Source organism: Olsenella sp. kh2p3 (genome assembly GCA_900119625.1).
In the GTDB taxonomy this organism is placed as follows: domain Bacteria; phylum Actinomycetota; class Coriobacteriia; order Coriobacteriales; family Atopobiaceae; genus Tractidigestivibacter.
In genome coordinates this window covers 56949-518321 of the sequence record FPKD01000001.1, presented here as the reverse complement: position 1 = coordinate 518321, position 461373 = coordinate 56949, and the positions used below count along the sequence as shown (strand labels likewise).

Annotated in this window: 411 protein-coding genes, 3 tRNA genes, 9 pseudogenes and 1 riboswitch (2 of these 424 running past the window's edge); of the genes and pseudogenes, 296 read left to right on the top strand and 127 right to left on the bottom strand. The window is 62.6% G+C overall.

Annotation, left to right across the window (positions count from 1 at the left end; all coding sequences use genetic code 11):
* The 46 genes from rpoB to BT122_RS02120 all read left to right on the top strand — a co-directional run.
* Positions 1 to 3317 carry the 3' portion of a DNA-directed RNA polymerase subunit beta gene (gene rpoB, locus BT122_RS02345; RefSeq protein WP_072354423.1) on the top strand. The gene continues 202 nt to the left of window position 1, outside the view, so only the last 3317 of its 3519 coding nucleotides appear in the window; its start codon lies beyond the left edge, outside the window; it ends in the stop codon at positions 3315 to 3317.
* A 5-nt stretch (positions 3318 to 3322) separates the two neighbouring features.
* Positions 3323 to 7768: a DNA-directed RNA polymerase subunit beta' gene (locus tag BT122_RS02340; protein ID WP_059052904.1), complete on the top strand. Its 4446-nt coding sequence runs from the start codon at positions 3323 to 3325 to the stop codon at positions 7766 to 7768.
* Between the two features lie 173 nt (positions 7769 to 7941).
* Entirely contained in the window at positions 7942 to 8286 is a 345-nt protein-coding gene (locus BT122_RS02335) for an ArsR/SmtB family transcription factor (RefSeq protein WP_082667171.1), read from the top strand.
* 439 nt (positions 8287 to 8725) lie between these two features.
* Positions 8726 to 10732 carry a heavy metal translocating P-type ATPase gene (locus tag BT122_RS02330; RefSeq protein WP_083432262.1) on the top strand — a complete coding sequence of 669 codons (2007 nt, stop codon included), beginning with the start codon at positions 8726 to 8728 and terminating at the stop codon, positions 10730 to 10732.
* A gap of 106 nt (positions 10733 to 10838) precedes the next feature.
* Positions 10839 to 11948: a glycerol dehydrogenase gene (locus tag BT122_RS02325; protein ID WP_072354422.1), complete on the top strand. Its 1110-nt coding sequence runs from the start codon at positions 10839 to 10841 to the stop codon at positions 11946 to 11948.
* A gap of 253 nt (positions 11949 to 12201) precedes the next feature.
* The gene (gene rpsL / locus BT122_RS02320; RefSeq protein WP_032110544.1) at positions 12202 to 12573 is read left to right on the top strand and encodes a 30S ribosomal protein S12; all 372 of its coding nucleotides are present in this window, start codon (positions 12202 to 12204) and stop codon (positions 12571 to 12573) included.
* Positions 12574 to 12618: 45 nt separating this feature from the next.
* Positions 12619 to 13089, top strand: a complete 471-nt coding sequence (rpsG, locus tag BT122_RS02315; protein WP_072354421.1) for a 30S ribosomal protein S7 — start codon at positions 12619 to 12621, stop codon at positions 13087 to 13089.
* A 17-nt stretch (positions 13090 to 13106) separates the two neighbouring features.
* Complete coding sequence (gene fusA, locus BT122_RS02310; RefSeq protein ID WP_072354420.1) at positions 13107 to 15203, top strand: elongation factor G; 2097 nt, start codon at positions 13107 to 13109, stop codon at positions 15201 to 15203.
* A gap of 40 nt (positions 15204 to 15243) precedes the next feature.
* Positions 15244 to 15552, top strand: a complete 309-nt coding sequence (rpsJ, locus tag BT122_RS02305) for a 30S ribosomal protein S10 (protein WP_032110541.1) — start codon at positions 15244 to 15246, stop codon at positions 15550 to 15552.
* A gap of 208 nt (positions 15553 to 15760) precedes the next feature.
* Complete coding sequence (locus tag BT122_RS10680) at positions 15761 to 16384, top strand: zinc-ribbon domain-containing protein (protein ID WP_083432261.1); 624 nt, start codon at positions 15761 to 15763, stop codon at positions 16382 to 16384.
* Positions 16385 to 16630: 246 nt separating this feature from the next.
* Entirely contained in the window at positions 16631 to 17251 is a 621-nt protein-coding gene (gene rplC, locus BT122_RS02295) for a 50S ribosomal protein L3 (RefSeq protein ID WP_032110655.1), read from the top strand.
* Between the two features lie 45 nt (positions 17252 to 17296).
* Entirely contained in the window at positions 17297 to 17923 is a 627-nt protein-coding gene (gene rplD, locus BT122_RS02290; RefSeq protein ID WP_072354419.1) for a 50S ribosomal protein L4, read from the top strand.
* The gene (gene rplW / locus BT122_RS02285; protein ID WP_059052922.1) at positions 17923 to 18228 is read left to right on the top strand and encodes a 50S ribosomal protein L23; all 306 of its coding nucleotides are present in this window, start codon (positions 17923 to 17925) and stop codon (positions 18226 to 18228) included. The genes rplD and rplW overlap by 1 nt, the downstream gene beginning before the upstream one ends.
* A 135-nt stretch (positions 18229 to 18363) precedes the next feature.
* Complete coding sequence (gene rplB / locus BT122_RS02280) at positions 18364 to 19200, top strand: 50S ribosomal protein L2 (RefSeq protein WP_072354418.1); 837 nt, start codon at positions 18364 to 18366, stop codon at positions 19198 to 19200.
* A 29-nt stretch (positions 19201 to 19229) separates the two neighbouring features.
* Entirely contained in the window at positions 19230 to 19490 is a 261-nt protein-coding gene (gene rpsS / locus BT122_RS02275; protein ID WP_032110536.1) for a 30S ribosomal protein S19, read from the top strand.
* 13 nt (positions 19491 to 19503) lie between these two features.
* Entirely contained in the window at positions 19504 to 19863 is a 360-nt protein-coding gene (gene rplV, locus BT122_RS02270) for a 50S ribosomal protein L22 (protein WP_032110535.1), read from the top strand.
* Positions 19864 to 19870: 7 nt separating this feature from the next.
* Positions 19871 to 20581 (top strand): 30S ribosomal protein S3, encoded by a 711-nt coding sequence (gene rpsC / locus BT122_RS02265; RefSeq protein ID WP_072354417.1) that lies wholly within the window; start codon positions 19871 to 19873, stop codon positions 20579 to 20581.
* Complete coding sequence (gene rplP / locus BT122_RS02260) at positions 20581 to 21006, top strand: 50S ribosomal protein L16 (RefSeq protein WP_032110533.1); 426 nt, start codon at positions 20581 to 20583, stop codon at positions 21004 to 21006. The genes rpsC and rplP overlap by 1 nt, the downstream gene beginning before the upstream one ends.
* 5 nt (positions 21007 to 21011) lie before the next feature.
* A complete protein-coding gene (rpmC, locus tag BT122_RS02255; protein ID WP_032110532.1) occupies positions 21012 to 21227 on the top strand; it encodes a 50S ribosomal protein L29 in 216 nt (71 codons plus the stop codon).
* A gap of 17 nt (positions 21228 to 21244) precedes the next feature.
* Complete coding sequence (gene rpsQ, locus BT122_RS02250) at positions 21245 to 21511, top strand: 30S ribosomal protein S17 (RefSeq protein ID WP_032110531.1); 267 nt, start codon at positions 21245 to 21247, stop codon at positions 21509 to 21511.
* Positions 21512 to 21592: 81 nt separating this feature from the next.
* Positions 21593 to 21961: a 50S ribosomal protein L14 gene (rplN, locus tag BT122_RS02245; RefSeq protein ID WP_032110530.1), complete on the top strand. Its 369-nt coding sequence runs from the start codon at positions 21593 to 21595 to the stop codon at positions 21959 to 21961.
* Positions 21962 to 21975: 14 nt separating this feature from the next.
* Positions 21976 to 22293, top strand: a complete 318-nt coding sequence (gene rplX / locus BT122_RS02240; protein WP_032110529.1) for a 50S ribosomal protein L24 — start codon at positions 21976 to 21978, stop codon at positions 22291 to 22293.
* A 102-nt stretch (positions 22294 to 22395) separates the two neighbouring features.
* Positions 22396 to 23394 carry a D-2-hydroxyacid dehydrogenase gene (locus BT122_RS02235; RefSeq protein ID WP_072354416.1) on the top strand — a complete coding sequence of 333 codons (999 nt, stop codon included), beginning with the start codon at positions 22396 to 22398 and terminating at the stop codon, positions 23392 to 23394.
* Between the two features lie 113 nt (positions 23395 to 23507).
* Positions 23508 to 24215 carry a zinc ribbon domain-containing protein gene (locus BT122_RS02230; RefSeq protein ID WP_072354415.1) on the top strand — a complete coding sequence of 236 codons (708 nt, stop codon included), beginning with the start codon at positions 23508 to 23510 and terminating at the stop codon, positions 24213 to 24215.
* 271 nt (positions 24216 to 24486) lie between these two features.
* Complete coding sequence (gene rplE, locus BT122_RS02225) at positions 24487 to 25047, top strand: 50S ribosomal protein L5 (protein ID WP_072354414.1); 561 nt, start codon at positions 24487 to 24489, stop codon at positions 25045 to 25047.
* Positions 25048 to 25115: 68 nt separating this feature from the next.
* The gene (locus BT122_RS02220) at positions 25116 to 25301 is read left to right on the top strand and encodes a type Z 30S ribosomal protein S14 (protein WP_032110525.1); all 186 of its coding nucleotides are present in this window, start codon (positions 25116 to 25118) and stop codon (positions 25299 to 25301) included.
* 87 nt (positions 25302 to 25388) lie between these two features.
* Positions 25389 to 25787, top strand: a complete 399-nt coding sequence (gene rpsH / locus BT122_RS02215) for a 30S ribosomal protein S8 (RefSeq protein WP_032110524.1) — start codon at positions 25389 to 25391, stop codon at positions 25785 to 25787.
* 31 nt (positions 25788 to 25818) lie between these two features.
* Entirely contained in the window at positions 25819 to 26355 is a 537-nt protein-coding gene (gene rplF / locus BT122_RS02210) for a 50S ribosomal protein L6 (RefSeq protein WP_059052934.1), read from the top strand.
* A 60-nt stretch (positions 26356 to 26415) separates the two neighbouring features.
* Positions 26416 to 26784, top strand: a complete 369-nt coding sequence (rplR, locus tag BT122_RS02205) for a 50S ribosomal protein L18 (protein WP_059052937.1) — start codon at positions 26416 to 26418, stop codon at positions 26782 to 26784.
* Positions 26785 to 26793: 9 nt separating this feature from the next.
* The gene (rpsE, locus tag BT122_RS02200) at positions 26794 to 27315 is read left to right on the top strand and encodes a 30S ribosomal protein S5 (protein WP_059052939.1); all 522 of its coding nucleotides are present in this window, start codon (positions 26794 to 26796) and stop codon (positions 27313 to 27315) included.
* 2 nt (positions 27316 to 27317) lie between these two features.
* Entirely contained in the window at positions 27318 to 27506 is a 189-nt protein-coding gene (gene rpmD, locus BT122_RS02195) for a 50S ribosomal protein L30 (protein ID WP_032110520.1), read from the top strand.
* An 11-nt stretch (positions 27507 to 27517) separates the two neighbouring features.
* Positions 27518 to 27967, top strand: coding sequence for a 50S ribosomal protein L15 (gene rplO, locus BT122_RS02190; protein ID WP_059052941.1), 450 nt, complete (start codon positions 27518 to 27520; stop codon positions 27965 to 27967).
* Positions 27961 to 29238: a preprotein translocase subunit SecY gene (gene secY, locus BT122_RS02185; protein ID WP_072354413.1), complete on the top strand. Its 1278-nt coding sequence runs from the start codon at positions 27961 to 27963 to the stop codon at positions 29236 to 29238. The genes rplO and secY overlap by 7 nt, the downstream gene beginning before the upstream one ends.
* A gap of 60 nt (positions 29239 to 29298) precedes the next feature.
* Entirely contained in the window at positions 29299 to 29925 is a 627-nt protein-coding gene (locus BT122_RS02180; RefSeq protein WP_072354412.1) for an adenylate kinase, read from the top strand.
* A complete protein-coding gene (gene map / locus BT122_RS02175) occupies positions 29922 to 30716 on the top strand; it encodes a type I methionyl aminopeptidase (RefSeq protein WP_072354411.1) in 795 nt (264 codons plus the stop codon). The genes BT122_RS02180 and map overlap by 4 nt, the downstream gene beginning before the upstream one ends.
* Positions 30717 to 30831: 115 nt before the next feature.
* Positions 30832 to 31050, top strand: a complete 219-nt coding sequence (infA, locus tag BT122_RS02170; protein ID WP_059052948.1) for a translation initiation factor IF-1 — start codon at positions 30832 to 30834, stop codon at positions 31048 to 31050.
* 125 nt (positions 31051 to 31175) lie between these two features.
* Positions 31176 to 31289 (top strand): 50S ribosomal protein L36, encoded by a 114-nt coding sequence (gene rpmJ / locus BT122_RS02165; protein WP_013252436.1) that lies wholly within the window; start codon positions 31176 to 31178, stop codon positions 31287 to 31289.
* A gap of 21 nt (positions 31290 to 31310) precedes the next feature.
* Positions 31311 to 31682: a 30S ribosomal protein S13 gene (rpsM, locus tag BT122_RS02160; RefSeq protein ID WP_059052950.1), complete on the top strand. Its 372-nt coding sequence runs from the start codon at positions 31311 to 31313 to the stop codon at positions 31680 to 31682.
* A 12-nt stretch (positions 31683 to 31694) separates the two neighbouring features.
* Complete coding sequence (gene rpsK / locus BT122_RS02155) at positions 31695 to 32096, top strand: 30S ribosomal protein S11 (RefSeq protein WP_059052952.1); 402 nt, start codon at positions 31695 to 31697, stop codon at positions 32094 to 32096.
* 18 nt (positions 32097 to 32114) lie between these two features.
* Entirely contained in the window at positions 32115 to 32708 is a 594-nt protein-coding gene (gene rpsD / locus BT122_RS02150; RefSeq protein ID WP_059052954.1) for a 30S ribosomal protein S4, read from the top strand.
* Between the two features lie 24 nt (positions 32709 to 32732).
* Positions 32733 to 33674, top strand: coding sequence for a DNA-directed RNA polymerase subunit alpha (locus tag BT122_RS02145; RefSeq protein WP_059052956.1), 942 nt, complete (start codon positions 32733 to 32735; stop codon positions 33672 to 33674).
* 33 nt (positions 33675 to 33707) lie between these two features.
* The gene (rplQ, locus tag BT122_RS02140; protein ID WP_059052958.1) at positions 33708 to 34208 is read left to right on the top strand and encodes a 50S ribosomal protein L17; all 501 of its coding nucleotides are present in this window, start codon (positions 33708 to 33710) and stop codon (positions 34206 to 34208) included.
* Positions 34209 to 34346: 138 nt separating this feature from the next.
* Positions 34347 to 35219 carry a tRNA pseudouridine(38-40) synthase TruA gene (gene truA / locus BT122_RS02135; RefSeq protein ID WP_286130284.1) on the top strand — a complete coding sequence of 291 codons (873 nt, stop codon included), beginning with the start codon at positions 34347 to 34349 and terminating at the stop codon, positions 35217 to 35219.
* A 36-nt stretch (positions 35220 to 35255) separates the two neighbouring features.
* Positions 35256 to 36194: a putative manganese transporter gene (locus tag BT122_RS02130; protein ID WP_072354603.1), complete on the top strand. Its 939-nt coding sequence runs from the start codon at positions 35256 to 35258 to the stop codon at positions 36192 to 36194.
* A gap of 45 nt (positions 36195 to 36239) precedes the next feature.
* Positions 36240 to 37031: an LCP family glycopolymer transferase gene (locus tag BT122_RS02125; protein WP_072354409.1), complete on the top strand. Its 792-nt coding sequence runs from the start codon at positions 36240 to 36242 to the stop codon at positions 37029 to 37031.
* 214 nt (positions 37032 to 37245) lie between these two features.
* Positions 37246 to 38328: a glycosyltransferase family 2 protein gene (locus BT122_RS02120; protein ID WP_083432260.1), complete on the top strand. Its 1083-nt coding sequence runs from the start codon at positions 37246 to 37248 to the stop codon at positions 38326 to 38328.
* Between the two features lie 170 nt (positions 38329 to 38498).
* Here BT122_RS02120 and BT122_RS02115 read toward each other — a convergent pair whose 3' ends face one another.
* The gene (locus BT122_RS02115; RefSeq protein ID WP_072354408.1) at positions 38499 to 39653 is read right to left on the bottom strand and encodes a glycosyltransferase family 2 protein; all 1155 of its coding nucleotides are present in this window, start codon (positions 39651 to 39653) and stop codon (positions 38499 to 38501) included.
* Positions 39654 to 39794: 141 nt separating this feature from the next.
* On the opposite strand from BT122_RS02115, the gene BT122_RS02110 reads away from it, so the two are divergent.
* Together BT122_RS02110 and BT122_RS02105 are read left to right on the top strand one after the other, a co-directional pair.
* On the top strand, positions 39795 to 40790 hold the full coding sequence (locus tag BT122_RS02110; protein WP_072354407.1) for a glycosyltransferase: 996 nt from the start codon (positions 39795 to 39797) through the stop codon (positions 40788 to 40790).
* Positions 40791 to 41050: 260 nt separating this feature from the next.
* Positions 41051 to 41290, top strand: a complete 240-nt coding sequence (locus BT122_RS02105; protein WP_072354406.1) for a hypothetical protein — start codon at positions 41051 to 41053, stop codon at positions 41288 to 41290.
* Here BT122_RS02105 and BT122_RS02100 read toward each other — a convergent pair.
* The 7 genes from BT122_RS02100 to BT122_RS02070 all read right to left on the bottom strand — a co-directional run bounded on the left by BT122_RS02100 (position 41271) and on the right by BT122_RS02070 (position 48094).
* Entirely contained in the window at positions 41271 to 41549 is a 279-nt protein-coding gene (locus BT122_RS02100; protein WP_072354405.1) for a barstar family protein, read from the bottom strand. The two genes, BT122_RS02105 and BT122_RS02100, sit on opposite strands and share 20 nt — an antisense overlap.
* Before the next feature lie 8 nt (positions 41550 to 41557).
* Positions 41558 to 42034: a ribonuclease domain-containing protein gene (locus tag BT122_RS02095; protein ID WP_072354404.1), complete on the bottom strand. Its 477-nt coding sequence runs from the start codon at positions 42032 to 42034 to the stop codon at positions 41558 to 41560.
* 796 nt (positions 42035 to 42830) lie between these two features.
* Positions 42831 to 44237: an NADPH-dependent glutamate synthase gene (gene gltA, locus BT122_RS02090; protein WP_072354403.1), complete on the bottom strand. Its 1407-nt coding sequence runs from the start codon at positions 44235 to 44237 to the stop codon at positions 42831 to 42833.
* Complete coding sequence (locus BT122_RS02085) at positions 44225 to 45067, bottom strand: sulfide/dihydroorotate dehydrogenase-like FAD/NAD-binding protein (protein WP_032110505.1); 843 nt, start codon at positions 45065 to 45067, stop codon at positions 44225 to 44227. Before BT122_RS02085 ends, gltA begins: the two co-directional genes overlap by 13 nt.
* 169 nt (positions 45068 to 45236) lie before the next feature.
* Positions 45237 to 45809 (bottom strand): aminoacyl-tRNA hydrolase, encoded by a 573-nt coding sequence (gene pth, locus BT122_RS02080; protein WP_072354402.1) that lies wholly within the window; start codon positions 45807 to 45809, stop codon positions 45237 to 45239.
* 84 nt (positions 45810 to 45893) lie between these two features.
* On the bottom strand, positions 45894 to 47150 hold the full coding sequence (locus BT122_RS02075; RefSeq protein WP_072354401.1) for a protein kinase domain-containing protein: 1257 nt from the start codon (positions 47148 to 47150) through the stop codon (positions 45894 to 45896).
* Complete coding sequence (locus tag BT122_RS02070) at positions 47147 to 48094, bottom strand: FHA domain-containing protein (RefSeq protein WP_177242182.1); 948 nt, start codon at positions 48092 to 48094, stop codon at positions 47147 to 47149. The genes BT122_RS02075 and BT122_RS02070 overlap by 4 nt, the downstream gene beginning before the upstream one ends.
* 122 nt (positions 48095 to 48216) lie before the next feature.
* On the opposite strand from BT122_RS02070, the pseudogene BT122_RS11240 reads away from it, so the two are divergent.
* From BT122_RS11240 to BT122_RS02020, 13 genes and pseudogenes are all read left to right on the top strand, one after another.
* A pseudogene (locus BT122_RS11240) lies at positions 48217 to 48414 on the top strand (zinc-ribbon domain-containing protein); the annotation flags it as partial.
* Between the two features lie 141 nt (positions 48415 to 48555).
* Positions 48556 to 49272, top strand: coding sequence for a hypothetical protein (locus BT122_RS02065; protein ID WP_286130283.1), 717 nt, complete (start codon positions 48556 to 48558; stop codon positions 49270 to 49272).
* A gap of 217 nt (positions 49273 to 49489) precedes the next feature.
* Positions 49490 to 50638, top strand: coding sequence for a zinc ribbon domain-containing protein (locus tag BT122_RS02060; RefSeq protein WP_059052979.1), 1149 nt, complete (start codon positions 49490 to 49492; stop codon positions 50636 to 50638).
* A gap of 53 nt (positions 50639 to 50691) precedes the next feature.
* Positions 50692 to 50763, top strand: a pseudogene (locus BT122_RS11235) (zinc-ribbon domain-containing protein); the annotation flags it as partial.
* A gap of 78 nt (positions 50764 to 50841) precedes the next feature.
* Complete coding sequence (locus BT122_RS02055; RefSeq protein WP_286130282.1) at positions 50842 to 51339, top strand: hypothetical protein; 498 nt, start codon at positions 50842 to 50844, stop codon at positions 51337 to 51339.
* Between the two features lie 54 nt (positions 51340 to 51393).
* Complete coding sequence (locus tag BT122_RS02050; protein ID WP_072354396.1) at positions 51394 to 52233, top strand: zinc ribbon domain-containing protein; 840 nt, start codon at positions 51394 to 51396, stop codon at positions 52231 to 52233.
* Positions 52234 to 52528: 295 nt separating this feature from the next.
* Positions 52529 to 52597 (top strand): annotated as a pseudogene (locus BT122_RS11225) (zinc-ribbon domain-containing protein); the annotation flags it as partial.
* Positions 52598 to 52675: 78 nt separating this feature from the next.
* Positions 52676 to 53686 carry a hypothetical protein gene (locus BT122_RS02040; RefSeq protein ID WP_286130281.1) on the top strand — a complete coding sequence of 337 codons (1011 nt, stop codon included), beginning with the start codon at positions 52676 to 52678 and terminating at the stop codon, positions 53684 to 53686.
* Positions 53687 to 53769: 83 nt separating this feature from the next.
* Positions 53770 to 53916, top strand: a pseudogene (locus tag BT122_RS11220) (zinc-ribbon domain-containing protein); the annotation flags it as partial.
* A gap of 174 nt (positions 53917 to 54090) precedes the next feature.
* Positions 54091 to 55752 carry a DUF5050 domain-containing protein gene (locus tag BT122_RS02035; RefSeq protein WP_286130280.1) on the top strand — a complete coding sequence of 554 codons (1662 nt, stop codon included), beginning with the start codon at positions 54091 to 54093 and terminating at the stop codon, positions 55750 to 55752.
* A gap of 29 nt (positions 55753 to 55781) precedes the next feature.
* Positions 55782 to 57125 (top strand): glycoside hydrolase family 3 protein, encoded by a 1344-nt coding sequence (locus BT122_RS02030; protein WP_083432256.1) that lies wholly within the window; start codon positions 55782 to 55784, stop codon positions 57123 to 57125.
* Between the two features lie 28 nt (positions 57126 to 57153).
* Positions 57154 to 58269, top strand: a complete 1116-nt coding sequence (locus BT122_RS02025) for a PASTA domain-containing protein (protein WP_072354391.1) — start codon at positions 57154 to 57156, stop codon at positions 58267 to 58269.
* 169 nt (positions 58270 to 58438) lie between these two features.
* Complete coding sequence (locus BT122_RS02020; protein ID WP_072354390.1) at positions 58439 to 59644, top strand: MFS transporter; 1206 nt, start codon at positions 58439 to 58441, stop codon at positions 59642 to 59644.
* Positions 59645 to 59837: 193 nt separating this feature from the next.
* On the opposite strand, the gene BT122_RS02015 is transcribed toward BT122_RS02020, so the two are convergent.
* The 6 genes from BT122_RS02015 to BT122_RS01990 form a co-directional block, all read right to left on the bottom strand.
* Positions 59838 to 60875, bottom strand: coding sequence for an asparaginase (locus BT122_RS02015; protein ID WP_072354389.1), 1038 nt, complete (start codon positions 60873 to 60875; stop codon positions 59838 to 59840).
* Positions 60876 to 60955: 80 nt separating this feature from the next.
* Complete coding sequence (locus BT122_RS02010) at positions 60956 to 62455, bottom strand: alpha-amylase (protein WP_072354388.1); 1500 nt, start codon at positions 62453 to 62455, stop codon at positions 60956 to 60958.
* A 7-nt stretch (positions 62456 to 62462) separates the two neighbouring features.
* A complete protein-coding gene (gene glmU, locus BT122_RS02005; RefSeq protein WP_072354387.1) occupies positions 62463 to 63857 on the bottom strand; it encodes a bifunctional UDP-N-acetylglucosamine diphosphorylase/glucosamine-1-phosphate N-acetyltransferase GlmU in 1395 nt (464 codons plus the stop codon).
* A gap of 130 nt (positions 63858 to 63987) precedes the next feature.
* Positions 63988 to 65238 (bottom strand): chloride channel protein, encoded by a 1251-nt coding sequence (locus BT122_RS02000; RefSeq protein ID WP_072354386.1) that lies wholly within the window; start codon positions 65236 to 65238, stop codon positions 63988 to 63990.
* 2 nt (positions 65239 to 65240) lie between these two features.
* Positions 65241 to 66236: a ribose-phosphate diphosphokinase gene (locus BT122_RS01995; protein WP_072354385.1), complete on the bottom strand. Its 996-nt coding sequence runs from the start codon at positions 66234 to 66236 to the stop codon at positions 65241 to 65243.
* Positions 66237 to 66441: 205 nt separating this feature from the next.
* Positions 66442 to 66516: transfer RNA gene (locus BT122_RS01990), tRNA-Gln, on the bottom strand.
* Positions 66517 to 66614: 98 nt separating this feature from the next.
* Here BT122_RS01990 and BT122_RS01985 point away from each other — a divergent pair.
* The 3 genes from BT122_RS01985 to BT122_RS01975 all read left to right on the top strand — a co-directional run bounded on the left by BT122_RS01985 (position 66615) and on the right by BT122_RS01975 (position 69883).
* Entirely contained in the window at positions 66615 to 68231 is a 1617-nt protein-coding gene (locus BT122_RS01985) for an alpha-glucoside-specific PTS transporter subunit IIBC (RefSeq protein ID WP_072354384.1), read from the top strand.
* Positions 68232 to 68415: 184 nt separating this feature from the next.
* Positions 68416 to 69225: an HAD hydrolase family protein gene (locus BT122_RS01980; RefSeq protein WP_072354383.1), complete on the top strand. Its 810-nt coding sequence runs from the start codon at positions 68416 to 68418 to the stop codon at positions 69223 to 69225.
* Positions 69226 to 69247: 22 nt separating this feature from the next.
* Positions 69248 to 69883 (top strand): metal-dependent hydrolase, encoded by a 636-nt coding sequence (locus tag BT122_RS01975; protein WP_072354382.1) that lies wholly within the window; start codon positions 69248 to 69250, stop codon positions 69881 to 69883.
* Positions 69884 to 70176: 293 nt separating this feature from the next.
* Here BT122_RS01975 and BT122_RS01970 read toward each other — a convergent pair whose 3' ends face one another.
* Positions 70177 to 70896, bottom strand: a complete 720-nt coding sequence (locus BT122_RS01970; protein ID WP_072354381.1) for a GntR family transcriptional regulator — start codon at positions 70894 to 70896, stop codon at positions 70177 to 70179.
* Positions 70897 to 71248: 352 nt separating this feature from the next.
* On the opposite strand from BT122_RS01970, the gene BT122_RS01965 reads away from it, so the two are divergent.
* The 6 genes from BT122_RS01965 to glgP all read left to right on the top strand — a co-directional run bounded on the left by BT122_RS01965 (position 71249) and on the right by glgP (position 79779).
* A complete protein-coding gene (locus BT122_RS01965; protein WP_072354380.1) occupies positions 71249 to 72589 on the top strand; it encodes an ABC transporter substrate-binding protein in 1341 nt (446 codons plus the stop codon).
* Positions 72590 to 72677: 88 nt separating this feature from the next.
* Positions 72678 to 73580 (top strand): carbohydrate ABC transporter permease, encoded by a 903-nt coding sequence (locus tag BT122_RS01960; protein ID WP_072354379.1) that lies wholly within the window; start codon positions 72678 to 72680, stop codon positions 73578 to 73580.
* Positions 73580 to 74443 (top strand): carbohydrate ABC transporter permease, encoded by an 864-nt coding sequence (locus BT122_RS01955; RefSeq protein ID WP_072354378.1) that lies wholly within the window; start codon positions 73580 to 73582, stop codon positions 74441 to 74443. The genes BT122_RS01960 and BT122_RS01955 overlap by 1 nt, the downstream gene beginning before the upstream one ends.
* Before the next feature lie 153 nt (positions 74444 to 74596).
* Complete coding sequence (locus tag BT122_RS01950) at positions 74597 to 75805, top strand: ABC transporter ATP-binding protein (protein ID WP_072354377.1); 1209 nt, start codon at positions 74597 to 74599, stop codon at positions 75803 to 75805.
* Between the two features lie 131 nt (positions 75806 to 75936).
* A complete protein-coding gene (malQ, locus tag BT122_RS01945; protein WP_072354376.1) occupies positions 75937 to 77445 on the top strand; it encodes a 4-alpha-glucanotransferase in 1509 nt (502 codons plus the stop codon).
* Positions 77446 to 77517: 72 nt separating this feature from the next.
* Positions 77518 to 79779, top strand: a complete 2262-nt coding sequence (gene glgP / locus BT122_RS01940; protein ID WP_072354375.1) for a glycogen/starch/alpha-glucan family phosphorylase — start codon at positions 77518 to 77520, stop codon at positions 79777 to 79779.
* Positions 79780 to 79890: 111 nt separating this feature from the next.
* On the opposite strand, the gene BT122_RS01935 is transcribed toward glgP, so the two are convergent.
* Genes BT122_RS01935 through galE form a run of 3 tightly spaced genes read right to left on the bottom strand, consistent with a single transcriptional unit; the run spans position 79891 to position 82978 of the window.
* Complete coding sequence (locus tag BT122_RS01935; protein ID WP_072354374.1) at positions 79891 to 80808, bottom strand: peptidoglycan-binding domain-containing protein; 918 nt, start codon at positions 80806 to 80808, stop codon at positions 79891 to 79893.
* Positions 80809 to 80852: 44 nt separating this feature from the next.
* The gene (locus BT122_RS01930; protein WP_072354373.1) at positions 80853 to 81920 is read right to left on the bottom strand and encodes a polyprenyl synthetase family protein; all 1068 of its coding nucleotides are present in this window, start codon (positions 81918 to 81920) and stop codon (positions 80853 to 80855) included.
* Positions 81921 to 81922: 2 nt separating this feature from the next.
* Positions 81923 to 82978: a UDP-glucose 4-epimerase GalE gene (gene galE / locus BT122_RS01925; protein ID WP_059053024.1), complete on the bottom strand. Its 1056-nt coding sequence runs from the start codon at positions 82976 to 82978 to the stop codon at positions 81923 to 81925.
* A 412-nt stretch (positions 82979 to 83390) separates the two neighbouring features.
* Here galE and BT122_RS01920 point away from each other — a divergent pair, with 412 nt between their 5' ends.
* Entirely contained in the window at positions 83391 to 83657 is a 267-nt protein-coding gene (locus tag BT122_RS01920; protein WP_072354372.1) for a hypothetical protein, read from the top strand.
* Positions 83654 to 83938, top strand: a complete 285-nt coding sequence (locus BT122_RS01915) for a hypothetical protein (protein ID WP_072354371.1) — start codon at positions 83654 to 83656, stop codon at positions 83936 to 83938. The genes BT122_RS01920 and BT122_RS01915 overlap by 4 nt, the downstream gene beginning before the upstream one ends.
* 127 nt (positions 83939 to 84065) lie before the next feature.
* On the opposite strand, the gene BT122_RS01910 is transcribed toward BT122_RS01915, so the two are convergent.
* Positions 84066 to 84365, bottom strand: a complete 300-nt coding sequence (locus tag BT122_RS01910; protein ID WP_072354370.1) for a hypothetical protein — start codon at positions 84363 to 84365, stop codon at positions 84066 to 84068.
* Positions 84358 to 85638: a Y-family DNA polymerase gene (locus BT122_RS01905; RefSeq protein WP_072354369.1), complete on the bottom strand. Its 1281-nt coding sequence runs from the start codon at positions 85636 to 85638 to the stop codon at positions 84358 to 84360. The genes BT122_RS01910 and BT122_RS01905 overlap by 8 nt, the downstream gene beginning before the upstream one ends.
* A gap of 126 nt (positions 85639 to 85764) precedes the next feature.
* On the opposite strand from BT122_RS01905, the gene BT122_RS01900 reads away from it, so the two are divergent.
* The 8 genes from BT122_RS01900 (at position 85765) to BT122_RS01865 (ending at position 92626) form a co-directional block, all read left to right on the top strand.
* Positions 85765 to 86121 (top strand): hypothetical protein, encoded by a 357-nt coding sequence (locus BT122_RS01900; RefSeq protein WP_072354368.1) that lies wholly within the window; start codon positions 85765 to 85767, stop codon positions 86119 to 86121.
* Positions 86122 to 86379: 258 nt separating this feature from the next.
* Positions 86380 to 87258: a molybdate ABC transporter substrate-binding protein gene (gene modA, locus BT122_RS01895; RefSeq protein ID WP_072354367.1), complete on the top strand. Its 879-nt coding sequence runs from the start codon at positions 86380 to 86382 to the stop codon at positions 87256 to 87258.
* A 6-nt stretch (positions 87259 to 87264) separates the two neighbouring features.
* On the top strand, positions 87265 to 87948 hold the full coding sequence (modB, locus tag BT122_RS01890) for a molybdate ABC transporter permease subunit (RefSeq protein ID WP_072354366.1): 684 nt from the start codon (positions 87265 to 87267) through the stop codon (positions 87946 to 87948).
* Positions 87945 to 89087 carry a sulfate/molybdate ABC transporter ATP-binding protein gene (locus BT122_RS01885; RefSeq protein WP_072354365.1) on the top strand — a complete coding sequence of 381 codons (1143 nt, stop codon included), beginning with the start codon at positions 87945 to 87947 and terminating at the stop codon, positions 89085 to 89087. The genes modB and BT122_RS01885 overlap by 4 nt, the downstream gene beginning before the upstream one ends.
* A complete protein-coding gene (moaA, locus tag BT122_RS01880) occupies positions 89080 to 90027 on the top strand; it encodes a GTP 3',8-cyclase MoaA (protein WP_072354364.1) in 948 nt (315 codons plus the stop codon). Before BT122_RS01885 ends, moaA begins: the two co-directional genes overlap by 8 nt.
* Before the next feature lie 3 nt (positions 90028 to 90030).
* The gene (moaC, locus tag BT122_RS11215; RefSeq protein ID WP_072354363.1) at positions 90031 to 91011 is read left to right on the top strand and encodes a cyclic pyranopterin monophosphate synthase MoaC; all 981 of its coding nucleotides are present in this window, start codon (positions 90031 to 90033) and stop codon (positions 91009 to 91011) included.
* Positions 91008 to 92081, top strand: a complete 1074-nt coding sequence (locus tag BT122_RS01870) for a molybdopterin-binding protein (protein WP_072354362.1) — start codon at positions 91008 to 91010, stop codon at positions 92079 to 92081. The genes moaC and BT122_RS01870 overlap by 4 nt, the downstream gene beginning before the upstream one ends.
* Positions 92082 to 92086: 5 nt before the next feature.
* On the top strand, positions 92087 to 92626 hold the full coding sequence (locus BT122_RS01865) for a MogA/MoaB family molybdenum cofactor biosynthesis protein (RefSeq protein WP_072354361.1): 540 nt from the start codon (positions 92087 to 92089) through the stop codon (positions 92624 to 92626).
* Positions 92627 to 92786: 160 nt separating this feature from the next.
* Here the strand turns inward: BT122_RS01865 and BT122_RS01860 are convergent, their stop codons facing one another.
* The 3 genes from BT122_RS01860 to BT122_RS01850 all read right to left on the bottom strand — a co-directional run bounded on the left by BT122_RS01860 (position 92787) and on the right by BT122_RS01850 (position 95871).
* Complete coding sequence (locus BT122_RS01860) at positions 92787 to 93647, bottom strand: pirin family protein (RefSeq protein WP_072354360.1); 861 nt, start codon at positions 93645 to 93647, stop codon at positions 92787 to 92789.
* 339 nt (positions 93648 to 93986) lie between these two features.
* Positions 93987 to 95213: a M20 family metallopeptidase gene (locus BT122_RS01855; protein ID WP_072354359.1), complete on the bottom strand. Its 1227-nt coding sequence runs from the start codon at positions 95211 to 95213 to the stop codon at positions 93987 to 93989.
* Between the two features lie 4 nt (positions 95214 to 95217).
* Entirely contained in the window at positions 95218 to 95871 is a 654-nt protein-coding gene (locus BT122_RS01850; protein WP_177242180.1) for a helix-turn-helix transcriptional regulator, read from the bottom strand.
* Between the two features lie 650 nt (positions 95872 to 96521).
* Here BT122_RS01850 and ssnA point away from each other — a divergent pair.
* From ssnA to xdhC, 15 genes are all read left to right on the top strand, one after another.
* Positions 96522 to 97874, top strand: coding sequence for a putative aminohydrolase SsnA (gene ssnA / locus BT122_RS01845; RefSeq protein ID WP_072354357.1), 1353 nt, complete (start codon positions 96522 to 96524; stop codon positions 97872 to 97874).
* Between the two features lie 114 nt (positions 97875 to 97988).
* The gene (gene ygfK / locus BT122_RS01840) at positions 97989 to 100985 is read left to right on the top strand and encodes a putative selenate reductase subunit YgfK (RefSeq protein WP_072354356.1); all 2997 of its coding nucleotides are present in this window, start codon (positions 97989 to 97991) and stop codon (positions 100983 to 100985) included.
* Positions 100986 to 101070: 85 nt separating this feature from the next.
* Entirely contained in the window at positions 101071 to 101541 is a 471-nt protein-coding gene (locus BT122_RS01835) for a 4Fe-4S binding protein (protein ID WP_072354355.1), read from the top strand.
* Positions 101542 to 101553: 12 nt separating this feature from the next.
* Positions 101554 to 104352: a selenium-dependent xanthine dehydrogenase gene (gene xdh / locus BT122_RS01830; protein WP_072354354.1), complete on the top strand. Its 2799-nt coding sequence runs from the start codon at positions 101554 to 101556 to the stop codon at positions 104350 to 104352.
* A 69-nt stretch (positions 104353 to 104421) separates the two neighbouring features.
* On the top strand, positions 104422 to 105933 hold the full coding sequence (locus BT122_RS01825; protein WP_059053063.1) for an ABC transporter ATP-binding protein: 1512 nt from the start codon (positions 104422 to 104424) through the stop codon (positions 105931 to 105933).
* Positions 105934 to 105945: 12 nt separating this feature from the next.
* Positions 105946 to 107037: an ABC transporter permease gene (locus tag BT122_RS01820; RefSeq protein WP_082667180.1), complete on the top strand. Its 1092-nt coding sequence runs from the start codon at positions 105946 to 105948 to the stop codon at positions 107035 to 107037.
* Positions 107037 to 107969 carry an ABC transporter permease gene (locus tag BT122_RS01815; protein ID WP_059053065.1) on the top strand — a complete coding sequence of 311 codons (933 nt, stop codon included), beginning with the start codon at positions 107037 to 107039 and terminating at the stop codon, positions 107967 to 107969. The genes BT122_RS01820 and BT122_RS01815 overlap by 1 nt, the downstream gene beginning before the upstream one ends.
* Positions 107970 to 108127: 158 nt before the next feature.
* A complete protein-coding gene (locus tag BT122_RS01810; protein WP_072354353.1) occupies positions 108128 to 109252 on the top strand; it encodes a BMP family lipoprotein in 1125 nt (374 codons plus the stop codon).
* A 111-nt stretch (positions 109253 to 109363) separates the two neighbouring features.
* Positions 109364 to 109861 (top strand): nucleoside deaminase, encoded by a 498-nt coding sequence (locus tag BT122_RS01805; RefSeq protein ID WP_059053069.1) that lies wholly within the window; start codon positions 109364 to 109366, stop codon positions 109859 to 109861.
* 40 nt (positions 109862 to 109901) lie between these two features.
* Positions 109902 to 110990 carry a BMP family lipoprotein gene (locus BT122_RS01800; RefSeq protein WP_059053072.1) on the top strand — a complete coding sequence of 363 codons (1089 nt, stop codon included), beginning with the start codon at positions 109902 to 109904 and terminating at the stop codon, positions 110988 to 110990.
* A 438-nt stretch (positions 110991 to 111428) separates the two neighbouring features.
* Complete coding sequence (locus BT122_RS01795) at positions 111429 to 112949, top strand: NCS2 family permease (protein WP_235810724.1); 1521 nt, start codon at positions 111429 to 111431, stop codon at positions 112947 to 112949.
* A gap of 44 nt (positions 112950 to 112993) precedes the next feature.
* Complete coding sequence (locus BT122_RS01790) at positions 112994 to 114277, top strand: amidohydrolase family protein (RefSeq protein ID WP_072354352.1); 1284 nt, start codon at positions 112994 to 112996, stop codon at positions 114275 to 114277.
* 234 nt (positions 114278 to 114511) lie between these two features.
* Positions 114512 to 116854 carry a xanthine dehydrogenase subunit XdhA gene (gene xdhA / locus BT122_RS01785; RefSeq protein ID WP_072354351.1) on the top strand — a complete coding sequence of 781 codons (2343 nt, stop codon included), beginning with the start codon at positions 114512 to 114514 and terminating at the stop codon, positions 116852 to 116854.
* Positions 116854 to 117735 (top strand): xanthine dehydrogenase subunit XdhB, encoded by an 882-nt coding sequence (gene xdhB, locus BT122_RS01780; RefSeq protein ID WP_059053079.1) that lies wholly within the window; start codon positions 116854 to 116856, stop codon positions 117733 to 117735. Before xdhA ends, xdhB begins: the two co-directional genes overlap by 1 nt.
* Positions 117735 to 118241, top strand: coding sequence for a xanthine dehydrogenase subunit XdhC (gene xdhC, locus BT122_RS01775; protein WP_059053082.1), 507 nt, complete (start codon positions 117735 to 117737; stop codon positions 118239 to 118241). The genes xdhB and xdhC overlap by 1 nt, the downstream gene beginning before the upstream one ends.
* A gap of 215 nt (positions 118242 to 118456) precedes the next feature.
* Here xdhC and BT122_RS01770 read toward each other — a convergent pair whose 3' ends face one another.
* Complete coding sequence (locus BT122_RS01770) at positions 118457 to 118963, bottom strand: hypothetical protein (RefSeq protein WP_072354350.1); 507 nt, start codon at positions 118961 to 118963, stop codon at positions 118457 to 118459.
* A gap of 368 nt (positions 118964 to 119331) precedes the next feature.
* Between BT122_RS01770 and BT122_RS01765 the strand changes: the two genes are divergently transcribed.
* The 8 genes from BT122_RS01765 to BT122_RS10935 all read left to right on the top strand — a co-directional run bounded on the left by BT122_RS01765 (position 119332) and on the right by BT122_RS10935 (position 129250).
* Positions 119332 to 120615, top strand: a complete 1284-nt coding sequence (locus tag BT122_RS01765; RefSeq protein WP_072354349.1) for a double-cubane-cluster-containing anaerobic reductase — start codon at positions 119332 to 119334, stop codon at positions 120613 to 120615.
* 442 nt (positions 120616 to 121057) lie between these two features.
* The gene (locus tag BT122_RS01760) at positions 121058 to 122452 is read left to right on the top strand and encodes a uracil-xanthine permease family protein (RefSeq protein ID WP_072354348.1); all 1395 of its coding nucleotides are present in this window, start codon (positions 121058 to 121060) and stop codon (positions 122450 to 122452) included.
* A gap of 275 nt (positions 122453 to 122727) precedes the next feature.
* Entirely contained in the window at positions 122728 to 123951 is a 1224-nt protein-coding gene (dpaL, locus tag BT122_RS01755) for a diaminopropionate ammonia-lyase (RefSeq protein WP_072354347.1), read from the top strand.
* Between the two features lie 150 nt (positions 123952 to 124101).
* On the top strand, positions 124102 to 124779 hold the full coding sequence (locus BT122_RS01750; RefSeq protein WP_072354346.1) for a response regulator transcription factor: 678 nt from the start codon (positions 124102 to 124104) through the stop codon (positions 124777 to 124779).
* On the top strand, positions 124776 to 125828 hold the full coding sequence (locus tag BT122_RS01745) for a sensor histidine kinase (protein WP_072354345.1): 1053 nt from the start codon (positions 124776 to 124778) through the stop codon (positions 125826 to 125828). The genes BT122_RS01750 and BT122_RS01745 overlap by 4 nt, the downstream gene beginning before the upstream one ends.
* Positions 125829 to 125985: 157 nt before the next feature.
* On the top strand, positions 125986 to 126798 hold the full coding sequence (locus BT122_RS01740) for an ABC transporter ATP-binding protein (RefSeq protein WP_143189943.1): 813 nt from the start codon (positions 125986 to 125988) through the stop codon (positions 126796 to 126798).
* Positions 126788 to 128845: an FtsX-like permease family protein gene (locus BT122_RS01735; protein WP_072354344.1), complete on the top strand. Its 2058-nt coding sequence runs from the start codon at positions 126788 to 126790 to the stop codon at positions 128843 to 128845. The genes BT122_RS01740 and BT122_RS01735 overlap by 11 nt, the downstream gene beginning before the upstream one ends.
* A gap of 240 nt (positions 128846 to 129085) precedes the next feature.
* On the top strand, positions 129086 to 129250 hold the full coding sequence (locus BT122_RS10935) for a hypothetical protein (RefSeq protein ID WP_177242179.1): 165 nt from the start codon (positions 129086 to 129088) through the stop codon (positions 129248 to 129250).
* A gap of 168 nt (positions 129251 to 129418) precedes the next feature.
* On the opposite strand, the gene BT122_RS01725 is transcribed toward BT122_RS10935, so the two are convergent.
* A complete protein-coding gene (locus BT122_RS01725) occupies positions 129419 to 130387 on the bottom strand; it encodes a Fic family protein (RefSeq protein ID WP_072354342.1) in 969 nt (322 codons plus the stop codon).
* A gap of 310 nt (positions 130388 to 130697) precedes the next feature.
* Between BT122_RS01725 and BT122_RS01720 the strand changes: the two genes are divergently transcribed.
* From BT122_RS01720 to BT122_RS01680, 9 genes are all read left to right on the top strand, one after another.
* The gene (locus tag BT122_RS01720; protein ID WP_059053099.1) at positions 130698 to 131072 is read left to right on the top strand and encodes a hypothetical protein; all 375 of its coding nucleotides are present in this window, start codon (positions 130698 to 130700) and stop codon (positions 131070 to 131072) included.
* 3 nt (positions 131073 to 131075) lie between these two features.
* A complete protein-coding gene (locus BT122_RS01715) occupies positions 131076 to 131390 on the top strand; it encodes a hypothetical protein (protein WP_072354341.1) in 315 nt (104 codons plus the stop codon).
* Between the two features lie 529 nt (positions 131391 to 131919).
* Positions 131920 to 133302, top strand: coding sequence for a YgeY family selenium metabolism-linked hydrolase (locus BT122_RS01710; RefSeq protein WP_059053112.1), 1383 nt, complete (start codon positions 131920 to 131922; stop codon positions 133300 to 133302).
* Between the two features lie 106 nt (positions 133303 to 133408).
* Positions 133409 to 134611 (top strand): knotted carbamoyltransferase YgeW, encoded by a 1203-nt coding sequence (ygeW, locus tag BT122_RS01705; protein WP_072354340.1) that lies wholly within the window; start codon positions 133409 to 133411, stop codon positions 134609 to 134611.
* Between the two features lie 134 nt (positions 134612 to 134745).
* Positions 134746 to 135687 (top strand): carbamate kinase, encoded by a 942-nt coding sequence (arcC, locus tag BT122_RS01700; protein WP_072354339.1) that lies wholly within the window; start codon positions 134746 to 134748, stop codon positions 135685 to 135687.
* Between the two features lie 41 nt (positions 135688 to 135728).
* Positions 135729 to 136745 (top strand): NTP transferase domain-containing protein, encoded by a 1017-nt coding sequence (locus BT122_RS01695; protein ID WP_072354338.1) that lies wholly within the window; start codon positions 135729 to 135731, stop codon positions 136743 to 136745.
* Positions 136746 to 136757: 12 nt separating this feature from the next.
* Positions 136758 to 138143, top strand: a complete 1386-nt coding sequence (gene hydA / locus BT122_RS01690; RefSeq protein ID WP_072354337.1) for a dihydropyrimidinase — start codon at positions 136758 to 136760, stop codon at positions 138141 to 138143.
* A gap of 103 nt (positions 138144 to 138246) precedes the next feature.
* Positions 138247 to 138627 carry a RidA family protein gene (locus tag BT122_RS01685; protein ID WP_072354336.1) on the top strand — a complete coding sequence of 127 codons (381 nt, stop codon included), beginning with the start codon at positions 138247 to 138249 and terminating at the stop codon, positions 138625 to 138627.
* A 231-nt stretch (positions 138628 to 138858) separates the two neighbouring features.
* Positions 138859 to 139431 (top strand): hypothetical protein, encoded by a 573-nt coding sequence (locus tag BT122_RS01680; protein WP_083432254.1) that lies wholly within the window; start codon positions 138859 to 138861, stop codon positions 139429 to 139431.
* Positions 139432 to 139705: 274 nt separating this feature from the next.
* Here the strand turns inward: BT122_RS01680 and yqeC are convergent, their stop codons facing one another.
* Positions 139706 to 140413: a selenium cofactor biosynthesis protein YqeC gene (yqeC, locus tag BT122_RS01675; protein WP_072354335.1), complete on the bottom strand. Its 708-nt coding sequence runs from the start codon at positions 140411 to 140413 to the stop codon at positions 139706 to 139708.
* 193 nt (positions 140414 to 140606) lie between these two features.
* Here yqeC and yedF point away from each other — a divergent pair, with 193 nt between their 5' ends.
* From yedF to BT122_RS01635, 8 genes are all read left to right on the top strand, one after another.
* A complete protein-coding gene (gene yedF, locus BT122_RS01670) occupies positions 140607 to 141218 on the top strand; it encodes a sulfurtransferase-like selenium metabolism protein YedF (protein WP_072354334.1) in 612 nt (203 codons plus the stop codon).
* 16 nt (positions 141219 to 141234) lie between these two features.
* Positions 141235 to 142434, top strand: a complete 1200-nt coding sequence (locus tag BT122_RS01665; protein ID WP_072354333.1) for an aminotransferase class V-fold PLP-dependent enzyme — start codon at positions 141235 to 141237, stop codon at positions 142432 to 142434.
* Positions 142421 to 142660 carry a putative Se/S carrier protein gene (locus tag BT122_RS01660; RefSeq protein WP_072354332.1) on the top strand — a complete coding sequence of 80 codons (240 nt, stop codon included), beginning with the start codon at positions 142421 to 142423 and terminating at the stop codon, positions 142658 to 142660. Before BT122_RS01665 ends, BT122_RS01660 begins: the two co-directional genes overlap by 14 nt.
* Positions 142661 to 142694: 34 nt before the next feature.
* Positions 142695 to 143501 (top strand): selenium-dependent molybdenum cofactor biosynthesis protein YqeB, encoded by an 807-nt coding sequence (gene yqeB, locus BT122_RS01655; RefSeq protein ID WP_072354331.1) that lies wholly within the window; start codon positions 142695 to 142697, stop codon positions 143499 to 143501.
* Positions 143502 to 143503: 2 nt separating this feature from the next.
* Positions 143504 to 144583, top strand: a complete 1080-nt coding sequence (gene selD / locus BT122_RS01650; protein WP_072354330.1) for a selenide, water dikinase SelD — start codon at positions 143504 to 143506, stop codon at positions 144581 to 144583.
* A 51-nt stretch (positions 144584 to 144634) separates the two neighbouring features.
* Complete coding sequence (locus tag BT122_RS01645) at positions 144635 to 145663, top strand: XdhC family protein (RefSeq protein WP_072354329.1); 1029 nt, start codon at positions 144635 to 144637, stop codon at positions 145661 to 145663.
* Between the two features lie 103 nt (positions 145664 to 145766).
* Complete coding sequence (locus BT122_RS01640) at positions 145767 to 146255, top strand: GNAT family N-acetyltransferase (RefSeq protein WP_072354328.1); 489 nt, start codon at positions 145767 to 145769, stop codon at positions 146253 to 146255.
* 387 nt (positions 146256 to 146642) lie between these two features.
* Complete coding sequence (locus BT122_RS01635) at positions 146643 to 147230, top strand: GNAT family N-acetyltransferase (RefSeq protein ID WP_072354327.1); 588 nt, start codon at positions 146643 to 146645, stop codon at positions 147228 to 147230.
* Here the strand turns inward: BT122_RS01635 and BT122_RS01630 are convergent.
* Together BT122_RS01630 and BT122_RS01625 are read right to left on the bottom strand one after the other, a co-directional pair.
* Entirely contained in the window at positions 147202 to 148380 is a 1179-nt protein-coding gene (locus BT122_RS01630; protein ID WP_072354326.1) for a phosphoribosylaminoimidazolecarboxamide formyltransferase, read from the bottom strand. The two genes, BT122_RS01635 and BT122_RS01630, sit on opposite strands and share 29 nt — an antisense overlap.
* Positions 148381 to 148677: 297 nt before the next feature.
* Positions 148678 to 149313 carry an IMP cyclohydrolase gene (locus BT122_RS01625; protein ID WP_072354325.1) on the bottom strand — a complete coding sequence of 212 codons (636 nt, stop codon included), beginning with the start codon at positions 149311 to 149313 and terminating at the stop codon, positions 148678 to 148680.
* Positions 149314 to 149388: 75 nt separating this feature from the next.
* Positions 149389 to 149473: riboswitch (ZMP/ZTP riboswitch) on the bottom strand.
* 228 nt (positions 149474 to 149701) lie between these two features.
* Between BT122_RS01625 and BT122_RS01620 the strand changes: the two genes are divergently transcribed.
* Positions 149702 to 151501 carry an ABC transporter ATP-binding protein gene (locus BT122_RS01620; protein ID WP_072354324.1) on the top strand — a complete coding sequence of 600 codons (1800 nt, stop codon included), beginning with the start codon at positions 149702 to 149704 and terminating at the stop codon, positions 151499 to 151501.
* Between the two features lie 204 nt (positions 151502 to 151705).
* The gene (locus BT122_RS01615) at positions 151706 to 153016 is read left to right on the top strand and encodes an ATP-binding protein (RefSeq protein WP_072354323.1); all 1311 of its coding nucleotides are present in this window, start codon (positions 151706 to 151708) and stop codon (positions 153014 to 153016) included.
* A 21-nt stretch (positions 153017 to 153037) separates the two neighbouring features.
* Here BT122_RS01615 and nrdG read toward each other — a convergent pair whose 3' ends face one another.
* The 4 genes from nrdG to nrdD form a co-directional block, all read right to left on the bottom strand.
* Entirely contained in the window at positions 153038 to 153586 is a 549-nt protein-coding gene (nrdG, locus tag BT122_RS01610) for an anaerobic ribonucleoside-triphosphate reductase activating protein (RefSeq protein WP_072354322.1), read from the bottom strand.
* Positions 153587 to 153612: 26 nt separating this feature from the next.
* Positions 153613 to 153882: a type II toxin-antitoxin system RelE/ParE family toxin gene (locus BT122_RS10825; protein ID WP_177242178.1), complete on the bottom strand. Its 270-nt coding sequence runs from the start codon at positions 153880 to 153882 to the stop codon at positions 153613 to 153615.
* Complete coding sequence (locus BT122_RS01600; RefSeq protein WP_072354321.1) at positions 153875 to 154165, bottom strand: hypothetical protein; 291 nt, start codon at positions 154163 to 154165, stop codon at positions 153875 to 153877. The genes BT122_RS10825 and BT122_RS01600 overlap by 8 nt, the downstream gene beginning before the upstream one ends.
* Before the next feature lie 263 nt (positions 154166 to 154428).
* Positions 154429 to 156651 carry an anaerobic ribonucleoside-triphosphate reductase gene (gene nrdD, locus BT122_RS01595; protein ID WP_072354320.1) on the bottom strand — a complete coding sequence of 741 codons (2223 nt, stop codon included), beginning with the start codon at positions 156649 to 156651 and terminating at the stop codon, positions 154429 to 154431.
* Between the two features lie 502 nt (positions 156652 to 157153).
* On the opposite strand from nrdD, the gene BT122_RS01590 reads away from it, so the two are divergent.
* Both BT122_RS01590 and BT122_RS01585 read left to right on the top strand, forming a co-directional pair.
* Positions 157154 to 158314 carry an aminotransferase class I/II-fold pyridoxal phosphate-dependent enzyme gene (locus tag BT122_RS01590; protein WP_072354319.1) on the top strand — a complete coding sequence of 387 codons (1161 nt, stop codon included), beginning with the start codon at positions 157154 to 157156 and terminating at the stop codon, positions 158312 to 158314.
* Between the two features lie 106 nt (positions 158315 to 158420).
* Complete coding sequence (locus BT122_RS01585; RefSeq protein WP_072354318.1) at positions 158421 to 159005, top strand: nitroreductase family protein; 585 nt, start codon at positions 158421 to 158423, stop codon at positions 159003 to 159005.
* Positions 159006 to 159233: 228 nt separating this feature from the next.
* Here the strand turns inward: BT122_RS01585 and BT122_RS01580 are convergent, their stop codons facing one another.
* Genes BT122_RS01580 through BT122_RS01570 form a run of 3 tightly spaced genes read right to left on the bottom strand, consistent with a single transcriptional unit; the run spans position 159234 to position 165289 of the window.
* Entirely contained in the window at positions 159234 to 161009 is a 1776-nt protein-coding gene (locus BT122_RS01580) for an acyl-CoA dehydratase activase (protein ID WP_072354317.1), read from the bottom strand.
* Entirely contained in the window at positions 160999 to 162318 is a 1320-nt protein-coding gene (locus BT122_RS01575; RefSeq protein ID WP_072354316.1) for a 2-hydroxyacyl-CoA dehydratase subunit D, read from the bottom strand. The genes BT122_RS01580 and BT122_RS01575 overlap by 11 nt, the downstream gene beginning before the upstream one ends.
* 1 nt (position 162319) lies before the next feature.
* Positions 162320 to 165289: an insulinase family protein gene (locus BT122_RS01570; RefSeq protein ID WP_072354315.1), complete on the bottom strand. Its 2970-nt coding sequence runs from the start codon at positions 165287 to 165289 to the stop codon at positions 162320 to 162322.
* A gap of 193 nt (positions 165290 to 165482) precedes the next feature.
* Between BT122_RS01570 and BT122_RS01565 the strand changes: the two genes are divergently transcribed.
* Entirely contained in the window at positions 165483 to 166448 is a 966-nt protein-coding gene (locus BT122_RS01565; RefSeq protein WP_072354314.1) for a DMT family transporter, read from the top strand.
* A 370-nt stretch (positions 166449 to 166818) separates the two neighbouring features.
* On the opposite strand, the gene BT122_RS10820 is transcribed toward BT122_RS01565, so the two are convergent.
* From BT122_RS10820 to BT122_RS01525, 8 genes are all read right to left on the bottom strand, one after another.
* A complete protein-coding gene (locus BT122_RS10820) occupies positions 166819 to 167625 on the bottom strand; it encodes a hypothetical protein (RefSeq protein ID WP_177242177.1) in 807 nt (268 codons plus the stop codon).
* Positions 167626 to 168244: 619 nt separating this feature from the next.
* On the bottom strand, positions 168245 to 169354 hold the full coding sequence (locus tag BT122_RS01555) for a coiled-coil domain-containing protein (RefSeq protein ID WP_286130279.1): 1110 nt from the start codon (positions 169352 to 169354) through the stop codon (positions 168245 to 168247).
* Positions 169355 to 169655: 301 nt separating this feature from the next.
* Complete coding sequence (locus BT122_RS01550) at positions 169656 to 170117, bottom strand: universal stress protein (protein WP_072354312.1); 462 nt, start codon at positions 170115 to 170117, stop codon at positions 169656 to 169658.
* 151 nt (positions 170118 to 170268) lie between these two features.
* Positions 170269 to 172878, bottom strand: coding sequence for a DEAD/DEAH box helicase (locus tag BT122_RS01545; protein WP_083432250.1), 2610 nt, complete (start codon positions 172876 to 172878; stop codon positions 170269 to 170271).
* Positions 172875 to 173183 carry a hypothetical protein gene (locus BT122_RS01540; RefSeq protein ID WP_072354311.1) on the bottom strand — a complete coding sequence of 103 codons (309 nt, stop codon included), beginning with the start codon at positions 173181 to 173183 and terminating at the stop codon, positions 172875 to 172877. The genes BT122_RS01545 and BT122_RS01540 overlap by 4 nt, the downstream gene beginning before the upstream one ends.
* A gap of 35 nt (positions 173184 to 173218) precedes the next feature.
* Entirely contained in the window at positions 173219 to 174253 is a 1035-nt protein-coding gene (locus BT122_RS01535) for an NADH:flavin oxidoreductase (protein WP_218161949.1), read from the bottom strand.
* Positions 174250 to 174663: a holo-ACP synthase gene (locus BT122_RS01530; RefSeq protein WP_072354310.1), complete on the bottom strand. Its 414-nt coding sequence runs from the start codon at positions 174661 to 174663 to the stop codon at positions 174250 to 174252. Before BT122_RS01530 ends, BT122_RS01535 begins: the two co-directional genes overlap by 4 nt.
* 101 nt (positions 174664 to 174764) lie before the next feature.
* Entirely contained in the window at positions 174765 to 175010 is a 246-nt protein-coding gene (locus BT122_RS01525; protein WP_059053216.1) for a helix-turn-helix domain-containing protein, read from the bottom strand.
* A gap of 90 nt (positions 175011 to 175100) precedes the next feature.
* On the opposite strand from BT122_RS01525, the gene BT122_RS10815 reads away from it, so the two are divergent.
* A complete protein-coding gene (locus tag BT122_RS10815; RefSeq protein ID WP_059053218.1) occupies positions 175101 to 175322 on the top strand; it encodes a hypothetical protein in 222 nt (73 codons plus the stop codon).
* A 28-nt stretch (positions 175323 to 175350) separates the two neighbouring features.
* Here BT122_RS10815 and BT122_RS01515 read toward each other — a convergent pair whose 3' ends face one another.
* On the bottom strand, positions 175351 to 175833 hold the full coding sequence (locus BT122_RS01515) for a hypothetical protein (protein ID WP_072354308.1): 483 nt from the start codon (positions 175831 to 175833) through the stop codon (positions 175351 to 175353).
* A gap of 591 nt (positions 175834 to 176424) precedes the next feature.
* On the opposite strand from BT122_RS01515, the gene BT122_RS01510 reads away from it, so the two are divergent.
* The 3 genes from BT122_RS01510 (at position 176425) to BT122_RS01500 (ending at position 178763) form a co-directional block, all read left to right on the top strand.
* Complete coding sequence (locus BT122_RS01510; RefSeq protein ID WP_072354307.1) at positions 176425 to 176940, top strand: ferritin; 516 nt, start codon at positions 176425 to 176427, stop codon at positions 176938 to 176940.
* Between the two features lie 188 nt (positions 176941 to 177128).
* A complete protein-coding gene (locus BT122_RS01505) occupies positions 177129 to 177713 on the top strand; it encodes a TetR/AcrR family transcriptional regulator (protein WP_072354306.1) in 585 nt (194 codons plus the stop codon).
* 57 nt (positions 177714 to 177770) lie between these two features.
* Positions 177771 to 178763, top strand: a complete 993-nt coding sequence (locus BT122_RS01500) for a DUF5692 family protein (RefSeq protein ID WP_072354305.1) — start codon at positions 177771 to 177773, stop codon at positions 178761 to 178763.
* A gap of 89 nt (positions 178764 to 178852) precedes the next feature.
* On the opposite strand, the gene pyrE is transcribed toward BT122_RS01500, so the two are convergent.
* Positions 178853 to 179515 (bottom strand): orotate phosphoribosyltransferase, encoded by a 663-nt coding sequence (gene pyrE / locus BT122_RS01495; protein ID WP_059053235.1) that lies wholly within the window; start codon positions 179513 to 179515, stop codon positions 178853 to 178855.
* Between the two features lie 50 nt (positions 179516 to 179565).
* The gene (msrC, locus tag BT122_RS01490) at positions 179566 to 180093 is read right to left on the bottom strand and encodes a free L-methionine (R)-S-oxide reductase MsrC (protein ID WP_072354304.1); all 528 of its coding nucleotides are present in this window, start codon (positions 180091 to 180093) and stop codon (positions 179566 to 179568) included.
* A 107-nt stretch (positions 180094 to 180200) separates the two neighbouring features.
* Here msrC and asnS point away from each other — a divergent pair, with 107 nt between their 5' ends.
* The 3 genes from asnS to BT122_RS01475 all read left to right on the top strand — a co-directional run bounded on the left by asnS (position 180201) and on the right by BT122_RS01475 (position 185584).
* Positions 180201 to 181610 carry an asparagine--tRNA ligase gene (asnS, locus tag BT122_RS01485; RefSeq protein WP_072354303.1) on the top strand — a complete coding sequence of 470 codons (1410 nt, stop codon included), beginning with the start codon at positions 180201 to 180203 and terminating at the stop codon, positions 181608 to 181610.
* A gap of 26 nt (positions 181611 to 181636) precedes the next feature.
* Positions 181637 to 182617, top strand: coding sequence for a magnesium transporter CorA family protein (locus BT122_RS01480; protein ID WP_072354302.1), 981 nt, complete (start codon positions 181637 to 181639; stop codon positions 182615 to 182617).
* A 180-nt stretch (positions 182618 to 182797) separates the two neighbouring features.
* The gene (locus BT122_RS01475; RefSeq protein WP_072354301.1) at positions 182798 to 185584 is read left to right on the top strand and encodes a glycoside hydrolase family 3 N-terminal domain-containing protein; all 2787 of its coding nucleotides are present in this window, start codon (positions 182798 to 182800) and stop codon (positions 185582 to 185584) included.
* 177 nt (positions 185585 to 185761) lie between these two features.
* Here BT122_RS01475 and BT122_RS01470 read toward each other — a convergent pair whose 3' ends face one another.
* From BT122_RS01470 to BT122_RS01460, 3 genes are all read right to left on the bottom strand, one after another.
* Positions 185762 to 187159 (bottom strand): glycoside hydrolase family 32 protein, encoded by a 1398-nt coding sequence (locus BT122_RS01470; RefSeq protein ID WP_070807532.1) that lies wholly within the window; start codon positions 187157 to 187159, stop codon positions 185762 to 185764.
* A gap of 82 nt (positions 187160 to 187241) precedes the next feature.
* On the bottom strand, positions 187242 to 189197 hold the full coding sequence (locus BT122_RS01465) for a PTS sucrose transporter subunit IIABC (protein WP_072354300.1): 1956 nt from the start codon (positions 189195 to 189197) through the stop codon (positions 187242 to 187244).
* Positions 189198 to 189423: 226 nt separating this feature from the next.
* Positions 189424 to 190407, bottom strand: coding sequence for a LacI family DNA-binding transcriptional regulator (locus BT122_RS01460; protein WP_072354299.1), 984 nt, complete (start codon positions 190405 to 190407; stop codon positions 189424 to 189426).
* A 157-nt stretch (positions 190408 to 190564) separates the two neighbouring features.
* Here BT122_RS01460 and BT122_RS01455 point away from each other — a divergent pair, with 157 nt between their 5' ends.
* From BT122_RS01455 to BT122_RS01445, 3 genes are read left to right on the top strand one after another with little or no spacing between them, the layout of a single operon-like run.
* On the top strand, positions 190565 to 191233 hold the full coding sequence (locus BT122_RS01455; protein ID WP_072354298.1) for a class II aldolase/adducin family protein: 669 nt from the start codon (positions 190565 to 190567) through the stop codon (positions 191231 to 191233).
* Between the two features lie 58 nt (positions 191234 to 191291).
* The gene (locus tag BT122_RS01450) at positions 191292 to 192470 is read left to right on the top strand and encodes a metallophosphoesterase (protein ID WP_072354297.1); all 1179 of its coding nucleotides are present in this window, start codon (positions 191292 to 191294) and stop codon (positions 192468 to 192470) included.
* Positions 192471 to 193865 (top strand): MFS transporter, encoded by a 1395-nt coding sequence (locus BT122_RS01445; RefSeq protein WP_083432248.1) that lies wholly within the window; start codon positions 192471 to 192473, stop codon positions 193863 to 193865.
* A 215-nt stretch (positions 193866 to 194080) separates the two neighbouring features.
* Here BT122_RS01445 and epsC read toward each other — a convergent pair whose 3' ends face one another.
* The 4 genes from epsC to BT122_RS01425 all read right to left on the bottom strand — a co-directional run bounded on the left by epsC (position 194081) and on the right by BT122_RS01425 (position 198052).
* A complete protein-coding gene (epsC, locus tag BT122_RS01440) occupies positions 194081 to 194755 on the bottom strand; it encodes a serine O-acetyltransferase EpsC (RefSeq protein WP_072354296.1) in 675 nt (224 codons plus the stop codon).
* The gene (gene cysK / locus BT122_RS01435; RefSeq protein WP_072354295.1) at positions 194755 to 195666 is read right to left on the bottom strand and encodes a cysteine synthase A; all 912 of its coding nucleotides are present in this window, start codon (positions 195664 to 195666) and stop codon (positions 194755 to 194757) included. Before cysK ends, epsC begins: the two co-directional genes overlap by 1 nt.
* A 758-nt stretch (positions 195667 to 196424) precedes the next feature.
* Positions 196425 to 196871 (bottom strand): aminoacyl-tRNA hydrolase, encoded by a 447-nt coding sequence (pth2, locus tag BT122_RS01430; protein ID WP_072354294.1) that lies wholly within the window; start codon positions 196869 to 196871, stop codon positions 196425 to 196427.
* Positions 196872 to 196879: 8 nt separating this feature from the next.
* Positions 196880 to 198052, bottom strand: a complete 1173-nt coding sequence (locus tag BT122_RS01425) for a cation diffusion facilitator family transporter (RefSeq protein ID WP_072354293.1) — start codon at positions 198050 to 198052, stop codon at positions 196880 to 196882.
* Between the two features lie 70 nt (positions 198053 to 198122).
* Between BT122_RS01425 and BT122_RS11210 the strand changes: the two genes are divergently transcribed.
* The 5 genes from BT122_RS11210 to BT122_RS01400 all read left to right on the top strand — a co-directional run bounded on the left by BT122_RS11210 (position 198123) and on the right by BT122_RS01400 (position 204468).
* Entirely contained in the window at positions 198123 to 199061 is a 939-nt protein-coding gene (locus BT122_RS11210; RefSeq protein ID WP_083432247.1) for a prepilin peptidase, read from the top strand.
* A 309-nt stretch (positions 199062 to 199370) separates the two neighbouring features.
* Entirely contained in the window at positions 199371 to 200216 is an 846-nt protein-coding gene (locus BT122_RS01415) for an HAD-IIB family hydrolase (protein ID WP_072354291.1), read from the top strand.
* Between the two features lie 126 nt (positions 200217 to 200342).
* The gene (locus tag BT122_RS01410) at positions 200343 to 201209 is read left to right on the top strand and encodes a methylenetetrahydrofolate reductase (RefSeq protein WP_072354290.1); all 867 of its coding nucleotides are present in this window, start codon (positions 200343 to 200345) and stop codon (positions 201207 to 201209) included.
* A gap of 4 nt (positions 201210 to 201213) precedes the next feature.
* Positions 201214 to 201921 carry a vitamin B12 dependent-methionine synthase activation domain-containing protein gene (locus BT122_RS01405; RefSeq protein WP_072354289.1) on the top strand — a complete coding sequence of 236 codons (708 nt, stop codon included), beginning with the start codon at positions 201214 to 201216 and terminating at the stop codon, positions 201919 to 201921.
* Positions 201922 to 201939: 18 nt separating this feature from the next.
* On the top strand, positions 201940 to 204468 hold the full coding sequence (locus BT122_RS01400; protein WP_072354288.1) for a homocysteine S-methyltransferase family protein: 2529 nt from the start codon (positions 201940 to 201942) through the stop codon (positions 204466 to 204468).
* Positions 204469 to 204631: 163 nt separating this feature from the next.
* Here BT122_RS01400 and glpK read toward each other — a convergent pair whose 3' ends face one another.
* The 5 genes from glpK to BT122_RS01375 form a co-directional block, all read right to left on the bottom strand.
* Complete coding sequence (gene glpK, locus BT122_RS01395; protein ID WP_072354287.1) at positions 204632 to 206125, bottom strand: glycerol kinase GlpK; 1494 nt, start codon at positions 206123 to 206125, stop codon at positions 204632 to 204634.
* 2 nt (positions 206126 to 206127) lie between these two features.
* The gene (locus BT122_RS01390) at positions 206128 to 207138 is read right to left on the bottom strand and encodes an alpha/beta fold hydrolase (RefSeq protein WP_072354286.1); all 1011 of its coding nucleotides are present in this window, start codon (positions 207136 to 207138) and stop codon (positions 206128 to 206130) included.
* Positions 207139 to 207314: 176 nt separating this feature from the next.
* Complete coding sequence (gene eutH, locus BT122_RS01385; RefSeq protein ID WP_072354285.1) at positions 207315 to 208535, bottom strand: ethanolamine utilization protein EutH; 1221 nt, start codon at positions 208533 to 208535, stop codon at positions 207315 to 207317.
* Between the two features lie 91 nt (positions 208536 to 208626).
* A complete protein-coding gene (locus tag BT122_RS01380; RefSeq protein ID WP_072354284.1) occupies positions 208627 to 209544 on the bottom strand; it encodes a choline/ethanolamine kinase family protein in 918 nt (305 codons plus the stop codon).
* A 134-nt stretch (positions 209545 to 209678) separates the two neighbouring features.
* A complete protein-coding gene (locus BT122_RS01375) occupies positions 209679 to 210320 on the bottom strand; it encodes a glycerol-3-phosphate acyltransferase (RefSeq protein WP_072354283.1) in 642 nt (213 codons plus the stop codon).
* Positions 210321 to 210446: 126 nt separating this feature from the next.
* Between BT122_RS01375 and BT122_RS01370 the strand changes: the two genes are divergently transcribed.
* The 4 genes from BT122_RS01370 (at position 210447) to manA (ending at position 214743) form a co-directional block, all read left to right on the top strand.
* Positions 210447 to 211103: an HAD family hydrolase gene (locus BT122_RS01370; protein ID WP_072354282.1), complete on the top strand. Its 657-nt coding sequence runs from the start codon at positions 210447 to 210449 to the stop codon at positions 211101 to 211103.
* 487 nt (positions 211104 to 211590) lie between these two features.
* Positions 211591 to 212199: a TetR/AcrR family transcriptional regulator gene (locus BT122_RS01360; protein WP_059053290.1), complete on the top strand. Its 609-nt coding sequence runs from the start codon at positions 211591 to 211593 to the stop codon at positions 212197 to 212199.
* Between the two features lie 36 nt (positions 212200 to 212235).
* On the top strand, positions 212236 to 213636 hold the full coding sequence (locus tag BT122_RS01355; RefSeq protein ID WP_072354281.1) for a cation:proton antiporter: 1401 nt from the start codon (positions 212236 to 212238) through the stop codon (positions 213634 to 213636).
* 123 nt (positions 213637 to 213759) lie between these two features.
* Positions 213760 to 214743 (top strand): mannose-6-phosphate isomerase, class I, encoded by a 984-nt coding sequence (manA, locus tag BT122_RS01350; RefSeq protein ID WP_072354280.1) that lies wholly within the window; start codon positions 213760 to 213762, stop codon positions 214741 to 214743.
* Positions 214744 to 214977: 234 nt separating this feature from the next.
* Here the strand turns inward: manA and mscL are convergent, their stop codons facing one another.
* From mscL to BT122_RS01335, 3 genes are all read right to left on the bottom strand, one after another.
* Positions 214978 to 215421 carry a large conductance mechanosensitive channel protein MscL gene (gene mscL / locus BT122_RS01345; RefSeq protein ID WP_072354279.1) on the bottom strand — a complete coding sequence of 148 codons (444 nt, stop codon included), beginning with the start codon at positions 215419 to 215421 and terminating at the stop codon, positions 214978 to 214980.
* 141 nt (positions 215422 to 215562) lie between these two features.
* Positions 215563 to 216021 carry a D-aminoacyl-tRNA deacylase gene (dtd, locus tag BT122_RS01340; RefSeq protein ID WP_072354278.1) on the bottom strand — a complete coding sequence of 153 codons (459 nt, stop codon included), beginning with the start codon at positions 216019 to 216021 and terminating at the stop codon, positions 215563 to 215565.
* A gap of 1 nt (position 216022) precedes the next feature.
* Positions 216023 to 217573, bottom strand: coding sequence for a carboxypeptidase M32 (locus BT122_RS01335; protein WP_072354277.1), 1551 nt, complete (start codon positions 217571 to 217573; stop codon positions 216023 to 216025).
* A 252-nt stretch (positions 217574 to 217825) separates the two neighbouring features.
* Between BT122_RS01335 and BT122_RS01330 the strand changes: the two genes are divergently transcribed.
* The 6 genes from BT122_RS01330 to BT122_RS01310 all read left to right on the top strand — a co-directional run bounded on the left by BT122_RS01330 (position 217826) and on the right by BT122_RS01310 (position 225947).
* Positions 217826 to 218785 (top strand): ROK family protein, encoded by a 960-nt coding sequence (locus tag BT122_RS01330; protein WP_072354276.1) that lies wholly within the window; start codon positions 217826 to 217828, stop codon positions 218783 to 218785.
* A 293-nt stretch (positions 218786 to 219078) separates the two neighbouring features.
* Positions 219079 to 220587: a PTS fructose transporter subunit IIC gene (locus BT122_RS01325; protein ID WP_083432244.1), complete on the top strand. Its 1509-nt coding sequence runs from the start codon at positions 219079 to 219081 to the stop codon at positions 220585 to 220587.
* Between the two features lie 9 nt (positions 220588 to 220596).
* Positions 220597 to 221052 carry a PTS sugar transporter subunit IIA gene (locus BT122_RS10675; RefSeq protein WP_083432243.1) on the top strand — a complete coding sequence of 152 codons (456 nt, stop codon included), beginning with the start codon at positions 220597 to 220599 and terminating at the stop codon, positions 221050 to 221052.
* 120 nt (positions 221053 to 221172) lie between these two features.
* The gene (locus BT122_RS01320; protein ID WP_072354275.1) at positions 221173 to 222090 is read left to right on the top strand and encodes a 1-phosphofructokinase family hexose kinase; all 918 of its coding nucleotides are present in this window, start codon (positions 221173 to 221175) and stop codon (positions 222088 to 222090) included.
* A 5-nt stretch (positions 222091 to 222095) separates the two neighbouring features.
* A complete protein-coding gene (locus BT122_RS01315; protein ID WP_072354274.1) occupies positions 222096 to 222890 on the top strand; it encodes a DeoR/GlpR family DNA-binding transcription regulator in 795 nt (264 codons plus the stop codon).
* A gap of 123 nt (positions 222891 to 223013) precedes the next feature.
* Entirely contained in the window at positions 223014 to 225947 is a 2934-nt protein-coding gene (locus BT122_RS01310) for a glycoside hydrolase family 3 protein (protein ID WP_177242176.1), read from the top strand.
* A gap of 411 nt (positions 225948 to 226358) precedes the next feature.
* Here the strand turns inward: BT122_RS01310 and BT122_RS01305 are convergent, their stop codons facing one another.
* Positions 226359 to 227210, bottom strand: coding sequence for a class II fructose-bisphosphate aldolase (locus BT122_RS01305; protein WP_072354272.1), 852 nt, complete (start codon positions 227208 to 227210; stop codon positions 226359 to 226361).
* 364 nt (positions 227211 to 227574) lie between these two features.
* On the opposite strand from BT122_RS01305, the gene BT122_RS01300 reads away from it, so the two are divergent.
* Entirely contained in the window at positions 227575 to 228351 is a 777-nt protein-coding gene (locus BT122_RS01300) for a DeoR/GlpR family DNA-binding transcription regulator (protein WP_072354271.1), read from the top strand.
* A 10-nt stretch (positions 228352 to 228361) separates the two neighbouring features.
* Here BT122_RS01300 and pfkB read toward each other — a convergent pair whose 3' ends face one another.
* Positions 228362 to 229294, bottom strand: coding sequence for a 1-phosphofructokinase (gene pfkB / locus BT122_RS01295; protein WP_072354270.1), 933 nt, complete (start codon positions 229292 to 229294; stop codon positions 228362 to 228364).
* Positions 229295 to 229703: 409 nt separating this feature from the next.
* Between pfkB and BT122_RS01290 the strand changes: the two genes are divergently transcribed.
* The 8 genes from BT122_RS01290 (at position 229704) to nagA (ending at position 236331) form a co-directional block, all read left to right on the top strand.
* Positions 229704 to 230135 carry a PTS sugar transporter subunit IIA gene (locus tag BT122_RS01290; protein ID WP_072354269.1) on the top strand — a complete coding sequence of 144 codons (432 nt, stop codon included), beginning with the start codon at positions 229704 to 229706 and terminating at the stop codon, positions 230133 to 230135.
* On the top strand, positions 230135 to 230419 hold the full coding sequence (locus BT122_RS01285) for a preprotein translocase subunit YajC (RefSeq protein WP_072354268.1): 285 nt from the start codon (positions 230135 to 230137) through the stop codon (positions 230417 to 230419). The genes BT122_RS01290 and BT122_RS01285 overlap by 1 nt, the downstream gene beginning before the upstream one ends.
* A 90-nt stretch (positions 230420 to 230509) precedes the next feature.
* Positions 230510 to 230992: a PTS galactosamine transporter subunit IIB gene (gene agaB, locus BT122_RS01280; RefSeq protein ID WP_072354267.1), complete on the top strand. Its 483-nt coding sequence runs from the start codon at positions 230510 to 230512 to the stop codon at positions 230990 to 230992.
* A 125-nt stretch (positions 230993 to 231117) separates the two neighbouring features.
* The gene (locus BT122_RS01275; protein ID WP_059053339.1) at positions 231118 to 231927 is read left to right on the top strand and encodes a PTS mannose/fructose/sorbose/N-acetylgalactosamine transporter subunit IIC; all 810 of its coding nucleotides are present in this window, start codon (positions 231118 to 231120) and stop codon (positions 231925 to 231927) included.
* Positions 231917 to 233017 (top strand): PTS system mannose/fructose/sorbose family transporter subunit IID, encoded by a 1101-nt coding sequence (locus BT122_RS01270; protein ID WP_072354266.1) that lies wholly within the window; start codon positions 231917 to 231919, stop codon positions 233015 to 233017. The genes BT122_RS01275 and BT122_RS01270 overlap by 11 nt, the downstream gene beginning before the upstream one ends.
* Positions 233018 to 233163: 146 nt before the next feature.
* Complete coding sequence (locus BT122_RS01265; RefSeq protein WP_072354594.1) at positions 233164 to 233892, top strand: GntR family transcriptional regulator; 729 nt, start codon at positions 233164 to 233166, stop codon at positions 233890 to 233892.
* 25 nt (positions 233893 to 233917) lie between these two features.
* On the top strand, positions 233918 to 235087 hold the full coding sequence (locus BT122_RS01260; protein WP_072354265.1) for an AgaS family sugar isomerase: 1170 nt from the start codon (positions 233918 to 233920) through the stop codon (positions 235085 to 235087).
* 83 nt (positions 235088 to 235170) lie between these two features.
* Positions 235171 to 236331 carry an N-acetylglucosamine-6-phosphate deacetylase gene (gene nagA / locus BT122_RS01255; RefSeq protein ID WP_072354264.1) on the top strand — a complete coding sequence of 387 codons (1161 nt, stop codon included), beginning with the start codon at positions 235171 to 235173 and terminating at the stop codon, positions 236329 to 236331.
* Between the two features lie 608 nt (positions 236332 to 236939).
* Here the strand turns inward: nagA and BT122_RS01250 are convergent.
* On the bottom strand, positions 236940 to 238040 hold the full coding sequence (locus tag BT122_RS01250; RefSeq protein ID WP_072354263.1) for a DUF6591 domain-containing protein: 1101 nt from the start codon (positions 238038 to 238040) through the stop codon (positions 236940 to 236942).
* A gap of 217 nt (positions 238041 to 238257) precedes the next feature.
* Here BT122_RS01250 and BT122_RS01245 point away from each other — a divergent pair, with 217 nt between their 5' ends.
* Both BT122_RS01245 and BT122_RS01240 read left to right on the top strand, forming a co-directional pair.
* Entirely contained in the window at positions 238258 to 238854 is a 597-nt protein-coding gene (locus BT122_RS01245) for a hypothetical protein (protein ID WP_143189939.1), read from the top strand.
* Between the two features lie 18 nt (positions 238855 to 238872).
* Positions 238873 to 240045 (top strand): SPFH domain-containing protein, encoded by a 1173-nt coding sequence (locus BT122_RS01240; RefSeq protein WP_072354261.1) that lies wholly within the window; start codon positions 238873 to 238875, stop codon positions 240043 to 240045.
* 29 nt (positions 240046 to 240074) lie between these two features.
* Here BT122_RS01240 and BT122_RS01235 read toward each other — a convergent pair whose 3' ends face one another.
* From BT122_RS01235 to BT122_RS01225, 3 genes are all read right to left on the bottom strand, one after another.
* Positions 240075 to 241718: a serine/threonine protein kinase gene (locus BT122_RS01235; RefSeq protein WP_083432241.1), complete on the bottom strand. Its 1644-nt coding sequence runs from the start codon at positions 241716 to 241718 to the stop codon at positions 240075 to 240077.
* Between the two features lie 67 nt (positions 241719 to 241785).
* Positions 241786 to 242283: a helix-turn-helix domain-containing protein gene (locus tag BT122_RS01230; RefSeq protein ID WP_072354260.1), complete on the bottom strand. Its 498-nt coding sequence runs from the start codon at positions 242281 to 242283 to the stop codon at positions 241786 to 241788.
* Positions 242284 to 242529: 246 nt separating this feature from the next.
* A complete protein-coding gene (locus tag BT122_RS01225; RefSeq protein ID WP_072354259.1) occupies positions 242530 to 243324 on the bottom strand; it encodes a DeoR/GlpR family DNA-binding transcription regulator in 795 nt (264 codons plus the stop codon).
* A 306-nt stretch (positions 243325 to 243630) separates the two neighbouring features.
* Between BT122_RS01225 and BT122_RS01220 the strand changes: the two genes are divergently transcribed.
* The 18 genes from BT122_RS01220 (at position 243631) to BT122_RS01135 (ending at position 263996) form a co-directional block, all read left to right on the top strand.
* On the top strand, positions 243631 to 244047 hold the full coding sequence (locus BT122_RS01220; protein ID WP_072354258.1) for a PTS sugar transporter subunit IIA: 417 nt from the start codon (positions 243631 to 243633) through the stop codon (positions 244045 to 244047).
* Between the two features lie 111 nt (positions 244048 to 244158).
* A complete protein-coding gene (locus tag BT122_RS01215) occupies positions 244159 to 244914 on the top strand; it encodes a PTS mannose/fructose/sorbose/N-acetylgalactosamine transporter subunit IIC (protein ID WP_072354257.1) in 756 nt (251 codons plus the stop codon).
* Positions 244914 to 245744 (top strand): PTS system mannose/fructose/sorbose family transporter subunit IID, encoded by an 831-nt coding sequence (locus BT122_RS01210; protein WP_032111121.1) that lies wholly within the window; start codon positions 244914 to 244916, stop codon positions 245742 to 245744. Before BT122_RS01215 ends, BT122_RS01210 begins: the two co-directional genes overlap by 1 nt.
* Positions 245745 to 245956: 212 nt before the next feature.
* Positions 245957 to 246640, top strand: a complete 684-nt coding sequence (locus tag BT122_RS01205; protein ID WP_072354256.1) for a ribulose-phosphate 3-epimerase — start codon at positions 245957 to 245959, stop codon at positions 246638 to 246640.
* 57 nt (positions 246641 to 246697) lie between these two features.
* Positions 246698 to 247183 carry a PTS sugar transporter subunit IIB gene (locus tag BT122_RS01200; RefSeq protein WP_052009891.1) on the top strand — a complete coding sequence of 162 codons (486 nt, stop codon included), beginning with the start codon at positions 246698 to 246700 and terminating at the stop codon, positions 247181 to 247183.
* A gap of 73 nt (positions 247184 to 247256) precedes the next feature.
* Entirely contained in the window at positions 247257 to 248360 is a 1104-nt protein-coding gene (locus BT122_RS01195) for a galactitol-1-phosphate 5-dehydrogenase (protein ID WP_218161948.1), read from the top strand.
* The gene (locus BT122_RS01190; protein WP_072354254.1) at positions 248360 to 248920 is read left to right on the top strand and encodes a phosphoheptose isomerase family protein; all 561 of its coding nucleotides are present in this window, start codon (positions 248360 to 248362) and stop codon (positions 248918 to 248920) included. The genes BT122_RS01195 and BT122_RS01190 overlap by 1 nt, the downstream gene beginning before the upstream one ends.
* 11 nt (positions 248921 to 248931) lie before the next feature.
* Positions 248932 to 249561, top strand: coding sequence for a hypothetical protein (locus BT122_RS01185; RefSeq protein ID WP_177242175.1), 630 nt, complete (start codon positions 248932 to 248934; stop codon positions 249559 to 249561).
* A gap of 531 nt (positions 249562 to 250092) precedes the next feature.
* Complete coding sequence (locus BT122_RS01180; protein ID WP_218161947.1) at positions 250093 to 250434, top strand: PadR family transcriptional regulator; 342 nt, start codon at positions 250093 to 250095, stop codon at positions 250432 to 250434.
* Entirely contained in the window at positions 250434 to 251273 is an 840-nt protein-coding gene (locus BT122_RS01175; protein ID WP_072354252.1) for a permease prefix domain 1-containing protein, read from the top strand. Before BT122_RS01180 ends, BT122_RS01175 begins: the two co-directional genes overlap by 1 nt.
* Before the next feature lie 30 nt (positions 251274 to 251303).
* Positions 251304 to 252122 carry an HAD family hydrolase gene (locus tag BT122_RS01170; RefSeq protein ID WP_072354251.1) on the top strand — a complete coding sequence of 273 codons (819 nt, stop codon included), beginning with the start codon at positions 251304 to 251306 and terminating at the stop codon, positions 252120 to 252122.
* Between the two features lie 582 nt (positions 252123 to 252704).
* Positions 252705 to 254195: a M20/M25/M40 family metallo-hydrolase gene (locus BT122_RS01165; protein ID WP_072354250.1), complete on the top strand. Its 1491-nt coding sequence runs from the start codon at positions 252705 to 252707 to the stop codon at positions 254193 to 254195.
* 59 nt (positions 254196 to 254254) lie between these two features.
* On the top strand, positions 254255 to 255589 hold the full coding sequence (locus BT122_RS01160; RefSeq protein ID WP_072354249.1) for an MFS transporter: 1335 nt from the start codon (positions 254255 to 254257) through the stop codon (positions 255587 to 255589).
* 302 nt (positions 255590 to 255891) lie between these two features.
* Complete coding sequence (locus BT122_RS01155; RefSeq protein ID WP_072354248.1) at positions 255892 to 256803, top strand: AEC family transporter; 912 nt, start codon at positions 255892 to 255894, stop codon at positions 256801 to 256803.
* 666 nt (positions 256804 to 257469) lie between these two features.
* Positions 257470 to 258537 (top strand): phenylalanine--tRNA ligase subunit alpha, encoded by a 1068-nt coding sequence (pheS, locus tag BT122_RS01150; RefSeq protein ID WP_072354247.1) that lies wholly within the window; start codon positions 257470 to 257472, stop codon positions 258535 to 258537.
* Between the two features lie 103 nt (positions 258538 to 258640).
* Positions 258641 to 261103 carry a phenylalanine--tRNA ligase subunit beta gene (pheT, locus tag BT122_RS01145; protein WP_072354246.1) on the top strand — a complete coding sequence of 821 codons (2463 nt, stop codon included), beginning with the start codon at positions 258641 to 258643 and terminating at the stop codon, positions 261101 to 261103.
* A 33-nt stretch (positions 261104 to 261136) separates the two neighbouring features.
* A complete protein-coding gene (locus tag BT122_RS01140) occupies positions 261137 to 261811 on the top strand; it encodes a hypothetical protein (RefSeq protein WP_072354245.1) in 675 nt (224 codons plus the stop codon).
* A gap of 850 nt (positions 261812 to 262661) precedes the next feature.
* Complete coding sequence (locus tag BT122_RS01135) at positions 262662 to 263996, top strand: alpha-amylase family glycosyl hydrolase (protein ID WP_286130278.1); 1335 nt, start codon at positions 262662 to 262664, stop codon at positions 263994 to 263996.
* 100 nt (positions 263997 to 264096) lie between these two features.
* On the opposite strand, the gene pyk is transcribed toward BT122_RS01135, so the two are convergent.
* Positions 264097 to 265551, bottom strand: coding sequence for a pyruvate kinase (pyk, locus tag BT122_RS01130; RefSeq protein WP_072354244.1), 1455 nt, complete (start codon positions 265549 to 265551; stop codon positions 264097 to 264099).
* Positions 265552 to 265594: 43 nt separating this feature from the next.
* Complete coding sequence (locus BT122_RS01125) at positions 265595 to 266623, bottom strand: 2-hydroxyacid dehydrogenase (RefSeq protein ID WP_072354243.1); 1029 nt, start codon at positions 266621 to 266623, stop codon at positions 265595 to 265597.
* Between the two features lie 309 nt (positions 266624 to 266932).
* On the opposite strand from BT122_RS01125, the gene BT122_RS01120 reads away from it, so the two are divergent.
* The 17 genes from BT122_RS01120 (at position 266933) to BT122_RS01040 (ending at position 284595) form a co-directional block, all read left to right on the top strand.
* Positions 266933 to 269611: a cation-translocating P-type ATPase gene (locus BT122_RS01120; RefSeq protein WP_072354242.1), complete on the top strand. Its 2679-nt coding sequence runs from the start codon at positions 266933 to 266935 to the stop codon at positions 269609 to 269611.
* Positions 269612 to 269617: 6 nt separating this feature from the next.
* Entirely contained in the window at positions 269618 to 270817 is a 1200-nt protein-coding gene (gene rsgA / locus BT122_RS01115) for a ribosome small subunit-dependent GTPase A (protein ID WP_072354241.1), read from the top strand.
* A 358-nt stretch (positions 270818 to 271175) separates the two neighbouring features.
* The gene (locus BT122_RS01110; protein ID WP_072354240.1) at positions 271176 to 271871 is read left to right on the top strand and encodes an SAF domain-containing protein; all 696 of its coding nucleotides are present in this window, start codon (positions 271176 to 271178) and stop codon (positions 271869 to 271871) included.
* Positions 271871 to 273133 carry a P-loop NTPase gene (locus BT122_RS01105; RefSeq protein ID WP_072354239.1) on the top strand — a complete coding sequence of 421 codons (1263 nt, stop codon included), beginning with the start codon at positions 271871 to 271873 and terminating at the stop codon, positions 273131 to 273133. Before BT122_RS01110 ends, BT122_RS01105 begins: the two co-directional genes overlap by 1 nt.
* Positions 273134 to 274459: a TadA family conjugal transfer-associated ATPase gene (locus BT122_RS01100; RefSeq protein ID WP_059053401.1), complete on the top strand. Its 1326-nt coding sequence runs from the start codon at positions 273134 to 273136 to the stop codon at positions 274457 to 274459.
* The gene (locus tag BT122_RS01095) at positions 274438 to 275379 is read left to right on the top strand and encodes a type II secretion system F family protein (RefSeq protein WP_072354238.1); all 942 of its coding nucleotides are present in this window, start codon (positions 274438 to 274440) and stop codon (positions 275377 to 275379) included. The genes BT122_RS01100 and BT122_RS01095 overlap by 22 nt, the downstream gene beginning before the upstream one ends.
* The gene (locus BT122_RS01090; protein ID WP_072354237.1) at positions 275379 to 276032 is read left to right on the top strand and encodes a type II secretion system F family protein; all 654 of its coding nucleotides are present in this window, start codon (positions 275379 to 275381) and stop codon (positions 276030 to 276032) included. Before BT122_RS01095 ends, BT122_RS01090 begins: the two co-directional genes overlap by 1 nt.
* 43 nt (positions 276033 to 276075) lie before the next feature.
* Positions 276076 to 276258 (top strand): Flp family type IVb pilin, encoded by a 183-nt coding sequence (locus BT122_RS01085; protein ID WP_032111403.1) that lies wholly within the window; start codon positions 276076 to 276078, stop codon positions 276256 to 276258.
* Complete coding sequence (locus BT122_RS01080) at positions 276255 to 276737, top strand: hypothetical protein (protein ID WP_143189937.1); 483 nt, start codon at positions 276255 to 276257, stop codon at positions 276735 to 276737. The genes BT122_RS01085 and BT122_RS01080 overlap by 4 nt, the downstream gene beginning before the upstream one ends.
* 38 nt (positions 276738 to 276775) lie before the next feature.
* Entirely contained in the window at positions 276776 to 276928 is a 153-nt protein-coding gene (locus tag BT122_RS01075; RefSeq protein WP_286130277.1) for a hypothetical protein, read from the top strand.
* Positions 276929 to 276959: 31 nt separating this feature from the next.
* Complete coding sequence (locus BT122_RS01070; protein ID WP_177242174.1) at positions 276960 to 277421, top strand: TadE family protein; 462 nt, start codon at positions 276960 to 276962, stop codon at positions 277419 to 277421.
* Between the two features lie 37 nt (positions 277422 to 277458).
* On the top strand, positions 277459 to 279489 hold the full coding sequence (locus tag BT122_RS01065; RefSeq protein ID WP_072354233.1) for a hypothetical protein: 2031 nt from the start codon (positions 277459 to 277461) through the stop codon (positions 279487 to 279489).
* Complete coding sequence (locus tag BT122_RS01060; RefSeq protein WP_286130276.1) at positions 279486 to 279992, top strand: hypothetical protein; 507 nt, start codon at positions 279486 to 279488, stop codon at positions 279990 to 279992. The genes BT122_RS01065 and BT122_RS01060 overlap by 4 nt, the downstream gene beginning before the upstream one ends.
* Positions 279992 to 280414 carry a DUF192 domain-containing protein gene (locus BT122_RS01055; protein WP_072354231.1) on the top strand — a complete coding sequence of 141 codons (423 nt, stop codon included), beginning with the start codon at positions 279992 to 279994 and terminating at the stop codon, positions 280412 to 280414. The genes BT122_RS01060 and BT122_RS01055 overlap by 1 nt, the downstream gene beginning before the upstream one ends.
* A complete protein-coding gene (locus BT122_RS01050; protein ID WP_072354230.1) occupies positions 280411 to 281037 on the top strand; it encodes an FHA domain-containing protein in 627 nt (208 codons plus the stop codon). The genes BT122_RS01055 and BT122_RS01050 overlap by 4 nt, the downstream gene beginning before the upstream one ends.
* 73 nt (positions 281038 to 281110) lie before the next feature.
* Positions 281111 to 283120, top strand: a complete 2010-nt coding sequence (locus BT122_RS10930) for a DUF2207 domain-containing protein (RefSeq protein WP_072354229.1) — start codon at positions 281111 to 281113, stop codon at positions 283118 to 283120.
* 269 nt (positions 283121 to 283389) lie between these two features.
* Entirely contained in the window at positions 283390 to 284595 is a 1206-nt protein-coding gene (locus BT122_RS01040; RefSeq protein ID WP_072354228.1) for an FprA family A-type flavoprotein, read from the top strand.
* Positions 284596 to 284706: 111 nt separating this feature from the next.
* Here BT122_RS01040 and BT122_RS01035 read toward each other — a convergent pair whose 3' ends face one another.
* A complete protein-coding gene (locus BT122_RS01035; protein ID WP_072354227.1) occupies positions 284707 to 284928 on the bottom strand; it encodes a hypothetical protein in 222 nt (73 codons plus the stop codon).
* 164 nt (positions 284929 to 285092) lie between these two features.
* Here BT122_RS01035 and BT122_RS01030 point away from each other — a divergent pair, with 164 nt between their 5' ends.
* The gene (locus BT122_RS01030) at positions 285093 to 285983 is read left to right on the top strand and encodes an AAA family ATPase (protein WP_072354226.1); all 891 of its coding nucleotides are present in this window, start codon (positions 285093 to 285095) and stop codon (positions 285981 to 285983) included.
* 367 nt (positions 285984 to 286350) lie between these two features.
* Here the strand turns inward: BT122_RS01030 and BT122_RS01025 are convergent.
* The 4 genes from BT122_RS01025 to BT122_RS01010 form a co-directional block, all read right to left on the bottom strand.
* Positions 286351 to 286426 (bottom strand) — tRNA-Phe (locus tag BT122_RS01025).
* A gap of 593 nt (positions 286427 to 287019) precedes the next feature.
* A complete protein-coding gene (locus BT122_RS01020) occupies positions 287020 to 287274 on the bottom strand; it encodes an RDAC family protein (RefSeq protein ID WP_072354225.1) in 255 nt (84 codons plus the stop codon).
* The gene (locus BT122_RS01015; protein WP_072354224.1) at positions 287271 to 288059 is read right to left on the bottom strand and encodes a DNA glycosylase; all 789 of its coding nucleotides are present in this window, start codon (positions 288057 to 288059) and stop codon (positions 287271 to 287273) included. Before BT122_RS01015 ends, BT122_RS01020 begins: the two co-directional genes overlap by 4 nt.
* Positions 288060 to 288067: 8 nt before the next feature.
* The gene (locus BT122_RS01010; protein WP_072354223.1) at positions 288068 to 288418 is read right to left on the bottom strand and encodes an acylphosphatase; all 351 of its coding nucleotides are present in this window, start codon (positions 288416 to 288418) and stop codon (positions 288068 to 288070) included.
* A 144-nt stretch (positions 288419 to 288562) separates the two neighbouring features.
* Between BT122_RS01010 and BT122_RS01005 the strand changes: the two genes are divergently transcribed.
* Together BT122_RS01005 and BT122_RS01000 are read left to right on the top strand one after the other, a co-directional pair.
* Complete coding sequence (locus BT122_RS01005) at positions 288563 to 289510, top strand: DegV family protein (protein WP_072354222.1); 948 nt, start codon at positions 288563 to 288565, stop codon at positions 289508 to 289510.
* 67 nt (positions 289511 to 289577) lie between these two features.
* Positions 289578 to 291545, top strand: a complete 1968-nt coding sequence (locus tag BT122_RS01000) for a subtype A tannase (protein WP_072354221.1) — start codon at positions 289578 to 289580, stop codon at positions 291543 to 291545.
* Positions 291546 to 291644: 99 nt separating this feature from the next.
* On the opposite strand, the gene BT122_RS00995 is transcribed toward BT122_RS01000, so the two are convergent.
* The gene (locus tag BT122_RS00995) at positions 291645 to 293426 is read right to left on the bottom strand and encodes a beta strand repeat-containing protein (protein ID WP_072354220.1); all 1782 of its coding nucleotides are present in this window, start codon (positions 293424 to 293426) and stop codon (positions 291645 to 291647) included.
* Between the two features lie 159 nt (positions 293427 to 293585).
* Here BT122_RS00995 and BT122_RS00990 point away from each other — a divergent pair, with 159 nt between their 5' ends.
* Positions 293586 to 294422: a peptidylprolyl isomerase gene (locus BT122_RS00990; RefSeq protein ID WP_286130275.1), complete on the top strand. Its 837-nt coding sequence runs from the start codon at positions 293586 to 293588 to the stop codon at positions 294420 to 294422.
* A gap of 56 nt (positions 294423 to 294478) precedes the next feature.
* Here the strand turns inward: BT122_RS00990 and BT122_RS00985 are convergent, their stop codons facing one another.
* Positions 294479 to 294760: a ribbon-helix-helix protein, CopG family gene (locus BT122_RS00985; RefSeq protein WP_072354219.1), complete on the bottom strand. Its 282-nt coding sequence runs from the start codon at positions 294758 to 294760 to the stop codon at positions 294479 to 294481.
* 535 nt (positions 294761 to 295295) lie between these two features.
* Here BT122_RS00985 and BT122_RS00980 point away from each other — a divergent pair.
* From BT122_RS00980 to BT122_RS00965, 4 genes are all read left to right on the top strand, one after another.
* Entirely contained in the window at positions 295296 to 295796 is a 501-nt protein-coding gene (locus BT122_RS00980; RefSeq protein WP_072354218.1) for a CarD family transcriptional regulator, read from the top strand.
* 201 nt (positions 295797 to 295997) lie between these two features.
* Positions 295998 to 296294 (top strand): ACT domain-containing protein, encoded by a 297-nt coding sequence (locus tag BT122_RS00975; RefSeq protein ID WP_032111072.1) that lies wholly within the window; start codon positions 295998 to 296000, stop codon positions 296292 to 296294.
* A gap of 74 nt (positions 296295 to 296368) precedes the next feature.
* Complete coding sequence (locus BT122_RS00970) at positions 296369 to 297895, top strand: citrate synthase (protein WP_083432237.1); 1527 nt, start codon at positions 296369 to 296371, stop codon at positions 297893 to 297895.
* Entirely contained in the window at positions 297885 to 298763 is an 879-nt protein-coding gene (locus BT122_RS00965; protein WP_072354217.1) for an HAD family hydrolase, read from the top strand. The genes BT122_RS00970 and BT122_RS00965 overlap by 11 nt, the downstream gene beginning before the upstream one ends.
* A 205-nt stretch (positions 298764 to 298968) precedes the next feature.
* On the opposite strand, the gene BT122_RS00960 is transcribed toward BT122_RS00965, so the two are convergent.
* Positions 298969 to 301299, bottom strand: a complete 2331-nt coding sequence (locus tag BT122_RS00960; RefSeq protein ID WP_072354216.1) for a KUP/HAK/KT family potassium transporter — start codon at positions 301297 to 301299, stop codon at positions 298969 to 298971.
* 680 nt (positions 301300 to 301979) lie between these two features.
* Here BT122_RS00960 and BT122_RS00955 point away from each other — a divergent pair.
* The gene (locus BT122_RS00955) at positions 301980 to 303497 is read left to right on the top strand and encodes a S10 family peptidase (RefSeq protein WP_072354215.1); all 1518 of its coding nucleotides are present in this window, start codon (positions 301980 to 301982) and stop codon (positions 303495 to 303497) included.
* Between the two features lie 71 nt (positions 303498 to 303568).
* On the opposite strand, the gene rlmKL is transcribed toward BT122_RS00955, so the two are convergent.
* A complete protein-coding gene (rlmKL, locus tag BT122_RS00950) occupies positions 303569 to 305869 on the bottom strand; it encodes a bifunctional 23S rRNA (guanine(2069)-N(7))-methyltransferase RlmK/23S rRNA (guanine(2445)-N(2))-methyltransferase RlmL (protein WP_072354214.1) in 2301 nt (766 codons plus the stop codon).
* Positions 305870 to 306140: 271 nt separating this feature from the next.
* Here rlmKL and BT122_RS00945 point away from each other — a divergent pair, with 271 nt between their 5' ends.
* Positions 306141 to 307865: a phospho-sugar mutase gene (locus BT122_RS00945; RefSeq protein WP_072354213.1), complete on the top strand. Its 1725-nt coding sequence runs from the start codon at positions 306141 to 306143 to the stop codon at positions 307863 to 307865.
* A gap of 95 nt (positions 307866 to 307960) precedes the next feature.
* On the opposite strand, the gene BT122_RS00940 is transcribed toward BT122_RS00945, so the two are convergent.
* From BT122_RS00940 to BT122_RS11205, 5 genes and pseudogenes are all read right to left on the bottom strand, one after another.
* Complete coding sequence (locus tag BT122_RS00940; protein ID WP_072354212.1) at positions 307961 to 308749, bottom strand: tyrosine-protein phosphatase; 789 nt, start codon at positions 308747 to 308749, stop codon at positions 307961 to 307963.
* Between the two features lie 13 nt (positions 308750 to 308762).
* A complete protein-coding gene (locus tag BT122_RS00935; protein WP_072354211.1) occupies positions 308763 to 309053 on the bottom strand; it encodes a hypothetical protein in 291 nt (96 codons plus the stop codon).
* Positions 309054 to 309183: 130 nt separating this feature from the next.
* Entirely contained in the window at positions 309184 to 311961 is a 2778-nt protein-coding gene (locus BT122_RS00930; RefSeq protein WP_072354210.1) for an ABC transporter ATP-binding protein/permease, read from the bottom strand.
* A 33-nt stretch (positions 311962 to 311994) separates the two neighbouring features.
* The gene (locus BT122_RS00925; protein WP_286130274.1) at positions 311995 to 312729 is read right to left on the bottom strand and encodes a hypothetical protein; all 735 of its coding nucleotides are present in this window, start codon (positions 312727 to 312729) and stop codon (positions 311995 to 311997) included.
* A 147-nt stretch (positions 312730 to 312876) separates the two neighbouring features.
* Positions 312877 to 312942 (bottom strand): annotated as a pseudogene (locus BT122_RS11205) (zinc-ribbon domain-containing protein); the annotation flags it as partial.
* A gap of 233 nt (positions 312943 to 313175) precedes the next feature.
* Here BT122_RS11205 and BT122_RS11200 point away from each other — a divergent pair.
* The 8 genes and pseudogenes from BT122_RS11200 to BT122_RS00885 all read left to right on the top strand — a co-directional run.
* A pseudogene (locus BT122_RS11200) lies at positions 313176 to 313241 on the top strand (zinc-ribbon domain-containing protein); the annotation flags it as partial.
* Between the two features lie 3 nt (positions 313242 to 313244).
* Positions 313245 to 314606, top strand: coding sequence for a hypothetical protein (locus BT122_RS00920; protein ID WP_286130273.1), 1362 nt, complete (start codon positions 313245 to 313247; stop codon positions 314604 to 314606).
* Positions 314607 to 314726: 120 nt separating this feature from the next.
* A complete protein-coding gene (locus BT122_RS00915; protein WP_502685895.1) occupies positions 314727 to 315263 on the top strand; it encodes a low molecular weight protein-tyrosine-phosphatase in 537 nt (178 codons plus the stop codon).
* 2 nt (positions 315264 to 315265) lie between these two features.
* Positions 315266 to 316447, top strand: coding sequence for a U32 family peptidase (locus BT122_RS00910; RefSeq protein WP_072354207.1), 1182 nt, complete (start codon positions 315266 to 315268; stop codon positions 316445 to 316447).
* Positions 316448 to 316545: 98 nt separating this feature from the next.
* A complete protein-coding gene (locus tag BT122_RS00900; protein ID WP_235810735.1) occupies positions 316546 to 316833 on the top strand; it encodes a HigA family addiction module antitoxin in 288 nt (95 codons plus the stop codon).
* A 200-nt stretch (positions 316834 to 317033) separates the two neighbouring features.
* Complete coding sequence (nox, locus tag BT122_RS00895; RefSeq protein ID WP_072354206.1) at positions 317034 to 318386, top strand: H2O-forming NADH oxidase; 1353 nt, start codon at positions 317034 to 317036, stop codon at positions 318384 to 318386.
* Between the two features lie 164 nt (positions 318387 to 318550).
* Complete coding sequence (locus tag BT122_RS00890) at positions 318551 to 321124, top strand: ATP-dependent helicase (RefSeq protein ID WP_072354205.1); 2574 nt, start codon at positions 318551 to 318553, stop codon at positions 321122 to 321124.
* Positions 321125 to 321299: 175 nt separating this feature from the next.
* A complete protein-coding gene (locus tag BT122_RS00885) occupies positions 321300 to 322061 on the top strand; it encodes an IclR family transcriptional regulator (RefSeq protein ID WP_072354204.1) in 762 nt (253 codons plus the stop codon).
* A 132-nt stretch (positions 322062 to 322193) separates the two neighbouring features.
* On the opposite strand, the gene BT122_RS00880 is transcribed toward BT122_RS00885, so the two are convergent.
* Together BT122_RS00880 and BT122_RS00875 are read right to left on the bottom strand one after the other, a co-directional pair.
* The gene (locus tag BT122_RS00880; RefSeq protein WP_072354203.1) at positions 322194 to 323627 is read right to left on the bottom strand and encodes an aldehyde dehydrogenase family protein; all 1434 of its coding nucleotides are present in this window, start codon (positions 323625 to 323627) and stop codon (positions 322194 to 322196) included.
* Positions 323628 to 323735: 108 nt separating this feature from the next.
* Positions 323736 to 324914, bottom strand: coding sequence for an FIST signal transduction protein (locus BT122_RS00875; protein ID WP_072354202.1), 1179 nt, complete (start codon positions 324912 to 324914; stop codon positions 323736 to 323738).
* A 342-nt stretch (positions 324915 to 325256) separates the two neighbouring features.
* Here BT122_RS00875 and BT122_RS00870 point away from each other — a divergent pair, with 342 nt between their 5' ends.
* The 3 genes from BT122_RS00870 to BT122_RS00860 are packed head-to-tail and all read left to right on the top strand — an operon-like array spanning position 325257 to position 327311.
* On the top strand, positions 325257 to 326066 hold the full coding sequence (locus tag BT122_RS00870; RefSeq protein ID WP_072354201.1) for a mechanosensitive ion channel family protein: 810 nt from the start codon (positions 325257 to 325259) through the stop codon (positions 326064 to 326066).
* A gap of 14 nt (positions 326067 to 326080) precedes the next feature.
* Positions 326081 to 326605 (top strand): S-ribosylhomocysteine lyase, encoded by a 525-nt coding sequence (locus BT122_RS00865; RefSeq protein ID WP_072354200.1) that lies wholly within the window; start codon positions 326081 to 326083, stop codon positions 326603 to 326605.
* Positions 326598 to 327311 (top strand): 5'-methylthioadenosine/adenosylhomocysteine nucleosidase, encoded by a 714-nt coding sequence (locus BT122_RS00860; RefSeq protein WP_286130272.1) that lies wholly within the window; start codon positions 326598 to 326600, stop codon positions 327309 to 327311. The genes BT122_RS00865 and BT122_RS00860 overlap by 8 nt, the downstream gene beginning before the upstream one ends.
* Before the next feature lie 227 nt (positions 327312 to 327538).
* On the opposite strand, the gene BT122_RS00855 is transcribed toward BT122_RS00860, so the two are convergent.
* Positions 327539 to 328396: a DegV family protein gene (locus BT122_RS00855; protein ID WP_072354199.1), complete on the bottom strand. Its 858-nt coding sequence runs from the start codon at positions 328394 to 328396 to the stop codon at positions 327539 to 327541.
* Between the two features lie 137 nt (positions 328397 to 328533).
* On the opposite strand from BT122_RS00855, the gene BT122_RS00850 reads away from it, so the two are divergent.
* Complete coding sequence (locus BT122_RS00850) at positions 328534 to 329214, top strand: DUF1836 domain-containing protein (RefSeq protein WP_072354198.1); 681 nt, start codon at positions 328534 to 328536, stop codon at positions 329212 to 329214.
* A gap of 82 nt (positions 329215 to 329296) precedes the next feature.
* Positions 329297 to 330679 (top strand): Na+/H+ antiporter NhaA, encoded by a 1383-nt coding sequence (gene nhaA, locus BT122_RS00845; RefSeq protein ID WP_072354197.1) that lies wholly within the window; start codon positions 329297 to 329299, stop codon positions 330677 to 330679.
* Positions 330680 to 331109: 430 nt separating this feature from the next.
* Here the strand turns inward: nhaA and BT122_RS00840 are convergent, their stop codons facing one another.
* A complete protein-coding gene (locus tag BT122_RS00840; RefSeq protein WP_286130271.1) occupies positions 331110 to 332549 on the bottom strand; it encodes a lipopolysaccharide biosynthesis protein in 1440 nt (479 codons plus the stop codon).
* A 255-nt stretch (positions 332550 to 332804) separates the two neighbouring features.
* Here BT122_RS00840 and BT122_RS00835 point away from each other — a divergent pair, with 255 nt between their 5' ends.
* The 4 genes from BT122_RS00835 (at position 332805) to BT122_RS00820 (ending at position 337384) form a co-directional block, all read left to right on the top strand.
* Positions 332805 to 335567, top strand: a complete 2763-nt coding sequence (locus BT122_RS00835) for a phosphoenolpyruvate carboxylase (RefSeq protein ID WP_072354196.1) — start codon at positions 332805 to 332807, stop codon at positions 335565 to 335567.
* Positions 335568 to 336280: 713 nt separating this feature from the next.
* Positions 336281 to 336355: transfer RNA gene (locus BT122_RS00830), tRNA-Val, on the top strand.
* A 456-nt stretch (positions 336356 to 336811) separates the two neighbouring features.
* The gene (locus BT122_RS00825) at positions 336812 to 337075 is read left to right on the top strand and encodes a DUF4160 domain-containing protein (protein WP_072354195.1); all 264 of its coding nucleotides are present in this window, start codon (positions 336812 to 336814) and stop codon (positions 337073 to 337075) included.
* Between the two features lie 12 nt (positions 337076 to 337087).
* Positions 337088 to 337384, top strand: a complete 297-nt coding sequence (locus tag BT122_RS00820) for a DUF2442 domain-containing protein (protein ID WP_072354194.1) — start codon at positions 337088 to 337090, stop codon at positions 337382 to 337384.
* 402 nt (positions 337385 to 337786) lie between these two features.
* Here BT122_RS00820 and BT122_RS00815 read toward each other — a convergent pair whose 3' ends face one another.
* On the bottom strand, positions 337787 to 338287 hold the full coding sequence (locus tag BT122_RS00815; protein WP_072354193.1) for a TetR/AcrR family transcriptional regulator: 501 nt from the start codon (positions 338285 to 338287) through the stop codon (positions 337787 to 337789).
* A gap of 126 nt (positions 338288 to 338413) precedes the next feature.
* Between BT122_RS00815 and BT122_RS11120 the strand changes: the two genes are divergently transcribed.
* Genes BT122_RS11120 through BT122_RS00805 form a run of 3 tightly spaced genes read left to right on the top strand, consistent with a single transcriptional unit; the run spans position 338414 to position 340230 of the window.
* Entirely contained in the window at positions 338414 to 338542 is a 129-nt protein-coding gene (locus tag BT122_RS11120) for a hypothetical protein (protein ID WP_286130270.1), read from the top strand.
* Entirely contained in the window at positions 338539 to 339501 is a 963-nt protein-coding gene (locus tag BT122_RS00810) for an alpha/beta hydrolase (RefSeq protein WP_072354192.1), read from the top strand. The genes BT122_RS11120 and BT122_RS00810 overlap by 4 nt, the downstream gene beginning before the upstream one ends.
* A gap of 21 nt (positions 339502 to 339522) precedes the next feature.
* A complete protein-coding gene (locus BT122_RS00805) occupies positions 339523 to 340230 on the top strand; it encodes an alpha/beta hydrolase family protein (RefSeq protein ID WP_177242173.1) in 708 nt (235 codons plus the stop codon).
* Between the two features lie 4 nt (positions 340231 to 340234).
* On the opposite strand, the gene BT122_RS00800 is transcribed toward BT122_RS00805, so the two are convergent.
* The 6 genes from BT122_RS00800 to BT122_RS00775 form a co-directional block, all read right to left on the bottom strand.
* A complete protein-coding gene (locus BT122_RS00800) occupies positions 340235 to 341410 on the bottom strand; it encodes an MFS transporter (protein ID WP_072354190.1) in 1176 nt (391 codons plus the stop codon).
* 69 nt (positions 341411 to 341479) lie between these two features.
* Positions 341480 to 342889: an aminomethyltransferase family protein gene (locus BT122_RS00795; RefSeq protein WP_072354189.1), complete on the bottom strand. Its 1410-nt coding sequence runs from the start codon at positions 342887 to 342889 to the stop codon at positions 341480 to 341482.
* A gap of 77 nt (positions 342890 to 342966) precedes the next feature.
* The gene (locus BT122_RS00790) at positions 342967 to 344298 is read right to left on the bottom strand and encodes an aminomethyltransferase family protein (RefSeq protein WP_072354188.1); all 1332 of its coding nucleotides are present in this window, start codon (positions 344296 to 344298) and stop codon (positions 342967 to 342969) included.
* Positions 344299 to 344423: 125 nt separating this feature from the next.
* Positions 344424 to 345002 carry a PucR family transcriptional regulator gene (locus tag BT122_RS00785; RefSeq protein WP_286130293.1) on the bottom strand — a complete coding sequence of 193 codons (579 nt, stop codon included), beginning with the start codon at positions 345000 to 345002 and terminating at the stop codon, positions 344424 to 344426.
* Positions 344935 to 345630: a hypothetical protein gene (locus BT122_RS00780; RefSeq protein WP_072354186.1), complete on the bottom strand. Its 696-nt coding sequence runs from the start codon at positions 345628 to 345630 to the stop codon at positions 344935 to 344937. The genes BT122_RS00785 and BT122_RS00780 overlap by 68 nt, the downstream gene beginning before the upstream one ends.
* Before the next feature lie 511 nt (positions 345631 to 346141).
* Positions 346142 to 347089 (bottom strand): Abi family protein, encoded by a 948-nt coding sequence (locus BT122_RS00775; protein WP_072354185.1) that lies wholly within the window; start codon positions 347087 to 347089, stop codon positions 346142 to 346144.
* A gap of 294 nt (positions 347090 to 347383) precedes the next feature.
* Here BT122_RS00775 and BT122_RS00770 point away from each other — a divergent pair, with 294 nt between their 5' ends.
* Both BT122_RS00770 and BT122_RS00765 read left to right on the top strand, forming a co-directional pair.
* Complete coding sequence (locus BT122_RS00770; protein WP_072354184.1) at positions 347384 to 347581, top strand: hypothetical protein; 198 nt, start codon at positions 347384 to 347386, stop codon at positions 347579 to 347581.
* 206 nt (positions 347582 to 347787) lie between these two features.
* Entirely contained in the window at positions 347788 to 348819 is a 1032-nt protein-coding gene (locus tag BT122_RS00765) for an RNA ligase (ATP) (RefSeq protein WP_072354183.1), read from the top strand.
* 127 nt (positions 348820 to 348946) lie between these two features.
* On the opposite strand, the gene BT122_RS00760 is transcribed toward BT122_RS00765, so the two are convergent.
* Entirely contained in the window at positions 348947 to 350389 is a 1443-nt protein-coding gene (locus BT122_RS00760) for an ATP-binding protein (protein WP_143189934.1), read from the bottom strand.
* Positions 350390 to 351288: 899 nt separating this feature from the next.
* Between BT122_RS00760 and BT122_RS00755 the strand changes: the two genes are divergently transcribed.
* Positions 351289 to 351576 carry a type II toxin-antitoxin system RelB/DinJ family antitoxin gene (locus BT122_RS00755; RefSeq protein ID WP_072354182.1) on the top strand — a complete coding sequence of 96 codons (288 nt, stop codon included), beginning with the start codon at positions 351289 to 351291 and terminating at the stop codon, positions 351574 to 351576.
* Between the two features lie 3 nt (positions 351577 to 351579).
* Positions 351580 to 351903 carry a type II toxin-antitoxin system RelE/ParE family toxin gene (locus tag BT122_RS00750; RefSeq protein ID WP_072354181.1) on the top strand — a complete coding sequence of 108 codons (324 nt, stop codon included), beginning with the start codon at positions 351580 to 351582 and terminating at the stop codon, positions 351901 to 351903.
* A 638-nt stretch (positions 351904 to 352541) separates the two neighbouring features.
* On the opposite strand, the pseudogene BT122_RS00745 reads toward BT122_RS00750, so the two are convergent.
* Positions 352542 to 352772, bottom strand: a pseudogene (locus tag BT122_RS00745) (helix-turn-helix transcriptional regulator); the annotation flags it as partial.
* 219 nt (positions 352773 to 352991) lie between these two features.
* Positions 352992 to 353531, bottom strand: coding sequence for a TetR/AcrR family transcriptional regulator (locus BT122_RS00740; protein WP_072354179.1), 540 nt, complete (start codon positions 353529 to 353531; stop codon positions 352992 to 352994).
* 158 nt (positions 353532 to 353689) lie between these two features.
* Here BT122_RS00740 and BT122_RS10805 point away from each other — a divergent pair.
* From BT122_RS10805 to BT122_RS00725, 4 genes and pseudogenes are all read left to right on the top strand, one after another.
* Positions 353690 to 354194: pseudogene (locus BT122_RS10805) on the top strand (3-hydroxyacyl-CoA dehydrogenase family protein); the annotation flags it as partial.
* 42 nt (positions 354195 to 354236) lie between these two features.
* Positions 354237 to 354662 carry a 3-hydroxyacyl-CoA dehydrogenase family protein gene (locus tag BT122_RS10800; protein WP_353612541.1) on the top strand — a complete coding sequence of 142 codons (426 nt, stop codon included), beginning with the start codon at positions 354237 to 354239 and terminating at the stop codon, positions 354660 to 354662.
* 89 nt (positions 354663 to 354751) lie between these two features.
* Positions 354752 to 355048 (top strand): hypothetical protein, encoded by a 297-nt coding sequence (locus BT122_RS00730; protein WP_072354178.1) that lies wholly within the window; start codon positions 354752 to 354754, stop codon positions 355046 to 355048.
* The gene (locus tag BT122_RS00725) at positions 355035 to 355313 is read left to right on the top strand and encodes a hypothetical protein (protein ID WP_072354177.1); all 279 of its coding nucleotides are present in this window, start codon (positions 355035 to 355037) and stop codon (positions 355311 to 355313) included. The genes BT122_RS00730 and BT122_RS00725 overlap by 14 nt, the downstream gene beginning before the upstream one ends.
* Before the next feature lie 457 nt (positions 355314 to 355770).
* On the opposite strand, the gene BT122_RS00720 is transcribed toward BT122_RS00725, so the two are convergent.
* On the bottom strand, positions 355771 to 358362 hold the full coding sequence (locus BT122_RS00720; RefSeq protein ID WP_072354176.1) for a PEP/pyruvate-binding domain-containing protein: 2592 nt from the start codon (positions 358360 to 358362) through the stop codon (positions 355771 to 355773).
* A 524-nt stretch (positions 358363 to 358886) separates the two neighbouring features.
* Between BT122_RS00720 and BT122_RS00715 the strand changes: the two genes are divergently transcribed.
* The 4 genes and pseudogenes from BT122_RS00715 to hslO all read left to right on the top strand — a co-directional run bounded on the left by BT122_RS00715 (position 358887) and on the right by hslO (position 362638).
* Positions 358887 to 360026, top strand: coding sequence for a 5-methyltetrahydropteroyltriglutamate--homocysteine S-methyltransferase (locus tag BT122_RS00715; RefSeq protein WP_072354175.1), 1140 nt, complete (start codon positions 358887 to 358889; stop codon positions 360024 to 360026).
* Positions 360027 to 360276: 250 nt separating this feature from the next.
* Positions 360277 to 360522: a hypothetical protein gene (locus BT122_RS00710; RefSeq protein ID WP_072354174.1), complete on the top strand. Its 246-nt coding sequence runs from the start codon at positions 360277 to 360279 to the stop codon at positions 360520 to 360522.
* 102 nt (positions 360523 to 360624) lie between these two features.
* Positions 360625 to 361214: pseudogene (locus tag BT122_RS00705) on the top strand (histidine phosphatase family protein).
* 452 nt (positions 361215 to 361666) lie between these two features.
* Positions 361667 to 362638: an Hsp33 family molecular chaperone HslO gene (gene hslO, locus BT122_RS00700; protein ID WP_083432231.1), complete on the top strand. Its 972-nt coding sequence runs from the start codon at positions 361667 to 361669 to the stop codon at positions 362636 to 362638.
* 183 nt (positions 362639 to 362821) lie between these two features.
* Here hslO and BT122_RS00695 read toward each other — a convergent pair whose 3' ends face one another.
* Entirely contained in the window at positions 362822 to 363334 is a 513-nt protein-coding gene (locus tag BT122_RS00695; RefSeq protein ID WP_072354173.1) for a nitroreductase family protein, read from the bottom strand.
* A gap of 106 nt (positions 363335 to 363440) precedes the next feature.
* On the bottom strand, positions 363441 to 363950 hold the full coding sequence (locus BT122_RS00690) for a pyridoxamine 5'-phosphate oxidase family protein (RefSeq protein WP_072354172.1): 510 nt from the start codon (positions 363948 to 363950) through the stop codon (positions 363441 to 363443).
* Positions 363951 to 364503: 553 nt separating this feature from the next.
* Here BT122_RS00690 and BT122_RS00685 point away from each other — a divergent pair.
* The 9 genes from BT122_RS00685 to BT122_RS00645 all read left to right on the top strand — a co-directional run bounded on the left by BT122_RS00685 (position 364504) and on the right by BT122_RS00645 (position 372287).
* Entirely contained in the window at positions 364504 to 365952 is a 1449-nt protein-coding gene (locus BT122_RS00685; protein ID WP_072354171.1) for a glycoside hydrolase family 1 protein, read from the top strand.
* Positions 365953 to 366047: 95 nt separating this feature from the next.
* Positions 366048 to 367541, top strand: a complete 1494-nt coding sequence (locus BT122_RS00680; RefSeq protein ID WP_143189931.1) for a DUF4116 domain-containing protein — start codon at positions 366048 to 366050, stop codon at positions 367539 to 367541.
* Positions 367542 to 367705: 164 nt separating this feature from the next.
* Complete coding sequence (locus BT122_RS00675) at positions 367706 to 368956, top strand: EcsC family protein (RefSeq protein WP_218161945.1); 1251 nt, start codon at positions 367706 to 367708, stop codon at positions 368954 to 368956.
* Positions 368957 to 369081: 125 nt separating this feature from the next.
* Entirely contained in the window at positions 369082 to 369387 is a 306-nt protein-coding gene (locus BT122_RS00670; RefSeq protein ID WP_072354168.1) for a DUF6788 family protein, read from the top strand.
* Entirely contained in the window at positions 369384 to 370025 is a 642-nt protein-coding gene (locus BT122_RS00665; protein WP_072354167.1) for a GSU2403 family nucleotidyltransferase fold protein, read from the top strand. Before BT122_RS00670 ends, BT122_RS00665 begins: the two co-directional genes overlap by 4 nt.
* Before the next feature lie 178 nt (positions 370026 to 370203).
* A complete protein-coding gene (locus BT122_RS00660) occupies positions 370204 to 370452 on the top strand; it encodes a hypothetical protein (RefSeq protein ID WP_143189930.1) in 249 nt (82 codons plus the stop codon).
* A 99-nt stretch (positions 370453 to 370551) separates the two neighbouring features.
* Positions 370552 to 371019 (top strand): J domain-containing protein, encoded by a 468-nt coding sequence (locus BT122_RS00655; protein WP_143189929.1) that lies wholly within the window; start codon positions 370552 to 370554, stop codon positions 371017 to 371019.
* Positions 371009 to 371452 (top strand): HIRAN domain-containing protein, encoded by a 444-nt coding sequence (locus tag BT122_RS00650; RefSeq protein ID WP_083432229.1) that lies wholly within the window; start codon positions 371009 to 371011, stop codon positions 371450 to 371452. Before BT122_RS00655 ends, BT122_RS00650 begins: the two co-directional genes overlap by 11 nt.
* Entirely contained in the window at positions 371445 to 372287 is an 843-nt protein-coding gene (locus tag BT122_RS00645; protein WP_072354164.1) for a tetratricopeptide repeat protein, read from the top strand. The genes BT122_RS00650 and BT122_RS00645 overlap by 8 nt, the downstream gene beginning before the upstream one ends.
* Before the next feature lie 596 nt (positions 372288 to 372883).
* On the opposite strand, the gene BT122_RS00640 is transcribed toward BT122_RS00645, so the two are convergent.
* Positions 372884 to 373291 carry an iron chaperone gene (locus BT122_RS00640; protein WP_072354163.1) on the bottom strand — a complete coding sequence of 136 codons (408 nt, stop codon included), beginning with the start codon at positions 373289 to 373291 and terminating at the stop codon, positions 372884 to 372886.
* A gap of 317 nt (positions 373292 to 373608) precedes the next feature.
* Between BT122_RS00640 and BT122_RS00635 the strand changes: the two genes are divergently transcribed.
* Both BT122_RS00635 and BT122_RS00630 read left to right on the top strand, forming a co-directional pair.
* Positions 373609 to 374799, top strand: a complete 1191-nt coding sequence (locus BT122_RS00635; RefSeq protein WP_072354162.1) for an AAA family ATPase — start codon at positions 373609 to 373611, stop codon at positions 374797 to 374799.
* Positions 374800 to 374808: 9 nt separating this feature from the next.
* Positions 374809 to 375405 carry an RloB domain-containing protein gene (locus BT122_RS00630; RefSeq protein ID WP_072354161.1) on the top strand — a complete coding sequence of 199 codons (597 nt, stop codon included), beginning with the start codon at positions 374809 to 374811 and terminating at the stop codon, positions 375403 to 375405.
* A 98-nt stretch (positions 375406 to 375503) separates the two neighbouring features.
* Here BT122_RS00630 and BT122_RS00625 read toward each other — a convergent pair whose 3' ends face one another.
* A complete protein-coding gene (locus tag BT122_RS00625; RefSeq protein ID WP_286130269.1) occupies positions 375504 to 376535 on the bottom strand; it encodes an ADP-ribosylglycohydrolase family protein in 1032 nt (343 codons plus the stop codon).
* Between the two features lie 573 nt (positions 376536 to 377108).
* Here BT122_RS00625 and BT122_RS00620 point away from each other — a divergent pair.
* The 6 genes from BT122_RS00620 (at position 377109) to BT122_RS00595 (ending at position 383502) form a co-directional block, all read left to right on the top strand.
* Positions 377109 to 379055 (top strand): BglG family transcription antiterminator, encoded by a 1947-nt coding sequence (locus BT122_RS00620; protein ID WP_286130268.1) that lies wholly within the window; start codon positions 377109 to 377111, stop codon positions 379053 to 379055.
* Positions 379056 to 379089: 34 nt separating this feature from the next.
* Positions 379090 to 379419 carry a PTS lactose/cellobiose transporter subunit IIA gene (locus BT122_RS00615; protein WP_072354159.1) on the top strand — a complete coding sequence of 110 codons (330 nt, stop codon included), beginning with the start codon at positions 379090 to 379092 and terminating at the stop codon, positions 379417 to 379419.
* Between the two features lie 60 nt (positions 379420 to 379479).
* On the top strand, positions 379480 to 379785 hold the full coding sequence (locus BT122_RS00610) for a PTS sugar transporter subunit IIB (RefSeq protein WP_072354158.1): 306 nt from the start codon (positions 379480 to 379482) through the stop codon (positions 379783 to 379785).
* A 75-nt stretch (positions 379786 to 379860) separates the two neighbouring features.
* Positions 379861 to 381147, top strand: coding sequence for a PTS sugar transporter subunit IIC (locus BT122_RS00605; RefSeq protein WP_083432228.1), 1287 nt, complete (start codon positions 379861 to 379863; stop codon positions 381145 to 381147).
* Between the two features lie 121 nt (positions 381148 to 381268).
* Complete coding sequence (locus BT122_RS00600; RefSeq protein ID WP_353612539.1) at positions 381269 to 382756, top strand: 6-phospho-beta-glucosidase; 1488 nt, start codon at positions 381269 to 381271, stop codon at positions 382754 to 382756.
* Between the two features lie 344 nt (positions 382757 to 383100).
* Positions 383101 to 383502: a hypothetical protein gene (locus tag BT122_RS00595; protein ID WP_072354157.1), complete on the top strand. Its 402-nt coding sequence runs from the start codon at positions 383101 to 383103 to the stop codon at positions 383500 to 383502.
* 365 nt (positions 383503 to 383867) lie between these two features.
* Here the strand turns inward: BT122_RS00595 and BT122_RS00590 are convergent, their stop codons facing one another.
* Genes BT122_RS00590 through BT122_RS00580 form a run of 3 tightly spaced genes read right to left on the bottom strand, consistent with a single transcriptional unit; the run spans position 383868 to position 386923 of the window.
* Positions 383868 to 384170, bottom strand: coding sequence for a hypothetical protein (locus BT122_RS00590; RefSeq protein ID WP_072354156.1), 303 nt, complete (start codon positions 384168 to 384170; stop codon positions 383868 to 383870).
* A complete protein-coding gene (locus BT122_RS00585) occupies positions 384163 to 385149 on the bottom strand; it encodes an ADP-ribosylglycohydrolase family protein (protein WP_072354155.1) in 987 nt (328 codons plus the stop codon). The genes BT122_RS00590 and BT122_RS00585 overlap by 8 nt, the downstream gene beginning before the upstream one ends.
* A gap of 37 nt (positions 385150 to 385186) precedes the next feature.
* Positions 385187 to 386923 carry a DUF262 domain-containing protein gene (locus tag BT122_RS00580; protein ID WP_072354154.1) on the bottom strand — a complete coding sequence of 579 codons (1737 nt, stop codon included), beginning with the start codon at positions 386921 to 386923 and terminating at the stop codon, positions 385187 to 385189.
* Between the two features lie 296 nt (positions 386924 to 387219).
* On the opposite strand from BT122_RS00580, the gene BT122_RS00575 reads away from it, so the two are divergent.
* The 8 genes from BT122_RS00575 (at position 387220) to BT122_RS00540 (ending at position 401173) form a co-directional block, all read left to right on the top strand.
* Positions 387220 to 387423 carry a hypothetical protein gene (locus tag BT122_RS00575; protein ID WP_072354153.1) on the top strand — a complete coding sequence of 68 codons (204 nt, stop codon included), beginning with the start codon at positions 387220 to 387222 and terminating at the stop codon, positions 387421 to 387423.
* A 7-nt stretch (positions 387424 to 387430) separates the two neighbouring features.
* Positions 387431 to 388021 carry a DUF1819 family protein gene (locus BT122_RS00570; RefSeq protein WP_072354152.1) on the top strand — a complete coding sequence of 197 codons (591 nt, stop codon included), beginning with the start codon at positions 387431 to 387433 and terminating at the stop codon, positions 388019 to 388021.
* Positions 388021 to 388623: a DUF1788 domain-containing protein gene (locus tag BT122_RS00565; protein ID WP_072354151.1), complete on the top strand. Its 603-nt coding sequence runs from the start codon at positions 388021 to 388023 to the stop codon at positions 388621 to 388623. The genes BT122_RS00570 and BT122_RS00565 overlap by 1 nt, the downstream gene beginning before the upstream one ends.
* 11 nt (positions 388624 to 388634) lie before the next feature.
* Positions 388635 to 392234, top strand: coding sequence for a BREX system P-loop protein BrxC (gene brxC, locus BT122_RS00560; RefSeq protein WP_072354150.1), 3600 nt, complete (start codon positions 388635 to 388637; stop codon positions 392232 to 392234).
* Positions 392235 to 392241: 7 nt separating this feature from the next.
* Positions 392242 to 394815 carry a BREX-1 system phosphatase PglZ type A gene (gene pglZ / locus BT122_RS00555; protein WP_072354149.1) on the top strand — a complete coding sequence of 858 codons (2574 nt, stop codon included), beginning with the start codon at positions 392242 to 392244 and terminating at the stop codon, positions 394813 to 394815.
* A gap of 18 nt (positions 394816 to 394833) precedes the next feature.
* Positions 394834 to 398256 (top strand): BREX-1 system adenine-specific DNA-methyltransferase PglX, encoded by a 3423-nt coding sequence (gene pglX / locus BT122_RS00550; RefSeq protein WP_072354148.1) that lies wholly within the window; start codon positions 394834 to 394836, stop codon positions 398254 to 398256.
* A gap of 32 nt (positions 398257 to 398288) precedes the next feature.
* On the top strand, positions 398289 to 400418 hold the full coding sequence (brxL, locus tag BT122_RS00545) for a BREX system Lon protease-like protein BrxL (protein WP_072354147.1): 2130 nt from the start codon (positions 398289 to 398291) through the stop codon (positions 400416 to 400418).
* Positions 400419 to 400543: 125 nt separating this feature from the next.
* Complete coding sequence (locus BT122_RS00540) at positions 400544 to 401173, top strand: DUF8617 domain-containing protein (protein WP_072354146.1); 630 nt, start codon at positions 400544 to 400546, stop codon at positions 401171 to 401173.
* Between the two features lie 303 nt (positions 401174 to 401476).
* On the opposite strand, the gene BT122_RS10925 is transcribed toward BT122_RS00540, so the two are convergent.
* On the bottom strand, positions 401477 to 401650 hold the full coding sequence (locus tag BT122_RS10925; RefSeq protein ID WP_177242171.1) for a hypothetical protein: 174 nt from the start codon (positions 401648 to 401650) through the stop codon (positions 401477 to 401479).
* A 103-nt stretch (positions 401651 to 401753) separates the two neighbouring features.
* On the opposite strand from BT122_RS10925, the gene BT122_RS00530 reads away from it, so the two are divergent.
* Positions 401754 to 402695: a restriction endonuclease gene (locus BT122_RS00530; protein ID WP_072354144.1), complete on the top strand. Its 942-nt coding sequence runs from the start codon at positions 401754 to 401756 to the stop codon at positions 402693 to 402695.
* Positions 402696 to 402779: 84 nt separating this feature from the next.
* On the top strand, positions 402780 to 403094 hold the full coding sequence (locus BT122_RS11055) for a hypothetical protein (RefSeq protein ID WP_143189928.1): 315 nt from the start codon (positions 402780 to 402782) through the stop codon (positions 403092 to 403094).
* Positions 403095 to 403109: 15 nt separating this feature from the next.
* Here BT122_RS11055 and BT122_RS00520 read toward each other — a convergent pair whose 3' ends face one another.
* Positions 403110 to 403331, bottom strand: a complete 222-nt coding sequence (locus BT122_RS00520; RefSeq protein ID WP_072354142.1) for a hypothetical protein — start codon at positions 403329 to 403331, stop codon at positions 403110 to 403112.
* Here BT122_RS00520 and BT122_RS10920 point away from each other — a divergent pair.
* Positions 403330 to 403476 carry a hypothetical protein gene (locus tag BT122_RS10920; RefSeq protein ID WP_177242170.1) on the top strand — a complete coding sequence of 49 codons (147 nt, stop codon included), beginning with the start codon at positions 403330 to 403332 and terminating at the stop codon, positions 403474 to 403476. The genes BT122_RS00520 and BT122_RS10920 overlap by 2 nt on opposite strands.
* 243 nt (positions 403477 to 403719) lie before the next feature.
* Here BT122_RS10920 and BT122_RS00515 read toward each other — a convergent pair whose 3' ends face one another.
* Complete coding sequence (locus BT122_RS00515; RefSeq protein WP_072354141.1) at positions 403720 to 404283, bottom strand: hypothetical protein; 564 nt, start codon at positions 404281 to 404283, stop codon at positions 403720 to 403722.
* Between the two features lie 346 nt (positions 404284 to 404629).
* Between BT122_RS00515 and BT122_RS00510 the strand changes: the two genes are divergently transcribed.
* From BT122_RS00510 to BT122_RS00480, 6 genes are all read left to right on the top strand, one after another.
* Positions 404630 to 405028 (top strand): Fic family protein, encoded by a 399-nt coding sequence (locus BT122_RS00510; RefSeq protein ID WP_218161944.1) that lies wholly within the window; start codon positions 404630 to 404632, stop codon positions 405026 to 405028.
* Between the two features lie 61 nt (positions 405029 to 405089).
* Complete coding sequence (locus BT122_RS00505; RefSeq protein ID WP_072354140.1) at positions 405090 to 405728, top strand: type IV toxin-antitoxin system AbiEi family antitoxin domain-containing protein; 639 nt, start codon at positions 405090 to 405092, stop codon at positions 405726 to 405728.
* Positions 405725 to 406627, top strand: coding sequence for a nucleotidyl transferase AbiEii/AbiGii toxin family protein (locus tag BT122_RS00500; protein WP_072354139.1), 903 nt, complete (start codon positions 405725 to 405727; stop codon positions 406625 to 406627). Before BT122_RS00505 ends, BT122_RS00500 begins: the two co-directional genes overlap by 4 nt.
* 869 nt (positions 406628 to 407496) lie before the next feature.
* A complete protein-coding gene (locus BT122_RS00490; protein ID WP_072354137.1) occupies positions 407497 to 408051 on the top strand; it encodes a hypothetical protein in 555 nt (184 codons plus the stop codon).
* Complete coding sequence (locus tag BT122_RS00485) at positions 408048 to 409076, top strand: hypothetical protein (RefSeq protein WP_072354136.1); 1029 nt, start codon at positions 408048 to 408050, stop codon at positions 409074 to 409076. Before BT122_RS00490 ends, BT122_RS00485 begins: the two co-directional genes overlap by 4 nt.
* 657 nt (positions 409077 to 409733) lie before the next feature.
* A complete protein-coding gene (locus tag BT122_RS00480; protein ID WP_072354135.1) occupies positions 409734 to 411113 on the top strand; it encodes an 8-oxoguanine deaminase in 1380 nt (459 codons plus the stop codon).
* 70 nt (positions 411114 to 411183) lie between these two features.
* Here the strand turns inward: BT122_RS00480 and BT122_RS00475 are convergent, their stop codons facing one another.
* The 5 genes from BT122_RS00475 to BT122_RS00455 form a co-directional block, all read right to left on the bottom strand.
* Positions 411184 to 412389 (bottom strand): iron-containing alcohol dehydrogenase, encoded by a 1206-nt coding sequence (locus BT122_RS00475; protein ID WP_072354134.1) that lies wholly within the window; start codon positions 412387 to 412389, stop codon positions 411184 to 411186.
* A gap of 109 nt (positions 412390 to 412498) precedes the next feature.
* Positions 412499 to 413185, bottom strand: a complete 687-nt coding sequence (locus tag BT122_RS00470) for an energy-coupling factor ABC transporter ATP-binding protein (protein WP_072354133.1) — start codon at positions 413183 to 413185, stop codon at positions 412499 to 412501.
* A gap of 67 nt (positions 413186 to 413252) precedes the next feature.
* On the bottom strand, positions 413253 to 414104 hold the full coding sequence (locus BT122_RS00465; protein ID WP_218161943.1) for an energy-coupling factor transporter transmembrane component T: 852 nt from the start codon (positions 414102 to 414104) through the stop codon (positions 413253 to 413255).
* Positions 414091 to 415173: a cobalt transporter CbiM gene (gene cbiM, locus BT122_RS00460; RefSeq protein ID WP_072354132.1), complete on the bottom strand. Its 1083-nt coding sequence runs from the start codon at positions 415171 to 415173 to the stop codon at positions 414091 to 414093. The genes BT122_RS00465 and cbiM overlap by 14 nt, the downstream gene beginning before the upstream one ends.
* A 205-nt stretch (positions 415174 to 415378) precedes the next feature.
* Positions 415379 to 415948, bottom strand: coding sequence for a DUF5714 domain-containing protein (locus BT122_RS00455; RefSeq protein ID WP_072354131.1), 570 nt, complete (start codon positions 415946 to 415948; stop codon positions 415379 to 415381).
* A 156-nt stretch (positions 415949 to 416104) separates the two neighbouring features.
* Here BT122_RS00455 and BT122_RS00450 point away from each other — a divergent pair, with 156 nt between their 5' ends.
* Positions 416105 to 417352, top strand: coding sequence for an MFS transporter (locus BT122_RS00450; protein WP_083432224.1), 1248 nt, complete (start codon positions 416105 to 416107; stop codon positions 417350 to 417352).
* A 25-nt stretch (positions 417353 to 417377) separates the two neighbouring features.
* Here the strand turns inward: BT122_RS00450 and BT122_RS00445 are convergent, their stop codons facing one another.
* On the bottom strand, positions 417378 to 418133 hold the full coding sequence (locus BT122_RS00445) for an alpha/beta fold hydrolase (RefSeq protein ID WP_072354130.1): 756 nt from the start codon (positions 418131 to 418133) through the stop codon (positions 417378 to 417380).
* Positions 418134 to 418288: 155 nt separating this feature from the next.
* On the opposite strand from BT122_RS00445, the gene BT122_RS00440 reads away from it, so the two are divergent.
* On the top strand, positions 418289 to 418564 hold the full coding sequence (locus tag BT122_RS00440; RefSeq protein ID WP_072354129.1) for a hypothetical protein: 276 nt from the start codon (positions 418289 to 418291) through the stop codon (positions 418562 to 418564).
* A gap of 307 nt (positions 418565 to 418871) precedes the next feature.
* Entirely contained in the window at positions 418872 to 420200 is a 1329-nt protein-coding gene (locus BT122_RS00435) for an ATP-binding protein (protein WP_286130267.1), read from the top strand.
* A gap of 216 nt (positions 420201 to 420416) precedes the next feature.
* Here the strand turns inward: BT122_RS00435 and BT122_RS00430 are convergent, their stop codons facing one another.
* From BT122_RS00430 to BT122_RS00395, 8 genes are all read right to left on the bottom strand, one after another.
* On the bottom strand, positions 420417 to 421475 hold the full coding sequence (locus BT122_RS00430) for a ribonucleotide-diphosphate reductase subunit beta (RefSeq protein WP_072354127.1): 1059 nt from the start codon (positions 421473 to 421475) through the stop codon (positions 420417 to 420419).
* A gap of 52 nt (positions 421476 to 421527) precedes the next feature.
* A complete protein-coding gene (locus BT122_RS00425) occupies positions 421528 to 424095 on the bottom strand; it encodes a ribonucleoside-diphosphate reductase subunit alpha (protein WP_072354126.1) in 2568 nt (855 codons plus the stop codon).
* A gap of 464 nt (positions 424096 to 424559) precedes the next feature.
* Complete coding sequence (locus BT122_RS00420) at positions 424560 to 426746, bottom strand: bifunctional metallophosphatase/5'-nucleotidase (protein ID WP_072354125.1); 2187 nt, start codon at positions 426744 to 426746, stop codon at positions 424560 to 424562.
* A gap of 207 nt (positions 426747 to 426953) precedes the next feature.
* Entirely contained in the window at positions 426954 to 427340 is a 387-nt protein-coding gene (locus BT122_RS00415; protein ID WP_072354124.1) for an SMI1/KNR4 family protein, read from the bottom strand.
* A gap of 12 nt (positions 427341 to 427352) precedes the next feature.
* Positions 427353 to 428657, bottom strand: coding sequence for an HNH/ENDO VII family nuclease (locus BT122_RS00410; protein ID WP_083432223.1), 1305 nt, complete (start codon positions 428655 to 428657; stop codon positions 427353 to 427355).
* A complete protein-coding gene (locus tag BT122_RS00405) occupies positions 428566 to 429849 on the bottom strand; it encodes a hypothetical protein (RefSeq protein WP_143189927.1) in 1284 nt (427 codons plus the stop codon). Before BT122_RS00405 ends, BT122_RS00410 begins: the two co-directional genes overlap by 92 nt.
* Before the next feature lie 299 nt (positions 429850 to 430148).
* Positions 430149 to 431015, bottom strand: a complete 867-nt coding sequence (locus BT122_RS00400; RefSeq protein WP_072354121.1) for a hypothetical protein — start codon at positions 431013 to 431015, stop codon at positions 430149 to 430151.
* Between the two features lie 11 nt (positions 431016 to 431026).
* On the bottom strand, positions 431027 to 432028 hold the full coding sequence (locus BT122_RS00395; RefSeq protein ID WP_083432222.1) for a hypothetical protein: 1002 nt from the start codon (positions 432026 to 432028) through the stop codon (positions 431027 to 431029).
* Positions 432029 to 432196: 168 nt separating this feature from the next.
* Between BT122_RS00395 and BT122_RS00390 the strand changes: the two genes are divergently transcribed.
* Positions 432197 to 432466, top strand: coding sequence for a type II toxin-antitoxin system prevent-host-death family antitoxin (locus BT122_RS00390; protein WP_072354120.1), 270 nt, complete (start codon positions 432197 to 432199; stop codon positions 432464 to 432466).
* Positions 432466 to 432792 (top strand): type II toxin-antitoxin system RelE family toxin, encoded by a 327-nt coding sequence (locus BT122_RS00385; RefSeq protein WP_072354119.1) that lies wholly within the window; start codon positions 432466 to 432468, stop codon positions 432790 to 432792. Before BT122_RS00390 ends, BT122_RS00385 begins: the two co-directional genes overlap by 1 nt.
* Before the next feature lie 47 nt (positions 432793 to 432839).
* Here the strand turns inward: BT122_RS00385 and BT122_RS00380 are convergent, their stop codons facing one another.
* From BT122_RS00380 to BT122_RS00370, 3 genes are all read right to left on the bottom strand, one after another.
* A complete protein-coding gene (locus BT122_RS00380) occupies positions 432840 to 433268 on the bottom strand; it encodes a hypothetical protein (protein WP_072354118.1) in 429 nt (142 codons plus the stop codon).
* 71 nt (positions 433269 to 433339) lie between these two features.
* Positions 433340 to 434875 (bottom strand): DUF438 domain-containing protein, encoded by a 1536-nt coding sequence (locus BT122_RS00375; protein ID WP_072354117.1) that lies wholly within the window; start codon positions 434873 to 434875, stop codon positions 433340 to 433342.
* 424 nt (positions 434876 to 435299) lie between these two features.
* Positions 435300 to 436850 (bottom strand): DEAD/DEAH box helicase, encoded by a 1551-nt coding sequence (locus BT122_RS00370; protein WP_072354116.1) that lies wholly within the window; start codon positions 436848 to 436850, stop codon positions 435300 to 435302.
* Between the two features lie 255 nt (positions 436851 to 437105).
* On the opposite strand from BT122_RS00370, the gene BT122_RS10915 reads away from it, so the two are divergent.
* From BT122_RS10915 to BT122_RS00310, 12 genes are all read left to right on the top strand, one after another.
* A complete protein-coding gene (locus BT122_RS10915; protein ID WP_072354115.1) occupies positions 437106 to 437627 on the top strand; it encodes a helix-turn-helix domain-containing protein in 522 nt (173 codons plus the stop codon).
* Positions 437628 to 437817: 190 nt separating this feature from the next.
* Complete coding sequence (locus BT122_RS00360; protein ID WP_072354114.1) at positions 437818 to 438558, top strand: VUT family protein; 741 nt, start codon at positions 437818 to 437820, stop codon at positions 438556 to 438558.
* On the top strand, positions 438555 to 439295 hold the full coding sequence (locus tag BT122_RS00355) for an SDR family NAD(P)-dependent oxidoreductase (protein ID WP_083432221.1): 741 nt from the start codon (positions 438555 to 438557) through the stop codon (positions 439293 to 439295). The genes BT122_RS00360 and BT122_RS00355 overlap by 4 nt, the downstream gene beginning before the upstream one ends.
* A gap of 21 nt (positions 439296 to 439316) precedes the next feature.
* Entirely contained in the window at positions 439317 to 439919 is a 603-nt protein-coding gene (locus BT122_RS00350; RefSeq protein ID WP_072354113.1) for a pentapeptide repeat-containing protein, read from the top strand.
* A 393-nt stretch (positions 439920 to 440312) separates the two neighbouring features.
* Positions 440313 to 441287, top strand: a complete 975-nt coding sequence (locus BT122_RS00345; protein ID WP_072354112.1) for a 3-hydroxyacyl-CoA dehydrogenase — start codon at positions 440313 to 440315, stop codon at positions 441285 to 441287.
* A gap of 402 nt (positions 441288 to 441689) precedes the next feature.
* Complete coding sequence (locus BT122_RS00340; RefSeq protein WP_072354111.1) at positions 441690 to 443657, top strand: DUF4012 domain-containing protein; 1968 nt, start codon at positions 441690 to 441692, stop codon at positions 443655 to 443657.
* Positions 443658 to 443798: 141 nt separating this feature from the next.
* Positions 443799 to 444545, top strand: coding sequence for an alkaline shock response membrane anchor protein AmaP (amaP, locus tag BT122_RS00335; protein WP_072354110.1), 747 nt, complete (start codon positions 443799 to 443801; stop codon positions 444543 to 444545).
* 2 nt (positions 444546 to 444547) lie between these two features.
* Positions 444548 to 444949, top strand: a complete 402-nt coding sequence (locus BT122_RS10665) for a DUF2273 domain-containing protein (RefSeq protein WP_083432219.1) — start codon at positions 444548 to 444550, stop codon at positions 444947 to 444949.
* Between the two features lie 130 nt (positions 444950 to 445079).
* Positions 445080 to 445646: an Asp23/Gls24 family envelope stress response protein gene (locus BT122_RS00325; protein WP_083432218.1), complete on the top strand. Its 567-nt coding sequence runs from the start codon at positions 445080 to 445082 to the stop codon at positions 445644 to 445646.
* 3 nt (positions 445647 to 445649) lie between these two features.
* Positions 445650 to 446999 carry a Mur ligase family protein gene (locus BT122_RS00320; protein WP_072354109.1) on the top strand — a complete coding sequence of 450 codons (1350 nt, stop codon included), beginning with the start codon at positions 445650 to 445652 and terminating at the stop codon, positions 446997 to 446999.
* On the top strand, positions 446992 to 447771 hold the full coding sequence (locus BT122_RS00315; RefSeq protein WP_072354575.1) for a type 1 glutamine amidotransferase: 780 nt from the start codon (positions 446992 to 446994) through the stop codon (positions 447769 to 447771). The genes BT122_RS00320 and BT122_RS00315 overlap by 8 nt, the downstream gene beginning before the upstream one ends.
* Before the next feature lie 53 nt (positions 447772 to 447824).
* Positions 447825 to 448736 (top strand): ribokinase, encoded by a 912-nt coding sequence (locus BT122_RS00310; RefSeq protein WP_072354108.1) that lies wholly within the window; start codon positions 447825 to 447827, stop codon positions 448734 to 448736.
* A gap of 57 nt (positions 448737 to 448793) precedes the next feature.
* Here BT122_RS00310 and BT122_RS00305 read toward each other — a convergent pair whose 3' ends face one another.
* Entirely contained in the window at positions 448794 to 450836 is a 2043-nt protein-coding gene (locus BT122_RS00305; RefSeq protein ID WP_072354107.1) for a DUF6541 family protein, read from the bottom strand.
* Positions 450837 to 451028: 192 nt separating this feature from the next.
* Here BT122_RS00305 and BT122_RS10910 point away from each other — a divergent pair, with 192 nt between their 5' ends.
* The 5 genes from BT122_RS10910 to BT122_RS00280 are packed head-to-tail and all read left to right on the top strand — an operon-like array spanning position 451029 to position 457536.
* Entirely contained in the window at positions 451029 to 453077 is a 2049-nt protein-coding gene (locus tag BT122_RS10910; protein ID WP_072354106.1) for a DUF6541 family protein, read from the top strand.
* 1 nt (position 453078) lies between these two features.
* Complete coding sequence (locus BT122_RS00295) at positions 453079 to 454182, top strand: acyltransferase family protein (protein ID WP_072354105.1); 1104 nt, start codon at positions 453079 to 453081, stop codon at positions 454180 to 454182.
* A 23-nt stretch (positions 454183 to 454205) separates the two neighbouring features.
* Positions 454206 to 455357: a glycosyltransferase gene (locus BT122_RS00290; protein ID WP_072354104.1), complete on the top strand. Its 1152-nt coding sequence runs from the start codon at positions 454206 to 454208 to the stop codon at positions 455355 to 455357.
* A complete protein-coding gene (locus tag BT122_RS00285) occupies positions 455354 to 456490 on the top strand; it encodes a glycosyltransferase family 2 protein (protein WP_072354103.1) in 1137 nt (378 codons plus the stop codon). The genes BT122_RS00290 and BT122_RS00285 overlap by 4 nt, the downstream gene beginning before the upstream one ends.
* Positions 456487 to 457536 carry a glycosyltransferase family 2 protein gene (locus BT122_RS00280; RefSeq protein WP_072354102.1) on the top strand — a complete coding sequence of 350 codons (1050 nt, stop codon included), beginning with the start codon at positions 456487 to 456489 and terminating at the stop codon, positions 457534 to 457536. The genes BT122_RS00285 and BT122_RS00280 overlap by 4 nt, the downstream gene beginning before the upstream one ends.
* Positions 457537 to 457578: 42 nt before the next feature.
* Here BT122_RS00280 and BT122_RS00275 read toward each other — a convergent pair whose 3' ends face one another.
* Positions 457579 to 458229 carry an HAD family hydrolase gene (locus tag BT122_RS00275; protein ID WP_072354101.1) on the bottom strand — a complete coding sequence of 217 codons (651 nt, stop codon included), beginning with the start codon at positions 458227 to 458229 and terminating at the stop codon, positions 457579 to 457581.
* A gap of 215 nt (positions 458230 to 458444) precedes the next feature.
* Here BT122_RS00275 and BT122_RS00270 point away from each other — a divergent pair, with 215 nt between their 5' ends.
* Both BT122_RS00270 and aspS read left to right on the top strand, forming a co-directional pair.
* The gene (locus tag BT122_RS00270; protein ID WP_177242169.1) at positions 458445 to 459821 is read left to right on the top strand and encodes a CapA family protein; all 1377 of its coding nucleotides are present in this window, start codon (positions 458445 to 458447) and stop codon (positions 459819 to 459821) included.
* A 248-nt stretch (positions 459822 to 460069) separates the two neighbouring features.
* On the top strand, positions 460070 to 461373 hold the 5' portion of the coding sequence (gene aspS, locus BT122_RS00265) for an aspartate--tRNA ligase (protein ID WP_072354099.1). The gene runs 463 nt beyond the window's last position; only the first 1304 of its 1767 coding nucleotides appear in the window; the start codon lies at positions 460070 to 460072; the stop codon falls past the right edge of the window.

The window sequence follows — 461373 nt, the reverse complement described above, 5'->3', positions numbered from 1 at the left end:
CCTTCGGCGAGCACCAGTTCGGTGACCCGTCCCACAGCCTGGCCGAGTGCCGCGCCAAGGACCTGTCCTACCAGGCGCCTCTCTTCGTGGATGTGCGCTTCATCAACAAGGAGACCGGCGAGATCAAGGAGCAGCTCGTCTTCATGGGCGATTTCCCGCTCATGACCGATCGCGGCACCTTCATCATCAACGGCTCCGAGCGCGTCGTCGTCTCCCAGCTGGTCCGCTCGCCCGGCGTCTACTTCGCCGCCGAGATGGACTCTGGTGTTCTCGTCCACCGCGTGCAGTTCATCCCCGCACGCGGCGCATGGCTCGAGTTTGAGGTCGACAAGCGCGGCCACCTTGTGGTCTCCATCGACCGCAAGCGTCGTCAGAGTGCAACGTCGTTCCTGCGCGCCCTGGGCATCGCCGAGACCGACGACGAGATTCTCTCGCTTCTCGGTGACTCCGAGGTTGTCCGCTCGACCATCGAGCGCGACGTTGCGACAACACGCGAAGACGCACTTCTCGAGATTTACCGTCGTCAGCGCCCCGGCGAGCCCCCCACTGTGGACTCCGCCCGTTCGCTGCTCGACGGCCTCTACTTCAACCCGCAGCGCTACGACCTGGCTCGTGTTGGCCGCTATAAGGTCAACAAGAAGCTTGGCCTCGACGTTGACGACAACGAGCGCGTGATCACCAGCGAGGACATTGTGGCTGCCCTCCGCTACCTCCTGGCTCTCCACGCCGGCGACGAGACCAAGCACACCGACGACATCGACCACTTTGGCAACCGTCGTGTACGCACCGTGGGTGAGCTTGTCCAGAACCAGTTCCGCATTGGCATGAGCCGCATGGAGCGCGTTGTGCGCGAGCGCATGGCCTCCCAGGACGCAGATGACATCACGCCTCAGTCGCTGATTAACATCCGCCCGATCGTGGCGGCTATCAAGGAGTTCTACGGCTCCTCTCAGCTGTCGCAGTTCATGGACCAGGCCAACCCGCTGGCCGGCCTCACGCACAAGCGTCGTCTCTCGGCCCTTGGCCCTGGCGGCCTTGCCGGCCACAAGTCTGGCTCCAGCCGCCGTACCAACGTGCCGACGGCCGTCCGCGACGTTCACAACTCGCACTACTCCCGCATGTGCCCCATCGAGACCCCCGAGGGCCCCAACATCGGCCTCATTGGCTCGCTGGCGCTCTATGCGCACGTGAACGACTACGGCTTTATTGAGGCGCCGTACCGCAAGGTCGTCGACGGCAAGGTCACCGACGAGATCGTGTGGATGACCGCCGACGAGGAGGAGAACCACAACATCGCGCCGGCCAACACCCCCGTTGACCCCAAGACGCGACGCTTTGTGGTCGTGGACTCCAAGGGCAACATCACCAACCCCGACCGCGTCATCGCCCGTACGCGCGACTTCGACGGCTCCTTTGGCGCTCCTGCCCAGGTTGAGGTTTCTGACGTCGACTTCATGGATGTCTCGCCGCGTCAGATGCTCTCCGTCGCAGCCAACCTCATCCCGTTCCTCGAGCACGACGATGCCAAGCGTACCCTCATGGGCGCTAACATGCAGCGTCAGGCCGTGCCTCTGATTCGTCCGCACGCCCCGTACGTGGGCACGGGCATGGAGGCTCGCGCCGCCCTCGACTCCGGCGAGGTCATCCGCGCGGCTCACGCTGGCGTTGTCGACAAGGTCGACGCCGCCCACGTGGTTGTCTACTCCGACGAGCACGGTGCCGAGGACTACGAGCTGCCCAAGTACCAGCGCTCCAACCAGAGCACCTGCATCAACCACCGTCCCATCGTGCATGTGGGCGATCACGTCGAGGCTGGCCAGCCCTTGGCTGACGGCACTTCGATTGATCACTCCGAGCTCGCGCTCGGCGTGAACCTCACCGTGGCCTACATGCCGTGGGAGGGCTACAACTACGAGGATGGCATCATCGTCTCCGACCGTGTGGTTCAGGAGGACCTGCTCACCTCGATCAACATCTCCCGTCACGAGATCGACGCCCGCGACACCAAGCTCGGTCCCGAGGAGATTACCCGCGAGATTCCCAACCAGTCCGAGGAGATGCTCGCAAACCTCGACGATGACGGCATCATTCGCATTGGTGCCGAGGTTGGCCCTGGCGACATCCTGGTGGGCAAGGTCACGCCTAAGGGCGAGACGGCCCTCACCGCCGAGGAGCGCCTGCTCCGCGCCATCTTTGGTGCCAAGGCCCACGACGTGCGCGACACCTCGCTCAAGATGCCTCACGGCGCCTACGGCCGCGTTGTCGACGTCGTGCGCTTTAGCCGCGAGGCCGGAGACGACCTCCAGCCCGGTGTGAACGAGCTTGTCCGCGTCTTCGTTGCCCAGCGCCGCAAGATTCAGCAGGGCGACAAGATCTCCGGCCGCCACGGCAACAAGGGCGTTGTGTGCAAGGTCCTGCCCGTCGAGGACATGCCCTACATGGCCGACGGCACCCCTGTGGACGTCCTTCTCGACCCGCTGGGCGTTCCTTCTCGTATGAACGTTGGCCAGCTGCTCGAGTGCCACCTTGGCTGGGGCGCAACCCACGGCTGGGATGACACCACGCCGGATTCCAAGACCTACGTCCCCGGCCCCATCCCCGTGGCCACGCCCGTCTTTGACGGCGCGACCGACAAGGAGGTCGCCGAGATCATCCGCCGCACCAACGTGAACCTTATGAACAAGGCCATGCTTGAGTACGGCAAGCACATGAACGCTGACTTCGTGCCGCAGCTCAACGACCGTGGCAAGACCACGCTCTACGACGGTCGCACGGGCGAGGCGTTCAAGAGCCCCATCACGGTTGGCACCTCCTACATCCTGAAGCTCGGCCACATGGTCGACGACAAGATCCACGCGCGTTCGACCGGCCCCTACAGCCTCGTCACGCAGCAGCCCCTGGGCGGTAAGGCCCAGTTCGGTGGCCAGCGCTTCGGCGAGATGGAGGTCTGGGCCCTCTACGCCTACGGCGCGGCCAACGTCCTGCAGGAGATTCTCACGGTCAAGTCCGACGACACCAACGGTCGCGTGAAGACCTACGAGGCCATCGTCAAGGGCGAGAACGTTCCCCCCGCAGGCATCCCAGAGTCCTTCAAGGTCCTCGTCAAGGAGATGCGCTCCCTCGCGCTCGACATCGAGCCCATCTCCTACAAGAAGAAGGCCGAGCCCAAGGCAGAGGAGGAGAAGCCCACGGCCAAGGAGAACCCCGTGGACGTCTTCGCCAACATCAACACTACCGATGACCTCGTCAAGGGCCTTGCCCGCGACCTCGGCGAGTCCGACAACCTCGTCGGCGACGCCAACAGCGATAAGGAGTAGCGACTGTGGCAGAATTCGATACCACCGACTTCGACGCTATCAAGATCTCTCTCGCCTCTGCCGACCAGATTCGCAGCTGGTCGCACGGCGAGGTCAAGAAGCCCGAGACCATCAACTACCGCACGCTCAAGCCCGAGAAGGACGGCCTATTCTGCGAGAAGATCTTTGGTCCCGTGAAGGACTGGGAGTGCGCCTGCGGCAAGTACAAGGGCATCCGCTTTAAGGGCATCGTCTGCGAGCGCTGCGGCGTTGAGGTGACCACCGCAAAGGTGCGCCGCGAGCGCATGGGCCACATCGAGCTTGCCGCACCCGTGAGCCACATCTGGTACTTCAAGAGCCCCGCGAGCTTCCCAATGTCGCGTCTGCTCGACATGAAGAGCAAGGATCTTGAGAAGGTCCTCTACTTCGCGAGCTACGTGATTACCGACGTCGACACCGAGGCCCGCGAGGCCGATGCCGACGACCTCAAGGAAGAGCTTGCCGCAGACCTCGAGGAGCTGGACGCCGAGCGCGACGACCAGATCGAGCGCCTGAAGGAGCAGGGTCAGGCCTCTGGAGACGAGTTCGACGACGTCGAGCCGCTCTCCGAGGAGGAGGTCCGTGCCGGCATTGCCGACCTCGAGGAGGAGTACGAGGAGGAGAAGGCGCTGCGCCGCGAGGCCTACGAGCAGTTCATGCAGCTCGAGAAGCGCCAGCTCATCTCCGACGAGGCGCTCTTCTCCGAGCTCAAGCGCTACTACGGCATCTACTTCAAGGGCGGCATGGGCGCCGAGGCCGTGCGCGAGCTGCTCCGTGGCATCGACCTCGAGAAGGAGGCCACCGAGCTCCGCGCCATCATCGCGTCCGAGGACTCCCAGAAGCAGAAGCGCGAGAAGGCCATCAAGCGCCTGGAGATTGTTGACGCCTTCCTCAAGGGCGGTAACGACCCTGCCAACATGATTCTGGACGTCATTCCCGTGATTCCGCCCGACCTGCGCCCCATGGTGCAGCTCGACGGTGGCCGCTTTGCCGCGTCCGACCTGAACGACCTCTACCGTCGCGTGATCAACCGCAACAACCGACTCAAGCGCCTGCTCGACCTTGACGCCCCCGCGATCATCGTCAACAACGAGAAGCGCATGCTCCAGGAGTCCGTGGATGCCCTCTTTGACAACGGCCGCCGTGGTCGTCCCGTCACCGGCCGTGGCGGACGCCCGCTCAAGTCGCTCGCCGAGGCCCTCAAGGGCAAGCAGGGCCGCTTCCGCCAGAACCTGCTGGGCAAGCGTGTCGACTACTCCGGCCGTTCGGTCATCGTGGTCGACCCGCACCTCAAGCTGCACCAGTGCGGTCTTCCCTCGGCCATGGCGCTCGAGCTCTTCAAGCCCTTCGTGATGCGTCGCCTGGTCGAGCTGGGCAAGGTCGAGAACATCAAGGGTGCCAAGCGCGCCATCGACCGCGGCATGCCCGCCGTCTGGGACGTGCTCGATGAGGTCATCCAGGATCGCCTGGTGCTTCTCAACCGCGCACCTACGCTGCACCGCCTCTCCATCCAGGCCTTCGAGCCGGTCCTTGTTGAGGGCAAGGCAATCCACCTGCACCCGCTGGTGTGCGCCCCCTTCAACGCCGACTTCGACGGCGACCAGATGTCGGTCCACGTGCCTCTCTCCACGCAGGCGCAGACCGAGGCGCGCGTCCTCATGCTCTCGACCAACAACCTGCGCAAGCCTGCCTCCGGCGAGGTCGTTACCGTGCCTTCCCAGGACATGGTCTTTGGCACGTACTTCCTCACCACCGCCAAGGACGGCGCCGAGGGCGAGGGCCGCGTCTTCGCGGACTTCGATGACGCCATCCTTGCCTTCGACAACCGCGACAACCTGGACATCCAGGCCAACATCAAGGTTCGCGTGAGGGCCCAGGACGCCAACGTTGTCGAGAACGGCCGCAGGATCTTCCGCACCTTCGACAAGTGGAACAGCCCCGTGGACTACGACGTCACCGATCACTCGGTGCGTGTCGACACCACCGTTGGCCGCGTTATCTTCAACACGCGCTGCCTGCCTGCGGACTACCCCTTCATCAACTACAAGATGAACAAGGGCGACATCAAGAACCTTGTCAACGACGCGTGCGATCGCTACAGCACCGCGGACGTCGAGCCTATCCTCGACGCCATCAAGGAGACGGGCTTCCACTACGCCACCGTGGCTGGCCTTACGGTCTCGGTCTGGGATGCCGTCATCCCGCCCGAGAAGCAGGAGATGCTCGACGAGGCGCAGGACAAGGTCGACGAAATCAACGAGTACTACGAGGACGGCTTCCTCTCCGAGAGGGAGCGCCACGTGGAGGTCGTCAACGCCTGGACCGAGTGCACCAACGAGCTTGGCTCCAAGATGCTCGAGGGCTTCGCCGAGGACAACCCCATCTACATGATGGCTGACTCCGGCGCCCGTGGTTCAAAGACGCAGCTCCGCCAGCTCGCCGGTATGCGTGGCCTCATGGCCGATATGTCCGGCGATACCATCGACCTGCCCATTAAGGCAAACTTCCGCGAGGGCCTACTCCCGCTTGAGTACTTCATCTCCACCTACGGCGCCCGCAAGGGCCTCGTGGACACGGCCTCTCACACGTCCGACTCGGGCTACCTTACCCGCCGTCTGGTCGACGTGGCACAGGACGTCATTGTTCGCGAGGAGGACTGCGGCACCGACGAGGCCGTGACCTACCCGCTCATCAAGCCGGGCGAGAGCGACGTGGACACCGACCTCATTGGCCGCTGCGCACTCAACGACATCGTTGATCCTGCCACTGGCGAGGTTCTCATCGCTCGCGACGGCTACATCGAGTCCAAAGACGACCTTAAGATGCTCGTTGCCCACGGGCTCAAGAAGGTCCAGCTCAGGGCCCTTCTCACCTGCAAGTCCAAGTACGGCGTCTGCCAGAAGTGCTATGGCTGGGACCTCTCGACCCGTCGTCCCGTCAACATCGGCACGGCCGTTGGCATCATCGCGGCCCAGTCCATCGGCGAGCCGGGCACCCAGCTCACGATGCGTACGATTCACTCCGGCGGCGTCGCTGGCGCTGACGACATCACGCAGGGCCTCCCCACGGTCGCTCGCATGTTCGACGTCGTCGGCAACGTCAACGAGAAGATCCTTGGCCGCGAGGCAGACCTCGCGCCCGTCTCGGGTACTCTGCTCATCACGCCCGAGCAGACCGAGTACCTCATCCGTATCGTCGACAGCGACGACCGCTCCCGCATCCTTGAGGAGTGGCGCATCCCCGCGTCCGCGCGCTTCATGCCGGGCATGGAGGACGGCGTCGAGGTCCGCGCCGGCGACCAGATCACCCGCGGCTTCGTCAACTTCCGCAAGCTGCGCAAGCTCACCGACATCGAGTCGACGATGCACACCTTTGTCGCCTCTGTCAAGGACGTCTACACCTCCCAGGGCGTCGACCTCAACGACAAGCACATCGAGGTCATCGCCCGCCAGATGCTGCGCCGCGTCCAGGTGACCAACCCCGGCGACTCCCAGTACCTCCTCGGCCAGTACGTGGACCGCTACGTCTTTGCCGACACGGTGCGCAACGTTGCCCTGGCTGGCGGCACTCCGCCCGAGGCGGAGCCCGTCATCCTTGGTACGCTCAAGGTTGCCAGCTCCATCGACTCCTGGCTCTCCAGCGCGTCGTTCATCCGCACCGCTGGCGTCCTCACCGACTCCTCCATTGCCGGTGACGTGGACCACCTGCTCGACCTCAAGTCCAACGTCATTGTGGGCAAGCAGATTCCCGCCGGCACCGGCCTCTCCGCGTACCGCGGCGTCGAGCTTACCTACCATGGCACCAAGATTGACGGCCCCACCTCCCCGCAGGCGCAGAGCCTGCCCGAGTGGGCTCCCGACGAGCTCAAGGGTATCGAGGAGAAGCTCCCCAAGCAGCTCGACTGGGTGGGCGACGACTACGGCTACGGTGGGGTCTACTCGAAGAACGGCCGCACCCTCTCCAGCGAGGATGCCAAGCTCTACCTCTTCGACGACCTTGGCGTCTCGCAGCGCTGGACCAACAAGTTCAGCGAGGTGGGCATTGAGACCGTGGGTGACCTTATCGGCAAGACCGAGGATGACCTGCTGCGCATCGATGGCATTGGAGCCAAGGCTATCGAGGAGCTTCGCGACGGCCTTGAGGCCCGTGGCCTGCTCTACATCCTCGAGCCGGATGACGACGAGGCAGATTCCGAGGACCTCTCGCAGCTCCTCAACATGGTCTTCTCGCCCGATGCCGACTCTGACATCATGCTGGGCACCGCAGCTCCCGCCAAGCACCACTACGACGACGAGCTTATCGGCGGGTCCTCTGACGCGCAGTCCAACGACTCCGACGTCATCAACGAGGACCTGGGCTCCCTGGACGACCTGCTTTCGCAGGTAGTCAAGCAGGAGAACGCGTCTGACGACGGTGACGAGAACAACGAGTAGCCCACGCACGGGCCAGGCGGCAAACCTGTCGCACAGATAGACAAGCGGGCCCCGGCATCGTGCCGGGGCCCTTTTGTGTGCGTGGCCCCGGGCTCGTGTGGCAGCCAAGTGGTAACCGGGTACCATGAACCAGAATGAGAGTTGATGTTGCCGCCAACGGTGGGGGAGGACCCATGAATGAGGCGTGCTCGAGGGACCTTCTCGACGAGTATCTAGCTAACGACGACGTGGTCTATGACGCCACGCAGATTTTTGACGCGCTCTCTGACCTGACGCGCTTCCGAATTTTGGGGGCGCTCTCGCTGGGCGAGAAGAGCGTCTCCGACCTTGAGGAGATTTGCGCCGTCTCGCAGTCGGCAATATCGCACCAGCTACGGCTGCTTCGCGACCGTGGGTTGGTGACGGCCCGTCGCGACGGGCGTCGGGTGATTTACTCGCTGGCAGACGAGCACGTGACCACCCTCATCTCCGTTGGCCTGCTGCACGCCGCCGAACCCGTGCGTGCCAGCGAGGAGTAGGTTGTCTCGCCGCTTGATTGGCGTTGTCCCCCTCAACGTAGCATCGTTCTATAGCGGAATCTGAGAAGGGCGATACTTTTGACCTGCGCAAACGTCCGTCTGAGTTCTCAAAAACCGATAAAGAACAGGAATGCGGGCGGGGTCGCTTTGCCACTCGCCGCAGGGTAGCTATAGGTCGATGTCTTCTCTCGGCTCAATTTATTGCGCGAAATTTCTTGATGAGTGGTGAGTCAACTGGGTGGTTGCTGTATCGGCGAGAAATATCGCGCAATAACAGCGAGCTGAAGGCAAGGCTAAAGCCAGTATGACGATCAGGTGCAGAGGTCTCCGTTGACCAGGGGATACCATCGTGGTAATGTTCGTATGAACACGTGCTCATGTGTTCACGAGATTGGACATCTGAGCGCCTAGGTGTACGGCTGAACTAACGGAGGACACGATGTCTTGCTCATGCTGCCACCACGAGGATGACGATAAGGACGAGAAGACCGCCTGCGCTACCTGCGCCGATGCCAATGAGGAGACGCTCGAAGGCGAGGGCGACGAGGAGGACGAGGATGATGACGATGAGGACCCGTCGGTCCTCAAGCGTCGCATTATCATTGCTGCCGTGCTTCTCGTTGCGGCGGTCATCATCCAGCGCGTAACGAACCTTCCGCTCTGGGCGCAACTCCTCATCTACCTGCCGTCCTACGTGGTCGCGGGAGGTAGCGTTATTGCCGAGGCCACCGAATCCGTGGCGCACGGGCACCCCTTCGACGAGGACTTCCTCATGTCCATTGCCACCATTGGTGCCCTGCTCATTGGCTTTGTGCCCGGTGGAGAGCCCCAGTTTGCCGAGGCCGTCTTCGTAATGCTCTTCTTCCAGGTGGGCGAGCTCTTCGAGGGCATCGCCGAGGGCAACTCCAAGCGCTCGATCAAGGAGCTTCTGGACATCCGCCCCGATGCCGCAAACGTTGAACGCAACGGTGAGGTGGTCGTTGTCGACCCCAATACGGTGCAGGTGGGGGAGGTCATCCTGGTAAAGCCTGGCGAGAAGATCCCCCTCGACGGAACTGTGATCGAGGGTACTTCGAGCCTCGACACCCGTGCCATCACGGGCGAGTCCGTGCCGCGCTCGGTCAAGCCTGGCGAGGATGCGTTCTCTGGCTGCGTGAACCTTTCCGGCGTGCTTCGCCTGCGCGTGACCAAGGCGTTTGGCGAGTCCACGGCAAGCAAGATCATCGACATGGTCAAGAATGCCGGCTCCAGCAAGTCCCACTCGGAGAAGTTCATCAAGCGCTTCGCCAAGGTCTATACGCCCATCGTGGTCTACCTGGCCATTGCTGTGGCGATACTCCCGCCGCTCGTCTCGGGGGACTTTGGCGCCAACTTCGCCAAGTGGCTCCTGCGTGCTCTCACCTTCCTCGTGGTCTCGTGCCCCTGCGCGCTGGTCCTCTCGGTGCCCCTCGCGTTCTTCGGTGGCATTGGAAGCGCCTCCAAGCACGGCATCCTCGTAAAGGGTTCGAACTACCTCGAGGCCCTGGCAAATGCGCAGGTTGTCGTATTCGACAAGACGGGCACGCTCACCAAGGGCGTTTTCAAGGTCACTACGGTCCATCCGTCGCGTCTAACCGAGGAGCAGCTCCTCCACCTTGCGGCTCACGTGGAGCACAACTCCACGCACCCCATCGCGGCCGCGCTTCGCGATGCCTATCCCAGTGACCACGACGGCTGCACCGTGTCTGACGTCACCGAGGAGGCAGGCCACGGCGTGCTTGCCACGGTCAACGGTCACAGGGTGGCCGTTGGCAACGACCGGCTGATGGATGAGGTGGGCGTCACCTGGCAGGGCTGCCACACCTCCGGGGGCACCGTGGTGCACGTGGCCGTGGACGGCGAGTATGCCGGCCACATCCACATCTCCGACGAGGTCAAGGATGACTCCCGCGAAGCGATTGCCAACATCAAGGCCGAGGGCGTCCGCCGCTGCGTAATGCTCACGGGTGACCGCGAAGCAACCGCGGCAAGCGTTGCTCGCGACCTCGGGCTAGACGAGTACCACGCGGAGCTTCTCCCGGCGGACAAGGTCGATCGGGTCGAGCGCCTCCTCGGCGAGCGCGAGAGAAACGCGACGCTCGCCTTTGTGGGAGACGGCATCAACGATGCGCCTGTTCTCGCACGAGCGGACGTGGGAATTGCCATGGGTGCCATGGGCTCGGACGCCGCCATCGAAGCCGCCGACGTGGTTCTCATGGACGACAAGCCCTCCAAGATCGCTGTGGCCATCCGCATTGCCCGCCGCACCATCCGCATTGCCCGGCAGAACATCGTCTTCGCCATTGTGGTGAAGGTCGCAATTCTCTGCCTGGCCGTGGTTGGTCTCGCCCCCATGTGGCTGGCAGTTTTTGGCGACGTGGGCGTTATGGTTCTCTGCGTCCTCAATGCCATGCGGGTGCTGCGCTAGTTTGGGCAACTGGAATTGTGGCGGCATTTCGCATGGCCCCGTGGGATACTTACAGCGATGCCACGCGGGAGGATCGTGGCCGGACAAGTGCGAAAGGGAGACTGTCATGAAGCTGTTGCGTGCGATGCGTGAGCCCCTGAAGTACGTCCAGGGCAAGGGTGCCCTGCTCAAGTTCAAGGACGAGATGGGCTACATGGGCAAGCGCTGGCTCTTCGTCTGCTCGAGGAGCGGCTACAAGGCCTGCCACGACCAGCTCGAGGAGAGCTTCGGCGACGCCGATGACTATCGTCGCTACGAGGTCTTTGGCGGCATCTCGAGCAAGGGCGAGATTGCCAAGATGCAGGCGATAGTCGAGGAGGACAAGATCGATGCCGTTGTCGCCGTCGGCGGCGGCTCCGCGGTAGATACCGCAAAGGCAACTGCCTACTACACCGGCAAGCACGTGGTGATCATCCCCACTGTTGCTGCGACGGACGCCCCCTGCACCGGCCTCTCCGTCATCTACAACGATGACGGAAGCTTTGACAAGTACCTGTTCTATCCCACCAACCCCGATGCGGTCATGGTGGACTCGCAGGTCATCGCCAACGCCCCTGTGCGCTTCCTGGTTGCCGGCATGGGCGACGCCCTGGGCACCTACTTCGAGGGCCGCGCGTCCCTGCGCACCGAGTCTCCCAGCCTTGAGGGCACGGGCATCACGCGTGCAGGCATGGCCCTCGCGAAGCTCTGCTACCAGACGCTGCGCGACTACGGCACCCAGGCGCTCGCCGCGTGCGAGAAGCACGTGGTGACTCCCGCCCTCGATGCCATCATCGAGGCAAACGTCTACCTGTCAGGCGTCGGTGCCGACAACGTTAACTGCGCCGCTGCGCACTCCTTCTATAACGGCCTCACCTCGCTCGGTGGCCACAGCGTGCCTCACGGCAACTGCGTTGCCTTCGGAACGCTGGTGCAGCTCACGCTCGAGGGCGCTACGGAGGAGGAGTTCCTCGACGTGCAGGAGTTCTGCCTTGAGGTGGGTCTGCCGGTCACGCTGAGCGAGCTGGGTGTCAAGACCGACGACGAGATCCGTACCATTGCCAAGAACGCCTGCGTCCCCGGCGAGACGATCCACAACCTCGCTGGAGACGTCACTCCTGATGAGCTCTATGCCGCCATCGTGGCCACCGATGCCATTGGCAGGGCGGTCCTGGGCCTGGATGACGAGGAGGACTAGCGCCTCTCGCCAGTCCAGAGAAGGCACTATCTGAGGGCGGGGCGTCACTTTGGTGGCGTCCCGCTCATCTCTCAAGAAGGCGAGCGGATTGCGTGTACGAAGCGTGGAGAAGGGATACGCCCGGTCCCGTGGCTTTTTGACAACTGCAGGGAGCGCGCGTAACGTATCACCTCGCGCCAATCCAGGGCGACGGTGCTGCGCTGCCCTTAAGATTCGTGTACAAGCACGTAGATAGGTATAGAAGGAGAGAACTTTGCCTACCATTAACCAGCTCGTCCGCCACAGCCGCGTGAGCGTCAAGGCCAAGTCCAAGAACGCCGCGCTCCAGCACAACCCCCAGAAGCGTGGCGTCTGCACCCGCGTCTTCACCACCACGCCCAAGAAGCCTAACTCCGCCCTCCGCAAGGTCGCCCGTGTGCGCCTCGTGAACGGCATCGAGGTCACCGCCTACATCCCCGGCGAGGGCCACAACCTGCAGGAGCACTCCATCGTGCTCATCCGTGGCGGCCGTGTTCGTGACCTCCCTGGTGTCCGTTACAAGATCATCCGTGGCGCCTATGACTGCGCTGCCGTCCAGAACCGCAAGAAGGCCCGTTCCCGCTACGGCGCCAAGCGCGGCAAGTAAACCATCGCAAGCAACGCAAGCAAACCGTTCTAGGGAGATATAAACATGCCGCGTCGTGCAGCAGCAGTGCGTCGTGAGGTCCAGCCTGACGCCGTCTACAACAACCGCCTCGTGACCCAGCTCATCAACAAGGTCCTTCTCGATGGCAAGAAGGCCACCGCGGAGCGCATCGTCTACGGTGCCTTCAACATGGTCGCCGAGAAGACCGGCGAGGATCCCCTCTCCGTCTTCAAGAAGGCCATGGACAACATCCGTCCTACGCTCGAGGTCAAGCCCAAGCGCGTCGGTGGCGCCACCTACCAGGTGCCCATGGAGGTCAACTCCCGTCGTGCAACCACGCTCGCCATCCGCTGGCTCGTGAACTTCTCGCGTGCCCGCAAGGAGAAGACCATGGCCGAGCGTCTCGCCAACGAGATCATGGACGCCGCCAACGGCGTCGGCGCCTCCGTCAAGCGTCGCGAGGACCTCTACAAGATGGCAGAGGCCAACCGCGCGTTCTCTCACTACCGCTTCTAGTCCGGGGGTAGCTGCATATGGCAAAGATGAAGTACAAGCTCGAAGACCTGCGAAACATCGGCATCATGGCCCACATCGATGCCGGCAAGACCACTACCACCGAGCGCATCCTCTACTACACCGGCAAGACCCACAAGATCGGCGAGGTCCACGACGGTGCAGCCACCATGGACTGGATGGTCCAGGAGCAGGAGCGCGGCGTGACCATCACCTCCGCGGCCACCACGTGCTTCTGGAAGGACCACGTCATCCAGATCATCGACACCCCGGGTCACGTGGACTTCACGGCCGAGGTCGAGCGCTGCCTGCGCGTCCTCGACGGCGCTGTCGCGGTGTTCGACGCCGTCGCCGGCGTTCAGCCGCAGTCCGAGACCGTCTGGCGCCAGGCCGCGAAGTACAACGTGCCTCGCATCGCCTTCATCAACAAGTTCGACCGCGTGGGCGCCGACTTCTTCCACGCTATCGACACCATGAAGGAGCGCCTCTCTGCTCCCGCCGTGGCTGCGCAGATCCCCATGGGCTCCGAGTCCAACTTCTGGGGTCTCGTCGACCTGGTCACCATGACCGCGTGGGACTTCAAGGAGGACGCCAAGGGCATGATCTACCCCGAGCCCATGGAGTCCATCCCCGAGGAGTTCGCTGACCTCGCCCAGGAGAAGCGCGAGGAGCTTCTCGACGCCGCCTCCAACTTCTCCGACGAGCTCATGGAGGCCGTCCTCGAGGAGAAGGACGTTCCCGTCGACCTCCTCAAGGCCGCCATCCGCAAGGGCGTCATCGCAAACGAGCTCAACCCCGTCTTCGTGGGCTCCGCCTACAAGAACAAGGGCATCCAGGAGCTTCTCGACGCCGTTGTCGACTACCTCCCCAGCCCGCTCGACGTTCCCGAGATCGACGGCAAGAACCTCAAGGGTGAGCCCGAGGTCCGTCACGCGGACCCCAAGGAGCCCTTCTCGGCCCTCGCCTTCAAGATCATGACCGACCCCTACGTGGGCAAGCTCACCTACATCCGCGTGTACTCCGGTCAGGCTGAGGCTGGCTCCTACGTCTACAACTCCGTCAAGGACTCCAAGGAGCGCCTGGGCCGCATCCTCGAGATGAACGCCAACGACCGCGTGGACCGCGAGGAGTGCTCCGCCGGCGACATCGTCGCCTGCGTCGGCCTCAAGAACACCCAGACCGGTGACACGCTCTGCGACGAGCACAAGCCCATCGTCCTCGAGTCCATCAAGTTCGCCGACCCCGTCATCGACGTCGCCGTCGAGCCCAAGACCAAGGCCGAGCAGGAGAAGATGTCCGTTGGTCTCGCCAAGCTGGCCGAGGAGGACCCGACCTTCCGCGTCCACACCGACCAGGAGACCGGCCAGACCATCATCGCCGGCATGGGCGAGCTTCACCTCGAGATCATCGTCGACCGCCTGCGCCGCGAGTTCAAGGTCGACTGCAACGTGGGCAAGCCCCAGGTCGCCTACCGCGAGACCGCCGGTCACGCCGTCCAGCACGCAGAGGGCAAGTTCGTCCGCCAGTCCGGTGGCCGCGGCCAGTATGGTCACGCGATCATCGACATGGAGCCCAACGAGGAGGGCAAGGGCTACGAGTTCGTCAACGCTATCGTCGGCGGCGTCGTGCCCAAGGAGTACATTCCCTCGATCGACAAGGGCATCCAGGAGGCGCTCGAGAGCGGCGTCATCGCCGGCTACCCCGTCGTCGACATCAAGGTGACCCTCGTCGATGGCTCCTACCACGAGGTCGACTCCTCCGAGGCCGCTTTCAAGATTGCTGGCTCCATGGCAATCAAGGACGCTCTCAAGAAGTCCGACCCGGTCCTGCTCGAGCCCATCGAAGAGGTCGAGGTCGAGACCCCCGAGCAGTACATGGGCGACGTCATGGGCAACCTGTCCTCTCGCCGCGGCAAGATCGAGGGCATGGAGGACCGCAAGGACACCAAGGTCATTCGCGCCAAGGTGCCCCTGGGCGAGATGTTTGGCTACGCTACCGACCTCCGTTCTCAGACGCAGGGTCGCGCGAGCTACACCATGCAGTTCAGCGCTTACGAGCCCGTTCCGAAGGCCGTCCGCGACGAGATTGTCGCCAAGGCCGGCGGCACCGCTTCCTAGTTAACGACCACGAGCGATAGCTCATTTACGGAGGTTTACAGTGTCAAGCCAGAAGATTAGGATTCGCCTCAAGGGCTACGATCACGAGGTCGTCGACCAGTCCGCTAAGCTCATCGTGGACACCGCTCAGAAGACCGGCGCCCGTGTTTCCGGCCCCATCCCCCTGCCCACCGAGCGCAACCTCTACACGGTCATCCGCTCGCCGCACAAGGACAAGGACTCCCGCGAGCAGTTCGAGATGCTCACCCACAAGCGTCTCATCGACATTCTCGACCCCAGCAGCTCCACCGTCGACTCGCTCATGCGTCTCGACCTTCCTGCGGGCGTGGACATCGAGATCAAGCTCTAGTCCGAGCGCTCAGAGGTATTGCCAAGGGCTCCGTCTCCTCTCGAGACGGGGCCCTTTTTTTCCGCGGGATTGAGTTCCCCGGCAGTGGGATTCCGTTGCCCGGCAGTGGGATTCCATTGCCCGGCAATGGGATTCCGTTCCCCGGCAACTCAATCCCGTGGCGATATGGGTACTATTGAGACTATTGGCTGTGAGGCTAGGGGGTTGTATGTTCTGTCCTCAGTGTGGAAAGAAGCTTGCCGGTACCGAGAAGTTCTGCCCCAACTGTGGCTTTGACCTCTCGGTACCTGTTAGGGATGCAGCTACCCCCAAGTCGGCTCCCATTGAGCCGGCGCCACAGGCGGCCACTATGCCTCCGGCGCCCTCGCAGGCCACCAAAGCCGTTACGCCAGCCGAGCTTGTCACGCTTACGGCGGCACTCCTCATGGGCATTGCCGCGTTCCTGCCGTTCCTCGTTGTCTCTGGAATGAGCTACGACTACTCCGTAGCCCTGACGGATGCCCCCGATGGCGCGGTTCTCGTCCTGCTCGCCATTGTCACCGCCGTCCTGCCTATGCTGCGGCGCCGTACGGCATCGCTCGTTCTTTCCTCAATTACCACGGCATTCTCGCTCTTCGAGATCTGCACGGTGGGCCTTATGCTGCTTGGCTCTACGTCCACGGCGTACTACGTCACCTTGGGCGCGGGCTTCTGCTTGCTGATTCTCGGCATTGTTATGGGTGTGTTTTCGATCGTTCTTCTCGCCCGCGACATTGTTCACGAGAAGCGCGAACACCAGGGTGTCATGGGCTCGTTCATCCCTGCCAACGGAGGCGTTCCCCGTCAGTTGTAAGACGAGAAATCCAAGCGCCTACCCATGGATACGCCCGACGGCGCGGAATGTGAATCCCCAGCTCCTGGGGCCAAAAAAATCTGCGAAGACATTGTGAATGCCCAGTCCTGCGTGTAAACTAGACAGGCTGCACAAAGGGGAGAGGTGTGTCTCGCCCCCGTGTGCTGCTTCTACAGGACGTGGTCCGCTGGGGAGGGCAGAGGAGCTGCCCAATCGTCCCATGACCACCGAAGGTAAGGAATGAGCATGGTCAGCACGATCCTTGGCCGCAAGCTCGGAATGACGCAGGTGTGGGATGAGGACGACAACGTCGTCCCCGTCACCGTCATCCAGGCTGGCCCCTGCACCGTCTCGCAGGTGAAGACGAAGGCGACCGACGGCTACGACGCCGTCCAGATCGGCTTCGGAGACATCAAGTCCAAGCACGTCAACAAGCCCATGGCCGGTCACTTTGCCGCCCACGGCGTCGAGCCCATGCGCTATCTGCGCGAGGTTCGCGTCGAGAACGGCGAGGAGCACCACACCGGCGACGTCGTGACCGTCGCCGACTTCGCGGACGTCAAGTCCGTCGACGTCATTGGCACCTCCAAGGGCAAGGGTTTCCAGGGCACCGTCAAGCGCTGGAACTTCTCCCGCGGCCCCATGACCCACGGCTGCCGTAACCAGCGTAAGCCTGGCTCCATTGGCCAGTGCGCCTACCCCGCCCGCGTCCGCAAGGGCCTGCACATGTACGGCCACATGGGCGACGAGCGCGTCACCGTCAAGAACCTCAAGCTCGTCCGCGTCGATGCTGAGCAGAACCTCATGCTCATCAAGGGCGCCGTGCCCGGTGGCAAGAACGCCCTGGTCCAGGTCCGCATGGCCTAGGGGCCCACGCGAGTAGGCACACACTTAGGCTAACAAGGAGGACTCATGTCCAAGTACGACATCAAGAACGTCGAGGGACAGGCGGCCGGCCAGGCCGACCTCTCCGACGACGCCTTCGGCATCGAGCCGAACATCCCGGTCATCCATCAGGTTGTGGTCTGCCAGGACGCCTGCCTGCGTCAGGGCACCCACTCCACCAAGAACCGTCACGAGGTCTCCGGCGGCGGCCGCAAGCCTTGGCGCCAGAAGGGCACCGGTCGTGCCCGCCAGGGTTCCATCCGTGCTGCCCAGTGGACCGGCGGCGGCGTTGTCTTTGGCCCCACCCCGCGTGACCACTCCAAGCGCATCAACAAGAAGATGGTCAAGCTCGCCATGAGGTCCGTGCTCTCCGGCAAGGTCGCCGATTCCGAGCTCGTCCTCGTTGATGCCCTCTCCTTCGAGAAGCCCTCGACCAAGCAGGCCAAGGCCGTTCTCGATGCCCTGGGCGTCTCGGGCAAGCGTGTCACCGTGGTCATCCCCGATGACGACGTCAACAGCTACCTCTCCTTCCGCAACCTGGAGAAGGTCAACTGCATCGCCGTCTCCGAGGCCAACACCCGCAACCTCATCGACAACGGTGCCCTCGTCATGACCACCGACATCGCGAAGCAGCTCGAGGAGGTGCTTGCATAATGCAGTCCGCATACGACGTCATCATCCGCCCCGTGGTCTCCGAGCGTTCTTACGACCTCATGGAGCAGGGCAAGTACACCTTCGAGGTTGCCAAGAAGGCCCCCAAGGAGGAGATCGCCGAGGCCGTTGAGAAGCTCTTCAACGTCCACGTGGTCAAGGTCAACACCATCAACGTGCGCGGCAAGGCCAAGCGCGTCCGCTACCAGGTTGGCATGACCCGCAGCTGGAAGAAGGCCATCGTGACGCTCGCCCCCGGTGAGCAGATTGAGATCTTCGCTACCCAGCAGCAGGCCGACGCCGAGTAGCAATCCTGCCCGGCCCCTTCGGGGGTCCGGGCTCTTATGCCGCGCATGATGGATACGCGCGGTACCGTGGTAATCCGGTGTCACCCCGCCAATCCCTGAGCAGGGTGGCCAACGGAAACAGAAGGGAAAGAAGTAATGGCAGTCAAGCACCTCAAGCCTACGAGCGCTGGCAGGCGCTTCCAGACGGTCTCGGACTTCTCCGAGATTACCGCCTCCAAGCCCGAGAAGTCGCTCACTGAGCCGCTACGCAAGAAGGGTGGCCGCAACAACAACGGCCGCGTCACCGTCCGTCACCAGGGCGGCGGCAACAAGCGCATGTATCGTCGCATCGACTTCAAGCGTCTGAAGGACGACGTGCCGGCCAAGGTCGCGACCATCGAGTACGACCCGAACCGCTCCGCTCGCATCGCGCTTCTCCACTATGTCGATGGAGCCAAGGCCTACATCCTCGCTCCCGAGGGCCTCAAGGTCGGCGACACCGTCATCTCCGGCAAGTCTGGCGTGGACATCAAGCCCGGCAACTGCATGCCGCTCTCCGAGATCCCCGTTGGTACGCTTGTCCACAACGTGGAGTTCCAGCCCGGTAAGGGCGCGGCCATGGCCCGCTCCGCCGGCACCTCGGTCCAGCTCATGGGCAAGGACAACGGCTACGCGATCCTGCGCCTCCCGTCCTCCGAGCTTCGCCGCGTGCTCCTCACCTGCCGTGCCACCATCGGTGAGGTTGGTAACGCTGAGCACTCCAACATCGTCATCGGCAAGGCCGGTCGTCACCGTTGGGCCGGCGTCCGTCCCACCGTCCGTGGTACGGTCATGAACCCTGTCGACCACCCGCACGGCGGCGGCGAGGGCAAGAACCACACCTCTGGCCGTCCTTCCGTGACGCCCTGGGGCAAGCCCACCAAGGGTTACAAGACGCGCGACCCGAAGAAGGCCTCCAACAGGCTCATCATCCGTCGTCGCAAGTCCAAGTAACGGTACACGAGTAGTAGGAGAAAGAAAGCATGAGCAGAAGTCTCAAGAAGGGTCCGTTCGTGGAGACTCGCCTCCTCGCGCGTGTCACCGCTATGAACGAGGCTGGCAAGAAGGACGTCATCAAGACCTGGTCCCGCTCCTCCACCATCTACCCGGAGATGGTCGGCCACACGATCGCGGTTCACGATGGTCGCAAGCACGTTCCCGTGTACATCACCGAGTCCATGGTCGGTCACAAGCTGGGCGAGTTCGCTCCCACCCGCACCTTCCGTGGCCACAAGGCTAACTAGGGGGTAAGCTCGAATGGCTAACACCGATTCCAACGAGGTCAGGGCCGTCGCACGTTACGTGCGCATCGCCCCGCGCAAGGCTCGCGCCGTCGTGGACCTCATCCGCAACAAGCCCGTCGACAAGGCCCTCGAGATCCTGCAGTTCACCAAGCGTGCGGCTGCATATGACGTCTCGAAGGTTCTGCGTTCCGCCATCGCCAACGCCGAGAACAACAACGGCCTGCGCGGCGACGACCTGTACGTGAAGGCCTGCTACGTCGACGAGGGCCCTACGCTCAAGCGCATCCGTCCTCGCGCCAAGGGTTCCGCTTCGCGCATCAACAAGCGCACGAGCCACATCACCGTCATCGTCGCTCCTCGAAAGGAGGCGTAGGGAAAGCATGGGTCAGAAGGTTCAGCCTACAGGCTTCCGTCTCGGCATCACCGAGGACTGGCGTTCCCGTTGGTACGCCGATAAGAACTACGCCGAGAAGCTCGGCAATGATCTCGAGATTCGTAAGTTCCTCGAGAAGCGCCTCGAGAAGGCAGCCCTTTCCCGCGTCGACATCGAGCGCGCTGGCGACAAGGTGAAGGTCACCCTGTACACCGCCCGTCCGGGCATCGTGATTGGCAAGAAGGGCGCCGAGATCGACGTCCTGCGTTCCGAGCTTGAGAAGGTCGCCAAGGTCGGCAAGGGCCAGGTCGCCGTCGACGTTATCGAGGTAAAGCGCCCCGAGCTCGACGCCAACCTCGTCGCTCAGTCGATCGCCGAGCAGCTCGAGCAGCGCGTTGCCTTCCGTCGTGCCATGCGCAAGGCGGTCCAGTCCGCCCGCAAGGCTGGTGCCAAGGGCATCCGTATCCAGTGCTCCGGCCGCCTGAACGGCGCCGAGATGGGCCGTCGCGAGTGGTACCGCGAGGGCCGCGTGCCTCTGCACACCCTGCGTGCCGTCATCGACTACGGCACCTCAACCGCCCGCACCACCATGGGTGCTTGCGGCATCAAGGTTTGGATCTATCAGGGCGAGAAGCTGCCTGGCCAGCCCAAGCCCACGCCGGCTCTCGAGGGCTCTTCTCGTCCCCGTCGCGCCCGCAATGAGAGGAGGAGCCGTTAATGCTCGCACCTAAGCGCGTTCTTCACCGCAAGGTCCAGCGCGGTTCCATGAAGGGCCACGCCAAGGGCAACACTAAGCTCTACTTTGGCGACTACGGCCTGAGGGCCGAGGAGGCTCACTGGATCACCAACCGCCAGATCGAGGCCGCTCGTGTCGCCATCACCCGTGAGATGAAGCGTGGCGGCAAGATCTGGATCACCATCTTCCCGGACAAGCCCATCACCAAGAAGCCGGCAGAGACCCGCATGGGTTCCGGCAAGGGCAACCCCGAGGAGTGGGTGGCCGTCGTGAAGCCGGGCCGCATCATGTTCGAGATCGCTGGTGTCGACGAGGCTACCGCCAAGGAGGCCCTGCGTCTCGCCCAGCACAAGCTGCCCATCAAGACCAAGATCGTCACCCGCGCCGACCAGGACGGGGAGGAATAGTCACCATGAAGTACAAGGACATCCAGGCCCTCTCGGACGAGGAGCTTGCCAAGAAGCTGGACGACAGCAGGGCCGAGCTCTTCAACCTCCGTTTTCAGATGGCCACCAGCCAGCTGGACAACACCGCTCGCGTCAAGCTCGTGAAGCGCGACATCGCTCGCGTCCAGACCGAGATTCGCGCCCGTCAGATCGCCGCGGAGAAGTCCGCTGCACAGAAGTAGCAGGAGAGAGATAAGACATGGCAGAGACCGAAAGCAGGAACGCGCGTAAGGTTCGCACCGGAACCGTCGTCTCGCTCTCCGGCGACAAGACTGTGACGGTGAAGATCAGCTACCGCAAGCACCACCCCAAGTACGGCAAGATGATGACCATCTCCAAGAAGCTCCACTGCCACGACGAGAATAACGAGTGTGGCCTGGGCGACACGGTGAAGGTCATGGAGACCCGCCCGCTGTCCAAGACCAAGCGTTGGCGCGTCGTCGAGATTGTCGAGAAGGCCAAGTAAGTAGCGAACACCCAGGATTCCCCATGTGCGCCGCTCGCGTGGGCGCACCTCTGGTGGGATATAGGTTCGGAGGAACATCACATGATTCAGATGGAGACCATGCTCAACGTCGCTGACAACAGCGGCGCCAGGCGCGTCAAGTGCGTCAAGGTCCTCGGTGGCTCCAAGCGCCGCTACGCTGGCCTCGGTGACGTCATCATCGGCGCGGTCCAGGAGGCAACTCCCGGTTCCGGCGTCAAGAAGGGCGACATCGTGCGCTGCGTCATCGTGCGCACCAAGAAGGAGGCCCGCCGCAAGGACGGCAGCTACATCCGCTTCGACCAGAACGCCTGCGTCCTGGTCGACAAGGAGGGCGAGCCCAAGGGCACGCGTATCTTCGGGCCCGTCGCCCGCGAGCTGCGCGATCGCAAGTACATGAAGATCGTCTCGCTCGCACCCGAGACGCTGTAAGGAGGCCTGGACACATGCCTAAGATGAACGTGAGGAAGGGCGACAAGGTCGAGGTCATCACCGGCAAGGACAAGGGCAAGCAGGGAGAGGTTCTGCGTGCCATGCCGAAGGATTCCAAGGTCATTGTCGATGGCGCTGCGATTGTGAAGCGCCACACCAAGCCTAACGCCATGAACCAGCAGGGCGGTATCATCGAGAAGCCCGCTCCCATCCACGTCTCTAACGTCATGCTCGTTTGCCCCGTCTGCGGCAAGCGCACGCGCGTTGGTCATGACGTCGATGACAATGGTCGCAGGGTTCGCGTCTGCAAGAAGTGCGGCGCGAAGTTCTAAGCCATTGCGCTAGGACATGCACTAGTCTCGAACCCGGCTGTCGCGCTTGCGACGGCCGGGTTCGTTTGTATTCGCCCGCAAGCGAGGAATTGGGGAGACCCCATGTCATCTGTAGAGAACGTGCTGGTAAAGATTCCTGTAACAGAGGAACAGGCTGCTGCGATGATGGCGACAATGCCATCGGCGACATTTGACTTTGCGGCACCGGTAGGTGACACGAGCCGTCTCCCCAGGACCCCAAAGCTCGACATCTACCGAGAGCGGGTGTCCCAGGCGGACGTTATTCTCGGCAACGTGGCGCCGGCGCTCATCGAGGCATCGCCACGCCTCCAGTGGATTCAGCTTGGCTCGGCTGGGTATGAGGCATACCTCGCGCCTGGCGTGCTCGCCCCTTCGACCATCGTGACAAACGGCACTGGAGCCTATGGTCCGGCCGTCGCCGAGCACTCTTTTGCCATGCTCCTCTCGCTCATGAAGCGTCTGCCTGCTTACCGGGACGACCAACGTGCCCACGCATGGTCGGACGAGGGGATGGTTTCGACCCTGGCTGGCGCACGAGTCCTGGTTCTTGGCGCGGGGGATATCGGCCTCTGCTTCGCCCGCCTCTGCTCGGCAGTTGGAGCCGCATGCGTAGGCATGAGACGGCACGTGTCGAGCAACCTAACACCTGAGTATGCGAAAGCCTTCGAGCGAGTGGCGAGCATGGGAGATCTTTCGCAGGAGCTGCCAAAGGCAGACGTCGTCGCCAGCTTCCTCCCCAGCTCAGCTGAGACGCGTGGCCTTGTGAGCGCTGGATTTCTCGCCAGCATGAAACCGGGCGCGTACCTGGTGAATGCCGGACGCGGCGACCTCATTGATCAGACGGCTCTGCGTGCTGCACTGGAGGAGGGGAGGCTTGCGGGAGCGGCGTTAGACGTCACGATGCCCGAGCCGCTTCCTGCCAATGATCAACTGTGGGATACGCCCAACCTCATAATTACTCCCCACGTCGCGGGCTTCTGGCATCTTCACTCAACCCTCGAGCGCGTTGTTTCCCTTGCGACGGATAACCTTGGTCGCTTTGCTAGGGGAGAGGGTCTCAGGAACCTCGTTCGCGGCTAGACGCTCATTTCCTGTACTAGTATGGGTACACCCCAAGGGGGACCCGTGCCCCACCTCTTCACGGGGTGCGCAGATATCGGGCGTCATGCGCCCGATCAACTGAAGGGAGCACCATGTACGGATACGGATATGGCTACAACACACCTGCCTTTGGCATTGGCGCCTCGGCAGGCATCTTCGTCACCCTGCTCGTCATTGCGTTCATCGCAGCAATAGTCCTGGCTGTCGCGGGATATCGCAAGTACGTGGACGATGGTGACCAGCAGCATTTCAGCCTCAAGGACAGCAGCACCTGGGGGCCGTTCTTTCGCTTTGACAAGCTTGTCATCGACAAGATTCTGAAGGCGCTCTATCTCTTCTGCGCCATCTTCACCGCCTTCTTCTTCCTGGCGATTGTCCTTGCAAGTCTGGCTAACGGAATCGCTGCGTTTCTTGTCTCGCTCATTATGTGCGCGATTCTCTGCCTCATTACCGAACTCATCGAGCGTGTTACGTTTGAGTCGGTGATGCTGAGCGTCATCATCACGCGCAACACTACAGACATCAAGGGCATTCTGAGCAACCGTCCCGCTACCCAGCTGCCTCCTTCTGGTCCTGCGCCGGTGCCTCCAGCACAGCCCGTCGCGCCCGCAGAGCCGGCTGTGGAGGTACCCGCTTCTGAAACGCCAGCGCCCGAGGCGCCCAATCCGGAGTCCCCTGCGCCAGAGCCGCCCGCAGAGAGTGGGCCTGCGCCCAGCGCTCCGTCCTTCTGCCCGGAGTGCGGAACGGCAATACAGCCGGGTTCCCACTTCTGCCCCGAGTGCGGCAAGAGGCTCGGCTAGGCGCAATTGCGCGGATCATCTGCTAGGCAGGCCCCTTCTCGCCCAGTCGAGAGGGGGCTTCTCGTGTTGATACTGAGGAGAATTTCTCGCCTGCAAAAGCGACCAACAAGAGGGCTGGCACAAAAAAGCAGGAAACACTATTATTTGACCTTGCGTCGCTAGGCAGGGATTATGCTGTCTCGCGGTGTAGGAAATGGCTCCTGGGAATGCCAGCCCAGGGGGTGCGAGAAAGAAACCCCGCACGTAAACCACCAAGATCTAAGGAGTGAACATGGCAGAAGAGAAGTACGTGCCCCGCCTCAAGCAGAAGTACTACGACGAGGTCCGCGACGAGCTGCAGAAGCAGTTCAACTACGGCAACGTCATGCAGATCCCTCGCTTTGAGAAGATCGTCGTGAACATGGGCGTTGGCGAGGCCGCAACCGACTCCAAGGCAATCGACGGCGCTGTTGCCGACCTGCGTGCCATCACCGGCCAGCAGCCGCTCGTCACGCACGCCCGCAAGTCCATCGCAACCTTCCACCTGCGCGCCGGCCAGGCCATTGGCGCCAAGGTCACCCTTCGCGGCGACCGCATGTGGGAGTTCCTCGACCGCCTCATCGCCGTCGCTATCCCGCGTATCCGCGACTTCCGTGGCCTCTCTCCCAAGAGCTTCGACGGCCGCGGCAACTACTCCATGGGCGTCACCGAGCAGCTGATCTTCCCCGAGATTGACTTCGACAAGATCGACCGCACGCGCGGCATGGACATTACCATCGTGACCACCGCTCCCACCGACGAGGAGGGCAAGGCGCTTCTCGACGCCTTCCACTTCCCGTTCAAGGCGGAGTAGGCCAAATATCGCAATGACCTCGCCCGGGAAAGTCCCGGGCGGTCAAGATGCACTATGAAGGAGGATTTGTGGCTAAGACATCGATGATCGTCAAGGCGAACCGCGAGCCGAAGTTCTCGACGCGCAAGCAGAACCGCTGCCAGCGTTGTGGGCGTCCCCACTCCGTCTATCGCAAGTTCGGGCTCTGCCGCGTGTGCTTCCGCGAGCTGGCGAGCAAGGGCGAGCTTCCTGGCGTCCGCAAGGCAAGCTGGTAGGGCGCAGGGCTCTGGCGTCCAGGCGCCCACGCCATGGGTTTGGGCGAACCGGACACGCAGTTTCATCATGACGAAGGAGAAGGATCAATGAAGATTACCGATCCCATTTCAGACATGCTGACGCGCATCCGCAACGCGAACTCAGCGGGCAAGGCCGAGGTTTCCATGCCTTCGACCAAGGTGCTCGTTGAGATTGCCCGCGTCATCAAGGAGGAGGGCTACATCGAGGGCTACGAGGTGGAGGACACCAAGCCCCAGAAGACCCTTCACATCACTCTTAAGTACGGCAACAGGCGTGCCCGCGTCATCCGCGGCATCCGTCGCATCTCCAAGCCGGGCCTTCGCATCTACTCCCAGGCGGATAAGCTTCCCCGCGTCCTGGGTGGCCTCGGCACTGCCGTTATCTCTACTTCCAAGGGCATGATGTGCGACCGCGACGCCCGCAAGCTCGGCGTCGGCGGCGAGGTCATCGCCTACATCTGGTAAAACTCCCGCTGAATCAAGATAGGAGGAGACAATGTCTCGTATTGGTAAGAAGCCTGTCCAGATTCCGGCTGGAGTCACGGTGACCATCGACGGCACTACCGTCTCGGCCAAGGGCAGCAAGGGTGAGCTCACCCGCACCTTCTCTGAGCTTGTGAGCATCGCCCTGGACGGTGACGTCCTCACGGTCTCCCGCGTTGACGAGTCCAAGGAGTCCAACGCTCAGCAGGGCCTCGTCCGCACCCTCATCCACAACATGGTCGTGGGCGTCTCCGAGGGCTTCGAGAAGAAGCTCGAGCTCACGGGCGTTGGCTACCGCGCCGCACTCAAGGGCAAGGACCTCGACCTCTCCCTTGGCTATTCTCACCCCGTCATCTTCGCCTGCCCCGATAACATCTCATTCGAGGTGCCCGACAACACCCACATCACGGTGAAGGGAATCTCCAAGGAGCAGGTTGGCCAGGTTGCCGCTGAGATCCGCGAGAAGCGTCCGCCCGAGCCATACAAGGGCAAGGGTATCCACTACGAGGGCGAGCACATCCGTCGCAAGCTCGGCAAGGCCGCCAAGTAGTAATAGGACCAGGCACAAGACCATCACCCCGTCAGGTGATGGCGTGACTAAGGAGAAGGAATGAACAAGTATCAGAAGAAGGCAGCTGGCCTCGCGCGTCGCAAGCGTCGCGTCCGCGCCAAGATCTTCGGTACCCCAGAGCGTCCCCGTCTCTGCGTGCACCGCACCAACGCCAACATCTACGCGCAGGTCATCGATGACACCGAGGGCAAGACCCTGTGCTCTGCCTCTACCCTCGACCCCGAGTTCCGCGCAACCGGAAAGGTGGGCTCCAACAAGGAGGCCGCCGCATTCGTGGGCGAGCTCGTTGGCAAGCGCGCCATCGAGAAGGGCATCACCACGGTGAGGTTCGACCGTGGCGGCCGTATCTATCACGGCCGTGTCCAGGCTCTGGCAGACGGTGCCCGCAGCGCGGGCCTGAAGTTCTAGGAGGATTCAATGGCACGTGATCGTAAGCGCCAGCAGGACACGGATCTTCAGGAGCGCGTCGTCTACATCCACCGCGTCTCCAAGACCGTCAAGGGCGGCCGTCGCATGTCCCTCGTGGCTCTCGTCGTCGTGGGTGACGGCAAGGGCAACGTAGGCCTCGGCATGGGCCGTTCCACTGAGGTGCCCCTGGCAATCCAGAAGGGCGTCGAGGACGCCAAGAAAAACATGTTCAAGGTTCCCGTCACCGCCGAGGGCAGCGTCCCCCACACGGTCGAGGGTCACTACGGCGCCGGCCGCGTTCTCATCAAGCCGGCTATCGAGGGTACCGGTGTCATCGCCGGCGGCCCTGTCCGCCCGCTCTTCGAGCTCGCTGGCATCACCAACGTTCTCTCCAAGTCCCTGGGCACCGACAACGCCATGAACATCATCAAGGCTGCTGCCGAGGGCCTGAAGGAGCTCTCCAGCCCCCAGGAGACCGCCGAGCGCCGTGGCATCACCGTCTCCGAGATGTTCGTCGGGAAGGAGAACTAGCGATGGCAGAGAAGAAACTCACCGTCACCCTCGTCCGCAGCGCCGTGACGCAGGTGAAGAAGGACCAGACGGCCACCTGCCGTGCCATGGGCCTTCGCAAGATTGGCGACGTCGCCGTCCTGCCCGACAACCCCAGCGTCCGAGGCATGATCTTCAAGGTCAAGCACCTCGTGACCGTTGAAGAGAACTAGGAGTCACCCAAATGCAGCTCAATGATCTGCGCCCCGCAGAGGGTTCCAGGAAGAACCGCAAGCGCATTGGCCGCGGCAACTCTTCCGGCCACGGCACCACCGCTGGTCGCGGCACCAAGGGCCAGCTCTCCCGCTCTGGCGGCGGCAAGGGCGCCGGCTTCGAGGGCGGCCAGCAGCCGCTCGCCATGCGTCTTCCTAAGCTCCCCGGCTTCAGGAACCCCAACCGCGTCGAGTATGCGCCCGTGAACGTTGCCCGTCTCCAGGAGGTCTTCGAGGACGGCGACACCGTCGACGCCGACTCCCTGGTTGCCAAGGGCGTCATCAAGCGCGCCTATGTTCCCGTGAAGGTCCTCGGTGACGGCGAGCTCACCAAGAAGCTCACTGTCAAGGTGGACAAGGTTTCCGCCTCGGCCAAGACCAAGATTGAGGCGGCCGGAGGAAAGGTCGAGCCGGCGTGCTAAACGGAATCGCCAACGCTTTCCGAGTGCCGGAACTGAGGAAGAAGATTCTCCTCACAGTGGGGATCCTCGTCCTCTACCGCTTCGGTGCGTACCTTCCCGTGCCTGGAGCTCCGTTCCAGGAGATGCTGAGCGCTTATGCCGCCGGCGTCTCCTCGAGCGGTGCCATGGCGGTGCTCAACCTGTTCTCGGGCGGCGCCCTTTCGCGCATGTCCGTCTTCAGCTTGGGCATCATGCCCTACATCACTGCCCAGATCATCCTTCAGATGTTCCAGGCAGTGGTGCCCTCGCTGGGAGAGCTTGCCAAGGAGGGAGAGTCGGGTCAGCGTAAGATTACGCAGTACACCCGTTACCTCACCATTGGCCTTGCACTTCTCAACGCCATCGCCTATCTCTTTTACTTCAAGAGCTTTGGCGTGTCGTTCTCCCAGATGGGGATTCCCGAGGCACTCGAGAACGTCATCGTGGTCTTCACGATGCTTGTGGGCGCAGTGATCATCATGTGGCTGGGCGAGGTCATCACCCAGCGCGGCGTTGGCAACGGCATGTCTCTCATAATCTTCGCGAACATCATGTCTGGCCTGCCCTCGGCGCTCATCTCCTCGGTGACCACCAACGGCAACGCCCTGCTCACGATCATCACGCTCATCGTGATCATCGCGATCGTACCTCTCATCGTGTATGTGGAGCGCGGCCAGCGCCGCATTCCCGTGCAGTACGCAAAGCGCGTGGTGGGCCGCAGGGTCATGGGTGGGCAGAACACCTACCTGCCCATCAAGGTCAACACGGCTGGCGTCGTCCCCATCATCTTCGCCTCTGCCGTGCTGTACTTCCCGGCCCAGATCGCCGTGTTCTTCCCTGGTGTGGGCTGGATCCAGGCAGTTGCAAATGCCCTTTCCTCGGGCTGGCTCAACTGGGTTCTTTCGGTTGTTCTCATTGTGTTCTTCGCTTACTTCTACACCTCGATGGTCTTCAACCCCGAGGAGACAGCTGACCAGCTTCGCAAGCAGGGCGGCTATATTCCCGGCGTAAGGCCAGGGGCTGCGACGGCAGCGTACATCAAGAGTACGATCGACCACGTTACGCTTCCCGGTGCGCTCTTCATGGCAGTCCTTGCTGTGGTGCCCACCATCATCTTCTGGTTCACTAACGACACACTCATCCAGTCGTTTGGCGGGACCTCGGTGCTCATCATGGTTGGCGTGGCCATGGACACCATCGCGTCGCTCGAGAGCCAACTCAAGATGCACAACTACGAGGGCTTCTTTAAGTAGGCAATCTGTTGCGCTGGGTGCCGGCCGTGGGGCCGGCACCTTTTTCGAAGGGGGATGCACATGAACATCGTTCTGCTCGGTGCCCCGGGAGCTGGTAAGGGCACACAGGCACAGAAGCTCGTCGAGGAGTTTGGCCTTGCCCATATCTCCACGGGTGACCTCCTGCGCGCGGCCGTCAAGGCTCAGTCGGAGCTTGGTCTTCAGGCCAAGGCCTACATGGACGCTGGCAAGCTCGTTCCCGATCAGCTTGTAATTAACCTTGTCAAGGAGCGTCTTCAGGCCGACGACGCCAAGGCGGGTTTCATCCTTGATGGGTTCCCCCGCAATACCGCTCAGGCTGTAACGCTCGACTCCGAGCTTGCTGCCATGGAGCGCAACCTTGACGCGGCGCTTCTTGTCGATGTCAAGCCCGACGTCATTGTTAAGCGCCTGAGCTCGCGTCGTACCTGCCGCTCCTGTGGCTACACTGCTCCTGCTGGCGTTGACGTTTGCCCGCGCTGCGGCGGCGAGATGTATCAGCGCGACGACGACAAGCCTGAGACCATCCAGAAGCGCCTGGATGTGTACCAGACCCAGACTGCCCCGCTCATCGAGTACTATCGCGGTCACTCGATTCTCAAGGAGGTTGATGGAGACAGGCCGGTCGACGAGGTCTATGCCGACGTGCGCGCGCTCCTCACCGCATGATTCACATCAAGAACTCAGAGCAGATTGAACAGATGAAGGCCGCCGGGGCTGTGTCCAAGGCGGCCCTTCGTCGTGCCGGGGAGATGGTTCGTCCCGGCATTACCACCCGAGAGATCGATCAGGTGGTTGAGAGCTACATTCGTCTCCATGGCGCTACCCCAACGTTTAAGGGATACAGTGGCTTTCCCGCCAGCATCTGCTCTTCTGTGAACGAGCAGATCGTCCATGGCATCCCTTCTCCTGCTGTTGCTCTCAAAGATGGCGACATCATCTCGATCGATACGGGCGCCACGCTTGGCGGCTGGGTGGGGGACAACGCCTGGACGTTCTACGTTGGCAATGTGTCGGACGAGGTAAAGGGTCTTTGCGAGGTTACTCGCGACTGCCTCAAGGCGGGTATCGAACAGGCTGTTCCCGGCAATCGCCTGGGTGATGTCGGCGCAGCCATTCAGGAGCTTGCCGAGTCGCATGGGTACGGCGTGGTGCGCGACTACGTTGGTCATGGCGTGGGCCACGTTATGCACGAGGACCCCAACGTCCCCAACTACGGTAAGCGCGGCCGAGGCGTTCGTCTCCAGGTTGGCATGGTCATCGCCATTGAGCCCATGATCACCCTGGGCTCCTATGACTCGCATACCCTTTCGAACGGTTGGACCGTTGTTACCAATGACAACCTTCCTGCCGCTCACTATGAGAACACCATTGCCATCACGAAGGATGGTCCAGTCATCCTCACTGCCGACGAGATTGGACCTTGGTGCAGCATGCAGGGTGGCGAGAGGGACGCCTAGCGCCCTTCTCGCAGATAAAATGCGTCCACGTTGTGCGATTTAAGTGCAACGTGGACGTTTGTGAGGATTTTAGGTAAGATATTTGGTCGCTGTCACAGCGTTGAGAGGGTTGAATTTGAGCAAACAGGATGCAATCGAGCTTGAGGGCAAGGTTATCGAGCCGCTGCCTAACGCCATGTTCAACGTCGAGCTTGAGAACGGTAAGACCATCCTCTGCACCATCTCGGGGAAGATTCGGATGAACTACATCAGGATTCTTCCTGGAGATAAGGTCGTGGTGGAGATTTCGCCGTATGACCTCACGAGGGGTCGCATCACCTACCGTTACAAGTAGGCGCTGCGCACAACGGTTGGTTATTCACGCCTGCGGCTGGGCGATGAGATAGAGTGCCGGGCAGCACCACCTGCCAGGCCAGATGTACTACCAGTACAGGTACTGTCTACTGGAAGGAAAGACACATGAAGGTACGTCCTTCGGTCAAGAAGATGTGCGACAAGTGCAAGATCATTCGTCGCCACGGCAAGGTATACGTAATCTGCGAGAACCCGCGCCACAAGCAGCGTCAGGGCTAGATAACTGAGAGGAGACTCACGTTGGCCCGTATTAATGGCGTCGACCTTCCGCGTGATAAGCGTGTCGAGGTCGGACTTACCTACCTTTACGGCATCGGCCAGACCACCGCAACCAAGATTTGCGCGGCTACCGGTGTTGACCCCTCCACTCGCGTCAAGGACCTGACGGAGGACGAGGTCACCAAGATTCGTGACTACATCGATGCTAACTACACCACCGAGGGCGACCTTCGCCGCGAGGTGAGGCAGAACATTGCCCGTCTGATGGAGATTGGCTGCTACCGTGGCCTTCGCCACCGCAAGGGCCTCCCCGTTCGCGGTCAGCGCACCCACACCAACGCTCGTACCCGCAAGGGCAAGAAGCGTCAGATCGGTGCAAAGAAGAAGGCGTAAGGGGATAACACAATGCCGCAGAAGAAGAATGCCCGTACCACCCGCGTGCGCCGTTCTGAGCGCAAGAACATCGCGGTTGGCCAGGCTCACATCAAGAGCACCTTCAACAACACCATCGTCTCCATCACCGACCCCCAGGGCAACGTGATTTCCTGGCAGTCGGGCGGCACCGTTGGTTTCAAGGGCTCCCGTAAGTCCACGCCGTTCGCGGCGCAGCTTGCTGCCGAGGCCGCGGCTAAGGCAGCCATGGAGCACGGTCTGCACAAGGTCTCCGTGTTCGTCAAGGGCCCCGGTTCCGGCCGCGAGACGGCCATCCGCTCCCTCCAGGCTGCTGGCCTCGAGGTTTCGGGCATCCAGGACAAGACCCCCATTCCGCACAACGGTTGCCGTCCGTGCAAGCGTCGTCGCGTGTAGCTAGGAAGGACACCACTAATGGCAGTTGACAGGACGCCTGTCCTTAAGCGGTGCCGTCAGCTCGGCATCGATCCCGTTGTTATGGGAATCAACAAGGAATCTCACCGTCAGCCCAAGCAGCGCCGCCGCCAGGAGAGCGAGTACGGTACGCAGCTCCGCGAGAAGCAGAAGGCCAAGTTCATCTATGGCGTTCTCGAGAAGCAGTTCCGTAGCTATTACAAGCTGGCTCTCAAGCGCGAGGGCATCACGGGCGACAACCTCATGACCATCCTCGAGTCAAGGCTCGACAACGTCGTGTTTCGTCTTGGCTTTGCCCGCACCCGCAAGGAGGCCCGTCAGACCGTTCTCCACGGCCACATCACCGTGAACGGCCACCGCGTGGACATTCCCTCCTACCAGGTGAAGGCTGGCGACGTCGTCGCCGTGGCCCCCAAGGCCAAGGACCTTCTCCCCATCAAGGAGGCCCTCATCTCCTCCGAGCACATGGCTGTGCCGGCCTGGCTTGAGGTCGACATCGAGAAGCTCCAGGGCACCGTCCTTCAGCTTCCCAGCCGTGACCAGATCGATCTCGACATCGACGCCCAGCTCATCGTCGAGCTCTACTCCAAGTAAGCCCGACACAGTTTGGAGGTAGCAATGTCCGAGTTCATCCGGCCTACTGTGTCGGTAGAAGAGATCAGCGACAACCTCGCACGCGTGAGCGCAGAGCCACTCGAGCGTGGTTATGGTGACACGCTGGGTAACTCCCTGCGTCGCGTGCTGCTGTCCTCCCTCGAGGGCGCAGCCGTCGAGGCCATCCAGATCGATGGCGTGCAGCACGAGTTCACCACCGTGCCGGGTGTTTACGAGGACGTCACCGATATCGTCCTCAACGTGAAGGGCCTTGTGTTCCGTTCCATGGGCACCGGCGAGGAGGCAACCGCCTCCATCAACGTCGACGGTCCCATGACGGTCACCGGCGGGGACTTCGATATCCCCGCGGAGTTCACGCTTGTGAACCCCGACCACGTGATCTGCACCCTTGGCGCCGACGCGCACCTCTCCATGAAGATGCGCATTGGCATTGGCCGCGGTTACGTCTCTGGTGATGACAACGAGCGCGAGAGCGACCCCATCGGCATCATTCACGTGGATTCGCTCTACTCGCCCGTGCGCCGCTGCGCAAAGTCCGTCGAGCCCTGCCGCGTTGGTCGCCACACCGACTACGACCGCCTGCTGCTCGAGGTGGAGACCAACGGCTCCATTAGCCCGCGTGACGCCATCGTCGAGGCCGCCAATATCATCAACCAGCACATGACGGCCTTCATGGGCCTCGCGGACGTCGATGAGCCCCAGGAGGACGAGTCGATCTTCGCAACGGGCGCCGAGGAGGACAACGCCGAGCTCGACAAGCAGATTGAGGACCTGGACCTCTCCGTCCGCTCCTACAACTGCCTGAAGCGCGCCGGCATCCACTCCGTGCGTCAGCTCGTGGAGTTCTCCGAGAACGACCTTCTCAACATCCGCAACTTTGGCGTCAAGTCCATCGAGGAAGTCAAGGACAAGCTCGAGTCCATGGGACTTTCCCTCAAGGCTTAGGCCGCCGCTCGCATCGCATAGGAGAAGCTAGACATGAGGCACAACAAGAAGAGGGGCATGAAGCTTGGCACCGATGCCAGCCACACCAAGGCCATGAAGAAGAGCCTGGTCTCTGCCCTGCTTGCCAATGATCGTATCAAGACCCTTGAGCCGCGCGCCAAGGCCATTCGTCCGGACGTGGACAAGGTCATCACCTGGGCTAAGAAGGGCGACCTGCACTCTCGCCGTCTTGCCATCGCAAAGGTTGGCGACAAGGAGATTGTCCGCGAGGTCTTCGAGAAGGCCGCTCAGGGCATGTGGGCTGACCGCAACGGCGGCTACACCCGCATCATGAAGCTTGGTCCCCGCAAGGGTGACGGCGCAGAGGTCGTCATCATGGAGCTCGTGACCGAGGCCGTCACGCCCAAGACCAAGGCTGAGCCCAAGGCTACTGTGACCAAGGTTGCTGCGGCGCCTTCCGAGGAGCCCAAGGCCGAGGAGGCCCCTGCTGAGGAGCCGACCGCCGAGGCTGAGACCGAGGAGAAGGCCGAGTAGGTCATCCCCTCCAGAAGGTCCAAGCACTCACTGGGGCCCCAGCCAAACGGCTGGGGCCCTTTCTTGTGCGTAGGGTCCTCGGCCCTCGTGGTAAGCTCCATGCGTCGTAAACTTTTGTCAAAAGAAAGCTCACACCACATGCCAGAAGCTCCAAACGGTCCCATGCCCATCCACCGTCCAAGCCGCACCGAGCGAGATGTGCCCTTGGTTGAGGGAGTTCCTGCTTCGGGTACGCTTGTGCTCTGTGTGGGATACCGCGGGGCGGACTTTGCTGGCTTTGCCGAGCAGCCCGCCATGCGAACGGTTGCCGGCGAGCTGCGGCGCGCGCTCTCGACAGTCCTACGTCGCGATGTGGAGCTTGTTTGTGCTGGACGGACAGACTCCGGCGTTCATGCACTCTCGCAGTACGTGAGCATTCCCGTGAGCGAGGGGGAGCTGAACCTTGCTGGCCGAACGCTCTCGCGCTCGCTTGTGGCGCTTACCCCGGACGACATCTCCATCCGGGGGCTCTATCGCGGTGATGCGCTCTTCTCGGCGCGCTTTGACGCTACCTCGCGCTCATATCGCTACCGCATTGCTACCGGCGATGCGCGGCCTGTGCTCGCCTGGGATCACGCATGGTGGTACCGCGGAGACCTGGACGTGGATGATATGCAGGCCGGAGCCACCTGCCTGGTTGGGGAGCACGACTTCAAGAGCTTCTGCAAGGCGACCTCGGCAGAGGGCAAGCCCACGAGCCGCTATCTCGAGCGCGTGAAGGTATCGCGCGTGGTGGAGGCCGGGGAGCCCCTCGTGGCGATAGACGTTACGGGCAACGCATTCCTCCACAACATGGTTCGCACCATCGCTGGCACCCTTGTTGAGGTGGGCAGAGGACACAGGGCCCCCTCTTGGGTGGAGAAGGTCCTTGCAGCACAAGATAGAGCTGCTGCGGGGCCATGCGCTCCGGCGCAGGGCCTCACGTTTGTCGGGGTAGAATACTCCGACGGACTTCTCGCGCCCTGGGCCTAACCCAGTGCCTGTTGTGTTGGAGGATATGCTTTGGACATGCTTGTCGACGTAATTGCCGACTCGGTGCTTGATACGTTTGAGCTCGTGCCCTTCCTGTTTGTGACCTACCTTGCCATGGAGGCGCTCGAGCATTCAACCGAGGGTCGCATGCAGGGGTTTGTTGCGCGCGCAGGGCATGCGGGCCCTGTTGTGGGCGCGCTTCTCGGCGCCATTCCTCAGTGCGGCTTTTCCGCAATGGCAGCTACGCTCTTCTCGGGCGGAGTGGTCACGGTTGGCACGTTGGTGGCCGTGATCCTCTCGACCTCAGACGAGATGGTGCCGGTGTTTCTCGCCCACCAGGAGCCCGTTGGGCGCCTGCTCTCGATTATGCTGCTCAAGGTTGTCGTGGGTATTATCGTGGGCCTGCTCCTGGATGCCATGCTGCATGCCGTGCGCCACGTGGGCAACCCCAAGCCCCACATCCACGACCTCTGCGAGCGTGCGCACTGCCACTGCGAGGACGAGGAGGGAGAGGAGGACGCGCCCTCCGAGCAGGCCTCCGGTGATGCAACTCACGCCCACCACCACGGGTACGGCCACTGGGCCATCGTGCGCTCTGCCGCCGTGCATACCGTGCAGGTGACGGGGTTCATCCTTCTTGTCACGTTCCTCTTTGGTCTGCTCATCGAGGTCATGGGCGGAGACGAGCTGGCGCTGCTCCTTGGAAGCCACCCCGTGCGGGCAACCTTCCTGGCAGCGCTCGTGGGGCTCATCCCCAACTGCGGCGCCTCCGTTGCCATCACCGAGCTCTACCTCGATGGGGTACTTGGTGCAGGGTCCATGGTGGCGGGCCTTCTCGCCTCTGGCGGCGTTGGGCTTCTCGTGCTCTTCCGTACCAACAACAACGTGCGCCAGAACATTGCCATCACGGCTTTCGTCTACGTGGTTGGGGTCGTCGTGGGACTTATCGTCTCCGCTTCAGGTATCCTCTTCTAGATGCCGGGATACCCGGCTCCAGGCAGTGGATGACGGGAGGGTTCCATGGCTAAACAGCGAGAGCGATTTGAACGGACCGACGTCCCTCGCGACAACCCTCACCGCAACCTTATAGCCGGCATCGTGCTTGTTGTGGTATTTGTCGCCTGTGGGATTGTTGTCTCCACCGCATGGAAGCGCGCGCAGGTACAGTCTCACCTGGGCGACAGCAGCCTCAGCTCCTCGGTGAGCAAGACGCCATCCGTGTCGGACCTTGGCTATACCGTATCGAGCGACACCTTCATGGGCATCCTGCTGCTCACTACGGACAACCTCGATGCGTCCGAGACGGGCGGGGCCAACCTCTCCTCGGCGGAGCTCCTGGTTTACGACGAGACCGCAGCCACGGGCAAGCTCGTCTCCATTCCCACCGACACCAAGGTCTCTTACGACGGACAGGACACTACCTTGGCCGAGCTCTTCAACAGCACTGGCGCCGCGGCCTGCGTCTCTCCGCTTTCCACGGCGGCCAACCTGCCCGTCACGCATGTCATTGTCTCGACGAGTGCCGTGTGGGACGAGGTGCGCTCGCTCGCCGGTGTGGGCGTGAACTCGCTCATAAGCCGTGCGACCGAGTTCCTCTCGTCCATACGCACCGACATGTCGTCGCAGGAGATTCTCGACCTGGCTGAGAAGGTGCAATCGGCCGGGACGGATGGCCTCTCGAAGGTTGATGCGCCCATGGTGGACGAGACCACAACCGACGAGAGCGGAAATGCCGTCTCGACGGGCTACCGCGTGATTGACCAGGCGTCGCTCGGCCTTGCTGTGGGCACGCTTGTCAGCAACGAGGGATAGCGTCCGCGCTGGCGGCGAACGTCCCTGTGCGAGCGGCGAACGGCACTACATCTTTAGCGCTGTGTCTCTCTCCTGGGCTTTATCTGTAGTAATGGTAGTTGCCCGCGATTGACACGCAGGCTCCACGAACGGCTGATACCCTTTCCTCAACATTTGGTGGGGCTGCAACGCAGTCCTCTGGGACGGTCTTCGGGGAGGAGAGTCGCGCCAGGATATGCCGAGCACCATGCATAAGGAGCCCGTTGTCTCGATTGTCATTGCCACGCGCGGTGATGCTGCCACGATACGACGAGCTCTAGAGAGCATCCAGAATCAGACGCTGAGAAGCCACGAGACCATCGTGGTAGACGACGGCTCGACGGACGGAACGCCGGGCATCGTCGACAACATGGCGCAGCGAGACCTCACCATCTCGCTGGTGCAGGCCGATGGCTGTGGGTTGGCGGCTGCGCTCGATCTGGGGATGTCCCGTGCGCGTGGTCACTACCTGGTGTTCTTTGATGCGAGCGGCTGGGCGAACCCAGACATGCTGGCAGACCTGGTGGGTGCGGCGGAGGAGTCTTCGCTTGAGCTTGCCATAGCGGGCTTCTCGGCAACCGTCGTGGGGGATGGACGCCGGCAGGAGTCCATTGAAGCAAACCAGCCCGCCTACGTCTTTCCCACCCAGCACGACTTCCGTGCTGGCGCATGGCAGCTCTTCGAGGGCAATCTTCTCTCGTCACCCTGTGCAAAGCTCTTCCTGCGCTCTCGCGTGGAGGGACTGGGTCTCTCGTTTGCCGACGGGGACGGCGATTGCACGGACGCCCTTTCGTTTATGGCTGGCTACGTGCGTGACGTCGAGCGGGTTGGACTTACCGGACACGCGCACTACCACGTTGAGAGCCGCTCTCCGCAGCGCCTGCCCGGCTTCTCCGTGCGCGACTACCGGGCGCTCGAGCGGCAGTATGGCACCCTTGTGGGCGTCTACCACCACTGGGGCCTCGACGGGGATCCTACGAGCATGGGGCTCATCCAGAATCGCTACTTCGAGTGCCTCGTCGACTGCGTGGCAGGGGTCTTCTCGGACCGCTCCGGCCTCTCGGCGGCGGAGCGTCGTCGCCTTGTTGGGGAGATGGTCTCCTCAGACCGCGCGCGCCTTGCTGCCGACGTGGCGCGTCCCCGCGGCATGGGCGCAAAGGCCATGCAGGGGCCCATTCGCTCCGGCAACGCCGGCCTTGCGTATACCGAAGGCTTTCTCGCCTCTTTTATGAAGCGTGGTGGCGAGAGGGGCTTGGGTCCGTTCTGCACGTCGCTGTAGGGGTAGCCGCGGCAGCGGATGCAATCATGAAAGGTGCGGCTTAATAGCAGTTAGCCCTGTGCGCTGTTGAGAAGAACCGCTGGTAGATAGCTTGTGGCTGTTCTGCAGGGTTCTATTAAGCCGCAGGTTTCACGTTTTGCGGCCATAGCCGCCCGCATGCGCCCCCCTCGCTACGCGCCCGCTCCGGCGCGACCCCTGCGGTGCCGCAGGAAGCTTGTGATTGAGAACCACGTGTAGCTGGGGCTTGTGTGCCGCAGGCGGTACCACACCTCGCCAGCGGCAGCAGGCAGCATTGAGAGGTGGCCAATCTTTGGGTCTGGCCTGCCCGTGAGCTCGCAGTAGAGCCGCTTGGCGGCTGGCGTCACCAGCGGCTGCTCCATCACCAAGTCGTAGTCGAGCCGCTGGTAAACGGCTGTGACAGCCTCGCGAACGCCAGGGTGGTCAAGGCCAACCGCGTCAATGGTGAGGCCGCAATAGTTGATGGCGCGCTTGGTCTGCGCCGAGAGCACGCGCCTGTCGGTGACGCCCAAGCGCTCAACGATGTCCTGCATGTCGTTCCAGCGCTTTATTGGCAGCAGGGGATCGCGGCGCGTGGAGGCGACGAGCTTCTCCTCCGTGTCCTCGCGGTAGTTGTAGTAAGGGCGGTTCACGTAGGCAATGCGGTCCGTCTGACAGAGGGTCTCAACCAGGAAGGGGTTGTCGGCCCAGGCGGCGCCCGGGTACTCGCGGAAGCGGATGTGCTTCTCGTCCAAGAATGCCTTGCGATAGAGGGCCGTCCAGATTGCCGGATGGTGCTCTAGAAGGGCGATGCCGTCGCCGATGGCGAAGGGCTGGCTCGGCGGGTTCACGCGATCCTGGTACAGGCAAACCGTGCGCAGCTCGTTGGGTGTGCTGGCGTTGAAGATGCGCCAGTAGGAGGACCTCACGATGTCCACCGGGCCGCCGTCGAGCGAGTCCGCAAAGGCGAGAAGGTCGCCAAACATGTTGCCTGTGAGGTAGTCGTCCGGCTCGACGATGGCCACGTAGTCCCCGGTGGCGGCATCGATGCCGGTATTGCATGCGGCCCCGTATCCGGCGTTAGGCTTGTCGATAACGCGTACGCGGGGATCACGCGCGGCATGCTCGCGCATGATGTCCAGCGAGCCGTCTGTCGAGCCGTCGTTCACGCAGATGACCTCGATGTTTGCGAACGGCTGCATCTGGATGCTGGTAAGGCACTGGTCGAGGTAGCGCTCCACGTTGTAGGTGGGGACCACCACTGAAACCTTGTGCGAGAATCGCCTGCTGCTTCCGGGTGCCTTGCCTGTTGCATTCGTGGCTTCCACGTGACCTCCCTGCCGCCGACCGCCACGGTGGGTCCGCGGCCGTACCCTATAATACAGTGACTCGGCGCTGGGCTGACGCATTGCTCGCTCGCCCGGACGCACCGCACGCCTTGTACCGGCCACCGCAACCTTGGATGGGACATGGATCGTCTCGCTATTGTGATAGTCACCTTCAAGCGTCAGGAGCTGCTGGGCTCGCTCTTCGACTCAATCGCGGCCCTTACGGTGGCACCGTGGCGCATTGTGGTGGTGGACAACGAGAACTCCCCCCAGACGGCGCAGATGGTGACGGATTTCTCCGCGCGCCTTGCGGCGCAGTGGGGCCAGACGGTCTCAGAGCCGGATTCCGCAGGCGGCGTGGAGCGTGTGGTCTATGACCCGCAGGAGACCAACACTGGCGGTTCTGGTGGCTTCTCAGAGGGCGTGAAGCGTGCCTTTCAGCTTGGTGCGGAGTGGTTTTGGGTCATGGATGATGATGTGGCCGTTCTCCCCGAGGCCCTGGAGCGCCTGGAGCCATGGTCGGCCCGCTATGACGTGGTGCAGGGCCAGCGCTACGACTACGACGGCACTCCCTTCTTCTGGCAGCACCACTTCATGACGTCGCTGTGCATCTACAACCCGCTCTCGCGCGCGGGCTTTAATGGTGCCGACCACCTGGACGTGAACGTCATGTGCTTTGAGGGCGGGCTCTTCCGGCGCGGCGTTGTGGAGAAGATCGGCCTGCCTGACTACCGCTTCTTCATCTACTACGACGACGCCATCTACGGCTACCTGGCAAGCAAGGTGTGCCAGCCCGTGCTGGTGCCCGATTACGTGCTGCGGCGTACGCGAGAGGTACGCCATCAGGAGGTTGGCGCGTCTGGCGTGAGGCAGATTTCATCGACCTCAGACATGACCCGCTACTACATTATGCGAAACCGCGGGTACATGGCGCGCTACTTCATGCTGCACGGAGACTACAACCCCGTGGGGTACGGCTTTGGCACGTTCCTCTCGTTTGCAAAGGAGTTCCTGCGCTTGGTCCTGGTGGACCGAGGCCATTTTGGTCCCAGCTGGGCCAGGCTCTGGGCGGGGTATCGCGACTCAAAGAAGGCCCTGCACGACCCTGCGTGGAAGCCTATGCCGCCTTTGGCGTAGGCGCGGGCGCTACCTGCGGCTGCTTTGCTCCTGGTCAGCCACTCTCTTGCGCTGCTGAGAAGAGATAGGACGTTTTGCAGCCGTTTAGGCGTGGATTTCGTCCGAAATCTTCTCAACAGCGGTGGCACGAACGTTGGGCGTTGCCGCATTCATCGGTTGCCTGCATCCTGCGGCTTATTTGAACTGTGACGCTTGCCTTACCGTTGCCTGACAAGCAGGGGGAACCATCATGGCAAAGATGGACTTTGGTGAAGGTTGTCATGAAGAGCCGCCGTGTGGTCAGTGCCGTTCTTGCCGTCCTGTTTGCCGTCATGTTGGCTGCGTGGGTTGTTGCGATGCCGGGGGAGGGGACGGGCCTGTACGCGCTGGGCATCGTTGTCTTTGGAGCGGCGTGCGCAGCGTGTGGAACGGTTGCCGTGCGTCCCTTCGCTCTTTACAAGAAGCAGAACGCAGCGGGCCAGCCGCTTGCGCTTCGCGCGATTACTTCTCGTACATCGTAAGGTGGACATTGGGGTTCTCAAGCGCCACCCGAGCCACCACGGCGCAGAGGGTCCCAAAGAACGCGCGCCGCTTTGGGTCGGGGTCATCGCGATAGCGAACGACGTCGACGCGGGTGCTCTCGGTCATGTCGCCAAGGCAGTCCTCTAGCGCGGCAAAGTTGTTGCCAAAGTAGTCGGGAAACTTGAGCTTCTTTGCAATCTGCTGGAATATCTCCTGCTCAGAGGCGTCGCTCGCCTCACGGATTTTCACGGTTGCCACGACTCCTCCTAGTAGAGCTGCTCAAAGGTCTTGTAGTGGTCTGGCGTGTAGTACACAAGGCCGTCGTTGGAGTACACAATGCGTTCTGGGCCGCGATGCCCGCCCTGGTAGTTAATGTCGCATTCGTGCCAGGTGCGCCCCGGTGCGTCCGGCAGCGCGCCGTCATCATTGTAGAAGACGCTGCCGCCAATGCTCTTTCCGGGGCAGACCTCGTCGAGGTTGCCCTCCTGTGGGTCCCACCCTGCCTCGCGGGCCTTCGTCTTCGAGATGAAGTTTGATGGAAGCTCTCCATAGGTGTGCAGGTAGAGCGCCACGTCCTCTTTGCTGGTATAGCTGCCATCGCGAGAGATTGTGGTGGCTTGCGGCTGGTCTTGGGAACCTGCCTGTTGAGAGGTGCTGCTGCCGCAAGCAGCAAGGGAGAGACCCAAGACGGCGGTGAGCAGCGCGATGATAAACGCATGTGCAAAGCAGTGAAGCTTTCTCAAGGTTCCTCCCCGCGATGTGGCGTTCGGTTCTTCTCGATTGTATGCGGACTACCCTTGGGTCATTGCAGCGGATGCTCCAAGCCCAGGTGATTCCCTGCTGGCTGCATGAAAACGCTCTAATGAACGGGATTTTGGAGACTGATGCACAAAATCGCTCTATCGAACGGTGCCCTCTGCGCAATGATATCAAACTTCAAATCAACATTGCATAAAAATGCATATATCTTTAAAAATATGTATAACAATGCAAATGAAATTCAACTCTTGATGAGGATGCGTGGAGGGCACCGTTCGATAGGACGCTTTTGTGCAGCCGGAAGAAAAATACCGTCCGATAGACCATTTTTGTGCACTAGTGTAGCGAGCTTTCAATCGCGCGCCGCTTTCTGCATTCCGAGGGCTCTGCAGCTCGTTGGCCGAGGACGCCAATTATTGAACGTAATTCCTGATGGGTACCGTATTTGCCCAGCTATAGCTGACTTGACCCGAGAATTTCGTACGAAAACGTCTGTTCAAGGTGCTTGAGCGCAGCGATGTCCCATCCCGCCGTGCGTTTCTCGCTCGCTGAGAAAACCTGCGGTTTAATAGCGGCGCCCGAGAAGGCCGCAAGCGCTCGACCTGCAGTTCTTCTCAGCGACGCATGAGGCTAACTGCAAGTAAGCCGCAGGTTTCCGCTACACGTGGGTGCCTTGGAGACGAGGCTTCGCCGCGGACGCTACCGCAGACAAGCAACGGGCCCCGAGGCAATCTGGCCTCGGGGCCCGCAAAAGCGGTAAAGCTTGCGAGAAGCGCTGTGCTACTCGGCGGTAAGCGTTTCGGTGATGCTTGCTGCCGCGGTCTTGCCGGCACCCATGGCGAGGATGACCGTTGCGGCACCGGTGACGATGTCGCCGCCAGCCCAGATGCGGGGGTTGGAGGTGCGGCCGTTCTCGTCAGCAACGATGTAGCCCCACTTGTTGAGGTCCATGCCACCGATCTTCTTGGCGAAGGGGTTGGCGTTGGTGCCAATGGCGGAGATGGCCACGTCGCAGGGGATCTCCTCGATGGCGCCCTCGATGGGGATGGGGCGACGACGGCCAGAGGCGTCGGGCTCGCCCAGCTCCATCTTCTGGACCTTCACGGCGCACACGTTGCCGTCCTCGCCGGCGATGAACTCGAGCGGCGAGACAAGCGGCATGACCTCGACGCCCTCGGCCTTGGCGTGGTGAAGCTCGGCGCGACGGGCGGGCATCTCGGCCTCGGTGCGGCGGTACGCGATGATGGCGCGCTCGGCACCCAGGCGCTTTGCCGTACGGACAGCGTCCATGGCAACGTTGCCGCCACCAAAGACCACGACCTGCTTGGCGTGCTTGGTGGGGGTGTCGTACTCAGGGAACTTGTTCGCCTTCATGAGGTTCACACGGGTGAGGTACTCGTTGGCGAAGTACACGTTGGGCAGGTTCTCGCCGGGGATGTTGAGGAACTTGGGCAGGCCGGCGCCGGTTGCCACGTAGATGGCATCGAAGCCCTTCTCGTTGAGAAGCTCGTCGGCGTTTGCCAGGTTGCCCATCACGGAGTTGAACTCGAACTTGACGCCCAGCTCCTTGAGACCGTCGATCTCGCGCTTGACAACGGCCTTGGGCAGACGGAACTCGGGGATGCCGTAGACGAGCACGCCGCCGCCGGTGAAAAACGCCTCGAAGACGGTGACGTCAAAGCCGTTGCGCGCAAGCTCGCCGGCGCAGGTGATGCCGGAGGGGCCAGAGCCGATGACGGCAACCTTCTTGCCGTTTGCGGGCTTCATCTGCGGCTTGCTGGCAAGCTCGGGCTGGTCGCCCAGGAAGCGCTCGAGCTGGCCAATGGCCACGGGCTCGGACTTCTTGCCGCGGATGCAGCGGCCCTCGCACTGGTTCTCCTGCGGGCACACGCGGCCGCAGATTGCGGGGAGCATCGAGTCCTCGTGGATGATGTCGAGAGCGGCGCCAAAGTCCTGCTCGCGAATCTTCTCGATGAACTTAGGGATCTTGATGTTGACTGGGCAGCCCTCGACGCAGAGGGGCTTCTTGCAGTCCATGCAGCGCTCAGCCTCGGCCAGCGCCATCTCCTTGGTGAAGCCCTTGTCGACGGGGCGGAAGTCGTGGGCACGCTCCTCCGCCGGCTCCTCGTTGTCCGGGGTGCGCGGGGACTTCATGTCGGGAACAAAGCGACCGTTTACCTGTGGCATGCGCAGTTCGCCTCCTCATAGGCCTTGAGGGCCTGGCCCTCCTCGGTACGGTATGCAGCCTGACGCGCGCGCAGGTCGTTCCAGTCGACCTTGGTTGCGTCGAAGTCGGGACCGTCGACGCAGGCAAACTTGGTCTTGCCGTCGATCTCGACGCGGCAGCAGCCGCACATGCCCGTGCCGTCAACCATGATGGGGTTGAGCGACGCGGTGATGGGGGTGCCGTACTTCTCGGCCGTGAGCGTGGAGAACTTCATCATGGGGACGGGGCCAACGCAAAAGACCTCGTCGACGGCCTTGGCCTGAAGCAGGCGCTCGAGCGGGGCGGTGACCACGCCCTTCTCGCCGTAGGAGCCGTCGTCGGTGGTGATGTGGATGTGGTCGTCGGGCAGAAGCTCGCGGAACTGATCCTCGAGAAGAAGCAGGTCCTTGGTGCGGGCGCCCATGATGGCGTGAACCTCGTGGCCGGTCTTCACCAGCGTGCGCGCAACGGGGTACGCGATGGCAAGCCCAACGCCGCCACCAATGACGCAGGTGGTCCCGGGGGCCATGACCGTGGGCTGCCCCAGCGGGCCGGTGACGTCGAGAATGGCGTCGCCGGGCTCGTACGTAGAGAGCATCTTCGTGGTCTTGCCGACCACCATGAAGATGAACTCGACCCAGCCCTCCTCGGGGTTCCAGTCCGCGAAGGTGAACGGCACGCGCTCACCGGTCTCGTTGGCGCGAACCATGAGGAACTGACCAGCGTGTGCGTGCTTGGCCATCTCCGGCGCCTCGATGCGGAACTTGAACACCTTCTCTGAGAACTGCGTCTTTTCGAGGATCTTATACATGAAGCCTGACTCCTCTCCTAAAGCCGCTTCAGACTTGACCCCGGGCGGAGATGCCCAAGGCCTACCAACGTCTTAGTTTAATTGTTGGTTGAACTGTAGATTACCCTCAACAGCGCCTACATGATTTATCGCAGCAGGTTTTGAGGCGAGCGGTTGCTCGTTGCCGGAGCTAGCGTAGGGCGTCAGCGGGCATGCCGTCTTTCACGACCCGCTCGCAGAGAGACGCCGCGTCTTGGGCCAGAATCTGGAACTCGTCCAGGAAGCCACCCTTAAGCTCGCGCAGGACGTAGTCTGCCACTTGCATCTTTCCGGGCGGACGACCAATGCCACAGCGAATGCGCGAGAAGTCCCTCGTGCCGAGCTTGTTGGCAATGGAGCGCAGGCCATTGTGGGCGTTGAGGCCGCCGCCCCACTTGGCGCGCACCTCTCCCGCGGGAAGGTCGACCTCGTCGTGCACCACCAGGATCTCGGCGGGGGTCACGTGCTCCTGTCGCATGAGCTTGGAGAGCGGGCCGCCGCTCGTGTTCATGAAGTCCTGCGGTTTGGCGAGAATGACCTCGCGTCCGCCGATGAGGGCACGGGCAACCATGCAGCCGGCCTCGCTCTTCCAGTAGCGCGTGCCGGCGCGCTCGGCCAGCACGTCGACGGTGGCAAAGCCAATGTTGTGACGCGTGCGCTCGTACTCTGGGCCGGGGTTGCCCAGGCCGCATACGAGCCGGATCTCCTTGGGACGCGCGGACATGCCGCTCCTCTCGTTGTGGCTGCTTGTGGTCACGGTAAGGGTAGCGCATGCGGGGTAGCGGCGTTGCGACGCGGCCCGCAGTCCTTATCGCATGCGGCGTTCGATCGTCTCGGGAAGCCTAGAGTCGGTGCCGCGTAGCCCTCCCGCGTCATGCGGCGTGGGGACGAGGCGCAGGTCGTGCGCTGGGGGTGCATACATCACCCGGGGTGGCCTCTCCGCTAGCGATTGCGCCATGGCAGGAGCGCGGTCAGACAGCCAGTGCCACAGCGTTTCCTTAAGATCCGAAATGCTTGGGCGCGCACCTTGGGCTGCAGCTAGGCCGGCGAGAAGACAATCCAGAAGCCCCTTGTCGCCACTCTCGCGCGGCGGCACGTTGATGGGCGCGTAATCGCACTTCACGCGATATGGGCTTAGGTCTGCGTGCTCCATGAGCTGGTAGGGCGTGTGGCCGGAGTACAGCTCGTAGAGAACCGAGCACAGCGCATACACGTCGATCTTGGAGGAGTGCCGCAGCACTTGCACGCCCGGTGCGTCGCGCGTGAGCATCTCGGGCGGAGCGTACTCGATGGTGCCATTACGCCAGATGTTCGTCTGCTGCGTGAAGTCTGGGGCGGCGTTGGGGTCCATCTGCCGGGCGTCAATGGACGCTGCGCTACCGAGGTCAATAAGTACCAGGTCAAGTATCCCGTTTGCCAGTTGGTCTCGTAGGGGGTAGCGGTCAAGTCTAACCATGATGTTGCGAGGGGAGATGTCACGGTGAGAAAAGCCGCTGGTCCTATCCTGCGCCGCCACGAGGATTTGCAGCACGCGCACTCCAACGGATGCCACCCATTCTGCCGCCACGCCCATGCCGTAGCGCGTGGTCCTCGGCAGATAGGGGGCAACTGAGCGCAGCGTTCTACCCTCGACCCAATCCATGAGAATAACGGGGCCTCCCGCATACGTTCCAAAACCCTGCGTTGCGGGCCATCCTTCGATACCGCTCACAGTGCGCTGGGCGAGGTACTCCTCGCGAAACGCCTGTGCCCTTCCCTTGAATATGGCCTCGGAGCGCTGCCTGTCTGCGTTGCCCCCGCTCGCGCCTAGGAGAGATTTCAGGCAGAACGCCTCGCCGTATGCGTTGAACACCTTGGTTGCACGTCCGGAGCCTCCGCGGTGCGTGCTCTCGCCGCCCGCGGCGAGAAGCGTCATGTACTGCCTGCTTGCGGTATCCGCGGCCCCAACAGCCGTGGGGGAGCAGCAATCAAGCGAGTCCAGCTCAATGAGCCGCGCGGAACCGGAAGGCGTGCCTGACCCTTCATCGCCCGAGGAACGCGGTGCTCCAGTGCCCAAGAAGCTCATTTGGCACCTTGCAGTGCCATGACGAGAAAGCGCGTGGTTCGCCCGAGGCAAAGGATATCCCCTCGCTCGAGGGCGACGGGGGGATATGTGCCCTTGCTTCTTCCCGAGCGCGGCGGCTCCACTACCTGCGCGCTTTTGTCTGCGCCGCTAATGAGCATGGTGCCGTTGGTGGAGCCTAGGCCCTGGCAGACCCATCGCGAGCCGTCGCGCCAGATGCGAAGGTGCTGGCGCGAGACGTCTACGTCTACGTCAGTGATTGCGTTGGGTCCCGAGGCGAGAGACCCAATCGTGCTTCCCGCAGGGCTGAGCGGGTATATGGGCGGTCGAGCGGCGCCGTTTACAATGCGCAGCAGCCCCAGTGCCAATGGGCCGCTCTCATCGGGCATCACCTGCGTGCCCATAGAGGTCTCCACAGTGCCTATGTCCATCGCAAGGAACCTCTGCGCGAACTTCTCAACGGTGGCTACGGCGGCAGCTGGATCCGCGAGGCAGCCCGCCGCAACAAAGAGCATGAGGGCGAGAGTAGAGCGGTCGGACTCATTGCGAAGTCGCACGCGTCCCAGTCTCTGGGCTTCGTTTCCGTAGAGCAGCGAATCAAGCCCAAACTGCGCGAGCGCGCCCTGCATCTGTGCGGCAGCCGGCCCCAGGTAGTGCGCGAGAATACCGTCTCTGCCAGGGCCCGCGCCGTTGGCGAGCATGCGGCCAAGAAGCGTTTGGGAGGCGCCCGCGAGGTCGGCAAAAATGCCGGGGTTCACCTGGCCCGGCTGCGCATGAACCACCTCGCGCGAGAGAAACGTACGCTCGTCCACGCGATCGCGCGGCGCCCTGCCACCCACGCTGATCCTGCCCGAGAGCAGTATGCGTGCCGCTTCCTTGTTCGATATTCCCCCAAATGACTTGAGGTCTTGGTACAAAAGTGAACTTGGTGTGTCCTGGCCAAACAAGAGGGGCTCCTTTGCGCTGCGGTTTGAGCACATTCTCGCACGAAGCCAGTTCCTTGGTCTGCATCAGGGGCCAATCTAGCCAGACGGGTTTTGTGCAGGATTGCACCTGCGGTCGGATTACCATGGTCATAACCCGGTTTGAGGAGGTTGCAATGATTTGCCCGCATTGTGGGGCTCAACTTTCTGATGGCAGCACGTTCTGCACGAACTGCGGCACTCGGTTGGATACGGTAGCAAACACACTGCCCAAAAAGCGTTTCTGCACGTCATGCGGCGCGGAGATTCCGGCAGGCTCTAGCTTCTGCGTGCAATGTGGCGCACCGGTTGCCGGACAGCCTGGTACTCAGGGCCAGGGAAATCCAGCCTACCGTCCCACGCAGGCATCGGCTGCGCCCGCTGGCCAGACCGCCGTTCGTCCTCCTCTGAGCGTTCCTTACGGTGCGTCTCAAAGCACGCCCCAGATGGCTCAAGCTACCGGCGGAGCATCTCAAGGCGCAAATAGCCACTCTTCCAAGCACACCGTCGCAATAGTGGTGGCGTGCATCGCCGTGGTTGCCGTTGTCGGCGTTGGTGCCTACTTCTTCTTGTCGCAGCGATCTGCAGCAAGCCAGGCGCAACAGAGCGAGCAGACCACCGCGTCTTCTACCGAGGCAGACTCGAGTGAGAAGACAAGCGAGTCCACGACAGGCCAGACAGCCTCCAACACCACGACAACTGACAAGAGCGAAGAGACGACGAGCTCGGAGACTAGCGCAAAGCCGAAAACCGACATCACGTACGACGAGAGCACGGGATCGGTAACCTCGGCAACCTATGGGCTCTCGGTCACCTTGCCTAGTGGCATGACATCGCAGACGTACTCCGATGGGACGGGCATCACGCTCAAGGATTCCGGCTCGGGCATGGTCATCAATGTCTGGGCAAAGGCAAACGATAGCGGCCAGTCCCTCGATTACGTCAAACAGGTAGCGGAGAATGGCCACGATGTTGACTATGACGCCACGGGGGATGGCTGGTTTGTTGTCTCGTATTGGAATGGCGACACTGGCTACTACGTGCGCGAATACGTAAACGACTCCCGTATTTTGGCCCTTGAGTTCACCTGGCCGAGGGATTCTTCTGCCCGCGGCTCTCAGATTGTTGAAGACATGACTCCCACGCTTAACGTGGCCGAATAGGCGTGGCTCTCATCCGATTCTGCTATCAGTGGCTGGTGCGCATTGCGTGCCAGCCACGTTTTTGCTGGTTGAGGTCTAGCGGCCATAACAAGCTCCGTACAAAGGGCATCGGCGCTTTCTTTGGAGGTTGCGCAACAATATAGAAAAAGCCTTGACGTACCATGTGCACAGCACGTCGGACGTTGGTTGTAGCTATGGCATGAGGGTTGGTGGAGCAATGAAGTGCTGGAACTGTGGGCAGGAGATTGAACGAGGCGGTTCGTCGTTCTGCCCCAACTGTGGGGCAAACCTCGCAGACGCGCCTAAAGCAAAGGTAGAAGGGCAGGAGAAGACCGTTGCGCAGGCTGCAGTGACGGGAGATGGGTCTTCGGCGGCTCCTGCAACCGGTGCGTCCAACACAGACGCGCGTCCCGTCATGCCCGAGGTTCCCATTGACCAGACCCAGCGCTATGTGACGCCATTGCCCTCCAATGCCTGGAGCCAGCCCGCCTCGCCGTCCAGTGAGTATGACTCGCTTGGCGCGGATTATCAGACGCCCCAAACCGTGGTCTCTGGTGGGGTCGACTCTCCCGAGCAGGCGAAAGAGGACTACAAGCGCGCGAAGAGGGAGCTCAAGGAGGCTCGCAAGCGTGCCGGAAAGTCCAACGCTCCCAAGATCATCGCGGCAATTGTCGCCTTTGTTCTCGTTGCGGGTGGTGCGGCGGCAGCCATGTACTACTTCGATCACGGCAACTCGTTCGACCCCAATGGCGGCCAGGTGCAGGAGCAGCCTGCGGACGAGTCAAGCTCTCAGGACACCCAGAGCTCAAGCGACTCGACGGACTCAACCGACAAGACCGATGCAAGCGCGTCGTCTGCCTCCAAGGACTCTTCCTCCTCAGATAGTGGTTCTGCTACGAGCAGATCGAGCAATTCTACAAGGGAAAGTGCCCTTGTCGGCACTTGGACTGGAGAGCTGAAAAAGACCTCGAGCGGTTCGCTGGATTGCTATGGTTCCCAGAAAATGCCCCCAGTGCTTACGGTCAAGTCCGTTGACTCGGCGGGGAAGATTACCGCAGATCTTAAAGTGTGCTACCACGCGCACGATTCGGAAGATAACCCAGTCGATTCCTCTCCCGCCGATGTCTACTACGAGGTAAAAGACATCACAATGACGGACAACAATGGCTCCTTCTCGTACAAGCTTGACGTTCAGTCAATCGACAAGAGCTATAGCGATAACGATTCTTATGAGATTGATTTTACATTTGATGAAACTGCGACAACTCCCAAACTTACGGCTAAAACGAGAAGCGCCTATTACCCAGATGGAAGTTACTTTGGTAGCTTGGAAAACGAGGACTTCGAGTTCAGCAAGACGAGCTAGCGCGAGAAGCCCCTGCCTTTGCCCATCGACCTACTCCGTTACTCTCGAAAGGAATGACAATGTTCTGCCCAAAGTGTGGTGCCCAAATTGCCAATGGAGCTGCGTTCTGTCCTAAGTGCGGAGCCAAGCTTGGTGCAGCAAACGTTGCGATGCCGGCTTCCTCTCCCGTCACCATGGGCACCCCCGCTCCCGTAAAGCCTGGTATGTCGGTGTCTCTCCAGAGCATCATCTCGGTTGCCTGCGCGGCGCTGGCTATCTTCTCGGCGTTTATGCCTTGGGCCACGATGGATGCGACCACTTCCGCAGTGAGCAATGCGGCTTCGCTCTTTGGCGTGGGGGCAAGCTTCCAGAAGAGCTATACGCTCGCGCAGTTCAGTCAGCTCTCCTCTGACTGGGGGAGTTACCGTTCGATGGGGGTGTCCGGCGGCGAATGGTTCATGGCGTTCTTCGTAATTTGGCTTGTTGCTCTATTCCTTATTGCTGGTGGTGCTGCGTACTACCTGGCTAAGAGAAGCGCAGGCGGGAAGCGCTACATGCTCGTGGGCCTCGTTGTGTATGCCGTGCTCGCCATAGTCTGCATGATGCTCTTGGGGTCGTCGCGTGACTTTACGTCCGACTTTACGGGTGAACTGGTCTGCCTGTTTGCATGCGCCGCGGGCATTGTCTTTGCGATTATCGCCGGCAACCCGCAGAGGGCATAACCAGCGCTAAGTTGATGTACCGGTCTGAGCAACAACAACGATGGGGGACAAGCAATGGGATTCTTGGATAACGTCTCGAACTCTCTTAACCGTGGGGTCAACACTGTGAGCAGGTCGGGCAAGACCGCTCAGCTCAACATGCAGATAAACGAGCTCATGAAGCAGCGCCAGAACATGGCTGCACAGCTTGGCGCGAGCCTTTACGACATGACGAAGGGCAACCCCGCTTTCACGGCTGGTCGTGAGCCCCTCTACAACGGCATTGCGAGCATTGACGCGCAGCGAGCGTCACTCGAGGCGCAGATTGAGCAGATTAAGGCAGAGCAGGCAGCAGAGACTGCTGCGGCTCAGACGTATCGCTGCCCCAACTGCGGGTCTGTTGTCTCCGCGACGGACCTGTTCTGCAGGGGCTGCGGCCTTCCCATTGCCCAGGTGATGGCCGCACAGGCGCCCGTTACCCCCGCCATGGTCCCCGTGCCTGGTGGTCGCACGTGCCCAACGTGCGGTGCGCCCATGGGACCGGATGACGTGTTCTGCATGAACTGCGGCACCCGCGTCGATGCCCCCGCACCGGCCCCTGCGCCAGCGCCAGCCCCCGCACCCGCGCCGGCTGTGGCACCCGAGCCCGTTGCCATGCCGGTGGCTGAGCCTGCCCCGGCTCCAGAGCCGACGCCGGTCGCCGCAGCCCCTCAGGTGCAGGCCGAGCAGAATGCACCCGTCCAGGCGCCCGAGCCCGCACCCGCCATCGAAGCCGATGACTCCGGCCTTACCGTCATGCCTGCGGAAGCCGAGGCTGCCCCCGCAACGCCTGCGCCAAACGTGTGCCCCAACTGCGGTGCCGAGGTTGCCCCTGGCGAGAAGTTCTGCTTCTCCTGCGGCCACAAGCTCGGCTAGGCATCGTCTTACAGGCATATCAACACGAGGGAATTTGTCATGGAGGATATGGTTGAGGTTGACCAGTCCCTCAGTACCGCTGTGGTTCATCAGGCCAACCGCCCAAAGACGTTCCAGGTTCAGCCGCCCAGCCCTCGTTTTGCTCCAATTGCGGCTCACGCCTTTGGCCAGGTGCCAAGTTCTGCCCCACGTATGGTGCCAAGGTTAAGGACTACGGAAGCGCTGCAGGTGGCCAAGCCCTAAAGCCCGAGGTTTATTGTTCTGAGTTCTGCTCGAATTGACGCGGGAGGCGAGAATGTATTGCAGCAATTGCGGGGCGAGAATTGATCGCGAGGATGCGGCGTTTTGCCCCAACTGTGGGGCGCCGCTTAATGTTGCTGACATGGGCAGCGCTCGGGCTACCGAGCCGACGCCACTTCCGGTACAGCCAAATGGGGTTCCCGTGCCAGATTCCGTTGGCCAGGGCGCAAAGGATGCGGAGTCTCCCAAGAAGGGCCGCCGGCGCTACAAAGGGCTTGCCGTGGCGCTCGTGGTGGTGCTTGCCATCGCGGCTGTTGGAGGCGGCTTGTGGTGGAAGGCCGACCAGGATAGGAAGGCTGCTGAGCAGGCGGCTTGGGATGCAGCCCATGCCGAGCGTACCATCCAACTTACGATAGTGGCTCCGGGATACACCTCTGCGGCGACTCGCATTCCGCTCGAGATTACGGGCACGGATTTGGACGGTAATTCCGTGGACCGCACGGAGTATGTGGGGCTTGATGATCCAAGTCTCTCTCTGCTCCAGGGCGACTACGAGATTCGTGTCGTTGCATCGCCCATACTTGAAGATGGTTCGCTGTATTCGGTTCCGGCGGATTCAGCAAGTGTCACGGTGGGGGATGCCGACGAGACTTCCGTAGACGAGACGATCGAGTTCGCGACTGTGGATGATCCGGCGAGCGTGACAGACGACCAGATTGCTGCTGCGAAGGCTGCTGCCGAGGCGGACCCCAATGATGACGGGAGGGCCGAAACACTCGCCCAGGCTGCTGTTACCTGGCGCGACAACGCCGTGGCTGCAAACAAGGCTGCCAGGGAGGCCAAGCGCCAGCAGGTGGCTATGGACTTTACGATTGCGTACGAGACCAACGCAGTGAGCCCCAGTGGAAACTACACGTCTAGCGACTCCGTAACCTTGATATCGGATGCCGATTGGCACGCATCGATCGATCCTTATATCGGATCGACAACGGGCTCCTTTGCTCACGGTCTCGATCCGTCTGACGGTGCGTATCCGCTGCGCGCTCATGACCCAGAGATCCTTGGGTCCGATGGCAGTACCTACTACGTGCAATACATCATCACAGACTGGGGTGAACAATCGGGATGGGAGACCGAGTATGAGTACAGCAGCGTGCTCCTGGTAACCCTCGATGACAATGACCTCGTAATCTCTGCGGCGTATGGTCAGTAAGCAGCCCGCAAGGTCCTGGGACTGGGATGCGATAGAGCGGACTGGGTTGGCACCAGTCAGGCAATCGAGAAGAGAGAAGCATCATGTTTTGTCCGAAGTGCAGGGCGCAGATACCCGATGATTCGGCGTTTTGCCCGGAGTGCGGATCGCCAATCAAACATGCCGTGCGCCATTGCCCGTGGTGCGGGGCGCCGCTCAGGGAGGGCGCGACGTTCTGCTCCTCCTGCGGCAAGAGGGTGGACGTAGGGCAGGCCGCGCCGCCTCCCGCCGCCTCGCCAGCTGCTACTACGCCGATGCCTGCTGCATCGCCGTCTACAGCCATGCGCCAGCCCGTCGTGCCACCCGCGGGTAGTGCTTCTCAGCCTGTTCCCCAGCCGCCTAAGCCCAAGAAAAAGCACCGTGGGGTGCTGGTTGCGGGCATCTGCGCTGCCGTGGTGGTTGCGGGAGGCGTTGGCCTCTGGTGGTACGGCAATCACGCAGAGCGCCAGGTCTCGATAAAGGTTGAGGCACCCAACTACAGCAACGACGCCACACGCATCCCGCTGCACGTTACGGGTGCCGACTCTGACGGCAAGTCAGTCGACAAGACCGGGTATGTCGACGCAGACGGCGGCGGGCTCTCCCTCTCACCCGGCTCCTACGAGGCCACGGTCGAGGCCTCGCCCATACTGGCGGATGGGTCTATCTATGAGGTGCCCGAGGATCCCGTCACGATTTCGGTGCCCTCATACAATCCCATTGAAGCGGTCGCCGCGGTTCCCGAGGTCATACAGAACAGCGTGAACGCAGGCGGATCCGGCCAAAGTGACGGGAGTGCGGACGGCTCCGACGCCATCATCACGCTGACTCCCGCCGACCCGGCGAGGGTGACGGATGAGCAGATCGCCGCCGCCGTTGCCGCGGCATCGCAGGACCCCAACGACAACGGGAAGGCACAAAGCCTCTCCCAGGTCGCGACTGCCAAGCGCGACGAGGCGCTTGCCTCCCTCGTCGGCAACATGCCGTCCAACTACGCTAACAATGCCCTGGCAGCAAGCGATGGAACCTATGACTATTTCTACTCAAAGTCCCTGGGGGGAATCTATCGCGCAAAGAACGACGGTTCCTCTCCCGAACAGGTTTTTGCAGATGAGACAGGCTCTGAGACTACCTCATACTGCTACGGCCTCAACCTCAGCGGAGACACCCTCTACTTTGTGATGCAGACGAGCGGTGGCAGGATGGGGGCGTCAATTTGGTCGGTAGGGACCGATGGCTCGAACCCCCAGCAGCTCTATCACCTGCCTGACGGCGATGGGCTGGACTGGATTTATGACCTGGATGGCACCTATGCCATCAGGCAGCTCTACCTGTACGGGCAGAAGCTCTACTTTGTCCTTGGCTACTACGTGGGTTGGGGAGGAGACGACCCCGAGCAGACCTTTGAACTGTGGTCCATGGACGAAGACGGCTCCAACCAGCAGAAACTTTCGGAATTTACCGTCGATGGCACGCAGGACATCCCCATTTTTATGGATGATGGTCGGCTGTACTATGCCGCTAACTCCCTCGATGACTTCGGCTCCGATATCGACAGTGCGTATTCGTCAGACATCGTTTCAATCAAGCTCGACGGTTCCGACGAAACGGAGATAGCCTTGTACCTGAATGTCGAGGTCATGAGCCTTTTTGTTCAAGACGGAAAAATCTACATGTGCACGAGGGATCATCTAGATGGAGGATCCCCGGGGGAAATAATGTCAATGGACTTGGATGGCTCGAACGTCTCGACCCTCGCCCAGGCGAACGATGGCGAGGTATTCTCGAGATTCTTTAACGTCGTGGATGACACTGTCTACACCATCATCTACTCCACTGGCGAGAGTTCCGTACCGCTGCTTGGGATATACGGATCTGACGGAAACAAGACAACGGCCAGTCTCGACTTGGGCCAAACTTTGCCCTATGCAATCTGCTCGAGCGGAGATCACCTTGTCGTCCTTGGTGGTGGCAACGGAGGGGGTGCCGTTTACTCTGCGGATACCTATAGCCTCGACGGAGAGCCACAGAATACATATGCGAATTAGTACGTCACTCGAGCAGGGATGGACCTATCGTGGCCAAGCATTATGCAACCAATAGCAGCAAGAAGCGCAACGTAACACGGCGACGTGCACTCACTGCCGCCGTCGTAGCGGCTGGTGCGGTGGCCGGTGGGCTCATCGCTGCGCATCAGCTGAGCAACACGTCAGATGCCGCTTCTCAGCAAGCGGAGAGTGCAGACAACGGCGGGGAGGCTGTGACGAGCGATGCCCCGGTGCTCTCGCCCCAGGAGCAGCTGGAGGGACGGGTCCAGGAGAAGCTCGGCCAGATGACGCTCGAGCAGAAGGTTGCGCAGCTCTTTGTGGTGCGGCCCGAGTCGCTTACGGGCGTTGGACAGGTGGTCCAGGCAGGCGATGCCACCAAGTCTGCCTTGGAGCAAATGCCCGTGGGAGGCGTCGTGTACTTTGCGGCGAACCTGCAGGATTCCGAGCAAACCCGTGCGATGCTCCAGAACACCCAGTCGTACGCGCAGGAAGTCGAGGGTCTGCCGCTATTCCTTTGCGTGGACGAGGAAGGCGGTACGGTTTCTCGCGTTGGCGGCAACAGCGGCTTTGACATCGCAAACGTGGGCGACATGCGTGACGTGGGCGCCACGGGTGACACCTCGAACGCGTACAACGTAGCCAATCATATAGCCGGCTACCTCACCGACCTTGGCTTCAACGTGGACTTTGCGCCCGACGCAGACATTGCGAACACCAGCAGCACCACTATGGAAAGGCGCTCGTTTGGCTCAACGTCTGATGTGGTGGCGCCGATGGTGGAGTCCCAGGTGAAGGGATTCCTGGACGGGCAGATTCTATGCTGCGCAAAGCACTTTCCGGGGATAGGGGGCGCCGAGGGAGATTCGCACAGCTCGAGCATCTACTCTCAAAAGACGCTGGACGAGATGTCTGCTGAAGAGCTGGTCCCCTTCCAGAGCGCCATCTCGGCGGGAGTGCCGTTCATTATGGTGGGGCACCTCTCGTGCCCGCAGGTGACGGGCAACGATGACCCCGCGAGCATCAGTCCCACCATTATCACGGGCGTGCTGCGCGAGCAGCTTGGCTACGAGGGCATTGTGATTACCGACTCCATGGGCATGGGTGCCGTGACCGATGTGGTCTCGAGCGACCAGGTTGCCGTGCGCGCGATTGAGGCCGGTGCCGACATGGTGCTGATGCCGGCGGATTTGCAGGCCGCTTATCAGGGCGTTTTCGACGCGGTCAACAGCGGCGAGATTACAGAGGACCGCATCAATGAGTCCGTTGCCCGCATACTGCGAGTGAAGCTTGGGCGGATGAGCGAGGACGGAAGTGTGCTTTCTCCCTCGGATGCCGTTGTTGCAACGTCGAGCGCTTCTGGAACGAGCGAATAGCCGCCTTGGAGGCAGAGAGGATTGTGCCATGTTTTGTACGAACTGCGGGGCCCAGATAGATGACAATGCTGCCTTCTGCACCAACTGCGGCGCTCCGGTCAGGCGTTCGGGATCCAAGCCCGTGGCAGGGGCCGCGGAGAGCGTGAGCCCCAATGCTGCCGCGGATTCCACAGCTGCGGAGACCCAACGCTTGCAGATGCCGCCTCAGCAGGGGTTCGGTGGCGCGGCTCCCTCGTCTGCTCCCCAGTACGGTGCGCCGCAGGACAGCGCGTCCCCGTACGGCACATCCCAGCAATACAGTGCCCCCTACGCGCAGCCGCCCGAGGGAGAAGCCAAGGCGGGGGGTGGCAAGAAGTCTCACGGCTGGGTTGTTGCGGTTGTGATCGTTGCCATCGTTGCTGTCTGTGCGGGTGGCGCGTTCGCTATGTACCAGCTTAAGCTGGGGCCATTCTCAACCACCGGCAGTGATGCACAGCCTTCCACCGCGAGCACCGCCGATGCGGCGTCCGAGAAGAGCGATGACGCTGCGCAGGAGGCTGGCTCTGTGACCGTGCCCGACCTGAGTGGGCTTTCCTACGACGAGGCAACACACAAGCTGCAGGACCTGGGGCTGAAGCTTGGGGAGGTCACAAAGGAGTACAGCTCTAGTGTCGAGGAGGGGTCTGTGATCTCTCAGGGCGTCTCCGCTGGCTCTGATGCCGATCCGGGAACCTCTGTCGATCTGGTCGTCTCCCAGGGTGCTGAGCCACGAATCGAGCATCACTTCGAGCTTGTCCAGCAGGCCGTGACATGGGAGGAAGCCAAGCAATACTGCGAGAGCAATGGTGGCTACCTTGCAGTCATTCACAATGACGACGAATACCAGCAGGTGTTGGATACCATTGGCAGCAGCGACGTCCGCGTGTGCTGGCTTGGGGGCTACCGTGACGGAGACTCGTGGCAGTGGGTCGACGGCGATGACTTCTCGTGGAGCTCGTGGGCAAGCGGTGAGCCCAACAACGACGGTGGCACCGAGAATTGCCTGGCGCTTCTCAAGAACAAGGATGACCAGTGGGGCTGGTACGATGTGCCAAATGACGTGAGTTCCTTCTATAAGGCAAGCTACCTCGGGTTCATTATGGAGACGGACGTTACCGTCAAGTAGCGTTGGTACGTTAGATGCATATGCGATAAGCAGGCGAGCGAGGCGCGGGGCCACCGAGGCTCCGTGCCTCGCATTTTGCGAGACGTGCGTGCAGTTCGGGGAAAGTTGGCCGACCGGTGCAACGTGCGTGCTAGGCTTCTCGGCTGCTGCCGTCTTCTGAGGGGGTTTCGTGGAAGAGACTGTGACTGGCGTTACGCCGGGCCGCGCGCGTCTGTGCGTGGCCCTTCTCGTGCTCCTGGGCTTTGTGCTGGGCTGCTCGGAGTTCATTGTGATTGGCATCGAGTCGAACCTTGCGGAGGAGATGGGCGTCTCGCTTGCCACGGCCGGCCAGCTCATCAGCCTCTTTGCCCTGCCATACGCGGTGATGACGCCGGTGCTTGCGCTTGCGACGGGGCGTTTTCGACGCTACACCATGATGCTTGCCTACTTGGTCATTTTTTGCATTGGCAACGTGCTCTCGGCGTTCGCGCCAAACTTTGCCATGCTGCTTGCGGCGCGGGTGCTGCTGGGGTCGATCTCCGGCGCGCTGCTGGCGGTTGGCGTGACCTTCATCCCAGAGCTGGTGGGTGCCAAGAGGTCGTCCGGTGCCCTCACGCTGGTGTACGCCAGCTATTCAGTTGCGCTTATCGTGGCGACGAGCGTTAGTAAGATCCTTGCGAGTACGGTCGGATGGCATGTTGCCATGTACGGGACCCTCGTTCTCTCGCTTGTGGCTAGCGCCCTTCTCGCCGCTTGCATGCCGAGAAGTGGCCAGACCGACGAGCCCGCAACCGCGCGTGAGCAGGCGCGCCTCTTTGGCGAGCCAAGCATCATCGCGGGCATGCTTGTGTTTGTGTTTGGCATTGGCTCGGTGTACACGTTCTACGGCTACGTGACGCCGTACATGGAGCAGGTGCTGGGGATGGATGCCGTGGCCGTGAGCGGGGCGCTTGTGCTGTACGGAGTCATCACGTTTGGCTCGAACCTGCTGAGCGGCTGGGTCGACATGCGCTTTGGCATCAAGGCGCTGGTTGCGGACTTTCTCGCCCAGGCGGCAATTCTCGCAGGGCTGTACGTGGCGGGCTCGTCGATGCCGGGCTCTCTGGTTCTGGTGATGCTTCTGGGACTGGTCATGTACGTGGCGTCGATTCCCAGCGTGTCCCACTTCATGGACGTGGCGCGCAGGCGCTACCCCAAGGCGCTCACGCTGGCCAGCTCGCTCGAACCGCTCTCGTTTAACGTGGGCATTGCCTTTGGCACCTTTGTGGGAGGTGTCGTGGTCTCTGGCCCGGGGATCCGCGCGGTTGGCCTGGTGGGGGCCGTGCTCGCCGTGGTGGCAGCGGCGCTGGTGGGCGTCACGCTGGCGCTCACGAAGCGCGAGGAGTCGCGCGGGTAGGTGCGGCATCGCCGGAAGGCTGCTATTGTTGCCGATTGCGCCAAAACAAGCCCTCCGGCGACTTTTTGTCTCCGGAGGGGCCCAGGTGATGCAAAACGTAACAATAATGCCTCTCCGGCGACTGTTGCCGTTGGCGTCGGGGTGAGACCTGCGTATGCCATTGAGGGCGGGACGTGCCTCCCAGCGCCGTCTCTTACCGCACGGCGCGGTCGTGGTTCACGGGCCGATAGAAGAGCTTTGCCACCTCGGCCGGTTCGCGCGTCTGTCCGAGCGCCCACATGGTCTTTGCCACCAGGGCCTCCGTGGTCATGTCGTCACCGCGAAGGATTGCGGGCTCGTTGACATAGGCGCTCCCCACCTCATAGACGCCCAGGTCAAGGCCCTCCTCTGAGACCTGCGTGGTGAGCACGATAGTCTTGCCGCAGTCAATCCAGTCAAAGATCGCCTGCTCAAAGTGGGCACCCTTGCACTCTGGGATGCCGCCGATGCCAAAGGTCTCGAGAATCACGGCGTCATAGTCGGGCCCCAGCGCGTCGAGGATCCCCGGCCCCAGGCCCGGGGTGAGACGTACCACAACCACGTGCTCATCCAGGCGCTCGTAGACGCGCGGCCGCCGATTCGGCCGCACCACCGACGCGCCCGCCCCGGTGATGGTCATTCCCTCTCGACCCTCGCGGATGATGCGGTCGCTGCGGATGATGGCCGGCAGCGGGTAGTTTACGCTGGTAAACGCATTGAAGCTCATGGTGCGCTGCTTGTGGGCGCGCGTTCCCACAATGACCGAGCCGCCAAACACGATGGACACGTCATGCGAGTCGTCGTCGGTGGCGTAGAGCAGCGACTGGTACAGGTTGAGCTTGGCGTCGGTGAAGGGGTTCGCCATGGGCTGCTGCGAGCCCGTGAGCACGATGGGCTTGGGACTGCCCTGGATGAGATAGGAGAGGGCAGCCGCCGTGTATGCCATGGTGTCCGTGCCGTGGAGCACCACAAAGCCGTCGTAGTCGTCGTAGGCGTCCATGATTGTGGCGGCAATGCGCTTCCAGTCGCTGGGGCGCATGTTGGTCGAGTCGATGTTCATGGGCTGAACAATGTCCAAGTCACACATGCCACGCGCCTGCGGAACATAGCCAGCCAGCTCCTCGCCCGTAAGTGCGGGAGCAAGGCCCGTGCCGTCTGCCTCGGGCATGGATGCAATGGTGCCGCCCGTGGCCACCATGAGGATCCTCTTCATGCGTTGCTCCGTTCGAGAAGTGCGCCACCGCCGAGAAGCGCCGGCAAGCGACTGCCAGGCGGTAGCCAACTGTCAGGCGCCTATGCCTCCGGCCTTACCAGGATAGGGATGCTGTCCAGCTTGTCTGCCGTCGCCGCGGGCAGGTAGACCGTAAGCCGCGCGCCGCCGGTGGAAAACTCCGCCCAGCCCTCGTTGTCAATCGTGACGGTGCCATCGACACCCAGCACGCAGCGCCAGGTCTCGCCCGCGTGCCCCGCCCCCACGCACATGCGCTTCGTGGCGTTGCCGCTGCGCGTGGAGAGAAGCACCGCCGCGCCAGAAACCCCGTGCCGCGCGGTGCCCTCGCGCGTCCAGCCGACAAGGTCCTTCTCGTCAAACCAGTCGCGCTGCTCGCCATAGGCAAAGCGGCGACGCACCTCCATGAGCAGCTCAAGCTCGGGGACGGCGGGAATCTGGTCGTTGGGGAGGCCAAAGAGGTCGCCCATGAAGACGCAGGGATAGCCTGCCTCGCGCAGCAGGATGAGCGCGTAGGCAAGCGGCTTGAACCAGGGCTCAACTGTGGACTCGAGGGCCTGGTCGGGCTGGGTGTCGTGGTTGTCCACAAAGGCCACGGCGTGGATGGGGTCCACGCTCACCAGGCTCCCGTCCAGGATGTGGGTGAGATCTATGTCGTCACCGGCGGTGGATGCGTGGTAGAAGTTGAAGTGGAGCGGCACGTCAAAGAGGCTCATGGCGCCCTCGCGTCCCAGGTAGCCCCGCAACTCGTCCACGTTCTGGGACCAGTACTCGCCTACGGCAAAGAGCTCCTTGCCGGTCTTTTCGCGCATGCGGGCAAGCCAATCGAGGTAGAACGAGCGACTCATGTGCTTCACGGCGTCAAGCCGCACGCCGTCCACGCCCGTGAGCCCCAGGTACCAGGCGCCCCACGTGGCCAGCTGAGCGCGCACGCGGGGGTCATCCAGGTCGACGTCGGCTCCCATGAGGTAGTCATAGTTACCCAGCTCGTCGCTCACCTCGCGAGACCACTCCTTGCCCACAAAGCGGTAGACGCCGGTTGTGCCCTCGAGCTCGTCGTAGTCGACGCCGGTGAAGTCCGTGATGCCCCACTGGTAGCGGTCAAGCCTACCTGCGCGCCCCGGAAACTCAAAGCGCGTGTAGGCGCGAATCTCGCGCGGCTCGCCAATGGACTTTGTTCGGTTCTGGGCGTCGCACTCCTGTGCCAGCACCAGCTGCGTGCCGTCGGCACCCATGCGGTGGTTGAGAACAACGTCTGCCAGCACGTTGACGCCCTGCTCCTGGATGGCGTGGATGGCCGCAAGATACTCGTGGCGCGTGCCGTACTTGGTGCGCACGGAGCCCTTCTGGTCGAACTCGCCCAGGTCCCAGAGATCGTAGACGCCATAGCCCACATCCTCGGCGCCCGCCTGCCCCTTGTAGGCAGGCGGCATCCACACCGAGGTAAAGCCCTCCTCCGCGAAGCGCGGGGCCATCTTGGCGAGACGCCGCCAGTGCTGGCCGTCTGCTGGCAGGTACCAGGAGAAGGCCTGGAGCATGAGCCCGTTCTTCGTGTTGATGGCCATGGGCTCCCTACTTCCGGGGCTTGATGCCCAGGCGCTCGCGACGGGCGATGGCGTAGCCCTCGACGTTCTTCTGCTGGCTGCGCTCGATGGCAAGGGCGTCGTCTGGCACGTCGTGCGTGATGCAGGAGCTCGCGCCCGTAATGGCGCCGGCACCGATGTTGACGGGTGCCACCATCATGGTGTCCGAGCCAATGAAAGCGCCGTCGCCAATGGTGGTGTGGCTCTTGTGCACGCCGTCGTAGTTGCAGGTGATGGATCCGCCGCCAATGTTCACGCCGGCGCCCATCTGCGTGTCGCCAATGTAGGAGAGGTGCGGCACCTTGGAGCCCTCGCCAACCACGGAGTTCTTGAGCTCCACGTGCGTGCCGGCCTTTGCGCCGCGCAGCAGGTGGGTGTGGCCGCGCAGGTAGGCGCGGGGCCCGCAGTTGACGTCGTCGTCGATGGCGGAGTCGACGATCACGGTCTCGTCCACGGTGCAGTCGTTGCCCACCGTGGCGTTCTCCAGACGGCTGTTGGGGCCAACAGTGCACGCCTCGCCCACAGACGTCTTGCCCCAGAGGAAGGTCTGGGGGAGAAGGACGGTGTCCTTTCCAACGGTGGCCTCGGGACCAACCCACACCTGATCGGGGTCGAGCATCGAGACGCCGGAGCGCATGAGGCCCTCGTTGATGCGGTGCTGCATGATCTTGGTGACCTGCGCCAGCTGGACGCGGTCGTTGACGCCCAGGAGCTCCTCGTAGTCGTCGCAGTGGACGGCCGAGACTGGCTCGCCCATGCCCACGTAGATGCCTACCATGTCGGTGAGGTAGTACTCGCCCTGGGCGTTGTCGTTGGTGACCTTGTCGATGTTGGTCGAGAGGCGCTCGCCGCAGAAGCAGTAGGCGCCGGCGTTGCACTCGAGGAGCGTGGCGCGCTGCTCGGGCGTGCAGTCCTTGTCCTCGATGATGGCGTGCACGCTGCCGTCCTCGATGAGCACACGGCCGTAGCCAGAGACGTCCGGCGGCGTCATGGTAAGCAGCGTGCAGGCGTTGTGGCCTGCGCGGGTAGCGTCTACCAGGGAAGAAATGGTCTCGGGGCGAACGAGCGGCAGGTCGCCGTTGAGAACCACCACGGGTCCGGCAAACCCGCCCAGGGCGTCGCGCACCACGCGCACGGCGTGGCCGGTGCCCAGGCGCTTGGTCTGCTCGACAAACTCCACGTCCTTCTCGTCCGCAAAGTACGAGCGGACCTCATCGGCACCGTTGCCAACCACCAGCACGATGCGATCGACGCCGGCCTTGCGGGCGGCGTCGACAACCCACCATGCGAGCGGCTTGTCGAGGACCTTGTGCATGACCTTGGGGTGGTGGGACTTCATGCGCGTTCCCTCGCCGGCGGCTAGGACAATCGCGGTGACGGGCATGGCTGCCTCCTGTGTTCGCGGTGATATGAGACTCGCGGGCCGTCCTGGCGCGTGCCAGGGGGCCTCATGTGTGGTCAATGATAGCTCAGGGATGTGCAGGGCCCGAGGGCCGCAGGGATATGCTCGGCCGCTAGCCGTTGTGCTTGGCGTTTGCCCTTGCGCCGAGAAATGCCGCAAGTGCCACCACGGGTAGGCTCACTGGCGGAAAGCACAGGGCAAGCACGCAGGTGGTGAGCAACCACTTTCTGGTGGCAGCCCCCACGAGGGCACCCGTAGAGAGCGCCACCGCGAGCATGGGATCGCCCCTGGTGATGATTGCGACGGCGTAGCCAGCGGCGACCCCGCAGAAGATGAGGGGGAAGAACTCTCCGCCAATCCAGCCGGTCTCCTCGCAAAGCTGCGTCAAGGCAAGCTTTGCCACGCAGGTGGCAAGCAGCATCCCGGCGCCCATGGCTTGCCAGCCGCTGAGAAGGTCCCACGTGCCGGACTGCCCTGAGAAGAGCACCTCGGGCAGCGCCATGGCAACAAGCCCCAGGACAACGCCGCAGAGAATGGCCTTGGAAACGGTGCCCATGCGGTCGCACGCAAGCTTTGTTGCCCTGCCGGCGAGCGCGGAGAGACGCGCCAGCACCCAGCCGAGGGGAAGCGCAAGGAGAACCCACAGCGCGCTTGCGTTAAGCCCCAGGTAGTCAATGCCGTCGAAGCGCGGAAAGCCCGCCCCCGGCCCAAAGAGGCGAGAGACGCCGAGCGCGCCGAGCACAAAGCCCGCCGCAGCCGCTGACCAGAGAAGGATGCGGGGCCCGCGGGTATAGCGCCTGCCCTCGTCGCTCTGGGCGGGGGAGAGCGCCATCCAAGCGGCCGCAAGCGGGTGCGAGGTGTTGCGCACCACTGCCACGCCCGAGCGACGCATACCGTGCATAGCCATGGTACCCAGCGCGGCGGTGAACCCAGAGACGCCCGCCTCGGGGCCAACGGCGCCGCCAAAGGCGATGGGAAGCGCAAACAGCACCAGGGCCCAGGGCCAGCTCTTCACCCGGTAGCCACCCTTGCTGCGGCAGCTGCCAACCACAACGCCCAGGGTGTCAAGCGAGAAGCCCGCGCGGCTTGTGACCAGGCCCACAAGGACGCCGCCCAGGGTGCAGAGAAGCACTGGCGCCACCGCAGAGAGCGGCTGCGGGAGCGCCCTGGCAAGGCCCTCCCAGACAACCTCCTGGAGCAGGTCGACCACCCTAAGCGTGGCAAGGCAGCCCGCGCCCACCACGATGCCCGCCAGGAGTGCCCAGAGCAGCAGCACGAGAGATGCGTGCACAAGCGCGACGCCGCGGGGGGTCTCCTCCGCGGCGTCGATGATTCTCTCGTGCGTTTTATTCTTGTCAGACACGCCTAGACCTCGGAGTGGCCTGCGGCACCCTGGGAGACCGAGTTGTTGGTGTAGACGTTGTAGATGCAGGTTGCCAGCGGCTCGGCAACGCTGATCTGCTTGATCTTGGAGCCGGGCTTGTTGGCGACCTCGCAGGGGATGGCGTCGGTAACGACGCACTCGACGATGGGCGCGTTCTGCAGGCGCTCGATGGCCTGGCCGGAGAAGATGCCGTGGGTGGCCGAGACGTAGATGTCACCCGCGCCCATCTCCTTGAGCTTATTGATGGAGCCCACGAGAGTGCCGCCCGTGTCGATCATGTCGTCGTTGATGATGCAGGTCTTGCCCACGATGTTGCCGATGACGCCCATGACCTCGGCCGCGTTGTGCTTGGGGCGGCTCTTGTGGGCGATTGCGACCTCGCAGCCCAGGTAGTCTGAGAGCTTCTTTGCCACCTTGGCGCGGCCCATGTCAGGCGAGACAACCACGGTGTTATCCCAGTCGAAGTCCTTGGTCTTGAAGTAGTCGCCAAAGTTGTAGAGGGCAGTGAGGTGCGTCACGGGGATGTCAAAGAAGCCCTGGATCTGGCCGGAGTGCAGGTCGAGCGTAATCACGCGGTCAACGCCGGCGGCCTCGAGGAGGTTGGCCACCAGGCGGGCGGTGATGGGCTCGCGGCTGGACGCCTTGCGGTCCTGGCGAGCGTAGCCGTAGTGGGGAATGACTGCGGTGAAGCTCTCCGCGCTTGCGCGGGTGGCGGCGTCGGCCACGATGAGGGTCTCCATGATGAGGTCGTTCACGTTCTTGCCGGCGATGGTCTGGATGAAGAAGACCTCGTCACCACGGACGGACTCCTCGAAACGGGCGTAAATCTCGCCGTTGGCGAACTTCTCGATCTTCAGACCCTGAAGCTTGAGGTGGAGGATGTCTGCGATGTCCTGGGCGAGCTTGGGGTTGCTGGTACCGGAGTAAAGCTTGATTTCCTTCTGGTAGGTGGTGGGCTTGCTCAGGTCTTCGTACATCGACTGCCGTCCTTCCGTCTGGGACCTATCCCGGCTATTCAGGCTGTTCGTGCCGCAACGATGATAGCGCAGCCAAAGCGCCTGCCGCCACATTACACGCGCGTTTCATGGGTATCCCAAGGCGAGGGGCGTCACTCTACCGTTCGCGGAGAATTCAATGCATCCCAGCTTTTGTACCAGGTGAAGGCAAATGCGAGAAGAAAAATGGCTGGGGTAGTAGGATTCGAACCCACATTCCAGGCACCAAAAACCCGTGTCCTAACCGTTGGACGATACCCCAGTGAGTGTGCCCCCAAAAAGCGGGCTTCTCGGCTAGTGTATCAGAGTGCGGGAGTGCGAGGTGCCGCGCGTTCCCCGCGCCGAGAGGGGGATCACAACATGATGAAGGCAATCCAGCGGTTTGGTGGCGCGCTCTTCACGCCCGCCATGCTCTTCGCCTTCGCGGGGGTTGTGGTGGGGCTGGGGACGCTCTTCACCACAGAGTCCATCATGGGGCCCATCGCAGCTGCGGATACCACTTGGACCAAGTTCTGGACCGTGATTCTCGACGGAGGTTGGACGGTCTTCAACCAGCTGCCGCTGCTCTTTGCCGTGGCACTTCCCATCGGCCTGGCCAAGAAACAGGCCGGCCGTTGCTGCCTGGAGGCGTTTGTCTCGTATCTCACGTTCAACTACTTTGTGAGCTCGATGCTCTCTGCCTGGGCGCCCGAGCTTGGCGTGGACTTCTTGGCCAGCGCCGGGACTGCGGAGGGCATCGCAACCATTGCCGGAATCCGCACGCTGGACATGGGCATCGCCGGCGCACTTCTCGTCTCCGGCGTGGTCATCGCGCTCCACAACCGCTTCTTCGATACGCGCCTGCCGGAGTGGTTGGGGGTCTTCTCCGGCTCGACCTTTGTGTACATGGTCTCTTTTCTCGTGATGCTTCCGCTTGCGGGCGTGGTGGTGCTGGTATGGCCCAAGGTCCAGGTGGGCATGCACGTCTTTCAGCAGCTCATTCTTGATGCCGGTTCCGCGGGCGTAGGGATCTTTGTGTTTCTCGAGCGCGTGCTCATTCCATTTGGCCTTCACCACCTGCTCTATGCGCCCTTCTACTACGACAACGTAATTGTGCAGGGCGGCATCTACGCTGCCTGGGCAAATGCGCTGCCAGATCTTGCCGCGTCCACGCGTCCGCTTGCGGAGCTTGCGCCATGGGCCTCCCTTACGGCTACGGGCTGGTCAAAGCTCTTTGGCATCCCCGGCATTGCCGCTGCATTCTACGCCACCGCCAAACCCGAGCGTCGCAAGCGACTGCTGGCACTTCTCGTGCCCGTGACGCTTACCTCGGTCCTCTGCGGTGTGACCGAGCCCATCGAGTACACCTTCCTCTTTGTGGCTCCGCAGCTCTTTGTGGTGCATGCAGCACTTGCCGCCTGCCTTTCTATGATCATGAACGCATTTGGCGTGGTGGGTGTCTTCTCGGGTGGTCTCATCGAGATGTCCTCGCTCGACTTTGTGCCCCTCTCGGCAACGCATGGTCAGACCTACCTTGTGGCGCTGGCAATAGGTCTGTGTTTCACGGTCATCTACTTTCTGGTGTTTCGTTTCCTCATCCTGCGCTTTGACTTCAAGACGCCGGGACGGGCGGACGAGGAGGATGTGCGGCTGCGCACCCAGGACGAGTACCGCGACGCCCATGGCATGCCGCGCGCGCAAGATGGCAAGCGCCTTGGGGTAGAGGGCGAGAAGGCCGACGCCAGCCAGGAGGACGCTTATGCCATACGACTGGTGGAGCTCCTTGGCGGTGTCGAGAACATCGAGGGCATCACCAGCTGTGCCACGCGTCTGCGTGTGGATGTGCGCGATCCGGGTAAGGTGGCGGCAAGCGGTGCATTTGTGGCTGCCGGAGCGCGTGGCGCCGTGTGCACTGGCCGTGCGGTGCAGGTGATCGTGGGCCTCAACGTGACGCAGGTGGCAGAGCGTGTCGAGAAGGTCTTGGGGCGTGATGAGTGAGACTGCATTGCTGACATTAGGTCGCGTCAATTTATATAGTTGACATGACTCATTAGCAACTTCCTCTTGTTGGAAGTTTGAACAAGTGGTTGAATGGCATGGAAAAAAGTTGTTTCGGCGAAGATGCGGTGTCGCTGTTGAGGCCGTCCGTACCGCGCCGCGTGTGGTGAGAGGCAAGGCTTTCTTGGGCGAGCGTGTGACGGCGTTTTTCGACATCGATGGGACCTTGGGCTGGACCGACCCAGTTGCCCGGGAACAGATGGCAGACGAGGAGCGAAAGCTCTCGCCGGTCCCCAGTCCTGCCGTGGCAGATGCCATCAGGCGCTTTGTGAAAGCCGGCAACCGCGCGTTCATCTGCACGGGGCGCTCGCCGCTCGACATTCACCCCAAGATGGCTTCGCTGCCCTTCTCGGGCATGGCCTGCCTCGCCGGCGCTTACGTTAAGGTGGGCGATACGGTTCTTCGTGACGTTGCTCTGCCTCCCGAGGTGCTGTCGTGTGTGGATGAGGTGCTTGCCGAGACGGGCGCGGGCGCGATGCTCGAGTCTGCATGCGGCTCCATTGACGTGTGCGGAGGTACGGCTGGCACGCACCGACCCTCACCCGAGAGCGTATCCGAGGCCCTCGAGTGCATCCCGGGCGGTCGGGCCCACAAGGTTGTGCTGCCTACACCCGCGGCAAGGCTTGTGGTGGAGCGGCTTGCCGGCGTGGTGGACGTCTCGATTATGGAGCTGGAGCTGGGTAACAGCGAGGTTGGTCTGCGCGAGAACTGCAAGAGCGGTGCAGTGAGGGTCATTCTCGACTACCTGGGGGATACGGGAACCACGTATGGCTTTGGCGACTCCGAGAACGACCTCAGCCTGTTTGAACAGGTTGATGTTCCGGTTGCCATGGGTAACGCATCGCCGGACGTGAAGGCTGCGGCTGCATTCGTGACTGGCACCGTTGGGAACGACGGTGTGGCAACTGCCCTCTCTAAGCTGGGGCTCATCTAGGCCTGTTGGGGCGGGTGACGCAATGACGGGAAAGACGCACATTGCCGTTGGAGCGGCTGCCGCGCTTGCGGCGGCGAAATACATTCCGCTTGCGCTGACGGGTGGGGTGCCGGTGATTACTGGCGATGCGTCGACGTTTGCCTGCCTTGCCGCAGGGGCGGCGGGCGGCCTGCTCCCCGATACCGACGTCTCAACCAGTGAGGCCTCTCGCCAGCTGAGAAGGGCGTGGTGGCTTCTTGTTGCCGTGGTTGCCTCATCGTTTGGCGCCGATGCGCTTGTTGGGTCCGATCTTTGGGCGCGCGCCGTTGCGTTTGTGCGAGCAGCGGGGGTGTATCAGGTTGCGGGCGTCGCGGTGATTGTGGCGATTCTCGCCTGCGGGCGCGCGTCGGGTCACAGGGGCTTCTCGCATTCGCTCGTGGCTACGGCACTCTTCTTTGGCGGCGCGTACCTGGCAGTTCCGGAGCTCGCGCTGGCTCTGACGGTTGGGTACTTCTCGCATCTTGTGATTGACCTGCTCAACAAGATGCCTGAGCGTCTCTTTTGGCCCGTTTCAAAGGGCCAGTCGCTGGGGTTGTGCAAGGTTGGGGGTGTGGTGGACGGCGCGCTTCTCGTCTTGGGCGTTGCTGCCGTTGCCGCGCTGCTTACGGGATGGCTGTAGGGGCCGTGTTGGCGCTGGGGTCGCCCGAACGCGGCCATGGCACAGTGCGCTAGCAGCGGAGAATAGCTCCTTTTCTTAAAACGTCTCCGCGTTTGCGCAGGTCGCGATCAACAGTTTTAAGAAATGGAGCTATTCTCCGAAAAAGGGTCGCGACGTTTGCGCACCGGCACCCCTCCTGCTACACAATTGGGTCCGAAGCTGTGACCCGCGCTGGTCGATACGCGTTCGGGCGACGAATGTGTATCGACCTGCAACGTAATCGTCGCGCCTCGCAGCGACTACTCTTGTGGCAGCTACCTTCTCGACACAGTGGTGAAGCAGAAGAGCTCCGGGTGGTGCCGCACCTGCGTGTACTCGAACATCACCCCGTCGGAGTTGTAGGACTGGCTCTCGACCACCGCCACGCAGTTGTAGGGGCCAAGGTCCATGTAGCTGCAGTCCTCGTCGGTCGCAAGCTGCACCGTGATGCGGCGACGGCTCGTGAGGATGCGCATCCCTAGGTCATTCTCGAGATAGCTGTAGACGGACTTCTCCGCCTGCTCGGCAGTGAGGCCAGGAACCGCGGAGGCCAGGAAATAGTCGTGATCGACTTGGCGTGCGACGTCGTCCAGCGTGCGCACGCGCACCACGCGCACCAGCTCGACGCCCTCGGCGAAGCCCGTACGACGCGCGAGCCCGGCGCCGCAGGTAACGCGTTCAAACGACTTGACGTGTGTGCCGGGAACCAGGCCGTTTCTCCGTGCATACTCGCCAAAGGACTCGACGCCCTCGAGCGAGCCCTGGGCGCTGTGTGCCTCTCGCTGCCAGATGACCCGCACCCCCCGGCCGTGCATCGGCTGCACGTAGGCATCGTCAGCCAGCATGGAGACCGCGCGCCTGAGGGTGTTGCGCGAGCATCCGTACTCCGCCGTGAGTTCTCCCTCGGAGGGAAGAAGCTCCTGGTAGGAGTAGGTTCCTTCCTGGATCTTTCCCTTGAGGTCGCGGTAGATGCCCTCAAAGATCGCCTTAGGCATGTGGTCTCTCCTAGCTTGCGGACCGTCGGACCTTGAAGGGACGACAGGTGCGGAACATGTGTGGTACCAGATATCCTAGAACTCCTGAAAGCCGTTTGGACGAGTAACCGGTGACCGTTAAGAAAGCACAGCCTATGTACCTGCGTAAACAGTAAAACGAGCATTACTCGTGCCTACCGTTCACCACGAATAAGGTACCGCTCAGTCGATACTTGTTTGAACAAGAGACGCGCAAGGTTATTGTCGTAACCAAGAGACGGGGCATTACCCGGGAAAGCCCGCGTAGCGGCTCCGTGATAGGGCAAGGACGACGGAAGGCGTCGTTCAGACAGGAAGCAACGGGAGGATCACGATGGGGAACATTTCGAGGAAGCAGTTTATCACGCTCGGTGCGGCGTCGGCGGCGGTCCTTGGCCTCGCTGGCTGCGGTGGCAGCTCCAGCTCCGACAGCTCCAGCTCTTCTAGCACCAGCAGCTCCAACAGCGACGACCGCTCCGGGAACGTCTACTGGCTCAACTTCAAGCCCGAGCTTGACGAGACTGCCCAGAAGCTCGCCAAGAGCTACATGGAGAAGTACCCCAACGTCAAGGTCAAGGTCCAGACCGCCGCGTCCGGCACCTATGAGCAGACCCTGACCTCCGAGATGGACAAGACCGACGCCCCCACGCTCTTCAACATCGGCACCACCGCCGGCGTCAAGGAGTGGGGCTCCAACGCCATGGACCTCTCCGGCACCGACATCGAGAAGGCCCTCTCCACCACCGACTACACCTACAAGGACTCCGACGGCCGTCTGGTCTGCGCCGGCCTCTGCTACGAGACCTACGGCATCGTCGTGAACGCCGACCTGGTCGAGAAGGCCGGCCACAGCGTCGACGACATCAAGGACTTCGACTCCCTGAAGACCGTCGTCGAGGACATCCACAAGAATGCCGCCACGCTGGGCTTCGACGCCTTCGCCGCAACCGACCTCGACGATTCCTCGTCTTGGCGCGTGACCGGCCACCTTGCCAACCTCGAGTACTACTACGAGGAGAAGGACGACGGCGGCTGGGACGCCACTCCCGCCACCATCAAGGGCACCTACCTCCCCAACTACAAGAAGATCTTCGACCTGGCCATCAACAACTCCGCCGAGGACCCCACGACCCTCTCTACCGGCGGTCACGATCCTGCGACCGAGTTCACCTCCGGCAAGGCCGCATTCTTCTTCACTGGCTCCTGGGACTACGCCACCATCGCGGCTGCCCAGAAGAACACCACGATGATTCCGTACTACTGCGGCGTGTCCGGCGAGGAGAAGGCCGGTCTCAACAGCGGTACCGAGAACCGCCTCGCCATCAACGACGCTGCCTCCGATGAGGACAAGAAGGCCACCATGGACTTCTGGCTCTGGCTCGTCACCGACCCCGAGGCCTCCAAGGAAATGGTCGCTCAGCTTGGCGTCCTTCCCTACACCGACGCTGCCAAGGGCGACAACGGCTACCTCAACAAGGCCGAGGAGCTCTCCAAGGCTGGCAACTACACCATGGACTGGGCTACCAACTACCAGCCCAACGTTGACCAGTACCGCAAGGGCCTGGTGTCCGCGCTCAACGCCTACACGGCGGATCAGTCCGACGCCAACTGGGATACCTTCAAGACCGCATTCGTCGACGGCTGGGCTCAGAACTACAAGGTCGAGAACGCCTAGTTCCATCTGACCTCTGACTGGCATTTGGGGGCCGGGCGTTCATACGGCGCCTGGCCCCCGTTCTTTTCTCACGCGGGAGTGGAAAAGCATGAAAAGCAAAGCCATCAAGCAGAGCTCCCAGATAAAGTCAACGAGACACTTCTGGTGGCTCTTCCTCCTGCCCGTGACGGCCGCCTTCACCATCGGCTTCGTTTGGCCGTTCATCCAGGGCATCTACCTTTCCTTCTGCAAATTCAAGACCATTTCGAGCGCTAAGTTCATTGGCCTTTCCAACTATGCCTCCGCCTTCGCGGACGAGTCCTTCCAGCACTCCTTCTGGTACACGGCACTGACCGCCATCGTGTGCCTCGTCCTCATCAACGTGATCGCGTTTGCCGTGGCCTACGCGCTCACGCAGGGCATCAAGGGCTCGAACATCTTCCGCACGATCTTCTTCGCGCCAAACCTGATCGGCGGCATCGTCCTCGGCTACATCTGGTCGATGATCTTCGACGGCATCCTCCAGCAGTACGGCACCTCGGTGGTCCTCGAGACCAAGTACGGCTTCTGGGGCCTGATCATCCTCATGTGCTGGCAGCAGATCGGCTACATGATGATCATCTACATCGCCGGCATCCAGGCTGTCCCCGAGGACATGATCGAGGCCGCCAAGATCGACGGCGCGACCAAGGCGCAGACCCTCTTCAAGGTGATCATCCCCAACGTGATGCCCTCGATCACGATCTGCACGTTCCTCTCGCTCACCAACGGCTTCAAGCTCTTCGACCAGAACCTCGCGCTTACTGGCGGCCTGCCGTACGAGCAGCTCGCCGACGGCAAGACCATCAACACGACCGAGATGATGGCCCTGAACATCTACAACACGTTCTACTCGGGTACCGGCGCGTCGCGAGGCGTCGCCCAGGCGAAGGCAGTCATATTCTTCGTCCTTGTCGCTGCCATGGGACTCGCGCAGCTCTCGTACACCCGTAAGAGGGAGGTGCAGCAGTAATGGCAAACCAGCCACAGGCGCTCGCATCCGAGGCGCGTCACAAGAAGATCCTGACCATCGTCTTCACCATCATCTGCATCGTCTGGGTCCTGCCGGTCGTGTGCGTGGCGGTCAACTCCTTCAAGCTGAACACCTTCGTCAAGACCGAGACCTTCGCCCTCCCCACCGAGGAGAGCTTCGCCGGGTGGTCCAACTTCATCACCGGCATGACCTTCGGCAACTACCCGTTCTGGAGCGCGTTTGGCTACAGCGCCCTCATCACCGTGCTCTCCACGGCGCTGATCCTCATCTGCTGCTCGATGGCGGCGTGGTACATCGCCCGCGTGAACTCCAAGTTCTGCAAGGTCATCTACACGCTCTGCATCTTCTCGATGGTCGTGCCCTTCCAGATGGTCATGTTCACGCTCTCCAAGACGGCTGACACCCTGAAGCTCAACACCCCGTTCACCATTCCCATCGTCTACCTTGGCTTTGGTGCCGGCCTCGCCATCTTCATGTTCGTCGGCTTCGTGAAGTCAATCCCGCTGGAGATCGAGGAGGCCGCCGCAATCGACGGCTGCGGCCCGGTGCGCACCTTCTTCCTGGTGGTGCTCCCCATGCTCAAGCCCACGCTCATCTCCGTCGGCATCCTCGAGATCATGTGGGTCTGGAACGACTACCTCCTGCCGTACCTGGTCCTGGACATCAACCAGTACCGCACGATCCCCATTCAGATCCAGTACCTCAAGGGCAGCTATGGAACGGTCGACCTCGGTGCGACCATGGCAATCATCCTCATGGCCATCATCCCCGTCATCGTCTTCTACCTCTCCTGCCAGAAGTACATCATCAAGGGCGTTGCGGCCGGCGCCGTCAAGGGCTAGGCCAAAGACCCAGGCTCGTCTGAGTTCGTCCCCTCTTTCCCACTCTCTCCGCGGGGCCTCCCCGGTCCCGCGGAGGGGGACCTCCTCGAAGACACGCAGCTCACCACGGGGGCGCGGGCCCCGGCTGCAACCAATGGAAGGAATCCGAGAACCATGGCAGAAGTCAGCCTGAAGCACATCACGAAGATCTATCCGAACATCGAGAAGACCAAGAAGCACCGCCTTGGCAAGAAGGCCGCGGAGCCCGAGAAGAAAAAGAGCAACCTCAAGGTCACCGACGAAGGCGTCGTGGCGGTCGAGGACTTCAACCTCGACATCGCAGACCGCGAGTTTGTCGTCCTCGTTGGCCCCTCCGGCTGCGGCAAGTCCACGACGCTGCGCATGATCGCCGGCCTCGAGAGCATCTCCGGCGGCGAGCTCGCCATCGACGGCAAGGTCATGAACGAGGTGGCCCCCAAGGACCGCGACATTGCCATGGTCTTCCAGAGCTACGCCCTGTATCCTCACATGACTGTGTACGACAATATGGCCTTCCCGCTGAAGCTCCGCAAGGTCCCCGAGGACCAGATCGACCAGAAGGTCCGCCAGGCGGCAGAGACCCTGGGCATCACCCAGTACCTTGACCGTAAGCCCAAAGCCCTCTCCGGTGGCCAGCGCCAGCGTGTCGCCATCGGCCGCGCCATCGTGCGTGACCCCAAGGTGCTCCTCATGGACGAGCCCCTCTCCAACCTGGACGCCAAGCTCCGCAACCAGATGCGCGCCGAGATCATCAAGCTCCGCAAGCGCATCAACGCCACCTTCGTCTACGTCACGCACGACCAGACCGAGGCCATGACCCTTGGTGACCGCATCGTGATCATGAAGGACGGCGTGGTGCAGCAGGTGGGCACCCCGCAGGAGGTCTTCAACGAGCCCGCCAACCTCTTCGTGGCCGGCTTCATCGGCGTGCCGCAGATGAACTTCTTCGATGGCCACCTCGAGAAGACCGCCTCGGGCTACGTGCTCAACGCGCTCGACTCCAAGATTGCCATCTCTCCCGAGACGGGCAAGGACCTCGAAGCTGCCGGTGTCACCTCGCTTGACGTCACCGCAGGCGTGCGCCCCGAGCAGATCCAGCTTGCCAACGCGGACGAGCCGGGCGCAATCTCCGGCACCATCGACGTCTCCGAGCTCATGGGCTCGACGGTCCACGTGCACGCGAGCGTCGAGGGCTATGACTTCGTCCTTGTCATCCCCACCATCGACTTCGACGGCGCCCTGGGCAGGTCCTTCGCCGACGGCGCACCCATCTCCTTCAAGTTCGAGCCGAACGCTGTCCACTTCTTTGACAAGGCGTCCGGTAAGAACATCATCAAGCCGTAGCCTTCCCTCCCTCCCGCGACATCGGCTTGGTGCGGCCCCGGCCCGCTTTCTCGGACGGGTCGGGGCCCTTTTGCGGGAGCGATATCGATGACGGCCTGCGCGTGAGCGCAGAACGAGAGAAGGAGAGAAACATGGAGAGAGCAAGCGGCGTTCTCATGCCCGTCTCGTCGCTTCCGGGTATTGTGGGCATTGGCACCTTTGGTCGCGAGGCGTATGACTTCGTGGACTTCCTTGCTCGCACCCACCAGCGCTACTGGCAGGTGCTACCCCTCACCACCACGAGCTTTGGCGACTCGCCCTACCAGTCCTTCTCCGCCTTTGCGGGGAATCCGTACTTCATAGACATCCAGGATCTCGTTCGCCTTGGCTACCTCACCGAGCAGGACCTCGTTGTCTTGCCCTTTGGAGACGACCCAGAGAACGTCGACTACGGCACGCTCTTCCGCGGTCACAGGGCGCTGCTCGAGCGTGCGCTCCCGAGCTTCTCGGCGGCGCCGCCCGAGGACTTCGAGGAGTTCTGCGAGGCGAACGGCTCCTGGCTCGAGCCTTACTGCGAGTTCATGACCGTCAAGGAGGAGTTTGGCCTCAAGGCGTACTACGAGTGGCCGCAGCAGTACCGCAGCCGCGGCAAGGCGAGCGCAGCGCTCTGCGCCAAGCACCCCGAGCGCATGCGCTACCACCAGATGACGCAGTACTTCTTCTATCGTCACTGGAAGAGCCTGAAGGACTACGCCAACGAGCGCGGCGTCCTTATCATTGGAGACATCCCCATCTACGTCTCGCGCGACTCCGTGGAGATGTGGGCCACTCCGGAGCTCTTCCGCGTGGACGCCACGGGCAACCCCACGTGCGTGGCCGGTACCCCGCCCGACCAGTTCTCCTCGACCGGTCAGTACTGGGGCAACCCCATCTACGACTGGGCGGGCATGGCCGAGAACGGCTTTGCCTGGTGGGTCGAGCGCCTGCGCGCTAGCCTCGAGCTCTACGACATCCTGCGCATCGACCACTTCCGCGGCTTCGAGTCCTACTGGTCCGTGCCCTTTGGCGCGCCTGACTCGAGCTTTGGGCGCTGGGCCAAGGGTCCCGGCAGCGACGTCTTTGATGCCGTCGCCGAGCATCTGGGCGAGCTGCCCATCATTGCTGAGGACCTGGGCTTCATGACGCCAGAGGTCATAGCCATGCGCGAGCACACGGGCTTCCCCGGCATGAAGATCCTGCAGTTTGGCTTTGACTCCGAGGGCGATTCCCTCGACCTTCCGCACCACTACGTTGCCAACACCGTGGCCTACGTGGGCACACACGACAACGAGACTGCCATGGGCTGGTTCAAGGACACCGCCACGCCCGACGTGCGCGAGAAGACCATGCGCTACCTGGCCCTTGGGCCCGGTGAGACCGTGGCGCAGGGCTGCAACCGCGCCATTGCCGCCTCGGTGAGCGACACCTGCATCTTCCGCATGCAGGATCTTCTCGGGCTGGATAACTCCGCTCGTACCAACACCCCCTCGACCGTGGGGAAGAACTGGCGCTGGCGCATGCTGCCCGACGCTGTGACGCCCGAGGTCGAGGCAGAGCTCTCTGACCTGACCACCACCTACTACCGGGTCCCCGGCACGAAGGAACCCGAGCTTCCCGAATAGGGGAGTGCGGGATGCCGCATGGCCACCGCCCGCTCTGCCATGTCACCGCGACACTTGGAGGTATCGCAACGCATGAAGATCGAACTTGAGGCACGTTCCCAGGAGAAGTTTGGCCGTCCGCTTGCCGAGCTCGACGACACCACTATCTGCACCATGCTCGAGGACATCGTCCGCGAGCATGCGGCGGCCATGCCCCTCAACGAGGGCAAGCGCCGCCTGTACTACCTCTCGGCCGAGTTCCTCATTGGCCGTCTGCTCACCAACAACCTCATCGAGCTCGGCGTGTACGACGACGTTAAGGCGCAGCTCGCTGCCGCCGGCCACGACCTGGGTGTCGTCGAGGAGCGCGAGGTCGAGCCGTCCCTGGGCAACGGTGGCCTGGGCCGCCTTGCCGCGTGCTTCCTGGACTCCATCGCAACGCTTGGGCTTCCCGGCGACGGCGTGGGCCTGAACTACCACTACGGCCTCTTCCACCAGCGCTTTGTTGACCTGCAGCAGGCTGCGGAGCCCGATGGCTGGCTGGACCGCCAGGACTGGCTCGTGAGGGACGAGAAGGCCTACACCGTCGAGTTCGGCGGCTTTACGGTGAAGTCGCGCCTGTACGACATTGACGTCTTGGGCTATGGCCGCACCACCAAGAACCGCCTGCGCCTCTTTGACCTCGAGAGCGTCGACGACTCGCTGGTGCCGGTCAACTCCATCGACTTCGACAAGGGCGAGCTCGCCAAGAACCTCACGCTCTTCCTCTACCCTGACGACTCCGATGACGCCGGCCGCCTGCTCCGCGTGTACCAGGAGTACTTCATGGTCTCCAATGCGGCCCAGCTCATCCTCGACGAGGCCGTCGAGCGCGGCTCCAACCTGCACGACCTGCCCGACTACGCCGTGGTGCAGATCAACGACACGCACCCCTCAATGGTCATCCCCGAGCTTGTGCGCCTGCTCGTGGACGTTCACGGCTTCGAGTTCGACGAGGCCGTCTCGGTGGTGCGCCGCATGGTGGCCTACACCAACCACACGATCCTTGCCGAGGCGCTCGAGAAGTGGCCGCTTGAGAGCTTGAAGACCGTTGCCCCGCGCATCGCGGAGATCGTGGTCAAGCTGGATGAGCTCGAGCGTGCCGAGAATGGCAGCAACGACGCCGTGGCCATCGTGCGCGACGGCGTGGTGCACATGGCACACATGGCCATCCACTACGGCTTCTCGATCAACGGCGTGGCCACGCTGCACACCAAGATCCTCGAGGAGACCGAGCTTCACCCGTTCTATGAGCTCTATCCCGAGAAGTTCTCCAACAAGACCAACGGCATCACCTTCCGCCGCTGGATCATGGACGCCAACCCGGCGCTCTCGGGAGTGCTCGACGACGTCCTGGGCACCGACTGGCGCACCTCCTGCGACCTCTCCGGGCTTCTCGCCTTCAAGGACGACGAGAAGGTCCTTGCCCGCCTGGATGACGCAAAGTCTGAGGCCAAGGCCGGCATGCGCGAGTTTCTGTGGGAGACGCAGAGCGTGCGTATTCCCGAGGACGCCATTATCGACGTGCAGGTGAAGCGCATCCATGAGTACAAGCGCCAGCAGATGCTTGCGCTCTATATCATCTGGAAGTACCTCGACATCAAGAACGGCAACATTCCCGCGCGTCCGCTCACCATCATCTTTGGCGGCAAGGCGGCGCCTGCCTACACCATCGCGCAGGACATCATCCACCTCATCCTGCTACTTTCCCGCTGGATTGCGGCAGATCCGGTTGTCTCGCCCCACCTGCAGGTGGTCATGATCGAGAACTACAACGTGAGCGCTGCCGAGCGCGTGATTCCCGCCGCCGACATCTCCGAGCAGATTTCGCTTGCCTCCAAGGAGGCATCGGGTACCTCAAACATGAAGTTCATGCTCAACGGTGCCGTGACCCTCTGCACGCTTGATGGCGCCAACGTCGAGATCGCCGACCTTGTGGGCAACGAGAACATCTACACCTTTGGCGCCTCCTCCAAGGAGGTCGAGCGCCTGTACGCCGAACACGCCTACGACGCGCACGCGCACTACCTGCGCCCCGGCGTGAAGCTTCTGGTGGACTTCATCACCAACCCTGCCTTCCTCGCGCTTGGCAACGCAGAGCGCCTGCATCGCCTGCACGACGACATGGCCTGGAAGGACTGGTTCATGGCGCTTCTCGACATCGAGGAGTACATCCAGAAGAAGGAGCAGGTGCTTGCCGACTACGAGAACCGCGATGCCTGGCGCAAGAAGTCGCTGGTGAACATTGCGAAGGCGGGTGCCTTCTCGTCCGACCGCACCATCCGCCAGTACAACGAGGACATCTGGCACCTGTAATGAGACAAAGGGAGTTTCCCTTTGTCTCATAAAAGCGGCCCCGAAGCGAAGTTGCTTCGGGGCCGTCGTTATTTGGGCTGTGCCATGAGACAAAGGGAAACTCCCTTTGTCTCACATTCCCTCGAACGCGGCGCAGATGGCGTCGAGCAGCAGCACGGCGTAGGTCTGTGCGTCGCTGATGGTGAAGGTGCCCTCGAAGTTGGGGCCGACGGGCAGCTCGATGCGCACCACGGGCACGGTCTCGCGCGAGCTCTCGACGGCTGTGCGCAGGCGCAGCGGCAGCGTGTCGACGTCATCCATCACCACGTTAGAGGTGTTGTTGCCTTCCGGCAGCGGAGCGGCCGAGAGCACGAGCACGGCCTGCGCGCCCTTGCAGGCGTCGGACTCCGCGGAGTCCACAAGCTCGAGGCCCGAGGCGTTTGTCGTGGCGCTTGCCAGGTTCCAGATGCGGCCCGCTACGTTTCTCGAGATGGGGTCGTCGCCGGTGATGCAGAGCTTCACGACCTCGAGCACGCCTGCGGCGCGGGCAAAGCCCATGCCGCCCTGCGGGTGTGGGCCAGCAGCGGGGTTGCCGCCCCACACGTGCTTCAGGCGGTCGATGGCATCAAAGGTGTCGGGGAAGGCCATGCCGTCTGCCAAAAGGCCAACGCTCTCCTGAAACTGCTTGACCGCGGCCTCGGTGTGGGCGCCGTACTGGCCATCGACCGCGCCGCAGGAGAAGCCCAGGACGTTGAGGCGCTCCTGAAGCTGGCGCACGTCGTTGCCATGGAAGTTTGGGAGGCGCAGGTAGAGCGTGCGGTCACCAAGCTGGTAGCACTCGTCCACCAATGCGGCCCAGGTAGCAGTATCAATGACGTCGCCCAGCGACAGACCGTGGTCGAGTCTAAAGCGCGCGACGGCGGTGGCTGTCGAATGGCCAAAGGTCTTCTCGGCAGTTTCCTTCTCGTCGATCTTGTATCCCAGCGAGCCCAGGCGCTCCTGGATGTCCTCCACGGCGGCGCCCGACGCGCCTTCGCGAATTGGTTCCATACCCTAGTTCCCCTCGATATCGTGGGCGTGAGGCAGCATCCGGACTAGCCCCTGCGTTCCACAAAGAAGTCTGCCATAGATTCGAGAACAGCGTGTGCGTCTCCTGCGAGCTCGACGCCCTTGAGGCTGGCCTTTGCGCTGCGCGCGAGCCCATGGGCGTAGCTGCGCACTGCGTCGATGGCCCCCGCGCCCTCCATGAGCTCTACCGCGCGGGCTAGCGCCAACGTGTCCGTTGCGTGCGACGAGAGGATGCCGAGAAGCTCGTCCCTCTTGGCGCCTGTAAGATGCTCGAGCGCCCAGCACACGATCATGGTGCGCTTGCCCTCGGTGATGTCGCTCCGGAAGTCCTTGCCCTGGGCCTCGGCGTCGCCAACGAGGTTGAGGAGGTCGTCCTGCAGCTGGAAGGCGAGACCTGCGTCTATGCCAAAGGAGCCAAGCGCCTCCACCTGTGCGTCCGTTCCGCCACCGCAGATGGCGCCAATGGAGAGCGGCGAGGCGGCGGAGTAGAACGCGGTCTTGTGCGTGGCCATCGTGAGGTAGTCACCCGTGGTGACGTCCCAACGCTCGTCGCGCGCCCAGCCGAGGTCGAGCGCCTGACCCTCGACGGTGCGCTGCTCCATCTGCGCAATCTCCTCGAGCACGCGCAGCTTGGTTGTGCCGTCGAGCGATTCGTCCTCGAGCACGCCCCCGAAGGTGCGAACGATGCCGAGGTCACCAACGTTGATGGCCACGCCAACGCCTTCGGTGCGGTGCACGCAGGGCTGCCCACGGCGCATCTCGCCCTCGTCGGCGATGTCGTCGTGGATGAGGGCTGCGGACTGGAAGTCCTCTATTGCGGCCGCGGCCGAGAGGGCGCACGAGGCGTCTCCGCCAACGGCCTCGCAGCCAAGCAGCACCAGCGCGGGACGCGTGCGCTTGCCGCCCGAGCGCGTGAAGCGCGCAAATGGGTCGTAAAGGTAACGCGAAAGGTCATCGCCCGCGTGCGTCTCGTCGGACAGGGGTGCGGGCGCGTGTCCGACGAGGTACGCCTCGATGGCGGGGCGCTTCTCGGCGAGGTATTCCGCGAAGAGCCTGCCCCCGTTGCCCGTGTCTGTGGCACTGCCTGCTGCCATGGCTAGCCCTCGTAGCCGTTGGGGTTCTTGCACTGCCAGTTCCAGGAGTCGCGGCACATGTCGTCGATCGTGTACTTGGCCTCCCAGCCCATCTCGCGCTTGGCCTTGGAGCAGTCGGCGTAGTTGGCGTCGACGTCGCCGGGACGGCGCGGGTCGATCTGGTAGGGGAGGTCCTTGCCGCAGGCGCGCGAGAAGGCCTTGATGATCTCGAGGACCGAGGTGCCCTTGCCGGTGCCGAGGTTGAAGATCTCCACTCCGGTGCGGCCGTTCATCCAGTTGAGAGCCGCGGCATGGCCGGTGGCAAGGTCGCAGACGTGGATGTAGTCGCGGACGCCGGTGCCGTCTGGGGTGTTGTAGTCATCGCCAAAGACGTGCACGCACTCGCGCTTGCCGATGGCAACCTGCGCGACGTAGGGCAGGAGGTTGTTGGGAATGCCCTTGGGGTCCTCGCCCATGAGTCCCGATGGGTGCGCGCCGATGGGGTTGAAGTAGCGGAGAAGCACGACGTTCCACTCTGGGTCTGCGGTGTGGAGGTCGGTCAGGATTTGCTCGATCATCCACTTGGTCCAGCCGTATGGGTTGGTCGCGGGCTTCTTGGGGCTCTCCTCGGTGAGGGGGAGTTTGTCCGGGTCGCCGTAGACCGTGGCAGAGCTGGAGAAGATGATGTCCTTGCAGCCGTGGTTGCGCATCACGTCCACGAGCGTGAGGGTGTTGCCCAGGTTGTTGGTGTAGTACTCGATGGGCTTGCTCACGGACTCGCCCACCGCCTTGAAGCCGGCGAAGTGGATCACGCGGTCGATGTGGTTCTCGTCAAAGACGGCGTTCATGGCCTCGCGGTCGTTGACGTCGGCGCGGTAGAAGGTGAGGTTGGCGGCAGCGGCGTCGCCCACGATGGTCTTGATGCGACCGATGACCTTCTCCGACGCGTTGGAGAGGTCGTCGACAATGACTACCTTGTAGCCGTCCTGAAGGAGCTCCACCACCGTGTGGCTGCCAATGAAGCCGGCGCCGCCGGTGACGAGCACGCAGGTGTTCTTTGGGTCTTTTGCTTCGCTCATGGGTTTCCTTTCGGGTCTTGTGACAAGGTACCTCGCGGCGAATAAGCCAAGAAGACAGTATACGTTGCCGATGTGTACGCTGCGTTGGGGTTGGTGGGCGCCTCCGCTGGCGATGCGGCCGGAGGTGCGAAAACCCGCCTTCGGGCGAGAAAAATGGCGCCGGAGCGTGGGTTACCGACGGGATCACGTACGAGATGGGCCTTTCGGCGTCATTTCTGCCCCGGAGGCGCGTTTCTCTCTGTGGCTGTGCTGAGATGCCCCCTCCGGCGTCGGCGGCGCGGTCCGGCCTCAATAACGCGCTGGACCCATTGGCGGTGTTGAGGTAGCGGTGTTGAGTCTTTGGTACCACGGGCTGAGAGGCAATTTCTGTAACTCTAATTGGATACACTATCGGTATGACGAAAGGTGCCCCATGCTGCCCGAGATTCATCCGAATGCCCTGAAGCACTTGAACCGCGAAGAGGTCATCGAGGCATGGGGCTCGGTGACAAAGTGCATCATGCGTGAGAGTCCCGAGGAGCCCCCAAGATGGCTCATGGTTGGCTGGTTGCCTGACGGCAGAGACGTTGAGCTAGTTGCGGTTGAGACTGTTTCTGGCTGGCTCGTGATACATGCCAACACTCCAGTGCAAAAGAAGTTTGCAAAAGAGATTGAAACGGTTGAAAGGAGGTTGCGATGAGTAGGAAGTGGATTGCGGCAAACGGGCAGGAGATCACCGAGGAAATGATCGATCGGTGGTGCTCTTCCTACGAGCGTGGTGAGTTTCCCGAGGGGGAGCACAGCGCGGGTGCCGTCGTGCACGGGCGGCCGCCACTTTCGACCGAGGGGACTGCCACCATTTCGGTCAAGGTTCCCATAGGAATGAAGCGTGCCGTGGAACAGAAAGCCAAAAGCGCCGGAATGAGCACGAGCGCGTATGCTCGTGCAGCCCTTGCCGACAAGCTGCTAGATGCTGGCTAATGATCCAGCGCCTCTCCCGGAGGCCTTTTCTTCCTTGCGCTTTCTGCGGAAACTCACCCTTCGGCGAGAAAATGGCGCCGGAGCGTGGGCTGCCGACGCAATTCCGTACGAGATGGGCCTTCGGGCGTCATTTCTGCGCCGGAGGCGCGTTTCTCTCCGCCGCGGCTGCTGAGGCGCTCCCTCCGGCGCCGGCGGCGCGGAGCTCCACCTCCTCGAGCATCTCGTCGTAGCCACGGAGGGCGGCAAACGGGATGAACTGGCGCCCCCGCTCGGGGGAGGCCATGGCACGGCGCGGCCCGTCCTCAACAATGCGCTGGACAATGCCCCTAAGCACCGCTTCCCTGCGCTCCTGCTCGCGCTCGCCTATGTCTGGCCACGAGGATGCCAAAGGTAGCCGGCCGATCTCTTGGCGCACGTCCTCACGCACGGTGGCCCCCGATCTGCAGGTTGCGTTCACGGGCATTGGCGGCGGGAAGCAGACTCGTGCCAGAGAGCACAGTGTTGGGCCCAAAGCGCCGCCGCGCACGGGTCACGGCGCCGGCCAGCCTTGCCTCCCGCGCGTCCGCCGCGGGGTTATCGAAGAGCGTGGGAACCGCTACGGCCGCCGGGACAACGCCGCCCAGCCATAGACACACGCGGCGAATGGGCACATCGCGCGCAACCGTCTGGTCGTAGAGCGCGAGAAGTGCGTCTGTCACCTCTCGCTCGCCGGCGGTCTGGTGTCCAAGGGCCCTCTGCCCACCGCCGTGCCCAAAGAGCTCTGCCTGACCCGAGTAGCCCACGTAGAGCCCCACCGTGTCGCACGCGAGTGCCTGCTGCCGCAAGTCAAGACAGCTCTGCCAGGCCATCTCGCGCAGCACCACGCGTGCCTCGCCAAAGCCGTAGTCGCGCATGAGCACCTGGCCGTTGGAAAGCGAGCGCGCCTTGGGCACGTACCCGCGAGCGTCCGCGATGGTGCAGGGCTCGAGTCCCCAGGCGTGGTCGATGAGCCACTCGGCGTTGCGGCCAAACTCCCCATGCAGCCACGTTGGGTCCGTGGCGCAGATGCCCGCAAGGTCGTAGACGCCCGCCCGCGCAAGTCTGCGCGCAATGCCGGGCCCTATGCCCCAGATGTCCGTGATGGGACGGTGGAACCACACGTCGCGGCGGAAGGTCTTCTCGTCCAGCTGTCCTATGCCATCTGCGGCGTGTTTGGCCATGAGGTCGAGCGCCACCTTGCAGAGAAACATGTTGGGGCCTATGCCCGCCGTTGCCGAGACGCCCGTCTCCTCTCGTACCGTGGCGATAATGCGCTTTGCGAGCGCCCGTGCGTTGGAGCCATAGAGCGCCTGGTAGGGCGTCACATCGAGAAAGGCCTCGTCCACGCTGTACGGCCAGGCGTCCTGACTGGACACGTAGCGCAAGTAGATGGCGTACACCTGCGCGGAGACCTCCATGTAGCGGTGCATCCTGGGCATGGCGGTGATGTAGGGGATGCCTTGGGGTATCTCACGTACGCGGCAGCGATTCTTGACCCCCTTGGCCTTGAGCGCAGGGGTTATGGCCAGGCAGATAGTGTTGGGACTGCGCGTTGGGTCTGCCACCACAAGGTCCGTGGCGAAGGGGTCCAGGCCCCTGTCGGCGCATTCCACGCTTGCGTAAAACGACTTGAGGTCGATTGCCAGATAGGTCTTCTCTGGTGTGCGTGCGTCTGATGCCATGGCTCCTCCATTCCATCTAAGAACACATGTTCTATCCCACACACGGTTATACGGCGGCAGCGCGACACAAATAAGCGTGTTCCGCTCGGAGAATTCACTACTCGTTCGCTTGTCGAGAGGGAACACATGTTCTACTCTCGGGTCATGGAATATCGAACGCTCACAGACGGGACGCGGCGTCGTGTGCACCGCGAGTACGTGGATGTCATCGCGCGCTTTGGGCGTGACGGCTCCCTGGAGCCCGTTGCGGTCGTCTGGAAGGATGGGAGGAGCTTTGCAATAGACGAGGTAACGGAGGAAGGTACGTTTGGCGCCGAGGCACGCGGGCGACGGCAGGCCTGCTACCACGTGCGCTTTGGCGGGCACGAGACGGAGCTCTACCTCGAGCGGCGCAGCGCCGTTCCGGCGGTGGGCCAGCCCGAGGAGCTGCGCTGGTGGGTCTTTGCCTACGATCAGACGCGCTCGCGCGAGGCGGGGAAGTAGTGGCTCGCTTGACCTGCTGCCTGTGTTGCCCGCGTCGTGCGGTCCGCGCTGCCGTCCGCGCCGCCTGTGACCCGCCCACCACCTTTTCCATACTTTTTGTTTGGATGGCGTTATAGTTTGTAAGCAAGAACGCCGTCATCGGACAGGCACCACATCTGTGGCGGCGAAGCCCACAGGCGCCACATGGGCAGCACGCAAAAAGCATCGCACCAGAGATGCGCCCCAGGCAGGCATTACACCGAGGGAAAGGAAGGCACCATGGCAGGCACCAGCATCACCAGGCGTTCGTTTGCGTTGGCGGCAGTAGCCGCGGCAGGCCTTGGATTGGTGGCGTGCGGAGGCACGCAGTCCCAGTCCGCAGACTCGACGGCGGCAGACACCGCGTCCGCGGCAGAGACAAAGACGCTCGTCGTCTTTGCGGCCGCATCGCTCACCGAGTCGCTCACCGAGGCGGGCGACCTCTTCAAAGCAGCCAATGACGGCGTGGACATCAGCTTCAACTTCGACTCTTCGGGCACTCTCAAGACACAGATCCAGGAGGGGGCAGACTGCGACGTCTTCATCTCCGCCGGCCAGAAGCAGATGAACCAGCTTGATGCCAACGCCACCTCCGGCAACGACGAAGGTCTTGACTTCATCAACCACGATACGCGCTTTGACATCCTCGAGAACAAGGTCACGCTTTGCGTGCCCGACGGCAACCCCAAGGCCGTCCAGGGCTTCGATGACATGGCCAATAAGCTCCAGGCCCACGACATCCTGCTGGGGATGGGCAACTCCGACGTGCCCGTGGGCCAGTACACCCAGAAGATCCTCGCCTACTACAACCTCGACGAGACCGAGCTTGCCAACGCTGGCTGCATCACCTACGGCACCAATGTGAAGGAGGTCACCTCGCAGGTAACCGAGGCGGCCGTCGACTGCGGAGTCATCTACAAGACCGACGCCACGTCGGCAAACCTCACCATGGTGGACGAGGCAACGGAGGAGATGTGCGGTCGCGTGGTCTACCCGGCTGCGACCACCAAGAATGCCCTCCAGCCCGAGCTCGCCGCATCCTTCCTTGGCTTCCTCAAGACCAAGGATGCCGGTGACTGCTTCGAGAAGGTCGGCTTCACGCCGCTCGCCGAGGCGTAGCGCGGCATGGACTGGTATCCGCTTCTCAACTCGCTGAGAATAGCCGCCATCTCCACGGCGGTTGTCTACCTTCTCGGCATCTGGCTCGCGGACGTGGTGGCGCGGGCGCCCCGGGTGGTGAAGGGCATCCTCGACGTGGTGCTCACGCTGCCACTGGTGCTGCCGCCCACCGTCGTGGGCTACCTCCTGCTGGTGCTCCTCGGGCCCAGGCGCCCCATCGGCTCATGGGTGCTGGCTACCTTTGGCGTGAAGCTCACCATGACCTGGTACTCGGCCATCTTTGCCACCGTGGTGGTGAGCTTCCCGCTCATGTACCGTACGGCGCGCGGTGCGTTCGAGGGCTTTGACCAGAGCTTGGCAGACGCTGGACGCACGCTGGGAAAGTCCAACGCCTGGGTGTTCTGGCGCGTCAAGATGCCGGCCTGCCGCCAGGGCATCATCGCGGGCTCGGTCCTGGCCTTCGCGCGGGCGCTGGGCGAGTATGGCGCCACCTCGATGGTTGCGGGTTATACCCCGGGCTCTACCGCTACCGTCTCCACGACGGTCTACCAGCTCTGGCGTACCGGCGAGAATGGCCTGGCGTTCCAGTGGGTCCTCGTGAACCTGGCGATAAGCGCCGTGGTGCTTCTCGCCATGAACATGCTCGAGGCGCGCTCGCGCTCCGCCCGCGCGAAGGGGGCGGTCGCATGACGACGCTCGAGGTCGACATTACCAAGCGGCTCGGCTCCTTCTCGCTTGACGTCTCGTTTGCCATCGAGCGTCCAGATGAGATCATGGCGCTGCTCGGCCCATCGGGCTGCGGCAAGTCCATGACGCTCAAGTGCATCGCCGGCATCGAGCGCCCTGACTCGGGGCGCATCGTGCTGGGCGGACGCACGCTCTTCGATTCCGGCGCGCACGTAGACCTACCGCCACAGCAGCGCCGCGTGGGCTACCTCTTCCAGAGCTATGCGCTCTTTCCCACCATGACCGTCGAGCAGAATGTGCGCGCCGGGGCGGCTGGCGCCACGCGTGAGGAGCGCTCGGCGCGTGCGGCAAAGGAGATTGCCGCCATGCGCCTGGAGGGCCTCGAGCACCGTAAGCCCGCCCAGCTCTCCGGCGGCCAGCAGCAGCGCTGCGCCATGGCGCGCATCCTCGCGAGCGACCCAGAGCTCATCCTGCTTGACGAGCCCTTCTCGGCGCTCGATGGGTACCTGCGCTGGCAGCTGGAGCTCGAGCTAACGGATGTCCTGCGCGGGTTTCCCGGTGGGGCGGTCTACGTTTCGCACAACCGCGACGAGGTCTACCGCATGTGCGATACGGTCTGCGTGCTCGACCGCGGCCGCTCGGACGCCAAGGTGGGCGTGCGTGAGCTCTTTGCCGCGCCGGCCACGCTGGCGGCGGCCCTCATCAGCGGCTGCAAGAACGTGAGCCGAGCGCGGGTGGCGGGCCCCGGCCTGCTTTTGTGCGACGATTGGGGCGTCACGCTGGAGACGTCGCTTCCCGTGCCCGAGGGCGTTACGCACGTGGGCATACGCGCGCACTACTTCCAGGCGCATTCGGCAGACGACGGCGCTGCGAGCGCCGCTGGCGGGAATGCGATTCCCTGCACCGTTGAGCGGGTGATAGACTCGACGTTCTCGACGATCGTGATGGCCCGCACGCCCGGTGGCGCCTCACTTCGCTACGAGTGCGAGAAGGATGCCTGGGCTGCGCTTGGCAATCCCGCGCAGCTGGTGCTTGTGGCGCCGCCCCAGACGGTCATGCCGCTTGTCTCGGCGGGTAACGGCGAAACGCCTGACGCAATTACTTTGGACAACACAGGGAAGGGAGGCGCGCCTCGTGCGTGACGATTACGGCCGCGACATACGCTACCTGCGCCTCTCGGTGACCGACCGCTGCAACTGCCGCTGCGTCTACTGCATGCCCGAGAATGGCGTGCCCATGCTCTCGCACGCAGACATCCTCTCCTTTGAGGAGATGCGCGACATTGTGGCTGCAGCTGCGTCACTGGGAGTGCGCAAGGTGCGTCTTACGGGTGGGGAGCCCCTGGTGAGGCGCGGCATTGTTGACCTTGTGGGCATGGTTGCCTCTGTGCCGGGCATCGACGAGGTGGACATGACTACCAACGCCACGCTGCTCGCGCCCATTGCTGGAGATCTGCGTGCCGCGGGGCTCACGCGCCTTAACGTGAGCCTGGACACGCTCGATGCCGCGCGCTACGAGGCCATCACGCGGCGCGGCACGCTTGCGGACGCGCTTGCCGGCCTCGAGGCGGCCCACGCCGCAGGCTTCACTAACACCAAGGTCAACTGCGTGCTTGTCGGCGGTGTGAATGACGATGAGCTGCGACCGCTGGCCGAGCTTGCGCGCGACCGCGATCTCACCGTGCGCTTCATCGAGCTCATGCGCATGGGGGAGTGCGCCGGCTGGCCCAAGGGACGCTTTGTCTCGGCAGACGAGGTCCTCTCGGCCGTGCCGGAGCTTGCGCCGGTGGGCGGCCAGGGCGTCTCGGAGCTCTACCACGCGTCGGGCTGGAAGGGCAACGTGGGTCTCATCCGGCCCATGACCCACCGGTTCTGCGGCAGCTGCGATCGCATACGCGTGACGGCGGACGGGCGTCTCAAGCCCTGCCTGCACTCCGCAACTGAGGTCAACCTGCGCGGCCTTGTCGGCCAAGAGCTGGTCGATGCCATGCGCGCGGGCATTGCGGCAAAGCCGCGCGGGCACAGGATGGATGACGGGCGCGCAAGCGATTCGCTGCGCGCCATGAACGAGATAGGGGGATGAGCCATGGGGCTCACGCATTTCAACGAGGAAGGTCGCGCCCGCATGGTGGACGTGTCCGAGAAGCCCAAGACCCAGCGAGTTGCGCGTGCCGCCGGCAAGGTCCTCATGCGTCCGGACACGCTGGAGCTTGTGCGCACGGGTGGCATGCGCAAGGGAGACGTGCTAGCCGTGGCACAGGTTGCGGGCATCATGGCCGCCAAGCGCTGCTGGGAGCTGGTGCCCATGTGCCATCCCGTGCAGCTCACGGGCGTTGACGTCTCGTTTGCGTACGAGGAGGACGGCATAGCGTTTACGGCAACCACGCGCTGCTGCGGCGAGACGGGCGTCGAGATGGAGGCGCTCACGGCGGCGTCCGTTGCCGCCCTCACCATCTACGACATGTGCAAGGCCCACCAGCGTGACATGGCGATCACCGAGGTGCGCCTGCTCGAGAAGGACGGCGGCAAGTCCGGGCACTTCGTGCGCGTCGAGGGGGACGACCCCACGGCGCCGCTGGATGCGTCTGCGGCTGCGGCGCCCGCCGCGTCGGAGCTGCCGCACGGCACCGTTGTCGCCACCTGCATCTCGGAGAAGAAGGGCACGCGCAAGCACCCCGTCGACTCCATCGAGCTCGTGGTGGGCAAGGGCATTGCGGGCGACGCCCACGCCGGCACCTGGCACCGCCAGGTGAGCCTGCTGGCAAACGAGTCCGTGGATCTCATGCGCGCAAAGGGCATCGACCTTGCGCCCGGCGACTTTGCCGAGAACGTGCTCACGCGCGGGATTGACGTGAAGAGTCTGCCCGTGGGCACCACCGTGGCCGTGGGCCCCGCGCGGATGGTCGTGACGCAGATTGGCAAGACCTGCCACAACGACTGCGAGATTCGCCGTCTTACCGGCATGTGCGTCATGCCCACCGATGGCATCTTTTGTGTGGTGACGCACGGTGGCATCGTGCACGCCGGTGACGAGGTTCGTGTGATGGGGGAGGACGAACTGGCATGAAGCTTGTGAGAACCGAGGACGCCATCGGGCACGTTCTGTGCCACGACATGACGCAGATTCTGCCTGGCGACGGCAAGGGGTCGCCGCGCTTTAAGGGACCGCGCTTCAAGAAGGGGCACGTGGTCACTGCCGAGGACGTGCCCGTGCTGCTCTCGATGGGCAAGGAGCACCTCTACGTGTGGGAGGCCGGCCCTGGCATGCTGCACGAGGATGACGCAGCGCGGCGCCTGGCGGCACTCTGCCTTGGGCCGGGCTGCGTTGCCGCCGGCGAGCCCCGCGAGGGCAAGATCGGCATCAAGGCGGAGCATGACGGCGTGTTTCTCGTCGATTCCGAGCGCCTTGTTGCCGTGAACGACTGCGAGGAGGTCATGGTGGCCACCCGCAAGGGAGGCTTTGCCGTTTCTGCGGGCGACGACCTGGCTGGCACGCGCGTGATTCCGCTCGTGGTGAAGGAGTCCGTGGTCGAGGCGGCGGAGCACGCGGCAGACGTCGAGAAGAACGGGCCGCTCATGCGCGTGGAGCCGTGGCGCCTCAAGACGGCGGCCATTATCGCCACAGGCTCCGAGGTGGCCAAGGGCCTCATCGAGGACCGCTTTACGCCCGTGGTCGAGGCCAAGCTCGCGCGCTACGGCATTGCCACCACTTGGCATGCCACGCCTGGTGACGACATGGATGCCCTGGTGGCGGCCATAAGCGATGCTCGCGCTGCTGGCGTTGACATGGTTGTGTGCACGGGTGGCATGAGCGTTGACCCCGATGACAACACACCCGGAGCCATCAAGCGCGCCGGTGCGCGCATCGTGACCTATGGTGCGCCTGTCCTGCCGGGCGCGATGCTCCTGGTGGGTTACTTTGACGAGAAGGACGCGGAGGGCGAGGCCCGCACGGTGCCCGTGGTGGGGCTTCCGGGTTGCGTCATGTACAACGCGGCCACGGTCTTCGACCTGGTGCTGCCTCGCCTTGTTGCCGGTGTGGAGGTACGCCGCCGCGACCTGGTGCAGTTGGGCGAGGGCGGTCTGTGCCTGCACTGCTCGCCATGCACCTTCCCCGTGTGCCCGTTTGGAAAGTAGGAGACATGAGCCACAGTGAGACAAACAAGCCGCAGGTCACAGAAGGTGAGTCCTACACCGCGGCGGTGATTACCGTGAGTGACCGCTGCTCGCGCGGCGAGCGCGAGGATGCCTCTGGCCCCGCGCTCGCGGAGCTTCTCGGCGAGAAGGGCTACCGCGTTGTCTCTACGAGCGTGGTGCCTGACGAGCGTCCGCAGATCGAGGCCGCCATCCGCGAGGCCGCTGCTGCGGATGTGGCGCTCGTTGTCACCACGGGTGGTACGGGCTTCTCGCCGCGAGACGTGACGCCTGAGGCTACCGCTGCCGTGTGCGAGCGCATGGCGCCCGGCATCCCGGAGGCCATGCGAACCGCTTCGATGGCCATCACGCCGCACGCTTGCCTCTCGCGCGAGGCGGCGGGCATCCTTGGGGGCACACTCGTGGTGAACTTGCCCGGTAGCCCCAAGGCTGCGTGCGAGAACATCTCTGCGGTGATTGGGCCCATCGCGCATGGGCTGCGCATCCTGCGTGGCGGGCCCGCCGACTGCGCCGCGGAGCGCCGATAGCCCGCCTCCTTGGCGGCCCTTCCTTCCCTCCTCTCCTCCCTCCCCTTCTTTATCGGTATTTGTGAATTGCGATGCTCGCCAACTGGGCAAACGCAGGTCTCATTTCTCAATAACCGCCAAAGAACGGAGGGGGAGGGAGGCAGAGACGAGAGGGGCCTACTTACAGGCTCCGGACGTCTTCCCTAATGAACGTCCCCTCGTCGAGGTCGCGGAAGGCTTGCCGCAGCTCGGCAGTGCTGTTCATCACGATGGGCCCGCCCCATGCTATGGGCTCGCGCAGGGCAACAGAGCTCATGAGCAGCACCACCGAGGGCTTCTCGTCTGTGGCGGTGATGCCCACGCAGTCCCCTTCCACAAGCTTGACCGCGGTCTTCTCGCCCAGCGGCAGGCCGCCGATGAGCGCGGGCCCCTCGAGCGTGAACGCCAGGACCGAGCGGTCCTCGTCTACGGGAATCTCGACACTGTGGCCCGCCTCCACGGTGAGCTCGTAGTAGTCAAGTGGAAGGTGGCTGCCAACAAATCCCTGGTGGGACTTGCCATTCTCGTCAACATAACGCCCGGCGAGCAGTCGCAGCACAGCGCCGTCAAGCGGCACGGACTCGATGGCGTCGCGCTTCACGGCGTGGTAGGTGGGCTGCGTCATCTTCTCGGCGGCGGGGAGGTTGAGCCACAACTGCACGCCAAGCAGACGTCGTGCGGCTGGGATGGTCTCCTCGTGCTCTACGCCCGAGCCGGCGCACATCCACTGCACCTCGCCCGAGGTCACGGTGTCCTCGAATCCCATGGTGTCTCGGTGGTGCATCGCGCCTTCGCGCAGGTAGCTTACGGTCTCGATGCCGCGGTGGGGGTGGAGCGGGAATCCTGCGGTGTAGTCGTCCGGGTTGGTGCTGTCGAACGAGTCCAACATGAGGAAGGGGTCAAAGTCACGTGCGGTCTGGTCGCCCAGTACCCGCACGAGGCTCACCCCGGCGCCGTCCTGCGTGCGGTACCCCTTAACGACGTTGGCTGCATGTCTGAGCATGGGTTTCTCCTTTGAATGGCCGCCTTGCGGCTCTGGTCATTGGAGGCCTTATACCCTACTTGTTAAGTAGCATTTACGAGAGCCGATTTCTCGTCCGCAGAGTGTCTCCCACAGTCCGGAGAACGCCTTTGTGGGCGAGTCGGCCGCCTGGCCGCGGCAGCACCGCCCCTTTTGCAGAGAATAGCTCCTTTTCTTAAACCGCCGCTGCATTTGCCCAGTTGTCGCGAAATCGTTTTAAGAAAAGGAGCTAATCTCCGACAGCGAGCGGAGAGGGGCGCCGCGGGAGAGGGGCGTTGCGGGTGCGGCCAGCCCACGGGGTCCGTTGCCGAGAAGGGCCCGCTAGCCCCACAGCGTATTGGCGGCAAGCCGCGAGAGCACCGCGCGGACGCGCGCGAGGTCTGCCACAGGAACGTGTTCGTTGGGCTTGTGGGCAACTTCGAGACTGCCCGGCCCGTACGAGAGGCACGTGGGGTTCCCGCAGGTACCCGCCACGACGGCAGAGTCGGTGTAGCCGGTGAAGACGTCCGTTGCCGGCGTCTCGCCCCAGGCCTCCTCGCTTGCCCGCGCAAGGGCCGCAAGCAGCGGCGACGCCGGGTCAAGCTCGATGGGCGGCCTGTTCCCGGTGCAGCGCACATCCGCATGGGTGCCAGGCACGGCTGCCTCTGCCGCGGCGCAGGCATCGCGCACGATCTTCTCGGCATCCGAAGAGCCCGTGGGCGGCACCAGCCGCATGTCGATGGTCACGTGGCACTCGTCGGGCACCACGTAGGGGCTGTAGCCGCCTTTTATCTGCCCAAACGTGACGGTTGAGCGACCAAGCTTGGGGTGGGAGGGCAGTGCCGCAACAGATCCGCGGATCCGGCAGACGACCTCTGCCAGGGCGGCGATGGCGTCTGCGCCGCGCCAGGGCGTGCTGGCGTGCGCGGTAACGCCGTGCATGTCGATGACGTACCAGGTGCGTCCCTTGTGCGAGCCGCGCGCACGGCCGTCGGTGGGCTCGGTGTCGAGGACCCATCCGGTGGCACCCAGCCAACCGGCGCGGATGGCGGCCTCCGAGCCGCGCATCTCATCCTCCTCGTCTACGGTGCACACAATCGCCAGCGAGCGCCCGGGCAGGCTCCCGCGCCGACCAACCTCGTCAAGCGCATCCGAAAAGGCGAGAAGCGCGCAGGCCAGGCCGCCCTTCATGTCGCACGAGCCGCGGCCATAGAGCTCGCCATCGCGCAGAACGGGCGAGAAGGCCGGCGTGTCCTCGCTCCAGCCGGCGCCCACGCGCACGGTGTCCATGTGGCAGAGAAGGGTGAGGTCAGCAGGACCGGCAGAGGCGTCGCTCGTCCCTTCTGCGGGAATGAGCGCTCGCAGGCAACGGCGTCCCGGCAGCGCCTCAAGCTCCTCGATCCGCACGGATTCGGCAAGGCTGCCGGCGCGCATGCGACGACCCTGCAACCATGTGTGTACAAATACTTCGATGGGCTCCTCAAAGGCACCGGGATCCGTGCTCTCGATGCCCACGAGCCGTGACGTGAGCCGCGTTGCCTCGTCGTCGGTGTGGCGCTTCTCGCACATGCGCCTACTCCTCCTTCTTCTGCTCCTTGGCCTCGTCCATGTAGCTGTAGAGCGTGTACTTCGAGATGCCAAAGTAGTTGCAGACCTTCTGTCCCGCCTTGGTGATGAGGAAGGCGCCGGAGCTGTTGAGGAACCCTATCGCCTTGACCTTGTCCTCCCTGGTCATGAGGGCAACAGGCTTGCCCACCAGGCGTACGCTCTGGTCGATGAGCTCGTCGAGAAGGTCGTTTACGTTGTGGGGAATGACCTCCGGCTCGTCGGTCGAGGGGCTGGCGAGCGAGGTGAAGTCCTTGAGCATGTTCTGGAGCGCCATGATGGGCGTGGAGTCGTAGTTGATGGCGAAAATGGCTACCGGCTTGCCCGTCTCGTCGCGGAAGAAGACCGTGCTCGAGCGCAGCTCGCGCCCGTCCTCGGTGCGCGTGTGGTAGGCAAAGTGATCCTGGAGCTTGTCCGGATCAGAGCTCAGGGCCTTGAGCACCACGTTGGATGGGCCGTCCCCGAGCTTTCTGCCGGAGACCTGGCCATTCTCTATTGCGACGATGGTGCTGTCAGGGTCATCAGACTCCAGGTCATGGACGACGACCTCGCAGTTGCTTCCAAACTGAGCGGCGATGCCCTTCGCAAGGCGAGAGAGAAACTCGACCTCAGACTGCTTCATGATTACTCGACCCCTTTCTGGCGTGTCCGCCTATCGGCCTCGCGCCTGGTGGTGCGACGGGTGGCGCTGCGGGGTACGGTCACGATGGACGGGAAAACCAACGACAAGCAAATACTAGCACCTGAAATCTAACAAATTGTTAGGTTGGTTGATTATTCTGCTTGGGCGTAGGAGAGCGGTGTGGCCAATGGGGCGGACGGTATGGCTCCGCCGCCCAACGGCATTTCTCGAATGGCCCCGGGAGACGAGAATAAACTCCAGTTGGAAGCCGTGTTCAGCCAGACGATTCCAAGGACGCCAATCGCGGGGTAACACGTTATATTCCAAAAAATATAACGTTACCGCCCACACCGGCAATCGACCGTACGCCGATGTTCTCCAGACCGCGACAAGCCAGACGCCATTTTGAAGCAAAATATTTGTTAGGTTGTATTACAAGTAGTGCGAAGATTCGCCAAGGGGGTCATTCGCAGGGAGAGGCCAACGGGGAAGAACCTCGTACCTGCACTTCGTTTGCAGTTGGGTAGTCGGGTGCCCATGCGGCGCAGTCGCGTTCGCGCAACGCCCGGCCGTCACGGCATGAGAGGGCCGCGACGAACACAGGTTGGGCCGTAGCTGATCTGCGGCATGTAGCAAGGAGGAGAGGTCCTATGCTACTTGTTGGAAACGGTCGGGTCGTAACCAGGGACCCCAAGATGCCCTTCATCGAGGATGGTGCCGTCGTTATCGACCACGACAAGATCGTGGCCGTTGGGACTCGCGCCGAGATGAGCGCAGCCTACCCCAAGGCCGAGCTCATTGACGCCCATGGCGGCCTCATCATGCCCGGTCTCATCAACTGCCACACCCACATCTACTCCGGCCTGGCGCGCGGCCTTGCCATCAAGGGCTGCAACCCCACCAACTTCCTCGAGAACCTCGAGCAGCAGTGGTGGAACATCGACCGTCACCTCACGCTCGATGGCACGCGTGCCTGCGCGTACGTGACCATGATGGAGTCGTTCCGCAATGGCGTGACCACCATCTTCGATCACCACGCAAGCTTCCGCGAGATTCCCGGCTCCCTCTTTGCCATCAAGGACGTGGCGCAGGAGATGGGCATGCGTGCCTGCCTGTGCTATGAGGTCTCTGACCGTGACGGCAAGGAGAAGCTCGATCAATCCATCCAGGAGAACGCCGACTTCGCCCGCTGGGCGGCCACGCAGGACGATATGATTGCTGCCATGTTTGGCGGGCATGCCCTCTTCACGTTGCCGGACGAGGCGCTCGACCGCATGGTCGAGGCGAACAATGGCCTCACCGGCTTCCACATCCACGTGTGCGAGGGCATGAACGACGTCTACGACTCGGCCCAGAAGCACGGCTGCACGTCGATTCACCGCCTCCTCGACCACGGAATCCTGGGCGAGAAGACCATGCTCGGCCACTGCATCCACATCACCCCCGCCGACATGGACGTTGTTGCCGAGACCCACACCAAGATCGTCAACAACCCGCAGTCCAATGCCAACAACGCCGTGGGCACTGCCCCGGTGCTCGAGTTCTTCAAGCGTGGCATCACCGTGACCATGGGCACCGACGCCTACACCCACGACATGCTGCAGTCCCTCAAGGCCTTCGTGCCCCTGCAGCGCCTCAACTCCGCGCTGCCCAACGTGGCCTGGGGCGAGGCCATGACCATGCTCTTCAAGAACAACGCCGAGGTAGCCAACATGTACTTCGCCTCCAAGCCGCAGGGCAAGCCCCTGGGCGTGCTTGCGCCCGGTGCCGCCGCGGACGTCGCCGTGTTTGACTATCCGGCGCCCACGCCCATTGGCGCGGAGAACATCGACGGCCACATCCTCTTTGGCGTCGAGGGCCACGACTGCCGTACCACCATCGTGAACGGTCGCGTGGTCTACCGTGACCGTGAGTTCACGGACATTGACAAGGATAGGATTGATGCCTTTGTGCTCGACCAGTCCAAGAAGCTCTGGGGAGAGCTCAACGACCGCGAGTACTAGGCACCTTCCCGGCAGCGGCGCTCCAATGCCGCCACTGCCACGACGTGCGCGGATCCCGTGGCGCCGCGCACGCCTCACGTCCCCACGGAAATGCGTTTCTGGAGAGGAATCGCAATGAGCGACATCATGCGTCCCATCCCGTTCGACCAGCTCATGGACTGGATCCTTACCGAGAAGAAGACCCAGGGAACCATCTTTGGCGAGTCTCGTCTCGCCAAGCTCGGCGGCCACGCCCGTCCCATCTTTGGCGAGAAGGTCGAGTCGCCCGTTGGCCCGGCTGCCGGCCCCAACACCCAGCTCGCGCAGAACATCATTGCCGCCTACGTCACCGGCGCTCGCTTCTTCGAGCTCAAGACCGTCCAGAAGATGGACGGCGCCGAGCTCTCTGCCTGCGTGAACAAGCCCTGCATACTTGCTGCCGACGAGGGCTACAACTGCGAGTGGTCCACCGAGCTCACCGTGCCCGGCGCCTTTGACGAGTACGTCAAGGCGTGGGTTGCCTGCAAGCTCCTTGCCCAGGAGTTTGACTTTGGTGACCCCGATGGCTTCGTCTTCAACATGTCGGTTGGCTACGACCTCGAGGGCATCAAGGGCGAGAAGGTCGACACCTACATCAACAACATGAAGGACGCCTCCAACACCCCTGTCTTCCAGGAGGCCATTGCGTGGGCCAAGGCCAACCTCGACCGCTTCCAGCACGTTGACGCCGCGTTTGTCGACTCCATCTCGCCGTGCGTCTCCCGCTCCGTCACCGAGTCCACGCTCCACGGCTGCCCGCCGGCCGAGATCGAGCGCATCGCGACGCACCTCATCACCGAGAAGGGCCTGAACACCTACATCAAGTGCAACCCCACGCTTTTGGGTTATGAGTACGCACGTAAGACGCTCGACTCGCTGGGCTTCGACTACATCGTCTTCGACGAGCATCACTTCAACGAGGACCTGCAGTGGGCCGATGCCGTGCCCATGCTCAACCGCCTCATCGCGCTGGCAAAGGAGCGTGGCGTCGAGTTTGGCGTCAAGCTCACCAACACCTTCCCGGTGGACGTCACCCGCTCTGAGCTGCCCAGCAACGAGATGTACATGTCCGGCCGTTCGCTCTACCCGCTCACCGTCTCGCTTGCCAAGCGCATCGCCGACGAGTTCGACGGCAGCCTGCGCATCTCCTTCTCCGGCGGTGCGGACGCCCTCAACGTTCGCTCGCTCGTCGATGCGGGCATCTGGCCCGTCACCGTGGCAACCACGCTCCTCAAGCCCGGTGGCTACCAGCACCTTGGCCAGATTGACGAGGCCCTCTCCGGCATCGACGAGAAGCCATTCTCGGGCGTTGACCCCACCAAGGTTGCTGCCATCGTGGACGACGCTCTCACCAACCCGCGCTACCGCAAGCCCGTCAAGCCTACGCCCGAGCGTCACGTGGGCCACGAGCTGCCGCTCATTGACTGCTTCACGGCCCCCTGCCGCGAGGATTGCCCCATCGAGCAGGACATCCCCGGCTACCTTCGCGCCTGCGAGGAGGGTCGCTATGCCGACGCCCTCAACATCATCCTCGAGCGCAACGCCCTGCCCTTCACCACGGGCACCATCTGCCCGCACACCTGCGGCAACTCCTGCATGCGCAACTACTACGAGGAGCACGTGCACATCCGCGACTTCAAGCTCCTGGCTGCCGAGAAGGGCCTGGCAGAGGTCCTGCCCACGCTCTCTGTGCGCGGCAGCGTGACCGGTCGCAAGGTGGCCGTTGTGGGCGCCGGCCCTGCCGGCCTTGCTGCGGCATCGTTCCTCTCGCGCGCCGGCGTGGACGTTACCGTGTTCGAGCGTACCGGCCAGCTTGGCGGCATCGTCCGTCACGTGATCCCCGGCTTCCGCATCTCCGATGAGGCCATCGATCACGATGTTGAGCTCTGCTCGGCATACGGCGCTACGTTCAAGACGGGCGTCGAGGTCACCAACGCGCGCGACCTTCTCGACCAGGGCTTCACCGACGTCATGGTGGCCATTGGCGCCTGGGCTCCGGGTCGTCCGGCCCTGCGCAGCGGCGAGGCGCTGGACGCCATCGACTTCCTACGCGATTTCAAGGAGGATCCTGCCCAGTGCAAGCTTGGGTCTGACGTTGTGGTTATCGGTGGCGGCAACACCGCCATGGACGTGGCCCGCGCCGCCAAGCGCGTGCCCGGCGTGGAGCACGTGCGCCTGGTCTACCGCCGCACCCGCCGCTACATGCCCGCCGACGAGGAAGAGCTCGTCATGGCGCTCGAGGACGGCGTGGAGTTCATGGAGCTCCTCTCGCCGGGCGACCTTGCCAACGGCACGCTGACCTGCGAGGTCATGCGCCTTGGCGCGCCTGATGCCTCTGGCCGTCGCGCTCCCGAGCCTACGGGCGAGACCGTAAGCGTGCCCGCCACCGCCGTCATCACAGCCGTGGGCGAGCGCATCGAACAGGGCCTCTATCAGGCAACCGGCTGCGAGCTGGACGAGAAGGGCCGCCCCGTTGTCTCGGACTCCCTCGAGACCAGCGTGCCGCACGTCTTTGCCGCTGGCGACGCTCGTCGCGGGCCCGCTACCGTGGTCAAGGCCATCGCCGACGCCATGACCGTTACTACCGCCATTGCCGGGGCCTCCTTTGACGCCAAGGGCGAGGCAAACGTCGACCCCTGCTACGAGACGCCCCTCGCGTCCCGTGGCACCCTCGAGGCTGACGTCGCGTCGCTCGTCCACACGCGCTGCCTTGGCTGCGCCACCGTGTGCGAGACCTGCTGCGAGGTCTGCCCCAACCGCGCCAACGTTGCCATCCGCGTGCCCGGCATGCGCGAGCGCCAGATCGTTCACGTGGACGGTATGTGCAACGAGTGCGGTAACTGCGCCGTGTTCTGCCCGTACTCCGAGGGTAGGCCCTACCGCGACAAGCTCACGCTGTTCTGGAGCAAGGAGGACTTCGACGACTCCCAGAACGAGGGCTTCCTTCCCGTCGAGGGTGGCATGCTCGTGAGGCTCGACGGTACCACAGCGGTCTACGATGTGGATGACGCCACCTGCGGCCTTCCCGAGGCAGTACGCGCGACCATTGTGGCCGTGCGCGATAGCTACGGCTACCTGCTCGCAAGGCAGTAGGGACCAGGCGCCTCGCGCCTCGAAAGACACACTGGCGGGGCGGCCGTGCGGCCGTCCCGCTGAAGCTCATACGGGGGACTGAGTTATGGCACGTAAAAGAGACATGGTTGCGGTTGTGAGGTGCGCAGGGGGACCCGCGCCCGACCGCTGCTCAGAGGGTTGTATCGGCTGCGGCTCATGCGTCGCCGCCTGCCGTATGCACGCGATCGAACTCAACGAGAACGGCGTGGCGCATGTGAACCGCGAGGCCTGCATTGGTTGCGGCCTGTGCGCCCGCATGTGCGAGCAGCACATCATCGATATTGTCCCGCGCCACCAGCGCATCCAGGTGCTCTGCTCAAACCATGAGGTTGGCTCTGCGGCACGCGCGGTGTGCCAGGTGAGCTGCATCGCCTGTGGTGCCTGCGAGCGCGCCTGCACGTCGGATGCGGTCCACGTGACCGATAACCTTGCCGTCATTAGCCAGGACGACTGCATCTCCTGCGGTATGTGCGCGTCCAAGTGCCCGCGCGGGGTCATTCACGACGCGTTTGGCATTATCGCCAAGAGTCTCTAGGGAGGAGGAGAGATGGCAACCTACAGCTTCTTTGTGAACGGTCAGGAGATCACGACCGAGGAGAACAAGTCGCTCCTACGCTTCCTGCGCGATGACCTGCATCTCACCTCCGTGAAGGATGGCTGCTCAGAGGGCGCCTGTGGCACCTGCACCGTGGTCATCGACGGCATTGCCACCAAGGGCTGCGTCATGACCACCAAGCTCGCCCAGGGCAAGCACATCCTCACCGTTGAGGGTCTCACCCACGAGGAGCAGGAGGCGTTCGTCTACGCCTTTGGCGCCGTGGGCGCCGTGCAGTGCGGCTTCTGCATTCCCGGTATGGTGATGAGCGGCGCCGCACTGGTGCGTCAGAACCCCAACCCCACCGAGGAAGAGGTCAGGTGGGCAATTCGCGGCAACGTGTGCCGCTGCACCGGCTACAAGAAGATCATCGAGGGCATCCAGCTTGCCGCTGCCGTCCTTCGTGGCGAGAAGCAGATTGACGAGGACCTCGAGCGCGGCGATGACTACGGCGTGGGCAAGCGCGCCTTCCGCGTGGACGTGCGTCGCAAGGTCCTGGGCTACGGCAAGTATCCCGATGACCTCGACGAGCGCGACTTCCCGGACATGGCGTACGCGTCTGCCGTGCGCTCCAAGTACCCCCGCGCCCGCGTCCTCAAGATCGACGCATCCAAGGCAGAGGCCCTGCCTGGCGTCCTAGGCGTCCTTACGGCCAAGGATGTGCCGGTGAACCAGGTTGGCCACCTCATCCAGGACTGGGACGTCTTTATCGCCGAGGGCGACATCACCCGGTTTGTGGGCGATGCCATCTGCCTGGTTGTTGCCGAGGACACCAAGACCCTTGAGCGTGCCAAGCGCCTCGTTCGCGTTGACTACGAGCCCCTCGAGCCCGTGCGCAACATCGCCGAGGCAAAGGCTCCCGATGCCCCCATCATCCACAAGAGCTTCAACGCCTTTGGCAACCTCGTTGAGCTGCACGACAACGTCTGCCAGAGCCGCCACGTCACCCGCGGCAACGCCAAGGAGGCCCTCGCGCACTCGGCGCACGTGGTCACGCACACCTTCGAGACCCCCTTCACCGAGCACGCCTTCCTCGAGCCGGAGTGCGCCGTTGCCATTCCATACAAGGACGGCGTGAAGATCTTCTCGACCGACCAGGGCGCCTACGACACGCGCAAGGAGGTCGCCCACATGTTTGGCTGGGACAAGACCCCCGAGCGCGTTGTTGTCCAGACCATGCTCGTGGGCGGTGGCTTTGGCGGCAAGGAGGATGTCTCTGCCCAGCACCTTGCCGCACTTGCCGCCTATCGCTTCAAGCGTGCGGTGAAGTGCCACTTCACGCGCCAGGAGTCCATCGACTTCCACCCCAAGCGCCACGCCATGCTTGGCACCTTCACCCTGGGCTGCGACGAGAACGGCAAGTTCACCGGCCTGGACTGCGAGATCAACTTCGACACCGGCGCCTACGCGAGCCTCTGCGGCCCGGTGCTCGAGCGCGCCTGCACCCACGCCGTTGGCCCCTACACCTACCAGAACACCGACATCCGCGGCTACGGCTACTACACCAACAACCCGCCCGCCGGTGCCTTCCGCGGCTTTGGCGTCTGCCAGAGCGAGTTTGCCCTCGAGTGCCTTATCGACCTCCTCGCCGACGAGGTTGGTATCTCACCGTGGGAGATTCGCTACCGGAATGCCATCGAGCCCGGCGAGGCGCTGCCAAACGGACAGATTGCCGACTGCTCTACCGCCCTCAAGGAGACCCTGCTTGCGGTCAAGGACGTGTACGAGAAGAACGCAGACCACGCCGGTCTCGCCTGTGCCATGAAGAACTCCGGCGTGGGCGTGGGCCTGCCCGATGCCGGCCGCGCCAACATTCGCGTCGAGGGCGGCCGCGCCGTAATCTACTCGGCTACCTCCGACATTGGCCAGGGCTGCAACACCATCTTCCAGCAGGACGTTGCCGAGGCCACAGGCCTTCCCAAGTCTGCCATCGAGAACGGCGAGTGCTCCACCGAGGCCGCGCCGGACTCCGGCACCACCTCGGGTTCGCGTCAGACTGTCATCACCGGCGAGGCCGTGCGCGGCGCAGCCTTCCTGCTGCGTGACGCCATGCTTGCCGTCGAGCGCGGCCAGGAGGTTCCTGCGACCCCCGTGTGCGCCCATGGAGACGGCGCCACCATCGAGTACGACGATGACACCCCCTACGTGGACAACCACCCGGGTGATCTCACGGCCGGCCACGCCGTGGTGCCCCAAGACCCGGTTGCGGCGCTCGCTGCGCTCGAGGGCCACGAGTTCCGCTACGTCTACTTCGAGCCCACGGACAAGCTGGGTGCCGACAAGCCCAACCCCAAGAGCCACGTGTGCTACGGCTACGCCACCACCTGTGTGATTCTCGACAAGGATCGCCGTGTGAGCGAGGTCTATGCTGCCCACGACTCGGGCAAGGTCGTGAACCCCATCGCCATCCAGGGCCAGATCGAGGGTGGCGTCCTCATGAGCATGGGCTATGCGCTCACCGAGGACTTCCCGCTCAAGGACTGCGTCCCCCAGGCGCATTTTGGCACCCTGGGGCTTCTCCGCGCCAACCAGATTCCCCACATCGATGCCATCTACGTCGAGAAGGAACACCTGCTCCCGGTTGCATACGGCGGCAAGGGCATTGGCGAGATTGCCACCATTCCCACGGCACCCGCCATCCAGAACGCCTATCACCGGGTCGATGGTGTGCTTCGTACCAAGCTTCCCCTTGAGGGGACGCCATATTCCCGCAAGAAGACGGCTGGCAAGGAGGCGGAAAAGTCCCGGTAACACGCGGATGCAACAATTCGTTTGCTCAACTGACGGTTTGATAGCGTTTGTCGGCGAAAGGCGGTAGGCATGGCCGAGTTGCTGAGAATGGAGAACATCAGCAAGCGCTTCGGTTCGTTCTACGCGAACAAGAATGTGACGTTCGACGTTCAGGAGGGGGAGGTGCACACCCTCCTGGGCGAAAACGGCGCAGGCAAGTCCACGCTCATGAACGTCCTCATAGGGCTTTACCAGCCCACCGAGGGCAAGATCTTCATGCACGGCAAGGAGGTGAGCATCTCCTCGCCGCGAGTGGCCGTGGAGCAGGGCATTGGCATGGTCCACCAGCACTTCATGCTCATCGATGATATGACGGGCCTCGAGAACATCATCCTGGGCGACAAGCGCCACAACTCGCCGCTTCTGCAGGAAGGCGAGGATCGCAAGACCGTTGAGGACATCATGGACCGCTACGGCCTTGAGATTGACCTCGACGAGAAGGTCGGCGACATGTCCATTGGCATGCAGCAGCGCGTTGAGATTATGAAGGTGCTGTTCCGCGGGGCAGACCTGCTTATCCTCGACGAGCCCACGGCCGTCCTCACCGACCTTGAGGTCGAGGGCCTCTTCGACATCATGCGTTCGCTCACCGCCGAGGGCAAGGGCATCGTCTTCATCTCCCACAAGATGCGCGAGGTCATGCGCATCTCCGACCGCGTCACAGTGCTTCGCCGCGGCGAGACGGTCGAGACGTTGCGCGTTGCCGACACCACCGAGCAGGAGCTCGCGGACCTCATGATTGGCCAGAAGTTCGTCGAGAACACCTACGAGAAGGTCACCGGCGCCACCAAGGACGAGTTCGTCCTCCAGAACGTCTCGTACCATCCCGAGATTAAGCACGGCGGCCTGAAGGACGTCTCGCTCACCATCCACAAGGGAGAGATCCTGGGCGTCGCAGGCATCGACGGCAACGGCCAGACACCTCTGGCCGAGGTCGTGACTGGCCTGGTGAAGCCAGACTCCGGTAAGGTCATTGGCCCCGACGGAACCGAGATTGCGGTCTTCTCGCCCGAGACCTTCATCGATGCCGGCCTGGGCAACATCCCCGAGGACCGCAACAAGATGGGCCTTGTGGGAGACATGACCATCGCCGAGAACCTCGTGCTCAAGCAGACCGAGTCCGACCAGTTCTCCCTCGGCCATGGCAAGTGGCTCAAGATGGGCGAGATTCACTCCTATGCCGAGCGCCTGCGCGAGGAGAACGACATCCGTTGCACCTCCGTTGACCAGACGGCCCGCAGCCTCTCCGGCGGCAACCAGCAGAAGGTCATTCTTGCCCGTGAGCTTGAGGGGCACCCCAAGCTCCTCGTGGCGGTCTATCCCACTCGCGGACTGGACATTGGCGCCACCGAGTTCATCCACAACCAGATCGTGGCCCAGCGCGACGCCGGGTGCGCGGTGCTTCTCATCTCGGCAGACTTCGACGAGGTGCTCAAGCTTTCCGACCGCATCGTGGTGCTCTTCGAGGGCCAGATCATGGGGACGTATCCGGGTGCGAATCCTCCCATCAAGGAGATTTCGCTCGCCATGGCAGGAAAGTAGGAGGGGGTTAACGTGGCAAAGAAGGCTCTGAGCCCGGAGGAGCGCAGCGAGAGGCGCATGATGATCCTCACGCCGGTCGTCGCCGTGCTCCTGGCTCTGATCATCGGCGCAATCATCATCGCATGCCTGGGGAAGAACCCGCTCGAGGGCTATGCGGCCATGATCCAGGGTTCCCTGGGTGACGGCGCAAAGCTGAGCAAGACGCTCGAGCGCGCCTGCCCGCTCATTTTCACCGGCCTGTGCGCGGCGTTCGCCTACAAGTGCGGCGTCTTTAACCTGGGCGGCGAGGGACAGTTCATCATGGGCGGCTGCGCCACCGCAACGTGCGTGCTTGGCTTGGGGCTCGAGGGCCCTGCCGGCCTTGCGCTGGGGCTTCTCGCCGGCATCGTGGCTGGCGCCATCTGGGGGCTCCTGCCGGGCATCATGAAGATCACCCGCGGCCTCAACGAGATGATTACCACGATCATGCTCAACTACGTGGCCATGTACTTCATGGAGTACATCTACAAGAACGTCTACTCCGATAACGGCCTGCCCAAGACCATCGCCATTCCGCAGTCCGCGCGCCTGCCCGAGGTCTTTGGCACGCACGTGGGCGTCATTCTCGCCATCGTTCTGGGCATCTTCATCTGGTACGTCATCTTCCGCACGTCCTTCGGCTTCAAGATTCGCGCGGTTGGCATGAACCCCATCGCCTCGAGGGTCAACGGCTTCCCTGTGCGTCGCCTGGTTCTGCTCGCCTTCATCCTCTCGGGCGCCATTGCGGGCCTGGGCGGTGCCGTCGAGCTCCTCGGCAAGACCCCGTACCGCCTGGCCGATGGCTTTGGCTCGGGCTTTGGCTTTGACGGCGTGGCAATTGCCCTCATCGCTCAGCTCAACCCCATCGCTGCCATCTTCGTGGCGTTCTTCTTTGGCGTCCTCTCCACCGGCGGAACCATGATGCAGAGCGTCATTGGGGTTCCCACCGCCATCGTCGAGATCATCCGCGGCCTCATCATCATCTTCGCCGTCGCCGGCATGGCCGCCGTCAAGCTCCCCAAGATCAAGGCCTACGTCGCCGCAAGGCAGGACGCTAAGGCCAAGAAGGCCGAGGTGAACGCGTAATGGACTTCATGACTGCACTTCCCACCATCCTCAAGGCCATGACCATGGGCGCCGTGCCTATTCTGCTGGCGGCGCTAGGTGAGGTCTTCTCCGAGCGAGCTGGCCTCGTGAACATTGGCCTCGAGGGCGTTATGGCCATTGGCGCATTTGTGGGCTTCGCCGTTGGCAAGATGACCGGCAACCTCTGGCTGGGCCTTGTCGTTGCCATGCTCGCGGGTGTCCTCATCAACATGCTCTATGCGTTCTGCACGGTCACGCTCTGTGCCGACCAGGTGGTCACCGGTATGGCAATCAACATCCTGGCGCCGGCCATCGCGCTCTTTGGCTACAACCTCTTCGTTGGCTCCAACTCGGCCAACGCCACCGGCGACCAGATGGCGAGCATTGCCATTCCGGGGCTCTCGAGCATCCCCTTCATAGGCAACGCGTTCTTTAACCAGACGCTTCTTGCCTACCTGGCGTTTATCCTGGTCCCCCTGGTGCGCTACTTCTTCAAGCACTTCCGCGCCGGCCTCTCCTTCCGCTCCGTGGGCGAGAACCCCCACGCGGCCGAGACCCTTGGCATCGACGTCGTGCGCGTTAAGTACCTGGCCTGCATCGTCTGCGGCGCACTCGCCGCTGCCGGCGGCGCGTTCCTCACCCTGTGCTACACGCCCATCTACACCGACGGCATCGTGATGGGGCGCGGCTTCATCGCCCTGGCAACGGTAATCTTTGGCCGTTGGAGCGCGCTTGGCGTCCTGGGTGCCAGCCTGCTCTTTGGCTTCTTCGACGGTCTCAATGTGGCGCTTCAGGCTCAGTTCCAGTCTGCCCCGGTCATGTTCTTCAAGATGATCCCGTACATCTTCACCATCGTGGCACTCATCTTCTTTGGCTCCAAGCACGCCGGCCCCAAGGCAAACGGGCAGCCGTACTTCCGCGAGCAGCGCTAGTCCCCCAGAGGTACCCGGCCCGTCACCGAGGGGTGGGTGCCGCTTAGGTTACTCTGTGGTTTCATTCCCCCTGCGTCCTAGTAACGTTCAGAGGGGAAGAGTTTGGGATGAGGGGCGCACCCTGCGCCTCTCATAACGGAGGAAGGAAAGGGCACATCATGAGTGAAATCAAGAAGTCTCTGTCCGCCGCTATGCTCGACAGGCGCCAGGCAATCGTCCTGGGACTCGGCAGCGTGGGCGCGCTCGCCCTTGCCGGCTGCGGCGGCTCTGGCTCCAGCTCCAGCTCGTCCGATAGCTCCGCCTCTGGGTCCGATTCCGAGCAGAGCAGCTACAAGGTCGCCATGATCATGAGCGGCATCATCACCGACGGCGGCTGGGATCAGGGCCACTATGAGTCCCTCAAGAGGGCCCTGGAGTCTCACCCCAAGTGGACCATGCTCGAGCCCAAGGAGAACACCGCTGACGCCGACGCTGCAACCGCGGCGCAGACCTACGTCGATCAGGACGTCGACCTCATCATCGGCAACGGCAACCAGTTTGCCTCCGACTGGGCCGAAGTTGTCGCCGACGCGGCCGACAGCCACCCCAAGGTTCACTTCCTGATCACCAACACCGACCCCACAACCGAGATGACCGACTACGAGACCCTCGATCCCGTCGAGACGGTTCTTCCCGACTTCAAGCAAACGGGTGCCCTCGCCGGCGTGGTGGCTGGCCTCATGACGCAGACCAAGAGCATCGGCTTCATCGGCGGCATGAAGCTCCCCTCCACGATTACCAAGTACTCCGCATACCTGGCGGCGGCGAAGAAGATTGACCCGTCGATTCAGGGCCAGTACAACTTCGAGGCCGGCTTTACCGATGCGTCTCTCGGCACCAACCTCACGCAGCAGTGGATTGCCTCCAACAACGTCGACGTCATGTGGGGTGACGCCTCGGCTGTCGACAACGGCGCACGCCAGGCGCTCGAGGCCGCCGGTGCCGACACGCACTTCGACATCGCGCAGCCCATCGACATCGTGGGTGCCGACCAGCCCACCGTTGTGACCTCCACCGTCACCGACTGGATGATTGGTCAGGCCATGGACGAGATCGAGTCCGGGTCCTTCGGCGGCGGCAAGGCCATTACCGGTAACATGGACAACGGTGGCATCACGCTTGGCAAGTTCTCTGACAAGGTCTCCCAGGACGTCCAGGACAAGATCAAGGAGTACTCCGAGCAGATCAAGGCTGGCACCTTCGTCACCGACGACGAGGTCTCTGCCATTCAGAACACGCTGTAACGCTGCATTGCGTTGAAGGCCGTCCCCTCGTTTGGGGGCGGCCTTTTTGTAACCGCGAATGTGGCGGCAGGTGGTCTTGCCCGTCGCTGCGAGCCGGAGAGGAGAGAGCGCATGGCGCGCAAGGAGTTCTCGCACGATGAGGATCTGGTACTGCTGAGAAGGGCCATAGAGGTCTCTAAGAGCTCGCGCGAGCACGGCAACACGCCCTTTGGGGCAATTCTGGTTTCGCCCGAAGGCACGGTCCTCCTCGAGCAGGAAAACGTCGAGATCGAGACGCACAAGTGCACCGGACACGCAGAGACGCAGCTCATGGAGCGTGCGAGTCAGCAGTACGAGAAGAGCTACCTCTGGGATTGCTCGCTGTACACGTCGGCCGAGCCCTGCTCGATGTGCTCTGGCGCCATCTACTGGGGAAACGTGGGCCGTGTGGTCTATGCCATGACCGAGCGCAGGCTCCTCGAGCTCACGGGCTCAAATGAGCAAAACCCCACGTTTGACCTGCCGTGCAGGAAGATCTTTGCCGCTGGCCAGAAACCCATCGAGGTCGTGGGACCGTTCCCCGAGCTCGAGGCTGAGGCGGCAGCCGTTCACGCGGGGTATTGGGACTAGAGCAGGCATAGGGAGGCCTGCCTGGGAGAGGGAGGTTGCTATGGCAACAAACGTTACGCGTAGGGATGCCATCTCGCTTGGTCTGGGAGGGACCGTTGCCGCATGCGGGCTTTCACTTGCGGGATGCGGGTCCTCGTCTGACGGATCCGGCACGGACTCTGCTGAGAAGAGCAGCTACAAGGTGGCCATGGTCATCAGCGGGCCCAAGAACGACGGCGGCTGGGGTCAGGGGCACTACGAGTCTCTTACCAAGGCCATCGAATCACATCCCAACTGGGAGATGCTTGAGCCTAAGGAGAACACTGCCTCTGCCGATGCGGCCTCTGCGGCGCAGTCCTATGTGGACCAGGACGTCGACCTTATCATCGCTGCCGGCAATGAGTTTGTCTCAGCTTGGGGCGACGTTGTTGCCGAGGCGGCGGATTCAAACCCCAACGTGCACTTCCTCATGACCAACACCGATCCCGCCACCGACCTTGCAGACTACGAGACCCTCGAGAAGGTCGAGACGGTGCAGGTGAACCTCAAGCAGACCGGTGCCCTTGCCGGTGTGGTGGCTGGCCTCATGACCAACGCGGGCCAGATTGGTTTCATTGGCGGGATGCGCCTTCCCACCACACTCACCAAGTACGCTGCCTACCTTGCTGCCGCGCAGAAGGTGAACCCGCAGGTCGAGGGTCATTACAACTTTGATGCGGGCTTCACCGATGCGTCCTTTGGCACCAACATCACCAACCAGTGGATTGCATCGAACAACGTCGACGTCATGTGGGGTGACGCCTCCGCCGTCGACAACGGCGCGCGCCAGGCGCTCGAGGAGGCGGGCGTCGACACGCACTTCGATATCGCTCAGCCCATCGACTCGGTGGGGCCCGACAACCCCAGCGTGATTACCTCAACCGTTACCGACTGGATGTTTGGCCAGGCCATGGACGAGGTCGAGGCCGGCTCCTTTGGCAACGGTGCCGTGATAGAGGCCAACATGGACAACGGCGGTGTCTACCTGGGCAGCTACTCCGACAAGGTCTCGCAGGAGGTCCAGGACAAGATTGCGAAGTACACCGAGCAGATCAAGGCGGACACGTTCCTCTCCGACGACGACGTCGATGCGATAAAGAGCACGCTGTAGCAGCGCTGACGTCTGGGACGACGTTCCTGCTGGTCGCATGATGAAAACGGGCCTTCCGGCGAGAATCTGACGCCCGAAGGCCCGTTTTGGCAGCGACCACGTACGAAAGCGCCTCTCGGGCGCCGTTTTCTCGCCCTTCCGTTAATCATTTCTATGTATAACGGTAAATCAATCTTCAAATAATATGCAGCCGCTTGCGGAGTAGTGCCTACCGCCTGCGGGCGCGATGACACCAATCAGAAACGTTTCCTTAATATCGACATTACAAAAAACAAATAGTGCGATAACAAAACTTGTTGGTAGACCCCGAGCAAAACGGCACGACGATGGTGCAGAGCAATGCCCGCCATCACCCGTTGAGACGAGAAGCCCTTCCAGCAAGCAACCTACCTCGAATGTCAGTTCAACCGCGCACCTGCCGGCAGTCACGATGGCTGCATGAGCGAGACCCGATGGCTCGCCAAGAGCGCGGCACCTTCAGACACACATCAAGCGTGGAACCAACCCGCGGACGCTGCCAAGGCCGTCTGCGGGCAGTACGTGTTGGCATCCAACAACGAGAAAGTGGTGTGTGACATGGAGAGTGCACTTGATAAGTTCTTCCACCTCAAGGAGCGTGGAACCACCGTAAGGACCGAGCTTCTCGCCGGCCTTACAACGTTCATCACGGCGGCGTATATCCTTGCCGTGAACCCCTCGGTCCTCTCGGCCACGGGCATGCCGCAGGACGCCCTGTTCACCGCGACGGTCCTCATCTCCACCATCGGCACCTTGATGATGGCGTTTCTCACCAACTACCCCTTCATCCTGGCGCCGGGCATGGGCATCAACGCCTACTTCGCCTACACGGTGTGCTTGGGCATGGGCTACTCCTGGCAGACGGCGCTCACCGCGATCTTTGTCGAGGGCATCATCTTTGTGATCCTCTCGCTTACCAACGTGCGTGAGGCCATCTTCAACGCCATCCCCATGAACCTCAAGTACGCAATCACCGCCGGCGTGGGCCTGTTCATCACGATCATCGGCCTCAAGAACTCCGGCCTGGTCATCTCCAATGAGGCCACGCTTGTCTCGATGTTCTCGTTCCATGGCTCTATCGAGGCGGGCACCTTCTCGACCTCCGGCATTTCGGCGCTGCTTGCCCTTATCGGCATCATCATCACCGCAATCCTGGTGTGCAACAACGTGCGTGGCAACATCCTGCTTGGCATCCTCATCACCTGGGGCATCGGCATCATCTGCCAGCTCACCGGCGTCTACGTGCCCAACCCCGACGCCGGCTTCGCAAGCCTCCTGCCCGACTTCTCGCGCGGCCTCTCGGTTCCCTCGATTGAACCCATTGCCTTCAAGCTGGATTTCTCCAACTTCTTCTCGGTTGGCTTTGCGTCCGTGGTCTTTGCGTTCCTCTTCACCAACCTCTTTGACACCATTGGCACGCTGATCGGCTCCGCGTCCAAGGCAGACCTTCTCGACGAGAACGGCAAGCTTCCCAACGTGAAGGGCGCCCTGCTCGCCGAGTCCCTGGCCACCACGTTTGCCGGCCTCATTGGCACCTCGTCTACCGCGACCGCCGTCGAGTGCACCGCAGGCATCGCCCAGGGCGGACGCACCGGCCTCACGGGCATCACAACGGCCATCCTCTTCCTGCTGTCGCTGTTCCTCTCGCCGATTTTCCTTGCCATCCCGTCGTTCGCCACGGCGCCTGCCCTTGTCATCGTGGGCTTCATGATGTTTGGCGCCGTCACGCAGATTGACTGGGCCACCGCGACCGAGGCCGTGCCTGCGTTTGTCGCCATTGTTGCTATGCCCTTCATGTACTCTATCGCCGAGGGCATCTCTCTGGGCATCATCTCCTACGTGGCAATCAACGCTTGCTCGGGTGCTGAGAACCGCAAGAAGATCTCTGGCGTGATGTGGGTTCTGTTCGTGCTGTTCTGCATCAAGTATTTCTTCATCTAGTCGGTGGCACACGCGCTGTGCGCCTTATGTGAGGGGAGTACGTCATGAACGAGAACGCATTTGCAATCAAGGGCGACATCGTCTGGTCGCGCCACAATCACACGCTCTCTTGGGCAAAGGACGGCTACCTGGTAGTTGTTGATGGTGTTGTCCAGGGCGTTTACCAGGAGCTTCCTGCCGAGTACGAGGGCATTCGCATTGTTGACCACACGGGCAAGCTCGTTATCCCTGGCATGAACGACATCCACGTCCACGCCCCGCAGTACAGCTTCCGTGGCATGGGCATGGACCTCGAGCTTCTCGAGTGGCTCAACACCCACACGTTCCCCGAGGAGAGCAAGTACGCGGACCTCTCGTACGCCGAGCGTGCCTACGACATCTTTAGCGACGACCTGCTTCACTCGCCTACCACGCGTGCGGTTGTCTTTGGCACCATGCACGTGGAGCCCACCGAGCTCCTCATGGACAAGCTCGAGGCAACGGGCCTCAAGACCTATGTGGGCAAGGTCAACATGGACCGCAACAGCCCGGATTATCTATGCGAGAAGGACGCCGCCACCTCGCTTGCCGACACGGTGCGCTGGCTCAACGACGTCGAGGCCAAGGGCTACGCCAACACCAAGCCCATCCTTACGCCGCGCTTCACCCCCACCTGCTCCGACGAGCTCATGGAGGGCCTGGGCAAGCTCAAGCAGGAGAGGGGCCTGCCCCTGCAGTCGCACCTCTCCGAGAACCTGTCCGAGATTGACTGGGTGCATGGGCTAGCTCCGTGGTCTACCTGCTACGGCGAGACCTACGAGCACTTTGGCCAGCTCGACGGTGAGGGCAAGACAGTCATGGCCCACTGCAACTACTCCACGGACGAGGAGATCGCCATCCTCAAGAAGCACAACGTCTTTGTCGCAACGTGCCCGCAGTCCAACATGCAGCTGTCCTCGGGCATTGCCCCCATCCGCCGCTACCTGGTCGAGGGCATGAACGTTGGCCTTGGCACCGACGTCGCCGGCGGCGCGTCCCTCTCGATGTTCCGTGCGGTGGCAGACCTGGTGGGCTGCTCAAAGCTCCGTTGGCGCCTTGTGGACCAGAACCTCAAGCCCCTCTCTACCGCCGAGGCGTTCTACATTGCCACGGTTGGCGGCGGCGCGTTCTTTGGCAAGGTTGGCACCTTCGAGCAGGGCTACGAGGCGGACGTCCTGGTTCTGGACGACTCCGGCCTGCGCACGACGCTCGAGTGCAACCCGGCGGAGCGCGTGGAGCGCTATATGTACCTCGCCGAGGAGGGCGGTCGTCTCGTCGAGAAGTACGTGGCTGGTGCACGCGTGCTGTAGGTTGCGCTGGTGTTGCAGCGCCGGACGCCCCTGCGTCCGGCGCTTCTTTGCTCTAGGGGGCGTTGCTTTTTTACGTGAATAACGCCCAGCTCAGAGGGTATGTGAGACGATTGCAGATAGATGAACGGTCGGCAGCGGTTTGTGACCATTCGCCGCTGCCACACCGCGGCCCCTCGCGGGGTCACTAACATTTTGTTATGCAGCAATACAGGTTTCTAGGAGAGGGAGCTTGTCATGGAACAGCTGAGGGAGGTTGGACGTCCCATCACGCGTGTCGATGCGTACGACAAGGTCACGGGGCGTGCCAAGTTCACCGACGACCTCTGCCCCAAGCCCTGCCTTGAGGCAAGGATCCTCCACTCGACGATCGGCAACGGGCGGGTGGTTTCGATTGACACCACCGAGGCCAAGAAGGTTCCCGGTGTGGTGGCGGTCTTCACCTGCTTCGACGTGCCCGATAGGCCCTACCCTGTGGCGGGCCACCCCTGGTACGCCGACAGCCACGCCGAGAAGCGCGACCTTGCGGACAGGAAGCTCCTCGACGACCGCATTCGCATCTATGGCGACAACATCGCCGTGGTCGTGGCCGAAGACACCGTGGCCTGCGACCGCGCCTTGCGCAAGATCAAGGTCGAGTACGAGGAGTGGCCGGTCGTCTACGACCCCAAGGAGTCGCTCAAGGGTACCGAGCACCCGGTTCAGGACATCAAGCCAGACAACCTGGTGGCCCACACCTGCGCGCTCACCAGCCCCGAGAACCTCGCCAAGTACGGTTACAAGACGGTGGACGACGCCATCAACGACCCCGCGTACCACCACATCGCCATCCACACCGAGACGGGCGAGCAGTCCCAGGTTCACATCGAGACCTGCACCTCGTTCTGCTACATGGAGGGCGGCAAGATCGTCTGCGTGGCCTCCACCCAGATCCCGCACATCATGCGCCGCGTGATTGGCCAGGCCCTGGGCATCCCTTGGGGCGACGTGCGCGTGATCAAGCCCTACATCGGTGGCGGCTTTGGCACCAAGCAGGACATCCACTACGAGCCGCTCAACGCTTGGATCTGCCAGCAGCTCGGCGGGCGCTGCGTGCGCCTCGAGCTCTCGCGCGAGGAGCTCTTCTGGGACACCTCGGGCCGTCAGCCCAAGTCCTTTGACGTCGAGGCCTCCTACGGAGACGACATGCTCCTGCATGCCCGTTCCATCCGTGGCTGGTCCAACACCGGCGGCTACATCCACCACGGACATGCACTGGTGCTCAACTCGGTGAACTCGTTCCGCTGGCTCTACCACACCAACGAGGTGGCCTCCAGAAGCGAGGCCTGGACCGTCTACACCAACGGACCGCACACGGGCGCCATGCGCGCCTACGGCGTGCCCGAGGGCGTCTGGACGGCCGAGTGCCTCATGGGCGACATCGCCCATGACAACGGGTGGGACGGTGTCGAGTTCCGCCTCAAGAACTGCATCCGCGAGGGCTTCGTGGACGAGTTCACGCCCGGTGGCGCCGTTGCCGCCCACACCTGCACGCTTCCGCAGTGCGTGGAGAAGGGCAAGGAGTGGATTCACTGGGACGAGAAGAAGCGCGAGTACGCCAACCAGACAGGCCCCATCCGCCACGGCGTTGGCGTTGCGTTCTTCGTGTACAAGACGGCGGTCGCGCCGTTCGCGCTCGAGACGGCAACGTCGCGTGTGACGCTCAACCAGGACGGCTCGGTGCAGCTCCAGATGGGTGCCACCGAGATTGGCCAGGGCGCCGACACGGTCTTCTCGCAGATGGCTGCCGAGGCTATTGGCATTGATACCGAGGACGTCCACATCGTCTCGTTCCAGGATACCGACGTGGCTCCATATGACGCTGGCGCCTACGCGTCGCGCCAGACCTACGTCTCTGGCACGGCCGTCAAGAAGGCGGGCCTTGAGCTGCGCGAGAAGATCCTCGCCTTTGCGCACCGCCTGTATCCGGCCGCCGGCGAGAACCTCGACCTTCGTGACCACGCCATCTGGGACGCCACCGGCCGCCAGGTATGCACGCTTGCCTCGCTCGCCCTTGAGGCCTACTACAACGTGGACGCGAACGACCAGCTAAGCGCCTACGCCACGGCCAACGTCCACACCAACGCCATTGCCACGGGCTGCACCTTTGCCGACGTCACGGTGGATATGCCGCTTGGCAAGGTGACGGTCAACAGGATCATCTCCGTACAGGACAACGGCCGCCTGATCAACCCCAAGCTCGTGGAGCAGCAGGTGCACGGCGGCATGGGCCAGTCCATTGGCTTTGCGCTCTCCGAGGAGGTCCAGGTGGACCCCAAGACCGGGCGCGTGCTCAACGATACCCTGCTCGACTACAAGATCCCCACGATGATGGACCTGCCCGACCTCAAGGCCGACTTCGTCGAGTCCGACGACCCCACGGGCCCCTACGGCAACAAGGCCGTTGGCGAGACCCCCATCATCTCCCCGGCGCCCGCCATCCGCGACGCCATTCTCGATGCCACCGGCGTGAAGTTCTATCACATGCCCATGACCCCGCAGCGTCTTGTTGAGGGCTTCAAGAGGGAGGGGCTGATCTGATGTACGACATTGAATCCCTGTACGAGGCGACGAGCGTCGAGGACGCCTGCCGCGCCCTGGCCGAGGACCCCCAGGCCATCGTGATTGCCGGCGGCACCGACGTGCTCGTAAAGGTGCGCGGCGGCAAGCTTGCGGGCGCACACCTGGTCTCGATTCACAACCTGCACGACGAGCTGGATGGCGTGACCCTGGCCGACGACGGCACGGTCGAGATTGGCCCCATCACGTGGTTCCACCACGTCACTACGAGCCCCGTCATCCAGGCTACGGTTCCCACGCTGGGCGAGGCCTGCGACACGCCGGGTGGCCCGCAGCTGCGCGTCTCGGGAACCATTGGCGGAAACGTGTGCAACGCTGCCACCTCGGCAGACAGCGCCTCGACGCTCTTTGCGTACGGCGCCCTGCTCGACGTGGTGAGCACGCGCGGCAAGCGCACCATCCCCATTGAGGAGTGGTATGCCGGCCCTGGTCGTTCCTACAGGGAGCGCGACGAGGTGCTGGTCAAGATTCGTATCCCGCGTGACCACTATGAGGGCTTCACCGGCCATTACTTCAAGTACGGCAAGCGTCGTGCGCTCGAGATCGCAACCATGGGCTGCTGCTGCCTGGTCAAGCTCGGTGCCGACAAGTCCACGATTGACGACATCCGCCTCGCCTTTGGCGTCGCCGCCCCTACGCCCATGCGTGCCACGGGTGCCGAGGACGCGGTGCGCGGCCTTTCCGTGGCCGAGGCAGTCGAGAAGATCGGCGAGCTTGCCCAGGCCGAGACGCACCCGCGCGACTCCTGGCGCGCGTCGAAGGACTTCCGCCTGCAGCTTATTGGCGAGATGTCGCGTCGCTCGCTCATCGAGGCCGCGCGCAAGGGAGGGGCTGATATCTAATGGCAATGCGCATTCTCAAGTGCACCATCAACGGCAAGCCGGTGGAGGTTGGCTACGACCCTCGCGAGTCGCTGCTCGACACGCTGCGCGACAGGCTTCACCTCACGGGCACCAAGCGTGGCTGCGAGGTTGGCGAGTGTGGTGCGTGCACCGTCCTCATCGACGGCGTGGCAACCGACTCCTGCCTCTACCTCACGGACTGGGCACAGGGCAAGGACATCCTCACCATCGAGGGCGTCCAGAAGGCGGACGGCTCGCTTGACCCGGTTCAGCAGGCCTTCATTGACGAATTTGCCGTTCAGTGCGGCTTCTGCATCCCCGGCATCATCATGAGCGCCATCGAGATGGAGCGCACGGGCAAGACCTACACCCGTGACGAGATCCGCAAGCAGCTCTCGGGCCACCTGTGCCGTTGCACGGGCTACGAGAACATCGTGAACGCGGTGGAAAAGGCCGTCGACGTGATGGACGGTGTCGTGGGCGAGGGAACCGAGAAGAGCGCGTAGCTCTGACCGGCATATCGTGAGACAAAGGGAAACTCCCTTTGTCTCATCTGAGGGCGCGTCACACAATCGGAGACGAATGTGTGACGCGCCCTGCTTGTTACAGAATCGTGCGACGAATGTGTCGCAAAGTGAGGCCATACGGACGGGCATTGATGCTCTGGCAGACGATGCCCAACCGCAAATTCGTGCCAGGGTGGAGGAGACCCCCCTCGTTTCTAGCCCCAGCTCACCACGACGGTGCTGTTGTCATGCACGCCCTCGGCAGCAAGCTCATCACCGGCCTTTACGTCGTAGCCGGCTCGGCGCAGGCGTCGCAGGAACGCCACGAGCTTGGCGTTGTACTCGTTGAGCAGGCGCATCTCCTGCAGGGGAGAGATGAGTCCCTGCGGCCGGCCGTGGATGATGCTCGAGATGGCGTCGGCAACCAGCACGTTGCTGTTGGCAAGAAGGTCGTTATAGAACGCGTTTCCGGCTCCGGCGCAGTCCGTCTCGCCCGGCGCAAACTTGAGCATCACCGAGGTCCTGCCGTACATGGCGTACGTGCGGATGCGCGTACTGGTCTGGCCCTCCGCGTTGTGCATGGCCCAGCGCAGGGCGTTTGCGGCAAGGGTATCGGCCTCAGCCTGCGAGCGGCCGGGCTTGGCCGATGCGGTAAGGGCACGGGCGTCCTCGGCGGGAATGAGCTCCGTGGGCTGCGGAATCTTGGTGTTAATCTCGTCCATGTTTTCTCCGTTCCGGGGCGCTACGTCAAAAGCGGCGCACCTGGCAGGACGCGGTGGTTTCACTGAGCTGATAATACCGCGATGTGCTTCTGTGCAGGGGACAGGTCGCTTGGGGGGCGCAGCGTTGCCGCTCATCGGCTACGTGCCAATAAATTGTAATGACATCCTAACAAACAGTTATGATTTGACTGCTGCACCGTTATGCAAGGAAAGGGATAACGGTGCATATATGAGAGTTGTCTGTTTGGGACAGGGTTGGCGTGAGGATGCCCACAGACGGACGCAAGCTGCAGTCAAGAAGGTCTTTCGCAAGGTTCTGCCTGGACGTGAGGACGTCGGCCGTGCGTGGACGCAGGAGAGGAGTCACCATGGCAGACGAGTACGACTACCACAAGATGTGGGGCTATCTGGGCATGGACGTCGAGGCACACGATGGCCTTTTGGGCGTTGTTGGCCAGATGTACCAGAGCATGTACCTCACGCAGGAGAACAGGCCTGCCTCAACGTCCTACCTGGACGGCGTTGCCGCAAACCTGCACTCGGGGCGCATCCGCGAGATGGTGGACGGCCGTAGCGACGGTAACCCCAAGAAGATCATCGGCAGCTTCTGCCTGTACGTGCCCGAGGAGGTCGTGACCGCGGCCGGTGCCGTGGAGGTTGGTCTGTGCGCCGGCGCCGAGTGGGCGCCCGAGGACGCCGAGAGGTACGTGCCGCGCAACACCTGCCCGCTCATCAAGGGCTTCATGGGCTTCAAGCTAGGCCGCGTGTGCCCCTACATCGAGAGCGCCGACCTCGTGGTTGGTGAGAACACCTGCGATGGCAAGAAGAAGGCCTACGAGCAGTTCTCCAAGCTCAAGCCCATGTATATCATGGACGTGCCGCATGTCCGAAACGAGGACACCAAGCTTCAGTGGCGTCACCAGGTCCACGCGCTTGCCGCGCGCATCGAGGAGGAGACGGGCCAGAAGATCACCGAGGAGAGCCTGCGCGCAGCCATCAAGCTTGCCAACGACAAGCGTCGCGCACTGCAGCGCCTTTCGGCCACGCGCGCGGCCGATCCCGTGCCTATCTCTGGCCTTGACTCGCTTCTTACCGTGCAGGCCGCCTTCATGGATGATTCCGCGCGTCTGACCGACGCCATCAACAAGATGGCCGACGAGTGCGAGCAGCGCGTGTCCGAGGGGGTTGGCGCAGCTCCCAAGGGCGCCAAGCGCATCCTCTACACGGGCACGCCGATGGCAGTGCCCAACTGGAAGCTCTTCAACATCATCGAGAAGGCCGGCGGCGTGGTGGTTGGCGAGGAGTGCTGCACCGGTAGCCGCTACTACAAGGATCTGGTGCCCGAGGACGGTGCGACCGTCGACGAGATGCTCGACAACATAGCCGATCGCTACCTCAACATCCAGTGCGCCATCTTCACGCCCAACCAGGGCCGTCGCGACGACGTCATCCGCATGGCGCGCGATTTCCATGCTGACGGCATCATCGACGCGTCCCTTTCGTTCTGCACCATCTACGAGATGGAGGCGTTCGACATGGAGAAGGCCGCGCAGGATGCGGGCATCCCCTACATGCACCTCTCGACCGACTATTCCGCCGAGGGAGACGGCCAGCTCACAACGCGCATCCAGGCGTTCCTCGAGATGATCTAGGCGTTTGCAGCATTTGTCCTGTTGGGGGCCGGGCAGCCGTTGGTTGCCCGGTCCCCTCTGCCCAAAATTTGCGGTTGACGGCCTTTTTCGGGGGTTCCGCTTAGTATCACCTCGGAGGTGCCATTTCTCTACCTGCGGGTCCGTAAAAAGTAAAGGTCCTCGTACTCGAAGATTCGCCCAAAATGGGCCGTCAACCGCAAATTTTGGGCGCGGACCGGCGCGGTTCGGGGAGGCAAGGGCGGAGCGAGACGAGAAGAAAAATGGGAGAGGGGCGAACCGCCCCGTTCGCGGGCGGAATTCTACCGCCTGCGGCGCCTGCTCGATTGCCAAACAAATTGTATGGCAATCAGACTAATAATTTGTCGTGGCAAAGCGTCCTAAGGCACGCTTGAGCACGTCAAGGACATCCGGCGGAGCGCGGTGGCGCTCGGGGGAGGCTCACATGGCAGCGCAGGCACAGGCGGAGCAGGAGCTCGACGAATCGCTCTTCAGGCGAGACGGGCTGCCGCCGATTGGGTCGCTCGTTCCAATGTTCCTGCAGCACGTGCTGGCGTCGTTTGCGGGCGTCATTACACCTGCCATGATGATAGCCACTACCTGCGGATTTACGCAGGAGCAGGAGACCGCCATCATCCAGGTGGCGCTTATTCTCTCCGCCATCGACACGCTGCTCCAACAGTTCCCGCTGTTTGGCCGCATCGGTGCGGGCCTCCCCATCCTCACCGGCGTGTCCTTTGCCTTCCTGCCGGCGTTCCAGGCGGTTGGCGCGCAGTTTGGTTTCTCGGTGCTTCTCGGCGCCGAGCTTGTGGGCGGCATAGTGGCCATTCTCTTTGGTGTCTTCTACAGCAAGGTGCGCAGTCTCTTTCCGCCGCTGGTAACCGGTACCGTAATCTTCACCATTGGCGTCTCGCTGTACCCCACGGCCATCAAGTACATGGCGGGCGGCGCTGGCTCGGCAAACTTTGGGGGCATCTACAACTGGGTTGTTGGCCTCATCACCTTCGCCGTGGTCTTTGCGCTGGCCAACTTTGGCAAGGGCGTGCTCAAGCTCGGTTCCATCTTCTTTGGCATCATCATTGGCTGCGTCGTTGCCATCCCGTTTGGCATGGTTGATGGCTCCGAGGTGCTCAGCGCTGGGTGGTTCTCGCTCCCACAGTTCATGCCGTACGCCATCGAGTTCAACCCCGCCGCGTGCATCACGCTCGGCGTGGTCTACGTGATGGTCAACGTGCAGCTGATCGGCGACCTCTCCGCGGCATCCGCCGGATCGATGGACCGCATGCCCACCGAGCGCGAGATCGGCGGCGCCATCAAGGCGCAGGGTCTGGTGAGCATCATCTCGTCCTTCTTTGGTGGCCTTCCCACCTCGGCCTTCGGCCAGAACGTGGGCATCATCGTGAGCACCAAAGTCATCAACAAGTGGGTCTTTGGCGGTGCGGCGTTCGTGTTTCTCGCCGCTGGCCTCTGCCCCAAGCTCTCGGCGCTGCTGCTCATGATCCCGCAGCCGGTCATCGGTGGCGCAACCATCAGCGTCTTTGGCACCATTACCCTGAACGGCATCCGAATTCTGGTGAAGGACGGCCTCACGCCGCGCGCCTGCACCGTCTTTGGCATCTCGGTGGCATTTGGCATTGGCATCGCGCAGGTCTCCGGCTCGCTTGCTGGTCCCGGCATGCCCGAGTGGATCTCCACGATCTTTGGTACCTCGGCCATCACGCCCTGCGCCGTCATGGCGATTATCTTGAACAGCGTTCTGCCGCCCGAGGACAACACACCCGAGCAGCGCAACCTCAGGCCGCTCCGGAATGGCGGCAACGGCTCGAGTGACGAGAAGTAATTCCCCGTTGCACAACCTGCACCAAAAAGCTCACCGCCCCGCAGGATTGCCTGCGGGGCGGCGTCGATGAGACAAAGGGACTGTCCCTTTGTCTCATTTTTGTCTCATCCGTCCAAAGCCTGCGACCAACCTTTTGCCGGAGGGGCGACAATAGCCCTTGCAATGTGCTTTAGAAGTGGTGTAATTGGTGTGCTAACAAAAAGTTTGGCCGTAAGACACTTTTTCTTATCTGGTCCAGCAAGCGTCGGGAGCCGGCGCCAAGAGAGGGGAGCACCATGGAGCCTAAGTTCAAGTGGGTCACCAATCACATGCCCAAGAGTGAGGACAAGAACCTGCAGGTCATGAGCCTTGAGAACGTTGCCAAGGCCCGCGCGTTCCACAAGAGCTTCCCGCAGTACTCCGTGACACCACTGGCCAACCTCTCCGGTATGGCTAACCGCCTTGGTCTGGGCGGCCTCTATGTGAAGGACGAGAGCTACCGCTTTGGCCTCAACGCGTTCAAGGTCCTGGGCGGCTCCTTCGCCATGGCTCGCTACATCGCCGAGGAGACCGGCCGCGATGTGGCGGACTGCGACTTTGACTACCTCACGTCCGACCAGCTCGAGCATGACTTTGGCCACGCGACCTTCTTCACCGCCACCGACGGCAACCACGGCCGCGGCGTTGCCTGGGCCGCCCACCGTCTGCACCAGAATGCCGTGGTGCACATGCCCAAGGGCTCCACGAAGACCCGCTTCGACAACATCGCCAAGGAGGGCGCCAAGGTCACGATCGAGGAGCTCAACTACGACGACTGCGTGCGCCTTGCCGCCAAGGAGGCCGAAGAGACCGAGCACGGCGTGATCGTGCAGGACACCGCCTGGGAGGGCTACACCAAGATTCCGTCCTGGATTATGCAGGGCTACGGCACCATGGCCGCCGAGGCCGCGGACCAGCTGCGCCAGCTTGAGGTCAACCGTCCCACCCACGTCTTTGTCCAGGCCGGCGTGGGCTCGCTCGCAAGCTCCATGGTGGGCTTCTTCACTAACCTCTTCCCGAGCAACCCGCCCAAGTTCGTGATCATGGAGGCCGGCGCCGCCGACTGCCTCTACCAGGGCGCCGTTGCGGCTGATGGCAACCCGCGCATTGTGGGTGGCGACCTCCAGACCATCATGGCCGGCCTTGCCTGCGGTGAGCCCAACACCATTGGCTGGGACATCCTGCGCAACCACGCGGACGCCTTCGTAAGCTGCCCCGACTGGGTCTCCTCCAAGGGTATGCGCATGCTGGCCGCACCTGTGAAGGGCGATCCGGCGGTTACCTCCGGCGAGTCCGGCGCCGTGGGCATGGGCGTCATCTCCACCCTTATGACCGACCCTGCCTACGCCGAGCTGCGCGAGGCCCTCGAGCTTGGCCCCGATTCCCAGGTGCTGCTCTTCTCGACCGAGGGCGACACCGACCCCGTCCGCTACCGCCAGATTGTCTGGGACGGCGCGTGGCAGAGCGAGAAGGCCGAGTAGAACCACCCCAACGCCTGCGGGCGTCATTGCAAAGGACGAGCCCTGCCTCCCAGGGCCATGGCGGCCGGTGCGCGCATGCGTGCCGGCCGCGTCCTTCTCGATGCTAGGATTGTCCGTACGAGATAACCAAGTCTGGATGCGGAGGGCGCGATGGCCAATCTCTACCTCGTTGAGGATGACCCCAGCGTGCGCGAGCAGCTGTCGGTACTTCTCTCAAACGCTGGTCACCACGTCCAGTGCGCCACCCACTTTGACCACCTGGTCGAGGACATCACTGCCGCCTCGCCCGATGCCGTAGTGCTTGACCTGGGCCTTCCTGGAACCGACGGCCAGTACGTGGCTCGTGCCCTCAGGCAGAGGAGCGACGTTCCCATCATGGTGCTCACCAGCCGCACCTCCGAGCTTGACGAGCTCATGAGCCTCTCGATGGGCGCCGATGACTTTGTGGCCAAGTCCGCAAACCCGCAGCTCATCCTTGTGCACCTTGAGGCGCTGCTGCGCCGCAGACAGCCGAGCAAGGCTTCCCGTGTCAGCGTGGGTGGCCTGAGCCTCGACGTGGTGCGCGCAGAGGCAAGCTACGGCGGCAAGACCGTCGAGCTCTCCCGCAATGAGCTGCGCATTCTCGAGTGCCTCATGCGCCAGCCGGGCGCCATTGTCTCTCGCGAGGACCTCATGGAGGCCCTATGGGCAACTGACGCCTTTGTGGATGACAACACCCTTACGGTCAACGTCACCCGCCTGCGCCAGGCGCTTGGAAAGGTGGGACTGCCGCACGCCATCACAACGCATCGCGGCATGGGCTACTCGCTGCGGGTCGATAACGTATGAGCCCTCTTACGTACCTTCGCAGCCACGCGCTGCGGCTAGTCTGCTCCGTGTCGGCGGTCGTCCTGCTCGCCGTGATGCTGCCCGTGGTTGGCGTGGAGGCGGGGGCAACTCAACTGGTCGTGCTTCTCGTTGCCGTGCTTGAGCTGGTGGGCCTTGTGTGGGAGTGGCTGCGCGAGCGCTCGTTTATGCGGGGACTTGCGCGGCTGGCCGAGGGTGAGGGCGACGTGCTCGATGCCGTCGACACCCTGCCGGAGCCCAGCTACCCCGAGGGCGAGCTTGCCTGGGATGCGCTGCAGAGCGTGGCCCAGGCCTCGCACCGAAAGGGTGCCGAGCTTGCGGAGGAGATGCAGGATTATCGCCGCTACGTCGAGCTTTGGGTCCACGAGATTAAGACCCCGCTTGCCGCGATGAACCTCACGCTGGCAAACAGCCGCGGCGAGGACGCTCGGTCCCTCTCGCGCGAGGTTGCCCGCGTGGAGGCGGACGTGGAGAACGCCCTCTACTATGCGCGCAGCACCTCGGTGGCCGAGGACTACCTCCTGCGCCGCTGCAATCTGGCCGACCTGGTGCGTGAGGCCGTGAAGTCCCGCGCGCGTTCTCTCATCGAGGCGCATATGGCCGTTGACCTGGGCGTCCTTGAAGGCGAGAATGACCTCTGGGTCTTCTGCGACCCTAAGTGGATGGTCTTCATCTTGGGACAGCTCATCGACAACGCCGTGCGCTACCGCGCCGTGCCCGAGCACGACGGGCGAGAGGCGCGACTGAGCTTCTCGGCACGCGTCGAGGGTGCCGGCAGCGCCAGCGAGCGCGTGGTGCTCAACGTGGCCGACAATGGGTGCGGAATCTCCGAGGCGGACCTTGGTCGCATCTTCGAACGCGGCTTTACCGGCACCAATGGCCGGTCGCACGAGCGCTCTACCGGCATGGGGCTCTACCTTGTGCGGACGCTCTGCGAGAAGATGGGCCTTGCCGTGGGGGCCACAAGCGCCGTAGGCGTTGGCACGACCATGAGCATCGCCTTTCCCAGGGAGCGGTCGCGCGTCGTGTAGCAGGCGCTTCTCGTGCCGTGCGAGACGTGACACAAACGTAAGGTTGTGTCACGGCAATCGATGGCAGCCCAGACGGCTGCGGTCCACCATGTATCTCGCAATCACAAAGCGGGTGGCCGCAACGGCCTGCCCGCACCAACACGAGAAGGAGCCACACATGGCACGCCATATGGACAGCGGCAGCGCGAGCATGGCCCACGGCGCCCCGGCGCCCGTGCTCGAGGTGCGCGACGTGACGAAGACCTACGGCGGTCACAGCGCCACCACGCACGCACTTAACGGCATCAACCTTACCATTGCGGCGGGGGAGTTCGTCGCCCTCATGGGCCCCTCGGGCTCGGGCAAGTCCACGCTGCTCAACTGCATTGCCACGATCGACGCGCCCACCTCGGGCACCATCATGCTTGCGGGGACGAACGTCTCGCGCATCTCCCGCTCGCGCCTGGCGGACTTTCGCCGAGAGAAGCTCGGGTTCATCTTCCAGGACTCCAACCTGCTGGACAGCCTTACCGCGCGCGAGAACATCTCGCTGCCGCTGACCATTGGGCGCGTGCCCGCCGCACAGATTGAGGCCGACGTGGTTGCGGCAGCCACCTCGCTGGGCATCGAGGAGGTGCTCGACAAGTATCCCTATCAGATGTCCGGCGGACAGCACCAGCGCGTTGCCGCCGCGCGTGCCCTAGTCACCAACCCGGAGCTGGTGCTGGCCGACGAGCCCACCGGCGCCCTTGACTCCAAGAACGCCAAGCTCCTGCTCGAGAGCCTCGAGTCCATGAACCAGTCGAGAGGTGCCACGGTCCTCATGGTCACCCACGACGAGACTGCCGCGAGCTACTGCCGTCGCGTGCTGTTCATCCGCGACGGGCGCGTCTTCACCGAGCTTGACCGCGGCAGCGACTCTCGTCACGCCTTCTTCGAGCGGATCATGCAGGTTGTGGCCGTGCAGGGAGGGGTCGACGATGCTCGCTAAGCTTGCCTTTGGCAACATGCGCAAGCTCCTGCATGACTATGCCGTGTACTTCCTCACGCTCGTGCTGGGCGTGGCCGTGTTCTATGCGTTCAACACCATGAGCGTCCAGGGCGACTTTCTCCGCGGCGACGTGGGCGAGACGCTCAGCCAGGTGGGACAGATCCTCGATGGGCTTACCGTCTTTCTCGCCGTGATCCTTGGCTTTCTCATGGTGTACGCGAACAACTTCCTCATGCGCAGGCGCAAGAAGGAGCTTGGCCTCTACCAGGTGTTGGGTATGCGTACGGGGCAGGTGAACGTGGTTCTTGCGCTGGAAACGCTGCTGGTGGCCGCAGTCTCGTTTGGCGTGGGCATTGCCTTGGGGGTGCTTGTCTCGCAGGTCCTGCTCTTTGTCACGGCTCGCATGTTTGCGACGACCGTCCAGCACTTCTCGTTCTTCTTCTCAACGGACGCGTTTATGCTCACCCTGGCGTGCTTTGGCGTGATCTTTGTTGTGATGATGCTCTTCAACTGGATAACGCTGCGCCGCGTGAGGCTCATCGACCTCATGAGCTCTGCGCGACAGAACGAGAAGCAGTTTGTGCGCAGGCTGCCGCTCTCCATTGTGTTGACGGCGGCGGGCCTTGTGCTCATGGGCGTTGCGTACTGGCGCCTTATCAGGGACGGATTCCCCATGGATAACTCCATGCAGGGGGGCTTCATTATCACCACCGTCATGGTCGCAGTAGGCACGTTCGTCTTCTTCTATGGCCTTGCAGGCACGCTTACCGCGCTGCTCACGCACATGAGGGGCTTCTATTGGCGCGATCTCCACATGTTCACGACGCGACAGATTGCCTCTCGCGTGAACACCACCGCGCTCTCCATGGGGGTCATTGCGCTCATACTCTTCCTTGCCATGACGGCCATGACCACGGGCATGAGCATCTGCAACACCCTCAACGCCATGGCCGAGAAGGGAACCCCCTACAGCGCGTCGATCTCGGTGCTCCCGACGGACCCCGTTGCGGACCCCATAGACCTTGAGGCAGAGGTTGCAAAGGTGGGCGTCGACCTCTCTGCGGTGGGAAGCCACGCCACGGTGAGAATTGCCGTTGTCCCGTCCGAGCTCGAGGGCGACACCTCGACCCTCCAGCGCATCTCGGAACTTACTGGGGAGACCATCCCCAAGGGGTTCGAGCACGCCATGGTTGGTGAGGTCGTGAGCCTGTCCGACTTCAACGCCGTCCGTGCGCTGCTGGGAATGGAGCCCGTATCGCTGGATGAGGGCCAGTACCTCCTGCTCTGCAACATGGACCAGGTCGAGCCATTTGTGAACGGGGGGCTTGAGAAGGGCTTCTCTGTCACGGTGGGTGCGGCCACGCTCACGCCCGCTCGCACCACGGTGATCGATGACGCCTCAGCAGTGCTCCAGGACAACGGCCTGGGGGCCAATCCCGGCACGTTTGTAGTGGCAGATGACCTGGCGGCGAGCTTGCCCACGTACCAGCAGGTGGTTGACGTTATGTACGCTGGCCCCACCGAGGAGGGCGACGCCGCGCTCAAGGGGTTGGAGGAGAGACTGGGCGATAGCCTGGGCGAGCGATCGGCGCTTACGACCGTCGACACCGTCACGAGTGTGCTTGCCGATGGCACAACCACAACGGGGCTCATCTCGTACATGGCCATCTACATTGGATTTGTGCTGGTCATTGCCTGCGCCGCCATTCTCGCCATCCAGCAGCTCTCCAACGCGAGCGATTCTGCGGGCAGCTATCGCACCCTCTCTGAGCTGGGGTGCTCCGAGCGTCTAATCTTTGGGTCGCTGCGGGCGCAGGTGGCCATTGCCTTCGTGCTGCCGCTTGCCGTGGGGCTCTCACACTCGCTCTGCGCAATCAGCGTGGTGAACGAGCTGGTGAGTGCCTTTGGGTACAGCGACGCGCTTGACGGGATGACCCTGGGGCTGGTGCTGTTTGCGCTGGTGTACGGCGGGTACCTGGCACTTACGTACCGGATGGCCCACGGAATCGTGCGCTCCGCCGTGCGCACCACGCGCCGCGCGCTGTAGGGGAGGGTGTCTTCTCGCCTGGCGCCGGGCGCCGTGCGGGGCCAACGCGCGGGGCGCGGGGCGCCCAAGGGCCCCTTTTCGACGAGAAAGCCGCTGGAACCTTCCTTCGGGCGTCATTTTGACGCCCGAAGGGCCGTTTTCGCAGCAAGTGCGTACAAAACCCTCGCTCCGGCGCCGTATTCTCGCCGGAAGGCGCATTTTTGCAGGTCGATGTATCTCCTTACGCGAACGGAATACGTCATGGAACTCTTGCTTGCCATCACCGTATTTGCCGTCATCGTACCCGTGGGCCTGATGGCTCTCGTCTTCAGGCTTTCCGAGGGGATCGTCGGATGGGTCTTTGGCGCGGGCTGTTCGGTTGCGCCGGTGCTTCTCGTCCTGGTGCAGTACTTTGCCCTTGGTTGACGGTGAGGCTCCGGGCCCTGTTTGCCCTTCTCTGCGGAGAATAGCTCCTTTTTTTAAACGGTCGCCGCGTTTCCGCAGGTCGGCGATTCTCGATTTAAGAAATGGAGCTAAACTCCGACGAGCGGGCTCTTACCGGCCTCCGCCGGGGGGACGGCAGCGACCGCACGGCTACTCTGCTGGTCCCTCTCGCACGAGCCACGTACCTGCTCTTGCGCTGCCTTCTCTCTTTAGAAATCCCTTGTCTTTCAGTTGTGCCACGAGGCGCTCTGCGCTTCTCTGCGAGCATCCCATCTCTTGTGCGAGCGATGGGATAGTTCCGCGAGGGTTCCTCTTGAAGAAGTCAAGAGCGACGCTCGTCTCGGTCTGAGGCTTGCTCGCCGTTCTCGCAAACGGAAGCATGGCGTCGCGAATACACTCGAGCATGAGCTCCACAAAGATCTCGCTTGACCCCTCCACGTCGGATTGTGCGAGGGCAGCGTAGTAGTCTGCCTGCCGTCTTCTGATGGTGCTCTCAACGGGGAGCCAGGCTAGCACCGGCCTCCATCTGGAAAGGAGGAGGGTGTGCCAGAGCCTGCCCGTCCTGCCGTTTCCATCGGAGAAGGGATGGCAGAACTCGAACTCAAAGTGAAAGACGCAGGAGGCAAGAAGGGGATGCATGGACGTTGACCCCAGCCAGTCGAAGATGTCTTTCATTACCTGCGGCACATACTTTGCGGGCGTGCCCGTATGGATGAGATTTTCGCCGTCAAATACCCCCACATTGCCTGAGCGGAATCGACCGGCCTCGGGAACAAGCCCTTCCATCATGGTGCGGTGGGCAAGAAGAAGGTCATCGAGGGAGAGCGGATTGAGTTCTGGAATGAGGTCGTATGCGCGCTTGGCATTTTCCACCTCGAGGATGTCATGCTTATCGCCAAGAACGCGCCTGCCGTCGAGAATTGCGGTCACCGCTCCCTCGTCGAGCCCGTTTCCTTCGATGAGAAGCGAGGAATGGATGGTCTTAATCCTAAGCTCACGATGCAAGGTAGGGCTTTTCGCGAGCGGTGCCTGCGGGGAGAGGGAACCGACAAGCTCCGCAATCTCCATGCAGAGTGAATCGATGTTGTCGTTGCGCTCGAATGGCGGCTCGTACGGCATCCTTGCCTCCTCTTTACCGCCAAGATTATACCGCCAATGGCGGTAATCGTTGTGGCACGGTGTCGCCGGGTGCTACGCCGCTGCGCCCGGCGGTACTCGGTGCTTACCCTTGCGCGGAGAATAGCTCCTTTTCTTAATCGCCTGCCGCGTTTCCGCAGGTCGGCGATTTTCGTTTTAAGAAATGGAGCTAAACTCGGGCGAGAGTCCAACAAACTTGGTTACAAAGCTGGGTGCGGCTTCCGCTAACGCGGCACAACAACGTACAATGAAACGCACAAGTGTCGACCACACCCCAACGAAGGGATTTGCCATGGCTTGCTTTGTCGTACCCGCCGCCGAGGGCGCCGCTGTGAAGGTCATCGAGCAGAAGGCCAAGAAGAGCGGCGAGAACACCGAGGCATGCGCCCGCCGTGTCGAGCGTCTCGGCTGGCTCTCCAAGATGCTTTGGGGCGGCAGCGCCCTTCTCGCCTTTGAGCACGTCTGGCATGGCGAGGTCGTGCCGTTCTTCCCGTTCCTCTCCGCCATGGCCACGCCTGCGGACGCTGCGGCGATGCTTGGCGAGATGGCGACGACCGGCGTCGCGATGGCCGTCGTGGTGACCGCCGCCTGGGGTGGCCTGTGCGCCGTCGCGAACGCGATTGAGCAGCGCGCTGCCTCCGAGCAGGCCCCGGCGCTTGAGGTGTAGCCGATGACGCTTGCCATCACCGTCCTGGTAGCCGTCGCCTTCACGCTTGTGTGGTACTTGCGCCGCGACGACGACCTCTACCTGGGTCTGCCGTGCCTCATGTTCTGGGGCGCGTCGCTCATGTGGCTGGTCGACGCGGTGGCCGAGTATCTTCAGGAGGGCGTGGCCATCTTCCAGCCGTCTGGCGAGCAACTATCCAACGACGCGTTCCTCGGTGTTTGCGTGGTTGCTCTTGGGCTGGTCATCTGGGTTGTGACGCTTCTGGTGAAAGACCCGCGCGGCCGCGTGCGAGCGGCGGTGACACACCGGCAGCAGTAGCGCTGCCGAGAAGAACGTGGGACCCTGGCCCCGGCGGCATCTTGTCGCCGGGGCCTTTGCGTGGTGCGAGGTCCGTCTCGGCCAGCTGAACTCGCCGACCGCCTGCGCGGCCGCCGTCCCCGCCGCACTCGCCGTCCCCCGCCGACTGCCCCGAGGGGAACCTGCGGCTTAGTAGAAGTCGCGAGCGGGGCCTGTCGAGAAGGACCGCAGGTAGATGGCCCGGCCCTTCTCGGCGCACTGCTATTAACCCGCAAGTTTGGCCGGGGACGCCCCCAACGCCCCTTCGCGGGCTGCAACCTGTCTCGTGCCGCGGCCCGCTCCGATTCCCGAGCGGGGAAGCACCCTTCGCACCCACCGTCTACCGCGTCAAAAAGACCGTCTGCGAGAAAAGTGAACAGTTTGCCAAAGGCCCTTGAATTCCCTCTCGCACGTGCTTTAATAAGGTCAACCAAACAAAAAGTTTGGTAAGCAGACTTATTGTTTATGGTGCTAAGTCAGCAAGAACGTTGCTCGATGCGAGGAGGACCCAATGAAGGAACTCGACTACGACAAGATCAAGGAAGCGGCGAAGGCCTACAACGCGGACATGACCGCGTTCCTGCGCGCCATGATCTCCCACCCCAGCGAGTCCTGCGAGGAGGGCGACGTTGTGGCCTGCATCAAGGCCGAGATGGAGAAGCTCGGCTTTGACGAGGTCAAGGTCGACGGCCTCGGCAACGTGATGGGCTTCATGGGCACGGGCGACAAGATCATCGCCATCGACGGCCACATCGACACCGTGGGCATTGGCAACCGCGACAACTGGGACTTCGACCCCTACGAGGGCTTTGAGGACGACCAGCTCATCGGAGGCCGTGGCGGCTCCGACCAGGAGGGCGGCGTTGCCTCCGCTACCTACGCGGCCAAGATGATGAAGGACATGGACCTCATCCCCGAGGGCTACAAGATCATGGTCGTGGGCACCGTCCAGGAAGAGGACTGCGACGGCATGTGCTGGCAGTACATCTACAACGTCGATGGCATCAAGCCCGAGTTCGTCATCTCCACCGAGCCCACCGATGGCGGCATCTACCGTGGTCACCGCGGCCGCATGGAGATCCGCGTCGACGTGAAGGGCGTCTCTTGCCACGGCTCCGCGCCCGAGCGCGGCGACAACGCCATCTACAAGATGGCCGACATCATCAACGACGTCCGCGCCCTCAACAACAACGGCTGCGACGAGTCCACCTCCATCAAGGGCCTCGTCAAGATGCTCGACCCCAAGTACAACCCCGAGCACTACGAGGACGCCCGCTTCCTGGGCCGCGGCACCTGCACCGTCTCCCAGATCTTCTACACCAGCCCCTCGCGCTGCGCCGTGGCTGACTCCTGCGCCATCTCCATCGACCGCCGCATGACCGCCGGCGAGACCTACGAGTCCTGCCTCGAGGAGGTCCGCAACCTTCCCGCCGTCAAGAAGTACGGCGACGACGTGAAGGTCTCCATGTACATGTACGACCGTCCCAGCTGGACCGGCGAGGTCTACGAGACCGAGGCCTACTTCCCCACGTGGATCAACAAGGAGAGCGCGCCGCACGTCAAGGCACTGGTCGACGCCCACAAGGCCCTCTTTGGCGACAAGCGCATCGGCTGCGAGAAGTCCATGGACAAGCGTGAGGGCAGGCCTCTGTGCGACAAGTGGACCTTCTCCACGAACTGCGTCTCCATCCAGGGCCGCTATGGCATCCCCTGCGTTGGCTTTGGCCCCGGCGCCGAGTCCCAGGCGCACGCGCCCAACGAGGTCACCTACAAGCAGGACCTCTCCACCTGCGCCGCGCTCTACGTTGCGGCCGTGAACCTCTACGACCCCAGCCAGGCCACCGGCGACGCCACCGAGTTCCGCGCCAGCCTCACCGGCAACGACATCAAGTAGTTATCTGCGTCCCGGTCGCGGCGCACCGCTGCGACCGGGTCCTCTGCACGTAGACCCAGCGGTCACCGGGAAGACCCAGTCACGCGTATCAAAGAAAGGGAAACGAATGGACGCCACGTTCCAGAACTACCTCGACCAGCTCGAGAAGCTCGACTACTCCAAGATGTACAACAACGACTTCCTGCACACGTGGGATAAGACCACCGACGAGCTCCGCGCTCTTTACCTGGTCGCCGACGCCCTTCGCAACCTGCGCGAGCGCAACATCTCCACGCGCATCTTCGACTCCGGCCTTGCGGTCTCCAACTTCCGCGACAACTCCACCCGTACGCGCTTCTCGTTTGCCTCTGGCACCAACATGCTGGGCCTGCAGCTCCAGGACCTCGACGAGTCCAAGTCGCAGATCGCCCACGGCGAGACCGTGCGCGAGACCGCCACGATGATCAGCTTCATGGCTGATGTCATCGGCATCCGTGACGACAAGTTCATCGGCGAGGGCGACGCGTACATGAAGGAGGTCTCGGAGTCCGTGGCGCAGTCCTACGCCGACGGCATCCTCGACCACCGTCCCACGCTCGTCTCGCTGCAGTCCGACTCCGATCACCCCACGCAGTCTTCGGCCGACCTGCTCTACCTCATCAACGAGTTTGGTGGCCTTGATAACCTCAAGGGCAAGAAGGTTGCCGTCACCTGGGCCTACAGCCCCTCCTACGGCAAGCCGCTCTCCTGCCCGCAGTCGCTCATCATGCTGCTCACCCGCTTTGGCATGAACGTCACCCTGGCTCACCCCGAGGGCTACGATCTCATGCCCGAGCTGGTCAAGCAGGCCGGCGTCTACGCCCAGGAGTCTGGCGCCACGTTCACCCAGGCCCACTCCATGGAGGAGGCCTTCGAGGGCGCTGACATCGTGGTCCCCAAGAGCTGGGCTCCTTACGCGGCCATGGAGAAGCGCACCAAGCTCTACGCCGCCGGCGACTCCGAGGGCATCGACACCCTGGAGAAGGAGCTTCTCGCCCAGAACGCCACCCACATGGACTGGCACTGCACGCCCGAGCTCATGGCCAAGACCGCAAACGGCATGGACACCATCTACATGCACCCGCTGCCGGCCGACATCGAGGGCGTCTCCTGTGAGCACGGTGAGGTTGCGAACGAGGTCTTTGACCTCCACCGCGACGGTCTCTACAAGGAGGCCAGCTACAAGCCGTACGCCGTGGCGGCCATGATCTTCCTGCAGAAGGCCAAGGATCCCGTTGCCATGCTCAAGGAGCTCGAGCAGCGCGGCCGCAGCCGCTGGCTCGAGGCCTAAGTCGGGCATCGGGGCGACTGGCGCAGTACCCACAAGGGAACGCGCGGGCTGGTCGGGCCGAGCCTGTGAGCTCGGTTGGCCGGTCCGCGCTTTTTTTCACGCAAACGTAACTAGGGGAGAACGGAGAGGAACGCATGGGCAAGAGAATCGTCGTCGCACTGGGCGGCAATGCGTTGGGGAAGAACCTGCCAGAGCAGATGGCGGCCGTGAAGCACACGTCCAAGGCCATCGTTGACCTCATCGCCGAGGGTAACGAGGTCATCGTGGCGCACGGCAACGGACCGCAGGTGGGCATGATCCAGGAGGCCATGACCCAGCTCACGCGCTCTAATCCCGAGAAGTACATCCCCTGCCCGCTCTCGGTTTGCGTTGCCATGAGCCAGGGCTACATTGGCTACGACCTCCAGAACGCCATCCGCGAGGAGCTGGCCAACCGCGACATCCACCACGGCGTGACCACGGTGCTCACGCAGGTCGAGGTAGACCCCAACGATCCTGCCTTCGAGAACCCCACCAAGCCCATTGGTGCCTTCATGACCAAGGAGGAGGCCGACCGCATGGTGGCCGAGCGCGGCTACACGGTGGTCGAGGACTCCGGCCGCGGCTGGCGTCGCGTGGTCGCAAGCCCCAAGCCCCAGGCCATCGTCGAGCTTGACACCATCCGCTCGCTGGTCGAAGCCGACCACGTGGTCATTGCCTGCGGTGGCGGCGGCATCCCCGTCTACCACACCGAGGGCCACCACCTGAAGGGCGCTGCTGCCGTCATCGACAAGGACTTTGCCGCAGCCCGCCTTGCCGAGCAGCTTGATGCCGATGCGCTTGTCATCCTCACGGCCGTCGAGAAGGTCGCCATCCACTTTGGCAAGCCCGACCAGACCGAGCTTGACGAGCTCACGCCCGAGACCGCCCAGCGCTATATTGACGCGGGCGAGTTTGCGCCCGGCTCGATGCTGCCCAAGGTCCAGGCGGCGCTGCAGTTTGCACAGTCCGGCTCCGGACGTATGTCGCTCATCACCGAGCTCGACCGTGCGGCGGACGGTATTGCCGGCAAGACTGGTACCATCGTCCGTGGGTAGCATGTAGACATCGCAACGGCAATGCGCACGAGGTGAGGGCCATGGAACCACGGGTATTCTCGTTCCTCATTGATGAGGATGGCGGGCGCTTCTTTGGCCCGGGTCCCATGGCCCTGCTCGCTGGCGTTCGCGAGACAGGCAGCCTCTCTGCCTCCGCCAAGGCCATGGGCATGAGCTACACCAAGGCCATGCGCATCCTGCACGATGCCGAGCATGCCCTGGGATTCCCGCTTACCGTGCGCTCAATTGGCGGCGAGAAGGGTGGGAGCTCGAGCCTCACGCCCGAGGGAGAGGACTTTCTCCATCGCTACGAGGCGTGGCGCCAAGGGGTCACCACTGCCGCAAACGCGGGATTCTCGGCAGCGTTTGCAGGCGTTGGCGGCGTGTCCCGCCTGGGCTGTGTGGTTATGGCAAACGGCGAAGCCACGCGCTTTGGCAGGCAGAAGCTCGTGGAGCCGCTGCGTGGCCGCGCGGTGGTCTCGCACACGCTTGACGCCCTGGTGTCGCAGCGTCTGGACGTGGTGGTCTCCACAAGGTGGGAGCGTGTGCGGGCGGTGTGCGAGGCCAGACATGTGGCCTGTGCGGAGCCTGCGGGGGCGCTCCAGAGCCAGACCGTCCATGCAGGTGTCAAGGCGCTGGGCAAGCGCGCGGGCTACCTCTTTGTGCAGGGCGACCAGCCGCTGCTTTCCAGTGCGAGCGCGGAGGCCCTGCTCGACGAGTTTGCCGCACATCCTGACTGTGTGGCGCGCCTTTCATGGCAGGGCAAGCCGGGTAGCCCCGTGATCTTTCCGGGCTACCTGGCAGACGCGCTTCTCGGCCTTGAGGGAGATGTGGGCGGAGGCGAGCTGCTGCGCAGGAACCCAGACCTGGCCTCTGCTACCAGGCTCGTTGAGGCACGCTACCCGGCAGAGCTGGATGACATTGACACCCCGTCTGACCTCGAGCGGGTTGCCAGCGAGCTGGTGGCTGTGCGCGAGGCCATGGAATCCGGGCAGGACATATGGCCCGCTGCGGGCGAGAAGGACGGCGCCCCAGGCGAGCTGAGCTCTTCTCTGTAAGGGGATGGTTGTATGGTCGCACAGGCACGCAAGGTCCTGAGGCACGGCCAGCTGGTCACGCCAAAGGGAGTCTTTCTCGGCGACGTGGTCATCGAGGGCGACAAGATCGCGGACGTTGTTCCTGGTGGCGTCGACGAGGCGCAGCTTGCGGACGCTGAGGTCTTCGATGCCACGGGCTGCTGGGTCTACCCGGGCTTCATTGACGCCCATACCCACATGCAGTGCTGGACGGGCATGGACTGGACGGCAGACAGCTTCGAGACGGGCACGCGCGCGGCCGCCTGCGGTGGCACGACCACCATCGTGGACTACGCCACCCAGGACAGGGGCATGACACTTCACCAGGCGCTCGACGAGTGGCACAAGCGCGCCGACGGCACCTGCACGGCGAACTACGCCTTCCACATGGCCATCGCCGACTGGAACGACCACACGCGCGAGGAGATCGCGGACATGCGCGATGCCGGCGTCACCTCGTTCAAGACCTACTTCGCCTACGATCACCTGCGTCTGGACGACGCCCAGACCATGGAGGTGCTCGAGGCGATAAAGCCGTTCGACGGCATCCTCTGCGTGCATTGCGAGAATGGCACCCTGGTAAACGAGCTGCAGCGCAGGATGCTCGCCAAGGGCATCACGGGTCCCGAGGGCCATGCGCTGAGCCGCCCGGCCGAGTGCGAGGCCGAGGCCATCAGCCGCCTCATGTACCTCTCGGAGCTTACGGGCGCCCGCGTGAACGTGGTGCACTGCTCGACCTGGCTTGGCCTCGAGCAGGTTCGTGCCGCCCGCGAGCGGGGCGTGCGCGTCTCGCTGGAGACCTGCCCGCAGTACCTGCTGCTGGACGACACGCGCTACCTCGAGCAGGGCGAGGACGGCTTTGCCGGCGCCAAGTACGTGATGAGCCCGCCCCTGCGCAAGCCTGAGGACATCGCGTCGCTGCGCGAGGCCGTGGAGGACGGCGAGGTCGACCAGATCTCGACCGACCACTGCTCGTTCAACCTGCACGGCCAGAAGGACTGCGGCCGCGGCGACTTCACCAAGATCCCCAACGGCGGTCCGGGTGTGGAGCACAGGCCGGCCCTCATCATGACCACCTTCGAGGGTCGGCTCGGGCCCATGGACTACCTGCACCTGCTCTCCGAGGGCCAGGCGCGCGTGTTTGGCATGTACCCGCGCAAGGGTGCGCTTGCCGCCGGCTCCGACGCGGACATCTGCGTGTGGGATCCCGCGGCTCGCTGGACCATTAGCGCGGCCAACCAGCACCAGGCCGTCGACTACACCACCTACGAGGGCTTCGAGGCACATGGACGCGCCAAGCTCGTCTTTGTGAACGGCACGCTGACCGTGCGCGACGGGGAGCCCACGGGCGAGAAGCCCGGGCGCTACGTGGCCCGCTAGAGACGCGCGCCGATGCGGGCGCGATTGCCGCGGGCGTCTCGTCCCCCTGTTCTCTCATCCATTGGCCGTCCGCGTGAGCGGGCAAGAAGTGAAGGAGTTTCTCATGAGCAAGACCGCAATCGTCACCGACAAGGCTCCCAAGGCGCTTGGCCCCTACTCTGCCGGCGTTGTGTCCAACGGGTCCATCAACGTGTCCGGCCAGCTGGGCATCGATCCTGCCACCGGCAAGCTCGCCGGCGATGACATCCAGAGCCAGACCCGCCAGAGCCTGACCAACCTGAAGAACATCCTCGAGGCCGCCGGCGCCTCCATGGCCGACGTGGTCGAGACCACCGTCCTTCTCGCAGACATCAACGAGTTTGGCGCCATGAACGAGATCTACGCCGAGTTCTTTGAGGCCCCGTATCCCGCGCGTGCGGCGTTCCAGGTGGCTGCGCTCCCCGGTGGCGGCAAGGTCGAGATCAAGGCCGTCGCAAGGGTGTAGGTCTGGTCCGTTCAGTAGTATTGCCCCCCAAGGCGGGCGGTGCTGGCTGGTGCTGGCGCCGCCCGTTTTTCTCGGCGTGTGGGACGGCTTTGAATCGCGGAAAGTGACAACAAGAATCGCGAAATCCGACAACATAGCAGCTAGAGAGCACTTCTGCTGAGCAGAGCTATTATCGAGATGTTTCGAGGTTCTCTAGGCGATACTCCGCGGCATTTGTTAGGGGAGGCCATTGTGGATGCCATTGCGTTTGAGCAGATGAGGCAGGGGCACGCGCTCATGGCTGCGTGCTGTGCCCTGTATCTTGCCTGGTGGGCCATCTTCTTCTGGCCCAAGGTGAGCGGCGGCTCTGCGCACGGGGCGTTGAGGACCATCGGCATCGTGGCCATTCTCGGCGCGGTGGCATGCGGCTTGCTTGGGGCCACGCGCATCTGCGGAGGAGCGGCCGAGCTTGCGCCCACGAGGGTTGTGGTTGGGTGCCTGGTTGGTGCCGTTATTCTCTACCTGGTGCTTCTCGGCGTCACACAGCGCGTGTTCCAGCGGCAACCCACTACCGAGCTGGTGCTCTTTGTGGCGTGGCTTGGCATGGAAGCCTGCTGCGCGCTGGCGCTTGGGGGCGCGGGTCAGACCGGCGTGTCGGCGCTGGTAGCGGCGCTTGCCGTGGTGGGTTTTGTCGTGAGCCTGGTGTGCTACGTGCTCTACTACCGGCTCGAGCCGCTGCCGTCGTTTGTCGACGGGTGCGTGCCGCTGGCGCTCATCGGCGTCGTGAGCGTTGTGATTGTGTGCTGTCTGCCCGCTGGGGCGTAGGCCCTATTGGGCCCCGCTGGCTTTACGGCAGGGCTTCCCGCTGCGTCCGAAACGCCCCCTCGCTCCGCCCCTCTCTTGGCAAACCTGCGACTTAATAGCACCCTCCGTAAAGGCCGCAAGCCGTCTACCTGCGGACTCTCTCAGCGACGCACGAGGCTAACTGCTATTAAGCCGCGGGTTTCTGGGAGACCAGGGCCGAGAAGCCCCCGCACCGAGAAGAGCTTGCGGGCCGAGAAGCCCCGCGTCGAGAAGCGCCCGCGGAACCGGCCTCGCGCTACACTCGCTCCAGGCAGTGCTCGCGCACGGAGCCGGCAGCGACGGGCGTCTCGTCCCCGTACGCGCGCAGCTCGGCGGCAAACCGCACGGCAAGCTCAATGCCGGCCTGGTCATCGGCCTGGTTCACCACGATGTCGTCCGCGCGCACCACGCCAGCCGCGTGCTCTGCAGCAACAAAGCGCGCGTACAGCTCGGGCGTGCACTCGTCGCTCGCGGAGCAGCCCACGGCCGCGCACATGAGCTCCGGCCGATGCACAACTTCGCCCACGCGTCCACCAAAGCCAGACGCCCCCACCACCTGGATGGTCTGGCTGCTCTCGGCGGGGATCACGGGCTCGTGTGCAGCGTGTGCCTTGTGGGGCAGCCTGCGTGCGCCATCTGCCTCGACAAGCACGCGGTCGGCAAGCACGGCGAGCGTGCCAAAGCCAAGCGACGGCGCGCACAGCTTTCCGGCAGCTCCCTCTGCGCCCGGAGCACGGGTCCCCACGCAGACCACGCGGGTGTACCAGAGCGCCTGCTCCACGTCGAGCTCCGTGGGATCAAGCAGGAGCGGGCAGCCCTCAGGCGCCAGCATATGCGTGGACGTGGCGATGACCACGGTGCATCCCAGCTCGCGCGCCAGCTCATTCACGAGGGTCGACTTGCCCCCGCTGCCGACCACTGATAGAACGCCGCTATCCGTTCGCAGCAAATCCGCAAGATTCATGAGGAACCCTTACAAAAAGTCATATGCTCTAGTGAGACAGAGGGAGTTTCCCTTGTCCCATAGCATACCGGATGAGACAAAGGGACTGTCCTTTTGTCTCATTTCGGCCCAACGTTATACACTTGTGTGGTTAACGCCCGACGTCGTCTGACATCAGTCGCAGCGCTCCGCCGGCAAACAGATTGGAGTCACCATGAAGATCGATGCACGCAACCTCACCTGCCCCAAGCCCGTCGTGCTCACGCTGGAGGCTTTGCCCAAGCTCGCAGCCGGCGAGTCTCTCGAGGTCGTTGTCAACGACTCTGTTGCCCTGGGTAACCTCACGCGTCTGGCGGCTGAGAAGAACTGCGACCTCACTACCACCGCATCTGGTGACGAGACCACCCTTACCCTCACCCCGCGCGGTGAGGTGAGCGCTTCCGAGAATGCCGCCTCCGAGGCTCAGGCCTTCTGCGACCTGCCCGCCACCGGCGCCTCCGTCATTGCCGTGGACACCGACACCATGGGTCGCGGTGACGAGAAGCTCGGCCACATCCTCATGAAGGGCCTCATCTACGCACTGGCGCACGGCGAGTCCGTCCCCAAGAAGATGATCTTTTTCAACGGCGGCGCGCACCTTACCTGCGAGGGCTCGGAGTCGCTCGAGGACATCAAGGAGCTTGAGAGCCGCGGCACTACAATCCTCACCTGCGGCACCTGCCTCGACTTCTATGGCATCCGTGAGAAGCTCGCCGTGGGTGGCGTGACCAACCTGTACGAGATTGCCAAGGTCATGGCCGGCGAGCCGGGCGTCACCACGCTGTAGCGACAAGGCCTGCACCATGATCTACCTCAACTGCGCCGCCACGTCGTACCAGCGTCCCGAGTGCGTGATTGACGCCGTCGCGGACGCCCTGCGCACCTTTGGCTCGTGCGGCCGCGGCGTCCACGAATCCGAGCTTGCCGCAGCCCGCTCCATTGCCGTTGCGCGGGAGCGGGTCTCGGCGCTTCTCGGCTTTGGCCACCCCGAGCGGCTGGTCTTTGCCGCCAACGCCACCGAGGCGCTCAACATGGCCATCCTGGGCACGGTGCCCGACGGCGGGCGCGTGGTGGCAACGGACTGGGACCACAACTCCATCCTGCGGCCGCTCTATCGTCTGCGGGACGAGAGGGGCGTGACGCTCAGCTTCGCGCCAGCGGACCGCCGCGGCGTGCTGGACGTAGATGCCCTGGTAAACGCCATCGTTCCTGGCACGAGCCTCGTGTGCCTCACGCATGCCTCGAACCTCACGGGCAACGTCCTCTCACGCGAGGAGCTGGTGCGCGTGGTCAAGGCGGCGCATGGCGTGGGGGCGCCGGTGCTTCTCGACTGCGCGCAGACGGCGGGTGCTCGCCCCATCTGCATGGACGAGCTGGGCATTGACCTCGTGGCCTTCACGGGGCACAAGGCCCTCATGGGGCCGCAGGGCACGGGCGGCCTAGCCGTGGCGTCAGGCGTGGACGTTCACCCGGTGCTGCGCGGCGGCACGGGCGTGCTCTCCTTCGAGGAGGGCCAGCCCGCGGGCTACCCCGAGCACCTGGAGGCTGGCACGCTCAACGGCCATGGCATTGCTGGCCTCTCGGCTGCGGCGGCATGGATTGCCGAGAAGGGCCTCAACACCATCCACGCCCACGACCTCGCGCTCGTGAGGCGCTTCGTGACGGGTGCGCGCCGCGCGGGCGCCACGGTCTATGGCGACTTCCCGGCAACGGAGGAGGGGCTTCTCGACCCCGGCTTTGACCACGCGCCGGTTGTGAGCGTGAACCTGCCTAGCTGGGACTCTTCCGAGGTCGCAGACGCCCTCGGCCACGACTACGACATCGCCGTGCGCGCGGGCGGCCATTGCGCGCCGCGCATGCATCGGGCGCTGGGTACGCAGGACACGGGCGTCGTGCGCTTCTCGTTTGGGTGCTTTACCACTGAGAAGGACGTGGATGTGGCGCTTTCCGCCCTTGCTGAGCTGTCCGCAGAGGGGGAGGGCGACGACGATGCCACGTCATAGGCGCGAGCCACGCGTTGTTGCGTCGTTTGACTCGACGCACGAGGCGCTGGCCTGCGAGGCTGCCTGCAAGGAGGCGGGCGTCGCGGGAAGGATTATCCCAACGCCCGTGAGCATCCGCGCGGACTGCGGGCTTGCCTGGTCCATGCCGCCTGAGGCGCGCGGCGACTTCGAGCGGCTCGCAAAGGGCCGCTTTACCTGTGCCGGATTATACGAGCTAGAACTCTAGGGGCGTCTGCTCCTAGTTGGACGGAGGGGGAGACATGCTGGTTGTTGTGAGAGGGGCGGGAGATATTGCCTCGGGCATTGCCGTGAGGCTCCACCGCTCGGGAGCGTCCATCGTGATGCTGGACGTGGCGGTGCCAACCTCGGTGCGCCGCACCGTGTGCTTCTCGGAGGCCGTGCGTCTTGGCGAGGCCGAGGTCGAGGGCATCCGCGCGGTGCGCTGCGAGAGCGCGTCCGAGGCGGCCGAGGTCGCGGCCACAGGTACCATCGCCGTGCTGGTGGACCCCAAGGGGGAGAGCATCCCCAAGCTTGCGCCCGAGGCAGTTATCGACGCAATTCTCGCCAAAGAGAACCTGGGGACCACCAAGGACATGGCGCCCGTGGTCATTGGCGTGGGTCCGGGCTTCCATGCGGGCGAGAACTCCAGCGCGGACTGCCATGCCGCCATCGAGACCAAGCGCGGCCACTACCTGGGGCGCGTTATCTACGACGGCTCGCCCATCCCCAACACCGGCGTGCCGGGAAACATTGGTGGCTACACCACCGAACGCGTGCTGCGCGCACCGGCAGACGGCCCCTTCGAGCCCATCGCAAAGATTGGTGACCAGGTCAAGAAGGGCGACCTTTTGGCCAAGGTCTCTGGCGAGCCCCTCTACGCAACCATCGACGGCGTGCTGCGCGGCCTGCTGCAGGAGGGCTGCCCTGTCACCAAGGGCATGAAGTCCGGAGACATCGACCCGCGCTGCAAGGTGGGGCACTGCTTCAGTGTCTCCGACAAGGCGCGCGCCGTAGGAGGCGGCGTCCTTGAGGCGCTGCTGCACTTCTCGCACAGGCTGGAGGGATAGCAATGGCCGAGAACAACGTGGCATCCGCTGGTGGCAGCGACGTCAAGCTCACCAAGCTTGCCGAGTGCGCCGGCTGCGGTGCCAAGGTGGGTGCGGGCGAGCTTGCCAAGCTCCTCAAGGACATCAAGGTCCAGCGCGACCCCAACCTCCTGGTTGGGTTTGACAAGTCGGATGACGCGGCGGTCTACCGCGTGACGGATGACGTGGCCATTGTGGAGACGGTCGACTTCTTCCCGCCCATCGCCGATGACCCCTACACCTACGGCGCCATTGCCGCCACCAACGCGCTCTCGGACGTCTATGCCATGGGCGGCGAGCCCAAGGTGGCGCTCAACGTGATGGCCGTGCCCGAGGACATGCCCTCCGACGTTGTTCACGAGATTCTGCGCGGCGGCTATGAGAAGGTCTACGAGGCCGGCGCCTCCATCGTGGGTGGGCATAGCATTTACGACGAGGAGCCCAAGTACGGCCTGGCGGTCACGGGTTTTGTGGACCCGCACCGCATGCTCACCAACTCGGGTGCGCGCCCAGGTGACGTCCTTGTGCTTACCAAGGCGCTCGGCGTGGGCGTCATTACCACTGCCGAGAAGGGCGGCCTAGCAGACCCCGCGGACGTCGCGGCGGCGGAGCGCCAGATGATGTGCCTCAACCGCTGGGCTCGTGACGTGATCGTGCGCCACGACGTCCATGCGACCACCGACGTCACAGGCTTTGGCCTCATGGGCCATTCGCTGGAGATGGCCCAAGGCGCAGACGTTCGTGTGGTGATTGACGCCGGTGCGCCGGCGCTTCTCGCCCACGCGCGCGACTGGGCGCGTCTGGGCATCCTGCCTGCGGGAATGTATCGCAACCGCCACTTTGCCGAGGCATCCGTGGATGCGGCGGGCGTGCCGCAGGACCTTGCGGACCTCCTCTTCTGCCCGGAGACCTCGGGTGGCCTTCTGGTCTCCGTTGCGGCGGACGATGCGGACTCGCTGCTTGCGGACCTTCTCGCTGACGGGCGCGTTCCGGACGCGCGCGTGATGGGCCGTGTGGAGGCCTATGACGGCGGCCCGCGCATCCGGCTGAGTTACGCTGGGTAGAAGCGTCGGGGACATCTCATGAGAATTCAAACGAATGGCAGGTAGAACCCTATGACAGACTCGCATGAGACCCTGCGTGACATCGCGTTTGTGGGGCGCCTCTTGAGGGAGGCCAAGGAGGGGCGCGCGTTCGCCCTCGCGAGCATCCTCGCCACGCGTGGCTCCATGCCGCGTGGCGCGAGCGCGCGCATGGCGCTTCTCGCCGATGGAACCTGGCTTGGCACCATCGGCGGTGGCCGCATCGAGCAGCAGATGCAGGAGAGGTGCCAGCGCGTGCTGGCAGGCGAGGAGCCCAACCAGCTGGAGTGGATGACGCACGCCAAGACCGCCATGGCCTGCGGCGGCGACGCCCTGGTGGGCGTGAATCTGTGGGAGCCTGCGTTCGCCAAGGACGTGCTGGGCGGGCTTCTGGAGCACCTGCGCTCCGACAGGCCCTTCGTGATTACAGAGAACTGGGCGGACCCCGCGTCCGTCACCGTTGGGCTTTCCTACCTCGACGAGCTGCCACAGGGAGACCCGCGCGCCGCCACAGAGACGACCCTCTGGGACGAGGAGGCCAAGACCTACGCCGAGCCGGCCGGTCCGGACCCCATCGCCTACATCTTTGGTGGCGGCCACGTTGGACGCGCCCTCACGCCGGTGCTCGCGAGCGTGGGCTTTCGCGTTGTGGTCTTCGACGACCGGGAGGGCGTCGCAGTCTCAGGCGACTTCCCGGCGGCAGAGCGCGTAGTGCTCGGCGACTTCACGAAGCTCTCCGAGAAGGTGCAGGTGACCTCGCGTGACTACGCGGTGGTGACCACGCACGGGCACGCCTGGGACATCGACGTGCTCGAGCAGGTTGCGCGCGTGCACCCCGCCTATGTGGGCTGCATTGGCAGTAGGGGTAAGGCGGCCCTTGCCCGCAAGACTCTGAAGGAGCGCGGCGTTGATCCCACGTGGGTCGACGAGGGCATCCGCCTGCCCATTGGTGACCCCATCCTCGCGGTGACGCCCCCCGAGATCGCCATCTCGATTGCGGCGGAGATGATCCGCTGCCGCGCGGAGCTGCGCCCCGTTTCCGAGAGGCCGCACCAGCACTAGGGGGCAATGAGACAAAGCAATGAGACAAAGGGACAGTCCCTTTGTCTCATAGGCCCCACGGCTACAATAGCTTGCAGCAAATGCCTATGCCTGGGGAGCGACCATGCACATACGTCCAGCAACGCCGACGGACCTTGAGGACGTTCTTGCGGTCTACAGGAGCGCACGCGCGTTCATGCGAGAGGCTGGCAACCCCAACCAATGGGGTGATAGCTTTCCACCGCGCGAGCTGGTGGAGCAGGACATCGCTACGGGCGTCCTGCGCGCCTGTGTGGACGAGTGCGATGACGTTCTCGGCTGCTTTGCGTTCCTTCCTGGCCCGGAGCCCGACTACGCGCGCATCTACGAGGGATCCTGGCCAAATGACGAGCCCTATGACCTGGTGCACCGCTTTGCCGTCCTGCGCCAGGGACAGGGTGTTGGCGGCGCCATGCTCGACTGGGCGTTGAGGAACGGACGCAACCTTCGTGTGGACACGCATCGCGACAACAAGCCCATGCAGGGCCTTCTCGCCAGCAGGGGGTTCTCGTACTGCGGCGTCATCAAGCTTGGCCGCGACGGCGACGAGCGCCTGGCCTACACGCACGTGTGACCAGCGACTGGCAGCGGGGTCGAGTTCCTCTCCTCCGTTCTTTAGCAGTTTTTGAGAAGTTGGCCCAACATTTCCGCAGGTCACGAGAGCAGCCGTTCTCAGATTCCGATGAAGAACGAGGGTGTCTAGGACAGCGATTGGCAGTAGGCAACGGCATCCATGACGCGCTATTTCGCCGGTTAGGAAATTTCCGAACGTTTAGGCCGTCTTAAACGGCGAAATCCCGCGTCATCGCTGGGATGCCGCGAATCCCGAACGTTTAACCCCTCTTAAACGGCGAGATCTCGCGTTATCGCTGGAGTGCCGCGAATCCCGCGGATCCCGCGGATCCCTCGCGTCCCCCATGCGATACTAGGGCTCTGGCATATGGATTGGGAGGTCATCGGCATGCGCGTGATTGAGCGTCTACCCCTTGAGACGGAGCGGCTCTCGCTGCGCCGCTACACGCTTGCGGATGTGCCCGCCATCTACCGTATTAACTCCAGTGAGGAGGTCACGCGGTACCTGCCCTTCGGGCCAATGATGTCCGAGGAAGACGCAAGAAGCCAGCTGGAGCGCTTCTTCCTCCCGGCATATGCGCAGGCAGATGCGGGGCAGACAGGACCCGACGGCCTCCCGCTTGACCTCAAGTTTGCCGCATGCCTCAAGGACACCGAAGAACTTGTGGGCATGGTCTTTGTCGAGACGTCCGACGGCTCGTGCGAGCTGGGCTACACGGTCGACCCACGCTGGTGGGGGAGGGGCATCGCCACCGAGATGTGCCAGACCGTGGTTGATCTTGCTCGCACGCTGGGCCTTGCGCGCCTTACCGCCACGGTTGACGTGCGCAACGTGGCGAGCGAGTGCGTGCTTGCCCATGTGGGAATGAAACCTCGCCGCCCTGCCGAAGGTACCTGGCAGGGCGGCGAGGTAGACGGGTGCCGCATGTGGGAGCTTGAGCTTCTCCCTAGTGGTGGAACAGCCTCAGGCCCGTGAAGCACATGGCTATGCCGTAGCGGTCGGCGACCTCAATTACGTTGTCGTCGCGGATGGAGCCGCCCGGCTCGGCCACATAGGTCACGCCGGAGCGGTGCGCGCGCTCGATGTTGTCGCCAAAGGGGAAGAACGCATCGGAGCCCAGTGTCACGCCCGTCTGCTGTGCCAGCCACTCGCGCTTCTCGTCTGCGTCAAGCACCTCGGGCTTCTCGGCAAAGATGCGCTGCCAGGCACCGTCGGCCAGGACTTCGTCGCGCTCGTCCGAGATGTAGAGGTCGATGGCATTGTCGCGGTCCGGGCGATGGATGCCGTCAACAAAGCGCAGGCCGAGCACCTTGGGATGACGACGCAGCCACCAGGCGTCGGCCTTGCTGCCCGCAAGGCGCGTGCAGTGGATGCGGCTCTGCTGCCCGGCGCCCACACCGATGGCCTGGCCGTCCTTCACGTAGCACACGGAGTTCGACTGAGTGTACTTGAGGGTGATGAGGCTCACGATCATGTCGATCTTGGCGGTCTCGGGGATGTCCTTGTTCTTGGTCACCACGTTGCCGAGAAGGTCGCGGTCGACCCTCGAGAAGTTGTGTCCCTGTTCGAAGGTGACGCCAAAGACGTCCTTATGCTCGACGGCGGGGCAGACGTAGTTGGGGTCGATCTGGACCACGTTGTACCTGCCGTGCTTCTTGGAGCGCAGGATCTCGAGCGCCTCCGGCGTGTAGCCCGGCGCGATGATGCCGTCCGAGACCTCGTGCTTGAGGTAGAGGGCGGTGCGCTCGTCGCAGGTGTCCGAGAGGGCCGCCCAGTCGCCAAAGGAGCTCATGCGGTCTGCGCCGCGCGCACGGATGTAGGCGCAGGCAATGGGTGTGAGCTCACCCTCATCGTCCACGAAGAAGGCCCTCTTGTCCTCCTCGGAAAGAGGCGTTCCCACCGCGGCGCCGGCAGGTGAGACGTGCTTGAATGACGCTGCCGCAGGCATGCCGGTTGCCTCGCGAAGCTCGCGCACGAGCTGCCAGGAGTTGAGCGCGTCGAGGAAGTTGATGTAGCCCGGCGTGCCGGAGAGCACCGCCACAGGCAGCTCGGAGCCATCCGCCATGAAGATGCGTGCGGGCTTCTGGTTGGGATTGCAGCCGTACTTGAGTTCAAGCGAGTTCATACGTTTCCTTTCCTGTGTTGTGCCTTTGCCTCTTTGCCTGCGGACTCAAACAACGCTTCGCGAACTCGCCGCAGGCAAAGAGGCAAAGGCTAGCGGAGAAGAACGACAAGACTTGACGTAGTACGGCTGCAAGACCATCAGCCGTGACACGCAAGCAAACCTAAAAGAGCTGCAAGCAAAACAGGGGGTGGAGGCGACGAGGGCCGGCGGGCGCGTGGCCTGTCTTCCCCGCGGCGAGTTCGCGGAGCGTTGTTTGAGTCCGCGGGGAAGACAGGCCACGCCAACCCACCGCCGGCCCTAGTCGCCGAGGTTCTTATTGAAGATGCGCACCTCGCCCTCCACGTTGGTGTAGAGCGAGACCTTGTTCTGGGGGTTGAGCGCCTCCCAGACCTCCTCGGGGCTCCCCATACCCACGTGAATGGGCTCTCCTGCAAAGCTGGGAAGCGGGTTGCCGTCTCCCTGGTAGGTGCTGATGAAGTAGCCGCAGCCGCCATCGGAGCCCTCGTACGAGAAGAACTCGCGGGCGCAGCGCCCGTCTCGCGCGCGCTTGAGGATGGAGAGCTCAAACGAGCCATCGGGGTGCAGCACCGAGCTGATGCGCGGCGTGTAGTTGGGCTTGTCCGGCTCGTACTCGCGCGCCATGCAGCCTGCGATAAAGTCGCCCTTCTCGACGATGGTGTCGGTCTGGTCGCCGTTGGTCACCACAAGGTCCTCGCCCATGGTGCGAACGGGGTGGTAGATGATGAGGCTGGGGTCCTCGAGAAGCGCGGGGTCGTGCGCCTCGGTGCGAATGCCGTCCTCGGTCTTCACAAACACGCGGTTTCGGCTGTTGGAGCTGCGTCCCATGATCCAGTAGTAGACGCAGTGGCTGCCAACCACAATGCCGCGTCCGGGATAGGGGTTGTCGCGCAGTAGCTCGAGCAGATCCTCCATGGGTCCTCTCTTCTCTCGTGCGCACGCGAGCGGGCCCGGCCCCAAAAGACAGCAGCGGGCAAGCACCCACTCAGGTGCGCTTGCCCAGACGGTCGGCGGGTTGTGTTCACGCTGCTTCCCCGTGGTGTCCCACGATTATCCGTCAGTAACAGCGCGTTTCCTGTGGCTTCACTGTATCACGCCGAGAGGTGCGCGAGGCCTTGACATCAAGAATGCGCTGGGTTGCCATGCATTGGCGCAGGGGAAATGTAGCCCAGTCCCTCTCGACTCCTCTATCTGTGGTTTAGCTGCAAGTGCGGCCATGCGGTGCAACTCTTGGCTGGCTTTGGGCAAGCTACTTCAGTTACGCCTGGGCCGCTCGAGGCGGCAGATATCAAGGGGGATTGCTTTGGCTGCTCGACCAACCGACAAGAACGACCGCGCGACCATACGTCGTACGCTGCACTACTTCTGGGGAGTCACGCGACAGAAGATGGGCGCCTTCGTGCTCTCCATCGTGAGCTCGGTGGGCTACATCGCGCTTCTCACCTTTGCGAACACCTACGTGATGGGCCTCATCGTTGACCGCGTGCAGGCATCGCCCGTCTCGGCAGACCAGGTGCTTCCCGTGTTTGGACCCTACGTGCTTGCCCTTCTCGTGGTTAACGCCGTTGGCCAGACGCTCTCAAAGCTCCAGGACTACTCGGTCTACAAGCTGGAGATCAACGGTGACTACCAGCTCTCGCGCCTGTGCTTCGACACGCTCTCAAACCAGTCGATGACATTCCACAACAGCCGCTTTGGCGGCAGCCTGGTGAGCCAGACCTCGCGCTTTGTCTCGGGCTACTCCGGCCTCATAGATGTGGTGACGTACTCGCTGTGGCCGACGCTTGCCTCCATCGTGCTCACGGTGGGCATTCTCGCTCCCATTGCACCACTCTTCGTGGCCATCCTCGTTGCGATGCTTGTGCTCTACGTGTTCATTGCCTATGGCATGTACCGGCGCATTCTTCCTCTTTCTGCAGAGGCCTCGCGTGCGCAGAACAAGCTTTCTGGCGTGCTCTCCGATGCGGTAACCAACATCCTCGCCGTCAAGACCTATGGTCGCGAGGACTACGAGCGTGGGCTCTTCACCACGGCCGACCGCGAGGCCATGGCAGCCGAGAATACCAACATGCGCGCCACCATGAGGCGAGGCTTCACCACTTCGGCACTCATCACCGCCATCATGTTCGTGGTCTCGATCTTCGTGGTGGGCGGTAACGCGTGGTTTGGGATAAGTGCCGGTACGCTCGTCATGATGTTCACCTACACGTACAACCTCACGATGCGCTTCAACTACTTCAACTCCATGATGCAGCGCATCAACCGGGCCCTTGGCGATGCCGCCGAGATGACGCGCGTGCTGGACGAGCCTACGCTCGTGGCGGACGACGCGGACGCAAAGCCGCTTGAGGTCACTGACGGTCGCATCGACTTCGAGGGCCTGCGCTTCCGCTACCCTGACGCGCCGCAGGATGACTATGTCTTCGAGAACCTCAACCTCCACATCCCAGCTGGTCAGCGCGTTGGTTTGGTGGGCCGCTCCGGTTCGGGCAAGACCACGCTCACCAAGCTGCTGCTGCGCCTGGATGACGTCCAAGAGGGGCGTGTGCTTGTGGACGGGCAGGACGTGAGCCACTGCACCCAGCAGAGCCTCCGCCGCCAGGTCGCCTACGTTCCCCAGGAGGCCCTGCTCTTCCACCGCTCCATTCGCGAGAACATCGCCTACGGAAAGCCCGGTGCCACGGAGGAGGAGATTCGCCGTGCCGCCGAGGAGGCAAACGCGCTCGAGTTCATAGAGCGGCTGCCGGACGGCTTCGACACCATGGTGGGCGAGAGGGGCGTCAAGCTCTCGGGTGGCCAGCGCCAGCGCGTGGCCATTGCGCGCGCCATTCTGGTTGATGCCCCGATCCTGGTGCTCGACGAGGCGACCTCCGCTCTTGACTCCGAGTCTGAGGCGCTTGTGCAGGGCGCGCTCGAGAACCTCATGCGCGGCCGCACCTCCATCGTGGTCGCGCACCGCCTCTCAACGGTGGCGTCGCTCGATCGCATCGTTGTACTGGCTAACGGCGAGGTCGTGGAAGACGGCACCCACCACGAGCTTGTGGAGCGCGGCGGGGAGTATGCGAGCCTGTGGAACCGACAGACCGGCGGTTTCTTGGAGTAGGGAAGGCCTTCTCCGTAATGAGCGCCCCGGCTTCGCGATCTGCTCTGCGAAGCCGGGGCGTTTTGCTCTTCCTTTACCCTATATGCGATAACTGATAAAAAATGTAATCCATGACATTTTTAGCTGTAGAAAAATGTAATCCATGACATTTTTAGCAATTTAAGTGCTAACCTTCTATCAAGGGACCAAGATGGGAGGATGGATATGAGGCGTAATGCGATGGGCTCCCTCATGGAATGGAAATCTCGCAGTTCTCGAAAACCGCTTCTGGTCTATGGGACCCGTCAGGTTGGCAAGAGTTACCTCATCAAGGAGTTTGCGAAGAAGGCGTTTGATGACTACGTTTTTCTTGACCTCGAACGGCAGGCCGCCGCACGCGCGGCTTTTGATGGGGACTTGGAACCAAATCGGGTGATTTCTAACATCGAGCAGGTCGCCAACCACAGCATCGATCCGCATCGGACCCTGATCTTTCTCGACGAGATTCAGGCAGCGCCGCGCGCGCTTGCATCGTTGAAGTACTTCTGTGAGGAACTACCGGACTGCTGCGTAATTTCCGCAGGAAGTCTGCTGGGAGTTGCTGTAAATCGCATCGGCTTCTCGGCACCCGTGGGTAAGGTGGAGACGCTCACGCTTCTGCCTATGACCTTTGATGAGTGGCTTGAGGCCACAGGGCACGGGCAGATGGTCGCGGGCATCTCGGAAGCGTATGCGCAGAAGGTTGCGTACCCCCTTCACGAACAGGCACTCGATCTCTACAGGGCATACGTGCTGACCGGTGGGATGCCCGAGGCGGTTGCCTCATATGCAAAGCATGGGGACTTCGCGGATGTGTCTCGTATCCAGCGCAACATACTCGACCTCTATGTTGCGGACATGGCAAAGTATGCCGAACCAGTCGAGACGGCTCGTATTCGTGAGGCATGGGCAAGCGTTCCCGCGCAGCTTGCGAAGGAGAATCACAAGTTCCAGTACAAGGTTGTGCGGTCTGGCGGGAGGTCGAGCCAGTATGCCGTAGCGCTTGATTGGCTCGAGACCGCCGGGCTTGTGAACCGTTGCGTTCGCATCTCGTCAGGCCAGATTCCCCTGAAGATGCAGGAGGACCGGTCATCGTTCAAAATATATCTTGCTGATACGGGGCTTCTCTCCGCCATGATGGAGGTTTCGCCAGCGGTGATGTTTGACGAGGCGGCACGGAAGCTACTCGATGCTGGCGCACTTACCGAGAACTATGTGGCGCAGAACCTCGTTGCGAGTGGGTTTACTCCTCGCTACTGGACAAGCGGGAGAACCGCTGAGGTCGATTATGTCATCGAGGATGGTGGCGCACGGGCCATTCCCGTAGAGGTTAAGTCCTCTGGCAACGTCCGCTCGCGCAGCCTCTCGGTCTATCGCGAGAAATACAAGCCAGCCTGTTCGCTGCGCTTGTCAACTCGAAATTTTGGAATGACCGACGGCGTAGAGAGCATCCCGCTCTACGCCGCGTTCTGCCTCAAGAAGGATGGGCTTGCGTAACGCAAACCCATCCGAGCATGGCTAAGCCCACGCGTGCTGGGCGAACTGGGGGTCGTCCTGCCAGATGGTGACTGTGCCCGATGCAAGCGTTGCGGGAACGTCAATGAGCCGCTGGTTGGACGAGCCGCGGAAGCGCAGCGTGATGTCGTGCAGCTTCTGCACGAAGGGACCATCTACCAGGACGTTCAGGCAGGCGAGAATGCGGTCCATGTCTGGGGAGGCATGGTCGCCGTTGCCGGTGAGCTGCTCCCAGGTGCGGCCGGAATACATCCAGATGTTCTTCTCGGGGTAGGCCGCCCGCACGTGCTCGAGGAAGGGCGCCAGGGCCGTGGCGTTCTCTGGCTCCGTGGGCTCGCCGCCCAGAACGGAGAGCCCGTCGACGTAGGGCGCGGCAAGTGACGAAAGTATTTCTTCTTCGGTCTGCTGCGTGAATGGCTTGCCCGCTGAGAAGCTCCAGGCCTCCTCGTTGAAGCAGTTCTTGCAGTGCAGGCGGCATCCGGAGACAAAGAGCGAGGTCCTCACCCCAATGCCGTTGGCGATATCGCAGTACTTGATGGTTGCGTAGTTCATCGGGAGGCCCCTTTTATAGGAAGGTGCTAGTGGGTTGAGCGCTGTGGAACAAGGCCACGTATTCGTACCGTGTCGGCTGAGCGTTCATAGGTATATACGAGATAGAACGGTGCGACAGAGCACCGGCGTACTTCTCCTCCATACCTGCTTTTAAGGTATTCCGAGGAGAGGGGTGTGCCGCTTTCTGGAAAGGTCTCAATCATCGAGAGAACCGATTCGAGATATTTTCGAACGCGAGGAGAGTAGATAGTTTCGACGTCATCGAGAAACGAGAGGGCGTAGAGCATCTTAGCCATTGGCCGCCAGCCTCTCGTCGAGCGCGCTGAAGAAAGCATCGGTCTCCTCGATGTATGCCCCCTGCTCAAAGCAGTCATCCGAGGCCTTGATGCACACACGCATGCGCTCGGTGAGCGCCGCCTCTTCGGCGGCCTTGTTGATCTGCTGGTCGAAGAGCTCTTCGCTCATGAAGACAAAGGCGGCGTTGCCGTTCTCCGTGATGTGGACCACGTCCTTGCGGGCGATGTCCTTGATTTCGCGCTGACGCGTCTTGAGGGCTGCGGACGAGAAGATGGCAGTCATGGAAGCTCCTTAGTAGACGCAATTAGATACCTAATATCGTACCAAATCACGTACCAGATTCGTACTATCACCATAAGCCGTAGGGGCTGCCTTCTTTGCATGGTCCCATGACGCTCTGGAGGGGCAATTTGTCTTTTGCCCTTTAGCCGCCAAGCGCGTGCTGTGGCTGAAAGATGCCTCGCCCCTTTGTCCCGGCGCAGTTCCACAGCGCGTAGCGCGCGAGGATGTTTGAGCGCAGGGCAAAGGGGCGAGGCCTTCAGAGCTTACAGGTGCAGCACGCGATCCTTGATTTCTTCCGTACGTCCCTGGTTCCAGAACTGCGTGCCAATGTAGCCGCAGGTGCGACGGGCAACGTTGAGCTTGGACTGGTCGCGGTTGCCACAGTGCGGGCACTCCCAGACCAGCTTGCCGTCGTCCTCCACGATCTTGATCTCGCCGTCGTAGCCGCACACCTGGCAGTAGTCGGACTTGGTGTTGAGCTCGGCGTACATGATGTTGTCGTAGATGAACTGCATGACGCGGATGACGGCCTCGAGGTTGTCCTGCATGTTGGGGACCTCGACGTAGGAGATGGCGCCGCCGGGGGAGAGACGCTGGAACTCGCTCTCGAACTTGAGCTTGGTGAAGGCGTCGATCTTCTCGCGCACGTTCACGTGGTAGGAGTTCGTGATGTAGCCATGGTCGGTGATGCCCTTGACCACCCCGAAGCGCTTCTGCAGGCACTTGGCGAACTTGTACGTGGTGGACTCGAGCGGCGTGCCATAGAGCGAGTAGTCGATGTTCTCGGCGGCCTTCCACTCGGAGCACTTGTCGTTCATGTGCTGCATGACGGAGAGCGCGAAGGGCTTGGCCTCCTCGTCGGTGTGGCTCTTGCCGGTCATGTACTTCACGCACTCGTAGAGGCCCGCGTAGCCCAGCGAGATGGTGGAGTAGCCGCCATAGAGGAGCTTGTCGATCTTCTCGCCCTTGTCGAGACGGGCCAGCGCGCCATACTGCCAGAGGATGGGTGCGGCGTCGGAGAGGGTGCCGCAGAGGCGGTCGTGACGGCAGCGCAGGGCGCGGTGGCAGAGCTCGAGGCGCTCGTCGAAGATCTTCCAGAACTTGTCCATGTCGCCATCGGAGGAGAGGGCAACGTCAGGCAGGTTGATGGTCACGACGCCCTGGTTGAAGCGGCCGTAGTACTTGGGCTTGCCCGGCTCGTAGTTCTTGGCCTTGGCCACGTTGTCATAGCCGTTGCCCGAGCGGTCAGGCGTGAGGAACGAGCGGCAGCCCATGCAGGTGTACACGTCGCCGTGGCCCTCGGTCTCGCCCTTGGAGAGCTTGTACTCGCGCATCTTCTTCTCGGAGATGTAGTCGGGCACCATGCGCTTGGCGGTGCACTTGGCAGCCATCTTGGTGAGGTAGAAGTACGGGTCGCCCTCGTGGATGTTGTCCTCCTCGAGCACGTAGATGAGCTTGGGGAAGGCGGGGGTGATCCAGACGCCCTTCTCGTTCTTGACGCCCTGGTAGCGCTGCCTGAGCATCTCCTCGATGATGAGGGCGAGGTCGTGCTTCTCCTGCGCGCTGCGGGCCTCGTTGAGGTACATGAAGACGGTGATGAACGGCGCCTGGCCGTTGGTGGTCATGAGGGTGACAACCTGGTACTGGATGGTCTGCACGCCGCGTGCGACCTCGTCGTGCAGGCGCTTCTCGACCATCTCGTCGATCTGCTCGGGCGAGGCCTTGTAGCCGATGGTCTCCATCTCGGCGTAGACCGAGCGGCGAATCTTCTTGCGGGAGACGTCGACAAAGGGCGCGAGGTGCGTGAGCGAGATGGACTGGCCGCCGTACTGGCAGGAGGCCACCTGGGCGATGATCTGCGTGGCGATGTTGCAGGCGGTGGAGAAGCTGTGCGGGCGCTCGATGAGCGTGCCGGAGATGACGGTGCCGTTCTGCAGCATGTCATCGAGGTTGATGAGGTCGCAGTTGTGCATGTGCTGCGCGTAGTAGTCCGCGTCGTGGAAGTGGATGATGCCCTCCTTGTGCGCCTGGACAATGTCAGCGGGGAGAAGGTCGCGCATGGTGAGGTCCTTGGAGACCTCGCCGGCCATGTAGTCACGCTGGACGGAGACGACGGTGGGGTTCTTGTTGGAGTTCTCCTGCTTGACCTCTTCGTTGTTGCACTCGATGAGGGAGAGGATCTTGTCGTCCGTCGTGTTCTTCTGGCGCTTCTGGTTCTGGACGTAGCGGTAGATGATGTACTTGCGGGCCACCTCAAAGTGGTCGAGGGCCATAAGCTGGTCCTCGACGAGGTCCTGGACCTCCTCGACGGTGACCGTGTGGCCAGACTCCATGCACTCGTCGGTTACGTTGAGCGAGGCGAAGCGTATCTCGCGCTCGGTGAGGCGCTCGTCCTCGGGCACTTCCATGTTGGCCTTCCGGATGGCGTTCTCGATCTTTGCGACGTCGAACGTGACCTCGGAGCCATTGCGCTTGATGATCTTCATGTGCTCACTCCCTCTTGCGAATTGCCTGGCAGCCGACTGAAAACGTGCAACTGTTGGCAATGCATCTGGTTTGTCTCTCGTTGCGCTGCAGTGGATGCAGCGTTGCAGCGACGTCTACTATGCCACAATATCTTGTGCCCAGTGCACGAGATAAATACCGGATATTGTCTCTTGATATTTCACATTGCGTTGGGACATTGCAGAGTCATCGCAGGTGAGAAAAGAGCAGAAGTTCAAACATTTAAGATAACGATGCCATTTATCGATTCGATTTTCGGTGAACGGCGGAGGGGCCTTGTGTGCGGTGCGGTCCAAACGGCCGTATGGCCGGGCTTGGGGACTCGCGCGGGTGCCTGCGCTACCGTTGGCCCGTCCGGTTACTGCCGCCGGCCCCGCCCAATGTAACAATCGGGCGCGTCATTGTCCCAAGGCGTGTTCCGGCGACCGTTGGTGGTCTACAGTCCCATGCGTACATTACGCCTGCATCCGGGGAGGGGTGCGCATGCAGTTCTCAAAGAGGCTCGACCTGTTTGGCGACGAGGTCTTCGCCGCGCTTAACGCCAAGCGTCGCGAGCTGGAGGCACAGGGTCGCGAGGTGTTTGACCTCTCGGTTGGTACGCCGGACTTCGAGCCGCCGCATCACGTGGTCGAGGCGCTGCGAAAGAGCGCGGAAGACCCCGCCAACTGGAAGTATGCCCTGCACGACAAGGACGAGCTGCTCCAGGCCGTCTGCGACTACTACCGTACGCGCTTTGGCGTCGAGGGCATCACGCCTTCGATGGTCATGAGCTGCCGCGGGACGCAGGAGGGCATGGGCCACGTGTGCGCGGCGCTGGCAGACCCCGGCGACGTGGCCCTTATCCCAGACCCGTGCTACCCGGTCTTTGCCACCGGCACGCTTCTGGCGGGCGCAAAGCCCTGGTACTACCCGCTCACTGCCGAGCATGACTTCCTCCCGTGGGTGGAGGGCATTCCCGCAGACGTCGCGGATGCCGCCCGCTACATGGTGGTCTCGCTTCCCGCGAACCCCGTTGGCTCCGTGGGGACGCCCGAGGTGTACGAGCAGATCATCGCCTTTGCCAAGGCGCACGACATCGTGGTCATCCACGACAACGCCTACTCCGACATCATCTTCGACGGGCCGGCTGGCGGGAGCTTCCTCGACTACCCCGGCGCGCTTGACGTGGGCGTGGAGTTCCTCTCGCTCTCCAAGTCCTTCAACGTGACCGGCGCCCGCCTCTCGTTTTTGGTGGGGCGCGAGGACATCGTGGCTGCCACGCGCAAGCTCCGCAGCCAGGTGGACTTTGGCATGTTCCTGCCCGAGCAGGACGCGGCCATTGCCGCGCTCACCGGCCCGCGCGACTCGGTTGAGCGCCAGCGCCTGCTCTACCAGGAGCGCAGGGATGCACTGTGCGACGGCCTGGAGGCCGTTGGCTGGGAGCGACCCAACGCGCACGGGTCGATGTTCGTGTGGGCGCGCATCCCGCATGGTCGCATGGACTCCCAGGCGTTTGCGCTCGAGCTCATGGAGAAGGCCGGCGTCATTGTGACGCCGGGCGCGAGCTTTGGTCCCTCGGGTGAGGGCTACGTGCGCTTTGCCCTGGTCATGCCTCCGGAGCGCCTGCGCGAGGCATGCCAGAGGATTGGAGAGTCTGGGATCTAGCGGGGTCGCGTCTGCGGAAGCGCGGGTGCGGCACCGAGCGTGTTGTCGCTGCCGGGGAGCGGCCTCGGCGGCAGTCAGTCGGGCATGCCCGGCAGGGGGTGTTGAGATGAACTCGAAGAACTTCCAGGACCTGGTGAGATCTTCTCGCTCGTATCGGCGGTTCGCGGAGGACGAGCCGCTGAGCTACGGGGACCTCGCTGCGCTGGTGAACGCCGCGCGATTTGCGCCCTCGGGGAACAACATGCAGACCTTGCGCTTCCACATTGCGGTTGAGCCCGCGGAGCGCTCGGCGGTCTTCTCGCGTCTGCACTGGGCTGCGCTGCTGCGCGACTGGAACGGTCCGGCCGCGGGCGAGAGGCCCACGGGCTACATTGCCGTGTGCGCGCCCAAGGCCCTTGCGGCCAACCCCGTCCGCCTGATCGACACGGGCATTGCGGCACAAACGATTGCGCTGGCAGCGGCGTCGCGCGGGCTGGGCTGCTGCATGATCAAGAGCTTTGACGCCGACGTGAGCGACGTCATGGGTGTCTCAGCGGAGGACTACGTCACCGAGCTGGTGCTGGCCTTGGGCGAGCGTGGCGAGCGCGTGGTGCTGGAGACGAGCGAGACCGAGCACGGGCTTGCGTACTGGCGCGACGACGAGGGCACCCATCACGTTCCCAAGCTCGCGCTGGAGGACCTTCTCATTTAGAGGGTTGGAGCCGGGGGGCGCGATTTAGAAGCAATCACGTACAATGTGGGCCTTCCGGCGCCGATTTCTCGCTGGAAGGCCCGTTACCGCAGTAGTTGTGTATAAAACCTTTGCTGCGGCGTCAAATCCTCGCCGAAGCGGCCGTTATTGACGCTATCACGTACAAGACTGCCCTTTTAGGCGTCATTTTGGCGCCGGAGGATGAGACAAAGGGAAACTCCCTTTGTCTCATCCCAGCGACTGCAGGCCGATAAGGGCTGCGCCTATGGCGCCGCAGAGCTGCGAGTCCTCGTGCGTGGCGACCGGTGCCTTGAGCACCTCGGAGAGCGCGCGCACCACGCCCTCGTTCTGCGCGACGCCGCCGGTCATGAGGTAGGGCGGCTCGGCACCCACGCGGCTTGCGAGCGTGGCGGTCTTTCTCGCCACCGATACGTCGAGCCCGTGGATCACGTCGGGGGTGGGGGTGTTTGCGGCCACGAGCGAGACGACCTCGCTCTCGGCAAACACGGTGCACATGCTCGTGATGCGCACCTCGTGGCGCCACTCGAGGCCCCGGCGGCAGAACTCGTCGAGGTCCATCTCAAGCACGCGCGCCATGGCCTCCATGAAGCGCCCGGTACCCGCGGCGCATTTGTCGTTCATCACGAAGCCCGCCACGCTGCCGTTGGCGTTCAGGTGGATGACCTTTGAGTCCTGTCCGCCGATGTCGATGACCGAGCGCGCATCCGGCGCGAGGTAGTGGGCGCCGCGCGCGTGGCAGGTGATCTCGGTGACCGAGGAGTCCATGCCCTCGATGTTGTCGCGGCCATAGCCTGTCGAGACGCGCAGGGCAATGTCACCCGCAGCAAGGCCTGCCTGGGAGAGTGCCTCGTCCATCGCACGGGCCGCGGCGTCTGCCGCGCGGGCGCCGGTTGGCACAATGGCCGTGGCCACAATGTGCTTGTCTGCATCCATAATCACAACGTCGGTCGAGGTGGAGCCGGAGTCCACGCCCATGACGTAGGCCGCTGCCTTGGGGGCTGCGGGTGCGTCGCCTGACGCCGTCGGCGCGGGCTGTACCTGGTGCGCGGCACCGCCGCGGGCCCGCAGGGTTTCGCCAAAGGCCTCGAGTCTTGTGCGCAGCTGGCCCTCGCTCTGCGACGTGCCGTCCGTCTCAATCTTGACCATGGGAATCTCGTCCTTCTCCGCAAGGGCCCCGTATTCGAAGCCATAGTAGTCGCAGAACTTCATGGTGTGGTAGACCACGCCCTGCTGGCCGCGCTCGCCCACAAGCTCGCTCCGCTCGGCAATGTCATCCATGCGCATGCAGGGAATCTGGCCGAGAAGCGCCGGTGCGTACCAGTCGAGAAAAGCGTCGAGGGGGTCAGCCGCGGGGGTTGCACCGCCATCGCAGCACACGCCGCAGGCAGGACCCGTAGCCATCCGCGCGAGCTGGGGCGGGGGAGAGACCTTGAGGTGCCGGCTCGTGCAGGTGGCGTTCTCCACCGGCATGCCCACGCCCTTCTCCACCTCGGCGACAAGCGATGACGAAGCGTGCGCGCCCATGAGCGTCACGCGGTCGTCCGCGCACGCCACGCCCGTCCCGCAAGCGGCGCATGCCGCGCCCACGTCGAACTGCGCGCCGCTGTACGCGGCATAGGCGTCTGCGAGCGCCCGCAGACGGCGACGGAAGAGCGCAATCTCCGCAGGCCCGCGCCGGTGCGGCAGGTCGAGCAGGTACAGGAAGTCCATGCGGCCAGAGGCCTGCAGCACGTCGTAGACGCGGCGCACCACGTCGCAGCAGGTCACAAGCACTGCCTCGTGCACGTCGGCCGCCATCATGCGCTCGATGAGGCCCTTGCCGTAGCCGCAGAGGTTGGGATGCGCCAGCGCGTCGGCGTACGCAAAGGAGGCGACATCCGCCTCGGCGATGCGTGGTGTGGCGCCAAACCCCGCGAGGAGCTCGATGGGCGTGTACTTGCACGCGTAGAAGAGTTCGTTATGTTTCTGCTGTTCAGCTGGCATGTCTCTCAGCTTCCTTGCGCTTCTCGACCATCTCGAGGAAGGCCGAGAACCTCGTGGACATCTGACCCTCCATGCAGTTGGCGCGATCGCAGGCGTCGCCGTCGAGCACCAGCACGGGCCAGCCTGCCCCCTCGAGCTGCCGGCGGATGAGCTGCGCCGCGCCCGCCGTCTGCTTGCAGCCCCAGTGGCAGAAGAGCACCACGGCGTCTGCGTTTGTCTCGCGTGCGAGAAGCTCTATGCAGTTGGCCCGGCGCGTCGCCGGCCCGTTGAAGCAGCTGCGCACCAGGCGCTCGGCCATGAACTCGTAGGGGCTCGAGGCGTCGAACCACGCCTCGCCTGCGGTTGCGTGCTCAAACATCATGTCCGAGGCCACGATCTGCGCGGTCTTGCTGGTGTTCACAAGCTCGCCGAGCGACTCCAGGAAGTAGGGCGAGACGTGCACCCACACCAGGTTTACGCCCTCGTACGGCGAGGCAGCGAGAAAGTCGCGCTGCATCTCTCGCGCCAGGTCCTCGCACTCGGGGAGCCCCAGCGAGAGGTGGAGGTCGAGCATCTCCATCATGTCGATGGTCATGGTGTTTGCCAGGTAGCGCCCGCGCCGCGTGGGGAGCGTTTCCGCAAGCTCGCGCATGGTGCGCTCGGAGCATGCGCAGACCTCGCGCAGGCGCCCCTCGTCGAGCTTGCGTGAGAACGCGCCCTCGGCGGCGCGGCCCATCTCGCGAAGCTCGTCCGCCACATAGAGGACCGAGTCGCGTGAGACGTCGTAGGGAACGTCCACGTACACGTGGGGAACGTCCCAGAAGCGGCCCAGGGTCTTGAAGGTGAGATTGTTGGCGTCGCAGGCTACCGAGCAGCTCGCGAGCATGCGTGGCTTGCCCAGCACGCCCGAGGTTGCCATGCCCATGAGGATGCGGTGGTAGGAGCAGTACGTCTCGGGGACGCCGCGCCCCTCGGCTGCGGCGATAAAGCCGCCTTCCGCCTGGGCGCCGCTTGCGAAGGAGGCCACGGCCTCTGCCGTCACGGGGCGCGCTCCCAGCGCGTGGAATATCTCGTTGGGGGTGAAGATACTTGTGACCACGGCGTTGTCGAAGTCTGCGAGCGCGCCCACCACGGAGTCCATGAAGAGCTGGTAGCCGTGGTTGCCCGAGGGCAGAAGGTCGCCGTAGGGGGCCAGGTGGACCTTGCCGCGCATGGCCTGGAAGCCCAGCATGAGCCAGTTGCGCACAAAGCCTGGGCGCGTCGAGAGGTTCTTCTCGGCCACGCCTCCGTACCAGCCTATGAGGCGCTCGCCTGCCGAGGCGCCCGCCACGCTACGCCTCCTCGCTGCCGACGAGCTCGTGCACGGTAAGGTCGAGCCCGGACGCCTCGATGGCCTCGCGCGGGCCAAAGACGCAGACGCCCGCGGGGGCGGCGGTGGGCTCGAGCGCCGGCGCGAGCGAGCGCACGGCCTCGGAGGTGGTGTCGAGCTCCTGCTGGCGGATGATGTTTCGCCAGTTGGCGGGCCTGCCGTTGAAGTGCTGCATGTCCTGCCTGCGGGCAAGCGCGCGGGGCTTCTCGGGAGCGTCCTGCGCGGCCACGGAGGAGACGATGTAGCCGGAGAGCTCGTCGTCCGTGGGGGCCCAGTTGGCAAGCCATGCGGCGGCGCCGTCGTAGCGCTGGAGCGTGGAGGCAACGTTGGGGTCGCGGAACGACCAGAACCTGCGGATGCCCTCGGTGGTGTGGCTAAAGCCCACGCCGTAGGCGCCGCCCTTCACGCGGACCTCGTTCCAGAGGTAGTCGAAGGAGAGTGCACGTGTTGCCACCTGCCAGGTGCCCAGGGTGCCTGCGTCTGCCGTGGTTGGCGCGGCGGCGCGTGCCACGAAGGAGACGTTAGAGGGGATCACGAAGCCCTCGCGCGAGACCTTGGGGGTGGGAATCTGGAGCCTGTGCTCGCAGACGTTCTCGCCCTGCTCCTCGAGGCCCAGCGTGCCGCCAAGCTCCCAGAAGCGCTTGCGGTCCTCGGCGGGGCCGGTGAAGCTCACTGTGACCTCGTCCGCGGTGAAGATGCGGTCTGCCAGGTTGGGGAGGATCTCCTGGAGTGCCGGGAGCCTGCGGTCCCAGTTGGCAAGCAGGCGCTTGAGGAAGAGGTAGTAGTCGATGCCGCCCATCTGGCTCGATGCCACCGAGGCGGACGAGAAGTAGCTCGTTGCGCGCGCTGCGGCCGCCGCGTGGCCAGAGTTCACGAAGTACTGCTCGAGCGCCACCTTGCGCTGCGTGAGGATGTCGCGCATACGGTTGCCGTCGAGGTAGAGGGTCTTGCCCCAGACCTCCTGCGGGATGCTGGCCAGGGCGTCGACCTTCTCGGAGAGGGCGCTCGCGCTCACCACGAGCATGGGGCGGGCAAACGAGAGGTCGTTGTCGCGGCCGTAGGTCTCGTAGCCAAAGCCGAGGTTGCCAAGGTTTGCCTCGACCAGCGTGTCGAGGTCCGAGGCCGTGTGGAGCTTGGTGTCGAGCTTGCCGAGAAGGTCCGTGAGCACACCCACGTAGGGCAGCTCGGCAAAGCCAACGCGCCGCAGGTCAAAGTAGTGATAGACGTAGTCGATGTGGCGGGTGTCAAGCTCGTGGGCGAGGCAGGGGAGTGGCGCCTTTACGTCTGCGACCTCAGGGTCCGGTCGTGCCGGCTCGATGTCCGCGACGGTAAGCGTGGGCAGCGTGGCCAGGGCCTCAGGGGAGTCCGGCGCCTCCTGCTCGGCGCGGAGCGCCTCGACCTCGCGGCGCACGTCCTCGACGTCCTTGTCGCTCATCTGCGCGCGCAGGCGGGCAAGCTCGTCTGCCTCCTCGGCAGCGTCGCCGCCCTCGGTGGGAACGAGCTCGGCCAGTGCGGAGTGAGGGTTCTCGCACACAATCTCTTTGAGCAGGCCCTCGAACAGGCCGTTGTCCAGGCCTTTCTTGAGGTCGGCCAGCGCGTCCTCGTACTGCAGGTAGTCGAAGGGGTGGCTGTCGTCGTAGAGCCAGCTCGAGAGCGCCTGCATCGAGAGGGCCACGCCGTCTGTTGCCCAGGAGCCAAAGTCGCGCTCGCGCAGGTTGAACTCCGCCTGGGCAAGAGAGGCCTCGAGCTTGTCGCGCGGGATGCCGTTCTCGGCAAACTCGCGGCAGGAGTTCTCGATGAGCTTGCGGAAGCGCTCAGACACGTCCGCGTGGGCGCCCTTGAGCTGGAAGACCACCTCGGGCTGGGCGACGCCGTCGATGAGCGCTGCCTGGAAGTCGTTGGCAAGGCCGGCGTCGAGGACGCGGCGCTTGAGCGGCGCCTCGTTGGAGCCACAAAGCGCGTCGAGCAGCACGTCCACGGCAAGCACGCGCTCGCGCTGGTTGGACGTGGCAACAACGTACGCCAAGCCTACGGAGGCGTTGTCGGGGGTGGTTGCCATCTCGACCTTCACCGGGGCGGCGGTGACCGCGGGCTGGAGAGGCAGGGGGTTGGGCGCACCTGCGTTGCGGTTCTCGGCGCCGCGGAAGCGCTTGTCGATAAAGGCAAGCTCGCGGTCTATGTCCATGTCCCCGTAGAGGATGGTGTAGCTGTTGGGCAGGGCGTAGTGGCGGGCGTGCGCATCGAGGAAGCCCTCGTAGGTGAGGGTGGGGATGGCACGCGGCGCACCGCCAGACTCAAAGCGGTAGGGGCTCTGGGGGAAGAGCGCCCGGGAGAGCGCCAGGCTTAGGACCTCGTCCGGGTCGGAGAGGGCACCCTTCATCTCGTTGAAGACCACGCCGTTGTACGAGAGCGATCCGTCGTCTGCCGCCTCGAGGTGCCAGCCCTCCTGCTCGAAGATGCGACGACGGTGGTAGATGGCGGGGTGGAGAACGGCGTCAAGGTAGACGCCCATGAGATTCTCGAGGTCAGCGGTGTTGGTGGAGGCCACCGGGTACATGGTCTTGTCCGGGAACGTGAGGGCGTTCAGGAAGGTCTGCATGGACGTCTTGAGCAGGTTGACGAAGGGCTCCTTCACGGGGTAGGCGTCGGAGCCGCAGAGCACGGAGTGCTCGATGATGTGGAAGACGCCCGTGTCGTCTGCGGGCGGCGTCTTGAAGGCAATCGAGAAGGACTTGTTGGTGTCGGCGCACGAGATCCACATGGCGCGGGCGCCGGAGGTCTGGTGGCGCAGCACGTAGATGGTGCCGGAGACCTCGGGGACGGGTGTCGCGGAGACCACCTCAAAGCCGGCGTGCACACTGCCGGGCGCAAGGGACGGGTCGGGTGCGAGGAAGTCGCGCTGGGGTGCTGTGGTGATGCCTTCGGATGCCATGGTTCCTCCTTGCGGCCTTTGGCCGCCGATATCTTGTTTCGAGAAGAAGCTTAACACGCATGGTATGGTGCCCGTTTTTCCCGGTAAGCAGACCGGCGTGCTGTGGATGATGCATTCCGCTGTAGAATCACATGTCGCTGTGAGACAAAGGGACAGTCCCCTTGTCTCATCCGAGAAGGACGGGGAACGCGTAATGGCAGAGGCGCTTGATGAAGGCTCGCTCGACGAGGGGGACAGCCATCCCATGGCGGCTGGCGCCGCGCCACTCAGCGACGAGCAGCGTCGTAAGCGCATCCTGCGTGGTGTGGTGTGCACGCTTGTGGGTGGCACGTTCTGGGGCATCAATGGGACGGCGTCGAAGCTGCTCATGGACGCGTATGCGGTCGACCCGCTGTGGCTCGCGTGCGTTCGCGAGCTCTCCGCCTGCTGGCTCTTTCTCGCAGCGGCGCGCGTCACCAACAAGGGGCAGGTCACCCGCGCCCTGTGCGACCCGCGCTCGCTGGTGGGGATCTTTGGCGTGAGCCTAGGGGCAATTCTCTTCTCGCAGGTGGCCTACCTCGAGGCTATCAGCTGGACCAACTCCGCCACGGCCACGGTGATGCAGAGCCTGGGGATGCTCGCCGTGCTCGCCTACGTGTGCGCGAAGATGCGCCGCGGGCCAAAGCGGCGAGAGGTGCTGGGCATCGCGTTTGCCCTGGTGGGGACCTATCTGCTGGCAACGGGAGGCAATCCCGGGCAGCTCAGCCTGCCCGTGGGCGGGCTTGTGTGGGGACTTCTCTGCGCGGCAGCCTCGGCGTGCCTCTCCATCCTGCCTGCCCGCCAGCTGGCAAAGTGGGGCAACTTCGTGGTGAACGGGCTGGCGTTTCTTTTCTCGGGTGTCATCCTGCTTGTTGCGTATAGGCCTTGGGAGCACATGCCGCAGCTGGATGTGGCTGCTGTGGCGCTGCTCGCCTTCATGGTGGTCGTGGGGACCTTTGGCGCGTACGCGCTCTACCTGCAGGGAGTGAAGGACGCGGGCTCGATGCGCGCGAGCCTCTTGGGGACCATCGAGCCCCTCACTGCCACAGTGACCTCGGTCTTGTGGCTGGGCACGAGCTTCTCGGCGGCAGATCTTGTGGGATTTGCGCTGGTGCTTGCGATGGTGTACCTCACGGCGTAGGCAGGGGGCGGCGGCTGGAAAACCTGCGGCATAGTAGCGGCGTACGGAACGGTTCCCCGGTCGTGGCCGCAAAACCTGCGGCTTAATAGCAGTGCCTGAGAAGACCTTCCGGGGGTGCTGGAAAACCTGCGGCTTAATAGCAGTGCCCGAGAAGGTCACGGGCCATCTGCCTGCGGTTTCTCTCAGCAACGCACGAGGCTAACTGCTATTAACCCGCAGGTTTCGTGAGAGAAGGGCCGATGACGGCGGACGCACGGGCCGACGAAAGATGGACGTACAAGGCCAACTGCTATTAAGCCGCAGGTTTTGAGGAGTGGTGGGCGGAATGGGGGTGCGATAAGGACGCAACCCTGCCCCTGCGCGTTGCAATCTACGCGCCAGTTGCATCGTACGAGGCAAGCAGAGCGTCAAGCCACGCGTCGTCATCCTCGGGCGAAAGCTGAACTCTTGTCCCACGAATCCCGAGCACCTCGCTGCGGAGCCATGCTCTTCTCTGTCTAAAGTGTGGGGTCTCTTCTGGGATGTCGTGTCCCAGCCATCCGGCCAGCTGGTGCAGGATTCCTTCAAAGACGAGAAGGTCGTATACCTCGGGTGAGGTGAGCGTCATCGCACGGATGCCCATCGCCTCGTAGCCTTTCATGCGACGCGACGTGTCTGCAGTTCCCTGTCGCCCTCCATGCCAGAGGAACCCGGTCGCCTCTACTGCGACTCCGGCGTCTGGCCAGAAGTAGTCTGGCTTGATCCACGATGAGCCAAACAGTCGCTGAGCAGGTCCGCTAACCTCAAGCCTTGAGTTGACAAGGGGTTTGGGAATACCCGCGCTGCCGTTTACTCTTCCACAGAATGCAAGCGCGTACACCTGTGCCTCAAGCGGTGAGGCAAGGCCGTCTGCCGCAAGAGACAATGACCTCCCAAGCAGATGAGAGCCCCAAGCGCTGGGCATGGCGGCAACGTAGGAGCGTATGGTCTCGATGCTGGAGAGCGGTGGAAGGCCATAGACCGTGGTTGGTGCAAAGGCCCCTGCATTAGAAGAGGAACTATCTGCTCGTTCAAAGCCTACGTTGGAAAGGCGCTCGTAGAAAGGGACCGCCTCTGGTCGAAGAATTCGGTAGCTACCAACTACTTGGTCTACCAGCAGCGCAAGCTTTGGCCTGGTCAGCGCGCGAGCCATCTGCATGAGAGCCATCTCAGGGGGACAGACATAGGGAGTTGCCGCTGCAAGGTTGACGGACGCCAGGTCACTGTAAGGCTGGCCATAGGACCAACCGTGCGGAACGACTTGATGGCTTGGCTTGAGGCCGGGTCTATTGGAGACAATGATGTGAGCGGGCAGAGGAAGCTCCGTGAGGCGCGCTATTCTGGAACGTCTTTGCTCGAGGGATGATGTGTTGAGAAGGGCGAGGGATTCAATAGTGCCCCTTACCTCGGGGGTCATGCCCCGTGGCTGCGAGAGCGAATCGCGCCCTAGCCCAAGGAGGTCGTACGCCTCAATGCTCGAGATATGTCCAAGTAGCATCGTCATGCAGACATGATAGCGTCACGCTTGATGGGGGTCGTGGCGTTCCGCCAGAAGGGCGCGTGTGGTGCCTGGGCGCAAAACCTGCGGCTTAATAGCAGTGCCCGAGAAGGTCACAAGCAATCTACCTGCAGTTCCTCTCAGCGACGCATGAGGCTAACTGCTATTAACCCGCAGGTTTCGTGAGAGAAACGCCGACGAGAGACCGATGGCGGGCCGATGACGGGCCGACGAGAGGCCGACGGCGGGCCCGCAGGATGCGGTAGGTCCGGAAACGCCCCTAGATCATCGCCATGTTGGCTGCGACGGATGAGTACCACGCTGCCGCGTTGGGCGGGCAGTACTTCTGTGCCATGGAGTAGGTGAGGTAACCGCCGTAGCCCGAGGCCAGGCCGGCGGTGTGCGCATAAATCGCCGTCTCCCAGCTGCTCCAGCTTACGCTGCCCCAGCCCCAGGCGTTGTGGGAGTAGGCGCAGTAAAGTCCCTTGCTGCTCTCAACGGCCGAGATTGCGGGCGAGAGTCGCGGATCAATGCCATAGTCCCAAGCCGCTGCGGCGAAGGTGCTGCCGTAGCCAGCGAGCGGGGAGCCTGCCAGGTAGGCGTCAATGCGAGCACCCCATTGCGCCACAAAGCTATCTTTGTCGCTCTGCCAGTTGACGTTTTCACTGGAGCTGTTGGAGTTGTTGGAGCTTTCGGAATCGCTCGAGGAGCTGGTAGAGGATTCGGGCACCTCAACGGTTGCCGTGTTGCCCGACTCGGTCTGGAAGGTCTCGCCCTCACTTTGTGCTGCTTCCTGCAGCGCGGCCTCGGCTTCGGCCTGCTGCGCTGCCTGCTCCTCCGCCATCTGCTGCTGCAACGCCTCACGTGCGGCAACGGCAGAGTCAAGGGCATCCTGGGCGTTCTGGCGTTCGGTCTCGGCTTGCGCAAGCTGGGAGTTGAGGTCTTCCTGCGTGCTCGAAAGCTCGGTCGTGAGGTCGACAAGCGACTGAATCTGGTCGCTGTTGTATGAGGTCACGGAGTCAAGGAACTGGATGGTGGCGAGAAAGTCGAAGAAGTTCTCAGACGAGAGAACCAGCTCAACAAGCCCCTGCGAGCCCTGCTGCATCTTGTACTGGGTTCGGATGCTCTGCGCGGCGGCGGCACGCGCATCGGGAAGCTGGGCCTCAATCTCGGCGATGCGCTGTTGGTTATCGTCAATCTGCTGCTGGAGCTGGGCAACCTTGTCGTTTGCCGTAGTGAGCTCGTCGTTTGTCTGCTCGACCTTTGCCTCGAGGTCGTCGAGCGTTTCGCCCAAGGCAACTGCGGGCCTAACTGCTCCAATGCCAATCGCCATGGTGCTGGCGAGGGCAAGCGCGAGGACTCCGTTTCGGGTTGTAGACGAGAGCGACAAAGGTTACCTCCGTGGCCGACGTTAACGGTGCGCTCTGGCGCGAGCATGCCAAGAACGCAGCTAGATAACCTTAGCGTGAAAAGTGAGGTATCACGTTTCCTGCAAAAGTCTCAAGTCGTCATATAGGGTTGCGGCCCCTCTGCGTGAGAGGGGCCGCAACAATAAATGCGATGATTACCTGCGACTTTACAAAACGCCTGGGGATTATCATCCCACGGAAGAACAAGCTGTGGGATTTCTGTGGGATACCGCGAAGGTACCCAAGAAATCCGTGAACGGCCTGCGGCCTGCCGTGAGCGCGCTACTTTACGACGAGCACATCACAGGTCGTGGAGCGCGTGAGGAAGGTGGAGATGGAGCCGAGAATTGCGTACTTGATGGACGAGAGCCCGCGCGCCCCGCAGATGACGAGGTCCGGCTTGATGACGTCGAGCATGTCGTCCTTCAGGGTCTCGCGGATGCGTCCCGCCTTCACGATGACTTTGACGCTCTTGATCTGCGGCTCCGCCTCTGCCTCGGCAACCTGCTCGGCGATGGACTCGCGGAAGTCCTTCTCGAGCGAGGGAATGAGGTCGACAGGGTAAGTCCCTGCAGTCTCGAGCGCGGTCGAGTCGATGACGTGGCCAATGTAGAGCTCGGCGTTGTCGTTTGCCGCCATCACGATGGCGCGATGAAGCACCTTTGCCTGGCGCTCCGTCCCGTCGAGTGACACGAAGATCTTGTCGTATCCGAGGTCCTGGTAGGTCTGGTTTGTCTCTGCCATGGCGTCCTCCCTAGCGAGTGTGCCTGAGGCTGACGCCTTGCGCGCCGCCCCGCGCTCTCGTTCTACCCGCCGTTGGGGCGGTTTTCCCGAGAAACACGGGGAGACGCGCGTCTTGCGCCCCGAACGGTAGGCCTGCGGCGTGCTCCTGCCCCTAGGCGAGCGTGTCGACAAACCCCACGCGGTAGGTCTTGAAAACTACGGCTCCCTCGTCCTGCGTGGCATCGAGGTCGACGTCGCCCCAGATGCCAAAGTCATGGTCGTCGTCGGAGTCGCGGAAGACCTGGTGGACGTGCCAGACGTGGTCTGTCTTCTCGTCCTTCTCGTCGATGTCGAGGTAGGCAGAGGAGCGAGCGTCAGCGTCCAAGAGGATCTGCTCGTGGTCAGCATGGAAGGCGTCGAGCGCCTGCTGCCACACGACCGAGCGGTAGCCCCAGTCCGCGTCGAGGTCGCCCAGCTCCTCGACCTTGCCCAGCGCCGCCAGGCGCACTCGGGCGAAGAGGGCGTTACGCACGAGCAGGGTGAGGCCGCGCCTGTCGTGGACGACCTCGTCCACGCTTGGCGCGGCAACCGTGGCGCCATCTTCGGTGCCGGCGCCCTCCCACTCGTCCACGAGCGAGGAGTCCGTGGTGCGCACGACGAGCCTGAGCCAGATCACGATGTCTTCCAAGCGCTCGTCGCGCTTCTCGGCAGGCACCGTGCGATCAAGCACGCGGTAGGCGTCCGAGAGGTAGCGCAAAAGCGTGCCTTCCGAGCGGGCGATCTTGTAGCGCCCGATGTAGGTCTTGAAGTCGCTTGCCGTCTCGACCATGTCGCGCAGGACGCTCTTTGGCCGCAGGCAGTAGTCGCTTGCCCAGGGGACCTTCTCGCAGTACTCCGCAAAGGCGGCGTCGAGAAGGTCTTCGAGCGGCTTGGGATAGGTGACCTCCTGCGCGCGCTCCATGCGCTCCTCGTACTCGATGCCCTCGGCCTTCATTGCCGCGATGGCGGCACCACGTGCCTCGCGCTCCTGGGCGCGCAGGATCTGCGGCGGGTCCTCAAGCGTGGCCTCTACCATCGAGATGAGGTCGAGCGCGTAGGTCTCGCTCTCCGGGTCCAGAAGCTCGATGGCGGCGAGAAGGAACGGCGAGAGGGGCTGGTCAAGCGCAAAGTCTTCGGGTAGGTCAACGGTGAGCAGGTAGGAGGCAGTGCCGTCATCCTCCTCGTGGCGCTCGACCACGCCGGCGTCGATGAGCGTGGCAAAGACCTCGTCGGTGCGCTGTGAGAGCGCGACCTTCTCCTCCGGCGTCTGGGCCGAGTCCTCGATGAGCTTGTGCGTTCGCGCCCAGGCGTCCCCGCCCTGCTCGATCTCGGCAAGCACCATGGAGTGCGTGATGCGCAGGCGCGGGCGGAGCTTCTCGGGCTCTGCCGCAATGAGGCGCTCGAAGGTCTGCTTGTTCCAGCCAACAAAGTCCGAGGGCGGCGTCTTGACCTTGATCTTGCGGGCGCGCTTGGGGTCTCCGCCGGCCTTGGCCAGCGCCTTTGCGCGCTCGATGTCGTACTCGGTGGCCTCCGCGATCACGCGGCCCTCGGTGTCGAAGCCGGCGCGGCCGGCGCGCCCCGCAATCTGGTGGAACTCTCGCGCGTTGAGCCGGCGCATGTGCTTGCCGTCGAACTTTGTGAGCTGGGTGAGAAGCACGGTGTGGATGGGGACGTTGATGCCCACGCCCAGCGTGTCTGTGCCGCAGATTACGGGCAGCAGGCCCTGCTGGGCGAGCTTCTCCACCAGCAGGCGGTAGCGTGGCAGCATGCCGGCGTGATGCACGCCCACGCCCGTGAGGATGAGTCGCTTCAGGGTCTTACCAAACGTGGTGGTGAAGCGCACCCCCTTGACGGCGTCCTTCAGGGCCTCGCGCTGCTCCTTCGACGAGACGCCGTAGCTCGAAAGGGCCTGCGCGCTCTTGAGGGCAGCCTCCTGCGAGAAGTGCACTATGTAGAGAGGCGCGTCGCCGTCACGAAGGGCCAGCTCGACCGTGCCCTCGAGCGGGGTCTCCACGAACTCGTAGGAGAGGGGCACCGGCCGGGGCGCATCGAGCACCTTGTCGACGGCGCGTCCGGTGTGCTCCTCGAGCGCGGTGGCGATGTCGGTGACGTCGCCCAGCGTGGCGGACATGAGCAGGAACTGCGTGTGGGGTAGCGCCAGCAGTGGCACCTGCCAAGCCCAGCCGCGGTCGCGGTCGCTGTAGAAGTGGAACTCGTCCATGGCCACGCAGCCGATGTCCGCGTGCTCGCCAAAGCGCAGCGCGTCCTGGGCAAGGATCTCGGCTGTGCAGCAGATGACGGGCGCCTCGCTGTTTATCACCACGTCGCCCGTGATCATGCCCACGTTGTCTTTGCCGAGAAGGTCAACCAGGTTGAAGAACTTCTCGCTGACCAGCGCCTTTATGGGTGCCGTGTAGTAGGCGCGACGGTTGGTGCAGTTGGCTATGAAGAGCATGCCTACGGCAACCATGCTCTTGCCGGAGCCCGTGGGCGTGCCCAAGATCACGTGGTCGCCTGAGGCAAGGTCGAGAAGGGCCTCCTCCTGGTGATCCCAGAGCTGCATGCCGCGCGACTCCACCCAGCCAAGGAAGAGCTCGAGCGCGTCCTCGGCGGGGATGTTGGGGTAGGTCTCGTCGTCTGGCCAGGGGATGAGGCGCCCGAGCGAGCCAGGCCCGTTGGGGCCAAGGTCAACGGGAGTGGGTTTGGACGCGCTGCCCGTGGCGCCGATCTCTTCGGCGCTCATCGCTCGTCTCCCGAGCAGGGCTCGGTGCCGCCGGCAAGCTCGGCGCGCACAACGTCCTGGAGGTGGCGCTCGGCTGCCGCCGTTGCCTCGGCGTCACCCGAGCGCTTTGCCTTTCGGTAGGCGGCCATCGCCTGGGCAAACGGTCCCTCTACGAGGCTGCCTGCGTCATCCTTCTCGTCTTGCGGGGCGGCTTTGCTCGGCGTCTCTGCAGGCGCTGCTGCCGGCGCGTCAAAGGCCGTCTTTGCCCCGTTTGCCTCGAGCTGCTCGCGCAGTTGCTCCGCGAGCTTCATGTCGCTCTCGTCCATGCTGTCCTCCTCGGCCTGCGCGGCCGGTATCCTCGCTATCGTGTGGTGTCCTTCGCGGGCGTGCTGGCAGCGCGGAGCTTGGTGGTCTCGCGCCGCGCCCATGCGGGCCTGTTCAGTATTGCACGTCCAATGCCTGCGAGGTCGCACGCGCCCTGCTCGAGCAGTGTTTCCGCCGCCGTGCCCGTCTTGATGCCACCCGCCAGCAGCACGGGAACGCTAACGGCCGCGCGGATGGGCATCGACGAGTCCGCAAACCAGCCTGGGGTGTCCTCGTGGCCGGACCTGCCGTAGTAGCACATGCCGCCCGAGACGGAGATGAGGCTCGCTCCCGCCGCCTCAACGATGCGCGCGAATGTCACCGCGTCGTCGATGGTGTTGCCGCCGGACATGTAGTCGCAGCCGCCCAGGCGCACGGAGACCGGGTAGCCCGAGGGCAGCTCTGCTCTCACGGCACGAAGCACCTCCACAAGGAGCCGCGCGCGGTTCTCAAGCGAGCCTCCGTAGGCGTCTTTTCGCAGGTTGGTGAGGGGCGAGAGGAACTGGTCCAGTAGGTACCCGTGAGCAGCGTGTATCTCGACGCCGTCGAAGCCGGCCGCGTGGGCGCGCCGTGCCGCTGCTGAGAAGAGCTCCGGCACGCGCGCGATGTCATCTGCGCTCATGGCGCGGGGGAGGGGGTGGCCTACCTTGGCGCCTGGGCACGTGACGGCCGAAGGCGCCAGCGGCTGCGTGCCCGTGAGTCTCTCGGTTGCTGCCGAACCTGCATGTGAGAGCTGCACAAAGACGGGAGTTCCCTGGTCGTGGACGGCTGCGGCCTCGCTCTTGAGGCCCTCGACTTCCTCGTCGTGTGCAATGGACGCCTGGCCCGCGGTTGCGCGGCCCTCCTCGCAGACAAAGTGATGGCCGCATTCGACAAGGCCCAGGTAACCGCCGCGCGCACGGACGGCATAGTGGTCGCAGAGTGCCTGGGTCACCTGGCCGCGTGTTCCAGCTTTCCCCGTGGCAATGGGCACCATGACCAGGCGATTCTTGAGGATGAGATTGCCTACGGCAAGAGGTTGGTCATAGATCACGCGTTATCGCTTCCTGTGGCAGGGGCCCAAGCCACGGCCGTTGCCAGCGCGGCACCAGCCTCGTTGGTGATGGAGATGCGCGGCGGCTTCATGCCGTGTGCGGCAAGGACGGCGGCCAGGCGTCCGCGCACCGTGCACGTCGGCGCGCCGGAGGTGGCGTCGAGGGTCTCTAGCTCCAAGGGGTCGATTGTCGTGCCCGGGGGAAGGAGTTGATCCAGGGCATCCGTTGCCGCTCCTTTTGCAGCAAGGTGGCCGGCCACGTACTCGGCGGGATTCTCGCGTGTGCTTGCCTGAGCAAGCTCTGCGGGTGTGAGCAGGTGGGTAAGGGAATTGTTTGCGCTGGTGAGAAGTTCTTGGGCCCTGGTTATGCGCATGAGCTGCGTTCCCGTGGCGTACGTTCCCCTGTCCATGCGGCTCCCGTTAGTTGCTTGCTGCCTTGTGACTTTCCAGCCTAGGGTAGCGCGGCTGGGAACTGGTTGCGTCGCGGAGAAGAGACTTTGGGTGTTCTTCCTCAGTTGCCATGCGGTGGCTTTTGGCTGTCCCAGACTTCCTGCAGGATGCGCTGAGGCGTGGTGCCTAGTGCCTCGGCATATGCGTAGACTTCGCCCAGGTGAAGCGAACGCTCGCCAGACTCGAACTTCGAGATCATCGATTGATTGGTGCCAAGGCGAGCCGCGACCTGCTCTTGCTTCAGGTCGGACTCTATCCTCAACTTACGGAGGACCTTCCCCACTAGTCTGTCGGCAATCTCGTACATGCGCCGGAATGTAGACCCGCGCGCGAAACATTCAAAAATAGAATATTCTGGTGTCTACCAGGACAACAACGCTATGTGGCAGGTGATATCTTGGAAAGCCCACAAGACGCGCTACGTGGTTGTGCCGAAATCGCAAGGGCGCTCGCCCTTCAGGCGGCAAGCGGGTCTGTCTCGCCCGAGGCGCTCGACCTTCTCGCCGATAAGGTGGAAGAGGCAGCGCGGCTGCTCGATGGGGAGCGAATAGAGCGCTGGGTGGAGGTCATACGTGACGCAGATGGTACCGAGCGCGAGGTCCACGAGGGGATAGCGTAGGCGCTTCGGCGCGCAGGCGGACGCGGGGCTACATCCCGTAGTCAAAGAAGGACGAGACATGCACCGTGACGCAGTCCGTCTCTTGGCCAATGAGGTCCAACGTCTTCACTGTATCCTCCACAATGGCCACGCGTCGTTCGGGGATTTCCAGCTTTTGAGCTAGCTGGCGGAGAAACCCGACCTTCTCGGCCTTTTGTGCAACGGTTACCACATGGCTGGGCGCAAGCTCGTAGCAGCGGGTGACAAAGGCACGCTTGCCTGGTGCCTCGACGTCGCTTGCCTGCGAGCATGCCCATACGTGGTCAATGCCCTTGTCCTTGATGAAGCGCTGGATTTGCGGAACCGGGCGCGAACTGGCGTAGGGGTCGTGCGTGCGCACGTAGTCCTCCCAGTCCTCGTCGGGGCAGGCGCTGTGTGAGAGATCACCAAACTCGTAGACCGCAAGGACGCCGTCGATGTCAAAGACCACGACGGTTTGCGGCTCCAGCAGGTACTCCATGAGCTTGGTCACGACATTCTCCTCTCGTTGCCGGGCCGCGATGACCCGGCTTGCGTCATTGTTCCGGAGTTTATCTCACGGCCCGAAGTTTAGCTCGGCCTCCGGAGCTTAGCTCAGAGCCCGGAGCTTAGCTCCTTTTCTTAAAGGTAATGTCCGCCAACAGGGCAAATGCGGCTGTCGTTCAAGAGAAGGAGCTATTCTCCGCGGAGGAACGCCGGGGCTGCGGGGCGCGAGGCGGCGCGAGGGAGCGCGAGCGCTGACGGGGGCGTGAGGTAGCGTCGCTGCTGGAGTTGGCGCCCGAAGGCACGTTTTGCAGGGATTACGTCGAAAGTTGCTGCTCCGGCGTCAATATGACGCTAGAGCAAAGGTTTCCGACGGGATTCCGTACGAGATGCGACCCCCGGCGCCAAAACGGCTCTGGAAGGGACGTTTCGGTGGCCTTCTCGTCGAAAAGAGGCTCTCGGGCGCCGCCGCCCACCGCGGCCTTCCTCCACCGCCCGTCGGTGCAAGTTTCAAGAAGCTGACATTCTCTCGCCCCGGCGGGTAGACTCTCCACTGGAATGCATTTCCCAAACGCCCTGCGGGGCGGGAAAGAAGGTTGCCATGGCACTCGACAAGAAGGTTGGCGACACCCTTAACGCACAGATCAACAAGGAGCTCTACTCGGCCTACCTCTACCTCACGTTTGCCGACTACTACGAGGATCGCGGCCTCAAGGGCTTTGCGAACTGGTACATGGTGCAGGTGCAGGAGGAGGTCGCCCACGCCAAGATCCTTCGCCGCTACCTTCTGGACAACGACTACCAGGTCAAGATGGCAGCCATCGCAGAGCCCGACAAGACCTTCGCCAACGACCTTGAGCCGCTGCAGGCTGGCCTCGAGCACGAGCGCTACATCACAGCTGCAATCAACGAGTGCTACCAGGCCGCCTATGACGTGCATGACTTCCGTACCATGCAGCTGCTCGACTGGTTTGTGAAGGAGCAGGGCGAGGAGGAGACCAACGCCTCCGACATGATCAAGAACATGGAGCTCTTTGGTTCCGACCCCAAGGGCCTTTACGACCTGGACCGCGAGTACCAGGCCCGCACCTTTGTTGCCCCCACGATGCCCATGTAAGTCTCTGCAATACAATCAGAGCCGAGAAGCGCGGTGGCCCCAAGCGGGTCGCCGCGTCTTTTTATGCCACGCACCCCCTGGGCTGCGGCTCGTTGACGCTTTTCGAAAACTGTTCGTTGCCACACATTCTCTTCACATCCTATTATTGGCCCCATCGTTGACATGGTGTCAACAAGGGAGGTGTTCCGATGCGTGGTGAGATTGCCGAGACGCGCCGCGAGCAGATCATTGCCGCAGCCCGCTCTCTCTACGAGGAGAGGGGGATCGACCGCACCTCGGTGAAAGACATCGCCGAGAGGGCCAACATCACGCGCAGCCTCTTCTATCACTACTTCTCAAGCCGCGACGAGGTCACCGACGCAATTCTCGACGCCTACGTAGAAACCTTCGTGGCTGCCGTGCGCGAGTGGAACGCGCAGCGCGTGCGCGGGGACGTCGATGGCGCGCTCAAGACATGCGTCGCCATGCTCCGCCGCCACCTCTTTGACACGGACAGCTTTAGGACCGACCTTCTCAAGAACCAGAACGCCCTTCTCTACCAGCGATTTAGCCAACAGACGGCACGCACTCTTGCTGAGTACCTCACGCGCACCACCGTTGCCGAGTACGCCAGGTACCACCGCGTGGAGATACACCATCCTTACGAGGAGTTCTACCTGCTCATCATTGGCCTCATGAGCTACATGAGGACCCATCCCGACGCCTCGGACGAGCTTGTTGCCGACCTCATCGCTGACACGCTCCACCTTGACCTTGGCTCCCAACAGGACTAGCCGCGCCAACGCGCGACAGTAGCGTTTCCCCAAAGACAGCAAGAGAGAGGAAGTGCCATGTTGTTCGACCATAGTGCCAATCTGCCGTTCCAGCTCCTGGGATGGGTGATGGTCTTTGTTGGGCTCATCGTGCTCAACGAGTTCGCCCGCAGGTCCAAGGTTGGGGGCCTCATCATGTTCGGCGTGCTGCCCGTGGCCATGACCATCTATTGCATTGCTATTGCCGTGGGCGTGGCGCAGGGCCAGGAGTGGGCGCTCACCAATCCCACTCACATCTACCAGAACAGCTGGTTCCACTACGCAAAGGTGTACGCCGCACTTGCCGGCTGCATTGGCTTCATGGTCATCAAGTACCAGTGGGGAAGCCTTGGCCGTGCGCATTGGTTCCGCGCCTTCCCGTTTGCGATTGTCGCAATCAACATCCTCATTGCCGTATGCTCCGACTTCGAGAGCGCCTACCACTTCTTTGCGCTAGGCGAGACCACGTGGGTGACCTCGGAGGGCGCGACCCAGCTCGCCGGCTGGAACAACGTGTTCAACGGCATTGCCGGCATCATCAACATCTTCTGCATGACGGCTTGGTGGAACGTCTACTCCTCCAATGACGGGCGAGACATGCTCTGGCCTGACATGACCTGGGTTTTCATCGTTGCCTATGACATCTGGAACTTCTGCTACACCTACAACTGCCTGCCGCACCACGCCTGGTACTGCGGCCTGGCGCTGCTTCTTGCCCCCACGGTGGCAAACGCGCTTTGGAACAAGGGCGCCTGGATTCAGAACCGCGCAAACACGCTGGCCATCTGGTGCATGTTCGCGCAGGTCTTCCCCGCGTTCCAGGAGGAGTCGGTCTTCGTGACGCACTCCACGCTCAATCCCACCACGGCGACCGTCGTCTCTGTTATCGCTCTCGTGGCAAACGTGGCGGCAATAATCACAATCGCCTACCGTGCCAAGAAGCTGGGCGTCAACCCCTACAAGCAGGACGTCTTTGTGGGCACTCGTGACTTCGAGGAGGCCACGGCCCGTCGCGCCGATCTGGCGGCGTAGGACGAGCAGGGCAAGGCAAGCCGCTCGCAACGCATGCGGGGCGTCAGCTTGTGCTGACGCCCCGCGTTTCTGTGCCGCGTGTTGGCGCGCTACTTTACGCCGTACTTCTCGTAGTACTCATCGATGGCAGCCTTGAGCTGCGGCGTAATGATGGTGCCGTCGAGTGCCTCGACGACCTCTGCCATGGTCACGATGCTCGCGACGGGGAAGCCGTAGCGCTCCTGGATCTCCTCCTGGGCGCTCACCTTGCCGCCCTTGCCCACCTCCATGCGGTTGAGCGAGACGATAAGCCCCTTGACCTCGACCGCAGCCGCGCCGGTCACGATGGGGTAGGTCTCGTCGATGGACTTGCCGGAGGTGGTGACGTCCTCGATCATCACCACGCGGTCGCCGTCCCTAAGCTCGCTGCCCAGGAGGTTGCCCTTGTCGGCGCCGTGGTCCTTGACCTCCTTGCGGTTGGAGCAGTAGCGCACCTCCTTGCCGTAGAGGTCGTGGAAGGCAATGGCGCAGGAGACCGCCAGGGGAATGCCCTTGTAGGCAGGCCCAAAGAGCACGTCGAAGTCCAGGCCAAAGTTGTCGTGGATGGCGTGGGCATAGAACTCTCCCAAGCGCTTGAGCTGCGAGCCCGTGACGTAGGCGCCGGCGTTCATGAAGAACGGCGACTTCCTACCGCTCTTGAGGGTGAACTCGCCAAACTTGAGGACCTTGCTCTCGACCATGAAGTCGATGAACTGGCGCTTGTACTCCTCCATTGACGTCTCCTCTCGGTGGTGACGATCGTCTCGCAAGAGATTCTACGCGACTACGGGCGAACGGGAACCACGGAGGGACCAAGAAGGTCTGCAGACTTCTCCAGCGCGTGCACTATGCGTGAGAAGCCCTCAAGGTCTGCTGCCGAGAAGCGCGAGGGTATGGGACTGTCACAGTCGAGGACGCCCCAGATGGCGGTGCCGCCGTCCGCGGCGGTTGCGTGGATGGGCACCACGAGCTCCGAGCGCGAAGCGGCATCACAGGCAATGTGGCCTGGGAATGCATGGACGTCGGGCACAAGCTGGGGCTTGTTTGTCTCGACGGCCCTTCCGCAGACACCGGCACCATAGGGGATGCTCACGCAGGCGGGGCGTCCCCAGAAGGGGCCAAGGACAAGGTCCTGCTCGCCCACGGGTCCATTGGTGGCAACGTAGAAGCCCACCCAGTTGATGCTTGGCAGTGCCTCGCCCAAGAGGGCGGCCACGTTGGCAAAGGCGGGCAACCAACCCGGTGTTCCCTCGGCGAGCGATGCTGTCTGTTGGGCGAGAAGCCCGTAGTCTGTGGCGCGCGTGCTGTTCATGGTGGCGCCTCCTTCCAGTGTGGAGAATGAGGGGGTGCGGCCCCTGCTGTCGCGATAAGATGAGACGGTTAACGAGCATGACACAATTCCAAGAGGAAGGACGTCCCTTGAATCGCACGAGAATAGCCGCGCTCTACGCGGACATGGATCAGCTGGGTGGCACCGAGCTTACCGTTGCCGGCTGGGTGCGCTCCATCCGCGACATGAAGAACTTTGGCTTTGTCACCTTGAACGACGGCAGCTGCTTCAAGGACCTGCAGGTTGTGGTCAACCGCGAGCGCCTGGGGGACGAGACGTACGAGGGGATTGTCTCGCAGAACGTGGGCGCCGCCCTTATCGTGCGCGGAACGCTTGAGCTTACGCCGGACCGCCCCCAGCCCTTCGAGCTGCAGGCGGCAACCGTCACGGTGGAGGGTGCCTCCGCGCCCGACTACCCCATGCAGAAGAAGCGCCAGACGCGCGAGTTCCTGCGCACCCAGCAGCACCTGCGCAGCCGCACCAACCTCTTCCGCGCGGTCTTCCGCGTGCGCAGCGTGGCCGCCTTCGCCATCCACCGCTTCTTCCAGGAGCGCGGCTTCCTCTACGTGAACACGCCCATCATCACCGCGTCGGACGCCGAGGGCGCGGGCGAGATGTTCCGCGTGACCACCATCGACCCGGCCAACCCGCCCCTCACCGAGGACGGCAAGGTGGACTACAGCAAGGACTTCTTTGGCAAGCCCACCAACCTCACGGTGTCCGGGCAGCTCCAGGCCGAGAACTTTGCCATGAGCTTTGGCGACGTCTACACCTTTGGCCCCACCTTCCGCGCCGAGAACTCCAACACGCGTCGCCACGCGGCCGAATTCTGGATGGTCGAGCCCGAGATGGCCTTCTGCGACCTCGAGGGCGAGATGGATGTCTCAGAGGAGATGCTCAAGTACGTCATTGCTTACGTGATGGAGCACTGCCCCGACGAGCTGGACTTCTTTAACAAGTGGGTGGACAAGGGCCTTAAGGAGCGCCTGCAGCACGTGGCCACGAGCGACTTTGCGCGCGTGAGCTACACCGACGCTGTGAAGATCCTCGAGGACGCCCAGAACTCCGGCACGATGTTTGAGTACCCCGTCTCCTGGGGCGTCGACCTCCAAACCGAGCACGAGCGCTTCCTCACCGAGAAGCACTTCAAGCGCCCCACGTTCGTGACGGACTACCCGCGCGACATCAAGGCGTTCTACATGCGCCTGAACGACGACGGCAAGACCGTAGCCGCCGCGGACTGCCTGGTACCCGGCATCGGCGAGATCATCGGTGGCTCTCAGCGCGAGGAGCGCCTGGACGTGCTCGAGCGCCGCATCCAGGAGCTGGGCATGGACCCCGAGCAGTACAAGTACTACCTTGACCTGCGGCGCTATGGCGGCTGCCACCACGCGGGCTTTGGCTTGGGCTTCGAGCGCCTGGTCATGTACCTCACGGGCGTCGACAACATCCGTGACGTGCTGCCGCACCCGCGCACCGTGGGCAACGCGGACTTCTAAGGGCGCCAAGAGTAGGGGCAGGGCCTGTGATCGAGTGCTTCAAGACAACCGTCGAGGAGGACGAGAGCGGCGAGAGAGTCTTCCTCACCTCTCGAGTGCCGGGGCCCTGCCCGGGATGCTGGGTGAGCGTCGTAGCTCCCACCAAGCGGGAACGCGCCTGGATGCAAAACGAGATGGGCGTCATCCCGGACTTTGTCGCCTCTGCGCTCGATGACGAGGAGAGCTCGCGCATCGAGCGGGACGACGAGACCAGGCAGGTGCTCGTGATCGTGGATTGCCCTTTTGTGGAGGACAAGAGCGAGGCCGAGAGTACGTCGATCGTCCAGTACGACACGCATCCGCTCGCCGTGCTCTTCCTGCCCGAGAAGGACCTGGTCATGACTGTGAGCCTCAAGGAGAACTGGACTGTCTCCGCACTTGAGAGCGGCCGGGTCCGCGACATCAACACGACGCAGCGCACGCGCTTCCTGTTGCAGATTCTGTTGCACATCTCCAAGCGCTACCAGATTGACCTGCGGTCGGTAAACCGCCAGTTTCGTGAGAACGAGCGCGAGCTTCGGAGGTCCATGCGCAACGAGGAGCTCATCAAGATGCTGGGGTTCGAGAAGTCGCTGGTGTACTTCTCGACCTCGCTCAAGGCGCTCGACACCACCATCCAGCGCATAAGCTACGGACGTATCCTCAAGCTTTACGACGAGGACCGGGACCTCCTGAACGACACGTCCGTTGAGGTCAAGCAGGCCATCGAGATGTGCGAGATATACACGCAGGTCTACAACGAGACCATGGAGACGTTTGGCTCTATCATCAACAACAACCTCAACCTCACGATGCGCACCCTCGCCATCATCACGCTTGTGCTCTCGGTTCCCACGACGGTCTTCTCGTTCTACGGCATGAACACCGGGCTTCCCATGGACGAGACCTGGGTGTTCCCGGTCATCCTTTCCCTGGCACTATCCGTGTTTGCGACGTTCTGGATTCTCAAGAGCCGCGTTCTCAGGTAGCTGCCGGAGTGGGGCCCAGAAGTGCGACTCCATGCCGCGTCTGCCATCTAGTGGCGGGCGCGGCATTTTGCGTTGAGGCTTCGACCAATCGCGACGCCTGCGAGTTTGGCGCCCGCGCGGCGGATACCCTTACCGAGACGTGCAGGGGTGCGCTTCGGTTGAATATGGTGAGGGGTCAAGATGCGGGATGTTACACGTCGCCAGGCGTTCGGTCTTGCTGCCGGTGCGCTTGCAGCTATTGCGCAGGCGGGCTGTGCCACCACGCCCTCACAGGGCGGGGGCGATGATACCGAGAAGGACCGAAGCGTTAAGGGCATCGAGGCGCTTGACCCCAACGTAACCGCTGAGTGGGACAGCGCGTACTACACCCCTGCCTACGCGTCGCTCGACGAGGCAGTTCTCGCATCGCATGAGGTCGCGCGCACGATTGAGGCAGAGGGCATGGTGCTCCTGGCGAACAACGGCGTGCTTCCTCTGCCGGAGGGCTGCGCGGTGAGCCTTTTGGGCCGCTGCGCGGAGGACCCGCTCTTTGGCGGTTACGGGGCGGGATCGGTTGCGCCAGATGCGGTGTGCACCGGTTTCTATGATGGTCTTGCCGGGGCGGGGCTCGAGGTGAACCCCACCGTTCACGAATGGCTCTCCGCCCACGCGCAGGACCGGCCCCGCGGGGGGATCCAGACGCTGGACGTGCGCGCCACCACTACGTACTACATCGGCGAGCTGCCGTGGTCGAGCTATCCGGAGGGCGTGCGCGAAAGCGTCTCTGGGACCATTGCCGTGGTGGTTCTTGGCCGGGCGAGCGGGGAGGGCTACGACCTCTCGCTTGACCTTAACGCCTCGCTGGCAGACGAGCGCTTCTCGTCATTTGTCCCCAACGAGGAGACCGCAAACTATGCCGAGGGACAGCACTCGCTCCAGCTCACGACGGAGGAGCTGGGCCTTGTTGCGGGGGCGCGCGAGGTTGCGGACCACGTGGTGGTGCTTCTCAACACGGGAACCACGCTCGAGGTTGGGCCGCTTGTCGAGGATGGCAGCCCCTACCAGGTGGACGCGCTGCTTCATGTGGGCTTTCCCGGTGCGGTGGGCGCGGAGGTGGTGGGCGATGTCCTCTGCGGTAGGCGCAACCCATGCGGCCGGACCTGTGACCTCTGGGCTCGCGACATGCGTCTTGCCCCGAGCTTCAACACCATGGGAGAGCATCGCTACACCGACGTCCACGACTTCTACCCCGGCAACGAGACCACCGGCGACGGCGCGCGCTTCATGGAGTACCTCGAGGGCGTCTACGTGGGCTATCGCTACTTCGAGACGGCAGCCGCAATGGGCGCGCTCGACTACGACAATGCCGTGACCTTCCCGTTTGGCTATGGTCTCTCGTACACGAGCTTCTCGTGGTCGCTTCTCGACTGCCGACTGGACGGTGAGAACGTCGCACTCTCGGTGCAGGTTGCCAACTCCGGGCAGCTCTCGGGCAAAGACGTTGTCGAGGCATACGTGGGTGCCCCGTGGGACGGATCCGTCGAGAAGAGTTCGGTGGCGCTTGTCGCCTTTGCCAAGACTGGCGAGCTTGCGCCGGGCGAGTCCCAAAGGCTGGAGCTGAGCTGGCCGGTGCGCCAGATGGCAAGCTGGTCTGTGGCGGATGGCTGCTGGGTGCTTGCCGCCGGCTCGTACCAGGTCTCCCTTCGCACAGACTCCCATCACGTGGTGGAGACGAGCACGCTCGATCTGGACGAGAGGCGCTACCAGACCGATGACGCGACGGGCGCAGAAGTTGTCGCGCGGTTTCCCGATCTTGACGAGTACTTCGATAACCCGGCTGCCTCCGGTGCCGATGGTACACCGGTGCTTCTCACCCGCAAAGACATGCAGGGGAGCTTCCCGGCACCTGCGCAGGACAAGACGGCGGCATCGGTTGGTGTGACGCTTTCCATGTACGACGCGGCGGCGGAGGATGACGGGACGGCGACGGCACCGGAAACCGGCGCCCAGAACGGGGTCTCGCTCATCGACCTGAGGGGGCGCAAGTTCGACGACCCTCTGTGGGACGTGCTTCTCGACCAGCTATCCCGTGGCGACATGGTTGCCCTTGTCTGCACCAATGCTGGCGAGAAGATCGACTCCGTTGGCAAGCCCGCCACCGACTGGGACGACTCGCCGGTGGCGATGGGCGGCATGGAGCGCGGCGGCTCGCACTGCGTGTGGCCGAGCGAGTACCTGGTGGCGGAGACCTGGGACGTTGACCTGCTGCGCAGCATGGGCGAGGCTGTAGGCGAGGAGTCCCTCTCGTCCGGTATCTTTGGCTGGTGGAGCCCGGCCATCAACATGCACCGCTCGCCCTTCTCGGGCAGGAACTACGAGTACTACTCAGAAGATCCGCTGCTCACGGGGTCTCTTGCGCGAGCCATCGTAGACGGCAGCGCCTCTCGCGGCATGGTCAACATGCTCAAGCACTTCTGCGTGTACGATCAGGAGACCAGTCGCAGGGAGCACCTGTGCACGTGGGCCACGGAGCAGACAGTCCGCGAGATCTATGCGCGACCGTTCGAGATGGTGGTCAAGTCACCTGTGCGGCACGCCGTTCCCGCGCTGGATGCGTCGACAGGGGAGCAGACCCAGACCGAGGTGAATGTGCCGCTCTCGATGATGAGCTGCTACAGCTTCCTTGGAAACACCTGGGGCGGTGGCCGAGAGGACCTTCAGACGGGGTTGCTGCGTGACGAGTGGGGCTTCGACGGCGTCGTCCTCTCGGACTTCAGCGTGGACGACTATTACATGGACCACGACCAGGGGATTGCCGCCGGGACGGATCTCATGCTGGCGACCGCCGCCACGGGTACCGTCGCTGATCCGAGAAGCGCCTATACCCTCAACAACCTGCGGAGGTCGGTGCATCGGTACCTTTACGTGGTGGTCAACTCCAACGCAATGAACGGCATCTCGCCTACCGTGAGGGTTACGTACTCGTAGAGGTGGGGTGCTGCCGTTCGCCGCCGGAAGGGCCGTTTTGGCAGCAAGTGCGTACATAGTAAACGCTCCGGCGCCAAAATGACGCCGGAGCGTGGGGAATAGCGGAAAACCCGTACGAAATGAGCCTTCGGGCGCCACGCGAGAGACGCTGTGCATCGGGCGTCCCCCGCGGCGTCGTTACGCGCGCGGTGGCTCGCCGCCCATCTCCCAGGAGCGGGCGCTCTCGCAGGTAGCGTGCAGGGTGACCAGCAGCGTGTCCGCGGTGGGGAACCACCTGGTCGAGAGGACCGCCTCGCCGTGGTTCACGTAGACCTCCACGGCGGAGCCGTCCACCAGCACGCGGAGCTCGCGCAGAGTCGCAAGCGGAAGCACACGCTCGGTGCGGCCGGAGGCGGCCGTCTCGTCCGCAAACGTCATTCTCAGCAGTCCATCGCTGGCAGAGAAGGAAAGCTCGAGCTGCCCGTCCAGCCCCATCTCGAGGTCGCCCTCGATGCCCAGAAGCTCGATGTCGGCATGGTGATGGGGGAGGATCGCACCCACGGTGGGGTTCACGGGCTGGGCAAAGCCGCGAAGGCCGTCTATCTCGGCAACCGGCCACTGGCGGAGAAGCCCATCCGCACCCACCGTGACCTCGCGCGGCACGGTGAGACAGTGGCACCAGGTAAGACCGTCCGGCGCCGAGGTATACTCCGCGTCTGGCATGCCCATCCAGCCAATAAGGATGCAGCGGCCCTTCTCGTCCTCGAAGACCTGCGGCGCGTAGAAGTCAAAGCCCCAGTCAAGCTCGACGAAGCTCGTCTCATCCACCTGCGTGGTTGCAAGGATGCCCCGCGGCAGCGGGAAGTATCCGGCCTGGTAGAGGTTCTGCCAGCGCGTGGGCTCGCTGGGCAGGCCTTGCGGACAAACCACGAGGTAGTCATGGCCGTCCACCTGGATGACGTTGGGGCACTCCCACATGTAGCCAAAGGGGTGCGCAGACTCGATGCGCCCGCGGTACGTCCACGTTACGGCGTCGGAGGACTCGTAGAGAATAACGTCGCCCACGTCGTCTGAGCGACGGGCGCCCAGCACCATGTAGTAGCGGCCGTCCTGCTCCCAGACCTTGGGGTCGCGCACGTGGCGCGTGAGGTCGGAGGGATAGTCCTCGGGGCGGAGCAGGGCCTTCTTCTCAGAGAGGGAGATTCCATCCTCGCTTGTGACCATAATCTGGTTGGCGTCGCGCCCGGTGTGGATGTGATCGCCCTCGTACTTCACGTTGCCGGTGTAGTAGAGGCGCAGGAGGTCACCCCCGTCCGGTGCACCGCCCGCCACCACGAGCGCCGAGCCAGAGTAGACGCCGTCGGCGTCTTCGGGGATCGAGGGCATGAGGGGCTCGCCCAGGTCCTCCCAGCGCACCAGGTCGCGGCTCGCAAAGTGGCCCCAGCCCTTCTTGCCGGCCGCTGGCCAGGCAGGGTCTGCCTGGTAGAAGACATGGTAGGTACCGTGGAACTGGCAGAGGCCGTTGGGGTCGTTGAGCCACCCCTGGCGTGGGGCCAGGTGGAAGTGGGGCGTCCAGCGCTCGTGCGTGGGGGACATGGGGCTCCTCTCAAGTGGGTGCGGATATGCGAGACGGGCGGCCACCAGAGGCGACCGCCCGTATGTGGAGCAGTGGTTGCGCCTAGCGCGTGGCCACCACGGCGTCACCGGCCTTGACCTCGCCGGTTGCGAGCTGGTCAACCGAGGAGTATGCGTCGGTGTTGGTGATCACGAGCATCGTGGTGGCCTTCTTGCCGGCCTCCTTGATGGCGCCAAGGTCGGCCTCCATGAGGACGTCGCCGCGCTTCACGTGGTCTCCCACCTTGGTGAAGGGTGTGAAGGGCTCGCCCTTAAGCTCAACGGTGTCGATGCCAATGTGGATGAGAATCTCTGCACCAGCGTCGGAGAGCAGGCCAAGGGCGTGTCCGGTCTCGGCGACCACGGTCACGGTGCCGTCGACAGGCGAGACAATCTTGCCATCTTTGGGCTCGACTGCGATGCCCTTGCCCATGGCGAGCGAGGCAAAGACGGGGTCGGAGACGTCGGTCAGAGCGACGGCAGTGCCAGCGGCGGGGGCGCCGATGGTCTCAGCCTTGGGAGCGTCGGCTGCGGGGGCCTCAGCCTTCTCCTCGGCCTCGAGGGCGCGCACCTCGTCGGCGGCAGCAGCGGTCTCGGCGGCAACCTTCGCGGGCGCCGCGGCGGTCTCCTTGTCACGGTATGCCATGGAGGAGAGGCCAAAGGCCACGCCAAACGCCACGGCGAACATCACGATGTACTGCAGCGGCTGCGCGATGCAGAGCAGGATGCCAAAGATGCCGGTGACGCCAGTGCCGGAAGCGGCAAGGTTGAAGATGAAGCAGCACAGGGCACCGCAGGCAGAGCCAATCATGCCGCACACGAAGGGCTTCATGTTGGGCAGGTTCACACCAAAGATTGCGGGCTCGGTGATGCCGAGCAGGCAGGAGATGCCGGCGGGGACGGCGAGGGACTTGGTCTTCTCGGAGTGGGTCTTGAGCGCAACGGCCAGGCAGGCGCCGCCCTGGGCGATGTTGGCGGCGCTGGCGATGGGCAGCCAGTAGGTGACGCCGTACTGGGCGAGCATGGAGACGTCGATGGCGGTGTACATCTGGTGCAGGCCGGTGACAACGGAGGGCGAGTAGATCAGGCCGATGATGATGTAGCCAATGCCGAAGGGAACCTGGAGCAGCCACATGAGCAGGCCGAGGATGTTGTTCTCAAGCCAGACAAAGATGGGGCCGACGAAGAGGATCGTGATGTAGGCGGCAAGAGAGACCGACAGCAGCGGGGTGAGGAAGAGGTCGAACATCTCGGGGACGACCTTGTGGAGCCGCTTCTCGAAGAAGCAGAGGATCCACACGCCCACCAGGATGGGGATGACGTGGCCCTGGTAGCCCACCCAGTCGATGCTGTAGATGCCCGGGATCACGTCGAGCGTGACCATGGTTCCCTCGGCGATGGCGGTGCTGGCGCTGTATGCGTTGATGAAGTCGGAGCTTATGAGCAGCGCGCCGAGCGAGGCGCCGAGGTAGGGGTTGCCCCCAAAGACCGTAGCGGCGGAGAAGCCCAGGAGAATCTGGAGGTTGCCAAGGGCGCAGGCGTTGATGAGAGACGCGATGCGCCACCAGACGCTCGTGGTGTCGAGCGCGATGATGCCCTGAGATCCCATGTAGGAGAGGGCACCCATGATGCCCATGAGCATACCGGATGCCACGATAGCGGGGATGATGGGCACAAAGACGTCCGAGAGGACCTTGATGGCGCGCTGGAACGCGTTGCCCTGGTTGGCAGCGGCCTCCTTGGCCTCCGCCTTGGAGGCGGCGGTGACGCCGGACTGCTTGATGAACTCGTCATAGACCTTGTCCACGGTGCCGGTTCCAAAGATCACCTGGAGCTGGCCCGCTGCCTGGAAGTTGCCCTTGGCACCAACCACGTCATCGAGCTTGGCCTTGTCGACCTTGCTGTCGTCTGCGATGACCAGGCGTAGGCGGGTGGCGCAGTGCGCCGCCGAGACGATGTTGCTCGAGCCGCCGATCGCCTCCAGAACCTCGCGTGCCGCTTCTGCGTAGTCCAGAGCCATGTGGTCTCCCTTCCCCAACCAGTGCACATGAACATGGAACCGTTCTCACATACGATTTCATCGAGTAGAAAGTTGTTTAAACTAGCTGTCTATGAAATCGTTCTCACATGTCCAATAGTAGCCAATGACCGGCTGAGCAAATGTGGATTGCAGGAATAACGGTGAGTGGTTGAAAAACGGGTGTGAACGGTCTCACATCACAGTGGCGCTGCTGGCGCCACGGTGGCTAGCGCGAGCTGGTACGGGCGTAGATCTCGTAGCCCATGCGCAGCTCACGGGGGACTCCATCGCCATCGGTCATGGCGTCTACCAGCATTTTTGCCGCCTCGACGCCACTGGTGAGGTAGTAGAAGTGGACGGTTGTGAGGCTGGGGGTCATGATCTTCGAGAGCTTGGAGTCTCCTACGCCTGTCACCTGGACGTCCTCGGGGATGCGCTTGCCGTATTCGCGCAGGCAGGTCATGGCGCCAAAGGCAATGTCATCGGTGGCGCAGACAAGGGCGTCAACGTCCGGCACGGCATCAAGGATCTTCTCGGCGCAAAGGTAGCCGGAGTCCACCGAGAAGGTGGCGCTCTGCTGTGCCTTGGGGCTCACGGCAACGCCTTTGCTGGTGCAGGCGTCCATGAATGCACGGTGGCGCTCTCGCCCAGCAGCCACGTCCTTCTCGTAGACGCCAATGTAGCCTGGGGTGTGGGAGGTCTTGAGGATGGAGCGCGTGAGGTCGTAGACAGCGTGGTAATCGTCCTGGTAGACGCATGAGTGGCCATCCAGGCGCTGGCCAAGTATCACCACGGGAATGTTGAGCGAGTCCAGCGCCTTGTGATGGGCATGCGTGAACACCGTGGCAATGAGGATGATGCCGTCCACCTTATTGCGCTCGGCAAAGAGGTTGAGGTAGTCCACCTCGACCTTCTCGTCATTGTCTGTATTGGCGAGAAGCACCTGGTAGCCGTTCTGGCCAAGCACCTTGGTGATGCCCGCAACCATGCGGCTTACGGAGTGCGAGTTGATTTTGGGAATGATGACGCCCACAAGCTTAGTCTTGCCCGTGCGCAGCGTGCGCGCCTGCTGAGAAGGCACATAGCCCGTCTCGTTGATGACGCGCGAGATAAGCTCGCGCTTCTCCTTTGAGACGTAACCGTCATTGAGATAGCGCGAGACGGTCGCCCGCGAGACTCCCGCGAGCTTTGCGATCTCGTTTATGTCCACGCTCCCCGCCTTCCCTCATGCGCATGCGTTCCCCTCACGCATTATGAGAACGATACCAGATGACGAACGTGTCGGTTGGGCGAATGCGGCGAGGGGCATGGGGTAAGCTCTTGGGCGGAGTGCCGCGTCACGTGATCGGCACGGAAGGGAGCACGCCATGCTGATGGAGGATGTGCGCGAACGCATCGTCGCGTTTGGCAAAAGGATTGCCACAGAGGGCCTTGCCGTGGGGACGAGTGGAAACCTCTCCGAGTATGACCCGGTGACAGGCCTGATGGCCATCAGTCCCTCGGGGCTGGGGTACTTCGAGACCACTCCTCAGGACGTTGTGGTGCTCCGACTGGATGGCAGCGTAGTCGAGGGGAGCCGCCGGCCCTCCTCCGAGGCGCCGCTCCACGCCGAGGTCTACCGTCGCCGCCCGGTCGCCCGTGCCGTGGTACACACGCACTCGCCCTATGCAACCACGCTAGCCGCGCTTGGCGAACCCATCCGTGCGGTGCACTTCACGATTGCGGACTCGGGCGCGGAGGAGGTGCCCCTCTCGCCCTATGTCACGTTTGGCACGCCCGAGCTGGCAGCTTCGGTGGGCAAGACCTTTGGCGAGCACCCCGAGACCAACGCAGTGCTCATGGAGAATCACGGGCTTGTTGCGTGTGGCCCAAGCATGGCGGCCGCCTTTGGGCTTGCCGTTAACCTTGAGTTTGTGTCGCGCATCCAGTGGCAGGCGGAGTGCGTAGGCACGCCGCGCGTGCTTTCGGGTGAGGAGGTCACGGGCGTTTCAAAGCGCTTCGAGACCTATGGCCAGCCTGCCGGCGACAAGGCATAAAGGCTGCCGTGGCGGGATTTTTCTCCCTGGGAAATTAATCCCGCAAAAGGAGGAACGTGTGATTGACGAGATAGACAAGGGCGCTTGGCCGCTGCGCTTTGACTCCGACGGGCACTTCCGTGTGCTGCAGCTCTCGGACATCCAGGAGACGTCTCACGTGCGCGAGGACACGATGACGCTTCTTCGCGCGGCGCTCGACGAGGCCAAGCCCAACCTCGTGGTGCTTACCGGCGACCAGGTGAAGGGCTATGCGGTGGAGTTCGCTCTGGGGGAGAACGCGGAGCGAGCGCGTACGGTGGTGAGGAAGATCTGCTTGCCTATGGTCGAGCGGAACATTCCCTTTGTGGTGACCTATGGCAACCACGATCGCCAGTGCGGCATTGGAAACGATGAGCAGGAGAGCTGGTACAAGGCCATTCCCGGATGCCTCAACGGCATTGTTGCCGCACGGGAGCCCAAGCTCTACCACGGGGCCGGCACGCTTGCCGTGCCCGTGCTTTCCCACGAGGGCGAGGACGTGCGCTTGGCCGTGATGGTGGCAGACTCCGGCGCGGGCTCGGGCAGTAGCGGCTATGAGCCCTTCGACCCCGCGCTCACCAACTGGATTACGGGGTGCGCGCAGCAACTTGCAGAGCGAGTGGGCCATAAGGTGCCCTGTATCCTCTACCAGCACATTCCCCCCGTCCAGGTCTACGACTGCCTTCGTGACGCCTGCGAGGGCGAGCATGGGGTTCCGGGGTTCCGCCTTCACTACCGTCCCGGTTGCACGCTTGTGCCTATCGACGACCTTCGCGTTTCCGGAGGGCTTCGAGAGCCCGTGTGCAGTCCGGATGCGGATACCGGCGAGATTGCCGCCCTTACGCGCGAGGGGAGTACCTTCGCCGTCTACTTTGGCCACGACCACAAGAACACGCTTGTCTCCCATTACGGAAACATCGACCTTGGATACGCGCCCTCTGCCGGCTTTGGCTCCTATGGGCCCGGGACCATGCGAGCGGCGCGCCTCTTCTCGTTTGACGAGCAGAACGCGGCACTCTACACCACGCGCCTGCTCACGTATGCGGAGCTTGTGGGGTCTCGCACGGAGCGCCCGATTACCGACTGGACCTCCGAGCGCGTGCCCGTCTCGACGGAGGAGGCGCGCGAGATGGCGCGGCCTGCGCTTCCGGTGCTTGGCGCGGCGGCAATCGCGGCGTTTGCGCTCGGCGTGGCAAAGCGACAGAGAAGGGGCAGGTAAATGGCAGAGAAACCCAAAGAAGAGCCTGAAGAGAGACCTGGCGAGAAATCCGGAGAGAAACCCGACGAGAAGAAGGCCGCCGGCCGAAGTCTCACCAAGCTCAACATGAAGCGAACCGTCCTGGTGACGCTGCCCTTCATGGGAGCGCTCACGTTCTGGCAGGCCTACGACGGCCTGGTGCCGCTCATGTTCAAGAACACCTTTGACATGGGTGACACGCTCACCGGCGTCTTCATGTCGCTCGACAACGTGCTCGCACTATTCATGCTTCCTCTTATGGGTGCGCTCTCCGACCGGACGACCACGCGTTGGGGCAGGCGCACCCCATTTATTGTGGTGGGAGCGCTTCTCGCCGCAGCGCTCACCCCGCTCATTGCCGTGGCAAACTCGATGCACAATCTCCCGCTCTTTGTGACTGTGCTTGTGGCGACGCTTGTGGTGCTCTCGATCTACCGCTCTCCCTCCGTGGCGCTCATGCCCGACGTCACCCCACGCCCAGTGCGCAGCAAGGCGGACGCCTTCAACTCACTCATGGCCGCGGTGGGCGGGGTGATTGTGCTTGTCGCCATCTCGCTTCTTGTTCCGGCCGAGGAGAACCCGGACTACATACCCGTCTATCTTGTCATTTCCTTCATGCTGCTGATAACGACCATCATCTTCATGGTATTCTTCCGCGAGCCGAAGGAAGTCGAGGCGATGCATCGCGAGAGTGCCGAGCTGGGTATCCCCGAAGATGAGATCGAGGCTTCCGACGAGGGGGGCAAGGAGCGCGAGACGGACCCGGTCAAGCGGCGCTCGCTTGTCTGCGTACTTGTCTGCGTCTTCTTCTACTTCATGTCGAACAACGCCGTGACCAGCGGCATCTCGCGCTATGCAGACGTGGTGTGGGGGATGGCCGGCGGCTCCTACGCGCAGGTGCAGACCGTGGCCACGCTTGCGGCTATTGTCGCCTACATGCCCATGGCCGAGCTTTCCTGCAAGATTGGCCGAAAGGTCACCACGTACATTGGCATCGCGCTCATGGTGGTGTCCCCGCTGCTCATCTCGGGTGCCTCGGGCTTCTCGGCGATTATCTACGTGTGGGTTGCTCTCTTTGGCATTGGCATGGCGACGGTCTCGCTCACCGTGTATCCCATGATCATGGAGCTGGCGAGTGCCAACTCGACGGGGCGCTACACCGGTTTCTACTACACGGCAAGCATGTCCGCGCAGGTGGTGACGCCCATTCTCTCTGGTGCCGTCATGCAGTTTGTGGGCTACCAGTACCTCTACATCTACGTTGCCATCTGCGCTGCCATCTCAGCCGTGCCGCTGCTGTTTGTGAAGAACGCGGACTCGCTCACGATGGACGAGGTGCGCGAGCGTCAGGCCGCGGCGGAGGGGGAGAAGCGCTAGGCGGTTTCCCGCGTGCTGTTGCCGCATGAAGGGCCACCTCGGGCGTGGAATTGGCGCCCGAGAGAGGGTCTCGTATGGAATCGCGTCTGAAACCCACGCTCCGGCGTCATATTCTCGCCGGAAGAAGCGTTTCCGCAGATGCGTCGGAGAAGAACGACCCCCGGTGCCGGCCAGGCGCCGGGGGTCGTTTGCGTTCCGCGTATGTGTTCGAGAAGCTACAGCGCGCAGGACCAGCGGATGTTCTCGTCGTCCAGCTTGGTGGGGTCGAAGTCATCTTCCACGAGGCGAGGCCCGTTGAAGCGGCGGTCACGCACGACCTTCGCGGGAACTCCGGCAACCGTTACATCGTGCGGCACGTCGTGGACAACGACGGAGCCTGCGGCAACCTTGGAGTTATCGCCTATGGTGATATTGCCCAGCACGATGGCGCCGGCGCCCACCATGACGTTGTTGCCCAGCGTGGGGTGGCGCTTACCGCCGTGCTTGCCGGTCATGCCAAGGGTGACCCCCTGGTAGATAAGGCAGTCATCGCCAATGATCGACGTGGCGCCAATGACCACGCCAATACCGTGGTCAATCGAGAAGCGCCGGCCAATCTGCGCAGAGGGGAAGATGTCCGCCCCAAGCTTGCGACGCGTGCGCTTGGCAAGGAGCAGAGCAAGGCTTCTCATGCCGTGGGTGTAGAGCCAGTGGTGACGCCTATAGGCCCAAACGATATGGGTTCCGGTCGAGTAGAACACGATGTCCCAGATTGAGCTTGCCGCCGGGTCGCGTTCGAGCGCCGCATGGGCGTCCTCGCGCATGACCTCGAAGAGCGACATCTCGTCAACGGTGCGCGTGTCCTCGGCGGAGCCAGCAGTGCTGGCGACGCCAGTCGTTGCGGTGGCCATTAGAGGTCCATCGAGAGGTAGCGCTCGCCGGTATCCGGGAGGATGGCAACGATGACCTTGCCCGCGTTCTCGGGACGCTTGGCAAGCTCGACGGCGGCGGCAACGGCTGCGCCCGAGGAGATGCCAACGAGCAGGCCGTAGTCAGCAGCGAGGCGCTTCTTGGTGTCGATGGCGGTTGCGGAGGTGACGGGCACGACCTCGTCGACAACGGAGGCGTCATACGTCTTGGGGATGAAGCCCGCGCCAATGCCCTGGATCTTGTGGGAGCCGGCAGGCTTGCCCTCGAGGACCGCGGACTCTGCGGGCTCCACGGCGATGCCCTGGACGGAGGCCTTCTTCTCCTTGAGGAAGCGGGCAGTGCCGGAGATGGTGCCGCCGGTGCCAACGCCTGCCACGATGAAGTCGACCATCCCCTCGGTGTCTGCCCAAACCTCGGGGCCGGTGGTCTCGTAGTGGGCCTGCGGGTTTGCGGGGTTCACAAACTGGCCGGCAACGATGGCGCCCGGGGTCTCCTGGCGAAGCTCCTCTGCCTTGGCGACGGCGCCCTTCATGCCATCCTTGCCCGGCGTGAGGACAATCTGCGCACCGTAGGACGCGGCGAGCTTACGACGCTCGATTGACATGGTCTCGGGCATGACGAGGATCATCTTGTAGCCTCTCGCGGCCGCGAGCATGGCAAGGCCAACGCCGGTGTTGCCCGACGTGGGCTCGATCACGGTGCCGCCAGGCTTGAGGCTGCCATCCTTCTCAGCTGCGTCGAGCATCGCGCGCGCGATGCGGTCCTTCACGGAGCCGCCGGGGTTGGTAGCCTCGTACTTGCCGTAGATGGTTGCTGCGCCATCTGCGAGTTCCGAAAGGTCTACCAGGGGGGTTGAGCCAATAAGGGCCTCGATCTTCCTTGCTGCCTTCATCTTTCTACTCCTTGTGCGTCTGGTGACGAGGCAAGTCGGCTGCCCCCACTGGGGCTCCTCCGCCGGACAACTCGTCAGGAACAAGGGTGACACTTATAAACCCACTCCACAAGTAGGAATTAATGAATGGAAATAAATCCCATTCCAACGGTGGGATATTGCTGAATCCATACCACCGATTGGTATCTTCTGCGAGATACCCACAATATGTCGTTATGCATGAGACAAAGGTGAGACAAAGGGATACTCCCTTTGTCTCATGGCCGCATGCGGAGAAAACCATGCCGCCCACGTGAGGTATGACGAATTCGTTACGCGGAGAGGGGTAGGGGATGAGTAATTTGGAACTATAGGCACAGGGCCATGGGTTCTCGGCCGGGAGTGGCAATCTTTGTGAGGGATGCCATGAACTCGGGGTACCCCATTAGAACGGGGGAGTGTCAGAGGCGAGGAAGCGCTGGTGCGTCGCGTAGACGCTCCAACGATCGTGCGAGCGCTCGCGCATCTGCCGCGCGGCGCCGTCGAGTCCGCGCAAGCGCACAGACGCGGCCTCACCCTCGTGAGGACACGTCCGCATTTGCGGTCCAGCATGCTGTTGCGGCGAGAAACGCGCGTGTGCACGAGACGCCCATCCCACAGCTTCCGTCGTACACGGCACATCACTCGCGAGGGAGGTCGCTGGCGGCGCTTCCCGTAGTGGCGGCGGCGCTCCTCATTGTTGCAATTGTGCTCGCGGTGGCCGCGTAGCGGAGGCAACGTTAGTAGAGCGGCAGGCTCCCAGTGATGGGGTCGATCTTCTCGGCCGGAAGCGGCTCGAAGGCCAGACAGGTGAGCGTTGCCTCGCCATGGAACTCGGTGAGACCGGCATCGCGCACGAGAGCCACGGCAAAGCCCTGCTCCCGGCCCTTCTCTGCAATGTCGAGCAACGCGTCCTCCGAGTCTACGTACACGCAGACCTTTGCCACGCCGGAGTCGAACCAGTCCGAGAGCGCGGTGGAGTCTGCCTCGGGGTGGTCGAGGTAGACCCATGTGGGCGTTCCGTCTGGTGCCGTGCGAACACGCACCTGGTCAAGACGCCCTTCGCGCGCAAGCGCCATGAGCGTTGCCTCCACGCAGGCGTGCCCTGCCTGGGCAGCGATCTTGCCCTTGCGCATCTTGAGGTCGCGCCTCATGACGATCATCTGCTTGGACTTGTAGCCTGCCATGTCATTCCTCACTGCTGGGACGATACGTAGCTGTTGTCGACGGTGATTTTGCAGATTGCCTGCGGATACTTGGACGTGACGATCTTTGATATGGCGGCGCGGAGCTCGTCGTTGGTCATCGCCAGGTCGTGCGGGCGCACGCAGTCAAAGATTACGTTGGTGTGGGTGGGGCCGGGCACGGTGCGCAGGTCGTGAATCGTGAGGCGCGGGTCTATCTCCTTGATGTGAATCGAGATCCAGTGGCGCATGTCGGAAACCCGGGGGTCGTTTGTCACGATGGGGTCGTAGTGGAGGGTCATGACCAGGCCTTCCTTAAGAAAGTCTTGCTCGATGTTGTCGAGGAGGTCGTGGGAGGCAAAGACGTCGCCCTCGCCGGCCATCTCCACGTGCGCGCTTGCAAACTGCCGGCCGGGGCCGTAGTCATGCACCATGAGGTCGTGGGTTCCCAAGACGCCGGGATAGCTCATGATCTTGTCGTGGATGTGCTGGATGAGCGCAGGGTCCGGCGTACGGCCAAGGAGCGGGTCGATGGCGTCGCGCACAAGGGAGAAGCCGCTCCAGCAGATGAATGCTCCCACCACGGTGCCTGCGATGCCATCGAGGTCAAAGCCCGTGAAGTACGAGACAATGGCAGCGGCGAGAACGGCACCAGAGGTAATGACGTCGTTTCTCGAGTCAATGGCCGTGGCCTCGAGCGTCTCGGACGAGATGCGCTTGCCCATCGAGCCGTTGAAGAACGCCATCCATGACTTGACGGCCATCGAGAGCACGAGAACCACGACAACTGCCGGCCCAAACTCCGTTGGCTCCGGCGAGATGATCTTCTGGACCGACGTGATGACCAGGTTGATGCCCACAGCAAGTACCAGTGCGGCAACGGTGAGCGAGGCCAGGTACTCAAAGCGACCGTGACCATAGGGGTGCTCGTCGTCGGCGGGCTTGCTTGCAAGCTTGAAGCCGAGAAGCGCGACTATGTTGCTGGAGGCATCGGACAGGTTGTTTACGGCGTCTGCAATGATTGAGACGGAGCCCGCAATAAAGCCCACGATTCCCTTTGCTATGCAGAGAACCACATTGCATATGATGCAGACGATGCCGGCAAACTGCCCATAACGCGTTCTACCTGCTGGTTCTGTCGTGCTCACGCCAGATAGGAACGTACGTACAAGCCAATCGGTCATCGTTGCCATCTCCCCTCATTGAGCAATATCCAAGCACTGCCACCCGTTGCTGTGATTTGGGCAATTGGGCATGAGTCTAGCCCTTTTCCGTGAGCGGGGCGAAGGACCCCCCAAGCGTCACGATTCGACCGTATGCGAATCTGTCACATTTCTGACGGCCAATGGCCTCAGGCGTTCTATCTGCAGGTTAGAGGCTGATTTTCGAGACTTGCGCTCGCCGAATGACGCTTGTCGCAGCACCATGAGTCCAATATGCGTACGTGTGTTCGTATATCATCGGGCCACGAATTCTCATTGGGGGGAGGATGCAATGGACGCTGCGTTTGTAGTGGGTGCCCCACTGGCGATGGCGTGCCTGCTCGGCTCCTGCCTCGTGGGCGGAGCGGGATGTGCTATGGCTCGGCGCGAATTTGTCGGATGGCCGGTGTGGACACGAATTATTGCAAGTCTTTGCGGTGCGCTTGCGGGCTTCTGCGTGAGTGCAACTGCAACGAGCTGGTGGGAGTTTGCAGAGCTTACGGCCTTAGTGGCGGTGCTTCTCGCCAGCAGTGTAACTGATTTAGCCCGGCGCATCATACCCAATAGCTTGGTAGCCGTAGCCATCATGGCACGCTGCGTGTATCTCTGGTTGAAGGCCACGTTTCCAGGTACCGGAAGCATGTGGTCTAGTGATGCTCTGGAAGAGTTGGAGATATCCCTTCTTGGCGGGGCGACGGTGCTGTTTGTTCTCGTAGCTACGCGCGCTCTATGGATACGAGTGAGGGGCAGCCCTCGGCAGAGTCTTGGCGGCGGCGATGCCAAGCTCCTTTCGGCATGCGGGGTGTACCTGGGACCGATTGGGGGAATGGCATGCGTTGCCCTCTCGTGCTTGCTTGCCCTTGCATGCTGCCTTGGCGCCTGGGCAATCGGGCAAATATGCGGGGTGAGAGGGCCGTTTCCAAAGGCGTTTCCACTTGCTCCACTCGTGTTGGCTTCAATAGTCATTCTGACCGCCTACCGAGCATTTTGACCGTTCGCACCTTGTGCTCATTCCAATTTGTTTCATAAAAAGTTTTTTGGTGTTGGGAGGGCTGCGGTAGTCGTACCATAAGTGAGCCACTGGCGGTCCCCCAACACCCGCCGGCGGTTCGGCTGGGACCTGCGGCCCCGTGTCGCCCCCTGTCGAATGGTCTTGCCCTTCGAGTGCGCGGCCTCGCGCCCCGGTCGTCTCCCCCTACGTCGGGGTGCTTGACGGCCGCAATGTCGGTGCGCTTGCATCGCGTTACACTCGTGGGGCAAGGCCTGTATGTAGTTCGGCACGTGCCGATTGGGGGACCGTGTGATAAAACTCATCCTTTCTGACCTTGATAACACCCTTGCGTGGGCCGGCGAGCACATCGTCACACCGCATGCTCGTGCTGCCATCCACGCCGCACAGGCTGCGGGCGTGCACTTTGCCCCCGCCACGGGAAGGGCCCCCTCGGCGCTCGGTTGGATGTTCGACGACGATGAGGCCTGCCTTGCAACCGTTTTGGCTGACAACGGCCAGCTCATCTATGTTGATGGCAAACTCGTTCACGAGGTTCCACTCGATCTTGAGGTGCTTCGTCGTTGTGCGAGAACGCTTGACGGAATGGATGACGCATGGCTTGTTGTTGACTACGTCGATACGGGCGAACAGTACGCGGTTGGGGCTCCCGTCGACTATCTCGAGAAGCATAGGGTGCCGTACTTCTTTGCGGTGACGGGCAGCGTCGATGAGGTGCCCGACCGTCCAACCGTCAAGGCGAACGTTCGTGTTGTGGGCGACTTTGAGCGCGGACATGAGGTGCGCGCTGCCCTTAAGGATGCCTGCCCCGAGTTCGACTTCGTCTTTCCCATGCAAGAGCGTCCACACATTGACATCCTGCCTGCGGGTTGGGACAAGGGGGTGGCGGGGGAGTGGCTGGCGCGCAACCTTGGCATCACGAATGACGAGGTCTGCTGCTTTGGCGATGCCGAGAATGACCTCCCCCTTTTCACGCGTTTCAAGAACTCCGTGGCGGTTGCCAATGCCACGCCGGTTGCCGCCAAGGCGGCCCATTGGCACATTGGACGAGCGGATGAGGATGCGGTGGCAGATGCCATTCTCGACATTGCCCGGTCTACCCAGGCGGGCAAGATGCCTTTGTTCATGCGTGACTAAGGGCGGCGCACGCCTGTGCCCAACGTCTCTCGGTAGCCATCTCGTAAACCAGTCATGGCTCGTCGCTGGTCAGGGCTACCATGTGTTGTTACAAGTTCGGGGCCATTTCTGTGCGATTGGGGAGTCATGAGGGTTACCGACAAGCTTGCGGCTGGGCAGACGCTCTCATTCGAGATTTTTCCGCCCAAGGGAGAGATGCCGCTTGAAGAAGCGTATCGAGTAGCTTCCCAGATTGCGGAGAACAAGCCGGACTGGATTTCTGTGACGTACTCTGCGGGTGGCTCAGGCAACTCGGCAAACACCGTTCCCATAGCTGCCAGGATTGAGGGCGACCTTGGGGTCACTGCGCTTGCGCATCTTACCTGCATGGGCGCAACCGCTAGCGATGTTGATTCCTACGTGGACAGCCTTCGCGCGGCAGGCATCCAGAATGCGCTCGCGCTTCGAGGCGATCGCAGGCCGGGCGCAGACGTGGTCGATTTCGCGCATGCCTCCGATCTTATCGCCCACCTGCGCAAGACCGCGCCCTCACTGTGCATTGGTGCTGCTTGCTATCCCGAGGGCCATGTTGAATCTGCCTCACTTGACGAGTCCATGCGCGCTTTGCGCATCAAGCAGGAAGCGGGCGCGGACTTCCTGGTATCCCAGCTTTTCTTCGACAACGACGACTTCTACCGTTTCCGCGAGCAGTGCCTGCGCTATCGGATCAAGCTCCCCGTTGTTGCCGGCATCATGCCCTTCACGAGCGTCAAGCAGATCCAGCGCATGGCGTTTAACTGCGGCGCGTCCATCCCCGCCAAGGTCGTGAAGCGCCTTGTCCGCGCGGGTGACGACCCTGCCGCCCAGGCCCATGCGGGTATCGAGTATGCGTGCGAGCAGATCTGTGACCTTGCTGAGAACGGCGTTGACGGTATCCACATCTACAGCATGAACCACCCGGAGATTGCCCGCGCCACTCACGACGCCCTTGCCGCCATGGGCTACCTGGGGTAGTCCCATGGTCGAGTCGTATGCCATAGACTCCATCGACCGCTCCGAGGTCCTGCGCTACATGGGCTATGCCGGCCAGAGCATGACGCCGGAGCTAGAGGGACGCATCGACGCCAGTATGGAGTGCTGCCTTTCCATCGGCGTGCCGCGCGGCGTCTGGCGTATCTTCGATGTGGACGGGCGCAGTGCGAAGGAGGACGGCACGCCGTTCGTGCGGCTAGCCGGCACGTCATTGGAGCTTCTCGGCGCCTCCATGCAAAAGCACATGGACGGTGCCGTTGCGGTTGGCGTTATGGCAGTGACCGTTGGCATGGGGGTCGAACGCGAGCTGCGTCGTCTCTCGCTTACCGACCGTGTGGGGCAGGTTGTCTTTGACGCTGCGGCCACAACGCTTGTCGAACGCACTGCCGATGCCTGCGAAGCGTCCATCGTTGCGGCGGGCCACGAGCGCGGTCTCTTTGCCAACTTCCGCTTTAGCCCCGGCTACGGTGACATGCCCATGACAACCCAGACCGTTCTTCTGCAGACGCTCGACGCCCAGCGTCAGCTGGGCATCACCCTCACGGACACCATGCTCATGGTGCCAACCAAGAGCGTGACCGCCGTAGTGGGCCTCTTCGAGACCATCCAGCCCTCAACGCACGCAACCTGTGCGGGCTGTCCCTGCTTTGACTTCTGCATCATCCGGCCAACAGGCCACACCTGCCGCGGATAGCGGCGAGAGGAGCTGATCATGAGCGCCAAAAGTCCCGCACAGGGAGATTCGCGCTGGCCAAAGGATCGCCTTGTTCCCCGCTCGCGTCGCGTGCGCGACGAGCACCTCGCGGCCGTGCTGCGTGGCGAGGAGTTCCTGCTCTTCGATGGAGCCATGGGAACGCAGCTGCAGGCGCGCGGCCTTGCCGCCGGCGAGTTGCCAGAGTTGCTCTGCCTCACCAACCCCACCGAGATTCGCGAGGTGCATGCCGCCTACGTTGCCGCCGGTGCCGAGGTCGTGACCACCAACACCTTTGGCGCCAATGCCGCAAAGTTGGGCGATGCAGCAAGCGTCGAGAAGGTCTTCTCGGCGGCTGTTGCCTGCGCGCGCGATGCAGGCGCCCGCTACGTGGCTGCTGATCTTGGTCCTACGGGACAGCTCCTCAAGCCCATGGGGCCGCTTCCCTTCGACGATGCGTACGACCTCTTTGCCGAGCAGGTCCGTGCCGCCGACGCCGCTGGTGCAGACCTCTTTGTGATCGAGACCATGGCAGACCTCGCCGAGGCGAAGGCGGCGCTGCTCGCCGTGCGCGAGAACTCCGACCTTCCGGCATTTGTGACGATGACCTTTGGGGAGGACGGCCGCACCTTCCTAGGAACCACGCCGGAGGCTGCTGCAATTACGCTTTCCTCCCTTGGGGCAGATGCCGTGGGCATCAATTGTGGTCTTGGCCCTGCGGCGGTGGCGCCGCTGGTCAAGCGCATGCTTCCTTGGGCGTCATGTCCCGTGATGGCTCAGGCTAACGCTGGCCTCCCGCACGTGGTCGACGGTGTGACCACCTACGACGTGGGGCCTGAGGAGTATGCTGCCGCCGTCGCAGACATGCTGGATGCGGGCGTCACCGTGATTGGCGGCTGCTGCGGCACCACACCCGAGCACATATCCCGCGAGCGTGAGCTCCTTACGGGCCGCATGCCTGCTGCGCGTCACATGCACGACAGCTTTGCGGTCTCAAGCGCCCAAGAGATCTGCTCGCTTGACTACGGTCAGGTGGGTGTCATTGGCGAGCGCATTAATCCCACGGGCAAGCGCCTGATGAAGGAGGCCTTGCGCTCGGGCGATCACGACTACGTGATGAACATGGCCATCGAACAGGGTCGCGCTGGTGCGCAGATACTCGACGTGAACGCCGGCCTTCCCGAGATAGACGAGCGCGCCGTGATGTGCCAGCTCGTTTCTGAGCTTCAAGGCGTGAGCACGCTGCCCCTGCAGATTGACGCAGCAGACCCGGCAGTCATCGAGGCAGCCGTGCGCAGCTATCCCGGAAAGGCGCTGGTCAACTCCACCAACGGCAAGGCGCAGACCATGGCCGACGTGCTGCCTATCGTGAAGCACTATGGCTGCGCAGTGGTGGGTCTTACGCTCGACGAGGATGGCATCCCCGCTACGGCGGAGGGACGTCTCGCGGTTGCTCGCAAGATTGTCCGCGAGTGCGAGCAGCTGGGCATCCCTCGTCACGACGTGGTCATCGACTGTCTCACCATGGCCGCCTCGACCGACCAGACCCAGCCCAAGGCCATTCTTGACGCCATACGCCTGGTCAAACAGGAGCTGCCTGGTGTGCGTACCGTGCTTGGCGTGAGCAACGTCAGCTTTGGCCTGCCCTTCAGGCCGCTTGTGAACGGGACCTTCCTTGCTGCGGCCTTCTCCGCGGGCCTTGACCTGGCCATTATCAACCCCTGCCTCACCCGCATGATGGACGTGGTCGACTCCTGGCGTGTGCTTTCCGGCGAAGACGAGAGTGCCCAGTACTTTGTGGCCAACTACGCCGAGAGGAGCGACCGCGTCCCGGCGCCAGCATTGCCCGTTGAGAAGGCCGCCGCATCCTCAGCCGCCGCTTCTGCAGTGACCCCTGCGACGCCCGCCGAGCCCGCAGACCCCGCTGCACGCGCTCGCGAGCTTGTGCTTGCTGGTCGCAAGGGTCCCATGCCAGAGGTGGTCGCCCAGGTTATCGCCGAACACGACCCCATGTATGCCATCAGCGAGGTTCTCATTCCCGCGCTTGACGTGGTGGGCGAGCGCTTCGAGAAGGGCGTCTTCTTCCTGCCGCAGCTCATGGCCTCTGCTGAGGCCGCCAAGGCAGGCTTCGAAACCATCAAGGCCGCCGTGGACGCCAGCGGGCAGGGCGACAACGTGCCCGAGAAGGGTTCTATCGTGGTGTGCACCGTCCACGGGGACATCCACGACATCGGCAAGAACATCGTGCGCATGCTGCTTGAGAACTACGGCTACAACGTGATTGACCTCGGACGAGACGTGCCGCCTCAGGTGGTCGTGGACGCCGTGGTCAAAGACCACGTGCTGCTCTGTGGTCTCTCTGCTCTTATGACGGCAACCGTGCCCGCCATGGCCGAGACCATCGAGCTTCTCCGCAAAGAGGCCCCCTGGTGCAAGGTCGTGGTTGGCGGAGCTGTGCTCAACCCCGAGTATGCAGAGATGGTCGGCGCCGACTTCTACGCGAAGGACGCCACGGAGACGGCCCGCATCGCTTCAGAGGTGCTGGGGTAGGGCACCGACGCAGTCTCGGGGGCGTCCTTGATACACATTCGTCGTCCGAATGTGTATCAACCTGCACGCGTCACACATTCGGTGCCGATTGTGTGACGCGTGCGGTGATTTTCCAGGTTAAAGAGCGCGCCGAGAAGAACGTGACACGTGACAATGCGCGTTCTTACATCACGCGGCGCACGGCGTCGTGCCAGCCGGCCACGAGCTTGTCCACGCGCTGGGGGTCCATCTGGCGGCGGAACACGTCGTCCGTCTCGCGCAGGGCCTTAAGCTCATCGATGCCGCTCCAGTAGCCGGTTGCAAGTCCTGCGAGAAACGCCGCGCCCAGCGATGTGGTCTCGGTGTTCTGCGGCCTTCTCAGCTCGCACCCCAGGACATCTGCCTGGAACTGCATGAGGAAGCTGTTGGCGCTGGCGCCGCCGTCCACGTTGAGCACGCCCAGCGGGTGCCCCGCGTCCTTTGCCATGGCGTCGGCAAGGTCATAGATCTGATACGCAAGTGCCTCGAGCGCCGCGCGGGCAATGTGGTTGCGCGTGGTTCCGCGCGTAATGCCGAGAATGGCTCCGCGGGCGTCTGGCTTCCACCAGGGTGCACCCAGGCCCGTGAACGCCGGCACAATGTAGACGCCGCCTGTGTCCTCGACGCTCTTTGCCATCCACTCGGTATCGGCGGCATTCTGGACAATGCCCAGTTGGTCGCGAAGCCATTGGATGAGGGCGCCCGCCACAAAGACCGAGCCCTCGAGTGCGTATTCCGTCCCCTCTACCTCGGGCGCGGAGGCAACGATGGTTGTGACCAGGTTGCTCTTGCTGAGGCGCGCCTCGTGTCCGGTGTGCATGAGCATGAAGCAGCCGGTGCCGTAGGTGTTTTTGGCCTGCCCCGGCTCGAAGCAGCACTGACCAAACAATGCCGCCTGCTGGTCGCCTGCCACGCCGGTGATGGGGATGCCTGCGGGCACGCCGGGGTAGCTCGTCTCGCCAAACGAACCGCTCGAGCGCCGAACCTCGGGCATCATGGACAGCGGAATCCCAAAGAGGTTGAGAAGCTCCTTGTCCCAGCAGTTCTCGTGGATGTTATAGAGCATCGTGCGGCTGGCGTTGGTGACGTCGGTCGCGTGCACCAGGCCTCCGGTGAGCACCCACACAAGCCAGGTGTCAACGGTGCCAAAGAGCAGCTCGCCTGCCTCGGCACGCTCGCGGGCACTGGGCACGTTGTCGAGGATCCAGCGAATCTTGCTTGCCGAGAAGTACGCATCGGGGAGAAGCCCCGTCTTCTCTTGGATCATCTGACGCGCCTCAGGCGTGCCGCAGAGCTGCTCCACAAGGTCTGCCGTGCGGCGGCATTGCCAGACGATGGCGTTGTAGACGGGCTGCCCGGTAGTGGGATCCCACACGATGGTTGTCTCGCGCTGGTTGTCAATGCCAATGGAGTCGATGTCCTCGGCAGTGAGGCCGCGCTTTGCGAGAAGCTCCGTCAGCGAGCCAAGCTGCGAGTAGAGAATGTCCTGCGGGTTGTGCTCCACCCAGCCCGGCTTGGGGAAGATCTGCTGGAAGGGCCGCTGCACGCAGTCGACCATGCGTCCCGCGCGGTTGATGAGCACGGCGCGGCTTGAGGTAGTGCCCTGGTCGAGCGCGATGACGTACTTCTCGGTTGCCATGGCTAGACCTCCTTGGCAGCGGCGGCTTCCTGTGCGGGAGCCTTGGCAATATGCTTCTCGACCCATGCCAGCACGTCTGCAAAGACCTGCTCGTGGTCTGTCTCGTTCAAAATCTCATGCCGCATGTGGGAATAGATCTTCACCGTGACGTCTGTGGACCCGGCGCCGCGGGCAAGTGCCGCGGCCTTCTCGACGCCCTTTCCATTGTTGCCAACTGGGTCTTCGGCGCCGCCAATGTAGAGCAATGGCAAGTCGTGAGGAACGCTTGCGGCGCACGCTGGGGAGTTGACCTCGGAGGTGAGAACCGCGACCTCGTGGTAGGCACCCACGGAGAACATGAAGCCGCAAGATGGGTCTGCAATGTAGTCATCAACGTTCTTGCGGTTGTACGAGAGCCAGTCCAGGTTGGTCCGGGCATTGGGAATGGCCTTCCCATAGCCGCCGGCCCCCATGGAGTCAACGAAGGAGGAGTGGTACTCGGCACCCTTGAAGAACGACTCGAACCACGTAATTGTGAGTGCCGCCTTTGATGTTGCCGCAGGGAGAAAGCCGGTACCGCAGATGATGGCGCCAGCCAGCCCCTCTCCGTGGTGCGCGATGTAGGAACGCACCTCAAAGCTGCCCATGCTGTGGCCAAAGACAACATAGGGGGTTCCCTCTGCCACGCGCTTCTGCGCCATGCCACGCAGGATGTCGATGTCTTCCACAAGAACCTTGGCACCGCTGCCAACTGGCAGCTCGCCCCAGTGCTCGGGCGAGCAGGAGCGCCCGTGCCCAATCTGGTCATGGCCAACAACGAGAAAGCCGTGAGAAGCCAGGAAGCGCGCGAAGGCGTCATAGCGGTCGATGTGCTCGGCCATGCCATGCACGAGCTGCACTACGCCGCGAGGAGCAGGCTTCTCAACAGCGTCAGATGGTGCCATGCCGGCAGGCCACCAGGCACACGCGCTGATGGTTGACGTGCCGTCCGTCGAGGGGAACGTAAAGCGCTCAAAGGTGACCTCAGTTGACATACTGCCCCTTCCTCCGCTGTAGCTGAGCAAACATTATTGTTTGCTGTCACAAGGGATGCGGGCAGATGTCCGCGGCCGCACGATATGAGGCTGCGTGTGGGGTGGCATGGCCGGCGAGCGGTTATCACTGGGCGCCTAGCGATGCTACCCTGGGCACGTCAGCGAAGCAAGCGCCCCTACGCGTGCGACTGCTCCTCAAGGGCAAGGTCCTGTGCCTCCAGCTCCTCGGCCTTTCTCGTTGCCAGGCGCGTCGCAAAGAAGATCGCACACACGCCTCCCGCGAGCTTGCCCAGAAGCACGGGCACGATGAGCGTGGGCTGGAAGTTTGCGGTGAACGAGAGATGGTCGCCAAAGAGGAAGGCGCAGCAGACGCTAAAGGAAATCACGATGACCTTGTCGTGCGCCTTGAGGTCCTTGACCATGGCGAGTGCGGCCAGTACGTTTGCGGAGGCGGCAAGAAGTCCTGCCGTGGCATCTGAGCTCAGGCCCACCGCGCGGCCAATCTTCGAGAGGGGCTTGGCTAGGTAGGTCTTGATGAGCCACACCATGGGGAAGGCGCCGCAGAGCATCATGCCAATGGCGCCGGAGACCTCCAGGGCGCGGAACTGATCCTGCTCGTCTGCAATGATGGGGTCAAAGCCAAAGGACCCAAAGATGGTGGAGAAGAGTCCCGTGAAGTACTCGATGACCACCACCACGAAGACGACCTTGAGCACGCTGTCGAGTGCACGTCCAAAGACGATGAAGCCGCGAATCATGGCATCGGGCTTGGTAGCAAGGCCCACAGCCAGCGCCACGCAGATGATGATTAGCGGCACCAGGTTGTGGGCAATCTGGGACCACGTGAGCGCCAGCTGGTAGGTGGCCGCGGCGTTGGTGGAGACCGTCTCGCGGATCACGGGGTTTGCAAGTGCGATGATGGTGCTCGCCACAAGGACGCCAATGGGGATGGCGAGAAGCCCACTCATGACGCCAAGGGCCAGGTACTTGCGGTCCTTGACCTCGAGCATCTTGAGCGCCACGGGGACGGTGAAGACGATCGTCGCGCCGGCCATGTAACCGGTCATCATGGCCATGATCCAGCTCTCGCGCGTCTGTGCGAGTGCGTCTGCCAGCTGGTAGCCACCCATGTCAACGGCAATGAAGGTCGTGGCCGCCATGGCGGGGTCTGCGCCCAGCGCACCAAAGAGCGGCCCAAAGACCGTGGAGACAAAGGCCGTGAGGTAGGGGGCAGACGCCATGATGCCCGCCACCGGCAGGAAGATGGGGCCAATGGAGTCTATGCCCGCGACAAACTCCTTGCCCAGCTCGCTTTCGGGCCGAACGATTGATGCGATGCACCCTGCCGCCGCGCAGCCCATGATGATGAAGACGACGACCCTGCCAAAGACTTCCATGTTGCCCCTTACGTCGCGAGTGCGCACGCCTGTCCCGCCGCACCCTGTGGGTGCTGGGCGGGTCGCATGCAACAGCGTTTTTTGTTGCCCTCTAGATTTCGTGCACCAACTGCACCGCACGCCTACCGTACTCGGAGGCATAGCGGTGCCAGAGGTCCTGCCAGTCTCCTACGGGGTCCCCGCACTGGTCCTTGTAGAGCGCCCAGACAAACCAGTACCAGGCGGCAAACGCAACGTAGGAGATGCAGTGGAAGAGCTCTTCGCTGGTGGGTTCGCGCTGGAAGTACTTGCTAAGCACCGCGATGGCCTCCTCGTAACTGTAGTCGCTGCAGCAGATGAAGGTCCCCAGGTCACTGGCATAGTCTGACATGCCCGCATATTCCCAGTCGATGAGCGAAATGTCCGAGCCCCTTACAAGGAAGTTGGGGTCGTAGAAGTCGTTGTGGCAGAGCACCGGTGCTCCCGAGGTGGCGCGAACGCGTCCCTCAAGGCCCTCGATGCGGGTGCGGATGCGCTCGAAGTCGTCGTAGCGTGCCTTCTCGTCATTGTTGAGAAGCTCGAGGATGCCCGCCGTGTTCTTGAAGATGTCAAAGCTCCACTTGGACGTGACGCCGCTGGAGTGAAGCTCGCGGGCCATCTCCATGGCGCGCGCTACGTGAGCGGTGTTGTGATAGTCAAAGGGCTTGCACCCTTCGACAAAGTGCGAGATCTTCCAGCCTTGCTGAGGGTTCTCGTAGATGAAGGTGCGGTCTAGTCCAAGCTTTGCGGCAATGCCCTGGGCAAAGGCCTCTCCCTCACGGCTGATGATCTTCTCGGTGCCAGCGCCCGGCCTGCGGTAGACGTAGGGTTTGCCGGCGGCAACAAAGCGGAAGGAGTCGTTGGTAAGTCCCTCGTCGATGGGCGAGAACTCCGTAACGTCCTGTGGTGCGCATCCAAGCGTGGAGCAAATGTTGCTAAGCGTCTCTGGATCGATGGACTGGACGTTAGCCGCAATGGTGGCTTGTGGCATACCTGTCTCCTCGCTCGCCTTAGAAGGCGATTGTTTGGTAAATGTTCAGTGCGTATAAAGATAACGTAAGAACCGAACAACATCATGTGAGAACAGAACGTCACACCTTCGACAAACCATTTCATTGAGATGGGCTAATGGCGATTCTTAAACAATGCCGAGACAAACTTCTTGCTGATTGATGCGCGGGGCGTCTCTCCGGTCCTAATGCCCGCCGCCGGACCTCCATGGCACCAGATGGCCACGGCTACAAGCACTGCGCCAGCGATTGCATGAAGCATGTCTCCGCTGACAAGCTCAATCGCCAGCCATGCTGCGGGAATCACAAGGGCTCCCAGGCAGAGATAGCCGCCAAAGAGCACTACGAGTAGACCCGCTATGGCGGCGGCGCCGCCTGCGATAGGCGTCATGAGGATGATTCCAGAGCAGGTTGTGGCAACCCCCTTTCCGCCGCGAAAGCGGTGCCAAGCGGGAAAAACGTGCCCAAGTGTGGTTCCCACCGCCGCGGCCGTGCCCGCGACGTTGGCAACGTCTGGGAAGAGTGCACGCGCCAGCACAAATGCGAGGATGGTCTTGGCTATGTCGCCTGCAAGCGTGACGGCGGCCCACGTGGTGCCATAGGTGGCGCCCATGTTTGCCATGCCAGGGTTGCCAAGCCCCACCTCGAAGGCGCTCTTGCCGCTCACGTGCTTACTTACCAGCTCCGCCGTGAGGAAAGACCCACAGACGTAGCCTATGGCAAGCGAGCCAGCCACTGCAGTCCCCACGCTCGGCATCACGGTCAAGCCTCCTCAGTTACGTCACAAAGGTATCGATGAAGTGAAGAGATTCTTGAGGCTTCCCAGTTAGGGTACCCTACTACGAGGCGTTTGCCTGGGAAAGCGATGGAAGGGGTGCGCCACATGTTCGACGGCGTCATCTTCGACATGGATGGCCTGATGGTTGACACCGAGCCAGTCTGGATGGAGTGCTGGGAGCCGGCGCTGGCCCATTTTGGCTATGCGGTTCCTCCTGGGCTTGCTGACGCAGTGCGCGGATCGGCCGGCGACACCGCTTCTCGCATTCTTCACGAGATGGTTAGCCCCCAGCTCGACACAAGGGCATTCTGGGACTACTTCTCGTCTCTTGCCGAGAAGATTTTCTCCCAAGGCGTCGAGAAGAAGCCAGGCCTTGACGAGCTCCTGGCATATCTGGGGGAGAGAGGCGTTCCCTGCGCCGTGGCGTCATCCTCGTCCAAGAAGGGCATAGAGCGCAACCTGCGCTTTATTGGTGACCTTGACTGCTTCCAGGCAATAGTCCCCTCGAGCGAAGTCGCTCATGCCAAGCCCGCGCCTGACATCTTCCTCGAGGCGGCGCGACGCCTTGGCACCAAGCCCTCTCGTACGATGGTTCTCGAGGACTCCTTCAATGGGGTTCGCGCGGGGGCCACAGGTGGCTTCTTCACGGTGATGGTTCCAGACCTCGCTCAGCCCAATGACGAGATTCGTTCCGTTGCCTCGCGTGTGTGCTCGAGCCTCCTCGAGGTGCGCGACCTTCTCGCCCAAGGGGAAATGGGTTAGTCAAAGGGGCCGGCGGCCCGTTTCTTCAGCGCCAATATCTGCTGTCTTTTAGTGGGAGGTTTCTCTCATGGCTGGTTTTCACTGTTCCGAGTGCATGTACGGCTCCTTTTCTATAAATGAGGATACCGGGAAGTACCAAGGCTCTTGCAGTCGCGGCTTTACGCTGGCGGTTCCGCATGTGTACAAGGAGCCCGATATGTTTTTTGCAAACACCCCTGATGAGCTGGTGCCCGTTATCGATCCGTACGGGAATGAGTACCTTCGCCAGACCAACGTATGCAACCACTTCTTGCGCCCCCAAGATGCCCGGCCATACGGCGAATAAGTAAGCCAAGGGGAAGTTTCTTGAATTTCTATCAAATACTTCACTTCTAATGTGTATCGAATAACGTATTGTGTTCATAATGCACTGCAGGTAAGAGCTAGTGCTGAGGGGGCATTAGCAGAGTTTAGCCACATCTCAAGAGGGAGAAAAGGCGGTAGCCAAATGTCGAGAAAGGCCCAGACCGACAGTGGCGAGACTAAGAGGAGCCTCGTTGCGTCAGCCACGGAGGAGTTTGCTGAGTACGGGTACGAGGGAGCCTCGCTACGCCAGATTTGCTCAAAGGCTGGCGTGACGACCGGTGCTCTCTACTTCTTCTTCGATAGCAAGGAAGACCTGTTCAAGAGCGTTGTCTCTCCCTTGATGACCGAGTTTCCCTCCATTCTTGCCACGTGGATCGAGCACGATCTCTCTGTGATCTGTGACGGCAAGGGTGAGCCTACGAATGTCGAGCAGCTTCCCGACGGCCTTGCAGAACTTCTCGAGCAGTATCCGCTGGTTCCCAAGATTGTCATGAGCAACCGCGATAACCCCGTAATCAAGGGGTATCTCGATGCCAAGGTAGACGAGATTGCCCAGAGCATCGCGAGCCGTGCCGAGCGCAAGGACGGCCACACCTCCGACGGCTTCTCCCCACGCCTTCTTGCTACCATGTGTGCGGACGCGTTCATCGAGGTCCTCGCCAACGACGATGACCTTGACGTCATTGCACGCCACCTTTCCGAGGTGTCGGCGTTTGTGCGCGGTGGCCTGGAGGCCACGCTCAAAAAGTAAGGCGAAAAGCCAAGCGAGGCGAGAGGAGATGGCACGGTGGTAAGTCAGCTCCTCTCGCTTTCCGTGACCATGCTTGTGGCGGCGCTTGCTCCGTTTGTGGCAAGCCTCGTACCTGGCAGGGCCATTCCCGAGGTTGTCTTTCTCGTCTTTGCCGGAGCCCTTCTTGGCCCCTATGGGGCAGATGTCATCCGGACGAGTGGAGGCGCCCTCTCCCTTGTCTCTGAGCTGGGCATGGCATTTCTCTTCCTGATGGCTGGCTATGAGATAAAGCCCTCCGAGTTGGTTGGCCCTATGGGACGCCATGCCTCCATCTGCTGGGGCATCTCGCTTGTAGCGGCCATTGCGCTTGTGAGTCTCACGGGCTTTAGCCGCTTTACCGGTATGGCGGGTATCGCTTTTGCCATCATGCTTACCACCACGGCCTACGGCACCCTAGCACCCATCATGCGCGCTCGCGACCTCACCAACACGCGCGTTGGCCGCGCTGTCACGGCATATGGCGCCACCGGCGAGGTACTGCCGGTCATTGCGGTGGCGTTGCTTCTCTCCACGAGGTCTCTGCTCGTTACGGTGATTGTCCTTGTGGTGTTTCTCCTGGTCTGCGTACGCATTGCGCATCTCTCCACGTCCACGGCGCGCATCGGTGCGCGCTTTCGTGACTTTGTAAGGTCGAGCGCGGGTGCCAGCACCCAGACGCCTCTTCGGCTGGTTGTGCTGCTTCTCGTGTTTCTGCTCTTCCTTGCCGAGGCGGCCGGCTTTGACTCGGTGCTGGGTGCCTTTGCAGCCGGCTTTGTGTTGCGCGTCTTTTTCCCAGATGGCAGCGAGGACCTGGAGACGCGCCTTGAAGCCATTGGCAACGGGTTTCTCATCCCGGCGTTCTTTGTGATCTCTGGTGCAGGCATCGACCTTTCTGCTGCCGTTGCCGACCCTGGCCTGCTTTTCCTCTTCATTGGGCTGCTTGTCGCCGTGCGTGGGGTCTCGGTTGCGATATCGCTTCACGTGAACCCCGAGACGCGTGAGATGGAGCCGCAGGAACGCTTTGTGACAACAGCATACTGTGTGATGGCGCTGCCACTTGTGGTTGCAATCACCCAGCTTGTGGTGGATGCGGGTGCCATGACCAGCCAGGATGCCTCGGTCCTTGTGACTGCCGGTGCCGTGACGGTGCTGGTGGTGCCCGTTCTCACCTCGCTTGTTCGCGTGACTGCGCCGGCGCATCCCGTGCATGCCTTAAGCAGCATTGTCTCGGGCGAGGAGAGCGCAAACGAGGCGTTGGAGCGGCAGCGACGAGCCATGCAGACCTCGCGCAGGCGCTTTGAGGCGGCTCGCGCCCGTCGCAGGCGCGAGCTTGGCAGGACCCTCTCGTCTGCTGAGTACATTGCCCGCCATGGGGGAGACGAGCCTGGCGACGGCCCCTCCGGCAACAGTGATTCGTGATTGTCTCAGTTAACTTCAAAAATTAAATATGTCAGATTTTTGCAGCATCTGCCCTGAGGGATTCGGCTGCCCGTCAATCGTATGATGGATGCGTTGATGGTGACCATGGGAAGGGTGGCTTTAATGGCAGACGCAACAACTGGTACGGCACAGGACCTCATATTTCTCGCGCCCATCTTCCATGGGAAGATCTGGGGTGGGCGCGAGTTGGAGAAGCGCTTTGGCTACAACATTCCAGATGGCCCCATTGGTGAGTGCTGGGGCATCTCTGCCCACCCCAATGGCGATTGCGTGGTAGACGGCGGAGAGTATGATGGCCAGCATCTCTCAGAGCTCTGGGCAAGCCATCACGACCTCTTTGCTGGTGCCGAGGGAGATCGCTTCCCGCTGCTTATCAAGATTCTTGACGCGCGCGATAACCTCTCTGTGCAGGTGCATCCGGACGACGCCTATGCCGCGGAGCATGAGAACGGCTCGCTGGGCAAACGCGAGTGCTGGTACGTGATCGACTGCGAGCCCGGCACGCGCATCATCGTGGGTCAGCGCTCCAAGAGCCGAGAAGAGCTTGCCGCCATGATCGAGGAAGGCCGTTGGGATGACATGCTCAACTACGTTCCCATCCACCCGGGCGACTTTTTCCGCATTGAGCCTGGCACCATGCACGCCATCATGGGCGGCACCCTCATCCTCGAGACCCAGCAGTCCTCTGACGTCACCTATCGCGTGTACGACTACGACCGCGTGCAGCCCGACGGCACCAAGCGCCCGCTCCACGTCAAGCAGTCGCTCGACGTGGTTGACTACGACCAGGTGGCGCCCACCAGCGGCAAGGTCACCGCGCCCGAGAAGGACGGCGTGACCGAGCTCATGGCCTGCCCCAACTTCGACGTGGAGCGCGTGCGTGTGTCTGGCGAGAAGACGCTTGCCCAGCCGTGGCCGTTCATGTGCCTCTCGGTTATTGAGGGCTCCGGCAGTGTCTGCGACGGTGCCGGTGTCGAGTACGCAGTACGCGCCGGAAGCCACTTCCTGGCTCCTTCCGGCTCTGGCGACGTTCGCCTGACAGGTGAGATGACGCTCATTACCTCGCACCTTCCCGAGCGCGCATAGAGGAGCTCTGCCTGCCCGCTCGGCCATCTGACCTAGGGTCCGCGCCAGGTCATCAGGCACTGTTGAGAAGGAATTGGACAGAATTGCTCTGCTAAACAGTGTTATGTGTCCAAATACTTCTCAACAGCACCTGGTAACGGTGCCGGGACTTTGGTTGGTGTTTGGAGCTCATAGCAACGGTGCCCGGAGGCCTTAACCTCCGGGCACCGTGTTGAACTCGCTGTGTCTAGGCAGCTATGCCGCAGGCTTCGCGCCGCCGGGAATCTCGCCGCCGCAGTGCGGGCAGCGGGTGGCACCGGCCTTGACCTCCTCAAGGCAGTGCGGGCAGATGGGGGCTGCCTCCTCCTCGGCCTCCTCCTTCTTGCCAGCGATCTTCTTGGCCTCCTCGGCGAGCTTGTTCATGCTCTTGACCAGGCAGAAGATGATGAACGCAATGATGATGAAGTTGATGATTGCCGAGATGAACGCGCCAAAGTTGAGCTGGGCAGCCCCAACGTTCACCACGAGGCCAATCTGCTCGCCGCCTCCCGTGAGGCCCGAGATGAGCGGCTGGATGATGTCGCCAACCAGCGAGTTGACGATGGCTGTAAAAGCGCCGCCAATGATGACGCCAACTGCCATGTCCATCACGTTGCCACGTGAGATGAACTCGCGGAACTCGCTAAAGAAGCCCTTCATGATGATCCTCTCTCCAAAACCATTGGGCCGGGGCCACAGGGTAACGACGCCTACTGGCATGCCATTATCCATAGTCAAAAAACTCTACCACGTTGGGGGTTTCGTACGCAGAGGGGAGCTCTTCATGCCAGAATTCGGGCACTACAGTCCAAGCTCCTGCGAGTCGAGCATCACGGTGAAGGGTCCGTCGTTCACAAGGCTCACGCGCATATGAGCGCCAAACACGCCTCGCCCCACGCGGCTTGGCCCCAGGTCCTTCTCGGCCTGCTCGCAGAAGAGCTCGTAGAGGTGGTTTGCGAGCTCCGCTGGGGCGGCTCCCGTAAACGAGGGCCTGTTGCCGTGGCGCGCGTCCGCATAGAGCGTGAACTGGCTCACCACGAGAAGAGACCCGCCCACGTCCACAAGCGAGAGGTTGGTACGCCCGTCCTCGTCTGCGCAGATGCGGAGCTTGCGGACCTTCTCCCACATGCGTCTGGCCGTGTCCTTGGTATCGGTGGGACCAACGCCGAGAAGCACGAGGTAGCCTGCCCCGCAGGAACCTACCTCGTGCCCTTCCACCTCGACCGATGCCCGCTCGACTCGCTGGATCAGCGCACGCACGCTACCTCGCCAGCCCGTAGATGTCCGAGAACTTCTCGACGAGGTAGTCCGTGTAGTAGCGCGGCTCGAAGTCCTCGCCGCAGGCCATGCGGATGAGCTGCGCGGAGTCCTTGGCACGGCCCCAGTGCCAGATGTTGGCGCGCAACCACTCGCGAATGGGTGCAAGATTGCCCGCGGCGCAGCAGCCGTCAAAGTCCACGCCCTGACGCACCATGGCGGCCTTGAACTGCGCGCCAAAGGCGCTGCCCAGCGCGTAGGTGGGGAAGTAGGCAAAGTCGCCGTCGGACCAGTGCGTGTCCTGGAGGGCACCCTCGGTGTCTGTTGGCACCTCTACGCCCAGGTACTCGCGGTAGCGATCGGCCCAGAGGCCGGGAACGTCCGCTGCCTTTGCCTCGCCCGAGAAGAGCAGCTGCTCGATCTCGTAGCGCACCAGGATGTGGAGGGGATAGGTGAGCTCGTCGGCGTCGCAGCGGATGAGGCCCGGCTCCGCGCAGTTCTCTGCCATGTAGAGCTGGTGGGCCGTCATACGGCCAAGCTGCCCGGGGAAGTGCTTGGCGAGAAGTCTCGCAAGGGGCTCGGAGAATGCCTCGCTTCTGCCCACGTAGTTCTCGAAGAAGCGCGACTGCGCCTCGTGCATGCCCGAGCTGGTGCCTCCCTTGAGTGAGGTGAAGCGGTATTCCGGGTCAACGCTTTGCTCGTACATGGCATGCCCGCCCTCGTGGAGCATGCTGAAGACGTTCGAGAGGACGTTCTCCGGATAGACGTGGGTCGCGATGGCCACAAACCCAATGGAGGGGCCGCCCGTGTAGGGGTGCTCGGTCGAGCCAAGCCAGAGGGCGTCGGTGTCCACCCCCTCCAGATGCATGAGGTCACGCGCGAGGTCCCACTGGCGGCGCTCGTCAAAGGTGCCATCCACCACGCGGTGGTTGGGCTTTCTCGGTGCGGCCATGCACTCTGCCAGCAATGGAACCACGCACTTCTTGACCTGCTCGAAGAAGGGGTCGTAGAAGGCACGGTTTGTGCCATGCTCGTACTGGTCCAGCCAGACGTCATAGGGGTCTGCGTCCGGGTTCATGGCGTTTGCCATGCGCACGCGGGCAGCTACGAGGCGGTCGAGGTAGGGCTCGAAGCTGGCCCAGTCGTTTGCCGCCTTGGCACGGCGCCAGACGTCGTTGGCCTCGACGGCAAGGCGGCAGAAGGCCGCACGCTCGTCTGCGGGAACGTCTACCAGCGAGCTGCGATCGCGCTTCAAGATCTTGACCTGCGCCGCGCGTGTCTCGCCGATGATGCCAGAGTTGGACTCCAGGCGGTTGAGCAGGGCACCAACCTCGGGAGCGCAGAGAATGCGCGTTGCCTCCTCGTCGAGAACCGCAGACGCCTCTGCTCGCTCTTCTGTTGCCTTGGGCGGGTCAATGGAGGGGCCAAGGGTGGCTATCTCGTCAAGTGCGTAGCGCAGGGCAAAGCGCCGGTGCTCCAGCCGGTCGAGGTCTGCCATGTCCTGCTTGGGATTGGGAAGCGCCGCGTTGATCGCGGAGGGCGCGTTGTTTGCCATGATGCCTCCAGACTGCCCCGAGGGGCGCAAAGAGTCGACTGCACGAACAACGAGTGTAGCCCATGGCTGTGGGCGCCCCGTGCGCTTGCCGGTAACCGTCACGCGTACGCCGCCGATTGCGACAGCCATCGCCATTTCTGCGCCATGAGTCGTGCATGGTCTCCATCGTCGTGGGATGATAATGGCCAACTGCTCCCTGCCGCCCGTGGCTAGGGGGATCACTTGCCGGAGAGCCAACCGAGAGGGGAAGACATGCAAGCCGTCCTTGGCATTGACATTGGGGGAACCAGCATCAAGGCAGGGCTCTTCTCGCCCGAAGGTGAGCTGTTCGAGGAGCGCAAGATTCCCACGCCCGCACTTGTGAACGCTGAGTCCTTCGCTATCGTGACCGACGGCCTGACGCACCTTCTTGCAGCGCACGAGAACACCCCCGAGGACGTTATCGCTTGCGGCCTGGACATCCCCGGCCCCGTTGCCGATGACGGCAAAGTGGGCTTTCTCCCCAACATCCAGCTTGATCCCGACGGCCTTGTCGCTGCGATAAGCGCTGCCTTCCCCAACGCCTCGATTGCCTTTGTGAACGACGCTAACGCCGCCGCACTTGGTGAGCTATGGGCCGGCGTGGCCCATGGCGTCTCGAGCTTTGTGCTTATCGCGCTGGGCACGGGCGTGGGCGCTGGCGTTGTGGTGAACGGGCGCCTGGTGGCGGGTGCGTTTGGTGCCGGCGGTGAGATTGGCCACATCACCGTGAACCCCAACGAGACCGAGACCTGCGGGTGCGGCCGCCACGGCTGCCTGGAGCAGTATGCCTCCGCCAAGGGCATCGTGAGGCTCTACCTCGAGGAGTGCGAGCGCCGCGGCGTGACGCCGGTCCACGTTGAGCACGCTACCGACACCCTCTCTGTCTTCCGCGCGCTCGCCAAGGGCGACGAGTGCGCAAAGATCGCCGTCGACCAGATGTGCGAGTACCTCGCTCAGGCGATGTCGCAGGTCTCCTGCGTGGTCGATCCGGCTATGTACCTCATCGGCGGCGGCGTTGCCGGCTCGTTTGCAACCTTTGCCCCCGAGCTGCGCCGCCGCTTCCAGGCGCACGCACTTCCCACGTGCAAGGACGTTGCCATCGAGGCGGCCTCGCTGGGCAACCAGGCCGCCATGTACGGCTGCGCGTATGAGGCGCTCGAGCTTCGCAAGCGCTCCCAGGCAGGCAAGTAAGGTAGACATTTCAGTGCGAGAAGCGCGCGCCTGCGAGGTGACCGTTCACCGCGCAGGCGCGCTTCTCTCTGGCACTAACATGCCGTTCCCCGGTCAATGCACTACCGTTAGCCGCCATTGGGGCCTTGTACTTTCGTTTTTCTTCGTTTTATCTCGCCTGCTTGCGATTACGTGATAAAGTTGTGTCCAGTTTTAGGAGGAGATGTGAAGAAGCAGCATCTCCACCGCAGGACACGGCCCCACGGGACCGTCTGATTGGCGCTATGGGCGCCACAAGAGAGGGGAGTGAAGGTATGGCCGAAGACACGACGTACGACCTCATTGCCGCTACCGGTTGTCCTACGGGCATCGCCCACACCTACATGGCCAAGGAGGCGCTTGAGAAAGCCGCCGCGGCCAAGGGCCTCACCATTAAGGTGGAGACCCACGGGCAGGTGGGCATCGAGAACGAGGTGACCCCCGCGCAGATCAAGGCTGCGAAGGCCGTCATTGTCGCTGCCGACAAGGACGTCCAGGCCGAGCGCTTTGCGGGCAAGCCCATGATCAGCGTCGGCGTGACCGCCGCCATCAAGGATCCCGAGGGGCTCATCGACAAGGCTCTTGCCGCAAAGGCAGAGGGCGAGCTTTCGGAAGAGGTTGCCAACGCCTCGTCTGACGACGCCGCTCCCGAGAAGGAGTCCGTGGGCCACATCATCTACAAGCACCTGATGAACGGCGTCAGCCACATGCTCGTCTTCGTGGTTGCCGGTGGCGTCCTCACGGCCGTCTCGTTCCTCTGGGGCATCACGTCCTTTGACTCCACCGCGTCTGACTACAACTCCTTCGCCGCCATGCTCAAGATCATCGGCGGGATTGCCATGAACCTCATGGTGCCTGTGCTTGCGGCCTACATCGCCGAGTCCATCGGCAAGCGCCCGGCTCTGGTTCCTGGCTTCGTTGCCGGCATGATCGCCATCACCGGCCTGCCCGTCTCGCCTGATACCGGTCTCATCGACGCCGGTGGCTCGGGCGTTGGCTTTGGCTTCCTCGGCGGCATCGTCGGCGGCTTCCTCGCTGGCTATGTGATTCTTGGCCTGGAGAAGCTGCTCTCGGGTATGCCCAAGAACCTCGACGGTCTCAAGGCAATCTTCCTGTACCCGCTGCTCTCCACCTTCATCGTTGGTCTCGTCATGCTCGGCATCTCCGGCCCCATGGCCGCCATCAACACCGGCATGATGGACTTCCTCAAGGGTCTCGAGGCCTCTGGCCCCATCATCCTTGGCCTGGCCATCGGCTGCATGTGCGCGTTTGATATGGGCGGCCCAGTCAACAAGGCTGCGTACGTCACCGGCACCGCACTGCTCACCGAGGCCCTCACGGCCGGCGTTGGCACCGACACCTACAACTTTGGCACCAACTTCATGGCTGCCGTCTCCGCCGCCTGCATCGTCCCGCCGCTGATTACTGCCTTCGCCGTCATCGCTGGCAAGAAGTACTTCTCCAAGGAAGACCATGACGCCGGTATCGTCAACATCGTCCTGGGCTGCACCCACATCACCGAGGGCGCCATTCCGTTCATGACCAAGAACATCTGGCCGGTCATGCCCATCATGATGCTTGGCTCCTCCATCGCCTCGATCCTCACCATCTTCTTTGGCGTCCACGACCCCGCGCCTCACGGCGGCTTCCTGGTCTTGCCCGTCGTCGATGGTTGGTACCTGTGGCTCATTGCAATCTTTGCTGGCGTCCTTGTTGGCGGTATTCTTTACGTCATCTTCAAGCGCAACGAATACCATAAGAACGGCGACAAGGTCGTGGAGTAAGGAGAGCGCATGAGCGAGTTCGTTCCGTCATCCCATGTCTACGTAGACAATCCCGCAACCACGGTGGACGAGGTGCTGAGGTTCCTCTCCGAGACAGCCGTATCCTATGGCGTGGCGCACGACGCCGACAAGGTCTTCGAGGCCTTCAAGGCGCGCGAGGCAGAGGGAACTACGGGGATGATGGGCGGATTCGCCATCCCGCACGCCAAGACCGCAGAGGTAAGCACGCCAACCGTCATCGTGGTGAAGCTCTCCGGCGAGGTCGAGTGGGCAACCATGGACTCCAAGCCCGTCCGTTGCGCCATCGCCCTGCTCATCCCCGATGACGGCACCCAGACCGAGCAGCTTCGCCTGCTCTCCAAGGTTGCGGTGCTTCTCATGGACGCAGACTTCCGCGAGAAGGTGCTTGCCTCCGCAGATCCGCAGGAGATCGCGGGTCTCATCAACAGCGGTCTCGAGAGCTAGATGACCGGGCATCCGGTCTGAGGTTCGTGCTGGGGACCCGTCGCCTGCGCGTCGGGTCCCCTTTCTAGTACGGCGTTATCAATCGCGTGACATGCGTCGAGAACGATCAAGGGAAGCTCAATGATTTACACACTTACCACCAACCCCGCCATCGACATGAACATCACCTCGGACACCATATCGACCGAGCATGTCAACAGGACGCGCGACGCGGTGTACACGCCGAACGGCAAGGGCCTGAACGTCTCGTTTACGCTCAATCACTACGGCATCGACTCCAAGATACTGGGCTTCTTCGGTGGCTTCTCGGGCGACTACATCGTTCGCGAGGCAGACAAGATCTGCCCGGTGATGCCGGTCCAGATTGATGGCATCACGCGCGTGAACGTGTTTCTCACCACGCCGGAGGGGGAGTACAAGTTCCCCAATGCCGGCGCCGAGGTCAACCGTGCCAAGCAGGAGGAGATGCTCAAGCTGATCCGCGGGCTGGATGACCTTGAGTGCCTCGTGGTCTCCGGGAGCCTGCCCACGGGCATCGACCCTTCGTACTACGACGAGCTCATCGGCGTGGTGCGTGAGAAGGGCGCGGAGTTCGTGCTGGACATCTCCCACCCACACCTGCGCGAGCTTGTCGAGAAGGGGCCCCTGCTCATCAAGCCCAACGACGAGGAGGTTGCCGCCATCTTTGGCGTGGACGTGAAGAGCGAGGAGGACATCGTCTCCGCGCTCCATACCATCCACGACGCCGGTGCCAAGAACATCCTCCTCACGCTGGGCGGCGAGGGCGCGTACTTCTTCAACGGCGAGCACGTCTGGCATGCGAACGCCGCCAAGGTCGACGTCCTCTCGACGGCATGCGCCGGGGACGCCACGCTCGCGAGCTTCCTCTCGGTGTGGCTGCCCAACCGCGACCAGGTAGAGCCGGCGCTCACACGAGCCATGGCAACGGGCGCCAACGTCGCCATGAGCGCGGGTCTCGGCGACTTTGCCCTTGTCGACAGCTTTGCACAATCTATCAGCGTTGACCTGGTGGAGTAGAGTCCATGAATTCGACCAAGAGCCCGCGGATGCTCGCCGCAGAGCGGCAGAGGTACATCCTCGACATGATCCACGAGAGCGGAACCGTCTCCGTCGTCCAGATCTGCGAGCACTGCGGGGTCTCCTCCGTGACCGCCCGCACCGACCTTGACACCATGGAGCGCGAGGGGCAGCTCAAGCGTACCCATGGGGGAGCGGTGCCCGTGACGCAGCTCGTCATTCCTGCGGTCCCGCAGCGCGTGCACAAGAACGCCCGTGCCAAGCAGGCAATTGGCAGGCGTGCCGCGGAGCTTGTGGAGGATGGCGAGACAATCCTTGTCGGCTCAGGCAGCACAACCCTGGCCTTTCTCCACTGGCTGGGCGAGAAGCACGGCATAACGATCATCACCAACGATGTCAACGGGCTCATCTACGTCGAGCAGTTTCTCCCGCAGGCCACGCCCGTGTGTACGGGTGGCATCCTGGGCCGCGAATACCGACACTTTGCCGGCCCCATGGTGGCCTCGTCGCTCTCCGATATCTACCTCGACAAGGTTTTTCTCGGCGCGGACGCCTTCGAGCCAGATTTTGGCTTCCTTGCCGAGTTCGAGCGCACGGCCACCACGAAGGTCGAGTTCATGCGCCATGCGAGAAAGACCATCATCCTCATGGATTCCTCCAAGGTTGGCGCCTCCCGCTCCTTCGTGCGCTTTGCAGCTCCCACTGAGGTTGACGTGGTCATCATGGACAGGGATCCAGGTGGCATTGTGGCCAGTGCCACGGCTGGCAAGGACGGCAGGAGCCGCGTGGTTCTCGCGTAGCGCAGGAGCCGTGGCCCCCGGGGCGCTTGATGTCCCCAAGAAAGGGTAGGTACGGGAATGGCCCATTCGAGGAGAGACATTCAGCGAGGTGCCGGGAGGAGGTCGGCGACGCCAGGGGTGCACGTGACGCGCAAGAAGGTCTTTTTTGCGCTTGCCGTGGCTTTCATGGTCGCCGTGATGGTCGTGGGATTTATTCTCGAGAACAGCGTGAGCCCCGTAGTCACGAGGCTCTTCGGCACGCTTGTGGACAAGCCTTCCGAGGAAACCATTGCCGCGACCAATGACTCCGCGCGCCAACTGGCAAGCGAGGTTGAGGCCCAGGGGGCCGTCCTTCTCGCAAACGATGGAACGCTGCCCCTCTCGAGCGACGTCACCAAGGTGAACATCTTTGGGTGGGCGTCCGTCGACTGGCTTGGCGGCGGCTCGGGTTCCGGCTGCGTGACCTCGGTGGAGACGGACCTCATCTCGGCGCTGAACGATGCCGGCATCGAGACAAACACCGAGCTTACGACCATGTACAAAGACTTCCATGGCACTGGGAAGCGCCCCAAGACTCTCTCGAGCAAACCGGAGGAGTCGAGTGTGCTCTACGAGCCCTCGATTGCGGACCGAACGTGCTACACCGACGAGCTGCTGGAAAACGCCAGGGACTTCTCGGATACCGCCATCGTTGTGCTGCAGCGCTACGCGGGCGAGAGCAACGACATGCCGCTTGTGCAGTACAAGGTATCCGAGAAGAACGGCTCGGTGGTAACGGATGCCAGCAGGACCTCGCTTGACCTCTCGACCGAGGAGGAGGCTCTTCTCGCCTATGTGGGCGCCACGTACAAGAACGTCATTGTGGTGGTGAACTCGGCAAACGCCATGGCGCTGGGCGCCCTTGACTCAACGCCTGGCATTGATGCTGTGTTGCTTGCGGGCTACACGGGCCAGTACGGTGCCGAGGTGTTGCCGCAGATTCTGCGGGGCGAGGTGAACCCCTCCGGGCGCACGGCAGACACCTACGCGTATGATTTCTCGACTGCGCCGGCCTATGCCAGCGCGAGCGAGCATGTTGGTGCGTATATCTCGGCCGATGGTCTCTATCCCGCGGATGGCACCCAGAACGGCAACTTCTCCCTGCCCGAGGCCTATGACCAGGTCTCGTACGTGGATTACTCCGAGGGCATCTACGTGGGCTACAAGTGGTACGAGACGGCGGACGCCGAGGGCTTCTGGAGCAATGTATCCAACGATCACGGCACGGGCTACCGGGGCGTTGTTCAGTACCCGTTTGGCTTTGGACTCTCGTACACCACGTTTGACTGGCAGGTTGTCGATGCGCCGCCGCAGGGCTCCGAGCTGGGAGACAGCGCTTCGGTCACCGTTCGCGTTACCAATACGGGCAGCGTTGCCGGGCGCGACGTGGTCGAACTCTACTACAGTGCCCCCTACACTGCAGGCGGCATCGAGAAGAGCGCTGTGGTGCTGGGGGACTACGCCAAGACCAGCCAGCTTGCGCCGGGCGAGTCCGAGGACGTCACGCTTACCGTGAGCGCTCGCGCCATGGCGAGCTACGACTGCTACGACGCAAACGGCAACGGCTTTGCCGGGTGGGAGCTTGACCCCGGAACATACACGCTCACGCTGCGGCATGATGCCCATACCGTGGATGACGCCGAGGGCGCAACGCTTTCGCTTGGGCTCTCTCAAGGCCGGCAATTTCCCACGGACGAGAAGACCGGAGCTCAGGTTACCAATCGCTTCACCGGCCAGGATGCCACGGATGGCGTGAGCGCGGACGGGCTTGGCACTGGCCAGGACATCACGTACCTCTCGCGCGCTGACTTTGCGGGAACCTATCCGGAGATTGCCTCGACGCGTGTCATGCCCACGAGCGTCGCCGCGCTCAACCTGTATACAGACGAGGAACGAGCTGCTGATGACGCCCGCAGCGCGACGATGCCTACAACCGGGGCACGCAACGGCCTGGCCATCGAGAGGAACGGCATCATTACGGGCCTGGGGCGCAAGCTGGGCGCCAACTACGGCGACCCCCAGTGGGACTCTCTCCTCGACCAGCTTACGGTTGCCGAGATGGAGCAGCTTGTCACCAACGCGTACTCTGGCGCCTCGCCGCTCGCCTCGGTGGGAAGAACGTCCGAGACCCGCGAGCTTGACGGCCCGGCGCAGATCGAGAGCTTCGTGCCCACCAACCCCGGGACGGGCTTTCCTAGCGCGGTTGTTCTCGCGCAGACGTGGAACCGCGACCTTGCCCGGCAGGTGGGGCTTGCCTGTGGGGAGCAGGCGGCGCAGCGTGGGCTTTCTGGCTGGTACGCGCCGTGCGCGAACCTCCATCGCACCCCCTTTGGCGGGCGCAACTACGAGTACTACTCCGAGGACTCCCTGCTTGTGGGGCAGACCTGCGGCAACGTAGTGGCGGGCGCGCGCGACACGGGCGTGTACTGCTACGTTAAGCACCTGGCGCTCAACGACGGCGAGGCCTACGTCTACCGCGATGGCGTCTACACCTGGCTCTCTGAGCAGACGCTTCGCGAGGTCTACCTCGAGCCCTTCCGAACTGTGGTGGAGGACTACGGCGGAACGGCGCTCATGAGCTCCTACAACCGCGTTGGCGCGGTGTGGGCGGGTGGCTCCGAGGCCCTGCTCACGGACGTGCTTCGTGGCGAGTGGGGCTTCAACGGGGTTGTTGTGACGGACTTCTCGGATCACACCGCATACATGAACGGCGACCAGATGCTACGGCATGGCGGAGACCTCTGGATGCAGATGTCCGGCGGGTCTCTCGCGTCTAACCCAAGCTCTGCCAGCTACGTGAGCGACCTTCGCCGCGCGACAAAAGACTTCCTCTACGCCTATCTCGATGCGCGCGTGGCAAACGAGAGCTACGTAGATGCCACGGGGGACATCTCTGCAGCGCGGCCGAGAAGCTCCGCCATCACGACGCCCGGGCTCACCCTGCTTGCCGTGCTGCGCGTGGTCTCGGTGGTACTTGTGGGCATTGCGACCTGGCGCCTTGTGGTTGGCATCAAGAAGAAGAGCGCCGAGAAGGCCTAGATGGCAGGCTGGCCGGACCTCCTGAACGGTAGCCGAGCGAAAGCAACGCTCCAGCGAGCGGCGAGTGTGCTGCAAGGGGCTCAGTGTGTCTCGGCGTCTATACATCGGGCAGAATTATTGCGCGATTTTTCAGAGCGTACTGAAGCACAACTGGGCAAATACAGAATCTTCCAGGAATAACGTTCAATAATCGAGAGAGACTGGCACCCTGTAATAGCAATAAGAAAGTACGAGCGGCTCAAGAAGGGGTTATTGCGCGTTATTTCACGGCAGAATGAACTCTAACTGGGCAAATACAGTGCTAGCTAGAAATATCGTGCAATAACTGAGCAGAACGGGCGCCCTGCGGTACAGAAAACGGCCCGGAGGGCACATATGCCGTCCGGGCCGCACGTTACTCTGTGCGTGCGCCTACGCCTTGTTTGTGGAGCCCAGGTTGTCCATGTGGGAGGCGACGACCTTGTAGATCTCCTCCATGCCGGGCTTCGAGGGCTTCTTGGGGTCGAAGTTGTTGGGATTCTCGGCCATGTACCCCATGAAGCCACGGGTGAACGCCTGGCGCAGCTCGGTGGCATAGTTCACCTTGCAGATGCCGTTCTTGATGGCCTCGGCGACCTGGTCGTCGGGCACGCCGGAGGTGCCGTGAAGGACCAGCGGCACGTCGACGCGGTTGCGGATCTCCTTGAGGACGCCCTGCTCGATGTGCGGGGTGCCCTTGTAGACGCCGTGTGCGGTGCCAACGCCAACGGCAAGCGAGCTGCACTTGGTGCGGTTTACGAACTCCTCGGCCTCATCGGGATCGGTGTAGGGGTTCTCGCCCTTGACCGCCGGGCCATCGTCCTCCTTGCCGCCGACCTTGCCAAGCTCGGCCTCGACGGGCACGCCCATGGCAATGGCGACCTTGGTCACGCTCTCGGTGAGGGCCATGTTGTCCTCGAAGGGCACGTGGGAGCCGTCGATCATGACGGAGGTGTAGCCGGCGCGCAGGGCCTGCATGCAGCGGTCGAAGCCGTCACCGTGGTCGAGGTGGAGTGCCACGGGGACGCTGGCGTTCTCGGCTGCGACGCGCACCATGGCGGCGAAGTAGTCGAGGCTGGCGTACTTGATGGTGCCCGGGGTGGTCTGCATGATGACGGGGGAGTGCTTGTCCTCGGCGGCCTTGATGACGGCCATCACGAACTCGAGGTTCTCCACGTTGAACGCACCCACGGCATAGTGGCCGGCCTGGGCGTCGAGCAGCATTCCCTTGGTTGTGACGAGCATCGCGCTCTCCCTTCACGTTCCCACGGGCTGTGCCGTGGGGCTTCCTTATCCGCAACGCGATTGTATCGTGCCTGCTTGCAGACGTGGTCTTGGGCAAATGGCGGTGCTGGTCAGCAACGAAAAGCGACCGCAAGGCGCCGGTGGCCGCAGACGTTCGGAAGGGCTCCCCAGGGCTTTCCAAAACGCAGAAAAGAAAGAATTCTGCTTGTGATATCTTTCTTTTAGACAAAGAGAAGGAAACACAGTTTGCACACATGCGTAGCGGGATTGATTTGCCGGGCAGTGGGATTGATTTACCTGGTAAATCAATCCCGCGTGGAATCGAAATGCCGGGCAACTTAATCCCGCGGGCGAGGAGGAGCACATGACCGAGTTTGCAGAGGAGAGGCGCGCGGCAATTCTCTCGATGCTTGAGAGAAACTCATCCGTGCAGGTTGCCGAGGTGGCAGATGCCCTTGGCGTGTCTCGCGTCACCGCGCGAGCAGATCTTGATGCCCTCGCACGCGACGGCAAGCTGCGCCGCACCCACGGTGGGGCGGTCTCGCTCTCTCGAACGCTCACGGTGTCGATCCAGGACCTGCGCGTCAACGTGAACGTCGAGGCAAAGCGCGCCATCGCCCGGGAAGCCGCGAAGTTTGTCGAGCCAGGCCAGTCCGTGCTCGTGGACACGGGAACCACGGGCCTTGAGCTCGTGCGCGCGCTGGGCGATCGCGGTGAAGTGACCATCGTGACGGCAGACCTCACCATTGCCGACTATGTTGACCGCTCCATGCCCTCCGCCGAGGTGGTTCTCCTGGGCGGAGCGCTGCGCAAGGGCCACCGCTACACCTCCGGTGCCGTGGCCGTCTCGGCGCTCTCTATGCTGCGGCCCGACGTGGCCTTCGTGTGCCCAACTGCCTTTGCCCCTGGCCGCGGCTTCATGACTGGCTACGAGGGCATGGCGGAACTCAAGCGCGCGTTTCTCGCCTGCGCGGGCACAACCTGCGTGCTCATGGACGCAAGCAAGGTGGGCGCACGCGGGCTCTTTTTCTTTGGCGACGTGGGCGATGCCGACGTCATAGTGATGGAAAAAGACCCCGAGGGGGCTGTTGCCGGCTGCCTCGGGGATCTTCCAACAAGACTGATCCTTGCGGGTGAGTAGGGGCGGTACCTTACGCTATGCGCTCCACGCGGGTGCCGTCCATGAGGCCGCGCGCGACCTCCATGTCAAAGTGGCCGGTGGAGGCAGACATGCAGTTGGCGCTTGCACAGGCCATTGCGTAGCGCAGCTGCTCGGCTGGCTTCAGGCCGCGGGCCATGGCAACGGCAAAGGCGCCAACCATGGTATCGCCAGCGCCCACGGGGTTCACGACCTCGATCTTTGGCGCAATCCCCCGGAAGGTCCCCGTGTCGCATGCCATCACGGCACCGTCGCCACCGAGCGAGACCACCACCTGCGCTATTCCGCGCTCGTGGAGCTCGTGCGCCGCGCCGATGACCTCCTCCACCGAGGAGACCTTGCGATCAAGGATCTGGCCGATCTCGTCGGTGTTGGGCTTCACCATGGTGGGGAGCGCGTCGATGCTTGCCTTGAGCGTGGCGCCGGAGGTATCGAGGATGCATGGCTTGCCCTGCGAGCGAACCAGCTTGATGAGACGAACGTACGTGTCGGAGGGCAGGCCCTTGGGGAAGCTGCCGCTCATGGTTACCACGTCCGCGCGCGCAATAAGTGCGGAGAGCCGCTCCTCGAGAGCGGCGAGCTCCTCGGGCGTCACCTCGCGGCCGGGCTCGAGGAACTCGGTGGAGAGGCCGTCGGGCTCGAGCACGTTCACGCAGCAGCGCGTCTCGGTTGCCACCTCGACAAAGTCGTGGGGGATCTTGTCGCGGTCGAGCAGCTCGCAGAGCAGCCGTCCGTTGTTGCCGCCAACAAAGCCGGTCGCGAGCACCTCCTCGCCGCACGTTGCCACCGAGCGCGACGCGTTGAGGCCCTTGCCGCCTGCGTTGTCGATGCACTCGGCCACGCGCATGACGGTGCCACGCTCGAGGGTCGAAGAGATGCGGTAGGCCTTGTCGATAGAGGTGTTGAGCGTAACGGTGAGAATCACGATGCTCCTCCTTGCAATTCTGGGGTGCAAATTAGATACCAGTTCCTGAAAAAAAAACTCCGATGAAGGTTAGTTTGTCTGTTGGTAACAACCACTGGATATACCAGAAATCTACGACATCTATGCGAGAAAGTATCTGCCAATATGCGCTGGTATTTGTAAATTAGTACCACTACCTGCAATTTCGTACCGTGACCGATATGAATTTAACCGTAAACGGCATGCATTAAAGAATAACCAAGTTTTCTCTGGACTAATTGCGGAGGTCCTGTAAAGTGGCGTTAGTTGAAACGTGGTAATAACCAGTAACCGAGAAGCACGACGGGCGAAACAAAGAGGTTCCTTGTTCGAACCAAAAGTCTTCTAGCCTGTAAGGCGTGATGAAGAACCCCGTCAGAGGAGGACTTGGATGGTCGGATTTGTGCTCACTGGTCACGGAGATTTTTCTGTTGGTCTCGCCAGCTCCGTCAAGATGATCGCTGGCCCGCAGGAGGAGTTCGATGTTGTCCCGTTCCACGAGGACGAGGCGGGCGAGTTTCCCCAGAAGCTGGCCGATGCCATCGCAGCGTCCGCTGAGAGGAACGACGGCGTGATTGTCTTCTGCGATCTCATGGGCGGCACGCCGTTCAACCAGGCCATGATGAAAACGCAGACTGCCCCTGGCGTCGAGGTGGTCGCGGGCACCAACCTGCCCATGCTTCTCGAGGTTCTCACCACCCGCACGCCAGATTCCACTACGCAGGAACTTGTCGACTGCGCCGTTGAGGCAGGTAAGCAGGGCGTTGTCCACATGGTTCTCACCATCGACGATGAGCCTGACTCCGAGGACGAGGGTCTGTAATGGACTTCTGGCAGAACGTGCTCGCCGCATGCGCGGCGCTGCTGATCCTCATTGCCATCATGGGCGTTGTCTATGCGATCTACAGCGCGGTGAAGGCTAACAAGCAGAAGGCCTACTTCGCCGCGCTCCACTCCAGCCTCAAGGTTGGCCAGCGCGTTGCCTTTGCCGGTGGTCTCTTTGGAAAGCTTGTCCGCGTTGGCGAGGAGACCTGCGACGTAGAGGTCAAGTCCGGAGCGATCGTAGAGGTCTCGAGGTACGCGATCCAGGAGATCGCCAAGAAGTAATGCACGTCAGCACAAGCAAGTTCGTCCGTAGTCGAGCAGGAATAGCCTCGCCCCACGAATGCGGGTGAGAACGAGAAAGGGGAAGCAAGCATGGCTGAGCCCAACATTCTTCTTACCAGGATTGACAACCGCCTGATTCACGGCCAGGTTGCCACCCAGTGGACGAGCACCATCGGCGCTAACCTGATCCTTGTTGCCAACGACGATGTTGCCGGCAACAAGATGCGCCAGAAGCTCATGGACATGGCCGCACCGCAGGGCGTTGCCACCAGGTACTTCTCCATCCAGAAGACCATTGATGTCATCCACAAGGCCGCTGCCCGCCAGCACATCTTCCTTATCGTGGAGAACCCCGAGGACGCGCTGCGCCTGGTGAAGGGCGGCGTTCCCATCAAGAAGCTCAACATCGGCAACATGCACATGTCCGAGGGCAAGCGTCAGGTCGCAACCTCCGTCGCCGTGAACGACGAGGACGTTGCCGCCTTCCGCGCGCTCCAGGACGCGGGCGTGGAGCTCTCGATCCAGCGCGTGCCCAGCACGCCGGTCGAGCCTACGGCAAAGCTCTTCGAGTAGCCATCTAACGCTTTTCGCAACAACTTAGTTTGGTCGTGCGCACCCGTGAGGGACGGGTGCTGGCGATAGCTCTATCTCTATCCGTGGCACGTGGTACTAGGAACCATAGGAAAGGAGGAACAAGGATGGAATACTCAGCTCTCCAGGTGATCTTGGTCTTCATCGTCACGTTCATCGCGGCTATCGACCAGTTCAGCTTCCTCGAGTCTCTGTATCAGCCGATCGTCACCGGCATGGTGATCGGCCTCATCCTTGGCGACGTGCAGACCGGCCTCATCGTTGGTGGCACGTACCAGCTCATGACGATTGGCAACATGCCAATCGGAGGTGCCCAGCCGCCTAACGCGGTTGTCGGTGGCATCATGGCGGCCATTCTGGCAATCACCCTCAAGCTTGACCCGAACGCTGCTGTCGCTACTGCTATTCCGTTCTCCCTGCTTGGCCAGTACGGCGTCACCCTGATCTTCACGATCATGTCGCCGCTCATGTCCAAGTGCGACCAGTACGCCGCCGAGGCTAACCCCAAGGGCATCGAGCACATCAACTACCTCTCGATGTGCCTGCTCGGCCTCATCTTTGGCGTCGTTGTCACCCTGTTCTTCATCGGCGGCCAGGCCGTCGGCTCCGCCGTCGTTGCCGCCATCCCCAAGTGGCTGAGCAATGGCCTCTCCGCTGCCGGTGGCATGATGCGCTTCGTCGGCTTCGCAATCCTGCTCAAGTTCATGATGAACCGCGACATGTGGGGCTTCTACTTCATGGGCTTTGGCCTCGCGATTATCGTCTCCGGCATCTCCAGCCTGGCGACTCCTGCCCTGCTGATCCTGGCCCTCATCGGCTTTGGCTTCGCCTACTGGGACTACCAGCAGAACACCGAGCTCAAGGGTTCCGTTGCCGTTGCTGCTGACACCGACGGAGGTGAGGAAGATGGCATCTAACGAGACGACCGCTCAGACCGTCAACCGCTTTGAGGGTGTGACTCACTACCAGAACCTCACGCCCGCTGCCGACCTGGACCAGAAGACGCTCAACAAGATGGCGTGGCGTTCCTGCTTCCTGCAGGCGTCCTTCAACTACGAGCGCATGCAGTCCGCAGGCTGGCTCTACTCCATCCTTCCCGGTCTCGAGAAGATTCACGCGGATAACAAGGAAGATCTCGCGCTCTCGATGACCCACAACATGGAGTTCTTCAACATCCACCCGTTCCTCGTCACCTTCGCCATGGGCATCATCCTGTCCATGGAGCAGAAGAAGGTTGACATCCCCACCATCCGCGCCGTCCGCGTCTCCCTCATGGGACCGCTTGGTGGCATCGGTGACGCCATCTTCTGGATGACCCTCGTGCCTATTCTGGCCGGCATCACCTCGAACATGGCTATCGCAGGCAACATCTTTGGCCCCATCCTGTTCCTGATCGTCTTCAACATCATCCAGTTCGCGCTTCGCTTTGGTCTCATGAACTGGTCGTACAAGATGGGCATGAACGCGCTTGACTCCCTCATGGAGCACATGAAGGCGTTCACCCGTGCGGCCTCCATCCTCGGCGTCTTCGTCGTTGGCTGCCTCACCGTCACCATGGGCGGCACGCAGATCAACCTCACGATCCCCAACGGCTCCACCCAGGCGTACGTCGCGCACACCGCGACCGTCCCAACCGAGGACGTGAGCAAGTTCGAGGTCATCTCCAAGGACACCGACGGCACCACGCTCTCCGGCATGGTTGACGCCTCCGGCAACCCCCTGGCTACCACCGATGCTGATGGCAACGCCGTGACCGCTGGCGCCACTGACCTTGGCAACGGCATGAGCGAGGTCACCTACATGGAGACCGTCACCACGCCCGTCACCGTCGACATCGCCAAGATCCTCGACAGCATCTGCCCCAAGCTTGTCCCGCTCGCGCTGGTCATGCTTCTGTACTACCTGTTCTCCAAGAAGAACTTCACCCCTATCAAGGGTATTGTTCTCGTGCTCATCATCGGTATTGTTGGTGCCGGCTTCGGCATCTGGCCGAGCATCTGGGGCTAAGCCCTACAATTGCTGCGTACCCGGGGCGGCCCGCCGCCCCGGGTGCCCGGAATCCAATTCGGCACGCGTGCGCAGCAGGCTCTATGGCAACAGGCGGCGCGGGTACGCTTGACGCGTGCTCGCGCCATTTTCAGGACGGTGAAGACATGACCCCCATCTCGCGAAAGCAGCCGCTTTACGACCAGCTTGTCGACCTTCTTCACGAGAAGATAGAAAACGAGATGGGTCCCGGTGACGTGCTTCCCTCCGAGCGAGAGCTCTGCGAGACGTACGGCCTCTCGCGAACCACCGTGCGCCTGGCTCTCGCGGAGCTTGAGCGCCAGGGGCTCGTAACCAGGCAGCACGGACGTGGGACCTTCGTCTCGGACTCCGTGCGCGAGGCCACGAACCTCATGGGGACCTACAGCTTCACCGAGCAGATGAAGAGCATGGGTCGAGTTCCCACCACGGTGGTGCTCGAATTCGATACCCGAGAGGCACCAAAGCACATTGCCGCGTGCCTGGGGCTGCGCATTGGGGACCCCGTCATTCGCATGAAGCGTCTGCGTGCCGCCGACGGAATCCCCATGATGGTGGAGCGCACGTATCTTCCAGCGTCCGAGTTTCTCGGCCTTACTCGCACGGACGTCGAGAGCCAGCCCCTCTACGACATCGTGGAGAAGGTCTACCACGAGACCATTCGCGTGGCCGAGGAGGAGTTCTGCGCAAGCGTTGCCCGCAAGGACGACGCGGAGATTCTCGGCATAAGCGAGGCGGCACCAGTACTCAAGCTCTATCGCACTACCTTCAACGTGAAGAACACGGCCATCGAGTACACCAGAAGCGTTGCTCGAGCCGACCAGTTCAGATACAAGGTTTCACACTATCGGGGCTAGGGAAGGCCCCCGAGAGGAGAAGAACATGTTCGAGAAGGATGAGGCAACGCTCACGTCGATGGGTGCGCAGATCACCACCAAGGAGATCAAGCAGCAGCCGGATCTGTGGGAGGACACCCTCAAGATCTACGAGGACAACCTGCCGGCAATTGAGGAGTTTCTCGCCAAGGCCCGCGCCCTGGGCGGCGACCGTCGCACCCGCGTGATCTTCTGCGGTGCCGGCACCTCGGCGTATGTGAGCGACACGCTCGTGCCCTATCTGCGTCGCGTTGGCGACAACGAGGCCTTTGAGTTTGCACCCGTTGCCACCACCGACGTTGTGTGCGCACCTCTCGACTACGTGCGTCCCGAGGACCCCACGGTCATGGTTTCGTTTGCGCGCAGCGGCAACAGCCCCGAGAGCGTGGCTGCCTATGAGCGCGTTGGGCAGGTCGCCAAGAATCTTCTCTATCTCAATGTGACGTGCGCCCCCGAGGGCAAGCTCGCTCAGCAGTCCAAGGACGACGAGCGCGCCCTTACGCTGCTCATCCCTCGCGCAAACGACAAGGGCTTTGCCATGACGGGCAGCTACTCCTGCATGCTGCTCCTCTCGGCGCTCATCTTTGATCAGGCCTGCATCGAGGACAAGCGCACCTGGGTTGCCCGTGCCGCCAAGATGGGCCGCGAGGTCATTGCCCGCGAGCCCGAGATTGTGAGCTGGCTCGACCGCGACTTCGACCGCGTGACCTACCTGGGCTCCGCATCCCTCTCTGGCCTGGCCCGCGAGGCTCAGCTCAAGATCCTGGAGCTGTGCGCTGGCCGCATTGCCACCTCGTTTGACTCCTCGATGGGCTACCGTCACGGACCGAAGTCCTTTGTCAACGAGAAGACCCTGGTGCTTGACTTCGTGAGCAACGACCCCTACACGCGCCAGTACGACCTTGACATCCTGAACGAGGTCAAGGGCGACGACATTGCGCTTGCCACCGTGGGCATCCAGCAGCGTACCGGCAACGACTTCGAGGGCGAGAACTTCTCCTTTGATGGCGACGTGCTTCTCCCCGAGGTCTACCTCGCGCTGCCCTTCGTGATGTTTGCGCAGACCATCTCCCTTAACGCCTCCATCAAGGTTGGCAACACCCCCGACACCCCGTCGCCCTCTGGCACCGTGAACCGCGTGGTCAAGGGCGTGACCATTCACCCGTTTAGCCTGTAGTCCTGCTTCGGTGCGGGGAGCCTTGGGTATACCTTGGTTAACTTATCCCCGCACCGAGGGCTTTGGCCCTGGAAGGAGAGATCATGGCAACGTATGCGGTTCATGCCGCTCACTTCGTTCTCCCCGGTAGGCTCACCGGAGAGGGCTACCTCACCATCACCGACGGTCGCTTTGGGTCCTTCTCGACCGAGAAGCCTGACTGCGAGATTGTCGACTATGCAGGCGCTTACGTTGGTGCCGGCCTGGTTGACACCCACATACACGGCTTCCACAACCACGCGACCACCGACATCGACCCTGCCGGCATCAACGATGCCTCTGTGGCGCTCGCGCAGCGTGGCACCACGGCGTGGCTGCCCACCACCTTCACCGACTCGGTGGAGAACATTGGCAACCAGTGTGAGGCCATCGCGGACGCGGTGGACGAGCGCGACGATGACTTTGTGGGCGCACGCATTCCGGGCATCTACCTTGAGGGACCCTTCTTCACCGAGAAGCACAAGGGCGCCCAGAACCCCAAGTACCTGGTGCCGCCCTCGTACGACGACTTTGCGGAGTGGCAGCGCAGGGCGCGCGGCCTTATCTGCAAGAGTGCGCTTGCGCCCGAGTATCCCGAGGCGCCCGAGTACATCTCGCGCCTTGCCGCCGAGGGCGTGGTGACCGCGCTTGGCCACACCGATGCCACGTACGACGAGAGCATTGCCGCCGTCGACGCCGGCGCTACCGTGTTCGTGCACACCTACAACGGCATGCGCGGTCTGCACCAGCGCGAGCCGGGCGTGCTCGGCTGTGCCATGACCACGGACGAGACGTACGCGGAGCTCATCTGCGACGGCCACCACGTGCAGCCGGCCGCATGCGCGGCGCTCGTGCGCGCCAAGGGTTGGGAGCACGTGGTTCTCATCACGGACTGCCTGGCTTGCGGTGGCATGCCCGAGGGCAACTACATGAGCGGCGGCTTGCCCGTGGTCATGAAGGATGACCTTTGCTATCTGGCCGACATGAGCAGCATCGCTGGCTCTGTCCTCACGCTCGCCAAGGGCGTGAAGAACATGGTCGACTGGGGCATCGTGACGCCCGAGCAGGCCATCCGCATGGGTAGCGAGGTTGCCGCCCGTTCGGCGGGCGTAGATGACGTTTGCGGCAGCATGCTGCCCGGACGCAATGCGGACTTCAACGTCTACGCGGCCGACATGTCGCTCACGGCGACGTATGTTGGCGGCGAGTTGGTGCCCGTGGCGTAGGGCGCGGCGCGCTCCTCTCGTCCCACGGCGCCCGAAGGCCCGTTTTGGTCAGGATTTCCGCTATTGTTGCGGCTCCGGCGTCAATTTGGCGCCGGAGCCGCTGTTTTATACGTGGTGGCGGTCGCGGGCCTGCCCCCGGGACCTCAACGGGGTTTCGAACGTGCGCCCGAACGAGCTCGCTCGGGAAACCTGCGGGTTAATAGCAGCCGTGCAAGGAGTGGCAAGGTTCCTACCTGTGGTTCTTCTCAGCGACGCACTCAGCTAACTGCTATTAAGCTGCAGATTTGGAGACGAGAGGCGCTCGCGCTGCGATTTTGGTGCTGCGATCAGGTCTCGCGCCGCTCTCTTTCGCGGAGAATAGCTCCATTTCTTAAACCCGATATCGCTGACCTGGGCAAATGTAGTTTCCTTTTAAGAAAAGGAGCTATTCTCCGGGTGCGAGAGGTGCTCCGGGTGCGAGAGGTGCTCCGGGTGCGAGAGGGCCGCGTCGGCTGCGAAACAGCCGCTCGAAGAAACGGGCGCGCAGCATTGGAACAGCTGCCCTCCCTAGACGAGAACCCCCCGGCACCTGGGGTGCCAGGGGGTTCTGCGATGCGGTCTCGTCCTTGCTACTGCTGGATTTGCACGCCCGCGTCGATAAGGCGCTTGCTCACGCGGGCCTGGACCTCGATGTAGTAGGCATCGTCTGCGTCGCTGAGTGTGCTCTCGTCAACGGCGGACATGCGCTGGGCCCAGTCGGCCTCCTGCTGCATGAGGTCGGTGTAATCCGCGAGCATGCTTGCCTGGTCGGAGGCGTTTGCGCCAGTATACTTGACCATGAAGTCGCAGTATTTGTTCATGAACTCCTCGTAGGAGTCCATTGTCTCCTTGAATTCCGGGGTCACGACTGACGAATCGGTTGTCGTGGAAGAGTCCGATGAGGAAGAGCTAGAAGTTGTATCGCTCCCGGTTGAGCTTGCTTCAGATGCGTCGATTCTGATGGACACAACGTTGGCGCCCTTGTAGTCTACGCGGAGCTTTGCGCCATCTGCGTTCTTCGCCTGGTAGTACGTGTCACCGCTACTGTAGTCCACGTCAAAGCCCGCTTCCTTGCACTGTGTGGCGTATGCCGAGAAGGCATCCTTGTCCATGTCCCCGACGTTTACGTGGTAAACCTTGGAGGAATCCTGGACAATCGAGCCCTGCGTGGACGGGGGAGCGGGAATCAGCGATCCTGGACCGCTTGTGGGCCAGGTGATGGTGCTCATCTCGTCAGGCGCCTCGAGATGGACGGTGAGCTCCTCCTTGCGCTCGTAATAGGTGAGTGAGAGCTTGTATCCTTTCTCGTTAAAGGCGGCGTAGCCAATGCCTATCTGGTCAGCGTCGACCGTGAAGCCCTTCTCCTTGCAGGCGTCAACGTAGCTTGAGTAGTCTCTGCTCGAGTACTTGGCAAGCGTTGCGGAGAATGCGGTGCCAGAGTTGATCTCGACCTTGCCCTTTTCCGTGCCAGGCTCGGGAAGCATTGTCGCAAGCCCGCTCGAGGGCCAGTCAAGCTTGGAGTTCTTGGCATCGTTCGAACTGCCCTTGCAGCGGGATATCATAAATATTGCAATTAAAGCGACAATAACGAGAAGGACAATCTTGCCCTTGCCGCCTTTCTTTCCCTTGGGCACCCCACTGCCAGACGATGTCCCGGACCCGCCTGCGCCATTGGCCTTCTCCCATTCCATGGATGCCCCTTTCTCGTGGCTGAACTTGGGTTTATTGGATTGCGTAACTGCTGAACCAATTCTGAGAAGGGGCGTTGTCCATTACCTCAGTTGCCAACTGAATTCCGCGACCGGTTTTCAGTTGGCAACTGAGGTAATTCTTGGCGCGCTTTCTAAGATTGGTCTTGTCGGTGCTTCGGCTGTGCCGAGGCAAGCGAATCCGACCTCTGGGGTGATCATGAAGTCCTACAACCTTGGGCAGGGGGAGTTCGTCGTCCTGCAACGCAGCGACGTCAGCCTTGTAAGCGATGAGGGAAGAGACCCCCTGGACGAGGTCGTTCTCACAAACAAGAATCTGATTCTCGTGGCAACCGTTCACGAGGGGGCCTTTAGGAGCTCCCGCTATCTCAAGCGGCTTCCGCTTGAGCAGGCGGTCGATGACATGGGGGTGCCGCGTACCGCGGTGACCAAGGTTGACAACAGCTACGTTCTCAACGTTGCCTTTGCAGACGAGACTGTCTCGCTGTGCTTTGCTGGTGGCTCTGCGGGTGCTGCCAGGCGATGGGAGCGGGCGGTCTCGAGCGCCGCAGTGGGTGACCTGGACGGCATTGATGCGGATGGCGAGGCAAGCGACACCCTGGGTGACCTGCTGGAAGAGACCAGGGGCGCCTTTGGGGCGCTCTTTGGAGGCGCCGGACAGACGCGCAAGAATGCAGAGCCGCCCCAGCGGCCAATGACCGTTACCAAGCACTGCGTTGGGTGCCATGCGCCAATCGTCGGGCGCAAGGGATCGGTGGTCACCTGCAGCTATTGCGACACCAAACAGACCCTCTAGACCAGCTAGGAGAGAATCATGGGCATCATCGACGCGGCGTTTGACTCCATTGGCGGTGTCTTTTCGGACCAATGGAAAGACGTTATCACCGCTGGCCACTTTGACGAGCACACGCTTGTGACGCCGGGGGTGCGGCGAAACTCCCAGAACGGGCGCGGAGGCAACTACGGTGCTGAGGACATCCTCTCAAACGGTTCGATAATCTATGTGCCTGAGAACACGGCGGCGTTTGTCTTCAGCCAGGCGGGCATCGAGCAGGTCATCACGACGCCAGGGGGCTACGAGTACCGAAATGGCCAGGCAAGCGTCTTTGACGAGAAGGACCGCGCCGAAGGTGGACTTGGCAAGATCTTTGTCCAGCAGGCTGCAGAGCGAATCGACTTTGGCGGCATGTCGCCCGACAGCAAGCGCGTTGCCTTCGTCAACCTTCGCGAGCTGCGCGGCATTCGCTTTGGGACACATGGCCCGCTTGCGTACAACGACCTCTACTACGGGGCTGACCTCGAGATCTACGCCTACGGCATGATGAGCGTAAGAGTTTGCAACCCAACGCTTGCCATCTGCAACTTTGTGCCTGCCAACTGCTCGTCGTACTCGCTCGACGACCCTCGCGCACGCCGTCAGCTCACGGGCGAATTCCTTACGTCGTTCGTGGCTGCGGCCAATGCGCTCTCGTCGACGTATCGCGTCTCGCAGCTGCCATCGCAAACGGTGGCGCTTGGCGAGAAGATCCGCGAGGGGAGCGACAACGCCGGAACGTGGCCCACGCGCTATGGCCTTGAGCTGGTGTCGGTTGCCATCGAGAACATCGAGTTCTCCGAGCAGTCGCGCGAGCTTGTGCGGCAGTTCTCGGAGAAGCGCATGGGCGTGCGCGCCTACGAGGATGTCTCGCAGCGCGCAGCGGACATCTCTGCCCAGCAGCTCATTGCACAGGGGGTGAGGGACAACGGCCTGGGCGACGGTGGCGCGATGGTCTTTGGGATGAACCTCGCCGGGTCGCTTGACCCAAGGAATGCCTCGTTTGCAGGTGCGCCCGCTGCGGCGGAGGGGGCGCAGCCAAAAGGCGAGCAGGACAAGTCCTCCATCGACTCTCAGGTAGAGACTCTCAAGAAGCTCAAGGAGCTGCTTGATGCGGGCATTCTCACCCAGGAGGAGTTCGACGCGAAGAAGCGCCAGGTACTGGGGCTGTAGGAGTGGTGTAGTCGCGTTGATCGTCCGGTCTACCAGGCAATTGCGTGGACCTCGCAGGTCGCGTAGTCGACCCGCTCGAATATGGACACCTCGAACGGCATGCTCGAACCCTCTGCTGGGTGAGAGCTGAGGAAGTTAACGCCTCCACCCACAATGTTTCCGGAGGCGTCGCGCAGGATGGCGGTGAGACAGACCCCGTAGTTGTTACCCAGCGCCATCGTGGTGCCGTCCTTCTCCAGCGTGACGGTGCCCGATACGGTGATTCCGCCGTAGCCGTTTGACCTGGCGGATTCGTTTGCGGTCGAGAGAGAGGGGGCCGCGTCATCGGACAGGAGGTCCTCAGAGGGCTTGACCGGCGTGAACTCCACGCGCGCGGGTGCCGTAGAGCCATCGAGCGCGGTGCTTTGATACGCCGTTTCGCCGGGGGCGAGGACAGAGAGAACCTGTTCATCCGAGAAGAGAACGCTGCCATCGTCCGCGTAGCCGGTTATGGTCACGCTGGGATACGCAACCGTGCGGTTGGAGTTGTTCGTGAGCGAATACTCGGCATACACGCTGCCGCTACTTGTCGACCAGTGCGACTCGCCAACAGAGAGGATGTCTGCGGCTGTCTGGGTGTCTTTCTCGCCCTGCGGAGCGGTGACGGTGGTCGTGTCTCGGCTTGATTCCGCGCTGCTGGCCGTGGCCTCAGTGCCAGCGCTGTCTTCGGCTGCAAGGAACCGTGAGGCGAGAAGTGCTGCCACCACGGCAATGGCGGCAATGACGCACACAAGGGCAATCGTACGGACTTTCCCCGCCGCAGGCGAGGCCGGCGCGTCCGCAGCCTCGCGTGGAGTGGTCTCTGCGGCAGCGGCCGGCGCGCCTTTCTCGCCAGGCTCGTTGCGCAGCGCGCGCCAAAGCTCGTCCACGCTCTGGTAGCGCGCACTGGGCTCGAACTCCGTTGCCTTGAGGACAACCGAGCGCAGGTCATCGGGCACGTCTGGAGAGGCAAGTGCCTGCTCGTAGCCCTCCTTGTCCTCGGGATGAACGCCCGTGAGGAGGTAGCCCAGCAGCCGGCCGATGGAGTACACATCCGAGCGAGCGTCGGTCTTTGCGAATCCGTACTGCTCGGGAGCGGCAAAGCCCCAGGTCCCAAGCTGGTCTTCATTTCCTTTGGCATCCTCGGAGCCAAGCCTCGCAATGCCAAAATCGATCAAGTGAGCGCCGTCGGCGGCAACCACCACGTTTGAGGGGGTGATGTCGCGGTGCACGATGTCGTGGGCATGCAGCTTCGAGACGGTCTGGCAGACCTCGCCAACCAGGTGTCGGGCCTTTGCGGCGTCCAGCTTCCCGCGACTCTCGATGAGCTGCTCCAAGGTTTCGCCGGGAACGTAGTCGTAGACGACGATGAACTCGTCGGGCATCTCGTATGTTGCCTCGATGTGGGGGAGACGCGCGCAGTCTATCTCGGGAAGTGCCGCCCAAACGCCTCGACGGGCGCGCGCGGCGGGGATGCGCTTGCGCACAAAGGGACCCGTACCGTCCAGGGTGACGAGCTCAGTTATGCCACCCTGCCCACGCGCGAGAACGCGCTCCACGTGGTAGGAGTCATCAACGCTCATTGCATGCATTACCTGGTCGTCGTTCAAGCCCTTGGTCCCGTTCCGCACGTTGGCATAAATGCCGGCTTGCACGTGAGGACCGGCTCTTTTCCATGATATGCAACCCAGGATGGTCGCTCCTCAGTTGGTAACTGAAAAATCACTGGGCGGGCGAGGGCGACTGCCTGACCGGATGGCTGCCGGCCTGCCCTGCACGCAGGGGGCCGGTGTGAAAGAGGGTCTGCTCGCCCAGGCTCCACAGCTCGTCATCGGTGGCGGAGCGGTCAAAGCCATGGTCTATGCACCAGATGATGATGGCGTCTCGACGCACCTTGGGCCAGAGCTCCGAGACGCCTGACAGGCGCAGGAGCCGTTGTGTCTCTCGAAGCGTACAGCGCATGCCCAGCGCGAGCATGATGGCGTGGTCCCTGCCGGGGCGGCTCTTGCCGGCAAAGATGTCGTAGACAACGGTGCCGTTAAGCCCGGATGCTCGCACGACCTCGGCGCGCTTCATGCCCTTTGCGTCTAGAAGATCTCGCAGGTATTGGGGGAGGTCGCGATTGACAGTGGAGTCCGGCTCGCCAAGGTAGGACTCTACGCTTGGCGCCGCTAGGAGGCGGGCAAGAAGATCCTCTGTCAGTCGTTCCTTACTGGCCATGCGTTCCTCCCGTCTTTGAGCGGTTGGGTAGCCTGCGGCTGAGGCAATCGTACGCCTCTTTAGCCGCCATCGATCGAAACCTGCGGCTTAATTGCAGCTGGTTACGTTCGATGCCGAGAAAAACCGCAGGTAAATAGCTTGTGACGAGATTGGGAAGTGCAATTAAGCCGCAGGTTTGCCCCTCCGGCCCGGTTCCCCCCGGCCCCGTTTATGCCAGACTGACCTGGAACAGCGGCCAACCGCCGTCTACCGCGCCACCTCGACCACCCGTGCGCGACCGCCGCCAACGCGAGCGGCCTCTGCCACCACACCGCTGGGATCTGTGTCCATGATCACAAGGTCAACGTCGCCCGGCTGGGCAAATGGAAAAAAGAGCCTGCTTGCGCCAACCTTCGTTGCATCCATGAGGACGATCACCTTGCTGGCGTGCTTCATGAACTCCTTCTTGGTGTCTGCGGTCACCTGACGCTCGGCAAGAAAGCCCAACCTTCTCTCAAACCCATCGGCACCGAGAAACACCTTATCTACGTGCGTTCCCACCAGGGATGCGGTGAGGTAGGGGCCATAGAGGTGGAAGCCACGGCCAAGAATCCCACCCGTGCTAATAGGGATTGCGTTGGGAAGGTGCTGCTGGATGTAGGTGTGCGCCGCAGGTTCGTCGGAGATGATGGTGATGTCCCTCTTCCTGTCGAGGCTGCGGATAAGCGCAAGCGTCGTGCTTCCGGAACCCACCAGGATGGTCTCGCCGTCACGGACCAGCTCGGCTGCGGCCTGGCCGATGGCGTCCTTTGCCCTCACGTTTCTTCTAATGCGCGCGGGAAGGCTTGGGACCACAAGCTCGCGGGCGGGCACGGCGCCACCATGTATGCGCTTGAGCTTTCCCTCGTGCTCAAGCTCGGTGAGGTCGGTCCGTATTGTGACTGCCGAGACGCCAAACTCCGTGCTGAGGTCAGAGACAACGACCTCGCCCTTTCTCGAAAGCATGTCGAGAATCCGGTTCTGTCGCTCCTCGGCGGTAATTCTTTGCGGGGCGTCTGTCATCGGGAGGCCTCCAACCACAGTGCCGTGACGGATACAGTACGCATGGTGAAGTAACGTTACGTGCGCGAAACAATGTGAGTATGTAGTACCACAAGTTTTATCTTCCACTCATCAATACGTTTTACCAGCAGGAGCAATGTGGGTTGTCTGGAAAACTATCCGGTGCTTTCCCTTGCTTTCGTTTCGCAACCATTCGCCGAAGCGAAAATACCACTCAACACACGCCGCAAGTTTTTGAGCACCCTCCAATTACGACGTGGATACTATCTGAATAACCAGAGAAGCACAGAGAGGGGTGAACATCAAATGGTAAATATTTTGCTTGTCACACACGGTGAGTTTGCTCAGGGTATAACATCGGCACTCACACTTATCATGGGAGAGGCAAAAGGGTATGCAACCGTGTCTTTGAATATTGGCCAGGCACCGGATGCGTTTCTCGATGAGCTCTCCAAGAAAGTTCACTCGCTCTACGAGGACTCCGAAGGCAGTGGCGTGCTTGTCCTCACCGATCTTTTTGGCGGCACCCCATGCAACTGTATCGCACGCATTATGAACGAGATGGGCACTGAGAAGGTCCGTTGCGTAACCGGGCTCAACCTGCCCATGCTTATCGAGGTCGTGAGCGACCGAGACGAGCAGGACCTACCGCAACTCGAAGAGACGGCGCTTGCCGCCGGTGGCAAAGGAATGGTCAGTCTAGCTGAGAAGATCTTCGGCTAAGCCATATGTACAACCAAGCTTGAGAGGGGGACCCAAGACAATCGAGGGCTGGTCGAAGGCTGCACTTTTTGTTCTGAATCTGCTGGGGCGTGTAAGTAGAAGGTGAGAGTAGTGATAGTACAAGCCATTCTTGTTGCACTCATCACGACCTGCTGCACTTGGTGGTTTAGCCACGTCATTACGAGGACTTGGCTGTACCCGCTGTGGTCGGGCTTTCTCGTTGGCCTGGTGCTTGGAAAGCCCGTCGAGGGCATGATGATTGCTGCGGCAATCAACCTGCCCTACGTTGGCTTCATCACGGCCGGCGGCTCCATGCCTGGCAACCCGCAGTTCGCAGGTCCTGTTGGCACGGCGCTTGCACTTGTTTCCGGGCTTGACGTGAACTCCGCCACCACGGTGGGCGTCATTCTCGGCAGCGTGACAATCATGGTGTGGACCGCCTACATGTCCATCAACACGCTGTGGGTCCACATGGCCGAGGACTTCCTCAACAAGGGCAACATCCGTGCGATGAGGATGTGCAACTACATTCCGTCGTTCTTTGTCTCGTTCATACTCAACGGCATACCCGCCATGCTCGTGGTGCTCTATGGCGCTCCGTTTGGCGAGTGGTTCCAGACCTTCCCGCAGTGGATCGTCGATGGCTTTGGTATCGTCGGTGGCCTCATGCCTGCACTTGGTATCGCAATGCTGCTTCAGTACCTGAACAAGCCCAAGCTGATGCCGTTCTTCTTCCTTGGCTTCGCGCTTGCCGAGTTCATGGGCCTCACCACGATGATGGTCACGTTCATCGCAGCACTTGTCGCAATCCTGCTCTACAACTACCAGTCCGATAGCACCAAGAAGCTGACTGGGGGCGAGGCATAATGGCGCTCTCGAAGAAGACACTCGTCAAGAACTGGCTGCTCACCTATTCATCCGAGACTTGCTACAACTACGAGCGACTCCAGGGCCTTGGCAACACGAACGCGTTCGTGCCGGTCATCCGCGAGCTATATCCCGAGGATAAACAGGCCGAGGAGCTCAAGAAGTACCTGGTGTTCTATAACACCGAACCCTCTTGGATGGGCACGATCATCAACGGCATCACCTGCGCCATGGAGGAGAAGAGGGCCGAGGGCGCGGACATCTCCGCAGATGACATCATGCTGATGCGCTCTTCGCTCATGGGCCCCATGGCAGGCATTGGCGACACCGTCTCGCAGTCGATTGCCTACCCAATCCTCGCCGGCATCTGCATTCAGCTTGCCCTTGCTGGCAACTTCGCAGGCCCCATCATCTTTGATGTTGGCTACAAGATTCTCCAGCTTACTTGCGGCTACAACATGTACATGCTGGGCTACAAGAAGGGCCGCGACGCCATCGTCGACCTGCTGCAGAGCGGCATCATCAACAGAGTCCTCGACGCGGTCTCCATCGTTGGCCTCATGGTCGTTGGTTGCATGACCGTTGGCAACGTCAAGGTCGACCTCTCCTGGCTCGAGTTTGACTGGACCAACGAGCTTGGTACCGTTTCGCTCAACCTGCAGACCGGCGTCTTTGACGCGCTGCTCCCGGGCCTTCTCCCGCTCCTTGTGGTTCTTGGAACCTGGGCGCTCCTGTCCAAGAAGCAGGTAAAGCCCCTCACGATGGTGCTGATCATCTTCCTGGTTGGCTTTGCCCTCGTGGGCATCAAGGCTCTCATGGGCCTGTACTAGACCGTTTCCGGCTGCCACGCAAGACGCGCCGTGGCACGCCTCTAGAGCGAAGCAAGACAGTGTACGTGCGGGTGCCCTCCTGTCCGAACAGCCATGTCCAAGTGGGACAGGAGGGCACGCTACCCAGGCCCCCGCAGCGCTTGCACCGCGGCGAGGGCTCGGTACAAGTATGAGCCTTTTGCCGCTCGCGGCGGGCTCTTCAGGGGGTTGACATGGGAAACAAGAAGGATGTGGACATCTACCCCTCGGTAATGTGCTGCAAGCCGTGGGACCTTGAGGCCTACGTGCGCGCCTTCGAGGAGGCGGGTGTTGCCGGGATTCACTTTGATGTGATGGATGGGCATTACGTGCCAAACATCATGCTCGGCTCGGAAGACTTCAAGGCAATCCGACAGCTTACGGACCTCTCGATTGATGTCCACATCATGGCTACCGAGCCAGAGCGCTTTGTCCCGTATTTCGACCTCCGCAAGGGAGACTCGCTGAGCTTCCATCCCGAGGTTTCCCTCCAGCCGTATCGTCTGCTCGAGAGCCTTCGGGCCATGGGCGTTTCCGCGGGCCTTGCCCTAAGTCCGGGCGTGCCGGTGAGCTATCTGGAGGAATGCCTCGATGTTCTCGATTTTGTCATGGTCATGGCTGTGAGTCCGGGATTTGCCGGACAGAAGATGGTCCCAGATCACCTTGCCAAGCTGCGCAGGATTTCCGAGATAACCTCTCGGGCAAACCACCCGATAAGCATTGTGGTAGACGGCAACACGACGCCTTCGAATGCCAGGCACATGCATGAGGCAGGTGCCACGGGGTTTGTGGTTGGTACCTCCTCGCTCATTCAGGGTGGTCCTAGCGCATTTTCAGAGAAGTACAGGGCCTATCAGGCCGAGATTGTACGAGCGTAGTAGCTACGCATTTGTCGCACGACAAATTGGGCCCGACAACCAAAGGAGAGCAGAGCCATGAGCGTGAAGAACCTTGTGTTTACCCGTATCGACGATCGTCTTATCCATGGCCAGGTTATGACGGCATGGATCCACCAGTTCCCGGAGTGCGCCCACATCATGGTTGTGGATGACCAGGTGAGCAAAGACCCATTCATGACCAAGATGTTCCAGCTGCTGCTCCCCGAGGGAACGACCATCGAGACGCTCTCGGTGGATGATGCGGCCCCCAAGCTGAAGGAGGGCCTCCCTCAGCAGACCATTCTGCTGGTGAAGTTCCCGCTCACCATTAAGCGCCTGGTTGATGCGGGCGTCGACATTGACTTCGTGAACATTGGCGGCATGGGCATGTCGGCTGGAAGGAAGAAGTTCTACAAGAACATTGCCGCTTCACCCGAGGAGCGAGAGATCTTCAAGGAGCTCGTTGCCAAGGGCGTGAAAGTTGAAATCAGGATCGTACCCGCAAACAACGCCGTAAGCGTCGAGGGGCTGCTCAAGAAGTAGGCCTCCCCATTCCGTGCGCGAAGGCGACTGTGAGCGAGCAACAACGACTTCGAAAGATGGGAATGACGCACATATGGACTTCTCACGATACCTCTCGCCATCTGCGTACCACGAAGGAACGATGAAGGCATGCAGGCTCCATCGCATTGGCGAGTTCACCACCGATGACGTCTCGATACCCAAGCCTGTCGGCAATCAGCTGCTGCTCAAGGTAGAGGGATGCGGGGTCTGCGGGTCTGACATCCCGAGGATCTTCAAGCTCGGAACAAGCAGGCAGCGCTATCCCCTTACGATTGGCCATGAGTTTGGCGGCACCATAGTCGAGGTGGGGGAGGATGCCGACAAGTCCCTCGTGGGGAAGCGTGGCGCGATATTCCCCTGCATACCGTGCAGGAAGTGCGACCCGTGCCTCTCGGCAAACTATGCCATGTGCGAGGACTATGACTACCTTGGGTCGAGAAGTGACGGCGGCTTTGCGGAGTATTGCCTTATTCCCTCCGCCTGGCACTTCGTTCCTTCGGCCAATCCGGAGACTCCTGGCGAGGCCCTTGCGATGACCGAGCCTTGCACGGTTGCCCAGCATGCCGTGAGGAAGGGCGGGGTCACCGCGGGCATGAACGTGCTCATCATGGGTGCGGGGCCCATCGGAATTATGGCTGCTCGCTGGGCAAAGCTCTTTGGGGCGTCGGTGGTCCTCTCCGAGATCGTCGAGGAGAAGTGCGAGTTTGCCCGCGCGCATGGGTGCGAGGTCATCGACTCCAAGGAGGTCGACCTCGTTGAGCGCGTGCGCGAGCTTACGCACGGCAGGGGCGTTGACGTGGCCATTGAGGGCACTGGCAGCGGATCTGGTCTGGGACAGGCCATCGAGTGCACGCGTACCTTTGGAACCGTTGTCATGATGGGCAATCCGGCGAGCGATACCACCATCAAGCTTGCGCAGCACAGCCAGATCCTGCGCAAGGAGCTGAGCCTCAAGGGCATCTGGAACTCCCACTATGCAGACACGCCCATCAACGAGTGGCACTACACTGTACGCATGCTCGATGAGGGCAAGATGCAGGTCACCGACCTCATCACGCACAAGAGCTCGCTGGACGGGCTTCCCGCACTCTGCTCGGGAATCAACGATCACTCGATTCTCATCTGCAAGGCAATGTACGTGCCGGAGGCAGAGTAATGGCTGGGAGGGACTCGACAGCCCTTGTCCTCAAGGAGCTTGGAGAGACCCTCCCATCTATTGATGACGCGCAGCTAGATTGCCTTGTCGACGAGCTAATGGTGCCTGGGCGGCGCGTCCTTGTGATGGGCGTAGGGAGGATGCTCATCTCGCTTAAGGCGTGGGTCAAGCGCTTGAAGCACCTGGGGATCGACATCAACTATGTGGGCGACGAGACCGAGATGCCCGTGCGCGAGCGTGACCTTGTACTTATCGGGTCAAGCTCGGGGGAGAGCAAGCTGCCCGCCGAGATAGGTCGTATTGCGCGCGAGAAGGGCGCTGACGTCTTCTACATTGGGTGCACGCCGGGGAGCACGATTGATTCGCTCGCCTCAAACCGTCTTCTTCTTCGTGGTCGCACCAAGTTTGCGGGCCCTGGGGAGTATGCGTCCAAGCAGCCTATGTCCACCCTCGTTGAGCAGGAGCTTTTTCTCCTTGGCGACATTGTTGCTCTGGAGATAATGGGGCGTAAGGGTTGGACCGAGAAAGACGTCAAGGATCGTCACGCTAACTTGGAGTAATGGAGCAGACCATGGACTTCTCTGGCATGATGGGCAGGCTCAAGGAGATGGTTCCCAAGCCGCGCCCCGAGGTGAATCTGAGCTTTGACGAGTACGTTGACGTGCTGTATGGGATTGTTGAGCAGTGCGCCAATGATGTTTGCCAGAGCGATGAGGTGCATGGTCTTTGCTCTGACAGCGCTGACGAGACGTGCGTGCGGGCGAGGGAAGTTGGCGTGTGGCAGGTTGTGCTTCTCTCGGCAATGAAGCTCTGGAACTCGAGCGGGCGCTTCAAGGACAAGGTCAAGGAGGCCCTGGAGGACGAGATGATTGCGAGAGTCATCTCGGGGCTGGGCCTTTCCGACGAGGATGCCGAGACGTTTCGAGGTGGCTACTTTGATACGGCGGCAAGGCTTGCAAACGGCGGCGATCAGGGAAAGATGACCGACGAGCAGCGTTATGCCGTGCAGGTTATTGCGCTTATGCGGGGTGCGCTTTCTGCCGGCTACGTCGGTGCGGAGGATGCGCTCAACGCTGCGACTGAGAAATCCTCGATGCGCGTGTTGGACATGGAGCGCATGGTGGTTCACTTGGCGCAGTCGTCGGTGGTGGATGGCAACACTGCGCTCATGAAGCATCCGCGCTTTTACGTGGCCCAGTAAGCGGGTGTGTTTCCGGACCTTTCGGCGCCTCTCATCCCCCCTTTGGAGCGGCGCCGGGAGGCCCGTTTTCGACGCGATCTCGTACGCAGGCTGCCCTCCGGCGTCATTACGGCGCCGGAGGGCTCGTTTTCGCAGCGGTTGCTTCCAAAGTTGTCCCTCCGGCGTCGTTTTCTCGCCGGAGGGCTTTTCTCTGCGCGATGGCCCCGTTGGCCCCTCCGCCCGTCGCCGACCCGTGCGCACGTTGCCCTCGCCTGCGGAGAATAGCTCCCTTTCTTAAAACCGATATCGCTTACCTGCGGAAACGCGACCGGCGTTTAAGAAAAAGGAGATATTCTCTGCAATGAGAGAGCCGAACGGCCTGGCGAGAAGGACGTTGGACGTTGAGAAGGATGCACGCAGGTCGCCGTCCGGCGGCGTTATCCAAGCGTCTGCGGCATCGAAAGCCCCTCTCGTCACGTACTACGTCTGTCGTAGTATCCTTCCAGTAGCGAAGATACTACGACAGACGTAGTACGTTGCGGGAGGTGTCTCGTGCCTGACGAGATAAGCAGCGACTTTATCCGCGGATACATCGACCCCATGATTCTTTGCGTGCTCCTGCAGGGGCCGTCCTATGGCTACGAGGTCTCGAAGCGCATCCGACAAATCTCGGGTGACCTCTACATGGTAAAGGAGACCACGCTCTACTCGGCGTTTGCGCGCCTGGAGAAGGGTGGCCTCGTCGAGTCGTTCCCGCAGGTTGCGGAGAACGGCAAACGACGCACCTACTATCGCATCACACCAGCGGGAATTGACCACTACCAGGCACGATGCCGAGAGTGGAAGCTCACCAAGGACGTTGTCGGCCGGTTTATGGAAGGGTGCGGTGCGTGATGGATGACATCAGGGATTTTCTCGAGTCTGTGTTCTCAAAGCTTCCCCAGACGCCCGAGGTGCACCGCGCGAAGGACGAGCTTGGCCAGATGATGGAAGACAAGTACGCCGAGCTTCTCGCCCAGGGCATGCCCGAGAAAGACGCAGCAAAAGCGATCATAGCCGAGTTTGGCAACCCAGACGAGGTGCTCGAGTCGCTTGGGGTAACTCCGCAACCAGCACGCAAGTGGCATCCGGGACGCATCGTGGCGCTGGTTCTCGGCGTCATTGCGGTGTGCTGCGTGTGCTGGGTGGCCTTTTGTGGCCGTGCGGAGGCAGATCCGCATGCTGGCAACGTGGATGCGACCATTGCAGAGGACTTCTCGTCCGTAGATGTGAGCGCGGCCTGCGGAGACGTGGTGATCAAGAGCGGTGACGTTGCGCGGGTGAGCTATAGCGGCGCCGCGAACACTTCGTTTGAGTACGAGGTGCAAGATGGCGTGCTCCACGTGACGCAAACGCAGACAAGCAGCGCGGGCACGCAGGCGTCGGACGGCATTGTCATCACCGTCGTGGTCCCCTCGACGGCAGAGCTCTCGTCCATCGATGCCACGACGCAGCTTGGCGGCGTCGACCTGCAGGGCGTGGAGGCTGCGCGCACCGATGTCTCCTCCCAGATGGGCGATGTCGACGTGCGCGACGTCGACCTCTCCAACGCAACGCTCAGGCTCTCCGTTGACATGGGCGAGATAATTCTCGACGGAAACGAGGTTTCGCCGGGTACAGTGGTAAGGGGTACTGGCGAGAGAATCGTTGATGTCAGCGCCGAGATGGGAGACGTTACCGTGACCGCCCTGTAGCGCAGGCGGTGCGGAGATTGCGGGGGAGAAATGCCGAGAAACACCAAACTCATCCTTTGCGACATTGATGGGACCATTCTTCCCAAGGGGAACACGCAGGTTTCTCCGCGCACGGTCTCGGCGTTCCACGCAGCGCTTGACGCAGGTATTGCCATTGGGCCGGCAAGCGGCCGCGGCATCGACTGGATTCCGCCTTTCTTTGGCGGAGACGCCGCCTGCTGCGCCACCTGCCTTGCAACCAATGGCTTGCAGGTCTACCTTGGCGGCAAGCTGGTCCACGAGGAGCATCAGCCGCACGACGCGCTCGTCCGGCTGGCGGCAATGCTCGCGGACGTTCCCCATTCCGGGCTTCTTTGCTTTGACGGTGGTACGCCGCTGCTGGTTGCCGGAAGCCGAGAAGACCTTAGACGCCCCTTCCCTGCATACGCTGAGAAGTGCGTGCCGGTCGATGCCGTGCCGGATGTGGTGGTGAAGTCAAACGTGTTTGTCGACACGGACGAGGCTGGTACGCGGGAGCTTATCGCGCGGGCGGCACGCGAGGTTCCCGAGCTTGATTTGGACTACGCGCATGCGGGCTTCTCCAACGTGATGCCGCACGGCTACAACAAGGGTACGGGTGCGCGTCTGCTGTTCGAGCTTCTCGGCATTGACGAGAGCGAGGTCGTGGTGTTTGGCGACGCCGGCAACGACCTGCCGCTCTTCTCGGTGGTGCCCAACTCCGTGGCGGTTGCCAACGCCCAACCCGAGGCGGCTCGCGCGGCTCGCTGGCACATTGGCCGATGTGAGGACGACGCCGTTGCCGCGGCGGTTGAGGCCCTCGCCGCCGGCGAGTGGCCCTTCTCGGCGTAGCACTGCCCCCCGCGCCGGACAACCTCACACGGCAACCTCGCGCGGCTGCCTTGTACGGCAACCTCGTGCGGCAACTTCGCATGGCTGCCTTGTACGGCAACCTCACACGTGATATTTCTTTTTTGATGTGAGTCGGCAAAACCCCAGTTGAGAATGACCTAATATCAAAGTAGAAATAACACGTGTGAGGTTTCCTGCTCTGCTTGACATGGCATTCCGAGGGTCGCCCGGGCGCGCAACGGCAAGAGTCTTCGGTGTGCAATAGTCTGGTGGCACCAAGGGGCTGCTGAGAAGGATTTCGACATTTCGTGGCCTGCAGGCCACAGATTATGTCGGAAATCTTCTCAACAGAGATAGCGAGCTGAGATGTCGAGCTGAGATGGCGCGCTGTGTTGGAGGCTCACTCGGGAAACAGTGCATGTCGCCTCTTCCCGCTCCGTTCCTGTGGGTAATTCACGGGTTGAGTGATTGCGGCATCTCCTGTGGAATCGAGAGCTGTTGCGGGTGGGTGACGAATACAGCCTCGCATGGTCTGCGCTCACGCGATATGGCTACCATGGCCCCAATGTGACTGGAGGCGCCATGGTTGTCCTTGTTCTCGTCTTGGTAGTCATTCTCGTGCTGCTCGTCGTCTGCGTTGTACGCGCGGCGGCGATGAAGCCCACGCTCCCCGCCGGCTCGCCCATCGACGCGGGCGGCTATCACGCCGGCGACGCGGAGATCGAGCGCTTCCGCACGCTGCTGCGCATTCCCACCGTCTCGCGCGATGACCCGGCCCAGCTCGATCGCGAGCCTTTCGACCGCTGGGTGCCCACGCTCCAACGCCTCTACCCGCGCACGTTCCAGACGCTCGAGCTCACTCGCATCGACGAGTACGGCATCCTCATGCGCTGGCCCGGGCGCGACTCGTCGCTGGCGCCCGTGGTGATGATGGCCCACCACGACGTGGTGCCCACCGACGGCCAGGACTGGACGTACCCGCCGTTCGCCGCCGAGGTCCACGATGGCCAGATCTGGGCGCGTGGCACGCTCGACAACAAGCTTTGCTTCTGCGGCTGCATGGAGGCGTTCGAGCACCTGCTGGCAGAAGGCTACGTTCCACCGCGCGACATCTGGTTCTTCTCGTCCTGCTGCGAGGAGACATCCGGTCCTACTGCCGACAATGCCGTGGTCTGGCTGCGCGAGCACAACGTGCATCCCTGCATGGTCCTCGACGAGGGCGGCGCCGTGGCAACGGGCGTGCCTTTGGGCGTGACCGCGCCCATGGCCATGGTGGGCGTCTCCGAGAAGGGCCACGTGGACGTCACCGTAACGGCGCACGGGGCGGGCGGTCACGCGTCAGCGCCCTCAAAGAACGATGCCACGCGCCTTCTCGCCCGCGCAACCGAGCGCATCTGTGCAAACCCGGGAAAGCCGCAGGTGGCAGATGCCGTCACGGCGATGCTCCAGGAGCTTGCGGCCCGCGGCAGCTTTGCCTATCGCATCATCTTTGCAAACATGTGGCTCTTCCGGCCGCTGGTGGGGCGCATCCTGGCGGCAGGTGCCGAGACTGGCCCCATGGTCCGCTCGACCTACGCGCTCACGCAGCTCGCGGGCTCGCCTGCGAGAAACGTCCTGCCGCCCGAGGCTGCGGCCAACCTCAACGTGCGCGTGGCCCCGTTCGAGGACGTGAACGCCGCGCTTGCCCGCGCCCGCGCACAAGCGGCCGAGGAGTGCCGCGAATCCGGTGTTGCCACGGACGCCGTGAGCGTGGACATTGCCGAGAACAGCTTGGTCAATGAGCCCTCGCCCTTCTCGCCGCACGACGACGCACAGTTTGACTACATCCGCCGCTGTGTCGCTGGCATCTACCCCGAGGCGGGCGTGTGCCCTTACGTGCAGACTAGCTGCTCGGACTCGCGCTCGTTCACCAAGATCTGTGACCACGTGTACCGCTTTGCCGCCTTCATCTACACGCCCACGGCGCGCACCCTCATCCACAGCGCCAACGAGCGCATCCCGGTTGACGACTACAAGCGTGGCGTGGAGTTCTACGTGGCGTTTGTTCGGGGGCTTGACCAGCTGAAGGCATAAGAAACAAAACCACAGCCCGTCGCGCCGCCCGTCGGCGCGCCCAGACGAGAGGAGCCAAGATGGCCGAGAAGGAACAGGGTGCCAAGCCCAAGCAGAAGATTCCCTTCGACTGGAAGCGCTGCGCGGTTGCCTCCCTTCCCTTCATGGGGATGATCTCGTTCTGGCAGGTCTTCGACGGTCTGGTCCCCAAGATGCTCACCCAGACCTTTGGGCTCTCCAACTGGCTCACCGGCGTGGTGATGGCGCTCGACAACGTGTTTGGCCTCTTCCTGCTGCCCTGGTTTGGCATCCTCTCCGACCGCTGCCGGTCGCGCCTGGGGAGAAGAACCCCCTTCATCCTGGCCGGCTCTGCCGTGGCGGCTGTTTCCGTGCCGCTCATCGCCGTGGCGAACAACCTGGGCAGCCTGCCGCTGCTCATCGCGATGATTCTGGTGACTCTGGTAGCTATCTGCTCGTATCGCACGGCGACCCTGGCGATTGTCGCCGACATCACGCCGCGCCCGCTGCGTACCAAGGGCGACTCGGTCGACAAGATCGTGGGCTATGCGGGCACGGGCGTCATGCTGGTGGCCATCTCGGTCCTTGTCCCCTCGGTGACGAACCCGGACTACGTGCCGGTCTTCTTGCTGCAGGGCATCGTGATCGCCGTGGCGGCCGTGGTGTACCGCGTGCTTCTCAACGAGCCCAAGGCAGTGGCTAAGATGCACGAGGAGAGCCTTGCCATGGGCATCAAGGAGGACGCAATCGATGCGGACGATGATGCCGAGCAGGGCAAGGAGCGCGTGACCGACCCAGAGCTCGTGCGTTCGATTGCCCTGCTCCTTGGTGCGGTCTTCTTCTACTACATGTCCTACAACGCCATGACTACCAACATCTCGCGCTACGCGTCTGACTTCTTCTCGATGTTTGGCGGCTCCTACGCCATCATCAACATTGTTACCATCGCGGGAGGGCTTCTCTCCTACGTTCCGGTGGCCAACCTCTCCCTCAAGGTGGGCAGGAAGCGCGTTGCCCTCGTTGCCGGCTTGGTGATGACTATCTGCCCGGCCATCATGTGGCTCTTCCCGTCGTTCACGCCCCTCTACTATGTGCTCTTCCTGTTCATGGGCGCTTCCCTGGGTGCCGTTGACCTGTGCGTGTATCCCATGATCCTCGAGGGCTGCAGCTCCCGGAGCGTTGGCCGCTACTCTGGCTACTACTACACGGTGAGCATGGCAGCGCAGGTTGTGACGCCCATCTTGTCTGGCCTGGTCATGGACGTGGCCGAGTCCCAGCTCTTCCTCTACATCACCGTGATGGGGGCGGCGATGTGCGCGTTTATCGCCTTGGCCAAGCACGGCGACTCGATCCTCGCGGACGAGATCCTGCGTCGCGAGGCCAACGCGGGGGAGTAGGGGGGTAGCCGCGCTGGGGGCCTTCACAGCTGTCGTCTAAGCGCTCAACGAACCTATACCTACTGCAATGCTCGAGTCGGGATTGTGCAAGATGAGGGCGCTTGTGGATTGGAGCTCATGGCCGAGTGGCTTCCTGAGGCTCTGGGAACGCCTGAGGTACCCGTCAGCTTTGTTCCCATGGGCGATACGTACCAATACGTAGGACGATAGCGGCCGGGTATATCCCCTCTGCAATGCCGCCGGTGCTATTGTTGCATGCGGCTAACACCCCATACCCACTAGGCACCAGGAGGCACCACGATATGTCCATGTCAGCTACGCTCGCCCTTCAGATTGTTGTCATGTTCATGCTCGTGGGCGTTGGCTTCGCGATGTTTCGCGCGGGCAAGATCACCATGGAGGGCAACCGCACCATCGGCAACATCCTCGTGTACCTCTCGCTGCCCTGCGTCATCGTGAAGGGCCTCATGGTCGAACGGACCGCCGAGAACGCGATTGGACTTGCGATTTCTGCCGTTGCAGGGTTGCTGGCGCTTGTCGTATCCGCGATCGTCGCGCGCCTTATCCTGAAGAAGGACGCCATCGGGAACTTTGCCGCGACCTTCTCGAACCCCAGCTTCTTTGGCATTCCGCTGGTGATTTCCATCCTGGGTCAGGGGCCGGTGTTCTACATGACCGGTTTCATCGCGTTCATGAACCTTGGCCAGTGGACGTACGGGGTGTCGCTGCTTACGGGCGAGAAGGGGCGCGTCTCTGTGCGCGGGCTGGTTACCTCGCCATTCTTTGTGGCGATGCTCATCGGCCTTGCACTCTTTGTGTTTCAGCCCCCGCTGCCCGGGGTCGTGACGAGCTGCCTGGACTACGTGTCTGCGCTCAACACGCCGCTGGCCATGTTTGCCACCGGGGTCTACCTCGCGCAATCGCATCTCTCCGACGCAATTCACCGCGTGGGGCTCTACAAGGTTGTCCTTGCGCGTCTTGTTGTCTCGCCTGTGGTCTCCGTCTTGCTTCTCAGCCTTCTGCCTGCGGAGTTTCTTGACCTCAAGCTTGCCGTTCTCATTGCCCAGGCGTGCCCCGTTGGTCTGAACGTGGCGGTCTACGCACAGCTCCACGACGCCGACTACGTGTATGCCGTGGAGACGATCGTGGCATCGGTGCTGTTCTCGTTGGTCTCGATTCCGCTGGTGGTGGGCCTAGCCCAGATGGTGTGGTAGCGGTTGCTGCCTGGCGGCGGATTCAGCGAACTGCGGGGATGGGCCCCGTGGTGCTGGGGTGACGCCGCAGCGAGGGTTGCGTACGCACCTGCTGCGAGAACTGGCCTTGTGGCGCCAGATTGACGCCACAGCGAAGGTTACGTATGTACTTGCTGCTAAAACTCGCCCTCTGGGGCCGATTTGACGCCACAGCGGGGTTTTCCGCGGCTTTCTCTGCTAAAACTTGTCCTGTGGTGCCGTCCCGTCCCCCCCACGCCGTCCCGCCCCCCGCGCCGCCACGGCGCCCGCCGGCACCCCCAGCAATCGTGCAGAGCTTACGCCCGTTTCGCTCCGTCCTCCTCGCCAGCGCCGCATCGTGCTACCATGCCCCCTAGGCAATGACGGAGAGGTTTGGTCGTCGCGTCGCCAGCGGACAAGAGATGGGGCTCACCGGCTGAGAGGTCCCTCCAAGGCTGACGCCCAGAGTTCACTCCACCAGCCGCAACCTCAAAGCGGGCCGCACGGCCAGCGAGTAGGGAAGCCGTAGGCCCCACGGCACGGGGCGCAACGAGTGGGCGCGCGCGAGAGAAAACGCGTACGTCAATCAAGGTGGTACCGCGGAGACATCCGTCCTTGGGCAGCATTGGCCCGGGACGGTTTTTTATTGGCTTTGGAAAGGATTGCACTATGGCGATGTCCGATGACCTCAAGTCCATTGAGGCGCAGGTAGAGGAGGGACTTAAGCGCGCCGAGACCATGGAGGCCCTGGAGGCCCTGCGCGTCTCCATGCTCGGCCGCAAGGGCAGGCTCACGGCCCTCATGCACATGATGGGCCAGGTCCCGCCCGAGGAGCGCCGCGCCATGGGGCAGATGGCCAACACCGTGCGCGCCAAGGTAGAGGCTGGCATCACGGCCCGCCGCGAGGAGCTGGCAACTGAGCTCCTGGAGCGCCGCATGGCCGCCGATGCCGTGGACGTCACGCTTCCCGGCCGCACGCTCTCGCCGGGCACGCAGCACCTCATCAACCAGATTCGCGAGGAAATCGAGGACATCTTCTGCGGCCTGGGCTACACCGTCGAGGATGGCCCCTACGTCGAGACCACCTACTACAACTTCACCGCGCTCAATGCGCCGGAGGACCACCCCAGCCGTTCCGCGCGCGACACCTTCTACGTGGTGGACAACGCCCCCGAGGGCAAGGAGACCCACGTCCAGGGCGAGTCCGACATCCTGCTGCGCACCCAGACCTCGGGCGTCCAGGTGCACACCATGGAGACCCACGAGCCTCCCATCTACATGATCTGCCCCGGCACCGTCTTTCGCCCGGACACCGCCGACGCCAACCACCTGCCGCAGTTCACGCAGGTAGAGGGCCTTGTCGTTGACGAGGGCATCACCTTTGGCGACCTCAAGGGCACGCTCGACTACTTCACCCGCGAGATCTTTGGCAAGGATCGCGCCACCCGCTACCGCCCGCACTTCTTCCCGTTCACTGAGCCCAGCTGCGAGGTCGACGTCTCCTGCGGCGTGTGCCACGGCAAGGGCTGCCGCTTCTGCAAGAACACCGGATGGCTCGAGATCCTGGGCTGCGGCATGGTCGACCCCAACGTCTTCCGCTACTGCGGCATCGACCCCGAGAAGTACACCGGCTTCGCCTTTGGCATTGGCGTCGAGCGCGTGGCCGCGCTCCGCTACGACCTGCCCGACCTGCGCATGCTCATGACCGGTGACATGCGCTTCCTGAACCAGTTCTAGGCCGTACCAGGGCAGCGAGGAACGCCCGGGCGAGAAGCCCGCGGCAGGACGAGAAGAACCAGGGCGGCCGCACCAAGCCCGCCCAGAAGGGATTGCAGATACCATGCGCGTTTCGTATGAGTGGCTCAAGGACATGGTGGATGTGCCCGAAGACCCCAAGGACCTGGTCAACGAGTACATCCGCACCGGCACCGAGGTCGAGGGCGTCGAGCGCGTTGGCGCCGACCTCGACCACGTCTACACCGCCCAGGTGGTGAGCAAGAAGCCGCATCCGGATTCCGACCACATGTGGCTCTGCCGGGTCTCCGTTGGCGACAAGAACGTCGACGAGAACGGCAACCCCGTGCCGCTGCAGATTGTGTGCGGCGCCCAGAACTTCAACGAGGGCGATCACATTGTGACCGCCATGATCGGCGCCGTGCTCCCCGGCGACGTGAAGATCAAGAAGTCCAAGCTTCGCGGGGTGGAGTCCTACGGCATGAACTGCTCCGAGCGCGAGCTTGGCCTGGGCAACGATCACGACGGCATCATCATCCTGCCGCCCGACGCTCCCGTGGGTATGCTCTACACGGACTACCTGGGCAGCTCCGACACCGTGATCGACTGCGAGATCACCCCCAACCGCCCCGACTGCCTCTCTATGGTGGGCATGGCGGTTGAGACCTCCGCCGTTCTCGACGAGGGCACCCACATCACGCTCCCCTCGATCAAGGAGGAGAAGGGCCCGGACGCCCACGACCTGGTGGACGTGCAGATTGACGACGCGGAGCTCTGCCCGCGCTACACGGCCCGCGTGGTGCGCAACGTGAAGATTGGCCCCAGCCCCGAGTGGCTCGCGCGTCGCGTGATTGCCGCCGGCTCCAGGCCCATCAACAACGTGGTGGACGTCACCAACTACGTGATGTACCTCACCGGCCAGCCGCTCCACGCCTTCGACCTGGGCAAGCTCCAGAAGCGTGAGGATGGCAAGCGCCACGTGGTGGTGCGCGCCGCGCGTGACGGCGAGCTTCTCACCACCCTGGACGAGAAGGAGCGCACGCTCACGCCCGACATGTGCGTCATCACCGACGGCGGCGAGACGCCCATCGCCCTTGCCGGCGTCATGGGCGGCCTCAACTCCGAGATCGACGAGACCACGACCGATGTCCTGCTCGAGAGCGCGACCTTCTCGGCCGGCCACATCTCCCGCACGAGCCGTAACCTTGACCTCATGAGCGAGGCCTCCATTCGCTACGAGCGCCAGGTCGACGGCGCCGGCTGCGCGGACGTCTCCAACATCGCCGCGGCGCTCTTTGAGGAGTGCTGCTCGGCCGAGGTCTGCCCGGGCATCGTGGACGTCTATCCCGGCCCCGTGCCCGCGCCCGTGATCACCATGCGTCCCGCCCGCGTGCGCGCGCTCGCCGGCGCGGACATCCCGGACGACTTCATGGTCGCGCGCCTCAAGCGCCTTGGCTGCAAGGTCGAGCCTGCAGAGAACGGCGCCTATACGGTGACCGCGCCCACCAACCGCCCCGACCTCACCCGCGAGGTCGACCTCATCGAGGAGGTCGTGCGCCTGTGGGGCGAGGGCGACATCACGCCCACGCTTCCCGCCGCGCGCAACCATGCCGGTGGCCTGACCGTTGACCAGCAGCGCATTCGCAAGATTGGTCGCACGCTGCGCGCCTGCGGCCTCTCCGAGACCACCACGTACTGCTTTGCCGACGCCAGCGACCTCTCCAAGCTCGGCATGAGCGAGGAAGGCCGCGGCATCCCCGTCAAGATCATCAACCCGCTCGTGGCCGACCAGGCCGAGATGCGCCGCTCGATCCTGCCCGGGCTTCTCCGCTCGGTGGCATACAACCTCGACCACGGCGTGGACGCGGTGGCGCTCTACGAGATTGGCCGCGTCTTCTTTGGCCACGAGAACAAGAGCCAGCCCGACGAGCCCAGCTTTGTGTGCGGCGTGCTCTCCGGCCACCGCGACGACGAGTGGTGCCAGAAGTTTGAGGACTACGACTTCTTTGACGCCAAGGGCGTGGTGGAGCAGCTCCTCTCGGCGCTTCGCGTGACCAAGGTGCGCTTCAAGGTGGCGGACCCCCAGACCTACGGCTGGCTGCAGCCCGGCCGCGCGGCCGAGGTCTACGGCAACAAGGGCGAGCTCATGGGCTGGGTTGGCAACATCCACCCCAAGGCGCTCAAGGCATTTGGCGTCGACGCTCCCGTGGTTGCCTTCGAGCTCTCGGTGGAGTCGCTCCTGCGCCTGGCTCACCGCGAGCTGCCCTACGTCGACGTGCCCACGCTCCCTGGCGTGGACGTTGACCTGGCCATCGTTGTCGATGAGTCCGTTACCTGCGAGCAGCTCGAGCAGCGCATCAAGAGCGCCGGCGGCAAGCTCCTCTCGGACGTGCGCCTCTTTGACGTCTACCGCGACCCCGTGCGCGTTGGCCTGGGCAAGAAGTCGATGGCCTTCTCGCTCACCTATCGCTCTGCCGACCATACGCTGACCTCCGAGGAGGTGGACCGCGCCCACAAGAAGCTCGTGGACAAGGTCTGCCGCGCCACCGGCGGAGAGGTCCGCGGCTAGCGGGCTGTCCGCTCGCCGCAAGGACGCACGCACGTGCCTAGCTGGAACATACATACCGCCCACGTCGAGCGGCTCCTTCGCGAGGAGGGGGCCGCTCGGCTGGGCGTGCGCGATGTGAACGCCTTCCTGTTTGGCAACTTTCTGCCCGACATCTATGTGGGCTACATGGTGCCGGTGCCCGTCGCGCACCTGCGCGACTACCGCGAGACGCACTTTGCCGACGGAGGTGCCATTCCTTCGCCAAACTACCAGGCGTTCTGGGATCGCTTTGTTGTGGGTTGCGACGCGGAGGACGGCGGCTCCCTGCATGACCTGGTGCTGGGCGCGTGGGCGCACCTTGTGTGCGACTCTGTGTACAACACGCGCACGCGGGCGTACATCGCCTCTATTGGCGTGAAGGCTGGTGACGTCACCCGCAAGCGCAAGCAGCTCGACTTTGCGCTCTTTGGTAGAACCTTTGATATATCGCTGCGCCCGTGCGTGACGCCTGAGCTCATTGCCGCCTGTGCCGCGTACCCGCAGTACCCCGTGATCGAGGCGGACGTGCGCGAGGCTGTTGCCGTGGCGGGGCGCATTGTGGACGAGAACCACGAAGGCCTCATTCGAAGCGTCCCCACCTACGACCTGCTCACGCCGGAGTTCTTCTCGGCGGCGTCTGAGGAGGCCAACGAGACGATTGTGGCCGGGCTTCTCGGACAGGTCTCGTAACGCGGGGCTTCTGCTTGCCCCTCTGCCTGCGGCGTTACGTGTTACGTTGCCAATCTTGCACCCGTTGTTACTCGTGGTTCACCGTTCCGCAACCCGTGGAGACCACCATAGGAAAGGAACGGCTGGGTCCCCCCGAACACCCGGCCGTCTCTCCCGTCCCTCGGTCTTCGAGGGACCCCTTCCCGGTGGCCGCGGCCCTAGACCGCGGCCATTCGCATGAGACAAAGGGAGTTTCCCTTTGTCTCATCTGTATCGGTGGCCGGTTAGCCAAGGCGTTCCTCAGGATTCTCCGAGGCTTTTCCGCGGTCTTCTCTTCGGGTTTCTCCGAGGTTCCCTCAAGGCTCTCTCCAAGGCTCCTCAGTTATTGAACGTTATTTCTCGCCAGAATCACATTTGGCCAGTTGAGCGTGAAGAATATCCGGAAAAACGCGCAATAATCTCGGCTCAATCCAGATTTCGGCTGGATGCCGACGTTGACTGGATACAGTTCTCGGCTGGATGCCGACGTTGGCTGGATGCCGCAACAAGGGATTCGCAACCAGCCCTTGCCCCAACTTCGACCAACAGAGAAACCTGCGGCTTAATTGCAGTGCCGGCGAGAGCTGCAAGCCATCTACCTGCGGTTCTTCTCGGGAGCTTCCACGCGAGACTGCTATTAAGTTGCAGGTTTGCAGAAGGAAGGGGGCGAGAAACCTCTGAGGTCAAGCAGCCCTGGCGGCTACTCACTTCTCGCACACCCCGTACAAATCCGTTCACGTTTGCACAACGTTTATCGCGTATGGTTAAGTGGCTGGCACGGCGCCCCCTGGACGCCGTCCGCACGGGCGTCTCGCCCACGACGAGAGGAGCAATGATGAGCTGGTACGAGCCATCCTTTGTCTATCAGGTCTATCCGCTGGGACTGTGCGGCGCGCCGCACGAGAACGACGGGGTCACTGTGCCCCGCCTGCGCAAGCTCGTCGATGACGGCTGGGTCGACCACATGAAGCGCCTTGGGGCCACCTGCCTCATGCTCAACCCCGTCTTTCAGAGCCTCACACACGGGTATGACACCACGGACTACACGACCGTTGACTGCCGCCTGGGCACCAACGACGACCTGCGCTTTGTTGTGGACGCGTGCCACAAGGCGGGCATCCGCGTGCTTCTCGACGGCGTCTTTAACCACGTTGGTCGCGAGTTCTTTGCCTTCCGCGACGTGCGCGAGAAGGGTCAGCAGAGCCGCTACGCCGGCTGGTTCAACATCGACTGGAACGGCAACAGCGAGTTCAACGACGGCTTTGGCTACGAGACCTGGGCGGGCGTCTCCATGCTCGTGAAGCTCAACCACGGCAACTTCGAGCTCAACGACTACCTGGCCGACGTCATCCGCGGCTGGGTGCGCGACTTTGACATTGACGGCCTGCGATTGGACGTGGCCTACTGCCTTGACCGTGGCTACCTGGGCTACCTGCGCCAGATTGCCGACGGCATCTCGCAGGAGCGTGGCGAGAAGTTCGTGCTGGTTGGCGAGACCATGTTTGGCGACTACAACCAGTGGATGGGCGACGGCCTGTGTGACTCGGTGACCAACTACGAGGCCTACAAGGGCCTCTGGTCGAGCTTCAACAGCGCGAACATGCACGAGGTGGCCTACGCGCTGGAGCGCCAGAGCGGCTCTCAGCCCTGGGACCTCTACACGGGCAAGCACCTGCTCGACTTTGTCGACAACCACGACGTGCCACGCATTGCGACCAAGTTGGACGACAAGCGCCAGCTCAAGCCGCTCTACGGGCTGCTGTTTGCCATGTGCGGCGTGCCCTGCGTCTACTACGGCAGTGAGTGGGGTATCGAGGGCGAGCAGCACTACGGCGACTACGAGCTGCGCCCCGCGCTCGACGCGCCGGAGTGGAACGACCTCACGGACTGGGTGGCCACGCTGGCGCACGCGCGCGAGAAGAGCGACGCCATTGTCTGTGGCGACTACCACGAGCTGCAGTGCCAGCCGCAGCAGCTGGTCTTCCAGCGCTGTCACGGCGACGAGCGGGTCATTGTGGCGATAAACGCGTCGGCCGAGCCTGCCGTGGCGCACTTCGATGCGGGATGCGGCCGCGCCGTGGACCTCATCACCGGCGAGCCGCACGACTTTGGCGGCGGCTCCGATCTGGCGCCCTTCTCGGCGTACTGGTGGCTCTGCGAGCGCTAGCGGCTGCCGACGCCCCGTCCCTCTCGCGCCCAAAGAAAAAACCGCCCCGGGCGAGAAGCCCGAGGCGGCATGCGGCCTGCGAGAAAACAAAGCCCAAACCCTACTGGACCTGCGCCACCATGGCCATGTTGGTGCTGGTGGTGTAGTCACCCTGGCGCGGGGAGGTCTGCGGGTCGCCGGCGGTGATAACCACGATGTCGCCGGACTTCACGAGCTCGTTCTCCTTGGCAACCGTGAGGGCGTTGTAGAGCGTGTTGGAAAGCGAGCCCTGCTCGGTCGTCTTGAAGCCATAGACGCCCCAGTAGAAGCAGGTGCGACGGATGGCCTCCTCGCTCGGGCTCATGGCGTAGAGCGGGATGCGGGGACGGAAGTTGGACACGATGCGTGCGGTGCGGCCGGAGTGCGTGGGGCACAGGATGCACGTAGCGTCAACGCGGTCGGCCATCTCGACGGCGGCAAAGCCCGTCGCGCCGTTCACGTTGCGAACGCCGCCGCGGTCGTGGTAGACCTTGCGCTCCTCGAGGTAGCGCTCGGTCTCCTTGGCAACCTCGGCCATGGTGCGCACAGCCGCCACGGGGTACTTGCCGGCAGCGGTCTCGCCCGAGAGCATGACGCAGTCGGTGCCGTCATAGATGGCGTTGGCGACGTCGGTGACCTCTGCGCGCGTGGGGCGCGGGTTGCGAATCATCGAGTCGAGCATCTGCGTAGCGGTGATGACCGGCTTGTACGCGTTGTTGCACTTGCGGATGATGGTCTTCTGGATGTGGGGCACCTCAGCCGCAGGAACCTCAACGCCCAGGTCGCCGCGGGCAACCATGATGCCGTCGGAGGCCTCGAGAATCTCGTCGAAGTTCTTGACGCCCAGGGCGCTCTCGATCTTGGGGAAGATCTGGACGTGCGGTGCGCCCATCTCGACGCAGATCTCGCGAATCTGCTTGACGGCGGCGCCGTCGCGGATGAAGGACGCAGCGATGGCGTCAATGCCCAGCTCGCAGCCAAACATGATGTCCGCACGGTCCTGGTCGGTGACGGAGGGCAGGCCAATGTTCACGTTGGGAACGTTGACGCCCTTCTTCTCGCCAATCTCACCGCCGTTGGTGACCACGCAGTGGATGTCGGAGCCCTCCACGTGATCGACCTCAAGGCCGACAAGGCCATCGTCGATGAGGATGATGGAGCCCTTCTCGACCTCGTTGGGGAGGTTGAGGTAGTCGAGGGAGATGTGGCCGGCGTTGCCGTGGAAGTCCTCGCTGGTGGGCTGGGCGGTAACCACGATGGCGTCGCCAGTGTTGACGGTGACCTTCTTGCCATCCTCGAGAAGACCGGTGCGAACCTCGGGGCCCTTGGTGTCGAGCATGATTGCCACGGGGATGCTGAGCTCGGCCGAGATGCGGCGGACGCGCTCGATCATCTGACGGTGGTAGTCATGGCTGCCGTGAGAGAAGTTGAAGCGGGCGACGTTCATGCCGTTCTCGATGAGCGCGCGCAGGACGTCGTCGCTCTCGGTGGCGGGGCCCATGGTGCACACGATCTTGGTCTTCTTGCTAAATGCCATTTTTCTCCTTTTGCCTGTCCTCTTCGGTGCGATGTCTCTATGGTTAGCAGACAACGCTCCTGGGCACGAAGTCCGTGCCGTGAGCGAATGCCTGCGCGTTGTCGAGCGTCACGCGGGCAATCTCGCCAAGGGCCTCCTTGGTGAAGAACGCCTGGTGAGAAGTCATGACTACGTTGGGGAAGGAGCAGAAGCGCGCGGTGATGGAGCTGCCGAGAATCTCGTCCTCGCGGTCCTGGTAGACGTTGGCGTTCTCCTCCTCGTAGACGTCGAGGCCTGCGGCGCCAATCTTGCCGGCGCGGATGCCGCGGATGAGCGCGTTGGAGTCGACCAGGGCGCCACGGGCGGTGTTCACAAAGATGACGCCATCCTTCATCTTGGAGATGGAGTCGTCGTTGATCATGTGGTAGCTCTCCTCGTTGAGGAAGGCGTGCAGCGAGATGAGGTCGGCGCGGCTGTAGAGCGAGTCGTAGTCCACCTTGCCGTCCTTGATGTCGACGTACTCGTCAACCACATGCTCCTCGTCGATGAGCTTCTGGTTGGGGTAGAGGTCGGCGCCGATGACGTACATGCCAAAGCCCTTGCAGATGCGGCAGAGGGCAGCGCCAATGCGGCCGGTGCCAATGATGCCGGCGGTCTTGCCGTGCAGGGTCACGCCAACAAGGCCGGTGAGGTCGAAGTTGTTCTCGCGGACGCGGATGTAGCCCTTGTGGATGCGGCGGTTGGCGCAGAGGGCGAGGCCCATGGCGTGCTCGGCGATGGCCTCAGGCGAATAGGCGGGGACACGGGTGACCTTCATGCCAAGGTCCTTGGCAACCTCGACGTTCACGGCGTCAAAGCCGGCGCAGCGCATGAGGACGAGCTTCACGCCAAAGCCGGAGAGGATCTCGAGGGTCATGGCGCCGCAGTCCGCGTTCACGAAGGCGCAGACCGCATCATACCCGCGGGCAAGGGGTGCGGTCATGGGGGTGAGGTTGGTCTCGGTGAAGTCGATCTTGACGTCCGGGTAGTCCTTGAGCTCCTTGGTGAAAGAATCCTTGTCATAGCTGGCGGTACCATAGAACAGAATCTTCATCGTTGCCCTTTCCTCGAGACCCTGTGGAATCAATCTCGCACGCGTTCACGTGCTGACTTAGCGAAAGTTTACCGCATGGGACAAGTGCCGTGGGGCATACCCGCATAAGTCCTTACGAATGAGATACGAGAGAGGGCTCTCACGAGAAATGGTCGCTTCGTCCATAAAGGACTGTTTCGCCTCTCATCGGGTAAAATGGACCAGTATCAACCATGCGTCCGGCATGGCAGCCTTGGTGAGCCCTTGCCCCTCCTGGGGAATTATGATCGGGCATCAATCTGCTGGGCGCCCGTGACCCCAGGAGGAGAATTGAAGGAGTACCTGCAGGAGTCTGCGCAAGTCATCAAGGATGTTGCATCAGACGACACCTACGGCCTCGCCGCAGATGAGGCGGCTGCACGCCTCGAGAAGAACGGTCCCAACAAGCTCAAGGAAGCTAAGAAGGACCCGCTCTGGAAGCGCTTCTTTGCCCAGATGGCAGACCCGATGATCATCATGCTCATCGTGGCTGCGGTCATCTCGGCCCTTACAAGCATGGCTCAGGGCGAGGCGGACTTCGCCGACGTGATCATCATCTGCTTCGTGGTTGTGGTGAACGCGGTTCTCGGCGTGGTGCAGGAGTCCAAGGCCGAGGAGGCCCTGGCTGCGCTCCAGGAGATGTCTGCCGCACAGAGCAAGGTCGTGCGTGGCGGCAAGGTGGTTACCGTGCCGTCCTCGGAGCTTGTCGTTGGCGACCTCGTGATCCTTGAGGCCGGCGACTCCGTCCCCGCCGACTGCCGCATCATCGAGAGCGCGTCCATGAAGATCGAGGAGGCCGCTCTCACGGGCGAGTCCGTGCCGGTCAACAAGATCGCCACGGTCCTCGACGTGCTCGAGGAGGGCAAGGATGTCCCTCTCGGCGACCGTAAGAACATGTGCTACATGGGCTCCACCGTGGTATACGGCCGTGGCCGCGCCGTGGTTGTTGCCACGGGCATGGACACCGAGATGGGCAAGATTGCCGACGCCCTCACGCGTGCCGAGGACGAGGAGACGCCGCTCCAGAAGAAGCTCGACGAGCTCTCCAAGATTCTCTCCATCATCTGCATCGTGATCTGCGCCCTGGTCTTTGTGGTCACCTGGCTCAAGCACGGCATGGGCTTCTTCGACAACATGACGCTCGTGCTCAACACGTTCATGGTTGCCGTGTCGCTTGCCGTCGCTGCCATCCCCGAGGGCCTAGCTGCCGTTGTGACCATCGTGCTCTCCATTGGCGTCACCAAGATGAGCGAGCACAACGCCATCATCCGCAAGCTCTCCGCCGTCGAGACCCTGGGCTGCACGCAGGTCATCTGCTCGGACAAGACGGGCACCCTCACCCAGAACAAGATGACCGTCGTGCGCCACTTCACCGAGGACCAGGATCGCCTCGTGCGTTGCATGGCGCTGTGCTCCGACGCCAAGTGGGACTCCGCGCACGAGACCGCCGTGGGCGAGCCCACCGAGGCTGCGCTCGTGGCCGATGCCGCAAAGCTCGGCTTCACCTCGGGTGACCTCGACTCCGCCAACCCCCGCGTGGGCGAGGCGCCCTTCGACTCCGGACGCAAGATGATGTCCGTGGTCAACAAGGCGCCTGACGGCAACTACATCCAGCACACCAAGGGCGGCCCCGACGTCATTCTCGCCCGCTGCACCATGGTCCACACCGCCAACGGCGACGTGCCCATGACCGACGAGTGGCGCCAGCGCATCATGGAGGCCAACAAGGCCATGGCCGACGACGCGCTTCGCGTGATGGCCGCTGCCCGCGTGAACTACGGCAAGACGGCCCCCACGGACTTCTCGCCCGAGGCGCTTGAGCACGACATGACCTTCCTGGGTCTGTGCGGCATGATCGACCCGGTTCGTCCTGAGGTCAAGCAGGCCGTGGCCGAGGCGCACTCCGCCGGCATGCGTGTTGTCATGATCACCGGCGACCACATCGACACCGCCGTGGCCATCGCTAAGGAGCTGGGCATCATCGTCGACCGCTCGCAGGCCATCACCGGCGCCGAGCTTGACCGCATGTCCGACGAGGAGTTCGCGAAGAACATCTCCAAGTACGGCGTGTACGCCCGCGTCCAGCCCGAGCACAAGACCCGCATCGTCGACACCTGGAAGAAGCTGGGCAAGGTCGTTGCCATGACCGGCGACGGCGTGAATGACGCCCCGTCCATCAAGCGCGCCGACATCGGCGTGGGCATGGGCATCACCGGCACCGACGTCACCAAGAACGTTGCCGACATGGTGCTTGCCGACGACAACTTCGCGACCATCATCAACGCCTGCGAAGAGGGCCGTCGCATCTACGACAACATCAGGAAGTCCATCGCCTTCCTGCTCTCGTCCAACCTCGCCGAGGTCATCGCGGTCTTCGTGGCGTCGCTCATTGGCTTTACGATTCTTGAGCCTACGCACCTCCTGTGGCTCAACCTCATCACAGACTGCTTCCCCGCGCTTGCCATGGCCATGGAGGAGGCCGAGCCGGGCATCATGAAGCGCGAGCCCCGCAACGCCGACGACGGCATCTTTGCCAACGGCATGGGCCTCGACTGCCTGATCCAGGGTGCCTTCATTGGCACGCTGACGCTCATCTCGTACTTCATTGGCCTCAACATCGAGGGCGTGCCCCTGTCGTCCGTGCTGTCTGGTGCCGACAAGGGCCTCGACGGCATGACCATGGCCTTCCTCACGCTCTCGATGGTCGAGATGTTCCACTCGTTCAACATGCGCAGCCGTCGTCAGTCCGTCTTCAAGCTGCCCACTCAGAACAAGTGGCTGTGGTTCGCGTTCGCGGGCTCGCTCGTCCTCACCTTTGTGGTCATCGAGACCCCGCTCGCCCAGGCATTCGACTTCGCCGAGATCAACGCGTTCGAGTACGGCATCGCTATGCTGCTCGCCGCAGCTATCATCCCGCTGGTGGAGATCTACAAGGCCATCATGCGTGCGGTCGAGAAGGGCAGGAACTAGTCGTTCATGGGCAAGCGCGCACCAAAGAAGAGTTCCCAGAAGGGTTCGCGCAAGCGTAGTGTCTCGAGTGCCGGCAGGTCCCAGCAGGGCCTGCCGGCCCTTTCTTCTCTCGCGGACCTGCCTCGCTTTTCCGAGCTCACGCCATCCGAGCGCCAGCGGAGCACCTTTGGCGAGGCGGCAGCGCAGGCCGCGCGGGCTCTGGGCTGCAGCGTGGACGAGATGGCGCTTGGCTGCGTGGTGCGGCTGGACCGCGGCTTTCCTGCCGTGGTGACGGCAGATGCGCTCTTCCGCGCGGAGTTCTCGGCGCACCTCACCAAGGGTGGGGACTCGCGCGTGGCCGTAGGCGACTGGGTTCTGGCGCGCGTGCCCGCGGGCCACGACATGGGCCTTATCCTTCAGATCCTGCCGCGCGAGAGCGACATTGCCCGCTGGCGGGGAGGCTCGCGCGGCGAGAGGCAGACCCTTGCCGCAAACGTGAGCGTGGTGCTCGTTGTCCAGCAGCTGGGAGCGGCGCCCATCTCGTGCGAGAGAATCGCGCGCTCTGCCGTGATTGCGCGCGACTGTGGCGCGCGGGTCGCCGTTGTTCTCACCAAGGCGGACCGCGCCCCCAGCGCGGTGCTGGCAGAGGACGTTGCCGCCGTTCGTGACGTCCTAGGCGAGGAGTGCGGGCTGGTCATGACCTCCTCGGCGGATGGCGCGGAGGCCGAGCGTGCCGAGAAAGACGCGGGGGTCCTGGGAGTTGCCTGGGGCCCCGCTGCCGTGCGCTCGCTTGTGCCTGCGGGCACCGTTGCCATTGTGCTGGGCGAGTCTGGCGCGGGAAAGTCCACGCTGCTCAACGCCCTGTTGGGCCACGACGTGCTCGAGACAGGTGCCGTGCGCGGGTCAGATGACGCTGGCCGGCACACGACGGTGGCGCGCCGCATGGTCTCTGTGCCGGGCGGTGGCGTAATCGTGGACGAGCCTGGTTTGAGGAGCCTTCCGATTGTGGGTCACGAGCGTGGCCTTGCGGCTGTGTTTCCCGAGGTGGCGGATGCCGCGCGTGGCTGCCGCTTCTGCGACTGCACGCACACGCACGAGCCGGGATGCCAGGTGCGCGAGCTTCTCTCCGAGGGGCGCATCTCTCAGCGTCGCTACGACGCGTACGTGGCGCTGGCTGCCGAGATGCGCGAGAGCGCGCGGACGCTTGACCCGGATATTGTGCTTTAGCTGGGCGGCTGTACGTGGCGGGCGCCGAGTGACGCAGCGTGCACGCGCAGAACAGCGAATATTTGATATGGACTCTGTCGCGGTGCGCACACAATTCCTACACATTTTAATATATGCCATCTGAGCTGCGCAAATGCGGCTGCGGGGCCGTACCGGGCGCGGTTCTGGCATGCCCAGGCAATAACAGCAAATTGCGATTTCTCATAGCAAAAATCCCGCGATAACAACAAAATGTGACAGCTTCTTGCAAGAGAGGCGCTCGTTCCCAGCAGCTCTTTCTTGGAAGGATGGCGATTCGGGGCTTCTCCCACCGGACAATTTTCTCAGCCAGGAACGGAGGTTGGGAAAGGGGGAGCCCATGTCACGCCGCTTCAAGATCGTGCTTTCTGGGGCGTTTGCGCTGCTTGCCGTTGTGCTGTGCCTGGCATATGGCGAGAGCGTGCGTGCGGAGGAGGAGGCGCGCCGTCAGGAGACGCTCACGCGCTACGGCGGCGAGGTGGTGAGCCTGGTTGTTGCCACATCCCAGTTGGAGGAGGGGCAGGTCATTTCGGCGGGTGACGTTGCCAAGCGAGACTGGGTCTCTGACCTGGTGCCAGAAGGTGCCATTACGAACCTGGACGATGCCATTGGCAAGAAGATCACGGTTGCCGCTGCCTCTGGGACACCGCTCACCCAGCTCAACTTTAGGGAGACGGGCGCCGCTGTCGAGGTGCCGGCAGGAAAGATTGCCGTCTCTGTTCCCATGGCAGACAAGCTTGGCGTGGGCGAGGGTGTGGTAGCGGGTGACAGGCTCGTTGCCTACCGCGTGGCAGATGGCGCAGCAACGGTGCTTGCCAAGGAGGCAACGGTGCTCTCGATGCCCGAGGGGTCGCGCACGCTTGCGTCGGGATTGCAGGTCATGACCGTTGCGCTTGCTCCGGCGGACGTTTCGAGTGTCCTGGCGGCGTCGACCGAGGGGAGCCTTCGGTTTGGCCTTCCCGCAAGCGACGTCGAGGGCGCTGAGGCGGGCGTGCCCGCCGCGCCAACCAAGGTTGACCAGGAGGTGGGCGAGTGATGGGACATGCGTGGAGCGTGCTGTGCCCAAAGGAGGAGCGCGCCGGGATGGTCGAGGCGCTCAGGACGATAGACGGCCTGGCAGAGTGCGAGTTTGCCCAGGATGCCAGCGAACTGCGGGAACGCATGGCAGAGTGCGCCAGCGGCGAGCGGTCCGCCCTTATCGGCCTCTCCAAGAGCGGTGTCTCGGACGTCAACCTTGCGGCCGCCATTGCGTCCGACGGCCATGCCGAGAAGGTCGTGCTTGCGCTGAGGTCACCCTCTGGGTCGCTGAGGTCTCGCGCTGCGAGGGCGGGCATCGACCTTGTCGTTGACCTGGACGGCGTGTCCCCTGCGCCGTCTGCGGAGATGGACGCCGCGCCGGTTCCGGAGCCCCTGCAGAACAGCGATGGGGGTCGCACCTCGGCTGCTCCGGGGCCGGCGCTGGCGCCCGAGGGGGCCCGCGCGCCCATTCTTACGTTCTGCTCGGGAAGAGGCGGCGTTGGCAAGACGTCCGTCGTGGCGTGCGCTGCGGTTGCCGCAGCCTCGTGGGGCATGCGAGTAGAGGTGGTTGACCTGGACCTCTCCTGTGGGAACCTCTACGCGATGCTTGGCCTTGCGCGCGGGACGGACCTCTCGCGCCTCTCGGCGGAAGACCTGGGGGACGCAGAGCACCTGGGGAGGCTTGGTGCTCCGTGCGGCGAGCGCATCCGCGTGTGGGGGCCATGCGAGCGTCCGGAAACCTCCGAGCTTGTCTCGGGGATTGTGTCTGTACTGCTTGGCGCCCTTGCGCTTGATGCCGATCTGGTGCTTGTCGATACGTCTCCCACATTCTCTGAGGCGGTGGCGCTTGCCGTTCGCCAGAGCGACCGCGTGGTTCTCGTACATGACAGCCGGCCCGGATCACTGGCAGCGCTTGCCCGCACGAGCGGACTTGCCGTGCGGCTGGGCGTTGCGCGCACGCGCATTGCCCGGTTGGAGAACCGCGTGGACGTGCGGGACAGGACAGACCCGGCGCTGGGCAGGGCAGAGGTGGGGCTCGAGGCTGCGCGTGCGTTCACGGCGCTCGATGGCGGGGACGAGGTTTCTGACTACCTGGGATATGGAGATGCGGCAGGCCTATTGGAGGTTGGCTCGCCGTTTGCGGAGTCTGTTGCCGCCTGCCTGGCACAGCTCCTCCGGGAGCTTGGGTCGCTCCCAGAGGCCGAGCCTGCACAGCGCGCTGCCCAGGGGCTTGCCCCGCGGCGCAGGGGCCTTTTCCGGCGCAGGAGGGAGGCGGTCTAGGTGTCTGTACTCGAGATGGTCCGCGAGGAGGAAGCGCGGAGAGGGACTGCCACAACGGAGGGACGCGACCTTCGCCAGCAGCGGCTGAGCCTCAAGAACGCCCTGGTGGAGCGGTTGGGGCTTGCGACCATTGCCTCGATGCTCTCTGCGGGCGATGCCACCCAGGCGCGCTCGGCACTTGCCGTGACGTGCAACGCAATCATAAACACTGGGGGCTACGAGGGCCTTTCGCGCGAGGACGTGGCGCGTCTCGTGCGCCAGGTGACGGACGAGATCTGCGGTCTTGGCCCCATCCAGCCACTTCTCGAGGACGAGGATGTCTCTGAGATTATGATCAACGGCTGCGATGCGCTCTTCTATGAGCGTGGGGGCGAGGTCTTCTCGGCACCAGCGGTGTTTGACTCACCCGAGCAGATCATGATCGTGATCGACCGAATTCTGGCACCCCTTGGGCGAAGGCTCGACAGGAGCTGCCCCATTGTGAACGCGCGCCTTGCCAACGGCGACCGCGTGAACGCCGTGGCGGACCCGGTTGCCATAGGCGGGCCGGTGGTCACCATCAGGCGATTCTCCAACCGCATCACGTCGCTGGGCACGCTGGTCGAGCTGGGCTCGCTGCCTGAATGGTACGCGCAGCTGCTGCGCTGGGCTGTGAGGACGCGAAAGGGGATAGCAGTAGCCGGAGGCACCGGGTCGGGCAAGACCACGCTCCTCAACGCGCTCTCGTGCGAGATTGACCCCGGCGAAAGGATTGTGACCATAGAGGACTCCGCCGAGCTGCGCTTTGATGCGCATCCGGACGTGGTGAGCCTTGAGGCAAGGGGCGCCTCGATTGAGGGGTCCGGCGAGGTCACGATTCGCGACCTGGTCAAGAACTCGCTGCGCATGCGGCCGGACCGCATTGTGGTGGGGGAGGTTCGCGGCGAGGAGTGCATCGACATGCTGGCCGCAATGACGACCGGACACGACGGCTCGATGACCACGCTGCACGCGGGCACCGCCGAGGAGGCCGTGCTTCGCCTGGTGCTCATGGCGCGCTTTGGGATGGACCTGCCCGCCGACATCATCGAGGAGCAGATTGCCTCGGCGCTCGACCTCATCGTGATGTCGCGGCGTGCGCCGGATGGGTCGCGTTACATCACTACGACGCATGAGGTTGGGTGGTCGAGAGGGGCAAAGTCGGTGGACCTCGTCGAGTGCGTATCGTTCGACGTGGCAGAGCGCTCCTGGAAGCTCGTTCGCGAGCCGGCGTTTGTGGCACAGGCGGTGTGCGACGGGATTCTCGACGAAGGCGAGGTGGAACGATGGAGGTCTTCCTTCCGCTGATGGCTGCCGCCTGCGCGTTTTCGGCCGTGCGGATACTCATCGCAAGCGGCGAGCGTGGCGCCAAGACCCTGGCGTCTCGAACGCTCCGTGCATGCGAGCGCTGGGCAGGTAGACGTCTCGAGTCCCTGGGGCGAAGTGACATGGTGGCTGCGCTTCTCGAAGGCGAGGACTGGAGACAGGCGTCGGACGCCCTTGCCGCGCTTCCCCATGAGGGCAGGCCGGGCTTGAGAAGGGAGTCAGCGTGCGCTGCGCTGCTTGCCGCTGGGGTGGGGATTGCCTGCGTGGGAGGCCTGCTCTTCCTCTCGCTTGTCTCGGCGCTCGTTCTTGCCTGTCTGGAGAGGATTGCCCTAGCTGCATGGCGCTCTTCGCGTGACCGGCGTCGTGTGCGCGATATTTCGCAGGAGATGCCTGGCGTGTTCCGGACGCTCTCCGTGGCGCTTGGCGCTGGCCAGACACTGGCCCAGGCTATCGAGTACGTGGGGTCGCACGGCCACGGGCCGGTCTCTGCGGGCTTTGCATCTGCCTCGCTGGGGCTTCGCTGTGGCGTATCGACAGAGGACGCGCTTGAGTCGCTCTCACGCACGCTCGACGCGCCAGGGATGGGACTTCTCACCACGGCGCTCGTGATCTCGCATCGCACGGGAAGCCCGCTGCGTGACCTGCTCGCCCGGTCTGCCGCGCTCGTCGAGCGGCAGGGAGAGTTCGAGCGCGAGCTTGAGGTGAAGACAGCTCAGGTGCGTCTCTCTGCCCGTATCGTGTGCAGCCTGCCGTTTCTCATGGTGGCGCTTCTCGCCGTCATCTCGCCCGACTTTCAGCGGGGTCTGCTCTCGCCCGTTGGGCTTGGCTCCGTTGCCGTGGCGGCCGCGCTCGACGCGTTTGCGGTCCTTGTCATCAGGCGCCTCATGAGGGCGGTGCTCTGATGGCCGGTATCGCACTCATTGCGGCAAGCGCGTCCAGCGCGGTCCTGGCGGGGCTGCTGGTGGTGAGCGGGAGTGGTGGCCACGTCCAGGGCGCGGCATTGGGCGCGGGCATCGAAAGATGCGCGGCCAGCGTGCGAGAGGCGATCCGGGGCATCCCCGCCGTACGCCAGGCGAGGGAGCGAGAACGTCTTGCGCGCAGGAGGTCTGCCTGCCTGCGCGAGATGCCCACGCTGATCGACGTCCTCACGTTGGGACTCTCCGCAGGCCTCTCGTTTGATGCGTCGCTCTCGCTCTACTGTGACCGCTATCAGACGGAGCTCTCGCAGGCGTTCTCGGAGGCCATGCTCAGCTGGAGGATGGGCGTCACAAGCAGGGAGGGGACGCTCGAGGCGATGGCCTGCGAGCTGGGGGTTGACGCGTTGGCGCGCTTTGCCACGGTCGTGGGAGAGTCGCTCGACTTTGGCTCGCCGCTCGCGTCTGCGCTGGAGGTGCAGGCGAAGGCCATCCGCGACGAGCAGCGGGCGCAGGTGGAGGAGGAGATCGAGAAGGCGCCGGTCAAGATGCTCGTCCCCTTGGGCGTCCTGGTTGTGCCTGCCATGCTTCTCGCGATTCTGGGGCCGCTGCTTGCCTCGGCGGCCTCGTTTGGAAGGTAGACGGCGGTGCGAAGGAAAGGAGCGTCACATGGCATGGGAAAGCATGGGTCGAGAGGTTCGCAGGGTGGCCGTAGGCACCCTCCGCGACAATCGCGGGCAGGGCACCACGGAGTACGCGATTCTCGTTGGGGTTCTGGTGGTGATTGCCATCGTGGCCATCCTGGCATTCCGCGAGCGGGTCTCTCAGCTGTGGAGCGCCATAGCGAACGGCATCAACTCGCTGTGAGAAAAAGACGCGCTGTCCTTGTCGCTGCGGTGGTTGCCTGCGCGCTTGCAGCGGGCGTGGTGGTGCTTTCCGGCCGCGGGCAGACGGGCGGACCGTCGCCTGCGACTGGAACGGGTGCAACTGGCGAGGAGCGCTTGGGCACAAGCCCTGGCGAGGCAATTGGGGGCGAGCTCGTCTCCTTATCCGGGGATGCCGCCGCGAGCGAGGCGGATATCGGATTGGCCGCTGCTGCCAACGGTGTGCAAGAGGCGGCAACCGAGCTTGTGTGCCAGTACGAGCAGCGAGGCGACTGCGTGCTCGTGAGGTCTGGGTACCTCGACCTCTCGGGCCGGGTCTGGAGCATGGTTGTGGAGGGATCGGGATGGGTCGACGTGTGCATAGTCCAAAGCGCAGGCAGCGGGACGAGCGAGACCAAGGTCATGCACATGGACGCCGCAGAGTGGGGGGAGTCCCTGGGCGAGCTTGGCCTTGGTGGCTAGCCGGGGACTCTGGGCAGTCCACGCTTGAGTACGCGCTGGTGCTGGTGGCGTTTCTCTCCATGGTCGCTGCCCTGGGGCTGGCGTGGCATGTGGCGCGTGACGGGACCCTCGTGCGCATGGCAACGAATGCGGCAACGCACCAGGCCTCTGGCGGGACGCTTGCCTGGCTCCAGGATCTTCTGGGGTTCTGAGATGGGTCGCAGGCGGTGGTGGGTAGGCCACATGGGCGAGGAGGGACAGGCAACGGTCGAGGCTGCCGTGCTCATTCCCACGGTGATGGTCGTGCTCGCGCTTCTCCTCCAACCGGCGATGCTCCTCTACACGCGTGCGGTCATGAGCGGGGCGGCTGCCGAGGGGGCCCGGCTCGCCACGACCGCAACGTACGACGAGGTGGTGTCTCTTGTCGACTCCTACGTGAGACGGAGGCTCAGGGCGGTGCCGGACGTTGCCTGCTTCCACGAGGGAGGGGCCGACGCTTGGAACGTTTCCGTCGAGCAGGACGGGAATCGCGTACGCGTCTGCGTTGTGGGCCATGCCCGGCCGTTACCGCTGATGGGGGTGACGGCGGGGCTGGTTGGACAGATGGATGGCGAGGGCGTGCTCCTATCGGCCAAGGTCGAGCGCAGCACGCGGGCCGAGTGGGTTGGGGGTGACTACGGTGATTGGATTGCAGCGTGGGGCTAAGGAGGCCGTACCCGGAACGGCGTCGAGGCAGGGTGGCTTGCGCCTAGGCCTCTCGCTCTTCTTGGACGATGAGGGCGGATACACCACGGTCGCCGTGGCGGTTGCACTGCTCGTGAGCATATCGCTGGTCTTTGCGGCCGCGTCTGCGGAGTGGGTGATGGCGCGCTCGTACGAGGTCCAGCCTGTGGCAGATGCCGCGGCCATGGCCGGAGCAAACTCCGTGGCAGCCTATGCCACCATTGCCAGGGTGCTTGATGCCTGCGTGCTCAGCCTGGGACTTCTCGGCGTGACGGTCTTTGGGGCGGGGCTCGTGCTCTCGTGCGTACCGGGTGCTGCAACCTTTGGGGGAAGCGTCTGCGATGCGGGAAGGAAGGTCCTCGATGCCCGGCGGGACTTCGCGAGAAGCGCATCGGAGGGCCTGGAACGTCTGGAAAAGGTGCTGCCGGCGGTCGTGGTTGCAAACTCGGCCGCCTGCGTCGCGGAGAACGCGCGGGCGCAGGGCCTGCCGTATGTTGGCTGTGCCATTCCGTTTCCCGTTGAGTCGCAGTCGGACTTCTCGTCCCTTGCTGCCGAAATCTCTTCGGACGAGATGGACAAGGATGCCGAGGAGCTTCGCGAGCTATCCCAGCAGGTAGACGCGGCAAAGTCCCTGGCAGACGCGGCGCGCTTGCGTGGGTGGACAGCGGATTGCGGTGGGACCCCCTATTGCCTGGAAGAGCGCGCCACCACACTTGCCGGCCTTGGGGGCGAGAGCAACCCGCACTATCCAAGCGCGGAGGGGTGGGGATTTGGCGTTCCCCTCCTGCGGGCTCGCGCCTATTACGCGGCGCGTGCGGTGCAGGAGAAGCCGCTCGACTCTACGGTTGAGGAGCTTACGAACTCCGCGGCACGGTCCGCCTTCTACGACTACGCGCTCGAGCAGGTGCGGGACGGAACCTACGAAGAGCATGAGGACGGTACGGTCCAGATCGACCTGCCAGACCTTCCGCATAACGTCGAAGAGACAAAGGCATCGAGTCTCTACACCGATGACCTCTGGCCCTGTACCGGGGAGGAGGCGGGAACGGTGCTCCACTCGTCACCTGCGTGTCCGGGCGCAACGGGCTCCTCGGCGGGACGCGCGTCCCTTCAGGACCTCGACGCTGGGGCGGTCAAGAGGTGCGAGACGTGCGGCATGGACCTTGCCGCCATGGGTGCGGTTGCCGCTGCGTCGACCTCGACGGACAACGGCTTCGAGCACTACTGGCGCGAGGTCGTGGCGGCATCTAAGGAGTACGAGGCCGCGCGCAACAAGCAGGCGGATGCCGAGAAGGACCTGCGCGACAAGGCAGAGGATGCGCGCAGCTCTTTCAAGCGCGCCGTGGACCAGCTCTCGGTCGTGCGGCCGCGCATCTGCCCTCCAGGAGCCTGGGGCTGCGTTGCCGTGGTCTCCAGGACGGAGACGACGACCGTTCCCACCGAGCTCACCGCCTCGTTTCTCTCCTCGGGAGAGCTTCCCGCGGGGTCTGCGGTATCGGCGGCGGCCCTGGCGCCAGACGAGTCGACAGCCGAGAACAACGTGCTCGCCAGCTTCTTTGACGGGGTCACGTCCCAGGGAACGGGCTCTGTGCTGGGAGGCGCCTTCGACGGCGTCTGCGAGCTCTGGGGGCGCCTGCTCGTGGGGTATGGCTCAAGGTACGATTCGGCTTCTGCCTCGGTGGGGGACTTTCTCGACAGGCTTGACAACGTGTTTGGCGGGACGGTGGGCTCGTGGCTGCGCGGCAAGATCAAGGAGACGGTCGCCGCCTGTGGCTTTGAACCCGTGGACATGAGGCTCATGAAGCCCGCGCTGGTGGGGTGGACTCGTGTGCTCGACCAATCCGGCTATGACGCGGCTGGCAAGGCGCGGCAGATGATTGAGGCGCTGCCTCCTGGGGCAAGCTCGTTCGACTTGGCAAAGACCCTGGGCGTCTGGGCGGCAGACTCCCTTGGCTACGGAGAGATCACTGTGGCGGAGCTCACCATTCCAGGGACAGACATCTCCATACCCCTGACCATCAGGCTCGATGACCTCTTGGAGGAATCATGAGCGGCCCTCGGGTGATGGTGGCTTGGCGCTGGTGGTACCACAGGTGCGAAGGGATGCAATCCGGGCAGATGACCGTGGAACTTGCCGTGCTGGTGCCCGTGGTCATCGTGGTTGCCCTGATCGTGGCGAACCTCATGGAGTTTGTCGACGCCTGCGAGGCCTTTGACCGTCTGAGCTTGGACGAGGTCATTGCCGAGGGTGTCTCTCCCGCAGGCGAGCAGAACGTGACGGCATCCGTTGCTGCGGTCGAGGATGCGCTTCGCGCGGCGCTTGGCCGTGAGGGCTCCTGCGATGTCGAGGTGAGGGCAGAGCGCATCTCGGCTGGGGAGGGCGTGGGCATGCTCTCTGTGGCGCCCCTCCTCACGCGCTACACCTGCACGTTGGTGTTTAGGCCGTGGCCCAGGGAGCTCCGTCTTCCGGGCATTACGTATTCCGCGCCGCTTGAGCTGCGGCACGAGCGGACGCTTGTCATCGATAGGTATCGTCCGGGGGTGGTGGTCTGATGAGGTGGATTTTCGTCCAAATAGAGAGCCCGGCGGTTGAGAAGGACTCTCCCACACTGGGGTTCAGGGTTCTCTCGTCCTGGTTCGAGCGGCTCGTGGGGCTTCTCGGCACCGGGCCATCCGCCCAGCCCGTGGTGCTCATGAGGTGCGGTTCTATCCACACGTACGGGATGGCCTATCCCATTGACGTGGCCCTTGTAGGCAGCCGTGGAGAGGTGCTTGCCTCCGAGCGGGCTCTGCCGCCATGCCGCGTCTTCTCCCACGCCGTGGCGTTCTGCGCCTTCGAGCGCCCGGCAAGTCCCTGCCCGTGGCCACTTGTGGGAGAGACACTGCGCGTGAACTCGCTCTTGTTTGAGCCAGAGAAATCGGCGCAACCGTGTGCTGCGCTCCCCGAACCGGTGAGGGAGGTGGCTGGGTCATGAAGGAGTACGCGACCAAGGTATGCCCGCGCTGCGGGGAGGAGCTCTTTGCCGACATGCACGTCTGCTACGGCTGCCTTTACGAGTTTCCGCCCGGGAGGGACGTTCCGACACCGGCTAGCCCAGCTGTGCCCAAGACAGAGGAGACGGCTTCTGTCGCCGAGGAGCCCTTGCTGCCAGAGCTTGTGGAAGACGAGCCGTTCCTCTGGGATGTGGGGTTGCCCCCTGCCGAGTCCGGCTGGGAGGACGACACGCTTGATCTCTCGGGCGTTGGCAATAAGGCAATCGCCACGGCTGCATCAAGCCCAGATACCCAGCCGTCCTCCCGTGAGGTGCTCTGCTGGGTGCGTACGCCCTCCATGGAGGTAAGGCTTCCCATACCCAATGAGGGCCTGGTCATAGGCCGTGATCAGACGTGCGACGTTGTGCTCCGCTCGCATGCCGTGTCCCGCTCGCACGTTCGGATACTTCCCGCGCAGGATGGGGAGGAGGGCATGCGCGTCATAGACTTGGGGGCCACCAACCCCGCGATATTTTCCGGGAGGGAGGTGAGGGGAGAGGTTCTCGTCCCCCTTGGCTGGACGGTCTCCATCTGCGGAGCCTTCGCCACGCCGGTGCCCGCCTAGGCATGAGTCTTGCTCTGGTATTCTGGGACCGCGATGCCACAAGGTCTTCCACAACCGTTCATTGGGGGATTCTATGAGTAACCGGCACCCCGCCGGCGTCCTTAGGCGCCGTAGGCCTGCGCTTCTCGTGCTTCCGCTCCTGGTCATGCTCTTTGCTCTTGTCCTTGGCGTCACTCCCGCACATGCGGATGACTACAGCATGGACCAGACGGACATCGATGCGACGCTGGACACGTCGGGTGGTCTTACCGTGACCGAAGTGCGAACCTTCGACTTCAGCGGGGACTTCCATGGCGTCTACTGGGAGATTCCCAAGGGGGAGAACAGCTCCAACGGGCGCACGGTGAGCGTCCAAGTGCTGGATGCTGGCATTGTCGAGAACGGCAACGCCCGCTCCTTCACGGAGTCCAACTCTGGCGCCAACGAGACCTACTCCATCACAGACGAGGGTTCCTATCTGCAAATCAAGCTCTACTCTGCCCAAAGTGACACAACGGTGCAGTTCTACGTGTCCTATTTTGCCGATGGGATAGCCACGCGTTGGTCGGACACGGGCGAGCTGTACTGGAAGTTTGTCTCTGACGGCTGGGATGCCGAGTCGCAAAACGTCACCTGCACCATCCACTTGCCCGTTCCGAGCGGAGAGTCCGTGGCGGGTGGTGACAACGTGCGGGCCTGGGGCCACGGCCCCCTGGATGCGAGCCTTGCATTCGACGGAAACGACGTGGTCTATTCCGTGCCGGGCGTCGGCACCAGCGAGTATGCCGAGGCGCGCATCACTTTCCCGGCAAGCTGGATCTCCGATTGCCCAGAGACCTCGGGTACGGTGCTCAGTTCCATCTTTGCGGAGGAGCAGAAGAACGCCGATGACGCAAACGCACGTCGCGCCGCGGCACGCGCGGCCGTGTATGGGGTCACAGGGCTCTGCTTGGCCGTTGCCGTGGCTGCCATCGTGGCAACCGCCATCGCAAGACGTCGCTACAAGGCCTCGCACACTGCGCAGTTTGACGACAAGTACTTCCGCGACGTGCCCACGGGCGACCACCCAGTTGTTCTCGCTATGCTCGCCACCGGCGAGGACCCCGGCTCCGACGGTCTCACCGCCTCGCTCATGCGCCTTACCGACGAGCACGCCGTGCAGCTTGACAAGGTCAAGGTGAGTAAGAAGAAGATGCTCGGTTCCAAGCAGTTCGACGACTACCGCGCGTCAATCGTGGGACCAATTCCCCAGGGGACCTTTGGCACGTCCGTGGAGTGCAAGTCCGCCAAGCGCGCGGATGAGGCTGCCGTGGAATTCCTCTTCCACCGCGTTGCGCGTAGGATACAGGCGCCTAACGACCCCTCGTACACCGGAAGCGAGCCTGCCCTGTACTTCTCGGCCATCAAGAAGTACGCAAAGTCCTCGCCAGAGGCGTACTCGGACGCCTACGAGTCCTGGCAGTCCTCGATCAGGGTTGAGTACCTCAAGCGCTTCGCAGGCAACGGCTCTCTCAAGGGGACGGGTCATGGGCTTGCCGTTGGGCTTAGTGCGTTCTCCATCCTTGCGGCATTCCTGGAGCTGTTCGTTGTTGGCATCATGTTCGAGGCCGACATCCTTCTCGCACTTGGCGTCACCGCGGTCTGCGGCGCAAGCGGTGGTATCTCGCTGTTCCTGCTCAGTGACAGGTTCTTCAAGGACATTAGTGTCGAGGGGGTCGAGACAAAGGCCAAGGTCCTGGCCCTCAAGCGCTGGCTCCAGGAGTTCACCCGCCTGGACGAGGCGGTGCCGAGCGACGTTATCCTCTGGAACCGCCTGCTGGTGATGGCGGTGGCGCTCGGCGTTGCGGACAAGGTCATCGAGCAGCTCAAGGTTGCCATGCCGGAGCTCATCGATGATCCAGACTTTATGCCGATTTACTACTGGTACTACATCGGCCAGCCGGGTGTGGGCTCTCCCGCAGATGTCTTCAGCGGTGCTATCCACGATGCTTCTGTGGCTGCGATTGCCAACTCGGTCGACGCAAGCGGCAGCGGCGGGGGAGGCGGCTTCTCCTCTGGCGGAGGGGGCGGCTTTGGCGGTGGCGGAGGCGGCGGCGCGTTCTAGCGTCGGCAGCTGCTAAGCCGCAGCTCCGCAGCTCAAGGTTTCGCACCTATCCGGATTCTGGAACCCAACGAACGGCCCCGTCGCCGTACGACTTTGCAGTTCTCTCAGCTCCCTGGGCGCGCAACCTCGTGGAATCGAATATCATCAGAGCGGACTATGCAAGCGCTTACCAAACGCCCCGGCGTATCGAGCGGGGCGTTTGGTGTGGACATGGCAGTCGGGTGGCAAGGCGCCGCCCGTGCCGCCCGGAAGCGGGCGAAGGGAGAGCAATGTACAACGTGCGCATGATTGGCGAGGACACCTGGTGGCTGGGCGCGTCTGATCGCAGGATTCAGCTGTTCGAGAACACCTACCCCGTGCCCAACGGCATGTCCTATAACAACTACCTCATCATGGACGAGAAGACCTGCCTGCTCGATGGCGTGGATGAGTCTGTCTCGCGTCAGTTCGAGGAGAACCTCGCCCACGTTCTCGACGGCCGTCCCCTGGACTACCTGGTGATCGACCACATGGAGCCCGACCACTGCGCCGTTATCCCCGACCTTGTCCGCAGGTGGCCCAACCTCAAGCTCGTCGGCACCCCCAAGGCCTTCGACCTTGTCCGCCAGTTCCATGGCTTTGACCCCACGCCGCACGCCATCAAGGTCAAGGAGGGCGACACTCTCTCGCTTGGCCGCCACACGCTGCAGTTTGTCCTCGCCCCCATGGTCCACTGGCCGGAGGTCATGGTGAGCTACGACCAGCTCACGGGCACGCTCTTCTCGGCAGACGCCTTTGGTGCGTTTGGCGCCACCGGTGGCGCCATCTTTGCCGACGAGGTCGACTGGGAGCGCGACTGGGCGGACGAGGCGCGCCGCTACTACACCAACATCGTGGGCAAGTACGGCATGCAGGTGACGTCGCTGCTCAAGAAGGCCTCCAAGCTGGACATCAAGGAGATTGCGCCGCTGCACGCGCACATCTGGCGCCGCGACTTCGACCAGATTCTCTCCCGCTACCAGAAGTGGGCCGCCTACGAGCCCGAGGACAAGTCCGTTGCCATCTTCTACGGCTCCATCTACGGCGGTACCGCCAACGCGGCGGACATCCTCTCGACCAAGCTTGCCGAGGCGGGCGTGCACGACGTTCGCGTCTACGACGTCTCTAAGACCCCTGTTTCCGAGATGGTCTCGCAGTCCTTCCGCTCGCCGGTGCTGGTCTTTGCCTCTGCCACGTACAACATGGGCATCTTCGACGGCATGCGCGAGCTTCTCGAGGACCTCAACGCCCACGCGATGAAGAACCGCACCGTCGGCGTTATCTACAACGGCTCGTGGGCGCCGCAGGCGGGCTCGCTCATGCTCGACGCCATCCAGCGCATGAAGGGCATGGAGGTGCTCGACCCCGAGGTGCATGTGACTTCCGCGGTGGACGAGGGCGCGCTTGAGCAGATCGATGCCCTTTCCGCTGCTATTGTGGCGAAGCTGGCGGAGTAGGGAAGACGGTCAGTTCCAAGTTTGCCGCCGAACGACAATGTTGCGGCCCGCGGCGCCTGTGCGTCGCGGGTCGTTTTGGCGAGAAGTACGTAGGGCAAGGTTTTGCGGGCGTTACTTGTCTCCCCCGAACGTGATGAAGAGCCCCGTGAAGAACTTGGGCCCCTTCTTGCTGGGCTTGCGCTCGACGGGTGGCCTCTCGGGCTTCTTGTACTTTGCGTTCTTGGCTTCGGCTAGCTCGCGCGCGACGTTCTCCTGGACCTCCTGCCAGCGCTTCTCGGCCTTGGCCTTTGCCTCGGGGGACTCGTCGTAGACGTAGTGAAGTAGAGAGTCCATGACCTCCTTACGTCCTTCATCTCCCGGGAGAAGTCTGCGCATCTTTCCGACCCGCTCAAGTTGCTTCTCGAGCTCCTCCTCGCCCTCCTGTGCGTAGTCGTGCTCCTCGACGGAGAGGACGTGCCAGGAACCGTCCGATTGCCGACCTCAAGTTCAGGAAGCGCATGCGATTGATATGGCGTGCGCGGGGCATCCCGCGCGAGGCGCAGGCCCGCTTCATGTGGGAGCCGAGAAAGGACGCCGTGAGGACCGCGAGGGAAGCGAGGTGCATCGTCAACGACCTGCTGGGGAGGGTCAGGCCGGGCGACTTCGTGATTATCGACTGCCTATACATGCTGCTGCACGGCGGCGCCGAGAACTCCGCGCAGACCTTGCAGCCGATGGTCATGGAGTTCGACCGCCTACTCACGGAGGGCGGATGCTCCGGCGCGCTGCTGGTCCATCATCAGGCTAAGGGCGCTAGCGGGCAGAAGGCCGTAATCGACCGTGGCGCGGGGTCCGGCGTCGTGTCGCGGTTCGTCGACAACGTGTTCTCGCTCGATTACCTGGACGCGGACGAGGAGGACGAGTTCATCCGCCAGGCCGGGGAGCAGAAGCTCCGCCCGCGCTGCCTGTCGTGCGTCATGCGCAACGCGGAGGAGGACGAGAGCGTGGACTTCCTGTTCGGCGGGCCGCGCCTGGTGACGGACGCGGGCGGAGACCTGTCCCGCTACTACGTCAGCGGAAGCCCACAGGCGAACGGCGCTCACAGCGCACGGGGCAACCGGGAGCGCGCCGAGCAGGATTGGGCGGCGAAAGCCGAGCTGGTGGGCGCGGCGCTAGAGGAGGCCGCGCGGGAGGGCGCGTCGCCCACGCCCGAGTACGTGTCCGCCTACTACCAGGCCCACCACGGCGAGCACGGGCTGGGCAAGAAGGCGGGGCTGGGGACCATCCGCAACTGGCTCAAGCCTGGCTGCACGAGCCTCCCGTTCCACACAGAGGGGGGCGTGGTCGTTCCGGACGAGTCCGGGGGCGAGGGGCAGCAGGAGGCGGCGCACGGACGAGCACCCCTATAGGGGCTACCGTTCGTGCGTGCGTCCCGCCCGACGAACGTACGAACAGACTCTCTTTAGCGCCGGTCGTTCGTTCGTGCGCGCGAGCCGGGGGAGGCGCGCCGCGTGTGGGATGCCACGCCCCGAGGCCCCAAACCCCCTCGCCGCTCGAACCGCCCCGACCGGCGCACAAGCCCCGGATTCCGAGCGACGGCGCATTATTTTTTTCTGTGGGAGGGCATGCCGCCATGACGAGGAGGCGCGCCCCGGAGTGGCTAAGGCCGGGTGGATTGCTGGATTTGGTGTACATCTTGGTGTACAGCGTGGTGTACATGAGGCTCGAAATAAGAAGCCCGCCTACCGTTTTCGCAGGTAGGCGGGCCTTTTTTACTGGTGGCGGGGAAGGGAGTCGAACCCCTGACACGGGGATTTTCAGTCCCCTGCTCTACCAACTGAGCTACCCAGCCAAAGGCTTGCTCTTGCAAGCTCGTTTACTATACCAAACCGTACGGAAACGTCAACGAGAATCTTTGCAATGCCGAGAAAATCACCGTGTGGAGCCGCGTTAGAAGGCAAAGCGTTGGTGGCATTGAAGGTCTGCGCTGCTTCTAGGTTGCATCGAACTGCTCCTCGTTGCACTAAATTCCTTGCGATTGCGCCGAACTGCGCCTCGTTACATGTCTTATTCGCAACCGGGGCCGCCCTCGGAAGTGGTTGCGCATTTGATTTGCTATTCTACCTGGGCGTTCGCGGCATCCTCGGACTGCCGCTAACTGGGGTGTGCCCGAATCCGTGTGTAACGAAGGACAGTTCGGTGCACGAGAACCCAGAAATGTGTAACGAGGGCGAGTTCGATGCGACTTTATTGCCCCGCCACGCTCCCGTCTGGCATTGCGGACCAGAAGAGTAACAGTTAACCTGCGAGGCCAGGCACGGTTGGGTTACAAAGTGCTCAGATACCACGGCGCTGCACCCGGCATGTGCGGCGAGGAGACGCCGCCCTGCTCCCACTCCCGCTTCCGCAAGCCGTAGGCCGGTATTTCTGAGACTCCGTTGGCCCCTACGCTAGGCGGAAGGACTTCCCGTCCTCGTCGAACGCCACGGGCTTCGACCTCCCAGCAAAGTACGAGCTCACGACCTCGCGCGCCGCCGCCAGCACGGCGGCATCGTCCTTCTCGGCCACCGCCTCGCGGCTCACCTCCACCCACAGCGACTGCCCGCCGCATGCATCGCGCAGGCGTACGCGCGCCGGTACCCCAGCATTGAGTAGAGCCTCGTTCACATCGGCAATCTCAAGGATGTTCACGACCTTCATTTCCCACGCCCCTTCTCGCGCATCCACGCGAAGAAAAACTGCTGCTGGATTCCGCCCCACCGCGAGTCCCACGTTACGTGGTGTTCGCGCTCCGCCCGCTTGATCCAGGTGTCGCGCGGCACCGCCTCGAGGTACCCCAGCCCAAAGAGGCAGATGCAGCTTGCCACCTTGGGGCCAATGCCGGGGCTCTCCTCAAGTTCCGCCATGGACTCCTCAAGCGAGACGTCCCGCCGGTCAATCCGCGCGGGATACCAGGCCTGCGCCCGCGCCGCAAGCGCCTCGAGATAGGGCCTCCTGTAACCCAGCTTGAGCCCTTCAACAAACGCCTCGTTGCCGAGAAGCGCCGACAGCCGGCCTGGCCCCGGTACGCATCCTCCGCCGGCGTCGAGCAGCGCGTCCATCGTCCGCTGGATGCGCACGATGTTCGAGTTTTGCGACACCACAAAGCTCACGGCCGTGTCCCACCAGTCCTGGGCGAGCACGCGAATCCCGGTACCCACTTCCATGACCTCGGCCGGCATGGCTAGCTCTCCCAGGATCTTCTCGTAGTCTATGTCCAGGGCCAGGTAGTGGCGCCAGAAGGCAAGCTCGTCGGTATCGACCTCGCTCTCGTCCATGTGCCGCACGTAGACCGTGCCCTTCTCGGCGTCGCCCTCCTGCGAGAGCAAACACCGCCGGTGCCCGCTGGCAACGAGCCACCCGTTCTCGGCGTGCCGCCACGTAAACACCTGTCCCGAAGTGGCAATGGCATCCAGCGAGAAGAGCGTTGTCGCGATCGCTGCCATGCGGTCGCCTAGAAGCGCACGGAGAACTCGGTCTCGCCCGGCACGGGCGGGATGTCCTCCTTGGAGTCGATGGTGTAGCTGATGGGGAAGCGCCGGTAGCTCTCGAGCAGTCGCGTGAAGAACGTGGCCACGGCCTCGCTTGGCCCCTGGAGCTCCATGCTTACCGAGCCGTCGGGCTCGTTTCTCACCCAGCCGGTAAGCCCCAGGTCAAAGGCCACGCGCTGGCTGGTCCACCTAAAGCCCACGCCCTGGACCTGCCCCACGAAGCGCACGTGGATCCGCCGCGTGTCGCCGCCCGCAGCCGCGCCGCCCGCAGCCGCGCCGTTTTCGACCTCGTTCCTGTTCCTTCTCGCGAACATAGCGTCTCCCTTGAGTGCCTGCCGCCATCACGCTCGCCCGGCGGTAAGCTCTCCGTTTATCGTGGTTGTTGCCTGTGCAAACGACCCCACGCGCGGGTACGCTTACAATACTACCCGGACAACAAGGGCGACCGAGGAGACCACATGGCGACAAAGTGCAACATCATGACGGACTCGTGCTGCGACTTTTCTCCCGAGGAGGTCGAGCAGGCGGGCATCACGTGCCTCTCGTTCACCTATACCGAGGCAGGCAAGCCCGACGGCGGCCTCTCCGGCGTCGATGACCTCTTCCAGTCCCGCTCGGCGCACGAGTTCTACTCTGCCATCGAGAACGGCGCCTGCCCCATGACCTCGCAGCCCTCCCAGATGGTCTACGAGGAGGCGTTCGAGAAGGCCATTGCCTCTGGCGTCCCCACGGTTCACTTTGCCCTCTCGAGCGGCATCTCCGGTGCGTACAACGGTGCCGTGACGGCGCTTGACCGCGTGCGCGAGAAGCACGGCGGCACGCTTCCCACGCCCATCTACGTGGTCGACTGCCTCATAGGATCCACCACGCAGAACCTCTTCATCCACGCCGCCATCGAGAAGCGCGACCAGGGTCTGACGGCCGAGGAGCTGGTTGCCTGGGCAGAGGACGCGCGCTTCCACGCTCACACCATCTTCATGGTGGACAACCTCGACGCGCTCCACCGCGGCGGCCGCATTCCCAAGTCCGTCGCCGTGGTCGGCGGCCTTCTCGACGTGAAGCCGCTCCTCACCTTCAACCTCGACGGCTCGCTGGCAATCATGGGCATGGCGCGTGGCCGCAGGAAGGCCATGCGCAAGATGGCCGAGTTCTACGAGGACTTCCACGACTCGTCCTACGAGGGCCACGTGGTGGCAATTGGCGACGCGGACTGCGTGGCCGACGGCGACTCGCTCGCGCGCATGCTCAAGCCCACCGAGCACGAGCTCAAGGTCTACCGCTCGAGCATTGGCCCCACCATCGGCTGCCACGTGGGTCCCGGCATGTACTCCTGCTGCTTCTGGGGGCCGGATCGCCGCGACGACAAGTACAACGACGCCAAGAACAAGGGCAAGGCGGCCAAGTAGGCGCCGTGCCTCTCGCTAACGTTTTCCGGGCCGCACCGCGGCCCGTTACCATTTCAGGGGGTCTGCGATGAGCTGGACACGAAGGGAATTCCTCGAGCTTGCATCGGCCGGTGCCGCAAGCATGGGCCTTGCCGCCTGCAGCGCTCCCGCGCGGCAGCAGACCGATGACACCTCGGACCAAACCTCCGCCGAGACCACCACACAGCCCACGGAGAACGTGGATCTGGGTGAGTTCAAGAGCCTGGCGCTCGACACGTCTGCCTGGAAGTACGATGCGGACAACGACGTCTACTACCAGCTGGGCCTTACCTACTGCCTGAAGCCCGCCACGACGGCCTACGAGTCCCTGGCGATCTTTGTTCCCGGCAAGTTCTTCACGGCCGAGAAGAAAGGCGACACCTACTCCTGCACGGTGAACGAGAAGGCCGTGGTGGGCGGCTTCACGCCGTCCACGGCGCCCGTCCTTCTCCCCATCAACAGCGGCACGCTCTCTCCACAGGCAAGCCCCACGAAGTACGGCTACGACGGCCTGGGTACCTTCCTCGACGCCGGCTGCGTCTACGTGTACGCGGGCTTCCGCGGCAGGAGCGCCGGCTATGACTCCTCGACCGGCTCCACTGACCTCTATCCCGGCGGCGCGCCCTGGCCTGTGGTCGACCTCAAGGCCGCCATTCGCTACCTCCGCTACAACAAGGATGCGCTTCCCTGTGACACCTCGCGTGTCTTCTCGTTTGGCTTCTCTGCCGGCGGCGGCGTGAGCGCGCTGCTCGGCTCTGCTGGAGACGCCGAGATTTACAAGCCCTACCTGGACTCCATTGGCGCCATCACGCACGATGCCGAGGGCAACGCCGTCTCGGACGCCGTCTTTGGCAGTGCGTCGTGGTGCCCCGTCACCTCCTTCGACACGGCCGACGCGTCCTACGAGTGGATGATGGGGCAGTTCTCGACGGCCGGCAACCGTGCGGACGGCACGTGGACGGCCTCGCTCTCGCAGGGTCTGGCCACGGACTACGCAAGCTACATCAATGCGATGGACCTGCGCGACTCCGACGACTCCCAGCTCACGCTCGACGAGTCCGAGGGCAGCGTCTACACGCTTGGCTCCTACGCAAGCCAGCTCCTCTCGATTCTCGACGAGTCTGCCACCAACTTTGTCTCGGACACCACGTTCCCGTACACGTACACGCCGCAGCACATGGACGACCCAAGCTTCCCGGGCGACCCCAACCTTGCCACCACACGCGCGACCGAGGCCGCCGTTGCTGCGGCCAAGCAGGAGGCACAGTCCTCGGCTGCCACGGACGCCCAGGGCGAGGGCGCCAGCACGGACGCCGCGAGCTCGGCTGACGCCGCCGCCACGACCACCACGACGCTCCCTACGGGTACCACGCAGGTGCAGTCGACCATCTACGACACCGTGCAGAACTACTTCGCGGCGCTCAACTCCGACTACTGGTGGATCAACTACAACGTGAGCCGCCAGACGGTCTCAATCTCGAGCCTGCGCGACTTCTCGACGCACCTTTGCCCCGCCGAGCTCTCCGTTCCCGCATTCGATGCAGCTGACCGCTCCACAAAGACCAACCAGCTCTTTGGCATCGGCGAGGAGAGCACCCTGCACTTTGACCAGATGGTTGGCGATCGCGTGGCGGCAAACGCGGATGCCTACGCCTCGCTGGAGGGCTGGGACGAGTCCTATGCCACGGCCTGGCAGGACGACCTCGAGAAGACCGACTCCCTCGACACCGACATCCCCACGCGCGTCTCCATGGTCAACCCGCTCTACTTCCTGAGCGGCACCTACGGTGGTTACGGCACGGGTTCGGTGGCGCCGCACTGGCGCGTGAACGAGGGCGTCTTTGACACCTCGACCTCTCTTGCCACCTCGGCCAACCTGGTGCTGGCGCTGCGACACTTCAGCGGAGTCGAGGACGTCTCCTACGTGCCCGTGTGGGGGCAGGGCCACGTGATGGCCGAGCGCTCGGGCACCGCGAGCGACAACCTCCTCTCGTGGGTTGCCTCCTGCTGCGAATGAGACAAAGGGAGTTTCCCTTTGTCTCATGAATGCGCCCCCGGTAGATGGGATACCGGGGGCGCTCGCGTATGGCAGCAAGGCTGGAGGAAGGGAGACAGCCTACCTGCCTGTGAAGAAGTCCACGATGGCGTTCCAGATGTCGAGAAGGACGTTTCCGGTGCCAGTGTTGGCGTTGCTTCCGCTCTCGGCGGCCTCTGCCGAGGAGTCCGTGGCGGCGCTTGGCTGCGCGGTGCCAGTCGCGCCGGCGGTGGTGCTGTCACCCATGGCAAACGTGGTGCTCGTGCCGTACTCTGCGTCGAAGGCGCTGCGGTCGATGAGGTCCGTCGCCGCGCTTGAGGCACCGCTGCCGTCGTAGGTGGTCGAGTAGGAACCCGTCACGGTGACGGTGAGGCTCGAGTCGCCCTGGACCACGGTCTGGCCGTTGGCCACGATGGTCACGGCCTTGCCGCTCTCGTCCACCACGCTCCCGCCCTCGGCTACGTTGAGCTCCGAGACGGTCGAGTCTGCCGTCACCACCCAGGTCGACCCGTCGTCCACGTTCACGGTGATGGGGGAGTCGCTGGTGGAGCCGTTGGCGTTCTCGGTGATGGAAGCGGCGCCGGTCCAGGTGCTGTTGCCCGTGAGGTAGAGCGCCAGCGATGAGATGGTGTCCACGCTCACGTTACCCTTGACGTTCTCGTCCGCAAGCGTGAGCGTTGCCGTGCCGCCGTTGGAGCTAGCCGTGCCCCAGTTGTTGGAGTCGTTGCCCTCCACCTGGATGAGGTTGGCCGCCGAGGAGTCGTAGTCGAGCGTCGTGCCCTGTAGCAGGATGTTTGCTGTGGTGTTGGTCACGTAGAAGAACGTGCCGGACTGTATGGCGCTCGAAAGCGTGGAGCCAACCGCCTGGAAGGTTGCCGCCTCGCCGGTGGTGGACTCGGCGTCACCCGAGGTGGACTGATAGATGATGACCGCGTTGGCAACAGGGTCGGAGGCGGTCTTGTCGGTGATGGTGCTCGAGAGGGTCGAGTTGTTGATGAGAATGGTGTTGAGTCCCTCCATGCCGGCTATCTGGCTGCCGGTGGCCGTGCCCGTCACGCCCGAGACCTCTATGTCGCCGGTCGAGTAGAGCAGGGGAGAGCCGGAACCCGCGGTCGAGAGCGTGGAGTTGGTCACCGAGATGTTGCCGCCGCCGCGGTCGGTGGCGATGCTCGCGCTGTGGTCGCCCTGGGTCGAGATGCCCATCTCGTTTGCGATGATGGTGCCGTCGTAGGTGGCGTCAAGCCCGCGCGAGTTGCCGGCCGAGGTGGTGATGGTGTCCCCGTTTGCGTAGACGGTCGCGCCGTCGGTGGCAAAGATTGCGTTGGAGCCCTCGCTCGTGGCGTCGAGCTCGGAGTTCGAGACCTTCGCGGTAGAGCCGTCGCCCGTGGCGAGAAGGATCGAGTTCACGCCGTAGAAGTTGCAGTTGTCTCCGTTGGTGTCGTCGCCGGACTTCTCGAGCGTGACGCCCGAGAGCGCAAGCGTGCCGCCGTTCTCCGCCAGGGCTGCGTTCGCGTCGGCGTCGGTTGCGGTGATGGTCTGGTCCGAGGCCTCCTGGCTGTCTCCGTCTGCCGTGAGCGCGCCGGAGAGCGTGCCCGTGTAGTCGTACGCCATCGTGTTGGCACCACCAGTGCCACCGCCTCCTCCGCCAGGCATGCTGCCGCCGGCGTCACCTGGGGCAGACCCGCCGCCCGAGGGAGGCTCGCCTGTGGGTTGGCTCGTCGCCGTGCTGGAGCCAGAGCTGCTGCTTGTGCCCTCGGCCAGCGCGGGCAGGGGAGACATCGAGATGAGCAGCGCTCCCGTGACAACTGCGACGCCCGCCTTGCGCATGATCGAGTCCCTGCGTTCAAACGCTTCACTTCTCATGGTGTCCCTCCTCGTCTGGAGTTGCTGTTGGCCACAGTATGTCCAGCCGAGAAGGGCGCGTTGGCGTCGCGTGCGCAATGACAACAGGCTGGCATAACGTTGAACTGATGCTCAAAGCAACCTGCCGTGAGGCTGAAATGAGACAAAGGGAGTTTCCCTTTGTCTCACTCTCGCCCTACGGGCCTTTCACATGTGGCTGGTATGGTGATGGCGCTGACAGACCCCACGACGATTGGCGCACCCATGGACCAGGACAACCAGGATACGTTTGGCGAGAACAACGTACGTACGGCATACGCGGCCATCACAAGGCGCGGCTTCATGGGCCTGGCGCTTGCTGCGGCGTCCTTCTCGCTTGCCGCCTGCGGAGCCTCCTCCAGCGCGAGCGGAGAGGGGAGCGCAAGCACCTCCTCGTCCTCTTCGGACACGTCGTCTAACTCCTCGACGAGCAGCGATGCTACGGACACTAGCGACCAGCCCACGGGCCCCTACGCCTCGGGCGTCCACCACGCTACCATCGAGGTCACGGACTACGGCACCATCTCGGTTGCCTTGAACGCCAACGTCGCCCCCATCACCGTGTCCAACTTTGCCGACTTGGTCGAGCAGGGCTTCTACAACGGGCTCACCTTCCACCGTGTGGTGAAGGACTTCATGATCCAGGGCGGCGACCCCAACGGCGACGGTACCGGCGGCTCGGGGACCACCATCAAGGGCGAGTTCTCGGCAAACGGGGTGAAGAACGACATCGCCCACGTGCGCGGCACCATCTCGATGGCGCGTTCGTCGGACTACAACTCGGCCAGCTCGCAGTTCTTCATCGTCCAGAAGACGGCGGCCTCGCTCAACGGACAGTACGCCGCCTTTGGCAACGTGACGGACGGCATGGACGTGGTTGACGCCATTGTGAATGCGACTGCCGACAAGGGCGATTCCAACGGGATTCTCTCCAAGGAAGATCAGCCCGTCATTGCTTCCATCACGATGGTCGACTAGGGACGTGCTCTAAGGCAGGGACGTCGGCTTATCGCGACTGCCCTGCCTTGCTGTTGCTAGCTTGCGGCGAGGATGTGCATTGCTTTCTCGATTGCCGCATCTCGGATGAACGTTGACTTGTTGACTCCGCTTGCCTCTGCGGCGCGGGCAATGAGCTCTGCACCAGACTTTGGACACTTGAAGGACAAGTTAGCGTTCGCCTCATCCGAGAGACGCGGGCGGCCTGCGCGTATGGTGGTGAGATGCCCATCCCAGCTGCCGTCCTCCCAGGCTTTTGCGCGCTGTTCGATTTCCTCGTCGGTAAGGACGTGGCCATTGGGAAGCTTGTACTCTGCCATGGCTACTCCCTTCTCTCATTTCTTTTGACCTCTGCTTTAACCCTTTTTGATACGGGCGTATTTGCGTGATATATGAGCCAGCCTTGGGTGGTCATTGTTCCTACCATCTCAACCTCTCACCCGTGTTTATCCCTTCCTATCCAGAGATACTCCGGGAAATTGGGGCTTTCCGGTCGCAAGGCCTCGTAATAGGAGTGCTCCCAAGCGTACCTAACGTCTTCCACGGACAGTTGCGGATGCTCTCTTGTGATGCGGGGATGCACTATTGGTTCATCCATATGCTATCCCTACTCCTAGTACCCGATTTACTACTACAATATTCTACTACGTTATTATAAATTGGCTGAGCGCGTGACTGCGACGGGGGAGTTGGGATTGGCATAGGGACAATGGAATCCGCCCCGTACCCACGCCACAACGAAATAAACCACACAAGATAGTGTGCTTTGCCGCAATAGGCAAGGACATATATCCAAACGGTATAGAAAACGACGTTATCGTGCTAATATCATATGCATGAGAAAGGAGTTTTCGCATGTATGAGATTGGTGAGTACGTTGTCCATCCCGGTCAGGGCGTGTGCCGCGTTGAGGATGTGACAGATGGTCCCACCCCCTGCTACCAGCTCATGCCCGTTGGGGAGCGCCATCCCATGCGCATCAGCTATCCCGTCTCCAGCGAGTCTCGCCTGCGCCCGGTTCTCTCGGCGGAGGAGGCCCGTGCCATCATCGACGAGTACCCCACTATGGAGGTGGAGTCCTACTCCGAGCACAGTGGAACCCTGGAGGAGCAGCACTTCAAGGACGAGATTCGCCGTGGTAGCTGCCAGGACTCCGTACGCATCGTAAAAACCTTCCGCGAGCGCATCGACGAGGTCAAGTCCCGCAACAAGAAGCCGCCCGTTGCCTTTGACCGCATCCTCAAGCTGGCAACGGCCCGTTCGCTCCAGGAGCTCTCCGTTGTGCTTGACACCACGCCCGAGGACGTCCAGGCGCTCTTCGAGGGCGCGCTTGATGCCGCTGACGAGGAGAACTAGCTAGCGCGTTTCCAGACACTTTTCGCATGCAAAGCCGGCCGCCACGCGCGGCTGGCTTTCTTGTTGCCAACGGCGTTCTCGCAGCAGGCAGCCACCACATTCTTTCCGCTGCGTTGCCATTCTCGCCAAAGCGTGGGCAAAGCGCTCACCTTGGGTAGAATTGGTCTCACTCAACCTTATGGCCTCGACCAAGGAGGATTCGTGCCCACCGCAGACGAGACAGACCAGAACCGCGCGATCATCACCGTCCTGGGGCATGACCGCCCGGGCATCGTTGCAGCAGTGTCCACGGAGCTCTCTGAGCGTTCCGCCAACATCCTCGACATCTCGCAGACCATCCTCCAGGGCACGTTCACGATGACCATGCTCGTGGACCTGGCACAGGTCAAGACAGACTTCTCCGAGCTCAAGGGTGCCCTCGACGCGCTCTCGGAGCGCCTGGGCGTCCAGATTCGCATTCAGCGCGAGGAAGTCTTCCGCTACATGTACCGCCTGTAGCTCCTCTCAGCGCAAGCTAACGGTCTTCGGCGCGTCCGTCTCGCGGTGCGGGACGGCGAGAAAGGTGTTAGGCCATGCCCCTCTTCAAGTCAAACCGCAGCAGGAACGAGGTCTTTGGGCCCATCCTCTCGACGCTCGACACCTCCGCCATGACGCACGTGGCGGATGCCTACCCCATGCCGTCCAAGGCCCTGGGCCGTCCCGCCGTCTCCGATGGCCTCTATGACGGCTACAAGGACGCCGACGTCCTGGACGGCGACCTCTACAGCCGTTACGACGTGAAGCGCGGCCTGCGCAACGCCGATGGCTCCGGCGTGCTCGTGGGTCTCACTACCATCTCGAACGTCCACGGCTACACCAAGGAGAACGGCGTGGTCGTGCCCGACAAGGGTGACCTCATCCTTCGTGGCTACCACATTGATGACCTGGTGGCAGGACCGCAGCGCGAGGACCGCTTTGGCTACGAGGAGGTGGCCTACCTCGTGATCACCGGGCACCTGCCCACTACCGCCGAGCTGGACGATTTCCGCGCTCGCATCGACTCGCGCAGGCAGCTGCCCGACGGCTACCTCTCGATCTTCCCCCGCACCACGTACAGCCACTCGATCATGAACGTGCTGCAGCGCGCCACGCTCCTGCTGTACGCCTTCGACCCCACGCCGGACGACACCTCGCCCGAGCACGAGATTGACGTGGCCCTCTCGCTCCTTGGCCGCTGGCCGCGCACGGCAGCTGTGGCCCATGCCGCAAGCGTGGCGGCCATGAACGAGGACCGCCTGGTGGTGCCGCCCGCGCGCGAGGGCTTCTCGATGGCCGAGACGGTGCTCGACGTGCTTCGCGGTGACGAGGGCTTCACGCACGACGAGGCCATGATGCTCGATGTGATGCTCATGCTCCACGTGGAGCATGGCGGCGGCAACAACTCCACCTTCACCACGCGCGTGCTCTCGTCCTCGGGGACCGACGCCTACTCCGCCTATGCGGCGGCGCTGGGCTCGCTCAAGGGGCCCAAGCACGGCGGCGCCAACTTCAAGGTTGGCCAGATGATTGACGACATTGGCTCCCACGTGGCCGACTGGACCAACGACGACGAGGTGGCGGGCTATCTCGAGAAGATCGTCCGCGGCGAGGCCTTCGACAAGACCGGCCTCATCTACGGCCTTGGCCATGCGGTCTACACACTCTCCGACCCCCGCGCACAGCTGGTCAAGCGTTATGCGCGCAAGCTTGCGCACAGCAAGGGCGCCGAGGACAAGCTCGACCTCATCGAGAGCATCGAGCGCCTGGGGCCCGAGGTCATGCGCAACGTCAAGGGCACCAAGAAGCCCATCTGCGCCAACATCGACATGTACACGGGCTTTGTTTACTCCATGCTGGGCGTGCCCAAGGACCTCTACACGCCCATCTTTGCCATGGCGCGCGTTGCCGGCTGGGCGGCGCACCGCATGGAGGAGCTCTACGGCGCGGGCCGCATCATCAGGCCGGCATATCGCTCTGTCTTCGACATGCGCGAGTACGTGCCGCTTGAGGAGCGCGATGACGCCGCGGGCGAGAAGGGCGCCGCAGGCGAGAAGGACGCTGGCGTGACAGATGGGCAGTAGCTCTCGCACTGATGCGCAGGGCGCCCCCGTGCGCCCGCGCATCGTCTTCTCGGACATGGACGACACCTTCCTTGCACCTGATAAGTCGCTGCTGCCGCGCAACATGGCTATGCTCGACCGCCTGGCCGAGGAAGGCATCGAGTTTGTGCCCTGCACGGGACGCGCGTGGCACGCGATTCCGCCCGAGGTCCGCCGCCATCCGGCGACGCACTACGGCGTGCCTTCGGACGGCTCCGTGGTGATCGATGCCGCGTCCGAGAAGGTCCTTCTCGACCAGAGCCTGGGCGCACGGCGCGCGCTGGCACTGCTCTCGCGCGTGGGCGGGCTTCTCGACCGCATGACCTTCGATGTGTTTGCCGATGGCCGCGTGCTTACCAACAGGGCGAGCTGGGAGCTTATCGGGCAGCTGGGGCTGTCCGCGGCCCAGACTGCGTACATGCAGGCGTCGCGCACGCTGGTGGACAAGCCACTCGAGCAGGTGATCCTCGACGCTCGCACGGTCGAGCGCGTAGGCATGTGCTGGGGCGTTGGCGCTGGCGCGCGCGAGGTCGCCTGTGCTGCGCGCTTGGCCGTGGAGGAGGACCCCACGCTGCGGCACACGGGTTCCTACGGGAGCGCCATCGAAGTGGTGGACGCGTGGGCGTCGAAGGGCTCCGCGCTGGCGTGGCTCTGCGACAGGCTTGGCATTGCGCGCGAGCAGAGCGTGGCGTTTGGCGACTCGCCCAACGACCTGGAGATGATTCGCGCGGCGGGGGACGGCGTGGCCGTGGGCAACGCGTGCGAGGCGCTGCTCGCCGAGGCAGACCACGTGACGGCGACCAACGCCGAGAGCGGCTTTGCGACGTACCTGGAGGCGCTTCTCGGGTAAGTGGTTCTCTCGGCTCGGTGACGCAGATGGGCGCGTTTTGGCAGCAAACCTGTACGAGATGCACCTTCCGGCGCCGTTTTGACGCCCGTAGGCACGTTCTAGCAGCAAGTGCGTACAAAGTCGCGGCTCCGGCGCCATCATGGCACCGGAGCCGCGTTTTTCTCGCCATGTGGCAATGAGACCTGCTGGCTACCTGGGCCGCACGCTACCTGTCGTCGCCCTGGTCCTGCTCGCCAATCTTTGCCTCGGCGGCCTTGACGGCGTACTCGAGCTCTTCCTCCTCGGAGTCCTCGTCGTCCTCATCCTCGTCGATGCGCAGCGGCTTGAAGCTCGCGGTATCGCCGCCCACCAGGGTCTTCTCGGCGTCGTTGGCGTTCTCCTCACGCTCGTTGTGCATGGAGGCAGAGAAGATGTCCTCGTCGTCGGAGTCCTCGCTGTTCTCGGCGGGCTTTGCCTCGAACTTCTTGGGCGCAGCCGCCAGCACGGCGTTGGCGTCAAGCGGAATGCGCGTGAGCTTGTGCTGGCGCTTGGCCTTGGCAAACAGCGGCACGTACTCAAAGATCACCGAGGAGTTCTCCAGGCCGTACCAGCGCATGGGCGTGCCGCACAGGCGGCGGATGAAGTACTTGGCCTCGATGGTGCGCGCGTCCGTGCCCGAGATGTCCGTCTCGGGCGAGAGGACCTTGCGAATCAGGCAGAAGCGGAAGTCGCCCACGATGCTGTGCTTGCGGTAGATCGAGTACCTGTGGTTCTGCGGGGCAAGCTGGTTGTGCTCCACCAGGTCCTCGACGATCTGGTAGAGATAGGTGTTCACGCGCTGGTTCACGCGGAAGCCCAGGCGCAGCTGCACCTTGAACACGAAGTCGGTGTCAAAGGTGTTGACCATGTACTCGTGGGTGTAGGGCTCGTCGGTCACCTGGACGTTGAGGAAGTAGTACGCCCTCGCGCGCTTGGGACGCTTGTCCAGGATCGAGTAGAGAATGTCGCGGTCGAGCTTGTCGAGCGACGAGTCGTTGGTGAGGAAGACCAGGTTGTCGGCAAGCAGCGGGTACGACTCGTCGTGCGAGAGGTCGAAGAGCTGGTCGAGGTACTCGCGAACCGGCAGGTAGACGGACTGCGTGCGCTCGATGGCCGTTCCGCGGCGCCAGATGTACATCACGAGGAAGAGCACGGTGGCGAGAAGCACGGTCACGTAGCCGCCGTGGAAGAACTTGGTGAGGCTCGAGAAGAAGAACATCAGCTCGATGGCACCAAAGAAGACGAGAAACACCACTGCCGCCGCCGGCTTGCGACGAATGCGCGAGAGGTAGGTGAACAGCAGAAGCGTGGTCATGAGCATGGTGCAGGTGATGGCCAGGCCGTAGGCGGCCTCCATGTGCTCGGAGCTCTGGAAGAGCAGCACCACGCCCATGCAGCCAACCCACATGATGTTGTTGACCAGCGGGATGTAGATCTGGCCGCGCGTCTCGGAGGGGTAGTTGATCTTCATGTGGGGCATGAGGTCAAGGCGAATGGCCTCGGAGACAATGGAGTAGGAGCCCGTGATGAGGGCCTGCGATGCGATGATTGCCGCAAAGGTGGAGAGAATCACGGCAAAGACGCGGAACTCTTCGGGCAGCATCTGGAAGAACGGGTTGAGGTCTGTTACGACGGCAAGCTCTGCGCTGCCGTGGTTGGCGATGATCCAGGCTCCCTGGCCCAGGTAGTTGAGGATGAGGCAGAGCTTCACGAACGGCCAGGAGACGTAGATGTTGGCCTTGCCCACGTGGCCCATGTCCGAGTAGAGGGCTTCGGCGCCGGTGGTGCACAGGAAGACGTTGCCCAGCACCATGAGGCCGGCGGCGTTGAGGTTTCTATCAAAGAGGAACATGATGCCGCGCAGCGGGTTGAGCGCACGGAAGACGTTGAGGTCAAACCCCACGTTGAGAAGGCCGGTGATGCCCAGGAAGAGGAACCACACGGTCATGACCGGGCCAAACGCCTTGCCGATGGTGGAGGTGCCCGCCTTCTGCATGGCAAAGAGGATGCAGAGAATAACGAGGGTGATGCCAACCACGATGGCCTGGTTGTCGCCGATGATGCCGTAGAAGAAGTCGATGGTGCGCAGGCCCTCGATGGCGGTGGTTACCGTGACGGCAGGCGTCAGGATACCATCGGCGAGAAGGGCCGCGCCGCCGATCATGGCGGGGATGATGAGCCACTTGCCGCAGCGCCTGACGAGGCTGTACAGCGCGAAGATGCCACCCTCGTTGTGGTTGTCGGCCTTCATTGCCACCAGCACGTACTTGACCGTGGTGATGAGCGTGATGGTCCAGATGAGCAGCGACAGCGCGCCGAGAACCACGTCCTCGCTCATGGTGCCCAGGCCGCCGTTGCCGGACATGATGGCCTTGAGGGTGTACATGGGGCTGGTGCCGATGTCGCCGTAGACGACGCCCAGCGTTACAAGCACCATACCTGCTGAGAGGGGAATGCCGCCCTTCTTGATGGGCTTCCTGGCTCGCTTGGTTGCGGCCGGTGCGTTGGATGTAACCATGACGCTCCAATTTCCGTGGGTTCTACCTGCGAATCCCTGGTTATTCCAAATACAAACCGTTGAATATAGCACTCTCCTTAAAGAAAGGTGAGCACTTCACTCTTCCGACAAGTATATGCAGTTAGGATACGGTTTGCCTGCGGTTCTTCTCGCTGGTGCCAAAGGCTGACGGTGCGATGACGATGGGCGCGCGCGTCCGGGCGCCCAGATGGCGCCCGGACGAGAGCTTTGGTCGCTGCTGTTGCGGAAATCGCACTACCGGCGAGAAAACGGCGCCGGAGCGTGGGTTTTGTACGGGATTCCGTACGAGAGGGCCTCTCGGGCGTCAATGTGACGCCCGAGCGAGGGTTTCCGACAGGATCCCGTATGAGATGGGCCTTCCGGCGCCGTTTTCTCGCCCGAGGCGCGATTCTTGCACTGCCTCCGTTGCCCCCACTACTTCCCGGCGCCTGTCCCTCGCGTTCTTTAGCGGTATCTGAGAATCGCGCGAAAATCTACCTGCGCAAACGTCGCGGCGATTCTCAGATACCGCTAAAGAAGGGATGCCGAGGCGGCAAGGGGGAGCGAATAGCGAGGCAGCGAGAAGGAGCGAGTAGAATGGAGCGCGCTGGCGTTTTTCTCGGCCGGGATTTCCGCGCTCCTGGCCGGAGTTCCAAGGTTTCACAAGGGAAGGGGTTCATATGGCAGATGAGAACACGCAGGCGCCTCAGGCGGCGCCCGCCCCGGAGACGCCGCGCCGCCCGTACGAGGGCGTGCCCGCAAACGTGGTGAGGAGCGTGCCCAACCCGGCGAGCGCGCGTCTCTCGTGGACAGACGGCGAGAGGACCATCGACTACGTGTCCACGGCCGCCCACCTCGACGTTCGTGACGACTCGGGGCGCCTTGAGGGCAAGATGTTCTCGCTCTCCTACGTGGCGGTGGACGCGGAGGGCCAGCCCAACGCTGCTCGTCCGGTGACCTTTGCCTACAACGGCGGCCCGGGCTCGGCTTCGGTGCCTATCAACTTTGGCGGCATTGGGCCCCGCCGCGTTGAGACCGACGGCACCAACCACCTTGCGGCTTCCGCGCAGGTGGCCGATAACCCCCACACGCTGCTCAAGGACTCTGACCTCGTGTTTCTCGACGCCCTGGGTACTGGCTGGTCCGTGGTGGCCGACGACTGCGACCCCACGACGGTCTTCTCGGTCGACGGCGACGCGGACGCCTTTGCCCGTGCGATCATGGACTGGCTCGAGAAGAACCACCGCTGGTCAAGCCCCATCTACCTCTTTGGCGAGTCCTACGGCACCTTTAGGAACGCCGTGCTCATGAGGCTTCTGGGCGAGAGGTCCGTCAAGGTCACCGGCGTGGTGATGCTCTCGGCCATCTGGGACTGGGTGCAGACGCTTCCCGGCGAGGACCTCTACTACCTGGGCATGATGCCCACCTATGCGGCCGCGGCGCAGTTCTTCGGCCGCACGGGCGAGGGCGTGGACCCCAACGAGTGGTTTGACCGCGCGATGGACTTTGCCGATGACACGCTGGCACCAGCGCTTCTCCGCGGCGACCGCCTGGGCGCCGAGCGCGAGCGTGACGTGGCGCGCAAGCTCTCGCAGTTCGTGGGGCTGCCCGTCGACTTCCTTGTGCGTCATCACCTGCGCGTGGAGCTTACGGAGTTTCGCCGCGAGCTGCTGCGCGACGAGGGACGCGTGTGCGGCCGCCTGGACATGCGCTTCTGCTCGGACGAGCCGTCGCCCATGCAGGCGAGCCTCGACTGGCTGGGCGGCGAGGACGCCGCCGACGACGCCGTGGAGGCCAACTGGACCAACGCCTTCCGTGCGTTCTGCGCGGACGAGCTGGGCTACCAGGGTCCCTCGGTCTACCTGGGGCAGAACTGGGAGCGCGTGGGCCACAAGTGGATCTGGCAGCACGAGGTTCCCGGTACGGGCGAGAAGGTCGGCGCGCCCAACGTGACCGGCGACGTCGCGCTTGCGCTGCGCCGCAACCCCACCATGAAGCTTGCCATCATCGGCGGCCGCTACGACGCGGCGACCACGTTCTGGAACGTGCGCCACGACCTGAGCTGCCAGTTCCTCTCGCCCGCGCTCAAGGAGCGCGTGACTTGGCTGCGCTACGGCTGCGGCCACATGGCATACGTGGACGAGCCTACGCTGGCCGCCATGGACCGCGACATCCACGACTTCTACCAGAAGGCATAGCCGAGAAAACACGCCTCGCAAAGAAGGTCGGCTCCCGCGCAAGGGGCCGGCCTTCTCATTAGGCGTTGCGCCTAGAGGCCCAGCTCGCGCGCCGTGACGCCATCCTCCCGGCGCGTCACCAGGTACGCGTGGTGGATCTTGGGGTTGCGCGAGAAGTCCTCGGGGATGGTCTTGGCGGTGATGTCCACAAGCTCAACGCCGGCCTTCTCGAGGGTCTCGATGTCCGGCTTGAAGCTCCGCAGGTTGCACGAGAAGATCGCGCAGCCGCCGCGCGAGAGCAACCTGGACACAGAGATGATGAGGTCCGCGTGGTCGCGTTGCACGTCCCACGAGCTGGCGTGCATGCGGTTCGAGTTGGAGAACGTGGGGACGTCGCAGAAGATGAGGTCCCAGGTGTAGCGGTGCTCGTGGCGGCGGTCAGCCACCCACTGCAGCACGTCTGCCTGGATGAACTCGTAGTTGCGGCCGACAAACCCGTTGCGCTCCATGTTGCGGCGCGCCCAATCGAGCGACGGCCGGGAGAGGTCCACCGTGGTGGTGAGCCCCGCGCCGCCGTCCGCCGCGTAGCAGCTTGCCGTGCCGGTGTAGGCAAAGAGGTTGAGGAAGCTTCCGCCCGGCGTGCGCTTCATGAGCTCGCGCAGCATGGAGCGGGTCTCGCGGTGGTCGAGGAAGAGCCCGCAGTCCAGGCGCTCGGAGAAGTTGACCTCAAAGGTGAGGCCGCCCTCGTCCACCAGGTGTGCGCCGCGGGGCAGCTCCACGCGCCCGTCCCGCCTGCGCGCGGGGCGCTCGTCGCGCGCCGCTGGGCCGCGTCCCTCTCTCCCGCCGTCCGCGTACTGCGAGCCGCCGCGGGCCCGTGTGCGCACGCGCACGTGCACGTTGGCGGGGTCCACGTCCAGAACGCGTGGCGCGATGGCCAGCACGTCGAGAAGGCGCCTGCGCGCAAGCCCCGCGTCCACGTCGCGCGGCGCGGCGTACTCGGAGACGTAGAGCCAGCGACCTGGCGTGGCCGAGCCGCGGTACAGGTCAATCGAGACGGCGTAGTCCGGCAGGTCCGCATCGTAGACGCGGTAGCAGCTTACGTCCTCGCGCGCCGCCCACTTGGCGCGGAGCTTGGCCACCTTGGCAAGGCGCGCGGCAAACTGGTCCGACGCCCCCACCAACACGGGAACGCTGCCCGCGTCTCCGCGCAGCTCAACCATCGGGTGCTCGGCCGAGAGGGACATGGGGTCGTAGCAGCGGATGGTTGCGTCGTCTCGGCCCAAGATCACGGCGATTGTCTCCGCGGGCTCGCCGCCTGCGGCAGCGTCAGCCGCGTCGTCGGGGGAGAGCGCCACCACGCCGGCGCCGTCGTGCCCCGCCACGGCCCCGGCTCCTGCCGAGAAGAGCGAGAGCGCCTCGGCCTCGCTGGCGAGGTCGTCCGGCTGCGGCCACGCAAGGTCTGCCACCAGGAGCGGCGAGCCGTCGCCCACGGCGGCCGCAAGCTCGCCCGCGGCGAGGAAGCGTGGCTCCACGTCCATGCCTGCGGCACGAAGCGCCCTTCTCGCCGCGGCCTCCGCGCCGGGCCGTGTGTCGCAGAGCAGAAGCTCCACGCTGTTCTCGGTGCCCGCTGCCGCGCGGTCTGCGGCCTCGGTGACAAGCGCGTCCCAGGCATCTGCGTCGTGGCCGGCCCAGCGCGCAAAGCCCCAGCGCGTGCGTAGCAGTCCCGGTGCGCGGTCGAGCGCCTGGCTCGCCGCCTCCACGGCCACGCTGCCGGTGCCGGAGAAGAGGTCCACCAGCACGGGCGAGCCGTGTCGCACGTCGCGGAACCAGCAGCCGGCCTCCAGAAGCGCCGCAGCGTAGTCCGCCCGGCGTGGGGCAAGGCGCCCGCGGCCCAGCGGTGCCTCCCAGCCGCGGTTGAAGAGCGGCTCTCCCGTAAGGTCTATGCCCACGAGCGCGCGCTCGCGCGAGAGGCGCACCACAATGCCCACGTCCGGAATGTCCGTGTTCACCAGGGGCTGAGCGCCCCGGCGCGAGAGAAGCCTGTCTGCCACGGCGTCCTTCGAGCGCAGGGCCACAAACTGCGTGTTTCTCAGCTGGTCGTTGGTGCCGCGCGCCTCGATGGCCATTGTTGCGCCTGGTGCCACGTGGTCTTCCCAGGGGATGGCCGAGAGACCCTCGTAGAGCTGGTCCGCATTGGCCGCCCCCACGCGCGCCAGCACGAGCGTCACGTTTGACGCCAGGCGCGACCACAGGCAGCAGCGGTAGGCGTCCGCAAGGCCTCCCGTGAACGAGACCTGGCCCACAAGCGGGCGCACCCCCTCGGCGCCAAGCGCGTGCAGCTCTCCTGCCAGCAGAGACTCGAAGCCCTTGGGGCATGTTGCGACAAACTCCATCGGGACACCTTTCGCCCGTGACCTGCGTGCCAGCCGGCGCGCCCAGCGGCGCCCACGCGCCGAGAAAACCATTGCGACCATGATACGTGTGCCGGTCTCGCGCGGCGGACGGCGCCCGACCATCCGCTCACAGCTCCACAAAGTCGTTCGTCCGCATGAGCGCCCCGCGCCGCGCCGTCACGGATAGAATCTAAGATGCATTGTTCGTGCTTGTTCGTAGACAGCCGCGGCGCACCACGCGTGTTCGTGCGGCGGGAAGCAAGGGGGAACCATGGACGCAGGCGTGAAGGAAACCATCAAGCTTTGGCAGGACAACGTCACCGAGCCAGACCTCAAGGCCGAGCTTGACGCCCTTGTCAGCGCTGGCGACGAGGACGCGCTCAACGACGCCTTCTATCGCACGCTCGAGTTTGGCACCGCGGGCCTGCGCGGCACGCTCGGCGTGGGCACCAACCGCATGAACGTCTACGTGGTTGCCCAGGCAACCCAGGGCGTGGCCAACTACTTGAACGCCCACTATGATCACCCCACCATTGCCATCGCGCGCGATTCTCGCCTCAAGGGCGAGGACTTCCAGCGCGTGGCGGCCGGCGTCCTTGCTGCCAACGGCGTGCACGTCTACGTCTACCCGCGCATCGAGCCCGTCCCCACGCTCTCCTTTGCGGTGCGTTACCTGCACACCTCCGCGGGCATCGTGCTTACGGCGTCGCACAACCCGGCACAGTACAACGGCTACAAGGTCTACAACGACAACGGCGGCCAGATCGCCAACGAGGCCGCGGATGAGATCAGCGCCTCCATTGCCCAGACGCCCGTCTTTGGCGGCGTCAAGATGATGGACTTCGACGAGGGCCTCAAGCAGGGCCTCATCGAGTGGACGCCCGAGGAGGTTCTCGACGCCTTCATCGACGCCGTCAAGAAGGTCTCGGTCCCCGGCTTCAAGGCGCCCGAGGGCTACAAGGTTGTCTACACTCCGCTCAACGGTACCGGCATGGAGTGCGTCACGCGCATCCTCAAGGAGATTGGCGTGAACGACGTCACCGTTGTGCCCGAGCAGGCCAACCCCGACGGCAACTTCCCCACGTGCAAGTACCCCAACCCCGAGTTCCGCGAGGCGCTGCAGCTGGCGCTCGACCTTGCCGAGAAGGTCAAGCCCAACCTGGTCGTGGCCACCGATCCTGATGCTGACCGCATGGGCACCGCCATTCCGCACAACGGCGAGTACAAGCTGCTCACCGGCAACGAGATGGGCGTCCTCATGATGGACTGGCTCATCAAGATGGCAATCGACCGCGGCGAGGACCCCAAGCGCAAGGTCGCCGTGTCCACGATCGTCTCGTCCGTGATGCCCGACGCCCTGGCCAAGCACTATGGCTTTGAGATGCGCCGCGTGCTCACCGGCTTCAAGTACATTGGCGACCAGATCGACCAGCTCAAGGACGAGGGCGAGGAGGACCGCTTCCTCATGGGCTTCGAGGAGTCCTACGGCTACCTCGTGGGCACGCACGCGCGCGACAAGGACGCCATTGTGGCCGTGGAGATGTGCGTCGAGATGGCGGCGTACTACGCCGAGCGTGGCATGGACCTCTACGAGGCCATGGAGGAGCTCTACAAGCAGTACGGCTACTACCTCAACGGCACCGTGAACGCGCAGTTCCCGGGCGAGGCCGGCGCCAAGCGCATGGCGCAGATCATGACCGACCTGCGCGAGAAGCCCCTCACCGAGATTGCTGGCTACAAGGTCGTGGGCATGACCGACTTTGGCAAGGGCGCCGAGATGCCGCGCGTCTCCGGCCTGCAGAAGGAGCCCGCGCAGGAGCTGCCGGCGGCCAACGTGATCGAGTACCGCCTGGAGGACGACAACAAGGTGATCTTCCGTCCGTCCGGCACCGAGCCCAAGGTCAAGGCATACCTGTTCGCCAAGGGCGCCACGCGCGCCGAGGCCGAGGCCGTGCGCGCCAAGCTGCAGGCTGCCGCCGAGAAGGCCCTCTCGTGAGACAAAGGGAGTTTCCCTTTGTCTCATTAGAAGATTGATGAAGCCCCGGCGCCGGTGCGCCGGGGCTTTTCGTTGCGCTTGTCGGCTTGCCCGCACTATTTCGTGAGGTGCTCGCGCACGCGCGCGAGCTGCGACTTGCTGACGCCGCAGGCGAGAAGGTACGCCTCAACCGAGCCGTAGCTCTCGAGCAGGCCGTCGTACACGCAGCCCATGAGCTTGGCCAGCACGTCCACGGTGGTGAAGCTGGGAGATACGCCCTGGTAGATATAGGCGTCGACCTCCTCGCGCGAGGCAAACGAGTAGGTGTAGTCCGCAACGATGCTCGTGCGGTCCACGCTGCACAGGCCCAGGAGCAGTAGCGACGTGATGCCGGTTCGGTCCATTCCGGCTGCGCAGTGGTAGAGCACGCACTCCTCGGGTGCCGCCTCGGCAAAGGCCGAGAAGATCCGGCGCACGGCCTCGTGGTTGTCGAGCATCCTGAGGTAGCCGGACGCGAGGTAATCGCGCGTGTCCCCGGGGAGCCGCAGCTTGGGGTCGTGCAGATTGACGCCAAGGAGCGGCACGTTTGTGTAGGTGACGCCGGGGTAGGAGGCAAAGATGTCCGGCGAGCTGGCGCACTCCGAGGTGCTTCTCAGGTCAACCACACGCGTGACGCCGTATTCGCGCAGGTAGTGGGCCTCTTTGCGCGAGAGCGTCGAGGTGGAGCCAGAACGCAGGAAGCGATGGGTGAGCGTGGTTGCTCCGGCAGCGCGACCGAGGCCCGCCGGTAGGGGATAGCCGCCCAGGTCGCGGCAGTTGTCACCCACGGGAAGGAGCTGCCCGCCCTTGGTGGGCTTTAGCCCGGTGGAGCTCCCGTTGCCTTGCTTGCGGAACCAGCCCAGCATGCCTGTGCCTTCTCTACTCATCGCGCTCGCGGTTGTAGAACTCGGTGATTTTGGCGTTGTAGTACTCGCCCTTCTTCCGCTCTATCCAGGCATCGCGCTGCTCGACGATGGTAACTGCCTCGTCGGCGGCCTCCTCCATCGACTGGGGCCGCGCCTGCGCAAGGTAGGCCGCCATGCGTTCCATCGCGCCAACGGAGCCCAGGTAGAGGGCGAGAGCCTCGCCAAACTCCGCGGGCCAGCCGCAGCGCTGCGCCGCCCGTGCGAGCGCCTGTCTCGCCCGGTCCTTATCGTCTGCCTCGTCCACCGCAGCCTCCCTTCGCAGTTTGCTTCTGCAATCCTAGCAGTGCGCAGCGGTCCGCCGAGGCGCAAGGTGGCAGCTCTGCTTGAGGGTGCTGATTTCGTAACTCGCGAGCAGGTCCGGGGGCGTTTCTGCGCTATCGAAGCGCTTGCACAGGGTCCTTGCGCGCGGCGCGGATTGCGGGTACGAGACCCGAGAGCACAGCAAGGATAATGCCCACCGCCAAGGCGGGAATGACGGTCCATGGGGTGGGAGATACCAGGCGTGTCTCCCCGGTAAGGTTTGCAATTGTGTAGGACAGCGGGAAGCTGGCAATGAGCGCGGCAAGCGAACCTACACAGCCTGCAATGAGGCCAATCAGGGCGTTCTCCCAGCTAAACAGCTTGACAATGTCACGCCTGGTGGCTCCGAGCGCCCGTAATGTTCCTATTTCAGCACGACGCTCGATGGCCGCGACCGAGGTCACCGAGAACAGCATGAACACGCTCAGTGCCAACGCAAGTACCATGAGCGCGACAAGAGCGTTGTTCACGACGCCCACTACTTTGGTCACCTGCTCGACCCCGCGCTGGCTCATGTCCTCGTAGCTCAGTGGTGCCGAGTCGTCGCCCACGACGTTCGAATTGAAGCTGTCGATCTCGTGCACAATCTGCGTTCGCTCGTCGACCCCAGCGGGATAGATGCGTATGGAGGTTGGCTTGTCTATATCGGCTGCGCCCAACTCTTCCATGTTCTGAGCATATGCGCTGTTCAGCGTGGGTGGTGCGATGGACTCGATGTCATGCACGAAGTCTTCGTCAGAGAGGGCAGAAACCGTTGCCACGTCCTCTGCGCTAATGGTGAGGTTGCCGTTTTCATCAAAGTAGTCCTTGAAGTGCTCTCGCAGAGCAACGACCTGCTCGTCGCTTAGACTATCGATGTAGGCTCGCTTGGCGGAGGAAAGCTCCGTCTCGTCCACTACCGCACGAAATGCCCCGCGCGCCCGAGCGGCCTCAGCAGCCTGCTTGGAACCTCGCGATTCTTCCGAGAACTTCCGCCCGGTAAAGACGTCCACATCTGGCGATGCCTTCTGGGCAACTGCGACCTCGCTCTGATTGCAGTGCTCGACAAGCCAGGGAATGAGCGCCGAGCTGTATCCGATTGCTCCGGTTTCTGCAACGTCTTTAATCTCGGCGGACTCGCGCACGATCCCCACAATCTTGAGTTTGGGGGCGTTCGCTAGCGCCTGGTCCATTTGGCTGCTGCCTTGTGTGACCTTCGTCCAGCCGCTGCCTCTTTGTACGTAATAGTCGCAAGCAGGCATGATGGTGAACTCGCGCCCGAGCAGGTCATCGAACGAATATGAATCGCTGATCCCCGGGATCTGTGTGTCCTGCTTGTTCAGGAGGAGGTCGGCTGACACGTCCTTTAATGCCTGAAGGTCCGCGATGCCGGTCGCATAGAGGAAGTAGTCGGAAACGCGACCTTGCCGGTCGGTAATGATGACCGCCTCGTCATACTCCGTTGGCATCTTTCCGGCGAGAAGCTCATACGGGCTCTTGCCGGTATGCTCGTTGTACGGAAGCTCGCGCACGAGGGACGTTGGGTCTGGAAGCACGTTCGAGAGCGCATCTTCTCCGTCGCTCCCAAACACGTGACTCAGCGAGAGGTTCTTCAGCAGCGTCGCGGAGCCATCGTCCACAATGCAGGTTCCCGCAGAGTCATAGAGGTCCAGCGGTTCGTCATAGCCGACCTGCACGTCATATGCATTGTTCCAGATGCTTGACTGGGCTGAGTTTACGTACCACAGAAACTCTTGCAGGTCGCTGGCGCGGCTTCCCTGGAGTGCGGCAAAGGTCACGTCTTCGGCGATGGGGGAGGTTGTCACCTCAGTTGGGGTTTCGTCTGTCCCGGAAGTGCTGTCAACATCGTTGATCGCGACTTGGGATATTGCGGCAGCTGTGCCGTTCTGCTGTATCACGATGGGATTTGTAGCCAGAGTGGTTGCCGCTACCTGACGCGTGTAGGCGCGTGCGCCGTCCTGCACCGAAAGCGCAAGGCACATGCCCATGATGCCCAACGCGGCCACCACGGTTGTGATGATTGCCCGCTGCCGCTTGTTGCGCATGTGGCTGAGGGCTGTACTGCGAATGAGCCTGCTGCGCTGCTGCGGTTTGTGGAATGCGAGCCCGGCTTCCGCGCCTGTCGACTCTGGCTCTGGGGTCTCCTGCGGCTCGGGCTTCTCGGTAGGTGGCCCTTCTCCAGGCTTGGTGTCGCTAACCACGCAGTGCTCGCCGAGCTCGATGACGCGACCCGCATACTCATGGGCAAGCTCGCGGTTGTGGGTTACCACGATGACCAGGCGTGATTTTGACGCTTGAGCGAGAAGGTCCATGACCTGCCGGCTGCTTTGAATGTCAAGCGCTCCGGTGGGTTCGTCGGCGAGTATCACTCGGGGATTTTTCACGAGTGCTCGCGCAACGGCTACGCGCTGTGCCTGTCCGCCAGAGAGCTCGGAGGGCATGTGCGATTCAAGCCCCGAAAGCCCCACCTCGTCGAGCGCGCGCTGCACAGGCTCGTCAGCATTATCGTGCGCAAGCGATTCGTGATCTTGAGCCATGTCAAGCGCCAACCGCACGTTGTCGGCAACGTTGAGATAATCCACCAGGTGAGCGTCCTGGAATACGAAGCCCACAAGATTGCTTCGATAGGCATCCCAGTCCTTCTCGTCAAGTGTGGAGGATGCCATGCCGTCTATCTGAAGCGAGCCTTCGTAGTCATGCTCAAGCCCCCCAAGGATGTTGAGCAGCGTTGTCTTTCCGCATCCTGAGCGGCCGAGAATCGCCACGAGTCCACGGCTGCCAAAAGAAAGCGAGAGCCGGCTCAGAACGAGCTGGCTCCCGTAGCGCTTTGTGATCGACTCAGCTTGAATCATTGGGGCTTCCCTAAAGCGTCAAGCGCGCTGCTCCTACTTCACGTAGATGTCGGAGACGAGCTGCTGATACGCGCTCTTGAAGTTCGACTGGCTGCTGCCGGTGCCCGAGACGAAGTCCGGGGTGGCCGAGAAAATCACTACCTCGGTGTAGTTGGAGAACGTGAAGGATGCGGCAACCGCAAAGTAGTCCTTGTTTTCTCCCGCCGCCAGGCACATGCCCTGGGCCTGAGAGGCCAGCGAGCTCAGGCTGAAGTTCGAGAGCACTTGATGGGCGAGGTCTGAATTAGCGCTTGCGGAGACTACGTGGTCACTTGAAATGCCTGCCTTGCTCATGCAATCGGCGAGGTCCTTGGCCTTGAAGTCGGTCTTCTTGGTGATCGTTGCGTACGCGACGCAGCCCGTGCTCTGCTCGGTGACGCTACCCGAGGGGCTGATGTTTACGAGCGCCCACTGGCCGTCCAGCGTCTTTACGTCGTCATCGCTTAGAGAGAGGCTGCTGCCGTAGCTGCTCAGCCCAGAGTTCACCTTCTCTTGGATAAGCTTGGCGGCGTCCTGACTAGAGAAGTAGACCGGCTCGTCGGCGACGTTTGCCTTGGTCGCAGAAGAGAGCGCACCGGAATCCCCGCTCATCACTTTCCCAAGCGCCCCGTTGGAGGAGCCTATCGCGGGGAGAACCAAGAACACAACAAGGAGGACTGCTGCCACTGCAATGGCGCCAATGATTGCTAACATGGGAACCTTGCTCTTTGGCTTAACGGCCGTGCCCATGGTGCTTGCTCCGGTGGCTGGCGTATAGGGAGGTACGGCAGGGTTTGCGCCAAAGGACCCGGCGTTAGGCATCTGGCTGTTGACCTGTGTCGCGTGGTTGGCGTTTGGAATTGGCTGCGTGCCGGTAGCGCTACTCTGCGTTAAAGGCTGGCCGCACTTCTGGCAGAACTTCGCTCCGTCGACGTTCTTCGTTCCGCATTTTGGACAGAACATGGCAAGTCCTCCTTAGGTCAACTTCAAATGCCACGGCAAGATTATCGCCCAATGCCTTGGCGTTCGTTGCGCAACCTTTAGGAGAGACAAATGCCCCGGTGGCACTTTTTCAGACTTTGCTTCGTTTGCCGCACGTAAGCTTTTGTTGCGCAACAGACGCGTGGTTTTGTGCTGATACCATTCTTCAGTAGACGGTTGGGGAATCCCGGACAATTATTGAGAGCGAGGCTGGCATGATTTGTCCCAAGTGCGGGACCGAAAACGCCGACGGGTCCCGGTTCTGCAAGACGTGCGGAGCGCCCTTGGCAGATGGCGCATCAACTGCAGGCACAGCTGTACCCACGTATCCCAAGAAGAGTTCGAAGAAAGCTCTGGTGGCAGTGATAGCCGTTGTGGCCGTTGTGCTGGTGGCGGTGCTGGCTGCAAACCTGCTGGGGATTGTGCACATTGGAACATCTTCGAGCGCGGGGTCGCAGGCTTCCGGCGGCCAGACTTCCAGCGGCCAGGCTTCGTCTGACGCTACCATGGTGAGCTCCGCTCTCTGGTCTGGGAATGACACCTCGCCTTACGTAGACCAAGATGGGACGGAGTGCGGGAATACCCCTTCGAATTATGGGCAGAGTGCTCCTACCGTAAGCGATTCCGACTACGACTACTTCTACTCTGAGAGCGAGGGTGGCCTTTGCCGAGCAAAGAAGGGCAGTTCGCAGGTGGATGTCATCCTTCCTACCAGCAAGCTCGAGAGTGCGGACTTACATTCAAGCTTGTATCTCAACAAAGATGGCGACACCCTCTTCTTTGTGGAGAGCTACTATCGCTATTCGAGCTCTTTGAGTAGTTCGTTTGCCATTTGCTCGGTTGGTGCCGACGGCTCGGGCTTCACCACGCTCCTAGAAATCCCATCGACGGATAATAGCACGGGGTCATACTCCTACATCAGCGGACTCTACTTGTACGATCACACGCTGTACTATGTCGTGCAGAGCCTGGCTGGTGAGTCGAGGTATTCGGAGTACACGTACGATGTGTATACGATGGATGAGGACGGCTCAAACCAGCAAAAACGCTGCAGCATACAGCTCGTGGGCTACGCTGAGTTTTTCGTAACGAAGGACAAGGTGTACTACAAATACAACAAGCCAGATGTTGACAACCCCGGAGGCTATTCGCGCAGCAGCGTGTTCTCCCAGAACTTGGATGGGTCTGATCAGCAGGAGGTTTATGTGAGCAGTCTGTCGGAGATTGCGGATGGCCCCCTTGTCCAGGACGGCAATGTCTACGTGATGGAGAGCACGTCCTCCAACTATTCCTCGGGTGCGTCGAGGCTCCAGCTAACGCGAATAGATGCGTCAGACAATAGCCCAAGTGTTCTGTGGACTGGGGAGACGCTGTCCTACCATGACTATTATTATCTTAGTGCCATCGCCGACGATAACGTCTATTTGATTGAAAGCAACGATGGAGGGCTGCTGAGCCTTGTTGGCGTGCCCCTTGCGGGTGGCGATTCAAAAGCGTTGTCCGTGGACTTTGCAGGCTTGGGTCCATCGCTTTACAACGCCAGCGACTGCCTTCTTTTGTATGGCAGCAATACAGCGTGGTCCGCTGGTGCGGAGGTCACGCGCATTGGCTTTGATGGCACGGTGTTCCGCGAGGTTGTCGGCTAGAGGCCGTTCGGTTGCGGCGCGATGCTCGTCATCGCGCCCTCGGGGGCCGTCCCTGCTTGGGTGTAAAGTGCTGACAGGCAATTGCCGTTGTCTGCCAGCACTTTTGTTGTGAAAGGAATCGTGATCGTGCCGAGTATCCTGTTCGTCTGCCACGGCAACATCTGCCGCTCGACCATGGCCCAGTTCGTGATGGAGGAGCTGGTACGTCGCGCCGGCCGCGAGGGAGACTTCGAAATTGACTCTGCCGCGACAAGCCGCGAGGAGCTTGGCAACGACGTCCACCCCGACACGCGCGAGCGCCTGCGTCGGGCGGGCATCCCCTGTGGCCACCACGCCGCCCGTCAGATGGGGCCAAGGGACTACGACCGCTTCGACTACATCGTTGGCATGGACAAAGACAACTACGACGGCATGTACCGGCTGCTTCTGGGCGAGAGGGGCATGGGCTTCTCGTGGCCGCCCGTCTCGGCGCAGCTCGTGCACGAGGCTGATCCGCTGCACAAGGTCTCGCTGCTCATGGACTGGACCGGCCACCCCCGCGACGTGGCAGACCCTTGGTACACGGGCAACTTCGATGCCACCTTCGACGACGTGATGGCCGGCTGCACGGCGATGCTCAAGAAGCTGCTGGCCAAGGACAAGGGCGAGGTCCGCTAGCGATGGGCGAGCGGATTCCCATGGAGCTTCTGGCACCTGCTGGCGGCCCGGAGCAGCTGCGCGAGGCCATCCACTTTGGCACAGACGCCGTCTATCTGGGTGGCCAGCACTGGGGCATGCGTGCCGGAAGCCGGAACTTCTCGAACGAGGAACTGATAAGGGCGGTGGCCTACGCGCACGTGCGGGGCGTTGCGGTCCACGTGACCGTGAACACGGTCATGACCGATAGGGACGCAGACGCGCTGCCGGCGTTCTTCTCGCTTCTGGCAGAGGCCGGCGCAGACGCGGTGATCGTGGCCGACCTCGGCGCCATTGCGCTTGCGCGCAGGTACGCGCCGCAGGTGGCGGTGCACGTCTCAACGCAGGCATCGGTCATGAGCGCCGCCGCGGCCGAGGAGTACGCGCGGCTTGGGGCCAGGCGCGTGGTTCTCGCCCGCGAGATGACGCTTGGACAGATCGCCGAGCTGCGGCGCCGCGTGACGGGGGAGCTCGAGCTTGAGGCATTCGCGCACGGCTCGATGTGCATGGCGTACTCCGGGCGGTGCCTGCTCTCGGCAGGGCTCATGGGGCCAGGGCGCTCCGCCGTCCACGGAGCCTGCGCGCAGCCCTGTCGCTGGGCGTGGTCGCTCACGGAGGAGAGGTCTGGGGCGGTGCTGCCGGTTGAGCAGGATGGCCGTGCGAGCTACCTGCTCTCGTCGAATGACCTCTGCATGATCGAGCACCTTGGTGACCTGCGCGCGGCGGGCGTTGACGCCATCAAGCTGGAGGGTCGCTCGAAGGGCGCCTATTACGCGGCGGCGGTGACCAACGCCTACCGCCACGTGCTGGACGGCGAGGACGCTCGACCGTGGCGTCAGGAGCTGGACCTCGTGAGCCATCGCCCGTACTCAACGGGCTTCTACCTGGGAGAACCCCAGCAAAACCCGGGCAGGGTGGACTACCAGCGCGAGAGGCGCCTCGTGGGCGTGGTGGAGCAGGCCTCGGCTGGCGCGGACGGTGCGTGCGTCGCTTGCGTCCGTTGCCGCAACCGTGCTGACGCCGGCGGCGAGCTTGAGGTGCTCTCGCCCGGCCAGCCGGTGCGAAGCTTTGAGCTGGACTCGCCTCTCGTCACCAATGGCGAGCTCTATCAGGTGAGGCTTCCCTTTGCTGTGGAGCCGCTCGACCTGCTCTGCGCGCGGGTGTAAGATCTCCGCGAGCGATAGGCTCTATAGCATTCGCGTCAATGATCAATGGCGGATCTGCTTTACCTGGCGAGATGGGGAAGCGAAGGGAGTTGAGTTCTGTGACTACCATTCATAGCTATATTTCCACCCCAGGCGAGATTCTTCTCGAAGAGTTTCTCGAGCCGATGGGCATTAGCCAGTACCGGCTTGCCAAGGCCATTGGCAAGCCGCAGTCTGCGATATCCGACATCGTGAATGGTCGGCGAGGCATTACAGCTGAGATGGCATGGCTTCTGGGGGAGGCGCTGGGGACCACCGCTCAGTTCTGGCTCAACCTGCAGTCGACCTATGATCTTAAGACAATTGATACTACCAAGCTTCCGCATGTAGAAGCTCTTGTCGGTTAGGGACTGCTCACGGAAGGGCGCGCCGCCGCATATATATGTCACTTGCCGAATAGCAATTAGAAGCCGGCTGTACTGCCTGGGCAATATGTTATATAGAAGATAACATTAGCCCAAGGGACCGCCGGCAGCTGCCCTTCGTCTGCCCGCTGCGTCCCTCGTGTCCGTCTGCGCGGCACGCCCGCGGAAGGGAAGGGGAGCACATGAGCAGGATCGTGATCGTCGGCGCCAACCACGCGGGGACCGCGGCGGCCAACGCCATTCTCGACAACCACCCCGGCAACGAGGTCGTGATCATCGACCAGAACAGCAACATCAGCTTTTTGGGGTGCGGCATGGCGCTGTGGATTGGTCGGCAGATCTCTGGTCCGGACGGCCTCTTCTACCAGACCAAGGAGGGCTTCGAGGCCAAGGGCGCAACGGTCTTCATGGAGACGCGCGTCGAGTCCATCGACTACGACGCGCAGGTGGTCCACGCCGTTGCGGCGGACGGCACGCGCGTTGACCAGCCCTACGACAAGCTCATCCTGGCCACGGGTTCGCTGCCCATCATCCCGCCCATCGAGGGCGTAGACCTCCAGAACGTCCAGCGCGTGAAGCTCTTCCAGGACGCGCAGGCAGTGGTCGAGAAGCTCAAGGACCCCGCCATCCGCCGCGTGACCGTGGTTGGCGCGGGCTACATTGGCGTCGAGCTGGCGGAGGCCTTCCAGCGAAACGGCCGCGAGGTAACGCTCGTCGACATGGCGCCTGCCTGCGTCTCCGGCAACTTTGACGAGGAGTTTTGCGACCTCATGGCCGAGAACCTCCGCAGTCACGGCATCGAGCTCGCCTTTGGCGAGAAGGTCCTGCGCCTTGAGGGCGAGAACGGCAAGGTGGCCCGCGTGGTAACCGACAAGGGCACCCACCAGGCGGACCTCGTGTGCCTGTGTATTGGCTTCAAGCCAAATGCCGCGCTTTTCGAGGGCGCAGGCTTTGACACGCTGCGGAACGGCGCGCTTCTCGTCGACCACCACCAGGAGACCAGCCGTCGAGGCGTGTATGCGGTGGGGGATTGCTCCAGCTGCTATAGCAACGCCAAGGATGGCGAGCCGGCTTACATTGCGCTGGCGACAAACGCCGTGCGCTCGGGCATCGTGGCGGGTCACAACGCCTGCGGCATGGCAATCGAGGGCGTGGGCGTGCAGGGCTCCTCGGGCATCTGCATCTACGACCTCAAGATGCTGGCCACGGGCCTCACCGAGGCGGCCGCGCGCAGGGCGGGCTACGATGCCTGCGTGAGTGACTTCTCGCAGGTGCAGAAGGCGACTTTCGTTGAGACCGAGAACCCCGAGGTCAAGATTCGCGTGGTCTTCGACGGCACCACGCGCAGGGTCCTTGGCGCGCAGATGGCCTCGACCTACGACATGAGCGCGGGCATCCACATGTTCTCGCTGGCGATTCAGGAGGGGCTGACCATCGACCGCCTGGCGCTGCTCGACGTCTTCTTCCTTCCGCACTTCAACCAGCCGTACAACTACTACACCATGGCGGCGTACTCCGCGGTCCTGGGCGCGTAGGGCTCGCGGCGGCGCCTGCGGGATTTTTATACCTGGCAACGGGATTCCATTACCTGGCAACGGGATTCCATTGCCGGGCAATGGGATTCCATTGGAGGTTCCAATTACTGTCGTCTCCGGGCGTTAGACTCTTGAGAGTCAATTCGATACCACAGGAGACATGCATGCCCTCTGACCAGCAGTTCTCGTTCTTCTCCGCAGCTAGCGCCCCTCAGGCGGCAACGGCCCCGCAACCCGCCGCCGCGCAGGCCGCCGCCCCTGCGGCGCCCGCAACCCCCGCCGCCGCCAACCGCCCCTCCGCCGTCGACATCGACGGCCTCAACCCCGCTCAGCGCGACGCCGTGCTCTGTACGCACGGCCCGCTCCTGGTGCTTGCCGGCGCGGGCTCGGGCAAGACGCGCGTGCTCACGTACCGCATCGCGCACATGGTGGCCGACGAGGGCGTCCGTCCGTGGCAGGTGCTCGCCATCACGTTCACCAACAAGGCGGCGGCCGAGATGCGCGAGCGCCTCAACGCGCTGCTTCCCGGCGGCACCCGCGGCATGTGGGTGTGCACCTTCCACGCCATGTGCGTGCGCATGCTTCGCGACGACCCAGAGCTGGTGGGCTACCAGCCGAACTTCACCATCTATGACGACGATGACTCGAAGCGCCTGGTCAAGACCATCATGTCCGAGCTCGACGTGGACCCCAAGCAGTTCCCCATCCAGGCCATCCGCTCGCAGATCTCGGCAGCGAAGAACGGCCTGGTCATGCCCGACGAGATGCAGGGCCAGGCTCAGACGCCGCTGGAGCGCAAGGCGGCGCAGGTCTACCGCGTGCTGCAGGGCCGCCTCGAGCGTGCCAACGCCATGGACTTCGACGACCTCCTGGTGAAGGCCTTCGAGCTTCTCGCCAAGAACCCGCAGGTGCTCGACGCCTACCAGGAGCGCTTCCGCCAGATCAGCGTGGACGAGTACCAGGACACCAACGGCGTCCAGTACGCCATCACCAACCTCCTTGCCCGCAAGTACAGAAACCTCATGGTCGTGGGCGACGACGACCAGTCCATCTACTCCTGGCGCGGTGCGGACATCAAGAACATCCTCTCCTTCGAGAAGGACTACCCCGACGCCCACGTGGTCAAGCTCGAGCAGAACTACCGCTCCACCGGCCACATCTTGAACGCGGCCAACGCCGTGGTGGCCCACAACTCGCACCGCAAGGCCAAGCGCCTCTTCACCGACGCGGGCGACGGCGAGAAGATCCGCGTGTACCAGGCCGCGGACGAGCGCGACGAGGGCCGCTGGATTGGCTCGGAGATCGAGAAGCTGCACGACAAGGGCACCAGCTACGACGACGTTGCCGTCTTCTACCGCACCAACGCGCAGTCGCGCATCCTCGAAGACATGTTCCTGCGCGCCGGCGTGCCCTACAAGATCGTGGGCGGTACGCGCTTCTTCGACCGCCAGGAGGTCCGCGACGTGATGGCCTACCTCAAGGTCGTCGTGAACCCGGACGACGACGTTGCCGCGCAGCGCGTGGTCAACACGCCGCGCCGCGGCATTGGCTCCACGTCCATCAACAAGATCCGCACCTACGCGGCCGAGAACCGCATTTCGTTCTTTGCCGCCTGCGAGGCGTGCATCGCCGAGCAGGGCCTGCTCTCGCCCAAGGTGCGGGGCGCGCTCTCCGAGTTCACGGGCACCATCGAGGCCGGCCGCCACATGACGGGCGAGCTCTCGGATGTGGTGGAGGCCATCATCGACCGCTCCGGCCTCATCCGTGCCCTCGAGGCCGAGCACTCCATCGAGGCCGACAGCCGCATCGAGAACATCAAGGAGTTCTACGGCGTCGCGGCCGAGTTCGACGAGACCCACGATGACGCAGTCGAGACGCTCGAGAGCCTGGAGCAGCTCAGGGCCGCAGGCAGCTTGGTTCCTCCTGCCGGCTCAGCGCTCGCGTCTGACGACGCTCGCTCGCTCGCTTCGCTCACGAAATCGCCTGCAGAAGGAACCAAGCTGCCCGACGTCGCGGCGCAGAAGCTTCCTGCACTTCTCGAGTGGCTCGCGCTGCGCTCGGACCTGGACGCGCTCGCGGGCTCGTCGAGCGCCGTCACCATGATGACGGTGCACTCGGCCAAGGGCCTGGAGTTCCCGGTGGTCTTCGTCGCCGGCATGGAGGAGGGGATCTTCCCGCACTCGGCGCACGAGGGCGACCCGGCGTCGATCGAGGAGGAGCGCCGCCTGGCGTACGTGGCCATCACGCGCGCCCGCAAGCGCCTCTACCTCACCTACGCGCTCACGCGCCGCACCTTTGGCTCGGTGCAGGCAAACCCGCGCAGCCGCTTTGTGAACGAGATTCCCGCAGCGGACGTCGAGGCCGTGGGCGTTGGCTCTTCGGGCTTCTCGGGCGTGGGCTGGGAGAAGCGGGGAGACAGGCACGGCACCTTTGGCAGCGGCCGTGGCTCCGAGGTCTACGGCGGTCACGTCTTTGGCTCGCGCACGCGCTCGACGGGTGGGTCCGCCGCTCCAAGCGCCGTGTCGTCGGCGCCCTTGTCGCGCCCGCAGGCCCCGCGCCGCGATGCGGCAAAGGCGGTGGAGAGCTTCTCGGCAGGAGATCACGTCTCGCACAAGACCTTTGGCCCCGGTGTGGTCATTGCCGCCAAGGGCGACACCATCGAGGTGCGCTTCTCTCGCACGGGCAAGACCAAGAAGCTCATGAAGGGCTTCGCGCCCATCGTGAAGATTGAGGAATGAGACAAAGGGACTGTCCCTTTGTCTCGCTCTTTGTCTCACTTTGTCTCACGCTCGCGGACGAGAAGCGCCGCATGCCGTCTGGTGGAACGCGGCGCGTCCCGGATGCCCTACGCTCTTCTCGCCGGCGGAAATCGTGCGTCGGCGAGAAACCGGGCGAGGGTGAGGAGCAACGGCCATGGCCGAGTCGATACGCGTGGTGGATCGGGCCTTCGACATTCTCGAGGCGCTCTCGGACAGCCGCGAGCCCCTCTCTCTGACAGACATCTCCAAGGCGACCGGCCTCAGCAAGAGCACCGCCCACCGCATCCTATCCTCGCTGGTGGCGCGCCAGTACGCGGAGCGCGACGAGAGGGGCGGGTACCGTCTGGGTTACAAGTTCATCGAGATTGCGAGCTCGCGCATAAACAGCCTTGAGCTTCTCGCCGAGGCGAAGCCGTGCCTCTCGCGCATGCTGTGGGACCTCAACCTCACCACCCACATGGGCGTGCTCGAGGGTGCCGACGTGGTCTACATGGAGAAGATGGACGTGTATCCCCACACGCGCCTCTACACGCAGGTGGGGTACCGCTCGCCCGCGTTCTGCTCGTCGATGGGGAAGTGTCTGCTCTCGTGCCTCTCCGGTGACGAGCTGGCGCGCGTTCTTGATTGCTGCGACTTCAAGCGCTACACCCCCTATACCATCTGCTCGCGCGAGGACCTTGTCGAGCACCTGCGGAAGGTCCGCGTGCAGGGGTGGGCCATGGACAACGAGGAGTACCAGCTGGGACACCGCTGCATTGGCGCGCCCGTGTTCGACTACCGTGGCGAGGCGGTGGCCGCCATCAGCGCGAGCGGCACGGTGACGGAGCTCACGGACGATCGCATCGACATGGTCGCCGGCGAGGTCATGAGCGCCGCGCGCCACCTCTCGCGCCGCATGGGATACAAGGCCGCGTAGACGAGACGGGCGCTGCCGCGCCGGCCGCCACGCCGGACGCCGTCGCCTCGCCTGCCATGCTGCCGCCAGCGCACACGAAACGGGTCCGCACCAAACGATGCGGGCCCGTTGCCTTGCGTTTCTCGGCAGCCGCTACACGATGCCCTTGAGAACGACGGTCTTGGTGTGCGTGACCTCGTCGAAGGTGGACATGACGCCCTCGGTGCCAATGCCCGAGTACTTGTAGCCGCCAAACGGCATCTCGAAGCTCCTGAAGAAGCTCGCGCCGTTGATCACGGCGCCGCCGCACTCCAGGCGCTCGGCGACGCTCGTGGCGAGCTTCATGTCGCGCGTGAAGACGCACCCGCAGAGGCCAAACTTGGAGCCGTTGGCAATCTCAACGGCCTCGTCGACGGTGTCGAACGTGATGATGGGCACCACGGGCGCGAAGATCTCCATGTCCTTGGCGACGTCTGCGGTGGCGGGCACGTCCGCGATGACCGTCGGCTCGAGGAAGGCGCCCGTGCGGTGGCCGCCGAGGATGACCTTGCCACCCTGCTCCACGGTGAGCTTGATCTGCTCCTCGGCCTTGATGGCGGCCTTCTCAGAGATGAGACAGCCAATCTGCGTGGACTCGTCGGCGGGGTCGCCCTGCTTGAGGGCCGAGATGCGCGCGACGGCCTTGCTCGTGAACTCGTCCACGAGGCTCCGGTGGATGAGGAAGCGCTTGGACGCGCAACACACCTGGCCGGTGTTGTACATGCGGCCCCACATGAGCTCGTCGACCGCCAGATCCACGTCCCCGTCGGGCAGGAGGATGAAGGCGTCGTTTCCGCCCAGCTCAAGGGCGGTGTGGGCAAGGTGGTCCGCCGCGTGGTGAGCGGTCTCGATGCCAACCTCGGTCGAGCCGGTGAGGGTGATAGCGTCGACGTCTGGGTCGGTGCAGAGCCAGTTGCCAACCTTTGAGCCGCGTCCGGTCACGATCTGGATGGCGCCGGGCGTGACGCCGGCCTCGCCGAGAAGCGCCGTAAGCTTGCAGAGCGTGAGGGGGTTGTCGGTCGACGGCTTCACGATCACCGCGTTGCCGGCGAGAAGGGCGGGTGCCACCTTCTGGTCGAAGAGGTCGCACGGGAAGTTGAAGGGGATGACGGCGGCGATGACGCCCAGGGGCTCGCGACGGGTGATGAGGATGTGGTGCTCCTGCCCGGCCTCCATGCCGGCGGGGATCGTTTCGCCGTAGAGGTGCTTCGCGCGCTCCGCGAAGGCGCGGAAGGCGATGGGGATGTTCGAGATCTCTGCGCGAGCCTCGACGATGGGCTTGCCCGTCTCGGCGCAGAGGGTCTGGGCCAGCGACTCGTGGTCGCGCGCCACGAGGTCGAGGAACTTCATGAGGATGTCGGCCTTCTCGTGCACCGGCACCTTTGCCCAGGTGGGCTGGGCTGCCTTGGCGTACTGGACGGCGGCCTTGATGTCCTCCTCGGTCGCTGAGGGGATGGTCTCGATGAGCTTGCCGGTTGCGGGGTTGGTGACCTCGATGGTTGCGCCGTCTGAGGCGTCGGCAGGCTTGCCGTTCAGGAACATTTTCATGGCAGGGTCCTTCCTTTCTTTGGGGTGCTTGCGGGTTTTTGGGCGCCTGCGGTTCTCCCCAGCGCTTGCGGTGCGAGGGAGCGCGTGCGGTGCCGGGAGCGCTTGCGGCTACTTGGCGAATCCGGTGAACGAGAGCATCAGGCCGCCGCAGGTGTTGCAGCCGTCGTCGACCTGGCCATACTCGCCAAAGGTGAACTCGGTGAGGAACGGCACGCCGCCGGCCTGCCTGGCGAGAAGGTCCGCCACCTCGCCGATGCGCTCGCCGATGCCCGCGCGACGTCCGCCGCAGTGAACCAGCAGGTACGCGGCCGGATCCGCGATCTGGCTCTTGAGCTCGCCGAGCGTCTCGCCGGTCGAGGCGACAAGCTCGTCCACGCTCGCCTCCATGCGGATGACGGCGGTGTTCTTGGCGATTTTGTTGCCAAGGCTGATGGAGCCGTCGTCGTTGCCGGCCATGGGGTGGCGGATTGCGACCAGGTCTCCGAGGCGGTCCTTCACGCCGAGCGGGGACACCACGGACTCGGCGAGAAGCGCGCCGCCGCGCAGGCCGTCGACGTCCATGCCGCGCCAGGAGGCGTACTTCTCGAGCGCAGGCACGCCGTCGATCTCGGCCAGAATGCGGTTGCCAACGGTCTTGGTGACGATGCCCACGTCCTCGGTCTCGTGGTAGGCGCCGGTGTAGACGTTTGCCATCGCGGGCGCGCCGTAGAAGAAGGCAACCGCAACGCCGTCCGCGAAGGCGCCCTCGGAGGTGTAGAGCTGCCAGTCACCGGCGATGGCGTTGTCCGCCGCACTGCCGCCAAAGAACGGGACGCGCCCGATAACGTGCGTGATGCCCTTGACGTAGTACTCCTCCTCGGCCGGAGAGGCGGCCATGAAGTAGTAGAGCGGGGCCTCGTCCTTGCCTGCGGCCTCCATGGCCTTGCGGGCGACCTTCTCGCCAAGCTCAACCGCGTCCTGCGCGGGATCGGTCTTGGGGCAGGCGGCGACGCCGACCGACATCCCCGGGTCGTCGAACGCCATTGCGCCGAGGAAGCCGTCGCCGCCCGTGAAGCCTGCCGGGGTGATGACGCCGGTGAACGAGGTGTTGCCGATTACCGGTACGTCAGGGAGCTCCTGCGCAAACTCGTCGAGCATTGCGGGAAGGTCATAGGCACAGCTCGCGTAGGCGAAGACCACCTTTGAGCTCCCGACGCCCTCGTCCTGGGTGCGGAGCTTGCCCACAGTTTCCTTGACGGCCTCACGTGGATCCAGATTGCTGCTTTCCCCGACACTTGCCTTGAGCATGACATCCTCCCAACGGTTGATACAGGACCAAAGCCAAATCCGAACTATGGGGTCGAACCCGTGCGCAAACCCGAACCCGAACCTCATGCCAGATGGTACGAAGGCGGGCCTGCCAACGGGGCGAAGCCGTGCCACAGTGCGGAAAGGGTCGTTCCACTAGATGGGAACATGCAGGCAGATGCCATGAAAACTGACGAGAAGGACTGCCGTTTGGAGCCGCTCGCCCTACCGCTTGCGGCGCGGACGAGACAAAGGGACAGTCCCTTCGTCTCGTCCTTTGTCTCATCGGGAGGGTATGATGGCTTCTCACCAACCGTTTTGGCTTTCAGGTCTGGGGGAGCGATGGAGGACGTCCTCGCAAACATAGACGCGTCAGCGTTTGTCGGGAAGGTCGTCTACCTTGCCGTCGTCGTGGGCATCGCGCTGCTCATCCAGTGTGTGGTGGTGCACGGCCTCAAGCGCGCGCTGGACGCGGCCGGGGTGCCCAAGGCGTCGATCTTCGTCAACATCGTGCGCACGGTCATCTGGGCGTTTGCGCTGCTCGCCGTGCTCGAGCCCGTCTTTGGCGTCCAGCCCACGGCCTTTGTCGCCGCCCTGGGCGTGACCTCCGTGGTCATCTCGTTTGGCCTGCAGGACACGGTGTCAAACATCGTCGCCGGCCTGGGCCTCATGATGGGACGCGTGGTGCGCCCCGGCGACCAGGTCACCATTGGCGGCTTCACCGGCGAGGTGGTGGACGTCACCTGGCGCTCCACCATGGTGCGCGACAAGGGCGGCAAGGTCGAGGTCATTCCCAACTCCGTGCTCAACAAGACCGCGCTCACGCGCGAGACGGACTGGTCGGTCACCGACTGCCCCGTGGAGTTCTACGTCGAGCAGGGCAGCGATCTGGATGCCGTGACCCGCGAGGTCCAGCGCCTTGCGAGCGAGAAGTGCGGGGCGGCTCTCGCGCCGGGCTTCTCGACTGAGGTCCTCTTCGACCACCTTGGTCCCCTGGGCATCCATGGCACGGCTCACCTGCACCTTGTTGCCGGTTCAAACTATGCCGTGCAGGCCGATGCGCTCGTGCGCGCCATCTCTCGCGCGCCGTGGATCGCCCGGCCGGCGTCTGCGGACACGAGCGCATCGATAATCAACGACGCAACCAACTGAAAGGCAGTGACGCCATGAAGACAATCGCAAGCTTCACCGTGAACCACCTCGTGCTCGAGCCGGGCGTCTACGTGAGCCGCGTGGACGAGGACCCCGATACCGGTGCCGTGGTCACCACCTTTGACCTGCGCCTCACGGCGCCCAACCGCGAGCCCGTCATGGACACGGCCGCGGTCCACGCCATCGAGCACCTGGGGGCCACCTTCCTGAGAAACGACCCCGAGTGGGCCGGCCGCGTGGTCTACTTTGGCCCCATGGGCTGCCGTACGGGCTTCTACCTGGTGGTGTTTGGCCAGTGCAGCTCGCACGAGGTGCTGCCGCTCGTACGTCGCTGCTTCGAGTTCATACGCGACTTCGAGGGAGAGATCCCCGGCGCTCGCCCCGAGGCCTGCGGCAACTGGCACGACGCCGACCTCAACCTGGCGCACTGGTGGGCACGGCGCTACCTCGCCAACACGCTGGAGATAATCGACGACGCGCACCTCACCTACCCGGCACTGCTCGACGGCGAGAAAAGCGAGGAGGGCCACAATGCGTAGCGATATCAAGGTTGGCATCATCGGAGCCATGGAGGTCGAGGTCGCGCACCTCGTGGCGAGCCTTGAGGGCGAGTCCGTCTCGACTGTGGCCGGCATGGAGTTCCACGCCGGGACCCTCGGAGGCGTGCCGGTGGTCGTCGTGCGCTCCGGCGTGGGCAAGGTCAACGCGGGCGTGTGCGTGCAGGTGCTTGTCGACCGCTACGGCGTGACGCACGTGGTCAACACTGGCGTGGCAGGGTCGCTTGACGCACGCATCGACGTGGGCGACATCGTCGTCTCGACCGACTGCCGCTACCACGACGTGGACGCGACCGTATTTGGCTACGAGCCAGGGGAGATTCCGCAGCTGGGATGCGTGGGCTTCTCGGCCGATGCCGGGCTTCGCGCGCAGGCGGTGGCCGCCGTGCGCGACGTGGCCGGCGGCGTGCGTGCCTTCGAGGGACGCGTGGTCTCGGGCGATACCTTCGTGGCGGACGCACACGAGAAGGAGCGGCTGGCGCGCGACTTTGGTGGCATGTGCTGCGAGATGGAAGGTGCCGCCGTCGCCCAGACGGCATGGCTCAACCGCGTGCCGTTCGTGGTGGTGCGCGCCATCTCGGACAAGCCGGGGTCTACGACGCCGGTGGAGTACTCCGCCTTCGAGACGGCTGCGGCCGAGCACTGCGCGGCGATCGTCGCTCGCATGGTTTCTCGCCTGGGGGAGTAGGGCGGGGCGCCGAAGCTTTGGTTTTCTCAGCGATTGCGTACGAAGTCGCAGCTCCGGCGCGTATTTGACGCCGAAAGGTGCGTTGCCGTAGCCATCACGTACGAAAGTGCCCCTCCGGCGAGAAAAACTCGCCAGAGGGGCCATCTCGTACGCATTTGCTTCGATTACGCGCCCTCCGGCGTCATTTTCTCGCCGAAGGGCGCGTTTCCGTCAACGGGCCGTCGCCCCTACACTCCCTGGATCGCAATCCCCACGATCTCCGGACCGGTGTGCACGAGAAGGTCGGCGGAAATCCCCGAGCGAATGACCTCCACGGCGTTGTCCACCTGGGCAAGCACGCGCTCCTCGAGCTCGTCGAACATGTCGCACGCGCTCGAGCAGCAAATGGCCACGCGCACCTTGTCGTACCTTCTCGCCTGCTCCTCAACGAGGGAGATCTGCGTGTCGATGGAGCGCTCCCAACCGCGTGCCTTCCGCGCGACCACGTAGGCGCCCTCCTCGTTGCAGGTGATTACGGGTTTGATGTTGAGCGCGGATCCCAGTCGGTACACGGCGGCACTGATGCGGCCGCCCTTGCGCAGGTACTCAAGGCTCTTTACCGAGAAGAACACCGAGTTCTTGCGTGCCACCAGCTCGAGCATCGCGCCAATGTACTGCAGGGTGATACCCTCCTCGACCATGCGTACGGCCTCCATCACTACAAGCCCCGCGCCAACTCCGATGCTCTTGGAGTCCACCACAACAACCGGGAAGTCGTCCAGCTGGTCGGCAAGCATGCGCACGGTGTCGCAGGTGGCCGAGAGGCCGGAGGAGATGCTCACGAAGACTGCGGCCGCGTAGCCGTCGTCATGCGCGCGGTCGAACTCGCGTCGGATCGTTGCGGGCGAGGGGAGCGAGGTCGAGGGAACCTCGGTGGCCATGCGCTCGACGAGTTGCTCGGGCGTGATGGTGACGCCGCTCTCGAACGTCGAGCCGTCCGAGAAGTTTATGCGCAGTGGGACGATGCGCACGTCGTGCTCGCGCGCGAACGCGGTGGGCGTGTCCGTGCCCGTGTCGGTGATGACTGCGATTCTCTGGCTGTTCAACGTTCCCTCCAATGGACATCGGAGAAGGAGAGCGCGTCCGATTTTTTCATTGCCACAACTATAGCCATTGCATCTAGTTTTGAATACTAGATAATCTAATCACACAGAATCCAAGCGTTGCGGGGGGGCGAGTGAGAATGGCGGACGAGAAGGACCAGGCATGCTGCCCCGGTGTCCGTGACGCGTACCGCGCCCTCGCCGAGCGCATGACGAGCATCCACATCTCGCGCTTCTCGGAGCTCCCGCGAATCGAGCTTTACCTGGACCAGCTTCTCTCCCTGGTTGACGACGAGCTCTCGTTCATGCGTCTGCCGGATGAAGGACCGCTGGTTACGGGCTCCATGGTGAACAACTACGTGAAGCGCCACGTGGTGCCGGCGCCCGTTAAGCACCGCTACACCAGGCGCCACGTCTGCTACGTGGTCTGCGTGTGCCTCTTCAAGCGCGTGCTCTCGATCGAGCAGGTCACGCGCCTCATTCGCCACGTGGAGGAGGAGAACCTCGACCTTCGCCACACCTACGACGAGCTCTGCGCGGCGCTGGAGTGCGCGCTTGCCGAGCAGTTCGCGGTGGGGCCGGACTTTGTTGCCCCGGCGGTGGAGCCGGTGATCGACCTGCGTGACGCCAATGGCGAGAAGGTCGACTCTCCGCTTGACCGGACCATCGAGGCCGCGGTGGTGAGCCTTGCGGCGAAGATCTACGTGGAGCAGGTCCTGGCGCTGGGGGAGGTGGCCGCCGCCGGGCAGCCCGGCGCGCACGTGGACAGCGACAGCCACGCAGCAGCAACCACGCCACCTGCCGTAACAACGGTAAAATAATTTTGCATCATTGGTTGGGTAGGATAAGAGGGTAACGAAGGGCCCGAGCGGCCTCTCCTCAAGGAAACGGACAACACAACCAATGGCAAGCATCTACGGTGAGCCCGCAGTCATCAGGCGCATCGAACAGCGCAGCGCTGTCCACAAGGTGACCTCCAACGGCACCATTGCTGCTGCGGTCATGGTGTTCGCTGCCATCGCGGCGGTCATCACGGCTAACTCGCCCGCCTACGAGGTGATTGAGGAGGTGCTCCACGCGCCCCTCTCGCTGGGCATTGGCCCCGCGACCTTCTCGATAACCATCGAGGCCTTTGTGAACGACTTCCTCATGGCCATCTTCTTCTTGCTGGTGGGCATAGAGCTCAAGTACGAGATGACCGTGGGGCAGCTGAGAAAGCCCAGGCAGGCCGCACTTCCCATGCTTGCCGCTGTTGGCGGCGTGGCTGCGCCCGCGGTGATCTACCTCATCATCAACGCCGGCGGCGCCGTGCACGGCTGGGCCACGCCCATCGCCACCGACATTGCCTTTGCTCTGGGCGTGATGTCGCTTCTCGGCGACCGCATTGCCCCCGCGACCAAGGTCTTCTTCCAGACCCTGGCCATCGCCGACGACATCCTGGCCATCGTGGTCATCGCCCTCTTCTATGGGCAGACCCCCAACGTGGCCTGGTGCGCCGCGTCTCTCGGCGTGATTGTGGTGCTGTGGATCATCTCGCGTATGAAGGTCTACTCGGCCAAGCCCTACATGCTGGTTGGCCTGATGCTGTGGGTGTGCATGTACAACTCCGGCATCCACGCCACGCTGGCCGGCGTCATCCTGGCGTTCTTCCTGCCCGCGCGCTCTGACGTGCGCCTCTCCAAGCTGGGCAACTGGCTTGACGCCCGCGCCCGCGAGCTGGAAGACACGTATGACGACGAGAGCCACGTCCTGGGCCAGCACGACTTCACCACCGCCGCCGTGCGCGTGGAGCGCGTGATGCACCACGTCACGCCGCCGTTGGAGCGCATGGAGCGCTACATCTCGGTGCCGGTGAACTTTGTGATTCTGCCCATCTTTGCGTTTGTGAATGCGCAGGTGAGGATCGTGGACATGGACCTTGCTACGATCATCGCGGACCCGGTTACCAAGGGCGTCTACTTTGGCGCCGTGCTTGGCAAGCCCATTGGCATCATCCTGGTGACGTGGCTTCTCGTGCACATTGGCTTTGCCAAGCTGCCCAAGCACGTGGACTGGCTGCAGATCATTGCGGTAGGCATCATGGGCGGCCTGGGCTTCACGATGTCGATCCTCATCTCTGGCCTGGCCTTCACCGACCCTAACGAGGTCATGGCCGCCAAGTGCGCCATTCTCGCCGGGTCCGTTACCTCGGCCATCCTGGGACTGCTCTTTGTGCACGTGGCGAGCGCCGTGAAGGAACGGCGAGAATCCCGCGAGAACGCCCTCGAGATGGACGACGCGTCGTAGCTGCTGGACGCCGCCGGCCACCGGCGCCGGCGGCCGACTCTCGTCGACTCTTGTATAGGATCAGGCCTCACAAAAATAGGGCTCTGCACAAAAATCGACATTGACGGTACATTTTCGGCAAATCGCCGAGTACGAAGCCCCTAACTTTTTGCGGAGCCGCAGGTAGTGAAATGGCACTTCTGGGGTGATACTAAGCGGAACCCCTAATTTGTACCGTCAATGTCGATTTTTGTGTGCGCAAACCGCTTCCTTCGCCCCTCGTCTCGCCGACCGAACTTCTCTCTGACATGCACACCGACACCCCCCATCTCCTTCTTTAGCGGTTTCTGAGAAACGGAGGGTGCATTTGCCCAGTTGGCGAGCAGCGCGATTCTCAAATACCGCTAAAGAACGCGAGGGAGGAGATGGGGGAGGAGATGAGAGGCCCCGCCTAGTACCGCTCGAGGCGCTTGCGGATGGCGAAGTACTCGGAGAGCAGCAGCACCAGAAGGATGCTCATCACCACTACGGCGCCCACCACGGCGCCGGAGAGCCCCGAGAAGCCCACGAGCAGCCACAGCACTGGCACCGAGAAGGCAAACGCAATGAGGTACAGCCTGCTCACGGCCTGCTGCTCGCGCAGCACGGTGATGATCTGGTACAGAAAGTCGATTGCCGCGCAGATGCCGCCGTTTACCACCATCACGTAGACCAGCGGCCTAAACTGCTCGAAGTCAAGCCCGTACAGGAAGCTCATGATGGGGATGCCCAGCCACCCCATGAAGAGCCCCACAATCACGGTGATGCCCGCAATCACGCCCATCATCGCAAGGATGATGAGGTCAAAGCGCTTGTGCTGCTCGGGGTCGTCCCAGATGCTGGCCAGGCGCAGCAGCTGCGGCTTGTAGATCATGGCCGCAGCCATGAGAATGGCGTGCGCGGGGAAGTACATGGCGTTGTAGTAGAGCTGGTTGTCGTACGAGAGCACCCCCTCGATGGCAAACTTGGGCATCGAGTCGATGAGGTTGTAGAGAAACGCCGCCAGGAACAGCGGGAAGCAGTTGACAAAGATCTCCTTCACGCCGCGCCACGTGAGCGGCAGCGAGCGCTCGGTCTCCATGAGCGCCAGCGGCAGCGTGAGCAGCACAAACGAGGCCCCCGCGCCCACCGCCATGCCAATGCTCGCGGCCACCATGTTGCGCGTGATAAAGAGCAGCACCGTGAAGACCACAAACGAGAGCGCGCAGCGGACCGCCTGAGAGATGCCGGCCAGGTACAGCTTGTCCTTCTGCTGCAGCCTGCCCTCGTAGACGTCGCCCAGCGCGTCGAAGAAGCGGAATCCCATCACGCCGCACACGATGGCCGTCATGTCGCCGTTGTAGCCACGGATACGGCAGTACAGAAGGCCGATAAGCACCATGGCAACGCAGGTCGCAATGCGGTTGACCTGGTAGTCGTAGAACGAGTCCATCTCGTCGATGTCCGAGACCTGGTACGTGCGCACGCCATAGTTGCCCACAAAGAACAGGAGCGTACCCACGACCATGGCCATAGAGAAGAGGCCGGCGTTCTCGGCGCCCACAAACTGCGTGGCCACAATGGTGAGTAGCGGGAAGAACCCTCCCCAGCACGCCTGGCCAATGGAGTTGCACACGTAGTCTCGCGTGGTCTGGTGCGAGAGGTACTGCTCGGACTGCTGAGAGATGCTGCCCGAGAAAACCGAGGAGATCAGGCGGTCCCACCAGTGGTTGGTGACGCGGCGGAGGAAGCCCTCTTTCTTGGGCTTGGCCGCGCGGCTGGAGCGGCTCTCGTGCCTGCCGGCGCGCGATCCCACGAGCGAGCTCAGACCCGTCTCTTGGGCTCTCCCGCGCCGCCTGCTCGTTCGTGCCATGCGCCGACCATCCTCTCACAGCCACTGGGGCCAAGCATCTCTCGTCCGCCGGTCAACTATAGGGGCCATTGTATCGCGCCGCGTGAAAGCGGTCTTGCACCTGGCCGCATCGTGTACGTTGCGTTTCGCCTTTGCGGATGCTCGGTGGGGTTGGTGCCTAACGTGGGTTGGCTTGCTAAGGTTGTCCTGCATGCAGCGACATGCGGCACACGTGCAAGTCCGTCGGCGGGACCGGCGGGAGCTGAGGGAGGATACATGACAACAACCGAGGCATCGGGCCTAGGGGAGGGTCGCGCGCTTGTGAGGGCAAGCGAGGCGGAGCAGGCAAAGTCTGCCCTCGCGTTGGTAGACGTGCCCGAGGAGCTCCGCGACAACCTGGCGCTCTTCCTGCGCCTTGTTCGCAAGGTGCTCAAGGAGAACGACCCGGACCTTCTCGCCACCTTCGACCTTCTGCTGGGTGACGCCATCCGCGTGACGTACGCTGACGGCGTGGCGCACACGGACCAGAAGGCCGCCCTGGCCGAGCAGGCGTTCCAGGAGTTTGTCTCCACCATCGACGGGCTTTCCATGGACAGGGCGACGCTGCTCATGCGCGCCTTTGTCACCTACTTCCATCTGGCGAACATCTGCGAGGAGAACTACCGCGTGTCCTCGCTGCGCCGCCGCGAGAGCGAGGTGCCCACCACCGAGACGGCCGATCCCATCAACGACCTCACGGTTGCCTACGGCCAGCTGGTTGACGAGTGCGGTCGCGCGAAGGCAACGGCGCTGCTCAACCGCCTGGAGTTCCACCCCGTCTTCACCGCGCACCCAACCGAGGCGCGCCGCAAGGCCGTCGAGGGCAAGATTCGCCGCATCTCCGAGCTTCTCGCCAAGCGCTCCACGCTCGCCGGCGTCGAGCTGGTGGAGAACGAACGCCTCATGCTGCAGGAGATTGACGCGCTGGTGCGCACCTCGCCCATCGCGTACAAGAAGCCCACGCCCGTCGAGGAGGCCGACACCGTCATCGACATCTTTGATGCCACGCTCTTTGACATGGTGCCCGAGGTCTACCGCCGCTTCGATGACTGGGAGCTGGGCGAGCGCGCAGGCACCGTGCCGCCCGTGTGCCCGGCGTTCTTCCATCCCGGCAGCTGGATTGGCTCCGACCGCGACGGCAACCCCAACGTCACCGCAAAGGTGAGCCGCAAGGTGGCCGAGAAGTTCCGCGTGCACGTGCTTGAGGCCCTGGCAGACAGGACCTACTACGTGGGTCGCAACCTCACGCTGGACGCGCGCTTCACCAAGCCCTCCGACGCCCTCGTGAACCTGTGGAACCACCAGGTCGAGATGAGCGAGGTCCTCTCGCAGCGCGCCCTTGAGGTCTCCACCTCCGAGCTGCACCGCGCCGTCATGATCGTGATCTCTGACCGCCTTCGCGCCACCATCCAGCGCACGGCCGACATCATGTACGCTTCGGCCGATGACTACATTGCCGACCTACGCATTGTTCAGCGCTCGCTGGCCGCGGCCGGTGCCGTGCGCACCGCATACGGCCCGCTGCAGAAGCTTATCTGGCAGGCGGAGACCTTTGGGTTCCACCTGGTCGAGATGGAGTTCCGCCAGCACTCGCTCGTGCACGCCCGCGCGCTCGAGGACATTCGCGAGCACGGGCGCTGGGGCGAGAGGGGCGAGCTGCAGCCCATGACGCGCGAGGTTCTCGACACCTTCCGCGCCATTGGCAGCATCCAGCGCATCAACGGCGTGAAGGCCGCGCGACGCTACATCATCTCCTTCACGCAGTCGGCGCAGAACGTGGCCGACGTGTACGAGCTGGCGCGCCTTGCCTTTGCGCACGAGGAGGACGTGCCGGTGCTCGACGTGATTCCGCTCTTCGAGCAGGTGGAGGACCTGGAGAACGCTGTCGACACGCTTGACCAGATCATCAAGCTTGAGCCCGTGCAGAGGCGCCTTGCCCAGACCGGCAGGCGCATGGAGGTCATGCTCGGCTATTCCGACTCCTCCAAGGACGCCGGCCCCACCTCGGCCACGCTGGTGCTCCACGCGGCGCAGGCGGCTATTGCGCAGTGGGCCGAGAGGAACGACATCGACCTGGTGCTCATGCACGGTCGCGGCGGCGCGGTGGGACGTGGTGGCGGCCCGGCAAACCGCGCGGTTCTCTCGCAGCCCAAGGGCTCGGTCAACTGCCGCTTCAAGCTCACCGAGCAGGGCGAGGTCATCTTCGCGCGCTACGGCGACCCAACGCTCGCGAGGCGCCACGTCGAGTCCGTCGCGGGCGCCACGCTGCTGCAGTCCTCGCCGTCGATCGAGTACGTGAACACCGAGACCACTGCCAAGTACGCCGACCTGGCAGCCAAGCTGGACGGCGCCTCTCGCAGGCGCTACCGCGAGCTGCTCGAGACCGATGGCTTCGCGGAGTGGTTCTCCACGGTCACGCCGCTTACCGAGATCGGCCTCATGCCCATCGGCTCGCGTCCCGCTAAGCGTGGCCTGGGCGCCAAGTCCCTGGATGACCTGCGCACCATTCCGTGGATCTTCTCGTGGTCGCAGGCGCGCATCAACCTGGCCGCGTGGTACGGCCTGGGGACGGCGTGCGAGGAGCTGGGTGACCTCGACCTTCTCCGCCAGGCGTACGCGGAGTGGCCGCTCTTCACGACGTTCATCGACAACATCGAGATGTCGCTCTCCAAGACGGACGAGCGCATCGGCCGCATGTACCTTGCCCTTGGCTCGCGCGACGATCTGGCAGAGAAGGTTCTGGAGGAGATGCGCCTCACGCGCAAGTGGGTGCTGGCGATCGTGGGCGACGAGTGGCCGCTCGAGCACCGTCGCGTGCTGGGGCCAGTGATCCGCGCGAGGCTGCCGTTCGTGAACGTGCTCTCGGTGACGCAGGTGCGCGCGCTGCGCGAGATGCGCACGCGCGGCGAGCACCTCACACCGGAGGAGCGCGAGCGGTTCATCTACCTCATCCTGTGCACCGTGTCCGGCGTTGCGGCCGGGCTGCAAAACACGGGGTGACGGCGGTCGGCCGCGGGCGGCGTGCGGCGGCGACCGGCGACCGGTGGTGTCCGGTGACGCCCGAAGGCGCGTTTCCGACGACATAACGTACGAAAGCCCCTCTCCGGCGTCATTTTGGCGCCGGAGAGCTCGTTTTAGCAGGGATTACGTGCAAAGTGGCCCCTCCGGCGCCGTTTTGACGCCCGAGGGAGACTTTCGTCCTGCGCTGGCCTTGCCGCCAGCTCTCCCCCCGGAAACCTGCGGGTTAATAGCACCCGTGCGATGACGTTGCCGAGAAGAACCGCAGGTAGATGGGCTGGCCCTTCTCGGCGCACTGCTATTAACCCGCAGGTTTGGTTTGGGGGGCGCTGGGAGGACCTTGTTTATCGCCGCCTGGACGTTTTCCGTCGCCGTCGGAGCCCCGCTTGCCGCCTCTAGGACCCGCCCCTGTCCCCTCTCGCAGAGAATAGCTCCTTTTCTTAATCGGGCACCGCATTTGCCCAGTTGTCGCGCAGCGGTATTAAGAAAAGGAGCTATTCTCTGCATCGAGGGCCGCTTGCCGGTGACGGAGCTTGTGGGGCGAGAAGGGCCGCTTGCCCCGCCGTCAGCCAGTCCTCGTTGCCCTTCTCGCTGAGCAGTATTTGTGATGTGAGAAAAACTTGCGATTGACGGTTGCGTTACATGAGCGTTTTCGCGTAAGATACTCCTCGCTGCAACCCCAGCAGCAGAGATTCGGGCGTTTAGCTCAGGGGGAGAGCGCTTCCCTGACACGGAAGAGGTCAGAAGTTCAAATCTTCTAACGCCCACCATAAACTCGCAGGTCAGAGGCTATGCTCTCTGGCCTGTTTTGTTTTAGTGCACGCAAAAGTGCACGCGGAGTGCACGCAAGCCGTGAACAGCGGTTCGAGAACCGTGCTATCTAGCTGCGAGTTCAATTTTTCTTTATACATTTTCTAATCTCCATTATGCAATCACATACTAGTAGACTGTGAGGACCGCGTGGGCGCCGGGGTGGCACAGGTCTGCTATTAACTGTCTCCTTAAAGCGGCGCGCAAGAGAAACGCCTGGTTTCGAGGTCGTTGACTCTTGAACATAGCGGGATAGTTTGTGGGTATGCGGGGTGACATAGTCTAGGCGATATCAGGTACGGGACATTACGGAACATTATCCCAATGCCAACCGGTGCGAATCGCTCATTGCTCCGGCTGTGTGGAATATGGCTGTGTGGTATATCTCTCATAAACGTTATGTGGGAGGTGGTCTCATGCCGGAATTGAGCCGGTTCTACGGAATCATCATTACGATGTATTACAACGACTCAGTGCAACATCACAAGCCTCACGTGCACGCCTCTTACGGAGAATACGAAGCCTCAATTGCACTGGATGGCGAACTCATCGCGGGCAGGATGCCCGCGAAACAGTACCGCATTATCAGTGGCTGGATGGCCATTCACGAGGAGGAGCTTTACGAGGCTTGGAACAACGCGGTTCAGAACAAGAAGTTCAACAGGATCGATCCGCTGTAGGGGGTGGAGAGCATGTTCGAGATGAACGGAATCGTGTATGCGGGGGAGCCTGAAAAGACAATCAAGGTGACGGATGCCAAGGTCACCGGGAGGAAGATGATGCTCCTCACGTTCTCGACGGGGGAGCAGAGGGTGTTCGATGCGGACGAGCTTACCGGTGAGGTCTATGGTCCGCTAGACGACCCCGCCGTCTTCGATGACTTCAAGATCGACCATGGTGCCGTTACATGGGCGGACGGGGAGATTGACTGCGCCCCCGAGTACATGTACGAGCACGGCTACGCGTACGACGGCAGGGCTGCGGTTTAGGCGCCTCCGCACGCCGGAGCGGGAGATGGCAGAGTTTTACTCCTTTTCACGCCCACCATAAACTTGCAGGTCAGAGGCTATGCTCTCTGGCCTGTTTTGTTTTAGTGCACGCAAAAGTGCACACGGAGTGCACGCAAGCCGTGAGTAGCGGTTCGAGAAGCGTGTTATCTAGCTGCGAGTCACCTAACGCTGGGGGCACAAGCCTCTGCCTGGCTCTCGGGGAACCCCTGCAGCCCGGATGCGAGTGCGGCTGGGATTCGTACAATTCTCCGTTCAGTAGCCTGAAAATCCCAGTTGCCGATTGGCTCGCGCCGAGAAATTGTACGAATTTGCGATGGCGATTGCCGGAGAAGGCCAAGGCACCCCACACAGTCGCCAGCGGCGCTGTGCCGGACGACACCGCTACTCTGATGCCCGTAGCATCTGCCCCATCTCGCGGGCGGTCTGTCGCATGCCCCTGCGGATCCACGTCTCCAGGAAGCCGTAGGTGCTGTAGGCGAAGAACGCCTTCGAGTAGGCTGCCACGTCGTCGTCCTCATCGGCGGGGCCGAAGGACGAGAAGAACTCGTCCTGCAGCAGGTAGAGAAGGCCTGCGCCCCTGAGCAGCAGGAAGAAGTCCTTGTGCCTCTCGACCACCTCGAAGAGCAGTACGAAGAGGTGCTTCGGGTCCGCCCCGTCGTCGGCGTCCACCTCGGCCTTCCATTCCCCGAGGTATGTGCGGATCTGCCGGCGCACGATCGCGTCCTTGGACCTGAAGTTGCGGTAGAAGGAGTTCCTCGAGACGCCCGCCCTGGCCGTGATCTCGCCGATGCCTATGTCGTCGAGCCTCCTGGTCTCTAGCATCTCGAGGAGCGCCCCCGTGATGGCCTGGCACACGTACGTGTTCCGCTCACGGTTGCCCATGATGGTACATTCCCTCCACTTTGCGCCATTTTGCCGCCGTCGCCCTGACGGCAACAACGTGATGGTACATTTGTCCTGACAAGAGGACGTTACATCTGTTGCATCAAACATGCAAGGGAGGCAGGGATGACAAGGACCAGGTGGATCGTCCTGGCAGTTCTCGCCGTGCTGGGCTTCGTCTCCGGGAGGCTGCTCATCCGGGCCGTCGGGAACATGCTGCTTGGCGGCACGCTGTTTGGGGGGAATTTCCTATGAGGAGGGGAAAGTTCGTGGCTATCGGCGTCCTTGTGTTCACGCTGGCATTCGCGGCAGGCGTCGCCTCCAAGTTCCTCGTCAAGCCTGCTGGCCTGCAGAAGTACGATGTCACGTGGGGCGAGGGCATCGGGACGCGCGAGTGCGACCTCTCGTATGGTGAGGGCGAAGCAAACCGGTTTGACCTCTATCTGCCAAAGGACGACACGAGGGATTCCTCCGGGCTTGTCGTGTACCTTCATGCGGGAGGCTTCACGACGGGCGACAAGTCAGATGACGAGAAGATGCTCTCGTGGCTCTGCTCCAAGGGGTATGTGGCGGCAGGCATCAACTACACGCTGCGCACGGATGGGAACGACGCCAGCGTCCTCACGCAGTCGAACGAGATAAAGTCCGCCATGCCGGAGGTGGTGAAGGCGGCGGAGGCCGCCGGCTACCACATCGACCGGATGGCCGTCGCCGGCGGCTCGGCGGGCCACGCCCTCGCGATGATCTATGCCTATCGCGACGGCGCAGACGCGCCGGTGCCGGTCGTGCTCACCTTTGGTGCCGTTGGCCCCTCGAGCTTCCATGCGGAGGACTGGGGGATCTTCGGGGCGGGCACCGAGACCGAAGAAGAGCGCACGGCCGCCGCTGCTCTGTTCACTGTGATGAGCGGGGAGACCATCACGCCGGAGGAGATTGCCGACGGCTCGTACCTCGAGAAGGTCAGGCCAATCGCAGCCGCGGACTGGGTCAGCCATAACCCCGTTCCCACGGTCGTTGCCTATGGCGCGCACGACAAGATGCAGCCGTTCCTCGCGTCGAAGCGCCTCGTGGCGGCGCTGGACGAGAGCGGCGTGGACTATCGGTACTTCGAGATGGAGCACTCCGGCCATGGGCTGCAGAACGACGACGCCGTCTACCAGGAGTGGATGGAGACCGTCGAGGAGTACCTGGATAAATACATGCCGGTGGGCTAGGAGCGGGAGATGAAAAGAGCATTGAAGATCATAGGAATCATTGCTCTTGTGATTGCCATCGGCATCGCCTGGATCGCATATAAGTTCCTGACCACTCCGCCAGAGATCATGGCTCCGGAAGATTATGAAACCTCCGTCCACACAGGCGGGGAAATCGAAGCGAAATACCTGGCCCACGGCACATTTGAGGTTTCCTTTTTTGAGGAGGAAACATCTGAAGAATGGGCCAAATACGAGGTCTACTATCCCAAGGCTCTCGAATCCGGCACAGAAAAGTACCCGGTCATCGTCGTTGCAAACGGCTCCGGTGTGCGGGCATCCCGGTATCCTGCCGTCTTCAACCACTATGCTTCCTGGGGCTTTATCGTGATCGGTAATGAACACGATACGTCCTACGCAGGAGATTCCTCTGACGCAAGCCTTGCCTACCTCATCAAGGCCAATGACGATCCTTCTTCGGTACTCTATCGGAAGGTCGACCTGGATAACGTCGGTATCGTCGGTCACTCGCAGGGCGGCGTAGGCACCTTTGCCGCCATCACCGCACAGGAGCACAGCGACATGTACAAGGCAGCAGTCTCCCTGTCTCCCGTGCCGGAGGAATCTGCAAAGGCAATCCATTGGGACTACGATCCCACGAAGATCAAGATTCCGGTCTTGATTTTTGCAGGTGAGGAAAACGACGTCATTTTGACGGTGTCGTGCGGCGTGGGTTGTCACCGCCCGTGAAAACCTACTGAGGATCGCGCTCGGTCTTGCGGTCTCGCGAGAACAACTCGACAACTGCCATGACACCAAATCCCAGAGCGGAGACTAGGAACACAAAATGCAGAGGGTCTTGTCCGGGAACGGAGGACAGCGTTCCCGTGTAGAACGCCGAAAGAAACGATCCAATGCTCATGGCGCTCATTGCGACGCTTGTTGCGCGCGCAGTGATGGATGCGGGGCAGACCATCCCAACATCCATTGTTGCGGTGATGATGAGCAGTGACATGCAGACGCCCGAGAGAAGAGACCCAAGCAGCAGCGCGACAAACCCCGTCCCTTGCCAGAGCAGCAGGGCTGCTGCGAGGCCGCATGTGGATGACGCAGCCATCGATGCGCTCCCAAAGACGCCACGAATCTTGCCGTAGAGGGCTCCTGCAACCATTCCTGCAACCGTGCCTGCGGAGAGCATGCCACCGGCCACGGCCGCATCGCCCGCGCCCGCACTGACGACAAGCGAGGAAAACGTGAGGTAGGCGGGAATCAAGAGGAGGAAGTTCACCCCAAAGAAGAGGCTGATTCTAAAGACGGAGCCGGGCAAACGCCCCGTGTCTGCGTGGGGGGCTTCTCCATCACTACCCTTAGGCTCGGGAAGGAAGAGAAGGACGATGACAAGTACGGCTGCGCCGATGAGATAGACAAGGAAGACCGAGCGCCAGCCGCTTGCTGCAAGGATGCCGCCGACGAGCAGGAAGAACATGTTTCCCAGGTTGTTGGCAAAGTTGGTTGCCCCGAGCACCCTCGTGCGCTGGCCCTCATCAAACAGCAGCAGCGCAAGCGACGGTCCAACCACGGTGATGAGGCCAACGCTGACGCCGAGCAACGCCCTCGACGCAAGGATGAGCGCAAACTCCTCGAGGAAGTACGGAACAACGCCAATCAGGAGAAACAAGGCTGCACCTATGATGGCGGCAGTCCTGAACGAGATGCGCGTTCCGAGGATGCGGCCGGCAAGCAACGTTACGAAGAGCCCCACGAGTGTAGGAATCGTATTCAGGAGATAGACAAGGGTAAGGGGCACATTGGGAAACGCCGCGGCAATCGAATCCAAAGCTGGCTGTACCGCGTTGAGACCGGTCGTGAGGAAGTAGATCGAGAGAACTGCGAGTAGCTTCCCAAATCCGTCTTTGTGAGCGCCCATCATGAAACCTCTCTCAGAAAAGAGCCCGCTCCCGTCTGGGAGAGCGGGCTGCACAAATGCCACTGTCTGCGGTTACTTGCCAAATGAGGGGATGGTATTCACGTCGAGCTTGTCGTTGCGCGTGACGTCGAGGTAGGGATATCGAGCGACGGTGGCACGAATCTCCCACTGCCTCTCTCCCGGGGCGCCCCACAGGACCTTGACCTCGGAACCCTCTTCGGCAACCGATGGCTCGAGCACGCCCAGCGAGAGCATGCAGCCGTAGTTGACGCTGACCATACGACCGGCCGAGACGCCGACCTTCTCGCCATCCTTGAGTACCCAGTCCTGGTGCAGGTTTGAGGTGACGCCAAAGGTGGTGTCGTCGGGCATGGCAATATCCACGCTTGGCACCCCGCCCATCGTGAGCTGGTCGCGGAAGACGGCGGTGACGTCGTCGACGTTCCAGACAAGCGTCTTCATCACGCGGTGGTCACCCGCAGCAATCTTCTCGAGCGCCTCGCGACCAACAAAGTCGTGGTCAAAGCGTACGGCCTTCCCCCAGCCAAGCTCGTAGGGGTTGCGGAAGTACGCGGTGAGGTCTTTGCCCACCGAACCGCGCAGATCAAGACGGTCGCGAATGAACATGGCAAGGGCGTCGTTTGGGTTGGCGGGGTCAAGGTCTGCTGCCTTGGAGCGCTCGATGACCTCTGGCGGGAATGCGGGCATCCAGTCGAGGTAGGCGTTGGGGAAGCCAGACTCCCAGTGGGTCATGTTGTAGGCGGCCATGCCAAGGCGCTTGAGCCCAAACGGACGGCCGACTTCCACGAGCTTTCGATAGATTTCCGCGCAGTGGTCGCGCGTGCAGTGGACCTCGTAGGCCAGACTCCCTGCCATGCCGGCGCGCAGGATGCGCACTTCGTGGCCGCAAATGGAGCTTGGTCGGTGCTGCAGGAATTTGATGTCATGCAGGTCCTCCTCGCAAGCTGCCTCCACGACCTGCAGAGACGTGGGACCTCCCAGCTGATAGACGACCTCGTTGGGCAGAAACTCAAACTGCACGTCATAGTTGCCCATGCCAATACAGTTTGCCCAGTACGGTAGGCAGTACCCGAGAAACTCGTCCTCTGCCATGCGAAGCAGGATGCCGTCGCACACGATGTTTCCGTCGGGACCACAGAAGATGGCGTGTTTGGCACGGCCGACACCAAACTTCTCGTAGGAGTTTGTCGTGAAGTCCTTGAGGGTTTGCAGCGCATCCGGTCCCCACACGCGGATGGGGTTCATGGGGTTGAGCAGCGAACCCAGGTAGCACGACTCCTTCCAGGTGGTGCATTCGTCCTGCCAGCTGGTGAACACCACAGGCATGACGCCCATGGAGAAGTCACCGAGGAAGTTGGCAAAGTGGTATCGGGCACGATGGTCCTCGGGAAGGATGGGGGAGCTGGGCTCGAGCGGAATCGAGGTGACCTCTGGCTTGATGGCGTCTATCTCATTTTGCATAAGCTTCACATCTTTGCTATTTGCTGTTGGGGTAAAGTCGGCGCATCCTTGGCGTATGAATGCGTCGGCCATGAGTGCTAGGCGTTGAGGTACGGACGGTCGGGAACCATGGTCATGACGTCGCAGGTCTCGTTGCGCCATTCGCCGTCGTAGTACGGGAACTTGGAGACGGTAGCCTTCACGCGGTACTGGCTGCCGCCCGGCTCGCCCCAGAGGACCTCGACAGTTGAGCCCTCGGCGATGTCGGCAGACACAAATCCCAGCGAGATGAACTCATTGGTGTAGTAGTCGACGCAACGGCCCATCGAGACGCCAACCTGCGTGTCACCCGCGAGAACCTTGTCCACGTGGATGCGGTAGTTCGAGGGGAAGAGGTCGTTGTAGTCCTCGATCCCCTCACCCTTGAGGTTGGGGTCGTAGATGCCGGCGGCAAAGACCTTGCCCACGTCCTCGCGGTCCCAGACCAACGTGACTGCCGTGCGCGCGGGGTGCTCTGCCTGCTTTTGGAGGGCTGCCTTCCCCACGAACTCGTGGTCCCAGTTGATGAGATAGTCCCACTTCATGTCGAACATGGTGACGTAGTAGTCCTCGACATCGTTCTTCGAGCTTCCGGCGCGTGCATACAGGGCGCCATTTCCTTCTGCATCGCCAAACCAGCCAGGGGCGGCGTTGTGGACGATGGAGTTGGGGTAGCCGCCGGGGGTGTGGACTCCACCACACATGTACTGGCGAATGCCAAGGCGCTTGAGGCCAAACTCCTCGCCGGCCTCGAGCAGCATCTCGTAGACCTCGTTGGCAACGGAGGGCTCGCCCTGGATCTCATAGGCGAGGGCACCTGTCATGCCCAGACGATGGACGAGAATCTTCTCGCCGTGAATCTCAATGGACTTGTTTCGCGCAAACTTGAGGTCATGGAAGTCCGTCTTGAAGGCCTTCTCGACAACCTGGAGGCTCTTGGGGCCATCTACCTGGAAGATAAACGTGTCGTGAGGGACATACTTGACGTCATACTTGCCGCTCATGATCACCGGAATCAGGTCGTAGAGACAGTAGGTGCGGAACGCGTCATCCCCAAGGCGGATAAGCACGCTCGAGCCCAAAAGCCAGCCGTCCTCGGAGACCGTGCAAGCATGGCGAGAGGAACCGATCTTCATCTTGGAGAAGTCGCGGTTGACGCACCGCTCGTTGAGCAGGCGGACGGCGTCTGGGCCAACGATGTCGAACGACCCCATGCCGGTGAGCGATACGTTGAGCCATGCGGTCTTGCGTGCAGCGAGAAGCTCCTCCTTGGGGGTTGAATACTGGAGTGGGTAGTATCCGCCCATCATGGTGGTGTTGGGATCGCTCCACACTATTGCGTGGGCTCCCTTCACGATACTGCTGTTAAAGTCATCGAACTTCATGGACATGGCAGTGCTCCTTTCGGCGGGGGATAGGTGGGAACGATATCCGCTGGCACCGATTTTCTTTGCCGAAAGTGCCTTCCAAGATGATGAAAACCTACAGCGTTTTGAGTGCTCTATTGGGCAAAAGGTCAAACCTTGTTTTGGAGGTCCAGCGTCGCCATCTCGAGCGCCCTAAACGAGATGGCCAAAGACAAGCGCCTCTCGTAATCATCAAAGTCAATGTTTGCCATCTCTGCGATGCGCGATATGCGGTAGCGAATGGTGTTGCGGTGCGTGAACATGATCTCCGCGCAAGCACTCATGTTGCAGCCCGAGTCAATGTAGACGCGAAGCGTCTTGGCGAGTTCCGAGCCATTTTTGGTGTCGTAATCCCTAAGGTGCAGGATGGCGGGATCGACAAAATCCATGATGTCCACGGAACGCGATGCAGCCTCGATGAGGCAGTACTGGATTGCTCTTTCGTACAAGAACACGTTGTCCGATTGTTCCATCATGGTGGATACGCGCAGCGTGGCGCGGGCTTGTCTGTATGCAACTGCGAGGCCGGCCAGCGTCTTGAAGCTAAAGCCCACCCCTATGCCCTGGCAGTCTTTTGAGCAGCGCTTCACGATGGATAGGAGCCCATCGCCATATGCGGCGTCATCGAAAACTACCACGAGGGAGTTCTCTGCGGTGCCGCAGATCAGACAGCTCGTGTTTGCCTCGATGGCGTTCTTTGCCAGGTAAAGCGATGTCTCGCTTGAGGGGGGGATAGCTGATGCAGAGCAGACGCATCGTCAAGCTAGGGCTGATGCCGAGCCTGCGCTCAATTGGCTGTATCTCGCGAGCGCTGAGGGTGCCGTTGACGAGGCCCTCAATGAGGGCGGAATCGTCATCGCGCCGGCTTGGCCGATGGCTTTGGTATACAAGCTCCAAGGAGAGCATCCTGGCAACCGCAACCAGAACTCTTCCGTCATCAGGTTCTATGGGGTTCTCGATCGTCATGCCTATGTAGCCCAAGACATCGAGACGATCGCGTACGCGCGTGCCCAAAACATCGCGATCGATTGTGTCGAAGTGCTCGAGCTGGAGGTCATCGCTAGCGAGAAGGCGAGAGGAGATGCCCCTTCGCTCGACTTCCTCGAGCACCCAGTCATACGGCATGTTCGAAGAGAACGCATTCCAGTAATCCTGGGTAAACGTCTCGGTGACGCTCATACCAGCAGATACGCCAAGCCTGTCGACCATGAGGATTGGGTTATTGAGGACATGTGAGGCCGCTGACAGAATGTGCTCGATGCCCTTGTGTTCGAGCAATGCGTCTAGAACGACGGCCTTCTTCTGCTGGATGTCCATTGTCTTCCCCCCTGACGACGCGCTTGATTGTAGCAACGCTACCTGACAGGGCTTCGGCGAGCTAACCCACCGGCAGAGAGTCCCCCTCGGGCGGACCGGACATGTCGAATAGGGGCTGTGGGTGTTGTCGGGAGCCATTGGAGGGCGGGGGTATGCTGCCAGGGAGAAGTTCGACGGAACCGCTCGCTCGAAACCTGGAAAGCTCGATGCGAGGGACTTCTATAGATGCAAAGCGCTACCAATTGGACGTGGCGTTGCGCCACAGTTCTGCAATTAATCCTTGGCTGGTATGTCGTGTCGATTCTGGTTAATCGTTGCGACACAAAAATTAGGCGGAGGCGCTTGCGCGTCCCCGCCACATAAAACCCTCTCGGGTTTTGCGATCCACTTACACTATACCCCTCTAGAACCAGATGTCAGAACGTAGTGAGAAAAATTAGGCGGAGGCGCTTGCGCGTCCCCGCCACATAAAACCCTCTCGGGTTTTGAGATCCAAATTCACTATACCCGATTAGAACCAGCGATCAACCAGCTCCGCGAGGAAGGTTAATGACGCGCGGGCAGATGCATCAATGCGTGCTGTCGCGAGGACTTCACGAATGCTCGTCTCGAGCGGCCTAATACAAGCTGAGACTTCACCGGCGAGAATAGTCTCTGTGGCCATCCTCTTGTGGAGGCAGAGCAGCGACGCGATCTGTTGCAGGCGTGGGTTTCTCATGCGCGAAGATTTAGCCCGCTTTGAGAATCCAGATTCACGGAGGGCGCTGGTGAGTTCGCTGGGAGCGGGCTTTGCCTTATGCCCGTTATTGCCGAAGCCGTTGACGATTGCCGATGAGTGTGCACAAGCGTTTCGAACGTCCTTCGACTTCTTGAGCATGTAATGGTTGTCGAGCATCTCCTCGCTGTCCCATCTGCGCGCACAGAAGCGGTACAGGTCGGCGACGGTGCCAAAGGAGACCAGATCCAGGAACACCCAGAGTGGCATGCCATTGGCGTAGTGTCGCTGCAGGTCGCCCGAGTACTCGTCGTGCCGCAGCCTTGTAATCTCTGTCTCGCGCCGAGCTCGCTCGGCGGGGGAGAGCGACGCCATATACTCTCGAACTATTGCGTAGCCGTCTTCCTCCGGCCGTGCGGAAACCTCGGCGAGCATGCGGGCCTTGGCCAGATGCTCGACGTCGAGCGTTAGTGGCAAAAGCACCTCACGCAACTGTCGGTCGAGTCTCTCCAGGTCGACAAGATCGGCGAAGTCGAGGTTCGCGTACTCGCCGTCGTGTGCGCCGCCGATGCGCTTGGGGAAGAGCGACCGGTACGCGTAGGTGGCAAAGAGGAACGACTCCGTCGAGAGGTAGCGCATAGCCTCGCCCTCGTCCATGCGCTCAAACGTGATGCCTCGGCCCTTGAGGAAAGCGATTTGCTCCTCGGGCGTGAGCTTGGGCTTGCGGTGGTTCGTCCCCTCCATGGCGCCTCCCTCCCAACATATGCGAACATTTGTTCTATCTTACACAACAGAGTTCGCTAAGGAAGTCCGGATTCGCGTACGTGTGCTGGACGGCCCGCGATATCGAGACGGACACTCCGCACACCGAGCCCTCTGCCTATTTCGCGCGTGACGGCTTGACAACCGTCGCAGGCGAGTACTAAGGTCAGGCAACCTTCAGGTTGCAGGGGGCGGGCGCAAGAAGCGCGAGCGCCCCACGGCGCCAGAAACACTCAATCAATCGGATCATCGCAAACACTCTTGGAGAAGCTCGGCATGGCAAGGCATGGTGCACATATCTTCGCGATCGGCGACGTCATCACTGGCGCGTCAGTGCTCGCATGCCCAAAGATGCCCGAGCTCTCGCTGAGCCAGCAGCTGCAGCAGCTGTCCACCCATTCTTGGCAGCTGGCAGGCCAGGCCTGCCAACATCTCCAGATCCTCTCCGGCCGTATTGTGTCGGCCATCTCGTAGGAACAACCTACAACTCACTTTGGTGAAGACGGATCTGGGCAATGCCTGGATCCGTTTTTTCTGCTTCGAAGCATTCCGAAATAAAACGCAGGTCGAGGACGTGATGCGGCTTGCAGGGACGGGACCCGAGTGCATCCGGAGGCGCTCGGACATCCAGAACTTGCAAGGCCCGCCACACCCTCGGCAGAAAGGAAAGGAGGTCGCAGATGGCGACCGGCAGAAAATTGGCATCGGTGCAGGTGGTGTGGGACATCTTGCCCATCCCCGGTGCCGACCGCATCGAGTGCGTAAGCGTGCTCGGGTGGAAGTGTGTCACAAAGAAGGGGGAGTTCAGCAAGGGCGACAGGTGCGTCTACTTTGAGATAGACTCCTTCCTTCCCGTCAACGACACCTTCGAGTTCTTGCGCTCGACCAGCTACAGGAAGAGTGACGTCTTGGGCGAGGGGTTCAGGCTCCGCACGCAGAAGTTGCGAGGTCAGGTCTCGCAGGGGCTCATTCTCCCCATGAGCATCCTTCCCGAGGGCGAATACGCCACCGGTCAGGACGTGACCAAGCTCTTGGGCGTGCGCGAGTGGGAGATTCCCGAACGCGCGACCGGCAGCGGCACCATCGTGGGGACCGTCCCCTCGGCGATACCCAAGACCAACGAGGTGCGCGTGCAGGCAGAACCCGGTCTTATCGACGAGTTTGCCGGCGTTCCCTACTACATCACCACCAAGCTCGACGGTACGAGCGTGACCATGTATCGCATGAACGGCAAGTTCGGCGTGTGCGGCCACAACTTCGAGTATGCCGATGACGGGAAGTGCTCGTTCTGGAAGTATGCGCGCGAGCACCGCGTGGAGGAGCGCATGGCGGAGTTGGGGATGGACAACGTTGCAGTTCAGGGCGAGTTCTGTGGCGAGGGGATACAGGGCAATCCCTTGCGGTTACCCAAGCCCGACTGGTTTGTGTTCACCGTCCTCAACATCGCCGCAGGTAGGCGCTTAGGCCTCGATGAGATGCTCGACGTGTGCGCACGGCTTGGGCTCGAGTACGTGCCGGTGGAGGAACGCGGCGAGCGCTTCCCCTATGGCAGCGTCGACGAGTTGCTCGAGCGTGCGAAGGGCAACTACGTACGCGGCCACCGGAAGGAGGGGATAGTCATCCGGGCGCTCGACGCGCGTACCAGCGGGATTCTCGGTGGGCCGTTGTCGATGAAGGTAATCAACAACGAGTACCTCCTCAAGCAGAAGTAGGCGAGAAGCGCGGCGCCGTGCCAAGCCAAACTTGGCTGGTGCGGCGCCGCTCTGGTGCGGGGCTGGGGGTGGGGTAGGGGCGCGGAGGGGCAGTCCCCTTGGCTCCTCCGAGGCGGATTTGTAGCTCCTAGACCCTATAGAAGCGCTGGTTCTTGCTTTGGGGCTTGTCGGGAATGGTTAGTGCCAAGAGACCGCGTTGAACAAGGGGGTTTAGGTAGACGCGGGCAACATAGGCTGTGGTCACACCAAAACGCTCTGCAATTTCTTGACGGCTTCGTGGCGCAGAGCAGAAATCCAGTATGACTTCCTCCGAGAGACTCTGAGGCCGATTCTGGCTGGCGAGAGGCTCGTTGTAGAGCGTGACCGAGAATGAGCCCCTCTCGTCGCGAAAGATTGGTGGCCTGAGACCTGCCTTTTTCATCTCGTCTCGTATGACCGGAATGCCCGAATGGCGGTTCTCTGCCACGCCTTGAATCTCGAGCAAGGATACGAGAGCCGGGTTGCGGGTTTGGATGTTCGCTCTGCCCAGGTCTTCTATGCTCTGCCCGCCATAGATGCCGCCGGGGTTGGAGCACTCGATGCGGTCCGAGTAAATGACAACGCGAACGGGGGTCCCATTGCTGTAGGGGCCGTAATCCCGGTGCATGAGCGCGTTGGTCACGATTTCTCGGACAGCGCTTTCGGGGTATTCGGGCACATTCTCTCGGACGGCCCCCTTTATGACGGATTTTGTCCTCGTGTTTCTCCTCACAAAGAGCATGGTCTCCTCAATCATCTGGGCGATGGAGCCCTCTATGGTCTTGTTGTCCAGAAAGCGATTGCCCAGCTCGTCTTGGGATATGTGGGTGCCCGCGACCGCTATTGCCGTCACGCAGAGATTCGGGTAGGCCTGTTGCGGATAATCCGAGAGCGTCATGAGGCCTGCAAGGGTTGGTTTTTCGTCTCGGACGGCTCCAAGGAGTCTTAGAACCTCGCTGTCGGGTCGCTTGGCAAGATGCGGCCGTTCGCCCTTTGCCCTATGGATAAGGTCTTCCGTCATGTCTGGGTCGAGCATGGAGTTGTCGGAGAGGCTGGGAACGCTCTGGTCATCTCTATAGCCGTTCTTGAAAGCCTCTATCTCGTAAAGCTCCGCGGCGTTCATGTGGATGTCCTGGTCTCCTGACCGAACGAAGGACCCACGGGTGATTCCTGCGGTTTTACGGTAGACGGGACGCATGCCCATGGGCATGCCGCCTACATGGGCAACGACCAGTGTCTTTCCATCGAAAGTCACGACTTCTATGCTCGGACTGATTTCGGGCTGCATCTCCTTGCACTGCTTCACAAGATCCTTCTGCAGCTTCTGGGCATCGTACACTCCTGTGACTGAGAAGCCGCTCTTCTCGTCTATGCCAAAAACGATGTCGCCACCATCGATCTGGTTCGAGAAGCTCGAGAGCGTGTCGTAGACCTTGGGCGTTCCGTTAAGAGCTGCCTTGACCTCAAGGTTGGGCGTTTCACACTTGCGAAGCAGCACGGATTTGATGAGGTCTTCTGATTCGGACATAACAATCCCTTCGCCATGCGACAACCATTGAGGTTCACGTAGAGTATGTTACAAAAACTTGACTAGTGACAAAAAACTTTGTATGTACATCTGCTTTGACAAAATTGAGTTTGATTGAATTAGAGCAGATGGATTAGGTTATTGAGGGAAGTCTTCTGTAACTTCCACATATTTGGTGCCAGAACTTTGTATGACAGAAAGAAAACATCTGCTATTTCTTTGCTGTGTACAGAAATTAAAGCTGCGGACGAGAGAATCTGGCCCGAGCGAATCCCCTGGAAGACGTAGCCGAGGTAGACCTCCACGCTGGCCGAGAGGACCTCGCGCTAACGTGCAACTTTTGCGTCTTGAAGCTGAGAATCCGATGCGACTTTTGCGAGCAAATAGGCGAATACAGCTACACCTTTTGCTGTTTTCCGAGATGAGGGGCTTGGAGGAGACGGATGAGAAAAAGGGAAAGCGCTGTTGAACCGCGTTTGAAATGGCAACCGAGGCCCCCTGTCGGCCCCGAGCAGGCGGGGCCTTGCATGAAAGTGCCCTATCGAACGGAATTTCGGGTTCGCTGCATAACTGGGCAAACGCAGCCGGCGATTAAGAGAAACCGATACACTGCGCTACGGGGCTGTCCGACGACGACAAACGCGGCGGACAATCGGCCCCTTCCTCGGAGTTTAGCGGTTTGTGTGAAACGACCGCCGCGTTTGCCCAGTTGCGCCGAAGTCGTTTTAACAGATACCGATAAACTCCGCCGGAACGGGGCGGAACGAGGCGAGAGGTACCGGCAGCGCGCTATGAGAAAAGGGGAAACTCCCCTTTTCTCATCTCGACCGTCAACTGAAACTGGCATCAAATGACGTCATATGATATCAATTGATGCTATTTTATGTGCGTTAACAGGCCGTTTGACTGAATGGAGGGCAATCATGACAACCGCAACCACGGTCCGTTTTGACGAGAAGGACAAGGCTGAGGCAACTAGCCTTCTGGCATCGATGGGACTCACGCTCAATGCCTACCTCGCCCTCTCGGTGAAGCAGCTTCTCAACCAGCGGCGGATACCGTTCGACATCGTGCCTCCGGATCCAGTCCCAAACGAGCAAACAAGGCGCGCGATTGTGGCGGCTGCGGCCGAGGAGGCGGGCCTCATCGCCGACGATGCAAGAAAGTTCGAGGACGTCGACAAGGCCATGGACTGGCTGAACGAGGAGTGAGGCATGTACGAGCTTGTATTCGAGCCCGCCTTTCGCTCTGGCTATCATCGGATAAAGCGCGCGTGGCCTGCCGTCGCCTACGAACTGCGCGGCGCCCTGGAGCTACTGCGCGTCAGTGGTGTGCTGCCTGCCGAATACGGCGCGCATGAGCTTTCCAACTCTGGTGGAAACTATAACGAGTGTATCGACTTTCACCTTTCCGATGGGGTTGCCGACGTCATCGTTCTGTATGTGCCGCACAAGTCGAACCCATCCATTCGCTTTGTGCGCATGGGGACGCACGAGGGGCTTTTTCGGGGCCCGAAAAGTAGAGCGGCCTGTGTGTAAGGCGGGTGTCAGAGAGACTGCTCCGCCTGGTCTTCACGCTCGACCCTCTTGTTCGATCAGCGAGACGGCGTGCGCCGCCTCAGCCAGGTGGAGTTCTTGAAGGAAGGCGGTATCTACTGAGGTCGCCCAAAGAGTCGCTGCGGGTAAAGAGTGGCTGTCTATTTGTTACCTCCGTCTCGATATTTTGCGACATGAACCGAACGAATGAGGATGTGCTGAAGCACTTCTCTGAAGCCTGCGGCCACCCTTTATTAACTCGCGGCATTCGTCTCTTAATAGGCTGATTGCGGCGGACGGATGGCATGGATGTCCGTCCGCCGCACCCCGGTTGTACGGATTGTCGAATGGCAAGGAACCCATCAGGGTTACTTCTGGACTAGCGGTATCGAGGTAGGCAAGCCAAATGCAGACATATCCTCCGTCGACAATGACGCACAGCTGAGGGCAATCAATCTCGAATTTCTGGCCGTGCTCTTTCTGTTGCGAACTGGATTCTGATAATCATGCTCGCTGGTCTATGGGAATCAGGAAATTGTTGACGAGCACAGGGTGCAGGCTCTTCTCAGTTGCTTCACCCATCGCGCTCTTTTCGGTGCCATAGTTAACGCGAACGTTATCTAAGCGAATCGCTCGTCCCCTCACCCCCCTCTCCGGTACTCCCTCGGCGTGCACCCCGCATGCTTCGCGAAGAACGCCGAGAACTTCCTCTGGTTGGCAAAGCCCACGGCTCGCAAGACCTCCAGCACGGAGAGTTTCCCTTCTCGCAACAGCGCCTCGGCCTTCTCCATGCGAGGGCGCGCAAGGTGGTCGGACACATCCTCGCCAAAGACGGCACGGAAGTAGCCCTTCAGGCTTGACTCGCTCACGCCCGCCTGCTCCGCAGAGCCCGCATCGGCACGCGCCTGGAGAGCTCGCGCAGTAGCAGCAGCGAGCTCAGGCGGAGAAGGGCAAGGTCGAGCGTGAGCTGCTCAAAGAGTGATGCCAGCGTGCCGAGCGGCCCCCAAGCCCGTCGAGGGAGTTGGTGAGGAAGGTCTCGCGATCTGCCAGGCTAATCGGTCGCAATCCCCGCCTAAAGGGCGAGGGGCTTCTCAGTAGCGTCGCATGCGCTCCTGGAAGAGGCTGCAGAGCATCTGTGCGATCTCGCGCGGGTCCTGCCCCATCCCGTCCGCGACCCAGGATATGAGCGAACCGGTAAGGGCGCTGCTGTAGGCAACCGCAAGCTCCTTCTCCTGCGCGCTGCGCTCGCTCGTAAGCGAAACCGCGAGGGTCCCGCGCTCGATCGCCTCGAAGAGGTAGCTCTCGGCGTGCCTCTTCCTAAGGCACCGGACAAGCTCCGCGTGCTCACGGAACGTCTCGGCAAGAAGCAGGATGTTGTCCTCCCGAATGTAGGAGGCAAACCCGCGTCCCTCCGAGACCTTCTTCTCGTAGCCATGGGCGATGCTGGCAACGTGGCGTTCCAGCACCTCCTCGATGCTGTTGTAGTTGCGGTAGAACGTCACGCGCGAGACCCCCGCCCGCTGCGTGAGCTCGCTCACGCTTATGGCCGAGAGTGGCTTGCTCTCCAGAAGCTCCACCAGGGCCTCGGCAAAGTAGGCGGTTGGAAGATCGTCGTCGCCCCATCGTCCCATGTGCAATCCCTCCCTGTTACACCCTGTAACATTCTGGCGCAACCTGTCTCTTTCTCCAAGCCGTCTGTTCCAATTGGCGGGGGAGGAGCCAACCTGACCAGGCCGTTTTCTACACTTGCTCACGGTTTTGGCCAATCAAGACAGGAGAGGTGCGCATCATGGACGAGAACGGATTCGGCAGCTGGAAGGTAGCGGTCATCGGGGCGGAGACCATGGGCCTCTGCATTGCCCAGCACTTTGCGATGCAGGGCAACGAAGTGGCACTCTACAACCGCACGCCGGCGCACCTCGACACCGCGCTCGCCCACATCCGCTCCAACATGGAGGGGCTCGTTCGCTACGGGATGGCGGAGGAGAAAGACATCGATGTGGTGCTCTCTCGCATTTCTCCCACGAGCGACATTGCCACGGCCGTGACCAGTGCCGATTACATCGTGGAGAACGTGGCCGAGAAGCCCGAGGTCAAGCAGACAGTCTTCGCCCAGATTGACGCCGCCGCGCGCCCCGGCGCCATTCTCGCGAGCGACATCTCGTCCATGGACATCTACCAGTTCATCAATGTGTCGCACCCCCGAGCGCCTCGTGATCACCCACTACTTCAACCCCGCCTACGTCATGCCCCTGGTGGAGGTCGTGCGCGGCCCCGAGACCTCGGATAAGACCGTCCAGTCGATTCGCTCCTTCCTCGAGGGGTCCAGCAAGACCGTGGCCGTGCTCAACGAGGTCATCCCCGGGTTCATCATCAACCGCTTCACGGCAGCCCCCTCGCGCGAGGCCTGCTCGATGGTGGAGGCCGGCTACGTGAGCTTCGAGGACGTGGACAAGGCAATCGTGGCCACCTATGGGCCGCGTTTCACCTTCGAGGGACCCTGCCGCCTCGGCGACTTTGTTGGTCTCGACGTCTGCGCCTACGTCTTCAACAACCTCTTCCCGACCCTGAGCAACGCCTCTTCGGTCTCTCCGCTCATCCTCAAGGACGTCCAGAAGGGCAAGCTTGGCGTCAAGAGCGGGGAGGGCCTCTGCGGCAGCTACGCCGACCCCGCGGCAGCCTATCAGGACCGCGACACCAGGCTCATCCGCACGATCAAGGCGATTCGCGACATCGATGCCAGCGAGCAGGGCGCCAACTGAGGCCGATGCCCAAGCCGGGCTTTACTCACGCGTGCCCTTTTCATGTGCATTATCAAGTACATAACTGGACACATCAGAGAAGGAATCGCATGGACGCCATCTATTCTGCGACCGCGCTGCGTGACCATCCGCGCGAGGTGAAGCAGGCTGCCCGCGAGCGGCTCGTGAGGATCACGGAAAATGGCAATGGCGCTTACGTGTTCTGCTCTGAGGAGGTTTTCCAGCGGGAAATAGACGATGCCGTTGAGCGGGCACTCTATGTTCAGCACGTCTCTGACGCAATAGACCGCGGTCGTGCGGATATTGCCGCTGGTCGGTATGTGGAGGGCATCGAGGCGGCGAAGGCTGCGGTCGCGAGCAAGCGGGCCTCCCATGGCGCGGCTTAGGTTTTCCGAGGAGTTCATCGAGCCTCTCGCCGGGCTTGATAAACGGGTCGAGGAGTCCGTATGGAAGAAGCTCGCGCTCGTGGAGAGCTTCTCGGACGTTGGCTCGTCCCTGGTCGAGTCCTCGCTCAGACACGCGTACGGTTCTACCTGCCTTAAGGTGGTTGCGGCAGGCTATGACGTGCTCTACGAGCGTGGCGAGAAGGGCAATGATGGCGAAGAGGCCATCGACGTCCTTGGAATTGTGAATCAGAGGGCCGTGCGCTAGCGGCCGCGGAGAGTGGAGTCTATCGACGAGTTGCGGATTATTGGGGAGCTTGGACCGGTGTGTGAGGGTAGGTGGGTTGGCTTCTGCCGGGTGTCCGGACCCGTCGCGCACGACAGCAGTCCCCTAGGAGTGCTGTTGAGAAGGAACTGGACGTTCGGTGGCCTCTCTGGGTCAAATTTCGTCCGGATTATTCTCAACAGCGCCGGAGGGTGGTTCGGGATGGGCAAGCCGCGTGCTGCCCGCGTGTCGCCCGGGCACCTGCTCGGTGCTGGATGGCACAGATTGACGGTTGGGCTACGGTTTTTCGGGGGTACCTCGAGTATCGAACGGTTTGAAGTCTGATAAACCGCAGGTCAGCGAATTGCCACCAACCCGCAGTCACATAAGAACTCTTACCAAAACTGCTGCCAACCGGAAGTCCGTTTAAACTGCCGGCAAGGCGACGGCTCCTGCCCCCTTACGCAAACGCCATGAGCGTCTTTCCGCTCATGAAATCGTGCCACAGCCCCAGGCCACGCCCGCGCGCGTCGTACAGGCGAATGCATGCCGCAATGTCGGGGTCCGCCGTGGCTGCATCGAGACCCACCTGCGGCAGGTTGGAAAGCACGCCACGGTCGAAGACGGTCGCGCCGCGCTCAAGCGCCGCGCAGTAGAGGATGTCCTGCTCGACGAGGTCCTGGAACATGTGGCTGCCATACGACAGCTCGGGGGAGAAGCCGTGCGCGGCATCGGCGTACTCGACAATCGCCCGGAAGGCGGCTATCTCGGCAAAGGTGACGGGTACGCCCAGGTCGGGGGACGAGGTCCCAATCCGGCCGGGTACGAGAAGCACTGCGGTTGCGCCCGCCGCCTCGCGTACCTTGCGCGCGGCCTCGCCAACAGCGCGCGCTACGCCCGGCCGCTTGCCGTGCGGACATGCCCGATAACCTGCGGCATCGACCACGCAGACAAAGTCGATACCCGTCTGCATCGAGGCGCCCATGGTGTTCTCGGCAGCGCGGAGCAGCACCGGACCAGACGCGGCAGGCACCTCAACGGATCCCGTGCCCTTGAAGGACTGCAACGGCCGGCATTGCAGCAGGTTGATCACAAAGCGTGGCTCGGTCTCCTCGCCACTCGCCCTGTCCACGTTCACGGTGAACTCGATGTCGACGGCGTAGTCGTACGCCTCCTGCAGCGCGCGCAGGATCTTGCGCATGGCTGTGGTGAAGCGCCGGTCGCCCGCAAGCCCCGCGCACGAGGCAAACGTTACCTCTCGCCGCTGGCCGCGGTCGCGCAGCATGCGCTCGGCCTCGCGGTCGTGCTCCATCACCATGGGTCGTACCGATGCCGGCATGAGGGGTGCGATGTCTGTGCAGAGCTTCTCGGCAAATGCGCTGCCCGCGAGGTCGATAAGGTCGCATCCGCGCTGGCAGAAGCGGTGCCGATCCGCATCTGTGACCATCGTGGTGGCGTTTGGCCTGTCCAGGCTCACAAGCCGCGGGTAGTCGCGCTCGGTGCGGTCCACCGCCTTTGTGCCAAGGCCCATCACCAGCCTAAGCATGCCGGCGGAGGGGTCCATGTCCGGAAGCCAGCAGTATGCGCTGCGAGAATAGCCAATGCCCGCGGCCGTTGGCATGAAGTACGCGTCGCCATAGCGAGAACCACTCACGCGCTGCACGAGAAGCGCCATCTCCTCCTCGGCCGTGTCCAGGCCGTTGCGCCGGCGATATTCCAGCGCCGAGGGGTTCATGGTCGACGCGTACACGCGCTTGACGGCGCGCTCGAACTCGCGAAGCCGCTCCTCGGGGTCACCCACGTTGGGCAGGAAGACCGAGTCGTACTTGCCGGCGAAGGCGTTCCCAAACGCGTCCTCAAGGCAGCTGGACGATCGCACAATGATAGGAACCTGACCAAAGTAGTCCAGGATGCGGCGAAAGCCCTGCTCGATCTCGGGCGGGAAGATCCCGTTCTCGATGCCCTGCGCCAGCGCGTCCGCCACGCGCAGGTAGTCGTCACCGCGCTGCGCGATGCGCAGCGGCCACAGGTCATTCTCGACGATGAACGTATAGAAGACGTCCGTGCCCACGTAGAATGAGTCGTGTGGCTCCAGCAGGCCAACAAGTTCGGGTAGGTTCTTCTCGACAATCTTCCTCGACAGCAGCATGCCGCAGGACTTGCCGCCAACCATGCCGGTCCCCACCATGCGCCGCCGCACGTCAAAGTAGTCGGTGGGCGAGAAGTACTTTTGCACAAGCGTGCGCATGCGCGGGTCTCTCGTCATCATCATGTTGCACATCTTGCGGCAGTTCTCGCGCATGTCCTCGCCGTGCTGGTAGCTGGCGCGTGCCTGCAGGAAGAACCGGTCCCAGGAGTCTATGTCGCGGTCGGCGGCGCCGTTCATCTCCTCGCTCATGCGCGCGTAGAAGCGGCTGGTGTCGACGCCGGAGGTGAGGGCGCGCACCTCTCCCGTTGCAAGGTCAAGACGATGCGCGAGAAACATGGTGGGGGAGTAGCGGCGCCAGACCTTGAGGGGGTGGATGAAGAGGCCGCCCTCGTCCGGTGAGACGTCAATGAGGAGCTGCGTCGTGTCGTGGATCTTTGCGATTGCGGCAAAGGAGTGGTCGCCCTTGATGATGGGGAAGTACGCCACCGTGTCGAGCGAGAACAGATACGGGCAGGTGAGACGGAAGAAGTTGCCCATGGTGAGGTCGGCGGACCATGCAACCTGCAGGTCGGACAGGCTGTCGAACACGTAGAACGCCTCGGGCCCCTCGCGCGTGATCACGTCGTGCACCTGCATGGTGAAGGTCTCGAAGCCCTTCCTGGGGTCGAGGTCGACCTCGACCACGCCGGGCGTGCCGCGGGCGATGATCCGTCTGTGAGAAGCAAAGCGCAGGTAGATAACGTTTCTGCCGTCTGCCACCGAGCGGCCGACAAAGGCGTCTGCAATGGGCCGGAACTCGTCGAGCGAGCTAACCTGCCAGACCACGTTGTCGCCCAGGCGGATGGAGTCGAGCACCTTGTCCAGGCCGTCGATGCCGCTGGGTACACGATCGAACGCCGCCATGTCTGCCTCCTCGCGTAGGTTGAGGCAATCCTAGCCGGTCGCAGGGCGTCGGCTGCGCAGCTTCTGGCTGGTGGACGGCTGCGGTTGGCTGGCGGTTGGGGCGGCTCGGGAAAACCTGCGGCTGGCTGGCGGTTGGGGCGGCTCAGGAAAACCTGCGGCTGGCTGGCGGTTGGGGCGGCTCGGGAAAACCTGCGGCTGGCTGGCGGTTGGGGCGGCTCAGGAAAACCTGCGGCTTAATAGCAGTCGCGGACAGGGGGCGTCGAGAAGAACCGCAGGTAGATGACCTGGCCCATCTCGCCAGCCTTCTATTAAGCCGCAGGTTTTGATTGGCTGGCCCGCCGCCCGCGTGCCATCCGCCCGTGAGCCGCCCGCCGCCCGCCGTCCACCGCCGCCCGCCGACAGCCCAATGCCATAGCCACAAACTATGACCATCGATAGAAGATAGGTAGGCTCTTATGTCTCGCCCTTCTGCCATCATTGATGGAGAACAAATTTGCAACCATCCCATCCGAAAGGGAGCAACCATGTCTACCTCCACGCTCAAGCAGCCGCCCTACACCTACGACATCGTTGGCAGCTTCCTCAGGCCGGAGCGCCTGAAGAATGCCCGCGCCGAGTACGCGGCCGGAAAGATCGACCAGGCCCAGCTCACGGCCGTTGAGGACGAGTGCATCGCCGAGCTCGTGCAAAAGGAGAAGGACGCCGGCCTGCGCGCTGTCACCGACGGCGAGTTCCGGCGCGCCATGTGGCACCTGGACTTTCTCGCCGCGCTCGACGGCGTGGAGGAGATCTCTGCCGACACCTGGTCCGTGGAGTTCAAGGGCCCCAAGCCCAAGGGCGCGCAGCTGCGCTTCACGGGCAAGATTGACTTTGGGCCAGATCACCCGTTCCTCGAGCACTTCCGTCGCCTCCAGAAGATCGCGGGCGGCTACCCCACAAAGCTGACCATCCCCGCGCCCTCTATGCTGCACCTCATTCCCTGCGTGCGCGGCAAGGCCACGTACCGGCCCATCGACCGCTACGCGGGGTCGGACGGCGACGAGCGCCTCTTCGAGGACATTGCCGTGGCGTACCAGCACGCCATCAAGGCCTTCTACGACGAGGACTGCCGCTACCTGCAGTTTGATGACACGAGCTGGGGAGAGTTCTGCGACGCGGACAAGCGCGCCGCCTACGAGGCCCAGGGCATCGACCTCGACGCCGTGGCCAAGCGCTACGTGGAGACCATCAACCGCGCGCTCGAGGCAAAGCCGGCGGACATGACCATCACGACGCACATCTGCCGCGGTAACTTCCGCTCGACCTGGTTCTCCTCGGGTGGCTACGAGCCGATCGCAGAGACGCTCTTCTCGCACGCCAACTACGACGGGTTCTTCCTCGAGTACGACTCCGACCGCGCGGGCGACTTTGAGCCGCTGCGCCACATCCGCGACCAGGTTGTGGTCCTGGGCCTGGTGACGTCCAAGTTCCCCGAGCTAGAGGACGAGGACGCCGTCATCGCGCGCATCCACGAGGCCGAGAAGTACGTGCCGCTCGACCGCCTGCGCCTCTCCACGCAGTGCGGCTTCTCCTCGACCGAGGAGGGCAACGTCCTCACCGAGGACGACCAGTGGGCAAAGATCGCCCTGGTTCGCCGTATCGCGGAGCGCGTCTGGGGAGAGTAAGGGGCGTTGGATTGGAGCTGCGGTGCAGCGCGCTGTCCCGTGCTGCTCCGAGCCCTTCGCTGCCACACATTCGTTGCTCGAATCTGTGACGACCTGTGCGCGTCACACAATCGGTCCCGAATGTGTGGCGGCTAATGTGTTACGCCCAGCAGCGTGGAGCCATAATTGCCTTCGCGCTGTGGCCTTGGACTTCTCCGCGGGTACAATCGATGTCGTAGGGAAAGCAACGACGAGCGAGGTGACGGTACCGATGGCCATGCTTTTGGTCCCCATCGTTCTTGTCGCCTGCATCTGGCTTGCGTCCGAGACCCGCTTTGGGCAAACGGATGGTCCTAGGCGCTTGGATGGGCCCCCTTTTACCTCTCAGGGACGGCTTTGGCTTGCGCTGGGCTCGCTTGTCCTTTCGATTGTCATGGCCAAGCTCGGCATCCCGTTCTTTTTCGTGCTTCTCCCGCCCGTCTTTCTTGTCTTCCGGTCGGGTTCGCGTCGGGAGTAGAACGTCCACTGGGTTGGGCGACGCCACACTATCCTCCATTAACTTTCCCCAGGTAAAACAGAATCAGCGTGAACTGAGGAAAGTACAGTCTGGGGGCTGCGCATGGACATCTACATCATTCGACACGGACAGACAGATGCCAACCTGCGGCACGAGCTGCAGGGGAGAAGGGACATCCCTCTTAACGAGAAGGGCTTGAGCAGGCACGGCGCGTGCGGACGTTTCTCGACGAGTGCGGAATCGCGTTCGATAGGGTCTACTCGAGTCCGCTTGGCCGTGCGGTCGAGACCGCACGGATCGTCTCGGGCGGAGGTGTGCCGGTTGAGACGGACGACCGCCTGCTCGAGATGGACTATGGCCCCTACGAGGGGATGGACCTGCGGGAACCGGTGCCGGAGGTCGTCACGTTCTTTAGTAACTTTGTCCGCAACCCCGCGCCCGCCGGCATGGAGCCGCTTTCATCTGTGACGGCGCGGGCGGGCAGGTTCATCGAGGACGTGGCGCATGCGTCCGGGGAACGCGTCCTTGTCTCCACGCACGCAACCCTGATGAAGGGCATCCTAGAGTACCTCACGCCCGAGCCGCGCGGGGGCTACTGGTCGAAGTTCATTGGGAACTGCGCCGTCTACCAGTGCGTTTATCGAGACGGGGCGTTCAGCGTGCCGGTGGAGGTCGTTGACGCCGAGCGCTGATGAGGTCAGACGCGCTTCGATTGAGACGCTGCCTGGACCGGTTGGCTCTCGCGTGCGGGCGTCCCCCTACCTCCCACTACCTCCCCCGGAGTGCTTGAGAAGGAACCGGACGTTCTGCGGCATTTCTGGCACCGAATCCGTCCAGATTCTTCTCAACAGCGCCGGCGTGGGGTACGGGGCGGGCAAACCGGGGGGGCGTCGGGGGCGCGCTGGCGCGCATTTGCGGTTAGGCTACGGTTTTTCCGGAGTATCCCAAGTACAAAGCGGTTCGAAGGCTGATAAACCGCAGCTCAGGCAATTGCATCTGTGCCTGTGACACATAAGGGTTCGAACAAAAACTGCTGCCAACCGGAAGTTCGTTTGGCGTCAGTCGCCGCCGCGTCTCTCACTGCGGCCGACGCTCTTCTCGTTTAGCTACCATGGTCCCCAATAGACAAGAAGAGGGAGAACCCATGGCAGACGAGACAAGCGGGCAGACGGCAGCCGGTGAGCAGGCTGCGCGCGAGAGCGGCGTCATCGACTTCAACGCTGAGGCGGTTCGTCTCGGCGACCACATTGTGCGCGGAACGGCGGCCGACGGCCAGGTGCGCGCCTTTGCAGTGACTGCGCGCGCGAGCGTCCAAGAGCTGCACGAGCGCCACCAGACCTCGCCCGTCGTGAGCGCCGCACTGGGGCGCCTCCTGATGGCGGGCATGATGATGGGCGCCATGTCCAAGAACGACGACGAGCTCATTACCCTTGTGATTCGCGGCGAGGGTCCCGTGGGCGGCCTCACCGTGACCGCGAACAACCGCGGCCAGGCCAAGGGATTCGCCAACCATCCGCACGTGTGGCTACCGCTCAACAGTGCGGGCAAGCTCAGCGTGGGCGAAGCCGTGGCGGGGGAGAACCACACGGGGACGCTCTCGGTGGTCCACGACCTGCCGGGCATGGAGCCGTATTCCAGCGAGGTTCCACTTGTCTCCGGCGAGATAGGGGACGACCTCACGTACTACTTTGCCGCAAGCGACCAGGTGCCAACCTCGCTGGGCGTGGGCGTGCTGGTGGATACCGACCAGAGCATTCGCCAGGCGGGCGGGTTTATCGTGCAGCTGATGCCGGGCTGCGAGGACGCAGTGGTGGACCGCCTGGAGAAGAACCTCACCGGCACGCGTTCTGTCACGGACCTGCTGGAGGAGGGCATGAAGCCCACGGACGTCCTTCACCACGTGCTGGATGGTCTCTCGTACCAGGAGCTGGACGTCATGCCGGCGGAGTTCCACTGCGGCTGCAACCGCGAGCGCGCCACCCGCGTGGTGCTGGCGCTTGGCCGCGACGAGCTGGAGGACATGATTTCCAAGGACGAGCCCGCCGACGTGTACTGCCACTTCTGCGGCGAGCACTACCACTTCGAACCGAACGAGCTGCGCGACCTGCTGCGATGAGGTACCTTGCCAGTCACACGTAGGTCCTTCTCGCGCAGATAAAACCTCACACGTGGTTTCTCTTTTGAGGCGTGGGACGGCAAAATCACAGTTGAGAGTGAGGAGAAATCAAAAAAGAAACAACACGTGTGAGGTATGCGTGTGAGGTATGCGGTTCGAGAAGCTCGCGTCGAGGTCCAGTCCCTACAGCCGCGTGACGGTCTGCGCCAGCTCCTTGCGCGAGGAGTGATTGGGCAGCGGGCCCGCGCCCTCGGCTGCGTAGCCAAGGTCGATCGCGCAGAGAACCACTTCGTTTGCCGGCAGGCCAAAGGCCTTCGCGGCCTCCTCGGGGCTAAAGCGATTTACCCAGCAGGAGTCAACGCCCTCGTTTGCGGCAGCAAGGATCATGTGGGTCGCCACGATGCTTGCGTCTTCGACTCCCGAGGTGCGCTCGCTGCCGGGGTAGGTGTAGACGTTCTCGTTGTCGAACGCGACGAGAAGGACGGTCGGTGCGCCGTACCGGCAGGGTGTGAGCCCGTCGAACTTCTCGAGCGCCTCGGCGGATTGCAGCACGTAGACGTGCTGCTCCTGCAGGTTCTTCGCGGTTGGCGCCACGCGCCCGGCCTCGAGGATCGCCGCCAGCTTTTCGTCCTCCACGGCACGGTTGCTGTATTTCTTGCAGGCGTAGCGGTTCTTGATGACGTCAGTGAACTCCATGGGGCCTCCTCTGGTTGGTCGAGCTTGCGTGTGACTGGCTCAGTGTAGCCGTGGACTGGGGTTGCGGTCACGGCGCTGCCCCGCGACCACGACCGCAAGCAGCTTGCTACAGCTCAATCCACTGGCGAACGCCAAACCCGCGCTTCCGCAGCGTGCTGCACAGATAGTCGATGCGCGTGGGCGTAACCTCAATCAGGTGCAGCTTGGTGCGCATCTTCTCGAGCTTCTCGCCGGTGAGCTTCTTTTCCTCTGCGGCGCGCGAGAACTTCTCGCTCATGGGGTCGACGACCTCTGCGGTACCCGTGACCTGCAAGCTCTCGAGCCTGCCGAACTCGTACGAGGGCTCGAAGACGGCAAGGCACACGTTGCGGTTCTCCTTGAGCGCATGGAACTTGAGTCCGCCTTCCGAGAAGATCCAGAATTTGCCGTCACGGTAGGTGTACTCGAGCGGGGTGCAGCGGACGAGGTCGGCCGACGCCGTTGCCATGGCGCAGATTTGATGCTCGCCGAGAAACGCATCGATTGCCTTGCGCAGCTCATCCTCGGGCATGCGGGCAGAGGTCGCGTCCCCCTCGGTCCAGTATTCTGCGGCCTCGTCGAATTCCTCAGGTGTCATGGCGTGTCCCTTCCTTTGCGGTTGGCCGACGCAAGCAAGGGCAATGCGCCGGCCGGACGTCTTTTGCTTGAGCTCCATTATCGCTCTCGCGCGTTGTTACCGGTGCGTCGAGAAGGGCTGGCCGCTACCAGGGAAAACGCGACGGCAGCGCGTCGGTCCGGTAACAACGGGCTTGCGCTGCTCGGCGCTGTTACCGGCTCGTCGAGAATTGCGGCTCTCAACTGGGAAGACGCGCCGGCAGCGCGACGTTCCGGCAACAACGGGGGCGCGGGGCCACGCGTTGTTACCGGCTCGTTGGATGTCGCCGGCTAATTGCCTGTTGGGGTAGTGTTGCCCGCGACGAGCCGGTAACAATGGGGCCGAGACCTCCTGCGTTGTTACCGGCTCGTCGAGAATTGCGGCTCTCAACTGGGAAGACGCGCCGGCAGCGCGACGTTCCGGTAACAACGAAGCCCCGGGGTCTCAATGCTAGGGGATAAATATGACATAACAAATATGCGGCGCTCGGCGCAGGCGAGCGCCGCTCCCAACCCGACGACACAAGGAGGATGCCATGGCGGTTACGTTCCCTAAGGGCTTCTATTGGGGCGGCGCAACGGCGGCCAACCAGATCGAGGGCGCGTGGGACCAGGACGGCCGCGGCCCCTCGGTTGACGACCACTTCCTGGGCGGCAGTATCACTACGCCACGCATGATCACCCGCGACATCGACCCCGCGCGCTTCTACCCCAACCACGACGGCATCGACTTCTACCACCGCTACAAGGAGGACATCGCCCTCTTTGCCGAGATGGGCTTCAACATGTTCCGCCTGTCCATCTCGTGGTCGCGCATCTTCCCCAACGGCGATGACGAGAAGCCCAACGAGGCGGGTCTTGCCTTCTACGACAACGTGTTCGACGAGCTGGCCAAATATGGCATAGAGCCGCTGGTCACGCTCTCGCACTACGAGATGCCCTACCACCTGGTGGAGAAGTACAACGGCTGGGAAAGCCGCGAGCTTATCGGCCTCTTTGAGCGCTATTGCAAGACGGTGTTTGAGCGCTACCAGCACAAGGTGCGCTACTGGCTCACGTTTAACGAGATAAACTGCGGCACCATGGACATGGGCAACCTCTTCGAGACAAGCATGATCCAGGGTTTCGAGGGGCCGGCGTCCGCCTCGCACACTACCATGCAACAGCGCTACCAGGCGCTTCACCACCAGTTTGTGGCGTCGGCACGCGTGGTGCGCTACGCGCACGAGCACTACCCGCAGTTCAAGATGGGCAACATGGACTGCTTCATCCTCTCGTACCCCGGCACGTGTGACCCGGCGGACCAGATGGCCTGCCTCTCCGAGATGCGCCGCGTGAACTGGTACTGCTCCGATGTTCAGGTGAGGGGCGCGTACCCGTCATACGCTAAGCGCTTCTGGCGCGAGAACGGCATCGAGCTTAAGATTGAGGACGGCGACCTCGACGACCTGGCTGCAGGCACCATCGACTTCTACACGTTTAGCTACTACATGAGCGGCCTCGTGAGCACGCACGAGATGCAGCAGGTGGAAGGCAACATGAGCGAGGCCGGCCGCAACCCCTACCTCAAGAGCACGGACTGGGGCTGGCAGATAGACCCGGAGGGTCTGCGCATTGCCCTCAACCAGATCTACGACCGCTACCAGATCCCGATGATGGTGGTCGAGAACGGCATGGGCGCCCTGGACGAGGTCGTCGTGGAGAACGGCGAGGAGCGCATCCACGACCAGTACCGCATCGACTACCTGCGCAGTCATGTGCGCGCCATAGGGGAGGCCGTGGATGACGGTGTGGACCTCATGGGCTACACCTGGTGGGGACCCATTGACCTGGTCTCGGCCGGCACGGGCGAGATGCGCAAGCGCTACGGGTTCATCTACGTGGACAAGCACGATGACGGCACAGGCACGTATGAGCGCCGTCGCAAGGACTCGTTCTTCGCGTACCAGAAGATCATCAAGTCCAACGGCGCCGAGGGGTTGTGAGACAAAGGGAGTCTCCCTTTGTCTCATGCCCTTATTAATGTCGCGACCCTCGGCTATCGTGTGAGGCAACGATAGCCGAGGGGATGGTGGTCGCCATGGCAGAGTACGACGATGCGGATTGCATGACATCCGAGCAGGTCATCGAGGAAGTTCTTGCAGGGCTAAGCGACAAGGACATCCAGACGATTAGGACGCACCCCTCGTCCTCCGAGATGCATTTTGGGCTTGGGCTCTACATTCGCAACAAGTACATCCACAGCGGCCGTATGATTTGGACGCGCAGAGATCGCAGAGATCCGGATGTGATGTCCTCTGCAATCACTGAGGAAATAGCCAGGAGGCTTCTCCCCGAGTACAACGATTATCCGCTGGCGTTCAAGCTTGCGGGTGGTTTTGGAATCTACCCGTCCGTGCACAACTACGCCTTTAGCCTTGGGGTTGGCGACGCGCTCATACGCTGCGTCGCGAGGCACTACCTGGCTTTGGCTTCTGCTGATGAGGACTTCAGGCGGGCGGTGAAGGACCTGGCGCTGTCCTCAAATACAAAGGCGAAGGTCAGCTCGCTTCTGGAATACAGCAAAGTTAACTACCCAGGCGAGGAGCCCAACTGGGACGTACTCGTAGATTTCGATAGCCTGGTGAAACTCGAGGAACCGCGGAGGAACGCTGAGGAGCAGTTCTCCGAGGAAGTTGCCGATGACATGATGAGCGCTGACGGCTCCTTGGAAGCGGCACGAGCGAGCGGCCTCATCTCGGAAGATGAGGTCGATGAGCTGCTGCGTGTATCTCGTACGCTGCGCAGCAAAGCAGATAAATACGACCATCCGGTCTTCCTGCCGCCTGCGCTCATCTTTCTCGCAAACCCTTCTTTCAAGGGTACGGAAAGGTGGAGTTGTGCAGAGGCCTCTCTCCAGTGGTTCCTCAAGAGCGTCAGGCGTAGTGACTATCGGGAAATCCTCCCAAAGTGGTTGTTCAGCGATCCCGACGTTGCGCTCATGGCGCTCGGTGTTGACGGCAAACTGCTTGCTGCCATGCCAGATCATACGGATGATCTGCGGTTTGTTTGCGCGGCAGTCCACAGCAATCCGTTGGCAATCGAATACGCAAGCGATGGGCTCAAGTCCAATCGGGACGTGCTTAAGGCGGGATTGTCGAGCGGGTTCCAATCCGTCTTAGGTCACAAACCCTACAGCGAGCATACGGATGATGACGAACTGGTTGCTATTGCGGTCAAGGCGAGTTGCACGAACTTCGCCTACGCCTCCGAGCGTTTGAGGGACGATGTTGACATGGCGATGCTTGCGATAGAGGCCTCGAAGAACGATAGTCTGATAGATAACTTCTACGACAAGCTGGGAAAGCACATCCGGTCTTGCCGTGACATCGTTGAGGCAATCGCGCAGTGTCCTTATATCCCCAACGAGTTCCCTCCCAAGCGGTATCGCGATGACGATAGGGTCGGGGAGCTCTTGGCAGACGAATCCGTCCACGGAGACCATTTCTCGTTGTACTGGATGAGCAGGCGGATAAAGGATCGCTACATGGACAGCGACGAGCTCGAGCGCTGGGGAGACGATCCGACCTGGTAGTGAGTGAGGTGTGTGGCTTCTCGCGTCCCCGAGCGGCGAGAAACGTCAGATAGATGGTCGATAATCGGACGGGAGCTAAGCGCATCGTTATCATTCAGCTAACCAACTATCCACGAGCTGAGCTTTCGTAATTGCGATTGCTTGGAATAACGATTGGATCGGCTATGTCAGAGAATAGCTCCGAAGAGAATAAGCTCCAAGCTCCAAACCCAGTTGAGGTAGTAGGCGGAGCGATGGCCGCCGCTGCTGGTGCAGTTGCCGATGCGGCCGCGCAGGGTGCAAAGGCGGCTGCTGCCGGCGCAAAGCAGGTGCACCAGATGTTCGGAGGGGAATACGGCGGGGAGTTTGAAGGCAACGTCAGGGGCGAAGATGGCCGGTATCTCGTTCCCGACCCCCTGCTGGACGCTCGTGAGCTCAAGGAGATCGAATCCCTTAAGGAGCGCTATGAGCGCTTCGTAGAACCCGGGTTCCTGGCAAAGGCAGGCAAGGCCGTTTCAGATGCAACCCCACAGCCGGTGAAAGACGCTGCGGGAGCAGTTGGTGGTGCCGTTGCCGATACGTTCAATGGCCTATCTAAGCAGGAGCTCATTGCTGGTGCGCTCAAGTTTGCGGCGGAAGGATACGACAAGCTTGAGGAACAGGCGGTAAAGACCACCGTAAGCAGAGACTACGTGCTTCAGAGAATCGATGCCGGAAAGCAGGACGAGAAGGTCTCTGCATTTGATGAGATTTGCCTGCTACGATCCTACGATCTTGCAAAGGTTGTCGCAGACGAGCGCCTCCAGCACATGGGGCTTGCCTTGGCAGAGGGAGGCGGTCTTGGGGCCATAGGTTTCTGGGGGCTCCCAGCTAACCTGGCAATCAGCATGTTCATATACTTCAGGGCGGTTCAGTCCGTGGCTATGTTCTACGGTTACGATACGAAAGGCGATCCCACTGAGCTTGAGATCGCTAGTAAGGTGTTCTCTCAGGCGATGTCACCCTCCGAATCCGGCTCAGAAACCGCGAACAACTATGTCGGCAAGATCCTCCTGTACGGAGAGACGGTTGGATTGAAAAAGGCAGCCAAGAAGGGCTGGCAGGCAATGGCCGAGTCGAAGGGTGCGGCGCTGCTTATTGCCCAGATGAGGGCGATGGCCAACAAGGCCGCACAGAACGCCCTTGAGAAGAGCGGCCAAAAGGCGTTGGAGGCAGGCATTTTCACTAACGTATTCAAGGAGGTGGGCAGCAAGCTCACCTTAAAAAGCATCGGAAAGATGGTGCCCGTGGTTGGGGCAGGGTTTGGGGCACTCTTCGACACTGCGCAGATGAATCGGGTTCTTGACTTCGCGGACGTCTTCTACCGCAAGCGCTTCATTCTGGAAAAGCCTGAGAGGGTTGGAGAGCTAACGGGCACTAACCTGCTGCCTGAATGAGTCAAAGTGAGACAAAGGGAGACTCCCTTTGTCTCATGTCTTGCAGTGCAGCCTGGCATGGGGTCGTGTAGAATTACCCTACAAATAGTTCAATTTGCATGTGTTTGTAGGGTAAGGTTGCAACTATGCCGATTCTCGAAAATACGCTTGAAGAGGAATATGCTCGGTCGCTTAGGGTGACGGCTGCCTTGGAGCGAGAGATTGCGGGACTGCCAAAGGGCAGCATCCGCAAGCGCGAGATTGGCGGCCACGAGTACTACTACCTGCAGTGGCGTGAGGGAAAGAAGGTCAGGAGCCTCTACGTCAAGCGTGAGGACCTCGCTGAGCTTCGGCGTCAGCTAGAACTGCGCAAGTCGCACGAGGAGGCGCTCAAGGAGCAGGAGGAGTCGCGCAAGCTCATTGAGCGAGCATTGGGGAGAAAGCCCGTATGATTACGCAGGCGGAGGATTTCGAGCGGTTCTTGCGCGTTCTGGATAGGCAGGGATGCCTCCCTGATGTAATGGTGGTTGGCTCTTGGGCGGAGTTCCTCTATCGAGAAGCACGGCTGCTCAATGGTTTCGAGCCCAACCTGAAGACCATGGATATCGATTTCCTTGTTCGCAATATGCGAAAGCCGCAGCCTCCGGTAAATGTGCTGGTGGCCGCGAGAGAAGCGGGCTATGTGCCTGACGCAGACTATCTTGATGGAACAACCAAGATTTATAGCGATTCGGGTCTGGAGATTGAATTTCTTATTGGTAAGAAGGGTGCAGGTCGTGAGGCAGCCCTGAAAACCAATATTGGTGTGACTGCGCAGGCCTTATGGCATTTGGACATTTTGTCGAAGCATCCTGTGATTGTGCGATGGAGGGGGCTCGACATCACCGTACCCACTCCTGAAGCCTATACGGTCCACAAGATGTCAATTAACAATGAGCGCGGCCCAAAGGCGGAGAAGGATGCGAGCGCAATCGCAGGGCTATGGCCGCTTCTCGACCATGAAAAGCTTGATGCGGTGCTCAGTGAGATTAATAAAAAGGAGCGAGCAAGGGTCGATGCGTTCATTGCCGAGCATCATTTATCGAAATAGAGCTAGGTAAACCGACTCTTTACCGGGGACGCATCGCATGCGCATGTTACCTGGTCGCACAGCTTATGCATAGACTCGCACCAGCAACTCCCTAATTTATGTCGCGACCCTCGGCTACCGTGAGTGAGACAGTGGGAGACCCCCTTTGTCTCACTCACGCGAGGGGATGGTGGTCGCCATGGCAGAGATCGGGCCCACGGCAGAGGAGCTCAGGCGTGCAATACGCGAGGTGCGCTCGGACATCCTGGACATAGTCACGGCAATCGAGGACATCAAGCTCCAGCAGATCCCCCAGATATACAGCGACTACGCCCTCAAGATCGGCTGCTGGGAGAAGGAGCTCCTCGAGGCAGAGGTGGCCGCCTGCCGTGCCAAGAGGCGCTATGCCATCATACAGGCGCAGGTCAACCAGGGCAACGCCCCGTAGTACGAGAGCATCGAGGCCCAGCTCGGCGAGGAGCTCTCCGACTGGACCGCGAGGGCAGAGGAGGCTCAGGCCGCCTACGAGCAGGCGCTCGCGTGGAACATGGCACGGGTGCCCATGGCGCCGGCCGACACTGAGGAGCTGCACAAGCTCTACCGCACGCTCATGAAGCGCCTGCACCCAGACGTCCATGTGGGAGAAGACGAGAAACGCGCCGAGTACTTCGCGCTTGCCCAAAAGGCCTACCAGGACGGTGACATTGTGGTGCTTCGCTCGCTCGAGGCGGCGACGCGGCACTTTGATCCCAAGGATGACCTTGCGGAGGAGGAAGACACCAATGCTCTGGCCACGGAGCTGGAGCTCCAGCAGGTCGAGCGCTCTGCCATGAGGAAGCAGCTCAATGAGCTTGAGAACTGCGAGGACATGCAGCTGGGGAAGCTCCTCCAAGACCCGGAGTGGGTGAGCTCCCGCACTGCGGAGCTGCGCGAGGCCATCGAGGAGTGGGAGCGCACCCAGCGAGAGTTCGACTTGCGCGTTGCCAAGCTGAGGGAGGCCATCGATGGGGACTGAGGGAGCAACGCCGAACAGCTCGGCCGGCCTGGTGCCCGTCCGCCCCGGCGGTGCCGGCGCCATCATCCAGGCGATGCACGGGAAGGGCGGCATGGGCATAGAGATCCCCAAGCCCTTCTCGCGGCCAATCTGCCTTGTGCCGGACACGCGTATCGCGGGCACCACCCACATGGATGACATTGACGAGCTGGCCCCAAAGCTCTCCGAGGGCGAGCGGCTCTCGCTGGTTCGCGAGAAGGACAACAGGTACGACGAGTGGTGCATTAGGGTGAACACGTCGGCCGGCAGGCGCCTGGGCTTTGTCCCCGCGGACGTCAATGAGATTCCCGCCCGCCTCATGGACGGCGGGAAGGCGCTCTACGCGGAGGTAAACAAAGTCGAGAAGATCGGCGGCTGGTGGAAGATTGGGATGGGAGTGTGGCTCGATGACTGAGTGGCATGGTGACGATGACGGCACCCTCAACGCTCCAGTGTTTGGCTGGATGTGGCCCGAGAAGGTACCTGGTGGCGGGCCCAACATGGAATCCGGCCTTCCGCTGGTATGGATCACGCAGCAGGTGGTGGAGCCGCAGGATGGCAGGACCGGCCGTCGGTGCGTCTTTTGCTACGACCCAGAGGACGATCCGGCCGGAGAATTGGCTCTGGACGCGGGTGCGGACTACTACAACGAGGCAATGTCCTGCGATTGGAGGACCGAGCGCCGGCGTCGAGTGGAGTGCTTCCAGGCGGCGGAGGTTCTCTACCTGCATGCGTCGCGGCTGGGCAACGCCATGGCAGACGACGACCTTACCTACGTGTACAGCTACGACCGCTGTAAGGGGAACTACTGGGACTCCGTGGCTGCGGGCGCCAAGTTCCCAAGGCCGGAGGAGCGGCTGAGCATTGCCGAGCGTGCGTTTGCGCATTGCCGCGTTGCGGCAGAGGCGGGCATCGCCGAGTCCCGCTACAAGCTGGGGGACTTCCTGCGTGACGGTCGGGGGTGCGAGAAGGACGCGGACAAGGCGTACCAGTGGTATCGCCGTGCCTATGACCTGGGAAAGAGCGACTCTCCCGTGTACTGGGGAAGCGCGGCCCTGCGGCTGGGGAAGGCGCACGAGGAAGGCGAGGGCTGCACCCAGAGCTTCCAGGAGGCAAAGGACTGGTACTCTCGCGCCGTGGCCGGGCTTTCCGCTGCCGTGCGTGAGGGGGAGTCGTGGTATCGCGGCGCCCTCAAGAGCGCCGAGGCGGGCCTTGCGCGAGCAGAGCAGGAGGTTTCGGGGAAGTACTAGGGGTGACGCCGAAGCATCGTACGATGTTATTAGCGAGGCATAATCTCTGCCCGTCCTGCCACCCAGAAGGAGAGGGGGAGCTATGAGCGCAACGCGCAACAGCACTGACGCACTGCTCGATAGCTTCGATGCAGCGCGGACATGATGTCCGGCCTTCGTTGCTGGGTGCGGTGTTGTCCTATCGCTATTTCCGGTTGGGCGCAGTCCGGTAAGGTTAGCGGTTACACATTCGAGTGCGATCGTGTGATGCACCCAGCTTGCTACACGTTTGAACGCTGAATGTGTGACGACGGGCAGCCGAGAATGCATGACTTAGGGAATCCGATTAGGGCCAGTGAGATTCCCTGCACAAAAATCGACATTGACGGTACGTTTTCGGCAAATCGCTGAGTACGAAGTCCCTAACTTTTTACGGAGCCGCAGGTAGTGAAATGGCACTCGCGGGGTGATACTAAGCGGGACCCCGAATTTGTACCGTCAATGTCGATTTTTGTGCAGGGCGCAGCCCAAGATGGTTCAATGGCGCCCGACACTCACCAGACCTGGGATGCGAGCATCTCAGACCCTGTCGAAAACAAGCTTCTTCCGGGAAAGCACTAGGCTTCCGTCCCACCAAGGCACCACGCGGCGATGCGGGCGATAAGGTCGACGTCGACCTGGCCGTAGGGGATGCGGATGCTGCCCTTGCTGTAGGAATATGTGCCGTCCAGCTCGCCTGCAAAGTGCGCAACCGCCTCGGCACCGGGGTAGAGCCCGACGTGGTGCCTGTTGGCGGCGAAGTGGATGAGGTTGCGCCCCTGCCAGTAGGTGGGCATGCCCCAGGAGATCCTCTCTTCCGCGTTGGGGAGGGTAGCCCGCAGAGCGTCTCTCACCTGGATGAGCTCAGGCCGCACTCCCTCGGGCTGCCGGGCGATGTACTCGTCGACGGTGAGGGGCTTCTCGCCGCAGGAGTGAGACTGGCTCTCGCGGGCAAACTCACGCCCGCACTTTGGGCACTTCCACATGGGGTCTCCTTGATGGCGGGCGTCCTAGCGGTGTCTACGGGATGAAGTGCGCAGGATGGGGACAAAGAGCCAAAAGCCGGGGGACTTCCCCCGGCACTTGGAGGTAGTGTCAATACCACCACCAGCGACTTTATACCACACGCTGCAACATGCGCGAGGAGATTGCTCTTTGCCTGTTCCAGCTGCAATAGAGAGAAGCTCAATTTGAAAGAGAGCCCTTCTAATTCGTATTGGAATGAAAGAAGCCATATTTCGTTATTTACTTGCGAAATATTGTTAATCTCATTATTCTAGTAATTACAAAAGGGAGGTGTGCCGTGTACAAGCTCATATCGCTCACCATGGGCAACTACCGCTCATTCTGCGCTCCGCAAACGCTATCTCTAGACGGACGTGGGGGACATTCTGTCACTGCCGTATTCGGTCCAAACGCGGGCGGCAAGTCCAATATTGCAAAGGCTCTCGCCGCCCTCGTCAACTCGGTTCGGAGGTCCTCCGACCCGAACTTCCGTCTCCCTTATGAGCCATTCCTTCTAAAAGCAGGCATGGACCAAGAACCAACGTCTCTAGGCGTTGCCTTCACGCTGGACGGTAGGCGCTACGAGTACTCTGTTTCGTTTACCGCGGAAAGAGTTACGTACGAAGTCCTGCGTGAGCAATCCTCTAAAAATAGCAGGATGAACCTAGTATTCGAGAGAACCTCCAAGGGACTCAATCCGTACGCCAAACAATATGGCTTCAGTAAAAGGCTCCTCGAAAGGACTCGTCCTGACACCCTTGTCATCACAAAGGGGCGCGAGGACAACAACGAGTACTCCAATATCGTGTTTGGGCTCTTGGACCATATCACCACAGTTGCACCAAGCTCCAATGCCCCGACGCCATTGTTCGTGGAAATGCTGAAGAACAATGCAGGACTTCGTACCAAGACGCTGGAACTGCTCAAGCGCTGTGACTTCTCAATACGCGACATCAAGTTCACTGACGTCGCGCTTCCCGAAGATTTCTTCGACCAGCTGCCCGTTCAACTTCCCGCAGAGGTGAAGAGGGCAATGGTGGAACGGGGTTCCACGGCATTTACGACAGTCCATGCAGTGCGTGACAAAGAGCAGACCGTTGTGGGGTCTCGCGACCTTGACTTCTGGAGCCAAGAATCCATGGGAACACAGAAGTTCTTTGAGGTTGCCGTGCCCATCATCGATGCCCTGGAGAACGATAAGACCATCTTCATCGATGAATTTGGTACATATATTCACCCCACGCTCGTGCATGCCATCATCTCCCTGTTCGGGGAGTCCGACAGCAAGGCCGCCTACATGATTCTCACGACTCATGGCACAAACATGCTCCGTGAGCTCTCGCGTGATGAGATTGTCCTCGTTGAGAAGAACCATGCGGAGGAGTCCCTCATCACGCCTTTGCGTGATCTGGGTGTGCGCGATGGGGAGGCCTTTGAGAAGAGATACCTTGCCGGACTCTACGGCGGCATTCCCATCATCGAGGACTAGGAGCGGGGTGTGGCGCAGGGGAACCGAAAGAAGAAGAGGTTTCTGCTCATCTGCTGCGAGGGCAAGACCGAGAGGGAATGCTTCGCGATCTTGAGAAGGCTTTACCGCCTTCCGGGGGCACGGGTTGTTATTTTGGGCGAAAAGGGCCAGCACAAGGTCCTCATCGACAGGACTGTCAATGAGCGAAAGATGTTCTGCGAGCAGAATGACATCGCTCCTGGTGACCTGGAATGCTGGGCGGTCTGCGATGACGATGACATGCTCCTCTCCTATGCGGAGCTTCTCCGGTATTCGGAGGATAACGATGTCCGTCTCGCGTTTTCGCGTCCGCAGTTCGAAGCTTTTCTCCTGCAGCACTTCGAGCAGTCGGGAGAACACGACCAAAAGAGGCTGTATGCGAAGCTCGGCGAGTACGCAAGTGCCTGTTGCGGAACAGCCGTTGAATACGAGAAGGCAGACCTCAGGTGGATGGCTGATGCCATCGATAAAAAGCCGAAGCTAGTGAGGATTGCCGTAACCAACGCAGACCAGAGAAGAAAACAGTCCGGAAGGGTCTTCCTTACCGTGCAGGACTTGGTCAAGCGGATGCAGGAGCTGGGAAAGTAGCTTCAGCTTTCAGGACAAGTTGAAGGGAGCGTTACGCTCTGCCGACCTTGGCTGATTCCGGCAGCAACGTGCGGCGCTGCCAGCGAGAACCCCGCACCCTAGAGCAGGCACGCGTCGATGGTCGCCTTGCCGAGAAGCGCGTCGAGCCACTCGCTCGGGATGCCCCCCATGCCGTACGCGATGCCGGCGAGCCCTCCCGCCACCGCGGCGGTGGTGTCCGTGTCGTCCCCTAGGTTCACCGCCGCGAGCACGCACTCGGCGTAGCTCTTGGTGTTGGCGAGGCACCACAGGGCGGCGCGTTCGGTGTCCAGCACAAAGCCGCCGGAGCGGATCTGGCTCGCGGGAACGCCCACAAGGCTGCCCACAACGTCGCGCGGTCCCTCGCCGGCGATGAGCCTGCGGGCCACGTGCACCATGCGAACGCATGCCTCGCAGGAGGTGGCGTGCGCGTGCGTGATGGCGGAGACGGCGCGCACCTCGTCGTCCGTCGCGCCGGTGAACGCGAGCGGGAGGATGCGCATGAGGGACCCGTTGCCGTTGTCGCGCTCGCCCGTGCGACCGCGCCCGGAGGAGAGCGCGTCGGCGGTGGTGCCGCCGATGTCGAAGAGGCCGCTCACAGTGTACGCGCCCTCGCGGTACCAGCGGACGAAGCGCTCCCGCATGTCGCGCACATCGATGCGGCCCGTGGCGCGGATGCTGTCGCAGGTTGCGAGCGCCATGGAGGTGTCATCACTCCAGGTGCCGGCTGGCTGGTTGTGCGAGCCGTGCCCCACCATGCCCGTGCACTCGAACGTGCCGCGGGCGCGGAACTCGTGCGGCACGCCGAGGGCGTCGCCCACGGCCTGTCCGTAGACGCAGCCGCGAAGGGTGGGGGAGGGATGCTGCGAGGCGGGCATGGGACTCATTTCGGGGGCGTCGAACGTCACAGTGACGATGAGCGTGCGACAATCGCCGCCGGTGCGTTGATGCCATTTTATGGTCCAACGATATGAGAGGATCCAGGAGATGAAAGCGTACATCCAGAGCGGGAACGGGATGCCACGGGGCATGAGCCAGTACACCGCTTGGCTTGGGTTCAAGAACATGGGGGTAGAGACGAGCTGCCTAGCCGGTCTCCACTGGACGGACATGGGCGGGGAGACCTTCCCCGTTTGTCGCGGAGGTTGAGCCGCCAAATATTGAGCGAACTACCAAACAAGTGGTTAGGCAGAACGACCTAGTTGTCTGCAATGCCGACCAGGTCTGTGACTGTGTGACCAAGTGGGGGACCAAGTTGAGTGACCAGATGATTAAGCTTAGCGATCAAGTCATCGAGTCAGCTGAAGAAAAGAATGTCGGCAATGATGTCGGGAATGGCGGTAATGGTTGTCGGTAATGTCGGTAATGTCGGTAATGCCGTTGGGGCCAAGACGTTGTCAGCAACCGAGAGGTGTCTTCGATGCAACGCAAACAACTCCAATCTCGACAGCAATAGAGATGCCGACTGCGATTGGTGCGAATGAGATCCAAGCGGAGAGGGCTAGAATGCCTCTGAGAGATGCCAACCCCATAGAGTGCGTAGGCGGCACGTGCAGGGGCGAGAAGAACCCAGCCTCGCGGACCCCGTCGCGTGGAATCGTTGGCGGGTTTCCGCGACAACGGAAAAAGCTTTCGTGGAGACCCCGGGAACTCCTTCTTAGGATTGAAGAGGAGAAGGAGGGAACGTGGACGCCAAGCTCATCAAGCTCATCGAAATTATTCGGAACGAGAGACAGATTGCCCCAGCGGAGCTCGCAGAACGACTGGGCGTGAGCGTCCGCACGGTCCGCACCTACGTGAACCGCATCAACGCCCTTCTCGCCGAGTCTGACAACGCAGCTGGGGACCGGCGCTCGGCGGGCCGCATCGAGATGAAGAGTTCGTCGACGTATCGCTTTGAGGGCGTGGACCCCTCCCTTTTGGACGAGCTGCTCGGCACGGGGGAGGAGCATCAGAGTGCGGACGGTACCCGGCTTCCCGAGACCACGGAGGGTCGCGTCGCCTACCTAATGAACGATCTACTCTACCGGGCGGACTGGATTACGATTGACGACCTCGCCCAGATACTCTTTGTCTCGCGTGCTACGGTGAGCGAGGACCTGAAGGAGGTCGAGCAACGTCTCGGGCGCTTTGACCTCTCGATCGAGCGTCGGCCGCGTTACGGGATTCGCGTTGTCGGTCCCGAGATCAAGCGCCGCCTCTGCCTCGCTGCCCTTGCGGCGAGTGGGAGCGTCCCGGCCGCGGCGTGCGCGACCCGCTCCGTTCAGGACGTGATCAACGCGATCGACGCCTACGTGGGCGAGGTCACGGAGCGCGGCGACTTCCAGATCAACGCGCTCGCGCGCCAGAACCTCCTCGTACACATCGCGGTCTCAGTGATGCGCATCAGGGAGAGCTGCTACGTCCCCATGGAGGACGAGCAACTGGGGCGCATTCGCGCGACGCGCGAGTTCCCTGTGGCGCAGGAAATAGCGCGCCGGGTCGAGCGACACTTTGGCGTAGAGCTGCCCGAGTCGGAGGTCGCCTACATCGCCATCCATCTCGCTGGGAGGCAGAGCCTCTACTTCCCGGCCGACGCCCCCGAGAACGAGCTCGTAATATCCGATGAGGTGTGGGGCGTCGTGGAGCTCATGGTCGAGCGCGTGTGGGACGCCTTCCGCTTCGACTTCCGCGACGACCTCGAGCTGCGCATGAACCTCGCCTGTCACGTGACACCGCTCGCCGTCCGGCTGCGCTATCACATGCGCATGGAGAACCCTCTTCTCTCGGACATCAAGCATCGCTACCCGCTTGCGTGGACCATGGCTGTCGAGGCCTCGGCTGTGCTCAGTCGGACCTACGAGGCGCGGCTGAGCGACGACGAGGTCGGATATATCGCACTCGCCTTCGAGCTTGCACTCGAGCGGCAGAAGGGCGAGGCCAACCGCAGGAGCATCCTCATCGTGTGCGCGTCTGGCGCGGGCGCTGCGCGCTTGCTCGAGCAGCGATACCGGCGAGAGTTCGGGGCGTACCTCGACCGGGTTCAGGCGTGCGATGTGGGGAGCGTCGACCGGGTGGACTTCTCTCGCGTGGACTACGTCTTCACGACCGTGCCGCTCAAGCGCAGGCTTCCCGTGCCCGTCTGCGAGGTGAGCCTCTTCCTTGACGGGGGAGACATCCATCGCGTCCGTGAGGCACTTGAGGTGTCGGCGTACCCCCAGGGCGTGGGGGCCTACTTCGACAGGGGACTGTTCTTTCCTCACTTCGAGGCCGCCAACAAGCGCGAGGCGCTCGGCAGGCTCTGCGAGCTCGTCGCCGAGCGGCATCCCCTGCCCGAAGGCTTCTCTCAACTCGTCTGGGACAGGGAGGAGGCCTCGCCGACCTCCTTTGGGAACCGCGTGAGCATGCCGCACCCCCTCGAGCCGTGCACTCCCGACACCTTCGTTGCCGTCGCCCTGCTCGACGAGCCCGTCCGCTGGGCGCCTGATGTAGACGTGCGGGCAATCTTTCTTGTGAGCGTGTCAACGAGCACCAAGAAGAACCTCCAGGGCTTCTATGACCGCATGTCGCGGCTACTCATGAGTCCGGAGGACATCGAGACGCTGATCAGCCGGCAGGACTTCGACACCCTGCTGGAGCTTTTGAACCGATAGTGCGCACGAGACCGGAACGAGAGAGGAGGAAACGATGGAAGAAGCGAAGTACGAGAACGCTATGCAGATCATCCTGCACGCCGGCGACGCGAAGTCCTCGGCGCTCATGGCCGTCGACGCTGCCGCGGAGGGCGACTTTGCCGCGGCTGAGGACCATCTCAGGGAGTCCCAGGAGGAAATGCACGCCGCCCACGAGACGCAGCTCTCGCTCATCCAGGGGGAGGCAAGCGGCCAGCACGTCGAGGTGAATGTCATTCTCGTTCACGCGCAGGACCACCTGACTATGGCAATCATGGCGAGTGATCTCGCTGAGCGGATGGTCGAGATGTACCGCCGCATGGCGAAGCTTGAGGCTGGGGCATAGCCTGCCGGACCACAGTCAACAGTCACGCGGGGCCGCAGCGCCCCGCCGAAAGGAGAGACCATGAACATCATGCTGGCTTGTGCTGCCGGAATGTCCACCTCGCTCGTGGTGAGCAAGATGCGCGAGGCGGCCAAGGAGCAGGGCAAGGACTACAAGATTTGGGCCGTCGAGCAGGGTCAGGTTGCCTCCGAGATTGGCAACTTTGACGTGCTCCTCCTGGGTCCGCAGATTCGTCACATGGAGCGCAAACTGGTCCAGACGGTCAATGGTGCTGCGCCCGTGGCGGTCATCAACCCCATGGCCTATGGCCGTTGCGATGGCGCTGCGGTGCTCAAGCAGGCCGAGGAGCTCGTCGCCGGCAAGTAAGTAGCGCGTGGCGTCGAGCCACCCCGTACGGACAACCGAAAGCTCTTTCAGACGCTCTAATAGGAGTGACACCCCATGCTTGAAAAGTTTACCAACTTCATGGAACGCATTCTGACGCCCGTGGCCGACTTCATGAACGCCAACAAGTATGTTGTGGCCATCCAGAAGGCCTTTACCACCTACACCCCCATTGTCATCACGGGCTCGTTCGCCTTCATGCTAAACCTCATGCTCTGCTCCACTTCGAGCGGCCTGGCCCAGTTCAGCGGCTTCGAGTGGCTGACCAGCTACTCCAATGTTTTCAGCACCGTCAACTACGCCTGCATCTCCTGCATGGCACTGTGGATCGCCTTCCTGGTTGCCTACTCAATCGGCGAGCAGGATGGTAGGAAGCCGCTCATCTGCGGCCTGATCTCCGTCTGCTGCTTCATCACCGTGCTGGACCCCGACAACATCGCAGGCAGCCTCAACGCCTCCGCGCTGTTCCTGGCGTTTTTCGTGGGCATCGTCTCCATGGCTATCTTCAACGGTCTCATGGGGTTCGAGCGCATCAAGATCAAACTGCCTGAGTCCGTCCCCGAGATGATCTCCACCAGCTTCAACGCGCTTATCCCCGCGTTCATCACGATTATGCTCTTCGGCGTGTTTGCCGGCGTTCTGTACGCCTTCACCGGGACCTTCATCAACTCCATCATCTACAACGTCATCCAGATTCCCTTCAATCAGGTCATCGGCTCACAGATCGGCGTTAGCATCATCACGGTCCTCTCGCAGCTGCTGTGGTGGATGGGCATTCACGGCCACATGGCCATGAACGCCGTCGCCAAGCCCGTCCGGACTGCCGCGCTTGCGGCCAACATCGCCGCCGTCGCGGCGGGTGCCATGCCTCCCGAGTTCTACACGCTGGCCTTCGTCCATCTGTTCATGAACTTGGGTGGCTCCGGCATCGTTATCTCGCTCGCCCTGGCCATCCTCGCGTTCTCCAAGCGTGCCGACTACCGAGAGGTCACCAAGCTCTCCTTCGTGCCCCTGATCTTTGGTATCTCCGAGCCCATGGTCTTCGGCCTTCCCATCATGCTAAATCCCACGTTCTTCTTCCCCTTCGTGATCGCCCCGCTCGTGACGTGCAATATCGGTTACTACGCAATCACCTCGGGATTCCTTACCTCCTCCTACGTTGAGTCCATTGCCGGCGCCCCCATGTTCCTCCAGCAGTTCCTCGCCTTCAGCGGACAGTGGCAGGCCCTGCTCATGGCCGTGATCGTCATCGCCGTGGCGTTTGTGATCTACGTGCCGTTCGTGTTCGTCTCCAACAAGCAGTACGAGCGCGAGCAGGCCAAGGCTGCCAAGCTCGAGGCCTAGGACAGCCCTCCACCGCCGGCGGGTCGCGCCGTTGCGACGCCGTGGCCCGCCGTTGTCCTCTATCCCCCTGGGGGCGCGGTCGCGTGCAGCCGTGCCCCTCCCTTTACCGAGGAGGTTTTCCATGCAAACGACCACAGCCGCGGACGTTGCCCTCGAGTCCGGAGGGTCTGCAATCATCGCCTCGCGAGCCGTTCCCGTCAAGAGCGCACAAGGGATGCCGAGCGGCTTTCTCTGGGGAGGAGCTGTCGCTGCCAACCAGGTCGAGGGCGCCTATCTCGAGGACGGCAAAGGCGTCTCCATCGCCGACGTCCAGACCGCCGGGGCCCATGGCGTCCCGCGCGAGATTCACGAGGCCGTACGCGAGGGTGTCTACTATCCCAACCACCAAGGCATCGACGCCTATCATCGCTATAGGGAGGACATTGCGCTCTTTGCAGAGATGGGCTTCACGTGTCTGCGGACCTCGATTAGCTGGGCGCGCGTTTATCCCAACGGGGACGACCCCGAGCCCAACGAGGCCGGGCTCGCCTTCTACGACCGCGTCTTCGACGATATGGTCGCCCATGGCATCGAGCCTGTCGTCACAATCTCGCATTACGAGATGCCCCTCCGCTTGGTGAGCGAGTACGGCTCGTGGCGCAACCCCGCGCTCATAGACTTCTACCTTCGCTTTTGCGAGACCATCTTCACCCGCTACCGCGAAAAGGTCCGCATATGGATGACGTTCAACGAGATTAACGAGACCATGAACAAGCGCACGCCCTTCAACCAGGCGGGCCTCGTCTTCTCAGAGGGGGAGGATGTGAACGAGGTCAAGGTCCGGGCGAGCCATCACATGTTCCTCGCCGCCGCGCGTGCCGTTGCGCTCGGCCATAAGATCAACCCGGCCTTCAGAATCGGCTGCATGGTCCAGTACCCGACCACCTACGCCAAGACCTGCCGTCCGGAGGATGTGCTCGCCCGGCGACTCAACATGCTCCCCAACTACTATTACACCGATGTCATGGTGAGAGGGCACTACACCAACCTGTGCCGCGCCCAGCTTCGGCGCCTGGGCGTCGAGCTCGAGGTGAGCGAGGAGGACGCTGCGATTCTGGCGGCGGGGACGTCCGACTTCATCGCGTTCAGCTACTACTTCTCGTCTGTCGCCTCGAGCGAGACCGGCGACGACCTGCTCGTGGAGCGCGGCAACCCCTACCTCGATCGCACCGACTGGGGCTGGCCCATCGACGAGATCGGCCTGCGCGTTGCCCTCAACGAGCTCTATGACCGCTACCAGGTGCCCCTTTTCGTGGTCGAGAACGGTCTGGGTGCGCTCGACGAGCCCGACGAGAGCGGCTTCGTCGCTGACGATTACCGCATCGACTTCCTGCGGCGGCACATCATCCAGATGGAGCGCGCCGTGAACGAGGACTACATCGATTTGATGGGCTACACCACGTGGGGACCCATCGACCTCGTGTCGGTGGGGACCGGCGAGATGAGAAAGCGCTACGGCTTCATTTACGTCGACCGCGACGATGCCGGCAACGGAACGCTAGCGCGCAGCAAGAAGAAGAGTTTCGACTGGTACCGTCGCGTCATCGCCTCGAACGGGCGGGAGCTTTAGGCCACAGGTTCTTCTGGCTGGGAGCCCTTCTTGAGACGTGCGTTAGAGAACCGGTCCCGTGGCTGGACCGCCGTTAGGAGACACGTGTCGTGGCGCTCCTTTGGGCAATATCGCATAGAGATTCGGGGGCATGGCAGCGAGAAATCCGCCATGCCCCGATTCCTTAGCGGCATCCCGTCACGCCCCGCGATTACAAACGATCCCGGGCGCCGCGCCAGGGGGGAGAGGGAAGGATCCGCCTCCGCCGCCCGCGCTCATGTTCGACCACTCGTGAAACCATCCGCCGCGCTCGTGAGGAGTTCAGCCAGCATCTGCCCGTCGCTCACAGAATTGCTGCCACAGGGTTGCTCGCCAAGGCAAAGGAGGAGAGCGACGAGACGTCCGTGCATGTGACGGACAAGGGCATCATCCTGCTCACGAACGGCGACATCCTGCAGCTCGCGCCGGGCTCGAGCGGGGTCCCGTTTGGCCACGCCTACTTCAATCTGTCCTATTCCGGCTACGGCGCCGCGGCGGCTCAGGACACGACGATGGTCACCCCCGAGGCGGCGCTGTCGTCCCACTTCGAGGTGAACGGTGCCTCGACCGAGGTCATGAGCGTCGCCAAGCTTACCTTGCCGGACGACGCCGAGGGCGCCCACGCGCTCGACTACAGCTACTCGTCGGCGACCTCCGGTGAGCAGATGCTCGAGTCGAAACGCATCTTTGCTTACAACCCGAGCATCTTCGCTCGGGTGAAAGACTAATTGTTGAAGCCAAGAAATAATTCACCAGATGTGACGGCGGTTCGTGCCCATCCGCACCAATGTACCCTCGCCAGTTCTGTCATCGTTGCGCGCCGGATTCCAGTCGTGGCCGTTTCAGTGCGGAGGGTGGTAGGGCTTGACGTGGTAGCTAGGGTACGTGCCTGCCAGCGCCCCATGCTCGCGACGATCCACCAGTGACGGCCCCGTGGCGCGGATGACCGCACACTATCCGAATTCCGCCAGACACGCCGTGCGACTCGCGAGTCCTACTGACGGCGCGGGGCCCTAAAGAACCTGCGACGTCCCAGCCGCGCCGCTGCCGCCCGCTGCATCCCCGTACCAGCGCGTGCGGTACTCCTTGCGGGTCACATGAGCCCTGCCGCAACCTCCGCCATGTCCTGCTGCTTCTCCGAGGCCCTGTCTTGGATGATTGAGTCGTCAAATATGGCGCTCACGTCGCCCTCCTCGGGCAGGCTCTTTCCTATGCTCCTCTCGTAGGCCATGGTCGCCCTGGAGACACCCACCAGAGCACCCTGCAGGTTGTTCTCGTTCTTCCTGATGTTGCGGATCAGTGCGCTGTTGTCGGAGCTCACCTCGGTCGCCGTCTTCACGTAGCCGACGTTGTCCAGGTCGAAGTAGTTCGTCCCTAGGCCGACGAGATCACCCAAGACTTGCAGCGCCAGGCGGAACGCCTTGCCCTGCGCCCCGGTGCGCAGTGCGGGGGCGAACTCCTGGATCGTGTCCTCGGTTGACATGACCTTCCTGAACACCGTGCAGTCGCCCTTGCCGAACGGGATGGGCACCCGCCTCCCGGCGTCCGCGAACACGCTCTGGCCATAGGGCGAGAAGTCCACCCTCGTGTTCGGCACCGCCGGCCGCACGATGCCGAACGTCGGCCCCACGGAGCCCGTGCCGACCTCCTCCGCGACGCCCGGCACGCCCACGACCCGCCACCGCGGCGGTGGTGTCCGTGTCGTCCCCCAGGTTCACCGCCGCGAGCACGCACTCGGCGTAGCTCGAGGTGTTTGCGAGGCACCACAGGGCGGCGCGCTCGGTGTCCAGCACAAAGCCGCCGGAGCGGATCTGGCTCGCAGGCACGCCCACGAGGCTGCCCGCGACGTCGCGCGGCCCCTCGCCGGCGATGAGCCTGCGGGCCACGTGCACCATGCGAACGCACGCCTCGCAGGAGGTGGCGTGCGCGTGCGTGATGGCGGAGACGGCGCGAACCTCGTCGTCCGTCGCGTCCGTGAACGCGAGTGGGAGGATGCGCATAAGGGACCCGTTGCCGTTGTCGCGCTCGCCCGTGCGACCGCGCCCGGAGGAGAGCGCGTCGGCGGTGGTGCCGCCGATGTCGAAGAGGCCGCTCACGGTGTACGCGCCCTCGCGGTACCAACGGACGAAGCGCTCCCGCATGTCGCGAACGTCGATGCGGCCCGTGGCACGGATGCTGTCGCAGCTCGCGAGCGACATGGAGGTGTCGTCACTCCAAGTGCCGGCGGGTTGGTTGTGAGAGCCGTGCCCCGCCATGCCCGTGCACTCGAACGTGCAGCGGGCGCGGAACTCGTACGGCACGCCGAGGGCGTCGCCCACGGCCTGTCCGTAGACGCAGTCGCGAAGGGTGGGGGAGTGCTGTTGCGAGACGGGCATGGGGCTCCTTTCGAGGGAGATGGAGGTGGCAGCGAGGTTACCCGACGAGTCCGTTCTCGCCCATGAAGTCGACGAACGAGTTGATTATGGTGTTAGTGCGGTCGACTATGTCCGTCTCGGTGAAGTCTTCCTTTGACCTCACTATTCCGAGCAGCTCTGCGTTCTTCGTGCCCTCTCGCGTCCTTCCGTTTCCGTCAACAAAGCCTTCGTAGTACTTCCTCTTGTCGGAGAAACGGTAGTCGGCGGCACGGATGTTCACGCGCTTCTCCAGGAGGGCCTTGTTGCCGAGGGCCTCGAGGTTGGCGCCATCCGTCAGAGGTTCGAACTCAGCGCGCTTGCGGGCGTAGATGTGTTCCACTTCGAGAATCGTATCGTTGTCCCAGAGCTGCTGCGCCGGATCATGGTACGCCCACCAGGCAAGCATCGAGCGCGTGATTGCGCGCTGGTTGGTGAACTGGAAGGCACGGATGCGTGCGACTACGTTTTCTCTGGCAAACCGGTAGCCCGAGAAGGTTACGTTTCTGCCGTTCACGATGTTGACCATCTCGGGGAACATGGGGGTTCGCAGGGAGTTTACGCCGGGGCGCTCGATGGCGTAGTACCAGACGAAGGCTATGGTGAGATCAAGCAGCCGCACAAGGCTTTCGTCATCCAGGTTGTCATCGTTGTCGCGGCGAGCGAGGAACCAGACGCTCAGGAGGTAGTACCACATACCGTTGGGCGCAAAGCGCAGGATCGCGAAGCGCCTGTTGGTTGCGTCGGAGAAGCCCTCTCCGGTCTCGACGTGCTGCCAGAACCGGAGGAGCGACTCGAGGTCGTCTACGGTCCCGTCCTCGCGCAGAATGGAGTACTTGTCCCTGGCGTAGAACCCGCGCAGGGACTCGGTGGTCGTGTCCGTCGTGCCCCTGAGCGCCCTGCGATAGTACATGTAGCGCGTGAAGAGCTCGTCCATGGGGGTGCCGCGAAGAGGGTGGAGGAGTTCGTTGGCGCCCTCTTCCATCGCCTTCCACCGCTTGACGAAGTCGTCTTTCTTGCCTTCGCCAGAGAAATGCTTGTAGAGCTGGCTCTTAAAGATGTCGGCGTCGGAGAGTGGGAGACCACGGTCGTTCAGCGTCGAGAAGATGCGTAGTGCCGTGTCCTGCGACCCCGCCTCGATGGGGAGCAGTATCACGTGACGCATGATGCGGGAGGCGAAGGGGGTTGAGTAACCATCGTAGTTCTCGGCGAGTTCCGCAATCTTGCCCTGGAAGTATCGGAAGTTCTTCGCGTAGCTGCTTTTCCATGCGGGGTCGGCCTTGCCGTCTCGCAGGATCTGCAGGAACTCGCCCTTGTCGTTATCGGAGGCGACCTCTGACTTGATTTTGAGGCCGTCTTCCGTCATGTCGAGGTTGCCGTAGTCATCAGACTTCCATATGCACGCAGCGATGTCGTCGTGGAGACCAACCGAGTTCCTGTCCCTCATCTTCGCGAAGCGATCATAGAGTGCCCTGAGCAGGAGCATGATGGTGGTGAGCCTCTGCTGTCCGTCGATGATTTCTTGCTGTCCCTCGTCATTCTTGAACGTGACTATTGGACCGAGGAAGTAGTCGTTGCGCTTGTCGAATCGGTCACTCGCGTTGTTGGGGAATGCGAAGGCGAAAAGGTCGTCCCACAGGGTTGAGCACTCGTCTTCTCCCCAGGCGTATGGCCGTTGGTAGTCCGGGATGAGAAAGTCGGCGTCCTCGTCCTGGAGGAGTGTCCGGATGTTCTTCTGGTCGACTGTCAGCTGAGACATGGGCCCTCTCAATCTGCAGAAATTGGCAAGTTACTGCTATTCAAACATCCAACTATCGGGCTTCGTGCCGGGTACGTCTAGCCCCGGCTCGCGAACGTGCGCTGCGGGCAGTCGGGGGCTGATTGGAGAACAACCTTGTTCTTCGCTCTCGAAGACTGTGGAGGATTGCAACAGAAGGACAGCTCTTGATTTCACAGGGCCAAACAGCAACGTTTGCCGGGATAAGCGGGACGCATCATAATCGTTTGGTATGATGCATTCGTTTGTATTGCACATCGAACTAACGGAGGCACCCCGTGAAGTACTCCGAGCTTGTCGAGGGCGAGACCACCAAAACCGAGAGACAGGAGTTTCTCACCGGCGGGGAGATGACGGCCATAACCATCCGCATCCCCAAGAACCTCAAGGACGCCGCTGCCGAGCGTGCCTCGCTCAAGGGCATCAGCTTCAGTGCCTACGCTCGCATGTGCATGATTGACAATCTGGTTTACGAGGAATAGGGGCCCGATGTCAAAGGAATATAGCCTATCCATGAGCGGGTCATCGGCGAGGATGCAGGAGAGCCTGCTCGCCGCGCGCGAGTACCTGGAGCTCGGAGACTGGCAAGCGACGAGGGCCAAGTTGGTAGACGAGAACCTGTTCCAGCTCAATGCAGTGAGCTCGCGGAAGCGCGTGGTTGCGGAGATAGTCAAGCGCCTCAGGACGCTCACATACGGCGAGGTGGAGTTCTTCGTCTCGTCCTACGGCGACGATCGCTGCGCGATGCTCTGGGTTGCCATATGCCGTACCTACCAGTTCGTGCGCGACCTCTCGGAGGAGGTTATCGCCGAGCGCTTCGGCCGGACGATCCCGGACTTCACGCAGGAGAGCTATGACGTGTTCTTCGACGAGCAGGCCGAGATCCACCCCGAGCTCGAGAGGATGACGGAGGGCGGTCGCAAGAAGATGCGCAACACGATTCTGCGGATGCTGGTGGAGTGCCGTCTCGTCGACGAAGATCGCAAGATTACCCCGCTGTACCCCACCTCGGCGTTCAGGGGCGCGCTCGATTCCGGACACCAGGAGGACTTGCGGATATTCCCGGGGGGTGCCCAGTGATGCCGAAGGAATTCGAGCACATCAACGACGCACGCGGCTTCATCGTGGACAAGCTGTCCGACGATGCCCTGCTCGGGCGCAATGGCTACATGATGCGGCAGGCGCTCTACATCATCGACTACGACCCGCGTCAGCAGCCCTACGCCGCCGACCTCATACGCGCCATCTGCAGCGACGACCTCCCGAACCGCGGCGTGACCCCTATCGAGATCAACCTATACGACATCGTGCTCCAGTATCTCGACGACCAGGACATCTGGGACGCTCTCGTGGAAGCGGAACCCGAGACGCCTCGCGAGGACCTCATCACGATGCTCCAGGACACGGTGGGGGTCAAGGACGTCGTGGCGCCGGCGGTGAACGGCGCGATAGCGGAGAACCCCGACGCGGACATCGCGTTCATCACGGGGGTCGGCGAGACATATCCCTACATAAGGACGCATACGCTCCTCGAGGAGATCTCGTCGCCCATACCTGTCGTGGTCGTGTTCCCGGGTCGCTTCGAGCGCAGGAGCGACGGCTCGACCGCGCTCAACATACTCGGCCTCGACCAGGGCTCGACCGGCGGCTACTACCGCGCGACCCGCGTCTTCGACCTGTAAGGAGGACAGCAATGCTTCTGACGGAGACGTTCGACAAGGACATATACCGCCCAATCGACCCCGTGGTGAAGGCGAACGAGACGCAGCACCTCGCCAACGAGCTCGACGAGTTCGTGGTGACAAACGAGGTGAAGGAGCACCTGCTTCGATTCTTCGACGAGTACAACGACCAGGACGCCGTGGGCAACGGCGCGTGGATATCCGGGTTCTTCGGCTCGGGAAAGTCGCACCTCCTCAAGATCCTCGCCGTCGCGCTCGAGGACAGGGAGGTCGCCGGCAAGAGGGCCATGGACTACCTCATCCCCAAGGTCGAGGACACGCCCGCACTCGCGGCTGGCATGGAGCAGGCCCGCAGGAAGCACCCATCGGAGAGCGTGCTCTTCAACATCGACAGCTTCGCGCCGAACGCGGGGCGCGCAGACGCCGGTGCGCTGCTCGCGGCCTTCATAAAGGCCTTCAATCACCACTGCGGCTATTTCGACGGCGACCAGCAGCACATCGCGAAGCTCGAGTACGACCTCGACCACGAGGGGAGGCTCGGCGCATTCCGCGAGGCCGTCGAGAGGCGCGCCGGCAAACCATGGGAGCAGGTGCGTAAGTCGGCGCTCCTGTACAAGCGCCAGATTTCGGCGGCGTTCGACGAGGCGCTTGGCAATCCCGAGGGAACGACGCTCGACGCCGTGGGCTACTACAAGGACACATACCAGCCGGACATCCGCTCGTTCGCGCAGCGCGTGGCCGACTACATCGAGTCGAAGGGGCAGCCGGGGTTCCGCCTCAACTTCTTCGTGGACGAGGTCGGCCAGTTCATAGCCCAGAACACGAACCTCATGGTCAACCTGCAGACGATCGCCGAGGAGCTCGACTCGACGTGCGGTGGCAACTCCTGGATCGTCGTGACGTCCCAGGAGAACATGGAGGACATAGTCGGCCAGATGAAGGCCGTCTCGGCCAACGACTTCAGCAAGATCCAGGCACGCTTCCACGTGAAGATGACCCTCACGTCATCCGACGCAAAGGAGGTCATAAGGGACAGGCTCCTCGCCAAGAGGGACGAGGACGAGCCGGTCTTCGAGGGGATGTACGAGAGGTACCACGAGGACTTCGGGGTCCTGTTCGACTTCGCCGACGGGGCCAAGCAGTACAAGTGCTACCAGGACTCCGACGAGTTCACGGGCATCTACCCCTTCGTCCCGTACCAGTTCGAGGTCTTCATGAGCGCCATGCGCGGGCTCTCGGACTACAACTGCTTCACGGGAAGGCACAACTCGACCGGTGCCCGCTCCATGCTCGGGGTCTTCCAGATGGTGGCCGAGCACCTCTGCGACAAGGGGGCCTGCACGGAGGAGGGGACGCTTGCGGCGTTCGACATGATGTTCGAGGGCCTGCGCAACGACCTGAAGAGCGAGGTTTACGCCGCGATAACGACGGCCGAGGACCAGCTCGACGACCCCTATGCCGTGCGGCTGCTCAAGGCCCTGCTGCTCGTGAAGTACGTCGATGACTTCCGCGCCACGCCGGCGAACCTGCGGGTCCTGCTGTACGGCGCCTTCAGCGAGAGCACGGCCGACCTCAACGCGAAGATCGCCTCCGCGCTGGAGGAGCTGGAGCGCCAGGTCTACGTCCGCAGGAACGGCAACGTCTACGAGTACCTCACCAACGACGAGAAGGAGGTCGAGCAGGAAATCGCGAACACGGTCGTGCCCCCGGCTGAGCAGCGCGAGCTTATCACGCAGCTCTTTCGCGACGTGTGCGGCGCCGGCAAGGTGACGTACAAGCACGGGGGCTTCGACCACGTGTACTCGTACAACCTCAAGGTGGACGGTGAGGCCCAGGGGCGCCAGACGAGCGACCTGACGCTCGACATCGTCACCTCCTACGAGCCGGAGGGCCTGATCGCCGACATGGTCCCGACCGCGCCGAAGACGCTCTCGGTCGCGCTGAGGGACGCGAAGGAGTTCCTGCTCGGCGTGAGGAACTTCAAGCAGACGGAGCGCTACGCGAACGCCAAGAGCGGGTCAAGCGACGTGAGGCAGGCGATAATCGTCGACAAGCAGGTCGCCAACGGCAAGCTCTACAACAGGCTGCGCGACGAGATGCGCGACCTGCTCACCGGTGCCCGCTTCAACGCGGGGGGCGTGGACGTCACAGACAAGGTCTCCGGCTCGGGGAAGGACGCCGTTGAGTCCGCCCTCACGGAGCTCGTCCGCCGCTCCTACACGGGCCTGCAGCAGATCACGGCCAAGTACACCGACAACGACGTCTACTCGCAGTGCATCAGCAAGCAGGAACAGCTCGCCGGCGGCCTGGAAGAGTACTGCGAGACCGTCCTCGCCCGCACGCGGCTGGTGCCGGGGACGGTGACGGTCGGCGGCGACGGCACGGGCAGCCTCATCGCATGGTTCACGAAGAACGAGTACGGATGGCCCGAGGTCGCCGTCCGGTCCGCCGTGGCCAAGCTCTACGCGGCGAACAAGATCGAGGTGCGCAAGGCCGGTTCGGTTCTCGAGGGTCTGGTCCTCGCGGATGCGCTCAAGCGCAAGCGCGACCTCGACAAGCTCACCGTCTCGGTCATCGAGGAGGTATCCCCCGAGGACATGGCGAGGCTGCAGAAGGCGTTCCGCGACTTCACGGGGACCAACCCCAAAGAGCTGGACCCCAAGGCGATCGCAGCCGAGCTCGCCAGGGACGCGGAGAGCTTTGCGAAGGAGATGGGCAGGAAGTCCATCGCAGCGAACGCCTACCCGTTCGCGGGCCAGTTCGCTGAGGAGCTGGGGCTCATCGAGAAGTGCGCCGACAACGCCGAGGACCGCTCATGGGTGGTCAACCAGTTCCCGGAGCAGGCGGAGAAGCTCTCCGAGGCGAGGAAGGACCTCTCGGCCATGGGCTCGTTCTGCGAGGGCTCGCCGATGTCGAAGCGCTGGGGGGAGCTCAAGGGCTTCGTGACCGAGGAGGTCCCGAAGCTCGGGGAGCTCGGGATTGACCAGGACGGCCCCGCGGGCATACGCGAGGTCGTGAACGACCCGAGCTGCTACAAGAGCGGCCGCATCCCGGCGGCCTACCAGGAGATGGTCGCACTCAGGAAGCAGATCGAGGAGAGGACGGGGTCGCTGAGGGACAAGGCCCTCGCGGACCTCAAGGCCTACAGGTCGTCCTACGAGCAGACATACGACCTCGAAGAGGCAAGCGATGAGGCAAGGAGCGAGTTCAACGACATCTTCGCGCGCGGTGAGGAAGCGCTGGAAGGCCTCTCGGCACCTCACCGCATCCGCGGGTTCGTGGACTTGTTCAAGGAGGAGAACGCGGCGCGCTTGGTCCAACTGGCAAAGCCCGCAGAGCCGGAACCGCCGGCCCCCGAGGAGTCCGAGGACACAGACGCGGCGGAGCCCGAGGACGAAGGTCGCGAAGGAAACGCGGCCTATCCGGCGGCGCCGGAACCCGCGCCCAAGCCAAAGCCAAAGCCAAAGCCGGCCGTCTCCGTGAGGAGGCTCAAGGCGTCGGGTTTCTTCAAGCCGGTCATCGAGACCGAGGCGGACGCGGACTCCTACCTCGAGGCGCTCAAGGGCTCGATCATGGGCGCCCTCGAAGAGGGCAAGACGGTCACGGTTTAGGAGCGTCATGGACGAGACAGTCGATATCCAAAACGTAGCGCGCAGGCTCGAGGCAGCCTTCGCCGGCCAGGCAAGGCTGGTGTTCTGGGAGGACGAGGGGAGCGAGTACGCCGGGGCCCTGGACGGAATAGAGCTAGACGGAGCGACCGTCGTAGACGCCACACATCACGAGCTCGCGACCAAGCGCCAGATCCTGAGGAGCGAGCCGGGCGAGAGGTTCGTCATCTACCGCTCGGGAGGCGCGCCCAATCCGGCGGACGACCTCCTGCTCGACCTGAAGCTGGCATCGGCCCCCTTCGTTTGCTCGCTAGCAGGCTCGTGGGCCGACGAGTGCGGCATCCCGGCGACGCTCGCGGAGTCCCTGGAGGACCACGCCGCCTTCTTCAGGAGCAAGGAGCGCAGGCACGCCCTCGAAGCGTCACCCCTGCCGAAGGAGACCATCGACCAGGTGCGCTTCGCCATGTGCGCGGCGGCCCTGCGCGCCACGGACGGCAACCCGCGCGACGCCGTCCGCTCCATGGCGGCAAGGGCGATAGTCGAGTGGTCGCGCGGCGACGAGGCCGGGATGCGCGTCATCGCGGCCTCCGGGCTCTCGTCCCGGTTCTGGGCCGCGATGCGCGAGCTGTTGGGCTACGAGGCTCCGGACGGCGAGGAGCCGTCAGTGGGAGATCTGTCGTTCCGCATGCTCGAGGGGGCATGCGGCGACGTGGTGGACGACCGGCAGGCCGCAGACCCGGCCGAATCCGCAAGGGTGCTGGGAGGACTCGCCCGCGAGGGCAAGACGAGGGAGGCGTTCGACGCGGTCGTCAGGGAATACGCCGACGTCGTCGCGCAGGCCATCCCCCCGGAGTCGCGCACCCCCGAGGCCCTCGCCGACGTGGACGCCATCCCGCAGGCGGACGAGTGGATTCTGGGGTCGTTCCTCGCCGACGAACTGAGCAGCGGCCTCGATCTGCCGGACCTTGAGGGAATCTGGTCGAAGCGGCGCTACATGCTGTTCGCAGACCGGTACGGGAACCACTACAGGGCGCTGCTCGCGCTCGCGAGATTCGAGGGCGCGCTCGCCGGGTACGAGCGGACCCGCGGCGGGGCGACGGGCCTCAAGGAGCTCGTGGACTCGTATGCCAGCGCCTGGGAAGAGGCGGACAGGCGCTACCGAGAGTTCTTCCTCGCCCGCTCGCGCATGCGCGCGGGCAGGTTCAAGGATGCCCTCGCGCCAGTGGTCGCAAGGGTAGAGAAAGGCTACGACGCCTACCTCGCGGACCTGACGGAGCGCTGGCAGCGGCACCTCATGGACGAGGGTGGCTGGCCGCCGGCCTCGATGGCGTCACAGTCCGACTTCTTCCACGACAACGTCGAGCTCGCGTTCCCCAAGGACGAGCCGGGTGGGCGCGTCGGCGTGATCGTGTCGGACGCGCTCCGCTTCGAGGCGGGCCTCGACCTCGCCGGGAGGCTCGCCGCCTCGAAGGCGCGGGGCCTCGCCGGCAGGACCTCGGTCTCGTGCTCGGCGGCGCTGTGCATGCTCCCCAGCTACACCCAGCTGGGCATGGCCGCGCTGCTGCCCGACGGGCAGATGGAGATCGACCCCGCGGACGCCATGGTGAGAAAAGGAGGCAGGCCAACGCAGGGGATAGCGAACAGGCAGGCCATCGTCGCCGGCCGCGTCCCCGGGTCGGTGTGCCTCAAGGCCGAGGACGTCCTCGAGGCCGGCTCTATCGGCCTCGTGGGCACGCCCGTGGCCGTCATCTACCACAACGCCATCGACAAGACGGGCGACTCGCGCGAGACGGAGGGGCGCGTGTTCGAGGCGGTCGAGCGGGCGTGCGCGGAGGTCGAGTCGCTCGCGCAGATGCTCGTGAGGGCCGGCTGCGGCACGGTCGTCATCACGTCCGACCACGGATTCCTCTACCAGAGCGAGGACCCGGAGTCCTACGCCTACGCCGACGTAGCGGGACTTGCCGACGCGGCCGCGCGGGAGAGCGTGACCCGAACGCGTAGGTTCGTGGTCGGGCGCGGCCTGCCGAAAGACGACTCGCTCGCCGTCTACGAGGCGGCGGACCTCTCGCTCCAGGGCGACTACGAGGTCGCCATGCCGAGGGGCGTAACACGTTTGCGCTTGCAAGGATCCGGGGCGCGCTTCGTCCACGGAGGCGCCTCGGCCCAGGAGGACGTCATCCCCGTCATCACGGTCAAGGTCGCCGCCCGCGCCGCCAGCGCGAAGCCCACAGGAGTGGAGGGCTTCCCCGTCGGGCGCGCCGTCATCACCGGCTCGATGGTCTCGCTGGTCGTCTACCAGACGAAGGCCTGCGGGGGCGCGGTGACGCCCCTAACGGTCAAGGTGGGCGTGTATGCCGAGGACGGGACCCTGCTCTCCTCCAAGGAGCGCACGCTCGAGCTCGACAGCACGTCCGGCAACGTCGAGGGGCGCAAGACGCGCGTCTCCCTGAGGCTCACGGACGAGGTGGACGACTACTCGAGCGCCATGGTCCGCATCAGCGCCCGCGTCGGCTCGACGAGTAGGTTCGAGACCGCCTGGGAGAAGGAATACGCGGTCAACAGGGCCTTCGGCAGCGACTTCTAAGAAAGGGGCGGTCCCTAAATGGACACGGCAAAGATAAGGGCCCTCGCGAACAAGGCCCGGGGGGACCTCCTCGCGGAGGTCGAGGCGCGCCTGAACGCTATCCTGCCGGAGGGAAGCGACGAGAGGCTGTCGAACCCGGAGGCGATGCACCGCTTGGACGCCGCCATCGCCGAGCGCGGCCGCGAGAGGGTGAAGGAGGCCGCGGCGTACACCTGGTTCAACAGGCTATGCGCCCTGCGCTTCATGGACGCCAACGGCTACACGCCGACGCCGGCGGTCACGCCCCGTCCCGGCTCGACGCGTCCCGCCGTCCTCGCGGACGCCGAGCAGGGCATCTTCGACCCGGAGTACGGTTTCACCCAGAAGGTTCGGGACCGGGTCTCCTCGCTGCTCGCCGGCACGGCGCAGAGCGAGAACGCCATGGAGGACGCCTACGCTGTCCTGCTGGGCGCCGTGTGCGACCACTACGCCAAGCCCATGGGCTACCTCTTCTCCGAGGAGGCGGCAAGCACGCTGCTCATGCCCTCGGGGCTGCTCGCTCAGGGGTCCATCCTGCGCCGCATCGTCGACGACATGGACGAGGGCGCCTGCAGGTCGGTCGAAGTCCTCGGCTGGCTCTACCAGTTCTACATCGCCGAGCGCAAGCAGGAGGTCCAGGACGGTTTCAAGGCCAAGGACAAGGCAAAGAAGAAGGCCGGCGCCGCCGAGCTAGGCCCTGTCACGCAGCTCTTCACGCCCGAGTACATCGTGCGATTCCTCACACAGAACTCGCTTGGCCGCCTCTGGATGCTCAACAACCCCGATTCCCCGCTCGCGTCCTCCATGGAGTACTACGTCGCCCCGGAGGCCGACGAGCCTCACGCGAAGGTGGCGACCGCGAGCGAGATCAGGGTGCTCGACCCGGCGTGCGGGTCGGGACACATCTTGGTCTACGCGTACGACCTGCTGTTCGCCATGTACGAGGAGGAGGGTTGGAACCCCGAGGACATCCCGGCGATGATCCTCGAGAACAACCTGCGCGGGCTGGAGATAGACGGCCGAGCGGCGGAGATCGCCCGCTTCGCGCTCGAGATGAAGGCGCTGGAGCACGACCACAACTTCCTGGAGCGCGACATCGATGCAGACGTGCGCGTGCTCGAACCCGTGAAGCTGGAACCGCTCGAGAGCGCGGACCTGTCCAAGTCCTTCAGGGCGCGCAGCGGGCTTCTCGACGCCATGGAGCATATGGGCGAGGCGGGCAGCCTCTATGTTCCGGCGGTCGATGACGCCTCGGCCATCAGGGCCGAGATCGATGCCCTGGGGGACGACCGCGAGGACGACATGCTTAGGGACTCCCTGCGCAGGAAGCTCAACATCATGCTCGCCAACGTCGAGGCGCTGTCCGGCACGTACCACTGCGTCATCGCAAACCCGCCCTACCTCGGCTCAGGCAACATGGGGGCATGGCTATCCGACTGGGTGAAGGAGCACTACCCGGAGGAGAAGGGCGACCTGTGCACGTGCTTCATCAGCCGCGGCCTGGGCATGACCAAGAAGGCGGGCTACACCGCCGAGGTTACGATGCAGTCGTGGATGTTCCTCAGCTCCTACGAGAAGATGCGTAGGCGCATCATCGACAACTACGGCATCGTCACGATGGCGCATCTGGGGGCACATGGCTTTGATGCAATCCCAGGAGAAGTTGTACAGACGACAGCAACAGTATTCGAGCTAACTCATGATGACAGCTACGGGGCTTATATTCGGTTAGAAGAAGCTGAGAATAGTGCAGTAAAAGCTACACTTATGCTTGACGCCATTAGTGATAATCAGGCTACCATTGTCTATTATGCGCCAATAGAGAAGTTCAATCACATCCCTCAGCTTGTTTTCGCTTACTGGATTTCACCGAGAGCAATTAAAAACTTCGATTCGATGCAACGCTTGGGAGATCAGGTTGATACATCAACTGGGATGAAGACAGGTGATAATAATCTCTTCATAAGATGTTGGTGGGAAGTAACTAAAGCTGACATAGCGTTTAGATGCAAAACGCTTGACGATGCAATTGATTCTAGAAAAAAATGGTTTCCATATGATAAGGGTGGAGAATATAGGCAATGGTACGGCAATAACTCCTATATAATCAACTGGGAAAATGATGGATATGATGTAAAGCATCCTCCCAAGGGGGCTATACGGCACTATCAACTTATTCAAGATCGTTGGATGTTCAAGACACATATAACTTGGACGAAAATATCAAAAGATAAAACAGGTTTTAGACTACAACCAGCTGGCTCGCTGTTTGATATGGCAAGCGCCAGCATAATACCTGACGAACGTTATGCGGCATCTCTAGTTGCTTTCTGCAATTCAAGTATTGCAGAATATTATCTTGCTGCATTGGCTCCAACAATAAACTTTCAATCGGGAGATATAGCCAACCTCCCAGTAGAACTGACTGAAATACCTAGCCAATGTAGTGAATATGCCAATGAATGTGTCCAATTATCCAAGAGCGACTGGGATGCGTCTGACATATCTTGGGATTTCATCTCTAGCCCACTTGTGTGTGGCTCGCTTGTTTCGGAGTCCTTCGATACGTGGTCAGCTGAGTGTCGGGAGCGCTTTGATCAGCTGAAAGTCAACGAGGAGAAGCTCAACCGCATATTTGCTCGTATCTACGACATGGAAGACGAGGTGCCCATCGAGGTGCCCGACGACAAGGTGAGCGTTCGTCTCGCCGACCTCCAGCGTGACGTGAAGTCTCTCATTAGCTATGGCATCGGCTGCATCTTTGGTCGCTACTCACTCGACAAGCCTGGCCTCATCCTTGCCGACCAAGGATCCTCGGTTGAAGATTACCTGCGACAGATCCCCAATCCCAAGCTGCTCCCCGATGCAGACAACATCCTCCCCATCACCGACGGTAACGCATGGTTCGACGACGACATCGTGGACAGCTTCTATAGGTTCCTGGCCGCCGCCTACGGCGAGGACACGCTCGACGAGAACGTGTCGTTCATCGAGAATGCTCTGGGGTGTGACCTGCGCACGTACTTCGTCAAGGACTTCTACGACGACCACCTGAAGACCTACCAGAAGCGTCCGATCTACTGGCTCTTCCAGAGCCCGAAGAAGTCGTTCCAGTGCCTCGTCTACATGCATCGCTACGACGAGGGCACCGTCGGGGAGATTCTAACCAAGTACCTCCGCGCCTATGAGGAGAAGCTGCGTAGCAGGATCGAGCTCAAGTCCCAGTCAAAGCGCCCGGATGACGTGCGTGAGACCGACAGGCTGCGCACGCAGGTCGTCGAGCTCGAGACGTGGGAGCGCGACGTGATCTATCCGCTGGCGCACGAACGCGTCTCCATCGACCTCGATGACGGTGTGAAGGTCAACTACAACAAGTTTCCCCACGCCCTCGCCAAGGTGGCGAGTCTGAGTGACTGGAAGTAAAGAGGAGCTTTATTAACGCAGAGGACAAATGCATGGACGATCTAGATAGGAAGCTCAACGACAACTTCGCCGGCTACGTGGTTCGCAAGGACCTCGTGAAGCTCGTCAAGGGCAACGCGGCCGTGCCGAGCTACGTGCTCGAGTACCTGCTGGGGCAGAACTGCGCCACGGACGACGAGGAGGAGATACAGGAGGGCGTCGAGCGCGTCCGCGACATCCTGGCCGCGCACTACGTGCAGCGCGCCGAGGCTGGCGCTATCCGTTCCGACATCAAGCAGAGTGGGTTCCAGCGCATCATCGACAAGGTTTCGGTGGAGCTGGTGGAGAAGCGTGACGCCTACGAGGCGACGTTCGAGAACCTCGGCGTGAGCCACGTGCTCGTCACGGCGGACACGGTCAAGAAGAACCGCCGTCTGCTCGTGAGCGGCGTGTGGTGCATCGCCGACCTCTCGTACTCGGCCAACGAGGCCAAGGACGAGTCGCCCTACATCCTCAAGATGCTCAAGCCCATTCAGATGGCCCGCTTCGACCTCGATGACTATGTCGAGCGACGCAAGGCGTTCACCTCCTCCGAGTGGATCGACGCCCTTATCCGCTCAATTGGCCTCGATCCGGCACAGTTGGGCGAGCGGGCCAAGCTCTTCCAACTCACCCGTCTCATCCCATACTGCGAGCGCAACTACAACCTCGTGGAGCTGGGACCCAAGGGTACGGGTAAGTCGCATGTGTTCAGCGAGTTCTCCCCGCACGGGATTCTCATCTCGGGCGGCGAGGTTACGCCTGCCAAGCTATTTGTGAACAACTCCACGGGCAAGATTGGCCTTGTGGGCTATTGGGACTGCGTAGCATTCGACGAGTTCGCGGGCAAGAACAAGCGCCCCAAGCCAGACATCGTCGACATTCTTAAGAACTACATGGCCAACAAGAGCTTCTCGCGTGGCATCGAGCAAGTGACGGCCGAGGCGTCACTCGCATTCGTGGGTAACACAAGCCACGATGTGAGCTACATGATCAACCAGACTGACCTCTTTGAGGATCTGCCTGCCGTTTACCATGACTCTGCCTTTATCGACCGCATTCACGCCTATATCCCTGGCTGGGAAGTCGACATCATCCGCGGGGATATGTTCAGCTCCGACTACGGCTTCATCGTGGACTACCTGGCCGAGGCGCTGCGTTCGCTGCGTGCGCTTGACTATTCGGGGCTCTACCGCGAGCGCTTCGAGCTCTCCGACGACCTCTCCACACGCGATCGCGACGGTGTGCTCAAGACCTACTCTGGCCTCATGAAGATCATCTTTCCCGGCAAGGATGCTACCGCCGAGGAGGAGGCTCGCATACTGGAGTTTGCGATGGAGCTGCGTAAGCGGGTGAAAGATCAGCTCTACCGCATTGACGAGACCTTCGCACGCACGCATTTCCGCTTTAGGCAGAAGGGCGGAGCGTGGCGTGATGTCACGACGCTGGAGGAGGTCAACTTCCCCCGGATCTACCATTCGCGTGACAAGGTTCCGCTGGACGAGGAGGAGGGTTGCCTCGCAGCTGCTCCGGCGGCATCGACTCTGGTGCATGAGGCCTCGGCCGGGGAAGTCGAGTCGACGCCTAGTCAAGAGCCTGCCCCTGCCGAGCCTGAGCCGATGCAGACCAACGAAGCGCCAGCCTCTTCCGAGCCGTTTATCGGACATAGGGAGTATCGCGAGAACCAGCGTGGCGTGTCCTACGAGAGACTCTTTGGCCCCTACCTTGAAGGAGTGCGAAAGGTCGAGATCATCGATCCCTACATCCGCAAGTTCTACCAATGCCGCAACCTTATGGAACTGCTCGAAGTCATCCTCTCTCACTTCGACTACTCGGCTCCAGAGGTCTCGGTACATCTCACCACAGTGAGGGACGATGATTTTGCCGATTCCAAGCAGGATGATTACCTGCAGCAGGTTGCCGATGCCATGAACCCGTTGGGTCTCTCGTTCACCTATGACTACGACGAGACCCGTACGATTCACGACCGCAAGATGGTCATCAACGACACGTGGGAGATTCTACTCGGGCGTGGCTTGGACATTTGGCAGTACTTTGATGCCGGCAATGCGTTTGCAGTCGAGACCAACGTTCCCGAGGTGCGCAAGGTGAAGGAGTTTGGCATTACCTACCTTAGGAAGTAAGGCTGTCGCTCTATGTACTCGCGCTTATCCGGATTTTGCCCAGATGTAGTACTGACCCGTCCCTCTCGCCCGCGACAGTCTCTCATGGGTTCTGGTGTGGGGAAAGAGGCTGGTAGAATGCACTGTTGACACATGAGGCGAGGGAGGAAGATGCGATCTCGCACATAGGATGCCCCTGTGGCAACGACGTCCGTCAGAACGACTTCGACAACGTGCGGCTCTTCGTGGCGGACTCGCTCATGGACGAACTGGCCGATAGCCAGGCGTTTTTCGGCCTCGAGTACCGTCCCGGCGAGAAATCGGAAGTTTGGCACTGCAAGGAGTGCGACCGGCTCATCATCTTCGATGACGACCGCATCTACGTTACACGCTACATGAGAAGAGCCTTTGGGGTACGCCACTCGTTGGGCCTGATGCCCACCGTGGCGTTCTCTACCCGTGGCGTGCTCTACAGCGAGGAGCTCTTCTTTGACGAGGTTGACGAGTACCTTACGGAGAAGACCTACCGGGGTGAAGCGCCCGAGTACGAGTTCTTTGATGCCGAGTACGCCTGTAGCAACCTATTCCTCACGCCCCGCATCATGCGCAGAGAGGTATTCGACAACCCCTCGAAGTCCTTCGGGGACTGGTATCGTGCCGAGCTCTCGAAGACGTCCAACGCGCTTTTCGACCAGAATGACGTTGCGTGTGCTCGCCCTTTGAAGCAATGGCTTGTGAGCCCCGAGGACATGTCCACGCTCGCGCGCCACGATTGACGCCCAGTTGTCCCGTGTCAGCGAGCGGGGCCAATACGTAATTAGCCCCGCTGCGGTCTCTTCCATATGCAGCCACTTTTCGGCGGTCGTGTCCCGCGCGATTGAGTTGACGAATATGATGCTCACGCTAGTCTCATTGGGCAGCATGACGCCAATGGAAGTGCGAGCGCCGTTGTCAGAGCTTGTCGCGTCGCTCCGTTTGAGTACCTTACGCTGTCCTGGTCGAAGTAGTTCATGTCCAGGCACGAGTCCGGCCAAGACCAGCGGGGCGAGTCTGAATGCTTTGCCTCGCGCCAGGGAGCGCTAGGCGGGCGCAACTCCGCGATTACAGAACTCTCCGACGGCTCGCATCCAGGAGTCCCACTCCCGTACGTGCGGCTCCATGTCCTCCAGCGCCCGCGTCGAGCACCCAGCCGTCCTCAGGTACGCCTTCACGCACTTCGGCACCCAGTACTCGTCATCCTGCATTGCGGGCATATGCGACCCCCAAATGCGCTTGTATAATATTGAACGAATCATGGGATGGCGTCACAAGCGCTCTAGCCTCCCAGGCACGGTCCATATAGGAAAGAAGATCACAGTGGCAGTCCCCACATACGAGGAGATCATGCCTCCCACGCTCGCTGTCCTAAGCAATTGCGACAAGTACGTGAGCTCGAAAGAGCTCGATGCGGAGACGATAGAGGTCTTTGGCCTCACTGCAGAAGAGCGGGCTGAGCGTACCCCCTCGGGAAACTCAAACCTGTACAAGAACAACGCCAATTGGGCGAGACAGTACCTCAAGCATGCCGGTCTCATCGATTTCGGTTACCAGCATGGGGGAAAGAGGGGCACGTACAGAGCTACGGACGCAGGACGCGTATTCCAGGCCGAGCATCCCGAAGGCTTTGGTGTGGACGATCTTCTCGTCTTCCCTACTTTTGCCGAGTATTACGGGGGAAAGCACGGTAGTGACGACAAGCAGTCTAAGCCCAAGTCCACCGAAGAGAGCGAGCAGCTGACACCACCGGAGATTATGGAGAAGGCGGCGAAGGAGATACGTGACGCCCTCGCGGAGGAACTCCTTCAGGTCGTTGCGTCTATGGACGATTACGACTTCGAGTTCCTGGTGGCCAAGCTGCTCGTGGCCATGGGCTACGGGCAGTCGCTGGACGAGCCTACCACAGTCACGCCAAAGAGCAACGACGGGGGTATAGACGGCATCGTCAAGGAGGACCGCCTGGGCTTTGACAACGTTTACTTCCAGGCCAAGCGATGGGACAAGGACACAACGGTCACCAAGCCCGAGGTGCAGAAGTTCTCCGGAGCGCTCAACGGACAGCATGCGAACAAGGGACTCTTCATCACCACGGCCCGATTCAGCGAGGGTGCCCGCAAGTATGTGGAGACGGTCTCTGGCCAGCGCATCGTTCTCGTTGACGGCGTGACCCTCGCGCATCTCATGATTGACTACAACGTTGGCGTGACGGAGGAGAAGACCTACGTAATAAAGTCCGTCGACACGGACTTCTTCGAAGGCTAGGCGAGGCTTATGCGCCAGAGCTGGCTCCATTATAAGACGGCCCGGTCGAAGTGTCCCGCATGCGGGAGACCGGTGCATGTCGGCATGAGCCTGCGTGGGAGGGGCTTCTGGTGGCTCCACGACGACCCTGCCGACTGGCAGAAATGTGTCTCTGCCCAGCTCGATGTGGATGGATGTGCCCCGCTCCACATCGATGACGGGGCAGCGCTCGAGATTATCAAAGGGCATCATCCGAGCGGTCCGAACAACGAGAAGCGCGTCAGATGCGTCGAGGCGGGCAAAGAGTTCTCGAGCATTAAAAGGGCTGCGGATTTGGTGGGCGTCAAACCCCCTACACTGAGCCAGGCATTGAAGAGGGGATGCATGGCAGGCGGCCATCATTGGGAGTACGCTGAGTAAACGTACGAGAAGAACCTATGCCCCACGTAGTACGTCGTCCATCATGGCGAAGCGCACCGCGTCGATGCTGTGGTCGTTCCCGTCCGGTATCTCGTACACCCACGACCCGTCGCGGTCGCGCTCGAACTCCTTGAGACGAAACTCCTTATACGCAAGCGGGCTCCGCACGGGGTCAATCGCGATCTCTCGCAGCCCCAGCTCGCGACGCCACACGGATACCATCGACGAGCGAATCATGCAGATCCTGGCGAACAAGCGGCGGATATTCGATGCCTTCGCCGACAGGTCAGTTGCAGCCGAGCAAGTCGACCAGGTCTTCAGTCGGGAGACCATGGACCAAATCGTGCGCGATGAGCTCAGGAAGTACGCCGGCGCGCGGTAGGAGGCACGCTCTGGCTGTAGGACACCTGTGCCGTATGCTCTGACAACGAGTGGCGGGGGCAACGTCAATTGCGGCTATTGATGGGCTAGAACTCATGCAGGCGGCTCCAGCTCCCTGCTCGCTCCGTTTTACTCCGTTCTACTCCGTTTTACTCCGTTATTCGCAGGTCAAAGCACTTGAGGGAGTCTCTTCCGATACCCCTTTTTGGGGAGTTGACCCCCAGCTGCTTTGCCATACTCCGTTCTACTCCGTTTTTTGACTGTCTATTGGAAATGAGGCAACGCCCAGAGGTCTGATTGTTAACAGATCTCCATTCTCTATCGAGAGGGCAGCCTGTTCATGCTCTACATTTCTGTCTGAGAGCCCGTTCTCCCAAGTTGATTGGGACCAAAGCTGGGCAAACCCTATCCTATACACGCCCGGAAGATCATCGGAGAAGTCGGATGGCTCGACCATGTCGAGAAACGCTTTGAAGCCGCGCAGTTTAATTGCTTCATTTAGGTTCTCGGCTTGTTCATACTCCTCTGAAAAATAAGCGAGTGCCGAAAAGCTAGGACCATCGTAGTCGTGGGGCTTTGGCATTCCAAACTCGTCGAGCTCTTGATAATTGAGATCTTCGCCCTGTCTATCCTTTCCCAAGGCGCAGAGGTCTATCCCAGGCTGTGCATCTGTTAAATCCGCTAGCGAGAGGTTCACTTTAGACCCCTCTACCTCGAAGGCGCTTCCCAGCTTTCCCGATTCGATATAGTTCCTACATGCTTCCGCGAGCATGTTATCGGCGTTGATGTCTAGGACGTACTTTCTCATCAGTCGCTCCTTAATATGGGCTAGGAAGAAGCCATCCCAATGTTAATAGGGGAGGCTGGCAAACCCTAGCAACGTATGCCTTATGCTTTGCTCAGCGCACCGGTTGGGTGCCATGAGCGGCGAAACCGCTGTTGAGGTCTACATTTCCGTGACATGTGGTTGCCGCTCGCGGCGTCAGCTTTTCAAGGGCTATTGATTGCGGTAGGGCCTCTCAACAGATTCATTGCTAGTTGCGTGCAGCAGTTCGCGAGGTTGCTGGATTCGGTAGCTCTGACAGTATCATTTACACTCGAAGTCCTGCATTCCAGCAGTTGCAGCTGCCGGGCTCTTGCCGGACGCCCTTCTCGTGCTCTATCTTGAGTCTGCTATCAGGTCAATCGAGGCTATGCCGCAAGGAAACTTTGACCAGATTGTCGAGAAGTACGTCGAGATGAACATTGCCCATCCCTTCCGCGAGGGCAACGGGCGCTCGGGGCGCATTTGGCTTGATCACATGTTCCGCTGCGAGCTTTGCCGCACGGTCGACTGGAGTCGCATTGGGCGCGAAGACTACCTGCTCGCAATGGAGCGCAGTCCCGTGCGCGACCTCGAGATTAAGGCGCTTCTCGGGCAGGCGCTCTCAGACGACCTGCACAGCGTCGCGCTTCTCGCCCGCAGCGTCGACGCCTCGTACGCCTACGAGGGCTATGACGCCTACCGAGCCGAGGAACTGGGCTCCAACGGGGCCTCGGGCGCCGTGCGGTGAGGTTGGGGTTCTCGTATCCCATTCATGCTTGTATTGTTGCAAATATCGCTACAATACAAGCATGAAGACTGTCGAAGCCATAAGAATTCTCAATGATATCTCCTTTTCTCAGAAGGGGTTATTCACTGCTGCTCAGGCAAAGGCAGTGGGCGTGGAGCGTTATACCGTATCGAGGCTCGAGAAACTTGGTAATGTCGAGAGGCTTGCCAAGGGTGTTTATCGAATGGGTGGTGCTCCAAGCCAGCGTGAGGAAGACGTATTTGCCGCATGGTTGTCGCTGGTACCTTCTAGGCAACCCGGTGCGCCTTTTTCTGACGCCGATCCGGTTGCGATGGGTGTAACTGCCGCTTGGCTATATCGCATTGGAGAGATTGGCCCCATGCCCTACGAGTTCTGCACAAGCGTCAGGCGACAGACCCAAAGACATGGCTTGATATTGAGGAAACGAGACCTAAGGCAAACAGACACCTCGCTGGTCGCTGGAATCCCCGCAACAACTCCAGCTCGAACGGTGATTGACTTGATTGACTACGGCGAGGACCTAAGCCTCGTGTCCAACGTACTTTGCGATGCACTTGAACTGGGGCTTATTTCAGACGAGAACCACCTTAGGGAAGAGATTGACCGCAGGGGTATGAAGATGGGCATAGCAAAAGATCCCAGCCTGTACGAGATGATGAGGGGAGGCAGGAGAATATGAGCTACGCGAACGAGGGCCAGCTCGACAGAGCGTTGAAGAAAGCTCTAAGGGTTGCTTGCATCGACCCAGGAACGGGGTATCGACAAGCATTGCGCGATCGCTTTCTCTGCAGAGTCTTCAGCGACCCTGAATCGCGATTTGTTCTCAAGGGAGGCAGCGGCTTGCTTGCGCGCATTTCCGATGCTCGAGCGACGAGGGATATCGACTTTGCTACCCTGAAATGCGAGTCCCCTGAGTCAGCGGTTGCCGCTTTAAACTCGCTTGTGACTAAGGATATGGGTGATTTTCTCACCTTTGAGCTCACCAAGTGCGAGGAATGCCAAGATGAGAATGGATATTCTCGTCTGCTTAAGTTGCGTTATGCAACTTATTTGGGTCATGAGGAGAAAGACCCTATCCTTATCGACCTTGCGCTTGATTGCGGAACTACTCTGCCTCCAGAGCGCATTGAACCCGCAAGCAGGGTTTTCATAGAAGGTCTCGCGACCAGCGATTACCTCGTTTATCCGCTTCCCGACCAGCTGGCGGATAAATTGTGCGCCATCATGGAACTACAACCCGGTGGCTGGCAATCCTCTAGGATGAAGGACCTGGTTGACGTTGTTTTCTATGCAACGAATGAACCCTTTTTGTTGGGGCAACTCTCCTATTCAATTCAGTGCGAGTGCGCGAGACGCGGAATGGCCGTTCCAATAGAATTTGCTGCTCCGAAGGCATGGGAGTCGAGATTTTCCGTCTTTGCCAAGAACAGTGGTGTGGCCGTTGACTATGCCTCTTTTCCGGCGGCCTGTTGTCTTGCGTCGAAATTTTATAACCCCGCTCTTTTGGGCGAGAAGCAAGACGTCGAAGCAACCTGGAATCCCGAGAGGCTTTGCTGGGAAGCGGGTTCCGATACATAGTCCCCTGCTAAACGGAAGGGTTATCTGCGAAGCCTTGAGAATGAGTTCATTCTCGCCATCTGAATCTTTGGACGTGAATCACAGCGAGTGGAGCTACCTATCTTTCGGCTTAGTTACGGTGCCGCTATGCATCCATTCGAGTCCTTCTCGCTCGTGGCTCCTCCTATAGAGATAATTCGGTGATTCGTGCGCAGACTTGGTTCGCGGAGAATAGCTCCTTCTCTTAAACGGGCCCTGCGTTTTCCCAGTTGGCGGGGAGCCGAGTTAAGAAAAGGAGCTAAACTCCGCGACGATGACGGTGCCAAGGGGCCGGCTTGGGCACCTGACGCCCTAATTAATGTCGCGTGGGCGAGAAATAATACAACCAGTTGGGTTCTTCGTCATCTAGCGGTGAGGAGGGCGCGGGGTATGGGCTGCTTGCTCGAGTGGTGTTGCAGAGACTGCGGTGCCGGTGAGAGCTTCCTTTGCGGTGGGGGCTTCTCGGTCTTCAATCCACCTGACGTGGTGGAGCAGGTTAAGCGCGGTGACTTTGGGCAAGCGATGAAAGTCCTGCTTGGAAAGGGCATCCCCGATGGGTGGACGGTGCTGCGAGAGAATACTTACTACGAGTGCCCTTACTGCGGAGAGGTGATTTTGGGCACTTCACTGAAGGTTGACAATGGCGGCAATGGGTGGTTGGATTATCATGCCGTCCCTGAGGAGTGCCCATCGTGCGGAGAATCGTTGCGGGCCGGAGAGTGCATGCCTCCCATGAGCGAGGAGGAACTTTCGGCACGATGCGAAGGGTTTGCCTCCACCGGCTGTCCCAAGTGCGGTGGCAAGAACGTCTCTTGTATCACGGGTAGCTGGGATTGAGGAGGGCGGTCGGCATGGCGGAGAATGACGCGCGCGATGGCGAGACTTGGTACCAGTTTGGCTTCCCCGAGCCCGAGCGCGAGGAGCACCTGGCGTCGCAGGCTGAGAGACCTACGGAGGTCGGTCCGGCTAACAGGCGGGCGCTGCTCGAGGGGTTCGACTTTCTCGCGTTGGTCTCCCACTCGTTTTTCCGTATGGGCGAGCGCCCGGTCGTCGTGATCTGGAGGCGGAACGGGGCCGTGGACGTGGTTGTCCGAAACGCCGATTGCGCGGTTGACCAGCGTAGGACCCTTGAGGGCGCGGCTGCCGAGAAGCTCTTGTCCGCGGTGCTGGCAACCCATGCGGACACCTGGGCGGAGCCGTTTGTGCCCGAGGAGCCCGTGCTTGATGGCAATAGCTGGAGCATGACGGTCTATGCGGAAGCAGGTACTTCGAGTGCTGTGGGAGCAACGCCGTGCCGCGCGAGGTGGTCGAGCTCCTGCGCGCTGTTGCGGATGCGGGGCTGCCGCTTGCGTGGGATGGGGAAGAGATCGCGTTTGCGTGCTAACGGGAAGGGCGACCACGAATGACGAGTTCATGTGGCAATACAAGCAGGGGCATTGAGGTCGTTGCGTCGGATGTGCAGGTGGTTCGCGGGTCTGCTGCATGGTGCGCCACCATGCAGGTCTGCTGGGACAACATGATGGAAACGCTTTGCGACGGCGGTCCGCTGAACCCGCTTGGAGGTACAAGCGAGCTGGTCAGGGCACTCAATGCCAGCAGGCTTGGGAGGGGTGCGCTGCCCAAAGATCACTTCTATGCCTATTCCGGGCCAAAGAACAATCGGGCGAGAAGAGAGATAGAAACCGAGGTCAGGCGCCGCTTTGGCCAATCGAGTGAGGTTCTCGACCAGCTTGACTGGTCGGAGCCTTCTCCGGGCATGACCTCGCTCCTCTTCTATTGCATGCTGTACCGCAAGTTCTCGTTTCTTGTGCCGTTTGGAGTCTGCGAAGAGGAGTCTTGGGGAGACGGAGACACATGTGTCACCTTCTTTGAGGCGTACGACCCGGACCAACGCCTTAGCCGCAAGATGAGGCAGCAGGTGAAACCCCTTTACTACAAGGACAGGCAGCATCACGCGGTGAGTCTACAGACCAAGGAGGGTGACAGCGTCGTGCTTGTTCGTTCGCCGCAGGGAGGGTCCTTCTCGGAGATGTGGGCAAACACGCTTGAACAGGCAAAACGCGCCGGCAGCACCCAGACTCGTCCCCTCGATGACCATGATTCCTTCATGTGCCCCAATCTCTCTTTGAAGCTGTCGAAGGAGTTTCGCGAGCTTGAGGGGCTGGAGTTTCTCGATGTCAAAGAGCGGGAGTGCATCATTGACCAGGTGCTCCAGACCATTGCGCTGAGTCTCGACAATGAAGGTGGCGAGGTCAAAAGCGAGGCCGCGATTTCGGCTTGCGGCGGTGCCCTGCCGGACTTCTCGCACATCAGGAACTTTGACTACGACGGAAGGTTCGCGCTCTTTCTGGCGGGCGGAGAGGCACGTGCGAACTCGCATCCGTACCTCGCGCTTCTCGTCGATGACATTCGGCTGTTCCAGCAGCGCTAGGAATTCCAGCGGGCTGCGAACCCGCTGCGCCCCACGTTGTGCCCCCATGTCCGGTGCCCCCGCGGAGAACAGCTCTCTTTCTTAAAAGGCAATCGCATTTGCCCAGTTGGGCGAAACCGGGTTTAAGAAAGAGAGCTATTCTCTGCGGGGGTATTGCGGGTGGGTCGAAGAGCTGCCATGACGGTGAAGATTCTCCGCTCGGAAGGCCTGGCAAATGGGGCTTCGGGACGCCCATTTCGTACGATTGCCCGGTGCTGTGCCCCCCTGTGTCCAAAAATTGCGGTTGCCGGTCCTATTTGGGCGAATCGTCGAGTACGAAGCCCCTAACTTTTTGCGGAGCCGCAGGTAGAGAAATGGCACCTGCAAGGTGATACTAAGCGGAACCCCGAATTTTGACCGGCAACCGCAAATTTTGGGCAATGCCCCTCGGGAGCGCGGGCGTACGGGCCTCTCTATGTTGCGGTTGCAACAGAACCAGCCGCGTGACGCGTGCGCCCGCGCGCTACAATCCCCTCAAGTAACAAGCGGATGGGATTCCGGCGGCCCTCGGCCGAGCACGTGGCACCCCCCATCGCCTTGGCAACGTCCCGGCAGCACGCCGGGCGTTGGCTGGGCGCATGGGCGCCCAGTTGGTCTCTTTGGACGAGAGGAACTGGAATGGGAACGCTGCTTGTAAAGAATGCCGACACTATTGTTACCTGCGACGATGCGAATCACGTGTTCACCCACGCGGACCTTCTCGCAACCGATGGCGTCATCACCTACGTGGGCCCCACCGGTGCGAACGTCGCTGCGGCGCCGTCCGTCGCCGACGAGGTCATCGACGCGCGCGGCAAGGTCGTCTACCCCGGCCTCGTGAACACGCACCACCACTTCTACCAGATCTTCACGCGCAACTACCCCGAGGTCCAGAACCTCGAGCTGTTCCCCTGGCTCACCACGCTCTACGAGTACTGGAAGAACATCGACCCCGAGGTCATGCGCTACGCCACCTACTCCGCCCTCGGCGAGCTGGTGAAGGGCGGCTGCACCACCTGCTTCGACCACCACTACGTGTTCCCCAACGGCGTGGACGGCCTCATGGAGGCGGAGTTCGACGCGGCCTCGCAGATCGGCGCGCGCATGATCGTCTCACGCGGGTCGATGTCGCTCAGCAAGAAGGACGGCGGCCTTCCGCCCGACTCCGTGGTTCAGAGCGTGGACGCCATTCTCGCCGACTCCCAGCGCGCGGTCGAGAAGTTCCACGACCCGGCGCCCTTCTCGATGCGCCAGGTGGTGCTGGCGCCGTGCTCGCCGTTCTCGGTGACCAAGGACCTGCTGGTAGAGTCCGCCAAGTTGGGCCGCTCGCTGGGCGTGCGCCTGCACACCCACCTGTGCGAGACCCTGGACGAGGAGCGCTTCACCATCGAGGCAACGGGCATGCGCCCTCTGGCGTACATGGAGTCCGTCGGCTGGGTGGGCCCCGACGTGTGGTTTGCGCATGGCATCCACTTTAACGATGACGAGCTGCGCGTCCTTGCGCAGACGGGTACGGGCGTGGCGCACTGCCCCATATCAAATATGAAGCTGTCCTCGGGCGTTGCGCGCGTGGGCGATATGCTCAGGCTGGGGATTCCCGTGGGGCTGGGGGTCGACGGTTCGGCGAGCAACGACGGCTCCAGCCTGCTGGAGGAGATGCGCGTGGGCTTCCTGCTCCACCGCCTCAACGAGAGCTACAACGCGCCCACCGGCTACGACATGCTCAAGATTGCCACGCGCGGGGGAGCGCGGGTGCTTGGCCGCCCGGAGATCGGGCAGCTGGCCAGCGGCAAGGCGGCGGACCTCTTCATGATCGACGCCAACCGGCTGGAGCTCACGGGTGCGATGAAGGACCCCAAGGCTGTGCTGGCCGTGGTGGGCTGGCGCGGGCCGGTGGACCGCACCGTTGTTGCCGGCAGGACCGTCATGCAGGGCGGACACCTTGTGGGCATCGACGAGGAGCGCGCGGCCGCCGAGGCAGACGCCTGCTGGCGTCGGTTTGTCGAGAAGAACGCGTAGGGACGCGCCGGGGTGCCGGGCGCGCCGGAAGTGCCGCCCCGCCACCCGGCCGCCCCGCGCCCCGCCGCCGCTAGAACGCCGAGCGGTAGATTGCGCGCGCGTCGTCCATGGTCAGCGGCCTAAGCTCGCCGAAGCGCTCGCCCTTGTTCTGGCGCAGGGTCTCCAGCCAGCCGTCGACCTCCTCCGGCGCAAGGCCAAGGTCGGCAAGCGTCCGCGGCATGCCCAGGCCAACAAAGAAGCGCTGCAGCTCGTCGATGGCAAAGGTGATGGCGTCCTCGGTTGCCTCGTCCGTCTCGTCCACCGGCTCCACATCGAAGACTCCCTGGGCAAAGGCCAGGAAGCGCTCCGGGTTCGAGCGCCAGACGTAGCGCATCCAGGCGGGGAGAATGACGGCCAGGCCAGCGCCGTGCGTGACCTCGGGACGGTGAGCAGAGATCTCATGCTCAAGGCCGTGGCTCTCCCAGCCGCCGGCGCGCTTCTCGGGCGCGGTGGCCCGCCCGCACCCGCAGAGGTCGTTGTGGGCGAGGGTGCCCGACCACATGATGGTGGCGCGGGCGTCGTAGTCGTTGGGCTTCTCGGCCACGGTGTTCGCGGCGTCGATCACCGCGCGGATGATGCCGCACGCGATGTTGTCCGTCACGGGAACGGGACCCGCGCCGCTAAAGAAGCGCTCGCAGATGTGGCAGATGATGTCCACCGCACCAGCGGCCGTCTGGTACTGCGGCAGCGTGAAGGTGACCTCGGGGTCGAGAATCGCCACGCGCGGGCGAAAGACGTCGCCGTTCACGCCGCGCTTGAGGTTGAGCGCGTCGTTGCTGATGACGCAGGACGCCGAGCCCTCCGACCCCGCAGCGGGGATGGTGAGCACGCACGCCACGGGCAGGCAGTCCCCAATGGTTGCCTTGTGCGAGAAGAAATCCCAAACGTCGCCCTGGTAGGGCGTGCCAAACGCGATGGCCTTGGAGCAGTCGATCACGGAGCCGCCGCCAACGGCCAGGACGAGGTCCACCTTCTCGGCACGCGCGAGCTCGATGCCCTTGCGAACCAGGCCAACCTCGGGGTTGGGGCGAACGCCGGCAAGCTCGACGTGGGACACGCCAGCCGCCTCGAGCGATGTGGTCACGCGGGCGAGAAGCCCCGTGCGCACAACCGAGCCGCCGCCGTAGACCAGAAGGACGCGCTTGGCCCCAAGGGCAGCAACCTCCTCGCCGATCTTGTCCGCATAGCCGCGGCCAAACACAAAGCGGGTGGGGGACTGGAACACGAAGTCATTCATGATGCGCCTTTCGCTGACGGGCCGTCATGTCCGGATGACACTTTGTTGCCAGTGCCCATTATGGACGAGAAGGCCGAGAGGGGAGCGCCGCGCGAGAGGCCCGCCCCCGCTAGCGATTGAGGTGGATGTGCGGGCGGTCCTCGTAGCCGTGGTAGTCGCCAAAGTAGACAAAGTAGTCGGCCACCTCGTCGGCGAGGGACTGGTCGTGGGTCGCCACCACCAGCGTCTTGCCCGCGCCCTTGAGCTGGCGAAGGAAGCCCAGCAGCCACTCGCGCGTGCGCTGGTCGAGCCCATTGAGCGGCTCGTCAAAGCAGTACGCGTCGGGGTTCATGGAGAGCACGCAGGCGATGGCCACCTTCTTCTGCTCGCCGCCGGAGAGGTTGTAGGGCGCGCGGCCACGCAGGTGGTCGATGCCCAGAAGCTGGCACACGTCGCTCACGCGGCGAGCCACCTCGTCCTCGCCGAGCTGCATCTGGCGTGGCCCAAAGGCGATCTCCTCCTCCACGCTTGCGCAGAACAGCTGGGAGTCGGAGTCCTGGAAGATGAAGCCCACGCGCTGGTGCAGCCACTTCGAGAACGCGGGGGTGCGCATGCTCTGGGCATCCACGGGCTTGCCGTCAAACAGGTAGGAGCCCTGCTGAGGGAACACGAGCCCGCACATGGCCTTGAGCAGCGTCGACTTGCCAGAGCCGTTGTCGCCCATGAGAACCACGGAGTCGCCGGCGTCGATGGTGAGGTCGATGTGCGAGAGGGTGGGGCGCTCCTCGTACGCAAAGCAGAAGTCGCGAAACTCCATGAGGGGGCGTGAACTCTCGTGCTGCGGGTGGTGCAGCGACCGCGGGTGCCCTGAGGTGTGGACCACGCTAGGCCACCCCCTGCAGGTAGGCAAACAGGACGCCCACCGCCACGAGGGCGAGAAGCCAGGCGAGGTCGATGGGCTTGTGGGCGCCGCGCGGCGCGGCCTGGTACTCGCCCCCGAACCCACGGCAGCGCATGGCGTCGGCAGTGGTGCGTGCCGCCTCGTTTGCCTTCAGGAAGGTCACGCCCCCAACGCCGCCCATGGACGTGCCCTTCGAGCGGTTCTTGCCAACGCTTCGCAGGTCAAGGGCGCAGAGCACCTCGGTGGCAACCTTCCCCAGGGTCACGATGCTCTTGAGGGCAAGCTCGAGGGTCATGATCACCAGGTTCGATACGTGGAAGGCGCGCAGCGCGCCGGTCACCTCGTGGACGGGCGTGGAGAGCGCGACGACCATAGCGGTGCCCACGCACACGAGGACCTTTGTCCCCATGAGTAGCGCCGACTGCGACTGCCCCAGGAGCACGGCCGGTACCATGACAAGGGCGCTCACGCCCGCGGCGGTGAATGACACGCCAACGACGCGGCGCAGCGCCTTGGGCGGAAGCGCTGCGGTTCTCAGCAGCATGCCTGCCAGCACCACCAGCGTAAACGCGAAGTTTGAGCTAAGGGACGTCATGAGGATGACCGCGAGGCCGCAGGCGAGCTTCACGGGCGCGGATGGCGAGAGGGACGTCGACTGCCCGTCGTCCATGCGCAGGCGCGAGAGCACGCCGGTAAGTGACAGCAGGCTCTTCTGGACAAAGCCGTCGCGGTCGGCGGCGGGCACGTATGCCTCGGGCTCAACGAGCCAGGAGGGGAGGGAGTCCCCGGCCGGCTCGGCCTCCTCCAGTTGCGTTCTGTCGCTAGCGCGTCCCAAAGTCAACCTTCGATTTCATCCCGGCGGCGATCGCGCGGAACGCTATGACGAGAAGGGCAACGCCTATGACCGCCGAGAGCACGTACCCAACCCAGTCGGGCAGGCCGCCAAGCGAGTAGTCGGGCAGGAGCGACTGCCACTCCCAGCCGTCGGCCATGCCAGCGGGGGTGTAGCCCACGCTCTGGGCCACGTCCTCGGTTGCCCACTCGCCCCAAGCGTCGCCCGTGGCGAGAAGCCCCAGGGGGGTGAGAACGACGAGGGCAACGAGGAGCGCGGCCAGGCTCGCGCGCGCCGCGTGCGCCTGGGATGCGGTGGGCGCGGTCTTGGTGGCCTCGTCGGCAGGGGCCAGCGCGCCTTCGATTCCAAACGAGGGTGCGGTCTTCCTCACGTAGGCGAGGATGCCCACGGTGAAGATGGCCTCGGCGGCGCCGGCAACCGTGAGGTGGCCGGCGAGCATGGCGGGAACCGAGACCCAGAGCGGGTAGGGGCAGTACAGCGCCTGCCCGGCCGCGTTCGAGAAGAGCAGCGGCTGGATGCCAAACTCGATGGCGGCGCACAGCGCGGCGGCGTTGATGCCCACGTACGAGCCAACCCCGGCGGCCACTAGCTCGAGCGCCGGCGCCTGTGCCCGGCCCTCGCGCGCCTGGGGCTTCTCGGCAGAGGACCTGCTCGTAAAGGCACGCATGACCAGCGCGTATATGCCGTACCCCACCATGGGGAGCACGAACGCCATGTTGAAGCAGTTTGCGCCAAGGGCGAGGATGCCCCCGTCCCCAAACAGGACGGCCTGGATGGCAAGGGCAATGGAGATGGCGAGAACCGCCGCCCAGGGGCCAAAGAGTATGGCGACGAGCGTGCCGCACACGGCGTGTCCCGTGGTGCCGCCCGGGATGGGCACGTTGAACATCATGGCGAGGAAGCTGAACGCCGCGGCTACCCCGAGAAGTGGCATCTTCTCGCGAGGGACCGTCTGGCGGACCCTTCGGGCGGCGTGCAGCCACACGGGAACCATCACGGCACCCATGACTCCGCAGGTGGAGGGGCTTAGGTAGTTCTCGGGTATGTGCATCTTCTCGCCCCATCCGTCTTGTGGCTGCTGGTTGGAAGGTTGGTGCGGGCTGCTCGTCCCGGCTTGCGCCGGTGCGCGGAGCTGCAGCTCGCGTATCACAGGCTACCCGAAACGGGCGAAACGTGCACGAACCGCGCGTCGAGAGCCACGATGCGCGACGCTGTGATCTCGCGTATTGAGACGCCAAGAGAGTGCCCGAGATGCCTCAGCGGCTGGGATAGAACGGGCACCGCTCGCCCAGGCACTGGGCGTTCTGCTGGTGGAACTCGCAGCGGACGTCGTCCTTCTCGAGGCGAACGCCAAAGCGCTCGCGTATGTAGTCGACGGCGGTTTCCAGCGAGACGTACGCGTCGCGCTTGCAGCAGCGCGGCCCGCCGATGCGCGAGAGGGCCTCGAGCGCGCGGGACGTGTACACCATGTGGCTGCCCCACGAGTCGTCGCTCGTGAGCGGGCCGGTCCCCTCAAGGATCGAGAGCGCTGCGCCAACGGATGCCGTGGCGCCGCACACCCCCCAACGGCCACACATGGCGCCGGGCATCTGCAGGCCGCGCGACATGAGCTCGGCAAGCGCCGAGGGAAGGTCGACCTCCCCGCCGGCGTTGCGGTACGCGGTGAGCACGGCCGCGCCGTCGAGAACGTGGTGTTCGGGTCCGTGCATGCGCACGAAGTCCCTGCGTGCGACATTGCGGAAGACCTCGTAGGGGCTCGCGCTCCTCTCGCCCAGGCAGGCGTCGACAATCCTCTGTCCGCGTTCCTCCAGTGTGAGCTCGCCCATGCGTCCTCCCAGCGTTGCGTTGCAAAACGGCTTCATGGTACCCCTGCGGCAGCGGTGCGCACCACCTGGTGCGAGTGACGGTTCCTAGACACCCTCGCCCGCGCGTGCTATAGTCTCGCCCCATTTTCGTTCTGGCGAGAAGGACGGAGCCTCGACGTGGATGACCAGGAAACCAAGAGCCCGCAGGAGGCCATGCGCCCTAACCCCGCGTGGCGGCGCCGCTACTACACCATCCTAGCGGGTCAGGCAGTCTCGCAGGTGGGAAGCTCGGCGGTGCAGTTTGCGCTGGTCTGGTTCCTTGCGCAGGAAACGGCGTCGCCCGCTGCGATGGGACTTGCGGGCCTCGCGGCGTTCCTACCCGGCGCGATCCTCTCGCCTGTGGCGGGCATCGTGGCGGACCGCCACAACCGAAAGCGCGTCTGCATCGCGGCGGACCTTGCTGCGGGCATCATGGCGACGGTGTTTGCGCTGGCAATGGGCTCGTGGGGCGTCTCGGTCGCCGCAGTGATCGCGCTTCTCGCCGCCCGTGCGGCAGCGACCTCGTTCCAGGCTCCCGCGATGCAGGCGATGGTACCGCAGATCGTGCCCGCCGAGTCCCTTGTTGAGGCCGGCGGCATGGCGCAGGCCATAAGCAGCGCCTCCTATATTCTTGGCCCCGTTGTTGGCGGTGCGCTCTTTGCGGCGTTCCCGCTGGCGCTCATCCTGGTGACGGACCTCGTTGGCGCGGTGGTCGCCGCCGTCACGCTGGGCATTGTTCCCGTGCCCGACCACCGTGCGGAGGGGGAGCGCCCCAGGCTCCACCCCGTCCGCGAGCTGCGCGATGGCCTCTCGGTCTTCTGGGAGGACCGCGTGCTCACGCAGGTCATAGTCTCCCTTCTCGTGTTCATGGTGTTCTTCATGCCGCTCTCGTCCTTCTATCCGCTCATGACCAGCGACTTCTTTGGGCTTGGGGCCTTCGAGGGGAGCCTCGTCGAGATGAGCTGGGCGCTGGGGATGCTGGTGGCGGGCATCGCGGTGGCGAAGGCCAACCTCAAGAACGAGGTTCGCGCGTCGTTCTGGGCAACGGTGGCTCTGGGCGCGACCTGCCTTGCCTCGGGGCTGCTGCCCCGGAGCTTTGGCGGCTGGGTGGCGTTCGTTGTTCTCTGCGGCGCGATGGGGGCAACCGCGACCTGCTACGACGTGCCAATCGTGGCGTACATGCAGAAGAGCATCGCGCCCGAGAAGCTTGGCCGGGCCTTCTCGGCGTTCCAGATTGTCTCGATGATCTCGACGCCCATTGGCCTTGCGGTGGCCTCGCCCGTGGCGGAGGTCCTTGGCGTGAGCGCGTGGTTTGGCATCAGTGGCGTGGCGATTGTGCTGCTCGGCGCCGTGATGCTGGTGCTGGAGGGTCGGGCGCGGCGGTAGGGGGAGACTGGCGCCCTGCTTGGCCCTACTCGCCCTGCGTGAACGCGGCAACGGCGTTTGCGGTGAGCCCCTGCTGCTCCTCGACGCTTATCGTGGCAACTCCGTCGCCGTCCTGCGCGCCGTAGTCGCCAAACTGGGCGTGGTTGCCGCCCTCGATCACAAGCTCCGCGTAGTCGTCCGGCCGCAGGTCGGCATGGGATTGCAGCTTGTCTACCTCGCCGTCCTCGGAGCCGTAGACGCTCAGCATCCTAAAGCCCGGCGCGCGCAGGCTCTTGGTGGGGTACGCGGCGAGAACCACCAGCCCGTCAAGCTCGCTGGTGTGGTCGGCGGCGTAGACGGCGGCCATCGCGCCGCCAAGGGAGTGACCGCCCACGTACCAGTGGCTGTAGTGGTACTCGCCACTGCCTAGGATGGAGTCCGCGGCGTTCATGTCGAGAAACGCAAAGTTGAGCGGCATGCGCACGAGAAACACGTCCGTTCCCTTCTCGGCGATGCTTTCTAACTGGGCTGCGTAGGCCTCGCACTGGACCTTGCCGCCGGGATAGAACACCAGCGCGTTCTCTGTGCCAGGCCCATCAAAGAGGTAACCGTTTGCGGTTGCTGTCACGCGGACGGAGTCGCTGCCTGCGAGCGCAGCCTCCGCACGCGCGGTTGCCCGAGAGTAGGTGCTTGCGTAGGCGAGAAATGCCACCACGGCAACCGCGAGCGCCGCGAGCAGTCCCAGCGCTGCGCGACGGAGCTTGACGTGCGTCTTTGCCTTTGCGTTGTTCTCGTTTGCCATGGGTCTCCTCTGCTTGTTTTGCTGCTCCCATGGTAACGGAGCACGCGCGCTGCGCCCCCCGTCGCGCGTGGAGCCGCCGTGGAATTGTGGGCTGCGGTATAGCGTTTGTCTCGTGCGGATAGAATGGCTCCGGTCACTTCGAGAAGGGGTAAACCATGGCAGAGCAGGAAGTTGGTCCGGTTGGGTCGTCGAGCAGCAAGGTCACTAACGAGAAGATTCTGGCGCTGGTGCCCGAGGAGAGCGTGAAGCGGATTCCGTTCTTCGTGCGCAAGCACGCGCTGAGCAAGACGTTCGAGAAGATCGAGCTCGAGCATCCGGACCTCTACGCCGTCGCGGCGCAGGAGGGCGAGCTGCCGGCTGACGCGCGCGAGCAGCTGAGCCAGATCGTGAACGGGATCTTCGAGCAGAAGCTGAAGAAGCACAACCTATAGGCGGCGCGCTGCGACGGCGGTAGGCGCTGCAGCGACGGCAGTCTTTATTGGCGGGCGGCTCCGGAGGCGGGGTCGCCCGCTTTTCTCAGCTGGGGACTGATCGATGACGTCGTGATAGCATGAAGTTTCGCAGACAGCCAAAAATGGACGTTTAAGATTTCGCAAATAGCCAATTATGGCTGTATTCGACATCGCAAATCGCCAATACCGTCTGTTTGCGATAGAGTATGAGACGTATCCCACACTACCAGACCGTTACGTCATCACAGATTCTTTTTCGGGGGGCATCGTTATGAAGCGCGCGGCAATGAGCGATCTTGAGCGATGGGCAAAGTCTCCAAAACGCAAGCCGCTTGTTGTGACTGGCGCGCGACAGGTGGGAAAGACCTGGCTTGTCCTGGAGTTTGGTCGCGAGCACTTTGATGCCGTCGCGCACGTGACGTTTCTCGACAACGAGGTAATGAAGAACGTGTTTGCAGGATCGCTTGATCCTGCTCGTCTTCTCACGGCGATCTCGGCATATACGGGGACCGATGCCTCCAACGGGCGCACCCTCGTGTTCTTTGACGAGATTCAAGAGTGCCCGCGCGCCATTGCGTCTCTCAAGCAGTTCTGCGAATTGCGCCCAGATATTCCCGTTGTTGCAGCGGGGTCTCTCCTGGGCGTCGCCATGAGCAGACTCTCCTCGCAGCAGGAGGATGCCCAGCGGATTTCGTGGCCGGTAGGCAAAGTCGACTACCTCGACATGCACCCCATGACCTTCAAAGAATTCGTGGAAGCAATGGGCGAGCCACGACTTTCCCAGCTACTCGGAAGGGATTCGCTCGACCTGGCAAGTGCGCTTGGCGAGAAGTACGAGGATTTGCTCAAGCTCTATCTCTACGTCGGCGGTATGCCAGAGGCGGTGCAGGCATATATCGACACGCACCTTCTTGGTGAATCGCGTAAGGTGCAGCAAAGATTGCTTCGTGACTATGAGTTCGATTTTTCGAAGCACGTGTCGGCTCCGGCGGATTCCGAGCGAATTCGAGAGGTCTGGCGCTCCGTCCCCACGCAGATTTCGCGCGAGACTGGCATCAATAAGTTCGCGTATTCTAAGGTCAAGGCGGGCGGTAGGGGACGAGAGTATAGGGATGCGGTCTCCTGGCTTGTCGATGCTGGCTTGGTCACAAGGGTGCCAAGGGTTTCTCGGCCTGGCATCCCGCTTCTTACGTACGCCGAAGACCGCTCCTTCAAGCTGTTCCTTCTCGACGTGGGTCTTCTAGGTGCTGCCTACGGCCTTGACCAGGACGTTATTGTGCGAGGTGATTCCCTCTACGCCCAAGGCAAGGGTGCCTATGCCGAGCAGTACGTGTGTCAGCAGCTTGTGGCGAGCAATTCTTGCGTTCCGTATTACTGGTCAGCCGACGGCAGGACGGATAAGGCCGAGGTCGACTTTGTCTACGAGTGTCGGGGAAAGGTGATTCCGCTCGAGGTCAAGTCCGACGACAACGTGCGCAGCAGGAGTCTTGCCAAGTTCTCCAAGGAATTTGGCATAGAGAGGTGCCAGCGGCTTTCTCTGCGCGGCTACAAGGACGAGGGATGGCTCGTAAATCTGCCTCTCTTTGCCGCCGACGTGCTGCCTGACACGTTGTGAGGTAGGCAGTCGCGGCGGTGGCGTGAGATCGCGCTTCTCGTCCCGGAGGTCGATACACATTCGTTGTCCGAATGTGTATCGACCTGGGCGCGTCACAGATTCGGGTACGAATGTGTATCGGCGAGAAGCGCGGCCGTGCGCGGCGGTGGGGCATCCGTCCGTCCCGGCCGGCGAGAAGCGCGGTCGCACGGCGGAGCCCCGCAATCGTCCGCGCCCCTACAGGTCGTCCACCAGGGCGGTCGACTTGGCGTACGCGGTCGAGCGCGCCTCGAAGAAGTCCGTCTTCACCATGTTTGCGTTGCTGTACTGCGAGACCCAGGCCATGTCCGCCGGCTCCTCGGCAAACTCGGGGTAGAGCTGGCCCATCCCCAGCGAGCTCCACCGAAGGTTGCCCAGGTAGTGGATATAGTCGCTCACCTGCTGGCCGGTGAGGCCGGGGATGTTCTCGCCAATCACGTACTGGCCCCAGGCGATTTCCTGGCGCACGCCCTCCTCGAGCATCTCGCGCAGCTCCTCCACGGCCTCATCGGTGAAGAGCTGCGGCTCCTCGCGTTGCAGCTCGAGGATCATGTTGCGGAAGAGCCACAAATGCGTGTTCTCGTCGCGGTTGATGTAGCGAATCTCCTGTGCGCTGCCAGGCATCTTGCCGTTGCGCGCGAGGTTGTAGAAGAACATGAACCCCGAGTAGAAGTACACGCCCTCAAGGATGAAGTTCGCCATCATGACGCGAAGCAGCGCGGGCGCGTCCTGGCGCTCTTGGAACTCGTTGTAGAGGTTGCCGATGAAGGTGTTTCTCGCCAGCAGGTGCTCGTCGGTCTTCCACTGGTAGAGGATGTCGTTTCGCTGCTCGGGGCTGCAGATCGTGTCCAGCATGTACGAGTAGCTCTGCGAGTGCACGCACTCCTGGAAGGTCTGGATGTGCAGGCACAGGTTGACCTCGTTTGCCGTGATGAACTCGCCCACGTTGGGGAGGTTCGCGGTCTGCAGCGAGTCGAGAAAGACGAGAAACGAGAGGATCTTGTCGTACGCGGTGCGCTCGGCGGGCAGGAGGTTTGGGTAGTCCTTCACGTCCTGCGAGAGGTTGATCTCCTCGGGAATCCAGAAGTTGTTCATGGCCTGTCGGTACCAGTCCGAGGTCCAGGCGTACTTCACGTTGTTGAAGTCGTTGAGGTTGGTGGTGTTGCCGCCGATGAGGCGCCTTGCGCGCACGTCGGTGTCGCCGTTGGGGTTGAAGAGCGCCTTGGGCGAGAGGCGCGTGCCGTTTGCCTGCTGCATGGGGTTCCTTTCTGGTGGTCTGGGGGCGTGTGCCAGGGCGTGCGCCCGCGCCCTAGCTCGAGCAGCTCTCGCACTCCTCGACCTCGAGCGACTTGCTGCGCACGTAGTAGACGGTCTTGACGCCGTCGCGCCATGCCTCGAGGTAGAGGTCGAGCACCTGTCGCATGGTGTACTCGTTGGTGATGTAGAGGTTCACGGACTGCGCCTGGTCGATGTGGCGCTGGCGCACGCCGGCGGCGCGCACGCTCCATGTCTGGTCGATCATGTGGGCCGGCTTGTAGTACCACCAGGTCTCGGGCGAGAGCTCCGGAGCGACGCGCGGGAGCATGGAGCCCTTCTTCTCCTCGAGGAAGAACTTGCGCATCACGGGGTCGAGCCCGGCCGTGGTGCCTGCGATGATCGATGTCGAGCTGGTGGGTGCCACGGCGAGAAGGTACGCGTTGCGCATGCCGTGGGTGGCCACGCGCTCGGCGAGCGCCCGCCACTCGGGCGAGCTGTAGCCGCGCTTCTCGAAGTACGCGCCGGTCTGCCAGTCTGAGCCCTCGAACTTCTCGTACGCGCCGCGCTCCTCGGCAAGCGCGCACGAGGCCTCGATGGCGTTGCGGTTGATGCGCTCGAAAACGTCGTCCGCAAAGTGCAGGTGTTCCTCGCTCTCCCACATGAGGCCGCGTTTTGCCAGCATGTGGTGGTAGCCCGAGACGCCCAGGCCAACCGAGCGGTAGCGGCGGTTTGTTATCTTCGCGTAGGGGAGGGCGTAGAAGTTGAGGTCGATCACGTTGTCGAGCGCGCGGACGGCGGTCTCGACCGTGCGGGCGAGGTAGGCGTCGTCCTCCACTGGCAGGCGACCGAGCGAGAGGCTCGCGAGGTTGCAAACCACGAAGTCGCCGGGACGCGTGGTGGTCACCACGACGGTGTCGCCGTCCTCGGTCACGACCTCCTGCGAGACGCTTTGGATCTCGCTCGTGTTCTGGGCGATCTCGGTGCAGAGGTTCGAGCAGTAGATCACGCCTGCGTGTGGGTTGGGGTTCGCGCGGTTCACGGTGTCGCGCATGAACGCGAACGGCGTGCCCGTCTCGACGGCGCTGCGCAGGACGAGGCGCACGACGTCCTTTACGGTAACGGTGCGCTTGGGGATGCGAGGGTCGGCAACGCATTCGAGGTAGCGGCGCTCCCACTCCTCGCCGAAGTAGTCCTCGAGCGCGTAGCCCTTCACCGTGAGGATGTCGTGGGGGCACATGAGGTGCCAGGGCTGGTCGAGGTCCTGCTCGGCCATGCGCCAGAACAGGTCCGGGTAGCAGACCGCCGGGAACACGTCGTGCGCCTTCATGCGGTCGTCGCCGTTGTTGGTGCGAAGCTGCAGAAACTCTGGAAGGTCGCGATGCCAGGCGTCCAGGTAGACGGCCACGGCGCCGGCCCGCACGCCCAGCTGGTCCACGGCCACGGCGGTGTCGTTGATCACGCGGATCCAGCGCACCACGCCGCCGGCCGCGCCCTCGAACCCACGGATGCTGCCGCCTTTGGCGCGAACCTTGCCCAGGTACATGCCCATGCCACCACCAAACTTGGAGACCATGGCAAAGTTGTCCACGCTCCGGTAGATGCCCTCGAGGCTGTCGGGCACGGTGTCGATGAAGCAGCTCGAAAGCTGGTGGTGCGGCTTGCGGGCGTTGGAGAGGGTCGGCGTTGCCATGGTGACCTCGAGGCGGCTGAGCATGTCGTAGAAGCGCCGGACCCAGCCCATGCGCGCCTCCGGCCGCTCGCGCATAGCCAGGTGCAGCGCGATGCCCATGAACATCTCCTGCGGGGACTCTAGGGGCACATGGTCGTGGCTGCAAATTACGTAGCGCTTGAGCAGGAGATCGAGGCCGGGGTAGTCGAGAAGTTCGTCACGGGTGGAATCAATCCAGGACGATGCCTGGCAGATCTCCTCGCGCGTGTAGTGCTCGAGGATGTAGGGACCGTAGAGGCCCTGGTCGGTGAGGTAGCGGATCTTCTCGTAGAGGGAGCCCAGGCCGCGCGCCCGCTCCTCTCGCGCAAGGTGTCGCGTGGCGACAAAGGAGAGGAGCCTGCCGGCGATGAGCTCCCAGCCTGACGCCTCGGGCGTGGTGAGCTCAACCGCTGCGTGTACCAGGGCGTTCTCGCGCTCAGCGAGAGACATCGAGGGCTTCGCGAAGCCCTGGAACTTTGCCGCGAGCGCAGAGAGCGGGTAGGCCTTGGGGTCGAAGTCGCGCGAGACCTTGGCGAGCACGGCGTCCAACGTGCGAGCAGACTGCTGCGCATCTGCGTCAGGCTGTCCTCCGGGCTCCGCAAACACGAGCGAGCAGATCGCATGGCGAGCGGCGCGCAGCTCTGCACGCCGGTGCCGATAGAGGATGTACGCCTTGGCGGCATCGTAGTGGCCAGTCTCCATGAGCGCCCGCTCGACCAGGTCCTGGATCTGCTCGACCTCGGTTGCGCCGTTGGTCGCGAGGGCCTCCTCCACCCGTACGAGCAGCGACTCGAGGGCGTTCTCGTCATGCGCGGCTGGGTCGGACACCTCTGCCAGCGCCTTGTCCATGGCACGGGCGATCTTGCTCCTGTCGTAGGTCTCGATGCGACCGTCTCGCTTGGTAACTTGCATATGGACCCCGTTCTGCGGCGCGGGAGCCGCTTGTGCGTGAGTTGGGCGACGGGCGGTGAGCTGGGTGCGCACGCATTTCCATCTTTGGTATGGCTGGTTGGACAGTCCCACCGTTGGGGATATATGCTATCAGATTAGTGACAATATGTGCCAGTGGTTGTGGTCGATGTTTCTCACAGCACAATATGCAGTAGTGAGTGGATGAACGAATGGAAGTGATGTACGTCGGTGCTCTTCCACATGAAAAAATGCTCTATCGAACGGTGCCTTCCGGCAACATACATCAATAAAGAAACTATACTTGCATAATTAGGTATATTCCGTAGTTAACATACAATATTATGTAAAAATCATTTAAGTTTGATAATAATTACAAGACAGCACCGTTCTTGCAGGCCAAAATGATGCCGGCTCTTTCAGTGGCGAACCACGAACGAGCCGGCAGGAGGGACAAGCGTCAATTCCTACTTTGCCTTGCGGCGAGCAACAATTCCAATGGCAACTAGTGCGCCTCCTGCTGCGAGAAGCCCTGCCCAGCCAGCGGGGGTGGCGTCAGACGTGTCAGGCACGCGCTCCGCATTGGGGACGCGCGGGGCTGGCTTCGCACTTGCCTGCGCCGGAGGCTCGTCTGACGTCGGGGTGGGCGTGGACGCAGGCGTGTCCTCCTCTTCTCCCTCAGAGGGCCTTTCTCCTTCGCCAGTGCCGGGAGTGCCGGGCGTTGGCATGGCGTCGAAGTTCACGTAGGTTGCGTCCGTGCAATCAAGGCGCACGTCACCAGATGCCAGGAGCTGGACCTGATTGATGGAGTCCTCAAAGAGCGCTGCCTGCTCGTCGGTGAGGTCCATCTCGACGTGTGCCTGGCCCGCGTACGGCGTGAGCTTGATGCCGTCCTCATCGGCAATCGCGCCGGTGTCAGTTACCGGCCAGTAGCCAAAGTCGACGCCGTTTACGGCAACGTGGACGTAGGTCGGGCGCGTCTCGCCAGCAGTGAATGAGAGACCGCACACGTCAAAGGACACGTGGCTGCCCGTTTTCTGGAGGTTCGCGAACCCCACGGAGTGGCGCCGCACGGCGGGCTGCACCTTATCCGCATGGTTCTGAAGCCACGAGACCATTGCATCAAGGTCTATGTATCCAGTCTCGACGTATCCGGTGCCCAGTTTGAAGGCGGTGAAGTTGTCGCAGCCTGAAAGCAGGAACGAGTTACCGGCCACACGATACGTTGCGTTGTCGTCCACTTCCTGACCGTTCAACTGCACAGAGAAGACCTCTCCGCGCTGGTTGCCGCTCTCGTCCGTCACGAGCTTGAAAGCGTAGGTCACGTTGTCGGAAAGGCCAAGCCAGAGCACCGGCCGCTTGTTGCCGGGCTGCCACTGCTGGTTGAGAAGCTCCTTCAGCTGCGCGCCGGTAAGGGTGACAAGTGCGTTGGCGTTGCCAAAGGGCAGTACGTCGTGCGCCTCCATGTAGGTGATGACGCCGTCGCCGTTGGTGTCAAGCTCGTTGCGCAGGCCGCCGGAGTTCACCACGCCAATGTCTGCCGTTCCAGCGCCCAACGTATCGTTTGTGGCGTCGAGGGTTGCCGTAGCCACGAGCGTGCCAAGGGTCGACTCGCTTCCGCGGTTCTCCTGGTTGCCTGCCGCCACGGTCTGGTCGAGACTTGGGTCGCCCGTGGCGCGGGCGAGTGTTGTGTCCCCCAGCGCGTTGGAGCGGATGGTGCCAACCTGTTCCGCGCCGATCTCCCTAGCCTTGGCTTCGGCGGCGTCCGCAATGCTCTTGGCGGTGGCGTCCTCGGGGGCGTCCTTGGCAATCTGGGTGACCTTTTCGCCAACCGTAAGGTTGTCTGCGTCATCCCAGGTGAGGTCGATGGTCGCGAGAGCCTGGCCGTAGTGGTCCGCCTGCACGATTGGCGCTCCGGCGTCGGTTTGTCCTTCGGCCAAAACGTGCGTGTGTCCGGCCACAACCGCGTCGACGTCCGGGGAAAGGCCCTTGAGGGCGTCCGAGCCCTCGTGCGCAAGGACGACTACGGCATCTGCCTCGCCATTGGACGGGTCGCCGTCCTTCAGCTGGTGCGCATAGTAGTCGACCGACTTTGTGACCGAGCTGGTCGTGATGTTGCCAAGAAGGGCCGGATTTACTGCGCTGGGAAGAGACTCAAGAGTTGCGCCCACAAATGCCACCGTCTTGCCGGAAATGACCTGCGTTGTGTAGGAGGGGATCTTTGTGGTGTCCACGTCGTTCAGGTTGGCCGCCACGTACTGTACGGGCGAGAAGTACGGAATCACGCGGTCGTAGAGGTCGGCGACACCGTTGTCAAACTCGTGGTTGCCCGTTGCCGAGACGGTGAGCCCCATGGCCTTGAGCTGGTCCATCGCGGGGACGTCGCGCTGGATAGACGACGCAAAGTAGGAGGCGTTGATGTTGTCTCCCGCAGATACCAAGGTTGTGGTGCTTGCTCCGTAAGCGGCGCGCTCTTGGTCGATTGTGCCGGCAAGCCGGGCGCCATTCTCGATGTGTCCGTGGAAGTCGGTAATTGCAAGGACGTGAACTTGGGTCTGCTCCGCAAGTGCGGCGGCAGGGGCACCGAGAAGTACCGCCAAGGTGGTGAAGAGGCAGGCGATAGCGCATAGGAAACGGGCAGGCGTACGTCTCATGGGGTCCTCCACAAGAACATGGCCAAGCCAAGTCTTTGGCTTGGCACGCCTTCAGCTCCTTTTATTGTTTTTATATCACAGGCAGGACGAGGCGCCACGTAAGGTCTTCGAAACGAACAACCCGCCAGACGCGCTATGGAATACACGAGGGGCGGGCGAGCGGCAGGTGTTGGGCAAAGAGCAGCCAATCGTATCCAAGAGCTGGCGTCAGCCTTGAAGGAACTCTAGAAGTGAGTCATAGGTTTTTCTCGGCTTGGTACCCGGACTGGTTTCGAATACCTCACCTGTTGCCGACTGCCATACCACAATGCCGTCAATGTGAGTTTCCTCGATGACGTATTTGTCGTCGTATCCTGCGAGTTTCTTTCTCTGCTCCATCGTGGCATTCACAACGTCAACTCGCCAAGATGAGCCGAGCCCAGTAAGTTCATGGCCATCGACTGCCGCAATGCCGCACGTGGAGAGGTACTCACGGTAGTCCAGTGCAAAGCGTATGCCGAGCGCATCTTCGGCAGCGTTGATCGCCTGACAGGAAACGCCGCCACTTCCGATGAAGCCCCCTAGCTTTTCAAGCTGCTCTTTTATCCCCGCCATCGAGACGCCCCTCTAATTTGATGCGCTAACAGTCCTCGCGAGTGCTTTATAGAATGTCTTGCGCGTTTTGTCCCAGTTAGAGCCATGCTCAACTTCACTCATTATTCCTGGGGTATTGAGAATTCCGGGCTGGTCGTGCTCTTCCTTAGTGAGCATGGCGAGTGTTCCATCAGCTTTCTGGTTGATGTGATGTAGTTCATAGGGATTGCCGTTTGTGTCAACTGGTGCTCCGCCGGCGTTCATACGCTCGAGGTTCGTTACCGTTTTCCCGCCAAATTCACTCGTTTTGTCAAGGTCGATATCGCGGACGAGGGCCGTTCTTCCGTTTACGATTCGCGCTTTAAGACCGGCGTCCTTGTAGATGCTGTATTCGTCCATGCTCTTGAACTGCTCTATGACGTCGAGTGGGTAATGAGATTCTTTTTGGATTTGGTAGACCTCAGCTACAGTCAGACCATTTTTTGTTGCCCGATAGAAAGCGTCTGCTCCACCAGCTGCCTTAACCGCGGCCGCTCCGCCAGCTGTCGCAAGAGCAGAGCCAGTGATGGCGCCCCACTTGAACTCTTCGCTCCCAGAGATCGCCGCCGCTTTTGCCGCCTCTTCGACGTCGCCGGTCTCCACGCCTGTGGTTATGCCAGCAATGGCAGCTGCGATTCCACCGGAAGAAAGGGCTATGGTGGTACCGGTTTTTGCGGCGCTTGCAAGCACGACGGATACGAGCGGAGCACTGCCGGAGGTTGCTACCGAGATGGTTGCACAGACGAGAATGGCTCCAGTGCCAATCGCAACGTTCTTGACGACCTTTTCGTAGGTGTTGTCATACGCCTCGAATGCCCTTACCGTAGTCTGGCCCTTATCGCCAAGAGCAAAAACGTACTTGTTGCCTTGAAATACGTCCTGGAGTTCCGAGATAGTGTGGCCGTAGTAAATGTTCTCCTGGGAGTTTGCGCTGAGCTCTTCGATGTACTCTTGCGACACATAGCGAACGTGAATGTCCTCGACGGCATACCCTTCAGGGAGCTGCTCAGTGAGTTGCTCGTAGACGGAGTCTTGTACGTAGTAGGGCAGGTCGGTATCACTCATGCCGCTAAACTCTGGGACCGTCTCGTCCTTCGTGGCGTCAGTGCTTTCGGTGGCGGCATCGCCGGAAGATGCGTTATTGCTTGGTACAGTTGCGCAGCCCTGAAGCGTGAGTGCAAGCGTGAGAATGACGACGATGAGCTTATTACTCAGCATGATCGCCGTCCTTTTCTTGACTACGAATAGATTCGTTGGGGTTGTTCGGTATGCCGGGATCTCCTGTGCCGTTGGAGGCATCCCCCCTCCCTCGCAGGAAGGCGACTATCGCCAGGGCTGCTATTGCCACTACTGCTGCGATGATGGTCGGCATGCTAATTGAGCGGTTGTCCTCAGCGGGTTCTGCTGCGTTCGCAGAATCCGGCGTCGTAGGCGGTTCGGAGCCCGCTTTTGCTGTCGGCCAGGTGATGGTTCCGTCATCATCAATTTGAGCGCCTTGTGCAATCTTGTTTTCGATTTCTTCAATTGAGTAACCTGTTACGGCATATGCCTTCATGACTGGGTCTGTTCCCACATAGATTTTCTTCACGGTTGTTTCACCTGTCGTGGGGTTAGTTGCGGTAATCGTGTAAATGCCTTCGTCTGTGTATTGCTTGCCGTCCTCGGCAGGGGCATTTGAACGTACATCCTCAACCAGCTCGTCCCTTCCTTCGGCCATGACCTCGCGTTTTACGTTTACATCGAGGTAGCGCGACTTTGCCATGTCGATGGTGAAGCCGTTCTCGGTGAGGGACTCATTTGTGAGCTCGGAGCCTGTTGAGGAGTCAAACAGGAAGACCATGGCGTTGCCGTTGCGAACTGAGAAACTGAACGTGATGTGGTAGTCGGTGTATTCAGGCAAGATTGAGACGCCAAAGAATGGCACTTTCCTCGGGTCATTTCTAATTTCGTAGTCAAGTGTTGCCTCATAGTCACCCTCTTCAAAGAGCTGTACCTCGGTGTCTGCGTTCTCCGACACAGTGGCAGCGAGAAAGTCGACATATATCTGAGGCGCGCTTTTCGAGTTCTGATAATCAGTTTGGCGGACGATAAACGTTCCGCGGCCAAAATCCTGCTTGTCGACCTCGAAGGACTGATCATAGCCATTGGTGTCATCTGCAATAGAAAGGCTGCCGTTGCCGTTGAGAGCGTCGATGTCCTGATCGAGTCTAAAGTGCAGGGAAACGGTGTCGTCTGCCAGCTTTAGGAAGGTAGGGGTCTCGTCTCTGCTTACGCTTGTGAAACCGGTCACATAGAACGCGCCTAGGCTCCAGCCATACTGTGGGTCATCCTGCTCCACCTGGTTGTACTCGCTGTAGCCGGTATCTAGGCCTGCGTTAGTGAGCTCGCCTAGATAGTAGGTCTGACCGCCCTCTGCGAGCGCCGGAGTTGCGGAAACGGTGATTGCTAGTAGTGACCCTATCGCCAGGGCTCCAATTCGAAAGCGCGCCAAGGGATCCTCCTGAAAGCCATCTCCTTCCACGGTCTGCTGGTCCGGGTTGGGCCGCATGCCATGGTTGTCGTGTTACGTAGTGCTCTTAGGGGAGTTTACAGGCAATTGCGGTGATGGCTGGGAAGCTTTCCGCTACCGTTCTGGCGATTGGCGGTGGTCGCGATGCTTGTGTTCGGTCGCGAGTGCATGAAAATGACTTATCGAACACCGCCGGGCGCATTTATGCAAAAGCCGACAACGCGGCGATACCCAGGCGACACCCTTCAACCTGTGGCAAACATTCTGGAATTGAAGCACACCTACATCAGGAAGAATTCGTCGATTTTCTCGACAGAGTCGAGGACCTTTTCGTCCTCTACTCCAGTCAGGTGGGCGAGGGTTACAGACCCCATGAGCCTCTCGCGAATGTCAGAAGAGAACGCATTGTCAACAAGCGAGAGAAACTGCTCAGATTGAACCGCAAGCTCTGCTCGAAGGGCATCGATCTTTGTCTCTAGTTCCTCGTCAACCTCAGCCTGATGGGCAAGCAATTCGTCGAGCAGCGCCTGCTCCTCTGTGTATAGCCTAAGCCGTGCATATTCAAAGGCGAGTTGAGCAACCGCCGTAGCAAGACGCTCGTACTCCTTGGAACCAAAGGTGCTGGCAAGCAGTGCAGACAGCAGTTTGACGATGGCCTCAAGAGAGGTCCACAGGCAGCGCTCGATGTAGACTGGCTCGTCGATGAGTCCCTCGTTAAGGTCATCCGTCCTTGAGCGAAGCTCCTCGGAGAGCGCAAGGACCGCTTCTTGCGTGGCAGGGGATATTCGGCCTGTGAGCGCAGCCGCGCAGGCCTCAATGTAGTTTGCATACAGCGTAAACACAAAGGCACTGTAGTCTTGCCCGTCCATGCGCAGCGCATATGCGGCGACGGAATCGGCTATGTCTACCCAATCTTCCCTTTGGTAGAGAGAGGGGAGTTTGCCTGCCTGGGCCTTTCCCAGTATTGCCAAGAGAAGGGTGGTCCCCACCTTGATGTTTAGTAAACCCCGTTGGTCTTGCTGCTGCAATAGTCCGTCGAGGTCCTCCTGAATCGTCTTGACTGCGGCGAATGCCTGAGAAGCATCGTTACCAAACTCGGTCTGCGCAAGCAGTCCAAGTACAAGCTGCTGGATATCTTCAGCATACATGGGAGCCCCAACTATGCGAGGGTCTTGCTGAGTAGCTTGGAGAGCGCGAGTGTGTTGTTTACCAGCGAACCAAGCTCCATCTTGGAGGCATCGTCTAGGCTCTGATAGTCCTTCGCGTAGTATGAGAGACAATCGATGCTTGCTCCCGAGAGGGATTTTCGCAGGCTCTCCGTCTGCTCTAAAAGGGAGGCAATCTTTGCGTCTGTCTCGAGCACGCTCTTGGTGTTCTTCTTTACTGATTCAATCTCCTCGCTCTTTTGTTTGTTGAGCTTCAGCTGATTGGCGGAGAACAGCACGATGGACGAGAGAAGCGTGGCACCCACAATTGCCATGCCAACGGGACCTGCTAGAGCGAGCAAGGCAGTCCCAGCTGCCGTGCCGCCGCCACCAGCGGCAAGCGCGCCGCCGCCAAGCCACGCAAGGGCTGCGTTGGTCGCGGCCGCTCCCGAGAGCGTTGAGATGGCGGCCCCAGTGGAGGCGGTGCCAAAGGTCGTGGCAATCCACATTGCTGCTGTGGGTGCCATAAAGGCAACGGAGGCGCCCGCAGCGAGACCCGCTCCCGCCCCGCCGGCAGCTTGCCGCGCTGCCTGAAGTTCCCGGTCTGCGAACTCGAGCGAGTTGGCGAACTCGTTGCGGTGGGTGTCTATGGCAGCGAAGTCATCATCGAAGGACTTTGGATGGTTTGCGATGCTGTTTACGATGGACTCCACCAAAGCGATTGAGTCGCATGAGCGCTGCCGTACGATATAGAGTCGCATGCCCTTGTCGCTCATGAGGGTGTACGCATCGTTGTACTCGGTGATGGCCTGTTCCAGCATGCGGTCTAACTCGGTGATCTTGGCAGTGATGTCATCTTTGGTTGAGATGGCTGCATCCTTGATATTGGCAGCCGTAGCTCCGATTGCCTCGCCTGCGGCATTGACCTGCGCAGCAATGGCGTCAACGTCGATTTTATTTGCTGCCCCGGCAGCAAGGGACATGATACCGTCAAACGGATTGGGAGGCTGCGTCATGAGGCATCACCTTAACATGTGTCGAGGCTTACGGTCGCTGCCCATAATACATAAGGCCCTTACTGCTTTCTGAACAAATCTGTAGGGGGGCGTTATTCATACGTCGGTCGCGCTACGCAGTGTAGTATCATTTCTTCAGAAGATATTCTGAAGAAATGAGGCATCGACATGCCAAACATACGTACTGCATCTGAGCTTCAGCGCAACATGAATGCCATCTACGATTTGTGCGAATCGACCAAGGAGCCAGTCTACATCACGCGAAACGGCAGGGAGAGCCTGGTTGTGATGGATGCCAAGGCATTTGACGATGCCTTTGACCTACGACGTCGCGTGCTCGAGCACGAGATGCGGGTTCATGACGCGCTGATGAGGTCGCAAGAGGAAGTGGAGAGCGGAGAACTTGTAGATTTTGCCGACATTCGCCGGGAGAACTGATGTCCCAAGGACGACGTTACTCGATTAAGCTTACAGCCAGTGCGGCAAAGAGCTACCAAGCCCTTGGAGGGTCCGCGAAGAGAAAGGCAAACAACGCGTTAGATGCGCTTGCCATTGCGCCGGGGCTTGGCATGGTATATGACCCCTACTACGAAGCTGCGCGACTGCCCTTTGAGGTTCGCGTGGTCTATGCGGGCAACTACGGTATCTACTACGATTACGATGAACAGACGCGCATTGTCTACGTGCGGTTTATTGAAGACGAGCGCATGGATCCGCTGAATCGCTTCTCGGCCAGAATCCACGAAGGTGGGGCCCAGGACTAGCCCGGACCCCACCCCGTTAAGTGAGAGTCGTGTGAAAGGCGCGTTGCCTAGTTGCGTGGCGCTGCAGCAAGCTGCGCGTTTACCTTCTCGCCGTCGCCGGTCTCGAGCGCGGCCAGCGAGCGATAGAGCCAGGAGGTGGCGTCGGCCGAGAGGGCCTCGGCGTTTGCGCTGGCGGCAAAGGCGAGGAGAGCGTCGAGAAGCTGCTTGCCGGCGGGGGAGAGGGCGGTGACGTCTGTCCCGGCGTGGGCGGGCACCCCGCGGTGGCCGGAGACGTGCTCGACGAAGCCGCGCACCTGGGCGACCTGCTGCGGCAGGCTAGCGGCGGGCTCGGCGGCACCAGCGGCAACAAGGGCGTCGATTACGACCTGCGCGGGGGTCCCGCAGGGGACGAAGCCGGGCGCGTCGTCCATGGCGGCGGTGATGGTTGCACCAAGGGCAACGGTTGCCCCGGCAAGCTCGTTCTGCATCTCGTTCATGTGCTGCTCCTTTGATCTTACGGTTCGATTTGTTATCCTGCGACGCGCGCGCGGTGACGATTCCGCGACGCCTATGCCTTGAAGTGATCCCGTGCGAACCCCATGCGCTGGACCACCTCCATGGTGCCAATGTAGGAGCCCTTGCGGTCGCGCACGGCCATGTAGCGCACCAGCACGGGCTCGCCCTCCTTCTCCATCCAGATGTCGACGGAGTTCTGCTCGCCGCTCTTGAGCGTGGCGATGACTTGGCGCACCATCTGCTGCACCTTGGGCGGATGGCAGCTCCAGACCTCGCGTCCCAGCGCGGAGGACGGCCGCTTGAAGAGTTTCTTCTCGCCGTCGTCGTTCCAGTAGCGGTTGATGTCGCTGTCGTCGACGAAGGTGATCTCCAGCGGAATGGTGTTGAGCATGGCATCGAGCTGGGCGCGGGTCATGCTGCCAGTGGGGAGGACCACCTCGTCTGCGCTGACGGGCTTGTTGTCCGCGCCCTCGTTGGCCTTCTCCGCGCGCTTCTCGCAGTACTCCTCGCCTGCGCCCCAAGTGCCTGCGTCCTCAATGAGACACAGGTCATAGCCCTTGAGGTCGGCGTACATCTGGAGCCACTCGTCACCCGAGAAGTTCTGGGCGCACAGGGGCAGAAGGATGTTCGCCTCCTTGTAGACCATCTCGTCGGCGCGGGTGAGGACCTTCTCGGCACGCTCTCGCCAGGCCTCGTCCTGCTCTCGAGCGCCAAGGAGCGCGCGCAGCTCCGCGCGGATCTCGTCGTCGACGCCCCACATTACGTCTGAGGGGCCGGAGTATCCGTGACGCACCTTGAGCACGGGGTAGAGGAGGTCGCCCTTCTTGGCGTAGTGAATGCCCAGCTGGGAGAGGGTGCGCAGCTCGTCGGTGGCGGCAGGGGTGCCGAGGGCTGCGCGCGTGCGGGCTATCTGCTCGGAGATGGCCTGGTTTTCGAGGGAGAAGACGTGCATGGGGTGTCCGGGAAGGTTGGTGAGGAAGCGCGTGTTGAGGTCGCCCGCGCCCTGCGTGAGCGAACCCATGACCGCCTCCTCGGCGTTGGCGATCTTCTCCTCGCGGGTGGCGCCATGGAAGAGGGCAGAGTGGACGTCGCAGAGGCGCTGGACATCGTCGATCTTGGCGCCGCCCTCGATGAGGCCCTGCTCGGCACGGGCGATCTCGCCGGCGTCAACGTCGCTGAAGTTTGCGACGAAGTCTGCGCGAACGTTTTCTAGCGGCTCCCCCGAGGAGAGGCGGGCGATGTAGGTCTCTAGGAGCTTGGCGCGACCTTCCTCGTCGAGCCCCTCGACCTTGGTGCCAAGAGGCGCGCTGGCCTCTGGCGCCGCGGGGCTCTCGTCTGCGGACGGGACGTCCTGCGCGCCCGCGCCGATGACGGTGAAGCCAGCGTCTTCAAAGGCGCGGATGGCATCGTCAAGGCTAATTCCCTTTATCGCGCATCCGCGCGGGACGGTCATCACGCGGCCAACCGTGTTGAGCGCTGCGGGCTTGGTGATGTCGGTGAATCCAATTCCGGCCATGACCTGCGGAAACTCTGGGTATTCCTGTGCGAGGTCGTGAACGCTCCTGCTGAGGTCAAGTGTTTTCTCCATGACAGCTCCTGATCTCTTTGACCAAGCCGGTTGGCCTGGTGCGCCGAACTACGATCTGCGGGAGTTCGCATCGGTGCCGTTTGTCAGAGCAAGCGTATGCGAGTAAGGCCATGTGAACTGTTGCATTCACAACATTAGCAGGAAAACACTGCATCGAAACGGCTTTCGTTACACAAATCTCGAGGAAATTGCATCGAACCGCCCTTCGTTACATGGTGTTTTGGGGAGGGCCCAAGTAGAGACATATCTATCTTGTGTCTCAGTACGTGTCATGGCACAAGATATTGTGCCATCAGAGCTTCGATACTTGAGGGACCATAAAAAAGTGGTGTAACGAAGGGTAGTTCGATGCAGCGAACGCGAAATAAGTGTAACGAAGGCGAGTTCGATGCACGAATGGTACCCGATGCCTCGCCGGCAGGGCCTACCGGCGTCCTATGCCGCCGTGGTCGCCGGGGTGACGACGGCGCTGTGACTTTTCGGGGCTGCCGTTGGCCTGCTGCCTTCTGGTCTGCGCGCGTCGTGACGAGCCTGCGTCCCCGCGCCTTCGGGAGGGTTTCGGCTTTTCGGCGGGGATGCTTCCCTGGGCAGGCTTCTCTTTCTTGGACACGCGCTGCATCTTGGTCGCGCGCTGCGGCCGTGGATCTCGTGACCGTCCCGCTGCGCTTTCCGCAGTGCGCGCAAGGCGCTGCTCGTGGCGCTCGTCGACGATCTTCTTGCGCTCCTTCTTGCCGGGAAGCTGGTCCATTGGCGTGCGGTTGGGGTCAAGTACCAGCGGGTTCTCGCCCAGCACGATTCCCTGCGCACGCGGATAGACAGGAATGTTCTTGCCCATAAGGTGTTCGATGTCGCGCAGGTCGAACTCCTCCTCGGGCGTCGCGAACGTGAGCGCCCAGCCAGACTCCCCGGCGCGCCCCGTGCGGCCGATGCGGTGGATGTAGTCCTCGGCGTCCGAGGGCACATCGAGGTTGACCACGTACGCTACGTTGGGGATGTCGATGCCGCGGGCGAGGACGTCGGTGGCTACGAGCACGCCCACCTCGCCGTCGGCGAAGCGTCGAAGGGCGTTTGCGCGCTGGTTCTGGCTTCGGTTTCCGTGGATGGGCGCGCACTCGACGCCTGCCTTGCGCAGGCGTCGGCAGACGGCGTCCGCGCGGTGCTTGCCCCGCACGAAGACAATTACACGTTCTGCACCCTCGCGGCGAAGGACCTCGATGAGGGCTTCGTTCTTTGCCTCGTGCGAGATGGGGAGCACGTACTGGTCAATCGTCTCGGCAGCTGTGCCCTTGTGCGCAATTTCCACGCGCACGGGGCTGTTGACCAGCGACTTCGTGTTGTCCAGAACGTCGTCGGAGAGCGTTGCCGAGAAGAGCAGCGTCTGGCGGCTGGCGGGCGTCTTCGAAACGATGCGACGCATGTCGGGCAGAAAGCCCATGTCGAGCATGCGGTCCGCCTCGTCCAGAACAAGGGTCTCTACCTGCGAGAGGTTGCAGTCGCCCGAGTTGATGAGGTCGATGAGGCGCCCCGGCGTGGCAACCAGCAGGTCGCACCCCTTGTGGAGCGCCGCGCGCTGCGGATCGTACGAGACGCCGCCCACAAGCACCGTTGCCGTGTGTCCCGTGTGCGCGCATATTGCGCTGGCGACCTCCTCGATCTGGGCGGCAAGCTCGCGCGTGGGCGTGACCACGAGCATGAGCGGACCCTGCCCGTGGCGTGCATGTCCAAGCCGGTCGAGGGAGGGCAGCAGGAACGCGGCCGTCTTGCCGGTTCCCGTCTGCGCGGCGGCCATGACGTCGGTGCCGGCGAGGACTGCGGGGATCGATGCCGCCTGGACGGGCGTGGGGGTCTCGTAGCCCATGTCATGCACGGCTGCGAGGGCGCGTTCAGAAAGGCCGAGGTCCTCGAAGCGGGTGGGGAGGTCCTTCTCGGCGGTGACGATGGGGGCGGGCGTGGTGGTGCTGTGGCGCTTGGCCATGTAGTGGTGCTCCTAACAACGGTAGAAACTTGCGAGGGACAAGCTTACGCGATTCTCCGCATGCACACCGAGTCACCATCTTGCGAGGCGAATTGCGCCTGCGCGCAATGGCACACACGGAAGGCTGTCGGTGAGAAACCCAAGCTAGATGGCATGACAGTTTGGCTGTCGTGCCAAGCGCCACCGTGCAAGCTATGCTTTCTTGCGTGGTGTCTTCGCCCGGGTGAAGCTGGGCCCAGGAAGGGAGAGGAACCGATGGAATTTGGCGAGAGGGTCAAGAGGGTGCGTGCGGACGCGGGTCTCACGCAGGAGCAGTTCGCGACGCGCCTTGGGGTGACGAGGCAGGCGGTCTCCAACTGGGAGAACGGCCGCAACCTGCCCGACATCGAGGTCGTCATCGCCATGTCCCGGACGTTCGGCATCTCCCTCGACGACCTCATTCTGGGAGGAGAAGACATGGCACGCGAGAATGACAAGCACGAGGACATGGCCGAGAAGCTCATCAGCGACGGCAGCGAGGGAAGGTGGATGCGCAGGAGCCTGGTGCTGTCCGTGGTTGGGTCGGCACTCATCGTGGCTGCCGTGGTTCTCGCCGTTGTCGCGGAGAACTCGGTGAGCTACGTGGACGCCGCGGGAGTGCTGCACGAGAACTTCTGGCTCGTCCCGGTGAGCTACGCCTGCGCGGCCGCTGCGGTTCTCGTCCTGCTCGCGAACTTCATCGCGCAGCTGCGGCGGCGGAAGCGCCTCACGGGCTCGTATAGGCCTATGGGGAGGTAGCGGGCTCGGGAGGTGAGCTCCGGCGCGGGCGCCGAGCGGTGGCGCCCGCGCTTTCGAATCCCGAGAAGGCAGCGTGATTGTCGCCAAACGGATCCCGGTCTCTGCGCTACCATGTTTCGCGGCCGCACGGGCGGCCCTCCAAGCAGTCCCAGGTGAAACCTGCTTGCAAATCCAAAACCGGGAGACACACATGCTCAAGCGAACCATCCAAGACTACAAGGTCCTCCTCAGAAGCATCCCCAGCGCAAGCGTGACGCTCTTCGTGGTGAGCGTCATCGTCATGAACCTCCTCGCGAACAAGGAGCTTGTGTCGCTCCCGTGGCTGGCGCTTGACTGCGGCATCACCGTGAGCTGGGTGAGCTTCCTCTGCATGGACATGATCTGCAAGCGCTTCGGCGCCCGCGCCTCCATCGAGGTGAGCGTTCTCGCCGAGGCCATCAACCTGGCCGTGTGCCTGCTCTTCTGGCTCATGAGCCTCACGCCAGGCATGTGGGGCGCCTACTACAACACGGGCAGCGTCCAGGTGAACGACGCCCTCAACGCCACCTTTGGGGGCACCTGGTACGTGGTGTTTGGCTCGACCGTCTCCATGCTCTGCTCGTCTGTCGTCAACTCGCTGCTCAACGAGGGCATTGGCCGCAGGCTCAAGAAGAACACCTTTGGCACCTTCGCGCTGCGGTCGTACGCGAGCACGATGGTGGGCCAGTTTGTTGACAACTTCGTTTTCGCGACGATCGTGAGTCACACCTTCTTTGGCTGGACCTGGGCGCAGGTGGTCATGTGCTCGCTCACGGGCGCGCTGGTCGAGCTTGCCTGCGAGGTGTTCCTCTCGCCGGTGGGCTTCCACGTGGTGCGTAGCTGGGAGCGCGAGGGCGTGGGCGAGGACTACCTGCGCCTTCACCCCGCCGAGGCCGTGGCGGCCGAGCGATGAGACAAAGCGGCAGCACCTTCGTCTCATCGCCGTCGCCGCTGGATGCTGGCGGGCGTGCGCTTGACGTGCTGGTTACGGGCACGTCGCGGGGGATCGGCCGGGCGACGGCGGAGCTGTTCCTTGCGCGCGGGCACCGCGTGTGGGGGCTTGACGTGCTGGCGTCCTCGATTGAGCACCCGCGCTACCAGCACTTCGTTGCCGACGTTCGGGACCGTGCGGCGCTGCCTTCGGGGCTTTCGCCTGAGGTCATCGTGAGCAACGCGGGCGTGCAGGACAGCGGCGCGGACATCGACGTCAACCTCAAGGGCGCCATCAACGTGTGCGAGCGCCATGCCTTCGCGCCGGGCGGGCGCGTCCCTCAGCCCCAGGTGCGTGCAGTTGTGCTGGTGGGGTCCTCCAGCGGGCACACCGGAGCTGAGTTCCCCGAGTACGCGGCGTCGAAGGGCGGGGTTCTCGCCTATGCGAAGAATCTCGCGCAGCGGCTGGCACCGCAGGCCACCTGCAACAGCGTGGACCCGGGCGGCGTCATGACCGAGCTCAACCGCCCCGTGATGGACGACCCCGCCCTCTGGGGGCGCATCATGGACCTCACGCCGCTCCGCCGCTGGGCGATGCCGGAGGAGATCGCCGAGTGGATTTACTTCGTCGCCGTCACCAACCGCTTCATGACGGGGCAGAACCTGCTCATCGACGGCGGCGAGGCCGGGAGCTTCGACTTCGTGTGGCCCGAGGAGTAGGAACACGAGGAGCAGGAGACCATGAGCGAGTTGCTCGACGCCATAGCCGAGAATGACGGGGACGTCCGCGGTCGTGAGTTTGCGGGGGAGGACCTCTCCGGAGAAGACCTCGGGCATGTTGAGTTCGAGGACTGCGCTTTCCGCAGGTGCGTCCTGGCCTCCGCGCGGCTGGAGCGCCCAAGCTTCGAGCGCTGCACGTTTGAGGGCTGCGACCTGGGCAACATTGCTGGCAACACCGGCTTCTGGCGGGACTCGAGGGTCGAGGACTGCCGCCTGGTGGGCGCGGACCTCCACAAGTCCGTCCTCGTGCGCACGCAGTTCAGGGGCTGCAACCTCTCGTACGTGGGGCTGGCGGAGTCCAAGCTCGAGCGCGTCTCGTTCTCCGGGTGCGACCTGCGCGAGGCGTCCCTCTCGCAGCTTCGCCTGCGCAGCAGGCTGGTGCTCGAGGGTTGCGACCTCATGCGCGCGGAGCTCTTCCAGACGAGGCTCGCGGGCGTCGACCTCACGAGCTGCAACATCGCGGGCGTCCGCGTGAGCGACACGTTCCGCGAGTTGCGCGACGCGTATGTGGGGGTTGACCAGCTGCCCGACCTTGCTGGCTTGCTCGGCGTGAAGCTGCGATAAGGGCCGCGGGGAGGCGCGGGCGGCTCGGAAGCCGTTGCGGCATCGCCGTGGCCCGGTTGCTGGCGGACGCAGACCGCCCCTGGTCGATACACATTCGTGCGACGAATGTGTATCGACCTGCGCGGGTCACAGATTCGGGTACGAATGTGTACCGTCGCCGGCCTGCCCGTCGGTTCACCCCGCCGGCCCATGCCTCCGCCCCACACCGACGTCCCACGCCACCTGCGCGCCGCAGCCTCCGGCGCCGCCCACGCGGCCCACGGCGCCATCCGCAAACAACCGCCGAGCGCCCCTTCTCGCCGCCTGCGTATTTCCGCTTCACCTTCGTGTCTGCCAGGGGCATAACGTACGAGTCGGTTAAACGTATTACCTCATCGAAGGGACTCGTAGACCATGGACATCAAGGACGTGAAGAAGGTAACCATCGCGGGCTGTGGCACCGAGGGCAGCCAGATCTCCTCGATGGTTGCGTACAAGGGCTTCGATACAACCGTGTGGCTGCGGAACGAAGGTTCCATCGACCGCGCAAAGCCCCGGTTGGAGGCCGTGCGCAAGCAGATTCTTGGCGAGCTTGACGCGTGGAAGGCCGACCGTGGCGCGTACTGCCGCGGCCTCTCGGACGAGCAGGACCTCACTGACGAGCAGATCGACCAGCTCAGGGCCCAGGCCGAGGAGCGCCTCTCGCACATTCGCCTCACCACCAGCGTGGAGGAGGCCTTCTCGGACGCGGACGTGGTCATCGAGTGCATCAACGAGGACCCCGCTCAGAAGCGTGACTTCTACGAGAAGATCGCTGGGGTCATGCCCGAGAAGACCGTGCTGCTCACCGACTCGTCGACCTTCCTGCCGAGCACCTTTGCCGATGCGACCGGCCGCCCCGACCGCTACATGACGCTGCACTTTGCCAACCAGATCTGGCGCAACAACCTCACGGAGCTCATGCGCCACGACCGCACCAGTGACGAGTCCTTCAAGCTAGCCGAGCAGTTCTCCTACGCCATTGGTATGGTTCCCCTCAAGCTCAACAAGGAGCAGCCCGGCTACATCCTCAACACGCTGCTCATCCCATGGTTCAAGGCGGCGATGTACCTCGTGGCGTCGGGCGTGACGGATCCCGCCACGGTCGATCTGTGCTGGGAGCTCGACACCGGCGCCCGTCCCGACCAGACCCCGTTCCGCAAGATCGACAAGGTCGGCCTGCCGCTGGCGCTCAAGATCATCTCCATGGAGCCTGGCGCAAATGACCCCTCCACCCCGGCTGGCATGATGGTCGCGCTGCTCAAGAGCTATGTGGATGCCGGCAAGACCGGCATTGCCGTGGGCGAGGGCTTCTATAAGTACGACGAGAACGGAAACGTAGTTAAGTAGGCTCTCGGCCTTTGCTGGACGGGCACGCGTGGGATGACGGGTGCGGGTTGGCTTCGGTCGATACACATTCGTGCGACGAATGTGTATCGACCTGCGCGGGTCACAGATTCGGGTACGAATGTGTATCGACACCGGTCCAAATCCCCGCCGCTCGCGCGGAGCCGTCCGCACGCCGCAGGCCCAAATCCCCGCTGCCCGCGCGGAGCCGCTCGCGCGCCGGCCACCAGCCTCGCCCCTTGCGCATGCCCGTTGTCTGGACTTTGGCCGTTGGCGGCCCCAGGCACGTCTCCCTGCGCGTATCTTTGAGCCGTATGCGAGAATACCTGAAAGGCAATAGCATCAGACTACGGCTTGCCGGCCAAGGACAAGGACATGGCTGGCTTTCGTATGGGGGGACATCAGATGTCAGACAGTCCGCGCGGAGCACACTTCGCCAAGCCGACAGGCCCTAGGGACAACGAGGACGAGCAGGACTTCCGCCCGTCGCAGCCCGATCTCCCTGACTTTGGGGCTACCCAGCAGTTCTCGGACGCAGGCCAGGCGTTTGGCTTCGCAGACGACCAGAGCGCGCCCCACATCGAGCCTCCCGAGCCCGTGCCGGCGATGAACGTCTACCTCGGCGGCCCTGGTCAGCAGACTGGGCGTGGGCGCAAGCAGGCCAAGCGCCACCACCCCGGCAGGGTCGTGCTCGTAGTGGTTCTCGCCCTTGTCGCTGTCATCGGTACCTGCGGCTTCCTTCTCTACCGCTCGGCCCAGGCCGTCCAGGCGGACGCGAAGGTTGTCTCCTCAACCGCCTCGTCAATGAAGGACAACCTCACCTCCGGGGATGGCGAGACGCTCCTCAACAACGCCAACTCGTTCGCCACGGCGGCCTCCGACATGCACAAGGAGACGAGCGGTGCCCTCTGGGGATTCGCAGCCAACCTGCCCGTGGTTGGCCAGGACGTGAGAAACGCGCAGCAGCTCGCCGGCATCGCGGACGACATGGGCGCCAAGGTCCTCGTGCCCATGGCGCAGAGCCTCTCGGGCGTCTCGATGTCCTCGCTGCTCTCCAACGGCAAGGTAGATGTGGACGCCATCCAGAGCCTGGTCAACGCCCTCTCGGACGTCTCGCCCACGATTTCGGACTGCTCTAAGCGTGCAAGTGCCATCAAGCCCGGCTCCGTCTCGCAGGTGAACACCTATGTCGAGAAGGCCCAGCAGCTCCTCTCGACCGCCGATGAGGGAGCGCAGACCGCCGAGAAGATCGCCCCGAGCCTTCCCGGGCTCCTCGGCGCGAACGGTACGCGCACCTACCTCATCGTTGCGCAAAACAACTCCGAGCTGAGGGCGACGGGCGGCCTTCCTGGCGCGCGCATCCCCGTGACCGTCGCGGACGGCGAGATCAGCCTGGGCAAGTCGACCTCGCTGGGCCAGGGATTCGACGTCAACATCGACATCACCGACGAGGAGCGCTCGCTTCTCGGCGAGGCTCCCGCCGTCGCTGCCTCCTGGGCAAACTTCACCCCCGACTTCTCGCATGCTGGCAAGTACCTCGCCGACGGCTGGAACCAACACAGCGACCAGCAGGTCGAGGGCGTCATCGCGATTGATCCCGTCTTCCTGCAGAACCTCCTCGCCCTGACGGGCGGGGTCGTTGCGTCCGACGGAACGGCGGTCGACGGCACCAACGCGGCTCAGGTGCTGCTCTCCGACATCTATTGGAAGTACCCCGAGGGTGCGAAGCAGGATGCCATGTTCGCCGAGGTCGCCGGCCTGTGCTTCGACCAGCTCATGACCTCGCTCGGCTCCGTGAGCCTCGATGACCTCACCAAGCTCATCAAGCAGTCGGGAGAGGACCGTCGCCTGCAGGTTTGGATGGCAGACGACTCCGAGGAGGCCGTCATGCAGGAGCTGGGCATCGCTGGCGAGCTTGACAGCGACCCGGCGAACCCGGTGCTCGGCGTCTACGTGAACGACAACACCTGGGCAAAGATGGACTGGTACATGGACCTGCGCACCACCGTGGGTACGGCGACCAAGAACAGCGACGGCACCACCACCTACAATGTGACTACCACTATCACCAACCGTATGACCGAAGAGGAGGCGGCCACCGCTCCCGAGTACATCACGGGCGGTTCGGACATGACCTCCGGCAGGGGCGACATGGTGTCCCTCGTGATTGTGCTCGGCCCTGCGGGCGGTGCGGTCTCCGGCCTGAGCGACCGCGCGACGAATGGGCAGCTCGAGGGGCTCGACGGCCACTACTTTGCCGTGAGCACCATGCCTGGCGAGACCGAGACCATCGAGTACCAGGTGACTACTGCGGCGGGAGCGGGTGCGCTCCAGGTGCGCCAGACCCCCACGGCAAGGACGTTCACGGACTAGGGCAGGCCCTTCTGGGATGACGCCCCCGGAGCGTGCCGGGTGTCCCTGGCGGTCTAATTAGTGTCGCGCCAAAGGGGTATGCTCTTCTTTGTCAGGCCGACGGATAGTCCGTCGGGACGGCGCTCGACAGGGGAGTTGCGCATGGGTGGGTTCAAGCGCTTCTGCATGTTCGTCTTCTCGCTGTCAGGACTTCTGTGCCTGGCTGCGTTCGTGCTCACGTGGCTAGGTCCCTGGACGACCCAGGCTTCGGCGCTCTTCTCGCTGCCGGAGTACTACACCGTGGTGGAGGTCCTGCTCCTCATCACGGTGGTTGGCCTGCTCATCCTGCTCTTTCGCTCGATCTTCTCGCGCCGGGTGCGCACCGTCGAGGTGACCACCGTCGATGGCGGCACCATCTCGGTCTCGCGCGACGCCATCGCGTCGCAGGCCACGCATGTGGTCGAGGCCGATGGGACCTGCTCGGCAGACCGCGTCTACGTGAGCGCCAAGAAGCGCGGGCACGTTCGCGTGCACGTGCGCGTCTTGCCGCACGAGAGCGTGGACGTGGTCGAGAAGGGCACCGAGCTTCACGAGGAGCTGGTGCGCGGCCTCACGGCCGTCTGCGGAGACAAGCTCGAGGACGTGAGCTTGGAGTTCGTGGTGCCCAAGGAGGTCTCGTCCGCGCCCGTTGCGGGAGACGTGAGCGTTCCCACCTCTCCGCAGGCGCAAGAGACGGCAGTCGCTGACGTTGCGGTGACGGAGGCGCAGCCCGCGTCCGCAGCGGAGGAGGCGCCCACACCTGCGCCGGCGTCGTACGGCGCCATCACGGTGCCCATGGGACTGGGGCATGAGGGGTCGTCTGCCGGTGCGGCGGGCGAGGATGCTGACGCTCAGAACGGGGAGGCCTAGCCATGAGCGACGAGTTCAACAAGGCGCCGCGGGCGAAGGTCGAGGCCGAGGAGCCCCAGGCAAGCCAGACCGAGAAGCGCGACGCGGCGCGGGACGCCAACGCCGCCCCAGGCGCGACGGGCGGTGCCGCTGCGCCCGAGGGCGGCAGCGCAGAGGGTGCCCAGAGTGGGGTCGACAAGGCCTCTGCCTGGGTGAGCAGGACCTTCCCCGGTCACGAGAACGCCTTCCTGGGCGGCGTCTGCGGTCTTCTCGTTGCCATTGTCATGGCGGCGATCGGCTTCTGGCGCACGCTCCTGCTCGTGCTTCTCGTGCTCATTGGCGTGGCCATCGGCCAGCAGGCAGACGGCGACCCCAAGATCCTGCGTGTCCTGGGCAAGCTCTTCAGGGACCACGAGGGTCGCTAGGGCACGCCTGGGGTCGCGGCACAACAGGGCGGCTGGGGCACCACGGGAAGCACAACGGCACTACCACAACGGCACTACAGCGAGTAATCATCAAGCACGCAATCATTAGCCCACACACAGAGGAGCGAGCATGGACACCGAGAACAGCGCACGGGAGGCCGAGGCAGAGACCGGCATCGTTGCGGCCGCTGCATCCGCAGCCCAGCCCGAGCCCGTCCAGGGTCAGGACATCGACATCGCGGAGGACTCAGACTCCGAGGACTCCCTCACCTTCTCCAACGGGGTCATCGAGAAGATCGTCGCCATCGCAATGCGCGACGTCCCCGGAGTGGTGGGCATGAAGGGCAGCTGGCTCAACCGCGTCCAGGACGCGTTTGGCGCCTCCGACACCACGAAGGGCGTCTCGGTAGAGGTCACGCCCGAGAGCGCCGTCAAGGTCAACGTCTCGGTGCTCATCGAGTATGGCGCCTATGCGCCGCAGGTCTTCGAGGACGTCAAGAAGGCAATCGTGAAGCAGGTCACCGGCATGACCGGCCTGGAGGTCGCAGGCGTCAACCTGCGCATCGAGGACGTGCTCACGCCCGAGGAGTACAGGCGCAGCGTCGAGGCCGAGAAGGACGCCGAGGACGCCGCGCCGGCGCCCGCCGTCGACGCCACCAAGGCCTCGGCACCGGCCGCTCGCGGCGGGAAGGCGTAGCGCATGGGAGTTCGCAATGCCTGTGCCGTGGGCCTGGGACGCCTCACGTCCTGGGGCCTGCGGCGCGTGCTTCACCGCAACGCATCCCAGATGCCCGGGCGGGTCACCCTCGCGCTCGACCCCAACGCCATAGCGCACCTGGCGCCCAAGCTCTCCCAGGGCGCCATTGTGGTCTGCGGCACAAACGGCAAGACCACCACCAACAACGTGCTGGCAAACGCCATCGAGCGCTCGGGCAGCAGGGTCCTCTGCAACCGTGCGGGCGCCAACATGGCGGCCGGCGTCGCCGCCGCGCTTCTCCCCGGCAGTGGCGCGGACTGGGCGGTCATGGAGGCGGACGAGCTCTCGACCATCCACATCCTGCCCCAGCTGCGCCCTCGCTACCTGGTGCTTCTCAACCTCTTCCGCGACCAGCTCGATCGTGCGGGCGAGATTGACCACGTGCAGGACACCATCGTGGCCGCGCTCGCGGCCTCGCCCGAGACCACGCTCCTGGTGTGCGGAGACGATCCGCTCTCCGTGGGCGTGGCGCTTCGCGCCGAGAAGGCCGGCACAAAGGTCCTCGCGTTTGGCATAGGGGAGGACCTCCGCCTTCCGCCCGACCGCGTGCCCGAGGCCCGCTTCTGCCAGGTCTGCGGCGCCGAGCTTTCCTACGACTACCGCGCCTACGCCCAGCTGGGCGCCTTCAGGTGCCCCAACGGGGACTTCGAGCGTCCCAAGCTCGACTTCGTTGCCACGGGCGTGCGCGTTGACGCCCATGGCGTGGGCTTTGACGTTGCGTTCCCCGAGGGGGGCACGGCGCACGTCTCGGCTGGGTTCGGCGGCGTGTACATGGTCTACAACCTGCTCGCGGCTGCTGCGGCGGCTCACCTCGCGGGCGTGGACGCCGCCTCGTTCCAGGCGGCCCTCGACGGCTACCACCCCGAGAACGGCCGCCTCCAGCACTTCACGGTGGGCGGGCGCGAGGTCGTGCTCAACCTTGCCAAGAACCCCACGGGCTTCAACCAGAACATCTCCCTGCTCCAGACGGACGAGCGTCCCAAGGCAGTCTTCTTCGTGATCAACGACGACTTCAACGACGGCAAGGACATCTCCTGGATCTGGGACGTGGACTTCGAGCGGCTCCTGGCCGAGAAGGACCTTCTCGCCTTCGCGGGCGGTCACCGCGCAAACGACGTGCAGGTGCGCATGAAGTACGCCGGCATCAAGGCGCCGGTGGCGACCACCGTGAGCGAGGTTCTCGGCCGCTTGGGGTCGGTGCCTCTCGACCGCCCGCTCTACGTGCTGTGCAACTACTCCGCGCTATGGCCGGCCAAGGCCGAGCTCGAGGGGATGGGTGAGCGCCATGACTAGCCGAGTCACCGAGAACCCCACACCCACGGGTGGCCGTACGCTGCGCATCGCCCACCTCTATCCCGAGCTCCTGAACCTCTACGGCGACTCCGGCAACATCCTGTGCCTGCGGCGTCGCATGGAGTGGCGCGGCATCACGCCAGACGTGATGGAGGTCCATGTGGACGACACCCCGTCCTTCTCGGGCGTGGACATCGCCTTCATCGGTGGCGGGTCAGACCGCGAGCAGCGCATCGTGTGCGACAAGCTCCTGGCAGAGCAGGCCGAGATACGCGCCTTCGTCGAGGACGGCGGCGTGCTCGCCGCCGTGTGCGGAGGCTACCAGCTCCTGGGCTCGAGCTACCTCATGGCAGACGAGCGCGTGGAGGGCCTCTCGCTCGTCGACCTCTACACCGACCACGGTGACCCGCGCCTCATTGGCAACATCGTGGTCGAGAGCGCCATCTCGCCGCAGCCCATCGTGGGCTACGAGAACCACGCCGGCCGCACCCACCTCGGCGAGGGCGTCACGCCGCTGGGCAAGGTTCTCTACGGGCACGGCAACGATGGCGTTTCCGGCTACGAGGGCGTGCTCTACAAGAACGTGGTGGGCACCTACGTCCACGGTCCGCTCCTGCCCAAGAACCCCGGCGTGGCCGACTACCTCATTGCCCGCGCGATGGAGCGCAAGTACGGCACCGCAGAGCTCGAGCCGCTCGACGATACCGAGGAGCTTGCAGCCAATGAGGTCATGTACCATCGACTCATGTCGGGAGAGGTCCAGGAGAGCTAGGACGCCGTCTTGCGGCCAGCAGGTCGCAGCGCGGCGCGAGGGATGGAGGACGCATGTCGAAGGTCATCGTCTTTGGGTCGCTCAACATGGACCTCTCGGTTGGGTGCCCCCGCGTCCCCGAGGCGGGCGAGACCATCATTGGCAGCGGGTTTCTCGCGAGCCCTGGTGGCAAGGGCGCAAACCAGGCCATGGCGTCGGCACGCATGGGCGCCCTCACGCACATGGTGGGCGCCGTGGGCAAGGACGTCTTTGGCACCCGCCTCGTGCAGTCGCTCGTGGAGGCGGGGGTTCTCTGCGAGCGGGTCCGTGCCCTGAAGGACGTCCCCACGGGCACGGCGACGATTCTTCGTGCAAAGGGCGACAACCGCATCGTGGTGGACCCCGGCGCCAACGCCACGACCCACGCTGATGTGGTCTGCTCGGCCATCGACGATGTCGCCGAGCCGGGCGACATCTTCCTCACGCAGCTCGAGTGCGACCTGGACACCACCATGGACGCAATTGCCTACGCCCGCGAGTCGGGCCTCTACACCATCCTCAACGCAGCTCCCGCCGCGGCGCTTCCCTCCGACGTCTACCAGTCCATCGACCTTCTCTGCGTCAACGAGACCGAGTGCCAGGCGCTTACGGACATCTCGCCGGACACCGAGACGGGCTGCATGCGCGCGCTCATGGCCTTCTCGGCACGGGGCGTGGCCACCACGGTGATCACCTTGGGGGCCAGGGGGTCCGTGGCTCTCATCGCAGACGACATGTATCGCATAGACCCCTTCGAGGCAGACGCGGTGGACACCACGGCTGCCGGTGACACCTACCTCGGCGCTCTGGCGGCACAGCTCTCGCAGGGCATGGACATCATCGATGCCATGAAGTGGGCGTCGGCGGCAGGCGCGCTCGCGACCACGCGCGCGGGCGCCCAGCGCTCGATTCCCACCTTCGAGGAGGTCAGGCGCCTTCTCGCATGAGACAAAGGGACTGTCCCCTTGTCTCATTCCCTTGTCTCATTGCTCTCGCGTTCGGCGCTACTCCGTTGCGGTGATGCGGTAGAGCTTGTAGCCGTTCTCCTCGAGGACCAGCTCGAAGCCAGGCGTGTCGTCGGTAATGTAGTTGATGCCTCGCCACTTGGCGGCGTCGTAGGTGCCCTTCACGAAGGTGTTGTTGCGCTCGTCGGTGCTCATGACCAGCACGTAGCGCGCCCCCACGGACTCCACGGCCTGCTGCACCTGCGGGTCATCCGCAATGTTGTAGAGCCTCTGACGAATCACGCGACTCTGCCAGGTCTCGCTGCTCGAACCGTAACCCGAGTAGTAGCGGTAGTAGCAGCGCAGTCCCGTGACGCCATACCCCAAGACGCTGCCGTCGAAGGGCTGGTTGATGACAAGCTCGTCACCCACCAGGCGGTGGACGCTCTCCATGAAGTCCGTCTCCTGGTAGGTGAGCGGCGCGTCGTGGGAGTAGGCGCGGTAGGCGTAGCTTACGTAGGTGGCCCAGGGGCTGCTCTTCTCGTAGCTAAAGCCGTTGCGGGCCTGGCCAGGGTAGAAGAGCGCAAGCGGCACGTAGACCGCAGCCACGACAAGCGCTGCGACCGCTGGAAGCGCGCGCCAGTTGCGCGCTGTCGTCAGGCGCACGAGCCTGCACGCACCCTCGGCCGTGGCATCCAGCCCGTACGAGATGAGCGGCACCGAGAAGATCGTTGCCAAAGATCCAATACGGTAGGGGTCCGAGTACCAGTACCCAATGAGGACGGACCTAAAGGCGTCATCCGTCGAGCAGCAGGCCACGTACATCATGTAGGCGGCAATGGCGTAAGGCACCACAATCCAGCGCGTGTCTCGGCGAGAGATAAGAAGCACCCCGCCTACCAGCAGAATCGCCGCGGGAAAGAGCTGCTCGGCGTCGGGCGCGGGCCACATGCCACGCATGTAGCTCAGGTGCAAGACGTTGGCTATGGCACCGTCGCCCTCGGCGAACGAGTCCCAGTGGTAGCTCACGAGGTCGGCGAAGGCGGGGATCTTTGTGGCGCCAACCCAGACGATTACGAAGAAGACGGCAAAGAGCGTGGCGAGCGCACGCGGTCCAATGGTTGCCCGCGAGCCAAGCCTTATGCGGAGGCTGGAGCTGCCAAGCTGGGCAACAATCCACGGTGCCAGGAAGACTGCTATCGAGAAGACCACATTGGGGTGGAGAAGCACCGCGCCACAGGTTGCAAGAAACCAGGCGGCGAGGTGGCTCGCTGCCGCGCGGCGGCTGCCGCCCTGCATAAAGGCACGCATAAAGAGGGTGCAGAGGGCGGGCAGCATGGCAAACGCGGCAATGTTGGGGTAGACGGGCCCCCAGTTGCAGATGCCCCAGGGGAAGATGGTGAGCGTAAGCGACGCGGCGGTCCCAAGGGCCACCACGCGCGTGCGCCCCGGGAAGATGGTCGAAAGGAGAAGCAGCATGGAGAGCGGGTAGACCACGGCCATAAGGGCAAGGTTCACCGCGTTTATCGTGCTGGTCACGCTCACATTGGTGGTAAGGGCAACGGTAGCGCACAGCACGTGCCAGCCCGAAGGGTAGTAGCCGGTTGGCTGAACGGCCACAAGTGCGTCGGACTCCGTGGAGTAGGAACTGCCGTCGAGCGGCGACATCGAGAGCGAGTCCATCATCGCGCGGATGGAATTGATGTGGTGCACCGAGTCGTAATCCTGGTGAAAGGCGTTGGGGGAGGGGAGTATCCCCGCGAGAAAGACGTAGCCTGCGGCTAGTCCTGCCACAAGGAAAAGGGCTACGAGGGCGGGGTGCACGGCTGGTGCGCCGTCACGTGCCCCGGGGAAGAAGCGGTTGCGGAGAAGTGTTGCCACAAGCAGCAGTGCGGAGGGCAGCCCCACCATCATGGCTGGCGTTGCCGGGACCTTTGCCATGGAAAGTACCTGGCCCATAACGCATATGACCGCCATGCCAAGCGGTGCTGCGGCGAGAAGGGCCGTCATGCGGGGGAGTCCCAAGGTGCGGCCAAGCAGGTACCCTGGCACGTCCAGGAAGAGCAGTGTCACAAACACCGTGAGGTAGAAGGAGAGCCACATATCCTGTTTTGTCCGCTTCGCTCGAGGGTGGACGCGCGCGGGATGTCCCGCGAGTTCAACCCTCCCATCGTAGTCCATGAGGATGCATACGGAACGCAATAACGTGGTGCATGATAGACTACCTGCTGGGCTGGCATACCGCCCGCCCCTTTTGTTGTCCTCCCACGAGGAGGGGATGGGAGCGGCGCCCTCATGTGGCCCTTGTTCTTCCTTGCATGCTTGTTAATGGTGGCTATCCTCTATCTGCCGGGTGCGTTTGCGTTTTGCGCCCTGGGACTTCGCCTTGAGGATGCTGTTGCCTGCGCCCCCATCTACGGAGTGGCTCTTATCTCGCTGAATGCAGTGATTCTGCCGCACATTGGCCTCTCGGCTTCGCTCCTCACGCTTGTTGTGCCGGCACTCGCGTTTGGAGTGATTGCCTATGCGGTCGCCGCGGTGCGCAGGCGGAAGGCGGCCGGACAAGTCAAAGGGCAGACGTTATCCGAGACGGGCCGCCTTTTGGTCTGTGGCCGCAGCGTTTCTGCCTGGAGCGTCCTCGTTGCCTACGGCGTTTTGGGTGGAAGCATATGCTGCCTGGTGTTTGTCCGCAATCTGGGAGATCCGCAGGCCTTCCTCCAGTCCTACGACAACGGCTTTCACCTTGCCGCTATAAGGACCTATCTCTCCACTGGCAACTTTTCGTCATTCTCGAGTTTCTACTACGTCCCTGGAGAGGCAATGCCCATGGTCTCGCAGGGCGGGTTCTATCCCAGCGCCTGGCATGACCTGTGCGCCCTTGTCGCCCAGACCTTCTCTGTGCCTGTGACCCTTTCCGTGAACGTGGTCAACGCTACGCTGGCGGGCGTGGTTTTCCCTGTCTCGGTATTCTTCCTTCTGCGACGTCTCTTTCCGGGGAAGGACTCCGTTGTTGTTGCCGGCGCCTTCGTCGCCCCTGCCTTTGCCTGCTATCCGTGGGACTTTCTCACCTGGGGGCCGCTCTACCCCAATCTGCTCACAAACGCCCTGGTACCGCTTGGCGTTGGCGCATTTGTTGCCCTCATGCGTCCTGCCAGCGAGAAAGGCGTGCGCGTGCGTATGCTCCTCGTCTTTTTTGCTGCCTGCATAGCCGAGGCATTTGCCCAGCCAAACGGCGTCTTCACGATGGCGGCGCTGCTTGCGGCGTATCTTGTGTGGGCAGCCATGAGGGCTGCGAAAGATGCGCGCGAGGCGGGACGGCGTGCACCCTCGCCACTGGTTGCGGGCGTCCTGGCGTTTTTTGCCGTTGGATGCATTTGGATTGGCTGCTACAAGCTCCCCATGCTCCACAAGGTTGTGACCTTTAACTGGCCAGCTACCCTAGGGCTTCGCGGAGGAGGGCTTGCCGCCCTTTCGCTGGGCATGAACGGCCATCCGGCTCAGTGGGTGCTTGCGGCCATAGTGATTGTGGGCGTTGTCTGCGCCATGCTAGACCGTTCGCGTGATTACTGGTGGCTTTCGGTCTCCTGGGCATTCATTGCAGCGTGCTTTGTGATAGATGTGGCGACGGAAGGCACGCTCAAGCGCGTTACCTGCGGGTTCTGGTATGCAGATCCGCATCGCATTGCGGCAAATCTCTGCCTTGCGGCAATTCCGCTTGCAGCCCTTGGTCTCTCGTGGCTGGGCGAGAAGCTGGCAAATGTGCTTGGACGTACCAAACGCTCTGCCGTCCCTCTGACAGTGGCGGTTGCCGCCGGCCTTGTTGTGACCTTCCCCTCGTATCTCCCCGTTGCCTCTACCGAGGGTCCTACTGCTTTCGCAAGCCTTGGGGCAACTGTTGAAGGTCAGAGTGGCCTTGACAATGTTCTTCTCGACGCAGGCGAGATGGAATTCTCCAAAGAGGCACTTGCGATGATCCCAGAGGGCTCCCTGGTGATAAACGAGCCAAACGATGGCAGCGCCTTCCTCTATCCGCTCCTCGATGCGAAGATCTACTACCACGCATTTGCGTTCTTCGACGGCACTCCCAACGAGACCGAGGAGAGTCTCCTCATTCGCCATCACCTCAGCGAATACGCCACGCGGCAGGACGTTCGCGATGCAGTCTCGTCGATTGGCGCTACGTACGTGCTCGTACTTGACCAAGGGCAGGGAAACGATCGCCCGCGCCTCTGGTCGTATTACTACGAGCAGTGGAACGGAATCGAGGACATTACGGACGATACCCCCGGATTCACGGTTGTTCTCGCCCGCGGCGACATGCGCCTGTACAAGATTGGGGACTAGTGTGGCAGCATCTCAGACCACGGCTGCGGCTGTTCCCGCTGCCGGCAAGGCGTCATCGCGACGCCTCCCCGAGTACGACCTTGTCCGCGTCGTCGCCATGGTCTTTGTGGTGGCGGTGCACTCCCTCATGGTGGTGGACACCTCTGTGCGTGCCGGTGTGATTACCGAGGTGGCGGGCCAATCGCTGTTCTTCACCGCCAATGCCCTCTTCTTCCTGCTCTCTGGCCGCTTCAACCTGCGCGATGTTCCCGAGGGCAAGCTTGGTGACTTCTACCTCAAGAAGTTCCGTGGCGTTATTCTCCCGGCGCTGGTGATCTTCTTTGTCCGCGCCCTTTACGACCTGCGTGCAGACCCGGTCTCGCTGCGCCACGTGGTGGGCTACTTCGTTCGTGGGAGCCTGGGACAGTACTCTGGCATCGAGTACTGGTTTATCTTCTCGCTTGCCAAGCTGCTGCTTGCGGCCCCCTTCCTCGCTCCTGCGTTCGCACACCTATCTCCCAAGCGCGCCAAGGCGTTCCTGGGCATTGGACTTGCCTGGTTTGCGGTGCTCTTTGTCTGCAACAACGCGGGCGTTGACTTCTCCTGGGACTTCCTCTTCTCGGGCTTTGTCTTTCCGTTCTGTCTTGGTCCCAGCATCGAGGAGCTTCTCTCTGGCAGACGTGCCCGGAGGGCGCTGGCGGTTGTGGCCCCGCTCTCGTGGATAGCGACGACCTATCTGGTACTCCAGGGATGGCGCACCGGAGCCTTTGACAACTCTCCCCTCTATATGCTGCTTTCATTTGGCATCTACATTGGTCTTCTCTCTTTGGGCAGGCGCCTTGCCGCGCGCGGCTCCCTCGACGGGCGCCTCGGTTCGGTCATCTCCTTCGTGGCGCGTCACTCATTCACGGTGTATTTGGTTCACCTGATGGTTTTGATGCCCATTGCACACCGCATCCCAGGAGGCTGCGGTATGGTCTCTTTAGCGTTCTATCCTCTTGTGATTGTCTTGGTGGTCCTTCTGTCCCTTGGGGTTGCCGTGGTTCTCGACACGGTTCTCGTGAAGCCCTGCCAGGCCCTTCTCGACAGGATCGTCAGTCGTTTCCGCGCTCGCGGGGATGCGTAACGTAAGACTTTCGGAGGTTTATCGTGAGCGACATCCATCAGCCCCTCGTCTCGGTGCTGGTCCCCATCTACAACGTCGAGACCTACCTCGAGCAGTGCCTCTCGTCTCTTGCCGCCCAGACCCTTAAGGACATTGAGGTTATCTGCATTAACGATGGCTCCACCGACTCTTCGCCCGCGATCATCCGCTCCTTCATGAATCGCGACCCTCGCTTCCACCTGGTGGACAAGGAGAACAGCGGCTACGGCGACTCCATGAACCGTGGCCTTGACGCCGCCCGTGGCAAGTACGTGGCCATCCTTGAGTCCGATGACTTCATGGAGCCTGACGGCCTTGAGTACATGGTCGAGCAGGCCGAGCGCGCCTCGCTCGAGGTCTTCAAGTGCAACTTCTGGCTCTATTGGTCCAAGCCCACCGAAAATCACTCCTTCCGCCACAATCTCTACTTCCCGCTTGCATCTCCCGAGATGATCGAGATGGGCCCCCATGCGCCCGTGGACTACCCAGAGGTCTTCTGGTCAAAGGCGTCCATCTGGAGCGCCCTCTACCTGAGGGGCTTCCTAGAGGAGAACCACATTCGCTTCCTTCCCACGCCCGGTGCCTCCTATCAGGACTCCAGCTTCACCTTCAAGGTGCTTGCGTGCGCGCATCGCATTGCCTACTCCGGTCGCGCCTTTGTCCACTATCGACAGGACAACGAGAAGTCCTCGGTCAACTCCAAGGGCAAGGTCTTCTGCACCTGCGACGAGCACGCCGAGATGCGCCGTTTCCTTGATGAGGACCGCCCCGACCTCAAGGCCGCCCTCGACCCCATTCGCGCGCACGTGAAGTTCCTCAACTACCGTTGGAACTACGGCCGCCTTACGCCGGACCTTCGTCCCACCTTCCTCGAGCGCTTCTCTGTAGAAATGCGCGAAGAGGTGGAGCGCGGTGCCATTTCGCGCGGCTACTTCGATGGCACGCTGCGGCCCTCGGATGACGACCAGGATCGCTTCCGCTACTTCGAGCCCTGGGAGATAGATGAGGTGGCGGACATCATGAACGAGCCCGCCTACTTTGCGGCGCACTTTGCAAGCGAGACGAGCCCCGACCGCGCGCAGACCGTGCGCACCTACTGGGAGGCCGGCGGACCTCGCTACCTCCTGCGAGTCCTGCGTGACAAGGCATCCAAGTGAGCGGCGCAGTGAGCCTGGACGCGACGCCGGCCGTCTCTGTCATCGTGCCCATCTACAATGCCGCGCGCTTCCTCGAGAAGTGCCTCTCGTCCCTTGTTGCCCAGACCTTCGACGACTTCGAGGCCATCTGCGTGGACGACGGCTCCACGGACGCCTCGGCCAACATCGTGCGTGGGTTTGTCGACAGGGACGAGCGCTTTTCCCTGGTGAGCAAGGAGAACTCCGGCTACGGGGCCTCTATGAACATGGGCCTCGACCGTGCGCGCGGTCGTTATGTTGCCATTCTCGAGTCCGATGACTTCTTTGACCCGCAGGCGCTTGAGCTTCTCGTCTTTGCCGCCGAGGCCGCGGACGCAGACGTTGCGAAGGGCAATTTCTGGCTGTACTGGTCAAGCCCCAGCGAGCGTCGCGTGCCCTTCTCGGTTGTCGATGCGCCGCTGGTAGGGAGGACCATCTGCCCGCGCAGGGATGACGACATGGCGATCTTCTTCCGCAAGCCGTCCATCTGGTCGGGCGTCTACCGTCGCTCTTTCCTGGAGGAGAACGGCATTCGCTTTCTTGAGACGCCTGGTGCCTCGTACCAGGATGCCGGCTTCAACTTCAAGGTGTGGGCGGCTGCCGAGCGTGCGACCTTCATTGCCGACTGCGTGCTGTGCTACCGCCAAGACAACGAGGCCTCGTCTGTGAAGTCGAGCGCTAAGGCCTTCTGCGTATGTGACGAGTACCAGTCTATGGCCGAGTTTGTGGATGAGCACTTCTCGGGTGCGGAGGCCACGCACCTTACGGGCATCCTCGAGCGCATGAAGCTCGATAGCTACCTCTGGAACTACGACCGGCTTGATGAAAGCTTGCGCCCTCAGTTTGTGGAGCGTATCTCCTGCGAGATGGCGGACGACGTGGCAAAGGGTCGCGTCGATCGCACGCTCTTCGAGCCCGGTGCCGCCGCCGACTTTGATGCGCTCATTGCGGACTCCAAGCGCTTCGTGCGCTCTCGCAAGGCACAGACCGGACCGGCGGGGAGCGTTGCTCGCTACCTCGTGCTGGGCGGGATGCCCCTGCTCACGAAGGCGCTTCAGTTCAAGGCGCGCGGCCATTCCGCACGTCGTACTAATCAGGAGGGAGCAGCGCTGTGAGCCGCATCTCTGTGTTAGTGCCCGTCTACAACGTAGAGGGTTATCTCGACGAGTGCCTTGGTTCGCTTGCGGACCAGTCTCTTGCCGACATTGACATCATCTGCGTGAACGACGGCTCTACCGACGGATCGCGTGCGGTGCTTGCCAAGTGGGAGCAGCGCGACCCTCGCGTGCGGGTGATAGACAAGCCTAATGGCGGGCTCTCCTCGGCGAGAAACGCTGGCATTGACGCGGCAACCACCGAGTACGTGTGCTTCCTCGACTCGGACGACCGCTTTCATCCCAACGCGTGCGCCGAGATGGTGCGCCTTCTCGACCAGACCGGCGCCGACGTCCTCACCTTTGGCTCTACCCTCAATCCGCCAGAGACCCGCGACCAATGGCTGGAGTTTGTGCTCTCTCCTCGTGATGCGGTCTTCGAGGGCTATGACTCGGGGCTCATGTTCCACGAGGCCTCAAGGCCCTTCTCGTGGCGCACTGCCTGCCGTCGAGACTTCCTTGTCGAGAAAGGCATCCGCTTTGAGGAAGACGTGCGCTTTGGCGAGGACCAAGTCTTCGACTTTGCCATCTACCCGCGCGCTTCTCGTACGGCGCTCTCTTCCGAGAAGCTCTACGAGTACCGCGTTGCCCGCGAGGGCTCGCTCATGGCACGCATGAATGCAGATGTCACAGCCAAGATGCTCGAGCACGTGAACATTGTCGACCACATTCTCAAGGACTGGCAGCGCGGCGGCTTCATGGGGATGGATGACGAGAACCTCATTGAGTTCATCATGGAGTTTGTGATGCGCGAGGCCATCCGTCAGGACGATGCCGGGTACCGCAAGATTGCTGCGGCCATGCGCTCCGTGCTCCTCTCGTTTTGGGACGAGAAGACACTCTCTTCGATGGACGTGCTCGCGACGACTCGCGCAATGGTCACGAAGGCGACGCTTGCACCCAAGGGCATGGGGGCTGCCGCCCGTCGCGCCCTGGCCGTTGCGTACTACCAGGAGCACAAGCACGCTGGCTTCATGCTTCGCCTGGAGCGGCGTTTCCGCCGCTAGACGCCGCGGGGCTGCCGCGGTGCCGTCGCGCCTACGCTATCCTTACGCCAGGATCTTGGCCTCAAGCTGGGCGGGCGTGTCCACAATGGTGGTCGCACCGTGCTCCACGAGCCACTCCCTGTCGCGGAACCCCCACGAGCAGGATAGGCACGGGCAGCCGCAGTTCTTGGCCGTCTCGATGTCGACCTCGGAGTCGCCCACGTAGACCATGCCGTTCGCGCTTCTCCCCAGATCGCGCAGGATCACGTCGATCATGTCGCGGTTGGGCTTGCGCCTGATCCCCGCGCGCTCGCCCATCACGTAGTCGAACTTGCCGGGGTAGAAGTGGTCGATGATGCCCTGCACGGCAAAGTCCGCCTTGTTGGAGACCACGGCGCAGGCCACGCCTGCAGCGCGAAGGTCGTCGATGACCTCGGCCATGCCAGTGTAGGGACGCGTGGTGTCGAGCTTGTGCGCGTCGTAGTAGGTCTTGAACTCGTCAAAGACCTGGTCGGTGAGGTGGGAGGGCGTCCCCTCGGGCACCGAGAGGTCGATGAGGCGACGGATGCCGTTGCCGGTGAAGAGACGTACCTCGGCGAGGCTGCGCTTAGGCAGGCCGTACGCGACGAGCGAGTGGTTGACGGCGTTATAGAGGTCGTCCAGGGTATTGAGCAGCGTCCCGTCAAGGTCGAATATCGCGGTCTGATAAGGCATCCCACATCACTCCCACTGCGTCCGCTGACAGAGCCGTTGCCCGTGTGGGCATGTGTGACGGGCGCACTTGCGTATCATGGTCGTTGGCTAGCCAAACGAGCGTACACGCAAATGCGCGCGCACGTCTCGCCTTGGCTGCAACGTCACGCAAACCCCAGCCGCGCCGTCCTGCTGCGCGCGGCTCGAGCCAGGCATGGCGCCAAGGAGTGATGGACGTGTCCGAGAAGCCCACACAGGACGAGGCCCGCACGGCCCCAGATGAAGCAGAGGAGACCCCGCAACTGGCCGTGGCTCCGCTGCCGGTATACCGGCGTCCCTCTCGCCAGACCAGCTATGACTACGTCGATCGCTCCACCGGCAGCAGCGACAAGAACCACGGCCTGCGGCTTGCGCTGTTTGTCCTTGCCGCCATCGCAATTGTCTGCGGCTTTGCTTACGGTGCCTGGATTGTGAGGACGCCGGTGTGGAGTGAGGGCCCCTCTGGCTCTGAAGAGCCCACTGTTGCCGAGCCGGCTACGGATGACGCCGGTGCCGGGGCAGCCACGGCCGCTACACCCACGACCATCGACATCTGCATGGTAGGCGACGTCCTTCTTCACCCGTCGGTCTACAACTCCGGACGCATGGCGGACGGCTCGTATGACTTCTCGCACCTCTTTGCCAACGTGAGCGACGAAGTTGCCGCCTGTGACCTTGCCATTGTCGACCAGGAGACCATCCTGGGAGGCACCGCGCTGGGGCTTTCTGGCTACCCCGTCTTCAACGGGCCGCAGGAGGTTGGCGATGCCGAGGTTGCCGCGGGCTTTGACGTGGTGTTGCGCGCCACAAACCACACCATGGACAGGGGCTATGACGGCATCCACTCCGAGCTGGAGTTCTGGCGCACGTCTCATCCCGAGGTGGCGGTGATCGGGTGCACGGACCCGCTGGCGGATGAGCCTGCGGCCTCAAACGACATTTACGTGTACGAGAAGGACGGCTTTCGCGTGGCGGTTCTCAACTACACCTATGGCCTTAACGGCTACGAGGACCCCAAGGGTGCCGTTGCCCTGCTGGACGAGACCCGCGTGCGCGAGGACTGCCGGCGCGCCCGCGAGGAGGCGGACATGGTGGTTGTGTGCCCGCACTGGGGCACGGAGAACGTCACCGGGCCAGATGGCGAGCAGGAACGCTGGGCGAGCATATTCCTCGAGTGCGGCGTCGATGTGGTCTTGGGCAACCACCCGCACGTGATGGGGCCTGTCGAGGTCATGACCGGCACGGACGGCCACACCATGGTCTGCTACTGGTCGGTGGGCAACTTTGTGAGCGGCATGGACGCCCCGCAGAACATGATTGGCGGCATGGCTCGCGTGACGCTGGAGCGAGACGCCACGGGCGCGTGCCGCGTGGTGTCCTATGGCATGAAGCCACTGGTCACGCATATCGACCCCACCAACGAGACCACCTACTTCCTGGCGGACTACACAGACGAGCTTGCCGCTACGAGCAAGTTTCCCTCGGTGACGTCCGAGTGGGCGCAGGAGCTCTGCGCGGACGTCTTGGGCAGTGCGTACAACCGCGAGAAGAGCGAGCTTCTCGTCACGCTGTAGGGTGGCGCCAGGTGCTGTCGTGCGCCGACGCGCCAGGTGCCGCCACGCCGCCGTGCCGCCACGCCGCCGATACGCCCCGCGATGCGGGCTTTCCGTTAATGTGCGGTTGCTGTTGCGTATGTTGGTCAGTGGCCGCGCGCGTTTGGTTTACTATGGCCAATTGCGCGTGCCGCCGCGGTCTACGTCGGCGCGCCGTCATCTGTTGGTCCGTCCGCACGGCACGGGGCGGAAGAGACGAGAGGAACCACATGTCCTATAGCATGCATACGCACACCTGCGGTGAGCTGCGCGAGTCGAACATCGGCGAGGAGGTCACGCTCACCGGCTGGGTCTGGCACCGCCGCGACCACGGTGGCCTGATCTTTGTCGACCTTCGCGACCGTGCCGGCGTGACCCAGCTCGAGTTTGACCCCGAGGTCTGCGACGAGGCCACGTTTCACGAGGCAGAGACCATCCGCTCCGAGTGGCCCATCATGGTGAGCGGCACCGTGCGCGAGCGCCCTGAGGGCCAGAACAACGACAAGCTGGCCACGGGTGCCATCGAGGTCTACGTGACCAAGATCGTGGTGCTCAACACTTCCAAGACGCCCCCGTTCCAGATTGAGGACCACGTCGACACCGCCGAGGACGTGCGCCTGCGCTACCGCTACCTCGACCTGCGCCGTCCCAAGATGACGTCTAACCTCAAGCTGCGCAGCGACTTCACCTTTGCCCTGCGCGAGGCCTTCCACGGCTCTGACTTCATGGAGGTCGAGACCCCCTCGCTCTTCAAGTCCACGCCCGAGGGTGCCCGCGACTTCCTGGTTCCCAGCCGCATGCAGCCGGGTCACTTCTATGCGCTGCCGCAGTCCCCGCAGCTCCTGAAGGAGCTCCTCATGGTGGGCGGCGTCGAGCGCTACTACCAGGTGGCCAAGTGCTTCCGCGACGAGGACCTGCGCAAGGACCGTCAGCCCGAGTTTACCCAGGTGGACGTCGAGATGAGCTTCGTCACGCAGGACGACGTGATGGGCGCGCTCGAGCACGTGCTGGCCGAGGCCTTTGGCAAGATGGGCGTGAAGCTTGAGTTGCCGCTCCGCCGCATCGAGTACTGGGACGCCATGGACACCTACGGCACCGACAAGCCCGATACCCGCTATGGCATGGAGCTCCATGACGTGACGCCGATCTTCTCGGCTTCCAAGTTCAAGCTCTTTGCCACCGCCGCGGCAACCGAGGGCCAGTTCGTCAAGGCCATCAACGCCAAGGGCGCCGGCAAGTGGCCCCGTGCGCGCATCGACCGCCTGGCCGACGTTGCCGCCGAGTTTGGCGCCAAGGGCCTGGCCTACATCGCCTTCCGTGAGGACGGCTCGGTGACCAGCCCCATCGTCAAGTTCTTCTCGGACGAGGAGATGGCCGCACTTCGTGCGGAGATGGACGTCGAGCCCGGCGACCTGGTGATGTTTGCCGTGGAGAGCCGCCTGCACGCCGACGAGATTCTGGGCGGCATGCGCAACCACATGGCCAACGAGCTTGAGCTGCCGCGCGAGGGCCACGACTTCCTGTGGGTCGTGAA

Excerpts from the sequence above, each read along its gene's own strand:
- BT122_RS02335 (WP_082667171.1), top strand. The coding sequence starts at position 7,942 with ATGAATGAGGCGTGCTCGAGGGACCTTCTCGACGAGTATCTAGCTAAC.
- BT122_RS02330 (WP_083432262.1), top strand. The coding sequence starts at position 8,726 with ATGTCTTGCTCATGCTGCCACCACGAGGATGACGATAAGGACGAGAAG.
- BT122_RS02325 (WP_072354422.1), top strand. The coding sequence starts at position 10,839 with ATGAAGCTGTTGCGTGCGATGCGTGAGCCCCTGAAGTACGTCCAGGGC.
- rpsG (WP_072354421.1), top strand. The coding sequence starts at position 12,619 with ATGCCGCGTCGTGCAGCAGCAGTGCGTCGTGAGGTCCAGCCTGACGCC.
- fusA (WP_072354420.1), top strand. The coding sequence starts at position 13,107 with ATGGCAAAGATGAAGTACAAGCTCGAAGACCTGCGAAACATCGGCATC.
- BT122_RS10680 (WP_083432261.1), top strand. The coding sequence starts at position 15,761 with ATGTTCTGTCCTCAGTGTGGAAAGAAGCTTGCCGGTACCGAGAAGTTC.
- rplC (WP_032110655.1), top strand. The coding sequence starts at position 16,631 with ATGGTCAGCACGATCCTTGGCCGCAAGCTCGGAATGACGCAGGTGTGG.
- rplD (WP_072354419.1), top strand. The coding sequence starts at position 17,297 with ATGTCCAAGTACGACATCAAGAACGTCGAGGGACAGGCGGCCGGCCAG.
- rplW (WP_059052922.1), top strand. The coding sequence starts at position 17,923 with ATGCAGTCCGCATACGACGTCATCATCCGCCCCGTGGTCTCCGAGCGT.
- rplB (WP_072354418.1), top strand. The coding sequence starts at position 18,364 with ATGGCAGTCAAGCACCTCAAGCCTACGAGCGCTGGCAGGCGCTTCCAG.
- rpsS (WP_032110536.1), top strand. The coding sequence starts at position 19,230 with ATGAGCAGAAGTCTCAAGAAGGGTCCGTTCGTGGAGACTCGCCTCCTC.
- rplV (WP_032110535.1), top strand. The coding sequence starts at position 19,504 with ATGGCTAACACCGATTCCAACGAGGTCAGGGCCGTCGCACGTTACGTG.
- rpsC (WP_072354417.1), top strand. The coding sequence starts at position 19,871 with ATGGGTCAGAAGGTTCAGCCTACAGGCTTCCGTCTCGGCATCACCGAG.
- rplP (WP_032110533.1), top strand. The coding sequence starts at position 20,581 with ATGCTCGCACCTAAGCGCGTTCTTCACCGCAAGGTCCAGCGCGGTTCC.
- rpmC (WP_032110532.1), top strand. The coding sequence starts at position 21,012 with ATGAAGTACAAGGACATCCAGGCCCTCTCGGACGAGGAGCTTGCCAAG.
- rpsQ (WP_032110531.1), top strand. The coding sequence starts at position 21,245 with ATGGCAGAGACCGAAAGCAGGAACGCGCGTAAGGTTCGCACCGGAACC.
- rplN (WP_032110530.1), top strand. The coding sequence starts at position 21,593 with ATGATTCAGATGGAGACCATGCTCAACGTCGCTGACAACAGCGGCGCC.
- rplX (WP_032110529.1), top strand. The coding sequence starts at position 21,976 with ATGCCTAAGATGAACGTGAGGAAGGGCGACAAGGTCGAGGTCATCACC.
- BT122_RS02235 (WP_072354416.1), top strand. The coding sequence starts at position 22,396 with ATGTCATCTGTAGAGAACGTGCTGGTAAAGATTCCTGTAACAGAGGAA.
- BT122_RS02230 (WP_072354415.1), top strand. The coding sequence starts at position 23,508 with ATGTACGGATACGGATATGGCTACAACACACCTGCCTTTGGCATTGGC.
- rplE (WP_072354414.1), top strand. The coding sequence starts at position 24,487 with ATGGCAGAAGAGAAGTACGTGCCCCGCCTCAAGCAGAAGTACTACGAC.
- rpsH (WP_032110524.1), top strand. The coding sequence starts at position 25,389 with ATGAAGATTACCGATCCCATTTCAGACATGCTGACGCGCATCCGCAAC.
- rplF (WP_059052934.1), top strand. The coding sequence starts at position 25,819 with ATGTCTCGTATTGGTAAGAAGCCTGTCCAGATTCCGGCTGGAGTCACG.
- rplR (WP_059052937.1), top strand. The coding sequence starts at position 26,416 with ATGAACAAGTATCAGAAGAAGGCAGCTGGCCTCGCGCGTCGCAAGCGT.
- rpsE (WP_059052939.1), top strand. The coding sequence starts at position 26,794 with ATGGCACGTGATCGTAAGCGCCAGCAGGACACGGATCTTCAGGAGCGC.
- rpmD (WP_032110520.1), top strand. The coding sequence starts at position 27,318 with ATGGCAGAGAAGAAACTCACCGTCACCCTCGTCCGCAGCGCCGTGACG.
- rplO (WP_059052941.1), top strand. The coding sequence starts at position 27,518 with ATGCAGCTCAATGATCTGCGCCCCGCAGAGGGTTCCAGGAAGAACCGC.
- BT122_RS02180 (WP_072354412.1), top strand. The coding sequence starts at position 29,299 with ATGAACATCGTTCTGCTCGGTGCCCCGGGAGCTGGTAAGGGCACACAG.
- map (WP_072354411.1), top strand. The coding sequence starts at position 29,922 with ATGATTCACATCAAGAACTCAGAGCAGATTGAACAGATGAAGGCCGCC.
- rpmJ (WP_013252436.1), top strand. The coding sequence starts at position 31,176 with ATGAAGGTACGTCCTTCGGTCAAGAAGATGTGCGACAAGTGCAAGATC.
- rpsK (WP_059052952.1), top strand. The coding sequence starts at position 31,695 with ATGCCGCAGAAGAAGAATGCCCGTACCACCCGCGTGCGCCGTTCTGAG.
- rpsD (WP_059052954.1), top strand. The coding sequence starts at position 32,115 with ATGGCAGTTGACAGGACGCCTGTCCTTAAGCGGTGCCGTCAGCTCGGC.
- BT122_RS02145 (WP_059052956.1), top strand. The coding sequence starts at position 32,733 with ATGTCCGAGTTCATCCGGCCTACTGTGTCGGTAGAAGAGATCAGCGAC.
- rplQ (WP_059052958.1), top strand. The coding sequence starts at position 33,708 with ATGAGGCACAACAAGAAGAGGGGCATGAAGCTTGGCACCGATGCCAGC.
- truA (WP_286130284.1), top strand. The coding sequence starts at position 34,347 with ATGCCAGAAGCTCCAAACGGTCCCATGCCCATCCACCGTCCAAGCCGC.
- BT122_RS02130 (WP_072354603.1), top strand. The coding sequence starts at position 35,256 with ATGCTTGTCGACGTAATTGCCGACTCGGTGCTTGATACGTTTGAGCTC.
- BT122_RS02125 (WP_072354409.1), top strand. The coding sequence starts at position 36,240 with ATGGCTAAACAGCGAGAGCGATTTGAACGGACCGACGTCCCTCGCGAC.
- BT122_RS02120 (WP_083432260.1), top strand. The coding sequence starts at position 37,246 with ATGCCGAGCACCATGCATAAGGAGCCCGTTGTCTCGATTGTCATTGCC.
- BT122_RS02110 (WP_072354407.1), top strand. The coding sequence starts at position 39,795 with ATGGATCGTCTCGCTATTGTGATAGTCACCTTCAAGCGTCAGGAGCTG.
- BT122_RS02105 (WP_072354406.1), top strand. The coding sequence starts at position 41,051 with ATGAAGAGCCGCCGTGTGGTCAGTGCCGTTCTTGCCGTCCTGTTTGCC.
- gltA (WP_072354403.1), bottom strand. The coding sequence starts at position 44,237 with ATGCCACAGGTAAACGGTCGCTTTGTTCCCGACATGAAGTCCCCGCGC.
- BT122_RS02085 (WP_032110505.1), bottom strand. The coding sequence starts at position 45,067 with ATGTATAAGATCCTCGAAAAGACGCAGTTCTCAGAGAAGGTGTTCAAG.
- pth (WP_072354402.1), bottom strand. The coding sequence starts at position 45,809 with ATGTCCGCGCGTCCCAAGGAGATCCGGCTCGTATGCGGCCTGGGCAAC.
- BT122_RS02075 (WP_072354401.1), bottom strand. The coding sequence starts at position 47,150 with ATGAGCTTCTTGGGCACTGGAGCACCGCGTTCCTCGGGCGATGAAGGG.
- BT122_RS02065 (WP_286130283.1), top strand. The coding sequence starts at position 48,556 with ATGGCTCAAGCTACCGGCGGAGCATCTCAAGGCGCAAATAGCCACTCT.
- BT122_RS02060 (WP_059052979.1), top strand. The coding sequence starts at position 49,490 with ATGAAGTGCTGGAACTGTGGGCAGGAGATTGAACGAGGCGGTTCGTCG.
- BT122_RS02055 (WP_286130282.1), top strand. The coding sequence starts at position 50,842 with ATGTCGGTGTCTCTCCAGAGCATCATCTCGGTTGCCTGCGCGGCGCTG.
- BT122_RS02050 (WP_072354396.1), top strand. The coding sequence starts at position 51,394 with ATGGGATTCTTGGATAACGTCTCGAACTCTCTTAACCGTGGGGTCAAC.
- BT122_RS02025 (WP_072354391.1), top strand. The coding sequence starts at position 57,154 with ATGTTTTGTACGAACTGCGGGGCCCAGATAGATGACAATGCTGCCTTC.
- BT122_RS02015 (WP_072354389.1), bottom strand. The coding sequence starts at position 60,875 with ATGAAGAGGATCCTCATGGTGGCCACGGGCGGCACCATTGCATCCATG.
- BT122_RS02010 (WP_072354388.1), bottom strand. The coding sequence starts at position 62,455 with ATGGCCATCAACACGAAGAACGGGCTCATGCTCCAGGCCTTCTCCTGG.
- glmU (WP_072354387.1), bottom strand. The coding sequence starts at position 63,857 with ATGCCCGTCACCGCGATTGTCCTAGCCGCCGGCGAGGGAACGCGCATG.
- BT122_RS01995 (WP_072354385.1), bottom strand. The coding sequence starts at position 66,236 with ATGTACGAAGACCTGAGCAAGCCCACCACCTACCAGAAGGAAATCAAG.
- BT122_RS01985 (WP_072354384.1), top strand. The coding sequence starts at position 66,615 with ATGATGAAGGCAATCCAGCGGTTTGGTGGCGCGCTCTTCACGCCCGCC.
- BT122_RS01975 (WP_072354382.1), top strand. The coding sequence starts at position 69,248 with ATGACGGGAAAGACGCACATTGCCGTTGGAGCGGCTGCCGCGCTTGCG.
- BT122_RS01970 (WP_072354381.1), bottom strand. The coding sequence starts at position 70,896 with ATGCCTAAGGCGATCTTTGAGGGCATCTACCGCGACCTCAAGGGAAAG.
- BT122_RS01965 (WP_072354380.1), top strand. The coding sequence starts at position 71,249 with ATGGGGAACATTTCGAGGAAGCAGTTTATCACGCTCGGTGCGGCGTCG.
- BT122_RS01960 (WP_072354379.1), top strand. The coding sequence starts at position 72,678 with ATGAAAAGCAAAGCCATCAAGCAGAGCTCCCAGATAAAGTCAACGAGA.
- BT122_RS01955 (WP_072354378.1), top strand. The coding sequence starts at position 73,580 with ATGGCAAACCAGCCACAGGCGCTCGCATCCGAGGCGCGTCACAAGAAG.
- BT122_RS01950 (WP_072354377.1), top strand. The coding sequence starts at position 74,597 with ATGGCAGAAGTCAGCCTGAAGCACATCACGAAGATCTATCCGAACATC.
- malQ (WP_072354376.1), top strand. The coding sequence starts at position 75,937 with ATGGAGAGAGCAAGCGGCGTTCTCATGCCCGTCTCGTCGCTTCCGGGT.
- glgP (WP_072354375.1), top strand. The coding sequence starts at position 77,518 with ATGAAGATCGAACTTGAGGCACGTTCCCAGGAGAAGTTTGGCCGTCCG.
- BT122_RS01935 (WP_072354374.1), bottom strand. The coding sequence starts at position 80,808 with ATGGAACCAATTCGCGAAGGCGCGTCGGGCGCCGCCGTGGAGGACATC.
- BT122_RS01930 (WP_072354373.1), bottom strand. The coding sequence starts at position 81,920 with ATGGCAGCAGGCAGTGCCACAGACACGGGCAACGGGGGCAGGCTCTTC.
- galE (WP_059053024.1), bottom strand. The coding sequence starts at position 82,978 with ATGAGCGAAGCAAAAGACCCAAAGAACACCTGCGTGCTCGTCACCGGC.
- BT122_RS01920 (WP_072354372.1), top strand. The coding sequence starts at position 83,391 with ATGCTGCCCGAGATTCATCCGAATGCCCTGAAGCACTTGAACCGCGAA.
- BT122_RS01915 (WP_072354371.1), top strand. The coding sequence starts at position 83,654 with ATGAGTAGGAAGTGGATTGCGGCAAACGGGCAGGAGATCACCGAGGAA.
- BT122_RS01905 (WP_072354369.1), bottom strand. The coding sequence starts at position 85,638 with ATGGCATCAGACGCACGCACACCAGAGAAGACCTATCTGGCAATCGAC.
- BT122_RS01900 (WP_072354368.1), top strand. The coding sequence starts at position 85,765 with ATGTTCTACTCTCGGGTCATGGAATATCGAACGCTCACAGACGGGACG.
- modA (WP_072354367.1), top strand. The coding sequence starts at position 86,380 with ATGGCAGGCACCAGCATCACCAGGCGTTCGTTTGCGTTGGCGGCAGTA.
- modB (WP_072354366.1), top strand. The coding sequence starts at position 87,265 with ATGGACTGGTATCCGCTTCTCAACTCGCTGAGAATAGCCGCCATCTCC.
- BT122_RS01885 (WP_072354365.1), top strand. The coding sequence starts at position 87,945 with ATGACGACGCTCGAGGTCGACATTACCAAGCGGCTCGGCTCCTTCTCG.
- moaC (WP_072354363.1), top strand. The coding sequence starts at position 90,031 with ATGGGGCTCACGCATTTCAACGAGGAAGGTCGCGCCCGCATGGTGGAC.
- BT122_RS01870 (WP_072354362.1), top strand. The coding sequence starts at position 91,008 with ATGAAGCTTGTGAGAACCGAGGACGCCATCGGGCACGTTCTGTGCCAC.
- BT122_RS01865 (WP_072354361.1), top strand. The coding sequence starts at position 92,087 with ATGAGCCACAGTGAGACAAACAAGCCGCAGGTCACAGAAGGTGAGTCC.
- BT122_RS01860 (WP_072354360.1), bottom strand. The coding sequence starts at position 93,647 with ATGCTCAGACATGCAGCCAACGTCGTTAAGGGGTACCGCACGCAGGAC.
- BT122_RS01855 (WP_072354359.1), bottom strand. The coding sequence starts at position 95,213 with ATGTGCGAGAAGCGCCACACCGACGACGAGGCAACGCGGCTCACGTCA.
- BT122_RS01850 (WP_177242180.1), bottom strand. The coding sequence starts at position 95,871 with ATGAAGCAGTCTGAGGTCGAGTTTCTCTCTCGCCTTGCGAAGGGCATC.
- ssnA (WP_072354357.1), top strand. The coding sequence starts at position 96,522 with ATGCTACTTGTTGGAAACGGTCGGGTCGTAACCAGGGACCCCAAGATG.
- ygfK (WP_072354356.1), top strand. The coding sequence starts at position 97,989 with ATGAGCGACATCATGCGTCCCATCCCGTTCGACCAGCTCATGGACTGG.
- BT122_RS01835 (WP_072354355.1), top strand. The coding sequence starts at position 101,071 with ATGGCACGTAAAAGAGACATGGTTGCGGTTGTGAGGTGCGCAGGGGGA.
- xdh (WP_072354354.1), top strand. The coding sequence starts at position 101,554 with ATGGCAACCTACAGCTTCTTTGTGAACGGTCAGGAGATCACGACCGAG.
- BT122_RS01825 (WP_059053063.1), top strand. The coding sequence starts at position 104,422 with ATGGCCGAGTTGCTGAGAATGGAGAACATCAGCAAGCGCTTCGGTTCG.
- BT122_RS01815 (WP_059053065.1), top strand. The coding sequence starts at position 107,037 with ATGGACTTCATGACTGCACTTCCCACCATCCTCAAGGCCATGACCATG.
- BT122_RS01810 (WP_072354353.1), top strand. The coding sequence starts at position 108,128 with ATGAGTGAAATCAAGAAGTCTCTGTCCGCCGCTATGCTCGACAGGCGC.
- BT122_RS01805 (WP_059053069.1), top strand. The coding sequence starts at position 109,364 with ATGGCGCGCAAGGAGTTCTCGCACGATGAGGATCTGGTACTGCTGAGA.
- BT122_RS01800 (WP_059053072.1), top strand. The coding sequence starts at position 109,902 with ATGGCAACAAACGTTACGCGTAGGGATGCCATCTCGCTTGGTCTGGGA.
- BT122_RS01795 (WP_235810724.1), top strand. The coding sequence starts at position 111,429 with ATGAGCGAGACCCGATGGCTCGCCAAGAGCGCGGCACCTTCAGACACA.
- BT122_RS01790 (WP_072354352.1), top strand. The coding sequence starts at position 112,994 with ATGAACGAGAACGCATTTGCAATCAAGGGCGACATCGTCTGGTCGCGC.
- xdhA (WP_072354351.1), top strand. The coding sequence starts at position 114,512 with ATGGAACAGCTGAGGGAGGTTGGACGTCCCATCACGCGTGTCGATGCG.
- xdhB (WP_059053079.1), top strand. The coding sequence starts at position 116,854 with ATGTACGACATTGAATCCCTGTACGAGGCGACGAGCGTCGAGGACGCC.
- xdhC (WP_059053082.1), top strand. The coding sequence starts at position 117,735 with ATGGCAATGCGCATTCTCAAGTGCACCATCAACGGCAAGCCGGTGGAG.
- BT122_RS01770 (WP_072354350.1), bottom strand. The coding sequence starts at position 118,963 with ATGGACGAGATTAACACCAAGATTCCGCAGCCCACGGAGCTCATTCCC.
- BT122_RS01765 (WP_072354349.1), top strand. The coding sequence starts at position 119,332 with ATGGCAGACGAGTACGACTACCACAAGATGTGGGGCTATCTGGGCATG.
- BT122_RS01760 (WP_072354348.1), top strand. The coding sequence starts at position 121,058 with ATGGCAGCGCAGGCACAGGCGGAGCAGGAGCTCGACGAATCGCTCTTC.
- dpaL (WP_072354347.1), top strand. The coding sequence starts at position 122,728 with ATGGAGCCTAAGTTCAAGTGGGTCACCAATCACATGCCCAAGAGTGAG.
- BT122_RS01750 (WP_072354346.1), top strand. The coding sequence starts at position 124,102 with ATGGCCAATCTCTACCTCGTTGAGGATGACCCCAGCGTGCGCGAGCAG.
- BT122_RS01745 (WP_072354345.1), top strand. The coding sequence starts at position 124,776 with ATGAGCCCTCTTACGTACCTTCGCAGCCACGCGCTGCGGCTAGTCTGC.
- BT122_RS01740 (WP_143189943.1), top strand. The coding sequence starts at position 125,986 with ATGGCACGCCATATGGACAGCGGCAGCGCGAGCATGGCCCACGGCGCC.
- BT122_RS01735 (WP_072354344.1), top strand. The coding sequence starts at position 126,788 with ATGCTCGCTAAGCTTGCCTTTGGCAACATGCGCAAGCTCCTGCATGAC.
- BT122_RS10935 (WP_177242179.1), top strand. The coding sequence starts at position 129,086 with ATGGAACTCTTGCTTGCCATCACCGTATTTGCCGTCATCGTACCCGTG.
- BT122_RS01725 (WP_072354342.1), bottom strand. The coding sequence starts at position 130,387 with ATGCCGTACGAGCCGCCATTCGAGCGCAACGACAACATCGATTCACTC.
- BT122_RS01720 (WP_059053099.1), top strand. The coding sequence starts at position 130,698 with ATGGCTTGCTTTGTCGTACCCGCCGCCGAGGGCGCCGCTGTGAAGGTC.
- BT122_RS01715 (WP_072354341.1), top strand. The coding sequence starts at position 131,076 with ATGACGCTTGCCATCACCGTCCTGGTAGCCGTCGCCTTCACGCTTGTG.
- BT122_RS01710 (WP_059053112.1), top strand. The coding sequence starts at position 131,920 with ATGAAGGAACTCGACTACGACAAGATCAAGGAAGCGGCGAAGGCCTAC.
- ygeW (WP_072354340.1), top strand. The coding sequence starts at position 133,409 with ATGGACGCCACGTTCCAGAACTACCTCGACCAGCTCGAGAAGCTCGAC.
- arcC (WP_072354339.1), top strand. The coding sequence starts at position 134,746 with ATGGGCAAGAGAATCGTCGTCGCACTGGGCGGCAATGCGTTGGGGAAG.
- BT122_RS01695 (WP_072354338.1), top strand. The coding sequence starts at position 135,729 with ATGGAACCACGGGTATTCTCGTTCCTCATTGATGAGGATGGCGGGCGC.
- hydA (WP_072354337.1), top strand. The coding sequence starts at position 136,758 with ATGGTCGCACAGGCACGCAAGGTCCTGAGGCACGGCCAGCTGGTCACG.
- BT122_RS01685 (WP_072354336.1), top strand. The coding sequence starts at position 138,247 with ATGAGCAAGACCGCAATCGTCACCGACAAGGCTCCCAAGGCGCTTGGC.
- yqeC (WP_072354335.1), bottom strand. The coding sequence starts at position 140,413 with ATGAATCTTGCGGATTTGCTGCGAACGGATAGCGGCGTTCTATCAGTG.
- yedF (WP_072354334.1), top strand. The coding sequence starts at position 140,607 with ATGAAGATCGATGCACGCAACCTCACCTGCCCCAAGCCCGTCGTGCTC.
- BT122_RS01665 (WP_072354333.1), top strand. The coding sequence starts at position 141,235 with ATGATCTACCTCAACTGCGCCGCCACGTCGTACCAGCGTCCCGAGTGC.
- BT122_RS01660 (WP_072354332.1), top strand. The coding sequence starts at position 142,421 with ATGCCACGTCATAGGCGCGAGCCACGCGTTGTTGCGTCGTTTGACTCG.
- yqeB (WP_072354331.1), top strand. The coding sequence starts at position 142,695 with ATGCTGGTTGTTGTGAGAGGGGCGGGAGATATTGCCTCGGGCATTGCC.
- selD (WP_072354330.1), top strand. The coding sequence starts at position 143,504 with ATGGCCGAGAACAACGTGGCATCCGCTGGTGGCAGCGACGTCAAGCTC.
- BT122_RS01645 (WP_072354329.1), top strand. The coding sequence starts at position 144,635 with ATGACAGACTCGCATGAGACCCTGCGTGACATCGCGTTTGTGGGGCGC.
- BT122_RS01640 (WP_072354328.1), top strand. The coding sequence starts at position 145,767 with ATGCACATACGTCCAGCAACGCCGACGGACCTTGAGGACGTTCTTGCG.
- BT122_RS01635 (WP_072354327.1), top strand. The coding sequence starts at position 146,643 with ATGCGCGTGATTGAGCGTCTACCCCTTGAGACGGAGCGGCTCTCGCTG.
- BT122_RS01630 (WP_072354326.1), bottom strand. The coding sequence starts at position 148,380 with ATGAACTCGCTTGAACTCAAGTACGGCTGCAATCCCAACCAGAAGCCC.
- BT122_RS01625 (WP_072354325.1), bottom strand. The coding sequence starts at position 149,313 with ATGGAGGATCTGCTCGAGCTACTGCGCGACAACCCCTATCCCGGACGC.
- BT122_RS01615 (WP_072354323.1), top strand. The coding sequence starts at position 151,706 with ATGAGGCGTAATGCGATGGGCTCCCTCATGGAATGGAAATCTCGCAGT.
- nrdG (WP_072354322.1), bottom strand. The coding sequence starts at position 153,586 with ATGAACTACGCAACCATCAAGTACTGCGATATCGCCAACGGCATTGGG.
- BT122_RS10825 (WP_177242178.1), bottom strand. The coding sequence starts at position 153,882 with ATGGCTAAGATGCTCTACGCCCTCTCGTTTCTCGATGACGTCGAAACT.
- BT122_RS01600 (WP_072354321.1), bottom strand. The coding sequence starts at position 154,165 with ATGACTGCCATCTTCTCGTCCGCAGCCCTCAAGACGCGTCAGCGCGAA.
- nrdD (WP_072354320.1), bottom strand. The coding sequence starts at position 156,651 with ATGAAGATCATCAAGCGCAATGGCTCCGAGGTCACGTTCGACGTCGCA.
- BT122_RS01590 (WP_072354319.1), top strand. The coding sequence starts at position 157,154 with ATGCAGTTCTCAAAGAGGCTCGACCTGTTTGGCGACGAGGTCTTCGCC.
- BT122_RS01585 (WP_072354318.1), top strand. The coding sequence starts at position 158,421 with ATGAACTCGAAGAACTTCCAGGACCTGGTGAGATCTTCTCGCTCGTAT.
- BT122_RS01580 (WP_072354317.1), bottom strand. The coding sequence starts at position 161,009 with ATGCCAGCTGAACAGCAGAAACATAACGAACTCTTCTACGCGTGCAAG.
- BT122_RS01570 (WP_072354315.1), bottom strand. The coding sequence starts at position 165,289 with ATGGCATCCGAAGGCATCACCACAGCACCCCAGCGCGACTTCCTCGCA.
- BT122_RS01565 (WP_072354314.1), top strand. The coding sequence starts at position 165,483 with ATGGCAGAGGCGCTTGATGAAGGCTCGCTCGACGAGGGGGACAGCCAT.
- BT122_RS10820 (WP_177242177.1), bottom strand. The coding sequence starts at position 167,625 with ATGCAGATGGCTCGCGCGCTGACCAGGCCAAAGCTTGCGCTGCTGGTA.
- BT122_RS01550 (WP_072354312.1), bottom strand. The coding sequence starts at position 170,117 with ATGGCAGAGACAAACCAGACCTACCAGGACCTCGGATACGACAAGATC.
- BT122_RS01545 (WP_083432250.1), bottom strand. The coding sequence starts at position 172,878 with ATGAGCGCCGAAGAGATCGGCGCCACGGGCAGCGCGTCCAAACCCACT.
- BT122_RS01540 (WP_072354311.1), bottom strand. The coding sequence starts at position 173,183 with ATGGACGAGAGCGACATGAAGCTCGCGGAGCAACTGCGCGAGCAGCTC.
- BT122_RS01530 (WP_072354310.1), bottom strand. The coding sequence starts at position 174,663 with ATGGACAGGGGAACGTACGCCACGGGAACGCAGCTCATGCGCATAACC.
- BT122_RS01525 (WP_059053216.1), bottom strand. The coding sequence starts at position 175,010 with ATGTACGAGATTGCCGACAGACTAGTGGGGAAGGTCCTCCGTAAGTTG.
- BT122_RS01510 (WP_072354307.1), top strand. The coding sequence starts at position 176,425 with ATGGCACTCGACAAGAAGGTTGGCGACACCCTTAACGCACAGATCAAC.
- BT122_RS01505 (WP_072354306.1), top strand. The coding sequence starts at position 177,129 with ATGCGTGGTGAGATTGCCGAGACGCGCCGCGAGCAGATCATTGCCGCA.
- BT122_RS01500 (WP_072354305.1), top strand. The coding sequence starts at position 177,771 with ATGTTGTTCGACCATAGTGCCAATCTGCCGTTCCAGCTCCTGGGATGG.
- pyrE (WP_059053235.1), bottom strand. The coding sequence starts at position 179,515 with ATGGAGGAGTACAAGCGCCAGTTCATCGACTTCATGGTCGAGAGCAAG.
- msrC (WP_072354304.1), bottom strand. The coding sequence starts at position 180,093 with ATGAACAGCACGCGCGCCACAGACTACGGGCTTCTCGCCCAACAGACA.
- BT122_RS01475 (WP_072354301.1), top strand. The coding sequence starts at position 182,798 with ATGCGGGATGTTACACGTCGCCAGGCGTTCGGTCTTGCTGCCGGTGCG.
- BT122_RS01470 (WP_070807532.1), bottom strand. The coding sequence starts at position 187,159 with ATGTCCCCCACGCACGAGCGCTGGACGCCCCACTTCCACCTGGCCCCA.
- BT122_RS01465 (WP_072354300.1), bottom strand. The coding sequence starts at position 189,197 with ATGGCTCTGGACTACGCAGAAGCGGCACGCGAGGTTCTGGAGGCGATC.
- BT122_RS01455 (WP_072354298.1), top strand. The coding sequence starts at position 190,565 with ATGCTGATGGAGGATGTGCGCGAACGCATCGTCGCGTTTGGCAAAAGG.
- BT122_RS01445 (WP_083432248.1), top strand. The coding sequence starts at position 192,471 with ATGGCAGAGAAACCCAAAGAAGAGCCTGAAGAGAGACCTGGCGAGAAA.
- epsC (WP_072354296.1), bottom strand. The coding sequence starts at position 194,755 with ATGGCCACCGCAACGACTGGCGTCGCCAGCACTGCTGGCTCCGCCGAG.
- cysK (WP_072354295.1), bottom strand. The coding sequence starts at position 195,666 with ATGAAGGCAGCAAGGAAGATCGAGGCCCTTATTGGCTCAACCCCCCTG.
- pth2 (WP_072354294.1), bottom strand. The coding sequence starts at position 196,871 with ATGGCAGGCTACAAGTCCAAGCAGATGATCGTCATGAGGCGCGACCTC.
- BT122_RS01425 (WP_072354293.1), bottom strand. The coding sequence starts at position 198,052 with ATGACCGATTGGCTTGTACGTACGTTCCTATCTGGCGTGAGCACGACA.
- BT122_RS11210 (WP_083432247.1), top strand. The coding sequence starts at position 198,123 with ATGAGTCTAGCCCTTTTCCGTGAGCGGGGCGAAGGACCCCCCAAGCGT.
- BT122_RS01410 (WP_072354290.1), top strand. The coding sequence starts at position 200,343 with ATGAGGGTTACCGACAAGCTTGCGGCTGGGCAGACGCTCTCATTCGAG.
- BT122_RS01405 (WP_072354289.1), top strand. The coding sequence starts at position 201,214 with ATGGTCGAGTCGTATGCCATAGACTCCATCGACCGCTCCGAGGTCCTG.
- BT122_RS01400 (WP_072354288.1), top strand. The coding sequence starts at position 201,940 with ATGAGCGCCAAAAGTCCCGCACAGGGAGATTCGCGCTGGCCAAAGGAT.
- glpK (WP_072354287.1), bottom strand. The coding sequence starts at position 206,125 with ATGGCAACCGAGAAGTACGTCATCGCGCTCGACCAGGGCACTACCTCA.
- BT122_RS01390 (WP_072354286.1), bottom strand. The coding sequence starts at position 207,138 with ATGTCAACTGAGGTCACCTTTGAGCGCTTTACGTTCCCCTCGACGGAC.
- eutH (WP_072354285.1), bottom strand. The coding sequence starts at position 208,535 with ATGGAAGTCTTTGGCAGGGTCGTCGTCTTCATCATCATGGGCTGCGCG.
- BT122_RS01380 (WP_072354284.1), bottom strand. The coding sequence starts at position 209,544 with ATGCCACAAGCCACCATTGCGGCTAACGTCCAGTCCATCGATCCAGAG.
- BT122_RS01375 (WP_072354283.1), bottom strand. The coding sequence starts at position 210,320 with ATGCCGAGCGTGGGGACTGCAGTGGCTGGCTCGCTTGCCATAGGCTAC.
- BT122_RS01370 (WP_072354282.1), top strand. The coding sequence starts at position 210,447 with ATGTTCGACGGCGTCATCTTCGACATGGATGGCCTGATGGTTGACACC.
- BT122_RS01360 (WP_059053290.1), top strand. The coding sequence starts at position 211,591 with ATGTCGAGAAAGGCCCAGACCGACAGTGGCGAGACTAAGAGGAGCCTC.
- manA (WP_072354280.1), top strand. The coding sequence starts at position 213,760 with ATGGCAGACGCAACAACTGGTACGGCACAGGACCTCATATTTCTCGCG.
- mscL (WP_072354279.1), bottom strand. The coding sequence starts at position 215,421 with ATGAAGGGCTTCTTTAGCGAGTTCCGCGAGTTCATCTCACGTGGCAAC.
- BT122_RS01335 (WP_072354277.1), bottom strand. The coding sequence starts at position 217,573 with ATGGCAAACAACGCGCCCTCCGCGATCAACGCGGCGCTTCCCAATCCC.
- BT122_RS01330 (WP_072354276.1), top strand. The coding sequence starts at position 217,826 with ATGCAAGCCGTCCTTGGCATTGACATTGGGGGAACCAGCATCAAGGCA.
- BT122_RS01325 (WP_083432244.1), top strand. The coding sequence starts at position 219,079 with ATGGCCGAAGACACGACGTACGACCTCATTGCCGCTACCGGTTGTCCT.
- BT122_RS10675 (WP_083432243.1), top strand. The coding sequence starts at position 220,597 with ATGAGCGAGTTCGTTCCGTCATCCCATGTCTACGTAGACAATCCCGCA.
- BT122_RS01320 (WP_072354275.1), top strand. The coding sequence starts at position 221,173 with ATGATTTACACACTTACCACCAACCCCGCCATCGACATGAACATCACC.
- BT122_RS01315 (WP_072354274.1), top strand. The coding sequence starts at position 222,096 with ATGAATTCGACCAAGAGCCCGCGGATGCTCGCCGCAGAGCGGCAGAGG.
- BT122_RS01305 (WP_072354272.1), bottom strand. The coding sequence starts at position 227,210 with ATGCTCGTCACAACCAAGGGAATGCTGCTCGACGCCCAGGCCGGCCAC.
- BT122_RS01300 (WP_072354271.1), top strand. The coding sequence starts at position 227,575 with ATGACCGAGTTTGCAGAGGAGAGGCGCGCGGCAATTCTCTCGATGCTT.
- BT122_RS01290 (WP_072354269.1), top strand. The coding sequence starts at position 229,704 with ATGGTCGGATTTGTGCTCACTGGTCACGGAGATTTTTCTGTTGGTCTC.
- BT122_RS01285 (WP_072354268.1), top strand. The coding sequence starts at position 230,135 with ATGGACTTCTGGCAGAACGTGCTCGCCGCATGCGCGGCGCTGCTGATC.
- agaB (WP_072354267.1), top strand. The coding sequence starts at position 230,510 with ATGGCTGAGCCCAACATTCTTCTTACCAGGATTGACAACCGCCTGATT.
- BT122_RS01275 (WP_059053339.1), top strand. The coding sequence starts at position 231,118 with ATGGAATACTCAGCTCTCCAGGTGATCTTGGTCTTCATCGTCACGTTC.
- BT122_RS01270 (WP_072354266.1), top strand. The coding sequence starts at position 231,917 with ATGGCATCTAACGAGACGACCGCTCAGACCGTCAACCGCTTTGAGGGT.
- BT122_RS01265 (WP_072354594.1), top strand. The coding sequence starts at position 233,164 with ATGACCCCCATCTCGCGAAAGCAGCCGCTTTACGACCAGCTTGTCGAC.
- BT122_RS01260 (WP_072354265.1), top strand. The coding sequence starts at position 233,918 with ATGTTCGAGAAGGATGAGGCAACGCTCACGTCGATGGGTGCGCAGATC.
- nagA (WP_072354264.1), top strand. The coding sequence starts at position 235,171 with ATGGCAACGTATGCGGTTCATGCCGCTCACTTCGTTCTCCCCGGTAGG.
- BT122_RS01250 (WP_072354263.1), bottom strand. The coding sequence starts at position 238,040 with ATGGAATGGGAGAAGGCCAATGGCGCAGGCGGGTCCGGGACATCGTCT.
- BT122_RS01245 (WP_143189939.1), top strand. The coding sequence starts at position 238,258 with ATGAAGTCCTACAACCTTGGGCAGGGGGAGTTCGTCGTCCTGCAACGC.
- BT122_RS01240 (WP_072354261.1), top strand. The coding sequence starts at position 238,873 with ATGGGCATCATCGACGCGGCGTTTGACTCCATTGGCGGTGTCTTTTCG.
- BT122_RS01230 (WP_072354260.1), bottom strand. The coding sequence starts at position 242,283 with ATGGCCAGTAAGGAACGACTGACAGAGGATCTTCTTGCCCGCCTCCTA.
- BT122_RS01225 (WP_072354259.1), bottom strand. The coding sequence starts at position 243,324 with ATGACAGACGCCCCGCAAAGAATTACCGCCGAGGAGCGACAGAACCGG.
- BT122_RS01220 (WP_072354258.1), top strand. The coding sequence starts at position 243,631 with ATGGTAAATATTTTGCTTGTCACACACGGTGAGTTTGCTCAGGGTATA.
- BT122_RS01210 (WP_032111121.1), top strand. The coding sequence starts at position 244,914 with ATGGCGCTCTCGAAGAAGACACTCGTCAAGAACTGGCTGCTCACCTAT.
- BT122_RS01205 (WP_072354256.1), top strand. The coding sequence starts at position 245,957 with ATGGGAAACAAGAAGGATGTGGACATCTACCCCTCGGTAATGTGCTGC.
- BT122_RS01200 (WP_052009891.1), top strand. The coding sequence starts at position 246,698 with ATGAGCGTGAAGAACCTTGTGTTTACCCGTATCGACGATCGTCTTATC.
- BT122_RS01195 (WP_218161948.1), top strand. The coding sequence starts at position 247,257 with ATGGACTTCTCACGATACCTCTCGCCATCTGCGTACCACGAAGGAACG.
- BT122_RS01190 (WP_072354254.1), top strand. The coding sequence starts at position 248,360 with ATGGCTGGGAGGGACTCGACAGCCCTTGTCCTCAAGGAGCTTGGAGAG.
- BT122_RS01185 (WP_177242175.1), top strand. The coding sequence starts at position 248,932 with ATGGACTTCTCTGGCATGATGGGCAGGCTCAAGGAGATGGTTCCCAAG.
- BT122_RS01175 (WP_072354252.1), top strand. The coding sequence starts at position 250,434 with ATGGATGACATCAGGGATTTTCTCGAGTCTGTGTTCTCAAAGCTTCCC.
- BT122_RS01170 (WP_072354251.1), top strand. The coding sequence starts at position 251,304 with ATGCCGAGAAACACCAAACTCATCCTTTGCGACATTGATGGGACCATT.
- BT122_RS01165 (WP_072354250.1), top strand. The coding sequence starts at position 252,705 with ATGGTTGTCCTTGTTCTCGTCTTGGTAGTCATTCTCGTGCTGCTCGTC.
- BT122_RS01160 (WP_072354249.1), top strand. The coding sequence starts at position 254,255 with ATGGCCGAGAAGGAACAGGGTGCCAAGCCCAAGCAGAAGATTCCCTTC.
- BT122_RS01155 (WP_072354248.1), top strand. The coding sequence starts at position 255,892 with ATGTCCATGTCAGCTACGCTCGCCCTTCAGATTGTTGTCATGTTCATG.
- pheS (WP_072354247.1), top strand. The coding sequence starts at position 257,470 with ATGGCGATGTCCGATGACCTCAAGTCCATTGAGGCGCAGGTAGAGGAG.
- pheT (WP_072354246.1), top strand. The coding sequence starts at position 258,641 with ATGCGCGTTTCGTATGAGTGGCTCAAGGACATGGTGGATGTGCCCGAA.
- BT122_RS01135 (WP_286130278.1), top strand. The coding sequence starts at position 262,662 with ATGATGAGCTGGTACGAGCCATCCTTTGTCTATCAGGTCTATCCGCTG.
- pyk (WP_072354244.1), bottom strand. The coding sequence starts at position 265,551 with ATGGCATTTAGCAAGAAGACCAAGATCGTGTGCACCATGGGCCCCGCC.
- BT122_RS01125 (WP_072354243.1), bottom strand. The coding sequence starts at position 266,623 with ATGAAGATTCTGTTCTATGGTACCGCCAGCTATGACAAGGATTCTTTC.
- rsgA (WP_072354241.1), top strand. The coding sequence starts at position 269,618 with ATGGGCAAGCGCGCACCAAAGAAGAGTTCCCAGAAGGGTTCGCGCAAG.
- BT122_RS01110 (WP_072354240.1), top strand. The coding sequence starts at position 271,176 with ATGTCACGCCGCTTCAAGATCGTGCTTTCTGGGGCGTTTGCGCTGCTT.
- BT122_RS01105 (WP_072354239.1), top strand. The coding sequence starts at position 271,871 with ATGGGACATGCGTGGAGCGTGCTGTGCCCAAAGGAGGAGCGCGCCGGG.
- BT122_RS01095 (WP_072354238.1), top strand. The coding sequence starts at position 274,438 with ATGGAGGTCTTCCTTCCGCTGATGGCTGCCGCCTGCGCGTTTTCGGCC.
- BT122_RS01090 (WP_072354237.1), top strand. The coding sequence starts at position 275,379 with ATGGCCGGTATCGCACTCATTGCGGCAAGCGCGTCCAGCGCGGTCCTG.
- BT122_RS01085 (WP_032111403.1), top strand. The coding sequence starts at position 276,076 with ATGGGTCGAGAGGTTCGCAGGGTGGCCGTAGGCACCCTCCGCGACAAT.
- BT122_RS01070 (WP_177242174.1), top strand. The coding sequence starts at position 276,960 with ATGGGCGAGGAGGGACAGGCAACGGTCGAGGCTGCCGTGCTCATTCCC.
- BT122_RS01060 (WP_286130276.1), top strand. The coding sequence starts at position 279,486 with ATGAGCGGCCCTCGGGTGATGGTGGCTTGGCGCTGGTGGTACCACAGG.
- BT122_RS01055 (WP_072354231.1), top strand. The coding sequence starts at position 279,992 with ATGAGGTGGATTTTCGTCCAAATAGAGAGCCCGGCGGTTGAGAAGGAC.
- BT122_RS01050 (WP_072354230.1), top strand. The coding sequence starts at position 280,411 with ATGAAGGAGTACGCGACCAAGGTATGCCCGCGCTGCGGGGAGGAGCTC.
- BT122_RS10930 (WP_072354229.1), top strand. The coding sequence starts at position 281,111 with ATGAGTAACCGGCACCCCGCCGGCGTCCTTAGGCGCCGTAGGCCTGCG.
- BT122_RS01040 (WP_072354228.1), top strand. The coding sequence starts at position 283,390 with ATGTACAACGTGCGCATGATTGGCGAGGACACCTGGTGGCTGGGCGCG.
- BT122_RS01035 (WP_072354227.1), bottom strand. The coding sequence starts at position 284,928 with ATGGACTCTCTACTTCACTACGTCTACGACGAGTCCCCCGAGGCAAAG.
- BT122_RS01030 (WP_072354226.1), top strand. The coding sequence starts at position 285,093 with ATGCGATTGATATGGCGTGCGCGGGGCATCCCGCGCGAGGCGCAGGCC.
- BT122_RS01020 (WP_072354225.1), bottom strand. The coding sequence starts at position 287,274 with ATGAAGGTCGTGAACATCCTTGAGATTGCCGATGTGAACGAGGCTCTA.
- BT122_RS01015 (WP_072354224.1), bottom strand. The coding sequence starts at position 288,059 with ATGGCAGCGATCGCGACAACGCTCTTCTCGCTGGATGCCATTGCCACT.
- BT122_RS01010 (WP_072354223.1), bottom strand. The coding sequence starts at position 288,418 with ATGTTCGCGAGAAGGAACAGGAACGAGGTCGAAAACGGCGCGGCTGCG.
- BT122_RS01005 (WP_072354222.1), top strand. The coding sequence starts at position 288,563 with ATGGCGACAAAGTGCAACATCATGACGGACTCGTGCTGCGACTTTTCT.
- BT122_RS01000 (WP_072354221.1), top strand. The coding sequence starts at position 289,578 with ATGAGCTGGACACGAAGGGAATTCCTCGAGCTTGCATCGGCCGGTGCC.
- BT122_RS00995 (WP_072354220.1), bottom strand. The coding sequence starts at position 293,426 with ATGAGAAGTGAAGCGTTTGAACGCAGGGACTCGATCATGCGCAAGGCG.
- BT122_RS00985 (WP_072354219.1), bottom strand. The coding sequence starts at position 294,760 with ATGGCAGAGTACAAGCTTCCCAATGGCCACGTCCTTACCGACGAGGAA.
- BT122_RS00980 (WP_072354218.1), top strand. The coding sequence starts at position 295,296 with ATGTATGAGATTGGTGAGTACGTTGTCCATCCCGGTCAGGGCGTGTGC.
- BT122_RS00970 (WP_083432237.1), top strand. The coding sequence starts at position 296,369 with ATGCCCCTCTTCAAGTCAAACCGCAGCAGGAACGAGGTCTTTGGGCCC.
- BT122_RS00965 (WP_072354217.1), top strand. The coding sequence starts at position 297,885 with ATGGGCAGTAGCTCTCGCACTGATGCGCAGGGCGCCCCCGTGCGCCCG.
- BT122_RS00960 (WP_072354216.1), bottom strand. The coding sequence starts at position 301,299 with ATGGTTACATCCAACGCACCGGCCGCAACCAAGCGAGCCAGGAAGCCC.
- BT122_RS00955 (WP_072354215.1), top strand. The coding sequence starts at position 301,980 with ATGGCAGATGAGAACACGCAGGCGCCTCAGGCGGCGCCCGCCCCGGAG.
- rlmKL (WP_072354214.1), bottom strand. The coding sequence starts at position 305,869 with ATGGAGTTTGTCGCAACATGCCCCAAGGGCTTCGAGTCTCTGCTGGCA.
- BT122_RS00945 (WP_072354213.1), top strand. The coding sequence starts at position 306,141 with ATGGACGCAGGCGTGAAGGAAACCATCAAGCTTTGGCAGGACAACGTC.
- BT122_RS00940 (WP_072354212.1), bottom strand. The coding sequence starts at position 308,749 with ATGCTGGGCTGGTTCCGCAAGCAAGGCAACGGGAGCTCCACCGGGCTA.
- BT122_RS00930 (WP_072354210.1), bottom strand. The coding sequence starts at position 311,961 with ATGATTCAAGCTGAGTCGATCACAAAGCGCTACGGGAGCCAGCTCGTT.
- BT122_RS00925 (WP_286130274.1), bottom strand. The coding sequence starts at position 312,729 with ATGGGCACGGCCGTTAAGCCAAAGAGCAAGGTTCCCATGTTAGCAATC.
- BT122_RS00910 (WP_072354207.1), top strand. The coding sequence starts at position 315,266 with ATGGGCGAGCGGATTCCCATGGAGCTTCTGGCACCTGCTGGCGGCCCG.
- nox (WP_072354206.1), top strand. The coding sequence starts at position 317,034 with ATGAGCAGGATCGTGATCGTCGGCGCCAACCACGCGGGGACCGCGGCG.
- BT122_RS00890 (WP_072354205.1), top strand. The coding sequence starts at position 318,551 with ATGCCCTCTGACCAGCAGTTCTCGTTCTTCTCCGCAGCTAGCGCCCCT.
- BT122_RS00885 (WP_072354204.1), top strand. The coding sequence starts at position 321,300 with ATGGCCGAGTCGATACGCGTGGTGGATCGGGCCTTCGACATTCTCGAG.
- BT122_RS00880 (WP_072354203.1), bottom strand. The coding sequence starts at position 323,627 with ATGAAAATGTTCCTGAACGGCAAGCCTGCCGACGCCTCAGACGGCGCA.
- BT122_RS00875 (WP_072354202.1), bottom strand. The coding sequence starts at position 324,914 with ATGCTCAAGGCAAGTGTCGGGGAAAGCAGCAATCTGGATCCACGTGAG.
- BT122_RS00870 (WP_072354201.1), top strand. The coding sequence starts at position 325,257 with ATGGAGGACGTCCTCGCAAACATAGACGCGTCAGCGTTTGTCGGGAAG.
- BT122_RS00865 (WP_072354200.1), top strand. The coding sequence starts at position 326,081 with ATGAAGACAATCGCAAGCTTCACCGTGAACCACCTCGTGCTCGAGCCG.
- BT122_RS00860 (WP_286130272.1), top strand. The coding sequence starts at position 326,598 with ATGCGTAGCGATATCAAGGTTGGCATCATCGGAGCCATGGAGGTCGAG.
- BT122_RS00850 (WP_072354198.1), top strand. The coding sequence starts at position 328,534 with ATGGCGGACGAGAAGGACCAGGCATGCTGCCCCGGTGTCCGTGACGCG.
- nhaA (WP_072354197.1), top strand. The coding sequence starts at position 329,297 with ATGGCAAGCATCTACGGTGAGCCCGCAGTCATCAGGCGCATCGAACAG.
- BT122_RS00840 (WP_286130271.1), bottom strand. The coding sequence starts at position 332,549 with ATGGCACGAACGAGCAGGCGGCGCGGGAGAGCCCAAGAGACGGGTCTG.
- BT122_RS00835 (WP_072354196.1), top strand. The coding sequence starts at position 332,805 with ATGACAACAACCGAGGCATCGGGCCTAGGGGAGGGTCGCGCGCTTGTG.
- BT122_RS00825 (WP_072354195.1), top strand. The coding sequence starts at position 336,812 with ATGCCGGAATTGAGCCGGTTCTACGGAATCATCATTACGATGTATTAC.
- BT122_RS00820 (WP_072354194.1), top strand. The coding sequence starts at position 337,088 with ATGTTCGAGATGAACGGAATCGTGTATGCGGGGGAGCCTGAAAAGACA.
- BT122_RS00815 (WP_072354193.1), bottom strand. The coding sequence starts at position 338,287 with ATGGGCAACCGTGAGCGGAACACGTACGTGTGCCAGGCCATCACGGGG.
- BT122_RS11120 (WP_286130270.1), top strand. The coding sequence starts at position 338,414 with ATGACAAGGACCAGGTGGATCGTCCTGGCAGTTCTCGCCGTGCTGGGC.
- BT122_RS00810 (WP_072354192.1), top strand. The coding sequence starts at position 338,539 with ATGAGGAGGGGAAAGTTCGTGGCTATCGGCGTCCTTGTGTTCACGCTG.
- BT122_RS00800 (WP_072354190.1), bottom strand. The coding sequence starts at position 341,410 with ATGATGGGCGCTCACAAAGACGGATTTGGGAAGCTACTCGCAGTTCTC.
- BT122_RS00795 (WP_072354189.1), bottom strand. The coding sequence starts at position 342,889 with ATGCAAAATGAGATAGACGCCATCAAGCCAGAGGTCACCTCGATTCCG.
- BT122_RS00790 (WP_072354188.1), bottom strand. The coding sequence starts at position 344,298 with ATGTCCATGAAGTTCGATGACTTTAACAGCAGTATCGTGAAGGGAGCC.
- BT122_RS00780 (WP_072354186.1), bottom strand. The coding sequence starts at position 345,630 with ATGGACATCCAGCAGAAGAAGGCCGTCGTTCTAGACGCATTGCTCGAA.
- BT122_RS00775 (WP_072354185.1), bottom strand. The coding sequence starts at position 347,089 with ATGGAGGGGACGAACCACCGCAAGCCCAAGCTCACGCCCGAGGAGCAA.
- BT122_RS00770 (WP_072354184.1), top strand. The coding sequence starts at position 347,384 with ATGGCAAGGCATGGTGCACATATCTTCGCGATCGGCGACGTCATCACT.
- BT122_RS00765 (WP_072354183.1), top strand. The coding sequence starts at position 347,788 with ATGGCGACCGGCAGAAAATTGGCATCGGTGCAGGTGGTGTGGGACATC.
- BT122_RS00755 (WP_072354182.1), top strand. The coding sequence starts at position 351,289 with ATGACAACCGCAACCACGGTCCGTTTTGACGAGAAGGACAAGGCTGAG.
- BT122_RS00750 (WP_072354181.1), top strand. The coding sequence starts at position 351,580 with ATGTACGAGCTTGTATTCGAGCCCGCCTTTCGCTCTGGCTATCATCGG.
- BT122_RS00740 (WP_072354179.1), bottom strand. The coding sequence starts at position 353,531 with ATGGGACGATGGGGCGACGACGATCTTCCAACCGCCTACTTTGCCGAG.
- BT122_RS00730 (WP_072354178.1), top strand. The coding sequence starts at position 354,752 with ATGGACGCCATCTATTCTGCGACCGCGCTGCGTGACCATCCGCGCGAG.
- BT122_RS00725 (WP_072354177.1), top strand. The coding sequence starts at position 355,035 with ATGGCGCGGCTTAGGTTTTCCGAGGAGTTCATCGAGCCTCTCGCCGGG.
- BT122_RS00720 (WP_072354176.1), bottom strand. The coding sequence starts at position 358,362 with ATGGCGGCGTTCGATCGTGTACCCAGCGGCATCGACGGCCTGGACAAG.
- BT122_RS00715 (WP_072354175.1), top strand. The coding sequence starts at position 358,887 with ATGTCTACCTCCACGCTCAAGCAGCCGCCCTACACCTACGACATCGTT.
- BT122_RS00710 (WP_072354174.1), top strand. The coding sequence starts at position 360,277 with ATGGCCATGCTTTTGGTCCCCATCGTTCTTGTCGCCTGCATCTGGCTT.
- hslO (WP_083432231.1), top strand. The coding sequence starts at position 361,667 with ATGGCAGACGAGACAAGCGGGCAGACGGCAGCCGGTGAGCAGGCTGCG.
- BT122_RS00695 (WP_072354173.1), bottom strand. The coding sequence starts at position 363,334 with ATGGAGTTCACTGACGTCATCAAGAACCGCTACGCCTGCAAGAAATAC.
- BT122_RS00690 (WP_072354172.1), bottom strand. The coding sequence starts at position 363,950 with ATGACACCTGAGGAATTCGACGAGGCCGCAGAATACTGGACCGAGGGG.
- BT122_RS00685 (WP_072354171.1), top strand. The coding sequence starts at position 364,504 with ATGGCGGTTACGTTCCCTAAGGGCTTCTATTGGGGCGGCGCAACGGCG.
- BT122_RS00680 (WP_143189931.1), top strand. The coding sequence starts at position 366,048 with ATGGCAGAGTACGACGATGCGGATTGCATGACATCCGAGCAGGTCATC.
- BT122_RS00675 (WP_218161945.1), top strand. The coding sequence starts at position 367,706 with ATGTCAGAGAATAGCTCCGAAGAGAATAAGCTCCAAGCTCCAAACCCA.
- BT122_RS00670 (WP_072354168.1), top strand. The coding sequence starts at position 369,082 with ATGCCGATTCTCGAAAATACGCTTGAAGAGGAATATGCTCGGTCGCTT.
- BT122_RS00665 (WP_072354167.1), top strand. The coding sequence starts at position 369,384 with ATGATTACGCAGGCGGAGGATTTCGAGCGGTTCTTGCGCGTTCTGGAT.
- BT122_RS00660 (WP_143189930.1), top strand. The coding sequence starts at position 370,204 with ATGGCAGAGATCGGGCCCACGGCAGAGGAGCTCAGGCGTGCAATACGC.
- BT122_RS00655 (WP_143189929.1), top strand. The coding sequence starts at position 370,552 with ATGGCACGGGTGCCCATGGCGCCGGCCGACACTGAGGAGCTGCACAAG.
- BT122_RS00650 (WP_083432229.1), top strand. The coding sequence starts at position 371,009 with ATGGGGACTGAGGGAGCAACGCCGAACAGCTCGGCCGGCCTGGTGCCC.
- BT122_RS00645 (WP_072354164.1), top strand. The coding sequence starts at position 371,445 with ATGACTGAGTGGCATGGTGACGATGACGGCACCCTCAACGCTCCAGTG.
- BT122_RS00640 (WP_072354163.1), bottom strand. The coding sequence starts at position 373,291 with ATGTGGAAGTGCCCAAAGTGCGGGCGTGAGTTTGCCCGCGAGAGCCAG.
- BT122_RS00625 (WP_286130269.1), bottom strand. The coding sequence starts at position 376,535 with ATGTCCGTCCAGTGGAGACCGGCTAGGCAGCTCGTCTCTACCCCCATG.
- BT122_RS00615 (WP_072354159.1), top strand. The coding sequence starts at position 379,090 with ATGGAAGAAGCGAAGTACGAGAACGCTATGCAGATCATCCTGCACGCC.
- BT122_RS00610 (WP_072354158.1), top strand. The coding sequence starts at position 379,480 with ATGAACATCATGCTGGCTTGTGCTGCCGGAATGTCCACCTCGCTCGTG.
- BT122_RS00605 (WP_083432228.1), top strand. The coding sequence starts at position 379,861 with ATGCTTGAAAAGTTTACCAACTTCATGGAACGCATTCTGACGCCCGTG.
- BT122_RS00600 (WP_353612539.1), top strand. The coding sequence starts at position 381,269 with ATGCAAACGACCACAGCCGCGGACGTTGCCCTCGAGTCCGGAGGGTCT.
- BT122_RS00585 (WP_072354155.1), bottom strand. The coding sequence starts at position 385,149 with ATGCCCGTCTCGCAACAGCACTCCCCCACCCTTCGCGACTGCGTCTAC.
- BT122_RS00580 (WP_072354154.1), bottom strand. The coding sequence starts at position 386,923 with ATGTCTCAGCTGACAGTCGACCAGAAGAACATCCGGACACTCCTCCAG.
- BT122_RS00570 (WP_072354152.1), top strand. The coding sequence starts at position 387,431 with ATGTCAAAGGAATATAGCCTATCCATGAGCGGGTCATCGGCGAGGATG.
- BT122_RS00565 (WP_072354151.1), top strand. The coding sequence starts at position 388,021 with ATGCCGAAGGAATTCGAGCACATCAACGACGCACGCGGCTTCATCGTG.
- brxC (WP_072354150.1), top strand. The coding sequence starts at position 388,635 with ATGCTTCTGACGGAGACGTTCGACAAGGACATATACCGCCCAATCGAC.
- pglZ (WP_072354149.1), top strand. The coding sequence starts at position 392,242 with ATGGACGAGACAGTCGATATCCAAAACGTAGCGCGCAGGCTCGAGGCA.
- pglX (WP_072354148.1), top strand. The coding sequence starts at position 394,834 with ATGGACACGGCAAAGATAAGGGCCCTCGCGAACAAGGCCCGGGGGGAC.
- brxL (WP_072354147.1), top strand. The coding sequence starts at position 398,289 with ATGGACGATCTAGATAGGAAGCTCAACGACAACTTCGCCGGCTACGTG.
- BT122_RS10925 (WP_177242171.1), bottom strand. The coding sequence starts at position 401,650 with ATGCCCGCAATGCAGGATGACGAGTACTGGGTGCCGAAGTGCGTGAAG.
- BT122_RS11055 (WP_143189928.1), top strand. The coding sequence starts at position 402,780 with ATGAGCCTGCGTGGGAGGGGCTTCTGGTGGCTCCACGACGACCCTGCC.
- BT122_RS10920 (WP_177242170.1), top strand. The coding sequence starts at position 403,330 with ATGCAGATCCTGGCGAACAAGCGGCGGATATTCGATGCCTTCGCCGAC.
- BT122_RS00520 (WP_072354142.1), bottom strand. The coding sequence starts at position 403,331 with ATGATTCGCTCGTCGATGGTATCCGTGTGGCGTCGCGAGCTGGGGCTG.
- BT122_RS00515 (WP_072354141.1), bottom strand. The coding sequence starts at position 404,283 with ATGAGAAAGTACGTCCTAGACATCAACGCCGATAACATGCTCGCGGAA.
- BT122_RS00505 (WP_072354140.1), top strand. The coding sequence starts at position 405,090 with ATGAAGACTGTCGAAGCCATAAGAATTCTCAATGATATCTCCTTTTCT.
- BT122_RS00500 (WP_072354139.1), top strand. The coding sequence starts at position 405,725 with ATGAGCTACGCGAACGAGGGCCAGCTCGACAGAGCGTTGAAGAAAGCT.
- BT122_RS00490 (WP_072354137.1), top strand. The coding sequence starts at position 407,497 with ATGGCGGAGAATGACGCGCGCGATGGCGAGACTTGGTACCAGTTTGGC.
- BT122_RS00485 (WP_072354136.1), top strand. The coding sequence starts at position 408,048 with ATGACGAGTTCATGTGGCAATACAAGCAGGGGCATTGAGGTCGTTGCG.
- BT122_RS00480 (WP_072354135.1), top strand. The coding sequence starts at position 409,734 with ATGGGAACGCTGCTTGTAAAGAATGCCGACACTATTGTTACCTGCGAC.
- BT122_RS00475 (WP_072354134.1), bottom strand. The coding sequence starts at position 412,389 with ATGAATGACTTCGTGTTCCAGTCCCCCACCCGCTTTGTGTTTGGCCGC.
- BT122_RS00470 (WP_072354133.1), bottom strand. The coding sequence starts at position 413,185 with ATGGAGTTTCGCGACTTCTGCTTTGCGTACGAGGAGCGCCCCACCCTC.
- cbiM (WP_072354132.1), bottom strand. The coding sequence starts at position 415,173 with ATGCACATACCCGAGAACTACCTAAGCCCCTCCACCTGCGGAGTCATG.
- BT122_RS00455 (WP_072354131.1), bottom strand. The coding sequence starts at position 415,948 with ATGGGCGAGCTCACACTGGAGGAACGCGGACAGAGGATTGTCGACGCC.
- BT122_RS00445 (WP_072354130.1), bottom strand. The coding sequence starts at position 418,133 with ATGGCAAACGAGAACAACGCAAAGGCAAAGACGCACGTCAAGCTCCGT.
- BT122_RS00440 (WP_072354129.1), top strand. The coding sequence starts at position 418,289 with ATGGCAGAGCAGGAAGTTGGTCCGGTTGGGTCGTCGAGCAGCAAGGTC.
- BT122_RS00435 (WP_286130267.1), top strand. The coding sequence starts at position 418,872 with ATGAGCGATCTTGAGCGATGGGCAAAGTCTCCAAAACGCAAGCCGCTT.
- BT122_RS00430 (WP_072354127.1), bottom strand. The coding sequence starts at position 421,475 with ATGCAGCAGGCAAACGGCACGCGCCTCTCGCCCAAGGCGCTCTTCAAC.
- BT122_RS00425 (WP_072354126.1), bottom strand. The coding sequence starts at position 424,095 with ATGCAAGTTACCAAGCGAGACGGTCGCATCGAGACCTACGACAGGAGC.
- BT122_RS00420 (WP_072354125.1), bottom strand. The coding sequence starts at position 426,746 with ATGAGACGTACGCCTGCCCGTTTCCTATGCGCTATCGCCTGCCTCTTC.
- BT122_RS00415 (WP_072354124.1), bottom strand. The coding sequence starts at position 427,340 with ATGGCGGGGATAAAAGAGCAGCTTGAAAAGCTAGGGGGCTTCATCGGA.
- BT122_RS00410 (WP_083432223.1), bottom strand. The coding sequence starts at position 428,657 with ATGCCTCCAACGGCACAGGAGATCCCGGCATACCGAACAACCCCAACG.
- BT122_RS00400 (WP_072354121.1), bottom strand. The coding sequence starts at position 431,015 with ATGTATGCTGAAGATATCCAGCAGCTTGTACTTGGACTGCTTGCGCAG.
- BT122_RS00395 (WP_083432222.1), bottom strand. The coding sequence starts at position 432,028 with ATGACGCAGCCTCCCAATCCGTTTGACGGTATCATGTCCCTTGCTGCC.
- BT122_RS00390 (WP_072354120.1), top strand. The coding sequence starts at position 432,197 with ATGCCAAACATACGTACTGCATCTGAGCTTCAGCGCAACATGAATGCC.
- BT122_RS00385 (WP_072354119.1), top strand. The coding sequence starts at position 432,466 with ATGTCCCAAGGACGACGTTACTCGATTAAGCTTACAGCCAGTGCGGCA.
- BT122_RS00380 (WP_072354118.1), bottom strand. The coding sequence starts at position 433,268 with ATGAACGAGATGCAGAACGAGCTTGCCGGGGCAACCGTTGCCCTTGGT.
- BT122_RS00375 (WP_072354117.1), bottom strand. The coding sequence starts at position 434,875 with ATGGAGAAAACACTTGACCTCAGCAGGAGCGTTCACGACCTCGCACAG.
- BT122_RS00370 (WP_072354116.1), bottom strand. The coding sequence starts at position 436,850 with ATGGCCAAGCGCCACAGCACCACCACGCCCGCCCCCATCGTCACCGCC.
- BT122_RS10915 (WP_072354115.1), top strand. The coding sequence starts at position 437,106 with ATGGAATTTGGCGAGAGGGTCAAGAGGGTGCGTGCGGACGCGGGTCTC.
- BT122_RS00360 (WP_072354114.1), top strand. The coding sequence starts at position 437,818 with ATGCTCAAGCGAACCATCCAAGACTACAAGGTCCTCCTCAGAAGCATC.
- BT122_RS00355 (WP_083432221.1), top strand. The coding sequence starts at position 438,555 with ATGAGACAAAGCGGCAGCACCTTCGTCTCATCGCCGTCGCCGCTGGAT.
- BT122_RS00350 (WP_072354113.1), top strand. The coding sequence starts at position 439,317 with ATGAGCGAGTTGCTCGACGCCATAGCCGAGAATGACGGGGACGTCCGC.
- BT122_RS00345 (WP_072354112.1), top strand. The coding sequence starts at position 440,313 with ATGGACATCAAGGACGTGAAGAAGGTAACCATCGCGGGCTGTGGCACC.
- BT122_RS00340 (WP_072354111.1), top strand. The coding sequence starts at position 441,690 with ATGTCAGACAGTCCGCGCGGAGCACACTTCGCCAAGCCGACAGGCCCT.
- amaP (WP_072354110.1), top strand. The coding sequence starts at position 443,799 with ATGGGTGGGTTCAAGCGCTTCTGCATGTTCGTCTTCTCGCTGTCAGGA.
- BT122_RS10665 (WP_083432219.1), top strand. The coding sequence starts at position 444,548 with ATGAGCGACGAGTTCAACAAGGCGCCGCGGGCGAAGGTCGAGGCCGAG.
- BT122_RS00325 (WP_083432218.1), top strand. The coding sequence starts at position 445,080 with ATGGACACCGAGAACAGCGCACGGGAGGCCGAGGCAGAGACCGGCATC.
- BT122_RS00320 (WP_072354109.1), top strand. The coding sequence starts at position 445,650 with ATGGGAGTTCGCAATGCCTGTGCCGTGGGCCTGGGACGCCTCACGTCC.
- BT122_RS00315 (WP_072354575.1), top strand. The coding sequence starts at position 446,992 with ATGACTAGCCGAGTCACCGAGAACCCCACACCCACGGGTGGCCGTACG.
- BT122_RS00310 (WP_072354108.1), top strand. The coding sequence starts at position 447,825 with ATGTCGAAGGTCATCGTCTTTGGGTCGCTCAACATGGACCTCTCGGTT.
- BT122_RS00305 (WP_072354107.1), bottom strand. The coding sequence starts at position 450,836 with ATGTGGCTCTCCTTCTACCTCACGGTGTTTGTGACACTGCTCTTCCTG.
- BT122_RS10910 (WP_072354106.1), top strand. The coding sequence starts at position 451,029 with ATGTGGCCCTTGTTCTTCCTTGCATGCTTGTTAATGGTGGCTATCCTC.
- BT122_RS00275 (WP_072354101.1), bottom strand. The coding sequence starts at position 458,229 with ATGCCTTATCAGACCGCGATATTCGACCTTGACGGGACGCTGCTCAAT.